Source organism: Nocardia sp. NPDC057668, assembly GCF_042799795.1.
GTDB lineage: Bacteria > Actinomycetota > Actinomycetes > Mycobacteriales > Mycobacteriaceae > Nocardia.
The window spans coordinates 169,654-631,026 of record NZ_JBHVIC010000002.1; the positions used below are offsets into that span (position 1 = coordinate 169,654).

A 461,373-nucleotide genomic window follows, 5' to 3' on the forward strand; every position below is an offset into this window, starting at 1 on the left:
CCGCGCCGCGTACCCGCCCGGCGGCGCGGCCGCCACCGTCGCCACCCAGAGTTCGTGGTCGCGGCGCTCGCCGCCGACATCGAAGTAGCGCGCCATGGTCGCCTCCCGGACCATGCCGCACACGGCGGCCCCGCGCAGCACCGGCGCGTTGTCCGTGGAGATCGGCGCGACGATCCGCTCCAGGCCCAGCTGCTCGAGCGCGAAGTCGATCAGCATGCCCGCCGCCACCGTGGAGACCCCGCGGCGCGCCCGGACCGAGTCCAGCCAGAAGCCCATTTCCGCGCTGCGCGTGCGCCTGTCGATCGCTGTCAGCTCGATCTGGCCGGCGAAACAGCCGTCGACCTCGATCACCAGTGCCAGCCGCCGCCCGAGCCGGGTGTACACCACGGCGTCGAGGAACTCACGCACCCAGACCCGCTCGCTGTGCCGGGCGCGCCAGCCGAGCGGCGAAGTGCCCCAGTAGGGTTCGATCAGCCGTTGATCCAGGAGCCGGATCTGCCGCCAGCGCGCGAAGTCCGCCGAGCGCGGCGGCCGCAGCACGATCGTTCCACCCGGCAGGCTCACCGGCCCGATCCGGGTTCGCGACAACGCTTTTCGGCTGCTGATCATCGAGGCGTCACCGCGTCGGCCGCTGCTTGCCGAGCGGGGCCGTGGTGAGCGCGCCCGAGGGCGACACCACCAGCCGCCAGTAGCCGCCCTCCGGATCCTTGAGCACCACCCCGCCGTCGGCGCGATCGGAAAACCAAGCCCCGCTGGACAATATGGCGGACATCGGTGCGCCGTCGGGCGCCTGCGCGCGGAAGACATCGGCGTCCCCGGTCGCCTGCGCGATCAACGTTCCCTGTACCGCGGGCACGTTCGCACTGCCCCGGCCGATCACCTGCCAGCCCGGCGGGAAGACCCCGGCGGCGATGTCGGCGGCCGCGCTGGAGATCAGATTGATCGCCGTGCCCTCCGGGCAGCCCGCCGCATCGATCCGCAATTCGATGGGGGTCGAATGCGGGTCCGGATCGAACCGCACGTTCGCCAGATAGGGCTGGCGGCAATGGATCAGGTCGAGGCAGACGCTGCGCGCGGCCACCTTGCAGTTGACCATGCCGAACTGGGACGGCCCGCCCGCCCCGCCCGCCTGACCGATCGACAGCGCGATGTCCGAACCCTCGAACCACACATTGGTCAGCCACCAATCGTTCGATGCGCCGTCCACCCAGAGGTGCTTGTCGGTCGTGCGCGGGTCGTTGTCCGAGACGAACTCGACGTTGGTCAGCGCCAGCCCAGCGTTGTGGTCGTTGCCGGTGCCGAGCACGCCGATGCGGTTGTTGGTGAACTTGGACGAGGTCACGTAGTTCTGGATGCAGGAGGTCACCAGCCCGAACCCGAAGTTGTTGATGTCGCAGTTCAGGAAGGCGGTGCCGCCGGTGTTGCCCTCCAGCACCACCCCGCGTTGCGCGGCGTAGCGGGGGAAGTTGTCGCTCAGATGATTTCCGCGAATCACGACCGAGTCGAAGGAGCAGCGGAAGCACTGGAACAGCGACACCGCGGTGGCCGACGGCCCGGTGAGATAGATGCCGAGCCGGGCGAAGCGCACCCGCTGGCGATGCCGAAGCGAGATCAGCGTGGTGTCGGTCTCGCAGAGAATGGTGGTGGCGTCGCCGCCGTCGCCGTAGATCGTGGCGAAGTCCGAGAGTTCGGGCCACCGGGTGACCCGGTACGTGCCCGAGGGCAGGTACAGCACCAGCGGCTCGTCACCGATCCGGCAGGCCGCGGCGATCGCGGCGGTGTCATCCGCGGTGCCGTCGCCGATCGCGCCGAAATCCCGGACATTGCGGACCGTGCCGCCCGGCGCGGCGGCGCCGGGCCCGGCCGCGGCGCACGCGGCGACCGGCAGGGTGACCGCCGCGCCGAGGGCTCCGGCCAGCATGCGACGCCGCTGCATTCCCTCGCCCGTCACCTGCGCAGCCCTCCGGTCAGCCGCTCCGCCCACCCGCCGCGCGCGGCGATGGCGATCGTCTGCGGCCGGCTCGCGCCCACCGTTGCCAGCGCGGCCACCGCGCCGTTGACCTCGCCCGAGGTGGTGTGGCCGAGTTCGGCGATCCCGATGGTCCGCCCGCAGCGCGGGCCCACGGTGAGCGCGTCCGCGGCGGCGAGCACCGGCGCGACATCGATGAGCACGTCGTCGAACATGTTCTCGAGTTCGGCGAGCAACTTGTCGAACTGCTCCGAGGCCAGCAGATCCGACATGCCGTGATCGGCGGCCCCCAGCGGGATCACCCAGATGCCGCGGTCGGACCAGGACAGCACGCCCTCGGCGGCCGACCGGCCGCCGCGCAGCATGTCGACCAGCCCCGCACCGTTGTTCTCCGGCATCAGGCCGGTGCTGCCTTTGCGGGTGGTGTCGGCGTCGATCAGCAGCACGTGCCGCCCGGCGTCGGCCAGCGAACGCGCCAGCCCCACCGCGAGGGCCGGCTCGGAGTTCTTCGAAAAGCTGGTCAGCATGGCGGTTTTCACGCGGCTGCCCGCCACGTCCTTGACCAGGCGAGCTCGCACCTGGCGCAGGTCGGCCTCGGTTCCGGGGCCGTCGAGCGCGACCGTGCCCAGCACCGGCACCAGCTCCGCCAGTTCCGGCTGCGAGCGCACGCGGCGGTCGAGCCGTTCGAGCAGCAGCGCTCCGCCGCCGCCGAGCAACAATCCGGCCAGGATGCCGATCATCACGATCCGCGAGGACTGCGGTGAACTGGGCGCGCCGGGCAGCTCCGCGCGGTCCACCACCGCGACCCGCGCGGCCGGAGCGGCGGTCGACTCGATGGTCTCCAATTCGTCCACCAGGGCGCGGAATTGCGCGACGACCTCATCGGCCAGATTGCGCGCCCCGGCGGCGGACGGCGCGGTGACGGTGACGCGCAGCATCGCGGTGGCGGGCGGCGAGGCCACCGTGACCCGTTGCCGCAGTTCCTCCGCCGATCCCCGCAGCCCGAGCTGACCGATCACGCGATCGAGCACCTTGGTGCTGGTGGCGAGCTCGAGGTACGACCGAACCCGCTGCTGGGCGGCCAATCCGCCCTGGTACGAGTCGTTGACCGAGGTACCGGTCGCCATCGACACGTAGACGCTGCTCGACGCGGTGTAGGTGACCGGCGCGGTCTGGAGGTACCCGATCGACCCCAGCAACCCGAGCAGCAGCGCGACGACGACCACGCCCCAGCGCCGCCGGACGACCCGCACGTAATCCACTAGTCCCATAACTCAATTCCTTCGCTTGTCCGCGGCAGCGGATTCGATCGGGCGCGGCGGCGCCGGCGCGCCGATCGACCCTGGTTTTCGTCGCAGCTCTCCCACCAGGAGGTACACCACCCAGATGAGCACCGCTGCCTGCAGAAACTTGCCCAGCGTCTCGGCGGTGCCGAGCACGCCGCGTTCGAAGATGACCGGAAACTCGATCAGCGCGGTCCCGAAGATCACCGGAATCAGCAAGCGCGAGTACAGCGTTCGCTCCCAGGCGAGCAGCAGCAGGAATGTGCACAGCATCCCGATCACGATGCCGGCGTAGCCGCCGAGCACGTAGCCCTCGTTGACGTTGCCCTCGGCCAGCGACACCGACACCTGGCTCATATCGACCGAGGTGCCGCGCACGTGGTTGGCCCACTCGGTTCCGGACTGCGCCTTCTCCGCGCCGAGCAATTGGGTGGGGACCATGCTCACGAGCACATGGTTCACAACCTGATCGAAGCTGAGCCACGAGTTCGGACCGGTGTAGTAGACGTCCGTGGCGGCCTCGAGCAGATCGAAACGGCGCAGCAGGCTGAGGAAGGGCTGCACGGCCGGCGGGTAGCCCGAATCGGTCAGCGCCGCTTCCGCTTTCGAGTAGTCGGTGGCCTTGAGCGACTGCAGCCAGCCGAACGCGCCGATACCCGCGACCGACACCGCCGCGATCGAGACCAGTTTCGTCCGCGTCCACCCTTCCAGCCCGAACCGCACCGCGATCGCGAGCGCCGCCCCGAGCACCGGGGTCTTGGACTGGATCGCGGTGGTCCACCACAGCTCCCCGAGCAGCAGCACCCCGACCACCAGCAGGGTGGTCCGGTTGCTCTCCGATCGCATGAACACGATCAGGCCCAGCGCGCCGACGGTCGCCATGGTCGTGAGCAAACTCAATACGGGACTGGCGCTCTCGACCTCGCCCGCTCTACCGGCCGCGCCGGTGGCGACGCTCGCCAGCCGGGCCAGGGTGCCGAGCAGATACAGCACGCACAGCGTCGGCAGGAAGTTCGGATCCCGGGTGATCACCACCGTGCGCTCGGGCCGCGACCTGCGCCGGGCCCAGATCGCGAAGGCGACGACGAACCCCGCGTACACCCACATCCCGAACACCACGGGGCGCAGCACCAGCGCGAGTCCGATGTCGTAGCCGATGCGCGCCAGTCGCGGATCGGCCACGTTGTCGCCGAAGCTGGGCTCGGGCCGGACCACCAGCAGCACCAGCGGCCGGGCCACGTACGACATCGTCCAGTACACCGCCTGCGCCACCAGCAGCACCTGGGCAACGCCGCCCACCCGCCCGGCCGCCACGACGATGGTGAGCAGCGCCAGCGCGATGAGCGCGATCGTGACACTCGCGCTCAGCACGAGATCTCCTGTCCCGCGGTGCTATCCGATCGCATCGATGATCTCCCGCGCCCGGTCGGCGTACCGATGCCCGCCCTTGGTGATGGTCCGATAGCCGGCCTCGGCCACGCGCGCCGCGGGACCGGGGTTGGCCGCGCACCACTCCAGGATCTCGTCGAGCTCATCGCGATCGGAGAACAGGAACGCCTCGGTGCGATCGGCGAGGAGTTCGGAGTGCTCGGCGGTGCGCTCGCCGACGAAAAGCCCACCTGCCGCAGGGACTTCGAAGGTACGGCAGGTGTGCGTATCGCGATTGTCGGAGTTCAGGAAGACCAGGTTGGCGGTGATGGAGGCGACCGCGATGGAGAACTGCTCGCCGTAGACCGGACCCGACAGCTTGGCCCGCGTGCTGCGCAACTGCCGAACCTGTTGCCAGCCGGGTCCGCTCACCATCATCTGCGCGCCGTACGTCCGGGCCAGGGAGACCACGCTGTCGCGCCGGTCCGGGCGGCACGCCCCGATGAACCCGGTCAGGAACTGGCGCGACCCGCGGCGCGCGCACCGATGGTGCCACGCGGGATCGTAGGCGCTGCGCACGAACAGGGTCTCGCGCGCCCCACGGGCGAGCAGCTCCGGCATGTTGTGCCGTTTGGTGGTGACGATCAGATCCCACTGCGACTCGAGCGCAAGGTATTCCGGGGTGATATTGACCGGGTTGGACACGTCGTCCGGGCTGTAGTGCACGTGCAACCGAGCGGGCGTCGCCAGCAGCCGGCTCTGATCGAGATGCACCCCCTTGAACACGAACACCATGTCGGGATGCAGTTCGGCGGCCGCGCGCTCGATGCGAGCGTGCACCTGGTCGACCACCTGCGGCGCGCGCCGGTCGGCCACCTTGGAGTAGAGCCAGGACGGCGACAACCGCGGCGGCAGCGTCACGGGGGTGGAGTCGACGACCAGAACCTCGTGCCCCGCATGCCGAAAGCCCTCGGCGAGCGAGCGCGCGTTGCTGCCGAGCCAGTCGTCTCCTACGAACAGAATCCTCATCGTCTTTCCTTCCGAACCACCGGCAGCAAGGTTGTGACCTGGGTGGCGTTCGCCAGATCGCGCACGAACAGCCAGCGCATCCGCACGATGTACCAGCACGCGACGGCGAATTCGGCGAGGACGATTCCCCAGACCAGCGCCCACAGCGAGTGCGACCACGCCGCCACGCCCAGCGCGAGCGCGGCGACCGCGGTCCCGATGAACCCGCCGACGAGCACGCCCGCGGAGTCCTGGCGCACGGGCAGCACCGCGGTCGTGATGAACGAGGTGATGGTCGTCGCGGGCAGGATCAGCACCTCGGCCCGCAGCACGGGCACCGCCTCGGCGAACTCGTCACCGAAGATCAGATGAATGAGCAGGGGCGCGGCGGCCCAGGCCATGGCCGCCACCAGGACCGCCAGCCCCACGCAGGCCGCCAGCGTCCAGCTCGAATCGCGCCAGAACCCGCGGTGCGTGCGCCGCGCCATGCGCGGCAGCAGCGCGAAACCGATGGGGTCCAACAGCGATTGGACCGCGCGCACCAGCCGATCGGCCGCGGAGAAGAGCCCGAGCGAGGCCGCGTTGAGCACCACGCCGTACGCCGCCGCCGCGCCCTGGCCGTAGCTGGTCACCAGCAGCCGGGAGGTCAGCACCGGCCCGCCGATCCGTAGCAGCGCGCGGACCTTGCGGGGCCGCCCCGGCGGCCCGAACCGACGCCAGGTGTCGAACCAGGTCAGACCGACACTCACCACCGCGGAGGCCAGCAGGCAGAGCATGGCCATCGACGCGTTCGGAAAGTGCGGCAGCACCAGGATCAACAGCAGCAGGTAGCCCACCCGGGCCACCCCCTGGTACACGACCGACGCGCCGAATCGGCCCTGCCCGATCAGGACCCAGTCCTCGGACATGGACCAGAAGCCGCCGACGAACAGGCCCAGGAAGATCATGTGCAGGTGTTCGGGCGCTCCGGCGAGCAGGCTCCCCGCCAGCGCCACGGCCAGCACGCCCAGGATCGCGCCGCGAATGACGAGGTAGGTGCCCCGAAGCTCGTTGACGTGCATGACATTCGGGCGCGGGCCCTGCACCCGGGCGGAGATGTACGAGGTGATGCCCAGGTCCACCAGGAGCGATCCGATGAAGTACGCGGCCATGCCGACCGCGAGCGTGCCGAGTCCCTCCGCACCGAGCACCCGCGCGATCAACGGCAGCGTCGCCACCGTGACCAGGTACTGGCCGTACTTGCCGATGCTGACCAGGCCGATATCGCGCAGGACGCCGAAGATCTCGCGCCCGGAACCCGCCTCCGCGACGGCGGGGGCCGCCTTGCGATGGCGGCCCTGGTATCCGCGAGCCCGCTGCCCCCGGTTCGCCGGCTCGTTCACGAGACCGCGCTCCGCCGTGCCGATCCCGCGGTCACCGCGGTCAACACCTCGGCGACCGCGGCCGCCGTCGCGTCGATCCCGAACTCCCGGGCGCGAAGTCGCGCCGAACCGGCGAGCCGGGTGCGCAGCTCGGGATCGGCGATCAGCTGATCCAGGATCCGCGCGAGCGCGGCGGCGTCGCCGCCGTCGACCAGAAATCCGTCGACACCCGGCCGGATGATCTCCAGCGGCCCACCGGCACGCGCGGCGATCACCGCACAACCCGCCTGCATGCCCTCGACCACGACCTGCCCGAACGGCTCGGCCAGCACCGAGCAGTGCACCAGGATGTCCGCCGCGCGCATGTACGCCGTCGGATCCTCGACGTGGCCGACGAATTCCACCGGCAGCGCGAGCTCATCGGACAGGGCCACCAACTCGTCCCGGTAGGACTCCTCCCCGAAAAACGTTCCGCCCACGATGTATACCGCGCGCGGCCGGTGCCGGGCGGCCGCGAGTGCGCGCAGCAGCACGTCCTGGCCCTTCCAAGGGCACAGCCTCCCGACGACCGCGACCACCGTGTCCCGTGGCGCGCGTTGCGGTGCGCGGTCGTCCGGCGCGGCGACCGGTTCGACGCCCGGATAGGCCACGACGGCGGCCCGGCGCCAGGTGAACAGCGAGCCCAGTGTCGCTCGGCTGTTGGCGATTACGCCCCGCGCGAGCAACCAGCCCAGCACCCGGACCACCACCGCGAGCACCCGCCCGAAGTATTCGCGCGACACCAGGTCGTGCACCTGCCACACCAGCGGGATCCGGGCGCGGCGGGCGGCGACCGCGCCCATCAGCAGCGCCTTGGTGCTCTCCGCGACCAGGACGTCGGCCCGGCGCTCGCGCAGGACGCCCCCGAGGGTCCAGCCGAGTTTCAGCAGTGCCACGCCACCGGCGAGCAGACCGCCCGCCCCGCTGTCGGCGATGGTCATCGAGCGACTGTCGAAGGCGTTGCGCTGCACCGTGACCGGGATGCCGCGGGCGCGCACGCGCTCGACCATCGGCCCGTCCTCGGTCACCAGCAGTTCGACCTCGAACGGGGCGCCGGGGCGATCTCGCAGGGCCGACAGCAGGCGCAGCGTCGCGAGTTCGGCGCCCGAGGGCGCCGCGGTGTGCGCGAGGAATACCGCCCGGGTCATCGCGCCAGCTCCGCGTAGAGCGCGAGATGCCGCGTCGCCGCCGCGTCCCAGGAGAACGTCTCGGCGTGCGCTCGGCACCGCTCGGGCGCGGGCACCGCGCCGTCGAGCGCGGCCACGATGCGCGCGGCCAGCGGTTCCACCTCGCCCGCGGGGACGATGAGGGTCGGATCGAGCCCGCGGACCGAATCCGGCAGGCCCCCACAGTCGGTCACGATCGGCGCGCGGCCCGCGGCGAGCGATTCGAGCGCGATGAGGCCGAAGCCTTCCAGTGCGACCGAGGGGACGACCGTCAGCTCCGCCCGGGCATACAGCTCGGTCAGTCGCTCGTCGGTGGTCCAGCCCTCGAACGTCACGGTTCCCGCGATGCCGGAATCCCCGGCCAGTTCGCGGAGTTCGGTTTCCGCGCTCCCGGTGCCGACGATGACCAGGCGCGCCTCGGGGCAGGCGGCGAGCACGGCGGGCCAGGCGCGCAGCAGCCTGTCGATGCCCATGCGGCGTTCGAGCCTGCGCACGCACAGCACCGTGCGAGTCGACGCTCCCGGTACGGGCGCGCTCGGCCGGAATCGATCGAGATCGACGCCCGGCGGAATTACCGAGATCCGGTCCGGGCGTACCCGGTAGTCCGCGACGAGCAGATCCCGGAACTGCTCGGACAGCACGATGAATCTATCGGCGCCGAGCCCGCGCAGCCGTTCGACGGCGAACTTCGCGCGCGCGGCGAGTTCGCCAGAACCCGCCAGCCTGCTCTCGGCGGCCCACGGTCCGTGGAAATGGATCACCAGCGGATGCCGCCCGCGCACGCCGATCGCGGGCCGGCCGTAGAGCGCGAAATGCCGGTCCAGCACGGTGCCGCGCGGCAGTCGAGCGCCGGCGGCGAACGCGGTCGCCGCCCGGTGGGCCGTGGACCCGCCGATCGGTCCCCACGAATGCCCGCCCGCCGGCGGATCGCCGAAGGCGCTCGCCGACACCGTCGCTTCCGGCCGCGGCGCCAGGGCCTGGAACAGATCGGTGAAGTACCGGTTCAATCCGCCCGGCGCGGCGTCGAACCACTCGGATCCGCTCAGGTGCACCCTGGTCCGCACGTCGCTCATCCGCGCTCCCGCAGCACGCGAGCAGCGCTCATCGCGGTCCGGATCCGCAGGCGGTTCATCGCGTCCCGCGCCAGTCGCCAATCGCCGGCCAGCACGTCCGCGGGGGCGAGATGGCGTGGGAGATCGCGGGCTATGCGGTGATGGAAGCGGAAGGTCTCGGTGAGCTTGCTGATCGTGGAGGTGCGGCTGCACAGGTTGAACGGCGAATCACGCCAGGCGGCCGCGATCTCCGAACTGCCGAAGAAGGTCCCGAACTGGCCGACGCGCGCGAAAAGGTCTACGTCCATGGGGAATACGAGATCGCCGCGAATCCCGCCGACCCGATCGAAGTGCTCACGCCGGAACATCGCGGCGGCGGTGGGGCCGAATTCGGCGGGGCCGTACCTGACGATGGTGCGCACCAGCTCGCGCGCGGTGCGGTGGCCGTGCAGGCCGGGCAGGCCGAGACCGCTCTCGAGCAGCGCGCCGGTCGAGTCGATCACCTGAAACTTGGCCGAGCTGAGCGCCACGCCCGGATCCGCCATGATCTCGAGCTGCGCCGCGAGCGAGCCGGGCAGGATGACGTCGTCGGCGCACACGACCTTGACCAGCCGCCCGGTGGAGAGCCGGATCGCCTTGTTCCAGTTGTCGCCGATGGCCAGCGTCTCGTCGTTGCGGACGATGCGCAGCCGCGGGTCGTCGAAAGCGGCTGCGATATCGGCCGTCTCGTCCGAACTCGCGTTATCCAGAACCAGCAGCTCGAAATCGACGTTCTGATCCAGCACCGAGCGCAGTGTCGTTTCCAGAGTGCGCCCGGCATTGTAGGCGGGAACACACACGGACAGGCTGACCACATTTACTCCTCGGCAGGCCACTTGAATGCGCGCCGGGAAATGCACGAACGCGAAGCGGAACTATGTCGTGGCGAACAAGAAGGCGAACTCACACGGCCCACGAACGGCCGCGAGCAGTCACTACATCGCCGGGTGAGTCGCGGACCGTTACAGAGGAACGATCTCCGGTTAATCCGAGCGAACCGGGACGACTTCCGCGCTCGGCAATTCGAGTGACCGCATCGATCCCGACAGCGGCGACCGACCTTCCGCTCACCTCGAAAGTACCGCTCACCAGCGGTGATTCAGCACGGACCATAGCGGCACGAAAACGCTGTGCATCACCCCGCGCAACCACAATATTCCTCATCAGTTGACAATCCAGCTGCGATCCATTGCGCCGAATGAATGCCCGGCCGTTCGACGGTATAGACACGCCCCAGCGCAGGGGAACTTCCCAAACCTCTTCGTGATCGATGTCACATTCGGCGTTCATCGCGAATGTCCGTGCAACGTAGTCCGATTCGCAATGTCGTGCGGTTCGGCGCCGTCGAGAATCCATCTGCCATTCAATTCGGGGTACTGCTCGGTAACCTCGGCGAGGAGATCCGGAACGGTCAGCAGCACCCGATCCGGATCGGCCGCGACGAGTTCGCCCGGCGCGATGATCGGGATATCCGTGCCCGGCATTCGCCGCCCCCATTTCGCGGGCGACGCGTCGGCCACGCCCGCGAGCAGTCCGCGATGCAGGCCCGCGCGGCAGAACAACCCGACCGCCCGCGACGCCGCGCCGTACGCGAATACCGTTCGGCCGGCGGCGAGTTCCCGCTCCAGTCCGGTGCGCAGCGCCAGCGCGTGCGCGTCGGCCGCGCGCTGGAGACCGCGTACCGCGTCGAGATCGGTCGCCGCCGCCTCGGCCGCGGCGATGCGACGCACCGACTCGCCGGGGGCGGCGGCACCGTGCACGGCGGCGAGCAGGACCGTGCCGCCGTAGAGATCGAACTCCCACGCGTGCGCCACGCTCATGCCGGCGGCGCCGAGCAGCCCGCTCAGGACCGGCAGGGTGTAGTAGCCGAAATGGCCGTGGCGCAGCGCGTTCCACTGCCCGAGCCGGACGATCGCGCGCAGCGAGTGATACTGCAGCAGCAACACCCCGTCCGGTCCCACCGCCGCCGCGCGCCGGGCGAAGGCGGCGCGCTGGTCCGGCTCGTGCATGATGCCGAAGCAGTCGATCACGAGATCCGCGCGGGACTCGGTGATCTCGAAACCGCGCCCGGTCAGCAGCGGCAGCCAGCTGCCGCCGTGCGGGCTGCCGAACTCCCGTGCCGTCGAACCGCGCAACAAACCCGAGTCGGCCACGCGCGCAACGGCATCGGCGGCCTGATCCCGCAGCGCCCGTGGTTCGACGCCACGCGGCTCGCGCGTCACCGTGTCATCCCGCGCGAGCTGCGCCAGACCGCACTCAGCGCAGCGGAGCATCGCCAGCGGATGCGCGGTTTCGGCGGGATCGACGGGGGTGCCCGCCGGCGGGAAATCGTCCGCGGCCGCCACCGTGCCGAGATCGAGCACCGGCGCGAGATCCGTTCCCGCGCAACCGCGGCAGCGTGCCGCCTCCCCCGGGCGCGACGACCTCACGGCGGCGTCACGCGACGACGCGGCGCAGCGCGTCATCGAGCAGGCCTTGCTCACGCAGCACCCGCAAGCGGGAGAGCCGCACGAAGCTGTCGAAGAAGCCGTCGGCCGTCAGCTCCCGGGCCCGGTACTCCCGGTACAGCTCCTGCGCGCCCTCCGGAACACCGATGCGCGCTTCGAATCCCAGCCCCTCGCGCGCGGCCGAGAAGTCGACGCGATAGGACCGCGGATCCGCGCCGTGCTCGCCGGTGATCACCAGTCGCGCACCGGGCACCACCTCGACCACCGCCGCGGCGATCTGCGCCACCGTCAGGTTGTTCGCCTCGGTGCCGATGTTGTACGCCCGGCAGTGAATCGCGTCGATCGGGGCGACCAGGCAGGTCGCGAAGGCGTCCGCGATGTCGACGGCGTGCACGAGCGGACGCCACGGCGTGCCGTCCGACAGCACCCGGACCTCATCGGTCAGCACGGCGTAGCCGACCAGGTTGTTGAGCACGATGTCGGCTCGCAGCCGCGGTGAGAAGCCGAAAGCCGTCGCGTTGCGCAGGAAGACCGGGGAGAAGCCGTCATCGGCCAGCGCCGCGACGTCGTCCTCGACCCGGACCTTGCTCTCGGCGTACGGCGTCAGCGGCCGCAGCGGCGCGCTCTCGCTCACCGGCGCGTCACCCGCGGCGCCGTAGACCGAACAGGTCGAGGCGTACAGGAACCGGCGTACGCCCGCCGCTTTGGCGAGCACGGCCAGCCGCACCGACGCGTGGTGATTGATGTCGTGGGTGACCTGCGGCACCAGCGCGCCCAGTGGATCGTTGGACAGCGCCGCCAGGTGGATCACCGCGTCGAATCCGGCGAGCTGCTCCGCACGGACGTCGCGAAGATCGACCCGTAGCCCGGGCGGATCCTGCGGCGCCGCACCGAGAACGCACTCCGCGAACAGACCCGAGTCCAGACCGACGACCTCGTGGCCGGCCTCGATCAACCGGGGCACCATGACCGTGCCCAGATAACCCTGGTGACCGGTGACCAGTACCCGCATCGCTACGAACCTCCGAAGGTGATGGTGGCCTTGTCCAGCACAAAGCCCTCGGCATATGGTGCGCGGCACTGGATTCCGCGCAGTCGCGCCAGACCGAGGAACGCCTCGTCGTCGAACCAGTCCCGATCCGCCTGCGACGGGTAGCACTGCGCCAGCAGGCGGGCCTTGATGCGGGCCACCTCCGGCTCGAGCGGATGCAGGACCGTCGGGCGCGGGGTGTCGGTCTCCCATTTGAGGATCTCGTACCCCAGCACGAGATGGTCGCGGAACTCGGTCGGCGTCAGCTCGGCGAGCAGCCGATGGTCCTGGTGCGCGTCCTTCCGCTGCGGCGCGAACACGAGATCCGGATTCGTGGATCGCCGAAACTCGTTCAGCGCGTTCTTGACCCGGTCCCAGCACGCCGGGGCGCGACCGTCGGGGATGTCCAGCACGGTGACTGCGAGGTCGGCGTCCGGGCAGAACGCGCGCAGCGCGGCGCGCTCCTCGGTCTCCCGCTCGGTGTCCCGGCCCGAGAGCACCAGCGCCCGGACCCGCAGCCCCGCGTGCCGCCGGGCCAGGGTCAGCAGGGTCCCGCCCATGCCGATCGCGATGTCGTCGCAGTGCGCGCCGAGCACGGCGATCTCGCTGACCGGACCGGAGTCGAGCGCGATCACGCCGAGCGCTCCCAGACCATCCAGGGCCGATTGCCGTCCCGGTACCCGGCATCGAGTTCGGCGCGCTCCTTGAAGGTGTCGGCCGGCTTCCAGAACCCCGGATGCTGATACCCGAACAACCTGCCCTGATCGGCCAATACGGCGCAGGCGTCCTCGACCAGATCGCCACCCGGCGGCAGCAGATCGAAGATCTCCTGGCTCAGCACGAAGTAGCCGCCGTTCTCCCACACGGGCAGCTGCGACACCGGCGTGATGGCCTTGACCGCACCGTCCGGGTTCAGATCCACGCAGTGGAAGGACGACTGCGGCGGGACCGCCATCAGCGCCGCCGCCGCGCCGGACTGCCGGAACTGCTCGATCATCTCGTCCAGTGGAGCGTCGGTCAGCACGTCGGAGTAGTTGGCGAGGAAGTACTCCTCACCTTCCAGATGCGGGCGCACGCGCCGAAGTCGTTCCCCGATAGCCGATTCGACGCCGGTGTCCACGAAGGTGATCGTCCAGTCGCTGATGTCGGACTGGAGCAGCTCCACCTCGCCGCCGCGCAGCACGAAGTCGTTGGACATCGTCTCGCGATAGGTCAGGAAGTAGTCCTTGATGTGTTGCGCGCCGTAGCCCAGGCACAGGATGAAGTCACGGTGCCCGAAGTGCGCGTAGTACCGCATCACGTGCCAGATGAGCGGACGCGGCCCGACCAGCTGCATCGGCTTGGGGATCGGGTCGCCCGACCCGCCGCGCATGCGCATGCCGTAGCCGCCGCAGAACAGCACAACCTTCATGACACTCTGCTCTCGATCTCGTTCGGGTGCACCACGCGCAGCGTCGGCAGCGGATAGACCAGGACGCCGCCCCACTCTCCGACGTACCGCAGTTGCTCGGTGAGTTCGGTTTCCAGGTTCCAGGGCAGCACCAGCACGACGTCGGGCCGGTCGGCCTCGATCCGGTCCGGCGCGTGGATGGGAATCCGAGTTCCCGGGGTGAATTTGCCGTGCTTGTAGGGGCTTCGGTCCACGATGTACTCGAGCAGGTCGCTGCGGATTCCGCAGTAGTTGAGCAGGGTGTTGCCCTTGCCCGGGGCGCCGTATCCGACCACCCGCTTCCCGAGAGCGCGCTGCTCGAGCAGGAAGCCGAGCAGTTCCGCCCGGACCGTCTCCGCGGCCGCGCGCATGTCCGCGTAGCCGCCGGCCGCGTGCAGTCCGGCGTCGGCCTCGGCCGCCAGCACCCGCGCGACATCGCCGGAGACCGGCCGCGCGGAATCGGCTGTGGCCCATACCCGCAGCGATCCGCCGTGGGTGCCGAGCAGCTCTACGTCCACCACCGTCAACCCCGCCTCCCGCAGCGCGCGCTGCGCCGAAGCCAGGGTGTAGTACTGGAAATGCTCGTGATAGATGGTGTCGAACTGCCCGTGCCGCACCAGGTTCAGCGCATGGTGCACCTCGATGGACACCGTGCCCGAGTCGGCCAGCAGGCCGCGCAGCGCGCGGGCGAAGCCGAGGATGTCGGGGATGTGGGCGAAGACGTTGTTGGCCACGACGAGATCGGCCGGACCGTGTTCGGCACGGACGCGTGCGGCCAGGTCCTCATCGAGGAACGCGGTGACGGTCGGCACGTTCTTGGCCAGCGCGGCCGCGCCGACATTGACCGAGGGTTCGATCCCCAGGCACCGCAGACCGCGGGCGACGGCGTGTTGCAGCAGGTAGCCGTCGTTGCTGGCGACCTCCACGACGAACGACTCCGGCCCCAGATCCAGGCGCTCGACCGCCGCCGTCACGAACTCGGCGGCGTGGCGGACCCAGCTGTCCGAGTACGAGGAGAAGTAGGCGTATTCGGTGAATGTCTCTTCCGGGGTTATCAGCGCGGGCAGTTGCAGCAGCAGGCACTCGTCGCACAATCGCAGATGCAGCGGATAGGTCACCTCGGGCAGGTCGAGATCGCCGACCGAGAGAAACTTCTCACAGGGCGGCGTCGCGCCCAGATCCAGCACGCTCGCTATTCGTTCGGAATTGCACAGTCGACAACGCATAAAGCTCCAGCCCCACCGATTCCAACAGACCGATGACAGCCGGCTGCACGATCCACATCTCATTGCTCCGCGATTACGTTACAACCAGATTCCCCGTGAGTGGGACACAGCCCCAGCGTGATTCCGCTTCCCGTCGGCTACTATCGCAGCGATACGCTCGACCGTCGGCCCGGCAAGCGGGCCGCCAGCCTTGGGGGGCACGCCGCACACCGACCCGAACATCAGTTATTCGAATTCGCTATCAGAATGCCCGATAAGGATTCTCGCCGACCGCCACAGCTCGCGGAGCCCCGACAACATGGACAACTGACCATGAGCCGCGGGCAGTTACCGCGCCGGTCGCCGGTACCGACCACCCCCCAGCACCCTCGACCACCGTCGCGCATCGAAGCGCGAAAGACCCTCTGTGTATGACAGGTACATCTCCATGGGTATAGAACTCCGTGCCCCCATCGACGCTATTGCCGCGCCGCTGAATTCGCTGCGTCCCGGCGAGCGCGATCAATGGCGAACTCGTTACTCGCGGCAATTGCTGGCGATCGACTTCTTCATGGTTTGTTTCGCTGTCGTTCTCACGCACGTAATCGATTCGGTCCGGGCAGCGGATGCGTCCATCGATTGGCGATCGCAACCGGCGGCCACCAGCACCCTGATCTCCGCGGGCATAGCGCTCGCGTGGCTGACACTGCTGAACTGGAATGGCGCCCGCTCGCCACGGGTAATCGATACCGGCAGCGGCGAATACCGGAAGTTGCTGTCCTCGGCGCTGCATCTGTTCGGCCCGCTCGCGATCGTCGCGCTGGTATTGGGTCTGGACGACGCCCGCACCTATCTGGCGATCACCCTGCCGCTGGGACTCACCGGCCTGATCCTGGGCAGGTTGATCTGGCGGCTGCGCACCGCGCGCCGGCAGACGCCGCACGCGCACCAGCGATCGGTGCTGATCGTGGGCAGCACCGAAGCCGCGCGGACCATGGCGGCGGCGTTCTCGCGCAGCCGGCCGGTCCGCTATCGCGTCGCCGGCGTCTGCACGCCGGACCGGCTCCCGGCGGCGGACTCGGCGGTCATCGAGATCGACGGGCGTTCGATACCCATCGTCGGCGATGATCGATCGGTGGTGCGCGCCGCACGCCGCGTGGGCGCGGACACCGTCGCGGTCATGGCCACCAATCATCTGGGCCCCAGCGATATTCGCCGAATGGCGTGGGATCTCGATCTGGCCGGCGTGGAATTGATCGTCGCGCCCGGCGTGATCGACATCTCCAAAACGCGTATGACGAGCCAGCTCCTCGAAGGCATGCCGATGCTCCATATCGACGGGCCGCAATACGACCGCGCGATGTCACTGCACAAAGCCGCGTTCGACACCTGTTTCGCGATCCTGGCGCTGATCCTGGTAGCTCCGCTGATGCTGGTGATCGCAGCGGCGGTCAAACTCACCAGCAAAGGCCCGATCTTCTATCTCTCGGAACGAATCGGCGTGGACGGCAAGCCGTTTCGAATGATCAAGTTCCGCAGCATGTACGCCGACGCCGACCGCCAGGCCCCGGCCCTCATCACCAGCAACGGCGGCAACCCGCTGTTCTTCAAGCTGAAGAACGATCCCCGGATCACCCCGGTCGGCCAGTTCATCCGCAAGTACAGCCTGGACGAGCTGCCCCAGTTCCTGAACGTGCTGCGCCGCGACATGAGCGTCGTCGGCCCCCGGCCCCAGGTGCGCCGGGAGGTGCGCTCCTACAACGGCGTAACCCGCCGCCGGTTGCTGGTCATGCCCGGCATCACCGGTCTGTGGCAGGTCAGCGGCCGTTCCGACCTGGCCCCGGAGGAGTCCGTCGAACTCGACCTGTTCTACGTCGAGAATTGGTCGATGCTGTTGGATATGAGCATCATCGGGAAAACGATCACGACCGTGGCGCGCGGCGACGGGGCGTACTGACCGCGGTGCGCGCACGGCTGTCGAGCGGCGGACGCCGGTATCAATATGCTGTAGCATGATCGCTCGCAGCGAAGCGAGCCGGAGAATGGGTGGGCTGACAATGGACGAGGGGGCGGCCTTCTCCGAACGACTCGAGTATCTGTTTCGCACGATGCCCAACGCACGGGGGCAGCGGTACACCGCGGACGAGATCGCGCGGCGGGCCGCCGAACGGGGGCACACCATCTCGGCGGTGTATGTGGCGCAACTACGTTCGGGCCTGAAGCAGAATCCGTCGCTGAAGCACGCCGCCGGACTGGCCGCGGCGTTCGACGTCGACATCCGGTTCTTCACCGACGACGAGACCTGGCAGCGCGGCAGGCAGGAGATCGAGTATCTGCGGCTCGCCACCGCGCCGGACATCGAGGCCCTGGCGTTCCGGGCGCTCGATCTCTCCCAGCAGTCGCTGGCGTCGTTGATCGACTACCTCAAGTTCCTGCGGGTGCAGGAGGGTTTGCCCGCCGATCCCCCGGATCTGCCCGAGGCCCGGCCGTCGAGCTAGCCGGTTCCCGCCGAATCGTGCTGTGACACAGCCGGAATGGATCCGGCTGCCGAACGGAACAGGGCGGCGGCGGCCAATTCGTACGCGGCGTGGTTGGTTTCGTCGCGCACCGCGCCGGCGACGGTCTCGTGGTCCAGCGAGTGGGCCGCGGCGAGCGCCGGTGCGTCGCGTTGCAGCAACCGCAGGCCGTCGCTGATCTCGACCAGCATCTCGGTGACATTGGTTTCGGCCCGCAGGCTCACCCGGTCCCGGAATCGAATCTGCGGGTAGCGCTTCAGCAGCCAGTCGTGCAGTGGCGCCAGCTGTTCGAGGTAGGACAGCGCGATACGGGTGCTGCGGAAGGTGCCGGACACCACCGGGCCGATCGCGCCGGCGACGAGCAGCACGCCGCCGGCGACCTGCAGGGTGCTGGTGATCCCCTGCGCCCAGGGCGGCGGCATGACGGGCCACAGCACGACCACCACGATCACCCACAACTCGTAGGCGATGTAGACCAGGGTCACGCCGGACAGCGCCGCCAACAGCCCACGCCGCCAGGAGAATTCCTGCCGGTAGGCGCGGATCGCGGCCCGTGCCAGCGGGTACATGGCGTGAATCACCATGACCGCCTGGACAACCCAGTAGATCCGCATGCGGGGACTCCCGCCGAAGTCGTAGCCGTAGCCGAGTCCGTGCGGTTGCTGCGCCGAGGTCGCGAACAACACGACCAGAACCACCGCGACGAACCCGTACACCACCAGGGTCGTCACCACCCGCCTGCGCGTCGCGGGCGGTCCGGCCGAGAGGTAGTCCAGCCAGTAGAGCGTCGACAGCGCCAGGGCCGCCAGCAGGCACAGGTGACTCAGCAGATACGCGGAGTTCACCCGCACCATCGCGAAAAGTTCTTCGGATCCGGGCAGGATCAGCACGTAGCCGAGGCAGAGCAGGCCCAGGATGACGACCGGCGCCCACTGCCCCCGCGCACCCTGCGGCGGCAGCTGCCAGATGGCCGCGAGCAGGCCGACGAAGATGAGAACACCCATCGCGGTGCTGAACTGCGTCACCGGCTAGCCGATTCTGGTGCGCGGAAAGCCCAGTGCGGTACGGATTTTGGCCTGCTCGTCGGCGCCGCTGTCGCTCCACAGAATGGTGCGCAGGGTGCGGCGGGCGAACGCCTCCGCCTCGCGTTCGCTGCCGATGTCGTACGCGGATCGGTACCGGCCCCGCGCGAAGTGCGCGATGGCTCCGGGGCCGAGCACCGAGCACACCGCCGCGCCGGTCTCGATCCGGTGGTCGATCGTGCTGTGGCCGTGCAGGATATGGCCGGCTTCGTGCAGCACGGTGTTGATCCGGGCGATGGTCGGCAGGTCGGCGTCGTACTCGATGAGATCCCCGGTGTCGGTGCGCAGCCACCGGCCCGCCACCGCCGGGGGCAGCACGGTGCTCGGGGTGATCCGGACCGGAATTCCACTGGTCTCGAACAGGATTCGGCTGAAGCCGGACAGGGTGAACGGCTGCAGCTGCGCGGTGCGGCGTTGCACCGCGGTCAGTGTCCGGTGTCGTGCTCCTCGGATCATGCCGATGGCTCGGCCACGCCTGCTAGGCCACCACTCATGTGCGCGGACAGTACCGGGTGGAAGCACACGGTGTCCACAGGTGTGCCCGTGCCGGTGGCGTGATCCCGATGGTTCCACCCCTTCGCGATCGGATGCGCGGAGCATCCCGATGAATGGGATACCTGATAGTCGATTCGGACAATTGACTGCTTCTGTGAGACGCGACACTCCGAATTCCGATTCTTCGGCATACCTGAAGTGGCATTCCGCCACGATGAAAGGCATTCCCACTTATGCGAATCCGTTCTCTTCGACTTTCCGTAGCGGTAATGGCGGTCGCGGCCGCGACCGCCGCCACCGGTGTAGCCGCCGCCGATATCGGCACCGGCAGCGGTTCGGGCAGCGGCGCCTCCAACGAAATGGTGATCACCCTGGTGCGCCACACCGAGTCCGCGGGCAACGCCTCCGGCCTGATCGACACCAAGGTGCCCGGTCCCGACCTGACCGCACGCGGCCGGTCGCAGGCGGACAAGCTGGCCGTCGAGCTTGCCGGCAAGGACTACGACTGCGCCTACACCTCGAACATGGTGCGCACCGCGCAGACCGCGGCCCCCACCCTCACCAAGCAGGATCTGAAGGCCAAGGTTCAGCCCGGCTTCCGCGAGATCGAGGCCGGCGACTACGAGGGCACCCCCGAGGCGAACTCGCTCGGCGGGTACCTCCAGGCGCCGATCAAGTGGCTCTCCGGCGACGTGAACGCGCGAATCCCCGGCTCGATCGACGGCAACGAGTTCGACGGCCGCGTCGATCAGGCCCTGCTCGACGTGCAGCGCAACAACTGCAAGAACCCGGTGATCTTCTCGCACGGCGGCACCATCATGTTCTGGTCGATGATGAACGCCGACAACGCCGACAAGGGCAAGCTGGGCACCGACCCGATCCGCAACGGCGGCCGCGTGGTCCTCAAGGGCACCCCCCAGACCGGCTGGACGATCGTCGAGTGGGTCGGCCACCCCGACCTCGGCTGATTTTCCTCCGCGTCCCGTCCGCCGATAGGTGAGGGACCGCATCCGATGTGATGCGACAGCGGAACGCTGCGAACGATATGAAGAACGGCCCCGGTCCGCTGGATCGGGGCCGTTCTGGTCGCCGGCACAGAACTCCGCTACTCCGCCACCGTGCCGATGACCGCGATGGGTGCAGCTCCAGAGCATTGCAATTCTCATCCGGCGCAACATGTTACGCACTCGTATACTCCCGAATCGCAGCGCCGCAACGTGTCTCACGCCGAAGCTCGGCGCCGATTCGATGGCGCCGCCAGGGAGGAACAACGCATATGAAGTCGCTTGCGAGGTTGGCGGTCGGCAGACCCAGAATTGTGGTCGCGGTGGCGCTCGTACTGCTGGTGCTGGCGGGAGTGGGCGGGGGTTCGCTGCAACAGCGGCTCTCCGGCGGCGGATTCTGGAACGCGGATGCCGAATCGGCACGGGCAGCACAGATCCTGTCCGACAAGTACACCACCGGAACACCCAATGTCGTAGTGCTGGTGGACGTTCCAGGGTCGGGTGACACCGTCGACACGGCGGCGGTCGCTGCGACCGGATCCAAGCTCACCAGGGAACTGGCGGCTGTACCCGGGGTGCGCTCGGTGAATTCCTACTGGTCGACCGGGTCCCTGGACTTCCTGCGCAACGCCGATCGCACCCGTGCGCTGGTCGCGGTGGATGTCCCGGGAGACGAACTCGCGGTCGACGAGGTGGTGGGCCGGCTGCTCGACACCTATCGAGATCACGACTACGACGGGCTACGGCTGCGTTTCGGGGGCAGCGCCGTCAGCTATCACGACGTCACCGCCCAGCTCACCGCCGACCTGAAGGTAAGCGAGGGAATCTCGATTCCGATCCTGCTGGTGTTGCTCGTCCTCATCTTCGGCAGTCTGGTCGCGGCCGGACTGCCACTGGCGCTGGGTATGGTGTCCATTGTCGGCACCTTCGGAATCCTGCGGGTGCTCACCGAGTTCACCCAGGTCTCCAGCTACGCGCTGAACCTCACGACGGTGCTGGGCCTGGGTTTGGGAATCGACTACAGCCTGTTTCTCGTCAGCCGCTTCCGCGAGGAACGCCGGGCCGGTCGCGAGGTCGCGGACGCGGTGACGGCGACCGTCACCACCGCCGGCCGCACCGTGCTGTTCTCGGCGGGCACGATCGTCGTCGCCATGCTGGCGATGCTGTTGTTCCCCATGCCGTTCCTGCGCTCGCTCGGCGCCGCCTGCCTGTCGGTGGCCCTGCTGGCCGCGCTCGCCACCGTGACGCTGTTGCCGGCGTTGCTCATGCTGTTCGGCCACCGGATCGACGCGCTGGATCTGCGCCGGGGTGTGCGGCGGTTGCTCGGGCGCCCCGAAAGGGAGCCGCGCCGGCCCGAGGATGGATTCTGGTATCGCAGCGCCCGCCGAGTCACCCGCCGCCCCTTGATATTCGGTGGCGCGGCGCTACTGCTGGTGCTCGTACTCGGCGCGCCGTTCGCCGGGCTCCAACTGGGCCTGACGGACGATCGGGCACTGCCGAGCACCGTGGAGAGCCGCCAGGTCGGAGACGTACTGCGCGCCGAGTTCCCGGCCACCACGGCCGGGCAGTTCGATGTCGTGGTCGACGGCCCGATCTCCGCCGCGGATCTCACCGCACTTACCGCTCGGTTGCAACTCCTGCCGCATGTCGGCCTGGTCCGCACCCAACCCGGCCCCGACGGCGCGCACCTGACGGTGCTGCCCGAGGTCGATCCGTACTCGAAGGACGCGGACGCGCTGCTGGCCGGCATCCGCGGCATCGACTCGCCCGCGCCATTGCTCGTCGGGGGCGCCACCGCCCAGAACGCCGACACCAAATCCGGTTTGGCGCAGCGACTGCCGCTGGTGGTGGCACTCATCGTGCTGGCGATGATCGTGGTGCTCTTCGCCTTCACCGGGAGCGTTGTGCTGCCGTTGAAGGCGGTGCTGCTCAATACGCTGAGCCTGTCGGCCACCTTCGGTGCGATGGTCTACGTGTTCCAGGACGGGCACCTGAAGTGGCTCGTAGGCGACTTCACCGAGACCGGTTACCTGGCCGCCCCGGTGCCGGTGCTGGTGTTCTGCCTCGCGTTCGGACTGTCGATGGACTACGAGGTCTTTCTGCTCTCCCGCATCGCCGAGGAATACCGGGCACGCGGTGTCACCTCCGACGCCGTCGCCTACGGACTCGAACGCACCGGCCGCATCGTCACCGCGGCGGCCGCACTGATGACGATCGTCACCGCGGCACTCATCTTTTCGGAGGTCTCCTTCATGAAACTGATGGGTGTCGGCCTGACCTTGGCGGTGCTGATGGATGCCACCCTGATCCGGGGCATCCTGGTACCGGCTCTGATGCGGCTGATGGGCTCGGCCAACTGGTGGGCGCCGGAATTCCTGCGCCGCGCGCATCGCCGGATCGCCATCGTCGAACAGGACGCGCCCGCGCGAGTGTGAGTCATATCGCGCCGGACCCGACACTCCGAATCCGGGTCCGGCACAGCACTGTACCGACATTCCGTTGCGACCGTGCTGATTTCACGCAATCGTCATGGCGATATGGCTCATCATTCACCGGCCTGTCCACCCGACGCACCGCTTGCCCCTGGTTTTCGGGGGTCGTGAATTGTCTTACTACCGAAGGGTATTGGCTATACCGGACTGCCGTGGCACAGTGAACGCCGGTAAGAACCCATAGCGGCCCAACCGGTGCTTTCGCGCTCGCCCGCGAGCGAAATGCACAGTGCCCAATGGACTTTCGGATCGCCGCAGCGTAGCGGGATCGAGCAATCATCGGCTCTCCACCCCAGGGGCAATCCATGTCCGCTTCCAAGCGTTTCCCCCTCACGGCCTATCAGCGCGACATCTGGACGGTCGTCGAGCTGTACCCCGGTCTGCCCAGCTATCTCTCGAACGTCGTGGGCAGGTTCTCCCTCGATATCGATGTGGCCGCGATGATCGCGGCCATCGAGCGCACCTGGGCCCGCAACGACGGCCTCAGGTTGCGGTATCGCGTCGTCGATGGCGTTCCCTATCAGGAGCTTTCACCCGAACCGATGCCCGCCGTCCAGGTGATCGACGTCAGCGCGGCCGCGGATCCACGGGCCGAGGCCGAACGCCGGGTCCATGACCTCACCGGCGCCGCGGTGGAGCTCACCACGACGGTGCCGTTCCGGGCTCACATCGTCCGCGCCGGGACCACACTCACCTACGTGGTGGTGACCACCCATCACATCGCGGCCGACGCGACAGGTCTGTTTCACATCGGGGCGCAAATTCTCACCGATTACGCGACCGCGGTGGCGACCGGAAGTCCGCTCGACCTACCGGGATCCTCGTTTCTGCGATGCCTGGACTTCGAACGGGACTACCGCGCGAGCAAGGACTACGGCCGAGACCGGGACGCACTGGTCTCGCGGCTGCGCACGACCACACCCGCGCTGTTCGACCGGCCGCACGCCGCCGCGGGACTCGCTCCGGTGACCTCCTACGAGTTCACGCTGGAGCGCCCGCTGGTCAACCGGATTCGAGAATCGGGCGTATCGCTGTATCCGTACTTCTGCGCCATGATCGGTCTCTACCTGTCCCGGGTGCTGCGCGCCGAGGAGATCACGATCGGGATCCCCTTCGGCAATCGCACCGACCCCGTCGAACAGGCCACCATCGGCGACTTCGCCAACACGCTCCCGCTCGGCGTCCGCACGCGTGGTCACGCGACCGTGCGCGCCCTCATCGACGCGGTGAAAACCGATGTGCGCCAGATGAAGCAGTATGAGCGCTATCCGCTCGGCGATCTCATGGGCGACCTGCGCCGGGCGGGCAATCCGGCGCGGCAGCTCTTCGACGTCACCGTCGCCTATCCGCGCCTGCCCGACGCCGCCGGTCTGATCCCGGGGCTCGAGGAAGTCAGCCAGCCCTCCCAGGGCTACAGCCCGCTGGCCATGGCCTGGACCATCTCCGAGATCGACGACGACGGCCCCCTGCTCATCCGGCTCGACCACGCCAACGACATCTTCGATGCCGACTATCCGATCGAATCGGTCGCCACCCACGTCACCGCGCTCCTGTACGCGGGTATCGATGCCCTGGACGCCGACCCTGCGCGGTTGCCGATGCTCACGGCCGCCGAGCACGACCTGCTGACCGACCGCTCCCGCGCGACCACCCGGCCCTACGACACCGCGCTCAGCGTCATCGGGCGGATCATGTCGCGGGCCGAGCAGACCCCGGACGCCCTCGCGGTGCACGGCACGGACACCCTCACCTACCGCGAGCTGGCCGCCCGCACCGCCGCCCTGTCGGGCCTGTTGCGCGAATCCGGCGTCGGCGCGGGCGATCTCGTCGCGGTGATGCACGACCGCGGTCCGGACATGCTGGTCGCGATACTGGCCGCCATGCACGCCGGTGCGGCCTACGTCCCGGTCGATCCGGGCTACCCGGCGGATCGCATCGCGTACCTGCTCGCCGACAGCTCCGCCAAGGTCGTCCTCACCGATGCCGTGCGGGCCGCGACGCTCGACAACGTGGTCGCGCTGACTCCCGAGGACCGGCCCGCGGCCGTGCCCTCGCCGGCAACGCCGCCCGCCGGCGGCGACCTCGCGTACGTCATCTACACGTCCGGTTCCACCGGACGTCCCAAAGGCGTCGCCGTAGAACATCATTCGATCATCAACAGACTCGGCTGGATGCAGCGGCGATACCCGTTGCGGACCACCGATGTAATTCTGCAGAAGACGCCGTCCTCGTTCGACGTGTCGGTGTGGGAACTGTTCTGGTGGGCGATGGAGGGCGCTCAGGTCGCGCTGCTGCGGCCCGGCGGTGAAAAGGATCCGCGGGAAATCCTGCGCGCCATCGCCGATTTCGGCGTCACCGTCCTGCATTTCGTGCCGTCCATGCTGACCCCGTTCCTGGACGTGCTGGAATCCGACCCCGCCGCGGCGTCCCTCGCGACCAGCCTGCGCACGGTCTTCTGCAGTGGCGAGGCGCTACTGCCGCACCAGGTCACACGGTGGAACCGGATCTTCGGCGGACTCGGTGCGGACATGCCCCGGCTGGTCAATCTCTACGGTCCGACCGAGGCGACCGTCGACGTCTCCTACCACGACTGCCCCACCGACCCGGCGCAGCCGGTCACCCGGGTCCCGATCGGCCGGCCGATCGACAACACCCGGCTGTACGTGCTCGGCCCGGACGACCTGCCGCAGCCGATCGGCGTCGCGGGCGAATTGTGCATCGCCGGTGCGGGTCTGGCGCGCGGATACCTGGGCCGGCCCGAGTTGGACGCGGAGAAGTTCGTCGCCGACCCTTTCCACGCCGGTGAACGTATGTACCGCACCGGCGACCTCGCCCGCCGGCTCGCCGACGGCGAAATGGAGTACCTGGGCAGGATCGACCGGCAGGTGAAGATTCGCGGGAATCGAGTCGAATTGGGCGAGGTGGAGAACGCGCTCGCGACGCTGCCCGGGATGCTCTCCGCGGTGGTCATCAACCGCGGATCCCCCACTCGCGGCGACTATCTCGCAGCCTACTGCGTGACCGACGCCGAGTTCGAGCCCGCCACGATGCGTGCCGAGCTGATGAAGACACTGCCGGAGTTCATGATCCCCGCGCAGTTCGCGCGCATCGACGCGATACCGCTGACACCCAGCGGAAAGACCGACCGCAACGCACTGGCCGCGCTGGACAGCACACCCGAATCCGCCGCCGGCACCGCCGCGCGCACACCCGTGGAACAGCAACTGGCGCAGATCTGGTGCGAGGTGCTCGACCGGGAGACGGTGTCGGTCTTCGACAACTTCTACGATCTCGGCGGCGATTCGATTCTGCTGCTACGGGTTCGGGCTCGCGCCGAGGCACGCGGACTGCTGCTCAGCGCTCGCGACATCGCCGAGAGCCCGACGATCGCCGAGCTCGCCGTGCGGGCGCGGCCCGGCGCGGCGATCGCGACCGGGCCGGAGCCCTTCGAGCTCGTCGCGGGGATCGACCGGGCTCGGCTCGGGCATGTGGTGGACGCCTATCCGTTGACCAGACTGCAACTGGGCATGCTGTTCCACAGCCGCGAACGCGCCGACTCCTCGCTCTATCACGACGTTTTCCGCTACTCGTTGCGCATGCCGTGGGACGAATCGCGGCTACGGGCCGCGGCGCGGCGAACCGTGGCCCGGCACCCGCTGCTGCGCACATCCTTCGAACCGGCCGCGTATTCCGAGCCGCTGCAGCTGGTGCACGCCCACCTCGAACCACCGATGTCGGTCACCGACCTGCGCGCGATGGCGGCGGACGATGCCCGGGCACATATCCGGGACCACGTCGAGCAGCGCCGGCTGCGGCAGTATCCGCTGGGGCAGCCGGGCCTGTTCGATCTCGCGGTGTTCCGGCTCCCGGATCGCATCGACCTGGTGCTGTCGTTCCATCACGCCATCCTCGACGGCTGGAGTGTGGCAACCGTGCTCTCGGAGTTGCTCGCCGACTACCGCGGCGCGCAGCTCGGCGATTCCGGCACCGAGCTGCCGTCGTTCGCGGAGTACGTTCGCGCCGAGCGTGCCTCGATCGACGATCCCGCCGACGCCGACTACTGGGCCCGCGCACTCGAGGGCGCGGAAGCGACGCGTATCCCCGGCCTGCGTCCGCATGTCCCGCACGATCGGACTCCCCTCGGCGAGCCCGGCGACGCGCGCGTTTCGCTGCCCGTCGCCGTACCCGGCGAGCTGCTCGCACGGGCCGACGACGCGGCCGCCGCGACGCATGTTCCGGTGAAGGCGGTCCTGTTGGCCGCGCACCTGTGCACGCTCGGCCTGCTGTCGGGCCGCACGGATGTGACCACCGGCGTCGTCACCCATGGCCGCCCCGAACGCCTCGACGCCGAACGCATGGCCGGACTGTTCCTCAATACGATGCCGCTGCGGCTGGACATCTCGGGTCGAACCCGCCAGGAGTTGCTGACCGGCGTCTTCGATCGTGAACGCCACAGCGCGCCGCACAAGCGATACCCGCTCACAGAGATCCAGCGCACCGCCGGCGTGGTGCTCGACACCGCCTTCAACTATGTCCACTTCCACGCCGCGGGCGCGGCGCTGGACGCGCTGGACGTGACGCTGCTGGGCATCGACATCCGGGAGGACACGAATTTCGCCCTGCTGGTCAATGCCGTGCGCAACCCGCTCGACGGCACGCTGACCCTGCGCATCGACGGCGACCCGGATGTCTACACCCGAGATCAGCTCGGCGACATAGGCCGGACCTACCTGGCGGTCCTGGATCTGCTCACCGGCGACCTCACCGCCACACCCGACTTCGGCACGCTCGCCCCCATCCCGGAGCGCGCGCCCGATCCCGTGCACACCGGCACCGTGATCGAGCTGTTCGATCTCCGCGCGGCACGCACACCCGATGCCGTCGCGCTGGAATTCGATTCCCGCACGGTGACATACGCGCAGTTGTCGGCGGCGTCGAATCGAATGGCGGCGAACCTGATCGCACGCGGGGCACGGCCGGGCGACCGGATCGCCGTAGCCGTGGATCGGTCGCCGGAACTGATAACGACCGTGCTCGCCATCGCCAAGGCGGGCGCCGCCTGTGTGCCGCTGGATGTGACCTATCCGGCCGCCCGGCTGCACGCCATGCTCGAACAGGCCCGGCCGTTCGCGGTGATCACCGGTCCCGGTCACGAAGCGCAAGTGCCGGAACACTATTCGCGGATCATCCTCGATGAGCTGATTTCCGGCGACGCCGCCGCCGTCCTGCCGGATCCGGACCCGGCCGCCACCGCATACGTGCTGTTCACTTCGGGCTCGACCGGTACGCCCAAAGGCGTGACCATGCCGCATCGAGCACTGGCGAATCTGGTGCGCTGGCAGCTGTCGACCGAAAGTGGTCTGCTCGCCGGGCTCGACCGTGCGCCCGCGACAACGCAATTCGCGCCGCTGTCGTTCGACGTCTCCTTCCAGGAGATCTACTCGACGCTGTGCGGCGGCGGGCGGCTGATCCTGCTCGGCGAGGAGCAACGGCGCGACCTGCCCGCACTGGCGCGGCTGCTGGGCGCCACCGGCGCCGAGCGAATCTTCCTGCCGTACGTGGCCCTGCAGCAGCTGGCCGAGGCCGCGATTCGCCTGGACGCCGCCCCCGCCGCCCTGCGGGTGATCATCTCCTCCGGTGAACAGCTGCGCGTCACCGACGAGATCCGGGCACTGTGCGCGGCGGGCACCGACGTGGTGCTGGAGAACCAGTACGGCCCCACCGAAACTCACGTCGCCACCAGCTACACCATGTCCGGGGATCCCGCGCTGTTCCCGGACCTGCCGCCGATCGGCACGGCCATCGACGGGGTGGAGATCCTCGTGCTCGACGAACAGCTGCACACGGTGCCCGACGGCGTGCCCGGCGAGATCTACCTTGCCGGTGCGGCACTCGCCGACGGGTACGAACATCGGCCCGACCTCACCGACGCGGCCTTCCTGGCGCACCCGTTCGCACCGGGACGGCGGATGTACCGGACCGGAGATCTCGGTCGCAGGCAGGCCGGCGGAGCCGTGATCAGCGACGGCCGCCGCGGCGGCCAGGTCAAGATCCGCGGGCACCGGGTGGAGCCGATGGAGGTGGAGTTGGCGCTGATCCGTGCCACCGCCACCCTGCCGGGCGTCACCGAGGTGGCGGTGGTGGCGCACACCGCCCCCGCGGCCTCCAGCGCGCAGACCCGGCTGGTGGGTTTCCTGGTCGGATCCGGCGCCGATGTCCACGAGCCGGAACTGCTTACGGCACTGCGGGAATGGCTACCCGAGCCCATGATCCCCAGTCGCCTGGTGTGGCTGGACGCCATGCCGCTGACCCCCAGCGGCAAGCGGGCGGACCGGGTGCTCGCCGGCATGGCGCTGCCCGCCACCGCCGCCGCCGATCCGGTCCGGCCGCGCACGCCGCTCGAAGCCGGACTCGCCGCGCTCCTGGCCGAGGCGCTGGGGCTGCCCGAGGTGAGCGTGTACGACGATTTCTTCGCGCTCGGCGGCACCTCGCTCACGGCGATGCGATTGATCGTCGCCATCGAACAGCGCTACGGGGTATCGCTGCCTGTATCGGCGCTGGCGACCGGCTCCACGGCCGCCGCCCTGGCCGCGCGACTGGGCCGCGATGCCGATGCCGAGTTCGATCCGTTGGTGGTGCTGCGCGAAGGAACCGCGGCTCCGCTGTTCCTGGTGCATCCGATCGGCGGAAACGTGCTCTGCTACGTCGAATTGAGCAAACAGCTGCCCGACGGGCAGCCGCTGTACGGCTTGCAGGCCGCCGGGCTCGCACCCGGCAGCACCCCGATCGACACCCTCGCGGACATGGCCCGCGGCTACATCGCGGCGCTACGCCGCGTACAGCCCGCGGGCCCCTATCACCTGGGCGGCTGGTCGCTGGGCGGCATGGTGGCCTTCGAGATGGCGCAGCAGTTGACCGCCGCCGGCCACGAGGTCGCAACGCTGGCCCTCATCGACACCATGACCGTCCGGCACGGTGATGGGAAGCCGATCCCGCGCCACAACCTCCACGAGTTCTTCCTGTGGGAGCTGCTGTGGCTGGCGCGCGGCGCGGACACACCCGTGGTCGAGATTCCCGCCGAGCTCGAAAACGATGACCAGGTCTTCGATTTCATCCTCACCACCGCCATCGCGTCCGGGGTGCTCCCGCCCGCCGGTTCGCGGGAGCTCGTGCGGCGGCTGTTCGAGGTGTTCGCCGGCGGCTGGCGGGCCATCGACGGGTATCGGCCGCGTGCGTACGACGGCGACATCACCCTGCTGCGGGCCGCCGAGCCGTTGCCGCAGGTGTTGCGCCCCGCGCACGACTCGGCCGGCACCCTGCACCGCGACCCGACCAACGGCTGGGACGCCTACGCGGCGGGGCATCTCGAGGTCATCGAGGTGCCCGGCGACCACCTGACCCTGATCCAGCATCCGCACGTCACCGAGGTCGCCACCCAGCTGACCAGACTTCTCCAGCGGGCGGCCGCGACCACCTCGTGAAAGCATCGAATTCCGTGACACAGCAAGGAAACCCCGTGAACTCTCCCAAGAAGTCCGCGATCGTCGTCGGAGCAGGCATCGGCGGTCTCACCGCGGTCGCCGCGCTGCGGCGCGCCGGAATCGACGTGGTGCTCTGCGAGCGCGGCCCGGAACTGCGCGCCGCCGGATTCGGCCTGTCGGTGCAGTCCAACGCGATGAACGCTCTGCGCACCCTGAATCTCGGCATCGACGAGGAGTTGCTGAAGGTGGGCGGCCGCGCCCGCTCGTTCACCTTCCGCCGCCCCGACGGCTCGGACATGCGACGCATCGACGTGGCGCCCATCGACATCGAACTGGGCGCCCCCTCGGTGGCGCTGGCCCGCAAGGACCTGCACGACGTGCTGCTGGCCGCCTGCGGCCCCGATCTTCGAGTCGAATTGAACGCGGAGGCAACGGGATTCACCGAGACCGCCGACGGGGTCCAGGTGAGTTTCGCGGACGGCCGCACCCTCGACGCCGATGTACTGATCGGCGCCGACGGGATCAACTCGGCCATCCGTTCCCAGCTGCACGGCGCCGAGCCGCCGCGCACGGGCGAATTCGTCTGCTGGCTGGCGCTGGTTCCGTTCAGTCATCCGGCGATCGAACCCGGGGCCTCGATCCACTACTGGGGTCGCGGCATGCGGTTCGGCATCCATGACATCGGGCACGGCAACGTCTACTGGTGGGGCACCATGACCACCACCGGCGAACTGGCCGCGAACTGGCCGCACGGCAAGCAGGATCTGTTCTCCCGGTTCCAGGGCTGGTCCGGTGAAATCGGTGAGATCATCTCCGCCACACCGGAATCCGATATCCTCGCGCTGCCCTCGCAGGACCGGCCGCCGCTGACCTCGTGGGGCCGGGGCCGGGTCACCCTGCTCGGCGACGCGGCCCACCCGATGCTGCCCAGTCTCGGGCAGGGCGCGAACTCCGCGATCGAGGACGCGGTGGTCCTGGCGCACGCGCTGGCCACCCACGATGACGCCGAGGCCGGGCTGCGCGCCTACGAGCAGCGCCGAATTCCACGGACCACCATGCTCGTCGACGGTTCCCGCAAGCTGGGCCGGCTCGAACAGACCCGCAACCGGGCGATGATCGCCGTCCGGAACGGGTTCATCGCGCGGGGCAACGAAAGCAAGCTGCGCGACAACCTCGCCGAACCGATGACCTGGCCGGGGCTGGGCGATCCGGAACCCGTTGCCGCGCTGCCGCGCCCGCTGTCGGTGCTGGAACGGTGGCACTGGACCGCGGATCAGGTAGCACCTCTGCACATCGTGTCGCGGGTGCGCGTCACCGGCGACCTCGACGCGGGCGCGGTGCGCATCGGGCTGGACGCGCTGGCCCGCCGCCATCCCATGCTGCGCGCCGTGGTGCACAGCGACGAGGGCCGCAATCCGCGCTTCTTCCCCATCGAGATGCGGCCGATTCCCCTGCGCGAGGTCGCATCCGGCGACTGGACCGCCGAGATCGACGCCGAGTTGCGGGACCGATTCGCCGACGGCGCACCCCTGCTGCGCGCCGTACTGGTCACCGTCGCCCCCGATGTGCACGACCTGATCCTGACCTCCACCTACGTCATCGCCGACGCGGTGACCATCCTGTCGTTCGCCCGCCAGGTCCTCGAACTCGCCGCGGATCGAAACACCGGCTGGGTGGCGGAGGTCCCCGCGCCGCCCGGGCCGGAGGACCTGTTCCCCAAGCCCTTCCGCGGTGTGCGGGGCACGGGCAGGTCACTGGGCCGACTGGCGGCGGACGGACTGCGCGACCTGCGCGCCAAGCCGGTGCGCCTGAGTGCCAGTGCCGAATCGGCTCCCGCGCAACGCTTCACCAGGCTGACACGGAGCGTGATCGACGGACCCCGGTACGAGGCCCTCCTACGGGAGTGCCGGGACCGCGGTGTCGCGCTGCCGAGCGTGGTCGCCGCCGCGCTGGCCCGGGCGGCGGGCTCGGATGCCGGAGCGCCGCAGGCGAATTACCCCGTCGGCGTCTCGGTGCTGTTCCGCGAGCAGCTCGACACCCCGCTGGACGACACCCGGACCGGCGCCTACCAGGCGATGATCGCGCTGCCCACCCCGGCCGGGAAGCCGCTGTGGGACACCGCCGCGGCCTTCGACGCCGACTTCACCACCCGGGTGGGCAAACGCCAGCACCTCGCCAACCTGGGCAGCATGGCGTTCATGACCCCCAAAACCCCGGCCCACTCCGAGAAGACGGTCGAACTCCTCGATGCCCGGGGCCCCGGCAACCTCTGCCTCACCCACCTCGACACCCACGACTTCCCCACCCGCATCGGACCGTGGGAAGTCTCGGACCCCGAGTTCCTCTCCGGCATGTCCATCAGCGGGATGATGATGCTCACGGTCGGCGCGGGCCCCACCGCCCTCACCCTGAATCTCGGCTACGTCGAGGGCCTGCTGACCCCCACCCGCGCCGACGCCCTCCTCGCGACCCTCACCGAGGCCCTGCACAGCCTGGTCCCCGCCCCGGAACCCGCGGCCACCCACTGACGACGACACCGGGTCGTGGATGCCCGGCCCTGCACCGCAACTTCGATTTCGACCGAATCGCAGAGTGTTGCCGGGCCGGGACCTCGAGGGATCCAGCGGGCGGATGAGTGCGTCAGAGACCAGGATTCGGATGGGGCAGCGCGCGCAGGGCGGCCCCGAGCTCGAGGACCGCCCGGGGGTCGGCGAGGGAGCGGCCGGTGACCTCCTCGATGCGGCGCAGGCGGTAGCGGACGGAGTTCGGGTGCAGGAAGAGTGTGCGGCCCGTGTCGGCGGCGGAGCCGTTCTCGGCGTACCAGGTGCGGAGGGTTTGCAACAGGCGTTCGCGTTCTTCGTAGGGCAGAGCCAGCAGTGGGCCGAGTGCGACCCGGGTCATCCGTTCGGCCTCTATCGGCGCCGCGGCGATCAGCATGGCGAGGGGGTCGTCATCGAAGCGGGCCACGCCGCGGGGGCGGTCGCGCAGACCGGCGAGGGCGAGGCGAGCGAAATGCAGTGCCCGGGGCGTCTCGGGCAGGGCGTCGTAGGGCGGGCTGATGCCCACGCGGGTGTGATGGGCCCGTAATGCCTTCAGTGCCACTGGTTCCCGGGATTCGGGCAGAGCGAGTACGCCGATCTGCTGGTCGGGCAGCAATCGCCAGGCGGAGGTGATTTGTGCTGCGCGCAAGGCTATTTCGATGCCGGGTAGGGCTTCGCGGCCGGTGGCGGGTACCGCCGCGGCGACGACGACATAGCGGCCGGTCGGCGGCAGGCCGAGGATGCGGGTCGCCTCACCGAGGGTGGCCGGGTCGGCGATCATGCCCGTGAACAGCGCCTCGACCAGTACCGAGCGCTCATGTTCGCGTTGCAGTACCAGTTCGGTGGTGGTTTCCCGGTAGGCGGCCGCGACGGCGACGGCGTATTCACCCGATAGCGCCCAGACCTCCGCGGCGAGGGCGACGAGCATCGAATCGGTGACCGCGGGGTGGCGTCGCGAGGCGGAAACCAGTTCGGACCACAGGAATTCGAATCCGATGCGGAAGGCGTGCAGGGTTTCGGCCAGGGGCACGCCCTGCCGTGCGCGAAGTCGCCCGGTCTCCCTGGGCGGTTCCGGGTCCACCGGTGCGGTGGTGGTGAAATGCCGCAGCATCAGGGTGAGATTGCGCGTGCAGGAGGTGCGAACGGTGTCGAAGGGGACCTGCGCCTCGTTGCGGTAGGTGTCGAGTTCGACGAGGAAGCGCCGGGCCAGCCGCAGCCCGAGATCATCGATGGTCTCCAGCAGCAGCCCGGCGACTTCGACGATTTCTTCCGGCGGCGTGGTGCGAGGCATTTTCGCAGGTTACCGGTTCGCGATTGTTGCGCAGAACAGTCGGCGGACCGACGATGTTGTCCCCGGATCCATCGGAGCGCGACCACATCTCTGCGACGATTTCGGCGATGTTCCACCTTCGACGTCGCAGGAGCCTCCCCCATGTTCACCTTCACCAGCAGTGACGGCACCCGCATCCATGTCCGGGACTGGCTGCCGGCCGGCCGGGAGCCGGTCGGGATCGTGCAGATCGCGCATGGAATGGGGGAATACGCCGCCCGCTACAGTCACCTCGCCGAGCGACTCGCCGCGGCCGGATACGCGGTGTACGCCCCGGACCATCGCGGGCACGGCCACAGCATCACGGGGACCCCCGGCGACCTCGGCGAGAACGGGTGGAATCTCCTGGTCGAGGACCTCGTGACACTCACCGGGCTGTTGCGCGCCCGGCACGCCGGGATCCCCGTCGTCCTGTTCGGACACAGCCTCGGATCGTTCGCGGTTCAGCAGTACATTCTCGAGCACTCGGCCCTCGTCGACGATGTCGTGCTGTGCGGCACCACCGCGGTCGACCGGCTGTTCGCCATGATCGCCGCGGCCGGCGGGGATCTGGCGGGGCTGTTCAACGCTCGCTTCCAGCCCACCCGCACCACGGCGGACTGGATCAGCCGCGACGAGGCGCAGGTCGACGCGTATGTGGCGCATCCGTGGTGCGGGTTCGAAATCGATCCGGCGAACATGGCGCTGTTGGCGACCGTTGCCGCCGAACGGCTTTCGACGCCGACGACCATTCCCACCGACCTGCCCGTCTACGTGATGGTGGGTGATCACGATCCGCTCAACGACGATCTGCGCTCGAGCGACCTGCTGGTCGAGCGATACCGCGCGGCCGGGCTGACCGACATCACCTACCGTGTGTATCCCGGGGCCCGGCACGAGATCCTCAACGAGACCAACCGCGACGAGGTGGAGGCCGACCTGATCGCCTGGATCGGCCGCACGCCGAATCCGTAATGCTCAGTCGCCCCGCGCATCTCCGAACGGGGCGGGCGGAAGCGGCTGGGCGAGTTGACTGTTCATCGTGCCGGTCAGCTCGAGCAGGAATTTCTCGAACCGCCGGAGCTGCTCGGGCGAGTGCCGGGCCATGACGGCGGCGACCTGCTCGCCGAGCGGGCGGAAGAACTCGTCGGCGAGCTCGTGCACCTCCGAACTGCCGCGCAGGGTGATGACGCGCCGGTCGCTGTGCTCGCGCGTGCGCACCACATGGCCGGCCAGTTCGAGCCGATTCAGCAGCGCCGTCGTGGCAGGCTGGGACAGCGAGATCCGTTCACTCAGGCGAGCGGGCGACAGGGCCGCTCCGCGTTCCTCGGCGCCGAGGATCTCGATCAGCGCCTCGGCATCGGTGGAATGCAGACCAAGCCACGTCGCGAACCGCCGGCTGAACTCCCGATAGTTCGCGCCGTAGGCGCGCAGACCCTCGGTCAGCTGATCCTGCTGAGCCCGCTCAACCGGGTGGTTCATGTGCCCCTCGCCCACCTTTCTCGCACCGGCGTGACACCGATGACACCGTTTGACAACCTACTCCGGCCGTATGTACTTTCGCCGTGGAATAATTCCATCATGGAAGTAGGCAGCTAATGAACGAAACGGACACCGGCGAGCCGGAGGTGGCGGCGAAGACGCCGCTGCTGCGCTGGCTCGGCTTGCTCGCCATCGCTCTCGGCGTCGCGCTGATCGTGGTCGACACCACGATCGTGAACGTGATCATCCCGTCGATCATCGAGGATCTGAATACGGATTCGACTGAGGCGCAATGGATTCAGGAGTCCTACGCGATCGTGTTCGCGGCGCTGCTGCTGGTGGTCGGCCGCGTCGCCGACATCATCGGCGCGCGGCGGGTCTTCGTGGCCGGCGTGGTCGTATTCGGCGTCACCAGCATCCTGGCCGGTCTCGCACCCGGTGGCGGACTACTCGTCGTCGCGCGGTTCCTTCAAGGGGCGGGTGCGGCGATGATCCTGCCGACCTCGCTGGCGCTGCTCAATGCCACCTTCACCGGCAAGGCCCGCGGACAGGCGTTCGCCGTCTGGGGTTCCACCATCGGCGCGGCGGCCGCGCTGGGTCCGCTGCTCGGCGGCTGGCTCGCCGAGCACGTGTCGTGGCGCTGGGCCTTCGGCATCAATGTCCCGCTCGCCGTGGTGATCGTGATCGGCGTGCTGGCGTGCATCGAGCGCTCGCCCCGGATGCCGGGACGGCTCGACATCCCGGGGTCGGTGCTGTCGGTGCTGGGCCTGGGCCTGCTGGCCTTCGGGCTGGTCGAGGGCCGCGTGTACGGCTGGATCACCACCGAGCATCCGATGGAGATCGGCGGCTTCACCTGGGACAGCGGCCCGTCGCCGGTACTGGTCGCGCTCGTGCTGAGCGTGGCCGCGCTCGCCGGATTCCTGGGGCGGCAGGTGGCCCTGCGCCGGGCCGGCGACGCCGACAAGGCGCTGATGGACCTGAGCCTGTTCCGGCTGGCGTCGTTCCGCAACGGCAACATCGCCACGCTGATCATCGGGCTCGGCGAGTTCGGCATCGTCGCGGTGCTGCCGCTGTGGCTGCAGTTCACCCTCGGCTACAGCGCGCTGCAGGCGGGCCTGGCGCTGGTGCCGATCGCCATCGGCAGCTTCATCGCCAGCGGCGCCAGCTTCGGCCTGGCTGACAAGAATGTGTCGCCGGTGAACCTGGTCCGCCTCGGTCTGGCCTTCGAGGTCGTCGGCCTGGGCGCGCTGGCACTGTTCGCCGCACCGGACAACTCGTGGTGGTCACTGGCGCTGATCCTGTGCCTGTACGGCATCGGTGTCGGGTTCGCGACGGCTCAGGTCACCAATGTCGTTCTGGCCGACATCCCGGACACCGACAACGGCCAGGCCTCCGGCATCCAGAGCGCGTTCCGCCAGCTCGGCTCGGCGCTCGGGATCGCGGTCCTGACCACGGTCTTCTTCACGACGCTCGGATCGCAGGTCACCGACCATCTCACCGCGGACGGCATACCCGCCGCCCAGGCGGAAACGCACGCGCAGACGATCACCGACAGCGCGGGCGCGGCGATCGAAGGGTATGCGGCACAACCGCAGACCGAGCCGATCGCGGAAGCGGGCCGTATCGCGATGACCGACGGGATCGAGCTGGGTGGTTATCTCGCAGCGGGATTCGTGCTGCTGGGCTTGATCGCCACCGCGCTGATCCCGAAATCGGCAGCGCGCGAAGAACAGTCGGCGCGTTCGCCGGTCGCGCACAGCTGACCGAAAAACGATCTCCGGCCCGCCCGGCTTCCGGGTGAGCCGGAGATCGTGAGTCGCCGATTCCCTCGCGGTCGAGCCGACCGGGACCGAGATGCCCGGGGTGACCGCCGGATTCGAATTCCGACCTGGGTTGTGAGTCTCGCGCTCCGGGGCTATGCGCTGCCGGTGAGCGAGCAGTTGCCCGGCTTCGCGGGCACACTCGTCGTCCCGTCGGCAAGCGGCACCACGTTGACGACGATCGTCTTGCGGCTGCCCTCGTACGTGGCGGTGAGGGTGTGCTCACCGACGACGCTCGGCGTCCAGTTCACCGACGCCGAACTCGCGTACGACGGCTTGGCCGTGCCGACGCAGACCCCGTTGTCCTCGAACACGACACCGCCGGGAACGAAAGGCAACATCGCCACCGATCCCATGGCGCCGCCGGTGGCCGTCGCGCTCAACGCGTATGTTCCCCCGACGAAAAGGGTTCCGTTGCTGAACCCGATCCCCAGGTCGATCACCTCGGCCGCCGAGGCCGGCGCGGCGGTCAACGCCACGGCCGCACCCGCAGCCACCACACACTGTGCACCCCAGGCGATTCGACGACCCAGCATGGTTCCTCCACTCACGTGTCACTCCATCCGTCGTCCCGGATACCCGGGTCCACGAACACTATCGTTCGCAAGTGAGGCGGTGATACCGGCGTTGTGCCCCTAGTTCCGGGGGCACATGGTTTCCGGTGCAATGAAGGGATCAGTAGTGACGCATCGCCACGCTAGCCCGTGACCTTCCATACGGATGGTCCACGACCGTGCAGTACTGCGGTCTCCGCCCAGAGGCGAATACCGCGAGCAGGTCGTTCAGCCCGGGTTGGCCGGCGTGCGCGGCGGCGAACTCCTGCAGCCGCCGAGCGGCCTCCGCACCGTGCTCGGGCCCGGTCACCGGTGCGCCCTCGTAGAGGACGATGCCTGCGAGCCCGGCAGGGCGGTGGATCGCGTGGTAGGCGGCGACGAGCGCGCCATGCGAGTGACCGAGCAGATACACCTGCGGCACATCGAGGTGAGCGATGATCCGTTGCAGCGCAACACCGTAGCGCTCGCCAGATCCTGGCATTGACCCAATGCGATCCATAGCGACGACAGCGTCTCCGACTTCGCGAATCCACACTGGAAACGACACTGCGACAGGGGGATCCGTTGTCGCCACCGTACGTGGCTGTACGGCCCGGCCACACCCGCACAGAACCCACGTCACGTCCCTGCACCCTGCTGGTCACGAGTTCGTCACCCTGGAGCTCAGGGCGGAGTGATCGTGGCGTTCGACTTGGCGCGAATTTGTCGTAGTGGCCTCCTAGATTGTTGTGCGAGTGGGACGCAATATTTCTGGGAGAGAGCATGACTCGCACGATGCCGACCGATGTCGATGAGGACGTCTGGCAGGTGCCCGCGGATTGGCCCGTTGCGCCCGGCCGGGCGTGCGGACCGGTGGCGCCGCTGGATCCCGAGTTGGCGGCGAGGTGGGCCGCGTACTGCTCGGAGTCGGCGGCCTGGCTCGCGGCACAGGTGGACGAGCGGCACTCCGAGATTCGTCAGGCATGCGATGCCGCCGGGGATACGGCGCACGGGGCGAGCGGTCTGACGGCACTGGAATCTCTTGCCTCGGCGACCCCGCTCGGTGCGGCTGTGCTCGCACAGGTCTTGGCGAAGAGTCACCGCTGGTCCAATGGAGACGCCGCCGTCGCCTCCGGCTGGGTCCACACCTACGGCCCGGTGTTCGCGGCCGAAGCCGCTGTGCTGTTGGCCGATTCGAGTTGGACGCGCCACCCGGAAACGGATGTCTACCGCCCAGCCCCGCGGCGTCCCGATGACATCAGCGATTCGATGTACACGCCGATCCTGTACCGGATACGGCTGCACCTCTCGATGCTCCCCGAAGACACCTACCGCGCGGTGGTGGCCCGGCTCGAAGAACTGCGTGGCCCGGACGCGCACCCGGTCGCGCGGATCGCGACCTCGATACTCGCACCTACCGAGCAGCAGTGGGTCGACGCGGACATTCGCGACGCGACGCGCCCGGCGCGCCCGATCAATAACGCGTATCGGCTGCTGCTGATGTCGATCACCACCCGCGAGCAACTCGACGAACTGGTCGAGAAGACCGGCCGGCCGATGTGGGGGCGTGCCCTCGGCGAGGGAGTCGCTCGACTGGGGGCCGACGCGGCCACCCTGCTGGATCAGCTCATCCGCGATGCTCGGCACGGCTGGGAACGGCGGCTTGCCGACATGCTGGCGCATCTCCCCTCCGACGAGGCGTTCTCCTTCCTGCTGTCCCATGTGGACCCACCCCGAATCTCGGCTCAAATACTCACGGCGATGGCGCTTTACCCGCGCCGCGCGATGAGAGTGCTGGCCGGGCAGGAACAACCGGCCACCGCAGTGCGCGAGCTGCGCGACCGCTACGCCCGCACCCGCCCGGAACTCGCCGCCGAATTGGGAATTCCGGTGCCGCCGCGTACGTGGGCGAATCTCGACGCACTCCCGGAACCGCTGCGGATGCCACTGCACGAGCAGCGAGTCACCCGGGTTGCCCGCGCCCGCCCGGCTGTCGGGTCCACGTTCGAACACCGGCCGGTCTCGCTGGACTGGCTGCCCGGCGAGCAGGCGCGCTGGGCCGCGCACCATGATCAGCGGCGGTCGGTCAGCCTGGTCGGCAGTGCGGATGCGGCGGGTTTCCTGCTGACGCTCGGGACGAAGGCAGGCGATATCGACCCGACGATCCTGATGCCGTTCACCGGAACTCAGGTGACCACCTTGATGATCGGGTGGCTCAATGGGAAGAAGCACCACCTCACCGCTCTTCGCTGGTTCGATCGGCATATCGTCACTGCCGCACCGGATCTCATCGCCGCGATCCTCGACGTACCCGGCAAGTCTCGGACCGCTGCCGACAAGGCGGTACGTACGCTGGCCGATCGGCACCGCGACACGCTGCTGGCGACGGCGATGGTGCTGGCGCCCGATGCGTTCGGGACCGTAACCACGGTCGCGGACAGCTGGACTCCGCCGAAAGACATTCCCGCACCGCCGGATTGGCTACTGCTCGCGGGTCTGCCACCGATCGTGTTGCGGGACAGCGGCCTCGCGGTACCCGATGCGGCCGTGCACACGCTGGTCACGATGCTCGCGGTGATCGAATCCCACGGCAAACACCCGAGCATCGCGCAACTCGCGGCGCTCGCCGAACCGGACTCGCTGCGGGACTTCGCCTGGGGACTGTTCGAGGCGTGGATGTTCTCCGGGATGGCCGACGGTGGCATCTGGGTGATGCGAGCGCTGGCGCTGTTCGGTGACGACGAGACCGCCTGGCGGCTGGAACCGATCATCCGGTCCTGGTATTACAGCGCGGGTTCGCCCGCCGAGGCCGCGCTGCGGGTGCTGGTCGCCATCGACAGCGACGCCTCACTCACGGTGCTGCGCCGGATCTCGCAGCAGGCCAAGGCCAAGGCGTTCAAGAAGCACGCGTCCGTGGCCGTCCGTCAGATCGCGGATGCGCGCGGCTTCACCGATGAGCAGTTCGCCGACCGTCTGGTGCCGGACTTCGGGCTGGGCGAAACCGGCTCGCTGGTCATCGATTACGGCACCCGCGCGTTCCTGGTCCGGATCGATCAGCGGCTGAGTCCACTCGTCTTCGACGCCGTGCCCGACAGCCACGGCGGGTGGGGCGCGGCGGGCAGCCGTAAGGTGCTGCCCCGGCCGACGGCCAAAGACGATCAGGACAAGGCGGTCTCGGCCTACCAGGCCCACACCGCCTTCAAGGAGATCTTGAAATCGACAGCGGCGACGCAGACCAAGCGGCTCGAGCTTGCCATGCTGTCGGGGCGGCGCTGGTCCGGTGCGGAGCAGCAGCGGTTGTTCATCGAACATCCGGTGCTGCAGCATCTGGCCCGCAGCCTGGTCTGGGTGGTGTTCGACGAGTCGGGCGCGGTCACCGGGTCGTTCCGGATCGCCGAGGACGGCAGTCGCGCCGACATCGACGACGAGGCCGTGAAATTGGCCGATGACGCGCTCGTCGGTATCGCCCATCCCGTCCATCTGGGCGAGTCGGTAGCGGAGTGGGCGGGGCTGTTCGCCGACTACGAAATCCTCGCGCCCTTCCCGCAGTTGGATCGCCTGTGGTGGACGGCTGATTCACCGGGTTTCGACGATGTGCTGGATCGCCTCACCGATCGGAGTGTGCGCACGGGAACGGTGCTGGCCCTCAAGCGACTCGGTTGGCAGTGGGAGGGAGACGGCGGGAACGTCGTGACCCGCCTGTGGCGCACGCTCGCAGGCCGTGTCCACGCCGAACTCACCGTCGAGCCCGGGCTGTGGCTGGGCAGGTTCCACGAGGACGAGAAGCAGACCATTACCCGCGCCACGGTGCACGGGGCGACCCTGCGGGAACTCGACCCGATCGTCGCGTCCGAATTGATTCGTGAACTGGGGATACTGAGTTGAGCAACGCAATGACCGAGGCCGGGCCGCAGAACCTACCGGAGAACTTGGTGTGCCACCCGGCACCGAGGAGCGGTGGCACCGCGAAACCCCGGGACTGCAGCGCACCCCCGAAACCGAGTTCGGCTGATGATGTCAAATGAACGCGAGAACGGCCCGGAGCCAACTGATTCCGGGCCGTTCTATCTAGTAGCGGGGACAGGATTTGAACCTGCGACCTCTGGGTTATGAGCCCAGCGAGCTACCGAGCTGCTCCACCCCGCGTCGGGTGAACAGAACAGTACACAGGGGTACCGGCTATCTCCAAAACCGCCGCTCAGCTGCACCCCGAGCGCGTTCGCGACCGACGAGGCACTGGATCCGATGGGCGGATCGCGGCTTGCGCATGCGGATCATCGAGATCCTCCGGTGACGGGGACGCCGGAATCGAGGGACATAGGATCTCGGGGTGCATGCCGACACCGCGGGCGCTGCGCTTATCGCCAGGGCCGCAGCAGGATTCGAACCGCCCTGCCGGGGAGAACCGTCCAGGCTTATCAGAGATTCGTTCACTATCGACTCGGTAGTTGTGAGTTGGTACGCGATTGAACCTGGCGAGTTGTTGACGAATACGTTTCGACCAAGATTCACAGCGCCATGAGCAGGGCACAGAAGGAATACAAGCTCTTGGAGTTGTCCCTAACCGAAAAAATGAGCCATCTCGGTTACTTCATCCGCCGCGATTCAGGAAAGCCATCTGGAATGGTTTTCGTGCGAGTACCGGAGAAAGACTTCTACCTCCGAGGGACACAGGGCATCATCGTCGATGCGGAAGCAAGCGCAGAGGGGGCAGCTACGCTGACCGGGAGGGCATGCATTCTTTCACGGCACGTCAAGGAGACCCTTCGGTCATTGCCCGCCACAACCCGACTCTTTCCATCCCAATTCGAGGATGAATTGAGACTGGAGAGCTTGGATTCAGAAAAATTCGGGGACCTCCCGGATAGCGAAGGGCAATCTTCTGTATTCCTATCCGACATCATTGAAGCGTCGACGTGGTTCACTCGTTTCGTATCAGGTCCGGTCGAGTCCTGGTACGCCGACAGGACCGACATCGAGAAGCTGGCGATCCTGGCAACTACCCCGGTGCATAGCACCTCCGCCCGCAGACATATGATCGATATATTTCGATTCAATGGCGTACTGATTCAAGCCATTATCGAAGAGCGCGCCGACATTGCGGCGGCGATGATGCACTGGCACGAGGTGAACCCCGGAAAGCATTCTCCCGACTCGAGAAGGCGTGCACACGAATTCGATAGAGCCTTGCGCGAGATATACCCGACCTATGCCCTTGAACGACAGCTGCGACACCGCCGCTTCGGAACAAAAGGGGCATTCACGCTACCAACCGGCACTCGGTGACAGGTGCGATATCGACGAGATGCGGCATATTAGCGCCGTGGATCCTTGCATGAATTCATGGCAGAGCCCGCGACAAACGATCCGATCCCGGTACAGGAGCCCGGTACGAGCCGCGCGGATGCTCCGCCGCCGTGGCGGCCGGGGCCAGGGTGATTGGTAGCGTTGGCGGGTGCCGCCCTCACACGCCCGGAACACGCTGCCTATTCAGCGGGTGCGCGCCATGGCCGAGCTGGCCGTGGGGCGTGGGTGGGACGTCGCGGGAATCCTTGGGGAAGTGGGGATCTCGCCGGAGCTGCTGGCAGAGGGGCGATCGCGGGTTACTACCGACCAGGCGGTGGCGCTGGTGCAGCGGCTGTGGCGGGACACCGACGACGAACTGCTCGGGCTGGGGCTCGCGCCTGTGCCGCGGGGAACGTTGCGGCTGGTGTGTTTCGGACTCATGGGAGCGCCGACACTGGGGGACGGCATCCGGCGGTTCGAGAGCTTTCGGCGATCACTGCCGGGCATCCCGCCGCTGACGCTGGAGACCGAGGGCGACGAGGCGCGGGTGCGGTTCGACCTCACGGGTATAGAGCAGCCGATCGGGCTGATCATCGACACCATGCTGACCATCACGCACCGCTACCTGGGATGGGCCGCAGGTGGGCGACTGCGGCTGCGGCGGGTCGAGGTACCGTACGCGCAGGACCCCGACATCGACGACTACGACGCGATTTTCGGTGCGCCGGTGGTCTTTTCGATGCCGGGACCCGCGCTGGTGTTCGACGCCGCTCTGCTGGAGCATCCCGTCGACCGCAGCCAGGACGAGCTGGCGTCGTTCCTGCGCAACGCGCCGGCGGGGGTGCTGGGTACCCGCGACTACTCGGTCTCGCTCGCCTCGCAGGTGCGGCGCGCCCTCGAACGCGGACTCTCGGGGCCCTGGCCGAGCCCGGACGACATCGCCGCCGAACTCGCTATGAGCCCGCAGACCCTGCGCCGGAGGCTGCACGACGAGCACACCTCTGTAACCCGGATCCGCGAACAGATCCTGCGCGACGCCGCCATCGCGAGCCTGGTGCGCGGGGACGAGACCGTCACAGCGCTGGCCCGGCGGCTCGGCTTCTCCGAAGCCAGCGCTTTTTCGCGAGCCTTCCGGCGCTGGACCGGGAGCGCGCCCGGCTCATACCAGCACTGAGACCTGCCGCGCGCTCACGGCGTAGCACCCACTGGACGCTCGAGCATTACGGTCAAGAAAACGAGCGAGCCGGTCATTGGCGCGACGGCAATACCGTCCTACCGTTCGATCAGAGCCGACACGAACAGAGGAGTTCAACTCGTGGCCCTGCATCGCTCGCCGTGGATGGACGAGGACCTGGACGCGCTCGCCGATCTGGCGCGCCGCTTCTTCGAGAAGGATTGCGCACCCAACGAGGACCGGTGGGGACGGCAGCACCACGTCGACCGTGAGCTCTGGAACCGCGCCGGCGAGCTCGGGCTGCTGTGCCTGAGCATCCCCGAGGAGTACGGCGGCGGTGGCGGCACCTTCGCGCACGAGGCCGTGGTGCTGACCGAGCAGGTGCGCGGGCTCGCGCCGAGCCTCGGCAACCCGGTGCACAGCGGCATCGTCGCGCACTACCTGCTCGCGTACGGCACCGAGGAGCAGAAGCAGCAATGGCTGCCCAAGATGGCCTCGGGTGAGATCGTCGGCGCGATCGCCATGACCGAGCCGGGCACCGGCTCGGACCTGCAGGGCATCAAGACCAAGGCCGTCAAGGACGGCGACGACTACGTCATCAACGGCGCCAAGACCTTCATCACCAACGGCTACCTGGCCGACCTGGTGATCGTGGCCTGCAAGACCGGCGAGGGCAAGGGCGCGGACTCGGTCTCGCTCGTCCTGGTCGAGACCGAGCGCGAGGGCTTCCGGCGCGGGCGCAACCTGGAGAAGATCGGCCAGCACGGGCAGGACACCTGCGAGCTGTTCTTCGACAACGTCCGCGTGCCGCAGTCGAACCTGCTGGGCACCGCCGAGGGCATCGGCTTCATCCAGCTCATGCAGCAGCTGCCGCAGGAGCGCCTGATCCTGGCCGTCATCGCCGCGGCCGCGATCGAGAAGACCGTCGAGGTCACCCTGACCTACACCAAGGAGCGCGAAGCCTTCGGCAAGCCGGTCTTCGCCTTCCAGAACACCCAGTTCACCCTGGCCGAGTGCGACACCATCAAGACCATCGCCTGGAGCTTCACCGACGACTGCGTCAACAAGCACCTGCGCGGCGAGCTCGACGTGCCCACCGCCGCCAAGGCCAAGTGGTGGCTGACCGAGCAGCAGTGCAAGGTCGCCGACGAGTGCCTGCAGCTGTTCGGCGGCTACGGCTACATGGCCGAGTACCCGATCTCCCGGATGTACGCCGACGCGCGCATCCAGAAGATCTACGGCGGCACGAACGAGATCATGAAGCTGATCATCGGGCGGACGCTGTAGGTCGACGCGACCGGCTCACGGCCCCGGCATCACACGGTGATGCCGGGGCCGTTCCACATTCAACGGGCCTCGCACCGTCGAGCCTGGAGCGGGAGTCATCCGCTCGGCACGGTTCCGCCCTACCATGGTCATGACGAACAGGAGCGGGAGGAGCGACGAGATGAGCCTGCATCACCAGCTAGTCGAGGTAGCAGCTGGAATGGACGTGCCGGAAGGATTTCGTGCAGATGCGAAAGGCGAAGTGATCGTCGTGTCCCCGCAGCGACCCGAACACTGGAATCTCATCCTGGAGATCGCGTTTCGGGTCCGGCTGGCGGATTCGACGCTTCTCACCACCTCGGATGTGAAGATCGCGGGGACCGGGGACAACGACAAAGCCCCCGATGTGGCGATATTCCGTAAAGACGCCGAGCTGCACGCGCGCAACGCGCTGGCGTTCTTCGAGGTGGTGTCGCCGAGCAGCGTCGAGGCCGACTACATCGACAAAACCGCCATCTATGCCGCGGCCGGCGTCGCCGAGTACCTGATCGTCGATCCGGCCCGCGAGACATGGACACTGCTCACCAACCCCGTCGACGGTGCGTATCAAGTCACGACCACGAAGCCGATCGCGACACCGGTGCGGGTAGCCGGCATCGAGTTCGAATTGGGCTGACGTCGAACTGTCGCGCTGCCGATCAGAATCTGATCATCGGGCGGACCCCCTGGCGGAACGCAATTGCCGCTTCCGGACCCGGGCCGAGGCCGTGATCAGGCGCAGGGCCATGCCGAGCAGCAGCAGGTTGCCCAGCATCTGAACCAGGACGAAACCCTTGGACAACTGGGTCACCGCGACGATGTCGCCGAAACCGACCGTGGCGAAGACCGTCACGGTGAAGTAGAGGGCGTCGAGTTTGGTCAGGGCCGCACCGAAACTCGCGGTATCGGCCAGAGACAGTAGGTAGTAGATCGTCGCGAAGGCGATCAGGTAGGCGCCGAAGACCGTGGCGAGGGCCTCGGCGGCCTGCTCGAACGGGCGATTGACCCGCAGAATGCGATTCACCTGCCAGCCGCACAGCGCGAACACCAGCGCCAGGCCGACGATCAGCAGCACCACCGCCGGGACGTCGTCGAGCTGATCGAACGGCAGCACGAAGTACGCGACGGTGAAGGCCGTCAGGACCAGGGCCGGGCGCAGCATCACACGGTAGATCGGCCGCCGCCGCGATCCCGAATTTCTGCTCTCACCAGGCCGTTTCGACATGGACAGATGCTACGGCGGCGAGCGCCCGCGCCGTGGTACCCGGAATCGCGGGTGTCGAGGCGTTCCGGCGTCAGCAGGCGCGAGAGCGCACGGCGAACGCGGCGGGCACGTGCATCCAGTCGAAGGTCGTCGCGCTGGGATGGATCGTCTCGGCCAGCGACTGCACCCGCTGGGCCACCGCGGCGGGATCGGCGTCGGCGGCCAGCGCCGGGGGTACGCCGTCGGCCCCGGTCGCCACCGTCAGATAGCGATTCGCGCAATAGAACGGCAGATTCGGGTCACCGAGCCAGTCCGCGGCCTGATCGTCGAAGACCACGAACCAGGGGCGCAGGCGCGCTTCATATCTCGTGCGCGGATCACCGTTGCCGGCGGCCGAGGACATGGCGGGGAACATCATGGCCCGATCCGCCTGCCCGGCGGCCGCCAGCCGGTCGAGATGGTTCGCGTACTCCTGTTCGGTCGACACGTTGTCGAGTTCGTAGTCCGCCAGGACGTTCTCGACGGTGCCGGTGATCGGATAGAGGATGAACTTGCCGCGCAACTGATTCCAGGCCGGCCAGCCCGAGTCGGCGACCGCCTCGTCCAGGGTTCGATGACCGGGCCCGAGCAGGTCGGCGGGTGCGAACACCTTGTTCCGGCCGAGGTGATCGGCGACGAGGCGATCGAGCTGGGCGGGGCCCATGCCCGCGCGACCGCGGAAGCCCCACTTCAACTCGATCTTGAGGTAGATCGGATCGTGGCCGGGAGTGCTGTCGCTCCAGGATCTCAGCGCATCCAGGCACTGGCTGAAATCGCCACTGCCCCCGGCGGATCCGGAACCGCCGGCGCTGCCCGAGCTCGACAGGCTCCCCAGGGCCCCGGAGCCGGGGGTGTACTGACAGTTGTTGTCGTTGGCCAGCGGGTTGGTGTGGCTGACGATCCAGCCGTGCTCGCCGCCGTAGGTGGTGTAGACGTCGAGTTCGAGCAGCCGCGCGCCCTTGTTCAGGCCGTCCGCTATCGACGCGCCCTTGGACCGCTCGTAGGCGTTGTGCAGGCCCGAGACCGAGATCTGGTTCAGCGGCACAGCGTCGAAAGCGGAACTGTCCGTGCTTGTGGGGACCGCCTGCACCGAACTCGAGCACACCAGCAGCGCGGCCACGGCAACCGCCGCGGTGGCGCTCTCGCGCAGCCGTCGGCGAACAGTCTCGGGTGTAACGGCTTTCATGCGTTCTCCTACACGGCGGGGCAGTCACGGTCCTCCCCCGCGCGGAAGTAAACATGATCATCGGCCACGCCGCTGGTCAATTGACCAGATTGGACGGACGCGCTGTCGCAAGGGCGGAAACCGCGAAGCGCGGCCTAGACTCGCGCCCATGCGCATCGCGATTATCGGAGGACACGGGCAAATCGCACTGCAACTCGGCCGAATCCTGAGCGAGCGGGGCCATGCCGTGCAGAGCGTCATCCGCAAGCCGGCGCAGGCCGGTGACATCGAGGCGGCGGGCGGCGAACCGCTCGTGCTGGACCTCGAACGGTCGAACGCGGAGGATCTCGCGGCGGCGCTGGCGGGCGCGGACGCGGTGGTCTTCGCGGCGGGCGCGGGACCGGGCAGCGGGCCCGAACGCAAATACACCGTCGACCGCGACGGTTCCGTACTGCTCGCCGATGCCGCTGTGCGCGCGGGCATCCCGCGCTTCCTCCAGATCTCCACCATGGGCGCGGGCAAGCCGGCCGCCGGTGGCGACGAGTCCTGGATCGCCTACATCGACGCGAAAACCCAGGCGGAGGACGATCTTCGCGCCCGCGACCTGGACTGGACCATTCTGCGCCCGGGTCGGCTGACCGACGAACCCGCCACCGGGCAGGTGCAGCTCGCCGACTCCGTTGCCGCCGGAAGCATCCCGCGAGCCGACGTGGCGGCGGTGCTGGCGGAGCTGCTGATCACCGGGGCGGGCGCGCGGCGGACGCTCGAATTGATCAGTGGCACAGAAGGTGTCGACAAAGCGGTTTCAGCACTCCGCAGCTAGACAGGCATTAGCGCTGCGGTGCACCGGAATTCGCTACTCCAGCCGGGCATTCGCCAGCCCCTCGGTACGACCCGCAACCCCTGCGCCCCGCCATTCGGAAATGACGGGGCGCAGGGGTCATTTCGACCACAGGTCAGTTCGACCCGGCCCCCGGGACCGGGCAGGCGTCGACGGCTTCGGCGACGACCTGGGGTTCGGCCGACAGTGCCGGGCGAGCGCCCTGCTCGAAGTCCGCGCCGGTGATCGGCGCGTCCGCGCTCAGCGCTTCGAGCTCCGCGGGCTCGAAAACCCGTCCCCGGCTGAGGAATCGATAGCCTTCCGGCGCTTCGAGGCTGAAGCCCGAGCCACGGCCCGGCACCACGTCCAGCACCAGCTGGGTGTGCTGCCAGGCCGCGAACTGCGGGCCCGAAATCCACACCGCGGCGGCGTCTTCCGAGTCCGGCGCCGTCTCGGCCACCTCGCCCGTGCGCAGGTTCAGATCCAACAGACCCAGCAGCACGTCTCGATCGCCGATGACGAATTCGCCTGCCGGATAACACATCGGGGCCGAGCCGTCGCAGCAGCCGCCGGACTGGTGCAGCATGAGCGGACCGTGCGCGGCGCGGAGGCGACGGAGCAGATCCATCGCCGCCGCGGTGGCGCGCACCCGCCGGGGCGGGGTGGGCATCAGAAGAAGCCCTGCGCCTTCCCGGCATAGCTGACCAGCAGGTTCTTGGTCTGCTGGTAGTGGTCGAGCATCATCCGGTGATTCTCGCGGCCGATGCCGGACTGCTTGTAGCCGCCGAACGCGGCGTGCGCGGGGTACTGGTGGTAGGTGTTGGTCCACACCCGCCCGGCCTGGATGTCGCGGCCCGCGCGGTAGGCGACGCCGCCGTCGCGGGACCAGACGCCCGCGCCGAGGCCGTACAGGGTGTCGTTCGCGATCTTGATGGCGTCGTCGTAATCGGCGAACGAGGTCACCGACACCACCGGGCCGAAGATCTCCTCCTGGAAGATGCGCATGGCGTTGTCACCGGTGAACACCGTGGGCTGCACGTAGTACCCGCCGGACAGATCGCCGCCGAGGTCCGCGCGCTCGCCGCCGGTGAGCAGGGTCGCGCCCTCGCCCTTGCCGATCTCGATGTACGACAGGATCTTCTCGAGCTGATCGTTGCTGGCCTGCGCGCCGATCATGGTCTCGGTGTCCAGCGGATCACCCTGGCGCACAGCCTTGGTGCGCACCACGGCCGCGCTCAGGAACTCGTCGTAGATGTCGGCCTGGATGAGCGCGCGCGACGGGCAGGTGCAGACCTCGCCCTGATTGAGCGCGAACATGGCGAAGCCTTCGAGGGCGCTGTCCTGGAAGTCGTCGTTGGCGGCCAGTACGTCGGAGAAGAAGATGTTCGGGCTCTTGCCGCCGAGTTCCAGGGTGACCGGGATCAGGTTCTGCGAGGCGTACTGCATGATGAGCCGGCCGGTGGTGGTCTCACCGGTGAAGGCGATCTTCTTGATGCGCGGGCTGGACGCGAGGGGCTTGCCCGCCTCGACGCCGAAGCCGTTGACGATGTTCACCACGCCGGGCGGGAGCAGGTCGCCGATGACGCTCATCAGGAACAGGATCGAGGCCGGGGTCTGCTCGGCGGGCTTGAGCACCACCGCGTTGCCGGCGGCCAGCGCGGGGGCGAGCTTCCAGATGGCCATGAGGATCGGGAAGTTCCACGGAATGATCTGCCCGACAACGCCGAGCGGCTCGTGGAAGTGGTAGGCGACGGTGTCGCTGTTGATCTCCGAGATCGAACCCTCTTGGGCGCGAACGGCTCCCGCGAAGTAGCGCAGGTGATCGATCGCGAGCGGGATGTCCGCGGCCATGGTCTCGCGGATGGGCTTGCCGTTGTCCCAACTCTCGGCCAGGGCGATGGCCTCGAGCTGCTCCTCCATGCGGTCCGCGATCCGGTTGAGGATGACCGAGCGCTCGGCGACCGAGGTCTTGCCCCACGCGGGAGCGGCGGCGTGCGCGGCGTCCAGCGCGAGTTCGATGTCCTCCGCCGTGCCGCGCGCGACCTCGCAGAAGGTCTGGCCGGTAACCGGCGTCGGATTCTCGAAGTACTGCCCCTTGACGGGCGCGACCCATTCGCCGCCGATCCAGTTCTCGTAGCGGGACTGGAAGGACATGGCGGCCCCGTCGGTGCCGGGGCGGGCGAAGACAGTCATCGAAGGCTCCTGGATGTGCTGACGATACGTGCGGTGTCAGGTGTGATCCAGAACGCTACGAGCGGGCATGTTGCAGCACCGTTGCAATAAACTGGTCATACGCCCAATTTGCGATCCAGCAGCGCCAATTGCGCTGCGACCTGGGCGTACATCGACGAATTGCGGTCCAGCGACGCGAGATAGGCGCACCAGGCGGCGATATCGTCGCGGCCGTCCACCGAACCCGTCCAGCGCGCGAGCAAGCGGCGATCGCCCACCGCCAGCAGCGTCGCCCGCACCCGCGCATGCAGATCGGCGCGCAACTCGACGATGCCCGGCGCGAGCGAACGCGGCAGCACCGCACCCGGATACGCGCGCAGCGCCGCCGCGGCATCACCCCGGGCCAGCGCGCGGCGCACCACGGCGATGTCGGTGTCCAGCTGCGTCAGCAGCCGATACGGCCGCGAGCCCAACCCGCTGGCGCCCACTATCTTTCGCACCCGCGACAACTCCGCGCGCACCGTCACCGGATCGAGTTCGGACTCGTCCAGCAGCATGGCCAGATGGTCGGCGCTCAAGCCCTCGGGATGCTCGGCCAGCAGCAGCAGAATCTCGGCGTGCCGCTGGGACAGGCGAATTCGCTCGCCGTCCACCGTCAGCGCGGGCCGCCCCGGGCCCAGTACCTGCAAGCGCGCGACGGCGGGCTCCGGGCGCGCGGGCACGCCCAGCAGCCGCAGCCGCAGTTCCGATTCCGCCGCGACCACGGTGGCCCGGATCAGCGACAGCACCTCCGGCGCGGCGACCCGCGGCCCGCCGGTGATGTCGATCGCGCCGATGATCTCCCCGCTCAGCGGGTCGTGCACCGGCGCGGCGGTACAGCTGAACTCGTGTACCACGCGGCTGAAATGCTCGGCCCCGAAGATCTGCACGTGATGATCGAGCGCGAGCGCGGTGCCGGGGGCATTGGTGCCGACCCTGTCCTCACTCCAGTCCGCGCCCTCCACGAAGTTCATGCCGGTGGCCTGATCCTTGACCTTCGGATCGCCCTCGACCCACAGCAACCGGCCCCGCGCGTCACTGATCGCCACCAGCAGACCCGCCTCCGCGGCGTCCTCCACCAGCAGTTTTCGCACCACCGGCCGGATCAGCGCGGTGGGATGGGTGGCGCGATACCGCTGCAGATCCGCGCCCGCCAGCTCGACCGCACCGCCGAAGCCGTCCGGATCGACCCCGTTGCTGCGGCTGCGCCGCCAGGAGTCGAGCACCACGGACCGCACCGAATCGCCACACGGGCGCACGGTCGGCAGGGCGCTTCCCGCGAGGAACGAACTGTGCGCGACGGACATCCGCGACGCCAGTTGCGCGACGTCGTCGTCCGCCCGGACCGCGACCCACGGGCTGCCCTGCGCGAGTGTGCTCAATCGGTGTCCTTCACATCGCCCCGTCCCCCACTGTAACGCCGGTCACGGTGCCGATGGCCGGGTTGCCGCGGTTGGCCGATGGCCGGGTTGCCGCGGTTGGCGGGCGCTCGAGGCCGGGTCGGCCACCCGCGACCGAGCTGGGCCGGGCACAGGGCCGGATGGACGACGCTTGGGACGAATCATGCAATTTGATAGGTCCGTGGGTGGCGGGCGAGCGCACCCCGTACGGTGCCAGGTAGGCGGAGTCGACCCTAGTCATTCGGATACGGCGACCCGGCGTGGCTTCCGGGAAGTATTCATATGACCTCGACACAACCCTCGGATCTGTTCGCTGAGCAGGGCGAGTTCGGTGCGGCGCGCGCCGCTGAGCGCGCGGCGACAGCCCGGCAGAACGCACTGGCGAGCCGCACCATCGCGAGCCGGGCCCTGGACGCCGCGGACTGCCGCTACCTGTTGGACATGCTCGGGCTCGGGTCGCCGGGTACCGAAGCGGACCCGGTGTAGGCGCCGCCCCACCGCCGGCTCGCGGCCGCCAGTTCGCGAGCCGGAGCCAGGCGCAGGCCTTCGTAAACGGTCAGGGCCGCGGGGCCGCGGGAACCCAGGACGCCGGCGGCGAGGCTGTCCCGCAGCGCGAGGGCGTCATCGACGCTCGCGTTGTCACCGTGACCGATCGCCGGGGCCCGCGTGTAGGCCGCCGATCCCAGCAGGGCCACCCGGCCGTGCGCCAGGCGCTCGGGCAGTTGATCACCGGTCGGCGCGCCGTGGACGAGACCCTGTTCGAAGCACTCCGCCACCGCCGCACCCCACGGGGCGGGCCAGCAGCGGCGGGCCTGCTCGGCCAGCTCCGCGGCCAGGTCCGGCGGGAACAACTCGGGCTCGAGGCCACGCAGAATCCGCCCGTCGCGGATACAGCCGTGTGCTTCGAGCAGCCGGGCCCGGGTCGGGTCGTGCCAGGCGAAACCCATGGCGCGCAAGCCTTTCGACGGGATTCGGCCGGTCAGCCCCGGCAGTGGGCGCGCCACCAGGACCTGTTCCCCGGATACCAACGTCGCCTCGCCGGCCGGGGCGCCCGCCGGGAACGCGTCGTCGGCGATCCAGCCGCGCCAGGTGAGATATCCCGAGTAACCCGCCGACGCCCGGTCCGGATCGACCGCGGCGCGCGCCGGGCCGTGCCCGCCGTCCGCCCCGATCAGCACATCCGCCTCGAACTCCGCCGAACCGGTTGCGGCATAGGCGAAATCGTCGTCCTGATCCACCTCGGTGACATCGGAACCGAGCCGCAGGTCGAGCCCGATCACCCGGGCCGCCACCTCCGCGAGCCAGTTGTGCAACGCGTTGAAACCGGTCGGACGGCGATGGCCGTGGAGATAGGCCAGGGCGTCCTCCGGATCCTCCCCGGTCACCGCGCACAGCAGCCGATAGTCCACGCCCAGCCCGCCGCGTCCGTCGAACGCGTCCCGCGACTCCAGCACCGTTGTTCGAATACCATTGCGCGCCAGCGCGATCGCGGCGGCCAGTCCGCCTATCGATCCACCCACCACAATGGCGCTTCCCTTGCCCCGCACGCACTGTCCTCCCGATAGAAGCAACACCCGCCCGGCTGCGAGCCGCACCGGGCCGCACGCTGCGCGCAACCCTACCGGCGGCGCGCGCCGAACCCGCCGATCCCCTGCGCGACATCGACACGCTGAAAAGTTGCTATGCCATACCAAATCGTTGCCTGCGCGCGGCACACCCGTGCTCAAATAACAATGCGAACAGTTGGTTTCTGGCTAAGATCAGCGCCAGAACACTGTAAACGGCGGCCCAGGATGCGCTTCACCTTGCCGTCGGCACTTCGGAGAAGAGGGCTTCATCGCATGAATTTCCAGAAGAGTCACGAAGACAAAGAGTTTGCCGGAATATCGCGGAAGATGTTCTCGGTGGGCGAGACCGGCGGCCGCATCATCCTCGGCCCGGTTCCCCACATCGGGCGGGACATCGGTTCGATCACCGACCACCGGCAGCTGCCCGGTCTCGAAACACCGGAAGAAGCCCGATAATTCGCCCGCGGGGCCCCCGCTGATCCGGACGGCACGACCACCGAGAACGTCAACGGACGCGTTCACCGCGCCGGGGTGATCGGCGACCCCGGACAGGCGCCTCCGATGGCGCGTCGAGCATCCGATCGCAGTGAGCGGCAACCAATTCGGTGATCGCCGTACGATCGCGGCCCGCGTCGCGATCGGCATGCGCTACTCGCCCCGCACGCGTCCGGTGTCGTATGCCCACATCGCGATCTCGACACGGTTGCGCGCGCCGAGCTTGGCCATCAAGGCCGCGACGTGGGACTTGACCGTGCTCAAGCCGACGAAGAGCGCGGCGGCGATCTCGGCGTTGGTCCGGCCGCGGGCCACCAGCGCGAGCACCTCCTCCTCGCGCTCGGTGAGCGGGTCGATGGGCTGAACCGGCGCCGGCGGCCGCTGGTCGGCGAAGGTCGCGAGCAGCCGGCGGGTCACGTTGGGGGCGATGAGCGCGTCTCCGGCGGCCGCCGCGCGAATGGCCTGCACGAGCAGCTCCGGCCCGGCGTCCTTGAGCAGGAAGCCGCGGGCGCCGGCGCGCAGTGCGCCGAGAACGTACTCGTCGAGGTCGAAGGTGGTGATGACGACGACCGCCATCGGGTCGGCCACGCCGGGGCCCGCCAGGCGCCGCGTCACCTCGACGCCGTCGAGCCCGGGCATCCGGATGTCGACGAGCAGGACGTCGGGCCGCAGCCGGGCCGCCAGGTCGAGCGCAACGAGCCCGTCCGCCGCCTCCCCCACGACCTCTAGATCGGGATAGGCGCCGAGGATCATCACCAGCCCGGTTCGGACCAGGTCCTGGTCGTCGGCCACGACGACCCGGATGCTCATGCCGGCCCCAGCATCGGCAGCACGACCTCGACCACCCAGCCGCCCTCGGGACCGGGGCCCGCGGACAGCGTTCCGCCGAGCAGCTGGGCGCGTTCACCCATGCCGAGCAGGCCGAAACCGGGCTCCGGGACCGGCCCCGGCTCGGTCCGCCCGTCGTCGCTGACACGCAGCCGGACGGCGTCGCCCGCCCGGCGGACGTCGATCCCGACCCGGGTCGCGCCCCGCGCGTGGCGTACGGCGTTGGTCAACGACTCCTGCGCGAGCCGGTAGAGCGCGGCGTCGACGGGTCGCGCCAGCCGCGTCAGCGAACCGTCCAGGGACACTTCGACACCGGGCGTCGCGTCGGTGCGCGCCAGCGCGGGCAGGTCCGCGACACCCGGCGCGGGTGCGTAGGCGGCGGCCCCGTCCTCACGCAGCACACGCACCATCGACCTCATCTCCGCCAGGGTTCGCGATGCTTCGGACTCTATCGCGGCCAGGATCTCGGCGGCCTGCTCCGGCCGGGTGCGGGCGACCACGCCACCGGCCTGCGCCTGCACCGCGATGGCCGAGACGTGGTGGGCCACGGTGTCGTGCAGCTCGCGTGCCAGCGCCACCCGCTCCTGATTGCGGATCTCGCGCTGCCGGCGATGCCAGAGATCCGCGCGGTAGCGGAACACCACCGCCAGCGCGACGAACAACAGCAGCAGGACGATGCCACCGAAGACATCGGCCGGGCCCGCGGCCGCCGCGTACATCCCCAGCGCGACAACGACTGTCACGAATGCCGTCCCCCAGAGCATCTCGCGTCCCGAACCCCACCGCACCAGGGAGTACAGCAGGATCGGGATGACCATCATGGAGTAGAGGCCGAGGTCCCCGGTACGCCCGGCGAGCTGGAGGACCGAGAGCAGCCCGGCGACACCCCACCCCAGCAGGGCGGCGGTGAGCGGGCGGCTCCGCCGCCAGAGCAGGGCGGGCACCAGCGCCAGGGCGAGGACCGCCGCCACGGGAAGCCGGGACGAGCCCGCCCGGACGATGCACTCGACCACGGTGGCGGCCACGAAAACGCCCACCAGCAGCCAGTCCAGCCGGCCGACGGGCGGGGCGTCGCCGGGTCTCGGCTCGTGCCGGAGGGAGTGCCGGAAGGTGACCACGACTCCAGCCTAGGGATCGGCACGCCGCGGCGGACCAGCCGAAAGGACGAGAGCGAACTCGTGCCATCGGCCGGGCGAACTCCGGCCTCCGGGCGGGTGTGCCCGCCGCCGGGCTCGACGATCGTGGACCTACCGACCCACAGCAGCAACGGAGCCCGCCATGACAACGCGTCACCCCACCTCCGCACTGGAAGACCCGCCGATCCCGGTGCGCGCCAAGCTCGCCGCGTGCTGGGCGAGCTTCATGTTCCTGTACGTCTACGTGGACATTCTCAACTTCTACACACCCGGCGTCATCGACGAGATCCTCGACGGCAAGGTCTTCGAGTTCGATGTCTCCCAGACCTTCTCGATCACGGCGCTGACCCTCATGGCCGTCCCGATCTTCATGATCGCGCTGTCGATGATCCTGCCCGCCGGGGCGAGCCGCGTCGCGAACCTGGCCGTCGCCGTGCTCTACGTCCCCGTCACGGTCTTCAACGTGTCGGGCGAGACGTGGTTGTTCTTCTACGGCCTCGGTGTCGCGCTGGAGCTGGTCCTGCTCGCCCTCATCCTGCGGTTCGCCTGGACCTGGCCCCGCACCGCGCCTTCGGCGACCGCCTCGACCCGCCCGGATCGTACGGGCGTTCGTGCCCAGCGGGCGTGAACCGAGGCAGACACGCGCACGCGAAAGTGGCCCGGAACCGCTCGGTTCCGGGCCACTTCGCTGGTGGCGGGAACTTCCCGGGCCCGATGCCGCGGCACGGTCGCGTTCAGTGCGCGAACGGCACCCGCGCCGCGCCCGCGGCGGCGGTATCGCGGAACGGATGCCGCCACAGGTCCTTTCGGCCCAGGATCGGAAGCACACCCTCCCCGAACCAGTAGGCCTCCTCGAGATGCGGATGCCCGGAGAGCACGAACTCGTCGATTCCGAGGGCGTGATACTCCTCGATCCGTGCGGCGACCTCGGCGTGACTGCCCACCAGGGCGGTGCCCGCCCCGCCGCGGACGAGACCGACACCGGCCCAGAGGTTGGGCGAGACCTCGAGATCGGCGACGGTGCCACCGTGCAGGGCGCGCATGCGCCGCTGGCCTTCGGAGCCGCTGCGGGCCAGCCCCGCTTGAACCGCGGCGATGGCCGCCGGGTCCAGGGCATCGACGAGCCGGTCGGCTTCGGCCCACGCCTGAGCGGCGGTGTCGCGGGTGATGACGTGCAGCCGGATGCCGAAGCGCGGCGGGGTGCGACCCGCCGCCGCAGCCAGCGCGCGGATCCAGTCGAGCTTGGCGGCGACGGCGTCCGGCGGTTCACCCCAGGTCAAATAGACGTCGCTGTGGTCGACGGCGACCCGCCCGGCGGCGGGGGAAGAACCGCCGAAGTAGATCTCCGGAATCGGGTGCGGAACGCGATCCAGGGCGGCGTCGGCGACGTGAATGTGGTCGCCCGCCAGCGTGACCCGCTCCCCCGCCCACAGCCGGCGGACGACCGTCAGGAATTCGCCGGTGCGCCGGTAGCGCTGGTCCTTGTCGAGATGGTCGCCGTACGCGCGCTGCTCGTGATCCTCACCGCCGGTGACCACGTTCAGCAGCAGCCGGCCACCCGTGTGCCGCTGATAGGTGGCGGCCATCTGGGCTGCCAGCGTCGGCGACACCAGACCGGGACGGAAGGCGACCAGGAACTTCAAGTGCTCGGATTCGCGGGCGAGGATGGCCGTGGTGAGCCAGGCGTCCTCACACCACGCCCCCGTCGGGGTCAGCGCCGCTTCGAAGCCGAGATGCTCGGCGGCGCGGGCGATCTGGGCGAGGTAGCCGATGTCGGCGGGGCGGTCACCGCTCGCCGCGGTGACGGTCGTGCCGTGACCGCCGCCCACGAGATAGCGGCTGTCGCCGTAGGTGGGTAGAAACCAGTGGAACCGCAACATGTTTCAGCATCCGTTCTGCGGATCGAGGGCGTCCGGCAGCGCCGCCGCGGCCGAGGTGGCGGGCGCTGATCGCGGAGCGGACCGGGAGTGAGCGGGCCTTCAGAGGACGCCGTGCCGCGGCGGCGGCGTACCCGTGAGCACGAAGCGGCCGATGTGCTGGATCTTCCAGCGCACGGGATCGTGCAGGGTGTGCGTGCGCGCGTTGCGCCAATGCCGGTGCAGGTTCAGCGAATCCAGCGCCGAGCGGGTGCCCGCGACCTCGAAGAGCGCGTTGGTCACCTCGAGGGCGGCCCGGTCGGCGGCGGCCTTGGCGGTGGCGACCGCGATGGAGGCCGCCGCCGCGCCGGCGTCGTCGAGATCCTCCTGCGCCCGGTCGATGGCCGCGCCCGCCACCGCGAGCAGCGCCTCCGCAGCGCGCACGCTCACCTCCAGTTCCCCGAAGCGCTGCACGGTGAGCGGGTCGTCGGTCGCGTGCTCCACCCCGGCCTCGAACCACGGCCGGCTCCGGGTGCGGACGAACTCCGCGGCCTCGGTGAGCGCCCCGCGAGCGATACCGGCATCGATCGCGGTGTGCAGGATCTGGGCGCGCGCACCGTAGAGCTGCGGCCCGGTGAACGTGAGGTGGTGCGGCACCACGTGTTCGGCGGGCACGCGGACGCCCGCGAGGTGCACCGTGCCGCTCGCGGTGGTGCGCTGGCCCATGCCGTCCCAGTCGTCGACGACGGTGAGCCCGTCGGCGTCGGCGGGTACGTAGGCCACCACGATCCGATCCGCGTCGTCCTTGGCCAGCACCGGAATCCAGTGCGCGAACAGCGCTCCGGTCGAGTAGTGCTTGACCCCGTCCAGGACGTGATCGCCCGCCGGATCCGACCGCAGCCGGGTCCGGTAGTCCTGCACGTGTTTGGTCCCGAGCTCGGACTGGGCGTTGCCGAATCGCTTCCCCGCCAGCACTTCCGCGAACAGCAGGCGTTGCAGTGCGTCGGTGCCGTTCTGCCGCAACGCGTTCACGTACACGAAGTGACTGTGCGGGATCTGCGCGACGTTCGGGTCACCGGACGCCAGCAGCCGGAACACCTCCGCGGCGACGGCGGTCGGCACCTGTGCACCGCCGAACTCGCGGGGCACCGTGATGCCGAGCAGCCCGCTGGCGGACAGCTCGTCCAACTCGGCGCGCGGTAGTTCGCGCCGGGCGTCGCGATCCGCCGCGCCGGCGGCGAGCCGTTCGGCGAACCCGGCCGCGACCGCCAGCGCCTCGTCGGCGTCGGCGATCACGCGCGCGGTCACCGGTCGTTCGGCGATCTCGGTCATCTTGTGCCCCAGGTGTTCTCGGTGGTGGTCACGGCTCGTCCGCGCGGGAACGCGGACGCCGGTCAGGTGGTGGCGGTGAGACTGCCTGTGAAGGTGGAACGGCTGAACCGCCCGGCGGGTTCGAAGGACGCCAGCAGCGCGGCCGCGTCCTCGCCGGTGACCTCGGTGATGAACTGCCCGGCTGTGTCGAGGGAGTCGACCCGCTGGAACGGTGCCGGGCGATGCAGCAGCCCGACGAGGGCCGAGGCGAAGCGCGGGTCGACGGCGGCCGCGGCGAACAGGTTGCCGCCGATATCGGCGAACTCCGGATCACCCAGGAACAGGCGCGTCACCCGGTTCGCGGCATCACCGCGGGCAGCCAGGAACGCTTGATACTGCCGGGTGATCCACTCCGCGTCGAAGGGCCCATCGTGCACGGCCGCGGCCGCCACCAGGCGCTGCGCCTGGATCAGCCCACTTTGCGCGCCCTGTCCCGCGATCGGGTCGTAGGCGGCGGAGGTGTCCCCGAGCGAAGCCACCGGATGCCCGCCCGCGGTGTGCCCGGCCCCGGCCCGCACGACCGGGCGCACGGCGCCCTTCAGCCACGAGTGCGGGTCGTCGGCGATCACCTCGGCGGCCAGCACCTCGGGCAGGTCCCAGTCGATGTGATCACGGTAGAGATCCCGCACGACCCGCAGCGCGGACTCGGCGGAATCCGCTGTGCCGAAACGCTTCTCCCATTCGCTACCGGGGCGCGCCCAGCCCAGGAACGCCCAGCTCGGACCCGCGTCCTTGTGCAGGTACGGGCCCCACCAGCCCTCGCCCTGATCGGCCAGGATCGAGAAACCGCTGTGTGCGCCGCCCGCCCGGCTGCGATGGGCGAACACGCTCTCGTCGTGGCCGAGACCGGTGACCGTCACCGTGAGCAGCGAGCGCTGCGGCGCGGTGTAGGGACTGCGGGACTCGTCGACCGGGAACAGGTCGGACAGGCCGCCGCGACCGGTGGCGACCAGGGTCAGGTCGGCCGCGGCGGCGATCGCGTCGAGGGACTCGGGCGTGATCTGCTCCACGACGAAGCGGCCGCCTCGCTCGCGGAAGGCGGTCAGGCGTTCGTCGGCCTTGAGCCGGGTGTCGACCGCGACGCCCGCGTAGCCCTCGAAATGCCCGTCGAACTGGATGAGCTCCTCGCGCTGCGGGCCCGCGATCCGCACGCTGAGCCCGGTGTGCCGGGGTGCGCGAGCGGTGTAGGTGTCCAGGCCGAGCGCGGCTTCGGCCTGCTGGGTCTCGCCGAATTCGAGCGCGGTGCCGGTGGCGGGGACGTCGTCACGCAGTGCGCGCTGGTCGCGGTCGCTGTAGAGGGTGACCTCGAAGCCGGCGTCGAGCAGGCCCAGGGCGGCGGTGACGCCGGTCTGCCCGGCTCCGATCACGGCGGCCGAGCGGGTGGAGGTTGGCGTTGTCATGCGTGAATCTCCCTTCCTGTCGGAGTTGGTGCGGTGGTCGTCGTGTCGCGGCCAGGTGAAGCGAATTCGGCTGCTCCCGAACGAGATTCCGATGCGGGCAGCGCGGTGGACGCCGGACCGCCGAGGCGGTAGCGCGTGCCCCGGTGTTCGCCCGGCAACCGGTCCCCCGCCTCGAACAGCGCGTTGCGCAGGGTGCCCGGCACGTAGTCGGTGGCGTAGACGCCCCGATCGGTCAGCACCGGAACGACATGGCGGACAACATCTTCGAAGCTGCCCGGGGTGATGGCGTAGGCCAGGTTGAACCCGTCCAGGTCGGTGTCGGCCACCCAGTCCTGCAGCTGATCGGCGACCGTCTCCCCGGAGCCGACGAAAACCGGTCCCATGCCGCCGATTCCGGCCCAGCGGCCGATATCGCGGACCGTCCACTCCCGGCCGTCGTCGTCGAACTCCTGGAACGCCGCCACCGCGGATTGGATGGCGTTGCTCTCGACCTGCCCGATCGGCGCGTCGAGGTCGTAGGTGGACAGGTCGATGCCCATCCAGCCGGACATGAACACCAGCCCGCCCTCGACGCTGGCGTAGGACAGGTACTCCCGGTGCTTGCGCTGCGCCGCCTCGTCCGTGGCATCGGTGACGATGGTGGCCAGCGCGTAGACGCGGGCCGAGTACCGGTCCCGCCCGGCGGCTTCGAGCGCGTCGCGGATGCGGGAAACCGTCTGCGCCAGCACTCGTTTGGACGGCCCGGCGACGAAGATCGCCTCGGCGTTCTCCGCGGCGAACCGCACCCCGCGCGGCGAGGCCCCCGCCTGATAGATCACCGGTGTGCGCTGCGGCGACGGCTCGGACAGGTGGATGCCCGGCACGGTGTAGTGCCTGCCCCGATGCCCGATGTGATGCACCTTCGCCGGGTCCACGTAAACACCGCGTTCGGTGTCGCGGACCACGGCGTCGTCCGCCCAGGAGCCTTCCCAGAGCTTGTAGAGCACCTCCAGGTACTCGTCGGCCCGGTCGTACCGCTCGTCGTGATCGAGCTGATCGTCCGCGCCGAAATTCCTTGCGGCGGAAGGCAGATACCCGGTCACCACGTTCCAGCCCAGCCGGCCCTTCGTCAGATGGTCGAGGGTGGACAGGCGGCGCGCGAACGGATACGGATGCTCGAAACCGGTGCCGGTGGTGATGCCGAACCCGAGATGTTCGGTCACCGCGGCCATCGCCGAGACCAGCAGCAGCGGGTCAGCGACCGGGATCTGGGCGCCCTGGCGCAGGGCAGCCACATCGTCGCCGCCGTACACGTCGTAGGTGCCCAGCACGTCCGCGATGAAGATGCCGTCGAACCGCCCGCGCTCGAGCAGTCGCGCCAGCTCGGTCCAGTAGGCGAGGTCGGTGTAGCGGTGCGACTGATCCTCGGGATGCCGCCACAGGCCGGGAGATTGATGCGCGACGCAGTTCATGTCGAAGGCGTTGAATCGGATACGGCGCGTCACGACGGTACCTCGGTGGCGGGCGACCGATCCCCCGCGCTCCAGGCGAAGGGCAGGTCCGACCCGTTGAGCAGGTGATCACCGATGGCACGCGCCTTCTGGATGGCCGGATTGTGCACCGAGATCGTGCGGGCGTTGCGCCAGTGGCGATCCAGGCGCAGGCTTTCCGAGACCGCGGACGCGCCGCCCACCTCGAACAGCAGCGTGGTCGCCGGCAGCACCAGATCGATGACCGCCAGCTGTGCGCGGGCGGCGGCGAGTTCGGCTGCCACCACGAGTGATTCGTCCCGCGCTCGATCGGCCAGCACGGCGTCGAGCACGTCGGCGACCGCCAGCACGCTCGCCTCGGCGGCGAACGCGGCCGCCGACAGCCGTCCGATCACCTGCTGCACCAGGGGATCCCGCCGCGGGAGATCCGCCGCCGAATGGGTGTAGCCGCGGGTGCGGGCCGACACCCATTCGCGGGTATCGCTTTCCGCGCGCCGCGCGATGCCGGCCAGCACCGCCAGCTGAACCAGTTGCAGGTAGGAGGTGGCGTAGGTGGCTCCCGGGGCGCCGTAGCCGGGCCCGAGAATACGATCCTCGGTCACCGTCACGTCACTGAATTCGGTTGTGCCGCTGGCGGTGAGGCGCTGTCCGAACCCGTCCCAGTCGTCGTGCTGCCGCACGCCTTCGGCGTTCGCGTCGACCAGCACGCCGACTCGTTCGCCGTCCCGATCAGCGGCGGCCAGAATGTAATCGGCGTACAGCGAGCCGGTGCTGTAGAACTTCGTGCCGTCGAGCCGCCACCGTTCACCGTCACGCGTGAGCCGTGTCCGATAGCGGTCGACCGCGCCGACCCCCGGCTCGGTGATGGCATTGCCGACCAGCGTGCCCTCCGCCACCGCACGCAGCCAGTCCGTACGCGCAGGCCCCGGCTCGGCCAGCAGCTGGTCCTCGACGAAGGAGAAGTGCACCCGAAGCGCCTGCGGCAGATTCGATTCCGCGGCGGACAGCGCGATGAGCTGACGGAACAGCTGGCGTACGGTGACCCCGTAACCGCCGTGTTCCACCGGCACCCGCAGTGCGCCGAACTTCGCCGCCCGCAGCCAGGTGATCTCCTCGAACGGCAGCTGCCGGTCGGCCTCCCGGGCGACCGCACCCGCGGCGATGCGCTCGAAGATCGGCCCGAAGATCGCGTCGAGTTCGGCGTCGGTGGTGGTCTGCGTTTCCACGGTGGTCATCGCGTCGCTCCCACCGGCTCGGGGGCACCCGCACCGGAGGCCAGATCGGCCTCGAGTTCGCGGACCAGGGGCAGCACGCGACTGCCGAAGTACTCGACTTCCTCGTGGTAGTGCAGGAATCCCAGGAGCAGCAGGTTCACCCCGCGCTTCTTGTACTCGACGATCCGATGCGCGATCTGCTCGGGCGTGCCGATGAGCTTGGAGCGGAACCCGTCGTTGTACTGCACGAGATCCTCGAAGCTGGAGTCGGCCCACATACCGCGCTTGTCGCCGGTGGAGCTGCCCGCCTGCTGCACCGCGCCCCGGAAGCCCGCCACGGCCTCGGGGTCGGCCTTGGCGATGATCTCGCGCAGCGTGTCCTTCGCCTCCGCCTCGGTGTCGCGGGCGATGAGGAATCCGTTGAGCCCGAATCGCACCGTGCGGCCGTGCTCGGCGGCCGCGGCGCGCACCTCGGTGATCTGCTCGGTGATGCCGTCGAAGTCCTTGCCGTTGCTGAAGTACCAGTCCGAGACGCGCCCGGCCATGGCGCGGGCGGCGGTGGAGTTTCCGCCCTGGAAGATCTCCGGGTGCGGGCGGCCTTCCGAGACAAGGGGTTTGGGTTTGAGGTCGTAGCCGCGCAGGCGGTAGAAGTCGCCCGCGAACTGCGCGGCGTCCTCGGTCCAGCTCCGGCGCAGCACCTCGATGAACTCCTCCGAACGCCGGTAGCGCTCGTCGTGTTCGAGCCAGGGTTCGCCGAGGGCGGTGAATTCGCCCTTGAACCAGCCGCTGACCACGTTCACCGCGGCGCGGCCGCCGGAGAGGTGATCGGCCGTGGCGATCAGTTTGGCCAGCACCCCCGGCTGCCAGAGCCCGGGATGCACGGCGGCGATGACCTTGAGGCGTTCGGTGGCGAGCAACAGGGCGAGGCTGAAACTCGTCGATTCGTGCTGGTATGCCGCACCGTAACTGGCCATGTACCGAACCTGGGTGAGCGCGTAGTCGAAACCGTTGTTCTCGGCGAGCACGGCGAGTTTCTTGTTGTACTCGTAGCCCCAGTCGGTGCGCTGCTCGATATTCGAAACGACCAGGCCCCCACTTACATTCGGAACCCAGTAGGCGAATTTCAGGGGCTCGGCGGCGATATTTTCGTCATTGTCCGCGGACACAGGATGCTCCATCGTGAGGTCGGTGAAGTGGAAGGAATTCCCGCGCGCAGGGTGGCGCGGTCAACTAGTGCCGCGACAACAGCTTCTATTGCTCATGATCACCAGCCTAGGAGTAGTCAAATGTGCTGTCCAACAGGCATTTTCGATGCAGTGATAAGTTTTCCCTACCACGCCGGGCAGGCTCCGCTCAGAGCGCTCAGGCCGCTCGGGCGCCGAGCGAACCGGCGCGCCGGACCAGGACGTCGTGCAGGGAGCGCGCCGCGTGCGGCAGGGCCGAGGATTTGCGCCGCTGCGCCACGAGCACCACTTCGGTGGCCCGGCAATCGAGCGGCCGCCAGGTGATCACCCCCGTTTCCGCCAGGGGATCGCCGGCGATGCTGTAATCGGGAAGTACCGTGACCCCCAAGCCTTTCGCGACCATGATCTTCCCCATTTCCGCGCCGTCGGTGGAATAGGAGAACAGGGGTTGCCGGCCGTCCAGCAGGCGGTGGACGAACCGGTGCATCACATATCCCGATCGCATGACGATCAGCGATTCACCGAGCAGATCGTCGACCCCGACGACGGGCAGGGCCGCGAGCCGGCTGTCCGGGCGCACGCAGACGACCGGCCGGCCCCGCAGCAGTTCGGTGCAGTGGAACTCGGGGGCGAGGTCGTCACCGCGCAGGTAGTTCACCAGCCCAAGATCGAAACTCCCCTCGCGCAGCGCGGTGTGGATCTCGGCCTGCTGGGCGTCCACCACCTCGACCTGCGTCTGCGGATGCGCCTCCCGGAACTCGCGGATGGCCGGCAGCACCAGCGACACCGTCGCGGCGTTGACCGTCCCGACCCGCACCATGCGGCTGACACGATGCTGTTCGTCTGCCGCGCGCCGCAACAGGTCCACCGCGTCGAGCACCTGCGCGATGTAGGGCAGCAACTCCCGGCCCTGATCGCTGATCCGCGCCCCCGACCGCCGCCGGTCCAGCAGATCCACGCCCAGCTCGCGCTCCAGGTTCCGCAGCGTCTCACTCAGCGCCGGTTGCGACAGGTGCGATTCCTCGGCCACCCGCCGCAGTGACCCCAGCCGGGTCACGGCCTGGACGTATTCGAGCTGCTCGATCCGCATGGTCCCTCTTCGTCGGTCCCGCCTGGCCTCTCGCATCGAGTGTGCGCGCCGACGCCGGACGGTTGCAGGGTTGCGATCACCGAGAGTCGATGGCGGGGCCGGTCGGTCGGTGCCGTGTGCCGAGGGCCGACAGGTGGCCGCCGGCCCGCCGCCCCGCGGCAAGCACCTGAGCGCCCGAGCACCGACCGCCCCCTGATCGAGGGGTGCGGCGCGACGGCATCGAGAATCATCCGCAGAACGCGAAAGTGGCCCGGAACCATTTGGTTCCGGGCCACTTCGTTAGTAGCGGGGACAGGATTTGAACCTGCGACCTCTGGGTTATGAGCCCAGCGAGCTACCGAGCTGCTCCACCCCGCGTCGGTGAACACCACATTACACACGGCTGCGTAGATGGGGCAAATCGTCTGGTCACACGCGGTTTCCGGGTTGCGAAGAGATGATCACGCGGGGTGCGCGGGGACGGATTCCGGTGCGGCCGGGCGGTTGCCGGGGCGTGGATCGAGTGACAAACCACACCCCGGCGCGCGTGCGCGCGCTGATCCCCAGCCGGAGGGCCGGGAAAACGTGACCGGCCCCACAAATACCTCGTGATCCATATCACATCACAGCCGTATAACAGACCGGTTGGAATATCGAAATGCAGCATAGCCAGCCTGCATGAACCCAGTTTTTCGGGTTATTCGCTTCATGCAATTCTGGAGTTATCAAGACGTGATCTGCCGAGATTTACTCGTTATCGTCTGTCTCGGCCCTGATCAAACCTGTGACGGGCTCCGAACCGAACCGCTGCACGTCGGAAACCCTGTCCCGCGGTTAGGTGCCACGACCCCCTGGGGACAGGGACACGGCGGATCCGCTCGCCGGGTTGGCAGGCGCAGGGAGGGAAACCACCATGAAACAGAACCGGAAGATCAACTCCCGCGTCCTCGGCCTCGCGGCCGTGACCGGCGCACTTGTTGCCGTCCCGTTCGGCTTCTCCGCCACCGCCTCCGCTGCACCCGCCCACGACTGGGACGGTGTGGCCCAGTGTGAGAGCGGCGGCAACTGGGGCATCAACACCGGCAACGGCTACTACGGCGGCCTGCAGTTCTCCCCCGGCACCTGGGCCGCCAACGGCGGCACCGGCATGGCCCACCAGGCCAGCAAGGATGAGCAGATCCGCGTCGCGGAGAACGTGCTCGCCAGCCAGGGCGTCGGAGCGTGGCCGCACTGCGGCCGCTTCCTGCGCGCGGGCGTCTCCGCGCCCGAGGCCCCCGAGGTCCCGGCCGTGCCCGAGCCGGTCGTCGCCGCGCCCACCGAGCGCCAGGCCATGATCGACCAGGCCAAGAGCGTCGCCGGCGGTCTTGCCGAGCAGTTCGGCGTACAGGGCCAGTACCACCAGATCCTGGATCAGAACGCCGCCCTCATCGAGTCCTGGGGCCGCTGAGATCGGACTTCCTTCCCCATACCGGAAGAAGTGAAAAGCGCTGCCGTCGAGTTCGACGGCAGCGCTTTTCGTTGTTCCGCCGGGGCCCGCGGGCCCCGGGGTCGTGCGTGCGGCTCTCGCTCACCGGGTAGCGAGCGAGAGCCCTGGTATCAGCCGCCCGCCTTCTCGTAGGCGTCGACCGCGCGCTGCAGACTCTCCAGCGCCTTACCCAACTCGCCCAGATCGCCGGACCGCTGCGCGTCACTCACGGTCTTGAGCGCATCGTCGATCTGTTTGATGGCCGCTTCCTTGCCTGGCGCCGGGGCCGTACCGCCGTTGTTGTTCGGCGGCGTGGTCCCCTGATTGGGCGGGACGACCACCTGCCCCGGTTGATCGGTCGCCGCGCTGCCGCTGCCGGGCAGCACCTTGTCCAGGGCCTCCTTGACGGTGGCGCCCATGCCGACCTTGTCCTGATAGCTGGCCAGCACCTTCACCAGCTGCGGGAAGGACGGCGCGTTCGAACCCGCCGAATTGCGTTCCAGATACCAGGGTTCGACGTACAGGATGCCGCCGTCGCCCACGGGCAGGGTGAGCAGGTTGCCGAACCTGATCTTGTTGGTGTTGCCCGTGGTGAGCAGGTTCCTGGCCTGTGACACTTCGCCGTCGGTGGTCATCGAGGTCTGCGTCTGACCCGGGCCCGGCGTCTGCGAGTCGTTGGGCAATCGCAGAATCGTGAGCTTGCCGTAGTTCTCGGGATCGGAGTTGGCCTGGATGTAGGCCGACAGGAACTGGCGCTTGTAGCCCACCATCGCACCGGTCAGCGTGAACTGCGGCTTCCCGGACTTGGTGTTGCCCAGCAGCACGTAGTACGGCGGCTGATGCGCACCCGCGCCCGCGCCCTCGGCGGTCGGATCGTTGGGGACCGACCAGAAGGCGTTGTTGGTGAAGAACTCACGCGGATCGTTCACGTGGTACTTCGAGAGCATCTCGCGCTGGACCTTGAACAGGTCCTCCGGGTAGCGGAAGTGCGACCGCAGTTCGTCGGAGATGGCGCTCTCGGGCTGAACGGCGTTGGGGAACACGCCCATCCACGCCTTGAGCACCGGGTCGTTCTTGTCCGTCTCGTAGAGCGTGACGGTGCCGTCGTACGCGTCGACCGTGGCCTTCACCGAGTTCCGGATGTAGGACACCTCCTTGCGCGGCAGCAGCCGGCCGGTGGTCTGGTCGATGCTGTCCTCCACCACGCCGTCGAGCGAGGTGCGCTGGGAGTACGGGAAGTTGTCGAGCGTGGTGTAGGCGTCCACGATCCACTGGATACGACCGTCGACCACCGCCGGGTAGATGTCGCCGTCCGTGGTGAGCCACGGCGCGACCTGCTCGACGCGCTGCTTCGGGCTGCGATTGAAGATGATCTTCGAATCGGGTCCGATGGCGCCGGAGAACAGGATGTTCCGCTCGGCGTACTTGGCCGCGAACGCGAACCGGTTGAACCAGTTCCCGATCGCCACGCCGCCCTTGCCGGTGTAGGTGTTCTGCGCGGTGGGCGTGTCGTACTCGCGCGGGGCCTGGCCGTTGGCGCCGACGATCGCGTAGTCGGTATCGGACTTGGCGATGAGCTCGCCGTAGTAGATACGCGGCTCGTTCACCGGGATCGCCTGGCGGTCCTTCGGGATGAAGGTGTCGCTGACCGTGTCCAGATCACCGATCTTGAAGACCGGATAGCCGTAGCCGCCGCCGGACTCGCTGCCGGCCGCCTGCTGGGCCTGCTTGTCCTCCTTCGGTGGAGCGGCGTTGACCTGATTGGCCGGGGCCGCCACGAAGCCGTTGCCGTGCGTGAAGACGGTGTGCTTGTTGATCCAGTCCGTCTGGTTGCCGGAGAGGTTCTGCGGCACCAGTTCACGTGCGGCGACGATGAAGTCGCGCACCTCGCCGTTGATCGTGTAGCGGTCGATGTCCAGCGGATCCGGGAAACCGTAGAAGTTCTGCAGCTGCTGATTGCGCTGCACGAACGTCTGGGTCATGAGGTTCGGATCGAGCAGGCGGATGTTCTTGATGGTCTCGGAGTCCGCGACCGCGACCTTGCCGCCGGGCGTGGTCGCCTGTCCCACACCGCCGTACGGCACGTACTCGACCTTGTCATCGGTGAGCCCGTACGCCTGCCTCGTGGCCTCGATGTTGCGCTCGATATAGGCGCTCTCCTTGGTGGCCGCGTTCGGGCGCACCGAGAACTGCTCGACCAGCAGCGGCCACACCGCGCCGACCAGTACCGACGACAGCACCAGCAGCGCCGCCGCCATGGCCGGAACCCGCAGATCGCGCAGCACGATTCCGGCGAAGAACGCCAGCGCGCAGATGACCGCGATCGAGAGCAGGATCAGCTTCGCGGGCAGCACCGCGTTGATGTCGGTGTACGAACCACCGGTGAAGGTGGGCTCCTTGCGCTGACTCGACAGCAGCGCGTACCGGTCGAACCAGTACGCGACCGCCTTGAGCAGCACGAACATTCCGGCCAGCACGGCCAGCTGCACCCGGGCCGCGGTGCTCAGCGTGCCCTCGCGCCCGGCCAGGCGCAGCCCGCCGAAGACGTAGTGCGTCACCAGATTCGCGAAGAACGCGATCACCACGGCGACGAACAGCCAGTTCAGGACCATGCGGTAGAACGGCAGATCGAAGGCGTAGAAGCCGACGTCCAGATTGAACTGCGGGTCCCGCACACCGAACGAACCACCGTGCAGGAACAACTGCACCGTGGCCCAGTTGCCCTGTGCCACCAGCCCGGACAGCAGGCCGATCAGCAGCGGAATCCCGATGCCGAACAGCCGCAGCCGACTCATGACGGTGGTGCGATAGCGGGCGATGGGATCGCCCGGTCCGGTCACCGGCACGAAGACCGGGCGGGAACGATATGCCAGCAGCAGGGCGAGCCAGATGATCGCGGCCACGACGACCGTCACCGCCAGGAACAGCAGGACCCGGGTGAGCAGGACCCGGTGGTACACGCCCCGGAAACCCACCTCCCCGAACCAGAGCCAGTTCGTATAGGCGTCGGTGAGTCGAGGCCCGACCAGTAGTAGTGCCGCCAGCGCCAGAGCCGTCACCAACAGCACACGGCTGCGGCGTGACAGCGAAGGTAAGCCTGTCGGGGGGCGCATGCCCACGATGCCACTCTCCCAGGGTCCGGCGAGCCCGCGCCGGAAATACCGACCGGGGCAGCGCAGTCCGATGATGCGAGTCGGTCCCAGGGGACCTTTCGCGCCCCACTCTACGTAAATCGCCCGCCCGCGGGCCGAACACCTCACATGACTGTCCGCGCGGAGGCGGGAAAGATCGACTCGCGATGGCCGGACGGCGGCAAACCCCGGTGTGGGGGCGGGGCCGCAGGCTTGGGAGGATTGCCGGGTGAACCCTGAGCAGTGGGCCGCGTCCGCCCTGTACCGGTGTATTCGTGAGATCGCCGAATACGCCGACGGTGAAGGGTGGGACCGGCCGCCGCAGATGTTCGCGCTGGTGCCCACCGCCGATCTGGTGGCGGCCGAACCGGCGCTGCTCGATCAGCTCGACGCCGAGGGCGCGCTGACTCCCATCGCGCAGGATCCGTTCCCGGAGGACATCTCCGGTGATCATCCGCGCGCGCTGGACGAATTCCTGGGCACCACCAGCTGGCCGATGGCGGTCGAGGGCTGCGTGCTGGTGCAGCAGATCGTGGTGCTGCCCCCGGCCGCCGAGCAGACCCTCGACGACGCGATCGCCCCGCTGCTCGCGGACCCCGACGCCGCCGACGACGCGGGCCGCCGCGCCGCGGTCGCCCACCCCGGGCGGCGCGACGCCCGGCTGTACGCGGGCGTCCTGCGGGACGGGACCTCGCTGTCGCTGCTGCAGGTGCGTCCGGCCGAGGACGAGGAGGACCCCTTCGGCGACCTCGACCTGCGGACGGCGCCGAACCTCGCGCCGAACCTGATCGAGGCGCTCAAGCAGACCCTGGAGAACGAGCCCGAGGAGTAGAGCTCGCCCGGAGCAGACCGCGCCCGCTGTCCTGGACAGCGGGCGCGAGTGCGTTGCACGGGGTTCGGCGGCGGTCTAGCCGCAGCCGACGGTGTCCCGGCCGGCGTTGATGTCGTCGAGGGATTGCACTGCGCCGGACAGGTTTTCGATCTTCACCAGGCGCAGGCCGTCGGGGGTGCGCTGGGCGGCCTCGTTGCAGTTGGCGGCCGGGACCAGGAAGGTTTCGGCGCCGGCCTCGCGGGCGGCCATCATCTTGTACTGAATGCCGCCGATGGGGCCGACCTTGCCCTCGGGGTCGATGGTGCCGGTGCCCGCGACGAACTTGCCGCCGGACAGTTCGCCGGGGGTGAGCTTGTCGATCAGCGCCAGGGTGAACATCAGGCCCGCCGAGGGTCCGCCGATCTCGGCCAGATTGAAGTCGACCTGCAGGGGGCCGGCCGCGAACTCGCCGGGGGTGATGCCCAGGTAGCCCTTGCTCGCGTCGTCGGGGCGCGCGCCCAGGGTGATCTCCGCGCTCTGCTGCACGCCGTCGCGGCGGAACACCACCGGGATCGCGGTGCCCGGCTTGGCCGACGACACCGCCGACACCACGTCCTTGGCCGCGGCGATGGGCTTGCCGTCCACGGTCACCAGCTCGTCGCCCTTGTGCAGCACATCCTTGGCGGGGCCGTCCTCGGTCACCGCGCGCAAGCGCACCACCGTCGGCATCTTCAAGTAATGCAGCGCCGCCAATTCGGCATTGTCTTCGGAGTCCTTGAACTCCTGCTGATTGGATTCGTCGATCTTCTCGCGGGACACACCGGGCGGATACACCTCCGCGCGCGGAACCAGACCGTGCTCACCGTCGAGCCAGAGGCCGAAAGCCTCGAAAATATTCAGCTGATCGCGAACTGAGACCGTGGTCATATTCAAGTTACCGGTGGTGGGATCGACGGGGACATCCCGCACCTCGACCACCTGTTTTCCGTTCACCTCACCGAGGGTGTTGAACGTCGGCCCGGGTCCGAGCGCCACGAACGGAACGGTGACGACGCTGCCTGCGATCCCCAGCACCAGAATGGGTATCAAGGCGGCGAGCAGGGTGAATATCCGACGGTTCACGCGGCCAAGGGTACTTGTCATGCACCCGATTGCCGCGCTCCGCTCGGCGGTTCGCGCCATGCGGGGCTCCAGTACCGTAGTGACTATGAGTGATTCTTCGTTCGGATTCTCGAACCGTGACGACGATCCGGAGCGCAAGCCGGGCGACGGGTCCGGTGGTTCCGGTGCGAACAATCCGTTCGGCTTCGGACCGGGCGGCTTCGATCCCTCGCAATTCGGGGGCGCGTTCGACCCCTCCAAGCCCGGCGGTGGTTTCGACCCCTCGCAGCTCGGCCAGATGCTCAGTCAGCTGGGTCAGATGTTCACCAGCATGAGCCAGCCCGGCGCGAGTTCCGGCCCGGTCAATTACGACCTCGCCAAGCGCCTGGCCCGCCAGCAGCTCGGGGCCACCGTCGCCCCGATCACCGCGGGCGCCCAGCGCGCGGTCACCGATGCCACGCATCTGGCCGAACTCTGGCTCGACGCGGCCACCACGCTGCCGGCCGGGGCCACCAGGTCGGTGGCCTGGACCCCGAACGACTGGATCGAGGAGACGCTGCCGACCTGGAAGCGGCTCTGCGATCCGGTCGCGGAACAGGTTTCGGGCATGTGGACCGCGACCCTGCCCGCCGAGGCCAAGGAATTCGCCGGCCCGATGATGGGCATGCTCGGGCAGATGGGCGGCCTGGCCTTCGGCTCGCAGCTGGGCTCGGCCCTGGGCCAGCTCGCCAAGGAGGTGCTGACCTCCACCGACATCGGCCTGCCGCTCGGACCGGACGGCACCTCGGCGCTGCTGCCCACGGCCATCGCCGAGTTCAGTGCCGGGCTCGAACAGCCCGAGAGCGAGATCCTGGTCTTCCTCGCGGCCCGCGAAGCGGCGCATCAGCGCCTGTTCGCGCACGTGCCGTGGCTGCGCCAGCAGGTGCTGGGCGCGGTGGAGGATTACGCGCGCGGCATCAAGATGGATTTCTCGGCCATCGAGCAGGCCGCGGCCGGGCTCGATCCGATGACCCTGGCCCAGGACCCGTCCAAGCTGGAGGAACTGCTCGCGCAGGGCACCTTCGAACCGCAGACCACGCCGGAGCAGAAGGCCGCGCTGGAACGGCTCGAAACCCTGCTCGCCCTGATCGAGGGCTGGGTGGAGACCGTGGTGACCGACGCTGTCGGCGACCGGCTGCCCGGTGCGGGCGCGCTCGCGGAGACGCTGCGCCGGCGCCGCGCCACCGGCGGGCCCGCCGAGCAGACCTTCGCCACCCTGGTCGGGCTGGAACTGCGTCCGCGCAAGGTGCGCGAGGCGGCGGCGCTGTGGCGGCGGCTGACCACCGACGCCGGCGTGGACAAGCGCGACGGGGTGTGGGCGCATCCGGACCTGCTGCCCGATTCCAGCGATCTGGACTCCCCTGCCGGGTTCATCGACACCATCCTGGGCGGCGGCACAACGGCTTTCGACGATCCGCTGGCCCAGCTGGCCGCGACCGAGGCTCGGGAGAAGGCCGAGCGCGAGGGGCGCGGGGACAAGCCGGAGGCCGATTCGGCCGATGGCGGCAAGGCCGATGGCGATGAGCCGGAAGGTGATTCGCCGGGCAATGCCTGACGGCGCGCGGGCGCGTCGGTAGCGCGGGCGCGCCGACGATCCGTCGACGACGCGGACCGCCGGTCGCTCGCGAGCGGCACGGCCTGTGGATAACGCGGGCAAGCTCGATCGTGAAGTTGTGGACAACCCAGGAAAGCGCTGGTGATCAAGCGTTTCCCTGGGTTTTCGCGTTCTCCGGGTCGCGCAGACTCGAAGCTATGACCACACTCGCTCGGACCTCGGGGCCCGCATTGGATCCGCGAATCACCGTGCTGCGGCGCACCGACGGGGCGGTGCAGCTGGGCTGGGATCCCGAGCACGCGCTCGTGCTGCGCGCCCCGGGCACTCCGCACCAGCTCTGGGAGCTGCTACGCCTGCTGGACGGCATGCACACCCGGGCGCAGATCCGTTCCGAGGCGGCGGCTTTCGGCCTGGCGAAGGAACTCACCGACGCGCTGCTGGACGAGCTGAGCGCGGCCGGACTGCTGCACGACGCGCCGCCACCCGCCCGGCTCCGTTCGGTGCGCGTGCACGGGCGCGGCCCGCTCTCGGACGCACTGCTGGCCGGGGTACAGCGAATAGGGTTGCGGCCCAGCCGATCCCACGATACGAACGCCTTCGGCCTGCTCCAGCCACATGGCAGCGGGGCGGGTGAGCCGTGCAGCGGTGGTCTACACGCGGCACACAGCAGTGGCCCGCACGATTCACACAGCGGCGGGCCATGCACGGCGCACAGCGGCGGCCCGCGTGATTCACGCGGCAGTGGTCCTCGCAAGGCGCGCGGCGGCGGCGCGGGCGAGGCGGCCGGGCTCGTCGTGCTGGCCGACGCGCTCGTGCCGGATCCCGCGTTGACGCAGCAGCTGGTGCGGAGGCGCATTCCGCATCTGCAGGTGCGGATCCGGGACGGGCGCGGGGTTGTCGGGCCGCTGGTGCTGCCGGGTACCTCCAGTTGTTTGCGTTGCGCCGATCTGCACCGCTGTGATCGCGAGCCGGAGTGGCCGCACCTGTCCGCCCAATTGTTGGGGCGGGCCGGGTACGCCGCGCCGGCGGTCATCGCGGCCACGGCGGCGCTGGCCCTGGCGGAGATCGCGGCGATCATGCGCGGCGCGGCCGATCGGCCGCCGGTGACCCTGGACACGACGCTGGAACTGGACCCGGAGATCTATCGCATCGCACGGCGGCCGTGGCCCGCGCATCCGCGGTGCGGTTGCCGCGCGTTCCAGCCGCTCTCCCAGCCGAATTCGCTGTCCCCGGCCCCGAACCGGCCGCGTGCGGCCATAGCCGGAAGGCTCGGATGTGATGGATCCCACTTACCGCTCCCACCCGCGAGAACGGTCAATTCCCATGGCGAACCGTCTGGGACATCGGCATGATGGTGGCGTGTCAGAGATTGTGAGCAAGCGCTCCTCCCGCAACGCCAAGTTGGCCAAGATTCCACTGGGTATCGCGGGCCGGGCCGCCGTGGGATTCGGCCGCAAACTCGTCGGGGGCGACAAGTCCGAGATCAACGCCGAGCTGAACCAGAAGGCCGCCGAACAATTGTTCGCGGTACTGGGTGAGCTCAAGGGCGGCGCCATGAAGTTCGGTCAGGCACTGTCGGTCTTCGAGGCCGCGGTGCCCGAGGAGTTCGGCGAGCACTATCGCGAGGCGCTGACCAAGCTGCAGGCCGCCGCGCCCCCGATGCCGACGGCCGCGGTGCACCGCCAGCTCGATCAGCAGCTGGGCACCGGCTGGCGGCAGCGGTTCAAGGACTTCGACGACGCGCCGACCGCCTCGGCCAGCATCGGGCAGGTGCACAAGGCCGTCTGGTCCGACGGCCGCACGGTCGCGGTGAAGGTGCAGTACCCGGGCGCGGACGAAGCCCTGCGCTCGGATCTCAAGACCCTCAATCGCATGGCGGGCATGATCGGTTCGCTCATTCCGGGCGCGGATGTGAAGCCGGTGCTGGCCGAGATCAGCGAGCGCACCGAGGAAGAACTCGACTATCGCATCGAGGGCGGGCATCAGCGGCAGTTCGCGAAGGCCTTCGACGGGCATCCGCGCTTCCTGGTCCCCAAGGTCATCGCCAGCGCTCCCAAGGTGATCGTCACCGAGTGGCTGGAGAACGCCACCCCGGTCTCGACGATCATCACCCGCGGCATGGAGGATCCGGCGGGCACGCTCGAGCTGCGCAATCGCGTCGCGGCCCAGATGGGTGAATTCCATTTCTCCGCACCGGCCATCGCGGGGCTGCTGCACGCGGATCCGCATCCGGGCAATTTCATGGTGCTCGAGGACGGCCGTCTCGCGGTCATCGACTACGGCGCCTGCGCCCCCCTGCCCAACGGATTCCCGCCCGAGCTCGGGCAGATGGTGGCGCTCGCGGTCGAGGAGCGCTTCGACGAGCTGGTCACGCTGATGACCACCAACGGCTGGGTGATCCCCGGAAAAACGGTGACGCATCAGGAGATTCAGGACTACCTGCGCCCGTTCACCGATCCCATCAAGACCGAGACCTTCCACTTCACCCGTAAATGGATGCAGCGCGTGGCGGGCAAGGCCACCGACATCTCCAACCAGGAAATGATCAAAACCGCTCGCGCCCTGCAACTCCCGGCCGAACATGTCATGATCTTCCGCGTCCTGGGCGGCTCCATCGGCATCTGCGCCCAACTCGACGCCGAACTCCCCTTCATGAAGCTGATGCAGGACTGGGTCCCCGGCTACAAGGAATACCGCACGGCCAGTTGAGGCACACGCTTCGAAACATTCTGTCCCCGAACGCAAAACGACCCGCTTACGAAAGCGTAAGCGGGTCGTATGCGTTCAACTCCCCCGGCGCTTGGGCCGATCATGCCACCGCGACCTTGCGCGGACGGCCGCGAGGCCGCTTGCGGGCGATGACCACACCCTGATCGAAGATCTCGCCGCCCCAAACACCCCAGGGCTCAGCGCGATCGATCGCGGCGGTCAGGCAGCCCTGACGGATGGGGCACTCGGCGCAGAGCGTCTTGGCCTCTTCCAGCTGGGCGGGGGACTCGGCGAACCAGAGATCGGGGTTGAGCCCGTCCCGGCAGGGCAGAGTGGTGGTGACGCCCCGGCGGATGCGGGGGGTGGAAGCCACGGTGTTGCGGCATGTCACGCGGTCACGGGTAACCGTGTTGGACACGTCGTGCTCCTTCAGCTCGTGCAGTGGTCGTCTTGTGGAAGACATTTGCGGTGGTTGTTCCGCGAAACCGGTGCCGGTGGCTGGAGGCCGATAAAACAATGGCCACGGTTTCGCGGTGTGCGATCCGTGGCCAGGAGGTACGGGGGGTGTCCCCGTTATCCGAGTCGACTTCGGTGTCGACTCCTGATCACGTTCGCTGGGTGGGTGTTACGACGGCGGGCTGCCCGCAGGTTCGCCGGGCTCTCGCCCGTTTCATCCGCGATGACACCGGTGGCCACATACGCGGCTCCCGGGTGCTGCCAGCCCGCCTCGGGCTTGTCCTGATCAACGATCGTCTTCATCGCTTGGGCTTTGGTTGCAAAACCCTGAAGACCAAGATCGCTGCCGCTGGACAGATGAATCCCCTGGTCGGCGAGGATCCCCTGGGAGGCCGAGACAACGGAGACAGCAGACGCCATCGCCAAATCGCCGCCGATGCGGAACGACATGGTGTTCACGTTGTTGTTCATTGCCTTGCCTCCGTCCTGCACTCGTTGCGATCAATTCATCTGCACGACCGGGAGCACTCCCGGTTGCATGGGAACTACCCTAGGTACATATACGCGAGCACACAACCTATTTTTGACCAGCGGTTTTACGGTCTTGCGGACAGCAAATCAGAAGCGAAGAGTCGCAACGCGGTTGGGCCGGGCCGCACGACCCCGCGTGACGGAGATCAACCGCGGTTCCGGAGATCGAATCCGGGTCCGGGCGGCCGCGGGCCCGGACCACCCGCGCGCGGCCGGCTCAGTCCCGCTGCCGGGCCCGCACGATCGCCAGCACATCCGCGCCGTAGGTCTGCAGCTTCTTCGCGCCGATACCGGGGATGGCGACCAGCGCACGATCGTCGGTGGGTCGCTGTTCCGCGATGGCGGTCAGGGTGGTGTCGCTGAACACCACGAAATGCGGCAGGGACAGCGCGTCGGCCTTGTCCTTACGCCATTCGTGCAGGGCCGCGAGCAGTTCGGTGTCCACGTCGGCCGGGCAGCGCGTGCACCGGCCCAGCATGGTGGCCTGGGTGTTGAGCAGCGGTCTGCCGCAGACGCGGCAGGTCGGGTGCACGCGTTTGGGACCGCGGCGATCGGTGACCGGCTGGGCGATGCGCGAGGCCGGGGAATCGTCGGGGACCAGGCCGACCAGGAAGCGGGAGCGGCGGCGCACCTTGCGCCCGCCCTCCGAACGCGCCAGCGCCCAGGACAATTGGAGGTGTTCGCGGGCGCGGGTGACGCCGACGTAGAGCAGCCGGCGCTCCTCTTCGAGGCCCGCCTCGTCCGAGACCGCGGCGTCGTGACCCAGGACGTGCTGGATCGGCACGGTGCCGTCGGCCAGGCCGACCAGGAACACCGCGTCCCATTCGAGGCCCTTGGCCGCGTGCAGGGAGGCCAGGGTGACCCCCTGCACGGTCGGTGGGTGCCTGGCCTCGGCGCGGGCGGCGAGTTCGCGCAGCAGCCCGGCGAGCTCGAGTTCGGGGTCGTGCGTGGCCAATTCCTCGGTGAGGGCGACCAGGGCAACCAGCGCGGACCAGCGTTCGCGGGCCTGCACGCCGACGGGTTCCTCGGTGGTCAGCCCGATGCGGGCCAGCACCGCCCGGACCAGGGTCACCAGTTCGGGACCGCGGGCGTCGGGCAGATCGTCGCGGGCTCCGGCCTGGCGCAGGGCCTGCACGGCCTGGCGGACGTCGGGCCGGGCGAAGAAGCCCTCGCCGCCGCGCACCTGGTACGCGATGCCCGCCTCGGTCAGGGCCTGTTCGTAGGCTTCGGACTGGGCGTTGATGCGGAACAGCACCGCGATCTCGGCGGCGGGCACGCCCTTGCCGAGCAGTCCGGTGATGGCCTTGGCGACGGCGGCGGCTTCGGCGGGCTCGTCGTCGTACTCGGCGAAGGCCGGTTCCGGGCCGTCGGGCCGCTGGCCGATGAGTTGCAGGCGGGTGCCCGCGATGCGGCCGCGGGCGGCGCCGATGACGCGATTGGCGAGCGAGACCACCTGCGGTGTGGAGCGGTAGTCGCGTTCGAGCCGTACGACGGTGGCCTCGGGGAAGCGGCGCGAGAAGTCCAGCAGATAGGACGGACTCGCACCGGTGAAGGAGTAGATGGTCTGGTTGGCGTCGCCGACCACGGTCAGATCGTCGCGATCGCCCAGCCACGCGTCGAGCACGCGCTGCTGCAGCGGGGTGACGTCCTGGTATTCGTCGACCACGAAGCTGCGGTAGCGGCCGCGGAACTCCTCGGCGACCGAGTTGTAGTCCTCGAGCGCGGCGGCGGTGTGCAGCAGCAGGTCGTCGAAGTCGAGCAGCAGGCCCTCGGAGGTGGTCTTGAGCGATTCGTAGGCCGCGTAGACCGCCGCGACCTTGTTCGCCTCGTAGGGGGCGTCGCGTTGCAGGCGAGCGACCGCGGCCGCGTAGTCCTCGGGGGCGATGAGCGAGCCCTTGGCCCATTCGATCTCGCCGGTCAGGTCGCGCAGGGTGTCGGTGTCGGTGGCCAGTCCGGAGCGGCCCGCGGCCTGGGCCACCAGCGGGAACTTGCGGTCGATGAGCCGCCACGGCACGTCGCCGACGACCTGCGGCCAGAAGTATTTGAGCTGGCGCAGGGCGGCCGCGTGGAAGGTGCGGGCCTGTACCTGCCCGGCCTCGCCGCCCAGGCCCAGCGCGCGCAGGCGGCCGCGCAGCTCCCCGGCCGCGCGGGCGGTGAAGGTCACCGCGAGCACCTGATCTGCGCGCACGTGCCCGGCCGAGACCAGGTGCGCGATGCGATGGGTGATGGTGCGGGTCTTGCCCGTTCCCGCGCCGGCCAGCACGCAGACCGGGCCGCGCGGTGCGCGTACGGCTGCCGCCTGCTCGGCATCGAGGTCGTCGAGCCGGAGTTTGGCCTGCTGTGCGGCGGCGGCAGTCACGCGCACCATCATGACAGTGCCGTCCGACAGCGCGCCCGCCCGGACCGCACTCGGCGGTACGTCGGGTCGCGCCTCAGGGCGCGCGGGGACCGCGGCGGTTAGCGTGCGGGGATGGCCGAGGATGGGAAGACCGGGGGCGCGCAGCGGACGAACTGGTTGGAGCTGTTCTTCGATCTGGTGGCGGTGGCCGGGTTGGTGCAGCTCACGCATCTGTTGCGGCACGGGCCCTCGTTCGGGTACTTCGCGTTGTATCTGCTGCTCTACCTTGCTTTTTGGACGGCGTGGGCGTGTATCACGCTGTACAGCGACATCGCGAGTGATCGGACGCATCCGGCGCTGATGCTGGCGGCCATGCTCGGGCTGGGGGTGATGGCGGCGGCGGTCGCGGGGGTGCCGGAGCGGCATGCGACGACCTTCGCGGCGGTGTACGTGGTGCTGCGGGTCGCGACCGCGCAGGCCTGGGGGCGCGGGTTCGTCGTGGTGGACTGGCCGACCGCGCAGCTGTCGTTCGGGGTGCTGCCGTGGATCGTCTCGCTGTGGGTGGACGCGCCGTGGAAGTACTACCTGTGGGGGCTCGGGCTGGCGATCGACCTGTGGCTGATGTTCGCGATCAGCGGTGAGCGGCTGCTGAGCGAGATGCAGGATCGGCTGGATCGGCGACTGCGGAAGTCGCGGCGGTTCCAGGGCGTCACCGCACCGAAACTCCGTGCGGTGCACGCGAATCCGGAGCACCTGGGCGAGCGGCTCGGGTTGTACGTGATCATCGTGCTGGGCGAGGGCGTGATCACCGTGATCGACGCGGTGGGCGGGGAACTGTGGACCGCCGAGATACTGATGCTCGGGCTGGGCGCCTTCCTCATCCTGACCGGGCTGTGGGCGCTGACCCTGCGGTTCGGTCCGGTGCCCCGGCTCATCAGCGGGGTCGACGGCGGCCGGGGGCAGCTGCCGTGGCAGCACATCATGGCCACGCACTGCTGGGTCACCGGCGCGCTGGCGACCATCGCGGCGGGTCTGGGGCTGACGATCTCGCACGCGAACGAGCACTTGTCCGCGGGTACCGGCTGGGTGCTCGGCGGCGGTCTCGCAGCGTACTTCGGCATTGTCGGGGTGAGCGGACTGCGCAGCGGGGCGCGCTGGCAGTCCCTGTTCACACATCCGCTGCCGTGTATCGCGGCGGCGCTCGTGCTCGGGTGGCTGGCCCCGCACATCGGGCCGGTACCGCTGGTCTACGGGCTGGTGCTCGTCATCGCTCGGGCGCTGCTGTGGCAGTCGTACGCCGACGGGAAGCTGCGGCGCGACGGCTCCGGCCCCGCGCGGCCGCACCGCGAGCCGCGCCCGCACCGGCGCCGCGGGGAGCGGTGATCCCCCGGTCGCGGCGGCGAGCCGAGGACCGGTGATCCCCGGTTCGCGGGCACCGGGGAACACGATCGGCGGGGTTCGCGTTGCATATCGCGTGACTGCAACCGACTTGACCATGTACTCGACGACCTGGTGTGGCTACTGCCGCCGGCTCAAGAAGCAGCTCGACGAGTCGGGCATCACCTATACGGTGATCGACATCGAAGAGAATCCGGATGCCGCCGAGTTCGTGGGCAGCGTCAACAACGGCAACCACGTGGTGCCGACCATCAAGTACCGCGACGGGTCCACCGCCACCAATCCGACCCTGGTGCAGGTGAAGCAGGCCCTCGCCGCGATCTCCTGACCGCGGGCCGCCGAAGCCGCACACCCTGACGTTTCCGAGTGTGCGGCTTTTCGCCGTCCCGGGCGGTCCCGGGGCGGCCTCGAATCAGTCCTGGGCGGCCCAGGATTCGACGATCGTGCGGGCGATGGAGATCGAGCCGGGCAGCAGCAGGCGCGATTCGGTGCGCGCCGCGCCCCACTCCCCCGCCGCGAGGGCCGCGCGCACCTCGGCCCGGGTGAACCAGTGCGCCTCGGCGATCTCGCCGTCGTGGAAGGTCAGTTCCTGCTCGGGATCGGCCACCGCGGAGAAGCCCAGCATGAGCGAGCGCGGGAACGGCCAGGGCTGGCTGCCGAGGTAGCGGATGTCGGTGACGTCGACGCCGACCTCTTCGCGCAGTTCGCGTTCCACGCAGCGTTCCAGTGATTCCCCGGTCTCGACGAAACCGGCGAGCAGCGAGAACAGGCCCTCGGGCCAGGTGTGCTGTCGCCCGAGCAGGACGCGGTCGCCGCCGTCGTGGACGAGGCAGATGACGGCCGGGTCGATGCGCGGGAATTCCTCGTGCCCGGCTTCGCTGGTGCGTGACCAGCCGCCGTTGGTGACGGCGGTCGGGGTGCCGTCGGTGGCGCTGTAGCGCGCCTTGTCGTGCCAATTCAGCAGGGCGATGGCGGTGGAGAGCAGTCCGGTGCCGAAGTCGTCGAGGTTCAGCGTGGCCCCGGCGGCCCGCAGGTCCGAGAGCGTGCCCTCGATGTCGTTGTCGCGCACCGCCCACAGGTGGATCTCCCCGTCCACGCCGAGGAAGACCGCGTCGGCGGCGGGTTCGGCGGACAGGGTGATCGCGGCCTCGAGCGCGACGCTGCCGCCGTCGACGAGCACCTGCCCGCGCCGGTTCATCCGCAGTAACTTCGCCTGCGCCCAGCCCTCTTTCAGAGCCTGTTCGTCCGCGCGCAGATGCTCCGCGCGATCGAGCGTCGTACGAGACAAGACCGGGACAGCATTCAGCTGAAAACCTGACACAGCATCGACAGTAGCGCCAGGGTCCGAGCTCAGCTCTGCACCCTGCGGAGATACAGGAGTTTGTCGGCGGATTCGAGGGCGTCGACCTCGGGGTCGCCGACGCGGATCAGCACGCCGTTGCGGACGACGCCGAGCACGATATCGCGCAGATGCCGTGGGGAGCCGCCGATTTCCTCGGGTTCGGCCTCGCGTTCGGAGATGGCGAAACCGGCCTCGGGGGTCAGCAGGTCCTCGATCATCTCCACCACGCTGGGGGTGGTGGTGGCGATGCCGAGCAGGCGGCCCGCGGTCTCGGACGACACCACCACCGAGTCGGCGCCGGATTGGCGCAGCAGATGGGTGTTCTCGGCCTCGCGGACGGCCGCGGAGATGCGCGCCTTGGGGTTGATCTCGCGGGCGGTGAGGGTGACCAGCACCGCGGTGTCGTCGCGGTTGGCGGCGACCACGATGGACGAGGCATGTGCGACGCCGGCCAGGCGCAGCACGTCGGATTTGGTGGCCGAGCCGTGCACCGTCACCAGACCGGCGTTGGCGGCCGCCTCGAGGACCGTCGGGTCGGTGTCCACCACCACGATGTCACCGGGCTGGGTGCCGTCGGCGAGCATGGCGTCGACCGCGGTGCGGCCCTTGGTGCCGTAGCCGACGACGACGGTGTGGTTACGCACGGTGTGCCTCCATCGCTGAATCTTGAACGCCTGCCGGGACCGTTCGGTCAGCACCGAGAGCGTGGTGCCGACCAGGACGATGAGGAAGAGGATCCGCAGCGGGGTGATGACGAGAATATTGACCAGCCGCGCGGTCGGGGTGGCCGGTGTGATGTCGCCGTAGCCGGTGGTGGAGAGCGAGACCGTCGCGTAGTAGGCGCAATCGAGCAGCGACATCTCTTCGCGCGCGTTGTCGTGGTAGCCCTCGCGGCCGATGTAGACGACCATGGTCGCCGCGCCCAGCAGCAGCACGGCCATGAGCAGCCGTTTGGTCAGCGAGCGCCACGGACTGGACTCGGTGGCCGGAATGCGCAGGATGCCCACCAGCGCGAAGTCGGGGCGATCGGTGAGCCGGCCCAGACCACGTGAGTTCTCACCGAACACGCGAATCACCGGTCATTTCGGGGATGTCTTCCTGCGGCACAGGACCGGAGCGTACCCGGCGCGCACCCACTCCGTGGTGTCGAGCGGGGCGCGTCGCGAACTACCGGGTGGGGTCGGGCGGCAGGAACTCCGGATCGGGCGGTGGCTCGAAGTCGAAGGGGAACCCATCCTGTTCGGGCGGCGGGGGCGGGGATTCGTCCCAGCCGCGCAGGGTGTCGACGTCGATCGGCTCGAAGTCGGGTTCGGGTGGCAGGTCGAGCCGGGCGCGGCGATCGGCGGCCGCGGCGCGCGCGGCGGCCAGTTCGGCGCGTTCGGCGGCGAGCGCGGCGCCGGTGTCGGGTCGCTCGGGTGCGGCGTCGGTGATGAGCGCGGCGAGTTCGGCGGGGCCGGGCAGGTATTCGGGGGCGATGGTGCGGCCGGTGCGGACGTAGTGGAAGGCGGCGCTGGTGCGGGCGAGCACGTCGGCTTCGGTCGCGCCGGTGCGGGCGGCCTCCAGGCGCGCCCAGGCCAGCCGGTAGACCGCGAGCTGAATGGCCACCGCCTGTTCCTCCGCCGCGGTGGGTTCGCCGCCGGTCTTCCAGTCCACCACCACCCAGGTGCCGTCCGGGTTGCGGAAGACCGCGTCCATGCGACCGCGGATCACGGTGCCTGCCAACGAGGTTTCGAACGAGATCTCGACCTCGACGGCATTGCGGTCGGCCCACTCCGAGGACAGGAACGCCTCCTGCAGGCGCAGCAGTCCGGCATCGGTGTCACCGGTGTCGGCGGCTCCGGGGAGTTCGTCGAAGGCGAGCAGGCGGCCCGCGCCGAACCAGCGTTGCAGCCAGGCGTGGAAGGCGGTGCCGCGGCGGGTGAACGGGCTGGGCGGGTACGGCAGCGGACGGCGCAGGCGCGCGGCGAGTTTGGCCGGATCGCTGCGCAGATCGACCAGGGAGGTGGCCGCGAGCTGGCCGGGCAGTTCCACCTCGCGGACCGACTTCTCGGCGGCGAGGTGTTCGGCGATGAGTGCGTCGACGTCGGCGGCCCAGTTCTCGGGATCGGCGTCGATCGGGTCGGAATCGGCTGCCGCGCTGCCGGATTCGAGATCGTCGTCGCCGTCGAGGCCGAAGTCGAAGGCGATCTGCTCGGGCCGGGATTGCTGGTGTAGGGCGGTGAGCGCCGATTTCACCATGGCCGCACCGTGTTCCACCGATTCGCGGCGCGGGCCGAGCGGATCGCGGGGCCAGGTGGCGCTGGCCGGGTTGTCGGTGAGGGGGTTCGCGGTGTCGGGCAGTGGCGGGTCGTCCCAGCGGTCCACCTGGACGGCGGGGTTGGGCGTATCGCCGGTGCGGACCAGCTCGAGCAGGAAGTCCGAGGGGCCCTTGGGTTTCGAGCCGGTTTCGCCCCAGTGGTGCGCCGAGACCAGCAGCGCGCGCTCGGTGCGGGTGAGGGCGACGTAGAAGAGGCGGCGGTCCTCGTCCAAGCGTCGGCGGGCCAGGGCCTTCTTGTGCCCGTCGAGGGCGCGTTCGAGGTCGGAGCGGTCGTAGATGTCGGCGAGATCGAGGACGGGGACGCCGTCCCCGGCGTCGCGGGACTGCCGGTCGCCGCGCAGGGTGGTGGGAAGTTCGGCGAGCGCGCCCATCCAGGTGGTCGTGCCGGTGCCCGAGGGGAAGGTGCCCTCGACCACGTGCGGTACGGCCACCACCTCCCATTCCAGGCCCTTGGCGGCGTGCACGGTGAGCACCTGCACGCGGTCGTGCGCGACCTCGACTTCGCCCGGCTCCAAACCGTTCTCGACCTCTTCGGCGGCGGCGAGGAAATCGAGCAGGCCGGTGAGGGAGGAGCGATGATCGGACGCGTAGCCGGCGACCACGTCGGCGAAGGCGTCCAGGTGTTCGCGGCCGGCTGCGGCCACGGCCTTGCGGGCCTGGGTCTCCACGCCGACGCCGATGGTGCGCTCCACATCGGCGACGAGCTCGGACAGCGGCTGCCCGGCGCGTTCGCGCAGTGCCGCGAGTTCCGCGCCGAGCGCGGTGATGCGGGCGAAGCCCTGCGGTGAATACTGTTGCTCGTCACCGGGATCGGCGATGGCGTCGCCGAGCCCGGCGCGTTCGGCGGGTTCGGGGGCGACCTCGCGCAGGGCCTCGTCCAGGGTCGCGGTGTCGGTGATCTCGGCCGCGGGTCCACCGGGGCGGCGGATGGACAACTCGCGGGCGCGTTTGGACAGTGCGGCGATGTCGGCGACCCCGATGCGCCAGCGCGCGCCGGTCAGAATGCGCACCGCGGCGCTGCCCGCGGCGGGGTCGGCGATCAGGCGCAGGGTCGCGACGATGTCCGCGACCTCGGGGGTGTGCAGCAGCCCGCCGAGTCCGACGATCTCGACCGGCAATCCCTGGTCGCGCAGGGCTTCCGCGAGCGGAGCGGCATCGGCGTTGCGGCGCACCAGGACCGCGGAGGTGGGCGGTGGCGCGCCGGCCTCCGCGGCCGCGACCCACTCCCCTTTGATCCGGACCGCGACCCATTCCCGTTCCTGTGCGACGGTTTCGGTCAGCGCCGCCGCCACCAGCCCCGCCGGGGCGTCCGGCCGCGGCCGCAGCGCGTCCACGGTCACGCCGCCGCCCTCGGCGGCCTTGCGCCGCAACGGATCCGCCACCAGGTTCGCCAGATCCAGGGCCTCGGGCGGATTGCGCCAGCTGGTCAGCAACGGCAGTACCGGCGCGGGCACCCCGGGCGCGACCGGGAAGTCGGTCGCGAACCGCGGCAGGTTCGCGGCCGACGCCCCGCGCCACCCGTAGATCGACTGCATGGGGTCCCCGACGGCCGTAACCGCCAGCGGCCGCACGTGATTCGACTCTTCCTCGGTGGCCGTGGGCGACCCGTCACGGGCGGGCCCGGACGCACCGTCCCCGAGTACGTCACCGCTGCGAAACGCACCGTCGGCGGCGGGCTGACGATCGTCGTAGGGTGCACCCGCCTCCGGTAGCACCCGGCTGCTCGGATGCGAGTCGCCGGTACGCGCCGCATCGTCCCCCGGCTGTCCCGCAGCCGGTTCGCGACCCACCACCCGCGGGCGCGCGTCGGTGGCAGAGTGCGCGTGGTCCTCGCGGCGGCGGCCCGGCCGGGGACGCACGTTCGCGATCGGTTCAGCGCCGTCACCCGGGTGTGGGTTCGGTTGGGGTGCTGCGGTATCGGCGGCGGGAGCGCCGAACAGGCTGGAGAGCAGGATCCGCTGGGAGTGGCCGGTGTCCTGGTATTCGTCGAGCAGGACCAGGCGGAAGCGGGTGCGTTCGGCGGCGGCGACCTCGGGGTGCAGGGCGGCGAGACGGGCGGCGAGCGACATCTGAGCGCCGAAGTCCAGCGCGCCGCGCCGGCGGAGTTCGTCGGCGAGGCGGGCCACCAAGGGGAGCAGGGCGATTCGTTCGTGCTGGGTGTCGAGCAGAGCCAGCAGCGATTTGCTGGGGCCGCCGCGCTGGCGTGGGCCGGGTGGGAGGGTGTGCACCAGGTGTTCGAGTTCGCGGTGGGCCGTTGCCAACTCGCGCGGTTCCACCAGGTGTTCGGCGAGCTGGCCGGACAGGGCCAGGACGGCTTCGGTGACCGAGACGGGGCTGCGATCGGTGTCCAGGTCGCCGTCCCAGGTGGAGACGACGCGGTAGGCCAGCTGCCAGAGCTGGGTCTGGGTGAGCAGGGTGGCGGTGGGTTCGACCGGCAGCAGCAGGCCGTATTCGGTGAGCAGGCGGCCCGCGTAGGAGTGGTAGGTGCTGATCTCGGGTTCGGAGCCGGTGAGCAGGCCGCGCAGGTGGCCGGTGGGGTCGATGTCGCGCAGCACGGGTGCGCCCGCCAGGCGCGCCAGGCGGGTGCGGATGCGAGTGGTCAACTGCTGCGCGGCTTTTCGGGTGAAGGTCAGGCCCAGCACCTGGTCGGGCTGGACCAGGCCGTTGGCGACCATCCACACCACGCGCGCGGCCATGGTCTCGGTTTTGCCCGCGCCCGCCCCGGCCACCACCAGGGTCGGTCCGGGCGGTGCGGAGATGACCGCGGCCTGTTCGCCGGTCGGCGGGGGCAGCCCCAGGGCGTCGGCTAGTTGACCGGGGGTGATGCTCACTCGTCGGTCACTTGACGACCGGAATCCTGTACCGGGCAGCTGCCCGCCACCTTGCAGTGGCGGCAGCCGTCATTGCGCATGGCCAGGTAGCTCGGCCCCTTGGAGGAGGCCGCGGCGTCGTGGATGACCCCGCGCCAGGCGTCCACGCCCTCGGCGTCGAGGGCGGGCTGTTCGCGTTCGGTGGCCGATCCGTCCCGGGCGCTGGGCTTGGCCACGTACACCAGGCGCGCGCCGCCGGTCTCGCCGTCGCCGAGCGCCCCGCCGGCCGCGGCGACCTGGTAGGTGGCCAGCTGCGCGTGCTCTTCGGCGGCCTGTTTGGAGATCGGGGTCTTGCCGGTCTTGACGTCCACGATGACGAAGCGGCCCTGCGTATCTCGTTCGAGCCGGTCCATCCGGCCGCTGACGCGCACCGGCAGTTCGCCGGGTCCGCGCGCGGGCAGCGTGATGTCGATCGGCACCTCGACCCCGAGGGTGGTCAGTTCGTCACGGGTGTTGCGCAGCCAGGCCAGGAACGTGTCGACCATGGTCTCGGTACGCCGGTACTCCGCGCGCGAATGCCAGTTCTCGCCGTCCCGGGCGGCGCTCGGATCGACCTTCTTCCACGCCTTGGCCAGCGCGAGTTTGACCTGCGCCTCGGTGACCTGCCCGGCCAGCGCCTGGACCAGGGTGTGCACCAGATTGCCCTTGAGGGCGTGCTGGTTGTCGCCGTCCCCGCCGCCGTGCCGTTCCAGCGCCCAGCGCAGCGGGCAGGTCTTGAGCTGTTCGACGGTGGAGGGCGACAGCGCGATGGAGCCGTCCACCAGATCCCAGAGCGGATCGTCGGTGGAGAGTTGGGCGGTGCCGTACCAGTCGTCCGGGTGCGCGCCGCGCACGCCGGCGTTCGCCAGCCGGGCGAGCTGGTGCGCGGCGCGATCGCGCCGATCCTGGGTGGTGTCGGGATCGCAGGCCGCGCCGCGCAATTCGGCGATCAGGGTGTGCATGGCCAGGGCGCGGCCCGGATCGATGGCGGGCGGAATCCGGCCGGGCTGACCGGCTTCGGCGTCGGCGTCGAGTTCGGCCAGGAAGCGCGAGGGCACCAGATCCTGGTCGCCGGTGACGGATTCGACGGCGGTCACCAGCAGTGAGCGCCGGGCCCGCCCGCACGCGACCAGCAGCAGACGGCGTTCCTCGGCCAGCATGGGTGCGGCCCGGCTCACCTTCTCACCGGTATCCCCCACCCCGGCAAGCAGATCCACCATGTCCTCGACCCCGAGCAGGGTGCCGCGCGGGCGCAGATTGGGCCAGATGCCCTCCTGCACCGCCGCCACCGCGACGGTGTCCCACTCCCGGCCCGCGGCCGCGTGCGCGCTGCAGATGGTGACCGCTTCGCCCGGGTCGGTGTGCGGGGCGTTGTCCTGCGGAATCTCCTGCTGTTCCAGGTATTCCACGAAGCCCTCGGCGGTGGCGCGCGGCAACCGGTCCACGTACGCGGCCGCCGCCTCGAACAGCCCGACCACCGCGTCCAGATCCCGATCGGCCTGCATGCCGACCGCTCCCCCGCGCTCGGACTGCCCCACCCAGCGCCGCTCCAGGGTCGACCCGCTCCAGAGCCCCCAGAGGGTCTCTTCCAGCCCGCCGCCGTCCCGCCTCGCCTTGCGCGCCCGCGCCAGCGCCTTGAGCACCCGGTTCAGCGGGGCGGCCTCGACCGGGGTGAGCCGGGCCAGTACCGCTTGACTTCCGCTGCCCACCAATAGATCTCGCAGAATCTCCGCCGAGGAGCGGTCCAGATCCGCGTAGCGATCGGCCTGCTCGTCCGGGGCAGCTTCCTCCTCCGCGACCGAATAGCGCTCCGGATAACCCAATTCGAGCACGGTGCGCCGGATGCCGCGGCGCAGGCGGCGCAGGCTGATCTGGTCCGCGCCGCCGAGCGGGCCCGCGAGCAGGTCGAGGGCGTCGTCGGCGGTGAAGGCGATGGGGCGGGGCTGCTGGGTGCCGGTGGGATCACCGGCGGTGATGGCGCGCAGCGCGAGCAGGGCCCAGGCCGCCCCGTGGCGGCGGGCCAGGGGCACCTCGGCGGGCGGCTGGCGGACCGGGACGCCCGCGGCCAGCAGCGCGCGGCGCAGCGGGGCCAGCGAGAGCGGGACCGAGCGCACGACCACGGCCATGCGCGACCACGGTACGGCGTGGGTCAGGTGCGCACGGCGCAGGTGGTCGGCGATGAGCGCGGCTTCCTTGGCCGGGGTGGTGAGCACCTGCACCTTCACTTCACCGGAAGGCACCCCCGTCCAAGGCATTTCGTGATCGTCGAACGCGGACTCGTCGCGCAGGCCGGCGGGTGTCACGCGGTGGGCCGCCGAGCCGGGCAGGCGTGCGGCGATCCGAGCCGTCACCTCCTGGATGGCGAGGGCGGAACGGTGGTTGCGCCGCAGCATGATTCGGCGTTCGGCCGGTGCGCCCGGATCCAGGGCGAAGCGCGCGTCCGCGCCGCGGAAGGTGAACACCGCTTGGTCGGGGTCCGCGGCCAGCACCGTGGTGGCCGCACCCGCGCCGAGCGCGCGAACCAATTGGGCGGCAAGCGGATCGAGGTGCTGGGCGTCATCGACGAGCAGGCAGTGCAGGCGGTCGCGTTCGGCGGCCAGCAACTCCGGATCCACGGCCAGCGCGTCCAGCGCCGCCCCGACCAGCTCGGCGGCGTCCAGGGCGGGCGCACTGGCCTCGGGCACGTCCATGCCCACGGCCCAGCGCAGCAGCATGATCTGCTCGAATCGTTCGAAGAACCGGCCCGCCGCGATCCATTCCGCGTGCCGATGGGTCCGGCCGAGTTCGATCAGATCTTCGGGCCCGAGCCCGCGTTCGGTGGCCCGGAGAATGAGATCACGCAATTGTTCAGCGAATCCCGCGGCGGGCAGCGCGGGATGCAGTCGTTCCGGCCACAGTTCCGCGCCGTCGGCGAGTTCACCGCGCAGCATCTCGCGAATCACCATGTCCTGTTCGGAGCCGGTGAGCAGCCGCGGCGGCGGATTGTTGTGCTGGGCGGCGACCGTGCGCAGCAGGCCGAACGCGTAGGAGTGCAGGGTGCGCACCAGCGGTGCGCGGGTGGCGCCGGGCACCCCGCCCAGCGCCGGGTCCGCACCGGCCACCCGCACGGTCAGCGCGTTGCGCACGGCCGTGGCCGCCCGTTTGGAGTAGGTGAGCACCAGGACCGAATCGGGATCGGCGCCGCTCAGGATGCGTTCGGCGGCGATGTCGACCAGCAGCGAAGTCTTGCCGGTGCCGGGCCCGCCCAGCACCTGCCAGGGCCGCCAGCCGGGGTCGGCCCCGGCGGCTTCGAACAGCGGATGGATAGCGGCGTCCCACTCCCGGGGATGGGAGACAGCCTCGGCCCGGCGCACCAATTGCACCGAGCTATCCGATCGCATCACGCAGGCTATTTCAACAGACCGCCCCGACAGGTTTCGTTTGCCATGAGTTGGCCGCGCCGACGATCCGCGTTCGGCGGGCAGAATGGGCGGCGTGCTCGATCTTCATACGCATCGTTTCGGCCCCGCGACCGGTCCCGTCGTGCTCGCTCTGCACGGCCTGACCGGGCACGGAAGGCGCTGGGAGGCGCTCGCGCGCGAGCAGCTGCCGCAGGTGCGGGTCATCGCGCCGGATCTGCGCGGGCACGGGCGTTCGCCGGGCGTGCCGCCGTGGGATTTCGAAACCATCGTCGCCGATCTGGTGCGGCTGCTGGCCGCCGAGACGAGCGAACCGGTGGTCGTGCTCGGGCATTCGTTCGGCGCGGCCGTGGGCGTGCGGCTGGCGCACCGGCATCCCGAGCTGGTGCGCGCGCTGGTGCTGCTGGACCCGGCCATCGGCCTGGACGCGGACTTCATGCTGCGCATCGCGGAGTCCATGCTGGAGAACCCGGACTACGCGGACGCCGAGGCCGCCCGTTTCGACAAGCTGGAGACCGCCTGGGCCGAGCTGGACCCGCGGGTGCTGGACGCGGAACTGGCCGAGCATCTGGTGCCCACCGGAGCGGGCCGGGTCGGTTGGCGGCTGACGCAGCCCGCGATCATCTCCTACTGGGGCCAGCTGGCCCGGGACTTCGTGCTGCCGCCCGCGCACCTGCCGACCACGGTGGTGCAGGCGATGAAGGTCGACCCGCCCTTCGTGACCCCCGAGTTCCGCGCGGCCCTGAGCGCACGCCTGGGCGACCGGCTCACGGTGCACGAGTTCGATTGCGACCACATGGTGGCGCAGGCGCGGCCCGCGGAGACCGCCGCGCTGGTCCGGGCGGCCCTGGCCGCCGCGCCCGCCTAGAGTCGGACCATGCCCACCTCCGACGCCGACATCGAACGGGTGCGCGCCCTGGTCGCGGCCGTTCCGCCCGGGCGGGTCGCCACCTACGGCGACATCGCGGCCGCGGCCGGATTGTCCACCCCGCGCACGGTCGGCTGGATCATGCGCACCGACGCGGCCGACCTGCCGTGGCATCGCATTCTGCGCGCAAATGGCACGCCCGCACCGCATTTGGCGCATCGGCAGTTGCGCGAGCTCGCGGCCGAGGGCTGCCCGATGCTCGATGACCGCGTCGACCTCCGCCGGGCGCGTCACGTCTTCGACCCGCCCGTGACCGGGGCGAATCCGCCCGGCTGACCCCGCGGCAGGCAGCCCGCCGGGCCGCCGGATACCGAGAACCCGCCACACGGCGCCCGCGGCGGCGGCTACCGTTGAAACATGTCCACCCGGCTGGCGTGCGTGGTGTTCGATGCGATGGAGCCCCGAAGCGTGGCACGCTTCTGGGCCGAACTGCTGAGCTGGGAGGTCACGGTGGAGCGGCCGGATTCGGTCGACGTCGCCGCGCCCGACCCGGACGGCCTGGACGTGGCCCTGACGTTCCTGCCCGCCCAGCGGGCCAAATCGGCGAAGAACCGCATCCATCTGGATCTGGCCAGCAGATCACTGGATCATCAACGCGTGCAGGTGGATCGGGCGCTCGCGCTCGGTGCGCGCCGGCTCGACATCGGGCAGGGCGCGGTGCCGTGGTCCGTGCTGGCCGATCCCGAGGGCAACGAGTTCTGCGTCCTGGAGCCGCGCGAGCACTACGTCGACACCGGATCGGTCGCGGCCATCGTGGTCGACACCGAGAATCCGCTGCGGCTGGCCGAATTCTGGTCGGCGGCCTCCGGGTGGCCGGTCACCCACGACAGCGCCCGCTACGCCGGAATCCGTTCGGCCACCGGACAGGGCCCGTGGCTGGAGTTCCTGCGCACGCCCCGCGCTCAGGACGCACGCAGCCGTCTGCATCTGGATCTCATCGCCTTCCCCACCGATGATCCCGCGGCGGAGGCGGCTCGCCTGCGGGCCGCGGGCGCGCTCCCGGTCGGCCCCGGCACCCCGCAGATCCCACCGGCCGCCGCGCCCGTCACCGTGCTGGCCGATCCGGAGACGAACGAGTTCTGCTTGCTCCCAGCGGCTTCGGATTGATCGGCGGGCGGTGCGCCGGCGAATACCCGGCTCGCGCGCGAAATCCCGTTCAGGCGGCGTTGTAGCGACGGCGTTCGCGCGGGGAGAGTCCACCCCAGATGCCGAAACGCTGATCGTGACTGAGCGCGTAGTCGAGGCATTCGCGCCGCACTTCGCATGCCGAGCAGATGCGTTTGGCTTCCCTCGTGGAACCGCCCTTGTCCGGAAAGAATGCCTCCGGATCGGTCTGCGTGCACAGCGCCTGCTGATGCCAGGATGCGGGCTCCAATTCCTGGGGGCGCGAGATCGATTCGAACATTGCGTCGAAATTGGTAAAGAGCATTTTCACGACGTCCACCCTCTTCGATAGTTTTCCGCGGGGTACCGAATCGGGATCAGGCACGGCCCATCATGGAGCAATCCCCACTGGCGACCGCGGTCAAACGTGCCTGTTCTCCGGTGAGGAAGATTCGCCGCGCGTGCACCGCCGCCGGGGCCGATGACCAGGGCGCCAGTGCCGTGGTGAACATCAACTCGCACCAGGACAGCGCCGGCACCGCCCCGCCCGACAGCGTGTTGAGCATCGACAATTCGCTGTCGGATTCGTTCCAGGCGGCGAACAGCCAGCCGGCGTCCAGGCGGCCGAGGAATTCTTCGGCGTCCTCGGGCGGGCCCAGCGGAGTATCCACGGCGAGATGGACGACCGCGGCGATCGCGTGCCGCATTCGCGCATCCAAACCGACACCGTCGTGCAGGAGCAAACCCTCGAGCGAATCCCGCAGTCCTGCTCCCTGATCGACTCGGAAGTCGGTGTGGCGAGCGGCAGTAGTAACGTCGAACATTTTCGATTTCCTCCCTTGGAATTGACGCTCGTCCCAAAAGCGCCACGGCCTGATTTAAATGGCCGCACGGTGTTGTTGTCCAGTTTTGGCGGCATCTGGGGCAAACCCCTAGCAGTACTGACACTCGCCAGTGTTGGTACCGGTCGGGAAGAGTACTGAAGGGTGCCTGGCACCGCGTGGGCAAACATTAGGCCCGGAACACTTCCTGCCTTTACGGTCTGACCATGCCTTATGTGCGATCAGGTTCAGCCACAGTTCATTTCGTTGCCAGCAACATCCCGGGCCCGGCACTTCTGCTCACCCACGGTTTTCTCATGGACGAAACGATGTTCGAACCCATGCGCGAACCTCTGGCAGCGGCCGGAATCAATCTCGTAACTGTTGACGCGCGGTGCCACGGACGCACCCAGACACCCGAGGGCGAACCCTTCACCTATTGGGATATGGCCGCCGATGTTCTAGCCGTTCTCGATGAACTCGGAATCGACAAAGCAGTATTCGGCGGAATGAGTCAGGGCGGTTACACCGCACTGCGTGCGGCGCTGCTGGCGCCCGAGCGCGTGCGTGGACTCGCGCTCATGTCCACCGAGGGCGATGCCTGCACGCCCGCCGAACTCGCCTTCTACCGAACCTTTTTCGAGCGCTGGTGCGGCGCCGAGCCGATGGCCCCGCTGGTCGCGGAACTGGCGCCGCAGCTGATCGGCGGTTCGGATCCGCGGCAGTGGCGATCCTGGACCAGCCGCTGGTACGCCTCCGATCGGCAGGCGATCGCGCCCGCCGCGGACTGCCTGATGCAGCGGCGCTCGGTCCTGCATCGGCTCGGCGAGATCAGCGCGCCCGCGCTGGTGGTCCGGGGCAGCCACGACGGCACCAGCACCGCACAGAAGTCGGAACTGCTCGCCGCCGGACTGTCCGGCGCCGACGGCGTGGTCACCATTCCGGGAGCGGGCCACGGCGCGGTATGGACCCATCCGGAAGTGGTGGCGCCGTTGCTGATTCGGCTGGTGCAGCGGGCCGTCGCGCAACCGCACCGCGCGCCCGGGCGGCCGCGGGCCAATCCGTGGTTCACCAGCCGTGGCGGGGGCGAGATCGACATCGCGCAGTAGTGCGCGCCGGGCGCACGGCCGCGACCCCGCGGTGGCGGCCCCGCCGGTTGCCCGCGGCGCGCTAATCCTCCTGCGAAAGACTCCGCAAATGACCGGGATCGAGTATCTCGCCCGATTCCGAGCACCAACTCGGAATGCCCAGGAAGATCTGAATCTGGGTCGGATAGGCCGCGGAGAAGACACTGAACAACTGCACCGCGATGGCCCGGCACCGCCCGGTCGGAATGTCGTTCAAATGCATGATCGGCCGGGGCCTGCCGTAGGCGGCGATGCCCTCGTCCCACATTTCCCGGAAGAGCCCGAAGCGGCCGAGTTCGGCGAGGAAGTCCACCGACCAGGCGGTGTCACCGGAGCCGGCGATGAGTCCGCGCAGCCAGTGCACGGTGAGCCGGACCTCGTCCTCCCACTCGAGCATCACGTCACGCGCGCGTTCGTTTCCCAGAAACCAGCGCAGGATATTGACGTCCTGTTCCAGTCCGGGGAACGCGCGGGAGTAGCTGGCATTGCAGGCCAGCACATTCCACCGGGTATCGACATACGCCGCGAGATTGGGCTCGTGCAGGTCCAGTGCGCGCCGCATGTCGTCGGTGATTTCGGCGCGCAGTTGTTGCACGGTGGGGAATTCGCTCACGCCCAGCCCCGCCAGGTCGAGCAGATGGCGGCGTTCGACCGCGGACAGCTGCTCTATTCGGTCCAGATAGCGGACCAGCGCGTCGACCACCTCGCGGGTGGGATGACCGCGATCGCCCTTCTCCAAATGGCTGATGTAGCTGGCGCTGACCCCGGCGTTGAACGCGAGCCTTTCTCGCGATACCCCCCGCGCGTCGCGCAGCTTACGCAGCAGCAGACCGAAGGTCGGCGGTTTCAGCTCTTCGAAGTCTCTAGGCGGTTTCACGCTCAACACCACGCCGTTCCCTCTCCACAAACATTCAGCAAACCAACCTTCATCGATCCGGTGCCCACCCGGTTCCGGACAGCGGTACCCGCTGTAACGCCTGTCGTGAACTGTGACGAATCGCCAGGAACGCCGTCAGCTCTGGCCTCGGATACTGCCATATGCGATTGTGCAGGAGTTCCAAAACATGATCATTTCTACTATGTGTCGCAACACTTCGCATAACGATGAAGAGATGAGCAATTGCTTAGCAAGCGAACGAAACGGACGCGGCGCGGACCGGGTTCGCGGCTCGGAATCGACCGGCAACTACCATCTTCAACCATGATCATCCACACCCCCGGCGCACCCTCGTGACGACCGTCGACGCCATCGTGCTCGCGGGCGGGCGGGCCAGCCGGATGGGCGGTGTGGACAAGCCCGCGATAGTGGTCGGCGGCCAATCCATGCTGGATGCGGCCCTGCGGGCGGTCGCGGCGTGCACGCGCGTCGTGGTCGTGGGACCGCATCGCCCCGAGTTGCCGCCGGAGATTCTGCAGACCCAGGAGGTGCCCGCCGGCGCGGGTCCGGTGGCGGCCGTGGCGGCGGGCATCGGCGCGCTCGCGGGCTGTGAATTCCCGGCCGGATCCATTGTCGTGCTCGCCGCGGACATGCCATTTCTCACAGCCGCCGCGGTCGACGAACTGCTCGTGCACGCAAAGGAATCCGGCAGCGACGCGGTGTTCGCGGCCGACGCCGCCGGGCGGCCGCAGTACCTCGTGGGCGTCTGGCGGCGCACCGCGCTGCTCGCCGCCCTGCGTCAGCTCGAGTCCCCGGTCAATCGGCCGATGAAGGCGCTGGTGCCCGTCGACACCGTCACCGTGCAGCTGTCCGGGGTCGATGATTGCGACACCCCGGACGACGTGCAGCGGGCACGCGTCACGGCGGGGCGCGGCGCGACCCCGCTCACCCTGGACGAGGCGCGGGATACCCTGCGCCGGAATATCTCCCGGTTGCCGGTGCGGCACGCCGCGGTGCGCACGGTGAAGGGCGCGACCCTGGCCGAGCCGATGCCGGCCGCCGACGCGCTGCCCCGGTTCGACGTCTCGGCCATGGACGGTTACGCGGTCAGCGGGACCGGACCCTGGCAGGTGCGGCGCGACATCGGCTTCGCGGGCGGGCGGCGCCCGGTGGGCCTGCTGGACGGCGAGGCGGTGCGCATCGCCACCGGTGCGCACGTGCCGGACGGCACCGGCTCGGTGGTGCGCGACGAGTTCGTGACGCTCGGGCCGGACGGCCTGCTGCATCGCCTGCCGGACACCCCGATTCGCGACGATGTGCGCTATCGCGGTGAGGAGTGGCAGCCCGGCGACGAGGTCGCGCCCGCGGGCGCGCCGGTGACCACCGCGCTGATCTCGGTGGCCGCCAGCGCCGAGGTGCACACGGTCGCCGTGCGCGGTCCGGTGCGGGCGCGAATCGTGATGACCGGCGACGAGATTCGCAGCGAGGGTCCGCTGCACGCCGGGCAGACCCGCGACTCCATCGGGCCGGTGCTGCCCGATCTGCTCACCGCCTCCGGTGTGCTCACCATCGATCGAGTCCATTTGCGCGACACCGCGAACGCCTTCGACGAGGTCTTCGCCGCGGCCGGCGACTGCGATCTGCTGGTCATCGTGGGCGCGACCGGCGGCGGCGCGGCCGATCAGCTGCGCGCCGCGCTCGACCGCGCGCAGGCCCGCGTGCTGGTGAACCGGCTGCGGCTGCGCCCGGGCGGCTCGACGGTGGTGGCCCAACTCGCCGCCGGCCCAGCCGTTCTCGGGCTGCCCGGGAATCCGTACGCCGCGGTGTCCACCCTGCTGGGGCTGATCGGCGCGCTGCGCGACGGGCTGACCGGCGCCACGCCCGCGCCGGCCTTCCGCGCGCCGCTGGCGAACGCCGCCGAACTCGCCGGGCCCGCACCGCGTATCGTGCCCGCGCGGCTGGGCCCGGCCGGTGAGCTGATCGGCGATGTGCGCCTGCGCACCGCGCATCTGGCCAATCTGCTGGGCCGCGACGCGCTCGCGGTGGTGCCCGCGGACGCGGTCGACGGGCAGCCGGTGGAGTTCATCCCGCTGCCCCGCTGATTCGAGCGCGAGCCGGCGAATTCGGCCACCGCCCCGCTGATTCGGGCGACGGTGGCCGGACCGGGTTCAGACGGGCAGGCCGAGCACGGCGAGCAATTGGCCCGGATAGACGCCGCTGTCGAGGCGGCCGGTCTGGGCGTACAACCGGCGGCGGACGCCGGTGACCGGGTTCCGCAGGTGCAGGGACCAGACGTGCGGCGCGAAGGCCACCCCGCCCTCGGACCAGACCTGACGGAACTTCGGATACGCGCCGAGTTCGCGAATGAGATCGGTGAATCCGGCGGCGTTGCCCGAGCGGCCGATCAATCCGCGCAGCCAGCGCACCACCTGCCGGGCGTCGCTCTCCCAGTTCACCATGACGCGGGTGGCGAGCTCGTTGTTGAAGAACCAGTGCAGCATGTTGCCGTCGTCGGCCACGCCCGGGAACGCGTCGGCCCAACCCTCGTTCCAGGCAACGACATTGGCGCGGCTGTCCATGAACGCCGCCGGGTCGGGCCGGTGCTGGATGAGTATGCGGTGCAGGTCCGGGGTGAGTGCGGCACGCAATTGCGCCACCGTCGGGAAATCCTCGGCGGGCAGCCCGGCCAGATCGGTGAGCTGACGCCGATCCGAGATCGAGAGCGGTTCCAGGCGATCCAGGTATCGGGTGAGCGCCTGCACCACCTCGCGGGTGGGATTGCCGCGGTCGCCCTTCTCCAAATGTGTTATGTAGCTGGCGCTCACACCGGCGTTGAAGGCCAATCGTTCCCGCGACACGCCCCGATCGTCACGCAATTTCCGAAGCAGATTCCCGAGCGTGGGGGCTTCCAGGGCTTCGTAATCGCGTCCGCATGTCATATTGGCGACCACCGGTCCTCCTTCGTCAGCAACCGGCGGACACCGCACCTCCCCGTTGAAGCGGGCCCCGCCGGGTATTCACCCTGGAAGAGAATGTTTCCACAGTCCGCGACGAGATCGCGTACACGCGAGTTGCCCAATCTGTATAACCGGGTGACCCTGACGGTATCGGTGTGCGCCGGTGGCCGCCCGATACTGCTCGGCCGCAGGAATTTCCGTCCATCGACTGCATATTCCGCCCGCAACGGGCGCCTATTGCGGAAGGTGCGCGAACGCGCGAAGACCGCGCCGAACCCCCTGTCCCCCACTATTGGGGGCTCGGCGCGGTATTGCGCGAATGGTCCAATAAGACCATTTGGTCTGTATTGGAAAGGGCCGGACCGCCCCTTCCCAACAGCGTGAATACGCGGAGAAAACGCGTATTGCTCAGGCTCCGACCGCGAATGGCGCGGCGACGGTGGATGAATCCCGCGGCGCTTCGACGAGTGGGCGCGGCGTCGCGGCCGGGACGGCTGCCAGAAGTTTGCGGGTGTAGTCCGCACGCGGCCGGCGGAAGACCTCCGCGACCGGTCCGGTCTCGACCACGCCGCCCCGGCGCAGCACCACCACCCGATCCGCGATCTGATGGACCACGGCCAGATCGTGGCTGATGAACAGGCAGGCGAAACCGTATTCCGCCCGCAGGTCGGCGAACAGCTCCAGCACCTGGGCCTGCACCGACACGTCCAGGGCGCTGGTCGGCTCGTCGGCGATGAGCAGGCGCGGAGCCAGGGCCAGCGCCCGGGCCAGGGCGACGCGCTGACGCTGACCCCCCGAGAGCTCGCCCGGGCGGCGGGTGGCGTACTCCCGGGGCAGGCGCACCGAATCCAGCAGATCCCCGACCCGTGCGCGCAGCAGCGCACCGGAGGCGGCGCGATGCACGAGCAGCGGCTCGCCGATGGAATCCTCCAGCGTGCGACGCGGATCCAGGGACGCGGTGACGTCCTGATGCACCAGCGCGACGTTCTTGCGCAGGCCGCGCAGCTCGCGGGTGGAGCGGCCGGTGAGCGAAACGCCCTGCAGCACCACCTCTCCCGCGGTGGCGGGCACCAGGCCCAGCGCGGTGCGCCCGAGTGTGCTCTTGCCCGAGCCGGATTCGCCGACCAGGCCGATCACCTCGCGCGGCGCGACGGTGAGCGAGACGCCGTCCAGGGCTCGGAACTCCTGGCGGCCGCGCCGGTAGACGACGGTCAGATCGCTGACGCGCAGCACCGGTTCGGGTGTCTCGGCCGGGTCCGGGGTGGCTGCCGCGGCGCCGGACGGCTCGCGCGCGACCTCGGCCTCGCCCGCCACCTCGATCACGTCGCCGTCCGGCCGCTTCGCGATCCGGACCGGCGGCGCGGGGGCCGGCTCGGCGGGCGCCGCCGGATCGTCCGCCCCGGTCCGTTCCGGAAGCTCGGGCACCGCGGCGAGCAGGGTGCGGGTGTACTCCTCGCGGGGATCGCCGAAAAGCTCGTGCACGCCCCGGGTTTCGACGACCTGTCCGGCGCGCATGACGACCACGCGATCGGCGATGGCCGCCACCACACCCAGGTTGTGCGTGATGAACAGGATGGCCGTGCCGGTGCGGCGCTGGAGTTCGCGCAGCAGGTCCAGGATTTCGGCCTGCACGGTCACGTCGAGGGCGGTGGTGGGTTCGTCGGCGATGAGCAGGTCCGGCTCGCCCGACAGCGCCAGCGCGATGACCACGCGCTGTTTCTGGCCGCCGGAGAGCTGATGCGGATACCAGTCCACGCGCTTGTCGGGCTCGGGGATGTCGACCAGAGTGAGCAGCTCGATGGCCCGGGTTCTGGCTTCCGCCTTGGTGATCGAGCCCTGCGCCGCCCCGGCGCCGTTCGCCGCGTGCGCGCGCAGCGCCTGGGTGAGCTGGGTGCCGATCTTCTGAACCGGGTTCAGCGCGGTCTGCGGCTCCTGGAACACCATGGCCGCGCGGGTCCCCCGCAGGGCGCGCAGTTCGGCGTCGGGGGCGCCGATGATCTCGGCGCCGCCCAGTCGAATGGATCCGGCGGCCCCTGCGCCGTCGGGCAGCAGACCGAGCACGGCCCGCGCGGTCAGGGATTTGCCGGAGCCGGATTCGCCTACCAGCGCGACGGTTTCGCCGCGGTCCACGCGCACGTGCACCCCGTCCACCACGACGCGGTCACCGAATCGCACCACCAGATCCCGGACCTCGAGCAGCGCGCCGGTGGGGACTTGCTCGTTGTCGCTCATCCGATCCTCCGGGCGCGGCCCAGTGCCTGGGCGATCAAAAGGAATCCGAGGGTCAGGCCGGAGACCACGAGCAGCGGTCCGACCGCGAACGCCGGATTGGCGTCGAGATTGTCGATGGAAGCCGAGATGAGCGAGCCCAGTGAGGGTTCGGGCGGCCGCACGCCGATGCCGATGAAGCTCATGGCGCTCTCGATGAACACCGCGATGGACAGCGACAGCGCCAGCTGGACCGAGATGGGCTCGATCACGTTGGGCAGCACGTGTTTCCGCAGCGTCCACCAGGTGCTCGCGCCGATGACCTCCGACGCCTCCACGTAGGGCTGTTCACGCACGGCCAGGATGGCGGTGCGAATCTGCCTGCCGAAGATGGGGATCTCGGCCGCGATGATCACCACGATCACCGCGTGCGCGCCGGGCCCGGTGACCGCGGCCAGCGCGATGGCGAAGATGAGCGCCGGGAAGGCCAGGATCAGGTCGAACACGCGCTGGGTGATGACGTCGGCGATCGTGTTCACGCTCGCCAGCAGTCCCGCCAGGGCCCCGATCACCGCGCCGATCGGCACGGCGGTGAAGGCGATGATCAGATCGATGCGAATGCCGTACAGCACGCGGGAGAAGATGTCGCGGTTGAGGTTGTCGGTGCCGAACCAGTGCTCACCGCTGGGCCCGACGAGGTTGGCGCCCGGGATCTGTTCCAGCGGACCGTAGTCCGTGAGCAGTCCGGCGGCGAGTCCGGCGAGGGCGATGACGCCCACCAGCAGCACCCCGGCCAGGCCCTGCCCCCTGCGCAGGGCCCGCAGCAGCGGGCGCGCCGAATCGGCGTGCCGGTCGGCGGTTTCCACGGCCGTGCCGACGGTGGGGTCGAGTACGCCGGGATCGAGCTCGGGCACGGGGGTTTTCGACGGATCGGTGGTCGACGGTGAGATACCGCTCATGATCGGCCTCCGATGCGGATGCGGGGGTCGAGGTAGGCGTGCACGATGTCGGTGGTGAGCTGGATGGCGACGAAGACCGCCACCGAGAACAGCAGCAGCGCCTGCACCACCGGGTAGTCGCGCCGGTTGATGCCCTGTTCGATGAGCTGGCCGATGCCGGGCCAGGCGAAGGCGGCCTCCACCAGCACCGCACCGCCCAGCAGCTGCCCGGTCTGGATGCCGAGCACGGTGAGCATGGTCGGCAGGGCGTTGCGCAGCGCGCCGCGGGTGACGATCTCGCGATGCGAGATGCCCAGGGCCCGGGCGGTCAGCACGTAGGGCTTGCGCAGTTCGGTGCGCAGCGATTCGGTGAGGAAGCGGGTCAGGGCCGCGGTCACCGGCAGCGCCAGGCAGATGCCGGGCAGCAGCAGGTACTGCACGGCGATGTCGGGCCGGGCGATGAAGCCGTCCGGGGGCACCCCGCCGGCCGGCAGGACCGGGATGGCGACGGCGAACACCAGCACGAGCAGGACGCCGGTCACGAAGACCGGCACCGCGACCGCCACGGTATTGGCCGCGGCGACGACGGCGTTGAGCCACCTGCGATCCCACAGCACCGCCGCGACGCTGACCGCGAGCGAGATGGTCACCGCGAGCACCAGCGCGAAGGCGGTGAGCACGAGGGTGTTGGTGAGCCCGCGCCCGACGAGGTCGGCGATCTGCCCGCCGATGATGTACGAGCGCCCGAGATCGCCGGAGAGCACATCGCTCACCCAGGTCAGGTATTGCGCGGGAATGGATTTGTCGAGGCCGAGCTGTTGCCGGATGGCGGCGATGGACTCCGGGCTCGCGTCGGGCCCGGCCAGCGTGGTGGCCGGGTCGCCGGGGACCAGGCGCAGCAGCAGGAAGATCAGCACCGACGCTCCGAAGAGCACCGCCACCGCCGAGGGCACCCGGCGCAGCAGGTACCCGGTCACGAGAGGAACGCCTCGCGCAGATCGAGTTCGCGGCGCTTGGTCCAGTTGACCGCGTGCAGTTTCCGGGTGGAGGTGCCCTGCGGGTGGTGCACGCCGATCTCGATCAGGAACAGCGACTCCAGCAGCTGATCGCTCAGCGCCTGGTAGGCCTTGGCCGCCTCGGGCCCGGTGCCCTGGGGCAGCTTCCAGGCGGCGTCGGCCGCGGCCACGTAGGCGGGCGATTCGAAGCGCGAGGCGTTCTTGCGGGCGTTGAACGGGTAGGCGCTGACGGTGAGCGTGGAGGGCACGAACTGTGCCCAGGAGTGGTCGGTGATCCACAAGCCCGGGAACTGCGCGCCGATGAGCTGCTTGACGAAGGTGGCGTTGTCGATCGGCACCAGCTCGACCTCGATGCCGACCTCGGCGAGGTTGGCCTGCACGATCTGCGAGGCGGCCTCGTAGGCGGCGATGCCCGCGACGAAGGTCAGCGGCACCTTCGGCGGCTTGGGCAGGCCCGACAGGATCTGCTTGGCCTTGGACACGTCGCGCTGGTAGCGGGTGTTGCGCCCGGCGTCGAAGGCCGGGGAACCCTTGGGCCACGGCACGTTCAGCGGGTAGCCCGCGCCGCGGAAGACCTCGGTGATGATGCGCTCGCGATCGAGGGCGAAGGCGATGGCTTGGCGCAGCTTCACGTCGGCGAGCGCGGGATCGGAGACGTTCGCGCCCACGTAGAGCTGGAGTTCGGCGCCCTCGTAGGCGATGACCTTGTACTCGTCGTTCTTGGCCAGGTTCTCGTTGTCGCGGTAGCTGATGGCGTCCGCGAAATGGATCTGGCCGGACTTGAGCGCGTTGAGCTGGGCCTGGTTGTCCGCGATGACGGTGAACTCGACCCGGTCCAGGTACGGCCGCTCCGGGATCCGGTAGTCGGGGTTGCGTTCGAAGACCAGCTGCTGGTTCGGGATTCGCGAGACGAAGCGGAACGGCCCGGTGCCGATGAGCTTCTCGCCGGTGCCGACCTGATCGATGCTCTCGCTGTCCAGGATGGGCACGGTGTCGAGCAGGTCGAAGATGTTGCCCAGCGGATGCGCGAAGCTCAGGGTGATGCGGTACGGATCGATGATGTCGAAGCCGGTGATGGCCGCGGCGGTGCTCTTGAGCTGCGCGGTCCACTTGGGATCGGCGTAGGTGCGCAGCGCGAATTCCACGTCCTTGGCGGTGAATCCGCGTCCGCTGTGGAACTTCACATCCTTGCGCAGGTCCAGGGTGATCGACTTGCCGTCCGGGGCCAGCGACCACTTCTCGGCGAGCAGCGGCTGCGGCTCCAGCTTGTCGTGCGGGTAGCGGACCAGCGATTCGTAGACCAGGCCGATCACGGCCGGGGTGGTGCCGGTGTTGGTGAGCAGGTTCGAGGGGATCAGATCGAACTGGACGCCGTACTTCAGCGTGCCGCCGCGCACGGGCTCGGCGTTGTCGTCGCCGCCGCCTTTGCTCTGGTTCACGGCCGAGGTGCAGGCCGCCAGCGCGCCGCCACCGAAGATGGCGAGCGCGGCGATGCCGGAGTTGCGCAGGAAATGACGGCGATCCAGTCCACGGGGGGACGTATTCATCTGAAGATCCTCGAGATATGAGCCGCTGGACAGGCGGCGGGGTGCGCTGAACACACCTGGGGGACTTGAGAAAAGGGAGAATTACGCGCGGGCCGGCGCGTCAGGCACAATGCGGACAGCCCTGTACCCGCGAGGACCGGAGCAGTCCGGTGCGGGGCGCGCAGGGGTGGCCGATGTGCATGGCGGCGACGGTAACAGCGGGTGAGCACCCGATCACCGGTTGCGCGCAGCACGAATGAAACCCTGGCGAGCGGCGGGACCCGGAACTTTGCTGGGCGGATGCCTGTTCCCCCGCATGCCCGTGGCTATGAGAACTTCGCCGGCGAGATCGGCCGCACCACCGCCGATTCGACCCCCGAATGGGTTTATCCGCCCGCCGCCCCCGCCGGTGCGCCCAACATCATCGTGGTGCTGGTCGACGATATGGGATTCAGCGATATCGGGCCGTTCGGCTCGGAGATCGAGACCCCGACCCTGGACCGCCTGGCCGCCACGGGCCTGCGGCTCACCAACTTTCACACCACGCCGCTGTGCTCGCCGTCCCGCGCCGCCCTGCTGACCGGTGTGAATTCCCACCGCGCGGGTTTCGGTTTCGTCGCCAACGCCGATCCGGGATATCCGGGACTGCGCCTCGAACTCGCCGATGACGTGCTCACCCTGCCGGAGATTCTGCGCGCCAACGGATATGCCACCTACGCGGTCGGAAAGTGGCATCTGGTGCGTGACGCCACGCTGCATCCGGGCGCGCATCGCGATTCCTGGCCGACCCAGCGCGGATTCGACCGCTATTACGGATCGCTGGAGGGCCTGAACTCCTTCTATCATCCGAATCAACTGATCTCGGACAGCTCCGCGGTGGAGGTCGAGGAGTTTCCCGAGAATTACTATCTCACCGACGATTACACCGATCGCGCCATCGGCTACCTCAAGAATCTGCGCGCGCACGACGCGACCAAACCGTTCTTCCTGTACTTCGCGCACACCGCCATGCACGGGCCGTTGCAGGCCAAACCCGCGGATCAGGCCAAATACCGGGGCCGGTACAAAGAGGGCTGGGACCGGCTGCGCCAGAGCCGGTTCGCCGAGCAGCTGGCCCGGGGGCTGTTCCCGCCGGGCACCGAGCAGAAGCCGCGCAACACCGAACCGGGTTACGAAGCGCAGGAATGGGATTCGCTGACCCCGGAGCAGCAGTCGCGCTTCGAGCGGTACATGGAGGTGTACGCGGGCATGGTCGACAGCATCGACCAGAGCCTGGGGCGGATCGTGGAGACCCTGGAGCAGTTCGGCGAGCTGGACAACACGATCATCGTGTTCACCTCGGACAACGGCGGTACCGCGGAGGGCGGGCCCGAGGGCACCCGCACCTACTTCGCGCAGTTCGCCCAGGTGGACGAGCCGGACTGGGAACGCGACGTGCCGCACGACGACGAACTCATCGGCACCGCCCGGCTGGGCGTGCACTATCCGCGCGGCTGGGGGCAGGCCTCCAACACCCCGTTCCGCTTCTACAAGGGCCAGACCTTCGCGGGTGGTGTCCGGGTGCCGTTCGTGCTGTCCTGGCCCAAGGGTCTGCCGCGCACCACCGATGACGCGGGCGTGCGCCAGGAGTACACCTACGTCACCGATCTGGCTCCCACCCTGCTGGAACTGGCCGGGCTCGAGCGGCCCACCGTCCGGAACGGCTTGCCCGCCAAGGATTTCGACGGCGTGTCCGCGGTCGATGTGCTGCGTGATCCGGGCGCGGTGTCCCGGCACACCGAACAGTATTCGGAGATGACCGGGCATCGCGGTTTCTACCGGGACGGCTGGAAACTGCTGGCGCTGCTGGAGCCCGCGCGCGGCATCGATGATCCGCGCTGGCAGCTCTTCGACGTCCGCACCGATCCCACCGAACTGCACGATCTGTCCGAGCGATTCCCGGAGAAGGTGGCCGAACTGGCTGCCGCCTGGGATGAGGCCGCCTGGAACAACACGGTGTTCCCGCTGCTCACGCGCCAGGATCTGGCCCTGCGCCGGCCCGAGGAGGCCCGGCTCACCGACCGCGTCCGCATCCTGCCCGGCACCGCCACGCTCGAGCGCTACCGCTCCCAGCGCCTGATCGCGTACCGGGACTTCACCATCGCCGCCGAACTCGCCGGGTTCGAGCCGGGAGACGCGGGTGTGCTCGTGTCGCACGGTGATCCGCTCGGCGGCTATGTGCTCTACGTGGAGCACGATCGCCTGCACTTCACCTACAACGCCTACGGCCGCGAGCACACCGTGGACGCCGGTCCCATCCCGGCGGGCAGCCGGAATCTGAGCGTGTCCGCGACGGTGCGGCCGCATCTGCGCTGGGACTTCTCCCTCGGCATCGACGGCGTGCAGGCCGCCGTGCTGACGGACCAGGTGCAACTGGTGGGCATGGCGCCGTGGACGGGCATCACCGTCGGGCTCGACGCCCGCGGCCCGGTCTCCTGGGACCTGCGCGAACGCCGCGGCGTCTTCCGCTACTCGGGCGCGCTGCGCTCGGTCACCTACCTGCCGGGCTCGATCGGCGTCCCGGAGGAGACACAGCGGGCGCTGGACTCCGAGGCGGAGCTGATCGCGGAATAGAGATCCCGTGCGAAAGCCCGCCCGGCGTCAGCAGGCCGGGCGGGCTTTCGATCGTCGGTGGCCGGGCACTCACACCGGTCGCGTTCCGGACGTCCGGTTCCGCGCCGTGCGAAAAGCCGTTCCGCCGAACGGGAGTGGGCTGTGCTCCCGTTCGGCCGCCGGTCAGTCCGCGAGCTGGGCCTGGAACATCCAGCGATGCTCCTCGATCTTGGCCGTGATGGAGATGAACAGATCCTGGGTGACCGGGTCCGCGGTCTCGGTGGCGGCGATATGGCCGCGCAGGCGCTGGGTCAGCTTGTCCAGTACCTCGACGATGCCCGATACCGCTTCATGGGTGCGCAGATAGCCGGTGGGCAGCTGCGGCAGGCCCTTGGCCTCGGCGACGGTCGCCGCGCGGCCGTCCGGGGAGATACCCAGTGCCGCAGCGCGTTCGGCGACGGCGTCGGAGAACTCGCGGGCGCTGTCGACCACCTCGTCCAGGTGCAGGTGCACGGTCTTGAAGTCGCGGCCCACCACGTTCCAGTGCGCCTGCTTGGCCAGCAGCGACAGATCGACGAGATCGGTCAGCGCCGACTGCAGTGCCAGGCCGACCGCCTTCTGTTCGGCCTTACCGAGCGGGCTGGTGATCGGGGTCCGGGACAGTGTGGTGGTCATATCGCACTCCTTCTGAACGATGGTCGTTTTCTGGAATGACTCCAATCTAGCTCGAGGCGCGGCGGGATGCCACCGAGTCGTCCCACGACTTCGGTCACCTTCTGAAGAATGTGTGATCCAGACCGCGCCGCTGTGTCGGGTGCCACTGCTAGCGTGCGAAGCGAAGTACCCGGTGGGACGGAGGCCGGGCGCACAACTGCAGAGGATGTACCGGTGGAACTGGGGAAAGACCCGCGCGACGGCGAGCATACGAACGCGGGCGCGACAGCCGAGCCCGGGGCGGGCGTACGCTCGCCGTACGGCACGGCCGAACTGCCCGCGGTGTGGGGGCAGCCGGATCCGGCGAGCGCGGCGGGCGCACCGCCCGAACCCGCGCCCGAGGTCCCGAATTACCCGCCGACCACGCCGTTTCCGGCGATGCATGCCGCGCCGGCGCCGGGGTCCCCGTACGCCGCCACGGCCGTGCCGCCGGGCGGGGCGCAGGCTCCCGGCGGATACGAGCCGATGCCGCCGTTCCCGACGGGCGGGAACCAGGGCTACGGCTATCCGCCGAATCCGCACGGCTACAACCCCTATGGGCCGTACGCGCCCCAGCCCGCGACCATGCCCGCGTCGGTCAAGGCCGCGCGGGTGGTCTCCTTCCTCTTCGGCGGACTCGGGCTCGTCATCGTGGTGGCGGTGTCCGCACTCGGCGACGCCTACGCGGCCGGCGTGGCGGTCGGCGGCTTCGCGGTCCCGATCCTGCTGGCGGGCTTCGCATTCGGGTTCGGATCGGGTGGCAACGGGATCCGCGTGACGGCCATCGTGCTCGCGGTCATCACCATGCTCATGGGCCTGGGCGGGGCGGCGAGTCAGTCGCCGCCGGGGCCGCTGGGCCTGATCGTCGGACTGGCGGTGCTGATCCTGCTGTGCCAGTCCAGCGCCTCCGCCTGGTTCAAGCGCCCCCGGGACGCCGAGCCCGTCGGCTGAGCCCGACGAGCGGAATGGGGATTTACGCGCCGCCGCCATCGGCGGCGGCGTTGAAATGTCCGATTCGAGACACCGATTCGAGACAGCGCGGTGCGGCTTTCATACCGCACCCGCGACCGCGCGATATTCATCGGCGATCATTCAGCAAACACGAATACCGATGAGTAATCCACGCCACTCCGTAAGCGCGACACGGTAGCCGGGTTGGCGGAAAATCGCGTACAGGTCCCCTTCCGAAACGTGTTAACAAATGTAAACCGCCGGAGAACCAGCCGTTTCCAAAGCATCACCGTGACCACTCCGGAACCCCTGGAACGAGCGGCATTTCAGCGGTTCACCCGCGGTAACCGCAGGTCACGCCAGATCATAGGGGGTATCGCCGCTATCGCGCAGTGACCGTGAGGTTGCGGCGATCTCACAACTCACCATCGGCCATCGCGCACTGTGAGAACATGGTTTTGATGCCCGCAATGACGTCCCTACAGTCGAGCCAGCAGCCCGGTTTTTCTCACTCGATGGGGGCGTCATGGCTAACTCGCATACCGGAACTTCCTCCGCGGATGCACTTCTTCGACTGGGAAAGTACTTCAATCGCGGTGAGGTTTCCGGCGATTTGCGCACCCTGCATCAGGTGGGCGGACGCGAGGCCGACGAGTTCTATCGTGATCGCTGGTCCCACGACAAGGTGGTGCGCTCCACGCACGGTGTGAACTGCACCGGTTCGTGCTCCTGGAAGATCTACGTCAAGGACGGCGTGATCACCTGGGAGTCGCAGCAGACCGACTACCCCTCGGTGGGCTCGGACAAGCCCGAATACGAACCCCGCGGCTGCCCGCGCGGCGCGTCGTTCTCCTGGTACACCTACTCCCCCGCGCGCATCCGCTACCCGTATGTGCGCGGCGTGCTGCTGGAGCTGTACCGCGAGGCCAAGACCCGACTCAAGGATCCGGTGCTGGCGTGGGAGTCCATCGTCGAGGATCCCGCAAAGGCGAAGTCCTACAAGTCCGCTCGCGGTCGCGGCGGCTTCGTGCGCGCCGAGTGGTGGGAGGCCGCGGAGATGGCCGCCGCCGCCCACGTGCACACCATCAAGAAGTACGGTCCCGACCGGGTCGCCGGCTTCTCCCCGATTCCGGCGATGTCCATGGTCAGCCATGCCGTCGGCGCGCGCTTCATCTCGCTGATCGGCGGCTCCATGCTGTCGTTCTACGACTGGTACGCCGACCTGCCGGTGGCCTCGCCGCAGGTCTTCGGCGATCAGACCGACGTGCCCGAATCCGCGGACTGGTTCGACGCCGGCTACCTCATCATGTGGGGCTCCAACGTCCCGGTGACCCGAACCCCGGACGCGCACTACATGACCGAGGCCCGGTATCGCGGCCAGAAGGTCGTGGTGGTCTCCCCGGACTACGCCGACAACACCAAGTTCGCCGACGAGTGGATGCCCGCCCGCCCCGGCACCGACGCCGCGCTCGCCATGGCCATGGGCCACGTCGTGCTGAACGAGTTCTTCGTCGCCAAGCGCACCGAGCGCTTCGACGACTACATCAAGCGCTACACCGACCTGCCGTACCTCATCACGCTCGAGGACAAGGACGGCGTCGCGGTACCGGGCAAGTTCCTCACCGCCGCCGATCTCGGTCGGACCGGCGAAGGTGTGGAATTCAAACCGGTCCTGCTGGACGGCGACGCGAATCCCCAGGTGCCCAACGGATCCCTCGGCGACCGCTTCACCGAAGCGGGCAAGGGCAAGTGGAACCTGGATCTCGGGGACACCGATCCCCTGCTGACTCTGCACGGCCGTACCGATGACGCTGCGGCCGTGCAGTTCCCCCGCTTCGACGAGCCCACCGCGGGCGTCCTCACGCGCGGTGTGCCGACCACCGTCGTGGCGGGTAAGCGGGTGACGACGGTGTTCGACCTGTTGCTGGCCCAATACGGGGTAGCGCGATCAGGGCTGCCCGGTAGCTGGCCTACCGGGTACGACGATCCGAGTGAGCCGTACACACCGGCCTGGCAGGAACAGATCACCGGCGTCCCCGCGGTGCAGGCGGCGCGCATCGCCCGCGAATTCGCCGACAACGCCGATAAATCCGGCGGCCGCTCCATGATCCTCATGGGCGCGGGCACCAACCACTGGTTCCACTCCGACCAGATCTACCGCGCCTTCTTCACCCTGACGCTGCTCACCGGCTGCCAGGGCGTGAACGGCGGCGGCTGGGCGCACTACGTGGGCCAGGAGAAGTGCCGTCCGGTAACCGGCTGGGCCACACTGGCTTTCGGCTTGGACTGGCAGCGCCCGCCGCGTCAGATGCAGGGCACCGTGTTCTGGTACCTGACCAACGATCAGTGGCGCTACGACCCCTTCACCTCCGAGGCCTTCGCCTCCCCGCTGGCCAAGGGCGAGTTCGCCGGGCGCACCGCCGCCGACAACATCGCGCTCGCGACGCGTTTGGGCTGGATGCCGTCCTACCCGACGCTCAACCGCAATCCCCTGGACCTGGCCGACGAGGCCGAAGCCGCGGGCAAGAGCGCGGCCGAGTACGTGGTCGACGGGCTGAAGTCCGGTGAGCTGCGCTTCGCCTGCGAGGACCCCGACGCCCCGGAGAACTTCCCGCGCGTGCTCACCGTGTGGCGCGCCAATCTGCTCGGCTCCTCGGGCAAGGGCAACGAGTACTTCCACAAGCATCTGCTGGGCGCGGACTCCAACCTGCAGACCGGCGAGGCCACCGGCGTGCGGCCGCAGGAACTCGTCTGGCGCGAGGAGGGGGCCACCGGCAAGCTGGATCTGCTGCTGTCCCTGGACTTCCGCATGACCAGCACCACCATGTACTCCGACATCGTGCTGCCCGCCGCCACCTGGTACGAGAAGCACGATCTGTCCTCCACCGACATGCACCCCTTCGTGCACGCCTTCACCCCGGCCATCTCCCCGCCGTGGGAGACCCGCACCGACTTCGACGCCTTCCACCGCATCGCGCGCGGCTTCTCGTGGCTCGCGGAGAAGCACCTCGGCGTCCGCAAGGACATCGTGGCGGTGCCGCTGCAGCACGACACCGCCGACGCGCTGGCCCAGGCCGGCGGGCGCGTGCTGGACTGGAAGAAGGGCGAATGCGAGCCCATTCCGGGTAAGACGATGCCCAAACTCGTTGTGGTGGAACGGAATTTCCCCGCGGTTGCGGAGAAGATGGCCGCCCTCGGGCCGTTGGTGGAGACCATGGGCCTGACCACCAAGGGCGTGGTCACCCATCCCACCGAGGAAGTCGAATATCTGCGCGGCCAGAACGGCGCCGTGGTTTCCGGTGTGGCGCAGGGGCGTCCGTCGCTGGCGAAGGACACGCACGCCGCCGAGACCATCCTGGCGCTGTCCGGCACCACCAACGGGCGACTGGCCGTGGAGGGCTTCGAGGATCTCGAGGAGCGCACCGGCACCAAGCTGGCGGACCTGGCGGCCGAACACGAGGGCAAGCGCATCACCTTCGCGGACACCCAGGCCCGGCCCGTACCGGTCATCACCTCGCCCGAATGGTCGGGCAGCGAGACCGGCGGCCGCCGGTACTCCCCGTTCACCATCAATACCGAGCGACTCAAGCCGTGGCACACCCTGACCGGCCGCCAGCACTTCTACCTCGATCACGACTGGATGATCGAACTGGGCGAACAGCTGCCGATCTACCGGCCGCCGCTGGACATGACCGCGCTGTTCAGCGAGCCCGGCATCGGCTCGGTGAACGAGCACGGCGGCGTGACCGTGCGCTATCTGACGCCGCACTCCAAGTGGTCGATCCACTCCGCGTACCAGGACAACCTGCACATGCTCACGCTCTCGCGCGGCGGTCAGGCCATCTGGATGTCCAATGTCGACGCCGCGAAAATCGGTGTCGCGGACAATGACTGGATCGAGGCGGTCAACCGCAACGGCGTCGTGGTCGCCCGGGCGATCGTCTCGCACCGCATGCCCGAGGGCACGGTGTTCATGTACCACGCCCAGGACCGCACGGTGAACGTGCCGCGTATCGAGGGGCCGCCCGTCGCCTCGAACGGCAAGGGCGGCAACGGTTCCAACGGCCACAGCTCCAACGGCAACGGCTCCAACGGCAACGGCTCCAACGGCAACGGCGCCGACAAGCCCGACGACTTCAAGGGTCGCGGCAAACGCGGCGGCATTCACAATGCGCTCACCCGCATCATGATCAAGCCCTCGCATCTCATCGGTGGTTACGCCCAGCAGTCCTTCGCGCTGAACTACCACGGCCCCACCGGAAATCAGCGCGACGAAGTGACGACGATTCGTAAGCGCTCGCAGGAAGTGGAGTACTGACATGCGCGTCATGGCACAGCTCGCGATGGTCATGAACCTCGACAAGTGCATCGGCTGCCACACCTGCTCGGTCACCTGCAAGCAGGCGTGGACCAACCGCGGCGGCACCGAGTACGTCTGGTTCAACAACGTGGAAACCCGTCCGGGACAGGGCTATCCACGCCGCTACGAGGACCAGGAGAAGTGGAAGGGCGGGTGGACCCTCAACAAGAAGGGCAAACTCACCCTCAAGTCCGGCTCGCGGATGAAGCGACTGCTCAACATCTTCGCCAATCCGGATCTGCCCACGGTGTCGGACTACTACGACCCGTGGAGCTACGACTACGAGAATCTGCTCTCGGCCCCGGCCATGGACACCAGCCCGGTGGCCCGGCCGAAATCGCTCATCACCGGCGAGGACGCCAAGGTCACCTGGGGCGCCAACTGGGACGACTCACTGGGCTCGGGACCCGAGCAGGTCGCCAAGGATCCGCTGCTGGGCAAGCTGGAGGACAAGGTCAAACTCGAATTCGAGGAGACCTTCATGTTCTACCTGCCGCGCATCTGCGAGCACTGCCTCAATCCCTCCTGCGCGGCCGCGTGCCCGTCCGGCGCGATCTACAAGCGCTCCGAAGACGGCATCGTGCTCGTCGATCAGGACAAGTGCCGCGGCTGGCGGCAGTGCGTGAGCAGCTGCCCGTACAAGAAGATCTACTTCAACCACAAGACGGGCAAGGCGGAGAAATGTACTTTCTGCTACCCGCGCGTGGAGGTCGGCATTCCGACCGTGTGCTCGGAGACCTGCGTCGGGCGACTGCGCTACATCGGCGTCATGCTGTACGACGCCGATGCCGTGCAGGCCGCGTGTGAGGTCCAGGACGACAAGGACCTGTACCCCGCGCAGCTGGGGGTGTTCCTCAATCCGCACGATCCGCGCGTGATCGCCGAGGCCGAAGCGGCCGGGATCTCACCGGAATGGATTCAGGCGGCGCAGGATTCGCCGTGCTACAAGCTCATCGTCGACTACCAGATCGCGTTGCCGCTGCATCCGGAATACCGCACCATGCCGATGGTCTGGTACGTGCCGCCGCTGTCGCCGGTGGTGGACGTGCTGTCCGAAACCGGGCACGACGGGGAGAACGTCGACAACCTCTTCGGGGCCATCGACGCGCTGCGCATCCCCCTGGAATACCTGGCCGAACTCTTCACCGCCGGTGAACTCGGCCCGGTGCGCTCCTCGCTGCAACGCCTCGCGGGCATGCGCTCGTTCATGCGCTCGATCAACCTCGGCCAGGAACCCGATCTCACCATTCCGGATTCGGTGGGCCTCGAGCCGGAGGAGATCGAGGCCATGTACCGGCTGCTGGCCATCGCCAAGTACGAGCACCGGTACGTGATTCCGCAGGGTGCGACTTCGCGTGCGCACGAACTGGATTCACTCGCCACCGGCTGCAGTCTCGATACCGACGGCGGGCCGGGCATGACCGCCTTCGACGTGATGGCGGAGAAGTTCCACCTCACCGATACCAATGGCGCGGCGCCGGACGAGAAGTCCACGCGCATCAATCTGCTCAACTGGGACGGCAAGAACGCCTCCGGTCTGCTGCCGGGGCGCAACGGCAACGGCAACGGTTCGAACGGCAACGCTTCGAACGGCGGTGGCTCGAACGGCAACGGGCACAACGGGTCCGCGGCCAACGGCAACGGCGGCGCGCACGAACCCGAATCCACGCTCCCGGCGGGAGCGGCCCGATGAAGCTGTTCACCCTGCGCCGCCGCACCGCACCGGCCGCACCGATCGCCCAGCACGATTCCCGGCTGGCCTGGCGACTGGGCGCGCTGGCGCTGGACTACCCGAACGCCCGGGCCGATCGCCCGATCGCGAGCGGCCCGGGTGACGCGACCGCGTCATCCCTCCAGGCCGGAGTGACGCCGTGAACCTGCTCAAACTCCGCCGCCGGCCCGAACCGGCCGTCGCGCTCTCGGATCGCGACCGGCGACTGGTGTGGCGACTGTGCGCGCTGCTGCTGGACTACCCGAGCGTCAAGGCACTCGAATTCATCGGCGAACTGGCCGATGCCGCGGGCGAATTGCCGAGCTCGGTGCGTGTACACCTGGAACCGATCATCGAGCATCTGCGCTCGGGTGCGCCCATCGCGCTGGCGCAGGAGTATGTCGAGACCTTCGACATGCGCCGGCGCGCCAGCCTGCACCTGAGCTACTACGCGTACGGCGACACCCGCAAGCGCGGCATGGCGCTACTGCGCTTCAAACACGCCTACCGGCACGCGGGCATGGAAATCGGCGACGAGGAACTGCCCGACTTCCTGCCGGTGCTGCTGGAATTCGCGGCCACCGTCGATCCGGTGGGCGGCGAGCGCCTGCTGGGCGAGCACGTCCCCGTACTCGAACTGCTGCGACTGTCCCTGTCCGACAGCGGATCCCCCTATTCCGGCGTGCTGGCCGCGGTCACCGCCACGCTGCCGCCGGTCACCACCGCCGACCGCAGGCGCATCGCCGAACTCGCCGCGCAGGGACCGCCCGAGGAAGAAGTCGGCCTGGAGCCGTTCGCCATGGATCCCCTGTCCTTCACCGGAGCGGAAGGCCGCCGATGACCAGCACCCTGTGGATGACCCTGCCCTACATCGCCTTCACCTCTTTCGTGCTGGGCCATCTGTGGCGGTATCGCAACGACCAATTCGGCTGGACCACACGGTCTTCGCAGATCTACGAATCGCGGCTGCTGCGCCTGGGCAGCCCGCTGTTCCACTTCGGCATGCTCGGGGTGATCGGCGGACATGTGCTGGGCGTGCTGATTCCGGCATCGTGGACCGCGGCCATCGGCATCTCCGACCACCTGTATCACGTGGTCGCGGTATCGGCCGGCACCGTCGCGGGCGTCGCGGTCATTCTCGGCATCGCCATCCTGCTGTACCGGCGCTTCACGGTCTCCGCCGTGCGGCAGGCGACCACCACCAATGACAAATTCATGTACGCGTTGCTCGCGGGCGCGCTCATCACCGGGTTGCTCAACACCGTGGGCAGCAACCTGCTGTGGGGCACGTACAACTACCGCGAAACCGTATCGCCGTGGTTCCGCAGCCTTTTCACCGCGCATCCGGAGCCGGAACTCATGGTGGGCACGCCGTGGACCTTCCAGGCGCACGGCCTCATCGTCATCACGCTCATCGGAGTCTGGCCGTACACGCGGCTCGTGCACATGTTCAGCGCGCCGATCGGCTACCTGGTGCGGCCGTACGTGGTCTACCGCAGTAGGGAGACCAACGCGGTGGACAAGCGGCGCTTCGCCCGCGCCTGGGACTCCCCGGTGCTGCCACCCAAGCGGTAGCCGCTACCAGCGGGCAGCGCGGGCCAGGCGGTGTGCCTCCTCGTTGAGGGGGTGGCCGTCGTGGCCCGCTATCCATTTGGCGCTGAAGGGAATCGTGCGCCCGATCGCCCGGTGCACGTACTCCTGGACGGCGGCGGACACCGAGAACGGGAGCGTATTGGCCGTACGATTGCGCAGCGCGGCGTTCACGGCTTCGACCGCCTGATCACAATCGGACAGTATGCGCAGCCGGCGATCCGACAGCTCGGGCGCCAGCGCGGCTTCGCAGATGGCGATCAGCTCGGATTCCACCGAGGACTTCCCGTCCACGCATTTGCCGCCGCCGCTGCGGCCGTCGGCGGTCACCCAGGCGTAGCCGCCCACCGGGCCGAATCCGGAGGCATCGGTGGCCACGGCGAGCACGCCCGGACCGGACGCGGGGGTCACCACCGGTATCGCGCCGGAGGACAGGTCGCTCGCGGAATGATGAACCGGATGTTCGCGAACCGCCAGCCGCAGGCGATCGGCGAGCGCGCTGCCGTCCACGGTGAAGGTGAATCCCGCACGTTCCCAGGTGCTCCGGTGCTCCCACACGACGGTGCGCACCCGCGCCCACAGGTCGGCGTGCTCCTCGGCGATACGATCGGCCGCCGCGGCGCAGCACCACTCGCGCACCGAATCGGTGGCGGCGTTGACGCGGCCCGCGACCTCGTCCTTCATCGCGATACAGCGCCGCACCGCCGCCCGGCGCTGCACGCGCAGGTCGGCGAGTTCCTCGTAGAGTTCGGCGACCCAGGTGAGCGCGAGTTCGAAGGACGCGCCACGCGCCTCCCGCGCCACGGCCAGCGCGGCTTCGAGATCCGCGCGCAATTCCTCCTCGATGCCCTTGAACGCGCGCTCCCAGCGCTCCACCACCGCGGGATCGTCCGATCCGGGAACGTTCTCACCGGCGATGACCCGGCGTACCCGCTCGACGAAAGCGTCCTGGTGCAGTGAAAGTAGTTGTGTGGCAGCGGGACCGGAGGTGTCCACGAGCCAGCCGTAGCGCACGGCCCAGGCCCACCAATCGTGCGAGGGGAGCCGTGTGCGTTCGGGAGCCAAACCGCATTCCAGCGAGGCCTCACCGAACGCGGCCTCGTATTCGCGCGGCAGCAGCAGCCCCACCAGCCAGCCGCACACCTGCTCGAATCCCTTGGGGCCCTCGCGCCGCAGCGGATGCTCCTCCGCGCGCACCAGCGCCATCGCGGTCAGGCGCAAACTCTCGGTGCGATGCCACATATCGGCTAATTCGGCCCGCTCGGCGCGACCCGCCTCCCGCAGTTTGGCCACACTGAGATCGCGCATGAGCAGCGTCTCGAGATAGTGCAGCGCGTCGATACGACGTTCCCGCAACCCCGGATCATGCAGTGCCGCCAGCAACTCCCCCGAGGCGGTCCCCTCCACCTCCTCCCAGCACGCATCCAACATGACATCGAAATCTCTTCGTAGAGAACCGATCCGCCCTGAGTCATCCCCGCCGTGTCCCACCTCCTTGACGTTAGCCGCCGAACACGACACTTTTCGGTGCTTACACGAAAAAGCGCGATACCCGACGGGGGTTCGTACACCACACCGCCGCGTACCGCGCGTCAGGTTTCGCGTGCTGCTCAGGTCATGCTCTCCCGCAGTCTTTTTCGGGCGATACGCTCGGCGAGCAGCGGCAGGAAGGCTTCCACCTTCGCTTCCCTGGCGATGTACTCGTAGGCCGACTGCACCGTGGCGTCCACGGTCTCGGCGGCCACCAGTTCGGTGAATTCGGTGTTCAGGCGGGTGGTGACCCGCTGCAGGGCGACCTGAACATCGGGGCTGAGCCCCGAGGACGGGTTCGAGGCATGTGCGACAGGCGTTTCAGTCATCGCGAACTCCGGCCGATTCGATCGGTAGAGATGTGCGATGGGGCCCGCACACCCACCAGTAGAGATTGCCTCTCCCACCTTGCGCCAACACGAACGCTCGGTGAACGACCGGTGAGCCGCCGCCCCGGCTACCCGAAGTTCCCGGCGCGCAATGCAGCGGTGAACGCGTCCCAGGCTCGCGGACCGAAGGTCAACGCCGGACCGCCACGGTCCTTCGAGTCACGCACGCCGACTTCGCCACCGGGATGGAAGGCGACTTCGACGCATTCCTGACCTCCGGCACTGTAGGTGGACTTGAACCACTCGGTGCGGTCCGGCTCAACGCTCAATGTCTCACTCCCCTAACAACTCCCCCGCCCAGATACTCGCGGTGAATGCCTCCCACTGTCCGGGCGTGAAGGTCAGAGACGGGCCGGAGGGGCACTTGGAGTCGCGCACACCAACCTCGCCACTTGCCAGGAAAGCAACTTCGACGCAGTCCGAGCCTCCCTGACTGAAGCTGGATTTGAACCACCGAGTATGGGCCACATCATCGTTCACTCTCGTGTCTCCTCGCTATTTCTCGCACCAGGTCGCGACTCGAACGAGCGTCCAGGCTTTCCTCTTGGAGCTTCTGGAATGCCTGGCGAAACAACAGAACATCCGTTCGCTTCTCCAAGTAGGCACTACCCGCGTAGCCCTCGCAATAGACCTGGGAGGGTTCCTGCTGCCGCTTACCCGGGGTAACACGGGCGAAGTCCATGATCGTGAAAGGCGGTACCGCCGCGCCGAGTGGCGCACCCGCTCGGAACGGCATCACCCGAAGGTCGATGTTGTCGTGCGTTGAGATATCGGCGACGTGCCGACACTGCGCCGACATGATGTGCGGGTCTCCCACAACCGTTCTCAGCACGCTCTCGTGGAGAACCACCAGCGTCCGTGTCGGCTCGTGGGCCCGAGTCAATGCATGCTGCCGCTGACTTCGGATTTGAATGCGTCGGTCGAGTTCGGCTTCCGTGTGATCCCGAAAGAAGAGCCGGTCGAGAGACCGCGCATAGTCGGTTGTTTGCAGCAGTCCGTGCATTACCAGTGGTTGGAAGATCGTCAATACGGTTGCGCTGGATTCCAACCCAACGTAGACATTGGCCCACACCGGAATCAGGTCGCCGTAGCCGTGCCACCATGTCTTTGCCGGTACCTGCTCCGCGTATCCCCTCGCGACGGCCGTTGTCTCAGCAGACATGCCGTACGCCTCGCACAGCGCCAGCACGTCCGTGAGTCTGATTCTCGCGGTCTCACCCCGCTCGAGACGGCTCAGCGTGGGCCGACTCCATTGAACCAGCGCGGCAGCCTGCTCCAAATTCATTCCGGTAGCCGAGCGTTCCTCGCGCAGCAATCTGCCCAACTGCCGACGTGGCAACGTGGTCCCCGTGTCCTCTGACTCGCCGTCCCCCATCTCCCTGTCCTCTCACCAGGTCCGACAATTCTTCTCGATCCAAGAAAAACGGTAGGCCCGAATGGGAAGTCTGCTGGGCTTTCACATCAATTTCGCGAACTCGCCACTCCCGGGGTCAGAGTGTCGGTGCGCGACTCACCGTTTACCCATGACATTCACCAGCAGGCTCGACAAAGCACAGATCGCGGTACTCGAATCGCTCGACCCGGGTGGGCTTCTCACGGTCGAGAGTCTTGCGGACGCGGCGGCGCTGACCGCCTGGCGGACGCGCAACGCGGTGTCCAAGCTGAGCGCGCGGGGGCTCATCCTCGGACGGATGCGGGGTGGGGTGGGGGTGTGGCAGATCACCGAGCGGGGGCGGCGGACGTTGGCCGCGCGGGGGCGGTTCTACCGGTAGCGGGGCACCGGAGCCGAGGAGGTATCCACATGGCGGGTGTGGTCGAGCTTGTCGTTGTCGGATTCTGCTGTGCCGCTGTGGTGTTCGCCGCCTGGATGGGGACGGCTGACACCCGGGAGCCGGCGCGCGGGGGCCGGGAGGTGTCTTCGGTCTTCGCGAACGGGCGCGAGTTTCGGCGGGTGCCGGTGGGCAACCTTCATCGGTTGCGGGGGCGGCACCGGGTGTGAGGCCGCGCGGTGCGGGGAATCGGCACACGGCCGATCCCCCGCGACGGCTCCGATCAGCTCCCGGCGAGCTTCGCCAGATTCGGGAAGTTGCTGATCTCCCAGCCGCCGTCCACCACCAGCTCGGTGCCCGTGATGTAGGAAGCGTCATCCGAGGCCAGGAACAGGCAGGGGGCGGTGATCTGCTCCGGGGTCGCCGCCACGCCCAGCGGAATGCGCTCCAGGAACATCTGTTTCGCGGGCTCGTACGCCATGACCGCCGCCACCAGCGGGGTGTCCACCAGGCCCGGCAGCACCGAGTTCACCCGGATGCGATGCGGCGCCAGTTCCAGGGCGGCGTTCTTGGAGAACATCACCACGCCCGCCTTGCCGGTGGCGTAGGGGCTGCCGCCGGGCATCGGGATGCGGCCGTCCAGGGACGAGATGTTCACGATCGCACCGCCGTTGCCGCTGTCGCGCATCAGGCGGGCCTCGTGTTTGGTGCACAGGAACACGCTCTTCTGCACCAGGTCGACGGTGAAATCCCAATCGGCCTCGGCCATATCGGTGATCGCGCCGATCCGGGAGCCGCCCGCGACGTTGAACGCCGCGTCGAGACGGCCGAAGCGTTCGGCCGCGACGCCTATCGCGGCGGCCACCTGTGCCTCGGCCGTGACGTCGGCGGTCACGGGAACGAACGCGTCGCCGAGTTCGGCCGCCTTCTTCCCCAGCCCGGGCTCGTCGATGTCCAGGCCGATCACCGACGCGCCCTCGGCGACCAGGGCGGTGGCCAGGGACGAACCGATGCCGGAGGCGGCGCCGGTCACGACGGCTACTTTGCCGCCGAATCTCGCAGTACTCATTGTGCTCTCTTCCTCGGGTCCGGGTGCGCGCCGACGCACACCCGGACCGGAAACTGATGCTGGTCGGTAAATTTCGCCGCCCGCGGGGGAACCGGGCCGGGTCAGCGCCGGCCCGCGCGCAGGAACCGGCCGGTGCGCCGCTCGCCCAGGTGCGGCGACTTCTCGCCGCGGCCGAAGACGTACTCGCCGTTGACGAGCACCGCGGTGACGGTGGCGTCGTTGCGGTTGACCATGCGGGAGAGGTTGTCGTACTCGGGCACCACGCTCTCGGCGTAGGCCGCGAGGGAGTCGTCGAGCCGGGCGGGATCCACGATCACCACGTCGGCGCGATCGCCCGCGCGCAGATGTCCGGCATCCAGGTCGTACCAGTCCGCGAGCTCACCGGTGAGACGGTGCACGGCGTGCTCGACGGTCATGAACGGCGTGCCCGCCTGTTCGGCGCGGTGCACGCGCTCGAGCAGCCGCAACCCGAAGTTGTAGAAGGCCATATTGCGCAGATGCGCGCCGGCGTCCGAGAACCCGAGTTGCACACCGGGATCCGCGGCCAGCCGATCGAGGACCTCGGGACGGTGATTGGAGATGGTGGTGTGCCAGCGCACTTTGGGACCGTGCTCCACCACCAGATCCAGGAAGGCGTCCACCGGGTGCAGACCACCCCGGTCGAGGCCGACCTGCCCGAAGGTCTTCCCGATGACACTCGCGTCGGGGCATTCGGTGATCTCGGCGTCGAAGAAGTCGCGGTGCCATACGCGCGGACCGTACTTCTTGTCGTAGTCCTTGCGGAACCAGCGCCGGTACTCCGGATCGGCCAGCAGGTCGCGCCGCTCGTCGAGCTGGTTGGACAGGTGCAGGGCCGCCGCGCCGGAACCGAACTCCTCGAAGACGGGCAGGTCGATGCCGTCGGAGTAGACCTCGAACGGGACCGGCAGATGCTGCCAGCGGAAGTTGCCGCCGAGCCGGTTCACGATCTTGGCCAGCAGCGGGAAGATGTGCACCACACCCGGAATCGCCTTGATATCGGCGGCCGAGAGCAGACTGACCTTCAGATTCGGCCGCCCGATACCCAGCGAACTGGCCACCATGGCGATCAGACTCTGCGGGCGCGGCACGTCGGGACCACCCTGGAGCGCCCGATTACGTTCGCGCAGAATGCGATTGAGCCGTCGCCGTTCCTTGGCCGTGGCGTAGGTCGAGGGCAGGGTGCGTGAACGGCACACCTCGCCGTCCAGCTTGTCGAACAGCAACTGCTGTGACGACATCCCCACGAATCCCGCATCGAGGGCCTCGGAGAGCTTGTGCTCCATGGCTTTCAGCTCGGCCTCGGTCGGCCGAACATCGGGCCGGGTGGAGCGATCCAGACCCATCTGCGCGGCGCGAATATCCGAATGCCCGATGAACGCCGCGAGATTCGCGCCCAACGGCAGCGACTCGAGCGCCGCCACATAGCCGTGCGCGCTCTGCCAGGTCTTGAGCCCGTCCATCGCCTCCACCACGTGCTTGCGCGGGATGGCCTCCACCCGGCCGAACAGATCTCCGGCGTCGGGACCGTCGACATGCACGGTGGACAGCGAGCACGAACCGAGCAGGATCGTGGTCACGCCGTGCCGCACCGACTCCGACAACGACGGGTCCAGCAGCACTTCCACGTCGTAGTGGGTGTGGATGTCCAGCATGCCGGGCATCACCCACTGCCCGGCCGCGTCGATGACGCGGCCGCAGCCGGAGTCGTCCAGGCCGCTGCCGATATCGGCGACCCGGCCGTCACGGATGCCGATATCGCGCACGGCCGACGGCGCGCCGGTGCCGTCGAACCAGCGCCCGCCCTTGATGAGGATGTCGTACATGGTTTTTCACTCCCCCACGGACAGTTCTCGGCGCAGCACCTTGCCGGTGGCGTTGCGCGGCAGGGCATCCGCGGTGACGAGCCAGCGCGCGGGCACCTTGAAGTACGCCAGGCGCTTGGCCACGTGGTCCCGCAGTTCGTCCACGGTGACCGCTTCCGGATCGGCCACCACCACGACGGCGGCCACCTCCTGCCCGAGATCCTCGTGCGGGACGCCGATCACGGCGGACTCCTGCACCAGCGGATGCTCGTCCAGGGCGTTCTCGATCTCGGTGGGATAGACGTTCTCGCCGCCGCGCAGAATCAGATCCGAACGCCGCCCGGCCATTTGCAACCTGCCCTCGGACAGGAAGCCGAAGTCGCCCGTGCGCAGCCAGCGGTTCTCGTCGATGCTCGCGCCGGTGGCGACGTCGTCGTTCCAGTAGCCGAGCATGACGTAGGCGCTGCGGATGCAGATCTCGCCCTCGACACCGTCCGGCACCACCGTGCCCTCGGGATCGCGAATCTCCACCGCCACACCGATGATGGGGCGGCCCACGGTCTCCGGCCGCGCCACAAGCTCGGGCGGCGTGGCCACCGTCGCGGCGGTGCCGCTCTCGGTGCAGCCGTAGCTGGTGGTCAGGGCGACCTGCGCCACGGGGAGGCGCTCGCGCAGACGGGCCTGCAGGGCGGGCGAGGACGGCGCGGCATTGAGCGAGAACGCCGCGAGCGAGGTGAGGTCGTACCGCTCCAGGTCCGCGTCCAGCAGGCGGCTGGCCATGGTGGGCACCGCGCCCCAGTTGGTGATGCGTTCGGATTCGATGAGGCCGAGCACCCGCTCCGCCTCGAACGCGCCGGTCTGGAAGATGACGGCATCGCCCGTGCGCAGGCGCGGGATCACCAGGTTGTGCAGGCTCGCGATGTGGAACAGCGGCGAGGTGGTCAGGAAGCGGCGGCTGGTGGGCGAACCGTCCCAGGGCAGGCCGCGGAAGCCGGCGGCCAGGGCGTCGGTGAAGCGGTGATAGTCGCTGACCGCCACCATGTTCCGATGCGAGTGCACCACGCCCTTGGGGCGGCCGGTGGTGCCGCTGGTGTACAGGATGCAGGCCGGATCGTCCTCGCCCACGGTGGTTTCCGGAAGCTCGCCGGCGAATTCGGCGACCAGCGCGGGCAGATCGGTCTCCATGGTGAGCACCGGCACGCTCGCACCGCTCTCGGCGAGCAGCGCGGCCCGCTTGGCGTCGGCGATCACGACCTTCGGCTCGGTGTGCGCGAGGCCGTAGGTGATCTCCTGCGGCGCCCACCAGGCGTTGTAGCCGACCGGGATCGCGCCCAGCCGCTGCGCGGCCCAGAAGGTCAGCACCCATTCGGGGGTGTTGGCCGCCAGGATGCCGATGCGATCACCCTTGCCGATGCCGTAGCGCCCGGCCAGGGCGGCGGCCAGCGCGCCCGCCGCCGCGTGATGCTCGGCGAAGGTCACCCGGGTGTCCCCGGAGACCAGATAGTCGCGGTCACCCAGCGCTCGCGAATCGTCGAGCACCTCGAGCAGCGAGCGGCGGCGGTTCCGGAACACCGGAATGGTCGCGCCGAGCACCGGCTCGACGGTCATCTCGAACGGCCCGCCCGGTCCGGTGAGCTTCGCGGCGATCTGCGCCGCGAGTGCTTGGAGGTCAACGGCTTGCGTCATGGATCAATCCTCGGGTGGTGAAGGCGAACATCAGCGGAAGGTGGCGTTCAGGTAGGCGTCGGCGCGTTCGGAGCCGATCAGGCCGGTGGCCATGCGATTCATGGCGTAGGCGAAGGTGATCCGTCGATCCAGGTCGTTGACCACCATGGCCCCGCCGAGGCCGCCCCACCAGCACACCCGGCCGTCGGGCACGGTCGGCGCGGTCTGCGCCTGCGGCAGGCCGTAGCCGATGCCGAACCGCAGCGGCAGCATGATCGCCAGGTCGACCCCCTCGGCCTGCTGCTCGAAGATGAGGTCGATGGTCTTGGCCGACAAGAACTTCCGGCCGCTCAGCTCCCCGCCGTTACTGATGAGCGACTGCACCCGCGCGATGGACCGCGCGTTGCCGTGACCGTTGACCGCGCCGTTCTCCGCCTGCCGCCAGCCGGGCCGCCCGCATTCGGCGAAGTCCAGCAGCGGCTGGAACAGCGTCTTGTACATGACGCTGTCCTGCGGCAGCAGCGACTGATCGAACTCCGGCAACTCCGGCGGAATGAGGGTCGCGATGCGATCGAAATGCTCGGGGCCGGTGCCGATGTGGAAATCAGCCCCCAGCGGGCCCGCCAGTTCCGCGGCGAAGAACTGCCCGAGGGTGCGCCCGGTGATGCGCCGCACCAGCTCGCCGATCAGATGCCCGTAGTTCAGCGCGTGATACGCCGAGGCGCTGCCGGGCTCCCACCAGGGCTCCTGCTCGGCCAGCCGCGCGGTGGACGGCCCCAGATCGTAGATGTCGGCGATCTCGATGGGCGCTTCCCAGCCGGACACCCCGGAGGTGTGCGAGAGCAGGTGCCGCACTTCGATATCGCCCTTGCCGCCGGCCGCGAACTCCGGCCAGTAGTGCGCCACCTTCTCGAAGACGTCCAGCTCACCGCGATCGACCAGCAGCAGCGCGCACAGCGCCGTCATGGTCTTGGTGATGGAGAAGGTGTTGACCAGGGTGTCCGCACCCCAGCGCACGGTCCGTTCCGGGTCGGCGTGGCCGCCCCACAGATCCACCACCGGTTCGCCGTCCACCACGACGCACACCGACGCGCCCAATTCCGCGCCGGACTCCACCTGTTCGGTGAAAGCCGCTCGCACGGCGGCGAATTCATCGGAGCAATAGCCCGAAACCACAGTCATGATCGGTATCCCCTCAGACCCGCGCGGCCGCACGCGGCGGGACGGGCAACGCGTAGTTCTCGGCCGCGGCGCGCTTCGCGCCGCGGGCCATCTCTCGCTCCAAATCCCTTACATAGGGCTCGAATTCGGTCTGGATGGTGTGGCGGGGCGAATCGTAGTAGCGCCCGCTGCGGGCCTGCTCGTTCATGCGGATCGCCTCGTTCATCTCCACGTCCGAGGGCAGGTGGTAGTTGCCCGTGAGGTAGGCGGCGATGAGCTTGGACTGCTGTTCGGCGAAGTTCACCAGCGTCGGCATCGGCTGCGCCAGACCGAGATAGAACAGATTGTCCACCCCGGGCTTGATCATGTGCCGGTACAGCGGGATCCGGTTCCGGGAGTCGGGCACCAGGTCCGGCTCGGAGAAGAACGGGAAGGAGATGTGATAGCCGGTGGCGCAGACGATCACATCGACCTCCTCCACGCTGCCGTCCGCGAAGTGCACGCGGTCGCCGTCCAGGCGGGTGATGGCCGGCTTGAAGTCGATGTCGCCGCACCCGGCCCGGTGCAGGAACTCCTCACTGGCCGAGGGGTGCGCCTCGAACGGCAGGTGATCGGGCTTGGGCAGGCCGTAGTCCTCCATGTTGCCGCGGTTCTTGACCACGAATCGCTGCTTGAGCTTGAGACCCAGCTTCGGCGGCATCCACGGCGGCAACGAGGACTTGTCGCCCACCTTGCCGTTGACGTACTTGGGCAGCACCCAGACCCCGCGCCGGGCGGACAGGAAGAACTTCGAGGCGATGAAGCGCTGGGACAGCTCGCTGGCGATGTCGAGCCCCGAATTGCCCATGCCGACCACGACGATGCGCTTGCCGCGCATGTCGATCGGGTCGAACGGGTCGTTGTAGGCGTGCGAATGCATCAGGACGCCGTCGAATTCGCCGGGGTAGTCCGGCATCCGGGGATCCCAGTGGTGGCCGTTGCAGACCAGCAGTACGTCGTAGGTCTCGGTGCGCCCGGTGTCCGTGGTGATCACCCACAGGCCCGCGGCGTCCCGCTTGGCGCCGATCACCTTGGTGTTGAAGATGATTCGGTCCCGGATGCCGAAATGATCGACGTAGTCCCGGAAGTACTCGTGCAACTGGGAATGATGCGGGAAGTCCGGCCATTCCGCCGGGGCCGGGTAGTCCTCGAAGGCCAGCCGGAACTTCGAGGTGTCGATGTGCAGGCTCTGGTAGCAGGCCGACATGCCGTTCGGGTTCTTGAAGTACCAGTTGCCGCCGACCTCGTCGGAGGCCTCGTAGCAATCGAACGGGATGCCGTACTCGGCGAGGCGCTTGGCGGCGGTGATGCCGGACGGGCCCGCGCCGATGACGCACACCCTGGGCAACTCTCGGGTAGTCAATTACTTCTCCTGCTTCGGCTGTTCCGGAATTGGGTCACAATCCCCTGCCGGACGTGATGTGACACACACGCTAGCAGTCGCTAGACATGGTGTCTAGTGAATCTACAAACGTCTACTATCGGGGGCGTGACCCGGACAGACGTAGACTCGAGCAGCGGAAAAGGCCATCACACCGATGGCTTTCGAGCATCCGACCAAGGCGGCCGAACACCCATGCAGACCGAACCGGCACCCGAGACCGTGCCCGCGGCGGCACAGAGCACCCGGCGCACCTCGCTGCGCGACGAGCAGAAGCGCCTGACGCGCACCCGCCTCATCGAGGCCGCGAAAGGGCTGTTCACGACCCAGGGGTACGCGCCGATCCGGGTGGACGACATCGCCGCGGCGGTCGGATGCAGCCGGGCGACCTTCTATCTGCATTTCAACGGCAAATCCGATGTGCTGCGCGCGATCGCCGAACAGGGCGCGCTGCCGAGCGTGCAGTACTTCTACGAGGACCTGGACCACGTGCTGGAATCGGGCTCGCGCACCGAGTTCGCGGCCTGGATGCGGCGCTCCATCGACTGGTTCCAGGAGTACAAGGATCTACTGCCCGCCTGGGACGAGGCCACGGCCCTGGAACCCGAGTTCCGGGAGGTGGCGCGCGAGGGCATTCTCGCGGTACCCAACGTGATGACCGCGTATCTCTCGCGCTGGCCGGCCGATCGCCAGGACGAGGCGCGGCTGCGCATCGAACTGCTGGTGGCCCAGCTCGAGCGGTTCTTCACGCGCTGGGCGATGCAGGGCACCATCGATGTCTCCGCGGACGAGGCGGCGACCGTGCTCACCGATATCTGGTATCCGGCACTGCAGACGCCAGCAAATTCACAGCGAGACTAATTCGGCAACAATGTGATTCGTGCTTGTTTCAATTCCCAGAAAGCGCGGAGCGCCACGATCAGGCCCGCCGAATTCACCCGGTAGGTGAACACACCGTCCACCTCCACGGCCCGGCCGTCCCGCTCGCTGCGAATGGTCCCGACGAAGGCGACCTCCTGCCCGCAGGCGAAGGAATCGGTCATCCGGAAGTCGATGACGCTCCGCGCGATCGCCAGCTCCCAGAAGGCCGCGATGGCCTCCGGGCCGGCGTGGCCCGCGCCCACCGGATCGTAGGGCGAGACGCCGATCGGATCCTCTACCCGGGCATCGGCGGCGAACAGCGCCAGCCACGCGGTCTTGTTCCGGGCGCGCACCGCGGCCTGGGAGGCGAGTCCGGCGCGGCGGGCAGGGTGTTCGACCGACATGCGGCCATCCTGGCCGGATCGGGGGCGGTACGGGCGGCACAGGCTCGCTCAGCGGGACGCCCGCGGCCCGGAATCCGCCCGGCGACGCGCAACGGGCCGGTCTCCCGTCGGAGACCGGCCCGTAAGTGACAGCGCCGAGCGCGATCAGTTGGTGCGCGCGGCGGAACCTGAATAGCCGAAGCCCGCCATCGGGCTGGTCGCCGTGGCCGGATCCTCGGCCAGGGTCTGCCCGCTGCAGTCCGAGTCGGTGAGTCCGGTGATCTTGCAGGCGGCCAGCGGATCCCAGGGATCCACCGCGGGCGCGGCCGCGGCGGGGGCGAAAGACCCCGCGGCACAACCCACGATCAAACCTGCTGTCACAACGAGCTTTTTCACCAGGGAGCCTCCGAGCGTTATCGAATTTACTTCTCGCACAGTGCCACGGCACCGTGGAAAGCACCAACAATCGGAGATTCAGGCGATTCGATCAGGCCGCGCGAACGGTGGTCACCTGTTCGGCGCCGGCCAGGTAGCGATCGATCAGCAAACTGACGATGGCGGGATGCACGCCGATGGGTTCGGCGACCCCGTCCGCGCCCGCCGCGTGCAGGCGCTCGTGGAACAGCCCGTGCGCGAGCAGGTACGAGGCGATGAAGACGCGCTGCGCGCCCGCGGCCCGCAGTTCGGCCACCACCTCGGGCACCCGGGGCTCGCCGGTGGCGATGTAGGCCAGCCGGACCGGGGCGCCGATCTGCTCCGCGAGCAGCCCGGCCGCCCGCCGGACGTCCTGGCGCGCACGGGGATCGGAGGAACCCGCGGCGGCGAAGACCACCGCGTCACCGGGCCGCCAGCCGGCCGCGCGCAAACGCATGCGCATGACCGCCGCCAGCGCCGGATCCGGGCCCATCGCCGGGGTGACCGCGACCGCGTCGTGCGCGCTCGCCGCCACCTCGCGCGGCACATCCTGGTAGACGTGGTAACCCGAGGCCAGGAAGGCCGGAACCACCACGGCGGGAACCGATCCCAGATCACCGAGCACCTCGGCCGGTGAGGGGCCGAGCACGTCGACGAACGCGGTGCGCACCAGCGAGCCACGCGCGGGCCCCGATGCCGCCCCGAATGCGGCACCGGACGCCCGCGCGGCCAGCTCGTGCGACACCGCCTCGGCGAGCGCGGCGATCATCTGCACACCCCGGGTGCTCCTGGTGCCGTGTGCGACCAGCACCAGGGCCGGGGCGTTCACCACGCCCCCGCGACCGGTGCGGGCCGGGTGGCGCGTACCGGAACCCCGGATCCGCTCACCGGCGGGGCCGGATGCGCGGGGCGGGCGGCCCCGGTCACCGGGGGCTCGGCCGGGCGCGCGGACGGACCGCGGCCGGGCAGATCCTGCCGGGCGAAGTTCGAGGTGCGCGGCGGAAAAGGCTGTCGCGCCACGGGAGCCGCGGGCGCACTGACCACGGGGCGCGAATTGTCGATGCATTCGGCCGGATCCAGCGCGAGCCGGTAGCCGCGCTTGACCACCGTCTGAATGGCCTTGGGCGTGCCCAGACCGGCGCGCAGGCGCGCGATGGCGGTCTCCACCGCGTGCGTGTCGTCGCCACCACCGGGCAGCGCCGCCAGCAGATCCTCGCGCGAGACCACCCGGCCGGGCTGACGCGCCAGCGAGCGCATCAGCGCCATCGGAGCGGGGGCGAGCTGGCGGACCTGCCCGTCCACCACCACGCACGCGCCGCGCACGCTCAGGATGTGCCCGGCGGCCTGAATTCGATTGGCGCGCCGGGGCAGTTCCTCGGCCACGTGCCGGGCGAGCGCACCCAGGCGGGCACGGCCCGGCATGGAGGTCGAGACGCCCAGCTCCTCCAGCGGAGCCGCGGTGATCGGGCCGACGCAGGCCGCCAGCACCCGCCCGCGCAGGGCGTGCAACACCGGCTCGAGCAGCCCGGTTTCCTTGGCGCGCATGAGCAGCGAGGCCACCGCAGGCGCGCTGGTGAAGGTCACGCAGTCGATGCCGGCGGTGACGATGGCCTCGATGAGGCGATCCATGGGTGTGCGATCCTGCGGCGGGGTCCAGCGGTAGACCGGCACCGGCACCACGTCCGCGCCCGCGCAGCGCAGCACCTCGCAGAAGTCCGGAACCGGTTCCCACTCGGTGGTCGCGCCGTGCAGCTGCACCGCGATCCGCACGCCCTCGACGCCCTGGGCCAGCAGGTGATCGAGCACCTCGGCGGAGGACTCGGAGGCGGGCGACCACTCCTCGCGCAGCTCGGCGGCGCGGATCGCGCCCTTGGCCTTGGGACCGCGGGCCAGCATGCGGGTCGAGGCCAGGGTGGCGCGCAGGTCCTCGGCCAGGCCCCAGCCCTCGGCGGCCTCCATCCAGCCGCGGAAGCCGATGCCGGTGGTGGCGACGGTGATCTGCGGCGGATCGGCCACCAGCTGGCGCGTGACGCGCTCGAGTTCGGTGTCGTCGGCCAGTGGAATGATTCGAATCGCCGGTGCGGTAACGATATTGGCGCCGCGGCGAGCGAGCAGGGTGCCCAGTTCATCGGCCCTGCGCGCCGCGGTGATCCCGATCGTGAAGCCGGCCAGCGGGGTACCCGCGTCGACCTCGGTCATGCCGGACCGTCCGGGGATCCGGGAAACTCCAGCGCCGAATTCGACAGTGCGACAACACCATCGACCACGCGGACGGCGTAGACCGGCAGCGCCACGCCGTCGTCGTCCAGGCAGCGCCCGTCGATCAGCGAGAACGCCTGCTTGAGCAGCGGAGAGGCCACCACGGGCACCCCCGCTCGGTCACCGACGATGCCGCGCGACATCACCGCAGCCCGTCCGAACGGATCGATATTGCCCACGGCGTACAGGGTTCCGTCCGCCAGCAGGAACAGAGCGGCCTGCTGGCCGCCCTTCAGCAACACCGCCACGCCGCGGCCGGGAATGAGGTAATCCAATCGGCAAGCCGGGGTCCAGCCGGTAACGCTGGTCGCGGTGCCTGGTGTGTCGATCACGGTCATCGGTAACTCTCCTCCGAACGTCCTGACCTATTGGTACCGACGTCCTGTTTCCATGCGGTTAAGCGGTCATTTCCCCGACGTGGCGACCGGAACTGCTTCGTCACAGTCCCGGTCGCGGCGCTGGTCAGGGAGCAGGCGTAACCGGTACGGCGGGCAGGCCCAGCAGCACCGGGACCTTGCGTTCGCCGCTGTCGTCGAAGCCGATGGTGGGATCGGACTCCTCCGGGGCGTTGACGAAGGACACGAAGCGCGAGAGCTTGCCCTCGTCCTCGAGCACGGCCGCCCACTCGTCCTGGTAGCCGGCCACGTGGCGCTCCATGGCGGCTTCCAGATCCTCGGCGATGCCCAGGCTGTCCTCGCACACCACGGCCTTGAGGTAGTCCAGCCCGCCCTCGAGGGCCTCCTGCCACGGCGCGGTGCGCTGCAGGCGGTCCGCGGTGCGGACGTAGAACATGAGGTAGCGGTCGATGTAGCTGATCAGGGTCGCGTCGTCCAGCTCGCCGGCCAGCAGCACCGCGTGCTTGGGGGTCAGGCCGCCGTTGCCGCCGACGTACAGGTTCCACCCGTGCTCGGTGGCGATGACGCCGACGTCCTTGCCGCGGGCCTCGGCGCATTCGCGCGCGCAGCCCGAGACGGCCAGCTTGATCTTGTGCGGGGAACGCAGACCGCGGTAACGCTTTTCGAGCAGCACGGCCATGCCGACCGAGTCCTGCTGGCCGTACCGGCACCAGGTCGAGCCGACGCAGGACTTCACCGTGCGCAGCGACTTGCCGTACGCGTGGCCCGATTCCATGCCCACGTCGACCAGGCGCTGCCAGATCAGCGGCAGCTGCTCCACGCGCGCGCCGAACAGGTCGATGCGCTGACCGCCGGTGACCTTGACGTACAGGTCGAATTCCTTGGCGACCTGGCCGATGGTGATGAGCTGATCGGCGGTCACCTCACCGCCGGGCATGCGCGGCACCACCGAGTAGGTGCCGTTCTTCTGCAGGTTGGCCAGGAAGTGATCGTTGGTGTCCTGCAGCGCGGCCTGCTCGCCGTCCAGGATGTGATCGCTCGAGGTGGAGGCCAGGATCGAGGCCACGGTCGGCTTGCAGATATCGCAGCCGGTGCCGGTGCCGTGCTTGGCGATCAGGCCCGAGAAGGTGCGGATGCCGGTGGACTGCACGATGTGGAACAGCTCGGCGCGCGACTGCGAGAAGTGCTCGCACAGCGCCTTGGACTGCGCCACACCCGACTGCTCGAGCAGCTTCTTGAGCATGGGAACGCAACCGCCGCAAGAGGTTCCGGCATTGGTGCAGCTCTTGACCGCGGGCACGTCGCAGGCGCCGTCGGCGATGGCGCCGCAGATCGCGCCCTTGGAGACGTTGTTGCACGAGCAGATCTGCGCGTCGTCCGGCAGCGCGTCCGCGCCCAGTTCCGCACCGGCGGGCGAGATCAGCGCCGCGGGCTCGGCCGGGAGCGGGCGGCCCACCAGGGGACGCAGCGCCGAGTACTGGGTGGCGTCGCCGACCAGGATGCCGCCGAGCAGCGTCTGGGCGTCGTCGGAGACGACGAGCTTGGCGTAGGTGCCCTTGGCGGCGTCGTGCAGCACCACCGAGAGCGCGCCCTCGGTCTTGGCGTGCGCGTCGCCGAAGCTGGCCACATCCACGCCCAGCAGCTTGAGCTTGGTGGACAGATCCGCGCCGGGGAACTCCCCCGCGCCGCCGAGCAGGCGGTCCGCGACCACCTCGGCGGTGCTGTACCCGGGGGCGACCAGGCCGTAGCAGACGCCCTCGATGGCGGCGACCTCGCCGATGGCGTAGATGTTCGGATCCGAGGTGCGCAGCCCCAGATCGGTGATGATGCCGCCGCGGGGGCCGACCTCGATCTCGGCGGTGCGGGCGATCTCGTCGCGGGGACGGATACCCGCGGCGAAGACGACCATGGCGGCCGAGAGCGTCGACTCGTCCGAGAAGGTGACCTCGAGCCGCTCGGAAAGCGGTGCGTCCGGGCGGGATTCGATGGCAGAGGTGCCCACGCCGGTGTGCACGACCAGGCCCAGCTCGGTGACCAGCTGCTCCAGGATCGCGCCGCCGCCCTCGTCGATCTGGGCGGGCATCAGCCATTTGTTGTACTCGACCACGTGCGGGGTCATGCCGAGCAGGCGCAGCGCGTTGGCCGCCTCCAGGCCGAGCAGGCCGCCGCCGACGACCACGCCGACCGCGCCGGGACCGGCCGCTTCGGCGGTGGCGCGGATGCCGTCCAGGTCCTCGAGGGTGCGGTAGACGAAGCATTCGGCGGCGTCGCCGCCGGGCACCGGGGGCACCCAGGCGTACGAACCGGTGGCCAGCACCAGTGCGTCGTAGCCGATGATGTCGCCGGCCGAGGTGGTGACCTTGCGGGTCGCCTTGTCGATGGCCTCGGCCTTGCAGCCCAGCCGGACCTCGACGAGATCGTCACCGGGATAGTCGTTTCCGGCCAGCGCCAGCGCCGAGCTCTCCCACACCCCGACGTAGGAGGACAGGCCCACCCGGTCGTAGGCGGCGAGCGGTTCCTCGCTCAGCACGATGACCTGCCAGGCGTTCGCCTCGTCGCGGGAGCGCAGCGCCTCCACGAACCGGTGTCCCACCATTCCGTGGCCGACGACAACCGCGGTCTTACGTTCGACTGTGTTCGTCATGACAGTCCTTTCGAGATGGGGAACGGGTCAGGCCCGGGCCGAGGAGGTGGACGGTGCGGCTTCGGCCTCGAGCACGAGGGCTTCGGCCTCGACCACGACATCGGGGTCGGAAGAGCGGGCGCGCAGGCTCGGGCGGCGGACGAAGACCGTCCAGCAGACCGCGGCGCAGACCACGTAGAAGGCCATGAACACCCAGAAGGCGGTGGTGGCCGAGGCGGTGGCGGAGTACGAGGAGCGCAGCACCAGGTTGATGCCCACGCCGCCGAGCGCGCCGATGGCGCCGACGAAGCCGATGAGCGAACCCGAGCAGTTCTGCGCCCATGCCGAGCGCGTCGCCGAATCACCCTGGATGCCGCGGGATTTCGCCTCGAACACGGAAGGGATGATCTTGGTGACCGCGCCGTTGCCGAGGCCGGAGATGATGAACAGCGCGACGAAGCCGACGATCATGGCGGTCAGCACGCCGCCGGTCGGGCGGCCCGCGTTGTCCCCGATGGCGCTGGCAGTCGCGACCAGGGCGGTCGCCGCGGTCATGCAGCCGAACATGTACAGCGCCACCCGGCTGCCGCCGATCCGGTCGGCCCACTTGCCGCCGTAGGGGCGGGCCAGCGAACCCAGCAGCGGGCCGATGAAGGCGATCGAGGCGGCGTGCAGCACGGCATCGGCGGCGGTGGCGCCACCGGCCTTGAAGTTGATCTGCAGCACCTGGCCGAAGGCGAAGCTGTAACCGATGAACGAACCGAAGGTGCCGATGTACAGGAAGGCGATGGCCCAGGACTGCGGCACTTTGAGCGCGGTGATCATGAAGGACAGGTCGGCCTTCTGATTCTTGACGTTGTCCATGTTCAGCGCCGCGCCCAGGGCCGCGATCACGATGAGCACCAGGTAGATACCGCACACGATCGAGGCGTTGCCGTAGGCGTTGCCCAGGGTGGCGATGACCGCGAGGCCGATCAGCTGGATCACCGGGACGCCGATGTTGCCGCCGCCGGCGTTCATGCCCAGCGCCCAGCCCTTGAGCCGCTGCGGGAAGAAGACGTTGATGTTGGACATCGACGAGGAGAAGTTGCCGCCACCCAGGCCCGCGAAGGCCGCGATGATCAGGAACGTCGTGTACGAGGTGCCCGGGCGGTTGATGAAGAACAGCGTCAGCAGCACCGGGATCAGCAGCGCCAGCGCGCTGACGATGGTCCAGTTGCGGCCGCCGAACTTCGCGGTCGCCACGGTGTACGGAATCCGCATGACGCCGCCGACCAGGGTCGGCACCGCGGCCAGGAAGAACTTGCCCGGGGTGTCGATGTGGAACACGTCGGCGGGCATGAACAGCACCATGACCGACCAGATGGTCCAGACCGAGAAGCCGATGTGCTCGGCGAAGACCGACCAGATCAGATTGCGGCGCGCGATGTCCTTACCACCGGCTTCCCAGGCGTCGATGTCCTCGGCATCCCAGTGCTCGATGTCGCGATTACGCGTCAGCGTCTTCAAAGCGGCCCTCCTGAAATCTGGATGACTTCAAGGTAGGAAACCGGTATTGCCGCAATGCTGCGCGAAATGACCGTTAAATCAACGGTTGCTCACGATTACCCGGATATCGAGGTGAGAACGATGGGTTTGTTTCCGCCGTGTGACACAAGAGTTTCCGGGTGTCACCAAGAGCCCACATACGTCACCGCGACCCGTGAGGTGTAAGCGCCGCCACACAGCATGCGCGCTACCTCACGGGTCGGCAACTCGAAACGTGAAATCAGTGCCAGGTGTCCTCGAGCATGCTCGGCTTGCACGCGATCCAGGCCCCGCCCAGCAGCACCAGCACCGCCGCCGACAGGAAGGCGAACGGGGCCAGCCAACCGTGGGTAACCGAATGCAGGACGCCGAACGCCAGCGGTCCCAGGCATGCCACGGAGTAGCCGACGCCCTGGGTGAAGCCCGAGAGCGCCGCCGAACCGGCCGAGGTGCGGGTGCGCAGATTGATCAGCGTCAGGGCCATCGGGAAGGTCGAGGGACCCAGGCCCAGCAGCACCACCCACACCAGCGGGGCCGCCATGGGCGCGACCAGCAGCCCCGCGAAACCGGCGAAAAAGCTGATGGCGCAGCCGATCACGACCGGGAAGGGATTGCGCATCTTGCCCACCACGATGGGCGCGCTCAGGGCGGCGACCAAGCCGATGAGGGCGAAGATGCCGACCATGCTGCCGCCGAAGGAGGCGCTGGCCCCGGCGTCGGAAAAGATCGTCGGCATCCAGGTGAACATGGAATAGGTGATCAGCGAGGTCATGCCGAACATCAGCGCCATGCCCCAGGCCAGGGGCGAGCGCCACACCTTGCCGGTGGCCTCGAGCGGCTCCGGCGGCAGTTCGGTGCTGTCCGCGCGCGCGTGATCGCGGCGGATCCGCAGCACGCCCAGCCACGGCAGCACCGCGGCGAAGGCCAGGATCGCCCACAGTCCCAGGGAGATTCGCCAGCCGTGCGCCTCGGCGACGGGCACGGCGACGAGCGCGGGCACCACCGTGCCCAGCTGCACCATGACGATGTAGAGGGAGCTGAGCAGCGCCAGCCGATCGGAGAAGTACCGCTTCACCAGCGGCGGGATCACCACGTTGCCGATGCCCATACCGGTCAGCGCCAGCGCCGAGAAAGCCAGCAGTTCCCAGGTGGCGGGCACGATCGCGCGGATCAGGGTGCCCACGCCGGTCATGACCATGGCGAGCAGGACCGTGCGCTCGAGCCCGAGCCGGCGGGTCAGCAGCGGGGTCAGCAGGCCCGCGAGGGCGAACATGGCGGTCGGGAGCATGCCGAAGACGCCGACGACGGCGGTGGAATACCCCATCGAGTCGCCGATCTGCGCGGCCAGCGGGGTGAAGGCGGTGACCGCGACGCGCAGGGTGAGCGCGGACATGATGATCGCCGCCAGGACCAGCAGCCTGCCTTCGAGCAGGGAACGTTTACGTGCGGAGGGCGCCGGATCCGGCCTCGACGGGTCGGCGAGCGGCCGCTGCGGGCCGGCAGCGGCAAGGGCCCGTTCGCGGGACGTCGAGGTATTCAGCGTCGCAGTCACCACGAAATCATAGGATGACCCGATGATGTGATGCAAAGAATGTGAGGCACGGTACGCTGTCCCACGTGCAACCAGTCCGGCGCACGAGCCTCATCGCCCAGGTGACAGAGCAGCTTCGTGCCGAAATCCGTTCCGGCCGTTGGCCTGTCGGCTCGCGGATCCCCACCGAGCCCGAGCTCACCGAGCTCACCGGCACCGGTCGTAACACCGTGCGCGAGGCCGTCCAGGCGCTCGTGCACGCCGGCATGGTCGAACGCCGCCAGGGCTCGGGCACCTACGTCATCTCCACCTCCACCCTCGGCGGAGCGCTCACCGAATACTTCGCCGACGCCCACCAGCGCGACATCCTCGAACTGCGCCAGGCCCTGGACACCACCGCCGCCGCCCTGGCCGCGCGCCGCCGCGACGCCGGTGACATCGCCAATCTGCAACGGCTGCTGGAAGAACGCCGGATCGCCTGGGACGACGATCTCGCGACCGCCATCGAGGCCGACGTGCAGTTGCACCGCGCCATCGTGGTCGCCAGCCACAACGCGGTGTACCTCGAGTTCTACGACTCGCTGCTGCCGGTGATCGAGGCCGGCATCCGGTCCCGTTCGGAGAAGGCGGGCGAGGCGTACCACGCCGAGCACATCGAACTCGTGGAGGCCGTCATCGCGGGCGACTCCGAACGCGCGGCCCGCGCCGCGGACTGCTTCCTGGGATCCCTCATCGCCGAATACCCGGACGCGCGCTGAATCTCGCGGGTAACCGAAAGGTCACCATCGTGCTCGCGCGAACGTGAGCCGGAATTGCCCTCGACGTCACCGAAAGCGACGTCGTTGTAATCGGCGCTTCGTACGGTTGTTTCGACCGCAGGGACCACTCCCGGAAACACATTCCACTTCGGGAGATCACGATGAGGGCGGTCGTCAGTGCGAGAGGAACGCTGCTCATGACAACCGTAGAGGCTCCGGAGACCGCATTCGTGCATCAGACGCGCGGGCGGTGGATCGATCATTGGGATCCGGACAATAAGGAATTCTGGGACAACGGGGGAAAACAGACCGCTCGCAAGAATCTTATTTTCTCGGTATTCGCCGAAAATCTCGGATTCAGCATCTGGGTCATCTGGGGCAGCATTGTCACCGCCATGGGCGCGGCGGGTTTCTCGTTCCTCGAAGGGCTCGGCAAGGGCAATCCCACGGCCGTCGGCAACGCCCTGCTGCTGACCTCCACACCCACCCTGGTCGGCGCGGCCCTGCGCATTCCGTACACCTTCGCCATCCCGAAGTTCGGCGGCCGGGCCTTCTCGGCCTTCAGCGCGGCCATGCTGCTGGTGCCCGCGCTCGGCATCATCTATTTCATCAATCAGCCGAGCACGCCCATGTGGGTGTTCATGGTGCTGGCCGCGATCGCCGGTGTCGGCGGCGGTAACTTCTCCTCGTCGATGGCCAATATCAACTTCTTCTTCCCCGAAGGGAAAAAGGGTGCGGCCCTTGGCATCAACGCCGCCGGCGGCAATCTCGGCGTGGCCCAGACCCAGCTGATCGTCCCGCTGATCATCACCCTCGGCACGCACATCATGGCCAAGGACGCGGCCGGTTACCGCTTCGGCATCACCCTGGCGGTCCTGGTCTGGATCCCGTTCATCCTGTTCGCCATCTTCGGCGCGCTGCGCTACATGGACTCCCTCACCGGCGCCAAGGCCGACGGCAAGTCCTACCGGGCCGCGCTCACCAATCGGCACACCTGGGTCATGTCGGTGCTCTACATCGGCACCTTCGGTTCCTTCATCGGCTTCTCCTTCGCCTTCCCCACCCTGCTCAAGGCCAACTTCCCGGACCTGGCCAAGATCAGCTGGATGAGCACCATCGGCAACCTCGCCTTCCTGGGCGCCCTGGTGGGCTCGATGAGCCGCCCGTTCGGCGGCTGGATCTCGGACAAGGTCGGCGGCGCGAAGATGACCCTGTACGTCTTCCTGGGCATGTCCGCGGCGACACTGCTGATCATGGCGGCGCTCGCGGCCAAGAGCTTCCCGCTGTACCTGATCGCCTTCCTGCTGCTGTTCGTGCTCACCGGCATCGGCAACGGCTCGACCTACCGCATGATCCCGTCCATCTTCGGCGCCGAAGCCAAGCGCTACGCCTCCGAGCACGGCCAGGACGCCGCCACCGCGCTCATCTCGGCCAAGCGGCAGGCGGGCGCCGCCATCGGCGTCATCGGCGCGGTGGGCGCCTCCGGCGGCTGGATCGTGCAGCAGGCACTTCGCCTGTCCAACATCAACTTCGGCAGCATGAACCCCGCTTTCACCCTCTACACCGTCGTCTTCCTCGCCATGGCCGCGGGCACCTGGTGGTTCTACCTGCGCACCACCTTCGCGGTGCAGCGCGTGCCCTCGCTCGCCTACGCCAACGTGTAGGCCCCGCACTCCGGCTCGCGGGGACCTCCCGCCCACCGCGAGCTCGGATCCGATGACCCCGGCGATCCCGGAGGACATCGACAACGACTGTCGCGCCGAGCTTCTCACTCGGCGCGACAGTTCTTTCGTTGGCGGGGCGGTTCTTTCGCCGGCCCGGCGGTGCTTTCGCCGGTGCGACTAGAGAATCAGGCGGATCATGTCCGCCGTGCGCGCCAGCCCCGGGAACGCCTCGGGGGTGGATCGCGGATGCAGCGCGTGCACCGCGAGCCGGAACATGACCGCGCGCACCAGCATCTGCGGCCACTCCGGCAGGGCGGCCCAGCGTTCGAGCAGACCGTCGTCCGCCCCGCCCCAGGACAGCGCGTCCACCACGATCACCGCCGCCGCCCACGGCGCGGGACGCCAGTACGGGGTGATGTCGGTGAGCCCGGGCGCGGAACCGCCCGCGAACAGGACGGTTCCGAACAGATCGCCGTGCACCAGCTGCGGCGGCGTGGCCACCGGCTTGCGCAGCGTCGAGAGCTGAGTGATCACGTGCAGACTGCGGTCACCGTCCGGTGACGTGGTCGGCAACAACCCGCCGAGTTTGAGGGTCCGCAACGGAACCGTTTCCCAGGCGGCGCGATCGGCCGCCGCGAAGACGTCCACGTCCACCCACGGCGCGACCGGGGCCACGGCCAGGAAACGCGGCCGCTCCAGCCGTTCGGTCACCTGATGTAATCGGAGCGAGAGCGACACCACCTCGTCGTGGCGGGGTTCGGGCACACCCTCGAGATAGGTGTCCGCGCGCCAGCCGGACACCACGTAGCGCCCGTCCGTGGCGCGCACCGGGCGCGCCAGGCGCAGCCCGTCCACCCGCAACGTCTCGCGCACCTTGGCCGACCACGCGGCCCGCGCGTGATCGGTCACCGGGCTCAGCACCACATCTCCGCAGCGCCAGCCGCCGTCCCAGTTCCCCAGCGGAACCGGGCCGACTTCGCGCAACCCGAAGGTGGCGCGCACGTGCTCCGGAGGTTCCACAGCAGTCATGGTCACGGGCGTAACTTACCGCTCCCGCGCCGTTGCGCGTCTTAAGCGCCGGACTCGCGCATCACAGAGTGTCGCCCGAGACGCGCCGTCAGAAGCGGACATCGGACCGCTCTACGGCCCGGTGCACGCCCCGGACCCGCGACCACGATTCGCGGATCCGAGGAACGGATCAGTAGACCGGCAGGCTGGGATCGACCTGATTGGCCCAGGCGATGATGCCGCCCTGCAGATGCGTGGCGTCGGCGAAGCCCGCCTGCTTGAGCGCGGCCAGCGCCTCGGCCGAACGGATACCGGTCTTGCAGTGCAACACGATCGGGCGATTCTGCGGCAACTCGGCCAGCGCCTCACCGGTCAGAATGCGGTCCTTGGGAATCAGGGTCGCGCCGTCGATGCGCACGATCTCCCATTCCACCGGTTCGCGGACGTCGATGATGGCCACGTCCTTGCCCGCGTCCAGCATCTCCTTGAGCTCGCGCGCGGTGACGGTCGAGCCGATGGCCGCGGCCTGCCCCTCCTCGGACACCACGCCGCAGAACGCGTCGTAGTCGATGAGTTCGGTGATGGGCTGACGCTGGGGATCGCGGCGCAGCTTGATGGTCCGGTAGGTCATGTCCAGTGCGTCGTACACCATGAGCCGGCCCAGCAGCGGGTCGCCGATGCCGGTGAGCAGCTTGATCGCCTCGGTCACCATGATCGAGCCGATGGAGGCGCACAGCACGCCGAGCACGCCGCCCTCGGCGCAGGACGGGACCATGCCCGGCGGCGGCGCCTCGGGGTACAGATCGCGGTAGTTGATGCCGCGATCGTCGGGGGCGTCCTCCCAGAAGACCGAGACCTGGCCCTCGAAGCGGTAGATCGAGCCCCACACGTACGGCTTGTGCGCCAGCACCGCGGCGTCGTTGACCAGATAGCGGGTGGCGAAATTGTCGGTGCCGTCCACGATCAGGTCGTAGCGCGAGAACAACTCGATCGCGTTCTCGGGCTCGAGGCGAATCTTGTGCAGCTCCACGGTGATTCCGGAATTGATCTCGAGAATCGAATCGCGCGCGCTGTCGGCCTTGGACCGGCCGATATCGGATTCGCCGTGAATGATCTGGCGCTGCAGATTGGACGCGTCCACCTCGTCGAACTCGACGATGCCGAGCGTGCCGACGCCCGCGGCGGCCAGGTACAACAGGGCCGGTGAACCCAGCCCGCCGGCGCCGATGACCAGCACCCGGGCGTTCTTCAGGCGTTTCTGACCGACCACCCCGAGATCGGGAATGATCAGGTGGCGGCTGTAGCGGGCGACCTCGTCCCGGGTCAGCTCCGCGGCCGGCTCCACCAGCGGCGGCAGGGAAGGATGCGATGCTGTCACGTGTGCGGACTCCTCAATCGAATTCGCCGAGTACTCGCGGCTCAGAGGTGCAACACCACGAGTCCGAGCGTTCTTCCCATCGGATCACCCGGGCCGTGTGATGCGTCCAGCCTAGGCACCGTCAGCCGCGCGGGTACGGCCAGGGGTTGAAGCGGCACTTCTTGCCGTCCATCGGGACCACGCCGTCCGGGTCCAGCACCGCGATGTCGTTGTTCCGGGTGCCGAAGGTCTGCTGCATCATGACCGGGGCCAGCCCGCCGTCCACCTCGCACGGCTGGTGCTCGTGGTACCCGATGGCGTGGCCGACCTCGTGGTTGATCTGGTACTGGCGGTACGAGCCGATGTCGCCGTCGTAGGCCAGGGCGCCGCGCACCCAGCGGGCCTCGGACAGCAGCACACGCCCCAAATCCGCGTTGTAGCAAGAAGAGTCGATGGGAATGTCGAACCCGCAGGACTTGCGGGTGGTTTGCCGGGAGGTCAGCGAGATGCGGAAATCCGGTTCGCCGCCGTCGACGCGGCGAAAGCCGAATCGCGAATCCTGGGTCCAGCTCTTGGGATTGGCCAGCGTCGCGTCGACCATCTTGCCGACCGAGTCGTCACCGCCGAAACCCGAAGTGTCGATACCGTTCTCGATCTCCACGGTATAGGTGAACACGTGCTCGGAGCCGGTGCCGATCTGGGCCGTCGTGCCCGGGATCATGTGCCAGATACCGGCGCCGGTCTCGGTGAACGGGCCGCCGCCGGGCACCGCGCCGGTGGGCAGATCACTGCCGAACTTGCCGTCGCCCTTGGGCGGTGCGCCGTAGATGCCGGTCTTGTCGGCGTGCTCGCTCAAACGCCCGAAACCCGGTACCCCGGCGACACTTTCGCCGCCGCCCCGCAGTGCGTCGACACCGACCAGGACCGTCACCACCAGCAGCACCGGCAGCGCGTAGGCCCGCCAGCCGTAGGTGGAGACGAAGCGGCCGAACATGCTCTGTTTCTTGGTCTCGCGATCGGGGCGCTCGCGGCCCGCCTCGGACGGGGCGGTGGGATCCCAGCTCGCGCGCAGCGGCTGGTACGGCTGCGGGAGGCGATCGCCGGACGGGCCCGCGATGGCCGAACCGTCGGGGTGCAGGCCCGCGGGCGGGACCTCGGCGCCGGACTCGTAGAGACCGAGCGGGTCGTAGATCGGGCCGGTGGGTCTCCCCTTGCGCTTGGCGAGATTCTTCGGGCCCGCTCCGGTGACGGCGCGCGGCGCACCGATCTGCACGGGACGGCGTGAATCGCGCCCGCCGGAGTTGTTGCCCCCTTGGTCGGTCACCATAAAAGCCTCTCACAGTGCGGGCTCGAGCACGCGGGGGCCGTACGACCCGCCGGATTCGACGCGCGGGCGCGACATGGCCCGCGACGGCGAGCCCCGGACTTTGCTGCGAGATATCTCACGAGTGCGGAGATCGAACTCACAAATTCGGGCATCGGGTCCACACTTGTGACCGGCCTCGCATAATCGAGGCGGTAGCGCATCCTCCGGAACCCGGAGCGCGCCAACATCCAGCACACCAATATTCGGAACCTGGATCGGCATCGGGGCCCCGAGCGAGTATCGTTCGGGAGATACCCGGTGACCCATCCTTTCCGCCGGGAATCGACTGGGAGATCGGAAAATGACAGACCTCGTGGACCGGATGACCGCACGCATGTCATCCGAGGCCATGGCGCCCAGCAAGCGCGGGACCCGTCTGCCCCGGGAGGCACGGCGCGCTCAGCTACTTGCCGCGGCCGGCGAGGTCTTCGTGATGCGGGGTTACCACGCCTCGGGCATGGACGAAATCTCGCAATGCGCCGGCGTCAGCAAGCCTGTGCTCTACCAACACTTTTCGAGCAAGCTCGAATTGTATTTGGCGGTGCTGCAGAACTACGTCGACGCCCTGGTGTCGAGTGTGCGCCAGGCGCTGCGCTCCACCACCGACAACAAGCAGCGCGTCCGCGCCGCCGTCCAGGCGTACTTCGACTTCGTCGATCACGAAACCCAGGGTTTCCGCCTGGTCTTCGAGTCCGACCTGACCAACGAGCCGCAGGTGCAGCGCCGGGTCGAACAGGCCACCGAGGCCTGCGTCGACGCGGTCTTCGACCTGGTCGCGCACGACTCCGGCCTGGACCCGTACCGCGCTCGCGTACTCGCCGTCGGCCTGGTCGGCGCCAGCCAGTTCAGCGCGCGCTACTGGCTCGAGGCCGATCGCCCGATCCCCAAGGACGAAGCGGTCGACACTACGGTCTCGCTGTGCTGGGGCGGCCTGTCGCACGTGCCGCTACACCCGATCGACAACTGACCCGCCTCACTGACCCGCCTCCCCGAATATTTAGCGCACGGCTGAGAGCCGTCGCCTGTCCCATTCGCGTGGTGCGGTTGGGTGCCGAGAACATTTCGGGGTACCCCGGGAGTTACCCCGAACTCGCGAAATCAGTTGGCTCGTAACGTGAAAACGCCCCGTCGCGGATCGCGGCGGGGCGTTTTTGTGGCTTGCTCAGACGGCGGCGAAGCCCACGCGGCCCGCGGACGGGGCGCCGATCTCGACGTAGGCGACCTTGGTGGCCTGGATCAGGTACTTGCGGCCCTTCTCGTCCGAAAGCGCCACGACGCCGGCCTCACCCTGCAGCGCACCGGTCACCAGTGCCTCCACCTCGGCGGGGGTCTGCGCGCTGTTGATGATCAGCTCACGCGGGCTATCCGAAATACCGATCTTGACCTCCACGGCCAACCTCCGAACCTAGAGTCCTGTGCTGTCCTCGCCAAGGCTAGTGCAGCGGGCGCTACGGGCGGCATGGACCGCCCTGCGCTCTCAGCGAACTAGGACTCAGCCGAGCCCGAGAACGCGCATGCGCTCGGCGTGCGAGTCCTGCATGTGCTCGAAGAGGGTGGCGATGCCGTTCAGGTCACCGGTCGCGGTGAGCACCAGTTCGGTCAGCTCGTCGCGCTGGGCCATGACGTACTGCGCCTGGGTGATGGCCTCGCCCAGCAGGCGCCGGCCCCACAGGGTCAGCCGGTCGCGCTCGGAGCGATTCTGCGCCACCGCCCGTCGGACCTCGTCGATCACGAACTCCGAGTGGGAGGTCTCGGCGAGCACGTCACGCACGATCACGGCGACCTCGGGAGCCAGGGCGCCGGCGATCTCGGTGTAGAAGTCGGCGGCGATGCCGTCGCCGACGTAGAACTTGACCATCGACTCCAGCCAGGTGGAGGGGTCGGTGGAGGCGTGATAGGCGTCCAGCGCGCGCACGAACGGGGCCATGGCGTCGAAGACGTCCTGGTTCCGGGCGGCCAGCGCGTTCTCGAGGGTCGAGAAGTGTTCCATCTCGTTGGCGGCCATCTTGGCCACGGCCACCTTGCCGCGCAGCGACGGCGACAGCTTGGCCTCTTCGGCCAGGCGATAGAAAGCGGAGATCTCACCGTAGGCGAGAACCGCGAAAAGTTCGGCGACCCCGGGGTGGGTGGCGGCGATCAGTCCGTCGGCGGAATCCGACGGAGCGCCGAGCGCAGTTGACGAGTTTGCTCCCATGACTCCACCCTAGCCCGCTGTGATGAACGGCCCGGCCTACTCCTGATCGCTCAGGAACTTGTCCAGGTACGTCCAGGTGGTGTCGCGCGCGGTGAGAATGCCGAGGTGAGAACCCGGCGCGGTCTCGTAGCGCACGTCCGGCGAACCGGTCAGCGTGGTCGTGCCGTGCCGGACCGCGGCGGCCGCGGTGATGACGTCGTTCGGGCCGCCGACCAGCAGCACCGGCACGGTCACCGCGGCGAGTTCGATCCGGCGCTCGCCGAAACGCACCACGCCCTTGCCGATGTCGTTGTTCAACATGAACCGGCCCCAGAGCTGGTTGTAGAAACGACCCGGGTAGCCGGGCAGCGAATTCTGGAAACGGTCGATGGTCGCCATCCGCTCCAGGGTCGCGGTGTCGGCGAGATTGCTCGCAATGAAGAAGGGGCGCTTGAGTTCTCGGTCCCAGGCGGTGGCGCGATAGGCGATGCGGGTCAGCTGCGCCGAGACGCCGCCGGTGGCGCGGATCGCCGCGGTGGCGGTCCGGCCGCCGTCCAGGCGGGCCAGCGAGCGCAGTTCGCGCACCCCGACCATGTGGTCGTAGCTCAGCGGCGCGCCGACCGCGGTCACCGAGCGGATCGGCAGGGTGGGATCGGCGGCGGCGGTCAGCAGCGCCAGCACGCCGCCCAGCGACCAGCCCACCAGGTCCACGGGCTGCCCGCCGCGATCGGCCGAGACCTGGCGGATCGACTCCGGCAGGATGTCGTCGATCCAGTCCTCGAAGCCCATGCGGCGGTCCTCGAAGGTGATGTCGCCGTAGTCGACCAGGTAGGGCGCGCGGCCGCTGTCGCGCAGGAACGCGGCCATGCTCTGCTCGGGGCTCAGATCGAAGCAGAACGCGGGCGCGGCCAGCGGCGGGACCAGCAGGACCGCGGGGTCCTGGGCGCCGGAACCGTTGTAGCGGCGCAGCTCGCGGTGCGGCGCGACGGACAGCACCGTCGACGGGGTAGGTTCGGGCGAACCGATTCCGGTGCCGAAGGTCAGGGCCCACGCGTTGCGCGCGGCGATGCTCACGGTGTCTGCCAAGCTCACCCGCACAACTTCGCACATAGTGCTACACGTTGTATCAGGTATGTGAGGAATCCAACTTGTCCACCGGGGTTGGCACGGCGCGCTAAGGTGTCAATTGCCGTGCGCCGCAGCCGGTGCCGCGATCGCCGAACCCGGCGCGGCAGCGGCCGAATCCGCAGGGGTCATCACAACCGGTGCAATACACACCGGCAATTGCGGTGGCGGGAAAAAGAGCGAAGACCGTATCACGCTACAATCTCCGCAGACAACGGAGAATATCGCTCGAACGAGTTTGCCGGATACCCCGTGAACCGGTGCTCGAGCAGCCGTAGTCCACGGAAAATGTGCGCGCACTCCGATCCGCAACATTGTCCGCCGCGCAGGTCGATGCCGGACCGAACACCGGTTAGGCATCCCAGCAGCGGCGAGACAGACCAACGGATCAAGTGGTCGTCGCGGACCGACCGGTCCGCCCCACACCTCGTGCGCGCGAGACGCGATAAAACGAGGAAGGCACGAACCCTGAGCAAGATCACCGTAGAGCAGGAACCCGGTGTGGCCGACACGCTACTGACCGCGGAGCTCGACGAAACCCATACCGCCCCCACCTTCGCCGAACTGGGCGTCAATCCCGACATCGTGCGCTCGCTCGCCGATATCGGCATCGAACGCACCTTCGCGATTCAGGAACTCACCCTGCCGCTCGCACTGGCCGGTGAGGATCTCATCGGTCAGGCCCGCACCGGCATGGGCAAGACCTTCGGCTTCGGCGTCCCGCTGCTGGACCGCGTCGCCTCGCACACCTCGGGCACCATTCCCCTGGACGGCACCCCGCGCGCACTGATCATCGTGCCGACGCGTGAGCTGTGCGTGCAGGTCACCGAGGATCTGGAGAACGCCAGCAAATACGTCAAGACCCAGGACGGCACGCCGCTGCGGGTGCACGCCATCTACGGCGGCCGCCCCTACGACACCCAGATCGCCGCGCTGCGCGCCGGCGTGGACGTCGTGGTCGGCACCCCCGGGCGACTGCTGGATCTGGCCCAGCAGAACCATCTGATCCTGGGCAAGGTCCAGGTGCTGGTGCTCGACGAGGCCGACGAAATGCTCGACCTGGGCTTCCTGCCCGACATCGAGCGCGTGCTGAACATGGTCCCGGAGCAGCGTCAGACCATGCTGTTCTCGGCCACCATGCCGGGTCCGATCATCAGCCTGGCGCGCACATTCCTGAACCGGCCCACGCACATTCGGGCCGAGGAGCCGCACGACTCCACCATCACCGACCGCATCACGCAGTTCGCGTACCGGGCGCACGCGCTCGACAAGAGCGAGCTCATCGCCCGCATCCTGCAGGCCGAGAGCCGCGGCGCGACCATGATTTTCGCGCGCACCAAGCGCACCGCGCAGAAGGTCGCCGACGATCTGGGCGAGCGCGGATTCTCCGTGGGCGCGGTGCACGGCGACCTGAACCAGGTGCAGCGTGAGAAGGCGCTCAAGAAGTTCCGTGAGGGCAAGATCGACGTGCTGGTCGCCACCGATGTCGCCGCGCGCGGCATCGACATCGACGACGTCACGCACGTGGTGAACTACCAGTGCCCCGAGGACGAGAAGACCTACGTGCACCGCATCGGCCGTACCGGCCGCGCGGGCCGCACCGGTGTCGCGATCACGCTCATCGACTGGGATGAGTTGCGGCGCTGGGCTTCCATCGACGCAGCCCTCAAGCTCGGCATCCCCGAGCCGGTGGAAACGTACTCGCGCTCGGCGCATCTGTACGAGGAGCTCGGCATCCCCGCCGGGATCACCGGCATCGTCCGCAAGAGCGCGCCGGCCCGGGAACGGGACGACGACGCGGTCGTGGTGGAACGCGAAAGCCGTTCCCCGCGTAGCCGTAATCGCAAGCGCACCCGCGGCGGGCAGTCCGGCGCGGCGACCGAGGTGGCTGCCACCGACGTCAAGATCGCAACGGAATCGGCTGCGCCCGAAGGTAACTCGGGAGCATCCGAGGACGGCTCGGACAAGCCGGGTCGTCGGCGTCGCCGCCGCCGGGGCCGTGGCGGATCCGACAATGGTTCCACCGCAACGGTTTCGGTGAACGAGAACGCGTCGGAAGGGTGGGTCGGCGAGGCCGCCGCACTGGATTCCGCCGCCGACGGCGACACCGCCGACCGGGACGAAGCGAACCGCGACGAGTCCGGCCGCACCGAGCCCGTCCGCGAGGGCCGGAACCGCCGCCGGAACCGCAACCGCCGCAACAAGGGTGGCAACGGCGCGGCCGCCGAGGTCTCGGCCGTCGCGACCGATGGCGAGTCGGCCGTCGCAACCGAGAGCGATTCGACCGTCGCGACCGAGAACACCGGGGCTGTCGCACCGGCGGCGATCGCCGATACTCAGCAGTCCCCGGCCGCCGACAACGGCTCCGGTGAATCCACCCGTCGCAGCCGCGGTCGCCGCGGGCGCGGTGGGGCCGGCGTCAACGGTGTCGATTCCGCCACCGGGTCGGCCGACAACAGCACCGCCGCACACGGTTTCGACAACGTCGTCACCAACGGCAATGGCAATGGCAATGGCAATGGCAATGGCAACGGTGCGGCGGCGAACGGCAACGGCTTCGCGGCGGTCTCCGCCGTCGAGTTCTCGGCGGCCCCCGCCGCGACGACGCCCGTGACCGAAGGCCCCGCCAAGGACGCCGTTCTCGGCGGCCCGGCCGCCTCCGGCGACGCGGCCGATAAGGGCACCGCTCGCACCCGTACTCGCAACCGCCGCTCGGCCGATTCGGTCAAGCCGGAGGCAAGCGAGCGTGACAGCGCCGCGGAGGCCACGGCGGTCGCTTCCGCCGACACCGCACCGGGTACGTCCGCCACCGGCGCGCCTGCCGGTACAGCCGCGAATGATGTTGCCGCACAGGACATCACCGCGACTGCGTCCCCCGCCGAGGCCACCGGCCGCCGGCGCGCGAGCCGCCCGGCCCAGGCCCCGGGTGAGGTCGTGGTCGAATCCACAACCGCCGCGGCCGTTTCCCCGGAACCGGCGCCGGTCGTTCCCGTCCGGGCCACCGGCCGCAGACGGGCCACCAAGGCGGCGGGCAGCGCGAGCGAAGGCTCGATCGTCGTGGTCGAAGCGGCCACCGCCGCTCCGGCAGCTACGGCTACCGCTCCCGCGGCCGCAGTGACCGCTCCGGCGGCCACGGCTACCGCTTCGACGGCTCCGGCCGCACAGACCCCGGCGGCACCTGCCACCGAGGCTCCCGCGGCCCCGGCCACCACTCGCCGCAAGGCGGCCAAGGCTACAGCCGCACCGGCGGCTGTAGCCGAAACCGCTTCCGCCGCTTCGGAAATCGCAGAGCCGAAGGCCCCCGCGCGCAAGCGCACGGCCAAGGCGACCGCAACCACGGCGGAGGCGGCACCGGCGGAAACCGCCGCACCGGCCAAGGCCACCCGGGCGACGAAGGCGGCACCTGCCACCGCGGCGACGCGCACCACCAAGGCGGCCCCGGCCGCCGAGGAAGCCGCACCGGTGAAGGCCACCCGCACCAGGAAGTCCGCCGCGAGCGAGACCGCCGCACCGGCGGCCGAACTCACCGAGGCACCGGTCAAGGCGACGCGCTCGCGCAAGGCCGCCCCGGCGACCGAGGCCCCCGCGGCTGAGGCGGCGGCGGTCGCCGAGGCCCCGGTCAAGGCAACTCGCGCAGCCAAGACCGCGTCGGTCGCGGAAGCCACCCCGGCCAAGGCAACCCGCGCAGCCAAGACCGCACCGGTTGCCGAGGCCACCCCGGCCAAGGCAACCCGCGCGACCAAGACCGCACCGGTCACGGAAGCGACCCCGGCCAAGGCCACCCGCGCCACGAAGGCGGCCCCCGCCGCCGAGGCGCCGGTCAAGGCGACGCGTGCGACCAAGGCGGCCCCGGCCGCGGAGGTCGCCGCACCGGCGAAGGCGACGCGCGCTCGCAAGGCGGCTGCCGCCGCCGAGCCTGCGGCGGCCGAAACCGCCGCGCCCGCCAAGGCAACTCGGTCAGCGAAGGCCGCCGAGGCCCCCGCCAAGGCGACCCGCGCAACCAAGGCCACGGCTCCGGCGGTCGAGGCCCCGGCCAAGACCACCCGCGCCGAGAAGTCCGCCGAGGTCGCGGAACCGGCCGCTCCCGCCAAGCGCACCCGCGCCGCGAAGAGCACCGAGCCGGCAGCCGAAACCCCGGTCAAGGCAACGCGAGCCAAGAAGGCCCCGGCCGTCGAGGCGGCCGAGCCGGTCAAGGCGACCCGCGCGAAGAAGACCGCCGAGGTCGCCGAGGCTCCCGCCAAGCCGACCCGGACGGCCAAGTCCAAGGTCGCCGAGCCGGCAGCCGAGGCCCCGGCCAAGGCAACCCGCGCCAAGAAGGCCCCGGCCCCCGAAGCAGCCAAGCCCGCCAAGGCCGCTGCGAAGAAGGCCGAGAAGCCCGCCGCCGAACCGGTCAAGGCCACCCGAGGCAAGAAGGCCGCCGAGGCGCCCGAACCGCCGAAGGCGAAGAAGACCGCCAAGAAGGCCGAAACCCCCGCCAAGGCGAAAAAGGCAACGAAAGCGGCCGCCGAGCCCCTCCCCGCGACCCCCGCCAAGGGCCGCACCCGCAAGGCCGCCGCGGAAGTCGCCTAACCGCACAACCCCTGAACCGTTCGGCCGGGCTGTCCCACAGCCCGGCCGAACGCGTATCCGCGGGCCCATGAAGGCCGTGCCGGCTGCTGACGCGGTAAGGCGCTCTACAGGTTCGGGGTCTGACGCTTGAAGTCGGTGAACACCTGACCGTCGTACCAACGCTCGATGCCCGGCGAGTCGAAATACCAACCGGGAGGCGGTCCCTAGCGCACCGGCATCGGTGACATTGTGGGGAGTGGTGGCAGAGGCACATGTCGCGGTTGGCTTACAGCCCTCACCAGGAAGACGATCAGCGCGATGATGCTCACCGGTGCGGCGAGCATCATCGCCGCCAGTACCGCGGCGGAATGATTCCCGTCTGTCAGCCAGCCGACCAGCCCGACCGCACCGACGCTTCCGATAACCCAACCGACGGGCCGGACGTGGTCTGCCAAAACGACTCCGAACGGCGCGGGGTCGGTGGCTCGCCACGGGAATACATCACAACACGGGTTCCATCACCCGCCCGTATCCCGAAACAGTTTGAAAGACAATCGAACTCGCGCAGTCCCGCGAGGGCCGGCGTAGTGACCAACTCGATCGGCACCGCAACCAGGCCGCGCGGCCCCGCCCAGCAGAGGCTGAGGTCGACTCACATCTCCGCGCTTCTGCTCGGCCAGCGCTCGCGGACGCTGGGCATCGACCTGACCGCGCTCAACCGGGATGTTGCCGAACTCGCTTGAAGCAATGTGCCTTTCGGCGGATGCCGGGGATCCGGGCGCTTGTCCGCCTGCGCCCGGCTACTAGGTTGAGAGCATGGGCGACGTGCGAATCTCCACGGCAGTGCATGCCACGGCCGAGCTCGCTGCAGAGGTGGACGTGCTTGTCCGGCAGCTCTCTTCGACCGCCGCGCCGGTCACCGTCGACGGGCTCGCCGCGCTCATCTCGGCCGAATCGACGACGCTGCTGATCGCGACCGACGAGCACGTAGTCGGCATGCTCACCCTGGTCACCTACGCGATCCCCACCGGGGTGCGTGCCCGAATCGAAGATGTCGTCGTCTCCGAAGCGGCCCGCGGGAAGGGAGTCGCGTTCGAGCTCACCCGCGCGGCGGTCGAGCTCGCCCGTGCGGCCGGAGCCCGCACGGTCGACCTCACGTCCAGGCCCTCGCGCGAGTCCGCGAACCGCCTCTACCAGCGGGCGGGTTTCAGCCGGCGCGACTCCCTCGGCTACCGCCGCACCCTGTCGACCACCACGCCGCCGACACTCGGGTAGGACTCGCCACCACCCGCTCGCGACCGACTATTGCGGTATCGGCTCGCTCGCCCTCGGCACCCGCACGACCCGGTAGGAACTGCCGCCCCGTACCGGAGATGTCGCAGTCGATCGCTGGATCTTCTCGGCCACGGCGCTTTCCGTACCCGGAGGGAGCCCCGCACCACCGCTGCGAGGGTACGGCCGGGGCGTGAGGATCAGACCGGAGCGGCGGCTCGTTCGGGTTCGGGGGACGGCACCGGAAGCTGGGCCGGGGTGGGGGTTTCGGTCCAGCCGGGTGGGCCGAAGACGTAGGTCAGGCGGGAACGCCAGGTTGTGGCGGTGCGGACGTCGCGGACCAGGTCCAGGAGCTCGGTGTAGTTCAGTTTCAGGGGGTTGTCGGTGCCGATGTCTTTCGTCAGGCCGTAGCGGATCGGTTCGGTTTCCGCGGCGAAGGTGCCGAACAGGCGATCCCAGACTATGAAGACGCCGCCGTAATTCTTGTCCAGGTAGGGCTGGTTGGAGCCGTGGTGGACGCGGTGGTGGGCGGGGGTGTTGAACACGAACTCCAGGGGGCGGGGCAGGGTCCGGACCCGTTGGGTGTGGATCGGGAACTGGTAGAGCAGGCCGATGCTCTGCAACGCGAAGATCATCCACACGGGCAGGCCGATCAGGGCGGCGGGCACCCAGGCCAGGCCGCGCAGCTGCTGGGCGACCGGATGCGCCCAGGGCAACCGGATGGCGGTGGAGAAATTGAAGAACCGGCTCGAGTGATGGACGCTGTGCGAGGTCCACAGCAGCCGGATCCGATGATCGGCGCGATGGGCCCAGTAGTAGCAGAAATCGGTGACGACCAGCCCGAGCAGCCACACCCACCAGGTCCCCGCGGCCAGGCTCAACGGCGTGAGCGCCGCGGCCAGCACCACCGCCGAGAACGGAAGCAGCTGGGCCAGAACGGGTTTGGCAACCCGGCTGAGCGCGAAGGTGGCGATGTTGGACGCGGTGTCGCGCCCGGAGATGCCGTTGGCGGGCCGATCGGGATCACGGCGGTCGGCGATCCATTCGATCAGCATCAGCACCGCGAACGCGGGCAGCGCGTAGATGAAAGCGTCTTTGTCCATAGCGGCTCCTGAAAGAAAACTCCTGCTCGGCGGCGATATCTCGACGCTACCGAGCGGGCCGCCCGCGGTCGTCGCGCCGACGGGGGATTGCGCATCCCCCGCACGGGGGACCACCGCGGCCGGGAGTAGCGTCCGCTCGACACGACCGCCGGGGAAAGGACGGGACCGACGTGGATGTGACCAGGTCACTGACCCGGCAGTCGCTGGTGGTCGCGATCGTGGCCGCGGTGGTCGACACCGCGCAGCTGGGGTTGTGCGGCGCGTTCGGCGCCGCGCCCGCGCTCGCCTGGACGCTGGCCGCCGCGGTGATCGCGGCGGACCTCGCGCTGGCCGCCGCGCCCGCCACCCGGGCCGTGGTGACGGTGGCGATCGTGCAGGCCGCGCTCCAGGTCGCGATAGCCGTGTTCGCGAACCACCACGACCTGCCCGCGCGGGTGCCCGACGTCGGCTTCCTGGTGGCGGGCTATCGCGCCGGAGCCTGGCTGAGCGGGTTCACCTCGGTGGGCACGGTGGCGCTGCTCGCCGCGGCCGCGGCGGTGACGAACCTGCTGGCGGGCGGGATCCTCGCGCGTGACTGGCGCCTGTTCCCGCTGGCCGCGGCGGGCGGCGTGGTGCCGTGGCTGGTGGGCCGGTACACCACCGCGCGCGGCGCGTACATCGCCGAACTCGAACAGCGCGAACGACTTCGGCAGCGCGACCAACTGGCCGCACTCGACCGCGCACTGGTCGACGAGCGCGCCGCCATCGCCCGCGATCTGCACGATGTGATCACCCACCACGTCAGCGCCATCGGCATGCACGCCGGGGCCGCGCGAATAGCCCTGTCCCACACCGACGACGCCGCGGCGGTGCGGTCACTGTCCGCGGTCGAGACCAGCTCCCGCGCGGCCATGGTCGACCTGCGCCGCCAGCTGGATCTGCTGCACGGCCGCGACGACGGGCAGCGCCGGCCCGGGCTGGTCGACATCGGCGAACTGCTGGAGCGCGTCCGGGCGGCGGGTTCGACCGTGCGACTGCGGATCACCGGCGAGCCGCCGGTGCTGCCGCAGTCGCTGGACGTCATGCTCTATCGCGTGGTCCAGGAGATGCTCACCAACGCGCTGCGGCACGGCCGGGACCCGGCGGAGCTGGAGATCCACTACCACCCGACCCGGGTGGAGCTGCGCGAGAGGAATCCCGTTCCGCCGCCGCCGAACACCGGCGCGAGGCCGGATCAGGGCTCACCCGGCCCGGGCGAGCACCCACGGCGCGGGCTGGACGGCATGCGCCGCCGGGTCGAATTGTTCGGTGGCACGGTCGATTCCGGCCTGGACGCCACCGGCGAGCACTGGGAGATCAGGGTGTCGGTCCCGATCGGAGCGGCATGAGCATTCGCGTCCTGATCGCCGACGATCACACCATGTTCCGCTCCGGCCTGCGCGCGGTGGTGGACGCGCACCCGGATCTGGAATGCGTCGCCGAGGTGGGTGACGGCCGCGCCGCGATCGAGGCCGCCGCCCGCCTGCGCCCGGACGTGGCGATCCTGGACGTGCGCATGCCCAAACTCGACGGCCTCGCCGCGACCGAGGCCATCGTCGCCGCGGGCGGCACCCGCGTGCTGGTGCTGACGACCTACGACAGCGAGGAGGGCCTGCACCGCGCCCTCACCGCCGGGGCCAGCGGCTTCCTACTGAAAAGCCTTGCGCCCGAAGAACTGGTCGCGGCGATCCGCGTCGCGATGCGCGGCGACGCCGTCATCGACCCGTCCATGACCCGGCGGCTGGCCGCGCGCCTCGTACGGGACCTGACCCCGCCGGCGCAACCGCCCGAACTGGCCGGACTCACCGCGCGCGAGCGCGAGGTGCTGTTCCTGCTGGCGGACGCGCGCAGCAACGCCGAGATCGCGGCCGACCTCGGCGTCGGCGAGGAGACCGTCAAGACCCACGTCTCGCGGATCCTGGCCAAACTGGGAGTTCGGGACCGCATTCACGCGGTCGTGTACGCGCATCGGCACGGCCTGGTCCGTCCCGCCGAGCCGCCCGCCGCTCCACGGGACCGAGGCGACCGATTCCCCTGACCGCCGACGCCCGATCCCTCCGACGCGGGCCGCGCGCACGGGCTTCCCGCGGATCCGCGCGGCGGCGCGATCCGGCACGCGATCGATGCCGCCCGGGGGATCGGATAGTCTCGCTGTCGTGCTCGCACCTGAGCGGCGAACGCGCGCCGATATTCTGACCGCTGTCGCGATCGCGGCCCTGGTGGCGATCGCGGCGGGCGTGGTGTGGTGGAACAGCGACGCTCGCGCCACCGAGTCGGTGGTGGCGGATCAGACGTTGTCCGCCCCGCCCACGCCGGAGAAACTGCCCGCGGCCATGCGCGAGGTGTGGCAGGCCGCGGACGGCGCGGCCGAGCGGGCCATCGCGGTCGGCGGGGTCGCGGTCACCGGCGACGGGGACACCGTGCTCGGGCGCAATCCCGCTACGGGGGAACAGGTCTGGAAGTATCAGCGGGATCTGCCGTTGTGCGCGGTCGAATCCCAGTTCGGGACCGTGATCGCCACCTATCGCGACGACCGCGGCTGCTCGGAGACCACGCTGCTCAACGCCGACACCGGCGCGCGGCTGACCGCGCGCTCCAGCTACATGGACGATCAGGTGCAGCTCTCGGTCGACGGCACCTACACCCTGGCGCTGGGCGCGAACCGGCTGGAGATGTGGCGCTCGGACCTGGTGCGCACCCTGGAATACGGGTACGTGGACGCGCCGGTGAACCCGCGCACCCAGCCCCGGCAGGGCTGCACGCTACTGTCCGCCGCCTCGGCGTCGAGCCGGCTGGCGGTCCTCGAACGCTGCCCCCGGGAGACCTCGGACCGGCTCACCGTGCTCAATCCCGCGCCCAAGGACAGCACCACCCCCGAGGAACACAGCTCGCACATCCTCACCGAGCCCGGTGCGGCGGTCGGCGGCGCCCGCGCGATCGCGGTGTCCGACAGCCGGGTCGCGGTCTACCTGCCCGGAACAGAGTCCACCGCACCGCAATTGGCGATCTACGACGTCTCCGGCAATCTCGTTGCCACCCATCAGCTTTCGGCCCCGCTGGCCGCGGACGCCTTCGTATCGCGGGTGGGCGCCAACTACTTCGTGTTCACCGGCGAGAACCTGGTCGCCCTCAACGGCTCGACGCTGGAGCCGCTCTGGGGCATTCCCCAGGTCCTGGGCACCCCCACGCTGCTCTCGGGCAAGCTGCTGGTCCCGGTCCGCGACGGCCTGGCCGCCCTGGACCCCGTCACCGGCGCGCAGACACAGCGAATCTCGGTGCAGCGCAGCGACTACCACGACGAGCCGATCTCCCTGATGGCCATCGGCCCGACCGTGCTCGAACGCCGCGGCGACACCCTGTTCGCCCTGGCCGCGAGCTGATCCGGCCGGGCGCGCCCGCCATCGCCGGACGGGTGTGGCGAACACCCCCCTCCCGGCTAAGCGGGCGGGCGCGCGCCATCCGGCATGATCGAGTTCATGTCAGCGCACGATTTTCGATTGATACTGCTGCGACACGGCGAAACCGAGTGGTCGGCCGCGCGCCGGCACACCGGTCGCACCGACATTCCGCTGACACCGACCGGTGAGCAACAGGCGCTGGCGGCGGGCAAACTCCTCGACGACCTGCGCCTGCGCGACCCGCTGGTGCTCAGCAGCCCGCGCCAACGCGCCACGCGCACAGCCGAATTGGCCGGCCTCACCGATGTGCGCATCGACGACGACCTGGCCGAGTGGGATTACGGCGCGTACGAGGGCCTGACCACGGTGGAGATCCAGCGCACCGTGCCGGACTGGACCGTGTGGACCACCCCCGTCCCCGAGGGCGAGACCGCCGCGGAGGTCGGCCGCCGCGCGGACCGCGTCCTGGACTCGGTGCTGCCCGAATTGGCCGCGCGCGACGTGGTTCTGGTCGGGCACGGTCACTTCTCCCGCGTGCTGATCGCCCGCTGGGCCGAGTTCGGGGTGATCGAAGGCCGCAGATTCTTCCTGTCCACGGCGGCGATCACCGTCCTCGGGCACGACTATCACGCGCGAACGATCCTCGCGCACAACCTGACTCCCTACCGCTGAAAGGGGCAGCCATGATCCGCCGTGCCACACCCGCCGACATCCCGGCCCTGGTGGGACTCGTCTACGACCTCGCCGAGTACGAGAAGGCGCGCCAGGAGTGCACGCTCACCGCGGAGCAGCTCGAACTCGCGCTGTTCGGCCCCTCCCCCGCCGTGTTCGCCCACGTCGCCGAAGGCCCGGGCGAGACCGGCGTGGTCGGCTGCGCCATCTGGTTCCTGAACTTCTCCACCTGGGACGGCGTCCACGGGATCTACCTGGAGGATCTGTACGTCAAACCGGAGACCCGCGGTCTGGGCCTGGGCCGCGACCTGCTGGCCGCGCTGGCCCGCGAGGCCGTGGACCGGGGTTACAGCCGGGTGGCGTGGTCGGTGCTGGAGTGGAACAAGCCGTCGATCGACTTCTACGAGGCGATCGGCGCGGATCTGCAGAGCGAGTGGCAGGGGTACCGGCTGGCCGGTCCGGCCCTGACCCGGCTGGCCGAGCACGCGGCGGAGTGACCGGGCCGACGGCGGTGAGGGGACTCGGCCCGCGAGCGACAGCGCGATTTCGGCCGCGGCCCGGGTCCGAGGTGATCCACAGGTTCGGTCCGCGGTCAAGTGGAATAACGGGGCCGAATCGGCCGTCTCGAGTTAGCTCGGAGATCGCCACAGCGGATCGAAACCGGCCGACCAGCCGCAACCATATGGACGACTGACCAAAACCGCTGTCCGGCGCATTCAGCCGGGTTTACGGACCCCGCGAGAGTGGTTACCCATCGGCAACCACAGTTTCGACCCGGAGACTAGTCCGAGGTGTCGTAACCGGCGGCCATCCACTGACTCGAGGCCGGCGCCATCAACAGCCCCAGGGCCACGATCGCGGAAATGCCCAGCGGGATGCCGTACCCCGGCTGATGCGAGGTCAGCATGTACCAGGCCGGCGGCAGCAGCAGTAGCTGCGCGATCACCGCTATCGACCGCCCCCAGCGCTGTCCGCGCAGCAGTCCCAGGCCCGCGGCCAGCACCGCGCCCGCGAGGATGATCAACCACGCGGCGGTCGCGTACCCGTTCACCACGTGCTGGTCCGCGCCGGTCGCCGCGCGCAGGATCAGCACCAGCGCCACGATCACGCCCACCGCACCCTGCACGGTCACCAGCGCACCGGCCGCCCGCATCGTCCCGGGCACCACCGAGACGTGCGCGTCTCCACCGTTCTGCTCAGCCACGGCACCCAGCCTACGGCTCTGCTTGATTGCCCTACGCTGCGCTCCGGGCTGTTCGCGGCCCTCGTGACCCGGTTCTTCCCTCCCTCCGCTCCTCCGCTTCGCTCCCCCGCTCCACTCAGTCCAGAACCGGGCGGGCCGCGAACCACGAGGTTGGGGTCGATCGCAGCGGACAAACACCGGGTTGCGGGTCGGGCCGAGCGGGGCAACGGGCAAGATGGACGCCGTGCGGACGCTGCTGATCGTGAATCCCAATGCCACCTCGACGACCCCGGCAACTCGCGATCTGCTCGCTCACGCGCTGGAATCTCGCACCCAGCTCACCGTCGCACACACCGAACACCGTGGTCACGCCGCCGAACTCGCGCGCTGGGCGGCCGACAACCGGATGGACCTGATCGTCGTGCACGGCGGCGACGGCACCGTGAACGAGACAATCAACGGCTTCCTGCCGCTGCCCGGCCAGACCCCGCGCGAGTGGCTGCCGCGGCTCGGCGTCATCCCCGGCGGGTCGGCCAATGTGTTCGCGCGCTCGCTGGGCATCGAACCCGATCCGGTGACCGCCACGAACCAGCTCATCGATCTGCTCGCACTGGACACCGACCGCCGCATCGGACTGGGCGTCGCAGACGATCGCTGGTTCGCCTTCAGCGCCGGCGTCGGCCTGGACGCGGATGTGTGCGAGGCCATCGATGCCAAGCGCGCCAACGGCAAAGCCGCCACCCCGGCCCGGTACCTGCGCACCACGGTCAAGCAGTTCTTCCGCGCCCAGCGCCGCGATCCCCGTGTCCGCCTGGTCATTCCAGGTCACGAACCGGTCACGGAGGTGCACTACGCCTTCGTGACCAACACCAGTCCCTGGACATACCTCGACAGCACGCCCGTGGTGACGAACCCGGGCACCTCCTTCGAGTCGGGTCTCGGAGTGTTTGCCATGCGAACCATGGGAGTCTTGCCTACACTGTTGATCGCCAGAGAGTTGCTGGCGAGCAATGGAAATCCCAAGGGACACAATTTGTTCCGGGCGGACGACGTGCCGGGCGTGCGCGTCGAGGTCGACGAACCCATCGGGTTGCAAATCGATGGCGACTTCATTGGTCGGCGCAACATGGTGAATTTCACAGCCGTGCCGGATATCCTCGATGTGGTCGCGCCGAAGCCCTAGTCGGCTGGACCCGCCTGAGAAACCTTGCGGTTGTGCTGCGAAAACCCGCTAGACCGAGTACAAATGATCCGGCAGGCCCGTCTTGTAGGGGCCTTACAGCGTGAGCTTCCCCACGGTGCACCAAGTATCTATTGACATCTACGGTGTTCGTGAAAGCATTCACAAGCAACCGTGCGGAAACATTCGAGTCGCACAAGTGAACGGACCACAAACCCCGAGGGGCACAGCCATGTGCATGCCCTAGCAAAGGAGCAGAGGAATGGACTGGCGCCACAAGGCCATCTGTCGCGACGAGGATCCCGAACTGTTTTTCCCGGTGGGTAACAGTGGTCCTGCGCTCGCGCAGATTGCCGATGCCAAGCTGGTCTGCGCTCGCTGCCCTGTCACCGCCGATTGCCTGTCCTGGGCCCTGAAGTCCGGGCAGGACGCCGGTGTATGGGGTGGGATGAGCGAGGACGAGCGTCGCGCTCTCAAGCGTCGCAACGCGCGCACCCGCACCCGCAGCGTCGTCTAGCCGGTACTCGACCGACAAGACGACAACCTGGCGTTTTGGCCCAGCCCTACGGCCAAAACGCAATTCGGCCCGGCACCACCACAGGTGCCGGGCTTCAGTGTGTAAGAGACCCGGTTCGCACACCCGATAACGATCGGGCCGCAAACAAGTGCGCCCGCGATTGTTGTACACAAGAACAATTCCCGGTCAATGGAATCGCTTATCCAAGAATGGCGAGAGGGCCCCGCCACGAATGTGGCGAGACCCTCACAGGTTTATCTCAGGAATGGTGCGCCTGTTCGGTTTTGTCGGCGTCCGTTTCGGGTGGATCAGCGCGCCGAACGCCGGCCGAGCGGTACCCGCAGCACCGCGTCGGTGCCGATGTCCGCGCCGGGGTGCAGGCCGATCGAACCGCCGAGTTCGGCCGTCACCAGAGTGCGGACGATTTGCAGGCCCAGACGGTCCGACGCCTCCAGGCTGAAACCGTCCGGCAGCCCGCGCCCGTCGTCGCTGATGATGACGTCCAGCCAGCGCGCCGAACGCTCGGAACGGATGGTGACCGTACCGTTCTCGCCCGAATCGAAGGCGTGCTCGATGGCGTTCTGCACCAGCTCGGTGAGCACCATGACCAGCGGCGTCGCCCGCTCGGCGGAGAACACGCCCAGCGATCCCGCCCGGCGCACCTTGATGCGCGCGGTGTGCACGGTCGCCACGTCGGCCATGATCGGCAGCAGGCGGTCCACCACCTCGTCCAGATCGACTTCCTCGTCAACCGACATGGACAGCATTTCGTGCACCGAGGCGATCGAGGTCACCCGGCGCACCGACTCGGTCAGCGCGAGGCGCGCCTCCTCGTTCTCGGTGCGGCGGGCCTGCAGGCGCAGCAGCGCGGCCACGGTCTGCAGATTGTTCTTCACGCGATGGTGGATCTCACGAATCGTGGCGTCCTTGGACAGCAGCGCGCGGTCGCGGCGCTTGACCTCGGTCACATCGCGGACCAGCACGGCCGCGCCGGCGAGTTCGGCGTGCGGGCGCAGCACCAGCGTGCGCAGCAGGACCGTGGCGCCGCGCGCCTCGACTTCCATTCTGCGCCCGGCTTTTCCGGCGAGCGCGGCCTGGATGTCGCCGACCACCTCCTGCGCGTCGAAGGGGTCGGTGATGAGCGAGCGGGTGGTCAGCGCCAGATCCTGGCCGACCAGGTCGTTCTGTAATCCCATGCGGTGGTAGGCCGAAAGGGCGTTGGGGCTGGCGTAGTCGACTATGCCGTCGGTGTCGAGGCGGATGAAACCGTCACCGGCGCGCGGGCTCGAGTGCGAACCCGTGCGATCCTCCAGCGCCGGGAACGTGCCGTCCGCGACCATCTGGCACAGGTCGTCGGCGCAGGACATGTACGCGATCTCCAAGCTGGAACGCATCTTTCGGCGTTGCACGTCGGTGTCGCGGCCGAGGATGGCGATCACGTCGTCGCCGACGCGCACCGGAATGGCCTCGCGAATCGCGGCCACCGGATGCGGGTGATAGACCCCCGCGACCTCGCCGTCGGAGTCGACGCGATCGATCTCACCGGTGAGCAGCGCCTGAAAGATCTGTGCGAAGGCCTCTTTACTGGCCAGCGATCCGACCAGGTCCTCCGGGTGCACGGTGGGCGCGGTGGTCGGCCGGCACTGCGCGACGCATACGACGTCCGCGCCGTCGGTGATCGGCCCCGTCCCGACCCACAGGTGCAGGTCGGCGAACGACAGGTCGGCCAGCAGCTGCCAGTCCCCCACCACTCGCTGCAGATGATCGACGGCCGCACCCGGTAGATCGGTGTGCTCGGCCAGTAGATCGCTCAGTGTCGACATTCCACCCACGCTCCTCTGCTCCCACAACGAGAGCAATCCTCGCATGACGACGCCGGGAACCGTGCCCCACAGGAACCGAGCGAACCGGCCACGTGGGCGAGCATCGAATGAACCGCACAGCAATCAGCCGAGCATCGCACCCCACCATGTCGAACCCATCCCCCCGCAGAATCTCACCCCGCAGTTCGCGGCCCGCCCGATTCACCCATCCCCCGTAGAACCTCACCCCGTGGTTCGCGGCCCGCCCGGTTCTGGACTGAGTGGAGCGGGGGAGCGAAGCGGAGGAGCGGAGGGAGGGAAGAACCGGGCCAAGGGGGCCGCGAACCCCGCCGGAGCGGAGCGGAGGCCAAAGATACAGCTCAGCTGATGACGGCGATCAGGTCGTCCTTCTGGATGACATCGCCGGGCTTCACGTTGATCGAGGTCACGGTGCCGTCGGTCTCGGCCACGACCGGAATCTCCATCTTCATCGACTCCAGGATGACCAGGGTGTCACCTTCGGTCACCTGATCGCCCACCGCGGCGACGATCTGGTAGACGGTCGACACCATCTCCGCGAGCACTTCCTCGGCCATGACACCTCTTCGTTTCCGCGGACCCGTATCCGCTGCGGGTACAGCCAACCACACATGAAAGAATGAGCTGAACAGAAGGGAGAATACCTATGGGTAAGCGTGGACGTAAGAAGCGCGGCCGGAAGAAGAACGCAGCCAACCACGGCAAGCGTCCGAACGCCTGAGCTGCGGTAATAGCTCCAAATGCACTGAGCGGCACGACTTCCGAGGAAGTGTGCCGCTCATGCTTTTTCCGGGGGTGACTAGGCGCCCGGTTCGATCTTGGTCTCGACCTGCGTGAAGGTCGTGCGGATCTCCATCGTCAGGCGCGCACGCAGGGATTCGGGCGCGCGTTCGCCGCCGCACTTGCGGTTCAGCAGCGACTTGAGCTTCTCTTCCAGCCCGTACGCCTCGATGCACGGCGAGCAGCGGTTGATGTGTTCCTGCAGACGCGCTTTCGCCGTCTCGTCACACTCGTTGTCCAGCAGCAGCCAGACATCGGCGAGGACCGACGTGCAGTCCATGTCCATGTCGTCGCTCACTGGGTTACCTCCTGACGCGTGCCATTGCCCGAACGATTGAAGCCGCGCTCGCGGGCCACGTCGGCCAGCAGCCCCTTGAGCTGCTTGCGACCGCGGTGCAGGCGGGACATGACGGTTCCGATCGGGGTTCCCATGATGTCGGCGATTTCCTTGTAGGGGAAGCCCTCTACGTCGGCGTAGTACACCGCCATCCGGAACTCCTCGGGCAGTTCCTGCAGGGCGCGCTTGATGTCATCGTCGGGCAGCGCCTCCAGGGCCTCCATCTCGGCCGAGCGCAGGCCCTGCGAGGTGTGTTCGGCGGTGGCGGCGAGCTGCCAGTCGGTGATCTCGTCGGTCGGATACTGCGCGGGCTGGCGCTGCTTCTTCCGGTACGAGTTGATGTAGGTGTTGGTCAGGATCCGGTACAGCCAGGCGCGCAGGTTGGTGCCCTCGCGGAACGAGCGGAAGCCCTGGTACGCCTTGGCGAAGGTCTCCTGCACCAGGTCCTCGGCATCGGCCGGGTTGCGCGTCATGCGCAGCGCGGCGCCGTACAGCTGATCCAGCATGGGCAGCGCGTCGCGTTCGAAACGCCGCCCCAGTTCCTCGGCGCTCTCACTGCTGCGCGCACCGGTCTCGTCGGCCTCGCCGGCGGCCGCGTCGTCGTTTCCGACCGCTAGATCCTCGCCGCCGTCGATGGTCTCGGCTGATTCCGAGTCGTCATCGGGGCGATCGACCACCATGTCGTCGTCGCTCACGCTATTCCCTTCGATCGCCGTAGCAGTTGAATCTACCGCGAGCGGGATACGAGCCGGGAACCCGGCGGGGGGCGCGACGTCGGTGAGGATGTCGAACAGTTCGATCCGCACCGGGTCTTCGACCAAGACGGTCACCGACTCCTCCTAAGTGAACAGTGGCGGCGCGGACCGGGGCTGACCGGTGCCTGCGCCGTGCGGACGATGTCTCCGCGATACGCGTATGGCGTGCAACAGGGTCTGCGGCCGGCATGTTCCCGAGGTAATGAAATCCGCTATCGGGCCGAGGTCCGGGCTGTCTAGGGTGAGCGCATGGCAGCTGCTTCGACCCCGGCGATCAAGGTTCTGGTGCAGGCGCGCGCCGAGCATCGGGTGCACGCGTACACCCACGACCCGCGCAGCGACTCCTACGGCGCCGAGGCGGTCGAGGCGCTGGCCGAACAGCTCGATCTCGTGCCCGCGCAGATCTTCAAGACCCTGGTGATCGATCTGGGCGCAAGCGGGCTGGCGGTGGCGGTGCTGCCGGTGCCGACCTCGCTCTCGCTCAAGTCCGCGGCGGCCGCGCTCGGCGGCGGCAAGGCGGTCATGGCCGACAAGACGCGCGCCGAACGCACGACCGGCTATGTGCTGGGCGGCATTTCACCGCTCGGGCAGAAGAAGCGACTGCCGACGGTGATCGACGAATCGGCCCTGGAATTCGACCGGGTGCTGTGCAGCGCGGGCAAGCGCGGACTGGAGATCGAGCTCGCGCCGGCCGATCTGGTGGCGCTCACCGGCGGGGTGACCGCGGATATCGCCGTGCGCTGAATCGCCCCCGGAACCCTGCTGAGCTGCGGCGATCCTTCGCAGCGGGAGTGAGCCCCGCCACGTGCGAGGGGAATGCCCGGAAAGAAACTTGCGTTCGGACAACTATCTCCACATACTTGCGTATTGCAACTAGTTGACCCGTGCAAGAAGTTTCCGGATACAAGGAGGTGGCATGGCCGCCGACCCCGCGACCACCGGCTGCGTCGTCACCGACGACCTCGCCGACACCGTCGCGCACCAGATCATTCGCCTCGGCCGGCTACGTGATCGCACCAACGCGCAGATCGCCGCCGCCACCAACGGCGAGGTCGAACCGGCCGCGTTCGCCATCCTGTTCCAGCTGATCCACCACGGGCCCATGCGCTCGGGCGCACTGGCCGAAGCCCTGTTCTCCGACGCCTCCACCATCAGCAGGCAGGCGGCGAACCTGGTCAAACGCGGGTTCCTCGAACGGCGCGCGGACAACGCGGACGGGCGCGTGAGCGTCCTGGCCGTCACCGAGACCGGGCGCGCGGTCGCCGCCGAGATCCGGGCCCGGCGCAACGAGTCCCTGCAACTGATCATGAGCGGCTGGACCCCGGACGAACGCTCGAGCTTCGCCACCCTGCTGAGCCGATTCGTCGACGACTACGAACTCAGCCGCTCCGCCATCCTGGCCGCCCTCTACCCGAAGGCCGACGCCACACTTCACCCGAAAACCGATTCCGCAGAGAGCAATTCGTGACGACAACAACGCAGAACGAAGCATCACCGGCCGGGTTCACGCACAAGCAGATCATGGTCGTGCTCAGCGGCCTGCTGCTGGGCATGCTGCTGGGTGCGCTCGACCAGACCATCGTGTCGACCTCCATCCGCACCATCGCCGATGACCTGCAGGGTTATTCGATGCAGGCGTGGGTCACCACCGCGTATCTGATCACCGCGACCCTGTCCACGCCGCTGTACGGCAAGCTCTCGGACATGTACGGCCGCAAGCCGTTCTACCTGGCCGCCATCATCATCTTCGTGCTCGGTTCGCTGCTGTGCACGTTCTCCCAGTCCATGTACGAGCTCGCGGCCTTCCGCGCGTTCCAGGGCCTGGGCGCCGGCGGCCTGATGTCGCTGGCGCTGACCATCCTCGGCGACATGGTCGGGCCGCGCGAGCGCGCCCGCTACCAGGGCTACTTCCTCGCGGTCTTCGGCACCTCCAGCGTGGCCGGTCCGGTATTGGGCGGCGTCCTCGCCGGTCAGAGCGAGATCCTCGGCATCTCGGGCTGGCGCTGGGTGTTCCTGGTGAACGTGCCGCTGGGCATCATCGCGCTGACGGTGGTCTCGCGGGTGCTCAAGCTGCCCCGGACCGAGCGGCCCAAGGTCGCGGTCGACTGGTTCGGCGTGCTGACCATGGCCATCGGCCTGGTGCCGCTGCTGGTGGTGGCCGAACAGGGTCGCGAATGGGGTTGGAGCAGTACCGCTTCCATAATCTGCTACGCCCTGGGCGTGTTCGGCCTGCTCGGCTTCATCGCGGTCGAGGCCAAACTCGGTGACGCCGCGCTGATTCCGCTGCGCATGTTCAAGAACTCGACCTTCGCCATCGGCGTCGGCATCTCGATCGTGGTGGGCTCGGCCATGTTCGGCGGCATGACCATGATCCCGCAGTACCTGCAGGTGGTGCGCGGATCCAGTCCGACGCTGGCGGGTATGCAGATGCTGCCGTTGGTGATCGGCATGATGGCGTCCTCGATCGTGGCCGGTCAGACCATCTCGCGGACCGGGCGCTACCGGGTGTTCCCGCCGCTGGGCGCGGGGTTGCTGGTACTGGGCCTGTTCCTGCTGCACTTCGTCACCGCCGACACCGCCCTGGGCGTGACCATGGCGTTCATGCTGATCGTCGGTCTGGGCCTGGGCAATCTCATGCAGCCGCTGACCCTGGCCATCCAGAACGCGCTGCCGCCCAAGGACATGGGCGTGTCCACGGCCGCGGCGACGTTCTTCCGGCAGATCGGCGGCACCCTCGGCGTCGCGGTGTTCCTGTCGATCATGTTCGCCCAGGTCGGGCCCAACATCAGCACCGAGCTGCGCTCCGCGGCCACCGATCCGGCCTTCCAGGCCGCGGTCGTGCAGGGCACGCACAGCTCGAACGAGGCCGAGGCCGCGCTGGCCACCGGGCTCGCGACGCAGAATCCCGAGGCCGCAGCCAAGGTGCTCGACGACAGTTCGGTGATCCAGCAGCTGAATCCGACGCTGGCGCATCCGTTCAAGGTGGGCTTCGCCAACGCCATGGACACCGTGTTCCTGGCCGCGGCCGCGGTCGCGCTGCTGGCGCTGATCCTGGTGCTCTTCTGGAAGGAAGTGCCGCTGCGCACCGCGGGCGGCATCCAGGCGGCACAGCAGGAGCAGGAGAAGGTGGACGAGGCCGCGGCCTCGATCATCCCGTAACAGCCTGACACGCACACATCCGGTCGCGATTCCACGGGTCGCGGCCGGATGTGTGCGTTACTTGTTCTCTACGTGCGTTATCCGTCTCGTAAGGTTCGGCCGACCCCGAGGATGTGATGCGGTTATGTCTCCCCAGCGGCGCTTTCGCCTAGGTGTGGTCGCTGTCTCCGGCGTGGTGCTCATGAGCGTGGGCTCGGGCGCGGTGACCGTCGCGACCGCGACCGCCGCACCCGGCGTGGTGCAGGTGCAGAATCCGAGTTACCCCAACCCCGGCACGCCGGGGCAGCAACAGCAGCAGCCCAAGGACAAGAACACCGAGAAGGCCGAGAGCCTGGGCGGCGGCGTGGCGAACAAGGTGATCGACACGGTCGCCGGATTGGTGAAGTGCGGCTTGAACTTCGCGCTGCCGACGGTGAAGTGCTCGATCTGACGCACCGGTAGGCACTACCGGTTGCCGGATGACGCGCGGGCCGGGCTCAGATCAGGCTGATCTGCTGCCCGGCCTGTTCGTCCACCTCGCTCAGCAGCTCCGGGCCGTTGTTCTTGACGCTGTTCACCAGCATCGGGACCGGGCGGATGAGAATGTTCGACACCGCCGCGGCGGCGGGGGTTTCCAGGAGTTCCTCGGGGGCGGGGTGATCCGGATCGAGCCAGGCGTTCCAGTGCTCGCGGGGCATGGGCAGCGGCATGCGGTCGTGCACCTTGGTCAGCTCGCCGACCGCGTCGGTGGTCAGAATCGTGCAGGACAGCAGGGTCTGCGCGGCGTCGCCCTGATCGCGATCGCGCCACACCGACCAGAGCCCGGCCATGTACAGGCGGCCGCCCTCGGCCTCGGACATGAAGAAGGGGTGTTTGACGGCCTTGCCGGTGCTGGCGGGTTCGGTGACCCACTCGTACCAGCCGTCCATGGGGACCAGGCAGCGGCGTTTCTTGACCGCGTCGCGGAAGGACGCCGTGGTGGCGGCCTTGTCGGCGCGGGCGTTGAACAGCGGTTTGCCCTTGACCGGCACGCCGGGTTCGGCGGTCTTGGTCCAGGGCGGGATCAGACCCCAGCGCATGGCGCGCACGCGCAGGGTGGCCGGGTCCTCGAGATGCTCGCGATCGTGCCGCTGCACGACCGTGAGCACCTGATTCGTCGGCGCCACGTTGTAGTTCGGGCTGAAGCCGGTGTCCCCGGTCTCGTCCAGCGCGTCGAGTTCAACGGCCAGCGTGGCGGGATTCGTGGTTGTCGCATACCTTCCACACATACGTTCATCGTGCCACCGCCGGGCGACACAATCATGTGATGGCGATTGACTTCAGTTCGGAGGTATGAGACGTTCGTCGCATCACACTCTCGTAAAGGGACGTCGCCACACATGTCTGCTACCGACACCGCCGCCTCGATCGATCGAGACGCCACGCTCACCTCCGTCAATCCCGCCACCGGCGACGTGCTCGCCACCTACCCGGTCGCTGACGAGGACGCCGTGCGCGCGGCCGTCGCCAAGGCCCGCACCGCCGCCCTCACCTGGGGCGCGCTCACCTTCGGCGAGCGCAAGAAGCACCTGCTGCGCTGGAGCTCACAGCTCGTCGCCAAGTCCGACGAACTCTGCGCGCTCATCCACGCCGAGAACGGCAAGCCCGTCGACGACGCCTTCCTCGAGCTCATGCTCGCCCTCGAGCACATCAAGTGGGCGGCCTCGAACGCCGAGAAGGTACTCAAGCCCAAGAAGATCGCCCCCGGCGCGCTCATGGCCAACTTCTCCGCGAGTCTGGAACAGCGGCCGCTCGGCGTCGTCGGCATCATCGGGCCCTGGAACTACCCGGTCTACACCCCGAACGGCTCCATCGCCTACGCGCTGGCCGCCGGCAACACCGTGGTGTTCAAGCCCAGCGAATTCTCCACGGGCATCGGCAATTTCGTCGCCAAGTGCTTCGCCGAGGCGAACCCGGGACTGCCGGACGGGGTGTTCACCACCATCAACGGCTTCGGCGCCACGGGCGCGGCGCTGGTGCGCTCGGGCGTGGACAAGCTCGCGTTCACCGGGTCCGCCGCGACCGGTAAGAAGATCATGGCCTCGGCCTCGGACACCCTCACCCCCGTGCTGCTCGAATGCGGCGGCAAGGACGCGGTCATCGTGGCCGCCGACGCCGACATCAAGGCCGCCGCCGACGCCGTGGCCTGGGGCGCGACCGCCAACAGCGGCCAGACCTGCGCCGGCGTCGAGCGGGTGTACGTGGACAAGTCGGTGGCCGACGACTTCATCGCCGAGGTCAAGCGCATCCTGACCGACATCAAGCCGGGTTCGGAGGCGGGCGCCTCGTACGGCCCGATGACCATGCCCAGCCAGATCGACATCGTGCGCCGCCACATCGAGGACGCGCTCAAGAACGGCGGCAAGGCCGTGCTCGGCGGCGTCGACTCGATCAAGGGCCCCTACATCGAGCCGGTCATCATCGTGGACGCGGACGAGTCCTCGGCCGCGGTGTGCGAGGAGACCTTCGGGCCGACCGTCACCATCCGCACCGTCAGCGGCGTCGACGAGGCCGTGAAGCTGGCCAACGACAGCAGCTTCAGCCTCGGCTCCTCGGTGTACTCGAAGAAGAACGGCCTGGAGATCGCCCGCCGCCTCAAGGCCGGCGCCACCTCGGTCAACTCGGTGCTCGCCTTCGCCGCCATCTCCGGCCTGCCCTTCGGCGGCAGCGGCGATTCCGGCATCGGCCGCATCCACGGCGCGCCGGGTCTGCTGGAGTTCACCAGCCCGCACTCGATCGCGGTGCAGCGCTTCACGATTCCGGGTATGGCGCTGCTGTCGTACTCGCGGACCGACTCGACCATGAAGCTGCTGCGCAAGATCGTGCCGCTGCTGCACGGACGGCACAAGTAGGAAGTCCGGTTCCCGCATCGGAACTCACGCCCGGTCCGTCGAGTGCGACGGACCGGGCGTTTCGGTTGCCCGGGCGAGTGCTCGGGACCGAGCCGCGTCGCCGGGACGCGAGCGCTGGACCGGGCGGCTGGGTTCGCCATTGGTCGCCGAGCCGTAGCCGCTGCGAGCACGGCTCCAGCGGGCAGCGCGATTCGGGCGCGCGACTCGGGCACACGGGGCGGGCGCGCAGGCCGGGTGCGCGAGCCGGACACGTGAACCGTCCGGCTCCGATCGGCGCCGGAGACCGCTTCCGATTGGCAGCATCCGCCGAAGTAGCGCCCCGGACGGGCGGATTGACCGGAATGGGGGCGTGCGGCCTCGGAACCCGACCATCGTTTGGGAGGATGGGGGCGTGACTTTCTGGCCCGCGCCCCATGTCCACACTTCCGTGCACGCGACCGTGACCCTGCCCGGGTCCAAATCGATCACCAACCGGGCCCTCATCCTGGCCGCCCTGGCCGATGGGCCCTCCACCATCACCGGCGCGCTGCGCAGCCGGGACACCAACCTCATGATCGACGCGCTGCGGGCCATGGGCACCACCATCGAGGGCGAGGGCGATACCGTCACGGTCACCCCGCCGCGGGCATTCACCAGCGCGGTCGTGGACTGCGGGCTCGCCGGGACCGTCATGCGGTTCCTGCCGCCGGTCGCGGCGCTGGCCACCGGCGACGTCGCGTTCGACGGGGACGAGCAGGCCCGCGTGCGGCCGCTGGGCACCATCCTGGACGCGCTGCGCGGGCTGGGCCTCGACATCGACGGGGACGCACTGCCTTTCGTCGTGCACGGCACCGGTGCGCTGCGCGGCGGGCCGATCACCATCGACGCCTCGGGCTCCTCGCAGTTCGTGTCCGGGCTGCTGCTGTCCGCGGCACGCTTCGAACAGGGTGTGACGGTGCATCATTCGGGCGGATCGCTGCCGTCCATGCCGCACATCGAGATGACCGTGCAGATGCTGCGCGAGGCCGACGTGCGCGTCGACGCGCCCGAGGATCCGCGCCGCACCCAGACCTGGACCGTGCATCCCGGGCCGATCCGGGCCGTGGACTGGGACGTCGAGCCCGATCTGTCCAATGCCACGCCGTTCCTGGCGGCGGCCGCGGTCACCGGCGGCGAGGTGCGCATTCCGCACTGGCCGCGCTACACCACCCAGCCCGGCGACGTGATCCGCGAGATCCTGGTGCGGATGGGCGCGGAGGCTCGGGTGTTCGACAACGTCCTGACCGTGCGCGGGCCCGAACGGCTGGCGGGCATCGACATCGACCTGCACGACGTGGGCGAGCTGACCCCGACCGTGGCGGCGCTGGCCGCGCTGGCCGACTCCCCGTCCCGGCTGCGCGGCATCGCGCACCTGCGCGGGCACGAAACCGACCGGCTCGCCGCGCTGTCCACCGAGATCAACCGGCTCGGCGGCAAGGTGACCGAGACCGACGACGGGCTCGTCATCGACCCCACCCCGCTCGGCGGCGGGCAGTGGCACTCCTACGCCGACCATCGCATGGCCACCGCGGGCGCCATTCTCGGTCTCGTGGTGCCGGGGGTGGAGATCGAGGACATCGGCACCACCGCCAAGACGCTGCCCGATTTCGTCGCCCTCTGGGAAGGCATGCTCGACGGGTCCGGGGCAGTCCGCTGAAGCGGCGCGAGTACGACGAGTCCGATGTCCGGATCCGTCCGGGCAAGAGCTCTCGTCCGCGCACCAAGACCCGACCCCAGCACCTGGACGCGGAGCCGGCCATGGTCGTCTCCGTGGACCGGGGTCGCTGGGGGTGCGTCCTCGACGACGATCCCGATCGGCGCATCGTGGCCATGCGCGCCCGCGAACTGGGCCGCACACCCATCGTGGTCGGCGATCAGGTCGACCTGGTCGGGGATCTGTCCGGCAAGCCGGACACCCTGGCCCGCATCATTCGTGTCTCCGAACGGCGAACGGTGTTGCGGCGCACCGCCGATGACACCGACCCGTTCGAGCGCATCGTGGTCGCCAACGCCGAGCAGCTGTTCATCGTGGTGGCGCTGGCCGATCCCCCGCCGCGCACCGGCTTCGTCGAGCGGGCCATGGTCGCGGCGTATGTCGGTGGGCTGCAGCCGATCCTGTGCCTGACCAAACGCGATCTGGCGGCCGAGTCCGAATTCGCGGCCGCCTTCGAGGATTTGGACCTGACCATCGTCTACGGCGGGATCGAGGAACCCCTCGAACCGGTGCTGGACATGCTCGCGAACCGGCTCACGGCCCTGATCGGCCATTCCGGCGTCGGCAAGTCGACCCTGGTGAATCGCATTGTGCCGGACGCGGATCGGGCGGTAGGCGTGGTCTCCGGCGTAGGCAAGGGCCGCCACACCTCCACCCAATCCGTGGCGCTGCCCCTGGAATCCGGCGGCTGGGTGGTGGACACCCCCGGCATCCGCTCCTTCGGCCTGGCCCACATCACCCCCGACGACGTGATCGGGGCCTTCTCCGACCTGGCCGACGCGATCGAGGACTGCCCCCGCGGCTGCACCCACCTCGGCCCCCCGGCCGACCCCGAATGCGCCCTCGACGCCCTCCCCGGCAAAGAGGCCCGCGTAGCCGCGATCCGCCTGCTCCTCACGGCCCTGAACACGAACGATCCGTGGTTCAAAGGCCAGCCGAGCACCACCATCACCTGACCGGCGGAGACCCTCGCACCGAAAGAGTCGTCACCTCGCTTGGCTTCTCACCCAGCGACCAGTACGTCTTCGATACCGACGATCGCAAGTTCGGCAACGACACGATGGCAACCATCGTGCTGCAGCCGGACAGCAGCGTGTTCGAGGAGATCAATCCCGGCAACACCGTTACCGCCCAACTGGTCTTCGACATGCCGGAGGGTGCGACCGCGGACCGTATCGAGCTGCACGACTCGATGTTCTCCGGTGGCGCGGACGTCGCACTGCGATAACGACGTTCGGAGCGGTGACACAGCCTGCCTGGCAAACGGGTCTGCGTGGTTGGGATCCGCCTCCTGCGACCGTCCTCAACTCGAAAGACCTCTGGTTCGAGGGGCGGGCGGCTGGCACCGGCCGCCTGGCGGGCAAACTCGTACGGTGTAAGGGGTGCGGGAAATCGGGCGAATGGTTAGCCTGCCGAGGTGGAACACCATGAGCGGAGTGAGTTCTCGCCGCTACTCGACCCGGAACTGGGGGCAGGGGCGCCGGTCACGCCGGAGGTTCGGGTCGGGCGGAACGATGACAGTCAGGTATTGCCGGAATGTGTCCGGTGCGGGAACCCGGCGGGTATGTACCTGCGGGCGGTGTGGCTGTCGATGCGGGCGGTCTTGCAGGGCGAGACCGACGTGGACAGCCATATCAACGTGAACTCGTGCGGCGCGTGCGCCGGGAGCGTGGCGGGGATGATCCTGGTCAACTGGGACCCCCGGCACTGGGGTGAGTCGCTGAAGATCGACGACTGAGGGCGCCGCGCGGTCGTTCGGTTGACATCGAACGGCCGAGCCGGCGATGGGCGCGGGGCGGATCAGCGCGGGGGGATCAGGCGCAGGCCGTTGTCGAAATCTATGCGGGACAGCTCGCCTCGGGCCGTGAGGCCGAGTTTCGCGAAGACGCGGGACAGGTGGTGGCCCACCGTCCGCGGGGACAGCAGCAGGTCGACGCCGATCTCGCGGTTCGTCATGCCCTGCGCTGCCATGCGGGCCACGCGGAACTCCTGGGCGGTCAGGACCGGGGCGGAGCCGCGATCGGGGGCGGGAGTGCGGCGGCCCGTCAGGTCCAGTTCCTGGCGGGCGCGCTCCACCCAGGGGGTCGCGGACATGCGCTCGAAGGACTCCAGGGCGGCGCGGAGCTGTTCGGCGGCATCGGCGCGGCGGCGCACACGGCGCAGCCAGGCGCCGTAGAGCAGGTGGGTGCGGGCCTGGTTCAGGTCGTGGCGGGTGCGGCGCACGGCCAGGGCGCGGCGGAAGTAGTGGTCGGCGCGTTCCTCGTCGGTGCTGATCAGCGCGCGGCAGGCGTAGGCGGAGGCCACCGCCCAATCCGCGCGCGAGCGGATCGCCCACGAGCGAACGGTCGCGTAGTGCTCGGCCGCCTCGGCGGGCCTGCCGACCCGCGTGGCCGCCTCGACCATGTCCATGGCCGCCAGGCGCGCGTAGGTGGGATGGCGGGCGTCGTGACCGGGCTGGGCCAGCGTGCGCAGGCGCAGGTAGGCGGTTTCGGGATCGCCGACGCTCAGGGCGTGAAAGCCCAGATGCCAATGCGCGGAGGCGATCAGCGCGTGCGCGCGCCGGGGACGCGCCAAAGCCAGGGCGCGGTCCAGGCTTTCCAGCGCGAGATCCGAATCCCCGCGCATGGCGGCGATTTTCGCGTTCAGGTTCCAGCACTGGGCCAGGACGTTGCCGGTCCCGGTCGCGCGGGCCAGCTCGAACGCCTCGGCCAGCGATTCCTGCGCCGCCGGCACCCGGCCGTTCGCGAACTGCACGATCGCCAGCTGCGGCAGCAGATGAACCGCCGCCGCGTGCTCACCGCTATCGCGCAACTGCGCGACCCGGCGCGTGAACGGCTCGACGGCGCGATCGGCCTTGCCCCACAACAGCACCAGCGGCGCGGGCGGCAGCTGACGCACCGCGGCGGGGGTGATCTCGGCGCGCCCGCGCCCGGCGAACTCCAGATCCCGCGACCGCACCGGGGCGGGATCACCCAGCGCGGCCGCCCAATGCGCCTGGTCGGCCAATTCGCGCAGCCCGGTGGAGGTTTCACCGTCCAGCAGGGCGGCATCGCGCAGCAGCAGCGCGCCCGCGCGCTCGGGCTCGCCCGCCACGAATTCCAGCAGTCCCGCGAGTCCGCCGCTGGCGGTGGCCGCGCGGTCGGCGCCGATCCATTCGGTGGCGCGGTCGAGCAACCGCCGCGCCGACTCGATATCGCCACCGGCCCAGCTGAACCGGGCGGCGGCGGCCAGCCGCGTGCTCGCGTGCACCGGATCGGGGGTGATCGCCGCGGCCCGGCGCAGCATCGCGGCCGCGGCGAGCACACTGCCGCGCACCTGCTCGGCGCTGTGCGTGAGCGCGACAGCCAGCTGCTCGTCGGGCCGCCGCAGCGCCGCCGCCCGATGGCAGACACGCTGATCCAGTTCCCCGGCGCCGGTCAGGGCCCCGGCCAGCGCGAGATGCGCCGCGCGCCGCTGTTCCGGCGCGGCGGCGTCGTACACGGCCATGCCGAGCAGCGGATGCCGCGACCGCACCCGCCCGTCCCCGACCTCCAGCAGACCGGCCGATTCCGCCGCCTCCCAGACACTCTCGCCCACCCCGAGCTCCTGTGCTGCGGCGAGCAGCACCCGCAGCACCCCGCGCTCCTCGACGACCGCCAGCAGCAACAGGCCCCGCACCCCCGGGTCGAGCCCGGCCAGCCGATCCCGATACGCCGCCCGCAGCCGCTCCCCCAGCGGCGCGGGCCCGAACGACGATCCCGCGAATTCCTCGGCCCCCACCGGCAATTCCCGCAGCGCCAACGGGTTCCCGCCCGCCACGGCCAGCACCCGCGCCACCCGCAACGCGGGCAACACCCCGTGCCGCGCCTCCAGCAGTTCGCGGGCCGCCCCGTCATCCAGCCCACCGAGCACCAGCGCGGGCAAGCGGTACCACCCCGCCGCATTCCCTTGCGGGGACGCCGTTTCCACGGGAAGGCAGCAGAGCAGGACTACGGGAAGATGGATCGCCCGGCGGATCGCGAAGTGCAGGGCCGCGGCGGAGGCGGAGTCGAGGAGGTGGGCGTCGTCTATCGCGAGCAGGAGGGGGCGGTCGGCGCTGAGGTCGGTGAACAGGGTCAGCAGGGCCGCGCCGAGCAGGAAGCCGCCCGCGGCCGGATTCGAATGTGCGGGTGCGGAATACCCGCCCGGTGCGCCGGACTCCGGGCCGCCATCGCTTGGTGCACGGCGAAGGCCCACGGCCGCTTCCAGGGCGGCGGCCTGCGGTTCGGGCAGGGCGGATACGGGGGCGGCGGCGTGGAGCAGGAGCTGGTGCAGGGCTGCGTGGGGCAGGGCCGTCTCGACGGGGTCGCCCGCGCATTCCAGGACGTGGAAGCCGTCGGCGCGGCGGACCGCCGCGCGCAACAGGGCGGATTTGCCGATTCCGGGCTCACCGTGAATCGCGAGGGCCGCACCGTGCCCGGCGCGCGCGTCGGCGAGTAATCGGTCCAGCCGCATCAGCTCCGGGCCACGCCCGCATATCCCCGCCTCGTCGCGCACAATGCAATTTACCCCAGCTAATAAGCTGCAATCAAACCTCCAGGCCAACCGCCCTTGACGCTGTACGGCAGATCACACGCCGATAACGAGAGCCATGGGCGGACCGACCGATACGGCGACCGATGTCGGCTGCCAGCACTCCGCCTAGGCTCGTAACCAGCAGTAAAAGCAGCCGAGTCGGGGCGGCTTTTACCAGGAGGGGCCCACAACCGAGTACAGGACCAGGGGAATCCGCGTCACCGCCGAACGCCGCGGGCATCGGCACACACATCAGCGAGACAGCGCCCAGCCACCGCAACACGCCGTAATCGCGTGGGGCGAATCAGCCATGCCAGAATTAATAAATTCTATTCGCAGCAAACCGTGAGGTATTCACCGGGGCTTGCCGAATTTCCGAAATGCGTGCTAAATATTCAACGGCGACGGATTGCGTTCGCGGATTCGCGTGTCGGCGCGGATGCACGGGTCGCGAACGCGAGCGATCGCACCGCCGCGGGCGGCGCCCACCGCGCCCCGGCGGACGCGGACCTCGCGCGCAGATGCCTTCCAGGGGTTGGCCGGCATCTGCGCCCCACGACTCCAGCTGGCGCTGGAAAACCGAGGACGCCCCGGGTGCTCACACCCGGGGCGTCTTCCTTTCGCCGATGACGCCCGGGCAACGCGAACCGACCGCACCCGACCTCGCGCACAGAACCCCCGGTCAACGAAAAGCGCCCGGCCTCAATGAGACCGGGCGCCCGTCGTATCGAATCAGCGGCGGCGCTTGGACTTCGGCGCCTTGTCGAGCTTGCCCGTGCCGCGCGCGGCCTCGCGACGCTCACGGCGAGTGGAGGAATCGGCGGGGCCGCCGTACTCCTGATCCTCGCTGTGCGCCACGGCCCGCCCGTCCTCGGCCGGACCGGAGTAGCTGAGCCCGCGCGGCGCGGACTCGTCGATCCCCTTGGCGCGCAGGGCCGCCGGGGCGCCGTTGCCTGCCTGCGCCTGCTCCTGGGTGGGCAGCGGGCGATTGCCGACCGGCGACTGCAGGCCCGCGCCGACCGAGACCCCGGCGGGCTGCGGCGCCTGCACCTCGACCTGCAGGTTGAACAGGAAGCCGACCGACTCCTCTTTCAGACCCTCGAGCATGGCCGAGAACATGTCGAAGCCTTCGCGCTGGTACTCGACCAGCGGATCGCGCTGGGCCATCGCGCGCAGGCCGATGCCCTCCTTGAGGTAATCCATCTCGTAGAGGTGCTCACGCCACTTGCGGTCCAGCACCGAGAGCAGGATCTGCCGCTCGAGGTTGCGCATGCTGCCCGCACCGGCCAGCGAGTCGATCTCGGCGCCGCGGTTCTCGTACGCGGCGTGCGCGTCGTCGAGCACGGCGTCGAGCAGCTCCTCGCGGTCCAGCTCACCCAGCTCGCCGTCCTCGCCGGTGCCGGCGAGTTCCTTGTAGTCCAGGCTGATCGGGTACAGGGTCTTGAGCGCGGTCCACAGCTTGGCCAGGTCCCAGTCCTCGACATAGCCCTCGGCGGTGGCGCCGTTGACGTAGGCGGTGATCACGTCGGTGATCATCTCCTGGACCTGGCCCTCCATGTCCTCGCCCTCGAGGATGCGGGCGCGCTCGGCGTAGATCACCTTGCGCTGCTGGTTCATGACCTCGTCGTACTTGAGGACGTTCTTGCGGATCTCGAAGTTCTGCTGCTCCACCTGGGTCTGCGCCGACTTGATCGCGCGCGAGACCATCTTGGCCTCGATCGGAACGTCGTCCGGCAGATTCAGCCTGGTCATGATCGACTCGAGCGCTGCGCCGTTGAACCGCCGCATGAGCTCGTCACCCAGCGACAGGTAGAAGCGGGACTCGCCCGGATCGCCCTGACGGCCGGACCGGCCGCGCAGCTGGTTGTCGATGCGCCGCGACTCGTGCCGCTCGGTGCCCAGCACGTACAGACCGCCGGCCTCACGCACCTCGTCGGCGTCGGCCTCGGTCTGATCCTTGACGCGTTCGAGCGCGGGCAGCCACGCCGCCTCGTACTCGGCGGGGGTCTCGACCGGATCCAGGCCCTGCTTGCGCAGCAGCAGGTCGGCGATGATGTCGGCGTTGCCGCCGAGCACGATGTCGGTACCGCGACCGGCCATGTTGGTGGCGACGGTGACCGCGCCGGGCCGCCCGGCCTCGGCGATGATCTGCGCTTCCTGCTCGTGGAACTTGGCGTTCAGCACCGAGTGCGGGATACCGCGCTTGGTCAGCTGCTTGGACAGGTACTCCGAGCGCTCGACCGAGGTGGTGCCGATCAGCACCGGCTGGCCCTTCTCGTGCCGCTCGGCGATGTCGTCGGCGACCGCGGAGTACTTGGCCTCCTCGGTCTTGTAGATCAGGTCGGCCTGATCCTTGCGGACCATCGCCCGGTTGGTGGGGATGGGCACCACGCCGAGGGTGTAGGTCTGGTGCAGCTCGGCCGCTTCGGTCTCGGCGGTACCGGTCATACCGGACAGCTTGTCGTAGAGCCGGAAGTAGTTCTGCAGCGTGATGGTGGCCAGCGTCTGGTTCTCGGGCTGGATCTCCACGCCCTCTTTGGCCTCGATGGCCTGATGCATGCCCTCGTTGTAGCGGCGGCCCACCAGGATTCGGCCGGTGAACTCGTCGACGATGATGACCTCGCCGTCGCGGACGATGTAGTCCTTGTCCTTCTGGAACAGCTCCTTGGCCTTGATGGCGTTGTTCAGGTAGCTGACCAGCGGCGAGTTGGCCGCCTCGTACAGGTTGTCGATGCCGAGCTGATCCTCGACGAATTCGACGCCCGCCTCGTGCACGCCGATGGTGCGCTTCTTGATGTCGACCTCGTAGTGCAGGTCCTTCTTCAGCAGCGGGGAGATCCGCGCGAATTCGGCGTACCACTTGGAGGAGGCGTCGGCCGGGCCCGAGATGATCAGCGGGGTACGGGCCTCGTCGATCAGGATCGAGTCGACCTCGTCGACGATGGCGAAGTTGTGCCCGCGCTGCACCAGATCGTCCAGCGAGTGGGTCATGTTGTCGCGCAGATAGTCGAAGCCGAACTCGTTGTTCGTGCCGTAGGTGATGTCCGCGGCGTAGGCCACGCGGCGCTCGGCCGGGGTCATGCCGCCGAGGATGACGCCCACCTCGAGCCCGAGGAACCGGTGCACGCGGCCCATCCACTCGGCATCGCGCTTGGCGAGGTAGTCGTTGACGGTGACCACGTGCACGCCCTCGCCGCCGATGGCGTTGAGGTAGGCGGGCAGCACACAGGTCAGGGTCTTACCCTCACCGGTCTTCATCTCGGACACGTTGCCGATGTGCAGGGCGCCGCCGCCCATGATCTGCACCTTGTAGTGCTTCTGATTCAGCACGCGCCAGGAGGCTTCGCGCGCGGTGGCGAACGCCTCGAGCAGCAGGTCGTCGAGCGATTCGCCGTCGGCGTAGCGCTCGCGGAACTCGGCGGTCTTGGCTTGCAGTTCGGCGTCGGACAGCGCCGTGAACTCCTCGTCCAGGGCGATGACCTCATCGGCCAGGTTCGCAAGCCGCTTGACCGTGCGACCTTCACCAATCCGTAGCAACCTCGAAAGCGTCAGCGCAGGCACGGGTCTTGTCAGTCCTCTGGTCGGTGGGCAGGCGGCCCCGCCTGGGCGGGAAACAGGTGCGCAGAGCGCAGCCACGACCCCATGGTAATGCGCAGTGCGATCGGCGCGCGTTCCGCTTCGCTCCCAGCGGACGGCGCGGCTCGGCGTACCTGCGGCGATGGCGTGCGCCCGCCCCGGCCCCGGTCTCCGGGCCGCCGCGATTCGCCAGCGAATCGTCTTGGCGCGGAGTCAATTTCGGGACCCTGTCGTACCATGTAGCCAGGTTCGGGGTGCGCCAGGCTTGCACCCGCACTCCCGGGCCGGGGGCGTCGATGACGACGAAACGGTGGGCAGTGTCGCTCGGACCGTATCCCCGGGTGAACGAATCGCGATAGCTTGCCGGTACGCCGGCGCGCGCCGCCGACGCCGTACCCGGGGGTCACCATGCGGGCACAGGCAGGGATGTAGGGAGTAGCGGGCAGCGTGATCACCAGACTGACGCCCCAGGACGCGTCGTTCTACCGGCTCGAATCGAGCAGCAACCCGATGCATATCGGATCCCTGGCAATCCTGCGAAACCCCGCGCCGACCGGCAATTCCGGGCGTGCGCCGCTGGATTACGAGCGCCTGGTGTCGCTGGTCGAATCGCGGCTGCCGCTGGTGCCGCTGTACCGCCGCAAGGTGCGCGAGATCCCGTTCGCGCTGGGCCGCCCGGTCTGGGTCGACGACGCGCAGTTCGACATCAGCTATCACATTCGCCGCTCGGCCCTGCCCGGCCCGGGCACCGACGAGCAACTGCTCGATCTGGTCGCGCGACTGGCCTCGCATCCGCTCGACAACACCCGCCCGCTGTGGGAGATGTACCTGGTCGAGGGCCTGTCCGAGGGCCGATCCGCGGTGTTCACCAAGACGCATTCGGCGCTGGTGGACGGAGATTCGGCGCTCGAGATCGGGCACGTGATCCTGGACACCTCGGCCGATCCGCGCGAGGTCGCCGACGACGCGTGGCGCGCGCACCGCGAGCCCGCCGATCTGGAACTGCTCATCGGCGCGGTGCTGCACCTGGCCACCCAGCCGCGCGAGGCCCTGGAGGTCATGCGCCATCACGGCGCGGAGGCGTTCGCGGTGGTCGACGCGACCGGCAAGGCCGTGCAGAAGATGGTGTCCATGCTGCGCGCGGCCGCGCTCGGCGCGCCGGACAGCCCCCTGAACACCCGGACCTCGCGCAATCGCCGGGTCGAGGTGGTGCGCACCGATCTCGAGGACTACCGCAAGATCCGTAAACGCTTCGACTGCTCGATCAACGATGTGATTTTGGCCGTGGTCACCGGCGCGCTGCGCAACTGGCTGCTCTCGCGCGGGCAGGTGCTGACCGAGGCCGACACCCTGCGCGCGGTGGTCCCGATATCGGTCTATTCCGACGGCGCCGAACTCAAACCCGCAGGTGAGGTCACTTCGATCATGGTGGATCTGCCGGTGGGCGAACCGAATCCGGTGATCCGGCTCTCGCACATCAAACACGCCACCGAACCGCACACCCGGCACGACCGCGGGGTGCAGGCGCGCACGCTGGTGCATATGGCCGGATTCGCTCCGGCGAGCCTGCATGCCATGAGTGTGCGGTCGGCGAGTACCTTCGCAGAACACACGTTCAATTTGGTGATCACCAATGCGCCGGGTCCGCAGCAGCCGATGTTCATCGGGGGCGCGCGGATGCTGGAGATGTACCCGGTATCGCCGCTGCTGCGCTTTCAGGCTTTGAGTATCGGGCTCACGTCCTACGACGGACGCGTCTTCTACGGGCTCACCGCCGATCGCGACGCCATGGCGGATATCGCGGTGCTGACCGCTTCGGTGCACGAGTCGATGGAGGAGATGCTCGGTGCCTGCGTCCAGTGAGTCGTCCCGCGTCTCGAAGAAACTGCGCGTGTACGTGCCGGCCACCGTGCCGATGCTGCGAGAACTGGTCGCCGACCGTGAGATTCGCGCCCTCAACGACACCGCCTTCGCGGTGACCCCCGCCCTGCGCGAGGCCTACGCCTCCGGCGACGACGAGGAGCTGGCCGAGGTCGCCATGGCCGAGGCCGCACGCGCCTCGCTGCGCCTGCTCGCCGACCAGCAGGCCGCGACCGAGGAGTTCGACGGCCTGGACGCCGACGGCGCGGGCGACGACACCGCCGCCCCCGTGCGCGGCCCGATCTTCCGGCGCGCGGTCATCGCCGCCGACGTCGACGAGGCCACGCTGCGCCCGGATCTGGACGACGCCGTGGTCCGGCTGGTGGCCGCGATCCCCTACGACCGCATCGCGTCGGTGCACGTGGACCTGGCCGAGGCCGAGCCCGAGATCGCCAAGGCCGTCGATGTGATCGACGCCGCCGACATGGGCGACACCGACGCCGAATTCGTGCTGGGCGATGCCGAGGATCACCAATTGGCTTGGTACGCGGCCCAGGAACTGCCGTTCCTGCTGGATCTGCTGTAGCGGTCGCGGCCCTCGTACCCGGAGTTCCTCACCTCTTCCCCCAGCGCCGACGGCACCGTAACCTACGATGCCGTAACCTTGCTGTGACAGCGTGCGGCGAAGCTCCGAGCCTGGCCCGATAGGGTCCTCGGGAACCGCACGCGCCGCGCCGGGGCGGGCAGCGACGACGCTGACTCGCAGAGCCAGCGGCTCCGATTTCGGGCCGCATCTGAACGAACTGCGCTACGAGCGCTCGACCGACAGGAAATTGTCCGGATCATGGCTTCGAAGACTTCGGGTTTCTCCATGCGGGGACTCCGGGAATGGCTGGAGGCGCCGGTCGCCGAAGGCGCCACCGCGGGACGCACCAGGCTGAACGCGCTGCGTGGCGCGGCAGCCCGGGTCACCACCCCGCTGCTGCCCGACGACTACCTGCATCTGGTGAATCCGCTGTGGTCCGCGCGCGAGCTGCGCGGGCGGATCGTGGCGGTGCGCAAGGAGACCGCGGACTCGGTCACGCTGGTGATCAAGCCGGGCTGGGGTTTCGATTTCAAGTTCGAGCCGGGGCAGTACATCGGCATCGGCGTGCTGGTGGGCGGGCGCTGGCACTGGCGGTCGTATTCGCTGACCTGTCCCCCGGATTGGACCGACCCCGAGCACAAGTCGAAGCGGCTGATCTCCATCGCCGTCAAGGCGATGCCGGAGGGTTTCCTGTCCAGCCATCTGGTCAACGGCGTGGCCGTGGGCAGCATCGTGCGACTGGCCGCGCCGCAGGGCGGCTTCGTGCTGCCCGAGCCGCCGCCGGCCAAGACGCTGTTCCTGACCGCGGGTTCGGGCATCACCCCCGTGATGGCCATGCTGCGCACCATGGATCGGCGCGGCGTGGTGCCGGACGTGGTGCACGTGCATTCCGCGCGCACGCCCGAGGACGTCATGTTCGCCGCGGATCTGCGCGGCCTGCACGACCGGCATCCGAGTTTCCATTCGTACCAGCACTTCACGGGCGAGCACGGCAAGTTCTCGCTCGCCGAACTCGATGCGAAGGTGCCGGACTGGCGCGAGCGCGACACCTGGGCATGCGGTCCGGCGGGCATGCTCGATGAGATCGAAAAGCATTGGGAGGCAGCCGAAATCCCGGAGCGGCTGCACGTGGAGCGGTTCGAGATCGCGCGTTCGGCGACCGGCGAGGGCGGCACCGTCACCTTCGGCCGCACCGGCCGCGCGGTCGAGGTGGACGGCGCGACCACGCTGCTGCAGGCCGGTGAGGGCGCGGGCGTGCAGATGCCGTTCGGCTGCCGCATGGGCATCTGCCAGACCTGCGTGGTCACCGTGACCGACGGTCATGTGCGCGATCTGCGCAACGGCAACGAGCATCGCGCCGGCGACAAGGTGCAGACCTGCATCTCGGCCGCCGCGGGCGACTGCACCCTGGACGTCTGACCAGTATGCCGGGCGCGACCTGTGACACACCGAGGGGCGGTACCGCATCACACGCGGTAACCGCTTGCGGCACCCGAGCCCGGGACCGGATACCCTCGATGGCAGTCGACACGGTTCGCGCCCGGCTCGGAGCGAACCCGCGCCGTACAGCGGCGTAATTCGAAATACGGAAGGACCCGCCGGTGGCCATCACCGACATCAAGGCGTTCTCCCATCTCACGGCGGCCGATATCGAGACCCTGGGACAGGAACTCGACACCATTCGCCGGAATGTGGAGCAATCGCTAGGCGAGCGCGATGCCAAATACATCCGGCGCACCATCGCCGCCCAGCGCGTGCTGGAAGCGGCGGGTCGCGCCACCCTCTTCGCATCCAAGAATCGCTGGGCCTGGCTCGGCGGCACCGCCCTGCTCTCGGTGGCCAAGATCATCGAGAACATGGAGCTCGGGCACAACATCAGCCACGGGCAATGGGATTGGATGAACGACCCGGAGATCCACTCCACCTCGTGGGAGTGGGACATGACGGGCACCTCCGCGCAGTGGAAACGCGCGCACAACTACTCGCACCACACCTATACCAACATCGTCGGCATGGATGACGATGTGGGCTTCGGCATTCTGCGCATGACCCGCGACGAAGAGTGGAAGCCCATCAATCTCTTTCAGCCCGTGGGCAATCTGGTGCTCGCCGCGCTGTTCGAATGGGGCATCGCGCTGCACGATCTCGCCGCCGTCAAAGAGCAGCTGGGCGTGGCCGGGCAGAAGTGGACCGAGCCGGACAAGGACTTCCTGCGCAAGGCCGGTAAACAGGTCGTCAAGGATTTCGTCATCTACCCGGCCCTCACCGGTCCGGCGTGGAAGTCGACCCTCAAGGCGAACGCCACCGCCAATCTGGTCCGCAACCTGTGGGCCTACGCGGTGATCTTCTGCGGCCATTTCCCGGACGGCGCGGAGAAGTTCACCGAGGAACAGTTCGAGAACGAGACCCAGGGCGAGTGGTACCTGCGGCAGATGCTGGGCAGCGCCAATTTCGAGGCGGGGCCGGCCATGGCGTTCATGAGCGGCAACCTCAGCTTCCAGATCGAACACCATCTGTTCCCGGACATTCCGAGTAATCGGTATGCCGAGGTCTCGGTGAAGGTCAAGGATCTCTGCGACAAGTACGACCTGCCGTACACCACCGGCTCGCTGGGCAAGCAATACCTGTTGGCGTTCCGCACCATTCACAAACTGGCACTGCCGGACAAGTGGCTGAAGCGGACGTCCGACGATGCGCCGGAGACCTCGTCCGAACGCAAGTTCGTCGGCGTCACCCTGCCGTCGCTGCCGCATATGCCACATATGCCGGCGATGCCGTCCATGCCCTCGATTCCGAACGAGGCCAGTGAATGGCTGGCCGAGCATCATTTCACCGGCATCGACCCGGTGACGGGTCAGCGGCGCGGGCTGCGCTCGGCCATGCAGGAAGCCAAGGTTGCGCTGAAAGAGAAGGCGCAGCACGAAAAGCAGATCCTGCGCGAGGCGAAGGCGTCGCTGCAGGAAAAGGCCCGGGCCGAGAAGGCGCTGCTGCGCGAGAAGGCCGGGCGCAAGCACATCCTCCCGAAGTTCCTGCGCCGCAACGCATAGCAGAGCGAAGTGTCGAATACAATGCGGTATTCGACACGTTCGGGATTCAAGAGCTCGTAACCTACGGAGCCGTAACCTACGGTATCGTAGGCCGTATGGCGATATCGGATGTCAAGGAATACGCACACCTCACCCCGGAAGATGTCGAAGCTATCGGCGCAGAGCTCGACGCCATCCGCCGCGAAATCGAATCTTCCCGGGGTGAACACGACGCCCGCTATATCCGCAATGTCATCCGCCTGCAGCGCGCCCTCGAAATCAGCGGGCGCGGTGTGCTTTTCTTCAGTCTTTTCCCGCCCGCCTGGTTCACCGGCGCGGCCCTGCTCGGCGCGGCCAAGATCATCGAAAATATGGAGATCGGCCACAATGTCATGCACGGGCAATGGGATTGGATGAACGACCCGGAAATCCACTCCACCTCATGGGAATGGGACAACGCCGGGCCCTCGGAGCACTGGAAGATCACCCATAACTTCCTGCACCACAAGTACACCAACGTGCTCGGCATGGACGACGACATCGGCTACGGCCTGCTGCGCGTCACCCGCGATCAGCGCTGGTCCCCCTTCTATCTCGGGCAGCCGCTGTACAACCTGCTGCTGCAGAGCTTCTTCGAATACGGCGTCGCCATCCAGCATCTGGAGCTCGGCAAGGTCGCGAAGAAGAAGTGGGCCAAGGACTCCCCCGAGTGGAAGCAGTTCGAGGCCGACCGCACCCTGGTGCTCAAGAAGATCGGCAAGCAGGCGGGCAAGGACTACCTGCTGTTCCCGCTGCTGACCGGTCCCGCGTTCTTCGGCACGCTGACCGCGAACCTGGCCGCCAACGTGATTCGCAACGTGTGGACCAACGCGGTCATCTTCTGCGGCCACTTCCCCGACGGCGCCGAGAAGTTCACCAAGCACGACGTGCTCACCGAGACCCAGGGCGAGTGGTACCTGCGCCAGATGCTGGGCAGCGCGAACATCGATGGCGGCAAGCTGCTGCACTTCATGTCCGGCAACCTGAGCCATCAGATCGAGCACCACCTGTTCCCCGACCTACCCTCGAACCGCCTGGCGTCCATCGCGGTTCGCGTGCGCGCCATGTGCGACAAGTACGACCTGCCGTACACCAGCGGTTCGCTGCCGGTGCAGTACTTCAAGTCGTGGCGCACCATCATGAAGCTGTCGCTGCCCAACAAGTACCTGAGCCGCAGCACCCACGACGCGCCGGAAACCAAGTCGGAGAAGGCGTTCGGCGGCGTGGCCACCATCGATCCGTCGACCGGCCGCCGCTCGGGCCTGCGCACCGCGCTGGCCGCGGGCAAGCGCCGCATCACCGGCAAGGAGCCCGCGCTCGTCGGCTGAGCCGGATTCCGGCTCGCCACAAAGCCTTCGACAGTGCCCCCGCCGTGACGGCGGGGGCACTGTCGTCTGCGTACGCGTGATCGAGCGGCAGAAGGTGAAGGCGGGTGGCAGCAGCCGGGGCGGCGCGACATCTCGCCGACATCGACCACCGCGAAGCACTCCCCCGAGCAATCCACATCCGGTGGAGCACCGGGCGGAGACAGCGGAGGCCGGGGGGCGGCGGTGATTCGCCATCGCGGCGGGCCCGCGGGGTGCCGGACACGGCGGCGGGTGCGCCTGGTTCACTGGGGCCGTGTGTTCCGAAGGTCCGATTGCCCCCGTGGAATGTCCCAGCGTCTACGACGCCATTCGCCTGCGCCGCGATGTGCGCGCGGAGTTCACCGGCGAAGTCGTGGACGATGACACCCTGCTGCGCATCCTCGATGCCGCCCATCGCGCACCCAGCGTCGGCAATTCCATGCCCTGGGACTTCACCGTCATCCGTGACCCGGCGATGCTGACCAAGTTCGCCGACCACGTCGCGGACAAGCGCCGCGAGTTCCACGCGGGCCTGCCCGCCGACCGCGCGGACACCTTCGACCCGATCAAGATCGAAGGCATCACCGAGTCCGGCACCGGGATCGTGGTCACCCACAACCAGTCTCGCGGCGGCGCCCACGTGCTGGGCCGCGCGAGCGTCCCCGAGACCGGCATCTACTCCACGATCCTCGCGATCCAGAACCTCTGGCTCGCCGCGACCGCCGAGAACGTAGGCGTCGGCTGGGTCAGCTTCTACGACACCCCGGTCCTGGCCGACCTGCTGAACCTGCCCGACCACGTGAAACCGGTCGCCTGGCTCTGCGTCGGCCCGGTCGAGAAGTTCCAGGAGGTCCCCGACCTGGAACGCTTCGGCTGGCGCACCCGCCGCCCCCTGGAGTCCGCCGTCCACTGGGAGCGTTTCACCGACCGCGACGCCTGAACGCCCGTCCCCGAAGCCCGCGCTCCGCACCGGCGCGTTCCGGGCAGCCCTGCGCCGATGAGAAGGGCTGCCTGCCGCCGCGGCCGTATCGACCTGTCCCGCTGCGCAACCCGGCCCCCTCGGCGCATGGATATCGGAGATGTTCTCGGCTTCCGTCACTCGTCTTGCCGGTTGTGTCCGCCGCCGAGACGGTGATCTCGGTCGCCGACGACGCGGCGCGGCCCTCGGGCTGTGCCGCCGGCCTCGTTCGGCATCTCGCCGCGGCCTCGGCTCTTATCGTCCGTCGGCAGCCGTCGGGCGGATGCGTGATGAGTCCGTTCGGTGGCGCGGGGGTCGCCCCGTCGCGCGTGCGGGATGGGGCGACCGGGCCGGGTCAGACGCGTTCCAGGACCGCCGACGCACCGATGCCGCCTGCCGCGCAGATGCCGAGCAGGGCGGTCGACTTGCCGGTGCGGTGGAGCTCGTTCGCCATCGTCGTCACCATGCGGGCGCCGGTCGCGCCGAAGGGGTGGCCGAGGGAGACCGAGCCGCCGTGCACGTTGAGCTGCGCGGGGTCGATCTCGCCGACGGCGGTGTCGCGGTCCAGGCGGGTCTTGGCCCACTCGTCGCTGGCCAGGGCCGTCACCACCGAGAGGGTCTGGGCGGCGAACGCCTCGTGGATGTCGACCAGGTCGACGTCGGCCAGGGACAGGCCGGCCTTGTCCAGGGCGCGCGGCATCGAGATCGCGGGGCCGATCAGGACCTGGTCGCGGGGATCGACGCTGACGTAGCTCCAGGAACGGAAGGCCGCGAGGGGGGTGAGGCCGAGGGCGCGGGCCTTCTCCTCGCTCATCAGCAGGACCGCGGACGCGCCGTCGGTGAGCGGGCTCGCGTTGCCCGCGGTGACGGTGCCGCCCTTGGCGAAAACCGGTGCGAGGGAAGCGAGTTTCTCGACGCTGGTGCCGGGGCGCACCAGGCCGTCGCGATCGACGACCTTGCCCTCGGGGGTGGTCACCGACAGCACCTCGTCGGCGAAGCGGCCGGAGTCGATGGCCGCGGCGGCGCGGTGGTGCGAGCGCGCGGCGAACTCGTCCTGCGCGGCGCGCGAGATGCCGTGGATGCGCGCCATCTTCTCGGCGCTCTCACCCATGACCTCGCCGGTGGTGCGCTCCTCGATCTTGGGCCGGCGCGGCACCAGGTCGTAGAAGGGCGCGAGCTGCGCGGCGGCGGCCAGGTAGTCCTTGGCCTTGGGCTTGCCCAGGGCCAGGGGCGCGGCCGCGTGCACCATCTTCTGCGGGAGCTTCACCTCGGCGTTGCTGGTGGAATCGCTGCCGCCGGCGATCATGATGTCGTACTCGCCGCGCTCGATGGCGGCCGCGGCCGAGGTCACGGCCTGCAGGCCCGAGGCGCACGCGCGCGTGACGGTGTAGCCCTCGCACCCGGGATCGAGCTGGAGATCCAGCGCGATCTCGCGCGCGATGTTGGGCGCACCGCTGGGCAGGATCACCCCGCCCCACACGATGGCCTGCACGGCGGCCTTGTCCAGCCCACTGCGCTCGAGCAACCCGGCGACCGCGATGTCGGCCAGGTCGATGGAGTCCATCCGGGTGAAGTCCCCGAATGCCCGCACGAACGGGGTCCGAACGCCGGAGACGATGACGGCACGGCGAGCGCCCTTGGAAGCCATGGTGATTTCCCTTCGAGAATGCCTGGCCATCAAACTTACCGCGAGGTAAGAAAGAAAGCGATACACCTCGTAACAGGAAAATGCGCCGCCCCGAATGCGCCCGTACGACGCTGATTCCCCGCCGGCGAACATCGATTGCGGGGTCTCCCCACGACCTGCGACGGCCGCGGGGAGGCGAAAGATGAAGCCGGGGCCCGGTCGAGCCCCGGAGGAAGGAACGAACTGACGAGGGCTACCGGTTACGCGAGACGGATGATGCCGTAATCGAACGCGTGGCGACGGTAGACGACCGACGGTCGGTCGGTCTCCTTGTCCTGGAACAGGAAGAAATCGTGACCGACGAGCTCCATCTGGTAGAGGGCGTCGTCGACCGTCATGGGGATCGCGGGATGGGTCTTGGTGCGCACGACATGCCCCGGACCGGCGTTCTCGCCGTCCAGATCCTCGGGCGCGTGATCGTGTGCGTCGGACGACCCGTTCGACGACACGAACAGCGAATCATCGATCAGACCGGCGGTCGCTTGAGACACCGAGATGGGTGTCTTGTCCCCATGATGAACGCGACGACGATCCTTGAGCCGGCGTAAGCGGCCCTCCAGCCTCTCGACCGCCAGTTCCAGGGCGGCGTAGAAACTGTCCGCGCAGGCTTCGGCCCGGACGACCGGCCCCTTGCCGCGAGCGGTTATCTCGATTCGCTGGCAATTCTTGCGTTGACGACGGTTGGGTTCGTGGGTGAGTTCCACATCGAAGAGATAGATGGTCGGATCGAAGCGCTCCAAGCGAGAAAGCTTGTCCGCCACATGAACTCGGAAATGATCGGGCACTCCGCCCTCACCGAGTGTTCGTCCCTTGACGACGATCTCCGCCTGCTGGGCGGGGGCCGTCTTGTCTTCGGGTTCGAGAGCGTCTTCCAGCAGCACCGAAGTGACCGCGGACTTCGCTGAAGGTCGTGAAGAAGTCGTCACGCGTACCTCCCGGATCTGGCCGCACAAAGCCGCTCGTGCGGCGGGATTGAAACGTGTGCCGATCGAAATCGCTCGGCACATATGGTCCGAGGCGCCACCTCCAAACGTGCGGTTCGGGTGTCTGATCGCCACGCTAGTTCGCCAGCGACCTGTCCGCCAGTGTTCACGCAAATTTCGAAGAATCAAGCGTGGCAGGTAACCAGCGCGGCACGAACCGTCACTCCGGCCGCAGTGAGCGCACGGACCGATTCCGTCACTGTGGCACCGGTGGTCAACACGTCATCGATCAGCACTACCTCGGCATTTGCCGGAAATCGGGCCTGATTCGGGCGGCCGGGAGCCACTATGATTCGCCCGCGCAGATTGTGCTGGCGGTCGCCGCGGCCCAATCCGACCGAATCGCGCACACCGGCCCGCAGCCGCAACATTCGTACCGGTCGGCAATCGGATAGCCAACTCGCCGCGACGAACGCGGCACCCGTCACCGGGTCACCGCCGCGCCGGCGGGCCGCGCCGGCCCGGGTGGGCGCGGGGACCAAAATAAGCGGTCGCGCGCGATCGCGCAAAGTATCCAGCCCCCTGGCCAAGGCGAACCCCAGCGGCCCCGCCAGATCGGCCCGATGCCGTTCCTTGGCGGCCAGCACCGCGCGCCGGGGCGCACCGCGATAGGGCGCCAGCGCCCAGCACGGCACCCGGGGATCGGCGCGCGGGCGCAACCGGATCGGCGGACCGGACAGCGCCGCGGCGCAGTCCGCGCACCAGTCGGTGCCCGGTGTCCCGCACCCGCCGCAGGCGCGCGGCAGCATCAGATCGATCGCGCTCGCGAAGAACGCCCCCATCGATCCAGTGTGCGCCTAGCCGGGCAGCACCGGGACCGCATTGCCGCCCAGACCCGGAACTTCGCGCCAGTAGTACTCGCCGCCTTCGGGATTGCGGGTCAGCTCCAGCACCGCACGCGAATCGGCCACGTACTCGTTGTTCGGGGTCGCGACCACCACGCGCACCGGCGGGGTCAGGTTCTGGGTGGTCTGCGGCTGATACCCGGAGCCGTCCACCAGCACGGCCGCAACGGGGTCCACGTTGCCCTCTCGCGTCACGATGACGCGTTCGTCGGACTGCCAGTCGATCGACACCGCCGCGGTGCTCAGACCGACGGCCAGCGGCAGCGGCGAGGACAGCCGGAACTTGCCCCCGGGCTGGGGCACGACGACCGCGACGTACACCTTGCCGTTGGCGATGATGGCCGCGCGCGCCCCCGAGGGCGAGATCCGCAACTCGGTGATCGGCCCGCGCGGGGACTGCGCGCTGGAGTTGGCCACCGGCGCGGTCAGGTCGCTGATGTCCACGTCCTGCACCGACACGTTGCCGGTCGCGCGGTCGTGCACCGCGCGGATGACCCGTTCGCCGTCGACCACCGTCCAGGCCGAGCTGCCGTCCGCGGGCCAGCTCGGACGGGTGAAGGTGCCGCCGGTGGCGACCGGGAAACCCTGTCCGTCGTAGGTGCCGAAGATGAGCGTGCGGCCCGGTTCCGGCTCGGGGCGGCCGGATTTGGCGACCGCGGCGACCAGTCCGCCGTCCAGGGACAGCGCCACCGCCTCGAGGGTGTGCGTGGTGCCGAAGAAACCGGGGGCGGGCGCGATGCCGTTGTCGGTCACCGCGACCAGGGAGCCGTCGCGTACCGCGTGCAGCCCGGCGCGGTTGTGCGCCACCGCTTCCGGGCCCAGGACGTCGACGTCGGCGCGGGTCCATCCGGTGGTGGCGTAGCGCTCGTCGAGGGCCTTGCCGTCGGCCAGCAGCATGTACGGGCCGAGCACCTCGGCCCCGGCCAGGGTCAGCACGACCTGGGTCGCCAAGAGCTCCTTGGCTTTCGGGTCCAGCGCGCCCGCCCCGGCGAAGTCGATCTGCACCCCGCCGCCGCCGACACCGATGCCGTCGGTGTCACCGCCGGCGCTGGTGATGGGTCCGCGCAGGGTCACCGGCCCGGACAGCGGATTGCGCACCGCGGGCGCGAGCGCCTCCTGCGGACCCTCGGCGAGCAGCCCGAGCAGCTTCTGCGGCAGCTGATCCTTGCGGGTGGAGATCCAGCGCAGGTCCGGAACCATCGCGGCCCCGGCCAGATTGGGGAAGAACAGCGAGTACCGCTTGTAGGACTTGGCGAAGGCGGTCTGCTCCACGATGACGCCCGACGGCAGATCGTCCACCCGCCATTCGCCGTCGACCTTGATCAGTTCGACCTTGTTCTCCAGGGTGCCGTCGCTGGTGCGGTAGGAGCCGTCCGGCGCCAGTTCGCCGATCTTGCGGGCGCGGATGACGTAGGTGGCGGTGTCTGCGGTCCGCGATTCGCGCAGGGTGTCGGGCCGGTCCACGATGGTGGTGCCGGCGGCGTCGTCCCAGCGGACATTGGCCGCGGGCGAGAGGAATTGGCGGGCGGCCTGATGCCGATTGGTGGGATCGGCGGTGGCCTGCAGGAAATCGCGCAGCAGCTGATCGGGTTCGCGCCCGGAGATCGGCGGCTGCAGCTCGGCGCTGGTCGGCTGCCGTTCCAGGGTGCCCAGCGCCTGCGGCGCCGAGGAGTCGGGCAGATTCGCGCACGCGGTGGCGCTGAGCAGACAGCCCAGCACCAGCAGCGCCCGCACCAAGCGCGAGTTGCTGCCTTTCCTCATTGCCGTCCGTCTCCTGAGTCGGCGAGCACTGTGCCATCGGGTTTCTCGTCCGGTCCGGCGCCGCCCGCGCCGTTGCTGTCCGGGCTCGCGCCGCCGGGGTCGCCTTCGCCGGCGTCGTTCTCGGCGGCGGGGCTTTCGGCGGCGGAGTCCTCGGCAGCGGGGTGTTCGGCAGCGGCGTCTTCGGATTCCGGTTCGGAGCCTGTCGGATCGGGCCCGGCCTCGGGTAGGGCAGAAAGTCCCTCGCCCGACGGCACGAACAGCGGGATCGGGGTGATGCGGCCCGAACCGGTTTCCGCACCGTCCGAACCCGATGCGCCGGAATCGGATTCGGGCACCGCGCGCAGGATGCGGCCGGAGTCGGCCGGCTCCCCGGCCGCAGCCGCCCCGAAACCCGTTGCGGCCGGACCGGCGTCGGGCGCGGCGTCGGAATCCACCGTGCCGATGTCGAGGGCGAGCTGTTCGGCGGTGATGCCGCCGCGCAACTTGGGCGGTTCCAGCGGCAGCGGGCTCGAACCGAGTTTCTTGGTGCGCACCAGCGGCAGGGTGAGCCGGAAGCTCGCGCCGACGCCCATCTCGCCCCAGGCTTCGAGCTTGCCCTCGTGCAGGTTCGCGTCCTCCACGCTGATGGACAGGCCCAGACCGGTGCCGCCCGAACGCCGCATACGGGAGGGGTCCGAGCGCCAGAAGCGGTTGAACACCAGCTTCTCCTCGCCCGGGCGCAGGCCCACGCCCTGGTCGCGCACCACGATGGCGACCGCGTTGGCGTCGGTGTCCCCGCGCATGCGCATCAGGACGGGTTTGCCCTCGCTGTGGTCGATGGCGTTGGCGAGCAGATTGCGCAGCACACGTTCCACGCGGCGCGGATCCACTTCCGCGACAAGGGGTTCCTCGGGCATGTCGACGACGAGTTCGACGCCGGACTCCTTGGCCAGATGCCGCACCGTGGACACCGCGGCCCGCGCGCACATGCGCACGTCCAGCGATTCCACTTGGAGTTCGGCCACACCCGCGTCGTGCCTGGAGATTTCGAGCAGATCGTTGAGCAGGCCCTCGAAGCGATCGAGTTCGTTCACCAGCAGTTCGGCCGAGCGCGCGAGCGCGGGATCCAGGTCGTCGCTGGAGCCGTGGATGAGATCGGCGGCCATGCGGACCGTGGTCAGCGGCGTGCGCAGCTCATGGCTGACGTCGGAGGTGAAGCGGCGCTGCAGATTTCCGAACTCTTCGAGTTGGGTGATCTGGTTGGACAGACTCTCGGCCATCTCGTTGAACGACATGGCGAGCCTTGCCATGTCGTCCTCGCCGCGCACCAGCATGCGTTCCTTGAGGCGGCCGTCCGCGAAGCGCGAGGCGATGCGCGCCGCGGATCGAATGGGCAGCACCACCTGTCGCGTCACCAGGGCGGTGATGGCGGCCAGCAGGACCAGCAGCACGATGCCGCCGATGAGCATGGTGCCGCGCATGAGGTCGAGGCTGCGCTGTTCGTTGGTGAGCGGGAAGATCAGATAGATCTCCAGGCTCGGCACGTCGGTGGCGGGGCTGCCGATGATGAGGGCGCGCCCGCGGAAGCCGTCCGGATCCGAGACCGGCGCGAACTGGTAGCTGATCTGCCGTTCCTGCACGAAATGTCGCAGTTCCGGCGGGATTTCCTGGATCGGCCCGGCCGACAGCTCGGATTGACTGTCCCCGACCATGGCCAGCGCGGAGTTGTAACTGCCCGCCTCACCGCCGGATTGGGCGCCGCCGCCACCGGCCAGGGCGCGGCGGGCATCCTCCAGTCGGGCCAGCTGGGTGCTGGAATCGTGCACGCCGGTGAGCGTGGACTGCACCGTGTTTCGCGCACGGGCCATCTCCTCGACGGCCGCGTTGATCTTCGCGTCCAAGAGCCTGTCGGTGATCTGGGACGTGAGCACGACTCCGAGAATCGTGATCACGATCAGCGACAGGGTCAAGGTCGACACGACGACTCGCAACTGCAGCGAGCGCCGCCACACGTGGCCCAGTTGTTCTCCGCGAGTGCGGAACCAGGCCACCACTACTGCCAGCCACCGCTGTACGCGGTTTCTGGAGCCAGCGATCACGGCGGTCCGGCCTTGTAGCCCACGCCACGGACGGTGAGCACGATCTCCGGATTCTCGGGATCCTTCTCCACCTTGGCGCGCAACCGCTGCACGTGCACGTTGACCAGGCGGGTGTCGGCGGCGTGCCGGTAACCCCAGACCTGTTCGAGCAGGACTTCACGGGTGAACACCTGACGCGGCTTGCGCGCCAGTGCCACGAGTAGATCGAATTCCAAGGGAGTCAGCGAGATCTGCTGACCGCCGCGGGTCACCTTGTGCGCCGGCACGTCGATGACGATGTCCGCGATGGACAGAAGCTCTTGTGGCTCCTCCTCGGTACGGCGCAGGCGGGCACGCACGCGAGCGACGAGTTCCTTCGGCTTGAACGGCTTGACGATGTAATCGTCAGCGCCCGACTCCAACCCCAGGACGACGTCGACCGTGTCGGTCTTCGCCGTCAGCATCACGATGGGCACTCCCGAATCGGCACGCAGCACACGGCAGACGTCGATGCCGTTCATGCCGGGCAGCATGAGATCCAGCAACACGAGGTCCGGGCGCAGCTCCCGGACCGCGGTAAGCGCCTGTGTGCCGTCACCGACGACGTGAGGGTCGAATCCCTCACCCCGCAAGACGATCGTGAGCATCTCAGCGAGAGCCATATCGTCGTCGACGACCAGAATCTTGGGCTTCATAAGACTATGTTGTCACCTTCCCGGCTCCGATCAGGCCGCCACGCCAACACTCGTGACCTGTCGGCGCACATCCAACCCTATCCAGCAACGTTTTCCGCGATCCGCGCCGCCAGTGTTGCCGGATCGTCACCGGTCCGATGCGTCCACCATGTCCCGTGCCAGTTGATTTCGGCCAGTTCACGGTAGACCGTTCCGGTGCGCCGCTGGAGTCCACCGTCTTTTTCATAGGCGTCGAGCGCGCGCGTCGCGTCGGCCTCCCCGCGCGATCGAGCACGCTCCTCGGCAACATTAACCGGGACATCCAGCAGAATCTGCATATTCGGGACCGGAAGTCCGAAGCGCTCGAACTCCAATTCCGCGACCCAGGCGACGATTTCGCCCGTTGCGTCCTGTTCCAGCCGGGCGGCGGAATAGGCAGCATTGGAGGCCACGTAGCGGTCCAATAGCACGATGTCGTTGTCCGCCAGCAGTTTCGAGAGTTCGTCGCGCGCGTCGAAGCGATCGAGCGCGAACAGCAGCGCCATGGCGTTCACCGACGCGGCCACGTCGCCGTGCCCGCCCCGCAGCGCCTCGGCCGCCAGATCGGCGTGCACCGAGACCCCGTACCGCGGGAACGCGAGCGTGGCCACCCGCAGTCCACGTCCGGTCAGCTCGCCCACGACGGCCGTGGTGAGCGTGCGTTTACCCGCACCGTCGAGCCCTTCCACCGGAACCAGCACACCCATGATCGCGAGAGTACCGAATGATTGCCCGGGCAAACCGGGGCGGGCGTCCCCGCGCGAGCCCCGGAGCTCGACCTCGAGCGCCCCGGGGCGCCCGCAGAGCGCCCGGAGCGCGCGAGAGCGCCCCGGCCGGGCCGCGATTCACGGTCGCGAACGCCGGGGCCCGCAGAATTGGGGGCAGATGTTCAAAACGTAGTTGCTTCATAACCGGGTGCACGACCGGCGGATGTGGGTACAGTGCGACGCACACTCCCCCTGCAAGGAGAGCAACGCACTACAACCGGCCGGTCGCCTCACGGGTGACCGGCCGCGTGCTGCGTGCGGCCGGGGGCAGCCTCACCCGAAACGCGGCGGATCGCGTCGGTCAGGGCCACGGCCCGGGCAGGCGAGTCCGGTGCCCGATAGGCCCGATGCGCCAAACATGTCGAATTTTCGACGGTTTTTGAAATGTTGACGCTTCAGTTCTTGTAGGGTCCCACGCACTGTCCCCCGCAAGGAGCGCCCCATGAAATCTCGTCTTGCACACCAGATCCCGCGCGCGGCCGTCGGCGCGTTCGCCATCGCCGCGGTCATCTCCACCGCCGGCGTGGCCACCGCCGCACCCGTCGCGGCCCCGGCCGCGCCCGTGGCCGGGCCCAGCACCGGCTCGCTCGACTCCCTCTCGGGCACCGGTCAGTCGGGTTCGCTGGGCACCGGATCGAGCGCGAGCCAGCTGATCCAGGCGGCGCTGTGCACCCTGCAGGGCAAGCAGTGGATCCCGCTGCTGGACATCTGCATCTAGGCGGCTTCCGCCTCCGCGATGCGACGCGACCCCGGCTCGATCGGGGCGCGAAACGGCCGGTCACCCAGTGGGTGACCGGCCGTTCTCGACTCGGCGGCCGACCCGCGGTTCGACCCGCGGTCGTGCCGTGCGCGGTGCGCGCCGCCGTGATCCGGCGACGCGCGGCCGGGCTCAGTAGCGGTAGTGCTCGGGCTTGTACGGGCCCTCGACGTCCACGCCGATGTACTCGGCCTGGTCCTTGGTGAGCTTGGTCAGGGTGCCGCCGAGCGCCTCGACGTGGATCTTGGCGACCTTCTCGTCCAGGTGCTTGGGCAGGCGGTAGACCTCGTTGTCGTACTCCTCCGGCTTGGTCCACAGCTCGAGCTGCGCGATGACCTGGTTGGAGAACGAGTTCGACATGACGAACGAGGGGTGGCCGGTGGCGTTGCCCAGGTTCAGCAGGCGGCCCTCGGACAGCACGATGATCGAGCGACCCGTCTCCTTGAACGTCCACAGATCGACCTGCGGCTTGATGTTCAGCCGCTCGGCGCCCGAGGACTCCAGGGCCGCCATGTCGATCTCGTTGTCGAAGTGGCCGATGTTGCCCAGGATGGCCTGGCCCTTCATCGCCTTCATGTGATCGAGGGTGATGATGTCCTTGTTGCCGGTCGAGGTGACCACGATGTCGGCGTCGGCGATGGCCTGCTCGACGGTGACGACGTCGAAGCCGTCCATGAGCGCCTGCAGCGCGTTGATCGGGTCGATCTCGGTGACCTGCACGCGCGCGCCCTGGCCCTTGAGGGACTCGGCGCAGCCCTTGCCGACGTCGCCGTAGCCGCAGATCAGCACCTTCTTGCCGCCGATGAGCACATCGGTGCCGCGGTTGATGCCGTCGACGAGGGAGTGGCGGGTGCCGTACTTGTTGTCGAACTTGGACTTGGTGACCGAGTCGTTGACGTTGATCGCCGGGAAGCTCAGCTCACCCGCGGCGGCGAACTGGTACAGCCGCAGCACGCCGGTGGTGGTCTCCTCGGTGACGCCCTTGACCGAATCCGCGATCTTGCTCCACTTGGTGCCGTCGGACTCGAGGCTCGCGCGCAGCAGGTTCAGGAAGACCTTGTACTCGGCGGAGTGGGTCTCGTCCTCGGGCGGGACCACACCGGACTTCTCGAACTGCGCGCCGCGCAGCACCAGCATGGTGGCGTCGCCGCCGTCGTCCAGGATCATGTTGGCGGGCTCGCCCGGCCAGGTGAGCATCTGCTCGGCGGCCCACCAGTACTCCTCCAGGGTCTCGCCCTTCCAGGCGAAGACCGGGGTGCCCTTGGGCTCGTCCTCGGTGCCGTGCGGGCCGACGACGACGGCCGCGGCCGCGTGGTCCTGGGTGGAGAAGATGTTGCAGGAGGCCCAGCGGACCTCCGCGCCGAGATCCACGAGGGTCTCGATGAGCACGGCGGTCTGCACGGTCATGTGCAGCGAGCCGGAGATGCGGGCGCCGCGCAGCGGCTGCACCTCGGCGTACTCGCGACGCAGTGCCATCAGGCCCGGCATCTCGTGCTCGGCGAGCCGAATCTCCTTGCGGCCGAACTCGGCCTGCGACAGATCCGCCACCTTGTAATCGATCCCGTTGCGGACGTCGGCGGTCATCATGCTGGTCACTGCGGTCGTCATCTGCCTCTCCTGGTCGGCTGCTTCCCCCGCAAGGCTAGTCGGTGCGTTCGCACTTGCCCCCACCCACGGCAAAGCTCGCACCCGGTAGGGGTGCGAGCTTCGCTTTCACGACGTTCGCCGAACCCCGATGCCCTCCCCTGGTTCATCGGGACCGCGTGGCTGCCGCTGTGTCAGGCAACCGCCATGCCGTGCTGGGAGAGAATCCGCTCGCGCTTGCGCGGTTGGATGTTCGCCCGGGCGACGTCGCCCTCGTAGTGCGCCAGAAGCCGCGCGTCCATGACGTACCGCCACAGCGGCGGCACCAGCGCCAGCAGGATCATGGTGGCGTAGCCGGCCGGGAGTTGCGGCGCCTGCTCCGAACTGCGCAGGGTCTGATACCGGCGGCCCGGATTGGCGTGGTGATCGCTGTGCCGCTGCAGATGGAACAGGAAGATGTTGGTCACCAGGCGGTCGCTGTTCCAGCTGTCGCTCGGCGAGCAGCGCGCCCAGTTGCCGTTCGGTCGCCGGCGCCGCAGCAAACCGTAGTGCTCGACGTAGTTGACCGTTTCCAGCAGCGCGACCCCGACCACGGCCTGAATCACCAGGTAGGGCAGGATTTTCCAGCCGAATCCCAGCAGCAGCGCCCCGAAGAGCACCACGGACATCGACCAGGCCTGCAGGATGTGATTGCGGTAGTTCCACCAGCCGTGACCGCGCCGCTGCAGCCTGGCCTTTTCGATGCCGACCGCCGAGCGGAACCCGCCGATCACGCTGCGCGGCAGGAATCCCCACAGCGTCTCGCCCATGCGCGCGCTGGCCGGATCCTCGGGGGTCGCGACGCGGGCGTGATGGCCCTTGTTGTGCTCCACGAAGAAGTGGCCGTAGGCCGACTGTGCCAGCGCGAGTTTGGAGAGCCAGCGTTCGAGCCGCTCGACCCGGTGCCCGAGTTCGTGCGCGGCGTTGATGCCGATGCCGCTCACGAAGCCCAGGGTGGCCGCCAGGCCCAGCTTGTCCACCACCGACAGCTCGTCCCCGGCCCACATGATCGCCGCGATGATCAGCCCCGCCAGCTGGATCGGCAGGAACAGATAGGTGCACCACCGGTAGAACCGGTCGTTGCTGAGTAGTTCGTAATCCTCATCTCGCGGGTTGCTGCCGTCTTCCCCGACGACCCAGTCCAGTACCGGTATGACTATGAGAACGATGACCGGCCCGATCCACCAGAACACCTCTGCCTTCGTCCAATACACCAGCTGTGACGGCAACAGCGCACTCATCGGGGCGATGAGCCCCAGTACCCACAGGTGACGTTTGGGATCCGGCGAACCCGACCGTTTGCCGACCAATTGCACGTTTGCCCCGCTAATTAGATACCTCAAAAGTTCGCAGGTAGATATATACGTACCTTACGTCTGTTACACCACTGGCCCGACCCCGAAGGTGGCAACTGTTACATCGTGAGCAGTCACAACTCGGACAACTGACCATGTAACACGGGTCACCGCACATCACAGGCAAACCGGTGGTAAATCCGAACTCAGTGCAACCACGTGTAGCGAACTTGTGGCCGCCCGGTGCGACCGTAGTCGGTCCGCCGATCCACCACGCCGTCTTCGGCGAGACGTTCCAGGTATCGCCAGGCGGTAACCCGCGAAACGCCGACGACTCGCCCGCACTCCCCCGCCGACACTCCATCCGGCGACGCGCGGACCGCGCGGGATACTTCCGCCATCGTCTGTGGCGCAATGCCTTTCGGGGAGGTCGCGCGCGCGTCGGTGGTGCGCAGCGCACCGAATGCCCGGTCTATTTCCTGCTGCGACACCGCGGCCTCACCGGCGGGCAGCGCCGCCCGGTATTCGAGGTAGCGCTCGAGCTTCTCGCGGAACGCCGAAAACGTAAAGGGCTTCAGCAGATACAGCACGACGCCGTGCGCCACCGCCGCGCGCACCATCGCCAGATCGCGCGCGGAGGTGACCGCGATGACGTCCGGGCGCGGGCGCAGGCCCGCCAGCGCCGCCGCGGCCGCCAGACCGCTCATATCCGGTAAACCGATATCCATCAGCACCAGGTCGATGGATTCGTCACGCTTCTGTGACCTCGTGGCGGCGGTGACGGCCTCGCGCCCGGAGTGCGCGACCGCCGCCACCTCGAAGCCGGGAATTCGCTCCACGTAGGACTTGTGCGCGGCCGCGATGGCCCGGTCGTCCTCCACGATCAGTACCCGGATCATCGCGAGAACCGCACGATCACACCGGATTCCGGCTCGCGCTGGGCGCGCAGTTCGCCGCCGTGCCGGGCCACCAGGCGGCGGACCAGCGCCAATCCCAGACCGTGGTGGTCGGTTTTGGTGGAGTAGCCGCGCTCGGTGGCGCGGGTGAACACTTCCTCGGACATGCCCGGGCCGCTATCGGCCACGCGCACAAGGAGTTCGGTCGGTTCGCCGGGCTCCTGCGGCTCGTCGCGCCGGACCGTCACCTCGACCCAGGAGTCCTCGTCGTGCCCGACCGCGTCGAGGGCGTTGTCGATGAGATTGCCGAGCAGCGTGACCATTTCGTGCGCGGTGAGCGGGTCCGTGCTGTCCAGCAGGGTATCGCCGGTCACGGTCAGCTCCACCCCGTTCTCCGCGGCCTGTTCCACCTTGCCCAGCAGCAGCGCCACCACCGCCGGTTCGGCCACCGCGCCGGTGAGCCGGTCGATGAGCGCCTGGGAGAGTTCGAGTTCGGCGGTGGCGAAGGCCACCGCCTCGCGGGCGCGGCCGAGTTCGACCATGGTCACCACCGCGTGCAGCCGGTTGGCGGCCTCGTGCGCCTGCGCCCGCAGCGATTCGGCGAAGCCCCGCACCGAGTCCAATTCGCCGAGCACGTCGCCCAATTCGGTGTGATCGCGCAGGGTGAGGACGGTGCCCATGCGGCGGCCGTCGTGCTCGACCAGGTCCTGGTTCACCACCAGGACGCGATCCGGGGTCACGTGCATCTCGTCGCGCACGACGCCGGCGCCCAAGCGCTGCAGCGAGATCGGCAGATCGCCGCGCAGCACCGGGCCCTGGGCGGGCAGGTCGAGCAGCTTGCGGGCCTGGTCGTTGACCACGTCGGCGCGTTCGCCGGCCCTGTCGAACACCAGCAGGCCCTCGTGCACCGAGTGCAGGACGGCGTCGTGGTGCTCGTACATCCCGCGCAGTTCGGCCAGGGCCAGGCCGTGCGTCTGCCGTAAGAGCCTGCGCCGCAGCAGCAGTGCGCCGAGGGTCGCCAGCACGAGGCCGGTGGCGGCCACCGCCAGAATGGTCGGCAGCTGGCCGCGCACCTGATCGCCGATGTGCTCGCGGGTCACGCCCGCGGACACCAGCGCCACGACCGCGCCGCCCGCGTCGCGCACCGGGGTGACGGCGCGGATCGAGGGTCCCAGTGTGCCGGTGTAGGTCTCGGTGAAGGTCTCGCCCGCCACGGCGCGATCGATGGTGCCGCTGAACGGCTTTCCGATGCGGCTCGGATCGGTGTGCGTGTAGCGGGTGCGGTCCGGGGCCATGACCACCACGAAGTCCACGCCGGTGCGTTCGCGGATGCTCTCGGTCACCGGTTGCAGCGCCGACACCGGATCGGCGCCGCGCACCGCGGTCAGCGTGGAGGGCGCCTGCGCGAGGGTCACCGCGATGTCGGTGACGCGGTCGCGGGTGGCGTCGTCGTGCGCGGTGCGGGTCTGCAGCACCGCCAGCGCGGTGCCGATGCCGATCACCGCCGCCAGCACCACGAGCTGCACCGCGAACACCTGCCCGGCCAGCGTGCGCCGGGACTCCGTTCTTCGAACGCTCACCTGTGCCTCCGTGCCGCGTGAACTCGTGCCGCGTGAACAAAACTTACGAAACAGTGATCGGCGTCACCGCCCGGGTAATCATTCTTCACGAGCCGGTGTGAACGGGCTCACACCTTCGACTTCGGATCGGTATCGAAGACACTCGGAACGAGGAATCCACAGCGATGACGACAACCGCCACAGCAGAGCCGAACCCGCCGGGCCAGCCGGGAGCGGGCGCCGAACCCACGGGAGCCGCGACCCGGCGCGACCGCACCCACTGGCTGTACATGGCGGTCATCGTGGCGGTGGTGGCCGGCGTGCTGACCGGCTGGCTGGCGCCCGGCTTCGGCAAATCCGTCGGTGAACTGGGCACCCTGTTCGTGAACCTGATCAAGATGATGATCTCGCCGGTCATCTTCTGCACCATCGTGCTCGGCATCGGCTCGGTGCGGGCGGCAGCGCGGATCGGCAAGGTCGGCGGGCTGGCCATCGGCTACTTCCTGCTCATGTCCACCGCGGCGCTGGCCATCGGGCTGGTGGTGGGCAATCTGCTGCACCCGGGTAGCGGGCTGGATGTGGCGGGGCATGCCGGGGAGACCGCGAAGTACGTGAAGGACGCGCACAGTGCGGGCGGCACTTGGGATTTCGTCAAGGACATCGTGCCGACCACGCTGGTGTCCGGGCTGACCTCGGGCAAGGTGCTGCAGACGCTGTTCATCGCGCTGCTGGTCGGTTTCGCCATCCAGGCCATGGGCACGGCGGGTGAACCGCTGCTGCGCGGCGTCGCGCTGATCCAGAAGCTGGTGTTCCGGGTGCTCACCATGATCCTGTGGCTGGCGCCGATCGGCGCGTTCGGCGCGATCGCGAACGTGGTGGCGCGCACCGGGTTGGACGCGGTCAAGCAGTTGGCGCTGCTCATGGTGGCGTTCTATCTGACCTGCGTGGTGTTCGTGTTCGGGGTGCTGGGTGCGCTGCTGCGGGCCGCGGCCGGGGTGTCGATCTTCAAGCTGGTGCGCTATCTGGCGCGGGAGTATCTGCTGATCGTGGCGACCTCGTCGTCGGAGTCGGCGCTGCCGCGCCTGATCGCGAAGATGGAGCACCTCGGGGTGGAGCGCCCGACCGTGGGTGTGGTTGTGCCGACCGGCTATTCGTTCAATCTCGACGGCACCGCGATCTACCTGACCATGGCCACGCTGTTCGTCGCCGACGCGATGGGCCAGCCCCTGTCCTGGTCCGAGCAGCTGAGCCTGCTGGTGTTCATGATCGTCGCGTCGAAGGGTGCGGCGGGCGTGACCGGTGCGGGTCTGGCCACGCTGGCCGGCGGCATCCAGAGCCACCGCCCCGACCTGCTCGACGGCGTCGGCCTGATCGTCGGGATCGACAGGTTCATGTCCGAGGCCCGCGCGGTCACGAACTTCTCCGGCAACGCGGTCGCGACGGTGCTGATCGGCACCTGGACCAAAACGATCGATCCCCTCCGGGTGCAGGCGGTCCTGGACCGCCGCATCCCCTTCGACGAGACCACGATGGTCGACGACCACCCGGCCACCCCGGACCCGGTCCCCTCGGCCACCCCCGAAAAGAGCCTGATTCCCGCCTGAGCTGCCCAAATCTCGGTTGGAATCCGGAACCGCCGGCGCGCAGCCTGCACTGCGCGCCGGCGGCCTTCGCCTGTCCGGCTTCGATCGGCCCGCGTGCGGCGGCACTCGACCGGGGATCGATACTCGTACGACATGTTGTACGAGTACGACGTACGATAAGTCGTACAACTATCGTCACGAAGGAGTGGCCCAGATGCCCTCGCTCCCGATCTCCAAGGTTCGCGAAAACCTCTTCGGTCTCGTGAAACAGGTCAACGACGATCACAACACCCTCACAGTCGTCACCAAGACCGGCGAAAACGCGGTCCTGATCGCCGAGGCCGACTGGAACTCGCTCATGGAGACCCTGTACGTCCTGCAAACCCACGGCGGCATCCAGCTGCTGAAATCCGCCGCCGACGCGCGTGCGGGCCGCACCAGCGTCCACGCCCTCATCGACCCCGACGACGACGACGATGCGACGCCGGCCGAACTCATGCGGGTCGAACAGGTGACCGAGCAGATCGCACAGGCGATCCTGGGGCTGGGCGAACCCACGCTCACCCGTCTCATCCGGGACCGTGAAGTCCTGTACCAGCTCGTTGCACTACTGCTCGATGACGACGCGACCACAGAGTTCGCGCAAGAACTACTACAGCGGCATACGACGACAGGCAGCGCGAAACCCGGGGCGTGAGCAATGCCGGATCGCAAGCTGACCTTCACCGATCAAGGCTGGAAGAGCTACGAGAGCTGGCTCGCGCGCGACCGCCAGGTCCTCAAAGCTGCCAACAAGATGATCAACGCCGCGCTGTCCGACCCGTTCACCGGAATCGGAAAACCCGAGCCCTTGCGACACCAACTCGCCGGGCACTGGTCTCGGCGTATCACTCAGGAGCACCGGCTCATCTACTACGTGACCGACACCGAGATAGCGGTTGTCCAGGTCGGTGGCCACTATGACGAATGAGCCCTGCCCATGTCGCGCTCGCAGGTGAGCGCTCGCATCGCCGAGCAGGCGGGCGTATCGGTATCGACCGCGAGTTGCTTCGCGGCGACGCGTGATCGGCTGCCTGCCAACCTTTTTCGCTACCGCCGCAACGACTGAGGCCGGAATGCCGCTGCGCGGTGTGCACCGCGCAGCGGCAGCTGTCAGTTCGCGGCGACCGGCTCCAGGGCCAGGGTGGCGGCGATCGCGTTGGCCAGCTCGGTGCCCTTCACCACGAAGTGGCGGGTGAAGTAGTCGCGGTGTTCGGCGTGCTCGTGGAAGTGGTGCGGGGTAAGGACCGCGGAGAACACCGGGACGTCGGTGTCGAGCTGCACCCGCATGAGGGCGTCGACGACGGTGCCCGCGACGAAGTCGTGGCGGTAGATGCCGCCGTCGACGACCAGCGCGAGGCCGGCGATCGCCGCGTAGCGGCCGCTGGTGGCCAAACGCTTTGCCTGCAGGGGAATTTCGAAGGCGCCGGGCACCTCGATGACGTCGATCTCGTAACCCCGGTCCGCGAGCCCGATGCGGGCGGCCTCCACGGCCTGCCCGACGATCTCGCTGTGCCACTGCGCGGCGACCAGAGCGATTCGGCTAGAGATGGGTGACATGTCCTGCTCCTGTTCGTGTTGTCACCCAGGGCAAGACGGCACGGCCGGCCCGCCGCCGCAGCGGAGGTACGCCCGTGTCGCGTTCTCTTCCATCCGGACTATGACCGTCGGCTCCGGGTTCACACCGGAATCTGCTGACCCGCCCTGTCCGAGGACAACGCGGCGCTCGCGGGCCCGTGCGCCCGGGTCGGTCCGGACACCATCACCGCCGGTAGGGACTTCCACCCCGCCCTGAGAACGTGTACCCACCAAACTCTATGCGCTCACATACTCCCGATCAACACGGACTCCACTCTGTGGAAACGACCCCCGCCCACCGGGCCGGAACCCGCGGGGTTACCCGCCGGCGGCTCCACCCCTCCGCGCCAGGTCCCGCGCGATCGGCCCGGCAGCGCCCGCACCGCCTCCCGCACCCGATCCCGGATCAGAAGCGCGGCACAGAGATCGTGTTCGTTCCACACGGTCGGGTCCGACCACGCGAGCGCCCGGTCCCGATCGATCTTCTCGACGTGCGCGGCCCGCGCGTCCGCCAACTGGATCCCGTCCCGCTCGCCCCCGGCTCCCACCGGCCAGGAATCAGCGGGCGTGGGCGAGGTTGGCCAGAGTCCTACCCCGGCCATCTCGACACCCCCGTCGACACGATACCTGTTGCCACTAAACAACTTACGGGACATCCTCAGCCTGAAAATTCGCCAGCGATCCGATCCAGAGCATTGACGATACGATCCAAATCGGATACCGATCTACGGCAGAAATCCTGATCTTCCGCCATCAAAATGCTTCGCGCCTCCGCCGCGGTCCCCAAGCGTCGCTTCGCCCGCTCAGCCAATAGCAGACTGGGCATGAGGACCCAATTTCTCCGTTCGGCGTCAAACGACCAATCTACTTCCAGGTTCGGATCGCTGACGATTTCGCGAAAGACGTCGATCAATCCGATCGGGCGAGGTTCAGAAAACCTCCATACAAGCAATGGCGGCACCGCGATACCATCGACATCCACCCCACCGGAATGCCTGAACCATTCCAAATCACCGAACTGCCTGAGACGGTCGATCAGATCTTGTGAGTTCAATATTCCGTCTTCTCGATCGTCGCCTTGGGATTATCACCCAGAATACCGTTTCGCCATACGTCTATCGGGATAGGATTTGGATCCACCCTCGGATCATACACATACTTTCCATCGGTGAATATCTGATGATAGTCGAAGTTCTCCCACACTCCGAATTCCTTCAATCGCAATTGCTCTCCGGCAGGTGGCAGCACCTTCAACATTTCACCTTCACCGCCTGCCATCTTCTCGAAACGCGCGGCGATCTCAGAGCAATCGAGGCCGTCATCGATTCCTTCCGCGAGCATTCTCGCCATCTCGTCGGTGACGGCCTTGTTGGGAACTGCCGCTCCCGCTTCAGAGGCTCCTCCACCGGCATTTTCCCCCTCGTCCATGCTGTCGATCGCGACCTTGATGGCGAGGATAGTGGCCAGGGTGCCGGTGAGCGTCTGGATGTTCTTGGCGGTGTTGAAGGCGGTGACGACACCCACCGCATTGGGACCGAGGCGGCCCAACAGGCCGATGATGCGGATGAGTTTGCTGCCTTCGTAGGCGGTTCGGCACGCGTTGAGGGTGTTGGTGATGATCGCGCCGATGCCGCCGGCGGCCGCGGCACCGCCTCCGCCGAATGTGAAGCAGGCGGCGATGACGCCGACCACCGCGGTGACGGTGACACCGATTATCGCCGTGCTCAGGATCGTGCTGATGGCGCTGCGGACCTCGGAAGTTCCCGTGCTGTAGTCCTCGACGGCGGTACCGATGGACAATCCAGCCGACGCCAGGTCGGTCGCGCCCTGGCGCAACGAACCCAGTTGGGCCAGCAACGTGTCCTTGTTCGGGTCGCTGAGCGTCTCGAACAAGGCGATGACGGTGCCGATGCTGTCCGCCGCTCCGGTGACCGCGGCGTTGCCGTTGAAGGTCTTCCAGGCCGACGCCGCAGCGGCGAGTCGATCGGTATCACCATTGGGAAGCGCGCCGAGCTCGTCGCGGATCTTGTCGACGAATCTGTTGTAGAGATCGGAGTCTCCGCCACGCTGCTCGGCGCCGAGACCATTGGCACCGGTCGCGGCGGGCATATCCATCTCGGTGTCGTAGTAGAGCGAGGATTCGACGGGTTTTTCCGGCATGTTGGTCGGCCGCTGGCTGACCGCGTAGTTCCAGCCGTACGCGTACAGTACGTCGCCGTAATGCATCAGCGCGTTGACCAGAGCTGCGGCGGCGCGGGTGAAATCGGCTGCTGCGGTGTCATATTCCTGAGCCCACTGCAAACAACCAGGCGCATCGCCCGCCATGCCCTTGCATTTGTGGACCAGCGTCGAATGAAGCGGACCGAATGCGAGCGACAGCTCACCCGCGAGATCGTGACACTTCTTGCCCGCCGAATAGGCAACGCCCCATTCGATGTAAATTGCCACGTCAGGATCCACCCAGCATGCGACCGTTGAGATCGACTGCCCGCTGTATCCGTTCGTGCGCCAGGCGCGCGCCTTCCTGCGCGGTGCCCACCCCGGCCGCGAACTCACGGGCCTTGACAGCCCAGATCTGATGCGCCTCCGAATATGCCTGCGCCGCAGCGGAATCCCATACACCCGGCCCAAGTCCAGCAACCGTCGTATCGATCGCGTCGAGCTGGTCGGTGATGAACCCCGCCAGCGCTGACAGGCGCGCGACTATGCCATCGAGTTGATCGAGATCAACCCGGAAACCGTCTTCCATGCCCCCCGGCCCTTCACATGTTCAGATTGGTCAACTGCACGGTCGAGACCTCTTCGGTCTGTTCATACGTGTTCGCGGCCGCACCGAGCTTGCCCGCCAGCGAATCGAGCGTCGACAGGATCGCGAGACCGCTGTCGCGGGTTTGGGTCCAGCCGTTGGTGAACCGTGTCGCCGCGGGGCCGGCCCAGTCGGCGTCCAGGAACGAATCCACCTCACTGCCCGCCGATTCCAGCGCGCTGCGCAGATCCACCGCGGCCTTCGATACCAATTGTCCGATCGCACGTACCGCCGCCGGAGTCACGTCCACCCCGGTTCCAGCGGTCGTCGAATCCCCCTCGACCCCCATGGGCGGGAACGCTAACCGACCGACCGGGCATTGTCGACTCGGGAGCCGACCACGGTCGGCCGGTTCGCCGCTCAGCGCAGCAGGACGTCCGCGTCCGGGGGGAGAGCGTCGACCGGCCAGAACCGGAGGTCGGTGGACTCGTGGCTGCGGACCGGGACCGCGCCGGGTGGGGCGGTGATTTTGAACAGGAGGTCCAGGTGGCGGGTCGGGACCCCGAGGGAGCAGGTGATGGGGTGAGCCTGGGCCGCGTAGAGGCCGGGGTGGAGGTGGAGACCTTCGATGCCGGACTCCTCGGTGGCCTCGCGGTAGGCCGCGCCGGACACCGAATCGTCGGATTCCTCGCAGTGGCCGCCCAATTGGATCCAGCGGCCGACGCGGGGGTGCAGGGTCAGCAGGACTTCGGACTCGTCGTGGGACAGGACTATCGCCGACGCCGTGATGTGGCCGGCGGCGTGCTCGCGCAGGCAGCCGCGGGGGGCCGAACCCAGGAACGCGAGCATCGCCTCGCGCAGGGACGAGTCCGGACCCGTTGCGGGGGACCACTTTTCGAGCAGCTCGGTGGCCGAGCGGTGCAGGGATTCAGCGCTCACGGTTCCACCGGTCCCGTACCGCGCGCCTCGAGTTCGGCGCTCGCCCCACACAAAGACTCCGGACGGGTGGGGTGGAGCCGATGCCCGCGATCGCGGGTGGCGCCCGAGCCGCGCACGCCCTGTGCCCAGGGCCCCCTGCTCACAGCTCCACCAGCCCGGTGCCGGGGTCGCGCGCGGCGCGGGGCTCGAGCTCCTCGAGGGGATAGCCGATCGCGATGGCGCCCAACGGGTTCCAGTCCGATTCCAGGCCGAGCACCTCGCGGGTCAGCTCGGGGGCGAAGATCGTCGAGCCGATCCAGCAGCTGCCGACGCCCTTGGTCGCGAGCGCCACCAGCAGGCCCTGCACCGCCGCGCCGACGGCGACGTTGAACATGGTCGCCTCGTGGCCGCGCCGGCGCTCGTCCGGATAGTCGTGCGCGCCGTCGGGCACGCAGAACGGGATGATCACCTCGGGGGCGTCGAACAGGATCCGCCCGCGCGCGACCCGGCGTTCGACCCGTTCGGGATCGAGCCCGTCGGCGCGCAGATCCGCACGCCACTTCTCGGCCATGGCCTCGAGCAGCCGCTCGCGCAGCGCCCGATCGCGCAGCCAGACGAACCGCACCGGCCGGGTGTGGTGCGGCGCGGGCGCGGTCAGCGCCTCCCCCACCGCGGCCCGGATCAGCTCGGGTTCGACCGGGGCCTGGGCGAACTGCCGCACCGACCGCCGCACCAGCAGCGCCTGCGAGCGCCCGAGCTCGATGGCCTCCCGTGTCCCGAGCCAGAACAGATCCTCGACCCCGCGCCGCGGCAGATCCGCGGCGGTCGAGCCGTCGTCGGTGTAGTCGAGCCCGCGCACCACCGCGATCGGCACCCCGCCGAGTTTGCCCTTCACCAGATCGGCGGCCGCGGCCAGCTCGTCGGCGATCGCGACCAGGGTGACGTGCAGTTCGTTGCCCTGCCCGTCGATCGCGCCGTCGTAGTCGTGCAGCACCCGCACGCCGGAGGATCCGATGGCGGCGTCGATCTGGCCGTTGCGCCATGCCCGCCCCATGGTGTCGGTGACGACCACGGCCACGTGGACGCCCAGCCGGTCGGCGAGCGCGGTGCGCAGGGCCTTGGCGCTGCCGTCGGGATCGACCGGCAGCAACACCAGTTCACCGGACTCCACATTGGACCCGTCGATGCCGGAGGCCGCCTGCACGATGCCGAGTTTGTTCTCGGTGATCAGGGTGCGATTCTTCTGCGCCAGTACGCGAACAGCCTCCTGCCGCACCAGTTCCCGGCGTGCGGCGTCGCGCTCCTCGGGATCGGCGGGTGCGGCGACGATCCGGCCCTCGACCTTGGAGACGATCTTGCTGGTGACCACCAGCACGTCGCCGTCCCGCAACCAAGGAGCCTGTGCCGCAATGTGTTCGGCGATATCGTCGCCGGGCCGGAACTCGGGCAGACCGGTGATGGGCAGTATGCGGAGTTCGCCTCCGGCCGCGTGATCGTGCACGGCGCTCATGGTTTCACGCCCGCGAGATCCAGGGCCTGTCCGACCATCAGCGCGGTGGTGGCGGGATCGGTCATGAGCAGCGGAACCGCGCGCACCTCCACGCCGGGGACGTCGGCGGTGTCGCCGGTGTGAATGAGCCAGCCGTCGAGGATTCCGGTGGCCGACCGCGCGCCGAAGTGGTTGCCCACGGCCTCCGCGGTCGTCTCCACCCCGATAACCGACAGGCATTCATCGGCCATACCGCGCAGGGGCTTTCCGTCGATCACCGGGGACAGCCCGATCACCTTGGCGGTGGTGGTGCGCAGCGCGCCGCGAATACCCGGTACCGCGAGGATCGCACCCACGCTCACGACGGGGTTGGAAGGGGCCAAAAGCACCACATCCGCGGACTCTATGATTTCTGTCACACCTGGCGCCGGTTTTGCTTGATCCGCCCCAATAGTCACGAATCCATGGGTCTCCACGTTCGCGCGGTACCGCACCCACCACTCTTGAAAATGGATCGCGCGACGTTCGCCAGGGTTCTCCGGGTCACCGATAACGACGTGTGTTTCACACCGATCGTCCGTTGCCGGGAGCAGTTTCACACCCGGCTGCCAGCGATTGCAGAGGGCATCGGTCACCGCGGAGAGCGGGTATCCCTGACGCAGCATTTCGGTCCGGATGAGATGGGTGGCGATATCGCGGTCACCGAGCCCGAACCAATCGGGCTGGGCGTTGTATTTCGCCAGCTCCTCCTTGGCATTCCAGGTCTCGTTCGCATGCCCCCAGCCGCGTTCGGGATCGATGCCCCCACCCAGCGTGTACATGCAGGTGTCCAGGTCAGGACAGATTCGCAGCCCGTGCATCCAGACGTCGTCGCCGACGTTCACAATGGCGGTCACTTCGGCGCCGGGGACCAGCTCACGCACGCCCTGCAGGAACCGCGCACCGCCGACTCCGCCGACCAGTACCGCAATCCGCAGACCGGTTCCGGGCGCGGTATCCGCTTGTTCTCGAGTCACATCCGCACAGCCTAAGCGGTACACGCGCGAACACTCCCGGCAGGATATTTGCTGTGAATTTGCTACTTGATCTGCGGGAACCCCGGAAAATGGGGTCGCAGATGGTAACGGAATAGCTTCGGCGGCTTGACCACCGCCACGCCCGGCGTGTCTAATCACAAGCATGTCATTCCGGGTCCACGCGAGAGCTCAAGGCGCGGACCACTTTTCGAACAGATGTTCGTATCGGGATGGCCAGCAGCTCGGGGATGGCCGCGGGACTACGTCGCGGTGTTGGGCCGTCGGTGGGATCGGCTCCGACGGATTAATCATTCTGCGCTAACACACAGTGAGGAGGCGGAGCGATGGCCGATGAGCTGGCCCCGTCAGGAATTCCGGGCGGTGTATCGCAAACCGATTCCCAAGCTGGCGCAGCTTCTGACTTCTGCGCCGACGTTTGGAACGGACACGAGGGGGGTGAACTGATGACGCCGCGCCCAGGCGGCGGTCAATGGGCTCGTGCGCAATACCAGCCCGAACCGCCCCGCCTGAGCCTGATCGTCACAGGCACCGATGAGGGGTTCGACAGTTTTTCCCGCGGGGGTCGCATGACCGAGGCGGAGCAGTGGCAGGAACGGGCGCTGTGCGCCCAGACCGATCCGGAGGCGTTCTTCCCCGAGAAGGGCGGCTCCACCCGCGAGGCCAAGCGCATCTGCCTGGGCTGCGAGGTACGAGACGAATGCCTGGAATACGCGCTCGCCAACGATGAGCGCTTCGGCATCTGGGGCGGGCTCTCCGAGCGCGAACGCCGCCGCCTCAAACGCGGCATCATCTAGAGACGCCGGGCCCCTCGCACGAAATCTCTTGTAGCGAGGGGCTTTTCACACTCCCGACTACTCCGGCTCCGGGTCGATCACATCCGGATCGACCCCGAGATAGGTCGCGATCTGCTGAACGAGCACCTCGCGCAGCAGGTCCACCAGATCGTCCGGATCCCCGGCGCGTAGTTCCAGCGGCTTGCGGAAGATCACGATGCGGGCGCGTGTCGCCTGACCGTAGCGGTCGACCCCTGCCGGGATGAGGCGCGACAGGGGCACCGGCCCGTCGGCCACCACCTCGTCCGGCCAGGTGACCGAATCCGGGTTCAGCGGACGGATTTTCGGTACGTCGTCCACCGCGATGTCGAGATTGGTGAGTTGGTCGTGCCAGCGACTTTCCAAGGGCGCGAACGCTTCCAGCACCAACCGGTCGAACTGCTGACCGCGCGTGCGGCGAGCCGGAACGGTGGGCGGCAGCATCGGTCCACGCACACCCCGCCCGCGGCGGATGACAGACCGCGCCGTGGGGGCGGGTCGCTTACGTGAACGGGTCATACTCCGAATCTAACCGCATCGGAACGTCCCGATGGACTCGACTCGACTTACCCGTCCGACCCGCCGTAATACGCCGTCGAAGCACGATTGTGGCGTGTCCCATTGCGCGTGTCTGACCGCGCGGAGGCTCCCGGAGGGTTACCCTGCATGGCGTGATTCCCATGCGTCGTTGCTGCCGACCCGGATGCAAGAACCCGGCCGTCGCGACGCTGACCTATGTGTACTCCGACTCCATGGCGGTGGTCGGTCCACTGGTCACGGTCGCGGAGCCGCACTCGTGGGATCTGTGCGAGACGCACGCCTCCCGCATCACCGCCCCGAAGGGCTGGGAACTGGTCAAGCACGAGGGCGGTTTCTCCTCGGGCACGCCCGATGACGACGACCTCACCGCGCTGGCCGAAGCCGTTCGCGAGGCCGGATTGCGGCGTCGCGCACCCGAACCCGATCCGCGCGGCTATTCCGACTATCCGGGCGGCGCGGGCCCCGCGGCCCAGCGCACCGGCCGCCCCGCGCGCACCGGCCGGCGCGGTCATCTCCGGGTCCTGCCGGATCCGCCGAACTGACAGATGTCCGTATACAGCTTCCCGGCCGGGCGCAAAAGTCTCGGGCAGGCGGGATAGTGTGGTCGGCATGACAGTCGCCCGCTCCGCCGAGTCCGTGCACGCAGTCATCAAGGCGTATGACGTCCGCGGTGTCGTCGGCGAACAGATCGACGCGGCGTTCGTCGCGGCCGTGGGTGGCGCGTTCGCCCGGCTCATGCGCGCCGAGGGCGCGGCCCAGGTCGTCATCGGCCACGATATGCGCGACTCCTCACCGGAATTGGCCGCGGCCTTCGCCGACGGCGTGCTCGCCCAGGGCCTGAACGTGGTGCACATCGGCCTGGCCTCCACCGATCAGCTGTACTTCGCCTCGGGCCACCTCGAGTGCCCCGGCGCCATGTTCACCGCCTCGCACAATCCGGCCAAGTACAACGGCATCAAGCTGTGCCGCGCCAAGGCGCTGCCGGTCGGTCAGGACACCGGCCTGGCCACCATCAGCGACGAGGTCATCGCCGGCGTGCCCGCCTTCGACGGCCCGCGCGGCACCGCCACCGAACAGGACCTGCTCGCCGATTACGCGACCTTCCTGCACAAGCTCGTCGACCTGAGCACGAGCCGCCCGCTGCGCATCGCGGTGGACGCCGGCAACGGCATGGGCGGCTACACCGTGCCCGCCGTGCTCGGCACCGTCGGTCAGTACGAGATCAAGCCGCTGTTCTTCGAGCTGGACGGCAATTTCCCCAATCACGAAGCCAATCCCCTGGATCCGAAGAACCTGGTGGATCTGCAGGCCTACGTCCGCGAGACCAAGGCCGATATCGGCCTGGCCTTCGACGGCGACGCCGACCGCTGCTTCGTGGTGGACGAGAACGGCGACCCGGTCTCCCCCTCGGCGGTCACCGCCCTCGTGGCCGAGCGCGAGCTGGCCAAGGAGCCGGGCGCGACCATCATCCACAACCTGATCACCTCCAGGGCCGTGCCGGAGCTGGTGAACCAGCTGGGCGGCAATCCGGTCCGCACCCGCGTCGGCCACTCGTTCATCAAGCAGCAGATGGCCTCGACGGGCGCGATCTTCGGCGGCGAGCATTCGGCGCACTACTACTTCCGCGACTTCTGGGGCGCCGACTCCGGCATGCTCGCGGCCCTGCACGTGCTCGCCGTGCTCGGCGAGAAGGACCGGCCGATGTCCGAGCTCGCGTCCGCGTATGCAACATATGCGTCCTCCGGGGAGATCAACTCCACGGTGGCCGATGCGAAGGAGCGGACCTTGGCCGTACTGGAAGCGTTCGGCGCGCGCGCGAAGTCGGTGGATCGCCTCGACGGGGTGACCGTGCAACTGGCCGACGGCGCGTGGTTCAACCTTCGGGCCTCGAATACCGAACCGCTGCTGCGGCTCAACGTCGAAGCCCGATCGCAGGAGGATGTAGACGGACTCGTAACCGAGATCCTGAGCATCGTCCGCGCCTGACTGGAATAGTGGAATCACAGAGCTTGGATTCGCCAGCGCCTGGTGACCTGTGAGGGGAGGTGGCAACGCCCGATGATCGCTGGGACACCGGTACTCGATCTCGATGACGTCGCCTCGCTGGAGGCGGCCGACGTCGCGGGCACGCTGCGCTCGGCGGCCTCCGGCGGAGCCCAGGTGCGGGCCACCGCCGCCGCCCTGGCGGAGAACGCCCTGACGCGCCTGACCGAGCTGCGTCCGCGCAGCGTGGTTCTGGTCTCCGGCAGTGGCCGGGCCGCACGCGCGGCCGCCCTGCTGGTCGCCGCGCTCGGCGACAGAACCAGCATGCCCGTGGTGACCTCGACCGCGATCCCCCCGTGGGTGGGCCCGCTGGACGTGGTACTGGTCGCGGGCGACGACGCGGGCGATCCGCGCCTGGCCGAGGCCGTGGATTTCGCGGTGCGCCGGGGTGCGGAGGTCGTGGTCGCGGCGCCGGACGAGGGTCCGCTGCGGGCCGCCGCCGCGGGCCGGGCCACCATGCTGCCGCCGCGCATTCCCGTGCTGGACCACAACCGCATGCTGCGCTTCCTGGCGATCGGCATGGCCGTGCTGGCCGCGGTGGATCCGCATCGCACCGGCCCGCTGGTACCGGATCTGAACGCGCTCGCCGATCTGCTCGACGCCGAAGCGCTGCGGGACGGCCCGCAGCAGGAGGCGTTCCGCAATCCGGCCAAGACCCTGGCCACCCGCATGCAGCAGCGCAAGCGCCTGATCATGTCCGGTGATTCGCCCGCCACCACCGAGCTCGCCGCGCACGCCTCGGACGTGCTGCTGGGCGCGGCCGGGCAGGTCGGGGCGGCCGCCGGGCTGGCGGAAGTCATTGCCGCGCACGGGCGTCTGATCCAGGCCGCGGGCGTCGCCGCGCCGGATTTCGATCCGCTCTTCCACGACGCGGAACTCGACGGGCCCGCGCCGGTCGAGCAGGTCCGCATCTTCGTACTCAGCGCGGACACCGATCAGGTGCTGGTGCGCAGACGGCTGGCGGTGTTCGGTTCCGACGCCGGGCTCGTGGACGTCGATCTGGTGAATCTGGACGCGGAGGCGGCGGGTACCGCGCCGGCCGCGGAGGCGGCGGGGCAGGCCGTGCCCGCCGGTCGGGGCGGCGAGCTGGAACAGCTCGCGGTGCTGACGCTTCGAATCGAGATGGCGGCCGCGTATCTACGACTACTCGGTTCCCGCCCGGTCGCAGATCCGGGACGCTACGACGGGGGACACTACTAGTGCACGAACTCGTTGGTGCGCTGCGTTCTTACGCATGGGGTTCGCGCACCGCGCTCGCTCAGCTGTGCGGACGACCGGTTCCATCCGCGCATCCGGAGGCCGAACTCTGGTTCGGCGCGCATCCGGCCGATCCCGCGCAGGTGCGAATCAATGGACACAGCACATCGCTGCTCGATGTGGTCACCGCGAATCCACAGCGCGAATTGGGCTCGGTCGCGGGTGAATTCGGCGGGCGGCTGCCGTTCCTGCTGAAGATCCTCGCCGCCGAGGAAGCGCTCTCGCTGCAGGCGCACCCCAGCCTCGAACAGGCGCGGGTGGGTTTCCAGCGCGAGAACCGCGCGGGTATGGCGCTGGACTCACCGCTGCGCAACTACCGGGACGAGAACCACAAGCCCGAACTGGTGGTCGCCCTGGATCGCTTCGAGGCGCTGGCCGGCTTCCGCACGCCCACCGTGACCGTGCGGCTGCTGCATGCGCTCGAGGTGCCCGAACTCGAGCCGTACGCCGAACTGCTCGCCGCCCAGCCGGATTCGGCCGGATTGCGCACGCTGTTCACGACCTGGATCGCGCTGCCGCAGGTCAGTCTGAGCACGCTGCTGCCCAAGGTGCTGGACGGCTGCGTGCGGTATCTGTCCGGCCGGGACGAGGGCTCGGACAGCAAGCGCCGCGAATTCACCGCCGAGATCCGGACCGCGCTGGAGCTGGCCGAGGCGTACCCCGGTGACGCCGGGGTGCTGGCCGCGCTGCTGCTCAACCGCATCACGCTCGAGCCCGGGGAGGCGCTGTTCCTGGACGCCGGGAACCTGCATGCGTATCTGCGCGGGGTCGGCGTGGAGATCATGGCCAACTCCGACAACGTGCTGCGCGGCGGGCTCACCCCCAAGCACGTGGACGTGCCGGAGTTGTTGCGTGTGCTGGACTTCGAACCGCTGGACCTGCCCAAGGTGCAGCCCGAGGTGCTCGGCAACGGCGTCTTCCGGTATCGCACGCCCGCGTCCGAATTCGTGCTCAGCCGGTTCGAGCTCGCGCCGGGCGACGAACCGGTGCCGGTGCCGCACGCCGGGCCGGGCATCGCGCTGTGCACGCACGGGGCGGTCGGTCTGCTGCTGGGCAAGGATCAGCTGCGCGTCGAGTGCGGGCGCGCGGCGTGGATCTCGGCCGCCGACGGCGAGATCCGGGCCCGGGCGCTGGACGGCGCGGCGCAGCTGTTCTGCGCGGCGGTCAGCGAGAACTGAGCGAGGGTCGCGCACCGGCGTGCCCGGGCGGCCCGAAGCCTGTGTCGCGCGGTGTGAATCCGACACCGGAGTCCGCCGCGCACGGCGTGGGTCGCCGACCGCGCCCGCGCCGTCGGTAGCGTCGTTCCCATGGCCTCCGGTGATGACAGTCGTAAGGCGGTACTGGCGGCGTTCTCGGCCGACGCGGGGATCACCGTGGCGAAATTCGCGGGCGCGGTGATCACCGGCTCGTCGTCCATGTACGCCGAGGCGGTGCACTCGCTCGCCGACACCGCCAATCAGGGCCTGCTGCTGATCGGGCGCAAGCGCGCACAGCAGCCGCCGGATCAGCTGCACCCCTTCGGGTACGGGCGCAACCGCTACTTCTACTCGTTCGTGGTGGCGCTGGTCATCTTCGCGCTGGGCTCGCTGTTCGCGATCGACGAGGGCATCACCAAGATCCGCCATCCCGAACATCTCTCGGATGCGGGGATCGCCATCGGGATCCTGGTCATCGCCATGGCGCTGGAGTCCTACAGCCTGTTCACCGCCCGGAACGCCTCGGCGCCGCTGAAGGGCCGCAAGAGCTGGTGGCGGTTCATCCGCACCACCCGCAATCCGGAACTGCCGGTGGTGCTGCTGGAGGATTTCGGCGCGCTCATCGGCCTGCTGCTGGCCTTCCTGGGCGTCGGCCTGACCGAGCTGACCGGCGATCCCATCTGGGACGGCATCGGCACCCTGTGCATCGGCGTACTGCTCGGGTTCATCGCGATAGTGCTCATCGTGGAGATGAAGAGCCTGCTCATCGGCGAGGGGGCCACCCCCGACGAGGAGCGCCGCATTCGGGCGAACCTGGTGGACGGCAAGCGCATCGACCGGATCATCCACCTCAAGACCCAGTACCTGGCCCCCGACGATCTCCTGGTCGCGGCGAAGGTCGGCATGGCCCCGCACCTGGACCTGATCGGCGTGGCCCAGGCGATCGACGACGCGGAAGCCCGCGTCCGCGAAGCGGTCCCGGTGGCGCGGACAATTTATCTGGAGCCGGACCTGTACCGCCCCGAGCTGAATTGACGCACACGGGCGGGCTCGCCACGGTCACCGGTGCTGAACCCGATCACTCCGACTGTCCGCCGGGCACTCTCGTGCCGGTCGCTCGACCGTGCGGGCCGATCAGCTTCCCGCGGGTGTTCAGCTCCCGGCGAGGAGTGCCAGGGGATCCGCGCGGTGGCCGAACTCGCGGCGCAGGGCGTGGCGGGCGGCGAAGTAGCCGTTCATGCCGTGGACGCCGGGGCCGGGCGGGGTCGCGGACGAGCACAGGTACACCCCGGGCAGCGGGGTGCGGTAGGGGTTCCAGCGGGGTACGGGACGAAAGACCGTCTGGCGCAGGGTGACCGCGCCCGCGGAGATGTCGCCGCCGATGTAATTGGCGTTGTGCGCGGGCATTCGGGCCGCGGTGCGGACGTGGGTGGCGAGGATGAGATCGCGGAAGCCCGGGGCGAAGCGTTCGACCTGGGCGATGATCTCGGCGCTGACATCGCGCTTCGACCCGTTCGGGACGTGCGCGTAGGTGTAGAGGGTGTGCTGCCCGGCGGGCGCGCGGGTGTCGTCCACGACGCCGGGCTGGATCGCGAGCACGTAGGGCCGTTCCGCGTGCTGCCCCGCGGCGACGGTCTTCTCGGCGGCCTCGGCCTCGGCGCGCGAGCCGACCAGGTGCAGGGTGCCCGCCCGCTCGCAGCCGAGCCCCCGCCACGGCACCGGGCCGGACAGCGCGAAGTCGACCTTGCACGCCGCGCCGCCGTACCGGAAGTTCTCCAGCGCGCGGGTGTAGCGCCCGGGCAGCCGGTCGCCGGCGATCCGCTGGAGTTCGGCCGGGGCCAGATCCAGCAGTACCGCTGTCACGGAATCGAATTCGTCGATGTCGTCCACCCGGTGTCCGGTGTGTATCCGGCCGCCGTGTGCCCGCAGATCGGCGGCGAGCGCGTCCACGATCGCCTGGCTGCCCCCGCGCGGCACCGGCCAGCCGCCCACGTGCGCGAGGGTGCCGAGCAGCAATCCCACACCCGCGCCGGGGATTCCGCGCGGCGGCCGGATCGCGTGCGCGGCGACGCCGGTCAGCAGCGCCGGCGCGATGTCCTCGCGAAAGCGCAGATTCCACAGCGGTGACGCCTGTTCAAGCAGGCGGCGCGCGACCCCGATCTCGGTGTGCAGCAACCCGCCCGGGCGAATCGGCGGCGGCCGCAGATCCGACATGATCAGCCCGACCACGTCCTCCCAGTTCCGCACCATGGGCCCGAACAGCCGCCGCCAGGCCGCCCCGTCCCGGCCGAGTCCGTCCACGGTGGCGCTCAGATCGCGCCAGGCCAGCCCGGCCCGCCCGCCGTCCAGCGGATGCGCGTAGGACACCTGCGGCACAAGCAGTTCCACCCCGTGCGCGGGCAGATCGAAGGCTCGCAGGAACGGCGAGGCCACCGCCATGGGGTGCGCGCCCGCGCACAGATCGTGCCGGAACCCCGGCAGCGTGATCTCCGCCGTCCGGCAGCCGCCGCCGATCGTGTCGGCGGCTTCGTACACCTCCACCGTGAGTCCCGCCCGGGCCATCAGCACCGCCGCCGCGAGCCCGTTGGGCCCGGACCCCACCACCACCGCGTCAGCCATGATCTCAGCCTAGGCGCGTTCGCGAGGGCGACACCGGACCGTGGTGAATCCCATCCGCGGAGCACGGTTCACACCCGCGTACTAGGAGCGGCCGGACCACGCCGTGCACCACGACCCCGCTTCGGCGCGGCCGAGCCCGGACCACTCAGCCGCCGATCCATTGCGCGACAAGCACATCGAGTCGGCGGGCGCGAAAGTCCGGCCGCAGTCGGCCACCTCGATCCAGGGTCGCCATCCCGTGCAGTGCGCTCCAGGCGACCTCGGTGAAGGTCTCCGGGTCGTGCGGGGCCGCGAACGGCGCGAAGGTGAGCAGCAGTTCCACGAAGCACTCCTTGAGTACCTCGGGGGCGTCCGGCCCGAATTTCAGGTCGGTGCGCAGCAGGAACATGGCGTCGTAGAGGGCCGCGCTCTCCCGCGCGAAATGCAGGTAGCCCTCGGACACCAGGGCCAGCGCCTGTTCCGGGGTCTCGGCGCGGGTGCGGATCTCCCGGGTGGCGACGGCCAGTTCGGCGAAGCCCTGCTCGGCCACGGCGGTGACGATGGCGTCCTTGCCCGAGAAGTGGCTGTACAGCACGGGCTGGCTGTATTCGATGGCCTCGGCCAGTTTGCGCACGGTGACCGCGTCCCAGCCCTGGGTTTCGGCCAGTTCGCGGGCGGTGTCGACGATGCGCTTCTCCCGTTCACCCCGTTCGCGTTCACGACGGCTCTGTGATGCGTTCATGACCGAAATCCTAGCACCGCTAGACAACCTATCGACGCGAATGCTAGCGTTGCTACATCAACAAGCACCGCTAGAACCGGAGATCGACATGACGCTTTCCCGCATCAACACCGCCCTCACCCTGGCCGGCGCGGCCTTCATCCTCTACATCGGTCTCAACTACCTGATCACCCCGGAAACCTTCGCCGCGGGCTTCGGCCTGCCGGAGTGGCCGACCGGCGACGCGGTCGCGTTCATGAACCTCAAGGGCGTGCGGGACACCGCGTCGGGCGTGCTGATCCTGGCCCTGCTGGCCACCGGGCAGCGCTTCGCGATGGGCGTCACCATGGTGGCGATGTCGCTCGTGCCGATCGGCGACATGCTGACCGTGCTGAGCTACCACGGCTCCACCGCCACGGCCCTGGGCGTGCACGGCTTCACCGCCGCGCTGGTCCTGCTCACCGGCGGACTGCTGATCCGGGAAAGCCGCACCGCCGCGGCCGAATCCGCGCAGGCCCCCGCGACCGAATCCGCGCCCACCGCCGCGTGAGGCCGATCACACTACGATGAATCTCGACCGTCCGGTCCGTCAGTACGGGCAACACCCCATGACAAGGAGCGACACCATGGCGACGACCAAGCCCCACGGACCGGCCTCGTACTTCCCCTCCATCGAGACCAAGTACGGCCGCTCGATCGACGAATGGTTCGAGCTCCTGGCCGCTTCCGGGCTCACCGGTCAGAAGAGCATGGTGGAGTGGCTCAAGTCCGAATACGAGCTGGGCCACGGGCACGCCACCGCGCTCGCCCAGTTCCACCTGAACCCGGGCAAGTGGGAACGCTGAGCCCCCGCAGAACCCAGCCGCACAGCGAAAAGGCCGCTCCCCCACGGGGAGCGGCCTTTCGAGTTCGGGTGACCCGATGAATCCCTACACGTCGGTGGAGAAGCGAATGCCGCCGTCGGGGATCTCGACGCCGGGCCACACGCGCGCACCGCGGAGCAGTTCACAGCGCGCGCCCACGATCGCGCCGTCGCCGATGACCGCGTCGCGCACCAGCGCCCGCGGCCCGATCTTCGCACCGAAGCCGATGATCGAACGTTCCACGGTCGCTCCGGCTTCCACGCACGCACCGTCGAACAGGATCGCGCCGTCCAGTCGAGCGCCCGCGCCGACCTCCGCGCCGCGGCCGACGACGGTGCCGCCGATCAGCAGCGCGCCCGGCGCGACGCCCGCGCCCGCGTGCACGAGCGACTCACCGCGCTGGCCCGGCAGCGCCGGGGACGGTGCGATGCCGCGGACCAGATCCGCGGAGCCGCGCACGAAATCCTCGGGGGTGCCCATGTCGCGCCAGTACGAGGTATCGACGTGGCCCTGGATGTGCGCGCCCTCGGCGAGCAGGGACGGGAAGGTCTCGCGCTCGACCGAGACCGGGCGCCCGGCCGGAATCTTCTCGATGTACTCGCGGCGGAACACGTAGCAGCCCGCGTTGATCTGATCGGTCGGCGGATCCTGGGTCTTCTCCAGGAACGCGGTCACGCGGCCGTTCTCGTCGGTCGGCACGCAGCCGAACGCCCGCGGATCGCTCACGCGCACCAGGTGCAGGGTGACATCGGCGTTGGACTCGTGGTGCGTGTCCAGAATCCCGCCGAGGTCGGTGCCGCCGAGCACATCGCCGTTGAACACCATGACCGTGTCCGCGCGCAGCTTGGGCAGCACGTTGCGGATGCCGCCGCCGGTGCCCAGGGCCTCGGACTCGAACACGTACTCGAGTTCGAGCCCGAGTGCCGAGCCGTCACCGAAGTGATCCTCGAACACCTCCGCCTTGTAGGAGGTGCCGAGCACGACGTGGGTGATCCCGGCATCGGCGATGCGGGCCAGCAGATGCTGCAGGAACGGCAGACCGGCCGTCGGCAGCATCGGCTTGGGAGCGGACAGGGTCAGCGGACGCAGGCGGGTGCCCTGGCCGCCGACCAGAATCACCGCATCCGTGGATCCGGCACCATTGCCGCTGTTCACCATGTTCTCCCCTGTGGTCAGGTGTCTATCGAAATTCGCTGATGCGTGCTCCGGGACCCGCCGGAGCATGCGGCAGGCTCAGTGGGTCGAGCCGGCCGCGGCCTCGGCCGCATCGCGTTCACGCAGAGCGGATCGAACCGCAAGCTTGCAGCGGATCGCAAGTCCGGCCTTCAGCGCGACCCGCAAAGGCGCCTGCCACCAGTGCGGATGCCGGTCCGCCTGGAAGCGGTAGGCGCTGGCGTGGTGCGCGGGCAACATGGTCTCGGGGTGCTTACCGGCGGCGTGACCCTTGGCATGGGTGACCTCGGCGGTCGGCACGAACACATTGTGCCAGCCCGCCTTGCCCATGCGGTCACCGAAGTCGACATCCTCCATGTACATGAAGTAGCGGGAGTCGAACCCGTCGATGGCGTCGAAGGCCGCGCGGCGTACCAGCAGGCAGGAGCCCGAGAGCCAGCCCACGGTGCGCTCGGAGACCTGCTCGTTCTCCTGGCGGTAGCGCCGAGTCCAGGGGTTCGTGGGCCAGATGCTGCCCAGGACCGCGTGGCCCGCGCCGTCGAGCAGGCCGGGCACCGAGCGCGCCGACGGGTAGAGGCTGCCGTCCGGCTCGAGCACCTTGGGCCCGAGCGCGCCCGCGCGCGGCCAGCGCCGGGCCGCGGTCAGCAGTTCGTCGATGGAGTCGGTGCCCCAGCGAATGTCCGGGTTCACGATGGCGATGAACTCGATGTCCGGGTCGATCTCGGCGACCGCGCGGTTGATGGCGCCGCCGTAGCCGAGGTTGCCGCCGGTGCGCAGTAGGCGCACGTGCGCGTTGGCTTCGGCGATCAGCTCCGGCACACCGTCCACCGAGCCGTTGTCGGCGAGGATCACCTGGGGCTTCTCGCCCGTCGCGGTGGCTAGGGTGGTGATGAAGTGCTGCAGGTGCTCACCGGGCGAGTAGGTCACCGTGACGACGGCCAGTGACGGCGGTTCGACAGAATCCGAGGGGCTCACGGACGCCCAGCCTAGTCGGAGATGTCGGTCAGTGCGTCGTGCAGTGCCACTCGCCATTCCCGCAGGGGCGTGAGCCCCGCCGCAGCCCAGGCCGTGCCCGAAAGGACCGAATATGCCGGGCGCGGAGCGGGTCTCGGGAAATCGGCGGTGCCGCAGGGGCGCACGCGTTCCGGATCGGCGCCCAGACCCGCGAAGACGGCCCGCGCGAGGTCGAACCAGCTGGCCCGGCCGGCATTGCCCGCGTGCAGAATTCGCGGGATGACCGACGGGCCGCCCGCCGCGCCCGCCTCGGCGTCCAGGCGGCCCGCCAATTCCAGCAGGCCCTCGGCCAGATCCGGTGCGTAGGTGGGTGATCCGATCTGGTCGGCGACCACGTTCACGGTGTCGCGCTCGCGCTCGAGGCGGCGCATGGTCGCGACGAAATCGCCGCCGGTTCCGGTGTAGACCCACGCGGTGCGCACGATGCGAGCGCGCGGATCCAGCTCGAGCACGGCCCGCTCCCCCGCGAGTTTGGATCGGCCGTAGACGGTGGCCGGCCCGGTGGGGTCGCCGGGTTCGTAGGGCCGGGTCGCGGTGCCGGGGAACACGTAGTCGGTGGAGATGTGCACCAGCCGCGCGCCGATGTCCGCGCACGCGGCGGCCAGCACCGCGGGTCCGGTGGCATTGCCGGCGAAGGCCGCGTCCACCTCGGTCTCGGCCTGATCCACGGCCGTGTAGGCGGCGCAGTTGATCACGGTATCGCCCGGATTCAGTACCGCGCGTACGGCATCGGCGTCGGTGATGTCGAGCTCGGCGCGGCCGTAACCGCGGGCGGCGGGCGCGTGCCGCAGCAGCGCGCGGCCCAGCTGTCCCCGCGCACCGGTCACCACGAGCCGCTCGGTGATGGGTGTCACGGCGGGGGAAGTCACGGCGGCCAGTGTGACACGAGCGGCGATCGGTTTCGCGCACACCCTTGGCTACCTGCGCGAATGTCCAGTTCTCGCGCGCGCCTGCGCGACAGAGCAACACGACTCACGGAGCTCCGGCTACACGGACATGTCCGACAGCGCGTCTAGCCTGCATTTGGGGGCACTCCACAGACATCACCCCGACCGCGAGCGCGGTCGGCCGAGGACTGGAAGAGGGAGCAAGGGGTTGTCGCAGACCAGGAGAGCATCCGCGCCGCTACCCTCTCGCCCGGCCGGGCCCCGAGTGCGTGGCGGCCGGGATCGGTCGCATCCCCTGCGGGTTCTATCCGCGGCGGCCGCGATCGTGGTGCTCGTGGTCACCGGACTGGGCTGGCGGAGTGTGGATCAGCTCGTATCCAGCATCGAGCGGATCAGCGACCTGGGCCTGGGCGGGGGGAAGGACGGTGCGGTCGACATCCTCATGGTCGGCATCGACTCGCGCACGGACGCGCACGGCAATCCGCTGTCGGAGGACGAGCGCGCGATGTTGCACGCCGGGGACGAAGTCGGGCTCAATACCGACACCATCGTGCTGATCCGCGTGCCCAACGACGGGCAATCGGCCACCGCCATCTCCATTCCGCGCGATTCGTACGTGGATATTCCGGGACTGGGCAAGGGCAAGATCAACTCCGCGTACGGGGTGACCAAGCTGACCGAGCAGCAGAAGCTGCTCGACAAGGGCGAATCGGCCTCGGAAGCCGACAGCGAATCCACGCTCGCCGGGCGGCAGGCGCTCATCAAATCCGTTGCCACGCTGACGGGTATCACCGTCGACCATTACGCCGAGGTCGGACTGCTGGGCTTCGTACTGCTCACCGACGCCGTGGGCGGAGTGGACGTCTGCCTGAACAACGCCGTGTACGAACCGCTTTCGGGCGCGGACTTCGCCGCCGGCGAGCAGAAGCTCGACGGCGCCGAAGCACTGAGCTTCGTCCGCCAGCGGCACGAGCTACCGCGCGGAGACCTCGACCGCATCGTGCGCCAGCAGGTGTACATGGCCCAGCTCGTGCACCAGGTGGTCAGCGCGAAGACCCTGACGAACCCGGGACGATTGAGCGATCTGAGCAAGGCGGTCGGGCGCACGGTCGTGCTGGACGATAATTGGGATGTGCTGGCGTTTCTGACGCAATTGCAGGATCTCTCGGGCGGGCAGGTGAAGTTCGAGACGATTCCGGTCAAGGATCTCAACGGCTGGACCGACAACGGCGAATCGGTGGTGCGCGTCGATCCGGCCGCCGTGCAGAAGTACGTGGCCCGCACCATCGGCGAGGGATCAGCGGACGATTTCAAGGAAACCGGCGGCATCGATCCCGGCACCGTGGTGGCCGATGTCTACAACGCCAGCGGCACCGGCGGCCTGGCCGCGGTTGCCGCACAGGCGCTGGCGGGCAAGGGCTTCCGCACCGGGACGGTGGACAACTGGATCGGCGGGCCCGTGCAGAGCAGCCGTGTGCTCGCGCTGAACGGCGGCGATCCGCGGGCGCGGGCGGTCGCGCAGGCCCTGGGCGGACTGCCTGTCTACGCCGAGCCCGGATTGGCGGAGGGCTCGGTCCGTGTCGTGCTCGCGGGTGACTACTCTGGTCCGGGTTCGACGACCGGCACCGGGGTGGATTTCACCATCAGCTCCACCACCATGACGCCGGTTCCGCCAGCTGCACCCATCGATGCCGGTAAGAACGGACCGAAATGCGTCAACTGAACGAGACCCTCACCGACGCGGTACTCGACCCCATCCTGGCCCGCGATCCGGCGGGTCCGCGCGTCACCTACTACGACGACGCGACCGGCGCGCGCATCGAACTGTCCGCGCTCACGCTCGCCAACTGGGCGGCCAAGACCGCCAATATGATTCGCGACGAATTCGGCCTGTCGCCGGGTTCCCGGGTAGCGGTGCTGCTGCCCGCGCACTGGCAGACGGCAGCGGTGCTGCTGGGCTGCTGGTGGGCGGGCGCCGAAGTCGTGCTGACGGCCGATCCGGACGCCGAACTCGCGCTCGTCACGGCCGAGCGCATCGACGAGGCCGGCGACATCCCGGAGATCGCGGCCCTGTCCCTGGATCCCATGGGCATGCCGGTGCGCGATCTGCCCGTCGGCGTCACCGACTACGCGACCTCGGTCCGTGTGCACGGCGATCAATTCCGCCCCGGCGACAGCGGATGCGCCCTGGACGGACTCTCGGTCTCGGCGGTGCTCGAGCAAGCGCGCAAATCCGCGCAGCGACAGGGCTTCACGGCCGAGGACCGCGTGCTGTCGAGTACACCGTGGGAAACTCCGGCCGAATTGATCGACGGCTTCGTCGCGGTACTGGCGGCGGGAGCATCATTGGTGCAGGTCAGCCACCCGGATCCGGCCCTCGTCGAACGACGCGTGGTATCGGAGAAGGTCACCGCCCGGCGGTCCTGAGTCCTACCCCGGTAGGAGCGCGAATTCCCTCCTCGGGACCTTTTTCACCCCGTCGGCTTTCCGTACGGTGAGAGATACCCGAGGAGAGGGGATCAACGATGATGAGCCCGCGATACCGACTGCGGTGGCTGTTCGAGCAGGGTGCCGCCCGCTACATGTTGCGCCTGCAAGCGCGGCGGGGTGATCCCTTCGGCCGACTGTTCGGCAGTCGCGCGGCCATCGCCGATCCCTACCCGTACATAGAGGAATTGCGCGGCCGCGGGCGACTCGTGCGCAGCCCGTCCGCGCACGCCACCGCGGACTACGAATTGGTCCGGGGTATCTTGCGCGACAATCGATTCGGCATATTCGGCCTCGGCAATCTGGATGTCCCCCAGGGCCTGCGCGACACCATCCGCTCGGCCAAGCTTCCGCCCAACCCGGTAGAGCCGCCGTCCATGCTGGTCATCGACCCGCCGGACCACACCCGCCTGCGCAAATCGGTCGCGGCGGCCTTCACGCCCCGCGCCGTCGGCCGCCTGCGCGAGCGCGTGGAGACGGTGACCGAGGAACTCCTGGACGCCCTGCCGGAGAACGGTTCGGCGGATCTCATCGGCGACTACGCGCAGCAGATTCCGATCGCGATCATCGCCGAGATGCTGGGCTTCCCGCACGAATCGCGCGACGAATTCCTGGAGTGGGGCGACGCCGCCAGTCCACTGCTGGACTTCGGCATCTCCTGGAAGTCGTGGCGCACCGCCGCCGAAGCCATGATGGACATGGACGATTACCTCAACCGGCACATCGCGCAACTCCGGCGCGAGCCGGGCGAGGACATTCTGAGCAGTCTGGTCAGCGCGGGCGACCTGGACGATCGCGAACTCAAGGCCACCGCGAGCTTGCTCATGGGAGCGGGCTTCGAGACGACGGTGAATCTCATCGGCAACGGCATCGTGCAGCTGCTCGCGCATCCGAGCCAATTGGCGCTACTGCGTGAGGATCCCGCACTCTGGGCGCCGGCGATCGAGGAAGTGCTGCGCTTCGACGCGCCGGTGCAGTCGACCGCGCGACTCGCGCTGGCCGACGCGGAGATCGGGGGCGTGCAATTCCAGCGGGGGAACGTGATCGTCATGTCGCTGGCGGGGGCCAATCGGGATCCCAAGGTATTCGAGAATCCGGCGTCGTTCGATATCACCAGGGCCAACGCGCGGGATCATCTGACGTTCTCCAGTGGGATTCACACGTGTCTCGGGGCGAGTCTGGCGCGGATGGAGGGGGTTTACGCGTTGCGGGCGTTGTTCGATCGGTTCCCGGAGTTGGCGCTGGCGGGAGTGCCCGAGCGGCGGCCGTTGTACACGTTGCACGGGTATTCGCGGATGCCCGCCCGGCTGGGGAAGCGGGCCGCCGCTGTCGTTTGAGAGCGAAATCCCACCGGCAAACGAAATCCGTTCCGGCTCAGAAGAATCCGACGACCTGGTCGCCCCACACCGAATTCCGGTCGTAATCGGGATCATCCACGATCCGATCGGTGGCGTCGATGATCAGCGTCCGCCGATCGGCGGCGGTGTAAGGCGGCCAGTGCTTGGACCCGTCGATGGCGGCGGGCACGCTGTGCGCCGCGAACGCCGTCCAGCGCCGCATCGTCCGCCCGGACACCTCCTGCGCCGCCTTGCGCCCGCCGAGCCAGAAGGTGGGATCGCGGTCGAACGACCCGAAATTGCCGAATACGTACGGCAATTCGGTGGCATGGCCCGCGCCGACCCGCGCCGCTTTGAGCATCGGGGTGGCGTGGTCGAAACGGTACATCCAGGTCGGTGAGTGCTGGGAGTGCGCGATCGCGACCCAGTGCGCGGGCATCCGGAAGGCGGCGTCGCCGGACATGGTCAGGGCACTGCGCGCGGTGTTGAGATCGCCGTAGGCGGAGGCGATTTCGGCGATCCGCTCGGGCGACATGCCGGGATGCTCGGCGGCCACCCCGCGCAGCATCGCGTTCACTGCGTCGGGGGTGACGGGCATGATCGGCGAGCGGAACAGGCGGAACATCGACGCCTCGTCCTTGTTCGTGCCGATGATCAGCGGGACCCGGTGCGAGCGGCCCTGTTGGAAGCGGTCGCTCGGGTACGCGGGCAGCACCTCGCCGTCCACCACCGGCGCGGCGGCCAGGCGGCCGGGTTCACGGGTGGGCACCTCGTCGAGCAGAATTCCGGCCCCGGCGATGATGCGCTCGATAGGCATGTCCAGCAGGTCCGCGCCCTCGCCGGGCTTCAGGTCCAGGATCTCCAGGAAGCGGCGGGCCACGCCGGCCGCCCGCTCCTGGCCGAACACCGTTGTGGCGGGCGGTGATTGGGCGATGGCCCGGTGGAACAGCCCGGCCGACAGCGGGGAGGTGAGCAGGGCGGTCACGCAGCCCGCACCGGAGGATTCGCCGAAGAGGGTGACGCTGCCGGGATCGCCACCGAACGCCTCGATATTGTCGCGGACCCATTCCAGGGCGGCGATCTGGTCGCGCAGGCCGAGGTTGGGGGTGAACTCGGGGCCCAGGGAGGACAGGTCCAGGAAGCCGAGGGAACCCAGGCGGTAGTTCACCCCGACCACGATCACGTTGCCGGTCTCGGCGAGTTTGCGGCCGTCGTAGATGGCCTGGGCGGCGGTGCCCAGGCAGAACGCACCACCGTGCAACCACACCATGACCGGGCGGGGCTCGTCGCTGGGCGCGGTGGGGGCCCAGATGTTGAGCCAGCAACAGTCCTCGCCCATGCGCAGGCCGGAGTCGACGGGGACGAAGCCCGCGCTCTGGGGGGCGACCTCGCCGAAGTCGAAGCAGTCGCGCACGCCGTCCCAGGGTTCGGGGGGCTGGGGCTTGCGGTAGCGGTTCGGGCCGCCGGTCGGGGCCGCGTAGGGAATGCCGCGCCACACCGCGATGCCGTCCTGCCGACGGCCGCGTACCCGGCCGTATTCGGTCCCGGCCACCGGTTCGGCGTGTTCGTCCGGCAGCGTCTCGAAGAACGTAGTGTTCATCGCCCACCTCCTCGTACTCCGTAAATCGAGGGTACCGGGGAGATCGGCAACGGTCCGGCCACCGGGGACCGCGCGCCGTCACGGGGCTCGAGGGCGGGCGGTGGCCTACGCTGGGCCGGTGCCGAGTTATGCGTACCGCTGCCGCAGCTGCGGGGACAGTTTCGAAGTGACCCGTCCCATGGCGGCGGCGTCCGATCCGGCCGACTGCCCGCGGGGGCATTCGGACACCGTCAAGCTGCTGACCACGTTCGGAACGGTGAGCCGCGGGGGTGGCGGCGGGCTGCCGGTCGCCCCGGTCGCGCCCGCGGGTGGGGGCGGCGGATGCTGCGGGGGCGGCGGGTGCTGCTGACCCGGTGAGACGGGTGGGCGGCTGATCTACTGCGCGGGGCCGGTCTCGGCGGCTTTGTCCGAGTGACCCAGGGAACGGCCGGGGGCGACTCGGTCGCGTACCCGCTGCTTCAGCACGGTGATGTCGGGAAAGCCGCCGTCCGCCTTGCGCTCCCAGATCTGCTCACCGTCCACGGTGATGCGGAAGACTCCGCCTTCGCCGGGTACCAGCGCGACCTCGGACAGGTCCGTGGTGAAGGTGGTGAGCAGCTCCTGCGCCATCCAGCTCGCACGCAGCAGCCAGCGGCACTGGGTGCAGTATTCGATCGCTACGCGGGCCATGGCCGAACCCTACCGCGCGGACGGTGCGGGGCCGGGGTGAGTGCTCGCGGTGATCGCCGCACACCGCACGGCGAATGACTCGGGCCGATATCTTCGACATTCGAATTCTATTTGCGGACAAGCTATTTCACAGCTTCGGTGCCGAGAATTCATGATCGCACCCAGCGAAATACCAGCAATATCACCACCCGTGCACTTGTCGGTGGGCTGCGATAGACATGCGGTGAACGAACGAAGGGGGCACGATGACCACCGCCTGGACCGCCGAGCAGATCGCGGCGCTGGCGCCCGACGCGGCGTCGCTCACCGCGGCGCGCAAGCTGCGGGGCAAGTGGAGCGGTAGCGGAGCGCACGGGGACGCGCTGTGGGGGCTGTGCGCGGGCAGCGGCAGTCGCCCGTATCAGACCGTGATCGACACCTCGGGGCCCGCGTACAAATGCTCGTGCCCGAGCCGGAAGTTCCCGTGCAAACACGCTCTCTCACTGCTGCTTTCCTGGGCCGAGGGCAATGTTCCGGCTACCGGGGCGCCGGCCGATTTCGCGGCGGAATGGCTGGCGGGGCGGGCGGCGCGCGAGGCGAAGAAGGCCGCGCCCGCCGCGCGGCCGACCGGCGCCGCGCCGGCTCGTGACGGCGGGGCGAGCGCCGATCAGCGGCGGGCTCGGGTGGCGGCCGGGCTCGCCGACCTCGACATCTGGCTCACCGATCAGGTGCGGACCGGGCTCGCGCAGACCGACCGCTCCGCGCTCGCCTTCGAAACCGTCGCCGCCCGCATGGTCGACGCGCAGGCCCCCGGCGTCGCGGCCACGCTGCGGCATCTGCCGCGCGCCGCGACCGGCGCGGACTGGCCGCAGGTTCTGCTGCGCGAGTACGCCCGCCTGCATCTGCTCTCCGCCGCGCACGCGCGTTCGGACGAGCTCGAGCCGTCGCTGCGCGCCAGCGTGCGCGCCCATATCGGCTACCAGGTTCCCGCCGAATCCGTGCACACCGAACCCGCCGTGCGGGACCGCTGGCTGGTGCTCGGACAGCACGTCACCTCCGACGAAGCGCTCTACACCCGCCGAATCTGGTTGCGCGGGCGCGAGACCGGCCGCTGGGCGCTGCTGATCGATCACCATCACGGCAGCCCGAGTTTTCCACCGGACACCCCGCTGCCGGGCTTCCAGGTGGACGCGGAGCTGCACTTCTATCCGAGCGCCGCTCCCCTGCGCGCGCTGTGGGGCGCCCGCCACGCCGCTCCCGAACCCTTCACCACGATCCCGCGACTGCCGATTGCGCGAAACAGCTCGGCGGCAACGGATCCGGGCGCGGCGATCGACGCCGAGTCCGGCCGCGGCGGTGTCCGGGACGAGGCGGAATCCGCGTCCGCCGCGGGGTCTGTCCACGCGATGGTTCCCCGCTCGCGGACGGCCGCCACCGATGGAAGTACCCGAGCTGTGCCCGGCGACCGGCCGGGGAATATCGCCGCGGCGCTGCTCGAGTACGCGGCGGCGATCGGGGCCGATCCCTTCCTGCGGTCGTGGCCCGTGCTGCTGGCCGAGGTCGTGCCGGTGCGGGACGAGAGCGGCTGGTACGTGGTCGAATCCGACGGGGCGGCGGTGCCGATCGCACCCGGTGACGGGGAGCCGTGGAAGCTGCTGGGATTGTCCGGCGGACATCCGGTGACCGTCGTCGGGGAATGGTCGGCGGGCGGGCTGATTCCCGTGGCCGCCCTGCACACCGGGATCGTCACCGATGTCGCTGTCGCGGAGCGGAGTTCGGCGGGGGTCTCCGCGGGGCGCGGCGATTCGGCGATGACCGAACTCGTGTCGGCCGCGCTGGTGGGGACGGCGCGGCGGCAGGCGGGCGGGGGTGCGCTGCCGGCGCCGGTGGCGGCGCTGAGCGCGCGGCTGACGGGTGAACCCGCCGCGCTGCTGCTGGAAACCATTGCACTGCAGGATTGTTTCGCGCGCGGCGCGGTCACCGCGGGTGCGGTGAAGCAGCCGGATCCGGCGCAGGACGATGATCGACTGCTCTTGCCCCGGGGTGCTGGGGCGCATCTGGCGGAGCTGCTCGGGGAGAACTCGCCGTTCCTGGACGAATGGTTCGCGGCGGCCGCCACCCATGACTTCCGGGCGCCCGACGAGCTGTGCAGCCTGCTGCTGGATCGGGCGAAATCGCTGTCGGTGCACCGCGAATCGCTGCTGGCGCTGGCCGGGGCGCGGGGGCGGTGGCTGGCCGCGCAGCATCCGGGGTGGCGGTCGCTGGTGCGGGCGCCCGTCGACGACGAGTCGGTGTGGTCGCACGGGCGGCCCGCCGAGCGCCGACTGTGGCTGGCGCAGTTGCGCGCTCGCGATCGGCACGCGGCGCTGGCGGCACTGGCCGGGTCCTGGGGCACCGAATCCGGGCCGGGCAAGGCCGAATTGCTGCTGGTGCTCGCGGACGGTCTCGGGCTCGGCGACGAGGCGATGCTCGAGACCGCCCTCGACGACCGGCGCGCCGAGGTGCGGCGGACGGCGGCGGATCTGCTGGGGCGGTTGCCCGATTCCACCTTCGCGGGGCGGATGGCCGAACGGGCGGGCGCGTGGCTGAGCTTCGGGCCGCGCCTGCGGCAGCCGGTGCTGACCACGACCGGTCCGGGCGTGCTCGATGAGGCCGCGCGCCGGGACGGCGTGGGAGATTCCTACGGCTACACCGCCTATCGGGCGGAGGGCGCACCGGATCTCGCCGCGGAATGGCTGCACCGGGTGGTGGCCGGCACGCCGCTGCGGCATTGGGAGCGGGTGCTGGGATCGCCGGAACAGGCGGTGCGGGTGGCCATGTCGCAGGGCATGCGCGGGCCCATGTTCGCGGGCTGGTCCGATGCCACGCTGGCGCAACGGGATTCGGCGTGGGCCAAGGCGCTGTTCGGGGCGTTCGCGGCGCAGGAGGCGGGCGAGTCCGACAGCGAGAAGCTGCGTGAGCTCTTCGCCCTGCAACCGCTGGACGATCAGATCCGGCATCTGCGCCGCCTGGACAGCAGCTGGCTGGCCGAGATCGAATCGCTGCTGCGCGCGGTGCCGCACCCGTGGCCCGCCCCGATGGCCGAGCACGTGCTGCGCCTGCTGCTCGAACGCGCGCAGCTGTCCGCCGATCGGCCGGGCGCGCCCTCGCTGGTGCCGGGTTCCTATCGCACGCTGTTCCGCGCGTCCTCCGCGCATTTCCCGGTGACCGGCGCGGACATGGTGTCCGGGATCGCCCGGCGCTGCGGAGATCCCTACTGGGAGCAGGCTTTCGACCAGCTCGCCCACGACCTGATTCAACGCAAGACGATGCTCGAGGAGCTGCAGTGACCACTTCCGACGTTCGCACCACCGGGCACGGCGAGTCCGCCACTCTGTTGCGCCCGCACGCCGAGCAGGCTTTCGCCGGCGAGCTGGCCGCGCTCGCCGCCGCCGACGATCGCCCGCGCCCGCCGTCGTGGCAGCTCTCGCCGTGGGCGGTGGTGACCTATCTGCTGGGCGGCGCGCTGCCGGACGGCACGGTCATCTCGCCCAAGTACGTGGGACCGCGCCGGCTCATGGAGGTCGCGGTCTCCACCCTGGCCACCGATCGCGCGCTGCTGCTGATCGGCGTGCCCGGCACCGCCAAGACCTGGGTGTCCGAGCATCTCGCGGCGGCCGTCTCCGGCCGGTCCACGCTGCTGGTGCAGGGCACCTCCGGCACCGCGGAGGAGGCGATCCGCTACGGCTGGAACTACGCCCGCCTGCTCGCGGAGGGGCCGAGCGAGGCCGCGCTGGTGCCCTCGCCCATCATGACCGCCATGCGGGCCGGGTCGATCGCGCGGCTCGAGGAGCTGACCCGTATTCCGTCGGACGTGCAGGACGCGCTCATCACCGTGCTGTCGGAGAAGACACTGCCGGTGCCGGAGCTGGGTTCGGAGGTGCAGGCGGCCAAGGGCTTCAATCTCATCGCCACGGCCAACGATCGGGACCGCGGCGTGAACGAGCTGTCCTCCGCGCTGCGCCGGCGCTTCAACACCGTGGTGCTGCCGCTGCCGGCCGGTGAGGACGAGGAGGTCGACATCGTCACCCGCCGGGTCGAACAGCTCGGCGCCGCACTGGAATTGCCCGCCGTGCCCGCGGCGGCCGAGGAGGTGCGCCGGGTGGTGCGCATCTTCCGCGAACTGCGCTCGGGCTTGACCGCGGACGGCCGGACCAAGCTCAAGTCGCCCTCCAGCACGCTGTCGACCGCCGAGGCGATCTCGGTGATCACCAACGGGCTGGCGCTGGCCGCGCATTTCGGCGACGGGGTGCTGCGCGCGGGCGATGTGGCCGGCGCGGTGCTGGGCGCGGTCATCAAGGATCCCGTCACCGACGGCATGGTGTGGACCGAGTACCTGGAAGCCGTTGTGCGCCAGCGCCCGGACTGGGCCGACTTCTACCGCGCCGCGCGTGAGGTGAGCTGATGCGCGCCGACGACGGCGCCGGGCCCGCGGTTCCGGAGTCCGGCTCCGCGGCGCGGCAGGCCGAGCTCGCGGACTCCGTATCCCCTGCGCGGCAGACGAAGTCGAACGATTCCGGCGGCGCGGCCCGCCCGGAGCCCGAGACCCGGGTGTTCGGTATCCGCCATCACGGTCCGGGGTCGGCGCGTTCGCTGCGCTTGGCGCTGAACCGGTTCCGGCCGGACGTGATTCTGATCGAGGGTCCGGCCGACGCCGACCCGCTGCTGGGTTTCGTCGCCGCCGACGGCATGGAACCCCCGGTCGCGCTGCTCGGCTACCGCCCCGACGAACCGGCCAAGGCCGCGATGTGGCCGTTCGCCGAGTTCTCCCCGGAATGGCAGGCCATGAGCTACGCCGCCGAGAACGGTGTGCGCGTGGGGTTCTGCGATCTCCCGGCCGCCACCGTACTGGCCATGGACCAGGAGGTGGGCGCGACGGGCGACCCGCTGGCGCTGCTCGCCGAGGCGGGCGGATACGACGACGCCGAGCGCTGGTGGGACGCGATCGTCGAATCCGCCACGGACGCCGACATCTTCCCGGCGGTGAACGAGGCCATGGCGGCGCTGCGCGAGCACGCCGAGCAACTCGGAGTGGAAGGAGAGCCCGCCGCCCGCGAGAGTGGGCCACGGGATGCGGGCACCACTCCGGAAGAGGGCGAGCGGGCGGCAGGCGCTTCGGCCGCAGGCGAAACCTCATCGGCGGGAGCCGAGTCCACCGCGGGAAAGCCCGCGACCGCGGGCGAATCTGCTACTGCGGGAGGCGAATCCACCACCCAAGGTGGCGAGTCCGCTGCCGCGAGCGGGGACTCCACTGTGCTCCCGACCGGCGCGGCGACGCCCGGGAAGATCTCGCCGGCCGGTGAGAAGCCCCCTTCCGCTCCGATTTCCGCCGATCCGGCGTTCGGAGGCGGAACCGGCGCTCCGGGATCGGCCGTCGGCTTCGACCCGAGCGATCCCGCACCCGCACCCGCACCGGCCCGGATCGTGGTCGACGCGCACACGCTGGTGCGCGAGGCGTACATGCGGCAGGTCATGCGGAAGGCGTTGAAGGACGGCGCCGTTCGACTCGCCGTCGTGTGCGGGGCGTGGCACGCGCCCGCGCTGGAGGGCAAGCTCGGGCCGGCGGCGTCGGACGCGCGGGTGCTCAAGGGGTTGCCCAAGGGGAAGGCGACGCTGACGTGGGTGCCGTGGACGCATTCCCGGCTGTCCAGTTCCTCGGGGTACGGCGCGGGGATCACCTCGCCGGGGTGGTATCACCATCTGTTCACCGTCACCGAGCAGCCGATCGCACGGTGGCTGACGCGGGTGGCGGGGATGCTGCGCACCCATGACCTGCCGGTGTCGAGCGCGCACATCATCGAGGCGGTGCGGCTGGCCGAGACCCTGGCGACGCTGCGCGGGCGGCCGCTGGCCGGATTGTCCGAGGTCACCGAGGCCACGCGGGCCGTGCTGTGTGACGGTGACGAAGTGCTGCTGCGGCTGGTGAGCACCGAACTGGTGGTCGGGGAGGCGCTGGGCGCGGTGCCCGACGGGACGCCGACGGTGCCGCTCGAGGCCGATCTGCGGGCGCGGATCAAGACGCTGCGCATGAAACAGCAGGCGCTGGAGCGGACCGTGGATCTGGATCTGCGGACCGATCAGGGCCTCGCGAAATCCCGCCTACTGCACCAGCTGCGGCTGCTGGGGATCGGGTGGGGGCGGCTGACCGACAGTCAGGTGCGCGCCACCGGCACCTTCCGGGAGACCTGGGTGCTGCAATGGCGGCCCGAACTCGCCATCTCGATCGTGGAGGCCGCGCGCTGGGGCACCACACTGCGCACCGCCGCCGAGGCCAAGATCCTCGACACGGTCGCGGCCCCGGACGCGACGGTCGGGCAGGTGGCGAACGCGCTGGAGGCGGCGCTGCTCGCCGATCTGGGCGGGGCCACAGACGGGCTCATCACCCGGCTGGAAAGCGTTGCGGCACTGGATCACGACGTCACGCATCTGCTGGCGGCGCTGCCCGGGCTGCTGCGCACGCTGCGCTACGGGGATGTGCGCGGCACCGACACCGCCGCCCTCGCCCGGGTCGCGGACGGGCTGCTGGTGCGGGTGTGCGCGGGGCTGCCGAGCGCGGTCACCGGCTTGGACGCCGACTCCGCCGCCGCGCTGCGCGCGCTGATGGACGGTGTGCACCAGGCACTGTCGGCGCGGAACGACGACTGGGCCACCCGGTCCTGGCTCACCGCGCTGCGCGGGGTGGCCGATCGCACGGACATTCACGGCGGTCTCATCGGCCGCGCGGTGCGCCTGCTCTGCGACGCCGAGATCATCGACGCCGCCGACTCCGCGCGCCGGCTCTCGGCCGCGCTGTCGGTGGGCCACACCGCCGCCGACAAGGCCGCCTGGATCGACGGCTTCCTGGGCGGTCGCGGGTTGCTGCTGGTGCACGACCGAAACCTGCTGTCGCTCATCGACACCTGGCTGTGCGGGCTGGACGAGGAGCAGTTCGTCGCCACCCTGCCGCTGCTGCGGCGCACGTTCGGCGGGTTCGATTCCGGTGAACGCCAGGCCATCGCCCAGGCGGTGCGCCACACCGGCGCCGCCACGATGTCGCCGACCGTCACCGAATACGACACCGCGCGAGGCGAACTCGCCCTGCACGCGGCCGCCGCGATTCTCGGGCTCACCGGATGATCGGGCGCGAGTATCCGATCGGCGCGCCGGAGCGCACACCGCTGTCCACCACGAGAACCGGAGTGATGTCATGACCGAAGTGGACGAAGCGCAGGCGCGGCGGTGGCGGCTGGTGCTGGGGGCGCCCGCCGAGGGCGGCGGGATGGGCGAGCTCGGGGCAGCCGCGGACCAGGCCATGGACCGGGCGCTGGGAGCGCTGTACGACGGGGGCGGGCAGGGCGGGAGCGGACGGCGCTCGGGTGGGCTGGGCGGTTCCGCGCCACAGGTCGCGCGGTGGCTGGGCGACATTCGGCGGTATTTCCCGTCGACGGTCGTGGAGGTCATGCAGCGCGACGCGGTGGATCGGCTGAACCTGACCGAACTGCTGCTCGAACCCGAACTGCTCGAGGCGGTGGAGCCGGACGTGCACCTGGTCGGCACGCTGCTGAGCCTGAACCGGGTCATGCCCGAGACCACCAAGGCCACCGCGCGCGCCGTCGTGGAGCAGGTCGTGCGCGAGATCGAACGCCGGCTGGCCGCGCAGACCATCGCGGCCGTCGGCGGCGCGCTCAACCGCGCGGCCCGGGTGTCGCGGCCCAAACTGCGGGATATCGACTGGGACCGCACGATTCGCAAGAATCTGGCCAACTATCTGCCCGAGCACCGCACGGTGGTGCCCGAGCGGCTGGTCGGCTACGGCCGCAAGGCCCAGGCGGTCAAGCGCGATGTGGTGCTGGCCATCGACCAGTCCGGTTCGATGGCCTCCAGCGTGGTGTACGCCTCGGTGTTCGGCGCGGTGCTGGCGTCCATGCGGTCGCTGAAGACGTCGCTGGTGGTCTTCGACACCGCGGTCGTGGACCTCACCGAGCAGCTGTCCGATCCGGTGGACGTGCTGTTCGGCACCCAGCTCGGCGGCGGCACCGACATCAATCGCGCCATCGCCTATTCGCAGTCGCTGATCACCCGCCCCGCCGACAGCCTGTTCGTGCTGATCTCCGACCTGTACGAGGGCGGGGTCCGCGCGGAGATGCTGCGCCGCATCCGAACCATGAAGGAGGCGGGCGTCCAGGTCGTGGTGCTGCTGGCCCTCTCCGACGAGGGCGCACCGGCCTACGACCACGACAACGCCGCGGCCCTGTCCGCGCTGGGCGTGCCCGCGTTCGCCTGCACCCCGGACCGCTTCCCGGACCTCCTGGCGGTCGCCCTGGACCGAGGCGACATCCAGGCCTGGGCAAACCAGAACGCCGGAAAGCCCGCCTGACCCCACTCAAACAACCCCACCCCAAATCGCCACAAGGCAGAGCCCCACACCAGCCCCACCCTCCGACCTCCCCTCGAAGATCGCGGCCCGCCCGGTTCTGGACTGAGTGGAGCGGGGGAGCGAAGCGGAGGAGCGGAGGGAGGGAAGAACCGGGCCAAGGGGGCCGCGATCCGCCGGAGCGGAGCGGAGGCAAATTGGATACAGGTAGGCTCGCATCCGGATCTATCTCGTGGAAACGGGGGCTCGGCATTGCGCTCTGGTGATGTGTTCGCCGGTTACGTCATCGAACGCGAGCTCGGTCGCGGCGGTATGGGCGCGGTGTACCTGGCTCAGCATCCGCGGTTGCCGCGGAAGACGGCGTTGAAACTGCTCAATCAGGAGATGTTCACCGACACCGAGATTCGCGCCCGGTTCGTCCGGGAAGCGGACCTGGTGGCGCAGCTGGACCATCCGAACATCGTCACGGTCTACGACCGCGGCACCGAGGGCGAACAGCTGTGGATTTCCATGCAGTTCGTCGACGGGGTGAACGCGGCCGCCGTCAAGGCCGGGAACCTGCCGCCCATGCGCGCCGTGCAGATCATCACCGAGACGGCCAAGGCCCTGGACTACGCGCACGGGCGCGGCGTCCTGCACCGCGACGTGAAGCCCGCCAATATTCTGCTGGCCCGAGCCTCGGCCAAGTCCGGTTCCGGCGGGGAACGCGTCTACCTCACCGATTTCGGCATCGCCCGCCTGCGCGACGACACCGGCCATCTCACCCAGACCGGCACCGTGACCGCGACCCTGGCCTACGCCTCCCCCGAACAGCTCACCGGGGCGACCCTGGACGGCCGCTCCGATCAGTACGCGCTGGCCTGCACGCTGTTCCAATTGCTCACCGGCGCGGTGCCGTTCGAGGGCACCAGCCCGGCGGCGGTGATTCGCGGGCATCTGCAGCAGCCACCGCCTCCCGCCACCCCGCTGCGCCCGGAACTACCCCGCGCCATCGACGGTGTCCTGGCCCGCGCACTGGCCAAGCGCCCGCAGGACCGCTTCCGCTCCTGCACCGAATTCGCCGCGGCCATCGAGCGCGTGCTCACCGCTCCGCGCACGCCCCCGCGCCCGCCGACGCCCGTGCGGCCGCAGCCGATCGTCAATCCGCCCGCGCCGCCGCGTCAGCCGACCCCGGTGCACCCGCAGCCGGTCGTCAAACCGGCGCCGCCGGTCACCCCGCGCCCGCAGTCGCCCGGCCCGCAGCCGGGTCCCGGCCCGCGGCCCGCGTTCCCGAACCAGCCGCCGCCCTCGACCCCGGCGTACCCCAAGCAGTCCGGATCCGGCCCGGCGTATCCGGTCCCCAATTCCGGTGCGGCGTACCCGAACCAGCAGTCGGGGCCGGCGTATCCGCAGCAGGGCGGCGGTTCGTCCCCGGCGTATCCGAGCCAGACGGCCACACCGGGCCCCGCGTACCCGAGTCAGTCCGGATCCGCGCCCGCGTACCCCAACCAGCCGCCGATCGCCACGCCCTCGTATCAGAACCCGGCCAATCAGGGTTTCGTGCATCAGGCCCCGGTGCCCGCGTACGGCCAGGCCGGCCAGCCGCCGCGCAATCCGTCGCAGCAGATGTACCGGCAACCGCAGCAGCAGAATTTGAGTCCGATCGGCTGGATCATCGGCGGCATCGTGGTGGTGCTGATCATCGTGATCGTGGCGATCGCGATCATCGCGAACAGCGGCAAGTCCAGCTCGCTCGGCCCGATCGCGCCGGAATCCGCGCTCTCGCTCGCGGCCGAGTCACTCGGCCCCGGACCCCGTGCGGGAGAACTGTTCCGGCCCTAGGCCGGACCGGCGGTCTCCGCCGAGCACGGCGGCACGGCCCGTCCGCCCGCCACGCCGATCAGTACCGGAACGACTCCGGCCGGTCACCCGAAGGTGACCGGCCGGAGCCCTGTTGCCCTGTGCCGCACCGTCTCCGGCGCGCGCCCTAGATGTCGGCGATGGCCGCCAGCGGGGGCGTCCGCGCCGCCCGGATCGCGGGCCACTGCGCCGCGAGCACGCCGACCAGGCCGGAGCCCACCAGCATCAGCACGAGCTGACCCCACGGCACCGCGATCTGCGCGATGCCCAGATCGCGCAGCGTGCGCAGGAATCCGACGCCGAGCCCGAGCCCGAGCGCCACACCGACCACCGCGCCGAAGATCGCGATGAGCATGGACTCCAGATAGATGGTGCGCCGCACCTGCGGGCGTTGCATGCCCACCGCGCGCAGCATGCCGATCTCCCGGCGGCGTTCCACCACCGACAGCGCCAGGGTGTTCACGATGCCCAGGACGGCGATCACCACCGCCAGCGCGAGCAGTCCGTAGAGGATGGCGAGCATGGTGTTGATCTGCTTGCCCTGCGCGCCCTTGAAATCATCGCGGTCCTGAACCTGAACCACCGCGTAGGGTTCCATGGATTTCTCCAGGTTCGCGCGCATGGCGGTCAGGTCCGCGCCGGGCGCGGCGGTCATCAGCACGATGAAGTTGTTGCGGAAGTTCACCGGCATGACCTGGTTGTACAGCGAGGTCGAGGCCACCAGCGGCCCAAGCAGCTGGGTGTCCTTGTAGACGCCGCTGACGGTCACCGGGTACTTCTTGAAGTCCAGGCTGGTCAGCTCGACCTGCTGGCCCACCTTCCAGCCGCGTTCGTCCGCAACGGTTTCCGACACCAGGATGTCGTTGTCGCCCAGCGCGCGGGTGCCCGCGAGCAGGTCGTAGCTGAGCACATTGTCCAGCGGGCCCTCGGCGACGGTGCCGAACACCTGATCGTCGCCGATCTTGACGGCCATCACGTGGAAGGCCACCACGTCCTGCACGCCCGGAACGGATTTCACCGCGTCGCCGGCGGGCAGTGGCACGCCGATGATGCCGCCGGGCGGGCCGGCCAGAATGTAGTCCGCCTTCACGCCCTTGTCCACGAGATCGGTGATGCTCGCCTTGGCCGACGCGCCGAGCATGCCGATGGCCGAGACCAGCATGAGTCCGAGGGTGAGCGCGAAAGCCGTTGCGGCCGTGCGCCGGGGATTGCGGCGGGCGTTGTTCTGCGCCATCTGCCCGACCGGGCCGAAGGGGCGCACCAGGATGCCGAGCGCGCCGACCACCGGCCGCGAGAGCGCGGGCGAGGCCAGCAGCACGGCGAGGATCAGGGCCAGCGCGCCGACGCCGACCGTCGCGGCGGCGTTGCCGCCGGTGCTCTGGGCGCCGATCACGACCAGCGCCACACCGGCCGCGGCCAGCACCGCGCCGGAGATGGTGCGGATCCGCAACGAGCCGTCGTGCGAACTGAATTCCGCGCGCATGGCCTCCACCGGCGGGATGGTGGCGGCGCGGCGCGCGGGCGCGTAGGCGCTGACCACGGTCACCAGCACACCGACCAGCAGGCCGACCACGATCGTGCGCGGCTGCACCGACATCGAGCCGGTCGGCAGCCCCAGATCGAAGGCGTTGAGCATGGCCGAGAGCCCGAACGCGAGCCCGACACCCGCCGCCAGACCCAGTGCGCTGCCGATGATTCCGATGACCAGCGCCTCGCCGACCACCGAGCGCCCGACCTGCCCGCGGCTCGCGCCGACGGCACGCAGCAGCGCGAGTTCGCGCAGCCGCTGGGCCACCAGCATCGAGAAGGTGTTGTAGATGATGAAGGTGCCGACGATGAGCGCGATCGAACCGAAGGCCAGCAGGAAGTAGTTGATGAACTTGAGGGCGTCGCCGACCTCCTTCTTCATGTCCTCGCGAACCTGATCGCCGTTCTGCACCTTGTAGTTCGGCAGTGTCTTGGCGATCTCGTCACGCAGATCGTTCGCCGCCACACCCGGTTTCGCGGCGATGTCCACGAAGGCGACGTGCTGCCCGTCGGTGAACAGTTCGCGCGCCTGGGCGTCGTCGAAGAGCAGGTTGATGAAACCGCCGGTGTTGGAGGGCAAGTCGTAGATGCCCGAGATCGTGACGTCGATATTGCCCTTGGACGGGATCAGCACCACGGTCCGATCGCCCACGTGCAATCCGGCCCGGTCCGCGCCGCCGCCGTTGATGGCGATCTCACCGGCCTTGCTCGGCGGCCCGCCCTGCAGGAACTTGTCCGGCTCGGCGATCGCCTTGTCCGGCGGCAGATACGAGGCGCCGAAGGTGGGCGCGCCGCCGGTCTGCACCGCCTTGCCGTCCTTCAACAGCACGACGGGGCCGTTCACGCTGGGCGCGACCGAGCGCACGTCCGGCATGGCCGCGATCTTGTCGACGTCCTCGTTCGGAATGCCCAGGGACTGGCGTTCCTTCGGCGCGACGCGCACGTCGACGCCCTTGGCCTGGTTGGCGAAGATGTCGTCGAAGCTGCTCTGCAGGGTGTCGGTGAACACGAACGAGCCTGCGATGAAGGCGGTTCCGAGCACCACCGACAGCAGGGTCAGCAACAGTCGCACCTTGTGCGCGGCGAGGTTGCGCAGGGCAACCTTGCGCATGGGACTACCGGGCATCAGACGGTCTCCAGCGACTTCATCTTGTCGAGCACGGAATCGGCGGTGGGCGAGCGCAATTCGTCGACGATATGGCCGTCGGCGAGGAAGACCACGCGATCGGCGTAGGAGGCCGCGCGCGGATCGTGCGTCACGATTACCACGGTCTGCCGGAATTCGTCGACGGCGGCGCGCAGGATGGAGAGCACTTCACCGGAGGAACGGGAATCGAGGTTGCCGGTCGGCTCGTCGCCGAAGATGATGTCCGGCTGGCCCGCGAGCGCACGGGCACAGGCCACGCGCTGCTGCTGGCCGCCGGAGAGTTCGCTGGGCCGGTGGTTGAGGCGGTCCTTCAGGCCGAGCCGCTCCACGACGTTGGCGAGCCACTTCTCGTCGGCCTGGCGGCCGGCGATGTCGAGCGGCAGGGTGATGTTCTCGAGCGCGGTGAGGGTCGGCACCAGATTGAACGCCTGGAAGACGAAGCCGATGCGATCGCGGCGCAACTGGGTCATCTGCTTGTCCGAGAGCCGGGTGAGGTCGGTGTCGCCGATGTGGACCGTACCGCCGGTGGCGGCGTCCAATCCGGCTAGACAGTGCATGAGCGTTGATTTGCCGGAGCCCGAAGGGCCCATGATCGCGGTGAACTCCCCTTTCGCGAATTCGGCGCTCACCCCGTCCAGCGCACGCACCTGGGTGTCGCCTGATCCGTAGAACTTAGTCAGTTCGGTCGCCCGGGCGGCGACCTCTGCCGCGCCCTTGTCGAGGGTGACGGAGTCCGAGACGTTCGAAGTCATGGTGTCCAGTGTGTCGGCCTTTGCTGAGCCGCGCCATCCGGGATACCCCCTAGACCCGCAACCTCAGTGACTCCTCACAAATCGGGCGTGAACTCAGGGTATGGGCACAATACTGCCCTCGGGCAACGGCGCGTCGGAGGTCGTTTCGTACGTCGGTTCCCATACGTTTGTGGGCTCGGCCGGCGCTTCGTACTCGGTGGTCGGCACGACGGTGCTCGGCGTGGTGCCGGTGCGCAGGGGCAGAAACCGATCCACGGCGGCCACGCAACCACCGACCAGGAGCAGCACCGCCACCGTGAGCACCAGCAGCCACAGCAGACAGCCGCGCGTGCGGGACTTGCGGCGCTTCTTGACCGGCTGCCTGCCCCAGCCCGGACCCGGGCGCGCACCGGGCAGACGTGTGGACGGACCGGTCCCGGCGGCGCGAGTTCGGTTGTCCGGCACCGGAATCGCGGCGGACGAGGCGCCGAATTTACGCGTCGCGGGGCGGGGGGCCGGGCCGGAGGCGGCGCCACCGGGTGGCACACCGGCGCCCGCCTGCGGGCGAGCCGCCCCCGGGAAGGGCGTGGTTCCCGGACGAGCCGCCACGGGCTGGGACGGCACGCTGATCACCCCGCGCGGCGGCGGGGTCGGCTGCGCGGACGCGAACCCGGGCGCGGGCGTCCCCTGGAATCCGGCGGCGGGACGCGGGTGCCCGCCGCCCGCGTGAGCACCGCCCGCGTGACCGTTGCCCGCGTGACCGTTGCCGTTGGCCCGGTGCGATGCGCCCGGAACACCGTTGCCCGCGTGCTGAGTTCCCGGCGCGCCGTTCCCCGGCCCAGTGCCCGGCAGGCCGTTGCCCGCCTGCGGGGTACCCGGCCTGCCGTTCCCCGGCCCCGTGCCGGGCAGACCGTGACCCGCGTGCGGCGCCCCCGCGAATCCGCTGCCCGGACGACCGCCCTCCAGCGCGCGCTGCGCGGCGGTGGCGAACTCGATGCACGAATCGAACCGGTCCGCGGGGCTTTTCGCCATCGCACGAGCCAGGACCGCGTCCAGGGCGGGTGGCAGGCCCGCGCGCAGGGCGCTGACCCGGGGCGGCGGCTGATTCAGGTGGCCCTGCATGATCGCCACCGGATGTTCGGCGGTGAAGGGGACGTCGCCGGTCAGCAACCGGAACAGCGTGCAGGCCAGCGAGTATTGATCGCAGCGGTGATCGAGGTCGCTGCCGATCAGCTGTTCGGGCGCGGCGTAGGCCAGGGTCGCGGTGAAGGAACCGGTCTGGGTGAGGCGGGCCGCGGAGTCGTCGCGCAGGCGCGCGATGCCGAAGTCCGCCAGGAAGACCCGGTCCTCACCGTCGTCGTGCTCGAGCAGGATGTTGGCGGGCTTCACATCCCGGTGCAGCACGCCCTTGCGGTGCGCGTAGTCCAGCGCCTGCGCGGTGGCCGCGATGATCCGGACCGCCTGGGCCGGAGCCAGTTTCGCCGAATCCAGGGTGGAGGCGTCGGGGCCGTCGATGTAGCGCATGGAGATCCACAGCTGGTCCCCGTCGCTGCCGCGGTCGTAGATCGGCACGATGTGCGGATGCTCGAGCCGGGCGACCAGATCGGCCTCCCGCTCGAAGCGCGCGCGAGTCTCGGTATCGCCGAACAGGTCCCGGTTCAGCAGTTTGAGCGCGGTCCGGCGCGGCAGCCGCGGATGCTGGGCCAGGTACACCGCGCCCATTCCGCCCCGGCCGAGTTCGCGCTCGATCAGGTATCCGGCGAACCTCTCCCCGCTGCGCAGCACGCCGACCCTTTCGCTTGACTACGAACGGGACCCTAACGCGCGCGCGGCGGGCCCGACAACCTCCCCCGGCCGGGCCGTGGCCCAGACAACAGGCCGTGCCCGATGTGCCGGAATCCGCCCGGATCGGCCGTGGCCGGGACGGATTGGCCGGGACGGATTCGGCCGGGACGGTTCCGCGGCCCGATGATCCGGGCCCGGCTCCGCGCCCGGATCAGTTCAGCGGCGCCGACCGCCACCAGGTGAGCACCTCGTCCATGGTGCCGACCACACCGTCGGTGTACATCAGGAAGGTCGCGCGCTCGTTGTCGCCGGTGAACGCGGTGACCATGCGCGGGCGATCCTGATCGCTGAACTGGTAGTTGGTGTAGGTCTTGCCGCCGTTGTTGTCACTGGACTTCTTGTCCGGGGACAGCGCGTTCACCACGGCCTGCGCCTTGGCCGGGGAGCTGTAGACGTAGAACCGGTAGAACGGATCCTTGTTGTCGCCGCCGCCGAAGCAGCGCCACTGCACCGCGTAGTCACCGAAATCGGGCTCGCCGTCGGACTTGTCCGGCGGGCTGGACGGATCGGCCACCCAGCAGTCCGCGCCGTTGTAGCCGATGTCCCCGGTCTCGGACGCGGGCACCATGCGCGGGAACTTCGCGGCGATCGCCGAGGCGTCGCCCTTCGAGCCCGCCGCGGTGGTGGTCGGCTTGGCCGAGGGCGTCGTCTTGCCGGTGGGATTCGACTTCGCGGTGGTGGACACTCCCGACGCGGTGGTCAGGCCGCGATTCTCCTCGTCGCTGCCGCCGCCGAGCGCCACACCGATCACGACCGCGCCGATGACCAGCACGATCGCGCCGACGATCGCGCCGACGATCAGCCCGGCGTTGGACTTCTTCGGCGGCTGCCCGCCGGGGCGCTGACCGCCGATCGGGCCGCCCATGGTCGGCGGGCCGGGCGGCACGCCACCGCCGGTGCCGGCGAAGTTGTAGCCCGGAGCCGTGTACTGGTTGGCCGGGGCCGTGTACTGATTGGTCGGCTGCGGACCGCCGGTGTACGGGTTGGCCACCGGCTGCGGCTGCGACGTCGGCTTGTTGAGCATCGTCGGAAAGTGATTGGGCCCGGACGCGGTCGGGCTCGGGCCGCCGGTGGTCGGTGCGACCATCGGATTGGCCCCGCCGGTGTACTGCTGCCCCATGACCGGCATGGGCGGCGCGGTGCGCTGGCCGATCAGCGGCATGGCCGGCGCACTGGGCGCGGACAGCGCCCGGCGAGCCGCTGCGGCGAACTCGCTGCAACTGGCGAAACGCTCCTCCGCGCGCTTGGCCATGGCCTTGCCCAGCACCATGTCCAGCGCCGGCGGCAGCCCCTGGCGGGCGCTGCTCAGCGGCGGCGGCGGATTCTGCAGGTGGCCCTGGATGACCGCGGCCGGATTGGTGGCCGAGAACGGGCCGGAGCCGGTGAGCAGCCAGAACAGCGTGCAGGCGAGCGAGTACTGGTCCGAGCGGCCGTCGAGCACCGAACCGGTGAGCTGTTCGGGCGAGGCGTAGGCCAGGGTCGCGGTGAAAGTGCCGGTCTGGGTGAGGTTCTGACCGTGATCGTCGCGCAGGCGGGCGATGCCGAAGTCGGTGAGGTAGACGCGCTCGCCCTTGCCGCCGGTGGACCGCGCCAGCAGGATGTTGGCGGGCTTCACGTCGCGGTGCAGCACCTCGTTGCGGTGCGCGTAGTCCAGCGCGTCGCCCATCTCGGCGATGATCTGCACCGCCCGCTCGGGCGGCAGGGTCTGCGGATTCACGCTCGCGGCGTCGACGCCGTCGATGTACTGCATGGAGATCCACAGCTGGCCGTCTTCCAGCCCGCGGTCGTACACGGTGACGATGTTGTGGTGGTCCAGCTGGGCGACCAGATCGGCCTCGCGCTCGAAGCGGGCGCGAACCTCCTTGTCGAAGACCATCTCCCGGTTCAGCAGCTTGAGCGCGGTCATGCGTGGCAGGCGCGGGTGCTTGGCCAGGTAGACCGAACCCATCCCCCCGCGGCCCAACTGCCGCTCGATCACATAACCGGCGAAAACGTCGCCGTTGGACAGCATGACCAGCTCTCACTTCCCACGTCGCACGCCGGGACCCACCAGCGCGCGGCGTACCGCAAACGATCGGCATGATCGCACTCGGGCCGATCCGGAAAACACCGAAACCATAGCAGGACCGTGCTGAATCACCCCGTCGATCCGAGATCGGCAACACGGTCCTAACGAACTATCTCCCCCGGCAGCGAAAGCGCAACAACCGTGACCGCCGTCTCCCGGTGCAGGGCTGTCGGAGGCTACCGATAGCCTGTACCACATGCGCATAGGAGCACATGTTCGGACCGAAGGCGATCCCATCGGATTCGGGGAGAAGCTGGGCGCCGACGTCATCCAGATGTTCGTGGTGGATCCGCAGAGCTGGGACAAACCCCAGCCGCATCCACTGGCCGCGGAGATCAAGGCCAGCCCGATCGACGTGGTGGTGCACTCCAGCTACCAGATCAACGTGGCCAGCCTGAACAACCGGCTGCGCATGCCCTCGCGCAACGCGGTGGCGGCGCAGGCCAAGGCTGCGGCCGAGCTCGGCGCGTTCGGCCTGGTCGTGCACGGCGGGCACGTGCGCAAGGACGAGGAGATGCTCGAAGGAATCCTGAACTGGCGCAAGCTCTTCGAACGCCAGCAGGACAAGGGCGGGTTCGACGTGCCCATCCTCATCGAGAACACCGCCGGCGGAAATCACGCCATGGCCCGGCATTTCGACGACATCGCCCGGTTGTGGGACGCCGTGGGCGATTTCGGGGCCGGTTTCTGCCTGGACACCTGCCACGCCTGGGCCGGCGGCGAAGAACTGCTCGGCATCGTGGAGCGCGTCAAGGCCATCACCGGCCGCATCGACCTGGTGCACCTGAACTCCTCGCGCGACGCCTTCGACTCCGGCGCGGACCGGCACGCCAATCTCGCCGACGGCACCATCGACGCGCAACTGCTGGTCGAGGTGTGCCGGGCCGTGGACGCGCCGATCGTGCTGGAGACCCCGTCCGAGGGCGTGGCCGACGACCTGGCCTTCCTGCGGGAACAGGTCGGCTGAGCCCGATCACCGCGTGCGCGGCGGGCCTACCGGTTCTTCGGTCCGGTCGCCGCGCTTTCGATCCGGCTGCGCCTAATCCTGTTTCGCGCGGGGCCTCGATGGTGTGCTCGTACACAGCATCCGATCGAGCGAAAGGCCCTGTATGTCCGTCGATTACGCCACCGCCACCGCCACCGTGGTGAAGCTCGGCAGCAAGATAGGCGCTCGTATCGACGGGGTGCGCCTGGGCGCGGACCTGTCCCCCGAGACGGTCGAGCTCATCCAGTCGGCGCTGGCCGAGCACAAGGTGATCTTCTTCCGCGGCCAGGATCATCTGACCGAGGACGGGCAGTACGAGTTCGCCGAGTTGCTGGGCTCCCCCACCACCCCGCACCCGACCGTCACCTCCAAGGGCGTGAAGTCGCTGCCCATCGACTCCGAGTACGGCCGGGCCAACAGCTGGCACACCGACGTCAGCTTCGTGGACCGCATTCCGAAGGCGTCCATCCTGCGCGCGGTGCACCTGCCCTCCTACGGCGGCTCCACCACCTGGGCCTCCACCGTGGCCGCCTACGAGGCACTGCCCGAACCGCTCAAGGTGCTGGTGGAGAACCTGCGCGCCCGGCACACCAATGTCTACGACTACGCCGCCGACCGCAGCGACACCGCCGCGGCGAACGCGAACGGCAAGGCGTACCGCGAGGAGTTCGAGTCCGACTACTACGAGACCGAGCACCCCGTGGTGCGCGTGCACCCGGTCACCGGTGAGCGCGCCCTGCTGCTCGGCCACTTCGTGAAGAACTTCGTCGGCCTGTCCGCCGCCGAGTCCCAGGCCCTGTTCCAGCTGCTGCAGAACCGGGTCATCAAGCTGGAGAACACCACCCGCTGGAACTGGCAGGACGGCGACGTCGCCATCTGGGACAACCGGGCCACCCAGCACTACGCCATCGACGACTACGACGGCGAGCCCCGCCGCCTGACCCGCATCACCCTCGCGGGCGATGTCCCGGTCGACGTGCACGGCGAGCCCAGCACCATCATCAGCGGCAACGCCGAGCACTACTCCATCATCGAGCAGGTCTCCCCGCGCGCGGCCTGAAACGAGCCTGCCCCGAGTGTGATGTTCTTGCGCACATCACAATCGGAGCGGGAGAAAGGCCGGGAACGGCGGCCCCAACCAGCCGTCGCCCCGGCCTTTCGCTCGTCCGGGAACGGCGGCAAATAGACTCGTCCCCCATGGAGATTCGGCCGCTCGACGGGGTGCGGGTTCTGGAACTGGGCAATTACGTGGCCGCGCCGACGGCGGGGCGGATTCTCGGGGATTTCGGGGCGGAGGTCATCAAGGTCGAGCGCCCCAAAACCGGTGACGAGCTGCGCAATTGGCGACTCTACGGCGGCGACACCTCCATGCTGTACCGGACGGTGAACCGCAACAAGAAGTCCATCACCCTGGACCTGCGCACCGAGGCGGGGCGCGCGGTCGTGCTCGGGCTCATCGAGAAATGCGATGTGCTGCTGGAGAACTTCCGGCCCGGCATGCTGGAGAAATGGGGCCTGGGGCCCGAGGTGCTCAACGCCGCCAATCCGAAGCTGGTCATCACCCGCATCTCCGCGTACGGGCAGACCGGACCGCTCGCCCAGCGCCCGGGCTTCGCCGCGGTCGCCGAGGCGGTCGGCGGACTGCGCGAACTCGTCGGCGATCCGGATCGGCCGCCGGTACGGGTGGGCGTGTCCATCGGCGACTCCATCGCCGGCATCTACGCCGCCTTCGGCACGGTGATGGCGCTGTTCCAGCGCGAGCGCGCGGACGCGACGGTTCCGCTGGCGCAGCGCGTGATCGACGTGGCGTTGAACGAGTCCATTCTGTCGGTCATGGAATCGCTGGTGCCGGACTACCTCGCGTACGGCATCAACCGCGAGCGGGTCGGCGGGCGCATGGAGGGCATCGCGCCCAGCAACGCCTACCCGTGCAGCGACGGCAACAGCATCATCATCGGTGGCAACGGCGACGCCATCTTCCAGCGCTACATGCAGGTCATCGAACGGCCCGATCTCGCGGCCGATCCGGAATTGCAGGACAACGCGGGCCGGTGGCGCAATCGCGATCGGCTGGACGCCTCGATCGCGGAATGGACCCGCACCCGCACCCCGGCGCAGGCGCTCGAGGTGCTCGAGGCGGCCGCCATTCCCTGCGGACCCATCTACACCGCCGCCGATATCGTGGCCGACGAACAATACCGGGCGCGCAATATGATTCAGGATTTCGCGGTGGACGTGGGTGAGCCCGAACCGAAACAGGTCGGTTTCACCGGCATCGTCCCGGTCATCGGCGAGCGGTCGTTGCCCATTCGCAACGTCGGACCGGACCTGGGTGCGCACACCCGCGAGGTGCTCGCGGGACTATTGGGCATGTCCGACAGCGAGATCGACGCCCTGGAGGCACTGTGATGGAAGCGATCCTGCGCGATGTGACCCTGCGCGACGGCCTGCAGCTCACCGGAAAGACACTGCCGGTCGCGCGCAAGGCCGAGATCGTGCGCCGGCTGCTGGCGCTGGGCGTTCCGGAATTGGAGATCGGCTCCATGGCGCGCCCGGATCTGGTGCCGCCCATGGCCAATACGCTCGAGCTGGTCGCCGCGCTCACGCCCGAGGAATTGGCGCGCTGCTGGGTGTGGGTGGCCACGCCGCGTCATGTGGAGAAGGCCGCGGCGGCGGGCGTGCGCAATTTCCAGTACTGCTTCTCGGTCTCGGACGCGCACAACAAAGCCAATATCGGGCGCAGCACCGAGGACAGCCTGGCGGCCATGCCGGACGCGGTCGCCATCGCCCGGGAGGCGGGCGGGCGCATTCAGCTGTGCCTGGCAACGGCTTTCACCTGCCCGTTCGACGGGCCGGTCGATCCCCGCCGGGTCCTGGCCATCGCCGGGGACCAGCGCGCGGCGGGCTCGGCGGACATCGTCATCGCCGACACCCTGGGGCAGGCGTATCCCGCGCAGGTCTCGGCACTGATCGCCGCGGTGGCCGCGCCCGGGCGCTGGGGTACGGCCAACCGCCGCATCGTGTTCCACGGCCACGACACGTGGGGCATGGGCGTGGCGAACTCGCTGGCGGCCATCGCGGCCGGTGCGGCCGTGGTGGACGGCTCGCTCGGCGGGCTCGGCGGCTGCCCGTTCGCGCCCGGGGCGTCCGGCAACACCGCCAGCGAGGATCTGCTCTTCGCCACGCGGCCGGAATGGTTCACGCCCGAATCGCTCGCGGGACTGGTGCCGATATCCGAACAGTTGCTGGCCGAACTCGGCGAACCGAATCGCTCCCGGACGGCCGAAGGCAGTCGCTCCGAAGCGGCGGCATTCGACTGGGTTATTCGCGGGTAGCGCCAATATCGACGAAACCGGGGACTATCACGGATGAATCCATGAAAATGGTAGCCAGTTATTAGCTGAATTCGCGCAGAATAAATGCGCCGAGTTCTTTCATGGATTCATTTCGCGAGTTTCACTCGACGGGTTTCACTCGGACGGAGGGACTCGATCGACTCCGGGGTCCGTGTGCCGCCCGGGGAGAGTCAGTTGCCGTCGGTGGGCGCGTTGTCCGCGCGTAGTTTGAGCAGGACCAATCCTGCGGTGCAGGCCAGTATCAGGCCCGCGACGGTGATTTCCACATGTAGGCCCGCTATCCCGAGGATCGCGCCGACCACTCCGCCCAGGAAGAACAGCCAGGCGGCGGCACGGGCCAGGATTGCCGACGGTCTCGACGGTCTGTCCACCGCCGGTTCCCCGGGCCGCGCGTTGGCGCGCAGCGGGGATGTCGAGAATGCACCCATCATCCACTCCTAGATGACGCCCACCGGTTCGGCGAATCTTCGGCGCGTCTCTCGGCTAATTTCGGGCGTCTCACGTGTAACTTTGGACACACATTACGGCTCGGCAACGAATTGTCCATGCGACACGTGCTCGCAACACGCAGAGTTTATTAATCCGATATCTGAATCACTGCTGTTTGAGATATTGTCGTAGCCTTCCGGAACAACGCCGTAGTCGTACAAATCGGACCAAGCACCCGCCTGGCCCCGAGTCATCACCTCCGTTATGGTGAGCCCACTCGAGACAATCAGGAGTGCCACAAATGGACGGCAGCAACGCCCGCGCGGACGAGCGCGGCGACACCACACCGCGGAGGCCGCTCCCCCGGCCCGTGGCCGGTGCCGCCGCAGCCGTCGGCGTGGTTTCGCTGGGTCTGGTGCTTCTCGGCGCCTGCGGCCTCGGCCGCCAGGACGTCTATGTGCCGCCCCCGGCCCTGAACGCGGATCTGCAAGCCGCGCCGGAGATTACGAAGCCGGGCGAGAGCACGACGCCCGGGGTTCTGATCCCGCCCTCGCCGACCTGGCGGGTGGCCTCGGACCAGCCGCCCCGGCGCACGCTGCCGCCGTCGGTCACCATCGATCCCGATGACCCGGACTACCCGGGGGATCGGACCGACCGGCCGAGCACCACCACCCGCACCACCCGGCCGACCACCCCGCGCACCACCACCTCGCGGCCGCCGGTGACCACCACCGAGCGCCCGGTGACGACCGAACGACCGGTCACCACGACCGAGGTCACCACCACCGCGCCGGCCACGACCACCGAACGGCCCACCGCCACCGACGATTCCGACGAGTGAGGGGCGCGGCCGAACAGGTTCGGCCGCCCGGATTCCGCGGCGGCGGGCGCTGCCGCGCACCTCACCGGTCCGGGCAGCCCGCCGCGGCACGGGCGCTACCAGTCGCCATCGGTGACGGGCTTGCCCTTCGGATCGCCGAGGTGGTGCACCTGCCCGGGAACCGGGTCCTGCCACGGCTCATGGTCCGCGCCCAGCCACTCGCCGACCGGGGCCACGGTGGACAGTTCGGTGACGGGCGCGAGATCTGTTGCGTCGGAGTCGAAGTAGTCGAACCACGGCAGGCCCGCCTCGGTGTACGCCTGCCGGTTCACCGGTGAGGGCGGCGGCGCTTCGCCGGTGATGCGCTGCCAGTCCGGCGGCGTCACCAGGTGCACGAAGACACGGCCGGAACGCGTTGTCGCCCACGACTCGAGCGCGCGATCGTCGGCGTAGATCTCCTGGTGCATGGTGCCGCCGACGCCCAGGCCCATGGCCTTGGCGGACTTTCCCGCCGCCGAACGGGCGGGCGGCGCGCCGGGGGCGGACCCCGGGGGCGGTGGCGCCGAGCCGTAACCCGCGCCCTGCGCTGGGGGCGCCGGGTACGCGCCGAAGGAACCGGTGTTGCCCGCGGGATCGCCCCACTGCGGTGCGGGCCCGCCGTACCCGCCGCCCGGCGCCGGCGGCGGGCCACCGGGCGGCGGCGCACCGTAACCACCGGAGCCACCGGCGTATCCACCGGCCCACGGCGGCGGTTTCTCGCCGTAGCCGCCGTCGAACGGGCTGCCGAGCGTCTGTGGGCCGTCACCGCGGCCGGCTTCCCGTGCGCGCTGGGCCTTGCGCCACTGCGCCAGTTCGATCTCGTTCAATCCGAAGTGCTGCAGCTGGATTCCGCCCCAGACCTCCTCCCCGGTGACCTGACCCTCCACCGTCGCGCCCAATCCCAAAGGCACCGCGACGAATTGGCGGATGGTGCCCGCACCGGAGTTGATGCCGTCCAGCCAGGGCTGGCGGGGTAGCACCACGTAGTTCTGCGGGTCGCGCCCGAGCCGATCGCTCCACGGCTTGCCCGAGACCGCGCACACCTTGCCCACCCCGATCTGCAGGGCCGCCGGCTCCTGCGCGGAGAACGAGAGCCACATGGCCTCGCGCAGGTACATGGGCAGCATGACGCCGCCGCGTTTCGCCCATTCGTCGGGCACCGTGTCCGCGTAGTCGGCCACCCGCCGCACCGGGAAATCCCCGATGCCCGGCGGCAGCGCGTGCGTCCCCGTCTCCGGCAGCCGCAGCGTGCGAATGAATCGCACCCGCACACCCCCCGCCAAAACCAGCGTATTCCCGTCCAGCCGAACAGTTTCCTCTCCCATGACCGCACCCTACGCGCGCGAGAGAACCCGCCCCCACCACTTTTCGCGTTCCGCGGATCGACCCGCGCGCCCGGCCACGCGCGTGTCCCCCGCCCCGGCCGCGAACACACGCCCAGCGGGACATCACACGGCTAACCGTGCGCACTGAACCGCGCCGGGCGCGGCCCACTGGAACGCGGTCCGGTGGAAGCGATCCGGAGCCCGCTCACGTCCTGCCTCGCGGCGGCGGAATGACTCCCGCGCAGGCGCATTCGTCGCGAAACGAACGCGCCCCGCTCCTGGAGAGAGCGGGGCGCGGGGACGGCGGGTTCGGGTCAGAACTCGACGAGGGTGTAATCGCCTACGTGGTCGGCGAGTTGGCGCAGGTGATCCAGGTCGCCGCCCAGGGTGCGGGCGATGCCGGTGAGGCGGGCCACGTAGTGGCTCACCGGGTACTCGGTGGTGATGCCGATGCCGCCGTGCATCTGGATCGCCTCCTGGCCGATGTGGCGGGCCGAGCGGCCCACCTGCAGGCGGGCGCGGGCGGCGACGGCGGGATCGGTGACCTCGTCCACCAGGGCGGCCGTGGCGTACAGGCTCATACTGCGCGCCAACTCCAGGGAGACGTACATTTCGGCGGCCCGCTGACTCAGGGTCTGGAACTTGGACAGCGTGACGCCGAACTGCTTGCGGGTCTTGAGGTATTCGGTGGTGAGTCGCAGCGACTCCTCCATCGCGCCGAGCGATTCCGCGCACAGCGCGGCCTGCGCCTGGGCGGTCACCGTGGCCAGCGCGGCCGCGGCGTCGGCGTTGTCGCCGAGCAGTTCACCCGGGGTGGCGGTGAACTCGAGTTGCGCGCCGCGGCGCTCGTCGAAGGTGCGGAAGGGCTTGCGCACCACGCCCGTCGCGTCGGCGGCGACCAGGAACAGCCCGAGGCCGCCACCCGGCAGTTCGGCGCTGACCACGAACTCGTCGGCGCAATCCCCGTGCGGCACCGGGTTCTTCACCCCGGTCAGCACGTATCCGTCGCCCTGCGGCACCGCGATGGTGGCGAGTTCGGCGGCGGGCCAGCGGGTTCCGGGCTCGTCGTGGGCGAAGGCCAGCAGCTTCTCCCCCGCGACCAGCGCGGGCAGCACGCGCTGCCGCTGTGCCTCGGTGCCGGCGGCGGCGATCAGTCCGCCCGGGATCAGCACGGCGTCCAGGATCGGCTCGGGCGCCAGGCGGCGGCCGACCTCCTCCAGCACGACCATGGTCTCCACCGGCCCGGCGCCCACGCCGCCGTCCTCCTCGCTGAAAGCCAGGCCGAGCACGCCGAGTTCGGCGAGCTGGTTCCAGACCTCGCGGTTCCAGCCGAGTTCGGCGTCGGTGACCTTCAGGCGGGACTCCGGGTCGTAGGCGCGGGCGAGCAGATCGCGGACCGTGTCGCGCAGCATGACCTGTTCATCGGTGAGTTCGAAATCCATGGCGGCAGCTCACAATCCGAGGATGGTGGAGGCGATGATGGTGCGCTGCACCTCGCTGGAACCTCCGTAGATGGTTGTCTTGCGGTAGTTCAGGTAGCCGGGACCGGTGCGCTGCGCCCAGGCGGGCGAAGCGATGTCATCGGCCTGCACCGGCAGCGCGTCCGGGCCCGCGATGTCCAGCAGCAGCTCGGTGGCGGCCTGCTGGAGCTCGGAGCCACGCAGCTTGAGCACCGAGGACGCCGGATTCGGTTTGCCGTCGGTGGTATTGGAGACGACCCGCATCAGGGTCAGCTCCAGCGCCAGCAGCTCGTTCTCCAGCGCCGCCACGCGCGCGGCGAACACCGGATCCTCGAGCAGCGTGCCGCGTCCCGACCTGGTCTGGGCCGCATACTCCTTCGCGACCGCGAGTTTCACCTTGGTGCGGCCGACGCCGGTGATGCCGGTGCGCTCGTTGCCGAGCAGGAACTTGGCGTAGGTCCAGCCCATGTTCTCCTCGCCGACCAGCTGATCGGCCGGAACCCGGACGTTCTCGAAGAAGACCTCGTTGACCTCGTGGCCGCCGTCGATGAGCTTGATCGGCCGGACGGTCACGCCCGGCGACTTCACGTCGAACAGCAGCATCGAGATGCCCGCCTGCTTCTTCGCGGCCGGATCGGTGCGGACCAGGCAGAAGATCCAGTCCGCGTACTGCGCCAGCGTGGTCCAGATCTTCTGGCCGTTGACGATGTAGTCGTCGCCGTCGCGGACGGCGGTGGTGCGCAGCGAGGCCAGGTCCGACCCGGCATCGGGCTCGGAGAAGCCCTGGCACCACCAGATGTCGAGGTTGGCGGTCGGGGGCAGGAAGCGCGCCTTGAGCTCCTCCGAGCCGAACTGCGCGATGACCGGGCCGATCATCTGGGCGTTGAAGGTGAGCGGCTCGATGACCGAGGCCAGCTGCATCTCGTCTTCCCAGATGTGGCGCTGCATGGGCGTCCAGTCACGGCCGCCCCAGGCGACCGGCCACTTGGGGACCGCGTAGCCGTGTTCGTTGAGGATCCGATGCGTGGTGACGATGTCGTCCTTGGAGATCTCGCGCCCGTACTTCACGCGCTCGCGAATCTCCGCCGGGATCTTGGTCCGGTAGAACTCGCGCAGTTCGTCCCGGAATTTCACCTCGTCGGGTGACAGGGCAAGTTTCATCGCTTCTCCCAGCGTCGCTGTCGTTTCAAGGTCAAACTTACCCCTCGGTAATACTCGGCGTGTCGGCTGGATCACACCCGGTGGCCGCCTCGGCAGACGCGATTGCGGGGCAGCTGGTACGTTGCCGGGGAGATCCGGTGCGCCGGTGCCGCTTCCGAGCGCAGAGCCGCCGATCGTCCCACCGGTATCCCCAGTTCGCAGGAGAAGTACGAGTGAACGGCAGAACTCTTCCCGGGCGTGCCGCCTCGGTCACCGCCCTCGCCGCCGCCGCGGTCCTGTGCGCGGCGGGCACGGCCGCCGCCGACGCGGAGAAATCGCCGGTCGAGACCGCGATCGAGCAGCTCACCACCGCCGCGGGCGACAACGCCGAGGCCCGCGCCGCGGTCACCACCGTGAGCAAGGGCGCCCAGCTGGTCGCGGCCGCCAGGCTCGGCGACATCGGCTTCCGGCCGTTCGGGTACACCGCGCCCACCATCGGCTGCGGGCACAACCTGCCCTTCACCATGACCGCCGCCTCGGCGACCCCCGGCATGGTGAACGGCCCCGAACTCGGCCTCGCCGGTCCGCCCGGCACCCTGCGCTTCCAGGCCACCCCCGCGCATTCGGGGATGCCGCTGGCCTCGGGCCTGAGCGTGGCGTGGCTCAATGTCGGCAACGGCCGCAGCGGCATCAGCCCGCTGGCCGACGTGACCGAATACAACCTCCCGGCCCTGGCGACAACCGTGGACTCCGGCCCGGGCACCGTCGTGGCCTCGCTCTGGGGGACGATCGACTACCCCGCGGCCCGCTGCGTGGTGCTGCCGACGGTCGGGCTGTTCACCGTGGCCGAGCTGCCGAAGACGGACGGTCAGCCCTCGACCGGCTCGGGTGGTTCCAGCGACAGCGGCTCGAGCGGCTCCGGCGACGCGCCCGCACCGGCCGACGCCGCGCCCGCCGACCCGGGCGCTCCCGCACCGGCCGCGCCCGCACCCGCCGCGCCGGCCCCGGCGGCCCCGGCCGCGAGCTAGTCGCACACGGGATCCGCCCGGACCGCCGGCCACCGGACCCCGATCGGCTCTGCCTCACAATCACTTTCGTGCCCGGACTCGCCGAGTCCGGGCACGACCGTTCGGTTCGCCGGTGCCCGCCCCTCGAAACGAGCTCGCGCCCAGGCTTTTCGGCCTGGGCGCGAGTTTTCGTGCGAGCTGCGCTGTGCGGGAACCGCTCAGGTGCGGGGCTTGCGCTTGTGGTCCTGGCGCTTGAAGTCGCGGTCCGCGGGGCGGCGGGGGGCGCGGCTCATCGAGCGCTGGCCGGGGGCGCCGGAATCGAGCTCCAGCTGAATGAGCTGACCGCTGATGCGGGTGCGGCTCAGCGCGTTCAGGGTCTCCTGCGACAGGTCCGCGGGCAGCTCGACCAGGCTGTGGTCCGGGCGAATGCTGATGTGGCCGAAGTCGCTCCGGCGTAGCCCGCCCTCGTTGGCGATGGCGCCGACGATCGCGCCGGGGGCGACCTTGTGCCGCTTGCCGACCGCGATGCGGTAGGTCGCCAGCTCCGCGCCGGTGTTGCGGTGCAGCGAGGGGCCGCCCTCGCGCGGGCGGCGCTCACGGTCGCCCGCGAAGGAGCGCTCGGGACGCTCGCGGCGCTCGCGCACCACGGGCTCCGGGTCGGGCTCCATGAAGAAGTTGTTGCCGTCGTACGAGCCGACCGCCAGCGCCGCGGCGATGTCCACCAGCGGAATGTTGTGCTCGCGCTCGTAGTCCTCGATGAGCTTGCGGAACAGCGGCAGATTCGCCGACGCGAGGTTCTCGGTGATGGTGTCGCCGAACTTGGTGACGCGCTGCGCGTTCACGTCGTCCACGCTGGGCAGCTGCATCTCGGTCAGCGGCTGGCGGGTCGCGCGCTCGATGGCGTCGAGCAGGCGGCGCTCGCGCGGGGCGACGAACAGCAGGGCGTCACCGCTGCGGCCCGCGCGGCCGGTGCGGCCGATGCGGTGCACGTAGGACTCGGTGTCGTGCGGGATGTCGTAGTTCACCACGTGCGAGATGCGCTCGACGTCCAGGCCGCGGGCGGCGACGTCGGTGGCGACCAGGATGTCGAGCTGGCCGTTCTTGAGCTGACCGATGGTCCGCTCACGCTGGGCCTGCGCGATGTCGCCGTTGATGGCCGCGGCGGAATAGCCACGCGCGCGCAGCTTTTCGGCCAGCTCCTCGGTGGCCTGCTTGGTGCGCACGAAGATGATCATGGCCTCGAAGGACTCGACCTCGAGGATGCGGGTCAGCGCGTCCAGCTTGCGCTGGTACGACACCGACACCCAGCGCTGGGTGATGTTCGTGTTGGTGGAGGTCTTGGTCTTGACCGTGATCTCCACCGGGTCGTGCAGGTACTGCTTGGCGATCTTGCGGATCACCGGCGGCATGGTCGCCGAGAACAGCGCGACCTGCTTCGTTTCGGGCGTGTCGCGCAGAATGCGCTCGACGTCGTCCTGGAAGCCCATCTTGAGCATCTCGTCGGCCTCGTCGAGGACCAGGTACTGCAGCTGGGTCAGATCCAGCGTGCCGCGCTCCAGATGGTCGATGACGCGACCGGGCGTGCCGACCACGACGTGCGCGCCGCGGCGCAGGCCGGACAGCTGCACGGCGTAGTTCTGGCCGCCGTAGATCGGCAGCACGTTCAGACCCGGAATGTGGGTGGAGTACCGGCCGAAGGCCTCCGCCACCTGGATCGCGAGCTCACGGGTCGGTGCGAGCACCAGCGCGCGCGGGGCCTTGCCGGTGACTTCCAGACCCATGAGGATCGGGATGGCGAAGGCGGCAGTCTTGCCGGTACCGGTCTGCGCGAGACCCACCACGTCCGAGCCCGCCAGCAGCGGCGGAATCGTCGCAGCCTGAATCGGCGACGGCGATTCGTAGCCGACATCGGCGATGGCCCGCAGGACGCGGTCATCGATACCGAGATCAGCGAAGGACGGGCCGTTCGCGTCCCTCTCGTCGTCAGTGGGAACGCTGTCGGCCGGTGAGGTACTCATTGACCAGCAGTTTACTGCCTTACCCTGGTCGCCCCGACCATCGGGTGAATAGGCTGGAAGTCGTGCAACCGGACAACCCGCCCGCATCTGCGGCAACGCCCCCCGTTCTGTCGGCATCCGGGCTGGGTCACGCCGAACCCGCGCCCGTCCGCAACTACGTCACCGGCGCGGTCACGACCGCCGAATCCGCCAGCTCAGAGGCGATGAGCGCGCTCGCGCACGAACCGGCGGCGCAGGCGGCGGCTCCCGTCGGAGTGTCGCCCGCGGGCGCGGTGGACATCGCCGTGGTGCAATTCGCGCCCGGCGCCGACACCGTGGCCAATCTCACCGCGTTGCGGGCCGAGGTGCGGGCGGCCAGTGAACTCGGGGCGAAGGTCGTCATCGCACCCGAGTACTCGATGTACGCGGTGACGCGGCTGGACGAACGGGTGGTCAAGGCGGCTGAACCGCTCACAGGTCCGTTCGTGAACGGATTGCGCGGCATCGCAGCCGAATTCGGGGTGCACCTGGTGGCCGGCGTGGTGGAGGCGCCCGGCGGCGATCAGCCCGCGGACCGCATCTACAACACGCTGGTCGCGGCGACCCCGAACGCCGAATTCGCCGCCGTCTACCGCAAGGTGCACCTGTACGACGCGTTCGGTTTCCAGGAGTCCGAGCTGGTGCTGCCCGGCCCGCTCGACCCGCCGCAGACCTTCACCGTCGACGGGGTCGTGTTCGGGATGCAGACCTGCTTCGATCTGCGGTTCCCCGAGGGCATCCGGCGCATCGCGGACGCCGGGGCCCACGTGCTGGTGCTGCCCGCGCAATGGATCCCCGGCCCCGGCAAGGTCGATCAGTGGACGACGCTGCTGCGGGCGCGGGCCATCGAGAACACCATGTACGTGGCCGCTTCGGACCAGGCCGCCCCGCGCGGCTCGGGCGCGTCCATGATCATCGCCCCCTCCGGCGCGGTACTGGCCGAGCTCGGCGATCAACCCGGCATCGCGACCGCCCGCGTGGACCTGGACCAGCTCCGCGAGGTGCGCGCCACGAATCCGAGTCTGGCCCTGCGCCGCTTCGGAATTCGCGAGGAGTAGGCCACCCGCACGGGGGGGTGTTCACGCGCAGGCGAGAATCCGCCTCTGCCCGGTTGGCGCCCGCCAGAGCTATACCGGCCGGCGACCGTCACACGGCCGAGGTGTCGTGCGGACGGGGTCGTCGTGGGGCCGGCAAGCTCGTCGGGCGGCAAGGCTTGCCGCCGGCGAGGTGCCGCTGGTTCCTGCGCGCGGGACGGGCGCGGCGTCCGAGGGCCGAGCCGAGGGGCGGCCTGCGCAACTAGACTGGGCGGCAATGACCTATCCGGATCGGGGGACCGCCGGGCGGGCACTGGGCGGGGTGCTCGTGCGGTTGCGCACGGCGGATCCGCTGCTGCTGGGGTTGCCGCGCGGCGGGGTGCCGGTGGCGGCGGCCATGCGGCGCATCATCGGCGGAGATCTGGACGTGCTGCTGGTGCGCAAGCTCGGGGTGCCGTGGCAGCCGGAACTGGCGGTGGGCGCGATCGGCGAGGACGGGACGCGGGTGCTCAACCCCGACGTCATGCGCCTCACCGGCGTGACGCCCGAGCAGATCGCCGAGGTCGAGCTGCTCGAACGCCGGGAACTGGAACGCCGTCGGCGCGTATTGCGCGCGACCCCGCCGATCCCGCTGAAGGACCGCACGGTGGTGATCGTCGACGACGGCATGGCCACCGGCGCGACGGTCGCGGTCGCCTGCGAGGTCGCCCGCCTGCACGAGCCCCGCCACCTGCTGGTGGCGGTCCCGGTCTCGTCCTGGGAAGCGCTGCAACGCATTCGGCTGCTCGCCGACGAGGTGGTCTGCCCCCTGGTCCCCCGCCAACTCGGCGGCGTGGGCGGGGTCTACGACGATTTCCACCAGCTGACCGATGACGAGGTCGTCGCCCTGCTCCACCCGCCGGAGGCGTGAGGCCCTGTCGCGGCACGATGTCGCCCGGGTGCGGTTCGAGCACGGTGGGCGGGCAGTCGCGCCGGGCGACGGCGCGCCCGGTCGGCACGGCGCGCGGGTGCCACCGCGCGAGGCATCGGGTGCTCGGCCATAACGCCCGGTAGGTATGGCGTGCGTGGGGCATCCGTCACCGTGACGATGTGTCGGTGGAGGTGGAGCGGCCGGATGTGGGTGGGGGACGGGGTTATTCGACCTCGGTCAGGCCGGTGCGGTGGCGTTGGGCCAGGTCGGCGTAGTAGGAGGGGTTGATCTTGACCCACATTTCGGCCTGGGTGCCCGCTATGGGGCGTTTCACCTCGGCGGGCGCGCCGGCTGCGAGGACGCCGTCGGGAATCTCCTGGCCGGGCTGGACCAGGGAGTGGGCGGCGATCATCGTGCCGCTGCCGATCCTGGCGCCGTCCAGCACCGTGCTGGCGTTGCCCACAATCGATTCCGCGCCCAGCGTCGCGCCGTGGAACACGACCGCGTGGGCGAGCGTCGCGCCCGGGCCGATCTCCACCGTCACCTCCGGCGGCACGTGGATCACCGCGTTGTCCTGCACGTTCGCCCGCTCACGAATGATGATGGGCGCGAGGTCGGCGCGCAGCACCGCCCCGTACCAGATCGAGGCCCCCGCCTCGACCCGGACGTCGCCGATGAGCGTGGCCGTGGGCGCGATGAAGGCCGTCGGGTCGACCGTGGGCCGCTTGCCTTCGAATTCATAGAGTGGCACGCCTGCCAACGTAAACCCTTGCCCCGGCGAACGGTTCGGGACGAGGTACGCCGCGCCGCGAATCCGGATTCGGCGGCAGCGTGCCCTGAGCGTCATGTACGGTCCCCGCCGCTCACGATGGCGCGCACCCTCCTCGGCGAATCCGCGACCACGGTCGGCCGTTCACCGGCGTGCCGGCGCGGACCGCTCGAGGTGCGGATGCCGACCCCGCGGGGTCTATTGTTCCGGCGAATCCGGTCCAGCTGACCGCAGAGCGCGTCGGCCCACCTCAACCCCGAGAGCTCCTGCGCGTCGAGCGCGGCCGGGCCGGGCAGTCACCGTCTGCGCCGGGCGAGCCGCAGCCGGTACACCGGATCCGCGCCCCGGGATTCGGCTCGGGCCGACCAACTCTCGGACCGGCGCTCCGGTCGGTCTCGCGATCACACGCTCGCCGGTGCCGGGGCGGTTCCAAGTCTCACCGGGCGAGTTCTTCGATCCAGGTGACGATGTCGGAGGCGACCTCCGTGTGAACCGGCTCGTGCAGGAGGTCGTGTCCCGCGTCCCGGTACTCGCGGTAGTCGGCGCGCGGTTGGTGGCGCACCCAGGCGCGGACGACATCGACCGGTGCACGGCGGTCATCAGTGCCGTGTACCACCAGGGTCGGAAGTGTCCCCGGGAGTTGGGGTTCCGGGCCGGGACCGGCGGGGGCGACGTGCGCGGCACGGGGATCGGCTGCCGCCGGAGTGGATCGGGCCGACTGCGCGCCGCGGTTGCCGGCCGAGGGAGCGGTCCGGGCCGCGGGGGCGGTGCGGGTGGAGACCGGCGGAGCGCCGCGCAGGATGGTTTTCGGGGTCCCGCAGAGGATCAGAGCGGAAACCGGCGGAGGGGTCGCGGCGGGCGGGACCAGGGCGGGGCACGCGCCGATCAGGGCGAGGGCGGTGGCCGCGCCGAGGGAGTGGCCCATCAGGATCAGGGGGGTTGGCCGGATCTGCGCGAGGAAAGTCTGTGCGTCTCTCGACAATTCGGGCAGGGTGCCGGGGTGCCGGGCATCGCCCTCGCTGAGGCCGTGGCCCGCGGTGTCCAGGGTCCACAGGTCGATGTGCGCGGCGTTCAGGACGCGGGCGAAGCGGTGATAGTGCCCGCTGTGCTGGCCGATTCCGGGCAGCAGGGCCACGCTCGCCACGGCGTCGGGGGCGGGCCAGTGGCGGTGGTGCAGCCGCCCGCGCGGGCCATCGAAGAACGGCATCCGGCGATTGTCGCAAATGCCGGGACAGCCGGATTCAGCCACCTGACCGGGGCGGCGCGCGGGTGTGCGCGCGCTCGGTAATGCCGGGCGACACGCCGAAACGGGCTGTAGGGTTCTCCGCGTCCGGCCGGGCCGGCAGCACGCATCCGGTCATTACGCTGTGGCGCGACCCGGCACGCACAGGCGCGTGCGCGGGGACGCGGGTGTCGGCGCAAAGGCACAGGAGGGCCGCGATTGATTCTGTTCGGTGATCGTGTCGTGTGCAGCACCTCGGATCTGGTGTCAGCGGCGCGTTGTGAGTTCGCGCTGTTGCGCGCCCTCGACGCCGAACTGGGACTGGTGCCGAGAATCGGCGACCCGGCCGCCAGAACGCGCGTCGAGGACCCCGCGGTGGCCGACCGGCTCGCCGATCTCCGGGATCGGTTCGGCGCGAGCGTGGTCCGCGTCCACTGTCCCGAACACGGCGACGCCGCGCCCGCCACGGCGAACCTGATCGCCGCGCACGACCGCACCCTGGCGGCCCTGCGCACCGGAGCCGACGTCGTCGCCGGCGCCGTGCTGTTCGACGGCTCGTTCGTGACCCGCTGCGATTTCCTGCTGCGCGACACCGCGTCCGGCGATCCGGGCTACCTGCCCGCGGCCGTCGCCGCCACCGCCGACCGCATGACCGCGCTGCTGCGCCTGGCCGCCACCGCGCAGGCGTTGCGCGACATCGGTTTCCGGCCGCGCGCGCACGCGCGCCTCTGGCTGGACGGCGCGCCGGTGAGCGCCGCGCTGACCGAGATCGCCCTCGTGCACGCCGCCCGCCGCCGCCGGCTCGACCTGATCCTGGACACCAAGCTCGGCGAACTGCTCCCCGTGCAGTGGGGCGACCGCCGCTTCCTGGCCTGCGGCCGCTGCCGCGTCTGCACGGCCGAACTCCACGCCCAGCGCGATCTGTGGCTGGTCGCCGGCATGCGCGCCACCACCCACGCCCAGCTCCGCGACGCCGGCATCACCACCGTCGAGCGCCTGGCCGCCGCCGACGCCACCGTCACCGGCGTCCCCGCCCCCACCTTCACCGCCCTGCGCCGCCAGGCCGAACTCCAGCTCCACCGCGAGCGCAGCGCCCACCCCACCCACGCCCTGCTCTCCGCCGCCGCCCTGGCCGCCCTCCCCCATCCCACCCCGGGCGATCTGTTCGTGACCGTCACCCCGGCGGTCGGCGACACCGATGGATGGCCCGCTCGCGGCGTGCGCCACCCGGTCGAGAGCGAGCCCGTCCCCGGCGATCTCATCGTTCGCGTCTGCTCCGTGGCCGCGCCCGGTTACGCCGGGATGGACCGGGCGGCCGCGGGTGACGGTGACGCCTATTCGGTGAGCGCCCGGACAGCACACGCCGCGCGGCAAGGTGCGGGCAACCGGGTCTTCGAGCTGCTCGCGGGCGGCGGGACCGGCGGGCCGAGTACGCCATTCGACTACTCGGGTCCGCACGCCGGTGCGGGCGCGCTGGCGACGGCCGCGCTCCACCCGGTGATGCTCGCGGCGGGGACTCCTCCGGTCGCCTTGCGCACCTTCGTGATTCGGCCCGACGCCGACAACACCCACGCGTCCGGCGATGACGGCCGGGCACTGCTCGAATTCGTCGAAGAGTGTCAGAGCCGGCATCCGGATCTGCGAATCCACCACTACCGCACCGAGCTACGGCCGCTGCTGAGCGAACTGGGCGAACGGTGGCCCGAGGGCGAGGACACGGTCTCGGAGTTGCTGCCCGCGGTGGTGGACCTGTACCCGATCGTGCGATCGGCGATGATCGTCGGCGAGCGCTCGTACGACCTGCGCGAGCTGCCGCCCAATCGCGCGGCACACGCCCGATCCCGCTCCGGCGAAACGGATCTCGCGCACTCGAGCGGCACGAATCTCGTGCACCCGGCCGACGCGGATCTTGTACACCCGGCCGACGCGAATTCCGCACACCAGACCGGCACGAATCTCGCACACCAGACCGACGCGAATCCCGTACACGCGAGCGGCATGAATCTCGCACACCCGAGCGGCGTGGATCTCATACACCTGAGCGGCACGAATCTCACCGTCCCCAACGGCGCGGATCACCGGGGAGCGGGCCGGGGTCGCCCCACCGACGGCGAACCCCTCGGGCACTCGACCGCGAGAGTGCCGGGCGGCGCGATCGCCGGGTCCCACGACGACCCCGAAGCCGTACTCCGGCTGCGGGATTGGCTGCTCGAACTGGCCGCCGAGCACGGGGTGCTGCCCGCCCGGCGCATGTCCTACGACTACTGGGAGAGCGGACCGGACGAGGTCGAGGCCGCGCTGCGGGAGTTCGCCGACAGCGAGTGCCCGGAGCGACGTGACATCGCACAGGTCGCGGCCGCGTATACCGCTGCCGCACTGGGCTATCACCGGCGCGAGCGGCGGCCGCTGCGCTGGGCGCACGAGGACCGGCTCGATCACCCGGTGGACGAATGGGCCGAGACGCCCGGGGTGCTGATCGCCGATTCGGGCACCGTCGACACCGACTGGCACGGCACCGGGCAGCAGCCGCTGCGCCGCTACCTCACCCTCACCGGGCGGCTCGGCACCGGCAACCCGCCGCCGCCCGGCACCCCGGTACTGACCGTCTACGACCGGCCCGCGCCCGGCATGCGCACCGCGCCCGGCCGCCGCGCCACCGCGTACGCCACGGTCCTGGGCTGCGCGCCGGCCGCCAATTTCGAGGACGTGGTGCGGGTGGTGGAACTGCTGCCCGAGGACTGTGCGCCGTACGCCGAACTCCCGGCGGCCATCGCGCCCCGCCCGCCCGGCCGGGACGAGCATCTGGAGGAGGTGCTCGAGGACGTCGCGCACCAGCTGCTGGTGGCCCTGCCCGAGGTGCCGGAGAACGCGGTCTTCGACCTGCTGTGCCGGCGCGCACCGCGGCTGCGCGACGGCGCGGCGCTGCCGGAGGTGTTCGGTGATCACGCGTCCGCGGTCACCGCCGCCGTTCTCGAACTCGACGATTCCTACGTCGCGGTGCAGGGCCCGCCCGGCACCGGCAAGACCGACACCGTCGCGCGCGTGCTGGAAAGACTCGTCACCCGGTACCGATGGCGCGTGGGGGTCATGGCGCGCGCGCATCCGGTGGTGGAGCACGTGCTGGACGCCGTTGTGCGCGAAGGCATTCTGCCCGAACTGGTCGGCAAGACCGACGCGCTGTCGGTGGCCTCGGAGTGGCTGCACATCGAGGCCGCGCACTACACCCGATTCCTGGACAACGCGGTCAACGGCTGCGTGGTGGGCGGGCTGACCCGCGATTACACCGAGCCCGGGCGCATTCCACGCGATCGCCTGGATCTGCTGGTCATCGTCGACGCGGGCCGGATACCGCTGGCCGAGGCGGTCGCCGTGGCGGCTGGCGCCCGAAACCTGCTGCTGGTCGGGGATCTCGCGCCGGCCGCCGGGCACGGCAGGCACCCCGAACCGGTCGACGAATCGGTGCTCGGGCGCGTGGTGGGACCGCACCGCACCCTGCCCGCCGCCTACGGCTACTTCCTGGACCGCACCTGGCGCATGCATCCGCGCATGTCCGGCCCGGTGTCCCGGCTGCGCTACGACAATCGGCTGCGGTCGAACGAAACCGTCACTCTGGCAAGGGAACTCGACGGCGTGGCCCCGGGCGTGCGCACGATCACCGTCGAACATCACGGCAACAGCACCGAATCCGCCGAGGAGGCGCGCGAGATCGTGCGCCAGGTGCGCACCCTGATCGGGCTGCCGTGGCAGACCGCGACGGGCACCCGCCGCCTGCACCCGCACGACATCCTGGTGGTCGCGCCGTATCACGCGCAGGTCGCGCGGATCCGAACCCTGCTGTCCCGCGCCAGAATCGAGGACGTCCTGGTCGGCACGGCCGATCATTTCCAGGGCCGCGAGGCGGCGGTGGTCCTGGTCTCGATGACCACCTCCGCTCCCGGCGACGCGCCCTACGGCGTCGGCGCGCTGGTCTCGCGGCACTGGGTCACCGGCGCGATCTCCCGGGCCATGTGGGCGGCGATCATCGTGCGCTCACCGCTGCTGACCGAATTCCTGCCCGCCACCGAGGCCGGGCTCTCCGACCTGGCCGCGGTGCTCCAGGTGGACGGGATGTGACGGGGTTTCGGCAGCGGACCGCTACCGTTCCCGTCGCGGAACCGGAGATCCCGCGGCGGCGACTAGCCGAAGCACTGCCCCTCGCCGCGATAGGTCGGGACGGTGACGCGCTCACCGTCGGTGACGAGCTGCACCGCGGTGAAGCGCTCGCACAGCTCGCCCGCCTTGGCGTGCCGGAACCAGACGCGGTCGCCGATGGCGAGGTCCTCGGCGCCGGTGAGCGGGGTCTGCACCTCACCCGCGCCCTCGGTGCCGATCAGCCCCAGGCCCAAGGGCCACACCGGTTTCGGCACCCGCGAGGCCCCGGTCGGACCGGAGGCGATGTAGCCGCCGGAGTAGGCGGTGGCCATGCCCTCGGCCGGATGGCGCAGCACCGGCAGGGCGAAGTACATCGCCGGGCGGGGAGCGAGGTTGCGGTAGCCGTCGAACAGGGTCGGCAGGTACAGACCCGACCCGGCGGTCACCTCGGTGACGCCGGGTTCCTGAATGCTGACCTCGATGGAACCGGTGCCGCCGCTGTTCACGATCTCGAGCTCGCCGACCTCGGCGCGGACCGCGTCCAGCACCCGGCGGCGACGGCGCAGGATCTCCATGGCGGAGAGCTTCTTCACCACGCGCACAGCGGGATTGGTGTCGGGCAACCCGGCGATCTGGGCCTCGTAGGTCATGACGCCGACCACCCGGAAACCGCGCCGCTTCGCGGCGGCCGCCACCCGCGCCACGTCCTCGGGTTCGCGCAGCGGCGAGCGGCGCACGCCCAGGTGCAGCGGCCCGATGCGCAGGGACGCGTCCACGTCCAGACAGATTCGAGGACCGGGCTTGTCACCGATGACGGCGCGCACGAAGTCGAGCTGATCGAGATCGTCGATCATGAGCGTGATGGCGTCCAGCAGCACCGGGTCGGCGGCGAGTTCGCGCAGTGCGCCCCGATCGACGCTGGGGTAACCGAGCAGGATGTCCCGCGCGCCCTGGCGGGCGAGCCAAATGGCTTCGGCCAGCGAATATCCCATGATTCCGGCGAAGCCGCCGGAGCGGGTGAGGTCGCTGCCGAGCACCTCTTCGAGCACGGCGCGGCAGCGCACGGACTTGCTGGCCACGCGAATCGGCACCCCGCGCGCCCGGCGCACCAGATCGGCGGCGTTGGCCCGCAGCGCGGTCATGTCGACGGCGGCGAGCGGCGGGTCGAGGTCCTCGGTGGCCGCGTGCAGCCCCGTGATCGGAGACGGTTGGGTCACCGCTTCATTCGATCACGAAACTGGTCATGCGTCCAGTATCTCGGTGGGATTCTTACCGGGCTCCGATCAGAGGTCGACGGCCTTGGTCGACATGTAGGACACCAGATCGTCGAGCACGACCAGGGCCGTCTCGTCGTCGCAATCGGAGAGCCAGCGCAGCACCATGCCCTGGATGACGGCCACCAGGTAGGCCGCGACCGCCTCGACCGGCTCGAGCCACTGCGTGCCCGAGCGCTGGGCGCACAGCTCGAGGAAATCGGTCACCGCCGCGTCCATGTTCTGGAACATGGCCGAGGCGACCGGGTCCGGCACACAGACCGACCGGCCGCCCTCCCAGCGCTGGCGCAGGATGGCCAGCGTGGCCTCGTACGACTGGATCTGCCGGTCGGGGCTGGACTTCAGGATCGGCCACAGCGTGCTGATCCCGGCGTGCAGCAGCACCCGCAGCGCACGATTACCACTGAAGTCGAGCGACGCGGCAGCTTTCTCGATGGCCTCGGTCATAGCAGGACGAAGTCCGACCTGGGTGATTTCTCCACTAGCGCTCAACGACGACTCCCTATGGCGAAAAGAACTCGCGCACCTCGCCTGCGCGGCTGCCTCAACGGGTGATAGATCAGCATTGATCCCGAGCTGCACCTCGGTGGACCCGTTCAACAGGTATCGATGCTACGTCGTTTTCTGGGTTCGCGACCAGCTTTGATAGCCGATTTCGTACCGGAAGATTGTTTTGTTACCTAATCGGGACGCGCCCGCGATCGAATGGGAATGGCCGAAATTCCCGGATCGCCCGGTAAACCAGGCATTAGTACCGCTAGGTATTTTACGGACACCACTTCCCCGGAAGATAGCCACTGTGGGTCAGGGCACAGTGACGCACCGGCGCAACGCGCCGGTCACCACCTGGAATTCACTTCCACCCATCGGATTCGATACCCCCCGCGCCCGCGCTCACCGATAGCCTGAGCGGGTGACTTCTGCGCGCCACGACCCTTTCCTGATCACCGGCACCTTCAACTTCCGTGACGTGGGCGGAGCCCGGACCGCCGCCGGAGCCCGCGTCCGCGACGGGGTCCTGCTCCGCTCGGCACAGCTCAGCGGGCTCGACGACCAGGGCCGCTCCCGGCTGCTCGACCTCGGCGTCACCGACGTGCACGACCTGCGCGGCTTCGCCGAGATCGACCACATCGGCCACGACGCCCTGCCCGATCAGGTCCGCCTGCACGTCACCCCGTTCGACTCCCAGATCAGCCTGACCCCGCCGCACGAGGCACGGGCGCACGCCACCGCGTCCAACCACATGCTCGAGGTCTACCGCACGTTCCCCGCCATGCCCGAGGCGCACGTGGCCATCCGGACCCTGGCCGAATCGGCCCTCGCCGGCACCGCGCTCGTGCACTGCGCCGCGGGCAAGGACCGCACCGGCTGGGCCATCGCGACCCTGCTGCGCACGGTGGACGTCACCGAGGAGGACGTCTACGCCGACTACCTGCTCAGCAACGACGCCGTGCCCACCCTGCGCGCGATCATGACCGAGGGCTCGAACGAGGAGCTCTCCGACGACCTGCTCGGCGTCAAACCCGAGTACCTCGCCTCGGCCACGGACTCGATGATCGCGATGTACGGGGACCTGGACGGCTACCTCGCCGAGGTGGGCATCACCCCCGAACAGCGCACCGCGCTGCGCGGCCGCTTCATCGAGTAGGCGGTAGCCCGGCGCTCGATCCACAGTTCGCATCGTCTCCGCACGGCGGCCCCGCGTGTCGTGCGCGGAGGTCGGTGTGCCGGCCGCGCGAGGGTCCGCGACGTTGGCAATCAGCACACCCGGTCAAGCGGCCCCGGCAGACCCGATCAGGCGGCCCCGGCGGCGACAGCATGTTCGACGCGGGCTTCTGCCGCATGTCAGCGGTCATGCGCGTGGCGCGCCGCGGGAAAACCCGTCTCAGGCGACGGGAGCCCGGCGGACCAGGCCGGTCGGGTCGATGGTCACGTGGTTGCCCGTGTGGAACCACGAACCGGTGAACCGGGATTCGGTGGTCTGCGGGTCGTTCCAATAGCGCGGGGCGATATTCGGCCCGCGACAGAGCAATTCGCCGCGACCGGTGTCCGCGGCGGGGCCGAAGAGGGCGAGTTCGGTTCCGCCGAAGGCGAATCCGAGGGAGTCGCAGGCATCGGGGGCGGCGGCGTCGTCGCGAGCCAGCCCGATGCCGCTGGTCTCGGTGGCGCCCCACACCGACCACTGCCGGGCCGCGGGGAAGACCGCGCGGAGCGAGTCCGAGACCGTGTCGGCGGCGCCCGGTTCCACGGCGGCGAGTTCGGCGCGATGACCCGCGCTGCACACCTTGCGGACCCCCTCCATCCGCAGTCCAGCCAGCTCCGGTAGCAGGCCCGCGAAGATGCGCGGGGTGGCCGCCACCATGTCTATTCGCTCGGCGGCAAGGGTTTCGGCGATCGCGGCCGGATCCGGGGCCAGCACCACGGTGCCGCCCACCGCGAAGGTCGGGAGCAGCTGATCGACGCAGCCGCTCGCGTGCGCCAGGGGCAGCAGCACCAGGTTGCGCAGCCCCGCCGTGGGTAGCTCCAGCGCCCCGACCACCGAGCGGATCGCGGACAGCAGATTCTCGTTGGTGAGTTCGACCCCGCGCGGGCCGACCGGCGAGCCGGGACTGGTGTAGCAGAGCAGGGCCAGCTCACCCAGGGACGCGCCGTCGTCGATGAACGCGGCGGCGTCGGGCAGCGCCGCGCGGTATCCGTGCGCACGGCCGCCGCCGTCGAGGATGTAGTCGGCGCTGGCGTCGTGAATGACCTTGTCCGCCAGGGCGTCCGGGAGCCGGTCGTGCACCAGCACCGGCACCGCGCCGGACAGCAGCGCGCCCAGGAACGCCTGCACCCAGCGCACGCCCACCGGCATGCGGACCGCGACCCGATCCCCGTAGCCGATCCCGTGCTCCTGCAACCCGCCGGCTATCCGCGAGGCGGAATACCATAGCTCGCGATAGGTGAGCCGCGGGCCCCCGATCTCGACGACCGCCTCCCGCGCGGCGAAGGTGTGCACCTGAATATCCAGTAACTCGGTGAGTGCCGGATTGAGGTTTCCGTAGCGCAGGACGCCATCGGCCCCACGCGCAAGGGGGTTGTCGCACCGGGCATTTCGCGAGTGCGGGTATTCCACCAGTAGCTGCGACATAGGTCCCTCCGAGCGCCTTGTGGCCAGCAGGCACCAGTGACTATATGATGCAGATCACAGCTACGGGCGGATTGCGCCGTCTTTGCGGCTAGTTGCCCGTGTCCGGGGCTCCCCCGCTCCGGTTTCCACCCGCCCCGCACACCCCCGCACCACCCGGCCCGGAACCCCGGCGCGGACGGCTGCGCGGGGAACTACTCGCCCCTGTACGTGGCCTTGCCCGGCCCCACATCGAGGAAGCTGCGGACAGCGTTCTTCAGGTCCGAAGTGGCGAACAGGCGGCCCGAGATCTCCGGCGTCACCGAATCCGCGTGCGCCACACCGCCCGAACGCCAGGCCCCGATGATCTCCTTGGTGGCGGCGTGCGCGCGGGTCGGCCCGTCGGCCAGGCGGGCCAGCAGGGCGCGCGCGGCGTCGTCGACGTCCTCGTGCACCGCGTTGACCACGCCCCAGTCGGCCATCGTGGCCGCGTCGTACAGGTCCCCGGTCATCACGAACTCGCGGGCGCGGCCGGAACCGGCGCGCTCGGCCAGGCGCTGCGGGCCGCCCATCGACGGGGTCAGCCCGACCACGGTCTCCACCAGGCCGAACTTGGCCTTGGGCGCGGCCAGGATGATGTCGCAGGCCAGCGCGATCTCGAAGGCCGCGGTCAGCGTCAGCCCGTGCGCGGCGAACACCACGGGGCACGGCAGCGCCTCGATGGGATGGATGACCCGCGCGAACAGGGTCTGCCACAGCTGCGCGCCCTCCTCGGCGGTGAGGCCGTCGAACACGTGCACGTCCACCCCGCCCGAGACCAGCTTGCCCTCCGCGCGCAGCAGCAGCGCCCGCGGCGGATCGGCGGCCAGCTCCTCGAAATCGGCGGCGAGCGCGTCCAACAGCGCCTTGTCGAACAGATTCAGCGGCGGATGCGCGACGGTGATGATCGCGGCCCGCGCACCTCCCGCGGTGACGATGCGTTCCAGGCGGGTGGGCTTCGAGTCAGTCATGGTCCCGAATGTACGACACGGTCTCTGCCAGACTGGATCGCGTGACCACCTCGGAATCGCAGAACGGGACCTACGTCGAAGCCGGCGGGTTCAAGCGGGACACGAACTACATCACCACCCGGATCACCGCCGACGGGCGCGAGGGCTACCCGGTCGAGGCCGGGCGCTACCGCCTGGTCGCGGCGCGGGCCTGCCCGTGGGCCAACCGCACGCTGATCGTGCGGCGGCTGCTGGGCCTGGAATCGGCGCTGTCCGTGGGCATGCCCGGCCCGACCCACGACAAGCGGAGCTGGACCTTCGATCTCGACCCCGGCGGCGTGGATCCGGTGCTCGGCATCCACTTCCTGCGCGACGCCTACCTGGCGCGCTTCCCCGACTACCCGCGCGGCATCACCGTGCCCGCGATCGTGGAGATCGCCACCGGGCAGGTCGTCACCAACGACTACGCGCAGATCACCCTCGACTTCTCCACCGAATGGACCGAGTTCCACCGGCCCGGCGCGCCGCGGCTGTATCCGCAGGATCTGCGCGAGGAGATCGACACGGTCAACAAGCGGGTGTACACCGAGGTCAACAACGGGGTGTACCGCTGCGGGTTCGCCGGTGATCAGGACTCCTACGACGCGGCCTACGACCGGCTGTTCACCGCCCTGGACTGGCTGACCGAACGCCTGGCCGGGCAGCGGTACCTGGTGGGCGACACCATCACCGAGGCCGACGTGCGCCTGTTCACCACCCTCGCGCGCTTCGATCCCGTGTACCACGGCCACTTCAAGTGCAACCGGCAGAAACTGTCCGAGATGGACGTGCTGTGGGCCTACGCCCGCGACCTGTTCCAGACCCCGGGCTTCGGCGACACCATCGACTTCACCCAGATCAAAGAGCACTACTACATCGTGCACACCGACATCAATCCCACGCGGATCGTCCCCAAGGGCCCCGAGCTGTCCGATTGGCTCACCCCGCACGGCCGGGAAGCGCTGGGCGGCAACCCCTTCGGCGACGGCACCCCGCCCCCGCCGCCACAGCCCGGCGACGTGGTCCCGGCCGCGCACTCGGCGTAGCGCCTCGACGGTCGGAGTTCACCGGCCGGACCAGCGGCAGGTCGGCCTGGCAGTCGATCGGCCCGGTAGTCGATCGGCCCGGTAGTCGATCGGCCCGGCAGTCGATCGGCCCGGCGGTCGGTCGAGCCGGCCGTCAACCAGGCTCGGCAGTCGGTCAGCTCGCGGTCGGCCCGGCCGCGGGCATCCGAGCACCGGTGCCGGGATACCCGGCCCGGCAGGCGACCCTACTCCCCCGCGAAGGTGCCGAAGCTCCAGTAGACCCCCTCGGGGTCGCGGCAGGTGAAACCGCGTGACTCGTAATCGGTTTCGTCGCGGAGCTCGCGGATGACGGTCGCGCCCGCGGCGACCGCGCGGGCGTAGATCGCGTCGGGTTCGGCGGTGACGATGTAGATCGCGCCGACCCCGGCGGGCTGCCCGCTCAGGGCCGAGTCCTCGCGGACCGAGCCGAGCATGATGCCGCCGCCGGTGGGCCAGCGTAGTTCGGCGTGGTCGACGACCTCGCGGGACCCGTGCCGGGCGGTGCATTCGAAGCCGAAGACGTTCTCCAGGAAGGAGATCGCCGCGTCGGCGTCCCGATAGATCAGGGCGGGCCAGATGGTGGTCAGGGTCTTGGTGCTCGCTGATTCGCTCATGCCACTAGGGTGTCGCGGCGGCCCCGTGTTGGTCTTGGACGAATGGGAACTCCTCGCGTTCGCGCCAGACCGAGGGCGGCAGTCCGGCCAGCTCACGCCATTCGCGGGCCATATGGGCCTGGTCGTAGTAGCCGGTCAGCGCCGCGATCTCGGCCAGCGCGGGCGGATCGGGCAGCCGCAGCATCAGGTGCGAGCGCTCGAAACGAGCCAGGCGCACCGCGTCCTTGGGCGTGATGCCGAACTCGGCGGCGAACCGGCCGCTCAGATGCCGCCGGCTCCAGCCGATCTCGTCCGCGACCGCCGCCACCCGCACACCCGGATCCGCCCCGGCGAGCAGGTCCCAGGCGCGGGCCAGCTCCGGATCCCAGTGCACCGGGCGCATGCGGCGCAGCAGGATCTCGTCGAAGATCTCGAAGCGCGCTGTCCAGTCGGCGGTGGCGGCGAGCCGCTCGCGCAGTTCGCGGGCGTCTCCCCCGAGCAGATCGTCCAGCTCCACCATCCACGAACCGAGGGCGGCGGTGGGCACCCCGAGCAGCGCCCGGCAACCGCGCGGGGTCAGCGTCAGCTGGACGCCGTGCTGATACCCCGAGTGCGCGATGACCACCGGCCGCACGGTCAGCCCGCTGGCCAGGGTCTCCCAGCTGCCGCCCGGTTGCCCGGGATGCGCGGTGACCGGAATCCGCAGCGGCTCGTCGAAGGTGACGATCACGGTCAGGCCCGGACCGGGCATTCCCACGTGAACGCCTGGTTCGAATCCGCGCAAAAGGTAACCCTCGTAACCGAGGACAAACTCGCGCAGGCGCGGATCGGGTACTCCGCTCGCGCCCTCCGACACACCGGACACCACTTCACCGTAGGCGGGTCCGGTGCGAACGCGCGGGGCGGAACCGGCTTCTCTCGCGGTTCGTTGTCCGATTGCCATAGAGTTTCGGTCGGAGGACCGCACGAAGAAGGGGATCGCGATGTACAAGACCGGGCTCGAGCGGGCGGTCGTCTCGCTGCTCGACAATGGGGCGCAGGTACAGGCACCCGCCGTCGCCAAGTACGTGGACAAGCTGCGGCGCAGCCACCCCGACGAATCTCCGGCGCAGATCATCGCGCGCATCGAGAAGCTGTACCTCACCACCGTGACCGGCAGCGGCACCGCCGTGGGCGCGACCGCCGCGGTCCCCGGCGTCGGTACCGTCGCCTCGCTGGCGGCCATGAGCGCGGAGACCGCGTTCTTCATGGAGGCCTCCGCCGTCTACACCCTGGCCGTGGCGGCCGTGCACGGCGTCGCGCCCGAGGACAAGGAACGCCGCCGCGCGCTCGTGCTCGCGGTCGTGCTGGGCGACAGCGGCATGGCGATCGTGCAGAAGAGCGTCGGGCATTCGGCCAAGAACTGGGGAAACCTGCTGGCCAACAAGATTCCCGGACTCAGCGCGATGAACGATTCGCTGCTCAAGCGCTTCATGGTGCAATTCCTGGCCAAGCGCAGCGCGCTCATGCTCGGCAAGGTGATCCCGGCCGGAATCGGTGCGGTCATCGGCGGTTTCGGCAACCGCGCCCTGGGCCACAATCTGATCGACAACTCGCGCAAGGCTTTCGGGCCGCCGCCGCGGGTGTGGCCGCAACTGCTGGTCATCGACGCCGACCCGCTGCCCGCCGTGGAAGCCGCGCCCAAGAAACTGCAGAAGTGAGCCAGGCCCGCCCGCTCGCCTTCGCCGCCGCCGGACTGAGCCGGGATTTCGGGACCGTCCGGGTCGTGGACGAGGTCAGTTTCGTGGTGCCCGCCGGGACCGTGGCCGCGCTCATCGGGCCGGCCGCCGCGGGCAAGAGCACCGTGCTGCGGATGCTGCTCGGGCAGTTGCGGCCGACCTCGGGCACCGCGAGCGTGGGCGGGCCCGGCTCGGGCGTACGGCGCGGACGGCAGCCCGTCGGGGCGATGCTCACCCCGCGCGGACTGCATCCGGCGCGCACGGTGCGCGCGCAACTGCGGGTCTTCGCCGCGGCCGCCGGCGTCCCCGACGAGCGGGCCGACGAGCTGCTGACGCTGACCCGCCTGGAACCCGTGGCCGGAGAACGCATCTCGATGCTGCCCCCGGGCGCGCAGACGCGCCTCGCGCTGGCCGTCGCGCTGCTCGGCGATCCGCCGCTGCTGGTGCTGGACGAGCCGTTGTCCGGGCTCGATCTCGCCGAATCTGCCTGGCTCTTCGAGTTCTTACAGGGGCACGCCCGCCGCGGCGGCACCGTGCTGCTGACCTCGCGGACCCTGAGCACGGTGCTGCCGGTCGCGGACGAGCTCATCGTGCTCGATCGCGGCAAGGTCACCTATCAGGGCAGCCCGGCGCGGCTGCGCCGCAGCCATCCGGATCGACTGCTGGTCAAGGCTTCCAGCCCCATCGCGCTGGCCACCACCCTGGCCGCGCAGGGCTTCACCGACGCGGTCATGCGCCCCGACGGCCGCCTCGCCGTCGCCGAAGCCTCACTCGCGCAACTGGAATCGGCCGCCGCCCTGGCCCGGGTCCAGCTCACCGAGATCACCCCGGAACACATCCACCCGGACCAGGTCCTGGCCACCCTGACCCGCCCGGCCCCCACTCCCTACCCCGCCCCCGCCGCGTACGGCATGCCGCGTTGAGCACGAGTCCCCGGCCGGCCGCGCCCCACGGGACGAGAGCCGGGGCCCCGAAGCATCCCGATTCCGTGCGCGCTCGTTCGCGACGAAAGGACTGTCGATGAACCGCATCGTCGTACCGGAACCCGTACTGCGGGCGGCCCGTTCGGAGGCGCGCAAGGCCGGCTCGCTGCGGGTGAACCAGGCGCTGGGCGGGCTGGTGCCGGTGCTGGCCGTGCTGGCCTTCGCGACGCTGGGGCTGATGCTGGACCGGCTGCCGTCCGAGGACGAAGACAAGGTCATTTCCGCCGCGGGCTGGCCGGGGCTGTTCGCCGCCGTCGCCATGGTGGCCGCCGTGCTGGCCGCCGGGGTGTTCGGGGCGCTGTCCGCGGGTGCGGAATACCAGTACGGATCGCTCGCGCTGACCGCGCTGTACACCCGCGACCGCAACGTGCTGCTCGGGGCGAAAACCGCCGTGGTGGCGGCGATTTCGCTGGCGATCGTGGTGCTGGCGGAGGCACTCGCGGTGGGTGCGCTGCTGCTGTTCGGCCGGGACCGGGTGCAGCTCGGGTCCTGGTTGTTCGCCGTGCTGGCCGGGGTGGCCCTGGCCGCGGTGTGCTGGTCGGTGCTCGGCACGGCCCTGGGCTTCCTGCTGCGTTCGCCGGTGCGGGCGCTGGCGGTCGGCCTGGCCGTGGTGCTGCTGGAACCGCTGCTCTGGCTCATCGTCCGCGCGGCCGGGATCCCGGGCGTCGCCGCCGTGCTTCCGGTCTCGGCCACCCTCGGCACCATGACCAGCAGCGAGTTCACCGACGGCGGGCTCATCGCCCCGACCCCGGCGGCCATCGTGGTGCTGCTGCTCTGGACCGCCGCGGCGGCCGGTGCGGCGTGGTGGTTCACCACCACCCGCGACCTCTGACCCCGCGACCCCGGCGGAACGCCGCTGCCCCCAGAACTATTCGCGAGCGGCGCCTCAGGGTTCGCGAGCGGCTCCTCAGCCGCGACCCGCGAACAGCCGCCGCCAGACCTCGTGATCGGTGCGCGGTCCGCCCGGGGTGTCACCGCCGTATTCGGCGATGAGCGCGGGCAGGTCGAGCGGAACCGTGGGCGCCGACATGCCGGACAGCGCCTTTTCCACAGCGGCGTCCGGGACCAGCCAGCAGACCTCGAACTCGATGCCGTCCGGATCGGCCGCGTACAGGGCCTTGGTGGAGCCGTGATCGGAGGCGCCGGTCAGGGCGTTCGCCGCCGTGAGCGCCGCGCGCACGCGCTGGAGTTCGTCGAGCGTGTCCACCTCCCAGGCCAGGTGATAGAGGCCGACCCGGCCGGTGCGGTGCGGCGTCGACGGATCCGGCGACTGGAACAGACCCAGGTCGTGGTCATTGGCCGAGCCTTCCGCCTGGAGGAACGCTCCGCCCGGGAACCCCATCGGCAGCCGGCGGAAGCCGAGCACCTCGCCGTAGAACGCGGCCGAGCGCTCCACATCGGAGACGAACAGCACAGCGTGGTTGAGACGCTGGATTGGCATGGGCGCGGCCCCTTTCGAATGGACAGTTCCGTCCAGCCGACCACGCAGACGCCACCGGGCACAAGGCGACGTCCCGACTTCACACCCGGACACCTCCGGACACTCGCGGACCCGCCGGACACGGCCCGCCACGCGGGACAACCCGGGCGCCCGGGAACAAACGGGGGGTGCTCCCGTCGTTAGACGATCCAGATGAGTGTGAGTCGAGTGGATGAGATCGGGGGTGACCCCGTGGTGCGGGCGACGGCCGGGAACGGGCGGACCGGCGGCTGGTTGCGGCGGCTGTGGCGGCGGGCGCGGGAGCACCCCTGGATGCTGGCCGGAATCGGGCTGGCCGTGCTGGTGGGCGCGGCCATCGAGGTGACCGGGCCGCTGCTGGCCAAACGCGCCCTGGACGGCGCGACCGCCGGGAACACCGAGATCATCACGGCCATGGCCGGACTGCTCGCCCTGCTCGCCGCCGCCCGGTTCGGCACCAGCTTCAGCCGGCGCATGCTCGCCGGCCGCCTGGCCCTGGACGTGCAGCACGAACTGCGCGTCGATCTGCTCGGCGCGCTCCAGCGCCTGGACGGGCCGGGTCAGGACGCCCTGCGCACCGGCCAGGTCGTGTCGCGATCCATCAGCGACCTCACCCTCGTCCAGGGCCTGCTGGCCATGGGCCCGTGGTCCTCGCTCGCCGCGGTGCAATTCGTGCTCGCGGCCGGGGTCATGCTGTGGCTCTCGCCCCCGCTGGCCCTGACCGCGCTGCTGGTCGTGCCGGTGCTGGGACTCGTGGTCTACCGGGTACGACCGCGGCTGTACGCGGCCACCTGGTCCGCGCAGCAGCGCGCCGCGGATCTGGCCCAGCACGTGGAGGAGACCGTCACCGGCGTCCGCGTGGTCAAGGGCTTCGGCCAGGAAGCGCGCATGGTGGATGTGCTCGAACGGCACGGCCGCGAGCTGTACGGGGAGCGTATGCGCGCGGCCCGCATCGACGCCCGCTTCGCACCGACCCTGGCGGCCATCCCCCAGCTCGGACTGGTCGCGGTGATCGCGGTCGGCGGGGCGCTGGCCCTGCGCGGCTCGATCGGTCTGGGCACCTTCCTGGCCTTCAGCGCCTATGTCGGCACCATGACCGCGGCCACCCGCACCGTGTCCATGGTGGTGGTGCTCGCCCAGCTGACCCGGGCCGCCGCCGAACGCGTCCACGAGGTCATCGACAGCGCGCCGGAGCAGACCGATCCGGAGCATCCGGTGGAGTTGCCCGCCGGCCCGCTGGGCGTCGAGATCGAGGCTCTCACTTTCGGTTTCACCCCGGACCGGCACGTCCTGGACGGCTTCGATCTGACCATCGCGCCCGGGGAGACCGTCGCGATCATCGGCCCGGCGGGTTCGGGCAAGTCGACGCTGTCGCTGCTGATCCCGCGCTTCTACACCCCGCAGTCCGGCCGGATCACGCTGTACGGCAACGATTCCCGGGCCGACATCGCGGACCTGCGCGCCACCGACCTGCGTTCGGCCGTCGGCGTGGTCTTCGACGAGGCGTTCCTGCTCTCGGACACCATCTCCGCCAACATCGCCCTGGGCCGCCCCGAGGCGACCGCCGCCGAGATCCGTTCCGCGGCGACCCGGGCCGCGGCCGACGAGTTCATCACCGCGCTCCCCGACGGCTACGACACCGTGGTCGGCGAACGCGGCCTCACCCTGTCCGGCGGCCAGCGCCAGCGCATCGCCCTGGCCCGCGCGCTGCTCACCGACCCCCGCGTCCTGATCCTGGACGACGCCACCTCCGCCGTCGACGCCCTCACCGAGGCCGCGATCTTCGACGCCCTCCCCACCGATCACCCCCGCACGACCCTGATCCTGGCCCACCGCGAGTCCACCCTGGCCCGCGCCGACCGCGTGATCCGCCTCCCCGGCCCGCTCCCGCCCGCGGACCCGGAACAGCCCGGCCTCGCCGCGACGGGCGCGCCCGCACCGTTCCCGGCGGCGGCTGGGCCGGCGAGCCGGGCCGATACCAACGGCCGGCGTTCGGACCCGGCGAGTGGGCTCGCATCGATCGAGCGCGCGACCGATCCCACCGCCGGTCTCACACCGGCCGAGCACACAACAGGCCCGGCCGGCGGACCCGAGGTAGTCGAGCAGGCAACCGTCCCCGGGACCGGGCACACGCCCCTCGAGTCAGCGAGCGTCGGCAACCACCGGCCCGAGCAGTCGAAACCGGCGGCGCGCGAGGCCGATCGGCCGATCGCGCCCGGCGCCGAGATCCCGGCCGAGGTGCTGCGCGGGCTGCGGGGGATGCCCGCGGCGACCGAGCGACCGGAGATGGACGGAAAGCGGCTGCGGGAGCCCGATCCCGGGTTCCGGCTGGCGAGCGCGCTGCGGCCGGTGCGGTGGCTGGTCGCGGGGACCATGGCGCTGCTGGCGGTGGATGCCGTTGCGGGCGTCGGGTTTCCGTCGATCGTGCGGTACGCCATCGACGGGGGCGTGACCCGGCAGGACGCGGGGACGCTGGTCATCGCGGCCGTCGCGGGGACGGTGCTGGCGGTGATCGGCTGGCTCGCTGCCTCCACGGCGCTGGTGTGGGGCGCCAAGGCCGGGGAGCGGGTGCTGTTCGGCCTGCGGGTGCGCAGTTACGCGCATCTGCAGCGGCTCGGGCTCGACTACTACGAGCGCGAGCTGTCCGGAAAGATCCTCACGCGCATGACCACCGACGTCGACGCGCTGTCCACCTTCCTGCAGACGGGCATGCCCGACGCCCTGGTCAGTCTGCTCATGGTGGCGGGCGTGGCGGTCGCGCTGACCGTCATCGACGCCCGCCTGGCGCTGGTCGTGCTGGTCGCGCTGCCGCCACTCATCATCGCCACCTGGGCTTTCCGCCGCGCGTCCAACGCGGCCTACAGTGCCTCGCGCGAGCACGCGGCGACCGTGAACGGCGACTTCGCCGAGAACGTCGCCGGGCTGCGCGTGGTGCAGGCGCACCGGCACGAGGCGCTCGCGGCCCGGCGCTTCGCCGAGTACTCGGGGCGCTACCGCGACAGCCGGATGCGGGCCCAGCGCGCCATCTCGCTGTTCTTCGCCTTCGTCGGCGGCTGGGCGGATCTGGCGCTGGCGGCGGTGGTGTTCCTGGGCGCGCGGCAGGTGGCCGAGGGCGTCACCAGCGCGGGCACCCTGGTCGCGTTCGTGCTCTATCTCGGCCTGCTGTTCGGACCGGTCCATCAGCTGTCGCAGCTGTTCGACGGGTATCAGCAGGCCCGGGTCGGCCTGCGGCGCATCGGTGAACTGCTGCGCACGCCCTCCTCGATCGCACCGGATCCGGACGGCGCGGTGGACGCCGCGCCGGGCCTGCGCGGCGAGGTCGAGTTCGATCGGGTGCGCTTCCAGTACCCCGGCACCCGGACGCCCGCCCTCGACGGTGTGAGTTTGCGAATCCCGGCGGGGACGAGTCTGGCGCTGGTCGGGGCGACGGGCGCGGGCAAGTCCACGGTCGTGAAACTGCTTGCCCGGCTTTACGACATGCCGCGTGAGGCAAATCACGGTTCACTCACGGCGCTATCGAAGATCGATATAGCGGATTCGCATCACAGCGCCGAAAACAACGAGGAAAACGGCGCTATCAGGGTCGACGGCATCGATATCCGCGACTACGCGCTGGCCGGCTTCCGTTCGCGGCTCGGGGTGGTGCCGCAGGAAGCTCACTTATTCGCCGGCGACATTGCCAGCAACATTGCATTTGGCAAACCTTTTGCGAGTCTTGCGGAGATCGAATCCGCGGCCGCCGCGGTCGGCGCGCTGCCCACGATCAACGCTTTGCCGCTGGGAATGCGGCAACCGGTGGGCGAACGGGGTCGCGGGCTGTCCGCGGGGCAGCGGCAGCTGATTGCCCTGGCCCGAGCCGAACTGGTCGGTCCGGATCTACTGCTGCTGGACGAGGCGACCGCCGTCCTCGACCCCGCGGCCGAAGCGTCGGTGCTGGTAGCGAACGAATCGGTGACTCGCGGCCGGACCGCGGTGATCGTCGCGCACCGGCTCGCGACCGCCGCGCAGGCCGATCGAATCGCCGTCGTGGAACACGGGCGAATCACCGAAATCGGCACTCATGACGAACTCCTATCAATGCACGGCCCCTACTCTCGCCTGTGGGCTGCGGCGGGCGCCGAAGTAGGAATATTCTCGGTCCAGGACGAGTCGTCACGAGAAGATGTGTCCGCTCGGTGGTAGTCCATGCCCAGGCGCGAACAGGCGTGGGCATATCCTCAGAGGGGGCGCGTCGGTGCGCATCCGCCGATTACCCGTGCCGGGCACGTCACAAACGTCGCAGCGCGAAGAACGAAATGAGGCGAACACCTGCTGTGAGCAGCTCAACATCCCAGTTCGGACAGAACCAGTGGCTCGTCGACGAGATGTACCAGAAGTACAAGCAAGACCCGTCGTCGGTCGATGAGAGCTGGCACGAGTTCCTCGCGGACTACACGCCGGAAGCCACCGGCGACTCCGGCAACAGCCAGGCAGTAGCCCCCGCTCCCGCCGCCGCGGCCCCCGCGCCCGCCCCCAAGGCTGCCGCGCCCGCGCCCAAGGCGACAGCGCCCGCGCCCGCCAAGGCCCCCGCCGCGCCGAAGCCCGCCGCGGCTCCCGCGCCCGCCAAGGCCCAGGAGCGCGCGCCCCAGACCGTTCCGGCCAAGACGTCCAACGCCGCCCCCACCGCGGGCGCGCCGAAGACCGAGTCGGCCGACGAGTCCAAGGTGCTGCGCGGTCCGGCCGCGGCCATCGTCAAGAACATGTCGGCCTCGCTGACCATCCCCACCGCCACCAGCGTCCGGGCCATCCCCGCGAAGCTGATGATCGACAACCGGCTGGTCATCAACAACCACCTGGCCCGTACCCGCGGCGGCAAGATCTCCTTCACCCACCTGCTGGGTTACGCCATCGTGCAGGGCATCAAGTCCTTCCCGGTCATGAACCGGCACTTCGCCGAGATCGACGGCAAGCCGAACGCGGTCACCCCCGCGCACACCAACCTCGGCCTGGCCATCGACCTGCCGGGCAAGGACGGCGGCCGCACCCTGGCGGTCGCGGCCATCAAGAACACCGAAGACATGACCTTCGCGCAGTTCCACACCGCGTACGAGGACGTGGTGCGGCGCGCGCGCAACGGCAAGCTCACCAACGACGACTTCACCGGCGTCACCATCTCGCTGACCAACCCGGGCACCATCGGCACCAACCACTCGGTGCCGCGGCTCATGCCCGGACAGGGCGCGATCATCGGCGCCGGCGCCATGGAGTACCCGGCCGAGTTCCAGGGCATGGGCGACGAGCAGCTGGCCGAGATCGGCATCGGCAAGCTCATGACGCTGACCTCGACCTACGACCACCGCATCATCCAGGGCGCGGAGTCCGGCGACTTCCTGCGGACCGTGCACAACCTGCTGATCTCGGACGAGTTCTACGACGAGATCTTCCACGGCATGGGTGTCCCCTACGAGCCGGTGCGCTGGCGCAAGGACATCAAGGAACGCGGCATCGACAAGTCGACCCGCGTCCAGGAGATGATCACCGCGTACCGCAACCGCGGTCACCTCATGGCCGACACCGACCCGCTGCGGCTGGTGCACGACAAGTTCCGCTCGCACCCGGACCTCGATGTCACCCAGCACGGGCTGACCCTGTGGGACCTCGATCGCGAGTTCAACGTCGCGGGCTTCCACGGCAAGGAGCGCATGAAGCTGCGCGACGTGCTGTCGATCCTGCGTGACGCCTACTGCCGGCACGTGGGTGTGGAATACACCCACATCCTGGATCCCGAACAGCTGCAGTGGATTCAGGACCGCGTCGAGCAGAAGCACGAGAAGCCTTCTGTCGCCGAGCAGAAGTACATCATGTCCCGGCTCAACGCGGCCGAGGCGTTCGAGACCTTCCTGGCCACCAAATACGTGGGCCAGAAGCGCTTCTCGCTCGAGGGCGCCGAGTCCGTCATCCCGATGATGGACGGCGTCATCGACCAGTGCGCCGAGTACGCCCTCGACGAGGTCGTCATCGGCATGCCGCACCGCGGCCGCCTGAACGTGCTGGCCAACATCGTCGGCAAGCCCTACTCGAAGATCTTCACCGAGTTCGAGGGCAACATGAACCCGGCCGCCACCCATGGCTCGGGCGACGTGAAGTACCACCTGGGCGCGCGCGGCACCTACATCCAGATGTTCGGCGACAACGACATCGAGGTGTCGCTGACCGCCAACCCCTCGCACCTGGAAGCCGTCGACCCGGTCCTCGAGGGCCTGGTCCGCGCCAAGCAGGATCTGCTCACCAAGGAAGACCTCGTCACCAAGGGCGAAGAGGCGCGCACCTTCTCGGTCGTGCCGCTCATGCTCCACGGTGACGCGGCGTTCGCGGGTCAGGGCGTGGTCGCCGAGACCCTGAACCTGTCCGTGCTGCGCGGCTACCGCACCGGCGGCACCGTGCACATCGTGGTGAACAACCAGATCGGCTTCACCACCTCGCCGGAGTACTCGCGTTCGACCGAATACTCCACGGACATCGCGAAGTTCATCGGCGCGCCGGTGTTCCACGTGAACGGCGACGACCCCGAAGCCTGCGTGTGGGTCGCCAAGCTGGCCGTGGACTACCGCCAGAAGTTCAACCGCGACGTCGTGATCGACCTGATCTGCTACCGCCGTCGCGGCCACAACGAGGGCGACGACCCGTCGATGACGCAGCCGCACATGTACGACGTCATCGACACCAAGCGCTCGGTGCGCAAGACCTACACCGAATCGCTCATCGGCCGCGGCGACATCTCCATGAAGGAGGCCGAGGACGCGCTGCGCGACTACCAGGGCCAGCTGGAGCGGATCTTCAACGAGGTTCGCGAACTGGAGAAGTACCGGCCCGAGAAGTCCGAGTCCGTCGAGGACGAGCAGCAGATGCCGGCGAACATGGTCACGGCCGTGGACAAGTCGGTGCTGCAGCGCATCGGTGACGCGTTCGTGAACGTGCCCGAAGGCTTCAGCGTGCACCCGCGCGTCAAGCCGGTGCTGGACCGCCGCAAGGAGATGGCGTACGAGGGCAAGGTCGACTGGGCGTTCGCCGAGCTGCTGGCCTTCGGCTCGCTCATCGATCAGGGCCACGCGGTGCGCCTGACCGGTCAGGATTCGCGGCGCGGCACCTTCACCCAGCGGCACTCGGTCATCATCGACCGCAAGACCGGCGGCGAGTACACCCCGCTGCACAACATCGGGTCCGAGAAGGCCGGCTGGTTCGCGGTGCACGACTCGGCGCTGTCCGAGTTCGCCGCCGTCGGTTTCGAATACGGCTACTCGCTGGGCAACCCGGACGCGCTCGTGCTGTGGGAAGCGCAGTTCGGTGACTTCGTCAACGGCGCGCAGACCATCATCGACGAGTTCATCTCCTCCGGTGAGGCCAAGTGGGGTCAGCTGTCCGAGGTCGTGCTGCTGCTGCCGCACGGTCACGAGGGCCAGGGCCCGGACCACACCTCCGGCCGTATCGAGCGCTTCCTGCAGCTGTGTGCCGAGGGTTCGATGACCGTGGCGGTTCCGTCCACGCCGTCGAACTACTTCCACCTGCTGCGCCGGCACGCGCTGGACGGCATCCGCCGCCCGCTGGTGGTCTTCACCCCGAAGTCCATGCTGCGCAACAAGGCCGTGGTCTCCGACATCGAGGACTTCACGGACAACAAGTTCCGCAGCGTGCTCGAGGAGCCCACCTACGAGACCGGCGACGGTGATCGTTCGAAGGTCAAGCGCGTGCTGCTGACCTCGGGCAAGATCTACTACGAGCTGCTCGCGGAGAAGGTCAAGAACAACCGCGACGATCTGGCGATCGTGCGCGTCGAGCAGCTGTACCCGATCCCGAAGTTCCGCCTCAACGAGGCCCTGGAGGGCTACGCCAACGCCACCGATCTGGCGTGGGTCCAGGAGGAACCGGCCAACCAGGGCGCCTGGCCCTTCTTCGGCCTGAACCTCCCGGAGATCCTCCCGGCCCGCTTCGCGAAGCTGCGCCGCATCTCCCGCCGCGCCATGTCGGCCCCGTCCTCGGGTTCGTCGAAGGTGCACGCGGTCGAACAGGCCGAGATCATCGCCGAGGCCATGAGCCCCACCTCCTAGGCGAAAACCGTTCCGCCGCAGGGCCGGATCTCTTCGGAGATCCGGCCCTGCGGCGTTCGGCTGGTACTCGGGATCAGCGGGTGATGCCCGCCGCGCGGGCGGCGCGGAGCCAGTCGGGGAACTCGCCGAGCAGGCTCGTGTAGAGGGCGGGATCGTCGAGTTCGTCGATGTTCAGGGCGGGGAAGAAGCCGGCGTTGTCGACGGTGCGGCCGTCGAGCTCGTCGAGGGTGTTCAGGACGCCGAAGTTGGCCTTGCCCAGGCCGATGAACTGCCAGAAGGCGGGGAGGTTCGCGGCTTCGCGCATCAGGTCGGCGATCTCGCGTTTCTTCGAGAAGCCGCCGTCGGTGAAGAACAGCACCAGGGTCGGCGGGCCGCCGGGCTTCAGGGTGCGCATGATCTCGCGCATGATCGGCATCTCGACGTTGCCCAGGCCGATGAAGTCGTAGTCCAGGCCCTCGCGGGTGCCGGACAGGTGCAGGTACTTCTCGGTCCACGAATGCGCCTGGTCCACGGCGATACTCGGCAGTTTCAGGAAGTCGCGGGCGTACAGGTACGGCTCGAGGAGTCCGTCGTCGTCGAGTTGGATGGCGATGGGGATCATGCGCTCGACCACGCGGTGCACCACCTTCTGGTTGTAGAGCTGGCGCATGCTGCCGGTCTTGTCGATGACGAGCACGACGCGGGCGCGCACACCGGTGGCACGCTTGGTCAGCAAAACCTTGGCGACCTCGCGCTTGCGCAGGTCGAGGCGCTGGCGCTGCTCGGGCGGGAGTGCGGACTCGCCGGGCGCGCTGCGTATTTCGAGTTGGTCCGAAGCAGGCGGCGGTGTGCCGGGCGGGAGCGCCGCGGAAACCGGAGCCACGGAAGCCGTAGCGGAGGTCGCCGAGGCGGCGGAAGTCGCGGTGACAGCAGCGGGGGCCGCAGACGCAACGGGCTCGGGTGAATCATCGACGCTCACACCGTGATCGGTGACCAGCGCGGCGAAGCCACCCGCGTACCCCTGCCCCACCGCACGCACCTTCCACGCTTCGGCGCGGCGATAGACCTCCAGCGCGATGACCACCGATTCGGTGTCGAGTCCTTCGACCGTGTACTCGCACAGCGTGTTTCCCGAGCTGTCGCGGACGCCGACGACCGGCGGCGCGAATCGCCCGAAGGTGGCCGCCGGATCGTCCAGGGTCAGCACCACGCGCACCTGGTCGATCTCGGCGGGGACCGCCGCGGGTGAAACCCACAGCGACGCGGGCGAACCCGGCACGAAGTCGACCCCGGGCCCGGACGGCTGGTTGAAGAAGACGAAGTCCGCGTCCGAGCGCACCTTCCCGTTCGCGGTCACCAGGAGCGCGGACACGTCCACGGCCGCGGCGCTGCGCACCGAGATCGCGACGCCCGCCGCCTCCAGCGGGGCGTTCTGCCCCTTCGTCAGCGTGGCGGCCATGACTGCTCCTTCGTGCGCGCGGGTTTCGGCTGCCAGCCTACGAAAGCCCCGCGCCCGCCGCGATCGTTTCCCCGCCGCGCACGGCTACCCCGGAGCGTGGTGGCCGGCAATCCCTCGGCGTCTGCACCCGGCGCTCCAGCCGAACAGCAGCCGCCCCTCGGCAATATTTCGGCTCGGTGAGCTGTTTCACAAACGGTGACCGACGCCTTGTCCCGCCAATCCTCCGGGCCGTATATTCCACGTGGAATATTTGGCACGGAGGATGGAGGTTCCGGTGAACCGGAAGCAGGCGGGTGTGGCGCTGACGCCGATGGCGATCGCGGTGCTCGCGCTGCTGGAAGAGCGGGCGATGCATCCGTACGAGATGTATCAGCTGCTCATGACCCGACACGAAGACGAACTGGTCAAGATCAAGCCCGGGTCGCTCTATCACACGGTGGCACGCCTGGCCGAGCAGGGATTGGTGCTCGCGGAAGGCACGGATCGGGCGGGCAACCGGCCCGAACGCACCATCTACCGCATCCGATCCGAGGGCCGCAGGTGCCTGCGCGCCCGCATCACCGAGATCCTGCGCCAGCCGGTCAGGGAGTACCCGATCTTCCCCATCGCCTTGGCCGAGGCGCACAATTTGCCGGTGCAGGAAGTGATCGCGCTCTTGCGCGAACGCCTGACCTGGATAGACAGTCGCAGCGCCGAAATCGAGGCGCTGCGCGAGTGGGCGGTGAGCCGGCAGGTGCCGCGCCGTTTCTGGGCCGTCATCGAGTACATGCGCGCACTCAACGTCGCCGAGGGCGACTGGGTCCGCGGCTTCGTCGCCGATCTGGTGAGCGGCGAGCTGCCCTGGGAGGAATTCGACCCGGAGACCGGCGAGCGCCTCCAGATCCTGCCGACCGAAACCCTCGGCTCGGACTGGGGTGCGGGCCTGAGCGCCCAGGACGTGGCCGCGGTCCGCGAGGGCCGCAATCCACTGGCTCCGGACGCGAGCGCCCCGTGACCACTTCTCTTTCCCGGCAGTCGTTTTCGACTGCCCCCGCCAGACAGGAAACCTGAATCCATGTCCACCCAACGCAATCCGTGGCTGGCGCTATACGCGCTGGTCGTCGGCTTCTTCATGATCCTGCTGGATATGACCATCGTCGCGGTGGCCAACCCGGCCATCATGGACGATCTGAACGCCGATATCAGCAAGGTCATCTGGGTGACCAGCGCCTACCTGCTCGCCTACGCGGTGCCGCTGCTCATCACCGGCCGGCTCGGAGATCGCTTCGGCCCCAAGAACATCTATCTCATCGGCCTGACCGTGTTCACCGCCGCCTCGCTGTGGTGCGCGATGTCCGGCAGCATCGAGATGCTGATCGCGGCCCGCGCGGTGCAGGGCCTGGGCGCGGCGCTCATGACCCCGCAGACCATGGCCGTCATCACCCGCACCTTCCCGCCGGACAAGCGCGGCGCGGCCATGGGCCTGTGGGGCGGCGTGGCCGGTCTGGCCACCCTGGTCGGCCCGATCCTGGGCGGCGTCCTGGTCGACTGGCAGGGCTGGGAGTGGATCTTCTACGTGAACGTCCCGATCGGCATCATCGCCTTCGCGCTGGCCGTGTGGCTGGTGCCCGCGCTGCCGACGCACGAGCACAAGTTCGATCTCGTCGGCGTCGCGCTGTCGGCCGTGGGCATGTTCCTGCTGGTCTTCGGCATCCAGGAAGGCAACACCCGCGATTGGGACGCGCTGATCTGGCTGCTCATCGGCGCGGGCGTCGTGGTGCTCGGGCTGTTCGTGGTCAATCAGGCCCGCAACACCGGTGAGCCGCTGGTGCCGCTGAGCCTGTTCAAGGACCGCAACTTCGCCATGTCGAACCTGGCCATCGCGGCCATGGGCGCCTCGGTCACCGCGGTGTTCGTGCCGTTCTACTTCTACCTGCAGCAGGTGCGCGACATGTCGCCCACCCGCTCGGCGCTGGTGCTGGCGCCCATGGCGATCCTGACCGGCGTCTTCGCCCCGATCGTGGGCAAGCTGTCCGATCGCATGCCGCCCCGGGTGTTCCCGACCATCGGTTTCGCCGCGTTCTCCGCGACGATCTTCGCCTTCGCGGCGCTGATGAAGCCGGACGCCTCGATCCTGGCGTTCCTGGTCATCGGCGGCGTCGCCGGCATCGCCAACGCGTGCATCTGGGCGCCGCTGGCCACCACCGCGACGCACAATCTGCCGGTCTCGCAGGCCGGTGCGGGCGCGGGCGTCTACAACACGACCCGCCAGGTGGGTTCGGTGCTGGGTTCGGCGGCGATCGCCGCGCTGATGTCCTCGCGGATCGCGGCGCAGCACCTGCCCGCCGGCCCGATCCACGAGGGCGGCGCGGGGATGGCGCAGTTGCCGGACGCGGTGCTGGACAAGGTCAGCACGGCGCTGAGCCAGTCGATGCTGCTGCCGGGCTTCATCCTGCTGATCGGCGTGGTGGCCTCGGCGCTGTTCGTCGGGCACGGGAAGTCGGCCGAAAAGCCGGCGGACCGGCTGGACAAGGAGCCGGTCGCGAGCTGAATCTCGCGGCGGAACAGCTGATTTCGCCTACCGGACAGTGAAAGAAACAGGCTCCCTGCCGCATTCGCGGAAGGGAGCCTGTTCGCACGGGTCAATAGGCCAGCGCGATGAGCCAGTGCCAGTCGAGGCGGATCTCGATGGGCATGTCCAGCACCGTTTCCCCGACGATCGGCATGAGCCTGCGGTGCGGGCGGTAGTGCCCGAGCACCAGCACGAAGGTCTGGATGTAGGCGACGCGGTCGCGATCCATGTAGACCAGCCAGTACCAGGGAATTCCGGCCATCGCGTATTCCGCCTGTTTGTCGGCGGTGTCCACGCGCTCGCTGATCGGGGTCACGACCTCGACCACGATGCGGATCCGCGAGGCGGGCAGCAGGCCCATTTCCGAAGGGCTGCACGAGAACATCACGATGTCGGGCCTGCGCACGGTGAGGCGCGGCGACTCCCACAGCAGGACGTCCAGGCCGGTGCCGACGTAGAGCACGCCGTCCTGGTAGCGGCCCATATGGGCTTCGGCGGCGTTCTCCAGCATGGAGGCCAGATGTTTGGCGGCGTTGCCGTGCCAGATGCCGGTGGCTTCGGCGCGCACGACATCGCCGTTCACCACCTCGACGAGCCGGCAGAACTCCCGGGGGAGCTGCTGCCAATGATCGAGCGTGAGCGGTTCCGGCTGCAGGTTCTCCGCCCGCGCCCATTCCAGTACTCCGGTCAAGCGCGCTCCCTCGGATGGCTCGGATGGGCTCGGGCGGGCGTGGACGGCCGCCGCCGATCGTAATCCCGCCGCGCCGCTCGAGAGGCCGTTCGGCACTTAGCCACACCGAAAAGCTGCGCACACCACGGCAAACCGGTCGAACCACACCGGTTTTCGGCGATCGCGGCCGCCGGGCATCGTGATCGGAGAATGGCCGCGAGGCTCACGCCGCAGCGGTCGGACGGTCCAGCGACCGGCGATACGGCGATCGGCGATCCAGCCGCCGTGGTCGCGAATATCGAGGGGGTAGCGGCTGCGCATCCGCCGGGATTCACGCCGCGGTCGATCGGCCTTCAGGCGTTGACGCGGATCGTGACCGAGGGGTAGCCGCTCGCGCCGTCGGGGATCACGTCCCGGCGGTCGGCGGTCTGGGTTTCGCCCGTGCCGTCGGTGGCGCGCGCCCAGAGGGTGTGCACGCCGGGTTCGGCCTGCCAGTCGAAGGCCCACTGCCGCCAGGTGTCGATGGAGGGTTCCGCGGCCAGGCGCGCGGGCTGCCACTCACCGTTGTCGACGCGCACCTCGACGCCCCGGATCCCGCGGTGCTGCGCCCAGGCCACCCCGGCCACGGTGACGACGCCCGGGGCGCGGGTGCCCCCGCGCGGGGTGTCGATGCGGGTACCGGTCTTGATGGGGCCCTCGGCCGACCAGCCGCGCTTGGTCCAATACGCCTGCGCGCGATCGAATCTGGTGATCTCCAGTTCGGTGACCCATTTGGTCGCCGAGACGTACCCGTACAGTCCGGGCACCACCAGCCGGGCCGGGTAGCCGTGCGCGGTCGGCAGCGGTTCGCCGTTCATGCCGACCGCGAGCAGCGCGTCGCGCCCATCGGTGAGGGCGGCCAGCGGGCTGCCCGCGGTGAAGCCGTCGACGCTGCGGGACAGCACCATGTCGGCGTCCGGGTGCGGGCCCGCCTCGGCGATGAGTTCGTCGAGCCGGTACCCGAGCCACTGGGCGTTGCCGATCAGGTCGCCGCCCACGGGATTCGACACACAGGCCAGGGTGACGAGCCGTTCCACCGGGGTGCGAGCGTCGAGATCGGCCCAGCTCAAACGGATTTCGCGATCCACCATGCCGTGGATCCGCAGCGACCAGTTCTCCCGGCTCAGCTGCGGCACGGTCAGCGCGGTGTCGATGCGGTAGAAGTCGGAGTTCGGCGTGAGGTAGGGCGTGAGCCCGGGCAGTTTCAGGTCCGCGGCCGGATCCACCGCCACCGGAACGCCTTTCGGCGTCGGCAGCACGACCTCGGCCCGCTCCCCCGCGACGCTGCGCGACCGCACCTCGAGCACCCGCCCGGCGATGCCCGCGCCGATGCCCGCGACGGCCGCGACCGCGATCCCCCGCACGACGAGCCGCCGTTCCAGTGCGACATCGTCGGTCGACGCCGTGCGAGCCGTGCGGCCTCCGGTCGCGTCCCGTTGCACCGCAGCGGTTCCCGGGGAGGTGGCCGAATCCCCGGCTGCCCCCGCATCGAGATCATGATCGGCCGGCCCCGAGGATCCCGCGCCCGCACCGGATCCACCGGCCGCACCCGTCCCGCCCGCGGCCGCCGACACGTCCTCGAGGTCCGCGATGCGATCGATCAGCGTGCGCAGCACCATGATTCCGGCCCACGCGCCGAGTATCGAAGGGAACAGCCAGTTCCAGGTAGCGTGCGGCCGGGTGACCGCCGCGACGGCCGACAGCAGCCCGAGGATCCCGAACAACACCGACCCGGCGGGCCGCTTCGGTCGCTCGATCAGCCCCGCGACGGCCGCGAGCAGCACCGCGACCACACCCATCAGCACGAAGAGCACGAGCTTGTCGTTGGTGCCGAAGGTGTCGATCGCCCATTCGCGCAGCCCGTCCGGCGTGTGGTCGATGACCCACGCGCCGACGGCCTGGAACGGGGTGGCGTCCGGGCTGATGAAGGCCGCCACGATCTCCGCGCCGCCGAGAATCACCCCGGCGGCGACGAGGCCACTACCTATCCGGAATCCACGACCGGTCACGAATCCGACCCTACTGCCCGTTTCGCCGGTTCTCCCCGGCCCATCGGTGACATAACGGTGACGGGCGCGGGGTGACGGCCGTCAGCGCGGGGCGTAGTTGACCATCCACGGCACCGAGAACTTGTCGGTGACCATCCCGAAGGACTCGGCCCATTCGGTCTTGCCCAGGGGCATCGCCACGTCCCCGCCGGCGGACAGGGCGGTGAACACCCGCTCGGCCTCGGCGGCGCTGTCCACGTCCAGGCTCACCGAGTAGCCCGGGTTCGCGGTGTTCACGGTCTGCCCGGGCGGGACGTCGGACCCCATGAGCAGGGAATCGCCCAGCGGCAGGGTCACATTCGCGATCTTGTCGCGGAATTCGGCCGGGAAGTCGTCGGTGCCGCCCATGTCACCGAATCGGGCGATCTGCAGCTCCCCGCCGAGCACGGACCGATAGAAGACGAACGCCTCCTCGGCGTTGCCGTTGAAGACGAGATACGGGTTCACAGCGGTCATGGTTGCCTCCTCGGTCGGTTCCTCGGGTGGCCGAACGCGCCACCCACAGACTAGGACGACCGAGATGCCCGTTTCTCATCGCCCGGGCCGAACTCGATCAGGTCCGGCGACTCCCCGCACGTAGCCGACGCGCACTGCCTCACGTTCCCGGCGCTGCACACCCCCGCGCTCCCGGTCATACACCAGCCCCGCGTTCTTCAGCACTGCATCACCAGCCGTTCCCGATGCTGCACTGCCTCACCTTCCCGGCGCTGCACGACCCCGCGCTCCCGGTCATACACCGGCCCCGCGTTCTTCAGCACTGCATCACCAGGCGTTCCCGATGCTGTACTGCCTCACGTTCCCGGTGGGGCGCTACCGCGTTCCCGGTGTTGCGCTGCCCCGCTGATCGCGGCGGTGCGCTGTCTCGCGTGCCGGCGCTATCCGCGCGCGATCACGCGCAGCGCCCCTCGTGCGCTGCCGCCGCCGGATCGCATCCCGCTACGAAAAAGCGCCGCCCGCGGACAATTCCGCGGGCGGCGCTGCGTTCACGTGCCGGGTCTAGGAGTAGATCGCGTCCACGTCGGACGCGTACTGCTTCATGACCACGTTGCGCTTGAGGGACATCTTCGGGGTCAGCTCCCCGCCCTCCTGGGTCCAGTCGACCGGCAGGATCCGGATCTTCTTGATCGCCTCGGCGTGCGAGACCAGCTTGTTGGTCGCGGCCACCGCGGCGTCGATCTCCGACTTCAGGGTGGCGTTCTCGATCAGCTCTTCCATCGAGATGTCGGCGGCGATCCCGTTGCGTTCCTTCCAGCCCGGCAGCGCCTCCTGATCGATGGTGATCAGCGCGCCGATGAAGGGCTGACCGTCGCCGACGACCATGACCTGGCTGATCAGCGGGTGCTGGCGCAGGGAATCCTCGAGCATCGCCGGGGAGACGTTCTTGCCGCCCGCGGTGACCAGGATTTCCTTCTTGCGGCCGGTGATCGAGATGAAGCCCTGCTCGTCGATCGCGCCCAGGTCGCCGGTCTTGAACCAGCCGTCACCGTCGAACGCGTCGGCGGTGGCCTGCTCGTTCTTCCAGTAGCCGCTGAAGACCACCGGGCCGCGGATGAGCAGCTCGCCGTCCTCGGCGACCTTCGCGCCGTGGCCGGGCAGCGGGCGGCCGACCGAGCCGACCTTGATGAACTTGGGGGTGTTGACGCTGACGGCCGCGGTGGACTCGGTCAGGCCGTAGCCCTCGTAGATGGTGACGCCGGCGCCGCGGAAGTAGTGGCCCAGGCGCGCGCCCAGGGGACCGCCGCCGGAGACCGCGGACTCGCACTGCCCGCCCATGGCCTCGCGCAGCTTGCTGAAGACCAGCTTGTCCAGCACCGCGTGCTTGATCTTGAGACCCAGGCCGGGGCCGCCGTTCTGCAGCGACTCGCTGTAGGCGATGGCCACCTCGGTGGCGTAGTCGAAGATCTTGCCCTTGCCGCCGTCGTGCGCCTTCTGCTTCGCGCCGTTGAACACCTTCTCGAACACGCGCGGCACCGAGAGGATGAAGTCCGGCTTGTACTTGCCGAACTGCTCGACCAGCGTGGACCAGTCGGCGGTGTGCGCGACGGTGACACCGGCGTCGAAGGCGGCCAGGGCCACCGCGCGGGCGAAGACGTGGGCCAGCGGCAGGAACAGCAGCGACTTGCGGCCCGGGCGCAGGAACTCGCTCATCGAGGAGCGGTCCGCGGCCGATTCGGCGTACAGGTTGGCATGCGAGAGCATGACGCCCTTGGGCTTGCCGGTGGTGCCGGAGGTGTAGATCAGGGTCGCCGGGGAGGCGGCCTTGACCTGCGCGCGCCGCTCGTGCACGACGCTGTCGTCCAGCTCCGCGCCGCGCTTGGTGAGCTCGGCGATGACGCCGGACTCGAGCACCAGCACCTCGCGCAGCTCGGGCAGGCTGCCCTCGACCTCGGCGACGGTGGCGCGCAGCTTGTCGTTCTGCACGATGGTGATCTTGGTGGCCGAATCCTCGAGGATCCAGCGCACCTGCTCGGCGGAGGAGCTGTCGAAAATCGCCACGCCGCAGCCGCCGGCCGCCCAGATGGCGAAGTCCAGCACGACCCAGTCGTAGCTGGTCGCCGCCATGATGGCGACGCGGTCACCGAGTTCGATGCCGGAGGCGACGAGCCCCTTGGCCACGCCCGTCACCGTCGCGGCGAACTCCTTCGCCGTGACATCGTTCCAGCCGCCGTTGCCATCCGGAGTGTTGAAAACGACCAGGTCGGGCGTTTCCTTCGCATGCCGGAACGCGCCGTCCGACATATTGGCGGTCTCCGGGATGGTGTAGGTAGCCGGGACTTCGAACTCTCGCATCGCTGCCCTCCACATTGAGTAATACTGGCGAGTAATTTACGCCACGCTTCCAGGTCACACCCCACGGACCGCCCGAACATGTTCTCGTTCGCCGGTCCGGGCGGTCACACGCGTTCTGCTGCCTATCCTATGGACCTGGTAGGCGCGGGGCGCAGCGCTTGGCGCAGGAAGTCGCCGAGTTCCAGCGTGATCGCGGCGGCCGGGGCCACCAGCGACGCCTGCAACTGCGCGACGTGCCAGAGGCCGTCGGTTTCGGAGAACTCGGTGCGCACCCCCGCCGCGGTGAGTTTGCCGACCAGTCGCACGCACTGCGGGTGCAGCAGTTCGTCGCGATCGGCCTGCACGTAGGTCGGCGGCAGCCCGTGCAGCTCGGCCAGCAGCGGCGCGTAGCCGATGTCCCGGCTGTCGCCGTCGCCGAGATAGGCGTCGGCGCACGACCGCGACCACGGCTTGGTCAGCACCAGATCCTCGTCCCGCCCTGGCACCTCGTTGGGGTCGGTCCACGGCGCGATCAACCCGAGCGCGGCGGGCACGTAGCCGTGCTTGTCCCGCAGCCGCAACGCCAGCGCGAGCGAGAGCCCGCCGCCGGCCGAGTCACCGCCGAGCGCGATGCGTTCGGGCCGGTACCCCGAGGCGACCAGTTCCAGGAAGGCCATCTCGGCATCGTCGAGTCCGGCCGGGAACGGATGTTCGGGTGCCAGGCGGTAATCCAGAACGTGGACCGCGCACCCCGTTTCGCGAGCCAGGTAGCCAGCCAGCGCGCGGTGGGTGACGGGCGAGCCGACCGTGTAGCCGCCGCCGTGCAGGTAGAGCACGGTGGCCTGATCGCTGACCGGGCCGACGGTGACCCGTTCGGCCGGACGCCCGCCGAGGCGGACGCGCTCCACGTGGGTGCCGCGCGGCGGGCGCTGCGCCGGCGCGCCGATCTCCATGAGCTTGCGCTGCACGGTGAAGGGCAGCCGGGCGTTCAGCATGACCCGGAAGACCGGGCGCAGCACCGCACGCGCCACGGGCAGTGGCAGTTTCACGTCCAACATATCCAATTCCCTAGGGCAGGAAGCGCTTCTGCACCACCGCGGAGATGCGCTGGTAGTACGAACCGGTGCTGCGCACGAACAGGTCGAGAAGCTTGGCCTCCCAGCCGATCAGCACGCGGCCGTGCCCCTTGGCCACGCCCTCGGTGATGACCTGCGCGGCCATTTCCGGGGTGTGCAGCGCGAGCTGCTTGTCGAACATCGTGGCCAGGTTCTTCTGGTCCAGGCCCTCGGCGACGGTGGCGTTGCGGGCCACGGCGGTCTTGATGCCGCCGGGGTGCACGCAGGTGACCTTGACCGGCTTGCCGCTCATGATCATTTCCTGGCGCAGCGCCTCGGTGAAGCCGCGCACCGCGAACTTGGCCGCGTTGTAGGCGCTCTGACCCGGCACCGCGATCAGGCCGAAGAGGCTGGACACGTTCACCACGTGGCCCGCGCCCGACTCGATCAGGTACGGCAGGAAGGCCTTGGTGCCGTTGACGACTCCGTAGAAGTCGACGTCCATGATGCGTTCGATGTCCTTGAACGCGGTGCTGACCACGTCGCCGTGATGGGCGATGCCGGCGTTGTTGTAGATCTGGTTGACCCTGCCGAAGTGCTTGTTGACCTCGTCGGCGTACAGCAGCACCGCTTCACGCTCGGCGACGTTCAGGCGATCGGACTTGATGTCGACGCCGTACCGCTCGCAGCGCTGCACCGTTTCGGCGAGGCCCTCGGTGTCGATGTCCGAGAGCGCGAGCTTCGCACCCCGGCGAGCCAGGTTCTCGGCCAGGGCGCGGCCGATGCCGGAGCCCGCGCCGGTGATCACACAGACTTTGTCCTTGAAGTAAGCATCATTGCTCACGGGGTTACCACTTTCGTTTGTGCTTGGGCCCGTAGGGAATCAGACGGAGGCCGGGGCGGCGGTCTTGGCGGTGTCGTACGCGGACACGTCGAACTTCTCGAGCAGACTACGGAAGCGGAAGGTGAAGTCCGGCCACAGCGTGGTGTTGTTGCCGTGCTTGTCCATGTACCAGGAGGCACAGCCGCCGGTGCTCCACACCGCGCCCTCGAGCTTGCCCTGCAACTCGACGTTGTACTTATCCTGCGCATCCTTGCGCACCTCGATGGTGCGCAGGCCGAGCCGGTCGATGGTGGCCACGGCGTCGGAGATGTAGTTGATCTGCGATTCGATCATGTACACCATCGAGGTGTGGCCCAGGCCCACGTTCGGGCCGAGCATGAAGAACATGTTGGGGAAGTTGTTGATGGCCGAGCCCTTGTAGCCCTGCTGGCCGCCCTCTTCGAAAACCTCCGCGAGTGTGCGGCCGTCGCGACCGGAGATGGTCTCGTAGGCCGGGGAATCGGTGACGTGGAAGCCGGTGGCCACGATGATCGCGTCCACTTCGCGCTCGACGCCGTCCTTGGTGACGACGGAGTTGCCGCGAATCTCCTTGATGCCGTCGGTCACCAGGTCCACGTTCTCGCGACCCAGCGCCGGGTAGTACTCGTTGGAGATGAGCATGCGCTTGCATCCGATACGGAAGTTCGGGGTGACCTTGGCGCGCAGCTCGGGATCGCGGACCTCGACACGCAGCTTGGCGCGCGCGATGGTCTCCAGGATCTTCATCGCGGGCGGGAACTTGGCCAGGCCGACGACCTGGCTCTCGCGGACCGCGTAGATGGCCGCGCGCGAGAGCGCCTGCGCACCCGGGATGTACTTGAACGCAAGACGTTCGGGCAGCAGGTACGGGCGGTCGCCGCGCGGCAGCAGCCACGGCGCGGTGCGCTGGTAGACGTCCAGGTGCGCGACCTGCTTGGCGATCGCGGGCACGATCTGGATGGCCGAGGCGCCGGTGCCGATGACCGCGACGCGCTTTCCGGTCAGGTCCGAATCGTGGTTCCAGCGCGCGGAGTGGAAGATCTCGCCCTGGAATTCGTTGATGCCCTTGATATCCGGCAGGTTCGGCTCGCAGAGCGCGCCGACGGCGGAGATCAGGATGTCGGCGGTGAACGCGCCCTGCGAGGTCTGGATCTCCCAGCGAGCGGTCGCGTTGTCGAACTGCGCGCCGGTCATGTCGCAGCCGAAGATGTGCTTGTCGCGCACGCCGTACTTGTCGGCGACGCCCTGAATGTACTTCTGGATCTCCGGCTGCTTGGAGAACGAGCGCGTCCACTCCGGGTTCAGCGCGAAGGAGTACGAGTACAGGTGCGAGGGCACGTCGCAGGCCGCGCCCGGGTAGGTGTTGTCGCGCCAGGTGCCGCCGACGTCATCGCCGCGCTCCAGCACGAGGTAATCCTGCTGGCCCTGCTGGCTCAGGCGGATCGCCATGCCCAGGCCCGAGAACCCGCTGCCGACGATGATGATGTGCGAATGCCGGACCGGCCGATTATCGACAGCTTTGTCTGTAACCTTGCGACTCATGAAAACGAGGGTAGGGTCTTATTGAGTCCGAGTCAACAGTGTTGACTCGCGTTCAGTAGGATTTTCCCGGTGACCGAAGGACAAAGCGTGAGCAGACCGGCCTCCGCCGCCAAACGCGTACGCCTCAGCCCCGAGGAACGCCGCCGGCAGCTGATCACACTGGGCACCCGCATGCTGCGCGAGCGGGAGCTGGAAGACATCTCGGTCAGCGAGATCGCCAAGCAGGCGGGGATCTCGCGGGCCCTGCTCTTTCACTACTTCCCCACCAAACAGGACTTCTACCTGGCCGTGGTGGCGCACGCCAATGCCGAACTGCTGGCCCGCACCGCCCCCGACCCGGACCTGAACATGCTCGACATGCTGCGCGACTCGATCACGCGCTACGTCGACTACGTCAGCGAGAACCGCACCTCGTACCGCGCCCTGCTGCGCGGCCCGGCCAGCGCCATCCCCGAACTCATCGCCATGGTCGACGCGCACCGCGGCGCGCAGGTCGAGCGCATCCTCGCCAACTCGCCGCTGCCGATCGAGGACGCCGAACTCCCCGGACTCACCCTGGCCGTGCGCGGCTGGATCGCGTTCCTGGAGGAGACCACCCTCATCTGGCTGCGCGAGGAACCCATCCCCCGCGACGAACTCATCGAACTGCTGGTGGAATCGCTGCCGTCGCTGGCGCTCACCCCGCGGCTCGCGGCCGCGCTGCTGGACTGAACGGACCGAGCACCGCGGCGCACTCGATTCGCCGCCCCGCCCGCACGCGTCCGGCGCTCGCCGCCACCCGCTCGTCTACAGCGCGTGCGCGTCCAGCCAGGCCCGCGCCGCCTCGTTCGGAGCCACCCCGTCCTCACGCACCTGGCGGATCAGGTCGGCCAGGTCGACCGTGGTCAGTTCACCGCCGACGTAGTTGAGTTTGCGCAGCTGGATCTCGCTCAGCTCGCCCTTGCGCAACAGCGGCAGCACCATCGCGGCCCGGAAGGCGTAGTCCGGATCGGCCAGCGCGACCAGATCCGCGCCGCCGTCCGGCAGATAGGACGGCGGGCCGGACAGCACACCCAGCTGAATACGCCCCTCGGCGAGCGCTTTTCGCAGCTCGGCGGGGTCGGCGAAGGACACCGGCTCGGCGAGTTCGCAGCCGTACACCGCACGCAGCGGCTCCACCACGTCCCGGTGCGGATCGAGCGGCGCGCGCTGGGGATCCAGCGCGGGCCCGGTGGCGACACCCACCGCCAGCCCGGCACATCTCGGGCCGAGATCCTTTAGCGTGGGCGGGAATTCGGCGACGCGGGTGGCCGCCGCGACCACCGTCGGCCGCAGATCCGTGCCGTCGGCCGCGTCGCCGACGATCAGGCCCGCGGGCAGCGCGGCATTGAGCGCCGCGGTGACGGCCTCGGGTTTGCGTGCGGCGGAGCCGGAATCGAGAACGGTGAGCAGGTCGCCGTTCACCTCGCCGACCGCGACGACCCGGTCCGCGTCCAGCGCCGCGATCGCGGCCGCCCGATCGCCGAGTCCGTCCCGCACGGCGGTGCGCGCCCCGGTGCGGGCCAGCGCCCCGGCGTACACCGCGGCCAGCACCTGCGATTGGGTGGACTCCCCCGCGCCGACGGTGAGCACCGGGCCGGAATCGGAACCGCAACTCGCGGCCAGGACCGCCAGCGTCGCGAGCACGGCCACGCGCCGGATCACACGCGGCGCACGCGCTGATCGCCGCCGGGCGCGCGGGGCCCGGGTGAGGTAAACCGTTCTGCCGAACACCCGCAACAGTCTGCCGTCCCGGGTTCCGGGAAACGGGATCGGGGCCTCAACACTCCGAAATTCGGTGTCGTGCCAGGCGAATTCAAAACCGACCCCGGGTAGGCGGCGTTCGCGTGGGTAAACGGGCACTATAAACAGTCGAGTCTGTTTTCTTGATGAAGTACTTGGTGGAAGGAAGCCTGTGCACCCCCTACTCACCACGCGGGCCAATGGCCGGCGAAACGCTCGGACCGTTCTGCGTATCCTCGCCGCGGCGGTGGCCCTGGCGGCCGCGATGGTGGCCTCGGCCTGCGGCGGCGACTCCGATCCGCTCGGCGCCTCGGGCGACTGCGGCGGCGGCACGGACCAGCTGACGGTCGGATCCGCCAACTTCCCCGAATCCGAGACCGTGGCCAATGTGTACGCGGAAGCGTTGCGCGCCAACGGTTTCACCATCGACACGAAGCTGAACATCGGCAGCCGCGAAGCGTACGTCCCGGCCGTGCGCCAGTGCGCCATCGATCTGGTGCCCGATTACACCGGCAACCTGCTGCAGTACCTGAACAAGGACGCCACCGCGACCGCGGCCGTCGACGTGAACTCCGCGCTGATCACCGAGCTGGGCACCGAACTCGGCATCGGCAAGCCCGCTCCCGCCGAGGATTCCGACGCCGTGGTGGTCACCGCGGCCACCGCGCAGCGCTGGAATCTGCGCAGCATCGCCGATCTGGCCGCGCATTCGGCCGAGGTGAAGTTCGCCGCACCGGCCGAATTCGCCGAGCGCCCGGGCGGTCTGCCCGGACTGAAGAAGTTCTACAACCTCGACATCGCGCCCGCCAACTTCGTGCCCATCGCCGACGGCGGCGGTCCGGCCACCGTGCGCGCCCTGGTCGAGGGCCAGGTCACCGCGGCCGACATCTTCACCACCTCACCCGCCATCGTCGCCAACAACCTGGTGGTGCTCGCCGATCCGCTGCACAACTTCGCGGCACAGAACGTGGTGCCGCTGTTCAACACCGCGAAGAAGAGCGACAAGATGATCGCGGTGCTCAACGCTGTCTCCACCAAATTGACCACCGCCGAACTGATTTCGCTGAACACCGCGGTCTCCGGGGATGCCAAGACCGAGCCCGCCGCCGCGGCCAAGGCGTGGATCGTCGCGCAGGGGCTCGACAAGCCGGTCGCGTAGCGAGAATCAAGCAGTAGGGAAACACGGTGTCCGACATCGAATTCAGCGGCGTCAGCAAGACCTATCCGGACGGCACCACCGCCGTTCACGATCTCGGCCTGCGCATCGAATCGGGCTCGTTCACCGTGTTCGTCGGCCCGTCGGGCTGCGGCAAGACCACCTCCATGCGGATGATCAACCGCATGATCACGCCCACCACCGGTGTCATCACCATCGGCGGGCAGGATATTTCGACACAGAATGCGGTGCGGCTGCGGCTGGGCATCGGCTACGTCATCCAGAGCGGGGGCCTGCTACCGCATCGCACCGTGGTCGACAACGTGGCCACCGTGCCGGTGCTGCGCGGCGCGACCCGGCGGACGGCCCGCGCGAACGCGCTCGACCTGCTCGACCGGGTCGGGCTCGATCGCGCACTGGCCCAGCGCTATCCGGCCCAGCTCTCGGGCGGTCAGCAGCAGCGCGTCGGGGTCGCGCGGGCGCTGGCCGCCGACCCGCCCATCCTGCTCATGGACGAACCGTTCAGCGCCGTGGACCCGGTGGTGCGCGCCGAACTCCAGGCCGAGATGCGGCGGTTGCAGGCCGAACTGCACAAGACCATCGTCTTCGTCACGCACGACATCGACGAGGCCATCAAGCTCGGCGATCGCATCGCGGTGTTCGGTCCCGGCGGCCGGCTCCAGCAGTACGACCGGCCCCAGCGCGTACTCTCGCAGCCCGCAACGGATTTCGTCGCGGGCTTCGTCGGCCGCGACCGCGGCTACCGCGAACTCTCCTTCCGCAGCGCGGCCGGGGTCACGCCGGTGGAACTGACGACGCTGACCCCCGAGACCGTGCCCGATGCACGCCTGGAGAAGAACGAATGGCGGCTCGTGGTCGACGCCGCGCGGCATCCCATCGGCTGGATCGACACCACCGGGGTGGAAGGGGTGCGGGCCGGGCGCGCGCTGACCGACTGCGTCTCCGCGGGCGGCTCGCTCTTCCCGCCCGGCGGCGATCTGCGCCAGGCCCTGGACAGCGCCATCTCCTCGCCGTCGGAAATCGGTGTGGCGGTGGATGATTCGGGCGCCGCGGTGGGCGGCATCCGCGCCGCGGACGTGCTCGAGCAACTCAGCCGCCAGCGCGCGGACGAGGACGCCGAACGCAATCGCGCGTTCTTCGCGCGGGAGCAGCGGTGAACTACCTCCTCGACAACTTCGCGGAGATCGCCGGATTCACGCGCACCCACCTGTATCTGGCGCTGCTGCCGCTGGCGATCGCGCTGGCCGTCGCGGTGCCGGTGGGCGCGCTGGTGCACCGCACCCGATGGCCGCGGCGCGTCACCACGGTGGCCGCGAGCATCGCCTACACGATTCCCTCGCTGGCCCTGTTCGTCATCATTCCCCCGCTGCTGGGCATCGCCGTCATCGATCCGCTCAATGTGGTCATCGCCCTGACCATCTACTCGGTCGCGCTGCTGGTGACCGCGGTGCCCGCCGCACTGGACTCGGTGCCCGCCGCGGTGCTCGACGCCGCCGACGCCATCGGCTACACCCGGGTGCGGCGCGTGCTCACCGTCGACTTCCCGCTCGCCCTACCGGTTTTCGTCGCCAACCTGCGGGTCGTGGCCGTCACCAACATCTCGATGGTGACCGTCGGCGCGCTCATCGGCGTCGGCGGCCTGGGCAAGCTGTTCACCCAGGGCTATCAGCGCGACTACCCGGACGAGATCGTGGCGGGCATCATCGTGGTGCTGGTCCTGGCGCTGGCGGTGGATCGCGCGCTGTTCCTGCTCGGCCGGCTCGCGACCCCGTGGCTGCGCGCCGGCGGCGGCGCGCGACCGGCGAAAGGGCGTGCGGCATGAGTCTTTTCGTCGACGCCTGGGCGTTTCTCACCGACGGCGCGAACTGGTCCGGGCCGACCGGGATCGGCGCCCGTGTGCTGCAGCATCTCTGGTACAGCTTTCTGGCCGTCGGCCTGTCGGCGCTGATCGCGGTGCCGCTGGGCCTGGCCATCGGGCACACCCGGCGGGGTTCGGCGCTGATCGTCGGCTTCGCCAACGCCATGCGCGCACTGCCGACGCTGGGTCTGCTCACCTTCGCGGTGCTGGGAATGGGCCTGGGTCTGGTGCCGCCGATCCTGGCCCTGCTCACCGTCGGCATTCCGCCGCTGCTGGCGGGCGCGTACGCCGGGATCGCGAACGTGGACGCCACGGTCGTGGACGCCTCGCGGGCCATGGGTATGACCGAACGCCAGGTGTTGTTCCGCGTGGAACTGCCCAATGCCCTGCCGGTGCTGCTCACCGGGCTGCGCGCGGCCACGCTGCAGGTGGTCGCGACCGCGACCATCGCCGCCTACGTCAACCTGGGCGGGCTGGGCCGCTACATCTTCGACGGCATCGGCCTCTACCGCTACGACCGCGTCCTGGTGGGCGCGATCCTGGTCGCGGCCCTGGCCCTGATCCTGGACGCGCTGCTGGCGGCGGCGGTGTGGGCCGCGGCCCCGGGCTCGGGCCGCCTGCGCCGGACGGGCGGCGCGCGCCCGCTCGACACCGTCACGCACCCCATCGACACCGGCGTCACGCGGCCGGAGTAGCAGGTACAGCTACCCCTTGGCAAAGATCGCATTGACCTCGACTGTGATCCGGGACACGATGGGCAGTGGCTAGAGCACCATCCACCCCACAGGAGGTTTGCGTGAAAGCCATGAAAGCCCGCGACATCATGCACGACAGCGTGGAGTGCATTCCGGCGGACGAAACCCTGGACCGCGCCGCGCAGCTGATGCGCAACATGGACGTCGGCGCGCTCCCCATCTGCAACAACGAGCGCATGATCGGTATGCTCACCGACCGCGACATCGTGGTCCGATGTATCGCCGAGGGCCACGACCCCGCCCGCGTCCGCGCCGGCGATCTGGCGATGGGCACCCCGCGCTGGGTCGACGCCGACACCGACGTCTCCGAGATCCTCGAGATCATGGAACAGAACCAGATCAAACGCCTGCCCGTGGTGGACATGAAGAACGGCAAACGCCTGATCGGCATGATCTGCGAATCCGACCTGGCCCGCAACGTCACCGACAAACAGCTGGCCGAGTTCGTAGCCGCTGTTACCGCCTCCCCGGAAATTCAGCGGGCCACCGAGAGCCGTTGACCGTTCCGCATCCGTGGTGCGGGCGGGTGCCGAGCCGATTCTGGGCGTACCCGGGGAGTTACCCCGACCTCACGAAACCAGTTGTCGCCTAGGCATCTCTGCCGCGGCACCTCTGCCGCGCAGGGGTCGAATTTCCCCCTCAATTGACCCGGCCCCCGCACAGGAACTGTGCGGGGGCCGGGTTTGGAGCGGAGTGCGACTACGCGACGCCCTCGGCGATCGCCGCCGCGCCCACGGCCGCGGCGACGGCCGGAGCCACGCGCGGGTCCAGCGGACTGGGGATGATCTTGTCAACGGCCAGCTCGTCCTTGACCACCGCGAAGATGGCGTCGGCCGCGGCGACCTTCATGCCCTCGGTGATGCGGCGCGCGCCGACATCCAGCGCGCCCTTGAACACGCCGGGGAAGGCGAGCACGTTGTTGATCTGGTTCGGGAAGTCCGAACGGCCGGTGGCCACGATCGCGGCGTACTTGGCGGCCACGTCGGGGTGGATCTCCGGATCCGGGTTCGACATGGCGAACACGATGGACTCGGGCGCCATCGAGGCGATGAGCTCCTCGGCGACGGTGCCCGCCGACAGACCCAGGAACACGTCCGCGCCGGCGAGGGCCTCGGCCGGGCCGCCGGTGATGTCGCGCGGGTTGGTGCGCCGGGCCAGATCCAGCTTCACGTCGTTGAGGTCACCGCGGTCACGGCTGACGATGCCCTTGGAGTCGAGCACGATCGCGTCCTTGACGCCCGCGGCCAGCAGGATGTCGGTGCACGCCACGCCGGCGGCGCCCGCACCCGAGACCACGACCTTCATCTCGGACATGTCGCGGCCCTGCACGGCGGCGGCGCCCTTGAGCGCGGCCAGCACCACGATGGCGGTGCCGTGCTGGTCGTCGTGCATGACCGGGCAGTCCAGGGCCTCGATGACGCGCTTCTCGATCTCGAAGCAGCGCGGCGCCGAGATGTCCTCGAGGTTGACCGCGCCGAAGCTCGGGCGCAGCAGGATCAGCGTCTCGACGATCTTGTCGACGTCCTTGGTGTCCAGCACGAGCGGAATCGAGTCCAGCCCGGCGAACTTCTTGAACAGCGCGGCCTTGCCCTCCATGACCGGCAGCGAGGCGCGCGGGCCGATGTCGCCCAGGCCCAGCACGGCGGTGCCGTCGGACACGACCACGACCAGGCGCTCGGCCCAGGTGTAGGTCTTGGCGAGCGATTCGTCCGCGTGAATGCCGCGGCACACCTGCGCTACACCCGGGGTGTAGGCGATGGAGAGATCGCGCTGGGTCTCCAGCGGCGCGGTGAGTTCGACCGACAGCTTGCCGCCCAGGTGGCCCGCGAAAATCTCTTCCGTGGTGATGTCGGCCAGGTTCGCATTGCTCGCGGGGGCATTCACTGCTTCAGTCACGGGTGACACGATTTCACTCCATCTCGGTGCGGACTCAACCGTTTGACGGTTACCGTTCGGTAATAGCTATTTCAGGTTTCTTGCTCTATATCGGGCGCGCCGCACTGCTTCACCGATACCGCTTCGCCGAAACTTCGCCGGTCTATCGGGTAAGTCTCACAAAGCATTACGAGTATCGGTTCACGAAGCCGAGGCAGCGTGTCGCGGCACAGATCGTCGAGCGGGAACCGGACGGGTGGGTCCGGGCGATGTCGCCGGGGTGATCGTGGGTGAAACCGCGAGTCAGCGGATCGTGATCACCGAGTGTCCCGGGCCGGGCGGTCGGCTCCAACCGGGGATCGCAACATTCTGCCAGTAGCTGCGACGACGCGCCAAATCGGCCCCCGGCCCATCGCGCGCGTTCACCATCAACGAAGCGTAGGCGACCCGAATCACCCCCAGGTAAAGGGAAACTCGCACGTCCGGCCGCGACTGTGGAGAACTGTCACAACGCGGCGACGACCGCGGCGGTGAGCTGTCATGCCGGATTGGCAGGGCCACCTGTGAGCAATTCGCGAGATCACCGCTCAGTGCAATTCGATCTCGTCCAGCGCGGGTCCGTCCGACAGCGGGGCGGACCGGGTTCTGCTGTGCTTGCCGGCCGCGTCCGGCAGCGGCGCGTCGTCGGGCAGTATCAGCGGCGGCACCGGCCCGCGCATCGACCGCGGCGCGGCGGTGCGTTCCGGGCGCACCCAGACGGTGTCGAGCCCGCCCGAGAGCAACCGTACGCGCCAATCACTGCCCGCGCCGGGGTGATCGGTGCGGCGGTGCATCCCGCGCGTCTCGGTGCGCGCGAGCGCGCTGTACTTGGTCCAGCGCGCCACCGCCAGCAGCGCCGCGGCCTGTCTGGCCCGCAGCCGGTGCGCGCCCGCGCCGCCGAGGTCGAACTCCACGCCCGGCCACATGCCGTCCAGTTCGCCGATGCTGTCGCGCAGGCTCCCGTCGCTGCGCCAGTAGCTGCGGCGCAGCGGCAGGGTGTGCTCCTGTACGAGCCCGATGACGGCGCGCGGATCGATGCGCGCCTTGGCGCCGAGCCCCGCGCCCGGCACCGCGCGCGTCTTGCCGGCGCGGCGGCGGGTGCTCGCGTAGCGGGCCGCGGCCCCGCCCGCCCAGACCCCGGAGGAGATCGCCCAGGCCCCGTTCTGCCCGCCGAATCCGGAGACCGCGCCGGTCACGGGTTCGCGGGTGGTCACATCGCCCGCGGCGTAGAGGCCGGGAACCGTAGTGGCGCAATCGGCTCCGGCCAGCCGCAGGCCGCCGGTGCCGCGCACGGTGCCCTCCAGGACCGCGCGCAGCGGCACGTGCTCGGCCGCTCGCGCGTCCCCTGGTTCGCGCAGTTGCCCGCGCACCGCTTCGGGCAGTTCGTCGAGCGCGGCGTAGACCCGGCGACCGTCGGCGATGGCGGTGAACGCCCGCACCCGCGACTCCGAGCCGTGCTCGCACAGCACGGCTCTGGACTCGTCGTACAGCGTGGCCAGATTCATGACCCGATCGGGCGCGCGGAGCGCCGCACCGGCGCGGCGCGAATCACCGGCCGGCACCAGCGAATACGCGTTGGAGAATTCCATCCCCGAGAGTTCGGCTCCGGCCTCGGCGCCCATCAGCAGGCCGTCGCCGGTGGCCACGTCGGTACCCGCGCCGCCGGACAGGAAGGCGCAGCCGCCGGTGGCCAGGACCACCGCGCGCGCCCGTACGGTCCAGGGGTGCGCCTCGCCGCGCAGGGTCACCCCCGCCGCGCCGGACACCACCCCGTCACCGTCGGTGAGCAGCTGTAATGCCGGGTGGTGGTCCAGGATTCGCACACCGGCCACGATCATGCTGCGCCGCATGCGGCCCAGGTAGGCCGGGCCGTCCAGCTGGATCCGGCTGGGTAGTCCGGGGTGCTGTCCCGCCGAGCGCGCACCCCCGCCGACCAATTGGCCGACTCGCCGGTGCGTCTCGTCCAGCACCCGGTACATCCACTCCGGATCGGCGAGTCCGCCGCCGTGCGCGAAACTCTGCGCCACCGCCTCGTCCCGGGCGCGGCCCGGCGCGATATTCCACAGTGTCGCGCCGGCGTGCGCGGTCGGCCCGCTGGTTCCGCAGTGCGCCTTGTCGACCAGCATTACCCGAGCGCCGGTGGCGGCCGCCGCGAGCGCGGCCCAAGCCCCGGCCGGGCCACCGCCCAGCACGAGCACATCGGCGTCGAATTCGGTCATATCGACAAATGTTCGACCACAGTTCACTTACTCGCAACTGTTATGCGTGTATCAATTCCACCACTGGGCCCACAGGAGATATCCGGCAAGTAGAAAAACAACCATGGACCCGAAAAAGGCAGCCGAACCCGAACGCTTATCCGAATAAATTTGCGCGGCCACCACCGCGGTCGCGGCGGCCACATGCCAGGCGACATCGGCCGCGCCCGGACCCGGAAAACCGCGCCGCGCACCCATGATCTCCGCCCCGACCACGGTCGCCGCCAGCACCACCGTGCCGCCCGCGACGATGCCGCTCAGCCCGCGCAGCACCTTCATCCCGTGATCACCGGAACCCCGCTCGCCTTCTCCACGAGCCGCTCGAATTGTTCTGGGTCCGTGGTGAATTCACCGAGCCGGATGGTCTTGTTGCGACCGTGGTAATCCGAGGATCCGGTGGTCAGCAGACCCAGTTCCGCGGCGAGGTCCGCCAGCACGGCGCGGTCGGCGGCAGAGTGGTCCGGATGGTCGAGTTCGAGACCGCCCAGACCCTGCTCGCTCAGCTCCCGAATGTGGTCCAGCGCCAGCAACCGGCCGCGCTTGCGGGCCCGCGCGTGCGCGATCACGCTGACCCCGCCCGCCGAGGCCACCATCTCCACCGCGCGCTGCAACGGCGTGTCGGCCTTCTCCACGTAGTACCGGCCGTCGGAGGCCAGCAGATCCTGGAAGGCCGCGTCCACCGTCGGCACCACGCCCGCCTCGACCAGCGCGCGGGCCAGATGCGGCCGGCCCGCCGAGGGGCCCGCCGAGGCCATGACCGCGTCCGGGTCCACGGGCAACCCGTCGGCCCGCATCTGCTCGGCCATCGCCCGCAGTCGCACGATGCGCTCGGCCCGCAACCGCTCGCGCTCCTGCGCGAAGCACTCGTCCGCCGGATCGAACAGATAGGCCAGCAGGTGCACCGCCACCGGCCAGCCGTCCGCGCCGTCACCCACGCACGACATCTCCATGCCTCGCACCAGCGTCAGGCCCGGCGGCAGCGCGGCGACCGCCTCGGCCCACCCGGACGTGGTGTCGTGATCGGTCAGGGCGACCACGTCGAGTCCGGCGGCCGCGGCGTTGGCGATGAGCTCGGCCGGGGTGTCGGTGCCGTCCGAGGCGTTGGAATGAGTATGAAGATCGATGCGCACACCCCCATCTTGCCCGCGCGGGCGTGGCGCACGCCGGTGGCCGGGCGGTTGTCCATGTGACAACTAGACTTCGACCGTGTCGATCCCGCCGCTGCCGTCCCTGCACCGCTCGAACCGGCCGGACGATCACCCGCCGAAATCCACCGGCCGCGAATCCGGGGCGAACGTGGTCGTCGACTGCGCGGTCTACGTGGACGGGCGGCGGCTGCTGGACCAGTGCACCTACGAACAGGCCCTGGCCGAGGTGCGCGAGCGCGGCGCGGGTTTCGTCTGGCTGGGTCTGCTGGAGCCGAGCCACGCCCTCATGCTCGATGTGGCGCGGGCCTTCGGCCTGCATCAGCTCGCGGTCGAGGACGCGGTGCACGCTCATCAGCGCCCCAAACTCGAGCGCTACGACGACATCCTGGTGCTCGTGCTGCGCACCGTGCAGTACCACGTGCACGAGCTGAACACCGTCAGCGAGATCGTGGACACCGGCCAGATCATGATCTTCACCGGTCCCGACTTCGTGATCACCGTGCGCGATGGCGACCACACCGGATTGGCCGGGGTCCGTAAGCAATTGGAGGCCGATCCGCAGCAGCTGGGGCTGGGTCCCGGCGCGGTGCTGCACGCGGTGGCGGACCACGTCGTGGACTCCTACGTGGAGGTGACCGCCGCCATCGAGGAGGACGTCGACGCGATGGAGGAGGCGGTGTTCACCCCCGCGAGCCGCATCGTCATCGAGGCGATCTATCAGCTCAAGCGCGAGGTGGTCGAATTGCGGCGCGCCGTCAAACCGCTCGCGCTGCCCCTGCAATTGCTCACCCACGACCCGAAACTGCCGCTGCCGGTGGAGATTCGGCGCTACATGCGCGACGTGCTGGACCATCACACCGCGGCCGCGGAACAGATCACCGACTTCAACGAATCGCTCAGCGCCCTCATCAACGCCGCACTGGCGAAGGTGAGCGTGCAGCAGAACACCGATATGCGCAAGATCTCGGCGTACGCGGCCATGGCGGCCGTGCCGACCATGATCGCGGGCGTGTACGGCATGAACTTCGAGCACATGCCGGAACTGAAGTGGACCTACGGCTATCCTCTGATCATCGGGCTCATGCTGCTGGTCTGCGGCGGGCTGTACAGGTTGTTCCACCGCAACGACTGGCTCTGATCCCCGCCCACCGGCCGGCTCCGAGCCCCGCGCACCGGCTACGGCGGGCCGCGCCTACAGGCTGGCCGAGCCCCGATCCGGGTCGCGCACATCGATTTTCGCTTCGGCCCAGGCGTCGCGCAGCGCCGCCGCACCCCGGATACGCACCCAGGCCGCCTCGGTCGCGGTGATGGGCGTCGCGGTCAGGAACCGCACCGGATCTGCGGGCTCGGGCAGCGGCACGTCCGGGATCTCGCCCTCGCCCAGCAGCACCGCGGTGAAAATCGCGCCGCCCCACAGCGGTTCGCCGAAATCGAGCAGGGCGTCCGGTTGCAGCACGATGCCCTCCACCGACGGCGAGGCCACCAGCACCGCCAGCGCCCGGGTCAGCCCGGAGCCCGCGCCGACGTTGCCGAGCAGGGTCAGCGCCAGTTCCGCGCGCGGCCCGCGCACCGGATCGGCCAGGGCCGCGCTCGGGTCGGTCATCGGATGGCGGGAGCCGCCGAGGGTCACGTAGTGCACCAGGTCGGCGTCCGGGATCCGCAGGATGTCGATGGGCTCGAGGCCCAGGAAGGTCACCGACGCCGCGTCGGCGGTCTGCACGCCGAAATGCCCGAGCACCCCGGCCCGGACCGTATCGATCACGTCCATCGGTTACAGCGCCAGCCTGGCGAGCATGTCGCGCGCCTGTTCGGCGGCCTTGGGATCGCACAGCACGTCGTAGCGCCCGGCCACCAGCTGCATGCTCGACGCGAAGTCGCGCTGCCCGCGGCTGGCGGCATAGGGAATCGTCGTGGAGATCACGCCGAAGATGATGCCGCCGATCAGGCCGATGATGATCGCGCCGCCACTGTTGAACAGGCTCAGCAGCAGGCCGACGAACAGGCCCAGCCACGCGCCCGAAACCACGCCGGTGCCAATGACTTTGCCCCAGGTGAGGCGGTACAGCACCCGCTCGACCTGCATGAGGTCGACGCCCACGATGGTCACGTGCTCCACCGGGAACTGGTTGTCGGCCAGGTAGTCGACCGCCCGCTGTGCCTCGGCGTAGGTCGGGTACGACGCGACCGGCCAGCCCGACGGAGGCGTCGGCAGGCCCGCTCGGTTCCGGTTCGAGTTCCCCAGGGGATTCGTCATATCTCCATCATGCTATTCGTCCGGGTCACCCGTGGTAGCGCAGCGCCAGTTTCACACCGGGGGCGTGCTGCGCATCATTCCCGCCGCGCGGCCTTTCTCGGCGATGACCTGGGCCATCTTGGCGCTGGCCTCGTCGATCATCTCGTCGCCGAGCATGACCGCGCCGCGAGCGCCGCCGGCGGCGGAGGTATGGAAGGCGTAGGCGTCCAGAATCTCCTCGGCGCGGTCGTAGTCGGCCTGGCGCGGGCTGAAGATCTCGTTGCACGCCGCGATCTGGTCCGGGTGCAGCACCCATTTGCCGTCGAAGCCGAGGGCCGCGGTGCGCGCGGCGTTGCGACGGAAGCCGTCGATGTCGCGAACGGCCAGGTAGGGGCCGTCGATGGCCTGGAGTCCGTGTGCCCGCGCGGCGAGCAGAATGGTCATGTAGATGTGGTGGTAGGCGTCGCCGGGGGTGTAGCCCTCGGGCTGTTCCCCCACCACCAGGGTGCGCATATTGATCGAGGCCATGAAGTCGGCGGGGCCGAACACCAGGGTCTGCACCCGGGGACTCGCGGTGGCGATGGCGTCGATGTTGCGCAGGCCGAGCGCGTTCTCGATCTGCGGTTCGATGCCGATCCGGCCGACGGGCAGCCCGTTCGCCTTCTCCAGCTGGGTCAGCAGCAGATCCAGCGCCTGCACCTGGCCGGCGTCGGTGACCTTGGGCAGCAGGATGGCGTCGAGCCGCGCGCCCGCGCCCCCGACCACCGCGATGACATCGGCGTAGGTGTGCTCGGTGGTCCAATCATTCACGCGCACAACGCGAATCTGGCCGTTCCAGCCGTCGGCGTTGAGCGCGGCGACGATGTTCTCCCGCGCCTGTGCCTTGGCCGCGGGGGCCACCGCGTCCTCGAGATCGAGGAAGATCTCGTCGGCGTCCAGGCCCTTGGCCTTGTCGATCATCCGGGGGTTGCTGCCGGGTACGGCGAGCACCGAACGGCGCGCTGTCATGGGTCACTCCTTGTTCAGTGGCGAAAGGCACGCTCGTGGCGTGACATTTCGGGCGGCCCGCACGCACTAGCCTTGGTGCTCATGGCAGCGACCAAAGTTTTCGCCGCTCGGCTCGCGGGCTTGGTGGTGCTGGGACCGGACGGGGAGTCTATCGGTCGCATTCGCGACATAGTGCTCTCGATCCGGTACGACCGGCAGCAGCCGCGGGTGCTCGGCATCCTCGTCGAACTGCCCACCCGGAAGCGGATTTTCGTTCCGATGCTGCGCGTGCAGGCGGTTGATCCCGGGTCGGTCACGCTGACCACGGGAAACATCTCGGTGCGGCGATTCGAACTGCGCCCGGGCGAAGTGCTCGCCATCGCGCAGCTGCTCGATTCCACGGTGCGCGTCGCCGATCCGGAACTGCCGCAGCTGGCCGACATCGAGGTGGTGGTGGTCGACCTGGGCATCGAGCAGTCCCGGACCCGGGACTGGGTGGTGACGCGGGTCGCGGTGCGCGAGCGCCGCCGGCTCAGCATCGGGTTCGGGCGGCGCGGCGCGGTGCACGTGGTCGATTGGGCGCAGGTGCGCGGACTCACTCAGACAGAACTCGATCTGCCCGGGCAGGACGTCACCCAGCTGCTCGAGCAATTCGAGGGCATGCGCCCGGCAGACGTCGCGCATCTCCTGCGTGAGCTGCCGCGCAAGCGCCGCATCGAGGTCGCCTCGGCCTTCGACGACGAACGTCTCGCGGACGTGGTGCAGGAACTGCCCGAGACAGATCAGGTGGAGGTGATCGAGCAGCTCGGCGTGGAGCGCGCCGCCGACCTGCTCGAGGCCATGGACCCCGACGACGCGGCCGATCTGCTCGGCGAGTTGCCGGTGAGCGAGGCGGAATCGCTGCTGGCGCTGATGGATCCGGAGGATTCCGAGCCGGTCCGCCGGCTGCTCGAGCACGCGCCGTACACCGCGGGCGGTCTGATGACCCCCGAACCGGTGGTGCTCACCCCCTCGACCACGGTCGCCGAGGCCCTGGCCCGCATCCGCGACCCCGAGCTCACCCCGGCGCTGGCCACGATGGCCTTCGTGGTGCGCCCGCCGACCGCGACCCCGACCGGTAGATACCTGGGCTGCGTGCACTTTCAGCGACTGCTGCGCGAACCTCCGGCGAATCTGGTGGGCGGCATCCTGGACGCGGATCTCGTGCAATTGCGGGCCGACGCGCCGCTCACAGCCGTGACCAGGTATTTCGCGACGTATAACCTGGTATGCGGGCCGGTCGTGGACGCGGAGAACCATCTGCTCGGCGCGGTGACCGTGGACGACGTCCTCGATCACCTGCTTCCCGAGGACTGGCGCGAGCAGGACGACAATCACGACGTGCACGGCATGCCGTTGATCGACGGCACCGGAGGGCGGTCATGACCGATCGAATCGACAAACTCAGCGCCCGTGAGCGCCTGGGTACCCCGGTCGAGAGCAGATTCCGCGGATTCGATTGGGACGCTGAGGCTTTGGCGCGTTCGAGCGAACGCGTCGCGCGATTCCTCGGCACCGGCCGCTACCTGGTCATCCAGAGCGCGATCGTCATCATCTGGATTCTGCTGAACGTCTTCGCCGTTCGGCTGCGCTGGGATCCCTATCCCTTCATCCTGTTGAATCTGGCGTTCTCCACCCAGGCCGCCTACGCCGCGCCGCTGATCCTGCTGGCCCAGAACCGGCAGGACAACCGCGACCGGGTCGCCCTGGAGGAAGACCGGACGCGGGCAGCCCAGACGAAAGCCGACACCGAATTCCTGGCCCGCGAACTGGCCGCGCTGCGCCTGGCGGTCGGCGAGGTAACGACCCGTGACTACGTCCGCCGCGAGCTCGACGATGTGAAGGAAGCCCTGCTCAGGCTGGAGAAACTGGCGACCGACGGCGAAGTGGGCCCGGAACGGAAAACCAAGAAGGGTACCGATCGAAAGAGGCCCGGGGTCGCAAATTTGGCACAGAAAGATGGCGACTGACCGCACAAGGAGTACACAACAAGCTTACGGATGGGTAACCTGGATCACGTTGTTCCGAGCGACCGACCCAGACACCACCGCACTGCGGCTGTCATCACAGGGCCCGGCCGCACGACCGAGGGGATTGTGTGGTGGCGAAGAGAATATCTGCACCGGTGACAGCGTCTGCCCTGCTGATCGCAGGCCTGGTCACCGCCGGTTCGGCCACCAATGTCACCGTGCATCCCCCGGCGGCCCCGCAGGCCGCCCCGGAAGCGCTCCTGGCGGCGGCGGCCAGCGACAGCGGACCCGCCGAGGGCGCCGAACCCGCATCCGATCAGCTCGTCGGCCTGGTCCCGGCCGCCCCCGAAGCCCCGCGCAAACTCAGCGCGCTGGTCCCGCCCGCCGACGGTTCCCGGCTGGGCAACGTGCCACTGCAGAACATCGCCCTGCCCGGCGGCACCGGCGCGCTCGGCATTCCCGAGATCGTGCTCGCGGCCTACCGCAACGCGGAACTGGCCCTGGAGTCCTCCACCCCCGGCTGCGGTCTGCCCTGGAATCTGCTGGCCGGCATCGGCCGCATCGAGTCCGGGCACGCCAGCAGCGGGCGCACCGACGCCGCGGGCACCACCGTGCAACCCATCTACGGCCCCGCCCTGGACGGCACGCTGCCGGGCAACGAGGTCATCAAGGCCGCGGACGGCGGTTACGTGCGCGCCCTGGGCCCCATGCAGTTCCTGCCGGGCACGTGGTCGCAGTACGCCGCCGACGGCAACGGCGACGGAGTCTCGGACCCGCACAACGTGTTCGACTCCGCGCTGGCCGCGGGCAAGTACCTGTGCTCGGGCGGGCTGGACCTGCGCGATCCGCAGCAGCAGCTCAAAGCCGTACTGCGCTACAACAATTCGATGTCGTACGCGGCGAGCGTGCTGAGCTGGTCGAACGCCTACAAGACCGGCGGCGCGCCCGCGCCGGTGGAGATCTCCTCGACCCTGGTCCCGCCGGGCTCGCTGCAGAGCGCGCCGGACATGTCGCTGGCGTCCTCGACGCTGCCCACCACGACCACCGAAGAGAAGCCGGTCGGCACCACGCAGGCCCCGGCGACCCAGGTGATGATCACCATCCCGGGCCTGCCGCCGATCCCCTGCGGCATCTTCTGCCCCGCACCCGCCCCGGCCCCGGAAACCTGTGTGGAAGCCGAGGTTCCGGTGCGGCCGGACGCGCTGCCGGTGGACGCCAAGCCCGAGGACGGCGCGCAGCCGGGTCAGGCGAACGTGACCTACGGGCCGGACGGCCGGGCGCTGCCGCCCGAACAGGCGACCGTGTCGTGCCAGGCCGCCACCGAGGAGAAGCCGCAGGAGCAGGGTCAGCAACCCGTCGCCCCGCAGGCGCAGGCCCCGGAGAAGACCCCGGAGCCGGGCGTCGCCGCGCCCGCCGAGGTTCCCGCCGCACCGGTGGAGCCCGCTCCCGCCGCGCCCGGCATCACCCTCCCGTTCGGCATCACGATTCCGCTGCCGGCCCCCGCGCCCGCACCGTAATTTTCCCTGCCGCGCGGCGCACGACGCGCCGCGCGGGCCGGAAATCCGGTCTTCGACCGGCTGATCTGCGCAATAATTTCAGATGGTCACGGAGTAGTAACGAAAAGGTCTCGAATGCGGTAGCGTGGCGTCACCACCCCCGGTCTCTTCCCGACGGTAATGGAGGGTCACCACACAGTGGGACGTCACCGCAAGCCCCCGGTCCCGACGATGCGGCGCGGATCGGTACTGGCCTTCACCGGCCTGCTGCCCGCAGGAATCGCGACAGTCACCGGCGCAGCAGATGGATCGCTCACCGACAAACTCACCGCGACCGTTCAGCAACAGAAGCTGTCGGTCGCCGCGGGCCAGGAGCTATCGAGACCCGAGGCGGCCCTGCCGGCCGCGGTCGCACAGCCTCTGCATCGCGAGGCCAAACAGGTTCTCCCCCCGCCCCCGCCGATCGTGAAGACGGTCGCGCAGCCCGACGGGCGCGTGCCCGCCGCCCTGCCCGCCGGACCGCTGGGCATCCCCGGCATCTCGGTGGACGCCTACAAGAACGCGGAACGCATTCTGGCGGCCGACAATCCGGTCTGCGGCATGCCGTGGCAGATGCTCGCGGGCATCGGCCGCGTGGAGTCCACGCACTCGTTCGGCGGCAAGGTCGACGCGAACGGCAACAACCTCGACCCGGTCTACGGCCCCGTCCTGGACGGCAGCCTGGCGGGCAACAATGTCATCCACGACACCGACAACGGTGTGCTGGACGGTATTTCCGGCTACGACCGCGCCGTGGGCTCGATGCAGTTCCTCCCCGAGACCTGGACCCGCTACGCGGCCGACGGCAACGGCGACGGAATCGCCGACCCGCAGAACATCTTCGACGCCACCCTGACCGCGGGCAAATACCTCTGTGCCGGCGGCCTGAACATGCGCGACGCGGGCCAGCAGACCCGCGCGATCCTGCGATACAACAACTCCATGGCCTACGTGGCCAACGTGATGGCCTGGGAAACCGCCTACGCCTCCGGCACAGCCCCCCAACCCGCCCAACTCCCCCGCATCTGACCCGAAGCGGGCCTCCGGCCGTAGCGGGCGCGGACGACGCGACCGACCGCACCACCCAGCTGTCGACTCATACCCCGACAGCGGACGGCAACTGAACCGCGCGGCCCGCCAACGCCGAAACAGCCGCGGCCGCATACCGACCCGCCCGGGGGCGATCGCTGTGGTCCGCGATCCGGGTCCATCGGCGAATGCACCGGTGACCTACGGGCAGGAACCGGAGCCGCCACCCGGCCGAGCCGCACGACGCCCGCTGTCGATGCGATACCCGGCCACGGCGGAACTACACGTGCGAGTCCGGCACGGGCTACCGAACCCCGTCCGCGCGGAGCGCAATCCACCCGCCGGAACAAGAGCCGGCCGATGCTTCGATTCGGCGTCATCGTCGCGGGACCGATAACGTTCGCACCCGTGTCATGGGGAGAAACGCGGTCGAGTCGGATCGCCGCCGTCGGTTGGGTCACGGTGTGCCCGCTGCTGATCATCGCGCTCGGCGTCACCGTGCTGCGCGTGCTCGACCTCGAAGCGGTTGTCGCGCCGCTGTTGTCAGCCGACACACGTGAGGTGCACGTCGACTTCGACACCTTCTGGCACTCGGCCGCCGCGCTCGGACACAGCGACATCTACGACACGCAGGCCGAGCTGCGCAACCTCAATCCGCCGCTCGCCTCGGTGCTGCTCATGCCGTTCGCCGCGCTGGACGTGGTCACGGCCTACCGCGTATTCATCATGCTGACGCTGTTCATGGTTTTGGGCGCGGTGCTGGCGGTATGCCGGGAACTACGCCTGCGGCCCGTCGTCACGATGGCGATCCTGGCGGCCGTGCTCGCCTCCTCGCCGCTGTACGGAACCCTGTTGCTCGGGCAGATCTATCCGCTGTTGCTGGCAGGGCTCGTAGCCGGGTGGATCGCGCAGCGGCGCGGTATGCCGGTGCTCGCGGCCGTCCTGTACGGGGTCACGGTCGCGCTCAAACCCTCACTCGCCCCGCTGCTGCTGCTCGCGGCCGTGCAACGACGGTGGGCGCCGTTCCGGGCCGGGATCGCCGCCGCGGCGGTCGCGTCTGTGCTCGGTGTGCTGGCGGCCGGACCGTCGAGCGCGCTCGCGTGGCTGCGCATCGCCTTCTCCGAGCCGGTATCCGGCTGGGTGGACAACGCCTCGCTGCCGGGGCTCGCGGTGCGGTTCGGCCTGCCCGCCGGGATCGGCACGGCCCTGGGACTCGCCGTGCTGACCGGCACACTCTGGTGGTGCGGCCGGCACCGGGACCGCATCGATCCGGGCGGGACAGCTCCGTGGGCGGTGCTCGCCGCGGGTCTGCTGTTCTCCCCCATCGCGTGGCACAACTATCTGATGCTGTTGTGGCCGGGCGTGCTCGTGCTGATCGTGGTGGGCCGCGGCGCGATCGCCGCCGCCGCGCTCGCGATCGCGGCCATCCCGCTGTCCCTGAGCACCGAGACGCCGCCGAGCAGCGTGACCGTCGCGCTGACACAGTCGATCTACTTCGCGATTCTGGTGGGGTACTGGGCGGTTCTGCTGCGCGGCGCGACGCTGTCCGTCCCCGGCGCTCCCGAATCTTCCGCCGACCCGGCCGCGGATGGGGCGAAATCAACCGTGACGGCGCGCTGAGACGCGATCGCCCGGGCAGCGGCGGAACCGGTCCCGTTCCGAGCCCTGACCGTTCGTGCCGCCGCCCGTCCTCCTATTGTTGAACGCATGCCAGTGGTAACGGAATCGGATGTGCGGGGCGCGCTCGCGAAGGTGAACGACCCGGAGATCCGGAAACCGATCACCGAGCTGGGCATGGTGAAGAGCGTCGTGGTCGGCGACGACGGCAGTGTCCAGGTCGTGGTCTATCTGACGACATCGGCCTGCCCGATGAAGGGCGCCATCACCGAGCGGGTCACCAAGGCCGTCAACGACGTGCCCGGTGTCGGCACGATCGACGTGACCCTCGACGTCATGAACGACGAACAGCGCACCGAACTGCGCAAGAAACTGCGCGGCGACAACGCCGAACCGGTCATCCCGTTCGCGCAGCCCGGATCGCTGACCCGCGTGTACGCGGTCGCCTCCGGTAAGGGCGGCGTCGGAAAGTCCAGCGTCACGGTCAATCTCGCGGCCGCGATGGCCGCCAAGGGCCTGTCGGTCGGCGTGCTCGACGCCGACATCTACGGCCACTCGGTGCCGCGCATGCTCGGCACGGACCAGCGCCCGACCCAGGTCGAGCGCATGATCATGCCGCCCATCGCGCACGACGTGAAGCTCATCTCGATCTCCATGTTCACCCAGGGCAACACGCCCGTCGTGTGGCGCGGCCCGATGCTGCACCGCGCGCTGCAGCAGTTCCTGGCCGACGTGTTCTGGGGCGACCTGGACATCCTGCTGCTGGACCTGCCGCCGGGCACCGGCGACGTGGCCATCTCCCTGGCCCAGCTCATCCCGAACGCCGAGATCCTGGTGGTGACCACCCCGCAGCTGGCCGCCGCCGAGGTCGCCGAGCGCGCCGGGTCGATCGCGCTGCAGACCCGCCAGCGCATCGCGGGCGTCATCGAGAACATGTCGTGGCTGGATCTGCCCGACGGCTCGCGCATGGAGCTGTACGGCTCGGGCGGCGGGCAGACCGTGGCCGAGAACCTGACCCGCGCGGTCGGCGCGAATGTGCCGCTGCTGGGTCAGATCCCGATCGAGCAGGAGCTGCGCGAGGCCGGCGACGAGGGCACCCCGATCGTGCTCAGCGCCCCGGACAGCGCCTCGGGCAAGGCCCTGCTCGGCATCGCCGACAAGCTGGCCGTGCGCCGCCGCGGCCTGGCGGGCATGTCGCTGAACATCGACACCACGCGCCACCTGTAACGACCCGGCCCGCGTGCCGGCCGTACAGCCGGTCGGCACGTCGCCAACCGGCCGCTGTGCGCCTCTTGCCGCACGCTCGGCGGGCCCCGCTCGTCGCGTCGCGGACTCACGGGCCGGCGCGTGCCGAGCCGGTCCGTCCCCGGCGAGTCACCCCGACCGTGCGAAATCAGTTGTCGCCCGGGCGAACACGACGGCTGATTTCCGCCGGGGGCGTGGTGTGTCCGCTCGCGCGCGTCCCCCTAAGCTCGAAGCCATGCTCACGCTGCTGCTGTACGTGCTGATCGTCGGTCTGGTCGCCGCGCTGCTGTTCCTGGTCGCCAGTGCGGTCTTCGGACGGGGCGAGGAACTCGGTCCGCTGCCGGAGGGGACCACGGTGACGGTGCTCCCGGCGGAGAACATCGGCGGCAGCGACGTGCGGGCGCTGCGTTTCCAGCAGGTGCTGCGCGGCTACAAGGCGGGCGAGGTGGACTGGGCCCTGACCCGCCTGGCCGCCCGGATCGACGATCTGGAATGGCAGCTCGCCCAGGCGCACGCCGCACAGGACGAGCGCGCGGAGGTGATGGTCGGAGCCGTGGCGTCGCGCGCGGAGTCCGCCGCCGGATCGGTCGCACTCGGCAAGACCACCGACACGCCCGGCCCGCGCCGGATATCTTCCGACGCGGACGGCCCGGACGGTGACGGCGTCCCCGCGGGGCTCGCCGAGTCGGACTCCCTCGCCGAGCCGCCGATCCGCGCGGCCGATGCCGGCACGCCGTTGCCTGAAGTGTTGCCGGCTGCGCCCCCGCCGGCCGAGCCCGACGCCGAACCGGGCTCCGACGGCACTCCGGCCGCGCGATGAGCGCCGCGGCGACGGCCGGCGACGGCCGCACGCGGTGCGGCTGGTCCGAATCCTCCGAGCTCTACCGGAACTATCACGACACCGAATGGGGCCGTCCGCTGCACGGCGACGACGCCCTGTTCGAGCGCGTCTGCCTCGAGGCGTTTCAATCCGGGCTGGCGTGGATCACGATTCTGCGCAAGCGCCCGGCCTTCCGCGCGGCCTTCGACGGGTTCGTCATGGAACGGGTCGCGGCGTTCGGCGCGGCGGACGTGGAACGGCTCATGGCGGACCCCGGCATAGTTCGCAATCGGGCCAAAATCGATGCGAGTATCCACAATGCCCGGGTCGCCCTGGACCTCCCGGACGGCCTCGAAAAGCTGCTCTGGAGCTTCGCACCGGACCCGAAACCGCGTCCCGCGACCCTCGCCGATGTGCCCGCCGTCACCCCCGAATCCGCTGCTCTCGCAAAAGAACTGAAGCGACGCGGGTTCAAGTTCGTGGGTCCCACTACTGCGTACGCACTCATGCAGGCGACCGGGATGGTAGACGATCACATCGCCGATTGCTGGGTGAATCCGGTGACTCCCTGAACGCCACATCGGTCGGTTTTTGGAACTCAGGTACCCGCCCCGATCCGCGATAGGGAAGAATGGGCTTGGTGCGGCCCGCCACATACCGGCGGGCTGCCTGGTTGGTAACAACTGGAGTTCCATGAAAGTGCGCAGTAATCCGCGCAGATCTGGAGGGAGCAGAGGATGGCGGCCATGAAGCCCCGCACCGGGGACGGTCCCCTCGAGGCAACCAAGGAAGGGCGTGGAATCGTGATGCGGGTTCCACTCGAGGGTGGCGGGCGTTTGGTCGTCGAGCTCACGCCGGAGGAAGCTGCGGCACTGGGTGACGAACTCAAGAGTGTCACCAGCTAGTAGCCAGACCTACCTGTGCCGGTGAGCCACAGCCCCCGGGCGGACCGGCTCACCGGCATATCGGTGCATGCCGCCCCACCCCCACCCCTCGGCCCGGTCGATCCCCTGATCGCCTGTGCCGATCTATTGTCCTGTCCGGAATGCGGCCGGGACCTCGCGCCACGGGCGCGAGCCCTGTGCTGCGCCACCGGCCACACCTTCGACATCGCCCGCCAGGGCTACGTCAGCCTCCTCACCGGTGCCGCCACGAAAATGTCCGGCGACACGCCCGGCATGCTCGACGCCCGGGCCGCATTCCAAGCCGCCGGCCACTTCGCTCCCATCGCCACGGCCCTGGCCGAAATCCTTGCGACGGGCTCCCTCCCGGCCCCCGCTCCCCCACCCGTTGCCGCTGCCGACCGCCCGCTGCGCCCGGGCGCGGCGCTCACGGGCCCGTCCGCGACCCGCCTCGCGTCGACCCTGCTGAGCGAAACCGCCCGCACCCGAGGGACCGCGCGAGCCGATGCGGGAACACCCGCAGCCCCGCCGAATGTCCCGGCCCAGCCGAACGTCCCGGCCACGCCGAATGCCCCCGCCTCGCCGAACGTCCCAGCCCCGAGCACCTCGGCCGCCGGCGATGTCCCGGCCGCCCGGGATGCCTCGCTCGCGCCCGGAATCGTCTCCGGATCGCGCCCGGCGGCCACCGGCTCGCCCGCGGTCCTGGAGATCGGCGCGGGCACCGGCTATTACCTCGCCGCCGTTCTCGATGCCCTGCCCGGGCTGCGCGGCATCGCGCTCGACGTGTCCAAGCCCGCCGCCCGGCGTGCCGCCCGCGCACACCCCCGCGCGGCCGCGATCCTGGCCGACGCCTGGCGCGGCCTGCCCGTCCGCGACGGTTCCCTCGCGGCGGTCCTGTCGGTCTTCGCACCCCGCAACGCCGACGAGGTGGCCCGCGCCCTGGCCCCCGGCGGCCGCTTCATCGTCGTGACGCCCACCCCCCGCCACCTGACCGAGTTGATCGAACCCCTCGACATGGTCCGCGTGGACGCGGCCAAACAGGATCGCCTGGCCGAATCCCTGGGCGGCCGTTTCGAACTCCTCGACCGCACCCCCGTGGATTACCCGATGTCCCTGACCCACACCGACATCGCCGCGGTGGTCGCGATGGGCCCCTCCGCCTTCCACCCCGCCGACCACCGCCCCGCCCGGATCGCGCAGCTGCCGAACCCCGCACCCGTCACCGCGTCGGTAACCATCTCGACCTACCGCCCCCGCCCCTGACGCACCGCCCCGTACATCGATCGCGAGGCGCGAGGCGATCGGGTGCGGCGAATCAGGCGAGCGGCCATAGATCGACCGTGCCCGGTGGGAACGTGCGCACGCGGGCCGACACGCCCCGGCCGCGTCAGCGATCGAGTCATGTCGGCCCCGGCCGTGTCAGCGATCGAGGTCGTGTCGGCCCCGGCCACGTCAGCAACCGGCTTCGTCGGCGGCATGCCGGCTCGGCGCGGCGCGGCAGCGCCCGTGCCGCTCAGTTCTTGCGGACCCGGTCGTAGACCTTGGCGGTGCGGGCGGCTATCTGGTTCCAGTCGAACTCGGCTATCGCGCGGGCGCGGCCCGCGGCGCCCATCGCGGCGGCGGCGACCTGGTCGGCGGCCACGACGTTCACCGCGTGGGCCAGGGCGCGTTCGTACCGGTCGGGGCGGGTCTCGTCGTAGTGGACCAGGCGGCCGGTCTCGCCTTCGACGACCACCTCGGGGATGCCGCCCACGTCGGAGGCCACGACGGCGGTGCCGCAGGCCATGGCCTCCAGGTTCACGATGCCCAGCGGCTCGTAGACCGAGGGGCAGATGAAAACCGTTGCGGCGGCCAGCACCTGGCGGACGAGTTCGGTGGGGAGCATCTCGCGGACCCAGTACACGCCGTCGCGGGTCGCGCCGAGTTCGCGCACCGCGGCGCGTACCTCCGATTCCATGGCGGGGGTGTCGGCGGCCCCGGCCAGCAGCACCAGCTGGATGTCGGGGTCCAGGTGGCGGGCGGCGGCAAGTAGATGCGGGACGCCCTTCTGCCGGGTGATCCGCCCGACGAACGCCGCGACCGGCCGGTCCCGCCGCACGCCCAGTTCACCGAGGATGTCGCGCACCTCGGGCGCGGGACCGCCCGGATGCCACACGTTCGCGTCGATACCGTTGTGCACCACATGCACTTTCGCCGGATCGATGTCGGGGTAGGCGGCCAGCACGTCGGCGCGCATGCCCGCGCTCACCGCGATCACGGCGTCGGCGTAGGTCATGGCGTTGTGCTCGGACCAGGAGGACAGCCGGTAGCCGCCGCCGAGCTGTTCGGCCTTCCAGGGCCGGCGCGGTTCCAGCGAATGCGCGGTCAGCACATGCGGAATCGCGTACAGCTCGGCCGCGAGGTGCCCGGCGAGACCGGTGTACCAGGTGTGCGAGTGCACGACGTCGGAGCCTTCGGCGGCGTCGGCCATGCGCAGTTGCGCGGACATCATCTGCAGCGCGGAGTTGGCGGCGTAGAGCATCGGATCGGGTTGGTGCACCACGGCATCGAGCCGCGGAACGCCCATGCAGTGCACCGAGACGTCACACAGTTCCCGCAGGCGCGGCACCAATTCGGTGACATGCACCCCCGCCCCGCCGTACACCTCGGGCGGGTATTCGCGGGTCATCATGGCGACACGCAGGTCATGGACACCGCGCCCGTGAACGCCGTGTTCGCGGCCGCCATCCGCGCCATAACTCACCGGTCCAACCTAGTCTCTCGCCCAACCCGCGACCAACCACCCGCCCTCGCAAGTTCGCACCCCCGCGACCCGCTCGCGCCGAGGGCCCGCACTCCGCTCGTGCCCGCCGGTGGGCAGGTTGCCGAAGGCAGCGGGCGTACTCGATGAACTCCCGGTCAAGCCCGTGAGCCGGGCCGCGCCGCCGAGCCCCACCCCGCCGCGCCGCCGAATGCGCGCCGCCCCGGCCACTTCCGTGGCCACCTGCCGACGGCGGCGTTCGGTCGGGCCGTCGCCCGGCACCGGGATCCGCCCGCGCGCCTCGGCCTCCGCACATCTCGATCCCGCCCGGGCGAGCTTTCGCCCCGGCAACCCACCACGTCCGCGCGCCCCGCGCAAGCGTCGGTCAGGCGACGACCAACCGAACAACCGGGTTCCCCCGGTTTCGAACTCGCGCCGCCGCAGGCCGTGCCATCGAAGACAGGTAACTTGGCGAGTGTGAGGAGCCAGCCGCACGTACTCGGGATCGTGCTCGCCGGTGGCGAGGGCAAGCGACTCTTTCCACTCACCAAGGACCGCGCCAAGCCGGCCGTCCCGTTCGGCGGCGCGTACCGCCTCATCGACTTCGTGCTGTCGAACATGGTGAACGCCGGGTATCTACGGATCTGCGTACTCACGCAGTACAAGTCGCATTCGCTGGACCGGCACATCTCCCAGACCTGGCGGCTGTCCGGGTTCGGCGGCGAGTACATCACCCCGGTGCCCGCGCAGCAGCGCCTGGGCCCGCGCTGGTACACCGGCAGCGCCGACGCGATCATGCAGTCGCTCAACCTCATCTACGACGAGGACCCGGAGTACATCGTGGTCTTCGGCGCGGACCACGTGTACCGCATGGACCCCGAGCAGATGGTGACCGCGCACATCGAGGCGGGCGCGGGGGTCACGGTGGCGGGCATTCGCGTGCCGCGCAGCACCGCGAGCGCGTTCGGCTGCATCGATTCCGACGAGTCCGGCCGCATCGTCAACTTCCTGGAGAAGCCCGCGCATCCGCCCGGCACCCCGGACGATCCGAACGTCACCTTCGCCTCCATGGGCAACTACGTCTTCACCACCAAGGTGCTGGTGGACGCGATCCGCGCGGACGCCGACGACAACGATTCCGATCACGACATGGGCGGGGACATCATTCCCGGCCTGGTGCGCGCGGGCCAGGCCGCGGTGTACGACTTCGGCAGCAACATCGTGCCCGGCTCGACCGATCGCAGTCGCGGCTACTGGCGGGACGTGGGCACCCTGGACGCCTTCTACGAGGCGCACATGGATCTGGTCTCGGTCGACCCGGTCTTCGATCTCTACAACCGGCACTGGCCGATTCGCGGCGCGGCGGAGAATCTGCCGCCCGCCAAATTCGGCCGCGGCGGGCTGGCGCAGGAGTCGATCGTCGGCGCGGGCAGCATTCTGTCCGCGGCCACGGTGCGCAATTCGGTGCTGTTCTCCAATGTCCGGGTCGAGGACGGCGCGACGGTGGAGGGCAGCGTGGTGATGCCCGGCGCGCGGATCGGGCGCGGCGCGGTGGTGCGGCACGCCATTCTGGACAAGAACGTGGTGGTCTCCGAAGGCGAGATCATCGGCGTCGACCTGGACCGGGATCGGGAGCGCTTCGCGGTCAGCAACGGCGGCGTGGTGACCGTCGGCAAGGGCATCTGGGTGTGATGACACACCGTCCGCCGATGTGACCCGGCGGATAACGGTGGACGCGGCCGCCCCGGTTGGCGAAAATCGGTGGGTGGAGCGCCGCCGCGAGGCCGCGCGGGAGGGAACGGGCCATGAGCCGCGCATACCGGATCGTCACCACCTTCGCCTGTGCCGCACTGCTCGCCGTCGCGGCGGGATGTGCGGTCGAGGGCACGCCCGCACCCGCCGAGATCGACGTCCGCACGCTCGACACGGGGTCGTATCCGGTGGATCGCTATACGTACGGCCGTGATTCGAACGGCAAGGGCGCGGTGCTCGAGGGCATGCGGATGGCCGATGCCGTGGTGCCCGCGGTGAAGGTCGACCCCAGCCTGCGGGTGGGCCGCGGCGGGATCGTGCTCACCTCGGTCAACGACGTGGTGACGGTGAGCCATCTGTCGTCCTCGGCCCGGCCGGTGCTGCAGAATCGGGGCTTCATCGCGGGCTTCGCCACCAGCAGTTCGGATCTGGCCGATCCGGCCGGATCGAGCGCGCCGGATCCCAAGAGCACCACGGTCACGATTCGCCTGCTGCGTTTCCCGAGCGCCGACAGCGCGAAGCTCGCCGCGCGGGAGCTCTCGGACGCCGACTTCAACGTGGCCCTCGATCAGAACCGCAAGCTCACCCTGCCGGATTATCCGGATGCCATGTCGCATTGGCGTCCCGGCGTGGCGAACATCGGAATGACCATGCCGCGCAAGGAATTCGTCATCTCGGTGTTCATCTCGCGGCCCAGCGCCGACCAGGCCGATCTGCTGTCCTGGCTGAAGAAGACCCTGGACGCGGAGGTGCCCGCGGTCGACGCCTTCGCCGCGACGCCCGCCGACCGGGTGGAGCAGTTGCCGGTCGATCCGGACCGGCTGCTGGCCCGGGTGCTGACCACCAATCGCGATGGCCGCAGCCCGGATCCGGATACCTTCGCGGTCTTCGGCCCCGCCATGCTCGTTCATCCGGCCGGGGACCAGGCGCTGCGCTCACGCCTGGTCGCCGACACCGGGATGGACGCCATGGCGGGCGTGGACGAGAACTACCTGTTCCGCACGCGCGACGCGAAGTCGGGCGCCGATCTGGTGAGCGGACTGATCAGCAGTCTCGGGGAGACCGGGTCGACGGGTCCGGGACCGGAGAACGTTCCGGACGCCAAATGCGTGCACCGCAAGTCCGGTGCGGCGGCGTTCCGGTGCTACGTGATCTACAAGAGGTATGTGGGAGTGGTGAACGCGCAGACCGCGGACGAGGTGCACCGCATGGCGGCGGCGCAGTACGCGCTGCTGGCCAACAGCCTGTAGCGGTGTGAACCGGCCGCCCGCGCGATCGGCGGCCGGCCGGCGCACAGGCATTGCGGCGTAAGCGATCCCGGGCGGGTACTCGGGACGCCAGACCGCAGTGGGGCGGGCGCTTCACTCAGAAGCGCAGGGTGTCCGCGTCCAGCGCGCGCCAGGCGGCCGGACGTCCGGCATCCTGTGCGCGCGGCTCCGATTCGGCCTCCGCGCACCGCGTGCATTCGGAATCCGCTCCGGCCGTGACCTTTTCATCAGCCCCCGCACGCGCGGCGGCATGTCGGCGGCATACCGTCGACCCGCCGGCGACCACGCGGCCGGTGCGACCTAGCCCACGCTCACCGCGCCCGGTCGAGGCCCCCGCGTGGGTGGCCGAGGCCGGGCTGTCGTCCCGGAAGCGGTAGTCCCGGAAACCGAACGGCTGCAGCAGCGCTCGCAGGAATTCGGCCCCGTCCTGCGGCAACACCCGGCGATCCTCGCCGGGCACGTCCACTCCCTGGTGGTACCAGACCCGCGCCACCAGTCCCTCGATCGGGTCCACCGCGCGAAAGGTGGCACGCCCGTCGGCGGCCAGCCGGAATTCGGCGATCCGCCGCCACTGCCCGGACTCGCGGAGGTACAAACCCACCACGGCCGGAACCCGATGCCCCATGAGAAACCTCATTCGTCGAACCTGTTCATGGAGTATCCCGGCCCGCGGCACGGTAACCCTTTCTGTGGCTCACCGTGCCCGGCGGGTTTCAGCGCGAGTAGCAGAACGGCTCGCAGGGCCCCGGCTGTGCCGGCACCACGTGTGACATGTCGTCGAATCGAGCCCCACTGACCAGCAGCAATACCACCAGTGCCGCAAACAGGATGAGCCCGAACAAGATCAGCGCGGGCCACAGCCATCCGGACGGCAGATGCGCTCCGAGTACCAGTCCCTCGTACATCCCCCACCTCCTCTAATCGGTTCCCCTTTCATCTACCACCATTTCGCCGAACTAATCCACCCCCGTCCCCTGCCCACCCGCTGCCCGAGCCGCCGCCACACCGAGGGCAGCGCTCGCGAACAGGACTGCGCCACCGGGCATTCGACCACGCGTGAGCAACGGCCGGGCGTCGTGCTCGAGCGCTTGCGCATCCGAGCTGTAGGAGCGTCAGCGCAGGTCGCGGCGGCGGAAGCCGATCAGGCCCGCGGTGATCAGGACCGCGGCGATCGCGAGCAGGATCAGCACCGGTGCGGGGTTGAACGCCGCGCCGGGGACCTTCGGGAGGTGCTCGAAGGGTTCCAGGTCCCGGAGCCACTGGGGGGCACCGGAAATCGCGCCGAGCAGGAACACCGCGACGGCGGCGGTCAGTACGCCCCAGGCGACGGGGGTCCAGCGGGGCGCCAGACCGAACAGGGCGACGGTGATCGCGGCGAAGATCCACACGGCGGGGAGTTGGATCAGGGCGGCGGCCAGGACATCGGGCAGTTTCGCGCCGATGTCGCCGGCGGCGCGGCCGTAGACCAGTCCGCCGAGCAGTCCGGCGACCAGCAACGCCACCGCCGGACCACCCAGGGCGAACAGCAGATGCGATGCGGCCCAGCGGGTTCGGGAGACCGCGCCGGTGAGCAGTGTTTCGGTGTGCTGACCGCTCTCCTCGGAGTGCAGGCGCAGCGCCGCCGAGATCGAGTACGCCGCGGCCGCCACGCCGATCATGGTGAAGGCGTAGGTGATCATCGAATTCTCCAGCGACGCGGAACCGCCCATGCGGGTGATCAGATCGCGAATGGCCTGGCTGCTGCCCAACTCGTCGCCGATGCCGTGCACGACGCTGCCGATGATCAACCCGTACAGGCCGAGTCCGGCGGTCCAGGCCACCAGGGTGCCGCGCTGCAAGCGCCAAGCCAGTCCGAACGGACCATTCAGCCCGGGACCGGCGGCGGCCGCACCGGGCCGTTCGGCGATCAGTCCCGCGCCCAGATCCCGGTGCCGCAGTAGCTGATACGCGATTCCCGTCAGGATCAGCACGGCCGCCAGGTGCAGCCCGAGCACGGCGAAGTGGTCCCCGGCGAACGGCCGCACCTGCAGCGACCAGCCCTGCGGCGCGAGCCAGGTGAGCGGCCCGGCGGGCCCGTCCCCGGCTTGCGCGTCCCCGATGCCGCGCAGGGTGAAGGTGGCCCCGAGAACGCCCAGGGCGATGCCGCGGGCGAGCCGGGCGCCGGTGGTCAGCTGCGCGCACACCGCGGCCACCGCCGCGAAGACCGCACCCGAACCGGCCAGTGCCAGACCGAAAGCCAGCGATCCGGAGATGTCCCCGTCGGTGCCGCGCAGGTCGCTGCCCGCCAGGCTCGCGAAGCCGATGAGCCCGGTCAGCAGCGCCCCGCCGTAGGCGATCACCAGCGTCGCGGTAAGCCCCGCGAACCGCCCGACCCGGGTGGCGGCCACCAGTTCCCCGCGCCCGGTCTCCTCCTCGGCCCGGGTGTGCCGGATGACGGTGAGGATAGTGGCGATGCCGATGAGGCTGTAGAACATCCCCGCCTTCCACACCCCCACCGCACCCAGGCTCGTGTTGTAAATCGGCCCGTACATGGCCAATTGGGCCGGGCTGGCCAGAATGGAGTCCGCGAACCCGGCCCGATCCGCGGCGCTCGGATACACCGAGGCGATGCTGTCGATGTACACGCTGCCCAGCGGCGCCGACAGCAGCAGCACCCACAGCGGCAACACGAGCCGGTCCCGCCGCAGGTACAGCCGCAGCAGCTGCCCGGTCCCGGTGAAATTCCCCGCACGGGAAGCAGTTTCGAGGCGATGCTGCCCCGGATGCGCTACAGCGGCGGTCATTTCGACACCTGATTCCGGCTGTCGGATGCGGTGTCGTCGCCGGCGTCGGGACGACCGGCGGCCCGCACCGCGGCGTCACCGGTACCCGCGGCCGTCGCCGCACCGCTGCCCGCGCCCACGGCAGCGGCTTCGCGGTTGCGAATCCCCGCGGCCGTGCCGTCGCCCGTGTCCGCGTCCTCCCCGTTGATCGAATAGTGCCGCAGGAAAAGCTCTTCCAGCGTCGGGGGCTGGCTGACCAGGCTGCGCACCCCGGCATCACCGAGCACGCGGATCAGCTCGCCGAGGTGTTCGCTGTCGACCTGCAGGTGCACCGTGTGATCCTCGACCGTCACGTCGGCGACCCCGGGCAGGTGGCTGAGATCGCCCGGGTCCCCGGTCATCTCGGCGGTGATGGAGGTCCGGCTCAGGTGCCGCATCTGGGCCAGGGTGCCTGACTCGACGGTCTTGCCCGCCCGGATGATGGTGACCCGCCGGCACAGCGCCTCGACCTCGGACAGGATGTGGCTGGACAGCAGGACGGTGCAGCCGCGTTCGGACGCCTCGCGCACGCAGTCGCGGAAGGTCTGTTCCATCAGGGGATCCAGCCCGGAGGTGGGTTCGTCCAGCAGCAGCAGTTTCGCGTGCGAGGAGAAGGCCGAGACCAGCGCCACCTTCTGCCGGTTGCCCTTGGAGTAGGTGCGCGCCTTCTTCTTCGGGTCGAGTTCGAACCGCTCGATGAGTTCGGCCCGCCGCCCCCGATCGAGTCCACCGCGCATGCGGGCCAGCAGGTCGATGGTCTCCCCGCCCGAGAGCGAGGGCCACAGCGTGACATCGCCGGGCACGTAGGCGATGTCGCGGTGCAGCGCGACCGCGTCGGTCCACGGGTCGCGCCCGAGCACCTGCGCGGTGCCGGAGGTGCGGGCGAGGATGCCGAGCAGCACGCGAATGGTGGTGGATTTCCCGGCGCCGTTGGGCCCGAGGAAGCCGTGCACCTCGCCGGTTTCGACCTCGAGGTCGAGGCCGTCCAGGGCGTGTACCCGTCCGAAGTGCTTGTGCAGGTCCCGGACGGTGATGGCCGGTTGTGCCGGACTGTTCATCGAATCTCCTAGGCGGAAAACGATTTATGGGTTCTCTTGGGTGTTCTCGTGCTGCTGCTGGGTCAGCGTGTCCAGCATCATCGAGTCGGTCAGCAGGCCGTGGGTGAGGATTTCCAGCGCCGGCAGCATCATGCGATCGGCGTACTCGCGCAGGGCTTTCCGGTAATCGACGCGCCCCTCGTGGGTGGCCGCGTACAGCTGCAGGAACATGATGATCCCGCCGCCGTTGGTGATGGCGAAGTATTTCGCCATGGCCGGCAGATCCCTGGGCGCGCGCAGGGTTCCGGCGGCGATGCCCGCCGCGAGGTAGCCCTGGATGTCCTCGACCATGTGGTCGAAGAACACCGTCATGAGCGATCCGCCCGCCTGCAGGCTGCGCAGCAGATACGCCAGATACGGTGCGAAATCCTCGATCTCGGCCATCTGCGCCAGCAACCCGTTGGGCGAGGGCCGCTCGAGCGATTCGAGCTTGGCCGCCCGGATCACCTCGCGCACCCGGTCGTCGCAGGCTTCCCGCAGGCCGTCCTTGGACCCGAAGTGATGATTCACCAGCCCGGGGGAGACACCGGCCGCGGCCGCGATGGCGCGCACCCCCACCCCGAACCCCTCTTCCCCGAACACGGTGATCGCGGCGTCGCGAATCCGGGCCCGGGTGCTCAAATCATCGGTTGAACGCACGTTCAATAGATTAAACACGCGTTCAATCACCTGGCAAGGGCTCTCCCCCGCAAAGTTCGCAAAATTCCGAAAGCCCAGCTCAGCCGGGCTACAGCGGCCGTTCCCGCACGACGCCCGGCGCCCTACCCGCGCGACAGCGCGGCAGCCTTCACCCGCGCGACGCGCAGAGCAGCCCATCCCCCACCGGGATGAGCACGCTCGTCAACCGCGGATCCTCCGCGATGGCCCGGGTCGCCGCCCGCACCGCCTGGGTCTGCGGATCGCGCTGCGCCGGATCGGGCACGCGCCCGCCCAGCAGCGCGTTGTGCAGCAGGATCGCCCCGCCCTCGCGGAGTAATCGCACCGCCTGATCCACGTATTGCGGGTGCTCCAGCGGCGCGGCGTCGATGAAGACCAGGTCGTAGGCCCCATCGGCCAAGCGCGGCAGCACATCCAGCGCCCGGCCGTTGATCAGCCGGGTGCGCGCCGGGGTGATGTCCGCGGATTTGAACGCCTCGCGCGCGGCGCGCTGATGCTCGGGTTCGGAGTCGATCGTGGTGAGCGTGCCGTCCTCGCGCATGCCGTCCAGCAGCCACAGCCCGCTGACGCCGGCGCCGGTGCCGACCTCCACCACGGCGCGCGCGCCGAGCAGCTGGGCGTACATGCTGAGCAGTGCCCCCACCGACGGGGGCACGGGCGCGGCCCCCAATTCGAGGGCGCGTTCGCGCGCGGAAACGAGAATCTCGTCCTCTGCGACGGATTCCTCCACGTAGGCGAGGTTGCGCTGCAGGTTCGATGCCGCCGGAGTCTGACTCACGGGTATGAGGCTAATGGCGCGGGGGCGGTATCGCGTGGCGGTGACCGGCCGGTGTGGCGATTTTTCTCAGGTGTCCCTCAGCCTGCGCATACGGCTGCCACATCAGGACCGGCAAGAGTATTGCCTACGCCAGGCCAGCGACCGGCGGCCCGGCCCCGGGAACAACCTGACCCACCAGGTCGGTTGCAAGGGGGACGAAGCCCCGGTCCCGAGTAGGAGGTACTCCCATCCACATGGTCGACGAGGCGCGTGACTCCGCCGGACTGCTCCCGCAATCCTTCGAGCCGAACACCGAGCTGCCGCAGGACGGCGAGCCGGATCCCGCACTGCTGTCCGGAACGGCCGCTTTCGATGCCACCGGCGATCGCCACAAGATGCCGACCTGGGACGAGCTGGTCCGGGAACACGCCGACCGCGTGTACCGCCTGGCCTATCGCCTGACCGGTGACCCGCAGGACGCCGAGGACCTGACCCAGGAGACGTTCATCCGGGTCTTCCGCTCGCTGTCCAACTACCAGCCCGGCACCTTCGAGGGCTGGCTGCATCGCATCACCACGAACCTGTTCCTGGACATGGTGCGCAGACGCAACCGCATTCGCATGGAGGCGCTGCCCGAGGACTACGACCGCGTCCCCTCCGAGGGCCCGGGTCCCGAGCAGCTCTATCACGACGCCAACCTCGATCCCGACCTCCAGGCGGCGCTCGACTCGCTGGCCCCGGAATTCCGCGCGGCGGTCGTGCTGTGTGACATCGAAGGTCTGTCCTACGAGGAGATCGGCGCCACGCTCGGCGTCAAACTGGGTACCGTGCGCAGCCGCATCCACCGAGGACGTCAGGCACTGCGCGAGCACCTCGAGCATAATGGGGTGGAGCGGCGGAACGCCGCCACCGAGAAAGTCGGGTAAGGCGCGGTTCCAGCACCTCGCGCGCCGGCTTTTCGCGTGCAGCCGAGGTGGTCCTTCCGAAAGGTGTGCAGCTTATGAGTGGGCCGGACAGAACGCCGCGTCGTCCACCTCGTTTCGCCCCCACCGAGCATCTGGCCACGGAGGCCATCGCCGCCTATGTCGACGGCGAACTGCGGATGAACGCGTATCTGCGTGCCGCTCATCATCTTTCCGTGTGCCGAGAATGCGCCGTCGAGGTCGAGTCGCAGCAGCAGGCGCGCAACGCCCTGCAGCAGTCGACGCAGATCTCCGCGCCCCTGCGGTTGCACGACACTCTGAGTCGTATCCCTTTGTCCGAACTGCCCGGCGCGGAACACCCGCCGATCACGGACCGCAATATGCTCGCTCCCGGCGCGAGTTCCTTCGGGCTGCGCCAAGATTCGTTCGACAGCAGACGGTGGACAAGCTGGTGGCGCAAGTAGAGTTCATCGGGTGACCACCGAATCGAAGAACACGGGCCCGGTTCCGGGTGAGGGGCCCGCGGCGGACAACCTGTCGCGATCTGCGCAGGCTTCGGATTCGGCGGCCGATCGGGGGAACCTGAGGCCGTCGGACGCACCGGTCCTGGGGCCGCGGCCGGTTTATCGGCCGCACGTCGACAATCACACCGCGCACGCCTTCCGCCGCCCGAGTGGGCAGAACGGTTCGTTCTCACCGCGCTCGGCGGCCGCCGCGGTGGCGGGGGCCGCCACCGACGGCCCGCAGGTGCAGAATCGCCCGCCGGACTCGGTGCTGGCCGAGGCGTTCGGCCGCCCGGAGGGTTCGGACGAACTGCTGCAGCGCGATCCCGAGGCGCAGCACGACGACAACGAGCCGGCCGCGCCCGCGGATCCGTGGCGCGATCCGGCGTCCGCCGCCCGGCTGGGCTCCCCCGCCGTGGCAACGGCTCGCCCGGCGCCGCTGCCGGAGGGCCGCAAACTCAGTGCCCGCGACGTGCTCTTCGGCGGGCAGGCCTCGGGCCGCGCGCTGGCGACGCTGGCCGCCATCGCCCTGGTGATCGGCTTGGCGGGCGGCGCGATCGGCGCGCTCACCTCCGATTCCACCTCGGCGCTGACCTCGCGCAAGGTCGAATTGCAGTCCGCGCCGGGCAATGACGAGCCGCACGGGCAGATCACCAAGGTCGTGGACGCCGTGATGCCCTCGGTCGTGACCGTGCGCGCCTGGGTGGGCGACAGCGGTTCGTCCGGTTCGGGCGTGGTCATCAGCGGCGAGGGCTACATCGTCACCAACAATCACGTCGTGTCGCTGGCCGCCAACGACAAGAGCGGCAAGGCCCAGTTGCAGGTCGTGTTCTCCGACGGCACCCGGGTGCCGACCTCGATCGTGGGCCGCGACACCAAGTCCGATCTGGCGGTGCTCAAGGTCGATGTGAAGAACCTGTCGGTGATTCAGCTCGGCAATTCCGCGGACGTGCAGGTCGGTGACGACGTGCTCGCGCTGGGTTCGCCGCTGGGCCTGGAGAAGACCGTCACCTCCGGCATCGTCTCGGCGCTGCATCGGCCGGTGAAGGTCGGCGGCGAGGGCACCGACACGAACGCCACCCTGGACGCCGTGCAGACCGACGCCGCCATCAACCACGGCAACTCCGGTGGCGCGCTGGTGGACATGCAGGGCCGGTTGATCGGCATCAACACCGCGATCAAGTCCGAGAGCGGCGGTTCGGTGGGTCTGGGTTTCGCCATTCCGGTGGATCAGGTCAAGCGGATCTCGCAGGCGCTCATCCAGACCGGCAAGGTGAATCATCCGAGGCTGGGCGTGAGCGCCAAGACCAAGATCGTCGCCAATGATGTCATGAGCGGTGCGGCGGTGGCCGATGTGCAGGCCGGCGGTCCGGCGGCCAAGGCGGGCATCGTCGAGGGCGATGTCATCGTCAAGGTGGGTGACCGCGAGGTCACCGGCCCGGAGGAGCTGACCGTGGCCGTGCAGTCCCACGAGATCGGGCAGACGGTGAACGTGCGCCTGATCCGCGACGGGCGCGAGGTCGACGTTCCGGTCACCCTGGAATCGGACTGAGCGCACAGTGACCTCCAACTTCACGTGTTCGCGGCCCGTCTCGTTCTGGACTGAGTGGAGCGGGGGAGCGAAGCGGAGGAGCGGAGGGAGGGAAGAACGAGACTTCGGGGGCCGCGAACCGCCCGGAGCGAAGCGAAGGGCAGAATAGGCACAGTGTTCAGCAATGTCAGCTGGGGCGAGATGCTCGTATTGCTCGTCGCCGCACTCGTGATTCTCGGCCCGGAGCGTCTGCCCGGGGCGATGCGCTGGACTACCAAGTCGCTGCGGCAGGTCCGCGATTACGCGACCGGGGCGACCCAGCAGCTCAAGCAGGAACTCGGTCCCGAGTTCGACGAGCTGCGCAAGCCGCTCGAGCAACTCAACGAATTGCGCGGAATGAATCCGCGCTCGATGGTGACCAAACATCTTCTCGACGGCGACGATTCATTTCTGACGAAGGCCTTCGAGCCGCCGTCCTTCGACAAGCCGTCGTTCGACAAGCCGACCAGCGCCACCACCAGCGGTTTCGGCGAGTACGGCATGCCGAAGCAGCAGAAACCGCTGGAGCGCAACGAACGTCCGCCGCTCGATCCGGACGCCACCTGAGATCTCCGGCGTCAACCGGACTAGACACCTGCGGCTGTTCAGGTATCTAGACTGCGCACATGTCAGCCGACGAGGTGGCACGGGTGTTCGCGATCGAAGACAAGGTCGAGCGACTCAAAGCCGCCACCGACGGAGTCGCGGCCGCGCAGCAGCAGATAAACGAGTTGACGCGCATACGCCGCGCCGTGATCCGCGAACTACATGCCGAGGGCTGGACGTTCGCCAGAATCGGTGCGGCCGCCGGACTTTCCCGCGCCCGCATTCATCAGGTCAGCACCCAGGGGCCGGTACCGGAAGGTCTGTTCTTCGGGCACGGGCCACTAACCATCCTCACCCCGGACGTGCGCAGCAACACCCGCTCGCTCGCTCTGGTCGGAGCCCCCGACGCCGCCGCGCCGCATCGCCTGGTGGAGTTGCTACGCGAGCTGGGGTTCACCGCGGCCGTGCAGCGGTTCCTACCGGGCAGACCCCTGGATCTGGATCGCGACGGCCTGATCGTGCTGGGCGGGCCCGAGCTGTCGCCCAGCCTGCGCTACCTGGTGGCCGCCGATCCGCGCCTGCGCCGCACGGTTGCCCGCGCCGGGCGCATTCGCCGCGGCATCGAGGATCGCGCGGCCCGGCGCGTGTACCGCCCCGGCGGCACCGAACCGTACGACATCGCCTACCTGGCCCGCCTGCCCCGTCCCGACGGCAAGGGCACGGTGCTGGTGATCGACGGCCTGCACCCGCCGGCCTCCCTGGGCGCGATTCGACTGCTCGCCACGCGACTGGCGACCCTGCACGAACGCGCTGCGACGCATCCGTTCTCGGCCGTGGTGGGTGTGCGCTACGACCGCTCGACGGGCGAGCCCATCGAAGCCGATCTGCTGACCCCGATCTACCGTCACGACCGCTGACAGCGGTCCCCGGCCACACCGATCCGGCCACCGCCGCGCGAACGAGGTCGCGCGGGTCAGGCCGCGGCCCACTCCGGGCGCAGGGTGTTCATCGGCGGGCGATCCGCCAGCGAGACCTCGGTGGCCTGCGCCGTGAATTCGCCGTCCACGAGCGGGAATTGCGTGAGCGCGGCACCCGAGTCCGCGACGCCCGCGCGGCCCAGCATCGTGCCCAGGATCTGCCGGCTCATCACCCCGAGTTCGGACAGCGGGCGGTTGCGGTGCTGGCGCACACCGAGATTCACCTGCCCGATGGCGCTGAGCCCGAGCATGTCGTGGGTGTCCATGAGCAGCCCGATCTCCACGCCGTAGCCGGGCGCGAACGGCACCGCCGTGAGCAGTTCGCGGGTGCCCGCGTACTCACCGCCCAAGGGCTGCAGCACATTCGACAGCGCCGGGCGCAGCGCGGCGAGCAGCGGCCGGGCCACCAGTTCGGTGACGCGCCCGCCGCCGTTGTCGTCTACGGTCGCGCCCTGGCGCAGCGGTCGCCGGTAGTACGCCTTGACCAGGTGCATGCCCTCGACCGTGAGCAGCGGGCCGAGCAGTTTGGGCACGAACATGGGGTCCGGGTCGATCAGGTCGGAGTCCACGAAGGCGATCAGGTCGCCGGTGGTCACCGCGAGCGAGCGCCACAGCACTTCGCCCTTGCCCGGAACCGGCTCGAGTTCGGGGACGGCCTGCTCGCGGGTGACGACGCGGGCTCCGGCGGCCTGTGCGCGCTCGGCGGTGGCGTCGGTGGAGCCGGAGTCCAGCACGACGAGTTCGTCCACGAGCGTGCCGAGCAGGGGCCGAATGCTGGCCACCACGGTCGCGACCGTGGCTTCCTCGTTCAGCGCGGGGAGCACCACCGAGACGGTGCGGTCGCCCTTGGCGGCCACGAGATCCTCGACGGTCCATTCGGGCTGATCCCAGCTGTTGCTGGTGGCCCAATCCTGCTTCTTGCTCATGCCAGCCCCCTCAGGGTTCTGGCCGGTGGCCGGTGGCCCTGGATCGCGGCGATCATGTCCACGACCCGGCGGGTGGCCCCGACCTCGTGCACTCGGAAGACGCGGGCGCCCGCCGCGGCGGACCATGCGGTCGCTGCCAATGTGCCCTCCAATCGCTCGGACAAGCCGACACCAAGAGTCTCTCCGATGAAATCCTTATTGCTCAGCGCCATCAAGACCGGCCACCCGGTATTCACAAGAACGTCCACGGCCCGCAACAATTCGAGCCCGTGATAGGTGTTCTTGCCGAAATCATGGGTGGGGTCGATGAGGATCGAGTCCTTGGCGACCCCCGCCGCCACCGCGTTCTCCGCCGCGGCGACCACGGTCTCGGTGACCTCGGCCACCACGTCGGCGTACCGCACCCGGTGCGGGCGGGTGCGCGGGATCGCACCGCCGGTGTGGCTGCACACGATTCCCACCCCGAGTTCGGCGGCCACCCCGACCAGGTCCGGATCCGCCCCCGACCAGGTGTCGTTGATGAGATTCGCGCCCTCGGCCACGGCCGCGCGGGCGACATCGGCCCGCCAGGTGTCGACGCTGATCAGCAGGTCGGGATAGCGCGCGCGGATGGCCGCGACGAACGGCACCACGCGGCGCGCTTCCTCGGCGGCGTCCACGGTGCTGCCCGGCCCGGCCTTGACGCCGCCGATGTCGACCAGATCCGCACCCTCGGTGACGGCCCGTTCGACGGCGCCCATGGCGGCTTCGTCGGTGAAGGTCGCGCCGCGGTCATAGAACGAGTCCGGCGTCCGGTTCACGATCGCCATCACCAGCGCCCGATCCGTCGCCACCGGCTTCCCGCACAACGTCGGCAACGGCGCACACATGGGCTCCAATGTACCGACCCCTGTGCCGTCTGATTTGTCTGCCTCCGCCTCTTTCCAGGCGGCTCCCGGCCAGGTCGGCCCGCGCGGCCGCGAGGACCCGTCACCCGGCCGCCCGGCACGTGTGGCTCAGTTGCCCGGCGCACGCCCCGCGGCCACTTCGGCGGCGTAGTCCGCGTACGCCGGGACGTAGCCGTCGGCCCGGTTCGCCAGGACGTACAGGGCGCTGTGATCGTCGGGCGCGTAACCCTGTTTGCGCAGTTCGACCTTGCGACTCTTGAAGGTGGAGGTCTGTTCGAGTTCGGGCACCACGCGCAGGAACAGCGGGACGGCGTAGGCGGGGAGGCGGTCGTAGAGCGCCGCGGCCGCGGCCCGGCCGTCCAGGGTCGCGCCGTCGGCGAGGGTCACCGCCGCCATACCGGCTTTGCCGTCCGCGCCGGGGATGTCCACGCCGTAGACCACGGCCTGGGTGATGGCCTCGATGCCGGTGAAGCCGCCCTCGACCTGCGTGGTGGCCACGTTCTCACCCTTCCAGCGGAAGGTGTCGCCGAGCCGGTCCACGAAGGCGATATGTCCCCAGCGCTGGTCGCGCACGAGGTCGCCGGTGTCGAACCAGCAGTCGCCCCTGGCGAATCCGTCGCGCACGAGCTTGGATTCGGTGGCGGCGTCGTCGGTGTAGCCGTCGAAGGGGGACCGGTCGGTGACCTTGGCCAGCAGCAGCCCGACACCGCCCGCGCGCACCCGGCGCAGCTTCCCGTCCTTGCCGCGCAGCGCTTTTCCGGTGGCCTCGTCGTACTCGACGATGGCGAAGGGCAGCGGAGTGAAGCCCGCGGTCTTGTCGATGCCGAAGGCGTTGATGAACGCGACGTTGCCCTCGCTCGCGCCGTAGAACTCCACGATTCGCTTGATGCCGAAGCGTTTCCGGAACTCGTCCCAGATCTCGGGGCGCAGTCCGTTGCCGACCGCGAGCCGGACCCGGTGCGCGCGATCGGTGCGCCGGGCGGGCTGATTGAGCAGGTACCGGCACAGTTCGCCGATGTAGATCACCGCCGTGGACCGGGTCGCGATGACCTCGTCCCAGAAGCGCGAGGCCGAGAACTTGCGTCCCAGTGCGAAAGTCGAGCCGCCGGCCACCACCGCGGACAGGGCGACCGTCAGCGCGTTGTTGTGATAGAGCGGCAGGCAGCAGTAGAGCGTGTCGTCCCCGCGCAGCCGGACGCCGAACCCGCCGAGTCCGGCCATGCCCTTGGTCCAGCGCAGGTGGGTCATGACGCTGGCCTTGGGCAGCCCGGTGGTGCCGGAGGTGAAGATCAGATAGGCGCGCTCGCCCGCCGTGATCTTCTCGCACACAGCGGGATCGCGGTCGTCGGCGGCGCGCGCGGCGGCCTCCAGTTCACCCGACCACAGCACCCCGGGGCGCGGTGCGGCGAGGCTGTCCAGCGCCTCGGCGCACTCCTCTCCCACCACGTCCAGCACCGAGTCCAGCAGCTCGAAACTGTGCTGCAGCACGTGATCTCGCTGATTGTGATTGAGCAGCCCGGCGGTGGCCCCGAGTTTGACCACGGCGAGCGCGGTGAACAGCGTCTCGGGGCGGTTCGTCATGAGCACGCCGACCACGTCGCCCCGGCGCACCCCGCGCGCGGTGAGCACGGCGGCGTACCGGTTCACCTCGGCATTGGCTTCGCCCCACAGGTATTCGCGGCCCTCGAAGCGCAGGAACGGCCGGCCCGGATGCTTGGCCGCGGCCCGCTGGAAGAACAACCCGATCGACGCCTCGGACGTCGAGTTCACCAGCATGTGCCGCGCGGTGCGCAGCATCCCCGGCGTCTCGGCCGCCATCCCGGGCAGGCGGCGCGCCAGCTCCAACAGCCCCACCGTCGATCGGACATCGGTACTCACGTGGCCTGCTCCTTCACCGCGGCATTCGGTCGATGTGCGCCGCGACACACCTCCGCGCCTACCTTACCGATGAGTAAGGAGTTGTCGAGGGGCGCTCAGGGTTCGAGGGCGGTGAAGGCCAAGTCGAAGTCCGCGGTGACCGTGACCCGGTTGATGGCCTCGTCCCCGGCGAAGCCGCGTGCGCGCAGCTCCTCGAGCCAGGTGAACAAGCCGCCGTAGTGACCGTCCGGATCCAGCACCACCACCGGTTTGTCGTGCATGCCGAGGTATCCGCCGGTCCAGGTCTCGAAGAGTTCCTCGAGGGTGCCGATGCCGCCGGGCAGGGTGAGGAACGCGTCGGCGCGTTCGTCCATCACCTGTTTGCGCTCGCGCATGGTGTCGGTGACGATCAGCTCGTCCGACTCCACGTCGGCCATCTCCTTGTGCACCAGGCGTTTCGGGATGACCCCGATGGTGCGCGCGCCGGCGTCGCGGGCCGCGGTGGCGACCGCGCCCATCATCGAGACGTGTCCGCCGCCGGAGACCAATTGCCAACCGCGGCGGCCGATTTCGGCGCCGACCGCGCGGGCCAGCTCAAGGGCGGCCGGATCGGTGACGCTGGCCGAGCAGTAGACGCAGACGGCGTAGGACTCGGCAGTCGACTTCGAGGCCGGCTCAGCGTTCGAACTCATCGTCGGCCCCTTCGCCCTCGGCGTCGAGTTCGGCGCGCTCGCGCGCGGCCTCGCTCACGATGCGCACGACCTCGTCCACGCTGTCGGTGATGTGCAGCAGGCGCAGATCACCGGGTGCGATCTTGGCCGAGCCGAGCAGTGAGTCGCGCAGCCAATCCACCAGTCCCGCCCAGTATTTGGTGCCGAACAGGATGATGGGGAATTGGTTGACCTTGCGGGTCTGCACCAGGGTGAGCGCCTCGAAGAGTTCGTCCAGGGTGCCGAAACCGCCGGGCAGGCAGACGAAAGCCTGCGAGTACTTCACAAACATGGTCTTGCGCGCGAAGAAGTACCGGAAATTGATGCCGAGGTCGACCCACTCGTTGAGGCCCTGTTCGAACGGCAGCTCGATGCCGAGGCCGATGGAGTAGCCGCCCGCTTCGGACGCACCGCGGTTGGCGGCTTCCATCGCGCCCGGCCCACCGCCGGTGATCACCGCGAATCCGGCCCGCGCGAGCGCGCCGCCGATGGCGATGCCCGCCTGGTATTCCGGGGAGTCGGCCGGGGTGCGCGCGGAGCCGAAGACCGAGACCGCGCGCGGCACCTCCGCCAAAGCGCCGAAGCCCTCGACGAATTCGGCCTGGATGCGCAGCACGCGCCACGGGTCGGTGTGCACCCAGTCGCACGGTCCCCGTTCGTCCAGCAAATGCTGATCGGTGGTCCCGATGCCCTTCTTCCGGTCACGTCGCAGCATTATCGGCCCGCGATACCGCGGCGTCTTGGCACCCTCAGCAGACATGCAGCCAAGGTTATCCGCACCGGTCGCGGCGCGGAGGCGTCAGTCCTTTTCGCCCAGCAGGTAGCTGCGCAGCATCGAGGCGACCTGGGTGATCTGTTCCACCGGCAGGTGCTCGTCGCGCTTGTGCGCGAGGTTCGGGTCGCCGGGGCCGAAGTTCACCGCGGGGATGCCGCGGGCGGCGAAGCGCGAGACGTCGGTCCAGCCGTACTTGGCGCGCACGCCCCCGCTGCCGTGCGCGTGCACGATGTCGATGAGGTCCTTGGCGGCGGGCGCGGCCAGGCCGGGCAGCGCGCCGGGCGCCCCGTCGGTGCGCTCGAAGTCCAGTTCCAGGCCCGCGAAGACCTCGCGGACGTGTTCGGTGGCCTGGTCCAGGGTGCGGTCGGGGGCGAAGCGGAAGTTCACGTCGACCTCGGCCACGTCGGGCACCACGTTGCCCGCGACGCCGCCGGACACCCGCACCGCGGACAGACCCTCGCGGTAGACGCAACCGTCGATCTCGACCTCGCGCGCGGTGTAGTTCGAGAGTCGTTCGAGGATGGGCGCGAGCCGGTGAATGGCGTTGTCGCCCAGCCAGGCTCGTGCGGTGTGCGCGCGCACGCCGGAGGTGGTGAGCCGCACGCGCAGCGTGCCCTGGCAGCCGGCTTCGATCCAGCCGCCGGACGGCTCGCCGAGAATGGCGAGGTCGCCCTCGAGCCATTCGGGCAGTTCGCGCTCGATCTTGCCGAGCCCGTTGAACTCGGCGGCGATCTCCTCGGCGTCGTAGAAGATGAGCGTCAGGTCGTGCACCGGCTCGGCCACGGTGGCGGCCAGGTGCAGGAAGACGGCGTCGCCGGATTTCATGTCGACCGTGCCGCAGCCGAACAGCAGGCGTTGCCCGCCGGGGCCGAGTTCGAAGCGGCTCGGCACGTTGTCGGCGATGGGCACGGTGTCCAGGTGCCCGGCGAGGATGACGCGGGTGGGCAGGCCGCGGTTGGTGCGCGCGAGCACGGTGTTGCCGTGGCGCAGAATCTCGAATCCGGTGGTCTGCTCGCGCAGGGCCTTCTCGACGATGTCGGCGATGAGCGCCTCGTCCTTGGACACGCTCGGGATATCCACCAGAGCCGCGGTCAGGGCGATGGGGTCAGCGCTGAGATCGATGGTCACCCGCCCACCCTAGGCGAGCGGTAATGCCGGTTCACTTCATCGCCACGGCCTTGGCACAAAAGGACTGTGTCTGTTTTGTCTCACTGTTTTCGTGTCCGCGCGGCGGAGGAGGTTCGGACAAGCGAAATCCCGGCCGGTAACCTGGACAGCCGTGAGCACTCAGGGAGCACAAGCAGTCGGCCTCGCCACCATCACCGTCAACGGCACGGTACTCGACACCTGGTACCCGTACCCGGCGTTGGGCGAATTCGCCGAGACCGGTTCGGTCCGCCTGGATGCCTCCGATGTCGAGTACGCCAAGTTCGCCGACGTCGTCGGCCCCGACGAGGCCCGCCGGGTCGAGGTCGTGGTGGTGCGCACCACGATCGCCGATCTGGACGCCGCGCCCGTCGACACGCACGACGCGTTCCTGCGCCTGCACCTGCTCTCGCACCGTCTGGTCCGCCCGCACGGCCTGAGCCTGGACGGCATCTTCGGCCTGCTCGCGAACGTGGCCTGGACCAACCACGGCCCGTGCTCGCTCGAGGAGCTGGAGCTGACCCGACTGAAGCTGCGCGCTCGCGGCCCGGTCACCGTCTACAGCGTGGACAAGTTCCCGCGCCTGGTGGACTACGTCGTCCCCTCGGGCGTGCGCATCGCCGACGCCGACCGCGTGCGCCTGGGCGCGCACCTGGCCTCGGGCACCACGGTCATGCACGAGGGCTTCGTGAACTTCAACGCCGGCACGCTCGGCAATTCCATGGTCGAGGGCCGCATCTCGGCCGGTGTGCTGGTCGGCGACGGCTCCGACGTCGGCGGCGGCGCGTCGATCATGGGCACCCTGTCCGGCGGCGGCAAGCAGGTCATCTCGCTCGGCGAGCGCTGCCTGCTGGGCGCGAACTCGGGCCTGGGCATCTCGCTCGGCGACGACTGCGTGGTCGAGGCGGGTCTGTACGTCACCGCGGGCACCAAGGTCACGCTGCCGGACGGCGCTGTCATCAAGGCCGCCGAGCTGAGCGGCAAGTCCAATCTGCTGTTCCGCCGCAATTCGGTGACCGGTGCGGTCGAGGTCGTGGCCAAGAAGGGCACCGGCATCGAGCTGAACGCGGCACTGCACGCGAACGACTGATCTCCGGGCGGGTGATCGGCCCGCCGGACAGCGCGGTGCGCCCCTTGCGATCGTCTTCGCAAGGGGCGCACCGCTGTTCACCCGCGCCGAGACGGCATCGCCCCGGGCGGCATCCTCAATCGCCCGGCGGCGTCCTCATTCGATGCCGAAGGCGATGATCCGCTCGGGGGTGATCCTGATGAGTTCGCGCGGGGTACCCGGCGCGTAGGTGTCGACGTCCCGCAAAGCCTGTGCGGTGCCGCGGATTTCGAGACACCGCACGGTCCACGGATTCACCGAGGGCACGTCGTCGACCACGAACGAGACCCGCTCCTCCCCGGCGAGGTTCCGGAACTTCTGCGAAGCGCCCATGTTGTACCCGGCGATGTCGATGGTGCCGAGGTCCGCGTTGTAGCGGAATCCCACCGGGTTGTTCTGCGGCGACCCGTCCGGGCGCACGGTGGCGAGCCGGCCGAGCCGCTGGCCGCCGAGGTATTCGAGCTGGGCGGGCGAGAGCGTTGCGATCATGGAATCGACCGTAGAACCTCGAGTGCGGTCGAGGTCAAGGTCGAACCCGGGGGCTCGCCGGGATCGGCGGAGGTGGCCCGATCCCGGGCGAGATCCCCCCGATTCAGGCGAACTTGCCCGGGTTGGCGGCGACCGCGCGGGGCAGTTCGGGCCGGTTGGCGCGGTAGTGCTCCACGACCGAGGCCAGTTCGTGCGGGCTCGCGCCGTGCATGATCACCGAGTGGCAGCCGAGGTCGTATTCGCGGGAGATCTTGCGCACGCACTGTTCCGGGCTGCCGTAGGCGGCCGAGGCCAGCCATTCGTCGGGGATCAGGGCGTCGAACTGTTCGAGGACCTCGACCGATGCGGAGGCGTCGATGGGGCCGGCGGCCGCGGCGTCCTGGAACAGCTGGGTGGCGCGAATTCGCTCCCACACCTGGGGATCCCAGCCGTTGGCGCTGATCAGGATGTCGGCGTAGGCCTGGAGGTAGGTGACCAGGCGGCCGGTGCGGCGGCGCAGCTGATCCTCCGCGGAGAGGGCGTCGCTCGCGGTCGCCAGGCAGGACCAGATGCGGACGCTGTCCGGGTCCTTGCCCGCGCGTTCGGCGCCGCGCCGCACCGCCGCAACGGAATTGGCGGTGGCCTCGTCGGAGAAGAAGGTGTGCAGGACGACGAAATCGCCGATCTCCCCGGCGAGTTCGAGGGTTTTGGGGCCGACCGCGACGAATCCGATCGGCGGGGCCTCGTCGAGTCCGTTCTGGTGGTACAGCACGGGCCATTTACCGGCCGGCCCATCGTGATTCAGAATCGTCTCGCCGTTCCAGAGCCGGCGCAGGATGCCGACGAAATCGCGCATCGCCGCCTCGGTGACGACGGGCAGGCCGATCGCCTTCCAGTTCGCGGCCATGCCGCGGCCGAAGGCCATGGCGTACCGGCCCTCGGTGATGGCCTGCATGGTCGAGCCCATGGTCGCGGTCACCATCGGGTGCCGGGTGTGGTGGTTGGTCGCCGCGGCGGCGATGCCGAGGTCGGTGGTGCACCCGGCGAGTCCGCCGGACAGCACGGCGGAGTCCTTGACGGTCATCCGCTCGCCGATCATGCACGACCCCAGGCCGAGTCGTTCGGCGTCGCGCGCTTCGGGCAGCAGCACGCGGGCGTCGGCGGGGTGCCGGGTGATGCAGTAGTAGGCGAGTTCGTTCAGTTGATCGCTCACGAGAGTGTTACTTTCCCAGGGGTTTTCGACAGGATGAGGCTCAGGCGCCGAGTTCGGCGAGCAGTTCTTCGACGATGGCGCGGTGGTGCAGCAGCACTTCGATGTCCGCGGGGCGTTCCATCTCGCCGAAGTGGATCTGGCGGCCACCCGCGCGCAGGAAGACGACGGCGTAGTTCAGGGCGGCGAACATCGTGTACCAGGTGAGGTCGGCGAGTTCGACGCCCGCGCAGCGCGCGTAGCTCGCGCGCACCTGCTCCTCGCGCATGAAGTCCGGCATGCCCGGGAAACCGAAGTTCTGCGCAATGCCGTGAAAGACGCGGTGCCCGAAGGTGATCCAGGCGACGTCGAGCTCGCGCGGGCCGATCGTCGCCATTTCCCAGTCCAGGACCGCGACCGGTTCGAAGTCCCGGTACATGCAGTTGCCCAGCCGGGCATCGCCCCAGGACAGCACGGTGTCGTACGAGCCGGGCTCGGGCAGGTTCGCGCCGAGCCAGGTCAGGATTCGCTCCACCAGCGGCGACGGGCCGGTGTCGCGGACGGAGAACTCGTACCAGGCGCGGGCGCGGTTCAGATTGCGCTCGAGCACGCTCGCACCGGCGTACTCGGGATCCAGGAACCCGAACGTGTTCGCGGCGTCCGGGATCGCGTGCAGTTTCGCGAGCGTCTCGACGGTGCTCTCCTGCACCCGCAGCTGCTGTTCGGGTTCGGCGTCGAACAGCCAGTTGCCGCCGAAGGTGTACGGCATGACATCCGGCGGCACCAGGCCCTCGACGCGATCCATCAGCAGGAACGGCGTGCCCAGCACGGCGCCCGTCGGCTCGAGGAAGCGCACCCGCGGGACCTCGACGTCGGTCGCGGCGGCCACGATGCGCATGACCTCGGCTTGGCCCGGCAGGTCGTAGTGCTCGTAGACCGGGAAGTCGCCGGGGGCGGGCGCGACCCGGGCGATCAGTTCGGCGGTCCGGGCCGCACCGTCGTCCTGCCAGTTCAGCGTGAGGGTCAGCGTCTCGGCCGACATGCCGTTGCTGTCGATGCCGGACCCGAGGGTGAGGACGGGGTCGGCGCCCCCGGGTAGTTGCGTCGCCAGCCAGGCGGTGAGGCGGGGAATCAGGGCCGCGGTGTCGCGGCTGCTGCGCTGCAGGCGCATGCCCTGATCATCGGAAGACGGAGACATGGATCACTCCTGACGGGATCACGAAAGCTGGGGGTAACAGTGGACCTCCCCTTCGCAATTGTCAACGAGGGTTCTCAAAGAATGGTTGTCACCGCAGGTAGAGGGCCATCGAGTCGACCAGGCAGTGGCGGGATTCGGCCAGTTCCGCGGGCGAGGACAGCTCACGCTCGTTATTGATGCCGCGCATGGCCATGGGAATCAGGGCCTGCACCCGATGCACCCGGGCCGGGTCCAGCGGCAGATCCGCCAGGAAGTATTCGAAGGCCCGCAGCCAGGCGTTCTCGTAGCCGGCCAGGGCCGCCGTGGTCAGCGGGTAGGTCTCGGCGCGCTCGCGCCCGCCGGTGGGCAGCCCGCCGCGCAGCGCCTCGACCGCCCGCCCCTCGGGCGTGTCCAGGATGGCCCACACGGCATCGACCATCTCCCACACCCGGTCCCGCACGGATCCCGTTGCCCGGGGCCAGGTCTCGGGACTGTTCGCGCCGGTGCGGTCGGTCAGTTCGACGAGCACGGCGGCCCAGAGTCCATCGATGTCGCCGAACTGATGCTTGAGGGTGCCCCAGCTGACCCCCGCCGCGCGGGCGACCCGATTAGCCGACAGCGGTTCGCCGCCGCCCTGCGCCAGGCAGTCGATGGCGATGTCGAGCAGCCGCTGCCGGGTCTCGCGCCCCTTGCGATTGAGCCGAGTTCCCGCCGCGGACTGCATGGTCGAACTCGCTTCGGTCATCTGACTTCCGTTCCACACGTCCCGAAGTCTCGGAATCTCCGATGGTCGTTCCGACGATAGCGGCAGGTCGCTCCACTCCCGGCGCGGTGGTCACGCTCCAATTTCTAGCAGCGCTAGACAAGCTAGCGACACCATGTTAGCTTTGCTTCAACACCTAGCGCCGCTAGAAAATAGAGACAGGGAACTCGAAATGCTCATCCTCACCGGACAACTGGTCGCCCTCGCCGCCGTTCTCGCCAATGCCGTCGTCTACGGCACCGATGTGTGCGCCGCGGTCATCACCCGGGCGGTCTACCGCAAGCTCGACGACGCGACGGTCACCCTGAGCGCGGGGTGGGGTCACTACTACGGCGACCGGCGCATGCCGGTGGTCGGCGCGGGCGGCGTGATAGCGGCGGTGCTGACGCTGGTGATCGCGGTGCTGGCCGGGCAGACCGGCGCGGCGATCGGAGCCGGTGTCACGGTGGCCGCGCTGCTGACCTGGCTGGCCCTCTACGTCGGCGTCGCCAAGCCGATCAACACCCAGCAGACCGCGGCCGCGCTGAGCGGCATCATCCCGGCCAATGCCCGTGCACTGCAGGACAAGTGGGACAGCATGCTGAAGTACCGCGTGACGCTGCAGTTCATCGCCGTCGCCGGACTGTGCGTCGCGCTGATCCAGTTCTGATTCCCGCCCTCCACCGAACCCCTTTCGCACCTGCGCTTTTCGCCACATCCAGCACGATTCGATCAGGAGTATCAGTCATGACCTTCACCAGCAACGAGCAGCAGTTCCTCGCCGAAGCCGGAATCGGCCGGCTGGCCACGGTGGCGCCCGACGGCACCGTGCAGAACAATCCGACCGGCTATCGAATCAATGCCGACGGGACCATCGACATCGGCGGGATGCGGATGCGTCCCAGCCGCAAGTACCGCAATGTCGAAGCGGGCAGCCGGGTTTCGTTCGTGATCGATCAGCAGGTCTCCTGGGAGCCCTACGTGATTCGCGGCGTCGAGATCCGCGGCACGGCGCAGGCCCTCGACGATCAGGAACCGCCCTTCCCGCACCAGGAACGCGCGATCATCCGGATCCACCCCGAGCGCATCATCTCCTGGGGCATAGACGGCGGCTCGTTCGACTTCGCCGGCCGGGACGCCTGACCGCCGATGACCTCCACGTGGAATCCGCCGACCGGCCGCTTCGCTGCGAGCCGGTCAGCGGCGCAGGCGGGTGAGCGCGGCGAGCACCGGGGTGATCGCGGTGGTCGCCGCCGCGCCGATGGTCGTGTCGGTGGCCCTGATCAGGCGGACCGTTCGCATTGCCGCGGTGAGGGTTTCACCGCCCCGCTCGCGCATGCCCGCCTCGAATCGATGAACCGCGGCGGGGACGGTGGATGCTCCGGTCGCCGCGGCGGTCAGGTGGCCGAGCAGGTCCGCGGCGTCGCGGATGGCCGTGCCCGCTCCCATGCCCGCGGTGGGCGGGGTCGCGTGCACCGCGTCGCCGAGGGCGGTGATCCGGCTCGCGGGCCAGGGCGCGAGGTCGGCCGCGCGGGTGGAGGCGGCGTTGAAACGGAAGGCAGCCACGCTCGAAGCCTCGGCGCGGACGAGGATTTCGAGGGTGTGTTCCGCCCAGCCCAGGGTTCGGAAGCGGTGCACCAGCGCGTCCCGCAGTCGATCGTGGCGCAGCTCGCGCAGGGCGTCGGTGGCGGGCGACTCGACGAACATCGCGCCCCAGATATAGGTGGGTTCGACCGTCACCGACGCCCGCAGTTCGGGGGCGTCGAGCGCGGCATTGCCGACCGGGTCGAGGAAGCCGATGTAGAGCGCGGCGCCACGCGGTGCGATCACGATGCCCGATCTCGGGCCCAATCGCCGGCGCTCGCCAGCGCTCAGCGCGGAAACCGTTGTGCGGCCGGAGTATCCGATGATGCCCGCGGGTTCGCTGGTCGGACCGCCCGCCAGGTGCCGCGCGATGATCGAATGGGTGCCCTCGGCCCCCACCACCAGATCGGCGGTGACGGGCTCGCGGTCGGCGAACAGCAGCCTGGGCGCGCCCTGTTCGTCGCGCTCGACTCCTGAAACCTGTTGTCCGAGTCGCAGATCGTCTCCCACCGCCTCCGCGAGCAACGCGCGCAGCGTGATCCGGTCGACGTCGATGCTCGCACTGCCGCTCAGATCCGGGCCGTGGCCGAGCAATCGGCCGGAGCGGTCCCAGCAGGCGTCGCGCTCGCGCAGTCGCAACGCCGAGCCCGATGCCAGCAGGCGTCGCATGATCGGCGGTTCCACCAGTTCGCGCAGTGCGGACTGCGCGCGGTCGTCCAGGGTGATGTGATAGCCGCCCGTGGCGCGGACGTCACGATCGCGCTCGTACACCGCGACCTCGAATCCCCTGCGCCGCAATCCCGCCGCCAGTGCGAGCCCGCCGATTCCGCCGCCCGCCACCGCTACACGCATCATCGTTCGCCTTTCCGTACTGTCGCTGGACACCTCCGCACCCTGCCTGCGGTCCCGGCCACCGAGTGGCCGCCACCGATGGCACAATTCGGCGATGGCCGCCACGTCACATCGCACGCTTCGGCTGCTGTCCCTGCTGGGATCCGGGCGGCAGTGGTCACTGCGCGAACTGGCGGCCCGGCTCGACATCAGCGAGCGCACCGTGCGCCGGGACATCGGCACCCTGCGCGACCTGGATTTCCCCATCACCACCCGGCACGGTCCGGACGGCGGCTATCGCCTCGGGACCCCGAGCACGCTGCCGCCGTTGCTGTTCGACCACGATCAGGCGCTCGCGGTCGCGGTCGCGCTGCAAACCGCTCCGAGCACGCTGTTCGGCCTGGGTGACGATGCCGCGCGAGCGCTGGTGACCCTGCGCCAGGTGATGCCCCCGGAACTCCGGGCGACGATGGAATCGCTGCGCCTGACCCGCCTGCGGAACTATTGGGAGTTTCCCGCACCGCCGATCGATCCCGCCGCACTGACGGTCGCGGGCGCGGCGGTCCGGCGCCGTCGCGTACTCGTCGTCGAGACACTGCGCCCCGATGGCAGCCGCCCCGCGCCGGACGAGCGGGACTTCCGCCCCGCCCGCCGGCTGGAGCCGCATCACCTCGTGGTCTGGGCGGCACGCTGGTACCTGGTCGCCTACGACCTCGCGGACCGGGCGTGGCAGGTGCAGCGGATAGATCGCCTCCACATGCGTTCCACCACGGAGCAGTTCGCACTCCGCGAACGCCCCGGCCCCGACCTGGCCCAGTTCGTGATGAGCACCCACGACCGCGGTGACACGGTCGCGAAGTGGCAGTGCACCGGCAGCGCTCGCCTGTCCCTGCCCGCCCACATCGTGTCCCGCTGGGCCCCCGGCGGTTCCGTCGTCGAGCACATCGACGCCGAGACCTGTCGCCTCACCCTCGGTGCATGGTCCTGGGCCGGAATAGCCGGGATTCTGGCGACTTTCGACGCCGACTTCACCGAACTCCGTCCACCCGAACTGGCGGCGGCATGCCGCCGCCTGGCCGGTCGGCTGTCACCGCCGGACGAAACCGACTGAGCGGCAGGATGATAACGAGCCTCTCGCGCACTACCGCCCGTTGCAACGGGCGGCGCAGCGTAGGAACGTGATCCGCTCACCACCGTTCGATTCCTCGCGAGACGGCCCGTGCACAAGGTGTCGACGCGCCTGGAGACAGCGCCGCGCCGACGAGGCCGAGTTCGGCGCTGCCCCGAAAACTATGGGCCCCAATCCAATCTGAAGTACTCAGATTTCAAATAGCCTGCCCCCATGGCCATCCACAAGCGCACGCTCCGAGCAGGACTGGCGACCCTCGCCCTGGCGGGGGCCATCGCCGCCGCCGGGCCCGCTCACGCCGACATCGCCCTCGAATCCCCCGCCCGAACAGCCGGAGACATCGGGTCGAGCGCCGGATCTCTCGATCCGGCCGTCGGCTCCTCCGCACCGGCCGACTCCGGCTCCGGCGCGCTGATGAAGATCCTCGAACCTTCCGGTCACGGCCTGAGCAGCGTCGAAGACATGCTTCCCGCGGCATTGCGCGGGCCCGTCGCCGAAGCCTTCGCCCGGTTCCTGATCGGGCTGACGAACGGGAGCAGCTCGCCCTGCACCACCAACTGCTCCGGGGGCCGGCTTCCCTGAACCACGGGCGGTGGATGAGTTCGGCTGCGTCGCCGCGTCCCCCGTGGAGAGATCGGCCGGGCGACGGTCGCGCGGAGCTCGGGTGCTCACCCACTACCGTGAAGCCATGACCAGGGTTGCGGTGATCGGCGGCGGGCAGATCGGGGAGGCGCTGATCCGGGGACTGCTCGAATCGGGCTGGACCGGTGGCGATGTGGTCGTCGTCGGCCGTTCGCCGGACCGGGTCGCGGCCCTCGGGCAGCGGCTGGGAGTGCGTGCCACGGCCGACGCGGCCGAGGCGGCCCGGGCCTCGGATCTGATCGTGGTCGCGGTGAAGCCCGGCGACATCGACGGTGTGCTGTCCGGACTGGACGCGGCGCACATGGGCGCGGGACACGACCGGGTTCTCGTGTCGCTGGTCGCCGGTGTGTCCATCGCGCAACTCGATCGAGGGTTGCCGCCCGGGACGCCGACGGTCCGGGCGATGCCGAACACCCCGATGCTGGTGCGCCAGGGCATTACCGCGCTCGCCGCGAACAGCTACGTCAGCGCCGAGCAACTCGGCCGCGTAACCCGCATGCTGAGCACCGTCGGCAAGGTGGTGGTCGTCGAAGAATCCGATCTGGACGCGGTGACCGCGGTGTCCGGCTCCGGCCCGGCCTATTTCTTCGCGATCGCCGAGGCGATGGTCGAGGCGGCGGTGCACCTGGGCCTCCCCCACCCGGTCGCCGTCCGGTCGGTGACCCAAACGATGCTGGGTTCCGCCGCGCTGCTCCAAAGTTCGCCCCACTCCGCGCCGCAGCTACGAGCGGCCGTCACCGCACCGGCAGGCACAACCGCCGCGGCACTAGGGGAACTCGAGCGTCGCGGCCTTCGCTCGACACTTCACGATGCCCTGGCCGCCGCCCGGCAACGCTCGATGGAATACGGGACAACGGCCTGACGCCGAACCACGGTGACGTCTCGGACCGCGCGAAAGACCGACCGCGCTCAGGGCCACAGGACGGTGTCGTCGCGGATCACCAGGGGCTGGAAATCGGGATCCTCGTACCAGCGCAGTCGGGCGATCTCCACCGAACCGTCGGGGGCCACCGTGGCGGATTCGACGTACCGGGACAGCCACAGGAACAGTTCCTCCAGCGTCTCGTCGAGGTCGGGGTGAACCTCCTGCCTGGACGCCAAATGCCAGCCGGTCGCGGTCTTTTCGAGGCTCGAGCCGAGCACCCCGTCAACCTTCCACGCGGGGCCGGCCTGGTCGAGGACCGGCGCCGGGTCGGTGCAGACGAACTCCCCGCTCTCGTCTTCGATGACCTCGACCAACCCGCGCGAGAGTCGATCCTCGTCCGTGGGCGCCGGTCCTCGGCCGATCTGCCAGAGCAGCTCCGCAACGTCCTCGCTCGACAGATCGGAACGAAGGTCGAGGGAGATCACGAGTTCGGAGATATCAGCCACCGGCACAGCGTATTACGGGCCTGCGACAGCAGCGATGTGCTCGGCTCGGGAACGTCGGCGCCGGACCCGGCCCTCCGGGCGGTCAGCGGTGGTCGATCAGGGGGACCGCGGGAGCCAGGGACCGGAGGGCTTCGGACAGGCGGGGAGTGTTGATCTTCCAGCCGTTCACCGACGCCGCGCATTCCAGGAGGCGGGGGGTGGGCGCGCCGCTCAGGGCGACGACCGTGGGCGTGAGTTGGCGCGCGCCGGGCAGCGGTGGGGCGGCGGGGTGGCGGAGGACGCCGATCCAGGTCAGGGCCGCGGCGGAGTGCTGACGCCACAGGACTATCGACTCCACTTCGGCCCAGGGGACGTGGCGGGTCGCCGACCGGTACCGCAGCGGGGGGCCGCCGAGGGTTATTCCACCTTCATCCAAACGGAGAGCGACTTTGCGGGACAACGCATTCGCCAGCAGGAGGAGCCCACCGCAGCCGAAGAGCAGCAGGCCGACCGCCTCCACGACGAGTGAATCGATCGGCGCGATCACCATGAGAACCGTGAAACCCAGGCAGATCGCCAGCACCAGCACGGTTTTGACAGTGAAACCGTGGCGTTCCTGGTAAATCATCCCCACCCCCGAGATCGTCTTCGCACACGCTAGCAGCGCCCGCCGACAGCGCAGCTCCGATCGCCCCGGCCCGCGACCCGGGTGATCTCGAAGTCGGTTGCGGGAAAGAGCATCCCGGAGCGGGGACTTCGAGATCACCTGCGCGTACAGTTCGAATCGAGTCGATTCACGCGGGGCACGGTGAATTACGGGGTCGCCGTGCGGGGGTTAGGGGAAGTCATGGGCGATCGGGCGCCGGCTTATGCCGATCCGGAATTGCTGAGGCGGGTCGAGCAGGGGGCGCGGGACGGCGACCTGGGGCGATACCGCGAGGGATTCGTGCGAATGGTGCCCAGGTTCGAGTTCGCGACGCTGGGCGTGGCGCTGCTGGCGGTGTTGACGGTGACGTTGACGGTGGGGTTCGGCTCCGAATTGTTCACTCGCGGTGATCAAATGGGCGGAAAGGTGGGGTCCGGAATCGGGCTGATCATCGCCCTGCCGTTCGCGGCGCTGTTCGTGTTCGCGTTCTGCGCGGCGATCTACCGGGGATTCATCGGCCCCGCCACATCCCGGGCGGTGCGCCTGGACCTCTACGAGCGCGGACTAATTTTCACCGACGGCGGGACGGCACGGTGCGTGCGCTACGACACCACCGTGATTCACCAGGAGGTGGTCCGGCACCTGCTGTACGGGGTGGTCGAGACCAGGACCACCTACGACTTCACGATGGTCGACATCGACGGCAAAGATGTTCAGCTGCAAGACCATACGAAGGGCGGACCGCCCAACGGCGCGCGCTGGGGCGCCATCGTCCAGGACGCCGTGACCGCGGCGCAGTTCCCGGACCTGGCCGACCGGGTGTACCGCGGGAAAACCGTCACCTTCGGCGCGCTGTGGGTGTCCCGGCTCGAGTTCGGGGCCGGGTCGAAATCGGTCCGCTGGTCCGACATCAGCCAGATCTCGGTGCAGTCGGGGGTTCTACGGGTGGACACCCACGGCCGGTGGCTAGCGCTGACCAACACGCCGCTTCGGAAGATTCCGAATTTCTACGTCCTGATGGCCCTGGCCCACCAGCTGGTCGAGAACCGGCTCCAGCCGAGCCACCGCCCGGCCGCCCGGCGCGAATCGGCGTCGCAGCCACCCGCCCCGGCGCCGGACGATTTTCGCGCACTGCTGACCATGGTCGCAGGCAGCACCGCGACCGCCGAGCGGCTGATCGCCTACGAGCGGGAGAAACTACCCGGCGCCGACCGGGCCACCTGGGTGACGAAAGCTCTCGAACGCCTGCGGCGCGACCGGGAAAGACACGGATGATCAGGTGATACGGACGCGGAGCGAGCAGCCGCGTTCCGCGCGAGTCACCCCGGATCCGTAGAGTCGGCGCCGTGTCCGTGAACATCCACCTGTCGGTGTACATCGAAAAGCTGGCTTCGCCCGACGAGGCCGACGCGATCGAGGCCGCGGTGCAGCGCGTGCTGAAAGAGCACGGTATCGAGTCGTGGATGTATGTCGGGGCGTTCCACAACCCGCCGTGGGTGAAGGTCTGCACCGAGCACGGGCCGATGATCATTCGGGGATTCGCCGAGTGGAGTCCGGGTTTCGAACGTGACTTCACCGGCGCGGTCCGGGCGATCGCGCCGGCGGCGGACATCGACCTGGAGTGGGGATTCCCGGACGAGAGGTGACGGCGCACCCGGATCGCGCTGTCCGGGAAGCCATCCCACTGTTCGCCGACCATACGCGGCCTCGCGAGCGCCGGGTCACCGGTTCGCCCTAGAGCAGCAGCTTCTTCTGCACCTTGCCCATGGCGTTGCGCGGCAGCGAATCCACCACCCGCACCTCCCGCGGGCGCTTGTGCGCGGCGAGCTCGCCCGCGACATGGTCGATGAGCTGCTGCGGCACGGAATCGGCTGCGCCGGAGCGCAGTACGACGAAGGCGACGATGCGCTGACCCAGGTCGGGATCGGGGAGCCCGACCACGGCGGTCTCGGCGACCGCCGGATGGCCCAGCAGCGAGGTCTCGATCTCACCCGCGCCGACGCGGTAGCCACCGGATTTGATCAGGTCGACCGATTCCCGGCCGACGATGCGGTGGAAGCCCTCGGGGTCGATGACCGCCACGTCACCGGTCTTGAACCACTCGTCCGCGGTCCAGTTCTCGGCGGTCACCTCGGGGCGATTCAGGTAGCCGTCGAACAGCATCGGGCCGCGCACCTGGAGGCCGCCGACGCTCTCGCCGTCGTGCGGCACGGGTTCGCCCGCCTCGTCACGCAGGCGGGTCTGCACGCCGTCCACGGGGGTGCCGACCCAGCCGGGGCGGCGTTCGCCGTCGGGCCGGGTGGACAGGGTGATCATGGTTTCGCTCATGCCGTAGCGCTCGATCGGCGCGTGGCCGGTGAGTTCGCGCAGGCGCTCGAAGACCGGCACCGGCAGCGGAGCGCTGCCGGAGATGAGCACGCGCGCCTTCGCCAATTGCCGTGCGGCGTCGGCATCCTCGGCGATCCGCGACCACACGGTGGGCACGCCGAAGTACATGGTGCCCGGCGCGGCGGCGTACGCCTCGGGAGTGGGTTTGCCGGTATGCACCAGCGGGCCGCCGACCCGCAGCGGGCCCAGCACGCCCAGGATCAGCCCGTGCACGTGGAACAGCGGAAGCCCGTGCACCAGCGTGTCGTTCGCCTTCCAGCCCCAGGCCGCGATGAGCGCGTCCAGACCGGCGGCGATGGCCCGCCGGCTGAGCATCACGCCCTTCGGCGCGCCGGTGGTGCCGGAGGTGTACAGGATGAAAGCCGTTGCGGCGGGGTCGGGTTCGCCGTAGACGTGCCAGGACCGGGCGTGCTTGCGCACCGGGATGACCGGCAGCTCGGTCCCTTCGGGCGCGTCGCCCAGCCACGCCTGCGCGCCGGAGTCGGTCAGGATGTGCGCCAATTCCGCGCTGCCCGCGTCCGGCGGCACCGGGACCACGGTGACGCCCGCGAGCAGACAGCCAACCACCGCGAGCACGGTCTTAACCGTGGGGGCGGCCAGCACCGCGACCCGTTCGGCGCGCGCCACCCGCTCGGCGACCGAGGTCGCCGCGCCCAGCAGATCGCTGCGCGAGAGGGTCACGCCCTCGATGGTGAGGGCGTCGGGGATATCGTCCCCGGCGGCCACGGCGGCCGGATTCAGCGAGCTCAGCAGGAGCGGCGACCTGTACGACACCCGGTCACGGTACCGTCCGGGCGGGGGTGGCCGGCGGCAGGACCCGGCACACGGACGGCGACGAGCCGCGTCCCGTCCGTCCGCGCATCCGCCCCCGGACACGAATCGGGTTCGAACCCGGCCCGTTGATTGACACGCCGCACGAGTGGGTAAGAGGATTTATGTATAACCTTCTCACCTGAGGATGTGGTCAACGATGACCAGCCCGCTTCGCGCACCTCGGCAGCAGCGTCCCGCACCGGACGAGCCGCCCATCGATATCCGCCAATTCATCGACGGCGCGTCCGGACTGCTGGGCGGCGCCGCCAACGTGATCATGCAGCTCGCCAATCGCCCGGTCGGCTACGGCGTCGTGGAATCACCGGTGGAGAGCGGCAACGTGATGATCCATCCGATCAAGCGGCTGCGCACGACCATCACGTATCTGGCCGTGGCCCTGATGGGTTCGGAGGAGGATCGCGCGGCCTACCGCGAGGCGGTGAACACCTCGCATCGGCAGGTGCGCTCGGCCCCGGGAAGCGCGGTGCGGTACAACGCTTTCGACCCCAAGCTCCAGCTCTGGGTGGCGGCCTGCCTGTACTGGGGCGCACAGGATCTCTACGAGCGCATGCACGGTCCCATGAGCGAGGCCGACGCGGACGCCTTCTATCACTACTCCGCGCGCCTGGGGACCACGCTGCAGATGCGCGAGGAGATGTGGCCGCCGAATCGGGCCGCGTTCGGAGCGTATTGGACCGAGAACCTCGCGCGCACCCGCATCGATCCGCATATCGCCGCCTACTTCGACGACCTCATCGACCTGCGCATGCTGCCGCGCCCGCTGCAGCTGCCCTTCGCCCGCGTGCACCGTTTCTTCGTGATCGGCCTGCTCCCGCAACATCTCCGGGATGAAATGGGCATGACCTGGACCCCGCGTCAGGATCGGCTGCTCGCGCACACCCTGCGCGCGATCGGCGCCGGGAGCGCCCTGCTCCCCGCCCCGATCCGCGTCCTGCCCATCAACATCTATCTGATGGACATGCGCCTGCGCCGCCGCCTCGGCCTGAAGCTGGTCTGAATCCCGGCCGCGGTCAGCGAATTCGGAACCCCGGCACCACGTGATCCACCGCGAAACGGCGCAGCGCGACCGGATCGTCCAGCGGGATCACCGTCTGCGGGGTGAGCGCGAGCGAGAGCGCGTTGCGCGCCACCATCTCCGCCAACGGCAGCGGATCGTAGTCGGGGAGTTTGCCTTCGGCCTGCAGGCGGGTGATGAACTCGGCGAGGTAGTCCCGGCCGAGTTCGATCACCGGCGCGCCCTGCACCGTGAGGTAGGGCAGCACGATCTCGGGCTCGGTCTTGAGCAGCCGGACCAGCAGGCGGTTGCCGCGCAGGCCCTCGATGAAGGCGATGAACAGCGTCACGATCTGATCCTGGGCGCTGGCATCCCTGTCGACCTGCGACTGCACCGCGGTGTCCACGCTGTTGATGAACTGCCGCGTCTGCCACAGCCCCACGGCCTGGATGAGATCGTTCTTGCCGGCGTAGCGCCGGTACAGCGTGGCCAGCGAGAGCCCGCCGCGCCGGGCGACCTCGACCATGCTGGTCCGTTTGATCCCGAAATCCAGGAAGGCCAGCATGGCGGCGTCCAGGACTTTGGCCTGGTTGCGATCCTCGGGAGCGGATCCGCGCACGAGCGGCAAGAGTTTGGCCAGCTTGGCCATGTCCGGGCCCTTCCGAGTCGCGAAGATACGATGAGGCACCAATCATCGCACATTGACAGTATGCGCCTCCGATGAGAAGGTGAGGGCAAGAGTTTCTCACACTCTCCTCCATCGCCGAGGAGTGACGACGAGGAGTCGAGTCAACGATGACGACCCCCCTGCGCAAGTCCGATGATGCCATTGACGCGTACCAGACGGTTGGTTCTTTGAACTCCGGGCCGGTGGCGACCTCCGCGCCCGCCACCCTCACCCCCGCCGAGGTCCGCGAGCACATCGACGGCATCGCCGCCTTCCTCGGCGGCTCGGCCAACGTGATCATGCAGCTCGCGCTCAAGCCCGTGGGGTACGGCGTCATGGAGAGCGACGTGCACACCGGCAGCGTCATGCTGGTCCCGGCCAAGCGGCTGCGCACCACGCTCACCTACATCGCGGTCGCGCTGATGGGCGACGAGGGCGATCGGGCGGCCTACCGCGCCGCGGTCAACGGCGCGCATCGCACCGTGCACACCAAGCCGACCAGCCCCGTGAAGTACAACGCCTTCGACCCCAAGCTCCAGCTGTGGGTGGCGTCCTGCATGTACTGGGGACTCGACGACCTGTACCAGCGCCTGCGCGGACCCATGACTCCCGAACTGGCAGAAGCGTTCTACCAGCACTGCGCGCGCTTCGGCACCACGCTGCAGATGCGCCAGGAGATGTGGCCCGCCACCCGGGACGAGTTCTACGTGTACTGGGAAGAGAACCTCGCCACCCGGACCATCGACGACCCCACGCGCGAATACTTCAACGCCCTCACCGATCTGCGGATGATCTCGAAGCCGCTGCAGCGCGTCTTCGGCCCGTTCCACCGCTTCGTGACCACGGCCCTGCTGCCGCCGCACCTGCGCGCCGAGATGGGCATGACCTGGACCCCGCGCCAGGAACGCCGCTTCGTGTTCGTACTGCGCGCCCTGGCCGCGGTCTGGTCGAAGCTGCCCACGGTGATCCGCCTGTTCCCCTACAACTTCTACCTCGCGGACATGCGCCTGCGCCGCCGCTTCGGCCGCCCGCTGATCTGATCCCCCACTCGCCCGAAGGCTTTCCGCCACGCGAGAGGTAGCGGAAAGCGCTGTGCCGCAGCAGGTCACGCGGCCCCGAGACCTGCGCTGGAGCACCGAGACCCAGCGCTCGCACCCGACGCAGTCGGCCCGGTGCCGACCCTCGGGTGCGGGCCTGGTCCGGGCGTCGGAGAGCATCGCCCCCGACCCCGGTAACCCGGAAGCCGGGGCGTCACGAGCCGGGAGCGCTCACCCGCGCGGACCCGGTACGGACGGGCGGTCACCTCCGCCCGAGCCGGGCTCCCGGTCGATCCGACCGGGGGCCCGGCTGCGCGAGGCGGGTGCCACCCGGGCGCCGTGCGGCCCGCCCACCGCCACCGAACCCGTTGCCGCACAACCACCGTCATCAACGCCTCCGCCACCGGCCTCGCAAGCCGGTGGCGGTGTGGTTCCCGCGTCCGGCGTCAGCCGCGAGCGGCCAGGGCGCGCAGGAAGAAGCCCAGGTTGGCGGGGCGTTCGGCGAGGCGGCGCATGAGGTAGCCGTACCACTGTGTGCCGTAGGGGATGTACACGCGCAGCGCGTGGCCTTCGGCGGTGAGACGGCGTTGCTCGGCGTCGCGAATCCCGTAGAGCATCTGGAACTCGAAACTGCCCGGACCGCGATGGTTCTCGGCCGCCAAGCGCAGGGCGGCCTCGACCATCGCCGGATCGTGCGAGGCGACCATGGGGTACCAGCCACCGGTCATGAGCACCTCCAGGCAGCGCTGATACGAGGCGTCCACCTCGCCCCGGCGCCGGTAGGCCACCGTCTCGGGCTCCTGATACGCACCCTTGCACAGGCGGATTCGGGTGCCCGTGCTCGCCGCGTCCCGGCAATCGCGTTCGGCGGTGCGCAGATACGACTGCATCGCCACCGCCAGCCACGGGAACTCGGACCGCGCCAGCCGCACCGCGGCCAGGGTGTCCTCGGTGGTGGTGTGGTCCTCCGCGTCCACGGTCACCCACACCCGCGATTCGACGGCCTTGGCGCACAACTTGTGCAGGTTCTCCGCCGCGATGGCGGGCCCGTCGGCCGCCAGCGCCTGACCCAGCGCGGAGAGCTTGAGCGACACCTCCACCCGCGGCACCGCGTCCCCCCGCCGCGCGCCGGGGTCAGCACGCTCACCGGTCGCCGAACGCTTCGCGCTCACGTCCGAACACGCCGACTCCGAACCCCGCGCTCCCGCAGCCGAACTCCGCGCACCCGAACCCGGCGCACCCACGTCCGAACCGGCCGATTCCGCACCGGATCCCGCCGGACGCGCGCGGACCGGGGGCGAGGTGGTCGGCCCGCCCGCCGCGACGGGCACCTCCCGATCCAGCTCGGCGAGCAGGTCGATGAGCGAGACGTATTCCGCCACGGCCGCATCGGCGACCGACCGGTCCTCGGTGTACTCCCCGAGGAAGTCCACGCTGACCGACCGCCCGCTCGCGAGCAGCTCGCGCACCACGGGCGCGAGCTCGGCCCGCGTCTCCCCCGCCACGAAACGCCGCACCACGGCCGCGGTCGCGGGCGTCGAAGTCACCGCCTTCTTCAGCCGGGCCGAGTTGGCCGCGGCCAGGATCGCCGGACGCAGCGGGTTCATCGCGCGCCCCCGTCCGGTCCGGTCGCCGGGTGCGGAACACACCTCGCCCGGTGCCGGTGCGAGCGAACACGATCCCGCGGCGACCCCGGCACCCGGCCGCCGGGGACCACGGGGCACAGAGCGCTACGCCGTTGCGAGCGTCCGGGATTCGTCGGCGGTTCCGCCCACGTGACATCGCCGAGACCGAACCCGGCCTCGTTATGGCGTCGCGAACGGACGGGTTCCAGCAGATCCCCCGGCCGCTCCCGCTCGGCGAGCGCGGGCGGCGCCTCCGGCGGTGGCTGCGAGCAACCGCGGTGCACCGGCCGCCGCCGGCCGGTGCTCCCGGCGCGCATCAGGTGCGGCGCATCTAGGCGTTGCGAACGGCTGCAATTCATCACGCCTCCATGTGCGGGTACCGGTAATCGGTGGGTGGGACGAAGGTTTCCTTGATCGTGCGCGGGGCGACCCAGCGCAGCAGATTGAGCGGGGAGCCGGCCTTGTCGTCGGTGCCGGAGGCGCGGGCGCCGCCGAAGGGCTGCTGCCCCACCACCGCGCCGGTGGGCTTGTCGTTGACGTAGAAGTTGCCCGCGGCGAATCGCAGTGCGGCCGAAGCCTGTTCGACCGCGGACCGATCGCGGGCGAAGATCGCGCCGGTCAGCGCATACGGCGAGGTGCCGTCCACCATGTCGAGCACGTCGGTGAAGCCGTCGGGGGTGCTGTCGTCGTACACGTACACCGACAGGATCGGCCCGAAGTACTCGGTGGCGAAGGACTCGTCACCCGGATCGTCGCTGAGCAGCACCGTCGGGCGGACGAAGAAGCCGTCGGAGGCGTCGTGCGCGCCGCCCGCCGCGATCTCGACCCCGGCGCCGCGCGCCCGTTCGATGGCGGCGGCGCACTTGTCGTAGGACCGCCGATCGATCACCGCCCCACCGAAATTCGACAGGTCCGCGACGTCGCCGTAGGTGAGCTCGTCGACCTGGGTCAGGAAATCCTGCCCCATCTGCCGCCACACCGACCGGGCGATGTAGGCGCGCGAGGCGGCCGAGCACTTCTGCCCCTGGTACTCGAACGCGCCACGAATCATGGCCGTGCGCAGGGCATCCGGATCGGCGGAGGAGTGCGCGACGATGAAGTCCTTGCCGCCCGTCTCCCCCACGATGCGCGGGTATCCGTGATAGCGGCCGATATTCGCGCCCACCTGCTGCCACAGGTGCTGGAAGGTCGTGGTGGAGCCGGTGAAATGGATTCCGGCCAGGCGCGGATCGGCCAGCGCGACATCGGAGACCTTGAACCCGCTACCGGTGACCAGGTTGATGACGCCGGGCGGCAGTCCGGCCGCTTCGAGCAGTTGCAGGGTGTAGTAGGCCGAAAGCGTCTGGGTGGGAGAAGGTTTCCACACCACGGTGTTACCCATCAGCGCCGGTGCGGTGGGCAGGTTCCCGGCGATGGCGGTGAAGTTGAAGGGCGTGATGGCGTACACGAACCCCTCCAGGGGCCGGTAGTCCATCCGGTTCCACACCCCGGCCGAGGAGACGGGCTGGTCGGCCATGATCTCGCGCGCGAACGCGACGTTGAACCGCCAGAAGTCCACCAGCTCGCACGGTGCGTCGATCTCGGCCTGCTGCACCGTTTTCGACTGCCCGAGCATGGTGGCCGCGGCGATCGTCTCGCGCCACGGCCCGGCCAGCAGATCGGCCGCGCGCAGCAGCACCGCGGCGCGTTCGTCGAACGGAAGGGCCCGCCAGGCCGGGGCCGCGGCGAGTGCCGCGTCCACGGCCGAGCGGGCCTCGTCGTGGGTGGTCTCGGTGTACGTGCCGAGCACATGCCGGTGTCGATGCGGCATGACTATCTCGGCCGGCGCACCGGTTCCGGGTTGATGTTTGCCACCGATCACCAGCGGCACATCGACTGATCCTGCGGAGATTTCGGCGAGCCTGCCCGTCAGCAGTTCACGTTCACGACTACCCGGCGCGTAGGTGTGCACCGGTTCGTTTGCGGGAGCAGGGACAACCGTGACAGCGTCCATATCCCAGGCTAACGCGGGCAAGACCACCGACGCGCCGGACACGCACCGAAATTCTTCCGGCTAACCCAGATCGTTAGCGATGATGTTCTCGATATTCCGTTCCGCGAGCGCGGTAATGGTGACGAACGGGTTGACCGTGGTCATGCCCGGAATCAGCGATCCGTCGATGACGTACAGCCCCTGATACTGGGTGAGCCGCCCGTAGTTGTCGGTGCTCTGGTTGAGCACGCAGCCGCCGAGCGGGTGGTACGTGATGTCGTCGCCCCAGGTCTTGGTGGGGCCGAACAGGTCGGTGCGGTAGATCGTCCCCTCCTTCTTGTTGATCTTGTCGAAGATCCGCTTGGCCGCGTCGATGCTCGGCTGATTCCACGACGTCTGCCAGTTCAGGTCCACCCCGCCGGAGCCGGAGTTGTAGGTGAACTTGCCGCGGTTGGTGTTCTTGGTGATCGCGAGGTAGAGACTCGCGAAGGTCTCGAGCCCCGCCGGGAACGGCGACACCTCGGCGAACGCCGGGCCGCCGCTGTCGGCCCAGTTGTCGATGCCGAGCGTGGGAATGGTGGCCTGATTCGAGCCGGTGGCGTCCCAGGCGTGGTTCTGCCGCGCGACCATGACGTTGCCGTTGTGGCCCCAGCCCGACCCGACGGAATCGGGCAGGTTCCCCAGCTCGCCGGTCGCCTTCATGGCCACCAGCAGCTTGCTGGTGCCGACGCTGCCGGCCGCGAAGAACACCTTCTGCGCCACAACGGATTTGGTCGCCACGGTATTGCCACTCGTGTCGATCTGCTTCATCTCGACCTTGTAGCCGCCCTCGGCCGGGGAGACGGCGGTGACCACGTGCATGGGGGTGATGCCCACCTTGCCGGTGCCGACGGCCTGCGCCAGATAGGTCTTGTCGAGCGACTTCTTGCCGTAGTTGTTGCCGTAGATGACCTCGCCGCCGAGCGCGGACTTGGTGACGGACCCGGACTCCTCCTGCTTCATGTAGTTGAAGTCGTAGACGTTGGGCACGAAGGTGGTCGCGAACCCGGAGCGGTCGGCCTGCTTGCGGCCGATGCGGGCGTACTTGTACCAGTCGGTGCTGTCGAACCAGGACTGGTCGATGTTGTTGACCCCCAGCGCCGCGTTGGCGCGCGGGTAGTAGGTGCCGTACATCTCCCCGGCGTCCACCGAGGGCAGGATGCTCCCGAAGTACTCCTGCTTCGGCGTCACGGCCATGCCGCCGTTGACGAGCGAGCCGCCGCCGACGCCGCGGCCCTGGTACACCCGAATCCCGCTGAAGCGCTCCGAATCCAGAATGCCGGTGTAGCGGCTGATCGACTTGTTGATCGACGCGCCCATGATGTGGCTGACCGGCTGATCGGTCTTGTCGCGCAGCCAGGACGACCGCCCGTCCGGCTTGAGCAGGGTGCAGAAGACCTTGCCGTCGGACCCGGGCTGCGTCCACGACATGCCCATCTCCACGATGGCGACATCGATCCCGGCCTGCGCGAGCCGCAGGGCGGCGACCGCGCCGCCGTACCCGGAGCCGATCACCAGCGCGGGCACCTTGTCGCCGTCGGCGAGCGGCTTGGTGGGCAGCGCCCGCGCGGGCGTCTTGGCCGCCAGCATCCCGGCCGACGCGGCCCCAAGAATGACACCTGTTGCAGCTAGGAATCGGCGGCGGCCCATACCGCCGCCGCTGCCATATTGGCTGCTACCAGTGTTCTCATAAACAAAACCACGCATGAACCGGCTCCTCATCGAGACTCAGATGAGAACCTGTTATAGGGATTGCGAAGTGCCGCCGTGTCACTTTTCGAGAAAACTGAACATATCTATCGGCGAGTCGCCAAAGCGTGTCGTTCATGACGGTGGCTAACAAAACGAGCCTTGCATACGAAATCTCGTCATCTCGAGTGCGAAATCCCGGAACATCGCGTGCGAAATCTCGGCACGACCGCCGGCGAGCAGACCGCGGAACACGGCGATTCCGGTGTGCGACAACAGAAAAGGCCGCGAGCTGTGCTCGCGGCCTTTCATGTACTGCGACCCTGACGGGACTCGAACCCGCGACCTCCGCCGTGACAGGGCGGCGCGCTAACCAACTGCGCCACAGGGCCTTACTCGAAGCGGGCCATCCGGCCCGGCGACGTCGCAAACAGTATCACGCACCGGACGCCGACATGAAATCAGCTGGTCAAGCGAGTGAACTAGCTCAGCAATCGATCGGCGGCGGTGGCGATGCGCTCGTCCGTGGCGGTCAGCGCGATCCGGACATGCTGTGCCCCACGGGGTCCGTAGAACTCACCCGGAGCGGCCAGGATGCCGCGTTCGGCCAGCCAGTCCAGCGTGGTGCGGCCCGGCTCGCCGCGAGTCGACCACAGGTACAGCCCGGCCTCGGAATCGTCGATCCGGAAACCGGCGTCCTGCAACGCCTTTCGCAGCACGTCGCGGCGGACCCGGTAGCGCTCGCGCTGAATCGCCTCGTGATTGTCGTCGCCCAGGGCGGCGGTCATCGCCGCCTGGATCGGGAACGGCAGCATCAGACCCGAGTGCTTGCGCACCTCGAGCAGCTCGGCCACCAGCGCCGGATCACCGGTCACGAAGCCCGCGCGGTAACTCGCGAGATTCGAAGTCTTGGAAAGGGAATGGATCGCCAGCAGCCCGGTGTGATCACCGTCGCTCACCTCCGGATCCAGGATCGAGATCGCGCGGCCCTCCCAGGGCAGCCCGAGGTAGCACTCGTCCGAGGCCAGGATCGCGCCGCGCTCGCGCGCGAACTCGACCACCTTGCGCAGGTGCTCGACCCCGAGCACCTTGCCGGTCGGATTCGACGGCGAGTTCAGGAAGATCAGCGCCGGGGACTCGGGGCCGAGCTGCGTGACACCGTCCGCGCGCAGGATCCGCGAACCGGACAGCAGCGCACCCACCTCGTAGGTCGGGTACGCGACCTCCGGGATCACCACCAGATCGCCGGCACCCAGGCCGAGCGTGCGCGGCAGACCGGCGATCAGCTCCTTGGTGCCGATCACCGGCAGCACCGCGTCCGCGCCGATGCCCGTGATGCCGAAACGCCGTTTCAGCGCCGCCACAACGGCTTCCCGCAATTCCGGGGTGCCGTGCGTGGTCGGATAGCCCGGTACCGCCGCGACCGAGGTCAGCGCCCGCTGGATCAGCGGATCGACCGGATCGACGGGGGTGCCGACGGACAGATCCACGATGCCGTCCGGGTGCGAAGCGGCCTTCGCCTTCACCGAAGCGATGGTGTCCCAGGGGAAATCGGGTAGTAGCGCACTGACCCGGCCACGCGTGCTCAACGTTCTGCCTACTCCGCTGCCATGGGCGGTAGCGCGGCGATGAACGGCGGGTCGTAGTCGACCTTGCCGACCTTGGTCGCGCCGCCGGGCGACCCCAGATCGTCGAAGAACTCGACGTTGGCGTTGACGTAACCGCTCCACTGATCCGGGGTGTCGTCCTCGTAGAAGATCGCCTCCACCGGACAGACCGGCTCACACGCACCACAGTCCACGCACTCGTCCGGTTGGATGTACAGCATGCGACCACCCTCGTAGATGCAATCCACGGGGCATTCCTCGATGCACGCCTTGTCCTTCACGTCAACGCACGGTTCAGCGATGATGTACGGCACTGCCGCTCTCCTAGTCTGTCCTCACACCCTGCGGGATAGTCCGCCCCGCGAAACAGTATCCCGGCGCTGTAACAATACTCCTGGTCAGCCAACCCTAACTTCACCCTCCGCGACGCTGCGGATGGTTCGTGGCGCTCACGACCCGGGACCTCGCCGTCCCGCACCGCCGCGCCCGGGCCCGACGGGAGCCCCGAACCCGGCGCGGTGCGGGAAAACGGCTGTTCACCGTCGTCCACCGGCGCCGGGCGGGTCTCCCCTCAGCCTAGCGCCAGCGAGGATTTCACCGAAGTGTGCTGCGGCACACCGTAGGTGGTGGTGCGCTGGCGGACCGGGCGGCCGATGCCGGTGGCGATGTCGGTCAATTCCTCGACCGTTTTGGCGGAACCGTGTTCGGAACCGGCCATGCGGGAGATGGTCTCCTCCATGAGCGTTCCGCCCAGGTCGTTGGCGCCGCCGTTCAGCATCAACCGGGTGCCCGCGGTGCCGAGTTTCACCCAGCTGGTCTGAATGTTGTGGATCCGCCCGTGCAGCATGATGCGCGCCAGCGCGTGCGCGGCCCGGTTGTCGCGCACGGTCGGACCCGGGCGCGAGGCTCCCGCCAGGTACAACGGCGCACTCTGGTGCACGAAGGGCAGCAGCACGAATTCGGTGAAACCGCCCGTCTCGTCCTGGATTCCGCGCAGCACCCGCAGGTGCCCGACCCAGTGCTTGGGATTGTCGACGTGCCCGTACATCATGGTCGAGCTCGACCGGATGCCGAGTTTGTGCGCGGTGGTGATGACCTCGATCCAGGCCGAGGTGGGCAGCTTGCCCTTGGTCAGCACCCAGCGCACCTCGTCGTCGAGGATCTCCGCCGCGGTGCCCGGGATGGTGTCCAGCCCGGCCTCTTTCAGCGCCGAGAGCCAGTCGTGAATGCTCTGCCCACCGCGCGAAGCCCCGTTGACAACCTCCATGGGGCTGAAGGCGTGCACGTGCATGTCCGGCACCCGCGCCTTGATGGCCCGCACCAGATCCGCGTATCCGGTGACCGGCAGTTCCGGATCGATGCCGCCCTGCATGCAGATCTCGGTCGCGCCCTCGACGTGCGCCTCCCAGGCCCGGTCCGCGACCTCGGACGCGCTCAGGGTGAAGGCGTCGGCGTCACCCTTGCGCTGGGCGAACGCGCAGAACCGGCAGCCGGTGTAGCAGATGTTGGTGAAGTTGATATTGCGGTTCACGATGTAGGTGACGTCGTCGCCCACGGTGTCGCGGCGCAGCTGATCGGCGAGCGCGGTGATCGCCTCCAGCGCGGGGCCGTCCGCGGTGGCCAGGGCCAGGTACTGATCGTCGGTGAGCCCGGCCGGATCCTTCTCCGCGGCGTGCAGTGCGGCCAGCACGTCCGAGTCGAAGCGCTCGGGGGCGGCGACCGCGAGCTCCCTGACCTGTTCGCGAATGGTCTCCCAGTCGCCGAACGCGCCGAGCCCGTCGTTGCCGAGCGCGGAATCGCTGCGGGACTCGGTGTTGCGGCCCTCGGAGTCGATGGCGGTATTGAGATCGACCCGGCCCACCGACTCCCAGTCGTGGTCCGGCTCCTGCCAGGGCAGGCCGGTGGGATTGACGGTGCGCGCCAGGCCGGTCACCGGATCGGCCAGCGCCGCCACGTGCCGCGAGACCCGCGGATCGATCCACGGGTGGCCCGCCAGCACGTATTTCGGGTGCGCGGTGAGACGTTCGGTGAGCACGAAGCCGGCGTCCGCGGTGACCTGGGCCAGGGTGTCCAGATTCGGCCAGGGGCGTTCGGGATTCACGTGATCGGGGGTGAGCGGGGAGACCCCGCCCCAATCGTCGATGCCCGCGTCCAGCAGGGCGCGGCATTCGTCGAGCGCGACCAGGTTCGGCGGGGCCTGGATGCGCATCTTCGGGCCGAGCAGCAGCCGGGACACCGCGATGGCGGCACGGAATTCCTCGAGATCGGCGTCGGGGGTGTTGCGCATGGCGGTGTCGTGTTTGGCCAGGAAGTTCTGCACGATCACCTCCTGCACGTGACCGAAAGCCTTGTGCGACTTGCGAATCGCCATGATCGATTCGGCGCGCTCGACCAGGTTCTCGCCGATGCCGATCAGAATTCCGGTGGTGAAGGGGACCGAGAGCCGACCGGCGTCGGTCAGCGCGCGCAGGCGCACCGCCGGATCCTTGTCGGGGCTGCCGTAGTGGGCCTGACCGGGTTCGGTGAACAGGCGGGTGGAGGTGGTCTCGAGCATCATGCCCATGGACGGGGCTACCGGCTTGAGGCGGGACAGTTCGGCCCACGTCATCACGCCCGGATTGAGGTGCGGCAGTAGGCCGGTCTCCTCGAGCACCCGGATGGACATGGCGCGCACGTAGTCCAGGGTGGAGTCGTACCCGCGCTCGTCGAGCCACTGGCGCGCCTCCGGCCAGCGCTCCTCCGGGCGGTCACCGAGGGTGAAAAGCGCTTCCTTGCAACCGAGTTCGGCGCCCTGGCGGGCGATCTCGAGCACCTCGTCGGGTTCGAGGTACATGCCGCGGCCCTGGGCGCGCAGCTTTCCGGGCACGGTGACGAAGGTGCAGTAGTGGCACTTGTCCCGGCACAGATGGGTGAGCGGGATGAAAACCTTGCGCGAGTACGTGATCGGGAGGGTCTCCCCCGCGTAGCCGGTCTCGCGCAGGCCGGCGTCGCGCACCCGCGCCGCCGAGGTACACAGATCCACCAGGTCGGCGCCGCGCGCCTGCAGCAGCACCACCGCCTCGTCGAGGTTGAGGGTGGCCCCGTCACGGGCGCGCCGCAGTGCCCGGCGCATGCCCGCGGGGCTGGGCGCCGGTGCGGGCAGATTCGGGTTCGGTAGATCCGTCACGTCTTCGATCATGCGCCATCCATCCGACTGATCCGACTCGGGTGCCATAGAAGCTGGCAACCGGTGGTACCGGCACGCTATTCCGTCGCGAGCCCGGCGATATTCTGACCCACCCGGTACCGAACGGCGCGGCGTGACGAGCCGAACGGTACAAAACCTTGCCAGGCTTGACCTGCTCTTCTATGGTGTCCGGCACGATTAATCGTATCCATCGATGCGAATATTCGCATTCAGGCTCATACGCAGGGCTCGGGCAGTGTCGCCCGGGGACGACGAAACGGGGAATCCGTGTTCGAGAGACTTGGCCGCGCGACGGCGATCATGGCGGCCGGCGCGACGCTGGCACTGACCATCGCCACCGGTTCGGCCGGAGCGGCATTCGGGCCGCTACCCCCGGCCAATCCTTATCTGGGCCCGCTGGGCACCGCGACCATGCACGGCGACGCCGCATCCTCGGACGCCACGCCGTTCCCCGGGCCGGGCGCGGTGACCGTGCGCGCGGACTTCCACGAACTCGCCGCCGCCTGCCCGACCATCCTGCAGGGCGCGGACGGCATCCCACAGGCGCTGTGCACCAAGATGATCGACCGCGCGCCGACGGTGTTCCTGCTCGACCCCGCCAACGGCGACACCCTGGCCTCGCTCGATCTCGCCAAGGGCAGCCTGCTCGGCGGCGTCTACGCCTACCTGGACGAGCAGGACCGCATGGTCACCGTCGACGGCAGCGGGGATCTGCTGCGCATCGGGCACCAGCGCGGGGCCGACGGCAAGTGGAAGCTCTCGATCGATTCCAGAAGCAATGTGTCCCAGGCGGTTACCGCGCACTGCGGCGGCGGATCCTGCGACGCGGTGAGTTCGGTGATGCCGGACTACGACGGGCGCGTCTGGTTCGCGACCGACAACGCCGCCGCCGGATTCGTGGATCCGGCCACCGGCGCGGCCAAGGCCATCCTGCTCGGACCGGGTGAATCGGTGGCCAACAGCATCTCCAGCGCGCCCGAGGGCGTGGCCATCGCCACCTCGCACGCGCTGTACCTGGTGGACGCCGACGCCGCCGGCAACCCGCGGGTGCTGTGGCGGCAGGCCTACGACCGCGGTCCGGCGCGCAAGCCCGGCCAGCTCAGCTGGGGCTCCGGCGCGACCCCGACCTTCTTCGGGCCCGGCAGCGGCACCGAGTATCTGGCGATCACCGACAACGCCGCGAACAAGGAGAACCTGCTCGTCTTCGACACGGTCACCGGCGCGACCGTGTGCTCGATCCCTGCCATCAACGGCACCGAGAACTCCCCCGTCGCGACGGGCAACAGCGTCTTCGTCGCGAGCACCTACGGCTACCCGTACCCGCAGCTGCCCGCCAACGCCGGGCCGAGTCAGCCCGAGAGCGCGGCCTTCACCGGCGGCATGACCCGCATCGACGTCACCGGCTCGGGCTGCTCGGTGGTGTGGACGATCGACGTGCCCTCCGCCGCGGTCCCACGCCTCTCGGTCGCCGACGGCAAGATCTACACGATCGCCCGGCGCGGCCCGTTCGGCTCGGGCAGCGGCGGCTCCGGCAGCCTCGGCACCGGCAGCGGCGGCGGTTCCGGCAGCGCGGGCGCGGTGACCGACTCCTACGCGTACACGGTGATCGACGCCGCGACCGGCAAGGTCGACACCGAACAGCGGGTGGGCGCGAGCATCATTCACGACACCCTGCAGATGGTCGGCACGATCGCCCCGGGACAGGTGCAGTACCAGGGCACCCTGAGCGGGTTCTTCCGGATCACCGCCCGCTGAGCCCGAATGTCGCCGCGCCGGGGCGAACATCGCTCCGGCGCCGCCCGGATCGATGGGCGGGCAGCCACCGCGGTCCCGTGCAGCTAGGCGGGCGTCGGCATATTCACCGCCGGGGCACGGCCGTACCGGTGAACAGGCCGGCCCGAACCCGCCGTTCGCGGCGATCGAGTCGAAGTCACCCAGCGGCGTTGCGCCACGGCAGATCACCCGGTCTGCGTGAGCGAACGTCCGGCACGTTCACCCCCGGGACACAGCCGTACCGGTGAACAGGCCGGCCCGAACCCGCCGTTCGCGGCGACCGGGTCGAGATCGCCCAGTGGCGTTGCGGCGCGGCAGGTCCCCGGGACGGGCGGCGGTGAACCGGGCAGCGCGGCCACGACGGGCCGAGGCACACCCGGCGCCGATCCGATCGCGGGATGCCGGCCCGCGGGCTAGCTCGGGACGCCCAGGTGGCGGAGTTTGTCGGGGTTGCGGACCGCGTAGACGCCGTGGATTCGGGCGGTGGCGGGGTCGATGTCGAGGACGACGACCGAGTGGGGAATGCCGTCCTCCAGCAGGATGACGGTGGGATCGGTTCCTACCCAGTGGAATTCGATCGCGTGGGAGTTGGCGATGCCGGACATCGCCGCGCCGGTGATCACCCGGACGATGTGCTGCGCGCCGTGGATGGGGTGGCGGGCGGCGCTGACCTTGCCGCCGCCGTCGGACCAGAGGGTCGCGTCGGGGGCGAGCAGGGACAGCAGGGCGGTCAGGTCGCCGCCGAGCTGGGCGGCCAGGAACCGCTCGGTCACCGCGCGCTGCGTGCCGGGGTCGGCGCGGTAGCGCGGGCGGCGGTCGTGCACGTGCGCGCGGGCGCGGTGCGCGGTCTGGCGGACCGCGGCGCTGTCGCGGCCGAGGATCTCGGCGATCTCGGTGTGCGGATAGCCGAACACCTCGTGCAACACGAAGACCGCGCGCTCGAGCGGAGTCAGGGATTCGAGCAGCACGAGCATCGCGGTGGACACCGATTCGGCGCGCAGCGCGGCGTCGGCGGCGTCGGCGCTGTCCCGGACTTCCGGGGTGTCGGTGACCAGGGGCTCGGGTAGCCAAGGGCCGACGTAGGTTTCGCGGCGGCGCGAGGCGGCCTGCCGCCGCGCCAGGGCGTTGTTCGCCGCGACCCGCACCAGGTAGGCGCGGGGACTGGTGATCGGCGGCGCGCCGGGCCGGGTGCGCCCGACCCAGGCGAGCCAGATGTCCTGCAGCGCGTCCTCGGTGTCCGCGACACTGCCCAGCATGTTGTAGACCAGCGAGAACAGCAGACGCCGATGCTCGGCGAAAGTCGCGGTCGCGGCGTCGTCGGCGCGGACGGTCATGATGCACTCCTCTACTGCGGCGAGCCCAGTCTGCCCCGACGGCTGATGCCGACCGCGTCGGCCGCCCGGAAACCGCGATCCAGCCCGGACCACCGGCGATCCGGCGGCCTGCCCGTGCCCGGCGGCGATCGTCCGCGGGCGGAAGTCTCTGTGGTGCAGCCGGTCCCGAGTCGGAAGAATCGCCGATCCAGCGCGGCAGCCCGCCGGGCCTGATCCGACCGGGCGCGTGCGGTGGTCCCGGAGCCGGGTAGCGGTGCGCATACACGAGCCGCCCTACCCGGATGTGATCTACGTCTCTCCACATCACTTCCGCGGCCCCGGCGCTCTCCGGTTTGGCGAGTGGGCGAAAAGGCGTCCGCCGCAACCCGAGAGGACACCGCCGGTGCGCTCACCCGTCGAATCACCCGCGCTGCTGGCCACGCGCCGCGGCAAACTCGTACTCGCGCTGCTGTGCACGATCGCCTTCCTCGACTTCGTCGACGGGTCGATCGTCAACGTCGCCCTGCCCGCCATGCAACGCGACCTCGGCCTGGACGTGTCCACGCTGCAATGGGTCACCAGCGGATACATGCTCACCTACGGCGGGCTCATGCTGCTGGGCGGGCGGCTCGCCGACCTGCTGGGCCGCCGCCGCGTCCTGCTGGCCGGCACCGTCCTGCTCGGCGTCTCGGCCGCCGTGGGCGGACTCGCGCACGGCAGCGAACTGCTGATCGGGGCGCGGCTCGCGCAGGGCGTCGGCGCGGCGCTCATGCTCCCGGCCGCGCTCTCGACGCTCACCACCACGTTCCGCGAGGGACCGGACCGCGACATCGCGCTCAGCGTCTGGGGCGGCGCGGCCGGATTGGCCTCGGCCGCGGGGGTTCTGCTCGGCGGCGCGCTCACCCAGGGGCCCGGCTGGCGCTGGGTGTTCTACGTCAACACCCCGGTCTGCCTGCTGGTGCTGATCGCGGTGCCCGCCCTACTGCCCGACGACCGCCGCGACGGCCCCCGCGGCGGCTTCGATGTGCTCGGCACCGCGCTGGCGACCTCCGGTCTGATGCTGCTGGTCTACGGCCTGGTCCAGGCGCCCGAATACGGCTGGGACGACGCGCGCACACTCGCCCTGCTCGGCGCGGCCCTCGTGCTGCTGATCGCCTTCGTGGTCAACGAGTCTCGCACCCGCGACCCGCTGGTCCCGCTGTCGATCTTCCGCATCCGGGGGCTGGCGGCGGCGAACCTCACCTACCTGACCATCGCCGCCGGCATGCTCGCGATGTTCTTCGTGCTGACCCTGTACCTGCAGTCGGTGCTCGGCTACACCGAACTCGAGACCGGCGTCGCCTACCTCCCGTTCAGCCTCTGCCTGGCCGCGGCGGCCGGGGCCACCCAGAAACTGCTCGCCCGCACCGGAACCCGGCCGCTGATCGTCGGCGGCTCGGTGCTGATGGGCGCGGGCCTGATCTGGCTGTCCCGCATCCCGGTCGACGGATCCTTCGCCGCCGACGTCCTGCCCGGCATGCTGATCATGGCCTTCGGCGCGGGCGCGGTGTTCGTGGCCACGACCGCCGCCGCCAACGCGGGCGTGCCCCCGGAGCAGGCCGGGCTCGCCGCCGCCCTGCTCAACACCGCGCAGCAGATCGGCGGCGCGCTGGGCATCGCGATCCTGACCGCCGTCGCCACCGCCCGCACCGCCGACCGGATCGCGGCCGGTGAATCGGCCGCCGCCGCCATGACCTCCGGCTTCCGACTGGCGCTGCTGCTCGGCGGCCTCATCGCGCTCGCGGCCGCGCTGATCGCGACGCGGACCGCCGACTCTCGCGGTGAACAGGGCGAACCCGTGCGGGCCACGACCGGGTAGGGCGGCCCGGGCCGGGGGTGGAGGACCGAGCGGCCGGTATCTACCGCGCTCAGGGCGCGAATCGTGCAAGCATGGCAGGCATGCCCGAGCCCACCGCCCCCGGCGGCATGTCGACCGCCCCAGGCGGCATTCTGGTGGACCCCGCCTGGCGGCCCAGTCCCCGCGCCAAACTGCTGTGGGCGCTGAGCGCGACCCTGTCGTGGGTGTTCCCCATCCTGGCCGTCCTGGTGTGGATGCTGCTGGATCCGCACAGACGCACGATCCAGCTCATCCTGCTCGGAATCATGGTCGCGGCAACGATATTCAACATCGCCGTCGTGCCCTGGTGGCGCTACGCGGTGCATCGGTGGGAGATCACCGACGAGGCCGTCTACACCCGCACCGGCTGGTTCACCCAGGAGAGCCGGGTAGCGCCCATCACCCGCGTGCAGACGGTCGACACCTACCGCGGCCCGCTCGAACGCCTGCTGGGCCTGGCCACCGTCACCGTCACCACGGCCTCCTCCGCCGGCGCGGTCCACATCAGCGCCCTGGAACTGGCCGACGCCCGCAACACGGTCACCCGGCTGACCGAGATCGCCGCTCGCCACCGGGGCGACGCGACATGACCGGCACCCCCGGCCCCGCCGACCACCCCGGCTCGGCGGAGCCCCCCTCCGCCGCGGGACTGCCGGATCCCGCGCCCGCACCGAGCGGCACGACGGCCGCCGACCTCCCCGGTGCCGCGCCCGGTGACCATCCCGGCGCCCGCGGCTCGACCCCGGAAGCGGGCACGCCCGGCCGGGTATCCGCTCCGGGCCTCGGCAAGCCCGGCGATGCGGCCGCGCCGTGGGATCACCTCGGGCCCGCCGGCGCGGCTGTGCCGGGAGGCCCTGCCGCGCCGGGCAACTTCGGCGGACAGGGTGATTCGGTGCGGCCCGATGGCTTCGCCGGGACCGCCGGGGGCGGCATCGCGGGCGGGGTGGGAGCGGAGAGCTGGGAGCGGCTGGATCGGCGAATGCTGCTGGTGCATCCGGTCACCGAGTTGATCCGGTTCATTCCGGTGCTGCTGGCCTCGATGATCGCGGGGGCGCGGGCCGACAGCCCGGTGTGGAGCCTCATGGTCGTCGGGGCGATCGTCGTGCTGGCGGTGACGCGGTGGTTCACCACCACGTACCGGATCACGCCGGACAATGTCGAACTGCGCACGGGATTGATTCAGCGCAAACGGCTTTCGGTGCCGCGCAACCGGGTGCGATCGGTGGACGTGGAAGCGGACCTGCTGCATCGCGCGCTGGGGCTGGCGGTGCTGTCCATCGGAACCGGGCAGCAGGCCGAGCGCGGGGACCAGTTCAAACTCGACTCGCTGGACGCGAAAATCGTGCCGCAGCTGCGTACCGCGCTGCTGGCGCACACCCGGGGCGCTGGGGAAAACCCTGCCACCGAACAGCTTCCGGGCGCGGACGCGGACGCGCCGGCACCGTCGACCGCCCCCGAGACCCCTGCGCAGCCCACCCGCGCACCGGTGGAAATCGCGCACTGGCAACGCGAATGGGTGCGCTACGCACCCCTCTCGCTCACCGGTTTCGCCATCATCGCGCCCATCGTCGGCCTGGCGTTCCAGTACGGGATCGCGGGCGTCATCTTCGACTCCGACGCGGTGCAGGGCGTGGAAGACGGTGGCGTGCAGATCATCGCGCTCGCGGTGACCGCCCTGATCATCGCGCTGGTGCTGATCGTCAGCCTCGCCGCCTGCGCCCGCTACCTGGCCACCTACCACGACCTGCGCGTGGTCGACGACGGCGCGACCCTGCACATCCGCCACGGCCTGTTCACCACCCGCCAGATCACCCTCGACCTGGCCCGCCTGCGCGGCGCGACGGTGAACGAACCGCTGCTGCTGCGCTGGGCGGGCGCGGCCGAACTCGAAGCCATCATGACCGGCGCCGACCCCCGCCAGAAACTCCTCCCCCAGGCGCCTCGGGCCGCCGTGGACCACACCCTGGCCCACCTGCTGGACGACACGACACGCGTCGACGCCACCCGGTCCGTCCGCGCACCCGTGGAAACGACCGTCTCTGGCCGCACCGGCTCCACCACTGCATCACTCAGCAAATCGGCTGCGCCCGAGCATGACTCGAACTTCGGCGCGACCGGACTCGGTGATCGGTCCGCGGCGGGCGGCGCGCTCCCGCCCGGCGGGACCGCGCCCGCGCACGCCGCGGAAACAACGGCCGGGAGCCCCGTGGCCGACCCTGCCCACGGCACCTTCGGCACCCAGGAAACCGGTGGAATCGATTCCGCCGGAACGAGTTCCGGAAGCCACGCAACACCGGCCTGCGGGCCGGCCCGCGAGTGGGGCGAGTTGGCCGCGCCCGCGCCGGTGACAGCCGAACTCACGCCCCACGGACCGGCCGCGCGGCGGCGGCGCTACACGCGGGCGCTGTCGCCGGTGGGCACGGCGACGGGCGTCCTGCTCGTGCTATCACTTGCGGGCGTGCATATTCCGGCGTGGCTGTGGGCACTGACCGTGCTGGCGGTGCCGATCGCCATCGCTCTGGCCTGGGACCGGTATCGGGGGCTCGGGCACGCGGTCGTGCCGGCCGCGCACGGCAAACCGACCTGGCTGATCACCCGCAGCGGCTCGCTGGACCGCGACCGCGACTGCCTCGAAGCGCCCGGCATCATCGGCTGGACCGTGCGCCAGAGCTGGTTCCAGCGCCGGGTGGGGCTGGCGACCATCACCGCGGCCTCGGCGGCGGGCAAGAAGCGGTATCACATCATCGACATCCCCCTGGCCGAGGCGTGGCCGCTCATCGAGGCGGTGACACCGGGCCAACTGGGAAGCCGCTAGGACCGCGCCGACCCACTTCGGCTCCCCGAGGTCGACGGCAGCAGCGAAAGACCGCGCAGCACTGCGATTCACGGGCCCACCACGGCGGCGACTCGGAGTGCGCGCCCCGATCTCGACGAGCGGTGCAAGGCCGAACGCGCTCGATTCCGATCGTCTCTCGACACCGCGTCGGCGCGGGCGCGAGACGACGGGCAGCCCTCGCACCGGACGTCGTGACGAACGAGGCCCGGCAACGGATCGAAAGATCCCCCACCGGGCCCCGATTCGCGGAACGACGCGGGGCTCACCACTGGCCGGGCACGTACTCCCCGCCCGCCATCCCGGCGATCACGTTCAGCCGGTTCCATGCGTTGATCGTCGCGATGAGGGAGATCAGCGCGCCGATCTGATCGTCGTCGTAGTGCTTGCGCACCTGCGACCAGGTGTCCTCGGTGATGCCGCGCGAGGTGTCGGCCAGGCGGGTGCCCTCCTCGGTCAGGGCCAGGGCGGCGCGTTCGGCGTCGGTGAAGACGGTCGACTCGCGCCACGCCGCGATCAGGGCCAGGCGGACCGGCGTCTCACCGGCGTGCGCGGCGTCCTTGGTGTGCATGTCCAGGCACATCCCGCAGCTGTTGATCTGCGAGGCCCGGATCTTCACCAGCTCCTGGGTGGGCTTGGGCAGCGGCGACTCGTCGATCACCCGGGCGGCGGTCACCAGGCGCTTGTTGAACTTGGCGGCGATCTCGTTGGCGTACAGGGCGAAGCGGGTCATCGTCTGCTCTTCTCTGGAGGGTTGTTCGTCGGTTATGTGAAGGGGACGACGCGGCGGCTCGGGGTGTGACATAGGGTGTGATGTGACGCCGGACACAGCGGTGCACCGGCGTTTCAAATCGCGCCTGATGTAATCGACAATTCACTCTCGATTCACAGGATTCCGCCAGCTCGAACCACCTGTTAGTGAGCGGACATTCAGTACGCTGTGGTAGAAATCACCGAGCTTTACGAAGGGTGGATTTCGTCATGGAACCAACGGCCGAGCAGCGGGCGGCACTGGGCATGATCTGCGATACGTTCCTGCCGGGCGACGGGTCGGCCCTGCCGCCGGCCTCGGAACTGGGCGCGGTCGACACGATCTTCCAGATCCTGGGCCGCAACCCCCGCGAGGCCGAGAAGAAGCAGCTCGCGACGCTGCTCGGCCTCTGGGATTCACGCCTGACGGGCCTGCTGACCGGCAGCGGCCCGCGCAAGTACTCCACCCTGTCGCAGGAACAGCGCGAAGCCGCACTGCTGCGGCTCGGCGACTCCAAGCTGGCCCCCGTGCGCGCGATCTTCCAGGCGCTCAAGGGCGCGGCCCTGTTGTCCTACAACGTGACTCCCGGCGCCACCGGCGTGAACCCGCTGTGGACGGAGATCAGCTACCCGGCCCCCACCGGTCCGCTGCCGACCGCGCCGCAGCCCGCGCTGACGCCCCTGCGCTTCACCGAATCCACCACTCTCACCTGCGATGTGGTGATCGTCGGCTCCGGCGCGGGCGGCGGCACGGCCGCCGCGGTGCTGGCCGAGGCCGGGCTCGACGTCATCGTGCTCGAGCGCGGAAACTATTACGACGACCGGGATTTCGGCGCGGGTGAGCTGTCCGCGATCACCAACCTGTACGCGCCCGGCCCGTCCGCCTCCGCCGAGGGGCAGATCACCCTGGTCGCGGGCACCTGCCTCGGCGGCGGCACCGTCGTCAACTGGAGCACCTCGCTGCCGACCCCGGACGGCGTGCGCGCGGAATGGGCCGAGCTGGGCGCGAAGCAGTTCGCCGAAGCCGAATACGGCGACGCCATGGAGGTGGTGTCCAAGCGCATCGGCGTGACCACCGATCGATCCCCGCTGTCCGCACGCGACGGCGTCCTCGAACGCGGCGCGACGGCCCTGGGCTGGGACGTCGACACGTTGCCCCGCAACGTCTCCGACGCGTGTGACGCCGGAACGGAGTGCGGCCGTTGCGGTTACGGCTGCCGCCTGGGCGCGAAGCAGTCGGTGACCAAGACCTGGCTCTCGGACGCCGCGGCGGCCGGCGCACGCCTGGTGGTCGACGCGAACGTGCGCCGCGTCGTAGTGAAGAACGGTAAGGCCGAAGCGGTCTCGGCCGTCACCTCCGGCGGCGCCGAGATCACCGTCAAGGCCCGCGCGGTCGTCGTGGCGGCGGGTGCGATTCAAACCCCCGCCCTGCTGAAGCGCTCCGGCCTGAAGAACAAGAACATCGGCAAACACCTGCGCCTGCACCCCGCGGCCGCGGTCTTCGGCGTCTTCGACGAGGAACTGCGCGCCTGGGAGGGCGGCCTGCAGACCCGGATCAGCCGCAGGCACGCCGATCTGGACGGCAAGGGCTACGGCGTCATCTACGAGACCGGCCCGCTGCACCCGGGCCTGGCGACCGGCTTCATGAGCTGGCGCGGCGCGGCGCGGCATCGCGCCGCCATGGCGGACTTCGCCCGCTCCAACGCCATCGGCGTCATCACCCGCGACCGCGACTCGGGCACGGTGACCGTGGACAAGGCGGGCGAACCGATCGTGAAGTACCAGATCTCGGACTACGACGCGGCGCACCTGCACACCGGAATCGTCGGCGCGGCAGAGATTCTCGAGGCCGCGGGGGCCACGCGCATCGTCTCCGGGCATCAGGCCGGGGTGTCCTACGAGCCCGGCGTGCGCGGCTCGCACGCCGAATTCGACGCCGCCGCCAAGGCGGCGGGCTACGGTCCCGGCCAGTGCGCCATGGGCGCGCTGCACATCATGGGCTCGGCGCGCATGGGCGGCTCCCCGGACATCTCGGCCACCGATCCGGACGGCGCGACCTGGGACGTGTCCAACATCGTCGTCGCGGACGGTTCGAGCTTCCCGACCGCGCCCGGCGTCAACCCCATGGTGAGCATCGAGGCCATCGCCTACATGAACGCCGTCCGCCTCGCCGCACGGCTGGCGTGAGCCCTCACATGGCCCGTATGCCCTCCAGCACCGCGTGCAGCAGCCCCATGTCGGCGCTGCTGCCCGTGGGCGTCGGCGGTGACCGGAACAGCAGCCTGCCGTCGTCGATGAGATCGCCGATGAGCAGCTTGGTCACCGTCAGCGGCAGGTTCAGATGGGCCGAGACCTCCGCGACGGACAGCGCGGTGCGGCACAGCCGCACGATGGCCGCGTACTCGGGTTCGTTGCGCCGCATCGGCTTTCCGCGCTCCACGTCGACCACCAGCGTGGTGACGCTGAGTTCGGGACGCTCGGCCGTGCTCCGGCCGCGCGTCAGGGCGTAGAGGCGGACCAGAGGCCCGGCCTCGTCCTCGTACCAGTGCTCGCGCGGCTCGTTCATGGATGCTGGGCGCCGCCCGCGTTGCTACGCGGATCGACCGACAGATGACTGCCGACTCGTTGCACGGTCTGATTCATCTCGTAGGCCACCAACCCCATATCGGCTGTCTCGGAGGCCAGGAGCGCCATACAGGCGTTCTCCCCCGCCGCGGTGATGAACAGCACCGCCTGATCCAGTTCCACGACCGTCTGACACACACCGCCCGCGTTGAAGTGCTGTCCGGCGCTGCGGGCCAGGCTGTGCAGAGCCGAGGCCATGGCCCCGAAGCGCTCCGCGTCCGCGCGCTCCTGCCCGACCGAGGAACCCAGCAGCAGCCCGTCCGTGGACAGCAGCACCGCGCACTGCGCGTCGGTCAGGCCGTTGACCAATTCATCTAGCAGCCAGCCGAGATCGATTCGCTGGGAAGTGGTCATTGTGGCCCTTTCTCTGGTTCGACGCGTGGCTGTCGGCCTTGACGAGTGCCCTTGGCGATCGCACTCATGAGATTGCGCGCCTCCTCCGCGGTGCGCTTGCGCGGCGGAACGAAAGCCGGGGTCGCGGGCGGGAACGGTTGCGCGGCAGCGATATCGACGACCTGCGGGACCGATCCGGCGGGCGCGGTCCCGCCGGGCGCGGTCGCCTGCGCGGTGGCGGGCACGACGGGCCCGGCGTGCGCCACCGGACTGCGATGCGCCTGGCGATTGCGCCGGGGCAGCTCCGGGCGTCCGCCCTCGGCCGGGGCGGCCGGCGGCTCCGCGACCGGCGCGACGGGCACGATGACGTCGGTCCCGTTCTCCCACAGCGGCGGTCGCGACACCGGCGGCTGCTGCAGCACCGGCAGCGACCCGGTGGTGACCGCGTCCGCCAGCGCGGCCAGCGAGGTCAGGCTGTTCAGTCCGGGATCACGCAGTTCGGTGACCCCGTTGCGCCCGGTCCCCGGCGGCGCCTGCACCGGCGGATGATGCCTGCCGCCCTCGACGAGCACCTGCGGAATCAGCACGATGGCCCGGCACCCGCTGTACACCGATTCCACCAGCCGCACCGAGACACCGTGCCGGGCAGCCAGCTTCGCGACCACGAAGAGCCCGAGCCGGGTGTTGCCGGACAGCGTCGCCACACTGAAGTCCGGCGGATTCGCCAGCATCGCGTTGCGATCGGCGTATTCGGCCTCGGACATGCCCAGGCCCTGATCGGTGATCTCCACGACCACGCCCCGCCCGACCACCAAACCGGTGACGGTCACCATGGATTCGGGCGGCGAGCACGCGGTCGCGTTGTCGGTCAGCTCGGCCAGCAGGTGGATGATGTCGGCGACGGCGTGACTGGCGACCCGCACCTCGGGCATGCGCCCGGTCTCGATCCTGGTGTAGTCCAGGCTCTCCGCGACCGCGCCGCGCACCAGATCCAGCAGCGCCACCGGATTTCGCCAGCGCCGGCCCGGCTGCTCGCCACCGAGAATGATCAGGTTCTCGGCGTTGCGGCGCGCACGGGTCGCGAGATGGTCGAGCTGGAACAGCAATTCGAGCTGATCGGCGTTCTGCTCCTCGCGCTCGGCCCGGTCAAGCAGCGCGAGCTGGCGGTGCACCACCACCTGGCTGCGATGGGCGATGTTCAGGAACACCGCGTTGATGCCCGCGCGGGTCTTGGCCTCGGCGACCGCCGCGCCGACGGCCACCACGTGCGCGCGGTTGAAGGCGTCGGCGACGTCGCCCAGCTCATCGGTGCCGAAGTCCAGGCGCACCACCTCGGCGGCGGGATCGAGTTCCTCGCCCGCGCCGAGCCGCTGCATCAGCTCCGGCATCTTCTCGGTCGCCAATTCCAGTGTGTCGTCGCGCAATCGGCGCATGCGGGCGATGAAGCGATTGGCCAGCACGAGCGCGGCCAGGAAGGCCAGGATCGCGACCAGCAGCACGCCGGCGCTGCCGAGCAGCGTGTCCCGGGTGGCGTCGTTGCTCTGCTGATGCGCGGTGGCGTGCGCGTCGCGGCTCTGGTCCTCCCACAGCTTCTGCAAACCGGCGTTGACCTGACCGGACGCCTCCTGCCAGGCGGCCACGGTGAGCGGAAGCGGTTCGGGTTCTTCGACTTTGGTCTTGTCCTGGGCTTTGGCCGCGTCCTGGGTCCGGCTGTCGGGCTTGGCCGCCGCGCTCTCGGCGGCGGCAGCAGCGGAGAAGGCCCCGCGCAACAGCAGCGCGTCCTGCATGGCCACGACCTGTTGCCACGCCGGGCTCGCCGTGATCGCCTGCAACTGCGCCAGTCGCTTACCCTGCAGCACCACCGCGGAATAGGCGACCTCGCTGCGGAATTCGCCGACCCGATGGCTGAACTCCAGCAGCGCGATGTCGGGGAATTCGCCCGTGATCACGGCGACCGCACCCATGGTGTCGGCCTGCGACTGCGCCTCGGCCGCGCGCAGCGCCTCGATGCCGTGATTCAGTTCCATGCTCAGCTTGGCGTCCGGAGCGACACGCGCGGCCAGCAGCGAGGCGCCGACGATGGTGCCGATGACCGAGGTGTAGAAGGCGAAGAGATCCGCCGGCGGCGTTTGCTGGCTGTCTACTCCAGCGCGCACGGTGGGGATCGCGGAGAAGAGTTTGAAGAAGGCTTCGACGTCGTTGACGGCGCCGTCGGGGTTGAGTTCGGACGCGACGTCGCCCTTCTCCTTCACCGCCGCCAGCGCTTCGTCCGAGCGCTGCCGGGCGGCGACGAGCGCCTGCGCGGCGTCCGGATCGCCCACCACCCGCAGCAGCGAGAGCCTGCGCTCCTCCTGGAAGGCCGAGACCATGAGAATGGCGGGCGCGGTGGTGCTGCTGGCCAATTCGGACCAGTCCTTGGCCTCGCGCGCCGAGTTCACCAGGTATACGGCCGCACCGCCGCCGATAGCCAGCAGGGTGACGCTGGAGATGACCACGATGGACAGCAGCCGGACCCTGACGCCGAGCCAGCCCTGCAGACCCTTGCCCACCGAATCGGACGTAGTACCAAGCTTTTTGCGCAGGTTGTGCCAGCTGCCCACTGAAAATCTTTCCGATCCCGAACGCGTGACGCGCCTTTAAACTCGTTTCGATCCGCCCGAAATGAGCTTTTCGTCACGCTTCCTCGTCCCGAGGAGAGTAACGGAAACATCCCGAATCGACTACAGAACCGAATCAACTTGGCGGTCAGTGCATTCGCTGATCAGTAACCAGCTTCGGCCGATCGGCAGTGCCGGATCCGCGGCCGGTGGGTCTTCGGCCGCGGTCGCTCAGTACCCGCCCTCGCCGGCGTAGCGCGTGGTCGCGCGCCAGTACAGATACAGTCCGGCCGGCAGCAGCCCGCCGACCAACAGCGCCAGCGTCGGCCAATCCTGCAGCAGCATGATGTCCCCGCCCGGACCGGAGAAGATCATCAGCGCGAAGCCGACCGTCCAGGCGCTCAGCGGCAGCGACATGGCCGCGAAACTCGACGAGACCGTACCCATGCCGTGCACCAGCAGCACGTTGATGACCGCCGCCGCCAGCGCCGACAGCGGCAGGGCGATCGCACCCGTCGACACGCCGGAGGCGACCGGCCCGGCGGCCTCGCTGACCGCCGGCGCGGCCGCGGGCAACGTGCCCTGACCGACGTACAGCGGCAGGAACAACACCTCGAGCACCAGGGTGATGAGCGCGTCGAGCACCAGCAGCCCGGCGATGGCCGCGCCCATCAGGTCCAGGCCGGGAAACACGCCCTCGCGCGCGGTGCGCCCGATACGGGCGCTCAGGGCCGAGGTCACGGCACCGGCGGGAAGCCGAGCAGGGTCAACAGGTGGCTCTGCATATCGACGAACGCGTACAACACGGTCAGGTACAGGTCGTGCTGCGCCTGGAAGTTGGGGCGCTGGCTCTCGACGAACGCGGCGATCGCGTTCTGCAGATCCCAGTTGTACATGGGGTCAGTGTCTCATCTCCGCCGCGGCGGGCCCCGGAGTGTCCGCCAATCCCGCGAACAGGTCGTGTTCGAGACCGTCCGCCCCGGCCGTGCCGCGCTCGCCCCGCACCAGCACGTAGTGCTCCTCCGGCAGCACCGGCTGCGCGATGTCGTTCGACAGCGCGAACTCGCGACCGGACGGCGCGAGGGTCACCTGGGTGGCGTGCGCGCGCAACGCGGCCCGCTTGGCGGGCAGCGCGTCGGCCACGTCCACCACGGTGGTGACCGATTCGTGTGGCACACAAGCCAATTCACCGTCGTGCGGCAGTCGCCAGCCCCGCGGCAGCGCGCCGGGCAGCTGATCGACGGTCCGCCGCTTGAGCGCTTCGGTGTGCATGGCCAGCACCGCGCCGTCGGTGACGGTCCAGTACGTCTTGGGGGTGTCCCAGCCCTGCTCGGCCGCGGATCGCACCGCCGCCGTGGTGATCTCGTGCGCGCGAATGTGATCCGGGTGCCCGTATCCGCCGCGCGGGTCGTAACCGACCACCACGCGCGGGCGCAGCTCCAGCAGGATCCGGGTCAGCTCGTGCACCGCCCGCTCCCCCGAGTTCACGAACGCGCGTGGATTGCGCGCGGCCGGGGTGCCCGCCATCCCCGAATCCCGCCAGCGGCCGGCGCCGCCCAGGAATCGCGGCGGCGCGGCCCCCAATTCGGCCAGGGCCGTGGTCAATTCGAGGATGCGGTAGCCGCCCAGCTGATCGGCCTCGCCGGCCACCAGGTGGGCCCACCGCTGTCCGATGACCTCGCCTTCCTCGCCGAGCGTGCAGGTCACCACGGTCACCGGGATACCGAGCCGCCGATAGTGCGCGATGGTGCCGCCGGTGGTGATGGTCTCGTCGTCCGGGTGCGCGTGCACCAGCAGCAGGCCCCCGGTTCCGCCCGCCGCGCTCACGGCAGCCGCCGCCAATTCGCCGCGTCGGCGAAGACGCCGACCTGGATGGCCCCGCTCAGCGACGCGCCGTCGACCCGCGGACCCGCCGCCGCGACCTGGGTGTCCTGCACGATCGGCAGCACCGTCCACAGGTCCCAGAGCTTGGGTTCGGCCTCGGCGATGATCTTGCCGGTGTCGATGCCGCGCAGCGCGGTCGCGATCGCGGGCTGCAGCGTGGGGTCGCAGACGCCGGACAGGTTCGAGGGCGCTTTCTTCGCGGCCTGCACCACGTCCGAGTCGCCGTCGCCGCCGGAGTCGGCGGCAGCGGTCGGCGCGCAGCCGTAGCGCGAGGCCAGCACCGTCGCCGGATCCGAACCGGCCCGCTCCCAGCCCACGATGGCGTCCACCCCGGCCTCGGTCACGTCCTTGCCGTACAGCTCGGCGGCCGCGATGCTGCGCACCATGACATCGATTCCGGCACTGCGCAATTGATCTGCGGCGGTATTGGCCACCGACAGCGTGTAGTCGTCGCCCTCGACCGCGCCGATCCGGATGGTCAGCGTCTTGCCGTTCTTCGCGATCGGACGCGGTTGCGGCGCGGGCGAAGTCGGCGACAGCGCGGCCGGAGCCTCGGGGGCGCGGCCGAATCCGGCCTCGGCCAGCAGCGTGAACGCCTCCTCGGCGCTGATTCGCGGCGGCGTGGTCGGGGCGTATCCCGGATCCGAGGGGGTGAGCACCTGCGCCCGGGCCGGTTCCACCCAGCTGCCGGTCTGCGCGCCCACCGTCGCCAGCAGCACCGGATCCAGCAGCGACAGCACCGCCCGGCGGACCCGCACATCGCCGAGATCGCCACTGCGCCCGTTCAATACGAGCTGCATCTCGCGGGACTGCGCCATGATGGCCGTGCGCACCGAGGGAATCGCGGCCAGCTGCGCCTGCAGCGCGACGCCGCCGTGCACGAGCGCCATCTGCGCGTCGCCGACGCGCAGCGACTCGGCCACCTGCGCCGGAGTTCCACCGCGCCGCAGCAGAATCTCGTCCGGCACAGCGGGTTTGCCCCAGTACCGGTCGTTGCGCTCGAGCAGGATCTCCTCGCGGCCGCGATCGACCAGCTTGATTCGGAACTGCGCGCCGGAGATCCGGATGGTGTCGACCAGGCCCTGTTCGAAGCCCGAGTCCTTCACCAGGTGCTGCGGCAGCAGATCGGTGAACAGCTGCCGCCAGGCCGGGTACTCCTGGGTCATGGTGACCGTGACGGTCTTACCGCCCGAGGACGAGCTGACATCGGAGATCAGCCGGTAGCCCGCGGGATCCACCACGCCCGGCTGGGTGATCATCTGCTGCCAGAGGTAGCGGAAATCCTCGGCCGCGATGGGCGCGCCGTCGGACCAGGACGCCTCGTTGCGAATCTGATAGGTAATGGTGAACGGCTCCACCGCGGACACCTCCGCGGAAACCATCAGCGAGGGGTCGAGCACCCAATCCGAACCGCCGGGGATTCCGGGCGTCGGCGCGGGCCGGAATGGGCTCGGCAGCACCATCGACGACACCGCCGCGGCCGCCGGCGACTGCTGCGCCCGCAAATGCGGATTGAACCCGATGCCGATGTCGTCCACCGCCACCACGACCGAATTCTTGCCCGGCTTGGCCGGTGTCGTCTTCGGACTGTCCGTGCTCTCGATGGGCGGCGGCGGATTGGCGGTACAGCCGGTCGCGACCGTCAGCACGGTCGCCACCGCGGCCAGCGCCACGCGCCATTTCCCGCGCCTGCGAGGGGCCCCACTCTTCACGTTCGGCACTCTACTTGAACGCCCTTTCCGCACCCGGTCACCAACGATTGCCGGAAATCAGCGAGACACCCCCGCCTCAAAAAGGCCCCTGGACAAACAAATCCCACGAAAGACCTAGCCCCACAGCAAAGGCCTCGCCCCCACACAGCGAAGGTCCCGCCTCCCGCAGCGTGGGCCTAGCTTCCGCAGCGTGGGCCTCGCTCCCGCAGCGTGGGCCTCGCTCCCGCAGCGTGGGCCTCGCTCCCGCAGCGTGGGCCTCGCTCCCGCAGCGTGGGCCTCGCTCGCGCAGCGTGGGCCTCGCCCCGCACAGCGAAGGCCCCGCCCCGCAGCGTGGCACAAACAAACAACTCCCTCCGCCCCAAGTTCGCGGCCCGTCTCGTTCTGGACTGAGTGGAGCGGGGGAGCGAAGCGGAGGAGCGGAGGGAGGGAAGAACGAGACTTCAGGGGCCGCGAACCCGCCGGAGCGAAGCGGAGGCCAAAAACTACTGCGCGGCGCGGTCGCGTGCCTTCTTGCGCGAGAGTTCACGGCCGCGCTCGGTCGCGCCCAGGATCAGCTTGCGCACGCGCACGACCTCGGGGGTGACCTCGACACACTCGTCGTCGGTGCAGAACTCCATGGCCGCTTCCAGATCCAGCTGCAGCGGCTTGGCCAGGGTCTCGAACACGTCGGCCGTGGCGGACCGCATGTTGGTCAGCTTCTTCTCACGGGTGACGTTGATGTCCAGATCCTCGGCACGCGGGTTGATGCCGACGACGTGGCCCTCGTAGGTGTCGGCGCCCGGCTCCACGAAGAACTGGCCGCGATCGGACAGCTGGATCATGGCGAACGGGGTGACCGAACCGGCGCGGTCCGACACCAGCGAACCGGTGTGGCGGGCGCGGATCTCGCCGGCCCACGGCGCGTAGCCGTCGAAGATGGCGTTGGCGATGCCGGTGCCGCGGGTCTCGGTGAGGAAGTCGGTGCGGAAACCGATCAGACCGCGCGAGGGGACGATGAACTCCATGCGCACCCACCCGGCGGAGTGGTTGCTCATCTGGACCATCTTGCCCTTGCGGGCAGCCAGCAGCTGGGTGACCGCGCCCAGGTACTCGTCGGGGCAGTCGATGGTGAGCTCCTCGTAGGGCTCGTGCACCTTGCCGTCGACGTTCTGGGTGACGACCTGCGGCTTGCCGACGGTCAGCTCGAAGCCCTCGCGGCGCATCTGCTCGACCAGGATGGCGAGCGCGAGCTCACCACGACCCTGCACCTCCCAGGCGTCCGGGCGGCCGATGTCGAGCACGCGCAGCGACACGTTGCCGATGAGTTCCTTGTCCAGGCGGTCCTTGACCATGCGCGCGGTCAGCTTGTGGCCCGACACGCGGCCGACCAGCGGCGAGGTGTTGGTGCCGATGGTCACCGAGATGGCGGGCTGATCAACGGTGATGCGCGGCAGGGCAACCGGGTTCTCCACGTCGGCGAGCGTGTCGCCGATCATGATCTCCGGGATGCCCGCGACGGCGACGATGTCACCGGCGATGGCCTCCTCGCCCGGCTTGCGCTCGACGCCGATGGTCTGCAGCAGCTCGGTGATCTTGACGTTCTTGGTGCCGTCCGGGGTCATCCACGCGACGTTCTGGCCCTTGCGCAGGGTGCCGTTGTGGATGCGCACCAGGCCGATACGGCCGAGGAACGGGGAGGCGTCGAGGTTGGTGACGTGCGCCTGCAACGGGGCGGACTTGTCGCCCTTCGGGGCGGGCACGTACTTCATCAGGACCTCGAACAGCTCGTCGAGGTTCTCCGCGCCGGGGGCTTCGCCGTTCTCCGGGCGCACGGTGCTGGCCTTGCCCTCACGGCCGGAGGCGTACAGCACCGGCAGGTCCAGGGCGAGCTCGGCGGCCTCGGACGCTTCGTCGTCCAGATCGGAGGCCAGGTCCAGCAGCAGGTCGTGCGACTCCTCGACGACCTCTTCGATGCGCGCGTCGGGACGGTCGGTCTTGTTGACCACCAGGATCACCGGCAGCGAGGCGGACAGCGCCTTGCGCAGCACGAAGCGGGTCTGGGGCAGCGGGCCCTCGGACGCGTCGACCAGCAGCACGACACCGTCGACCATGGACAGGCCGCGCTCGACCTCGCCACCGAAGTCGGCGTGGCCCGGGGTGTCGATCACGTTGATGACGGTGACCGAACCATCGGCATTGTGCCGATGGACCGCGGTGTTCTTTGCGAGAATGGTGATGCCCTTCTCGCGCTCCAGATCCCCGGAGTCCATCACCCGGTCGACCATCTCGGCACGCTCGGCGAATGCGCCGGACTGCCGCAGCATGGCATCGACCAGTGTTGTCTTGCCGTGGTCGACGTGCGCCACGATGGCGACGTTACGGAACTCGACAGACGACACGTTAGATTCCTCCTGGTGAAAAGGGGTTGGCCCGACCCGGCGGGTCATGCTTGGGGAAGAAGAGAGATTCCACCGGGCATGCGGCGAGCTACACACTACCGTCCGGCCTAAGTCACAGGTTTAACGCACCCGAGTTAGGTTAAGCTAACCAACATGGGCAAGGTGAAGGCTAAAGACGTTTCCAGTCTGAAGCCCAAGAAGAAGTGCTGCCGCAAGAAGACGCGGTGCTTGAAGTGCCCCGTGGTCATCATGCGAATGAAGAAGCTCGAGGCCGCGGGCTGCCACGGCAAGGAGCTCAAGAAGGGGCTCAAAGCCGCCCGCGCCGCCTGAGTGCGGGGTACACCGGAAGCATGACCCCCCAACCGCTCTCCGAACAGGACATCGCCCGGGCCCTCGCGGAACTGCCGGAGTGGACCCGCACCGGCGACAGCATCGCCCGCACCGTCTCGGCCGCGTCCTTCCTGGCCGGGATCGAACTGGTCCGCCGCGTGGCGGTGGCCGCCGAAGCCGCCAATCACCACCCCGACATCGATATCCGATGGCGCCGGGTGACTTTCACGCTATCCACCCACGACGCCGCCGGACTCACCCGGCTGGATGTGGCGCTGGCTCACGAGATAGATCGGCTGCAAGCGCAGAGCTAGCCCGGCCCGCCCGGATCACCCACAGATAGAACGCCAGCGCGCCCGCCGCGTAGACGGTGCCCAGCCACGCCATCGGGCCCGGCCGGGAGATCGTCCAGATGGACGTCTGGAAGTTCAACAGCACCCACGGCACCCCGACCGCGGTGACGAGCAGCCAGAATCCGGCGAGCACCCGCGCGCCCGCCGCCGCCCGCAGCGGCCCGTAGACCAGCCACAGCATCACCGGGATCAACCAGATCCAGTGGTGCGACCAGGAGATCGGCGACACCAGCAACCCGTACAGCTGCACGATCAGCAGCCGGCCCAGCACGTCGTCCGCCGCCAGCGCGCGCCACGCCAGCACCGCGAGCACCGCCGCCGCCAGCACCGCGGCCAGCCAGACCGGGCCGCTCACCACGTCGTGGCCGAGCAGCCGGCTCAACGCCCCGCGCAGGGATTGATTCGACGCCGAGCCGACCGGGCCGATCCGCGACGCGTCGCCGAGCAACTCGCCGAAATAGGTACGGGTCTCGTCCGGGCTGATCGCGTAGGTCAGGCCGATGGTGCCGAAGAAGACGACACCCGACCACACCGCGGCGAGCCAGCGCCGACTCGCCGCGAAGTACACCCCGGTGATCGCGGGCGTCAGTTTCACCCCGGCCGCCACGCCGACGAGCGTGCCCGAAATCCACCACTTCGTACTGCGCACCGCGAGCAGCGCGAGCAACACCAGGAAGACGTTCACCTGGCCGTAGTCCAGGGTCATGCGCATCGGTTCGAGCCAGATACCGATAGCCGTCCACGCCAGCGCGATGGTCAGCCAATGTGGTTCGCGCAGAGCGGTTTTGCCGACCAGGAATTCCAGCGCGAACCACACCACGCCGAAAAGCGCCGCCATGGTCGCCAGTAGCCAGACAATTGCGACGAACGTGAACGGGAACAGGTGCAGCGGATAGAAAACCAGCGCCGCGAACGGCGGATAGGTGAACGGCAGCGCGAAGTCCGGTGTGCGACTGTTATCGGTGAACTCGTAGAGGTGACCCGACCCCAGCGCGGCCGAACCGTCCACGTACACATGGAGATCCACGAAATTCATGCCGTTGGGCAGGAGTAGAACCCAGGCCAGGCGGGCCAGTACCGAAATACCGAGGGCCGCGGCAGCCAGTCGGACAGGTCGATTCACGGCGCGGACTTTCCGTTCGGGCGGCGGGGGCGCCGGAGAATCCCGGCGGGCGTTCGGCCCCGACAGAATAGTCGTACGGGGGAAACAGCCGGGAAACTCGGACTCACTGCTGTAACATTCGTATCATCGGACACTCTGGTAACACACAATCTGGTCGAGTGTTCGATAGCGTGAAGCAATCGCGGACAGCAAGATCACACCTTGGCTGTACAACAGGGCGACCAGGTACCTAGAGTGGCGCGGAGCGATGTCCATATCGCTGCATCGCTGCTTGATGTACCCCGAGGTAAGGACGGCTACACCAGTGCTTCGCACCCGAGGATCGCGGTTCACAATGTCCGCGCTGGCCCTTGCGGCCTGCGCCACTATTGTCGTGCCGACCGCTTCCGCCGCACCGGCTCCTGCCCCGCAAACCACCGCGTTTGTCCCCATGATCCCGGAAGGCGTGCCGGTCGAGGCGCTGGCCTCCCTGGTGCCCGCCATTATCGGCGCGGCAGCGGGACCGGCCGATATCGCCGCACCGGGCCCCCAGGCCGCCATTCTGGCGCAGGCCCGGGCAATCCTGGCGACGCTGAATCTGCCCCCGCAGATCAAGTCGACGCTGGAACGCATCATCACCTTCCTGGACGGCAGTGGCGGCGGCGGCGTCGACATTCCGCAGGACGGTCCCGTCATCTCCCAGTTCCTGTGGCCCACCCTCGGCAAGGGCTGCATCAGCGCCAGCGGCGACTCCGTCGGCACCGCGCTCGCCGTGGCGGGACCCGCCACGCTGCCCCCGCCGGGACCGGCGAACGGCCAGACCGGCTTCGTCTTCACCGCGCTGGGCACCAAGAAGCCCACCGAGATCCAGACGCCGCCGATGACCGTGCAGTGGATCAACCTGGACACCCGCCAGAGCGGCGTCCAGAACCTGACCGATGAGGCCAAGATCAACCCGGATGGCCCGGCCACCCTGTCCGCCATCGCGAACACCGGCTCCGGCCGCGTCGTCGCCGTGGTCTCGGGTTCGCTGACCACCCAGGCCGACGCCGAGTCGCAGCCCATCACCTGCTCCTTCCTGCCGACCGTCGGGTTCTTCACCGTCGCGTAGGCCGGTCCGGCCGGCTCGATCCGCCGGGTCATTCGACCCGCTCGGCATCGGGATCGGCCGACAGCCAGACTCTTTCGCCCCCGTCCCGGCCCGCCACGAGCGGCCCGATACGGGGGCGAAACGCGTTCCGGGCGGCGATTCTGTGGTAGACCGCTATCTATGGCCGCTGTGAAATCCCGCGCGCGGGGACTGCATTCGCGCCGCTCCATCCTGTCCATCCGCTCCGAAGGCTCGATCCTGTCGATCGGATCGGCCTATTCGGTGCTCTCCATCGGCAGCGTCGGATCGGTGCTGTCGATCGGATCCGCGGGCTCGTTCGGCTCGATCATTTCGACGGGCTCGTTCGGCAGTCTCGGATCCGCCTTCTCCGGTCTGTCCCGCTGGTCGATGTTCTCGTGGCTGGGCGACCGCCAGGCGTTCGGCGAGAGCCGCGACGAGCACGACCCCCGACCGACCCTGCGCGTGGTCGCCGACGAACCCGACCTGCGCGCCGACCCCACCTGCCACTGCCAGACCTGACCCGCGGCGTTACCGACCACTGCGGCGGCACCCGAGAATCCGAAGCGGCGGAATTACCACCACTGCCCGTAGGACTGGTGCAGGACAGAGTTCACGTCCACCCCGATGCCGTCGACCGCGCGCTTGTCGATCTCGAACTGGTGCAGGTGCGCCTCGGGGTGCACGTAGCCCCGCGGTGTGCCCCAATTGTGTTGCCAGAACAGCGAACACAGGCCCGCGCCGAGGATGTTGTCGATGGTCGGGGAGTTGGCGTAGACGCCGGTGCGCTCGTGCCCGATGACGGTCTCCCAGCCGCGCAGATACGGCTCGATCTGGGTTTCGAATTCCTCGTCGTCGGGGTTGTCGTCGATCGAGGCGTAGATGGGCGCGGTGTCGGGGCCGCCCGCGGCCTTGTGCAGCAGTAGCCCGCGGGTGGCGTGCTCGACGCCCGCCTCGTAGCCCCCGCGCCAGTCGGCGGTGGGGCCCTTGCCGAATTGGTAGCAGGACACCACGGAGAGTCCGGCGGCCGCGAGCGCGTCGACCTCGCCCGCCAGCAGCGGTTTGCCCGCCATCCATTCCGCGCCGGGCCGCCGGTCCGACACGTAGCGGATGACGCCCATGTGCCCGGCCGCGCCGATGGCGTGCGCGGCGGGCACCCCGCCCGCGTAGTCGAGCAGGGTGCCGATCTCCTGCCGGCGCGCGGCGGCGGGCGCGGGTATCGCGAATCCCGCCGAGAGTCCGGCGGCCAACGCCGCGGCACCGGCGAAAAGGGAACGGCGATTCATCGAGACGGAACGCATGCAGGGACTCCTTCGCACACTCGCCAGGTCTTTCACATGCCGGTCGAACACGATCCGGTGGAGCTTGACTAGCGGGCGGCGGACCCGGCGCACCTTCCCCGATGACCTGCGGTCATCTGCGCGCCGGGAGCCCTGAACGTGCCCTCATTTCACCATAATCACAAGGGGATCGCCAGGCGCACAGGACACACGAGCATCATGAGTCCCAATAGTTTCACGACGGTCGGAACGGACACGACCGTGTCAGACGCGCGTGCCGTTCAGCCGGGCGGCGACATCGATGGTGCGCCGCGACGGATCGGCGACTTCCTTGCGCACGACCGCCGCCACCTGGGCGACGACCTGCTTGCGGATGCCGGCCACGCGGCCGAGCGTGGCGGCGCGCAGGCCCTCGGCCTCGAATTCCAGGGTGATGTCCTCGGCTCGCGGCGGCTCGGCCTCGATCACGATGAGCAGCGGATCGGCCGCGCGCGCGACCAGGGCCACCGGGACCTGCAGCTCCGCCCGGTAGCGATTGGATTTGAGCACGTCCACGGTGATGTCGAGGGAGACCGGAATGGTCATGTCGAAGGCCACCAGCGCGATGTCCCCGGCGTCCGTGGGCGGCGCGTCCGCCACCGCGGCGGCGGGCGCGGCCGGGGCCACCGGGGGCAGTTCGGCGATGCGGGGTTGGGGTTCGGGCTCGGGCCGCTCGGGCTGTTCACCCGCGCCGACCACGCGCGGCAGTCGCACCTGTCCCTGCACCGAGACCTGGGCCTTCTTGCCCGGACCGGTCTTGAGCGGGCCCACCTCGATGGGCTTGCCCGCCATGGATTCCACGGCCTCGCGCACCCGGTCGGCGGTCACCACGCGTTCGAAGAAGCGGTGCCCGAATTCGTCGTAGCCGATCCAGCGGTGATCCACCGGCCCGCGATAGCCCGATTTCTTCCCGTCCAGAATGGCTTCCACGTCGAAGGTGCGCCCGCGCCGGGCATCCGGGTCCGCGAGAATGGCGTTGATGCGGTTGGCGACCTCGCGCTGCACCAATTTGGCGATGGGGTCCAGCAGCAGCTCCCACGCGCTGCCGATGGCCTGGGCGCGCATGACGAAACTCACGTCGCGATTGGTCACCGGCGGGATGTCGATGACGATCAGCAGCGGTTCGGCGGTGCGCGCGTGCAGCTTCAGGTCGATGTCGACGATCGCTTCCAGACCCAGGCGCTGTCCGCCCAGGGTGACGTCCACGCGGAGCTTGACCGGCAGGGCGACATCGAAGTGCACGTGCGGGCCGCGGCGAATGATGGTGGGCTTGCCGACACTGCCCTCGGCGACGAATCGAGCCAGTCCGGCGGGGCCGATGCTGAAGGGGCCGATGGTCATACCGCGCCCGGCCATACCGGATACGGCCGCTTCGATTCTGGATTCGGTTACCGCCGCCGCTACGAAACGTTCGCCGAATTCGGCGTAATCGATCCAGGTCGGTTCGGACGGGGTCATCCAGCTACTTTCCTCGGGCGGGGACCCCTGTCCTGCCGATGAGGGGGCAGCAGGACAGGGATCGGTCGGCGATGCTGCCGGGCACCGCCGCAACCATCGTAGGCGGAACGGTGGCCGGTGCCCACCCTCGCATCCCGGCATTTCCAGAATGTGGAACCCTCGCGTTCACAACCTGCCGAAACCGACCAGTCCCGAAACGTCGGCGGGGCGATAGCGGTGGATGGTGATTTCGTCGAATTCGTTGCCGCCCAACGTGGTAATCGTGTCGCCCGCGACATCGATGACGATATTGGTGTGCTGGTTGAACACGCTGGCGGCGGTGTACATGACGACGTCGCCGATGCGCGGCTGATATCCGAGATCCTCGAATCGGCTCTCCCCCCGGTAGTACTCCTCGAGGGTGTACACACCCGGAATCCGCCACGACCCGGAATTCGGATTGGCCAGCGGCCGTCCGGATTCGCGCATCACCCAGCTGACGAAGTCCGCGCACCAGGCCTCGTCGATGCCCTCGGAGTATTTGGTGCCCGGGTTCTGCGCCTCGAATTCACGCTCGGCCACGGTGAGAATCCGCCCCTGCGTCTCGCTCAGCCCCGTGCGGTCGATCTCCGGGAACTCCCGCAGCCGTTCCCCCGCGAGGGCGAATCCCCCGGTCCGCTCCTGCCACCACTTGAATCCCGCGGCCCCGCCCACCCCGACCAGGACCAATACGGCGAGCACCCCCGCCACGACCGCGACCCCGTTCCGCCCCTTGCTCCGCGGCTCCCGCACGTCCTGCTTCGTCACCGACTACCTCCCGCTCTCCGCCGCCGCGACGCCCCGGCGCTCCCTCGTTATCGAGGATGCCCCACCGATCGCTAACACGGTTCGGCGGCAACCCGGAACCCGACCGGATCTCCACGGTTTCCCCACAATCAAGATGCGCCACACCGTTCCGTCGCGGGTGCGCGGCTTTCCCCACGCCGGGACCCGCACGCGCCCGCGACGTACCGGAGGAGTTCCGACGGAACCCATTCCGTCGCCCCGGCGCGGCCCTTCGTCACACCGACCCGGCCTTTCGGCCGAACGCCCTCGGGCCGAGGGGATTCCGGCCGAGGAAAGCCGGGATTCCCGGGAGCTTCCACGTCTCCTCTACGAGCCGCGTGCTCAGGAGGATGATCCCGGGGTCGCGGCATCACGCCCGGAGGAGCCGGGTGCGCGAAGTGCCCTGGGGCGCACCAGGACCCGGCCCGCGGAGGCACGCCGGTCAGGATGCCCAGGTCCAGCCTCCAGGTAGGCGGGGCGCGGTGCGCGCCGAGTCGGGCGGTGGTCCTGGGTCACCGCCTCGATACGAACGGCCGGGTCAGGCGGGTGGTCCCGGGGTCGCGGCATCACGCCCGGCGAGGCCGGGTACGCGAAGTGGCCTGGGCAGCAACAGAACCCTGCCCGCCGAGGCGCGCCGGCCAGGAGGACGTCCAGGTCCAACCTCCAGGTAGGCGGCGGGGCGCGGTGCGCGCCGAGTCGGGCGGTGGTCCTGGGTCACCGCCTCGATACGAACGGCCGGGTCAGGCGGGTGGTCGCGGGGTCGTGGCATCGTGCCCGGACGGGCCGGGGGTGCGGAGTTCCCTGGGGCGCACCAGGACCCGGCCCGCGGAGGCGCGGGCGGCCAGGACGTCCAGGTCCAGTTGGAGGCGCTTCTCCAGGGCGTCGGCGGCGGCGCGGTGGGTGGCGGCGGTGTCGGGGTCGCCGAGCACGGTCGCGAGGTCGGCCAGCACCAGGTCGATCGGGCTCAGGACGACCGCGCCGGTCTCCAGGCCCGCGATCGTGCCCGCGTAGGGCAGCAGCTGGTCGTAGTGGACGCGGGCCGCGTCGAGGTCGCCGAGGGCGATGGCCGCGCGGGCGCGGACAGCACTGAAGGTGGACCAGAATTGCGGGCCCAGCGGGGGCGCTTCGGCCAATACGCGCCGCGCCTCGGCGTCTCGCCCCGCGTGCACCAGCGCCAGCGCGTACCCGGAGACGAAGAGTTCGGGCTTGATCGCGACGCGGTCGCGCAGCTCGTCGACGTAGTCGGACATGTCGTCGGCCAGCCAGGCCAGCGAGATGGCGATGCCGATGTGCAGGGTGTTGGGATCGCGGGACGGTTCGGCCGCGCCCTCCTCCGAGAGCGCGACGATGCGCTCGGCGGGTGCGAAGCCCACGGCCAGCAGGTAGTGGACCTCGTCGGTGTCCCCGCGCAGCAGTTCCAGCATCATGTCGAACGGGGCGAGGGCGTCGAGCAGATGCCGCAGCTGCCCGTCGGAGGCGTATTCCCCGGCACTGCGGGCATGTTCGGCCGCCGCGAGCAGGTTGGCGTCGGCGAGTTCCGCGCGGAAGAGCAAATAGTGCGCCAGCGCGCGGAATTCGGTGAGCCGCGCCGCGGTGGACACCTGAAGCAGCCGTGTCGCATGGCGTTTCAGCTCTGTCGCACGCAAGAATCCGCCGTCGCCGAAGGCAGCGAACGCCTGGGCGTTGATGGCGGTGCAGAGCAGTTCCGGGTCGCCCGCCGGCTCGGCCAGCGCTGTTGCGGCCGCCGCGGCGCGCGCGCTGGCCTCGAAATCCTCCAGCGCCAGCTCGAATACGGTGGTGACCTGCAACCGCACCCGGGTGGCGACCGGCAGCGCGGTGTCGGCTATGGCCGTGCGCAAGGGTCCACGAATCCGCGGGTCGGGCGTGTGCCAGTCGTGCACCGACCAGATCAGCGGCGTCGGCCAGCAGGTGGCCGCGTGCGCGAGCAGCGCGGTGTCCCCGAGGTTTTCGGCCAGTTCCAGGGCCTGCTCCCGCACCGCCCGCGCCGCGATGTGCTGCCCGTCATAGGCCAGCGCGATGACCAGTTCGCACCGCGCCCGCAACAGCGCGACCCGATCCGCCCGCGCCACTTCATCTTCCGCCCGGACCTCGTCACCGGGTGCGACCCGATCCGCGAGAACGAAGATGCTGTCACCCGGCTCGCCGTCGCCAACAACCGGGCGCTCCCGGACGATCCCCGGCCCGGCAACATCCGTATTCCCCGGCCCGGTAGCGGTCGGGCGCTGCCCATCGCCGCCCCCCGGGCGCATACCCCCGAATCGTGGCTCGGCGTCAACTCCTGAAGTCGCAGCAGACTCGAACCCATCCGAATCCCGCTGGGCAACAAGCTTTTCGGGTGCACCGGCTCGCGATTCGGATGTCGCGGCGCCGGATGTGCCGACGCTGGGATTCGGGCCGAAATGCCCGGCGGGGCCGTCTACGGTGGTGTCCGCCGCGCCCCCGACGGGCGGCGCGTCAGGTCCCGTAACTCTCGGGGCATCGGTCCCCGCCGGATCGGTCTCGCGCGTATCTCCTGCTGCCCAAGTTATTTCGGCAGCTGCGGCGCGTTCGATGCTCGCGGCGGCACTGGCCTCGGCGGCGAGTTCGGCGAGGGTGAGGTGGTCGGTGAAGGTCGCGCGGTGGGAGCCTGACTCGCGGCTCGTGAGGGCGGGCCAGTCCGCGAGGGTCTGGTGCGCGGCGGAGGCCGGGCGGATGCCCTGGGGCGCATTGTGTCCGGCGAGTTCGTGCAGGGCCAGCACCGAGCGCCAGCGGCGGACGGCGTCGGCGCGCATCCGGCGTTCACCGCAGCGGCGGGCGGCGGCGCGTACGAACTCCAGGGCCAGTTCGGCGGTGTCCGCACCCGCGCCCAGGGCCGCGTGATGGGCGAGCGCGTCGATCTCCCCGCCGCGCGGCAGGTCCGGATTCGACCGCAGCAGGTCGAAGGCGGCCCAGTGCATGCGGGCGCGGCGCAGCACCGGAATGTCGTAGTACACGGTCTCGCGGACCAGGGCGTGGTCGAAGGTGACGCGCCCGCTGCGGTCGGTGCGCAGCAGCCGCGCGGCCTCGGCCCCGGCGATCAGGTCGATCACGCTGTCGGCGGAGTGGCCGGTCGAGGCGGCGAGCGTGCGCACGTCGCTGTGCTCGCCCCACACCGACAGGTGCCGCAGCAATTCCACGACCTCGGCGGGCAGCTGGGCGATCCGGCGACCGAGCAGGTCGCGCACGGTCCCCGGCAGCGCGTCGGTATCACCCTGGCCCACCAGGAGTTTCGCGAGTTCGCGCACGAACAGCGGATTGCCCCCGGTCCGGCGGCGCAGCAGCGCCACCGTGCGGTCGTCGACCGCGGTGAGCCCGGCGGCCAGCGCCGCCCGGCGGGTGCCGGCCAGATCGAGTCCGTCGAGTTCGACGCGGCCGGCGGTGAAAAGCGCGAGGGCGGCGGCGGTATCGCGCACCCCGGGCCCGGCTTCGGTACCGCGCAGGGTGGCCACGATGAGGATGGGCCGGTCGCGCAGCCAGTTGACCACCTGGCGCAGCACCTGCAGGGTGGCGGCGTCGGCCCCGTGCACGTCCTCCAGCACGATGGCGACCGGCGCGTGCGCGGTGCGTTCCCGGCAGGATCGCACCACCCGGCGCGCCAGCGTGAAAGCATCGGTGGCGGTGTATGTTTCGGGATCCTCGGCGTCCAGCCCGGTGAGCACCTCGGACCAGGCCCAGGCCGGCGGCGCGCCGTCGACCTCGGGGCAGCGGGCGACGACGGTGGCCCAGGATTGTTCGGCCAGGCGCGCGAGCACGGTCGCGGCCAGGGTGGTCTTGCCCGCCCCCGCCTCACCGGCCAGCCACACCAGGCGGACCTCTCCCGCGGCCGCCGCGCTCGCCGCGGCCAGCACCGCGGCCCGCTGTTCCCCGTATCCGCTGTCCGGCACCGGTTCCGGCCCCGCGGCGGCGTCGGGCACGCGCGCCATGACCGCCGCGCTCGAGGGTTCGGCCTCGACCGAATGCGTGAGAATGGCGGTCTCCAGATCCCGCAGCCCGGGCCCGGGATCCACCCCGAATTCCAGGGTCAGGAATTCGCGACTGCGCCGCACCGTGGCCAGCGCGTCCAGCGACTGCCCCAGCCGGTACTGCGCCAGCGCCAGCAGCCGGGCGCATTCCTCGCGCCCGGGGTGCTCCTCGAAGACGGGCCGCAGTGCCAGCACCACTTCGGCGGGCCTGTTCAGTTCCAGCGCCGCCTGTGCGCGCAGTTCGGCGGCGGTCAGCCGCAGCGCGGCCAGCCTGGCGATTTCCTGTGCCGCCCACGCGGTTCCGGCGAAGGATTCGAAGGCGTTCCCGTGCCAGCAGGCCAGCGCGGCGTCCAGCACCCGGATCTGTTCGAGCGGTTCGGGCCGCCCGGCGGGATCGCGCATGGCCGATTCGTGCCCGTGCAGCAGCTGTTCGAAGTGCCACGAGTCGACCTGGTCGGGCTCGAGATTGAGCGCGTAGCCGTGTGATTCGGAGACGATGACGCGCGAGCGCGCCCGCCGCGGCCGGTCGGGCTCGAACACGCGGCGCAGATTGTGGATGTAAACCTGGAGCGCGGCAACGGCTTTGGTCGGCGGATCACCGCTCCACAGATCGTCGATCAGCCGATCGGTGGGCACCACCCGCCCACCGGCCGCCACCAGCCTGCCCAGCACCGCGCACTGCATGGGCGCCCCCGGCGGCACCCGCCTGCCGTCGATGCTGATGTGCAGGGGACCCAGCACACCGATTCGCGTGGTCGTCATCGCCGAACCACCCCCCGATACCCACTACAGAACAAACCAAACAGGATCTTCAATATGACAGAAATTCTGCGGCAACACCCAGTCTTGTGATCGGACTTAACCCGGCGCGAAGAAGAAACGAAGAGTTGTGCCGCACACTGCCAAGGTGTTCGACCCCTCCCGCCCGCCGCCCGCCGATCTCGCGCTGCTGCACAGCCTTCCGCACCCGGCCTGCCTGCACGACGGCGCCTACGACGTGGTGGAGACGAATCCCGCGTTCAGCGAGCTGTTCCCCGGCACCGGACCGGGCGCGAATCTGCTGACGGCCATCATGCTCGAACCCATGTCGCGGCTGCGCCTGAGCGATTGGGAAGCCGAAGCGCAGCTGATGGTTTCGGCCTTCCGCGACCTGCCCGCGGGCTTGATCCGCCCCGAGCGGCGCGAGGAGATCATCACCCTGTGCCGGCGCACCCCGGAATGGGATCGCATGTGGCGCAATGTCACCGATGCGGGTGAGCCGAGCGAGCGCACCATGCTGATGCGCAATCCCGAGTCCGACTCGGACCGCCGCATGCACGTGCAGACCTTTCAGTTCAGCTTCCCGCGCAGACCGTGGGCCCTGCTCTCGGTCATGCCGATCGACTAGCCGCCCTCAGGCGTCCGCCGCGGGCACCTCGAACCAGCCGTCCTCCGGTGCGGCGAAGCCGTGGTACATGAGCGGTATGCATCGATCCACCCCGAAGTGCAGGTAGACCGCGAGCATGGCCTCGCGCACCGCGTGATCGTGGAAGTCGTCGATGCGCCGCGCGCCCAGGGCGTGTTCGGGCAGCAGCGCGAGCCTGGCCATCTCGGCCTGGTCGTCGAGGTCCAGGCCCATCGGGGCCGGATCGGCGATGAAGTGATCGTGCAGCACCGCGCGTGCCCGGGGCGGGTCGTGCCGTCCGGGTGCGAAGGCCCGGAAACGGGTGTGCACCGCCGGGGTCGAGTGCACCTGCAACCAGTCGACGAGGGTGCGATCGCTGCGGGGCAGTCGATCGCCCAGCAGCGGGGTCTGTTCCAGCAGGTGCAGCATGGCGCCGCCGCGCACGCGCGGTTCGGGTACCAGGAAGAGGGTGAGCGCCGCGGCTCCGGAGCGGGTATCCGCGAGGTAGACCTTGGTGGACATGGGGTCGGGCATGCGCGTCTCCTTCACGAGGAAGAGGGGGCCGCCGTGCCCGTGACGCCGCAGAACGAGCGTCGTGGCGCGCGACCCCGCGCCCGGTTGCTGACTATGTGATCCGAGGGTTCCGCCGGCCGCCGAGTCACCCGACTCGGACTGATCTCTCCTCGGCGACCGACCAGTGCAACACCCGGAAGTATAGTCGCGAAACTACGCGTCGATCAGTCTGTCGTGAGCTGCCGGAATCGTGCGGAGCTGCCCGGCGATGGTGTCTCGCACGTGCGGCCATTCCTCGTCCAGGATCGAGTAGAACGCGGTGCTGCGCACCTCGCCGTCCAGTCCGCGCGAGTGCGCGCGGCGGACGCCGTCGCTGGTCGCCCCGATGCGCTCGATGGCCATGCGGGAGCGCAGATTCCGCATATCGGCCCGCAGCGCGATGCGCCGGACCCGCCAGGTGTCGAAGGCGTGCTGCAACAGCAGCAGCTTGGATTCGAGATTGATGCCCGTCCCGCGCGCCTCGCGGGAGAGCCAGGTGTTGCCGATCTCGGCGGCGTCCGGCATGGCCAGCAGCGGGTCGCCGTGCGGCAGTCCGTGCACCCGCGGCCAGACCACCGGCCCCTGCCAGTAGTCGAAGCGACTGAATCTGGTGGAGCCCAGCACTCTGCCGCTCGCGACGGCGATGATGGCGAAGGCCAGCGAGGTGCCGGCCGCGTGTCCGGCCAGCGCGGCCGAGACGTATTCGAGCGCCTCGTCGACCCCGTGCGGCACGGGGGTGAAGGCGTAATCGTCGCGGTTCCCTGCTGCCGCCTCCGCAAGACCCGAAGCATGCTGTGGCGCAAGGGGTTCCAGCCGTACCAGACGGCCGGCGAGAGTAAGGGGTACAGGCACGTTCCCTCGATCTTTCGGAGACGGTCGGGGGCTCGCTTTTGGGCAGTGCCGGACCGGTCGAGTGCTCCGGAATCGACGAATCAGCCTTGGCGCGCCAGTAGCAGCATCGAACAGTGCGATGAACGATAGCGGAACACACGCTCACAACCAGGAAGGCTGCGCGAGAATTCTCCCCCGCCGCTGAGCGTGTCGCGCCGAGTCGCTGGCGCGCCTCCGGACATGGCGGTCACGCACCTCGGAAATCGCCCGAATCGTACCGACTACCGGGGATTATGCCGCACACCGGGACGGGCGCGACCAGACCGCGCCCGCCCCGGACAGCGCACCGCCCGCCGGCGCGTGACGCGACCGGCGGGCGGTGGATTCCGGGCGGTGTCGCCCGGCGCTTGCGGGCTTACTTGGCGGAGTCCGCGGCCTCCAGTTTGCGGGCCGCGACGAGACTGGTGACGGTGGTGACGACCAGTACGCCGCAGATGACGCCGAGCGAGAGCGGGGTGGAGATCTCCGGGACATCCACGCCGGACTCGTGCAGCGCGTGCAGCACCAGCTTGACGCCGATGAAGCCCAGGATCACCGACAGCCCGTAGCTCAGGTGGATCAGCTTCTTGAGCAGTCCGCCCAGCAGGAAGTACAGCTGGCGCAGGCCCATCAGCGCGAACGCGTTGGCGGTGAACACGATGTACGGGTCCTGGGTCAGGCCGAAGATGGCCGGAATCGAGTCCAGGGCGAACAGGATGTCGGTGGTGCCGATGGCGAGCATGACCACCAGCAGCGGGGTCATGATGCGCTTGCCGTTCTTCTGAACGAACAGCTTGGTGCCGTGGTACTGGTCGGCGACGCCGAACCGGTGCTCGATGGACTTCAGGAGCCGGTTCTCCTCGAACTCCTCGTCCTCTTCCTCGGCCCGCGCCTCCTTGATGAGCTTCCACGCGGTGTAGATCAGGAACGCGCCGAAGATGTAGAACACCCACGAGAAGTTGGAGATGATGGCCGCGCCGGCGCCGATGAAGGCCGCGCGCAGCACCAGCGCGATGAGCACGCCGAACAGCAGCACGCGCTGTTGCAGGTGCGAGGGCACCGAGAACTTGGCCATGATCAGCACGAAGACGAAGAGGTTGTCCACGCTCAGCGACTTCTCGGTGATGAAGCCGGCGAAGAATTCGGTCGACGCCTGGGATTCGCCCATGAACAGCAGGCCGAGGCCGAACAGCGCGGCCAGCGCGATCCAGACCACGGTCCAGATGCCGGCTTCCTTCATGGAGACGTCGTGCGGTTTGCGGCCGATGAAGAAGTCGACGGCGATGAGGGCGCTCAGGACGGCGACCGTCACCGCCCACATGGTCAGAGAAACATCCACTACACACGCCTCCGGGGCAGGTCCGCACAACACGATCAAGGATTGGTCGCCAGCGGGAGAAGCCCGTGGGTCTTCGTCGAGGCTACCGAAATCTCCAATAAAGGTAAAGAAATCCAAAAGTTCAGGTCAGTCAAGGGTCAAAGACGGGAAACGGCACTGCCCGCCGCGGCGGGCCGGGTCGCGGATCGCCGCCTCGCGGCCTCCGGCTGCGCGGCGCTATCCCGCCGGTGTCACGCCGCATCAGAACGAGTCACCGGTTACAACTCAGAGCGCGCGGCAGTACAGCGCGTCGGGGTGACCGCCGCGCAGGATGCCGCGCGAGAAACCGATGCCGGCCGCGTATTCGTTCGCGTCGCACTGCGCTTTGTAGTAACCCGTCGCGTAGTCGCCGCCCTCGCCGGACGCGGGGCGGGTGTCGCCGCGGTCGGCCCAGAGGGTGCGGCCCGCGCCGGCCAGGGGAATCCGCCCGGGCGCGCACAGCACGGCGGACACGCTGTCCCCGCGCAGGCTGTACCCGATCATGAATTGCCCGTCCGCGCACTGGTATTTGGTGAAGCCGCGCGCCCAGTCGGTGGTGACGAGCTCCTGTTTAACGACCGTGGCCCGGGTGTCGGGCTGCCACAGCGCGGCCTGGGTCGCGTCGGTGCACAGCCCGCCCTGCCCGCGGCTGGTGATGCCGATCAGCCGCTGATCGTCGGGGCACGCCAGTTTGCGCGCGCCCGCATCCCAGTCGCTCGCCGCGCGCAGCGAGGCGTTGTCGTCGGCATGGCGGGCCGAGAGCATCGACCAGGTCCGCACCGGTGCGACCGGGCCGGTCGTACCGTCGTGCGCCAGCAGCCGCTGGATATGCGGGGCGCGCCAATCGTCGGCGTCCACCGCGCGGCGCACGGCGCCGTCGGTGTCGTACCGCACCAGTCCCCACTGATTGCCCTGATCACCGTGCTGGAATCCGACGACGGGCCAGTACGCGAAGTCGAGATCGCGCTCGATCAGGAAGTCGACCATGTTCGCGAACCACGCGCGGTCCTGCGCCTCCGCGTCCTTGCCGATGCCGAATTCGCTGATCCACACCGGCGCGGTGAAATGCCGGTCCGGGGTGGTGGCGGCGTAGCCCGCGAGCGTGTCCATCGCGGCGAACAACTCGCCGCGGGCCAGCTCCCGGAAGCGGGCGTCGTGGGTTTCGCCCCAGCCGCTCGCCCCGGTGTGCTTCGGGCCGATGTAGCCGTAGAAGTGCGCGGCGTAGACGAGTTTGTGCGAGCGAACCAGCGTGGCGGACAGGTCTTTCAGCGGCTTCAGGATGGGCCGGTCGTGCCAGGTAAGGTCGGTCGGAATGCCGGACCAGTTGATGCCTTCGATCATGATGAGCAGATTCGGGTTGGCGTCGGCCAGGATTCGGTTGCCCGCCCGCTCGGCGGCGGCGGCCCAGTCGTGTTTGTCGCCCAGCCCCCAGTTCGGGTTGTCCCAGGTGTCACGGCGCACCTCGTTGCGCAGATCCGCGCCCACCACACCGGGATTCGATCGGTAGCGCGCGGCCAGGAATGCCCAGTCCTCGATCCACTTCTCGGTGCTCTGCCCGGAGTTCCAGCGTTCGCTGCCGTCCACCGCGCAGCACCAGCGGGTGGCGGTGGTGTGGTTGTTCAGGATGACGGCGAGTCCGGCGTCGGTGAGCGCGGCGACGGCCCGGTCGAACACCTCGAGCGGGGTGAGCCCGTTGAGTCCGGGGTTCGCGGTCAGCCCCCGCACCGGGCGGGCGTCACCCATCATCTCGTTGGAGAAGGGCAGCCGAATGCTGTTGAACCCCAGCGCTCGGAAGTCCGCGATCAGCTGTCCCATGGGCACGCGGTCCAGACCCAGCGGAGCGCGATGGCCGGTCTCCCCGGCGAAGTTGTTCGCGTCGTCCTCGTCGCTGCCGTTGCCCTGCCAGGTGCCGCTGGAACCGTGCCAGTTGCCCGACTTCAGTTTCACGCGTTGACCGTTCGCGTCCACGATGTACCGGCCCACGGTGCTCAGCGGACCCCGCAGGGCGGCGGGATCGGCCTGCGCGGCGGGGGTGAGGTGCTCGGCCGGGATGCCGAGCGCCCCGGCCAGCAGTGCCAGTACCACCGCGGCCCGCGCGGATCCGCGGGTCAGTCTCACGCGCACGGTGGTCCGGCGCGCACCGTCGAATAGTGTGTTCTGCACGGAAAATCCCTTGTGTCGCAATTCAATCAGCTCCGCACCCGCTCCCACAGCCGGAGGTAGACCTCCGCGCCGCGGAACACGTCGCTCATGATCTCCGGGCCGCCCAGGACCCGGACGGCTTCGAGCCAGTCGGCGTAGCTGCCGTAGGTGGCGGTGCCGTCGGTTCCGATGTCGAAAGTGCGCTCGCCCCAGCGCTCCCGGTCGAAGACCACGCTGCCGTCATACGAGGTGAACGGGTAGGCGACGATCCCGGGTCCGATGGGACCGCCCTGCCCGGCGATGCCGTTCATGTCCGAGCCGAAGCCGTACCCGAACTCACCGGCGGGCCGGGGCATGGCGCGCGCCGCCCGCCAGTTCTCCACGAATCCCGCGGGGCCGCCCGCGTACGGCGTGGCGAAACCTCCTGCGGCATAGACTCTTTTCGTCGTCTTGTCCGAGTCCCACCCGTGCGAGGACAACACGCCGGGATAGCCGCGCCGCTCGATGATGGACATGACCTCGCCGGCGGTGGCCTCGCTCAGGTGATCGACTTCGATCAGGAACCCGAGGTCGATCATCCGGTTGATCAGGTACTCGCCCAGCTCGGTCAATCCCCTGGCGTTGCAATGCGATCCGGGAGCGTACAGCGGCAGCGGCGCACCGCCGAGCAGCGGACCGGTCAGCAGGCTCAGGAACTGGTTGATGTGTCCGGCGACGGGCACCGACGGCTGGGTGCTGTCATGTTCGGGACCGGTGCAGGTCTGCACGTTCCAGAAGGTCCCGGTCTGCATGAAGTTGCCGGCGTTCACGAGCAGACCGGTCACATCATGGTCCATCTTCGTGCCGCCGAACGCGTTGTCGAACTTGTGGACCGGGAAGAAGCTGCTGACCCCCAGTGCCCGGAGTTCGGTCAGACTGCGGTCGACATCGCCCCGGGTGCACTGCGGTTGACCGAGGAACACCCCGCAGCCCAGCGGATTCGACACCTCCATCCCCAGGACCACGGCGAGCTTGCCCGCCGCCGCCACCGCGCGGGCCTGGCCCGGATCGGTGACGATGCGGAAGAACCCCCGTCCCGGACCGCCGGACTGGGCGTCGATGTAGTTCTCCAGCGCGCGCAGCCCGGCCGCCTGCGTGCGCACCGAAGCCATGTCGTCGCAGGGGTTTCGGCGGTCGGTCATCATCGCGCACAGCGATTCGTTGTCGACCAGATCGACCGTCAGCACCCGCAGCCCGGCCTTCCACGACCGCTCGATGCCGGTCCAGTAGGCGCCCTCCGCGGTCAGCACCGAGGGTTTCGGCCAGTCCCGGAATCCGGGCCAGCCCGTGGTATCCGACTTGCGGAAGGGCTCACCGTAATCGAGGAAGCTCGCGACCAGACCGTTGGTGCCGGTGCGATATTGCGCGCAGTCGGGCAGCGCGTAGGTGACCCCGAATCGATGCCAGGGCCGGCCGCAGTGGAAATCGCCGCCCATGAATTCGTAGGCGGTGACGTGCGCGTGCGCGTCGATGGTGCCCACGATCGAGCCATCCGCGCCGACACCCGAGCCCGGCGTGCCGTGCGCATTGGCCTGTGCCTCCGGGAATTCCGCGCAGCCGGTGTCGGGCGCGAAGACCGCGGGCGTGCTCAGCGTGCCGTTCGAGATCGTGAATCCGGCAGCACCCGAGCCGTTCACCGTCCACACCGCGGCGTCCGAGGGTTCTCGCGCGGCCCGAATCGCACCGCCGGTCGCTTCCAGCACCTCGCGCTGCCGCCCGTACAGCAGGTATTCGCCGAGCGCGGTGGCGCGCATGCGGAACGGCCCGGCCGCGGGAACCAGTGGCCCGGCGGGGGTTTCGATTCGAAAGCAGCCGTCGACCAGCGAATAGCGGGTCTGCCCGGGATCGCCGTGCGGGTCCGCGGCGGCCGGACCGGGGGCGGCGAGACCGGCCCCGACCAGGGCCGTGGCCGCGAGCACCGGCATCGCCCTCCACGGGCGGAAAAGCGTGAAACGCAAGGCTTCTCGTTTCTGAACTAGTTCCATTTCACATTTTGGGCGCACGCGAACCGCGATGCCGGCGCTTCCGCGGGTCCCGCCGGCGCGCACCCTTCCGTCAAATTACTATGGAAGATAGTTTTTCGTGGCCGATTGTCAGGCCGCGATCAAGCCGACCAGCCCGGTGATCGATCCGACGGCGACGACCGCCGCGAGCGGGGCCAGCGACAGCGTCGCCACCAGCATGGCGGCGGCCGTGCACCGCGCGGCCGAGCGCGATTCCGGCGCCGCGGCAAGGCATTCCAGGCGGGTGGCCAGGTCGGCGTCGATCAGCCCGAGGCGACCGGCGGGCGCACCGGCGGCGTGCGCGGCGACGGTGCGCAGCGCGGTGTAGAGCGACTGCGGATCTGTCGAGTTCGCGGCGGTGCGATCGGCGGCGAGTTCGAGCAGGGTGGCCATGGCGGCCGGGGTCGCGGTGAACAGCGGCACCCACCCGAACGCCCGGGCCAGAATCTGGCACGCCCCCAGAATGTGGTGGTGGAACCCGCGCAGGTGCGCGTTCTCGTGCGCGAGTACGGCCCGCCACTGCGCGTCGGTCAGGCAGCGCGCCAGCCCGTCGGTGACCACGACGTAGCCGCCACGTCCGGCGACGCTGTACGCCAGCGGAATCGGATGGTCGAGCCGGACCAGCCGCGCGCCGGCGGGGTCCGCGCGGCCCAGTATCTCGATGAGTTCGGAGTGCCGGCGGCGCAGTGCCGCCTCCCGGCCGCGATGCCCGATTGCGATGCGCGCCAGCTGCCCGGTCGGCACGATCATGCCGATCAACACCACCGGCATGATGAGCCCCGCGGTCCAGGTGATCACCAGCGGCTCGAGCGCGGCCAGACTGCGCGCCAGCGCCTTCGCGGCCCGCTCCCCCGGCGGGTCCCCCTGCCAGGCCAGCGCGATCAGCACCAGCACGGCGCTGCCCATGACGGCCGCGATCGCGCCCAGCCAGGCCGCCATCCCGATGCGCGGGGCGGCGCTGAAGTCGATGCGGGCCAGCACGCGCGGCGCGGCCACCGCGAGTGCGAAACCCGCTGCCAGCAGGGCGGTTATCACGATCACGCGGTACTCCCGCCGCCGGATAGCCCGCGCCGCAACGCTTCCACCTCGCGGGCGCTCGCGGTGCGCGCCAAATGCAGCAGTACCGCCGGCGCGTCGGGACTCTCGTCGAGGATCTCGCGCAGCAGATCGGTGGTCGCCTCGGCCCGGGTCCGGCTGGGCCGGTATCGATACGACCGCCCCACCTTCTCCCGCCGCACCCAGCCCTTCTCCCACAGATGCGTCACCACGGTCAGCACGGTGGTGTAGGCGGGCACCCGCTCGTCGGTGCCGAGTCCCGCCACCAGGTCGTGCACGGACAGCGCGTCCGCGCTCTCCCACAGCACCGCCATCACCTGGCTCTCCAGCGCACCCAGGCCCTTCATAACCCCAACCCCGTCCGATCCACGCCCGGCCGGGCGACCCTGCCCGGCCACTGCCCGCCAAACCTACTATCCGCCATAGTTTTCAGCCGGGGCTCGCGGAAAGTTCCCGGGCGCGGGGCCGATCCGGCCGAACGTGGGGGACGCGTCGGCCGAGCCTGCTGCCGAGATAGTGCGGGTCCAGGCGGAGCGCGCCGGCGAATACCCGAGGGAAGCGGTCAGCTCGCGTTTCCGGGCCGGTCGGACAGGCCCAGGCGCAGGTGTTCGCTGTGGTAGATCGCCTCGTCGAGCAGCTGCGCGACGTGATTGTCGTGCAGGCTGTAGATGATGCTGCGGCCCGCGCGGGTGCCGACGACCAGGCCGAGATTGCGCAGCAGGCGCAGCTGATGCGAGACCGCCGACTGCTCCATGCCGATCGCCTCGGCGAGTTCGGTCACCGGCAGCGGCCCGTGCCGCAGTTCGGTCAGGATCAGCAGCCGGCTGGGGGTGGCCAGGGCCTGGAGGGTGTTGGCGACATGGGCGGCCGCGGCGGCGTCAAGCCGCACCGGCGGGCGGTCGCGCCCTTCGACTCCATGTCCCATGACCGGAGAGCTTAGTGTGCCACAACACATGAATAGATCTTCATATTTTCTGTTATCGTGGCCGCGTTCCCGACCGTTCGTCCCGGAGGAGACCGGTGATCGCGCCGACCGTCGTACCGTCCGAGTTCGCCCCGTCCGACGCACCGGTGCGTCGCACCCGGCCGTTCGACCTGACCGAAACCCGCTGGGCCGCAGCAGCCCTCGGGCTGTTCGTGATCGGGCTGGGCGCGCAGCTCGCCGGCGCGCCCGAGTGGATGTGGTGGGCGTGCTACCTGAGCTGCTACGCGGCGGGTGGCTGGGAACCCGGGCTGGCGGGGCTGCGCGCGCTGCGCGAACGGACACTGGACGTAGATCTGCTGATGGTGGTCGCCGCGCTCGGCGCGGCGGCGATCGGCCAGGTCACCGACGGCGCGCTGCTGATCGTCATCTTCGCGACCTCGGGTGCGCTGGAGGCGTTCGCCACGGCGCGCACCGAGGATTCGGTGCGGGGGCTGCTCGATCTCGCGCCGGACACCGCGACCCGGCTGGATCCCTCGGGCGCGGAACGGGTGGTGCGGGCGGCCGACCTCGTGGTGGGCGACGTGCTGCTGGTCCGCCCGGGAGAGCGAATTCCGGCCGACGGCACCGTGATCGGGGGCGGCAGCGAGGTCGATCAGGCCACCATCACCGGGGAGTCGATGCCGGTACCGAAGACCGCGGGCGACGAGGTCTTCGCCGGGACGCTCAACGGCACCGGCGCGTTGCGGGTGCGCGTGGATCGGCGGGCCGCGGAGTGGGTGGTGGCGCGGATCGCCACCCTGGTCCAGGACGCGGGCCGCACCAAGGCCCGCACGCAACTGTTCATCGAGAAGGTCGAGCAGCGGTATTCCCTCGGCATGGTCGCGGCCACGCTCCTGCTGTTCGCGATACCGCTGATCTGCGGCGACACCCTGCAGCGCGCGCTGCTGCGGGCGATGACCTTCATGATCGTGGCCTCACCGTGCGCGGTAGTGCTCGCGACCATGCCGCCACTGCTGGCCGCGATGGCCAATGCCGGGCGGCACGGTGTGCTGGTCAAATCCGCGGTGGTCATGGAACAGCTGGGCGCTGTCTCGCGGATCGCGTTCGACAAGACGGGAACCCTGACCCGCGGGACGCCGGAACTCGCCGAAATCCACCGTCTGGAAACACGATTCGACGAAGACGAGCTGCTGCGCCTGGCAGCGGCCGCCGAACGGCCGAGTGAACATCCACTCGCCGCCGCGATAATCCGCGCCGCCGATGCGCGAAAACTGCCGGTGCCCATCGCCGATGACTTCCTCGCCACACCCGGGCAGGGTGTGTCCGCGCTGGTGGAAGGCCATCGCGTCGCGGTGACCGCGCCCGGCGCACCGCGGGTCGCCGAGGATTGCACGACGGAAACCATCCGGCGCCTCGAGGCCGGGGGCCGCACGGCCGTGATCGTCACCCGGGACGGCACTCCCGTCGGCGTGCTGGCCCTGACCGACCGGGTCCGCCCCGAAGCGCGGCGCACGGTCGCCGCGGCGCGGCGGTTGACCGCTGCCGACCCGATCCTGTTGACCGGCGACAACCACCGCGCCGCAACGCTGCTCGCGGGCGCGGTGGGCATCACCGACGTCCGCGCGAACCTGCTGCCCGCGGACAAGGCCGCCGCGATCCACGCCCTGCAAGCCGGTGGCGAGCGCGTTGCCATGGTCGGCGACGGCATCAATGACGCACCCGCGCTCGCCACGGCGACCGTCGGCATAGCCATGAACAGCCCCGCGGCAGACCTCACGCTGCACACCGCGGACGCGATTCTGATTCACGAGGACCTCACCGCGGTCCCGGCTGTCATCGCCCTGTCCCGCCGTGCACGGCGCGTCGTCATCGCCAACCTGACGATCGCCGCCACCTGCATTGCCGCCCTTGTCATCTGGGACCTGGCCGGGACGCTCCCGCTTCCGCTGGGGGTGGCAGGTCACGAAGGCTCCACACTGCTGGTGGCACTCAACGGTCTGCGCCTGCTCCGGGATTCGGCCTGGCAGCGTGCGGCGGAGGAGCGGTGAGTTCGCCCCACATACGCACTGCCACGGCGCTCTACCCGAGCGTCAGGCGCGGGCGGTGATGTCGCGCGGTGTCAGCACGCGGATGTCCGAGCCGGATTCGGCGACGGAGATCATGGCGCGGCCGATCTCGCGATTGTCGTTGACGATGTTGGGGGCGAGGCGTTTGAGCACGGGGATGAGGGGACCGGTCACCGCGTAGGCGGCGCGGTACAGCGGGGTCTTGGAGATCACGCCGTCCTTCGGCTGGATGAAGCCGGGCCGGAACATGTACGCCCGGAACGGAAGTGCGAGCAGGTCGTTCTCGGTCTTGCCCTTGACCCGGGCCCACATCGTGCGGCCCTGTTCGGTGCTGTCGGTGCCCTGTCCGGAGACGTAGACGAACGTCATCTTCGGATTCGCGGCCGCCAGCGTGCGGGCGACCTGCATGGTGAGGTCGTAGGTGATGCGGCGGTACTCGTCTTCCTTCATGCCCACCGAGGAGACGCCGAGGCAGAAGAAGCACGCGTCGATTCCCGGCAGCTCGTCGGACAGCGCCGAGAGATCGGCCGGGTCGGGCTGGACCACCTCCCGCAGTTTCGGGTCGGTGAGCCCTGTCGAACCGCGCCCGATCGCGAGCACCTCCGTCACTCGCGCATCGCGCAGGCACTCCCGGAGCACCCCTTGGCCGACCATGCCCGTACCACCGAAAACGATGACCTTCATCCCTCGATCTTGCCCGAGCCCGGCCGCGGGAATCCGCGACCGCGCCGGGCCGGGCACGGGGGTCCGTGGCGTTTCACCGCCAGAAGGCACGATCCCTTGTAATTGAATTCACAGTAAATTACCTTGGGTTCAATTGCTGAGCGCGGTGAGAGGAGACGGCGATGACGCGGTCGTGGTGGGGCTGGGGAAACGTCGAGGACGCGGTGACCGGGGCCGAGCGGGCCGCACTCACCGAGCGGGTGAAGGCCATCGCCCCCGACGCCGACCTGTCGGTGCACGACGCTCCCGCGCTGTCCGAGCTGAAGGTGCCGGACTCGCGCATCGAGGCCCCGAAAGCACTGTCCGGCTTGGCTTCCCAGGACCTGTATGATCGCGTCGCGCACGGCCACGGGCAGGCGTTCCGGGATGTGGTGCGGGCGTTGCTCGGCCGCGTGGACAACGTGCCGGACCTCGTGGTGCGCCCGCGCACCGAACAGGATGTGGTCGACGTCCTGGACTGGTGCGCCGGCGACGGGATCGCGGTCATCCCGTTCGGCGGCGGCACGTCGGTGGTCGGCGGTGTGGAACCGCGCGGAACCGAGGACTACCCGGGTGTCGTCTCGCTGGATCTGGGCGGGCTGAACCGGATCCTGGAGATCGATCACGTGAGCCGCGCCGCCCGCATCCAGGCGGGGATGCTCGGTCCCGCGCTGGAGCAGGCCCTGCGCCCGGAGAATCTGACCCTGCGGCATTTCCCGCAGTCGTTCGAATTCTCCACGCTCGGTGGCTGGTTGGCGACGCGCGCGGGCGGGCACTTCGCGACGGTCTACACCCATATCGACGACATGGTCGAATCCATGCGGGTGGTGACGCCGGTGGGAATCAGCGAATCGCGCAGGCTGCCCGGGTCGGGCGCGGGACCCTCCCCCGATCGCATGTTCCTGGGGTCCGAAGGCATTCTGGGCGTGATCACCGAGGCGTGGATGCGCGTGCAGGTGCGACCGCGCTGGCGGTCGGGCGCGTCGGTGCTGTTCGATGACTACACCGCCGCCGTCACCGCGACCCGGGTGATCGCGCAGTCGGGCCTGTTCCCGGCGAACTGCCGCCTGCTCGATCCCATGGAGGCGTTCCTCAACGCCGGGACTCCCACCTCCGGCGGTGTGCTGGTGCTCGGCTTCGAATCCGCGGATCATCCGGTGGACGAGGCGATCTCGCACGCCCTGCGGATCTGCGGCGAGTACGGCGGCCGGGTACCCGACGGCGTGAGTTCCGCCGACTCCGAGCAGGATTCGGCGCGCACCGGCGCGGCGGACACCTGGCGCTCCTCGTTCCTGCGCATGCCGTATCAGCGCGACGCCCTCGCCGCCCAGTCGATGATCGTGGAGACCTTCGAAACCGCCTGCACCTGGGATCGTTTCGAGGAATTGCGCGCCGCCGTGCACGCCGCCGCCACCGGGACCTTCGATGCGCTCGGCATCACCGGCGTGGTGACCTGCCGCTTCACCCACGTCTACCCCGACGGCCCCGCCCCGTACTTCGGGATCTACGCGGCGGGCCACTGGGGCCGGACCGTGGAACAGTGGGACGAGATCAAAGCCGCTGTCTCCCAGGCACTGTCGGACTCCGGCGGCACCATCACCCACCACCACGCGGTGGGCCGCGATCACCGCCCGTGGTACGACAACCAGCGCCCGGAGCCCTTCGCGACCGCCCTGCGCGCCTCGAAGTCGGCCCTGGATCCCGCGGGGATCCTCAATCCCGGCGTGCTGATCGATCCCGCGCGCCGCCCGTGACCGGCGGCGAGACGGCCGCGAATCGGGCCGGGACCAAGGGCGTTCCGCGTGAGCAGCGCGAACAGCAGATCCTCGACATCGCGACCGCCGAGTTCGGCGATCGCGGCTACGCGAACGCCTCGCTGGCCGATATCGCCTCCGCCGCGGGGGTTTCCAAGCCGCTGATCTACACGTACTTCGGTTCCCGCGACGGCCTGCACGCCGCGTGCGTGCGGCGCGCGGGCGACGGCCTGGTCGCGGCGGTGGCCGCCGCCCAGGGGGTGCCGGGTGCGTCCGGTAGGGCGCTGGCCACCCTGTCCGGGATCTTCACCGCGCTGGACGGCCGCACCCAGAACTGGCGCGTGATCTACGACCAGACCCTGCCCCGCCCCAGCGCGGCGTTCGACCATGCTCGCGGCTACCAGGAGGCCCTGAACGGGATGGGCGCTTCGGGCGTGGACGAGGTCCTGGACGCGGCGGGCGTCTCCGCGCCCGAGGACCATTCGCTCCTGCTGGCCTGGTGGTTCAGCATCGTCTCGACCACGATCTCGTGGTGGCGCGAGCACCCCGGGTACACACCGGAACAGATGACCGAGCACTGCCTCCGGGTGTTCACCGCCATCCGGCAGCCGTCGCCCTAGCGTTCCACTCGACGGCGGTTCGCTCGCGCGTCAGGCGGTGTCCGCCGTCCCCTGTCCCGCGCTGTCCACCAGCCCGGTCGACCAGCGCGCGTAGGTGACGAACGGATTCACCGTGATGACATCCGCCACGCGGATCAGGCTGGCCGGAACGGCTTCCCCCGCGAAATGCGCCGCGCTGGGCACGAATACCGCCTCCGCCTCGATCCGCGCGATGGTCGCTTTCAACCCCGCCAGCGGGCGGTCGTTCGTACGCCCGTCCACCACAACCATTTTCGCGAAGTCGTACCCGAGCCGGCGGGCCCGGCTCCGGATCTGCTCTTCATCCCACGCCTGCTGCACGCGGGAAACGTCGCTCCGGATGTAACCCAGTGCTGTCGGTCGAAAATTCACGGCTTCTCCTCCGCTCCTGATCGCCTTGCTCGGAAAGCAACTCGGATCCGGAGACCGCTTATCCGGCTCCGAGCGCCTGTAACCAGCACACGCCTTCAGTAGTGCGGGGGTTTCCCGAATCGGGTGCACCAAACCAGCAACGGGAAATCGCCGGCACACCGCCCGGAAGGAATGGGGTGATGTATGCGAAGCGGGTGAGACCGCTCGCCCGGGGCGGGGAAACCACATGAATGAGACGGGATCGACCCTGCCGCGCCGACAACTCGGCCGCTATCTCTTCGAATGGCGAACTCGCACGGGAATGACCCGGACCAAAGCCGCCCAGCTACTCGACATGGGCGCGGGGGTGGTTGGGGTGCGGGACTCCAAGAACCCTGCGGGCGCGGCCCTCGTATTCGATTCCGGCGCTTGGGATCGATTCACGGCCGACGTTGCGAAGGGCTCGTTCAACCTGCCGTGAACCAGTCGAGGATCTCGGCGTTGACCGCGGCGGGCTGATCCACCTGGAGGAAGTGGCCCGCTTCCGCTATCAGCGCGTGCCGCGAGCCCGGCGGTAGATGATTCGTGAGCGCGGGGTCGACCGCGTCGAAGCTCAGGCAGCCGTCGGCCGCGCCGTGCAGGTAGAGGACCGGCACGGTACTCGCCGTGAGCGGTTGCGCCGCTGGGCGTCCCGGCCGTCGCGCGGGCGGGTTCAGCATCGAGCGGTAGTAGCCGAGTGCCGCCGCGACGTTCTCGGGAGCCCGTAGCGCGTCGAAGACCGGCCGCAAATCCTCGTCGTGGCCCGGCGACCAGTCCCGCCACAGCCCGGCGATGAAATCCGCGTTCAGCACCGACTCCGCCACGGGCGTCTGGAACAGGTAGATGTAGAACGACCGTTTGAGCTGTTCGTAGCTCAGCGAGCCCGCCCGCAGCGCGGCCGTCGGCGGCATGGACATGGCCACCGCGCGCCGCCAGCGTCCCGGCTCCGCGGCGATCGCGCCGTACACGGCGGGCGCGCCCCAATCGTGGCCGACCAGAACGGCATCGGCCCCACCGCCGAACGCTTCGTGCAGCGCGTTCGCGTCCGCCGCCAGCGCACCCGCCCGATAGACCCCGTCCGGGGCGACCGAGGTGGGTGCGTAGCCCCGCATGTAGGGCGCGACGACCCGGTATCCCGCCGCCCCCAGCTCTTTCGCCACATGCCGCCACGAATGCGGCGTGTCCGGGAACCCGTGCAGCAGCAGCGCGAGCGGCCCGGAATCCGGTCCCGCCGAGAGATATCCGAACTCCAGCCCGTTCGCCTCGATCATCGCGATCTCGTTCATATCCGCCACCGTATTCGCCCCGTTTCGCCGAATGGCGCTGTCGGGGTACGGGTTACCTCACAGCGCCCGGCCGAGTTTGACGGCGTCGCCCGCACCGGGGCGCACCATCCATACCCGCTCGGGGATAACCGTTCCCGCTTCGGTGCGATACGAATCGACTCGCAGAACGGACTCCCCCGCCGCACCGCCGAGTACTTCGGCGCGAACGACCGAGCCGTCGGAGAACAAAAGTTCGTAGTCGGCGGCCGGGCGGTCGGGCCGCAGTTCGAGACCGGCGAACAGGTGCGTGTATCCGACCTCGATGTGCGCGGGCGCTTCGTTGTCGTGAGTCATTTCCGCAGCCTAGGGCGTTGCACCGGGTTCATGACACGCCGACACCCGACCGGCCGCCGGGGCTTCACGATTCCTCGGCGCCCCCGGAATTGGGGGCACCGGGGGTATGTGAATCTTCACAAAATTGAAATGCGATCCTTTACCTTGCGAAGGTTGTCGGGCGACGGTTCGATCGCGAGTCTCGAAGGGTTTTCTCATGCGCTCTCTCATCACCGCCGCCGCGATGGTATTCGGATCGGCGGTATTGCTGAGCGGGCTCACCGCGCCGGCGGCGACTGCTGATACAGCGCCCGGGCAACCGGGGAAGTCCTTGGTCGTCATGGGCGATTCGAATACCGCCAACGCCACCTGGGCCACGATGCAGCCGCAGCCCGCGGGCGTGCCGTGCCAGCGCCTGGACACCTCGTGGCCGACGCAGCTGGCCCAGCGCATGGGGTTGTGGGACAGCAAAGACATCGAGGACGTGTCCTGCGTCGGGTCGTACATGTACCGGCACGGCGAGGACAACTTCTGGACCGCGCTGACCCAGGCCCGCCAGGCCGCCGCCTCCGGCGCGTTCGGCGACCGCACGAAAGCGGTGCTGATGCAGTTCGGCCTGAACGACGCCTGGGGCGAAAACCACAGGGCCCAGGACGCTTTGGCCCCCTGCCTGGTGAACGTGGTCCGCGGCTGCAGCACCGCGGACGCGGCGACCACCGCCTATCCCCCGACCCTGCTGACGGCCCAGCTCTACGTGGACAAGCTCCGCGACATCGTCACCTACATCCGCTACTACGCCCCGAACGCCCGCATAGTCCTGGTCGGCTACCAGGAGATGCACACCCCCGGCGACGACACGATCTGCATGTCGGTCCTCGGCGCCCCCGTGGCCCTCCCCCGCGCGAGCGCGGTGACCGACGTCTTCGACAGCGTCCAACAGGCTCCCCGCGCCGCCGCCACCGAACTGGGCATCGAGTACTTCGACTCCGCCGCCGCGACCGCCGGCCACGGCCTCTGCTCCCCCGACCCCTGGCTGAACGGGATCTTCACCCCCGGCCCCGACTTCTTCGGCCAGCCCGGCCACCCCACGGTCGAAGGCGACGCGGCCGTGTCCCGCGGCCTGCAGGAGTATTTGGCCGCCCCGGCTCCCCGCTGACCGCGCGCCGACACGACCGCCCGGCGGCTCGAACCCTGCCGGGCCGCGTTCGTGTCCCCAACGGGATCGAACGCAACGGCGCCGCGCCGACCGGCCGACCGCTCACCGCCCGCGCGGCACCGGCTGGACACGCACACCGGCTGTCGAACCGTGCTGCGCCCGAGCGGAATTGCGGATCTGCTGCGGTGTCGTACCGAACCAGCGGCGCACCACGCGGGTCAGCGCGGACTGCCCGCCCAGTCCGGCCAGCGCGGTGATCTGACTCATCGGGAGATCGGTCTCGCGGAGCAGGCGGTAAACGGTGTCGCGGCGGGTGATGTCGAGGACCTCGTTGAACGTGGTGCCCTCCGCGGCCAGCGCCCGCTGCAGGGTGCGCTCGTGCATGATCAGCGCACGGGCCACGGTGCCGATATCGGGTTTGGCCGTGGTGATGACCTGTTCGATCGCGATGCGCACCCGGGCGCTCATCGTGTGATCCAGGTCGGAGAAGTTCCTGGTCAGATAGTCGACGGACATGGTGCGCAGGGTTTGGTTGCTGCCCGCGATCGGGCGGGCGGGCAACTCCCGCGGAATCCGGAAGACGGTGTACTCCGATTCGAAAACCACCGGGGCCCCGAAGTATTCGACATACAGCTGCTCGGGTGCGAGCGGCGCGTGCGGCAGGTGGATCGAGAGCAGCCCGTAGTCCGCACCGGCCACCTGGGACAGGGCCTTGTGAATCGTGCCCGCGGACAGTCCGACGCCCTGCGCGAAACCCGTTGCGGCGGCTGTGTCCCGGTATTCGAGGCCGATGACCTCCGGCTGCCCCTCCGGATCTCCGATCAGGCGGATGGAAATGCCGCTGTTGTGGGTGAACACGAAGCGCGCGGCGAAGTCTAGTGCGGCGCCCACGGTTTCGGCATTGGCCACCGCCACCGCCAGCGGCCCCAGCACCGCCGTGTCCTGCCGCGCGGCCAGCCGGAGGCCGAAATCCGGGCAGCCCAATTCGGTGGCGGCGGCTTCCATAGCCCAGCCGATCGACTCCGCGGGGATGATCGCGGCATCGTCGGCGAGGGCGGCGGCGGAAATGCCGAAGCGGCCGAGCAGCGCGACGCCGTCACCGCCGAGTTCGTCGACCAATGCCGGATAGTCCCGCAGGCCGGCGGCACGTGCCGTGGTCACCATGTCTGGATCGCCTTTCCCACCGGGGCGGCCGGATACCTCCCCACAGCTACTCGCGAGTAAAGACGGTAATGCAGACGGCCGATCCGCCGCAATGTCCGGACGCCTTTTCCGCGCGCGAAGAAAGGATGCCGCTTCTCGCTCCGGGCAGAATGAAAAAATATTGTCGCCCTGAGGTAAATGGCCAGCCTGATCACCCTGACCAGGCCTTTCTTCGAGCATTCGGGGTGGATGCCGGTTGCCGCCGGGATGTGGCCCGCATTACAGTCCCTACCCGCCGGTAACTCGTAACCGGCCGATACGTCCGAACTCTGGAAAACATTTGTGTTTCGGATCGTCCGAATGAATGTGGAGCGATATGAAATCGAGGGTGGGGGCAAGATTGTTCGCCAGAAATGCGGGCGTGGTCGTTGTCGGCGTCGCCGTGGCGACCCTTTTCATCCGTCCGGTGGCAACCGCCGAGCCCGAATTCACCGGGATCGACGGCGGGAAGTACGCGGCAGCCTGGACCGCGGCGGTCGATGGGCCGCAGCCGTACGCGGAGATCATTCCGGACCTGGCGCAACCGGTCACCCTGAGCGACGGAACGGTGATCAAACTCGATGTCACCCGGCCCGGCAGCGGCGGGCGGGCGATCGACGCCAAGCTGCCGACGATCGTCGAGTTCGAGACCTACAGCAAGGTAGCGATCAACCTGGCATCGGTGCTGCTGCAGGTGCCGGGCGTGGACGACGTGCTGCTGCCCTGGATCGGATCCATCGGCGCGCCCGCCGGATCCGGGCTCGAGGGCCTCACCGATCTGAGTCAGCAGTTGCGCTCGGGGGCGCTGCAGACGTTCCTGCACAACTTCGACCTGGTCAAAGCCGGCTACAACATGGTGCACGTCGACATCCGCGGGACGGGGACGTCCCAGGGGAAGTGGCAGATGTTCGGCGATCAGGAGCGGCAGGACGCGGCCGAGGTCATCGACTGGATCACCGCGCAGCCCTGGAGCGACGGCAGCGTGGCGGTGAAGGGCACCTCCGCCACCGGCATCGCGGCCCTGCGCGCCGCCGACCGCGGCAACCCGGCCATCAAGGCCGTCTTCAGCTACATCGGCAGCGGCGACCTGGTGAACGACATCGTGGCCCCGGGCGGCGCGGTCGGTTTCGGCTTCGCGGCCTTCTGGCCGATGGTGGTGAACCTGGCCAAGTTCGCACCCGATGTGGAGTCGATCATCGCGGGCAGGTTCGATCCCGGGCAGCAGCTGAAGTGGTTGCAGGACAGGCTGGCCGACCCGTTGACCATGGTCGACGTCGTCGCCAACGCCTACACGGCGATGAACACCGGCCAGCTCACCGCCGGAACGCGTGATCTGATGGATCCGGATTCGGAGCTGCGCCGGGGGCTGAAGGCCGACAGCGCGAACGTCACCGCCCCGACCTTCATGGTCAGCGGCTGGTGGGATCTGTTCGGCAGCACGCCCACCGATACCTACCGGGCGCTGCCGCAGACCCCGGACCGCAAGAAGCTGGTCGTCGGCGAGGGCTTCCACGCGGGTGCGGGCGTCAAGGGCTTCGGCGATCCGGGCATGCCGCCGCGACTGGATGTGCTGCAGCGCGCGTGGTTCGACAGGTGGCTCAAGGGCATCGACAACGGCATCGACCGGTTCAGCCCGCTCACCCTGTTGCAGCAGGGCGGCGGATGGATCGCCTCGGATGCCCTGCCGTCCGCCGAAACCGGTTACCGCCGTATGTATTTGAACGATGAGAGTTCCGGGACCGCGAACTCGCTGTACGACGGCGGGCTGTCCGGCGAGCCCCGGCAGGGCGGCGTGCGCGATCTGACCGTAGCGCCCGGCGTGCTCGGGGTGTGCTCACGTGACACCGCGCGCATCCTGGCGGGCGTGCCCTCGATCGTCATGGCCTGCGGCGAGGATTCGCGCATCTGGGAGAACAACGGTCTCAGCTTCACCAGCGCGCCCGTCACCCGGCCGACGGTGATCTCCGGTCCCGTCAGCGCACACCTCAACACCGTGCTCGATCAGCCGGACGGGTACTGGGTCGTCACCGTGAACGACGTGTCGCCCGACGGCCGCTCGCGCGAGCTCACCTCGGGCCAGCTGGTGGCCTCACTGCGCCAGATCGACGAATCCCGCAGTACGAGAACGGCCGACGGCGATTACACGCGGCCCGTGTATCACATCGACCTCGACCGGCGAGAGCTCGTGACGCCGGGCCTGCCGCTGGTGCTCGACATCGCGCTGGATCCCACCGAGGCGGTCCTGCAGCCCGGGCACCGGTTGCGCGTCGACGTGTACGCGAGCAACTTCCCGAAGGGCTTGCCGCCCATGCCGATTCTGGTGGACAGCAAGCTCGCCCCGCAGCATCTGCGCCTGGATCCGGACGCGCCCAGCTGGGTGAACATTCCACTGAGCGCGGAGATTTCGTAGCAGTCCGACAGAGCTTCCCGGCACCGCGCATCGCACGGGGTATGCGCGGCGCCGGGTTCCCACCCGTGTTCGAATCACTCGGAAGAACGATGCAGACTCATCACGCCGCCCGCGCGCGGCAGCCGCTCGCGACCATCATCCGTTCGGCGACGGTCTCGGCCGCGCTCGTGCTGGCCGGCGCCTACGGCCCGGCCGGAGTTCCGGTCGCCGCCGCCGATACGACCGCCGATCCGCTCACCATCCAGCCCGATTCCGCCGAACCCGTCGCCGCGCAAGTCGGCCCGGCAGACGCCTTCTACGAACCACCCGCCGGCTACGAATCGACCACGCCCGGAACCATTCTCGCCAGTCGACCGGTCCGGGTCGACGTGGGGCCATCCGTTCCGCTCGCGGTCGGCGCGTGGCAGTTGCTCTACCGCACAACCGATTCCGACGGCCAGCCCTACGCCGCGGTGACCACCGTGCTGGTCCCGGCGGGCGGTTCCGGGCCGCGCCCGCTGCTGTCGGTGCAGGTGGCCTACGACGCCGTTCAGCGCGTGTGCATGCCGTCCTACCAGCTGACCGCCGGCGACGCGTCCTCGCCGCCGCCGGGCGAGGCCCTGCAGGTCGCGGTCGCGCTGGATCGCGGCTGGGCGGTGTCGATTCCGGATCCGGGCGGCATCGACAACCGCTTCCTCACCCCGCGTGTCATGGGATACACGGTGCTGGACGGGATTCGGGCCGCCCAGGGCTTCGAACCACTCGGCCTGGACGGCTCGGCGACCCGCACCGCCCTGACCGGGTACTCGGGCGGCGGCGTCGGAACCAGCTGGGCCGCCGAGATGCACCCGTCCTACGCACCGGAACTGAACGTCGTGGGGGCGGTGCTCGGCGCCCCGGTACCGGATCTCGCCGCGGCGATGCACTCGGTCAGCGGCCGCGTCTCCGGCGGCCTGATCGCCATGGGCGTCGCCGCGCTGATGCACGACTCCCCCGAGTTCTCCGCCGCACTCGATCCCTACCTGAAGCCGCACGCCCGCGCGGTCCTCGCCGCCGCGGGCCGCGACTGCGTCTCCGCCACCGTCGCGAAGAACCTGTTCGTCACCAATTCCGACCTGCTGACGGTCCCCCTGGATCAGGTGCTCGCCGACCCGGTCATCCGCACGGTCATCGCCGAACGCGCCCGCGGAACCGCGACGCCCACCACGCCCCTGTACGTCGTGAACGCCGTCCACGACGAGGTGAGCCCGATCCGCGCGGTCGACGACCTGGTCGCCCGCTACTGCGCCGGCGGCGCGTCGGTGACCTACGTCCGCGACGACCTCCCCGACCTGATCAGCAATCACAGCATCGAAGGCCTGACCTCCGTGGGCCACACCTTCACCTGGCTGGACCGGGCCCTGACCTCCGCCGCCCCCACCCCACCCGCCTGCACCACGACAACCGTCCCCTCCACCCTGACCGACGGCTCCTGGTCGACCCAGCTCTCCCCCCTCGCCCAAGCCCTGGCCCGCACCCTCCTGGGACAGGCTCTGGGACAGTAACTTCCGGCCACACCCGGGCCGAACCCCCGGGAACGACCGAGTCCCACCCGGCAATCCGGGTGGGGCTCGGTGTCGCTACCGCGCGGGCGCGAACCCGCGAAAAGCTAGACGTTGAAGCGGAACTCGACCACGTCGCCGTCCACCATCACGTATTCCTTGCCTTCGATCCGGACCTTGCCCGCCGCCTTCGCGGCGGCCATCGAGCCGGCCTCGACCAGGTCGGCGTAGGCGACGATCTCGGCCTTGATGAAGCCGCGTTCGAAGTCGGTGTGGATCACGCCGGCCGCCTTGGGGGCCGTATCGCCCTGGTGGATCGTCCAGGCGCGGGACTCCTTGGGGCCCGCGGTCAGGTAGGTCTGCAGGCCGAGGGTGTGGAAACCCGCGCGGGCCAGGGCGTGCAGGCCGGGCTCGGTCTGGCCGATCGACTCCAGGAGTTCCAGGGCGGACTCGTCGTCGAGCTCGATCAGCTCGGACTCGATCTTGGCGTCCAGGAACACCGCGTCGGCGGGCGCAACGGCCGCCTTCAGCTCGGCCTTGCGGGCCTCGTCGGTCAGCACCGTCTCGTCGGCGTTGAAGACGTAGAGGAACGGCTTGATCGTCAGCAGCGACAGTTCCTTGAGCAGCTCGACATCGAGCTCCTTCTGGGCCGCGAACAGGGTGCGGCCGCTGTTCAGAATGTCCTGCGCCTGCTTGGCGGCATCGGCGACCGGCTTGCGGTCCTTCTTGATGCGCGCTTCCTTGTCCAGGCGGACGACCGCCTTCTCCAAGGTCTGCATGTCGGCCAGGATCAGCTCGGTCTCGATGACCTCGATATCGGCCAGCGGATCGACCTTGCCGTCCACGTGCACCACGTCGTCGTCGGCGAACACGCGCACGACCTGGCAGATGGCGTCGGCCTCACGGATGTTGGCGAGGAACTTGTTCCCCAGGCCCTCGCCCTCGGACGCGCCCTTCACGATGCCGGCGATGTCGACGAACGTCACCACGGCGGGCAGCTGCCGCTCGGAACCGAAGATCTCCGCGAGCACCCCCAGCCGCGGATCCGGCAGCGGCACGACACCGGTGTTCGGCTCGATGGTCGCGAACGGGTAGTTCGCGGCCAGCACGTCGTTGCGGGTCAGCGCGTTGAAGAGCGTCGACTTTCCGACGTTGGGCAGGCCGACGATTCCGAGGGTGAGACTCACGAGAAAGAGAGCTTACCTGCGCACTCCCCACCCGGACACGCCGGGCGGCGCGGACGGCGGGCACGGGCCCGGCCCGGCCCGGACACCGCGGAACCGGCCTCGCACCCGCACACACCGGCCGGTGTCGGCACCGCAGAGAGTTCATAGATTGCCGCGCATTCGCGAACCGAGTATGGGAGGGTCGGATTGCCGCATTCAGCCACAAAACCAACCTGATAGAGACATCGATACCGGAGATAGCCGACAGATCGCGGTGAGCGAGGGGGACAACCTTGGCCACAACGACCCACACCCCCGACAAGACCATGCCGCTGCTGACCCTGTCGGCCATGGTGGTCGGTTCCATGGTCGGCGCGGGCGTGTTCTCCCTGCCCCGCAATTTCGGCCAGGCCACCGGCGGCTTCGGTGCACTCATCGCCTGGGCCATCGCGGGCACCGGCATGTTCACCCTCGCCCTGGTCTTCCAGAGCCTCGCCGTCCGCAAACCCGACCTCGACGCCGGCGTCTACGCGTACGCGAAGGCCGGCTTCGGCGAATACCTCGGCTTCATCTCGGCGTTCGGCTACTGGGCCAGCGCCTGCGTGGGCAACGTGTCCTACTGGGTGCTGATCAAATCGACCCTCGGACAGGTGCTGCCGATCTTCGGCGAGGGCAACACCGTCCCCGCGGTCCTGCTCTCGACCGTGTTCATCTGGGCCTTCCACTTCACGGTGCTGCGCGGCGTCCAGGAGGCCGCGACCATCAACAAGATCGTCACGATCGCGAAGATCGTGCCGATCCTGGTCTTCGTCATCGTGCTGCTGTTCTATTTCGACCCCGGGGTGTTCGCCGACAACTTCTGGGGCGGTGACGGTTACACCGAATCGCTCTTCAGCCAGGTGCGCGCCACGATGCTGATCACGGTGTTCGTCTTCCTCGGCATCGAGGGCGCGAGCGTGTACTCCCGCTACGCGCGCAGCCGCGCCGACATCGGCCGCGCCACGATCCTCGGATTCCTCAGTGTGCTGGCGGTTTTCGCCTCCGTCACCATGGTTTCGTTCGGCATCGTGCCGCGCGAGGAACTGGCCGGCATGCAGCAGCCCTCCATGTCGCCGGTCTTCGAATCCGCGGTCGGCCCGTGGGGCGCGTGGTTCATCAGCATCGGGCTCATCGTTTCGGTGCTGGGCGCGTACCTCGCCTGGACGCTGATGGCCGCGGAAGTGCTGTTCGTCGCCGCCGAGGACGACGACATGCCCGCGTTCCTGGCCCGGGTCAACGCCAACAGGGTGCCGGTGGTCGCGGTGACCTTCACGACCGTGCTGATCCAGCTGGTCCTGCTGACCACCCTGTTCTCCGACGACGCCTTCACCTTCACGCTCAAACTCAGCAGCGCGCTGTCGCTGGTGCCGTATCTGCTCGCGGCGGCCTACGCGCTGAAACTGGCGAGCACCCGCGAGACCTACGACGAGATCAGGCCGCAGGACCGCAACCGCGAACTGCTCATCGCCGGCGCCGCGACGTTCTACACCGCCTTCATGATCCTGGTCGCCGGACTCGAATTCGTGCTGCTGTCCTTCATCATCTACGCCCCCGGAACCATCCTGTTCATCCTCTCGCGCCGGGAACGCGGCAAGAAGCTGTTCAGCCCGGTCGAAGCGGTGCTGTTCGCCATCACCGTGCTCGGCGCGATCGCCGCGATCATCGCCCTGGCCACCGGACTGATATCCATCTGAGGAGACCGAATCATGACCAGCCCCAACGCATTCGGCGTGCATTCCGAGGTAGGCACACTGCGCAAGGTGCTGGTGTGCGCGCCCGGCCTTGCCCACGACCGGCTGACCCCGACCAATTGCGACGACCTGCTCTTCGACGACGTGCTGTGGGTGCAGAACGCCAAGCGCGATCACCTCGACTTCATCACCAAGATGCGCGACCGCGGCATCGAGGTCGTGGAACTGCACGAGGTGCTCGCCGCGACGCTGGAGCTCCCCGAAGCCCGGGCCTGGGTGCTCGACCGGACCATCACCGTGAACCAGGTCGGACTGGGCCTGGTCGACGAAGTGCGCGCGTACCTCGCCGATTCGACCGCGCGCGAACTCGCGGTCCACCTGATCGGCGGCCTGGCGGTCGCGGATCTGCCCGGCGAGTACGCCGCCGGCTACCGCGCCCTGGCCCGCGAACAGGCCGGGGTGCGCGAGTACCTGCTCCCGCCGTTGCCGAACACCCTCTACACCCGCGACACCAGCTGCTGGATCTACGGCGGCGTCACGCTCAATCCACTGTATTGGCCCGCGCGACATGACGAAACACTGCTGATGAAGGCGATCTACAGTTTCCACCCCGACTTCACCGGCGCGCGGGTCTGGTGGGGCGATCCCGAAAAAGACTGGGGCAACGCCACTCTCGAAGGCGGCGATGTCATGCCGATCGGCAACGGCGCGGTATTGATCGGGATGAGCGAACGGTCTTCGAGGCAGGCCGTCACCCAGCTGGCGAAGACCCTGTTCGACAACGGCGCGGCGACCCGGGTCATCGCCGCCGGCATGCCCAAACTCCGCTCGGCCATGCACCTGGACACCGTCTTCACCTTCGCCGATCGCGACCTGGTGACCGCGTATCCCGATGTGGTGGACGGAATACACACCTTCTCACTGCGTCCCGGCGACAACGCGACGGGAATCGAAGTCACCGAGGAGAAGTCGCCCTTCCTGGACGTCGTGGCGGACGCGCTGAACCTCGCGACACTGCGCGTCGTGGAAACCGGCGGCGGCTACTACGCCAATCAGCGCCAGCAGTGGGACAGCGGCAACAACCTGGTCGCGGCCGAACCGGGCGTGGTGTTCGCGTACGACCGGAATACCCACACCAACACCGAACTTCGGCGACAGGGCATCGAGGTCATCACCATCGTCGGCGCGGAACTCGGGCGTGGGCGCGGCGGCGGGCACTGCATGACCTGCCCGATCGCGCGCGATCCGCTCGACTAGTCCAGACGCGTGGTCTTCCACCACGCGACGATGTCCGGCTTCTCGCTGGACGAGCGCGGGCGCGAATACATGAGGAACGGCGCGCGATCGTCGGTGTCGAGGAAGACGGTGATGATCGACTCGCCCCAGTAGGACTTCACACGGTAATTCACGTACGAGACACCGTGATTCCGTTCGGAGAACTTGGTGGCGGGGTCGAGCAGCGCGGTCACCGCGCGGACGTCGTCGGCCGAGCGGTAGGCGTAGAAACGGAACGTCGGGTCCTTGTAGCTGCCGCCGCCGTCGCACTCCCACTGGGCGGTCCAGCGGCCCACGTCGAGGCCGTCGTCGCTGTCCGAGGGCCGGTCCTTGGGCTCGTAGCTCTTGCAGGTGGCAGCGTTGAAACCCTCCTTGCGGCCCTTGTCGACCGGCACCATGCGCGGGAACGCCTCCCACAGCGCGTCCAGGTCACCGGCCGAGGTCTGATTGCCCGCGTCGCCCCGGTCGATGAAGAACAGGCCCGCGACCACCGCCAGGACCACAGCCAGCACCGCGGCCCCGATGCCGGCGAACAGCCCGCGGCGCGAACGGCTCGGCGCGGGCGCGCTCGGCGGCGCGATCACCCGCGTCTGCTCCGCGCGCACCGGTGCGCCGGTGAACGGCACGGTCGCGGTCGCGTCGATCCCGTCCGCCAGCGCCCGCCGCGCCGCCGCGGCGAACTCCGCGCAGGACCCGAACCGATCCTGCGGCCGTTTGGCCATGGCTCGCGCCAGCACCCGGTGCAGCGCCACCGGCAGATCCGGCCGGATCGCGGACAGTGACGGCGGCTGCTCGTACAGGTGCCCCTGCATCACCACGGCCGGATGATCGGACTCGTACGGCCCGACCCCGGTCAGCAATCGAAACAGCGTGCACGCCAGCGAGTATTGATCGGCGCGAGCGTCGAGCTGCTCACCCGAAAGCTGCTCCGGGGACGCGTAGGCCAAAGTGGCGGTGAAGGTTCCGGTGCGCGTCAAATGCCCGGCGTCATCACGCAGGCGCGCGATTCCGAAGTCGGTCAGCAGTACTCGTTCGGGCCGCCCGGTCACGGACTGCTCCAGCAGAATGTTCGCGGGCTTGATGTCGCGATGCAGCACGCCGCGACTGTGCGCGTGATCCAGCGCTTCGGCCACTTCCGAGACGATGCGCACCGCGCGGTCGGCGGTCATCTCGTGATCGGGGACCGTCGAGGCGTCCGGGCCGTCCACGTACTGCATGGAGATCCACAGCTGTTCGCCCTCGGCGCCGCGATCGTAGATCGCCACGATATTGGGATGATCCAGCCGCGCCACGAGTTCGGCTTCCCGATCGAAACGGGCTCGGCTCTCCGGATCGGAGAACAGGTGCCGATTCAGGACTTTCAGCGCCGTCAAGCGCGGCAGGCGTGGATGCCGGGCCAGAAACACCGAACCCATTCCGCCGCGACCCAGCTCGCCTTCGACCACATATTCGGCGAAAACCTCACCGCTGCGCAGCATCTTCGAACTCCCGCATTCCCCGACAGCAAATCCCGCGGCGCGCGACAGGCCCTCGGCCTCGAGATCATGGCGGCGCGGCCCGCACCGGACAACATAACCGGAATCGGCGGCGGGTGTTCATCCGCGTCCGCCCGGAATCGGCTCACGGCTCAGTCGAGCACCGCCGCGACCGCGGCCGCCATGGCCGCGTGACCAGCGTCGTTCGGGTGCAGGTGATCGCCGATGTCGTAGACCGCGGCGAGCCGATCGGTGGCGGCGGGATCGGCCAGCACGGTCGCGATGTCGGCGACCGCGTCGTACTCGCCGGACCCGCGGATCCAGTCGTTGACCGCCCGGCGCACGCCCTCGCGGTCGGCGAACCTGGCCCGGTCCCCGCTGTCGAAGGTGGACCGCCCGACCGGGGCGATGGTCGCGCCGATCACCCGCAGACCCCCCGCCCGCGCCTGGGCGATGAGCCCCCGCAGGCCCTCGATCACCTGCTCGGCGGACAGACCGCCGGTGAGCGGTCCCAGCGCCAGGTTCGCGCCGCCGACCCAGATGTCGTTGATGCCCTGCAGGATGACCACGGTGCCCACCCCCGGGCGGTCCAGCACATCACGCTGGAACCGGGTCAACCCGCCTTCGCCGAGCCACTGCGAATCCGCGATCACGCAGTTGCCGTTGATGCCGAGATTGAGCACCGCGCGCCTGCGGTCCTGGGCCAGCAGCAGTTCGGCCAGTTGATCGGGGTAGGCGTTGTGCTGATCGCGGGTGGAGCCGACGCCCTCGGTGAAGGAATCACCGAACAGGGCCACCGCGGGCCGGTGCGGATGCGAGTCGGCCACCTCGACCGCGTCCAGGTAGTAGAAGGAGGTGGAGGTGACCGCGAACGCCTCGCCGGTGCTGTCGGCGCGATGGTCGTCCCACGCGAGATACGAGGTGTTCGGGGTCAGCGCGTGGTAGGTGGCCGGTCCGGTGGCGTCGGCGAAATACAGTGTGACCGTTAGTTCTTCGAGCATCGCGACCGGCAGGGCGACCGGATCGGTGACCGCCTCGGCCCCGGTGTCGATGCGGAAGGTGAACTCGTGCCCGATGGTCAAGGGCTGCAGGCTGTCCGGGTACAGGGCCGCACCGCCCGCACTGCGGGCGATCGTCGCCCCGGTCACCACCAGCGGCTGGGTTCCGAATCGGTTCGATAGTCGCAGCCGCAGGGTCGATCCTTCCGCACTGACCCGAATCACCTGGCGCACAGACTGATTCCCGAATCCGGAGGTGGACCAGTTGAAGCTGTCGCCGGGCCGCTGGGTGGCGGTGACCCAGGCCGCCTGCCAGGTGAACGCGGGCGCGGGCGCGGCAGCCCCGGCTCCCGCGAGCAGGAGCAGTGCTCCGAGGATGACGGCGGCGATGCGCACGGCGGAGATTCCCTTCGTCGGCTGCGTGCCGCCCGGGCGGGTCCAGCAAGACCACTCTGGCCCGCCCACCAAGTTACCGTCGGGTAAGAGAGTTCTGCCAGTGCTCAGGCGCGCGGGTCGCGGCCGAGGTACTCGAGCAGCTCGTCGACGACCGGGGTAGAGCTCGCCGCGCCCGGCTCGACGATGTCCGCGAACACGCCGTACTGGCGCAGCGGCTCGATCAGCCCGCGGGCCGCGGTGAGCAGGTGACCGGCGACCTCGTCGGTGAGCGGGGACGGCTGACCGGTGGCGACGGCGATATCCCAGGCGTGCACCATCGCGTCCATCGCGCACAGCACGCCGGCGACGGGGGTCGGCAGGTCGCCGAAGGGCAGCGGGGTCGGGACGGCCTCGGTGTCGTCGGAGACGGTGGACCACGCGGTGGCGGTCTCCTCGACGGCGACCGAGATCAGCTTGGCCGCGCCGCCCTCGATGGCGCCGGACGGGGCGAAGGGGTCGTAGGCCGGGCCCGCGCCGATGCCGAGCGCGGAGGCGTAGGCCAGCTGATCACCGGCGGCGTGCTGAACCACCTGCGTCACAGTCCATTCCGAGCAGGGGGTGGCCAGCTGCCACTGATCGTCGGCGACCCCGGCGACCGCGTCGGTCAGTGCGCGGTAGGAGGTGGCGAGCACGTCGCGCCAGACGGGGGCGAGGGCGGCGGCGGGGGTGTTGTTCGCGGTGTTCTCGGTGGCGTTCATTGTCTTGCCTCTCAGTTCGTTTCGATCCGTTGAGATAAAGGTATGAGGCAATTAGGCTTGTTTTCTTCCTAATAGATCCGCCGATCGAAAGCCGACAGTGTGACCTCCACCACAACGCGGTTGCTGCGCCTGCTCTCGCTGCTGCAGAACGGCACGCATACCGGCCGTGACCTGGCCGAACGCCTCGCCGTCACCGACCGCACCCTGCGCCAGGACATCGCCAGGCTGCGCGAACTCGGCTATCCGGTGCACGCCGAACGCGGTCCGGTCGGGGGCTATCGCCTGGGTCAGGGCACGACGATGCCGCCGCTGCTGCTCGACGACGAGGAAGCGGTGGCCATCGCGGTCGCGATGGGCCTGACCGCCAAGGGCAGCACCGGCGTCGCCGACATGGACGTCACCCTCACCCGCGCCCTGGCCAAGATGGAACGCATCCTGCCGAAACGCCTGCAGCGCAAGGTGACCGCGCTGCGCACCGCCACCGACGTCGGGCCCGCCGTCATCGGCTCGCGCGAACCCGAGGCCCCCGTCCCGGCCGAGACCCTGGCCACCATCGCCACCGCGATCCGCGCCGCCGTCACCCTGCGGGTGGACGGGGTCGAATACGAGCCCTACCGCCTGATCAGCGCCACCCGCCGCTGGTTCCTGGTGGCCTACAGCCTGCACACCCACACCTGGCGGGCCCTGCCCGTGGCGTCGGTCGAACAGCTCGACCGGAGCGACCGCCCCTTCGCGCCGCGCCCGCTCCCCCAGCAGGACCTGGTCGGCTTCGTGCTGCGCGAGGTCTCGCTCTCGGGCTGGAAGGTGCACGCCGAGGTCACCGTGCTGCAATCCGCCGCGACCGTGATCGCGCGCATCAACCCGGCGGTGGGCATCGTCGAGCCGCTGACCGAGAACACCTGCCGCCTGCTGACCGGGGCGGACGCGCTGGAAACCATCGCCATCTACCTGAGCATGCTGATGATGGACTTCCGGGTGGACGGGCCGCCGGAATTGGTGGCGCACCTGCGTACTCTGGCCCGCCGCTACAGCGAGTCGACCCCGGCGCAGCGGTAGCGGCGAGCCGCCGTCACGGTCGAGCGGAGGCCTCGTCGACCGCGCACTCGTCGAAGTCACCCCGGTCGGCCGATTCTCCGTGTCCGGACAGCGCCGCGGTGCGGCGCGAGGCCAGCAGGAAATCCCTTGCCCCGTCGACGTCCGCACGCGTCAGGCCGATCGTCGGGTCGATCGGGATGAGGCGGGTCGGGGCGGTGCGGGCGGAACGATCCCGAGCCCAGCCCGCGTCACGGGGCTGGAACTGATCGTCGAACCAGACCAGCGGACGCCCGCCCGCCCAGGAATCTATGCCGCGGATCTTGGCGTGGTGTCCGTCCGAGTGCTGGAAGGCGGTGCCCGCGAAACGAATCACGTCGAGTTCGGGCAGACCCAGCGGGGCCGCGAGCAGCCGGTTGGCCTCGTCCTCCCACAGGGTCGCCCACACCAGGTCCGCGCCGGTCGCGGCGGCGAGGTCGAGCAGCAATGCGCCGTGCCCGGGATCCAGCCACACCGTGCGGTTCTCGGCGGGACGATCGGGAAATATCTTGGGGCGCAACAGGTGCGACCGGTAGGTCGCGGCGCGGGGGCGGTCGCAATCGGCGAACGGATTCAGCGGGCCGTCCACGTCCAGCAGAATCGCGGGTCTGATCGGCTCGGGGTGGTTCGGTCCCGGTTGGTTCGGCCGGGTGTGACTCGGTGCGGGTTCGATCGGATCGGACATTGGCGCTCCCCACCGGCCCGGACGCCGTGCCGGGCCCTGACGACGAATCGGCCTGCCAATCATGGGGCAGCGTCCCGTCGCGCACCAGTGAAATTCGCCCGGCCTCAGCGACCGCCGAGGCCGGACATGGCGATGCCGCGCACGAAGGCCCGCTGGGTCACGGCGTAGAGCAGGAGCAGCGGCAGCAGGATCACCATCGCGGCGGCCATCAGCAGCGGCCAGTCGGTGGAGTACTGGCCCTGGAGCCGGACCAGGCCGAGGGTGGCGGTGGCGTAGTCGTTGCGCTGGATCATGATCAGCGGCCAGAGGAAGTCGTTCCAGACGGTGATCCAGGTCAGCACGGCCAGAACCATGACGGCGGGACGGGCGTGCGGAAGCAGGACGCGCCAGTAGATCTGCCAGGGCGTGCAGCCGTCCAGGGTGGCGGCCTCCTCCAATTCCACGGGGAGCGTCAGGAAGAACTGGCGCATGAGATAGGTCCCGAAGGCGCTGCCGAACAGGCCGGGAACGATCATGGCCCAGGGGGTGTCCATCCAGCCGAACGCGCGCATGAGCAGGAACTGCGGGATGACGGTGACGGTCAGCGGCACCATGAGCGTCCCGAGGTAGGCCAGGAACACCGCGTCGCGGCCCGGGAAGCGCAGGCGGGCGAAGGCGTATCCGGCCAGGGAACAGAAGAACACCTGGCCGGCGGTGACGCAGGCGGCGTAGAGGGTGGTGTTCAGCAGCATGCGGCCGAGCGGGATGGCATCGAAAACGGCCGTGTAGTTGGACCATCGGGGATGCGCGGGCAGGGCGGCGGGGTCGGCCAGTTCGCCGTCGGACTTCAGCGAGGTCGTCAGCGCCCACAGGATGGGGGCCAGCGCCGACCAGGCCACCGCGATCAGGGCGAGGTAGATCAGCAGCGCCCGCTTCACAGTTCGGCCTCGGCGCGGCGCGAGAAGCGGAGCTGAATCAGGGTCAGGGCCAGCAGGATTGCGAAGATCACCCAGGCCAGGGCCGAGGCGTAGCCGACCTCGTAGAAGCGGAAAGCGTTCTGGAACAGCATGATTCCCAGGACATAGGTCCCCGTTTCCGGACCGCCGTTGCTGCCGGTCAGGGCGTACGCCTGATCGAACGCCTGCACCGAATTGATGACGGTGATGACGAAGACGAACGACAGCGCGCCGCGGATCAGCGGCACGGTGATCGACCCGAACCGGCGCAGCGCTCCCGCACCGTCGATTCGCGCTGCCTCGTACAGGTTTTCGGGCACCCCCTGCATGGCGGCCAGCAGGATCACCGTCGCGAACGGCACGCTCTTCCACACCGTGACCAGGCTCAGGGTCACCAGCGCCCACTCGGGCTCGGTCAGCCACGGCGCCGGCCCGAGGCCCACCCACCCCAGCACGAGGTTGGCCAGCCCGTCGTTGGTGGCGAAGATGAACCGGAACACCACCGCCATGGCGACCGTGGAGGCCACCAGCGGCAGGAACGCGATCGTCCGAAACACCCCGATACCGGCCAGCTTCCGATTCAGCAGCGCTGCGATGACCAGACTGACCGCCACGGTCGGCACCAGGGTCAGCACGGTGAAGACCGCCGAATTGCGCAGCGCGATATAGAACAGCGGATCCGCGGAGAACAGCCTCCGATAGTTGTCCACACCCACGAACCGCGGCGCGCTGAACAGATCCCAGGAGTGGAAACTCAGGTAGAGCGAAAACCCCAGCGGGAAAACCAGGAACACGGCCACCGCCGCGAGGTTGGGCGCGATGAACAACGCTCCGGCCCGTGCCCGCCGCCGGGCCAGCCCCGGGCTCGCACCACCCCGGTCCGCGGCAGCGTGCGACTCACTCATGTCGCCGCCCGCAGGAGTTCGTCGATGTCCGCGGCCGTGCGGCCCGCCAGTGAATCGGCGGTGGCCGCGCCGCGCAGGACCCGGTTACAGCCGCGTTCGAGCAACGACTCGACCTTGCCCCACAGGGGTGTGACGGCCAGTTGGCGGGAGGCGGCGGGTCCGCCGGTGAACACCTCGAGGTTGCGGATCCCGGGATGCGCCGCGGCGAAACCCGGTGCGCCCATGGCGGATCGCAGGACCGGGACGAACAGGCCGGACTCCGCTATCAGCGCCTGACCCTCGGGGCCGGTCGCGAACTTCACGAACTCCCAGGCCTTTTCGCGGCGGGGACTGGCCGTCGCGATCGCCAGGCCGGTGCTGCCGACGTCGGTGATCGCGCCGGGGCCGCCGTGCGGGCCGACGGGCAGCACCGTCACGTCGAAGTCCAGGTCGTCACGGCCGGTGAACTCCGAGAACAGCCAGTGCCCGCCCAGCAGCATGGCCGCGCGGCCGCTGCGGAACAGGTCCTGGGCCGAGACCGATTGCCGGTCACCGACTCCGGGCGCGACCCGGTGCCGGACCGCGAGATCGGCGTAGAACTGCAGGCCCGCCGCGAACCGCGGATCGCCGAGGTTGGTGCGCTCGGGGCGCACCGGCGGGCTGAACCACTCCGCACCGTTGTTCATGCCGAAGCAGGCCGCCGAGAAGTACGGCACCCAGGCGTCGGCGAAACCCCAGCGCTCGGTGCGGCCGTCACCGTCGCGGCGGGTCAGCGCGGTGGCCGCGGCCAGGAACTCCGCGAACGTCCACGCGTCGGCCCACCGTCCCGGCGGCTCGATTCCCGCCTCGGCGAACAGCTTCCGGTTGTAGTAGAGGAACACCCCCGACCACTGCTCCGGCAGCGCGTACTGCCCGCCGCGCCACGCGAACGTCTCCCGCAGCGGCGCGTAGCCGTCGGCCCGCAGCGCGGCGGCGTACCCGGGATCCCGATCCAGGAACTCCCGCAGGTCGACCAGCACCCCCCGCTCGGCCAGTCCCGCGTAGAGCAGTTCCCACGACATCAGCACGTCCGGGCATTTGCCGCCCGCGCAGTAGGTCAGCATCTGCTGCAGCGGATCCGGCCCGGACATGATCGTGCGGATCCGGATGTCCGGCCGCCGCCGCTCGAACTCCTCGATGATCCGCAGCCGCGCCCGCGCCTCCTCGGGCCGCGCCTGAAAGAAGAAGGTGACCGCGTCGTCGTCGTCCCCGGCACAGCCCCCCAGCGCCGCCAGCGGGGCAGTCGCGGCGGCCGCACGGAGTATCGCGCGCCGCGAGAACGCCTGCGGGAAGCGCGCATCGGGAGCGGGCGCACGGGGCGGGGCGGCCGGGGGCGCGGTCATCGGCCGTACCGTCGTGCGCCGGTTCGGCTTCCGGAGCCCGCCCGGGCCGCGGTCCACCCGGCGCCGACCCGCGTATGTTCGGCTCGCAAGCGCGGGCGTGGCTTTCGCGCATCGCTCCCCGAACGCTCACCCCGCACCCCCGGTCCACGGCCGCCGCGCGCGGACAGCGCTGTCCGGTCGCCACTCGTCGTCCGGTTTCGACCGTTCGTCGCACTTGCCCGGCCACTCGGCGCAATTCGATCGCCCGCCGTCCGCGAGCGCCGACAGTACGGGCATGAGTGATTCGACGGCCCGGGCGGCGACACGCGCCGACGGGACGGCGGGACGGGCATCGGATCTCCTCATGGTCGCTGGCCAACCCACCGGACCCTGTGGCCCAGGTCGCAGATCAGCATGGCAGCATACGGTGAGCAACCGGCGACACGCGGCGAACACGCGGAAGCGCGGGACAGCCCGCCGGACCGCGACACCCCCGCCCCCGGCACGATGCCGCCGCCGGCCCACCCGTATCCCGCGGCGCGACACCGGGTGAGCGGCGCGGGAAAGCCGACTTCCCGGCATGTCGGTTCCGCTACGTTGGCACCATTTCACCTAGATCCTTTGGATTCCGCTGTACCGCAGGGAGAGTTGGCCCATGGCGACCATCGAATATCTCCGGACGGACCCCGACCTACCCCCGGTCGGCGTCGTGGACCGGACACCCATGACGCGTGCGAAGAAGGGCGCATTCCTCGTCATCGCCCTGCTCGGGGCCCTCGCGTGGACCATTCTGGCCGTGGTCCGCGGCGAGAACGTGAACGCGGTCTGGATCGTCATCGCGGCGGTCTGCACCTATGTGCTGGCCTACCAGTTCTATTCGCGCCTCATCGCCTGGAAGATCACCAAGCCGCGCGATGACATGGCCACACCCGCCGAGGAGATGGAGAACGGCCGCGACTACATGCCGATGGACCGGCGTGTGCTCTTCGGCCACCACTTCGCCGCCATCGCCGGCGCGGGCCCACTGGTCGGCCCCGTGCTCGCCGCGCAGATGGGCTATCTGCCGGGCACCATCTGGATCATCGTCGGCGTCGTGTTCGCCGGTGCGGTGCAGGACTATCTGGTGCTGTGGGCATCCACCAAACGCCGCGGCCGCAGCCTCGGGCAGATGGCCCGCGAGGAACTGGGCCGGGTCGGCGGCGTGGCCGCCATCGTGGCCGTGCTCGTCATCATGATGATCCTGCTCGCGGTGCTCGGCATCGTGGTCACCAACGCGCTGGCCGCCACCACCAACAAGGAGACCGGCGTCCTCGAGGGCGGCAGCCCGTGGGGCGTGTTCTCCATCGCCATGACGATCCCCATCGCGCTGCTCATGGGCTTCTACCTGCGGTACGTGCGCCCGGGCAAGGTCGGCGAAGTGTCGATCATCGGCTTCGCGCTGCTCATGCTGGCCATCGTGTCCGGCAACTGGGTCGCCGAATCCGGCTGGGGCCGTGACCTGTTCACCCTCACCGGCACCACCATCGCGTGGCTGCTCATCGCCTACGGCTTCGTCGCCTCGGTGCTGCCGGTGTGGATGCTGCTCGCCCCGCGCGACTACCTGTCGACCTTCATGAAGATCGGCACCATCGGCCTGCTCGCGGTCGGCGTACTGGTCACCATGCCGACGCTGCAGGCCCCGGCCATCTCGCAGTTCGCGGGCAACAGCAACGGCCCGGCGTTCGCGGGCAGCCTGTTCCCGTTCCTGTTCATCACCATCGCGTGCGGCGCGCTCTCGGGCTTCCACGCGCTGGTCTCCTCCGGCACCACCCCGAAGCTGCTGGAGAAGCAGTCGCAGGCCCGCATGATCGGCTACGGCGGCATGCTCATGGAATCGTTCGTGGCGGTCATGGCCATCATCACCGCGAGCATCATCGATCAGCACCTGTACTTCGCGATGAACGCCAGCGGCGCGCTGACCGGCAACTCCGCGGAGAAAGCGGCGACCTACGTCAACGGCCTCGGGCTGGACGGGCCGCCCATCACCGCCGCGGAACTGGATCAGGCCGCGGCCGACATCGGCGAGAAGAAGATCGTCTCACTCACCGGCGGCGCGCCGACCCTGGCGGTCGGCATGTCCGAAGTGCTGCACCAGTTCCTGGGCGGCACGGGGTGGAAGGCGTTCTGGTACCACTTCGCGATCATGTTCGAGGCGCTGTTCATCCTCACCACCATCGACGCGGGCACCCGCGTCGCGCGCTTCATGGTCTCGGACGCGCTGGGCAACCTGGGCGGCGCGGCGAAGAAGTTCAAGGATCCGTCGTGGTGGCCGGGCGTGTTCATCTGCTCCGCGATCGTGGTCGCGGCCTGGGGTTCGGTGCTGCTGATGGGCGTGACCGATCCGCTCGGCGGCATCTACACGCTGTATCCGCTGTTCGGCATCTCCAACCAGTTGCTCGCGGCCGTCGCGCTGACCGTGGTGCTGGTGATCGTGGTGAAGAAGGGCCTGCTGAAATGGGCCTGGATTCCGGGCGTTCCGCTGGTCTGGGACCTCGTCGTCACCATGACCGCCTCGTTCCAGAAGATCTTCTCCGACGATCCCAAGATCGGCTACTGGCGGGCGCACGGTGACGCGGTCACCAAGCGCGAGAACTACCAGGCGGCCCTGGACACCGGGCAGCTCCCGGCCGGGGTCAAGGATCCGGCCGCGCTGCAGAAGGCGCTGGACGACCTGGACAAGATCGTCCGCAACACCTTCATCCAGGGCACGCTCTCGATCGTGTTCGCGGTGCTGGTGCTGATCGTCGCGGTCGTGGGCGTGCTGGTGTGCGTCAACGCCGTGCGCAAGGGCGGGGCGGAGACCACCGAATCGCCGGAGGTGCCGTCCAAGATCTTCGGGCCCAGCTCCTTCGTGGCGACCAAGGCGGAGAAACAAGTCCAGCAGGAGTGGGACGCCCTGATCGCCGAGGGCAAGGTGCGGCCGCCGGGTTCGGCGCACGCGCACTGACATGGCGATGAACGACAACTCGCGCGCCTCGTCGCCCGCAGCGCTGCTGCGGTCGGCGGGGCGCGCGGTCGTGCGGGTCGTGCGGGCGGTGATCTGGTGGTTCGACTCCGTGCTCGGGGGCAACGACTACCAGCGGTACGTGCAGCACCTGCGCCTGCACCACCCCGGCGGGGACATTCCGAGCGAGCGCGAGTACTGGCGGGAACGGCACGACGCGGCCACCCGCAATCCCCAGCAACGCTGCTGCTGAGCGCGGGTGTCCGATTTCCGCCGACGGTAGCGTCTGATTTCCGCTAGCGGAGTTCGGCGCGGGCTGCGATCGTGGATCCTGTGAGTGCGAACGATCTGGACTTCGAGCGCTGCTACCGAGCCGTGACGACTCGGGACGCGCGCTTCGACGGGCAATTCTTCACGGCGGTGCGAACCACCGGAATCTATTGCCGCCCTTCCTGCCCCGCCATTACACCCAAACCCGCGAACGTCACGTTCCTGCCCACCGCTGCCGCGGCCCAGCAGGGCGGGTACCGCGCCTGCCGGCGCTGCCTGCCCGACGCCGCACCCGGCTCCCCGCTCTGGAACACCCGCGCCGACCTGGCCGCCCGCGCCATGCGGCTGATCGCCGACGGGGTCATCGAGCGCGGCGGCGTGCCCGCCCTCGCGGACACCCTCGGCTACTCCCAGCGCCAGCTCACCCGGGTGCTGACCAGCGAGCTCGGCGCGGGTCCGCTCGCCCTGGCCCGCGCGCACCGGGCGCACACCGCCCGGCTGCTGATCCAGACCACCCGGCTCACCATGTCGGACATCGCCTTCGCGGCGGGATTCGCCAGCATCCGGCAGTTCAACGACACCGTGCGCGAGGTGTTCGCGGTCAGCCCGACCACGCTGCGCGAGGAGTCGCGCCGCCGCAACGGCGACACGCTGCCCGCCACCAACGGCGTCCTGACCCTGCGCCTGCCCTACCGCGAGCCGCTGGACCGCTCGTGGCTGGAATGGTTCCTCTCCGCGCACGCCGCACCGGGATTGGAAACCTGGGAGGACGGCGTCTTCACCCGTGCCCTGCGAACACCGCACGGGCACACCACCATCGGGCTCTCGGTGCAGCCCGGGCACGTACGCGCCTCGCTGGCGCTGCACGATATGCGCGATCTCGCGCCGACGGTGGCACGACTGCGGCATCTGCTCGACCTGGACGCCGACCCCGTCGGGATCGACGAAGCGCTGTCCGCCGGACTGGAATCCACGCATCGCGAGGGCATCGCGGGGGCCGTGCTCGCACCCGGCATCCGGGTCCCGGGCTGCCTGGACGGGCCGGAACTGCTGCTGCGCACCATGATCGGGCAGCAGATCTCGGTCGCCGCCGCCAATACCCATGTGGCCCGGCTGGTTCAGGCGCTCGGCGAACCGGTGGACGGGGCCGCGCACCACCTGTTCCCCACCACCGAGGCCATCGCCGAGCACGGCGCGGAGGTGCTGACCGGCCCGGCCCGAAGGGTCGAAGCCATCGTCGGCGCGGCGCGCGCGCTCGCCGGCGGCGACCTGGTCCTGCACTCCGGGCGCACCGCCGCCGACCTGCGCCGCGATCTGCTCGCGCTGGACGGGGTCGGCCCGTGGACCGCCGACTACGTCACCATGCGCCTGCTCGCCGACCCCGACATCCTGCTGCACACCGATCTCGTGGTGCGGCGCGGCGCGAGCCTGCTCGGCGTCGACCTCGCCGACACCGCGCGCTGGGCGCCCTGGCGCTCCTACCTGACCATGCACCTGTGGAAACACGCCCTGGCCAATCCCACATCCGTCCCCGATGGCGCAGCCGGCGCCCGGAAAGCGAGAACCGCACCGTGAACACCACCGCGACAGCCGATTTCGCCACCCTGACCACCCCCGCGGGCCCGTTCACCGCGCTCGTGGACAGCGAGGGCGCGGTCCTGGCCGCGGGCTGGACCGCCGACGCGGAGAACCTGCGCGGCCTGATCCACCCCACCCTGCGCCCGGCCGAACTGCGCGAGCGCACCGCGCTCGGCGCGGTGACCAAGGCCGTAACCGACTACCACGCGGGCGATCTCACCGCGATCGACCCGATCACCGTCCGCCAGCAGTCCGGCCCGTTCCTGGTGCACGCCTGGGAGGTCCTGCGCCAGATCCCCGCGGGCGACCCCGTCACCTACACCGAATACGCCGCCCGCTCGGGCCGCCCCGAGGCCGTCCGCGCCGCCTCGAACGCCTGCGCCCGCAATGCCGCGGCCCTGTTCGTCCCCTGCCACCGGGTCCTGCGGACCGACGGCACCCTCGGCGGCTTCCGCTGGGGCCTGGAGGTGAAACGCTGGCTCCTGGACCACGAGGCCTGAACGAATCTCAGGCTCCGATGGAGGTTTCGAGGCGGGAGCCGGTGCGGCCGCGGATCACGTGGAGGCGGCTGGGGATCCGCTGGCGCATCTCGTCGACGTGGCTGACGACGCCCACCACGCGGCCACCGGAGCGGAGCTCGTCCAGGACGCCCATCACGGCATCGAGGGTGTCGGCGTCGAGGCTGCCGAAGCCCTCGTCGATGAAGAGGGTGTCCAGGACCAGGCCGCCGGACTCGGCGGCCACCACGTCGGCCAGGCCGAGGGCCAGAGCCAGTGAGGCCATGAAGGTTTCGCCGCCGGAGAGGGTCTTGGCGGGGCGGACCGCGCCGGTGTAGTCGTCGCGGATGTCCAGGCCCAGACCGCCGCGGCGGCCGTGCCGGCCGGCGGCGTCGGAATGCACGAACTCGTAACGGCCGCCGCACATCAGGCGCAGGCGGGAGGAGGCGGCCACCGCCACCTCTTCCAGCCGGGCCGCCAGCACGTAGGAGCGCAGGGACATTCGGCGACTGTTCTCGCCGCGCCCGGCCACCACCTCGGCCAGGCGCGCGAGTTCGTCGTGCGCGCGCTGCAGCGGGGCGATGCGATCCACCGCCGCCCACAGCTGCGAGCACAGCTCCTCGAGCTGTTCCACCCGGCGGGCGGCCTCGGAGTGCGCCGCCACCGCGCGCTCCAGCAGCGTCTGCGCCTGTGCCACGGCGCTTTCCAGGCCCGCGAGGTCACCGGGCGGCTGGTCGGCGGCGGCGCGGATCTCGGGTTCGGCGAGCACGGTCTCCGCGTGCGCCCGGGCCCGATCGGCCGCGGTCAAGGCGGCCTCCAGCTCGCTCTGCCGCTCGGCGGTGCGCGAGGCCGCGTCCACCGCCTGCCCGTACCCGCGCAGCGCGGTGTAGTCGACGCCGTTCGCGCCGAGCACCGGCGGCGGCGCGTCCACCAAACCCGCTTCGCCGGCGAGCTTTTCGACGCGCACGGCCAGCGCCTCGAGCTGCTCGCGCGCCCGCGCCACCGCGGCGCGGATCTCGCGCACGGCGCTCGCGGCCTCGACCAGCGCGGCCAACCGGGCTCGGCGGCGCTCCACGGTTCCGTCCGCCCCGGCGGCGGCGCGCAGGCGCTCGGTCAGTTCGGCCAGCCGCCGATCGGTGGCGACGAGGCGTTCCATCGTCGCGCTGCCGCGACTTTCGCAGTCGCGCAGTTCGTCCTGGAGCCCGACCTCCTCGGCGCGCAGGCGCTCGAACTCCGCCGTCAACGTGGCCGCCCTGCCCGCGAGCTCACGACTCGCGACCCAGCGTGTCTCGGCGGCGGCGAGGGCGGCGGCCAGTTCCGCCTTGTCGGTGTCGCCCCCGCGCTCGACGAGCACCTCGATGGCGCGTTCGAGATCGGTGATCGCCTGCCCCACGCGATCCCGGGCGGCCTCGGCCGCGCGTTCGGCGGCCAGCGCGGTGTCCTCGGCCTCCTTCGACACCGCGTGCGCGGCCGGGCGCGCGGGCGCGGGGTGTTCGGCCGATCCGCATACGGCGCAGGCTTCGCCGTCCACCAGATCGGCCGCCAGTTCCGCGGCCATCCCCGCCAGCCGCTGTTCCCGCAGCGCGAGGGTGCGCTCCCGCGCGTCCAGGTGGGCACCGCGCCGCGCCGCGAAATCCCCTCGCGCCCTGCCCAATTCCTCTTGACGACGTTCCAGTTCCAGCGCGGCCTTGGCGGCGTTCTTCCACCGCTCCCGCTCGGCCTCCAGCACCGGCAGCCCGGCCGCGGCGTCGGTGGCTTCGCGCAGTTCCCCCTGAACCTTGACGAGCCGCTCCGGCAACGCCCCCCGCTTCCGCTCGACGGTCGCGGTCCGCTCCCCCAGCGCCCGCTGCTCCTCCCGCAGCCGCGCCAGCTCGGCGGTCAGCCGATGCGCCGACTCCGCGTCGGCCCGCACCTCGTCCAACGCCCCCATCTGCGCGCTCCACCGCCGCACCGCGGCCTCGAGCCCGGCCCCGGCCTCGCCCCGCCGGAACGGCTCGGCCGACATCGGCGCACCGGCGCCGGGCATCGCCGAACTCCCGGCCGTCACCCCCGCCGGACCCGGCACGCGAAGGACATCGGTCGAGTCCGGGCCGTAGCCCCCGGTCCTGTTCGCGCCCAACCTATCCCGGGCATCGGCCGCACGCCCCGGTGTGCCGGGGGAATCCACCGTCCCGTCGACGCTCAACCCATCCCGGGCACCGGCCGCGTCTCCCGTCGCCGCTCCGGCATCAGAGCCGTCGGCCGCAGGACCGGATGCGGTATCGGCCTCGCGCGCGCCCGCGAACTCTCCGTCGTGCAGCGCGCCCGCGGCGGGCGGCGGCTCCTCCATACCTTCGAGGTCGAGGGCGAGATCGCTGTCCGTCAGTTCACCATCGGCCAGATCCATTGCCGCCCAGCGGGTTCCCGGCAGTTCGGCGCTCGCCGGCTCGAGGAGCCGGTCGGCGAGCTGTTCCGCGGCGCGGGTCGCGTCATCTTCGCGGCGGCGCAGGGCCACGGCGGCGGCACGGGCCTCGGCGAGGGCCGCGGCCACCGGCTCGGCGCGGCGCGCGCGGTCGAGTTCGAGCTGGGCGGCCTCGCGCTGGGCGGCGCCCGCGGCGTGGGACTCGAGGCGGGTCAGGGCCTCGGTGCGGCGGCGGTGCAGCTCGTGCAGGCTCCGCTGCGCCTCGGCGGACCGCCGCGTGGACGCCGAATGTCCCTGCCGCTCCTGCAGTTCGGTGGCCGTCGCGGTCAGTTCGATGCGGGCCGCGCCGAGCAGGGACTGGGACCAGCCGACCGATTCCAGCGGGCCGGCGGTCGCGGTGGTGGGCAAGCCGGCGGCGGTGCCCACGCTCGCGATGAGGCGATCGACGGCCTGCTTGCGGGTGTCCAGATCCGCGGTGCTCTCGCGGCGCTTGTCGGTGAGCCATTTCTCGGCGGTGCCGAAACGCTCGGTGTCGAAGAGCTTTTCGAGCAGCTTCTCGCGCTCCTCGTTGTCCGCGCGCAGGAACCGCGCGAAATCGCCCTGCGGGAGCAGCACGACCTGGAAGAACTGGTCGGCGCTCATCCCGAGCAGGCGCAGCACCTCGTCCCCGATGTCGGGAATCCGCGACAGATTCTGCCCGCGCCCGTCCAGCCATTCCAGCGTGGCGGCGGGCTTCTCCTCGGTCACACCGGTTTTCGCGCGCTTGCTGGGCCGCAGGAACCCCGCCTTGCGGATCAGGCGCAGCCGGCGGCCCCCGAGCGTGGCCTCCAGCCGCACCTGCGGCGCGATCTGCTTGTCGGCGTGATCGGAGTGCAGTTGCTTGATCTCCCCGCGCGCGCCGGGCACGCTCCCGTACAGCGCGAAGGCGATCGCGTCCAGCACCGTGGTCTTGCCCGCCCCCGTCTGACCGTGCAGCAGGAACAGCCCATCGGCCCCCAGCTCGTCGAAATCCACCACGGCGGTTTCGGCGAACGGGCCGAACGCGGTCAATTCCAATCGATGCAGCCGCACGCGCGCTTCCCTCCGAGAGTTCTGGCCATCGGCAATCCAACTACGTCACCGGTGCGGACGCGAGCGAAGCCTGCCGCCGGCGCGCCGCCGTATGCGTTCACGCCGTCAATCCGGTTGCACCGCCCGGGTTTTCACCGTCGGAACCGAACAACCCGTCCTGCGTGCCGGACGATCCGGCGTCCGGCGCGCCCGGCTCGACGGCCGCGCCGGCGTCCACCGCGACTCCGCCGCCCGGCCGCCGGGTCTGATCCTTCTCCCGCACCGCCGCCGCCAGTGCCCGCTCCAGCCACGTCATCTCCCCCGCGCTCGGCGCACCGCGCACGTCCGAGAGAAAACTCTGCGCGATCTCGGTGTCGCGCCGCCCGTGCACCCGCTCCCGGTATCGCAACTCCGAGTTACCTTCGGGCCGAACCCATTCCACGTGCACCGCGTGCGGAAACCGCTCCCGCAGCCGGCGCAGCGCGTCCACCGGCCGCACCTCGTCGACGAGCGTCGCCGACACGTAATCCTCGGTCGCCGCGGCATGCGCGGCGCCGGTGAGCAATTCGTCCAGCGTGCCGCGCAGTTGGCTGAGCCCGCGCACCACCGGCAGTTCGCGCCGCGTCACCGCGGACAACCCCGCACCGTCCAGGTCCACCAGCCACACCGCCTTGCGATGGGATCGCTCCCCGAACGAATACGGCAGCGGCGAGCCCGAATACCGCACCGACTCCGAGAGCGTCTGCGGCGAATGCAGATGCCCCAGCGCCACGTAGTCCAGCTCCGCGAACGCCGACAGCGGCACCGTCTCCACCCCGCCCACCGAGATCGAGCGCTCGGACCCGGTGGCCTCCCCGCCCACCACGAACGCGTGCGCCAGCACCACCGACCGCACCGCGCCGCGCCCGGCGAGATCGTCACGGATCAGTCGCACCGCCGCGTCCAGGATCTCCGCGTGCGAACGGGCCTGCGGCACGCCCAGTTCCACCCGGGTGATCTCCGGCTCCAAATACGGAATGCCGTAGAAAGCCACCTCTCCGTGTGAATCAGACAGCATTACGGGCCGCGCCACATCGGCGATCGCACAGCGCAGATGCAAACCCCCCGCGGCCGCGAAACTCCCCAGCGCACCGAGCCGGGTGGGCGAATCGTGATTGCCGGACGTCGCGACGATCGTCGCCCCCGCCGCGCGAATGGCCTCGAATCCCCGATTGCACACCGCGATCGCGTCCGCGCTCGGAATGGACCGGTCGTACACGTCCCCGGGCAGCACGACCACATCCACGCCCTCGGCCGCCACCAATTCCGCGATGGCCGCGAGCGAACTCTCCTGATCGCCGAGCAGATCGACGCCGTGGAAGGTGCGCCCGATATGCCAGTCGGAGGTGTGCAGGATGCGCATGCCGCAGAACCGTAGGCGATACGACCGACAGAGACGGCCATACCCTCGTCCCCCGTCGGAATTGCGCGCATGCATTGCCCTTTTCGCCCGCATCGCCACCGTTTGCCACACCGAACCGGATCGCACCGTCGCGCCTGTTCACAGCCGCTGCACCTGCCCGAATCGACCGTATTAGACCGATTTCTCGGTACGCCGCGCGGTTGCCGCCTTCGCAATTTTGTCGGTGGCGTACGGCACTATCGGCACCCATGACCGCACCGATGCTGTTCGCGCTGCTGTTGGTGTTCATCGCGGGGCTGGCCGTGGGCTGGCTCGGGCATTCCGCGCGCGCGGGTCAGCGCGCGGCGGTGGCCGAGGCCCGGCTCTCGGCCATGCACGACAACGAACGGCTGCTGCGGCACTCGCTCGGCGCGGCCAGCGAGGACGCGGCCCGGCGGCAATCCCATGCCATCGGCACGCTCGTCGAGCCGCTGCGCGAGGCGGTCGGCACCCTCAACCGGCACATCCAGGAGGTCGAGCACAACCGCATCAACGCCTATTCCGGTCTGCGCGAACAGGTTGCGGGCATGCAGCGCATGTCGCACCAACTCTCCACGCAGACCGGGCAATTGGTGGCCGCCCTGCGCGCACCGCAGGTGCGCGGGCGCTGGGGCGAGATCCAGCTGGAGCGGGTGGTGGAGCTGGCCGGCATGACCAGGCACTGCGATTTCGACACCCAGGTCACCCGCCGCGCGGGCAGCTCGGGCGCGACCGAGGGCGTGATCCGCCCCGACATGGTGGTGCGCCTGGCGGGCGAGCGCCACATCGTGGTCGACGCGAAGGTGCCCTGCACCGCGTATCTCGAGGCCGCCGCGACCGAGGAGCCGCGCGAGCGCGACGCCCATCTGGCCCGGCACGCCAAGCACCTGCGCAACCACGTGGACCAGCTGGCCGCCAAGGAGTACTGGGCGGCCTTCGACCCGTCACCCGAATTCGTGGTGCTGTTCGTGCCCGGCGACCCTTTCCTGGACGCCGCCCTCGGCGCGGACCCCGGCCTGCTGGAGTACGCCTTCACCCGCAACGTGGTGCTCGCGACCCCGACCACCCTCATGGCCCTGCTGCGCACGGTCGCGCTGGGCTGGCGACAGGAGGCCATGACCGCGGACATGGCGGTGATCCAGCAGCTCGGCCGCGAGCTCTACGGCCGCCTCGGCACCACCGGCCGCCACCTCGATCGGCTCGGCGCGCAATTGGGCAAAGCGGTCGATTCCTTCAATCACACCGTCGCGTCGGTGGAGACCAGGGTGATGGTCACCGCACGCAAATTGCACGACCTGGAAATCGCGGAGGCCCCCGTTCCCGATATCGGGCGGGTGGAATCCTGGCCGCAGGCGGTCGGATTCGCGGAAAACGACTAACCGGACGGGTTCCTTTTCACACGCTGTTCCTCGAGTACGCGTGATGTCGGCTCCCTCGCGCGGTCCCCGCATGCCTTAGTGTGCTTGACGTGGCAGTTACCCAAAGCGAGCGAGCCGAGGTCCCCTCGTCGCACCGTTCGATCGTGCCGACGGTTCCCGGAGTGCCGGCGGGAGCGGCGGTGCTCATTGCGGTGACCTGTACCTTCATCGGATTCTTCATCGATTCGGGCGGTTCGGAGCTCACCGGCACCTTCGCCACGCTGTACGTTCTCGGCTGCCTGCTGGCCGTGGCCGCGGTCCGCTATCGCGGCCTGTTCACCACCATGGTGCTGCCGCCGCTGCTGCTGTTCCTCTCGGTGCCGCTGGCCTATCAACTCATGATCGGCAACTCCGGCGGCGGCAGCGGCAGCAGCCGCAGCAAAGTCGGCGAGATGCTGCTCAATCTGGCCATCCCCCTGGTGAACCGCTTCCCCACGATGGCGCTGGCCACCGTGCTCGTGCTCATCGTGGGCGCGATCCGGGTGGCGCTGCACCGCCGCGAACTCGACGGCACCGCGCTCAGCGCACTGCGCAGGCCGCAGCCCCGGACCCCCCGCCCGACGACCGCCGGACCGCGCACCCCGCGGACACCGCGCACCCGCCCGGCGGCGGACGCCAAGGATCCCAAGGACGCGACCACCCGGCGCCGCGGCCGCGCGGCCGACAAGGCCGAGTCCACCGAGACACCGGCCGCCGGGACCGCCCGCCGCCGCCCCGCGGGCCGCGTCGCCGAGCGCCCGCCCCGCGTCGGCGGCGACGCCCGCCAGCCCGCACCCGGACAGGGCGCCGCGCGCCCGGCTCCGGGCGAACGCAAACGCCCCTCGGCGGGCGAGCGCAAACCCGCGGCGGACCGCAAGCCCGCCGGGGAGCGCAAGCCGCGCCCGGCCACCGGGGACCGTGTCCCGCCCGCGACCGACCGTGCCGCCGCGCCGGACCGCACCGGCGCCCAGCCCCGCCGCCGCGCCCAGCCCGGCGGCGAGGTGCCCCCGCACCCGCGCCCGAATGTGCGCTACCGCGAACGCGATTCCGGCCGCATCGAGCGCTGAACGCGGCCGCGTCACACCCCCGCACAACGACGATCCCCGCACCCGCCGCGAATACGCGCAGCGGATACGGGGATTCGTTGTTTTCGAAGCGAGTACGAGCTAGCCGCGCGCGGGGCGCAGCTCGCGCGGCAGCGAGAACACCAGCGTCTCGTTGGCGGTGGTCACCGACTGCACCTCGCCGTAACCGTTGGCGGCCAGCAGTTCCAGCACGCCCTCGACCAGGATCTCGGGCACCGACGCGCCGGAGGTGACGCCGACCGTCCGCACGCCCTCGAACCAGGCCGTGTCGACCTCGCGCGCGTAGTCGACCAGGTACGAGGCCTTCGCGCCCGCGTTCAGCGCGACCTCGACCAGCCGGACCGAGTTCGAGGAGTTGCGCGAACCGACCACGATCACCAGATCGCACGCGGGGGCCATGGCCTTGACCGCGGTCTGCCGGTTCGAGGTGGCGTAGCAGATGTCGTCGCTGGGCGGATCCTGCAGATTGGGGAAGCGGGCGCGCAGGCGGTGCACCGTCTCCATGGTCTCGTCCACCGACAGCGTGGTCTGCGAGAGCCAGATCACCTTGTTCTCGTCGCGCACGGTGACCCGGTCCACCGACTCCGGGCCGTCGACGAGCTGCACGTGATCGGGGGCCTCACCCGCGGTGCCCTCGACCTCCTCGTGGCCCTCGTGCCCGATGAGCAGGATGTCGAAATCCTCGCGCGCGAAGCGCTTGGCCTCCTGATGGACCTTGGTCACCAGCGGGCAGGTGGCATCGATGGTGTGCAGATCGCGTTCGGCGGCGGATTCGTGCACGGCCGGGGAGACACCGTGCGCGGAGAAGACCACGACCGCGCCGGTGGGCACCTCGTCGGTCTCGTCGACGAAGATCACACCGCGCTCCCGCAGGGTTTCCACCACGTGGCGGTTGTGCACGATCTCCTTGCGCACGTAGAGCGGGGCGCCGTGCTTTTCGAGCGCCTTCTCCACCGTGACCACCGCCCGGTCCACACCGGCGCAGTACCCGCGCGGTTCGGCGAGCAGTACGCGTTTCGGCGCATCGGGCGCAGCCGTCGCGGACCGCACGATTCCGACGTTCAAAGGGATAGCCGAGGACATGCCCCAAAGGATACTGGCCCTCGGCATCGGCCGTGCTCCCGCTCGGGATTCACCACCGCGCGACACGCGGGCGCGCCGCAGCTGGGCGACCTCAGGTGAATAACAGCGAAAAATTGACGACAGAATCACTTTCTGTGACTTCTCACCTTTGCATCACAGGACGTTTCGGGCAGGCTAGGGGCATGTTCCGACCTCCGTTCTTGGCCCGGGTCGCCGCCGGGGCCGCTGTCTATGCCCTCGAGGAAACTCGCCGGCTACCTGCCAACGCGATCAATTTCCCGATCACCGCGATCAGTCAGCTGCTGCAGACCACCATGCATTTCCAGCAGTTCGTGACCAGTCTCGCGCTCAAGGGCGACGCCGTCTTCGATCGCTTGATCCAGCCGGAGGAACAGCCCGCATGGGCCACCTTCGACGAGGACGAGCCGTTCGGGCAAGCGCCGAGCGCCGTCGCCGGCACCGCACGCAAGAGCAGCTTCGATCTGTTCAGCCCCGCGGATTCCGCACCCGACACCGGCGCGGAACCGTTTGTGGCCGAAGCGGAATCGGTCGCCGCGGCGGTCGCCGAGCAGCCGAAGCCCGTCGAATCGCCCGCCCCCGCAACGGTTTCCACGGCCGCCAGCAATGGCCGCAACGGCAGCGTCGCGGTGGCCGAGCCCGAGGTGATCGCGCCCGAGGCGCCGGCCGAGCCCGAAGCCCCCGCCGAACCCGAAGCCCCCGCCGAACCCGAAGCCGCCGCCGAACCCGAAGCCCCCGCCGTAGTCGCCGAGCCCGAGGTGGCCACCCGGTACGACTACGCGAACATCTCCCTGGCGCAGCTGCGCGCCCGGCTGCGTCAGCTCACCGTCGAGGACCTGACCGCGCTGCTCGCCTACGAGCAGCAGACCCGGGCCCGCGCTCCGTTCGTCACCATGCTGACCAATCGGATCGCCACGGTGCAGGCCAAGTAGTCCGAGCTTCCGCGGCGCCGACTGGCCGGGTGGGTACCCCGGACGGTCGGCGCATTTCCTTTTCGTGCCGCCGGTCCCGGCCCTCTCGCGGGTGCGGCCACACGGCGTCGGTGCCAGCTGTCAGAATCACTACGGTGACCACCGACCAGCCCGCGCGGCAGCCCAGCAGCACCGCCGAGAATCCGATGCCGGTGCGCACCATCGCCGTCAAGGTGGCGCAGTGGATCGACAGGCTGGGCGCGGTCTGGGTCGAGGGCCAGATCACCCAGATCAATCTGCGGCCCGGCACCCGCACCGCCTTCCTGGTGCTGCGCGACACCGCCGCCGACATGTCGCTCTCGGTCACCTGCGACCCGGATCTGCTGCGCAATTCCCCGGTGCCGCTGCAGGAGGGCAGCCGGGTCGTGGTCTACGGCAAGCTCTCGTTCTTCACCGGCCGCGGCACGGTCTCCCTGCGGGTCACCGAGATTCGCCCGGTCGGCATCGGCGAGCTGCTCGCGCGCATCGAGCGGCTCAAGGCGCTGCTGGCCGCCGAGGGCCTGTTCGATCCGCGGCTCAAGCGCCCGATTCCCTTCCTGCCCAATCGCATCGGCCTGATCACCGGTCGCGCCAGCGCCGCGGAGAAGGATGTGGTGTCGGTCGCGACCCAGCGCTGGCCCGCCGTGCGCTTCGAGATTCGCAACGCCGCCGTGCAGGGCCCGACCGCGGTGCCGCAGATCCTCGAGGCCCTGGCCGCGCTGGACGCGGATCCGGAGGTCGACGTGATCGTGCTGGCGCGCGGCGGCGGCAGCGTGGAGGATCTGCTCGCCTTCTCCGACGAGACGCTGTGCCGCGCAATCGTTTCCGCCACCACCCCGATCGTCAGCGCCATCGGCCACGAACCCGACAATCCACTCAGCGACTATGTGGCCGATCTACGCGCGGCCACGCCGACCGACGCCGCCAAGCGGATCGTCCCCGACGCCGCCGCCGAAGCCGCGCTGCTGCGCGAACTGCAGGCCCGCGCCAACGCCGCGCTGCGCGGCTGGGTGGATCGCGAGGCGCGCGGCATCGCCCAATTGCGTTCGCGCCCCGTGCTCGCCGAGCCGCTGCGCCTGCTCGATCAGCGCTACGACGAGGCCGAACGGCTGCGCACCGCCGCCCGCCGCGCCGTCAACCACGCCCTGACCGCCGAATCCACCACGACGCGGCATCTGCGTGAGAAGCTCTCCGCGCTCGGCCCGGCCGCCACCCTGGCCCGCGGCTACGCGGTGGTGCAGAAGGTGACGGGCAAGGATCGCGAAGTGGTCCGCTCCATCGAGGACGCCCCGCCCGGCAGCCAACTCCGGATTCGAGTGGCCGACGGCGCGCTCACCGCCGCCACGCTCGCCGCCCAACCACTCGGCCCCCGAAAGGATTCCACCGCCTCATGAACGACACCGACCTCACCGAGATCGCAGGCTTCGGCTACGAGCGCGCCCGCGACGAACTGGTCAACGTGGTGAAGATGCTCGAACAGGGCGGCATGGATCTCGACGAGTCCCTGAACCTGTGGGAGCGCGGCGAGGCGCTGGCCAACCGCTGCGAGGAGCACCTGGCGGGCGCGCGCAAACGCGTCGAGGACGCGCTGGCCCACCGCACCGATCAGGGCTGAGCGACGGCCCTGTTGGGCTGCCACGCGGATCGGTGGGAACGCGGATCGACCGGACCGTGCGGCTTGAGTCAGGTCGTGCGGCTCGATCAGGCCGCAGCCACAGTTGGCTGCGGGCTCACTCGGTCCTCGGGTTCACGAGGACACACCGGCACACCGCACCAATCAGGGATGCGCAACGGGCCCGTATCGGGCTGCGGCGTGGATGGGTCGGCCCACGGGTCGATCGGACCGTGCGGCGGAGTCAGGTCGTGCGGCTCAGTCGGGCCGCGGGGGTCGGCTCGGCTCAGCGTGCGGGCAGGGGCTGCGCCGCGCCGACCGCGGTCGCGAGGGTGACGAACGCGCCGCGATTGCCCGCGCCCTTGACGAGAATTCGCACGGCGCCCAGGTCCGTGATCCACGCGGGCTCGGTGCCGGGCTCGGCGTAGACGACCCACTTGCGATCGCCGATCTGCTCGGTGCCCGTCGCATAGCGGGTACCGACCACGTCTTTGGCGAGCGCTTCCTCGGTCGCGACGGACTGGGTCAGGCGCATGTAGCTGCCCTGCGGGGTGATGTAGCCGACCGTGCTGGTCGCCGCACCCGCGATGGGGTCGTGGCCGCCGGAGTTGGGCGTCCAGTCCGCGGGCAGCGCGGGCTCGCGAATCGGGAAGCCCAGTTTGCGCGCGTCCTCGGTCAGCGAGGCGTGTGCGTCGAACTTCGGGATCTGGCCCTGGGTCGGCCCGCCCGTGGTGAAGGTGCACTGACTGGCGATGCCCGCGATGACCAGACAGATCAGCACCAGGGGCAGCAGCGACCAGATGAGGTCTTTCCAGTCGTTGAGGATCCGGGGCTTCGTGTTCGGCACAGGCCCAGTATCCACGCCGGGGCGATGCGACCCGCCTCACAGTCCACCCGGCGTGCGAGAGTTCCGTATGCGTTCGTGACCGGCGCGGAAGTGAAACGTCAGTACTTGTTTAGAGCCACGAAGCGCAATGAGACAATTCACCCAGTAGTTAGGCGAACCTAGGAGGCACCGTAATGACGGCACCCACACCCGCACCGAGCCGCCGCGAGGCCCCGGACCGCAACCTCGCACTCGAGCTGGTCCGGGTCACCGAAGCCGGAGCGCTGGCCGCGGGTCGCTGGGTCGGCCGCGGTGACAAGGAGGGCGGCGACGGCGCCGCGGTCGACGCCATGCGGCAGCTGGTGTCGACGGTGTCCATGAAGGGCATCGTGGTGATCGGCGAGGGCGAGAAGGACGAAGCGCCCATGCTGTACAACGGCGAGAACGTCGGCAACGGCGAGGGCGCGGACCTGGACTTCGCGGTCGATCCCATCGACGGCACCACCCTGATGTCCAAGGGCCTGCCGGGCGCGATCTCCGTGCTCGCGGTCGCCGAGCGCGGCGCCATGTTCGACCCGTCGGCCGTGTTCTACATGGACAAGATCGCCGTCGGTCCCGAGGGCGCGGACGTCATCGACCTGTCCGCCTCGATCGCTGAGAACCTGCGCCGGGTCGCGAAGGCCAAGCGCTCCTTCATCTCCGACCTGACCGTGTGCGTGCTCGACCGCCCGCGCCACGCCAAGCACATCCAGGAGGTCCGCGACGCGGGCGCGCGCATCCGCCTCATCTCCGACGGTGACGTGGCCGGCGCGATCGCGACCGCGCGCCCGGACTCCGGCGTGGACATGCTGATCGGCGTCGGCGGCACCCCCGAGGGCATCATCGCCGCGGCGGCCATGCGCTGCATGGGCGGCGCGCTGCAGGGCAAGCTCGCCCCGAAGGACGACGAGGAGCGCCAGAAGGCGATCGACGCGGGCCACGACCTGGACCGCATCCTGTCGACCGAGGACCTGGTGTCCGGCGACGACGTCTTCTTCTGCGCGACCGGCGTGACCGACGGCGACCTGCTGCGCGGCGTGCGCTACTTCGGCGGCGGCGCGTCCACCCAGTCGATCGTGATGCGCGCCAAGTCCGGCACCGTCCGGATGGTCGATGCCTACCACCGCCTCACCAAGCTGCGCGAGTACTCCTCGGTCGACTTCGTCGGCGACGAGCACGCGGCCCCGCCGATGCCCTGAGCACCCTGCACCCGCAGGTAGCACCACCGCCACGGCGTACCGGCTTGCCCCGGTACGCCGTTCGCGTTTCCGGACCGTATTCCGCCGCCGGGTGTGCTCATTGCCTCAGGCGTGGCAACCCACTCGGCACCGGTCCGGGCCTATGGTCGAAAACATGACCGAGGAAACCCAGTTCCGGATCGAGCACGACACCATGGGGGAAGTTCGCGTCCCCGTCCACGCCCTGTGGCGTGCGCAAACCCAACGGGCGGTGGAGAACTTCCCGATCAGCGGGGGCGGGCTGGAGCGGGCGCAGATCCGGGCGTTGGGTCTGCTCAAGGCCGCGTGCGCCACCGTGAACCGGGACCTGGGACTGCTGGACAAGGTCAAGGCCGACGCGATCATCGCGGCCGCCACCGAGATCGCCGAGGGCAAGCACGACGACCAGTTCCCCATCGACGTCTTCCAGACCGGTTCGGGCACCAGCTCGAACATGAACGCCAACGAGGTGATCGCGAGCATCGCCGCGCGCGAGGGCGTCACCGTGCACCCCAACGACGACGTCAACATGTCGCAGTCCTCGAACGACACCTTCCCCACCGCAACGCATGTCGCGGCCACCGAGGGCGTGGTCAAGGACCTCGTACCGGCGCTGGAGCACCTGCGGCTCGCGCTGCTGGACAAGTCGGTCGAGTGGGCCGGGGTGGTCAAGTCCGGTCGCACGCACCTGATGGACGCGGTGCCGATCACCCTCGGGCAGGAGTTCAGCGGCTACACCCGGCAGATGAGCGCGGGCATCGAACGCCTGCTGACCACGCTGCCGCGGCTGGGCGAATTGGCGATCGGCGGAACGGCGGTCGGCACCGGTCTCAACGCGCCCGACGGCTTCGGCGGCCGGGTCGTGGTGGAACTCAAGCGATCCACCGGACTCGACGCGCTGTCCGAGGCGCGCGATCACTTCGAGGCGCAGGCCGCGCGCGACGGCCTGGTCGAGCTGTCCGGCGCGCTGCGCACCGTCGCCATCAGCCTGACCAAGATCGCCAACGACATTCGCTGGATGGGGTCGGGTCCGCTCACCGGTCTCGCCGAGTTGCAGCTGCCCGATCTCCAGCCCGGTTCCTCGATCATGCCCGGCAAGGTGAATCCGGTTCTGCCCGAAGCGGTTACGCAGGTCGCCGCACAGGTCATCGGCAATGACGCGGCGATCGCCTGGGGCGGCGGCAACGGC

At 69.4% G+C, this 461,373-nt stretch carries 384 protein-coding genes, 3 tRNA genes, 6 pseudogenes and 1 riboswitch (2 of these 394 cut by a window edge); of the genes and pseudogenes, 175 read left to right on the top strand and 218 right to left on the bottom strand.

Going from position 1 to position 461,373, the window contains the following annotated elements; translation table 11 throughout:
- From ACFVBH_RS13725 to ACFVBH_RS13790, 14 genes are all read right to left on the bottom strand, one after another.
- A protein-coding gene (locus ACFVBH_RS13725; RefSeq protein ID WP_379001943.1) for a GNAT family N-acetyltransferase crosses the window boundary here: on the bottom strand, positions 1 to 564 show its beginning. It extends 678 nt beyond the left edge of the window; 564 of the gene's 1,242 nt are visible here — the first part of the coding sequence; the start codon lies at positions 562 to 564; its stop codon lies beyond the left edge, outside the window.
- Positions 565 to 616: 52 nt separating this feature from the next.
- On the bottom strand, positions 617 to 1,951 hold the full coding sequence (locus ACFVBH_RS13730) for a glycosyl hydrolase family 28-related protein (RefSeq protein WP_379001945.1): 1,335 nt from the start codon (positions 1,949 to 1,951) through the stop codon (positions 617 to 619).
- Entirely contained in the window at positions 1,948 to 3,240 is a 1,293-nt protein-coding gene (locus ACFVBH_RS13735; RefSeq protein ID WP_379001947.1) for a Wzz/FepE/Etk N-terminal domain-containing protein, read from the bottom strand. The genes ACFVBH_RS13730 and ACFVBH_RS13735 overlap by 4 nt, the downstream gene beginning before the upstream one ends.
- Before the next feature lie 3 nt (positions 3,241 to 3,243).
- Positions 3,244 to 4,623 (bottom strand): hypothetical protein, encoded by a 1,380-nt coding sequence (locus ACFVBH_RS13740; RefSeq protein ID WP_354987469.1) that lies wholly within the window; start codon positions 4,621 to 4,623, stop codon positions 3,244 to 3,246.
- A gap of 21 nt (positions 4,624 to 4,644) precedes the next feature.
- Entirely contained in the window at positions 4,645 to 5,649 is a 1,005-nt protein-coding gene (locus tag ACFVBH_RS13745; RefSeq protein ID WP_354987470.1) for a glycosyltransferase, read from the bottom strand.
- Positions 5,646 to 6,911, bottom strand: coding sequence for an oligosaccharide flippase family protein (locus ACFVBH_RS13750; RefSeq protein WP_379002761.1), 1,266 nt, complete (start codon positions 6,909 to 6,911; stop codon positions 5,646 to 5,648). The genes ACFVBH_RS13745 and ACFVBH_RS13750 overlap by 4 nt, the downstream gene beginning before the upstream one ends.
- 95 nt (positions 6,912 to 7,006) lie before the next feature.
- Positions 7,007 to 8,176, bottom strand: a complete 1,170-nt coding sequence (locus ACFVBH_RS13755; protein ID WP_379001950.1) for a glycosyltransferase family 4 protein — start codon at positions 8,174 to 8,176, stop codon at positions 7,007 to 7,009.
- On the bottom strand, positions 8,173 to 9,240 hold the full coding sequence (locus ACFVBH_RS13760) for a glycosyltransferase family 4 protein (protein ID WP_379002764.1): 1,068 nt from the start codon (positions 9,238 to 9,240) through the stop codon (positions 8,173 to 8,175). The genes ACFVBH_RS13755 and ACFVBH_RS13760 overlap by 4 nt, the downstream gene beginning before the upstream one ends.
- Before the next feature lie 23 nt (positions 9,241 to 9,263).
- On the bottom strand, positions 9,264 to 10,100 hold the full coding sequence (locus ACFVBH_RS13765) for a glycosyltransferase (RefSeq protein ID WP_379001952.1): 837 nt from the start codon (positions 10,098 to 10,100) through the stop codon (positions 9,264 to 9,266).
- Between the two features lie 471 nt (positions 10,101 to 10,571).
- Positions 10,572 to 11,750 (bottom strand): class I SAM-dependent methyltransferase, encoded by a 1,179-nt coding sequence (locus ACFVBH_RS13770; RefSeq protein ID WP_379001954.1) that lies wholly within the window; start codon positions 11,748 to 11,750, stop codon positions 10,572 to 10,574.
- Positions 11,722 to 12,744 carry an SDR family oxidoreductase gene (locus tag ACFVBH_RS13775; protein ID WP_354987474.1) on the bottom strand — a complete coding sequence of 341 codons (1,023 nt, stop codon included), beginning with the start codon at positions 12,742 to 12,744 and terminating at the stop codon, positions 11,722 to 11,724. Before ACFVBH_RS13775 ends, ACFVBH_RS13770 begins: the two co-directional genes overlap by 29 nt.
- Before the next feature lie 2 nt (positions 12,745 to 12,746).
- Positions 12,747 to 13,397, bottom strand: a complete 651-nt coding sequence (locus ACFVBH_RS13780; protein ID WP_354987475.1) for a PIG-L family deacetylase — start codon at positions 13,395 to 13,397, stop codon at positions 12,747 to 12,749.
- Positions 13,394 to 14,173, bottom strand: coding sequence for a glucose-1-phosphate cytidylyltransferase (locus ACFVBH_RS13785; RefSeq protein WP_354987476.1), 780 nt, complete (start codon positions 14,171 to 14,173; stop codon positions 13,394 to 13,396). Before ACFVBH_RS13785 ends, ACFVBH_RS13780 begins: the two co-directional genes overlap by 4 nt.
- A complete protein-coding gene (locus ACFVBH_RS13790) occupies positions 14,170 to 15,417 on the bottom strand; it encodes a class I SAM-dependent methyltransferase (RefSeq protein ID WP_379001957.1) in 1,248 nt (415 codons plus the stop codon). Before ACFVBH_RS13790 ends, ACFVBH_RS13785 begins: the two co-directional genes overlap by 4 nt.
- 427 nt (positions 15,418 to 15,844) lie before the next feature.
- Here ACFVBH_RS13790 and ACFVBH_RS13795 point away from each other — a divergent pair, with 427 nt between their 5' ends.
- Both ACFVBH_RS13795 and ACFVBH_RS13800 read left to right on the top strand, forming a co-directional pair.
- Complete coding sequence (locus ACFVBH_RS13795; protein WP_379001959.1) at positions 15,845 to 17,353, top strand: sugar transferase; 1,509 nt, start codon at positions 15,845 to 15,847, stop codon at positions 17,351 to 17,353.
- 85 nt (positions 17,354 to 17,438) lie between these two features.
- A complete protein-coding gene (locus ACFVBH_RS13800; protein WP_354987479.1) occupies positions 17,439 to 17,894 on the top strand; it encodes an XRE family transcriptional regulator in 456 nt (151 codons plus the stop codon).
- Here ACFVBH_RS13800 and ACFVBH_RS13805 read toward each other — a convergent pair.
- The gene (locus ACFVBH_RS13805) at positions 17,891 to 18,937 is read right to left on the bottom strand and encodes a DUF6545 domain-containing protein (RefSeq protein WP_379001961.1); all 1,047 of its coding nucleotides are present in this window, start codon (positions 18,935 to 18,937) and stop codon (positions 17,891 to 17,893) included. The two genes, ACFVBH_RS13800 and ACFVBH_RS13805, sit on opposite strands and share 4 nt — an antisense overlap.
- A gap of 3 nt (positions 18,938 to 18,940) precedes the next feature.
- Positions 18,941 to 19,414, bottom strand: coding sequence for a hypothetical protein (locus ACFVBH_RS13810; RefSeq protein WP_354987481.1), 474 nt, complete (start codon positions 19,412 to 19,414; stop codon positions 18,941 to 18,943).
- 344 nt (positions 19,415 to 19,758) lie between these two features.
- On the opposite strand from ACFVBH_RS13810, the gene ACFVBH_RS13815 reads away from it, so the two are divergent.
- The 4 genes from ACFVBH_RS13815 (at position 19,759) to ACFVBH_RS13830 (ending at position 32,994) form a co-directional block, all read left to right on the top strand.
- Positions 19,759 to 20,457 (top strand): histidine phosphatase family protein, encoded by a 699-nt coding sequence (locus ACFVBH_RS13815; RefSeq protein WP_354987482.1) that lies wholly within the window; start codon positions 19,759 to 19,761, stop codon positions 20,455 to 20,457.
- A gap of 308 nt (positions 20,458 to 20,765) precedes the next feature.
- Positions 20,766 to 22,928: an MMPL family transporter gene (locus ACFVBH_RS13820; protein WP_379001964.1), complete on the top strand. Its 2,163-nt coding sequence runs from the start codon at positions 20,766 to 20,768 to the stop codon at positions 22,926 to 22,928.
- A 362-nt stretch (positions 22,929 to 23,290) separates the two neighbouring features.
- Positions 23,291 to 30,466, top strand: coding sequence for an amino acid adenylation domain-containing protein (locus ACFVBH_RS13825; protein WP_379001966.1), 7,176 nt, complete (start codon positions 23,291 to 23,293; stop codon positions 30,464 to 30,466).
- 35 nt (positions 30,467 to 30,501) lie between these two features.
- Entirely contained in the window at positions 30,502 to 32,994 is a 2,493-nt protein-coding gene (locus ACFVBH_RS13830; RefSeq protein WP_379001968.1) for an FAD-dependent monooxygenase, read from the top strand.
- Between the two features lie 112 nt (positions 32,995 to 33,106).
- On the opposite strand, the gene ACFVBH_RS13835 is transcribed toward ACFVBH_RS13830, so the two are convergent.
- Positions 33,107 to 34,297, bottom strand: coding sequence for a PucR family transcriptional regulator (locus ACFVBH_RS13835; RefSeq protein ID WP_379001970.1), 1,191 nt, complete (start codon positions 34,295 to 34,297; stop codon positions 33,107 to 33,109).
- Between the two features lie 141 nt (positions 34,298 to 34,438).
- Between ACFVBH_RS13835 and ACFVBH_RS13840 the strand changes: the two genes are divergently transcribed.
- Positions 34,439 to 35,290 carry an alpha/beta hydrolase gene (locus ACFVBH_RS13840; RefSeq protein ID WP_379001972.1) on the top strand — a complete coding sequence of 284 codons (852 nt, stop codon included), beginning with the start codon at positions 34,439 to 34,441 and terminating at the stop codon, positions 35,288 to 35,290.
- A 3-nt stretch (positions 35,291 to 35,293) separates the two neighbouring features.
- On the opposite strand, the gene ACFVBH_RS13845 is transcribed toward ACFVBH_RS13840, so the two are convergent.
- Positions 35,294 to 35,797 (bottom strand): MarR family transcriptional regulator, encoded by a 504-nt coding sequence (locus ACFVBH_RS13845; protein ID WP_354987488.1) that lies wholly within the window; start codon positions 35,795 to 35,797, stop codon positions 35,294 to 35,296.
- Between the two features lie 116 nt (positions 35,798 to 35,913).
- On the opposite strand from ACFVBH_RS13845, the gene ACFVBH_RS13850 reads away from it, so the two are divergent.
- Complete coding sequence (locus tag ACFVBH_RS13850) at positions 35,914 to 37,560, top strand: MFS transporter (protein WP_379001975.1); 1,647 nt, start codon at positions 35,914 to 35,916, stop codon at positions 37,558 to 37,560.
- A 152-nt stretch (positions 37,561 to 37,712) separates the two neighbouring features.
- On the opposite strand, the gene ACFVBH_RS13855 is transcribed toward ACFVBH_RS13850, so the two are convergent.
- Both ACFVBH_RS13855 and ACFVBH_RS13860 read right to left on the bottom strand, forming a co-directional pair.
- Complete coding sequence (locus ACFVBH_RS13855) at positions 37,713 to 38,168, bottom strand: hypothetical protein (protein ID WP_354987490.1); 456 nt, start codon at positions 38,166 to 38,168, stop codon at positions 37,713 to 37,715.
- 124 nt (positions 38,169 to 38,292) lie between these two features.
- On the bottom strand, positions 38,293 to 38,652 hold the full coding sequence (locus tag ACFVBH_RS13860; protein WP_379001977.1) for an alpha/beta fold hydrolase: 360 nt from the start codon (positions 38,650 to 38,652) through the stop codon (positions 38,293 to 38,295).
- Between the two features lie 281 nt (positions 38,653 to 38,933).
- Between ACFVBH_RS13860 and ACFVBH_RS13865 the strand changes: the two genes are divergently transcribed.
- On the top strand, positions 38,934 to 42,035 hold the full coding sequence (locus tag ACFVBH_RS13865; protein WP_379001978.1) for a DUF4132 domain-containing protein: 3,102 nt from the start codon (positions 38,934 to 38,936) through the stop codon (positions 42,033 to 42,035).
- A 187-nt stretch (positions 42,036 to 42,222) separates the two neighbouring features.
- On the opposite strand, the gene ACFVBH_RS13870 is transcribed toward ACFVBH_RS13865, so the two are convergent.
- Positions 42,223 to 42,296 (bottom strand) — tRNA-Met (locus tag ACFVBH_RS13870).
- 372 nt (positions 42,297 to 42,668) lie between these two features.
- Here ACFVBH_RS13870 and ACFVBH_RS13875 point away from each other — a divergent pair.
- From ACFVBH_RS13875 to ACFVBH_RS13890, 4 genes are all read left to right on the top strand, one after another.
- Positions 42,669 to 43,436 carry a hypothetical protein gene (locus ACFVBH_RS13875; RefSeq protein ID WP_379001979.1) on the top strand — a complete coding sequence of 256 codons (768 nt, stop codon included), beginning with the start codon at positions 42,669 to 42,671 and terminating at the stop codon, positions 43,434 to 43,436.
- 169 nt (positions 43,437 to 43,605) lie between these two features.
- On the top strand, positions 43,606 to 44,610 hold the full coding sequence (locus ACFVBH_RS13880; protein WP_379001980.1) for an AraC family transcriptional regulator: 1,005 nt from the start codon (positions 43,606 to 43,608) through the stop codon (positions 44,608 to 44,610).
- 165 nt (positions 44,611 to 44,775) lie between these two features.
- On the top strand, positions 44,776 to 45,897 hold the full coding sequence (locus ACFVBH_RS13885) for an acyl-CoA dehydrogenase family protein (protein WP_354987507.1): 1,122 nt from the start codon (positions 44,776 to 44,778) through the stop codon (positions 45,895 to 45,897).
- A gap of 160 nt (positions 45,898 to 46,057) precedes the next feature.
- Complete coding sequence (locus tag ACFVBH_RS13890; RefSeq protein ID WP_379001981.1) at positions 46,058 to 46,552, top strand: Uma2 family endonuclease; 495 nt, start codon at positions 46,058 to 46,060, stop codon at positions 46,550 to 46,552.
- A 33-nt stretch (positions 46,553 to 46,585) separates the two neighbouring features.
- On the opposite strand, the gene ACFVBH_RS13895 is transcribed toward ACFVBH_RS13890, so the two are convergent.
- Both ACFVBH_RS13895 and ACFVBH_RS13900 read right to left on the bottom strand, forming a co-directional pair.
- Positions 46,586 to 47,140, bottom strand: a complete 555-nt coding sequence (locus tag ACFVBH_RS13895) for a potassium channel family protein (RefSeq protein WP_379001982.1) — start codon at positions 47,138 to 47,140, stop codon at positions 46,586 to 46,588.
- 70 nt (positions 47,141 to 47,210) lie between these two features.
- On the bottom strand, positions 47,211 to 48,344 hold the full coding sequence (locus tag ACFVBH_RS13900; protein WP_379001983.1) for a Ca2+-dependent phosphoinositide-specific phospholipase C: 1,134 nt from the start codon (positions 48,342 to 48,344) through the stop codon (positions 47,211 to 47,213).
- Positions 48,345 to 48,492: 148 nt separating this feature from the next.
- Between ACFVBH_RS13900 and ACFVBH_RS13905 the strand changes: the two genes are divergently transcribed.
- Complete coding sequence (locus ACFVBH_RS13905; RefSeq protein WP_379001984.1) at positions 48,493 to 49,146, top strand: SDR family oxidoreductase; 654 nt, start codon at positions 48,493 to 48,495, stop codon at positions 49,144 to 49,146.
- Positions 49,147 to 49,279: 133 nt separating this feature from the next.
- Here ACFVBH_RS13905 and ACFVBH_RS13910 read toward each other — a convergent pair whose 3' ends face one another.
- The 3 genes from ACFVBH_RS13910 to ACFVBH_RS13920 form a co-directional block, all read right to left on the bottom strand.
- Positions 49,280 to 49,813: a DUF779 domain-containing protein gene (locus ACFVBH_RS13910; RefSeq protein WP_354987502.1), complete on the bottom strand. Its 534-nt coding sequence runs from the start codon at positions 49,811 to 49,813 to the stop codon at positions 49,280 to 49,282.
- A complete protein-coding gene (gene adh / locus ACFVBH_RS13915) occupies positions 49,813 to 51,336 on the bottom strand; it encodes an aldehyde dehydrogenase (RefSeq protein ID WP_379001985.1) in 1,524 nt (507 codons plus the stop codon). Before adh ends, ACFVBH_RS13910 begins: the two co-directional genes overlap by 1 nt.
- A 95-nt stretch (positions 51,337 to 51,431) precedes the next feature.
- Entirely contained in the window at positions 51,432 to 52,661 is a 1,230-nt protein-coding gene (locus ACFVBH_RS13920) for a transcriptional regulator (RefSeq protein WP_379002768.1), read from the bottom strand.
- 375 nt (positions 52,662 to 53,036) lie between these two features.
- Here ACFVBH_RS13920 and ACFVBH_RS13925 point away from each other — a divergent pair, with 375 nt between their 5' ends.
- On the top strand, positions 53,037 to 53,240 hold the full coding sequence (locus ACFVBH_RS13925) for a hypothetical protein (RefSeq protein ID WP_354991704.1): 204 nt from the start codon (positions 53,037 to 53,039) through the stop codon (positions 53,238 to 53,240).
- Here the strand turns inward: ACFVBH_RS13925 and ACFVBH_RS13930 are convergent.
- Positions 53,183 to 54,301 (bottom strand): FAD-dependent monooxygenase, encoded by a 1,119-nt coding sequence (locus ACFVBH_RS13930; RefSeq protein WP_379001986.1) that lies wholly within the window; start codon positions 54,299 to 54,301, stop codon positions 53,183 to 53,185. The genes ACFVBH_RS13925 and ACFVBH_RS13930 overlap by 58 nt on opposite strands.
- A 294-nt stretch (positions 54,302 to 54,595) precedes the next feature.
- On the opposite strand from ACFVBH_RS13930, the gene ACFVBH_RS13935 reads away from it, so the two are divergent.
- Complete coding sequence (locus tag ACFVBH_RS13935) at positions 54,596 to 54,778, top strand: hypothetical protein (RefSeq protein ID WP_354991706.1); 183 nt, start codon at positions 54,596 to 54,598, stop codon at positions 54,776 to 54,778.
- Positions 54,779 to 54,970: 192 nt separating this feature from the next.
- Here ACFVBH_RS13935 and ACFVBH_RS13940 read toward each other — a convergent pair whose 3' ends face one another.
- Positions 54,971 to 55,627, bottom strand: a complete 657-nt coding sequence (locus tag ACFVBH_RS13940; protein WP_379001987.1) for a response regulator — start codon at positions 55,625 to 55,627, stop codon at positions 54,971 to 54,973.
- Positions 55,624 to 56,763: a sensor histidine kinase gene (locus tag ACFVBH_RS13945; protein WP_354991708.1), complete on the bottom strand. Its 1,140-nt coding sequence runs from the start codon at positions 56,761 to 56,763 to the stop codon at positions 55,624 to 55,626. Before ACFVBH_RS13945 ends, ACFVBH_RS13940 begins: the two co-directional genes overlap by 4 nt.
- Positions 56,764 to 56,923: 160 nt before the next feature.
- Here ACFVBH_RS13945 and ACFVBH_RS13950 point away from each other — a divergent pair, with 160 nt between their 5' ends.
- A complete protein-coding gene (locus ACFVBH_RS13950) occupies positions 56,924 to 57,409 on the top strand; it encodes a DUF6326 family protein (protein WP_379001988.1) in 486 nt (161 codons plus the stop codon).
- Between the two features lie 106 nt (positions 57,410 to 57,515).
- Here the strand turns inward: ACFVBH_RS13950 and ACFVBH_RS13955 are convergent, their stop codons facing one another.
- The 8 genes from ACFVBH_RS13955 to ACFVBH_RS13990 all read right to left on the bottom strand — a co-directional run bounded on the left by ACFVBH_RS13955 (position 57,516) and on the right by ACFVBH_RS13990 (position 66,722).
- Complete coding sequence (locus ACFVBH_RS13955; RefSeq protein ID WP_379001989.1) at positions 57,516 to 58,661, bottom strand: LLM class flavin-dependent oxidoreductase; 1,146 nt, start codon at positions 58,659 to 58,661, stop codon at positions 57,516 to 57,518.
- A gap of 99 nt (positions 58,662 to 58,760) precedes the next feature.
- Complete coding sequence (locus ACFVBH_RS13960; protein WP_379001990.1) at positions 58,761 to 59,969, bottom strand: SfnB family sulfur acquisition oxidoreductase; 1,209 nt, start codon at positions 59,967 to 59,969, stop codon at positions 58,761 to 58,763.
- 62 nt (positions 59,970 to 60,031) lie between these two features.
- Positions 60,032 to 61,408 (bottom strand): styrene monooxygenase/indole monooxygenase family protein, encoded by a 1,377-nt coding sequence (locus ACFVBH_RS13965; RefSeq protein WP_379001991.1) that lies wholly within the window; start codon positions 61,406 to 61,408, stop codon positions 60,032 to 60,034.
- On the bottom strand, positions 61,405 to 62,892 hold the full coding sequence (locus ACFVBH_RS13970) for an LLM class flavin-dependent oxidoreductase (RefSeq protein ID WP_379001992.1): 1,488 nt from the start codon (positions 62,890 to 62,892) through the stop codon (positions 61,405 to 61,407). Before ACFVBH_RS13970 ends, ACFVBH_RS13965 begins: the two co-directional genes overlap by 4 nt.
- Positions 62,889 to 64,112, bottom strand: a complete 1,224-nt coding sequence (locus ACFVBH_RS13975; protein WP_379001993.1) for an acyl-CoA dehydrogenase family protein — start codon at positions 64,110 to 64,112, stop codon at positions 62,889 to 62,891. The genes ACFVBH_RS13970 and ACFVBH_RS13975 overlap by 4 nt, the downstream gene beginning before the upstream one ends.
- On the bottom strand, positions 64,109 to 65,257 hold the full coding sequence (gene sfnG, locus ACFVBH_RS13980) for a dimethylsulfone monooxygenase SfnG (protein ID WP_379001994.1): 1,149 nt from the start codon (positions 65,255 to 65,257) through the stop codon (positions 64,109 to 64,111). Before sfnG ends, ACFVBH_RS13975 begins: the two co-directional genes overlap by 4 nt.
- Before the next feature lie 196 nt (positions 65,258 to 65,453).
- Entirely contained in the window at positions 65,454 to 66,365 is a 912-nt protein-coding gene (locus tag ACFVBH_RS13985) for a LysR family transcriptional regulator (protein WP_379001995.1), read from the bottom strand.
- Between the two features lie 283 nt (positions 66,366 to 66,648).
- Positions 66,649 to 66,722, bottom strand: a tRNA-Met gene (locus ACFVBH_RS13990).
- A 535-nt stretch (positions 66,723 to 67,257) separates the two neighbouring features.
- On the opposite strand from ACFVBH_RS13990, the gene ACFVBH_RS13995 reads away from it, so the two are divergent.
- Positions 67,258 to 67,791: a transglycosylase family protein gene (locus ACFVBH_RS13995; protein ID WP_379001996.1), complete on the top strand. Its 534-nt coding sequence runs from the start codon at positions 67,258 to 67,260 to the stop codon at positions 67,789 to 67,791.
- 149 nt (positions 67,792 to 67,940) lie between these two features.
- On the opposite strand, the gene ACFVBH_RS14000 is transcribed toward ACFVBH_RS13995, so the two are convergent.
- Complete coding sequence (locus ACFVBH_RS14000; RefSeq protein WP_354991845.1) at positions 67,941 to 70,928, bottom strand: UPF0182 family protein; 2,988 nt, start codon at positions 70,926 to 70,928, stop codon at positions 67,941 to 67,943.
- 241 nt (positions 70,929 to 71,169) lie between these two features.
- Here ACFVBH_RS14000 and ACFVBH_RS14005 point away from each other — a divergent pair, with 241 nt between their 5' ends.
- The gene (locus ACFVBH_RS14005; protein WP_354991846.1) at positions 71,170 to 71,772 is read left to right on the top strand and encodes a PPA1309 family protein; all 603 of its coding nucleotides are present in this window, start codon (positions 71,170 to 71,172) and stop codon (positions 71,770 to 71,772) included.
- Positions 71,773 to 71,847: 75 nt separating this feature from the next.
- Here the strand turns inward: ACFVBH_RS14005 and ACFVBH_RS14010 are convergent, their stop codons facing one another.
- Positions 71,848 to 72,873, bottom strand: coding sequence for a PDZ domain-containing protein (locus tag ACFVBH_RS14010; protein ID WP_354991405.1), 1,026 nt, complete (start codon positions 72,871 to 72,873; stop codon positions 71,848 to 71,850).
- 85 nt (positions 72,874 to 72,958) lie between these two features.
- Between ACFVBH_RS14010 and ACFVBH_RS14015 the strand changes: the two genes are divergently transcribed.
- From ACFVBH_RS14015 to ACFVBH_RS14025, 3 genes are all read left to right on the top strand, one after another.
- Positions 72,959 to 74,446, top strand: a complete 1,488-nt coding sequence (locus ACFVBH_RS14015) for a zinc-dependent metalloprotease (RefSeq protein ID WP_379001997.1) — start codon at positions 72,959 to 72,961, stop codon at positions 74,444 to 74,446.
- Positions 74,447 to 74,643: 197 nt separating this feature from the next.
- Entirely contained in the window at positions 74,644 to 75,798 is a 1,155-nt protein-coding gene (locus ACFVBH_RS14020) for a TOMM precursor leader peptide-binding protein (RefSeq protein WP_379001998.1), read from the top strand.
- Entirely contained in the window at positions 75,770 to 77,155 is a 1,386-nt protein-coding gene (locus tag ACFVBH_RS14025; protein WP_354991402.1) for an AarF/UbiB family protein, read from the top strand. Before ACFVBH_RS14020 ends, ACFVBH_RS14025 begins: the two co-directional genes overlap by 29 nt.
- A gap of 100 nt (positions 77,156 to 77,255) precedes the next feature.
- On the opposite strand, the gene ACFVBH_RS14030 is transcribed toward ACFVBH_RS14025, so the two are convergent.
- The 3 genes from ACFVBH_RS14030 to ACFVBH_RS14040 form a co-directional block, all read right to left on the bottom strand.
- Positions 77,256 to 77,618 carry a WhiB family transcriptional regulator gene (locus ACFVBH_RS14030; RefSeq protein ID WP_379001999.1) on the bottom strand — a complete coding sequence of 121 codons (363 nt, stop codon included), beginning with the start codon at positions 77,616 to 77,618 and terminating at the stop codon, positions 77,256 to 77,258.
- Between the two features lie 110 nt (positions 77,619 to 77,728).
- Positions 77,729 to 78,082, bottom strand: coding sequence for a hypothetical protein (locus ACFVBH_RS14035; RefSeq protein WP_379002000.1), 354 nt, complete (start codon positions 78,080 to 78,082; stop codon positions 77,729 to 77,731).
- A gap of 277 nt (positions 78,083 to 78,359) precedes the next feature.
- Entirely contained in the window at positions 78,360 to 80,513 is a 2,154-nt protein-coding gene (locus ACFVBH_RS14040) for an ATP-dependent DNA helicase UvrD2 (RefSeq protein ID WP_379002001.1), read from the bottom strand.
- Positions 80,514 to 80,612: 99 nt separating this feature from the next.
- Here ACFVBH_RS14040 and ACFVBH_RS14045 point away from each other — a divergent pair, with 99 nt between their 5' ends.
- On the top strand, positions 80,613 to 81,863 hold the full coding sequence (locus ACFVBH_RS14045; RefSeq protein WP_379002002.1) for a low temperature requirement protein A: 1,251 nt from the start codon (positions 80,613 to 80,615) through the stop codon (positions 81,861 to 81,863).
- Positions 81,864 to 81,954: 91 nt separating this feature from the next.
- Positions 81,955 to 82,206, top strand: a complete 252-nt coding sequence (locus tag ACFVBH_RS14050) for a mycoredoxin (RefSeq protein ID WP_354991398.1) — start codon at positions 81,955 to 81,957, stop codon at positions 82,204 to 82,206.
- Positions 82,207 to 82,290: 84 nt separating this feature from the next.
- On the opposite strand, the gene nudC is transcribed toward ACFVBH_RS14050, so the two are convergent.
- The 4 genes from nudC to ACFVBH_RS14070 form a co-directional block, all read right to left on the bottom strand.
- Positions 82,291 to 83,199 (bottom strand): NAD(+) diphosphatase, encoded by a 909-nt coding sequence (gene nudC, locus ACFVBH_RS14055; protein WP_379002003.1) that lies wholly within the window; start codon positions 83,197 to 83,199, stop codon positions 82,291 to 82,293.
- A 29-nt stretch (positions 83,200 to 83,228) separates the two neighbouring features.
- Positions 83,229 to 84,287 carry a potassium channel family protein gene (locus tag ACFVBH_RS14060; RefSeq protein WP_379002004.1) on the bottom strand — a complete coding sequence of 353 codons (1,059 nt, stop codon included), beginning with the start codon at positions 84,285 to 84,287 and terminating at the stop codon, positions 83,229 to 83,231.
- A 100-nt stretch (positions 84,288 to 84,387) separates the two neighbouring features.
- Positions 84,388 to 88,368 (bottom strand): ATP-dependent helicase, encoded by a 3,981-nt coding sequence (locus ACFVBH_RS14065; RefSeq protein ID WP_379002005.1) that lies wholly within the window; start codon positions 88,366 to 88,368, stop codon positions 84,388 to 84,390.
- Positions 88,365 to 91,766 carry an ATP-dependent helicase gene (locus tag ACFVBH_RS14070; RefSeq protein WP_379002770.1) on the bottom strand — a complete coding sequence of 1,134 codons (3,402 nt, stop codon included), beginning with the start codon at positions 91,764 to 91,766 and terminating at the stop codon, positions 88,365 to 88,367. The genes ACFVBH_RS14065 and ACFVBH_RS14070 overlap by 4 nt, the downstream gene beginning before the upstream one ends.
- Before the next feature lie 85 nt (positions 91,767 to 91,851).
- Between ACFVBH_RS14070 and ACFVBH_RS14075 the strand changes: the two genes are divergently transcribed.
- The 3 genes from ACFVBH_RS14075 (at position 91,852) to ACFVBH_RS14085 (ending at position 93,819) form a co-directional block, all read left to right on the top strand.
- Positions 91,852 to 92,652 carry an alpha/beta fold hydrolase gene (locus ACFVBH_RS14075; protein WP_379002006.1) on the top strand — a complete coding sequence of 267 codons (801 nt, stop codon included), beginning with the start codon at positions 91,852 to 91,854 and terminating at the stop codon, positions 92,650 to 92,652.
- 9 nt (positions 92,653 to 92,661) lie between these two features.
- On the top strand, positions 92,662 to 92,988 hold the full coding sequence (locus tag ACFVBH_RS14080; RefSeq protein WP_379002007.1) for an MGMT family protein: 327 nt from the start codon (positions 92,662 to 92,664) through the stop codon (positions 92,986 to 92,988).
- Positions 92,989 to 93,069: 81 nt separating this feature from the next.
- The gene (locus ACFVBH_RS14085; protein WP_354987583.1) at positions 93,070 to 93,819 is read left to right on the top strand and encodes a VOC family protein; all 750 of its coding nucleotides are present in this window, start codon (positions 93,070 to 93,072) and stop codon (positions 93,817 to 93,819) included.
- A gap of 49 nt (positions 93,820 to 93,868) precedes the next feature.
- Here ACFVBH_RS14085 and ACFVBH_RS14090 read toward each other — a convergent pair whose 3' ends face one another.
- Positions 93,869 to 94,117: a WhiB family transcriptional regulator gene (locus ACFVBH_RS14090; protein ID WP_354987584.1), complete on the bottom strand. Its 249-nt coding sequence runs from the start codon at positions 94,115 to 94,117 to the stop codon at positions 93,869 to 93,871.
- A 76-nt stretch (positions 94,118 to 94,193) separates the two neighbouring features.
- On the bottom strand, positions 94,194 to 94,487 hold the full coding sequence (locus ACFVBH_RS14095; RefSeq protein ID WP_354987585.1) for a hypothetical protein: 294 nt from the start codon (positions 94,485 to 94,487) through the stop codon (positions 94,194 to 94,196).
- Between the two features lie 6 nt (positions 94,488 to 94,493).
- On the opposite strand from ACFVBH_RS14095, the gene ACFVBH_RS14100 reads away from it, so the two are divergent.
- Complete coding sequence (locus ACFVBH_RS14100; RefSeq protein WP_354987586.1) at positions 94,494 to 94,799, top strand: hypothetical protein; 306 nt, start codon at positions 94,494 to 94,496, stop codon at positions 94,797 to 94,799.
- A gap of 65 nt (positions 94,800 to 94,864) precedes the next feature.
- Complete coding sequence (locus ACFVBH_RS14105) at positions 94,865 to 95,746, top strand: alpha/beta fold hydrolase (RefSeq protein WP_379002008.1); 882 nt, start codon at positions 94,865 to 94,867, stop codon at positions 95,744 to 95,746.
- A 61-nt stretch (positions 95,747 to 95,807) separates the two neighbouring features.
- Here the strand turns inward: ACFVBH_RS14105 and ACFVBH_RS14110 are convergent, their stop codons facing one another.
- Positions 95,808 to 96,641, bottom strand: a complete 834-nt coding sequence (locus tag ACFVBH_RS14110) for a helix-turn-helix transcriptional regulator (RefSeq protein WP_379002009.1) — start codon at positions 96,639 to 96,641, stop codon at positions 95,808 to 95,810.
- Positions 96,642 to 96,994: 353 nt separating this feature from the next.
- On the opposite strand from ACFVBH_RS14110, the gene ACFVBH_RS14115 reads away from it, so the two are divergent.
- Positions 96,995 to 98,743: an NTP transferase domain-containing protein gene (locus tag ACFVBH_RS14115; RefSeq protein ID WP_379002010.1), complete on the top strand. Its 1,749-nt coding sequence runs from the start codon at positions 96,995 to 96,997 to the stop codon at positions 98,741 to 98,743.
- A 66-nt stretch (positions 98,744 to 98,809) separates the two neighbouring features.
- Here the strand turns inward: ACFVBH_RS14115 and ACFVBH_RS14120 are convergent, their stop codons facing one another.
- The 5 genes from ACFVBH_RS14120 to ACFVBH_RS14140 form a co-directional block, all read right to left on the bottom strand.
- On the bottom strand, positions 98,810 to 99,580 hold the full coding sequence (locus ACFVBH_RS14120) for a helix-turn-helix domain-containing protein (RefSeq protein ID WP_379002772.1): 771 nt from the start codon (positions 99,578 to 99,580) through the stop codon (positions 98,810 to 98,812).
- 426 nt (positions 99,581 to 100,006) lie between these two features.
- Positions 100,007 to 101,830 (bottom strand): dipeptide ABC transporter ATP-binding protein, encoded by a 1,824-nt coding sequence (locus ACFVBH_RS14125; RefSeq protein WP_379002011.1) that lies wholly within the window; start codon positions 101,828 to 101,830, stop codon positions 100,007 to 100,009.
- Positions 101,827 to 102,765 carry an ABC transporter permease gene (locus tag ACFVBH_RS14130; protein ID WP_354987591.1) on the bottom strand — a complete coding sequence of 313 codons (939 nt, stop codon included), beginning with the start codon at positions 102,763 to 102,765 and terminating at the stop codon, positions 101,827 to 101,829. The genes ACFVBH_RS14125 and ACFVBH_RS14130 overlap by 4 nt, the downstream gene beginning before the upstream one ends.
- Positions 102,762 to 103,721 carry an ABC transporter permease gene (locus tag ACFVBH_RS14135; protein ID WP_354987592.1) on the bottom strand — a complete coding sequence of 320 codons (960 nt, stop codon included), beginning with the start codon at positions 103,719 to 103,721 and terminating at the stop codon, positions 102,762 to 102,764. Before ACFVBH_RS14135 ends, ACFVBH_RS14130 begins: the two co-directional genes overlap by 4 nt.
- On the bottom strand, positions 103,718 to 105,307 hold the full coding sequence (locus ACFVBH_RS14140; protein ID WP_354987593.1) for an ABC transporter substrate-binding protein: 1,590 nt from the start codon (positions 105,305 to 105,307) through the stop codon (positions 103,718 to 103,720). The genes ACFVBH_RS14135 and ACFVBH_RS14140 overlap by 4 nt, the downstream gene beginning before the upstream one ends.
- A 279-nt stretch (positions 105,308 to 105,586) precedes the next feature.
- Here ACFVBH_RS14140 and ACFVBH_RS14145 point away from each other — a divergent pair, with 279 nt between their 5' ends.
- On the top strand, positions 105,587 to 107,899 hold the full coding sequence (locus ACFVBH_RS14145; RefSeq protein WP_379002012.1) for an arylsulfatase: 2,313 nt from the start codon (positions 105,587 to 105,589) through the stop codon (positions 107,897 to 107,899).
- Positions 107,900 to 108,061: 162 nt separating this feature from the next.
- Here ACFVBH_RS14145 and ACFVBH_RS14150 read toward each other — a convergent pair whose 3' ends face one another.
- Positions 108,062 to 108,553, bottom strand: coding sequence for a DNA starvation/stationary phase protection protein (locus ACFVBH_RS14150; protein WP_354987595.1), 492 nt, complete (start codon positions 108,551 to 108,553; stop codon positions 108,062 to 108,064).
- Positions 108,554 to 108,766: 213 nt separating this feature from the next.
- Between ACFVBH_RS14150 and ACFVBH_RS14155 the strand changes: the two genes are divergently transcribed.
- The 6 genes from ACFVBH_RS14155 to narI all read left to right on the top strand — a co-directional run bounded on the left by ACFVBH_RS14155 (position 108,767) and on the right by narI (position 117,168).
- Positions 108,767 to 109,522, top strand: coding sequence for a hypothetical protein (locus ACFVBH_RS14155; RefSeq protein WP_379002013.1), 756 nt, complete (start codon positions 108,767 to 108,769; stop codon positions 109,520 to 109,522).
- A 526-nt stretch (positions 109,523 to 110,048) separates the two neighbouring features.
- Positions 110,049 to 113,840 carry a nitrate reductase subunit alpha gene (locus ACFVBH_RS14160; protein WP_379002014.1) on the top strand — a complete coding sequence of 1,264 codons (3,792 nt, stop codon included), beginning with the start codon at positions 110,049 to 110,051 and terminating at the stop codon, positions 113,838 to 113,840.
- Positions 113,841 to 113,850: 10 nt separating this feature from the next.
- The gene (gene narH, locus ACFVBH_RS14165) at positions 113,851 to 115,575 is read left to right on the top strand and encodes a nitrate reductase subunit beta (RefSeq protein WP_379002774.1); all 1,725 of its coding nucleotides are present in this window, start codon (positions 113,851 to 113,853) and stop codon (positions 115,573 to 115,575) included.
- The gene (locus ACFVBH_RS14170; protein WP_379002015.1) at positions 115,572 to 115,757 is read left to right on the top strand and encodes a hypothetical protein; all 186 of its coding nucleotides are present in this window, start codon (positions 115,572 to 115,574) and stop codon (positions 115,755 to 115,757) included. Before narH ends, ACFVBH_RS14170 begins: the two co-directional genes overlap by 4 nt.
- On the top strand, positions 115,754 to 116,434 hold the full coding sequence (gene narJ, locus ACFVBH_RS14175; RefSeq protein ID WP_379002016.1) for a nitrate reductase molybdenum cofactor assembly chaperone: 681 nt from the start codon (positions 115,754 to 115,756) through the stop codon (positions 116,432 to 116,434). Before ACFVBH_RS14170 ends, narJ begins: the two co-directional genes overlap by 4 nt.
- Entirely contained in the window at positions 116,431 to 117,168 is a 738-nt protein-coding gene (narI, locus tag ACFVBH_RS14180) for a respiratory nitrate reductase subunit gamma (RefSeq protein WP_379002017.1), read from the top strand. The genes narJ and narI overlap by 4 nt, the downstream gene beginning before the upstream one ends.
- Positions 117,169 to 117,171: 3 nt before the next feature.
- Here narI and ACFVBH_RS14185 read toward each other — a convergent pair whose 3' ends face one another.
- From ACFVBH_RS14185 to ACFVBH_RS14205, 5 genes are all read right to left on the bottom strand, one after another.
- The gene (locus ACFVBH_RS14185; RefSeq protein WP_354987601.1) at positions 117,172 to 118,614 is read right to left on the bottom strand and encodes an RNase H family protein; all 1,443 of its coding nucleotides are present in this window, start codon (positions 118,612 to 118,614) and stop codon (positions 117,172 to 117,174) included.
- A gap of 179 nt (positions 118,615 to 118,793) precedes the next feature.
- On the bottom strand, positions 118,794 to 119,042 hold the full coding sequence (locus ACFVBH_RS14190; RefSeq protein ID WP_354987602.1) for a three-helix bundle dimerization domain-containing protein: 249 nt from the start codon (positions 119,040 to 119,042) through the stop codon (positions 118,794 to 118,796).
- A gap of 128 nt (positions 119,043 to 119,170) precedes the next feature.
- Positions 119,171 to 119,371: a DUF397 domain-containing protein gene (locus tag ACFVBH_RS14195; protein ID WP_379002018.1), complete on the bottom strand. Its 201-nt coding sequence runs from the start codon at positions 119,369 to 119,371 to the stop codon at positions 119,171 to 119,173.
- A 4-nt stretch (positions 119,372 to 119,375) separates the two neighbouring features.
- Positions 119,376 to 119,582, bottom strand: a complete 207-nt coding sequence (locus tag ACFVBH_RS14200; protein ID WP_379002019.1) for a DUF397 domain-containing protein — start codon at positions 119,580 to 119,582, stop codon at positions 119,376 to 119,378.
- The gene (locus ACFVBH_RS14205) at positions 119,572 to 120,477 is read right to left on the bottom strand and encodes a helix-turn-helix domain-containing protein (RefSeq protein ID WP_379002020.1); all 906 of its coding nucleotides are present in this window, start codon (positions 120,475 to 120,477) and stop codon (positions 119,572 to 119,574) included. The genes ACFVBH_RS14200 and ACFVBH_RS14205 overlap by 11 nt, the downstream gene beginning before the upstream one ends.
- Before the next feature lie 148 nt (positions 120,478 to 120,625).
- Between ACFVBH_RS14205 and ACFVBH_RS14210 the strand changes: the two genes are divergently transcribed.
- Complete coding sequence (locus tag ACFVBH_RS14210) at positions 120,626 to 120,874, top strand: hypothetical protein (RefSeq protein ID WP_354987605.1); 249 nt, start codon at positions 120,626 to 120,628, stop codon at positions 120,872 to 120,874.
- A gap of 280 nt (positions 120,875 to 121,154) precedes the next feature.
- Here ACFVBH_RS14210 and ACFVBH_RS14215 read toward each other — a convergent pair whose 3' ends face one another.
- The 5 genes from ACFVBH_RS14215 to ACFVBH_RS14235 all read right to left on the bottom strand — a co-directional run bounded on the left by ACFVBH_RS14215 (position 121,155) and on the right by ACFVBH_RS14235 (position 127,991).
- Positions 121,155 to 121,940, bottom strand: a complete 786-nt coding sequence (locus tag ACFVBH_RS14215; protein ID WP_379002021.1) for an SDR family NAD(P)-dependent oxidoreductase — start codon at positions 121,938 to 121,940, stop codon at positions 121,155 to 121,157.
- 101 nt (positions 121,941 to 122,041) lie between these two features.
- Entirely contained in the window at positions 122,042 to 123,784 is a 1,743-nt protein-coding gene (locus tag ACFVBH_RS14220) for a hypothetical protein (protein WP_354987607.1), read from the bottom strand.
- Between the two features lie 6 nt (positions 123,785 to 123,790).
- A complete protein-coding gene (locus ACFVBH_RS14225; RefSeq protein WP_379002022.1) occupies positions 123,791 to 125,449 on the bottom strand; it encodes a class I adenylate-forming enzyme family protein in 1,659 nt (552 codons plus the stop codon).
- A 30-nt stretch (positions 125,450 to 125,479) separates the two neighbouring features.
- Entirely contained in the window at positions 125,480 to 126,610 is a 1,131-nt protein-coding gene (locus tag ACFVBH_RS14230) for a serine hydrolase domain-containing protein (protein ID WP_354987609.1), read from the bottom strand.
- A 13-nt stretch (positions 126,611 to 126,623) separates the two neighbouring features.
- Positions 126,624 to 127,991 (bottom strand): NAD(P)-binding domain-containing protein, encoded by a 1,368-nt coding sequence (locus tag ACFVBH_RS14235; protein ID WP_354987610.1) that lies wholly within the window; start codon positions 127,989 to 127,991, stop codon positions 126,624 to 126,626.
- A gap of 213 nt (positions 127,992 to 128,204) precedes the next feature.
- On the opposite strand from ACFVBH_RS14235, the gene ACFVBH_RS14240 reads away from it, so the two are divergent.
- A complete protein-coding gene (locus tag ACFVBH_RS14240) occupies positions 128,205 to 128,870 on the top strand; it encodes a TetR/AcrR family transcriptional regulator (protein ID WP_379002023.1) in 666 nt (221 codons plus the stop codon).
- On the opposite strand, the gene ACFVBH_RS14245 is transcribed toward ACFVBH_RS14240, so the two are convergent.
- The 8 genes from ACFVBH_RS14245 to ACFVBH_RS14280 form a co-directional block, all read right to left on the bottom strand.
- On the bottom strand, positions 128,867 to 129,274 hold the full coding sequence (locus ACFVBH_RS14245) for a nuclear transport factor 2 family protein (RefSeq protein WP_379002024.1): 408 nt from the start codon (positions 129,272 to 129,274) through the stop codon (positions 128,867 to 128,869). The two genes, ACFVBH_RS14240 and ACFVBH_RS14245, sit on opposite strands and share 4 nt — an antisense overlap.
- A gap of 144 nt (positions 129,275 to 129,418) precedes the next feature.
- Positions 129,419 to 129,649, bottom strand: a complete 231-nt coding sequence (locus ACFVBH_RS14250; protein ID WP_354987613.1) for a hypothetical protein — start codon at positions 129,647 to 129,649, stop codon at positions 129,419 to 129,421.
- Positions 129,650 to 129,740: 91 nt separating this feature from the next.
- The gene (locus ACFVBH_RS14255) at positions 129,741 to 130,496 is read right to left on the bottom strand and encodes a sirohydrochlorin chelatase (protein ID WP_379002025.1); all 756 of its coding nucleotides are present in this window, start codon (positions 130,494 to 130,496) and stop codon (positions 129,741 to 129,743) included.
- Entirely contained in the window at positions 130,493 to 131,866 is a 1,374-nt protein-coding gene (locus tag ACFVBH_RS14260) for a uroporphyrinogen-III synthase (RefSeq protein WP_354987615.1), read from the bottom strand. Before ACFVBH_RS14260 ends, ACFVBH_RS14255 begins: the two co-directional genes overlap by 4 nt.
- The gene (gene nirD, locus ACFVBH_RS14265; RefSeq protein WP_354987616.1) at positions 131,863 to 132,264 is read right to left on the bottom strand and encodes a nitrite reductase small subunit NirD; all 402 of its coding nucleotides are present in this window, start codon (positions 132,262 to 132,264) and stop codon (positions 131,863 to 131,865) included. The genes ACFVBH_RS14260 and nirD overlap by 4 nt, the downstream gene beginning before the upstream one ends.
- A gap of 124 nt (positions 132,265 to 132,388) precedes the next feature.
- Positions 132,389 to 134,926, bottom strand: a complete 2,538-nt coding sequence (gene nirB, locus ACFVBH_RS14270) for a nitrite reductase large subunit NirB (RefSeq protein ID WP_379002026.1) — start codon at positions 134,924 to 134,926, stop codon at positions 132,389 to 132,391.
- A gap of 27 nt (positions 134,927 to 134,953) precedes the next feature.
- Positions 134,954 to 136,414, bottom strand: coding sequence for a nitrate/nitrite transporter (locus ACFVBH_RS14275; RefSeq protein ID WP_354987618.1), 1,461 nt, complete (start codon positions 136,412 to 136,414; stop codon positions 134,954 to 134,956).
- 259 nt (positions 136,415 to 136,673) lie between these two features.
- Positions 136,674 to 137,825, bottom strand: coding sequence for an MFS transporter (locus ACFVBH_RS14280; RefSeq protein WP_379002776.1), 1,152 nt, complete (start codon positions 137,823 to 137,825; stop codon positions 136,674 to 136,676).
- A gap of 224 nt (positions 137,826 to 138,049) precedes the next feature.
- Here ACFVBH_RS14280 and ACFVBH_RS14285 point away from each other — a divergent pair, with 224 nt between their 5' ends.
- Together ACFVBH_RS14285 and ACFVBH_RS14290 are read left to right on the top strand one after the other, a co-directional pair.
- Complete coding sequence (locus ACFVBH_RS14285) at positions 138,050 to 138,721, top strand: FCD domain-containing protein (RefSeq protein ID WP_354987619.1); 672 nt, start codon at positions 138,050 to 138,052, stop codon at positions 138,719 to 138,721.
- A 197-nt stretch (positions 138,722 to 138,918) separates the two neighbouring features.
- On the top strand, positions 138,919 to 140,385 hold the full coding sequence (locus tag ACFVBH_RS14290) for an MFS transporter (protein ID WP_354987620.1): 1,467 nt from the start codon (positions 138,919 to 138,921) through the stop codon (positions 140,383 to 140,385).
- 177 nt (positions 140,386 to 140,562) lie between these two features.
- Here ACFVBH_RS14290 and ACFVBH_RS14295 read toward each other — a convergent pair whose 3' ends face one another.
- The 3 genes from ACFVBH_RS14295 to ACFVBH_RS14305 form a co-directional block, all read right to left on the bottom strand.
- A complete protein-coding gene (locus ACFVBH_RS14295) occupies positions 140,563 to 141,414 on the bottom strand; it encodes a TIGR02569 family protein (protein ID WP_354987640.1) in 852 nt (283 codons plus the stop codon).
- A gap of 169 nt (positions 141,415 to 141,583) precedes the next feature.
- Positions 141,584 to 142,771: an adenylyltransferase/sulfurtransferase MoeZ gene (gene moeZ / locus ACFVBH_RS14300; RefSeq protein ID WP_354987621.1), complete on the bottom strand. Its 1,188-nt coding sequence runs from the start codon at positions 142,769 to 142,771 to the stop codon at positions 141,584 to 141,586.
- 121 nt (positions 142,772 to 142,892) lie between these two features.
- Entirely contained in the window at positions 142,893 to 144,077 is a 1,185-nt protein-coding gene (locus ACFVBH_RS14305; RefSeq protein WP_354987622.1) for a DUF3152 domain-containing protein, read from the bottom strand.
- Between the two features lie 340 nt (positions 144,078 to 144,417).
- Between ACFVBH_RS14305 and ACFVBH_RS14310 the strand changes: the two genes are divergently transcribed.
- Positions 144,418 to 145,083 (top strand): TetR/AcrR family transcriptional regulator, encoded by a 666-nt coding sequence (locus tag ACFVBH_RS14310; protein ID WP_354987623.1) that lies wholly within the window; start codon positions 144,418 to 144,420, stop codon positions 145,081 to 145,083.
- 195 nt (positions 145,084 to 145,278) lie between these two features.
- Here ACFVBH_RS14310 and ACFVBH_RS14315 read toward each other — a convergent pair whose 3' ends face one another.
- The 3 genes from ACFVBH_RS14315 to ACFVBH_RS14325 all read right to left on the bottom strand — a co-directional run bounded on the left by ACFVBH_RS14315 (position 145,279) and on the right by ACFVBH_RS14325 (position 147,381).
- On the bottom strand, positions 145,279 to 145,506 hold the full coding sequence (locus tag ACFVBH_RS14315) for a DUF3107 domain-containing protein (RefSeq protein WP_354987624.1): 228 nt from the start codon (positions 145,504 to 145,506) through the stop codon (positions 145,279 to 145,281).
- Between the two features lie 102 nt (positions 145,507 to 145,608).
- Complete coding sequence (locus ACFVBH_RS14320; RefSeq protein WP_354987625.1) at positions 145,609 to 146,310, bottom strand: ferritin-like fold-containing protein; 702 nt, start codon at positions 146,308 to 146,310, stop codon at positions 145,609 to 145,611.
- A gap of 36 nt (positions 146,311 to 146,346) precedes the next feature.
- Positions 146,347 to 147,381, bottom strand: a complete 1,035-nt coding sequence (locus tag ACFVBH_RS14325) for an alpha/beta fold hydrolase (RefSeq protein ID WP_379002027.1) — start codon at positions 147,379 to 147,381, stop codon at positions 146,347 to 146,349.
- Positions 147,382 to 147,882: 501 nt separating this feature from the next.
- Between ACFVBH_RS14325 and ACFVBH_RS14330 the strand changes: the two are divergent.
- The 3 genes and pseudogenes from ACFVBH_RS14330 to ACFVBH_RS14340 all read left to right on the top strand — a co-directional run.
- Positions 147,883 to 149,457: pseudogene (locus ACFVBH_RS14330) on the top strand (DEAD/DEAH box helicase); the annotation flags it as partial.
- A gap of 3,092 nt (positions 149,458 to 152,549) precedes the next feature.
- Positions 152,550 to 152,705, top strand: a complete 156-nt coding sequence (locus tag ACFVBH_RS14335) for a hypothetical protein (RefSeq protein WP_379002028.1) — start codon at positions 152,550 to 152,552, stop codon at positions 152,703 to 152,705.
- A gap of 73 nt (positions 152,706 to 152,778) precedes the next feature.
- Positions 152,779 to 153,237 (top strand): GNAT family N-acetyltransferase, encoded by a 459-nt coding sequence (locus ACFVBH_RS14340; RefSeq protein ID WP_379002029.1) that lies wholly within the window; start codon positions 152,779 to 152,781, stop codon positions 153,235 to 153,237.
- 197 nt (positions 153,238 to 153,434) lie between these two features.
- Here ACFVBH_RS14340 and ACFVBH_RS14345 read toward each other — a convergent pair whose 3' ends face one another.
- Entirely contained in the window at positions 153,435 to 154,337 is a 903-nt protein-coding gene (locus ACFVBH_RS14345) for a sterol desaturase family protein (protein WP_379002030.1), read from the bottom strand.
- 170 nt (positions 154,338 to 154,507) lie between these two features.
- Between ACFVBH_RS14345 and ACFVBH_RS14350 the strand changes: the two genes are divergently transcribed.
- The 5 genes from ACFVBH_RS14350 to ACFVBH_RS14370 all read left to right on the top strand — a co-directional run bounded on the left by ACFVBH_RS14350 (position 154,508) and on the right by ACFVBH_RS14370 (position 158,922).
- Positions 154,508 to 155,704 (top strand): sensor histidine kinase, encoded by a 1,197-nt coding sequence (locus ACFVBH_RS14350; RefSeq protein ID WP_379002031.1) that lies wholly within the window; start codon positions 154,508 to 154,510, stop codon positions 155,702 to 155,704.
- Positions 155,701 to 156,393 carry a response regulator gene (locus tag ACFVBH_RS14355; RefSeq protein ID WP_379002032.1) on the top strand — a complete coding sequence of 231 codons (693 nt, stop codon included), beginning with the start codon at positions 155,701 to 155,703 and terminating at the stop codon, positions 156,391 to 156,393. The genes ACFVBH_RS14350 and ACFVBH_RS14355 overlap by 4 nt, the downstream gene beginning before the upstream one ends.
- Before the next feature lie 118 nt (positions 156,394 to 156,511).
- Positions 156,512 to 157,735: a hypothetical protein gene (locus ACFVBH_RS14360; RefSeq protein WP_379002033.1), complete on the top strand. Its 1,224-nt coding sequence runs from the start codon at positions 156,512 to 156,514 to the stop codon at positions 157,733 to 157,735.
- A 96-nt stretch (positions 157,736 to 157,831) separates the two neighbouring features.
- Positions 157,832 to 158,425 carry an acid phosphatase gene (locus tag ACFVBH_RS14365; RefSeq protein WP_354987633.1) on the top strand — a complete coding sequence of 198 codons (594 nt, stop codon included), beginning with the start codon at positions 157,832 to 157,834 and terminating at the stop codon, positions 158,423 to 158,425.
- An 11-nt stretch (positions 158,426 to 158,436) separates the two neighbouring features.
- The gene (locus ACFVBH_RS14370; RefSeq protein ID WP_354987634.1) at positions 158,437 to 158,922 is read left to right on the top strand and encodes a GNAT family N-acetyltransferase; all 486 of its coding nucleotides are present in this window, start codon (positions 158,437 to 158,439) and stop codon (positions 158,920 to 158,922) included.
- Between the two features lie 284 nt (positions 158,923 to 159,206).
- Here the strand turns inward: ACFVBH_RS14370 and ACFVBH_RS14375 are convergent, their stop codons facing one another.
- Entirely contained in the window at positions 159,207 to 159,578 is a 372-nt protein-coding gene (locus ACFVBH_RS14375; RefSeq protein WP_354987641.1) for a hypothetical protein, read from the bottom strand.
- Positions 159,579 to 159,852: 274 nt separating this feature from the next.
- On the opposite strand from ACFVBH_RS14375, the gene ACFVBH_RS14380 reads away from it, so the two are divergent.
- Both ACFVBH_RS14380 and ACFVBH_RS14385 read left to right on the top strand, forming a co-directional pair.
- On the top strand, positions 159,853 to 160,791 hold the full coding sequence (locus ACFVBH_RS14380) for a diacylglycerol kinase family protein (RefSeq protein WP_354987642.1): 939 nt from the start codon (positions 159,853 to 159,855) through the stop codon (positions 160,789 to 160,791).
- Between the two features lie 259 nt (positions 160,792 to 161,050).
- Positions 161,051 to 161,305 carry a WhiB family transcriptional regulator gene (locus ACFVBH_RS14385; protein WP_033087439.1) on the top strand — a complete coding sequence of 85 codons (255 nt, stop codon included), beginning with the start codon at positions 161,051 to 161,053 and terminating at the stop codon, positions 161,303 to 161,305.
- 308 nt (positions 161,306 to 161,613) lie between these two features.
- On the opposite strand, the gene ACFVBH_RS14390 is transcribed toward ACFVBH_RS14385, so the two are convergent.
- Positions 161,614 to 163,128 (bottom strand): histidine kinase N-terminal domain-containing protein, encoded by a 1,515-nt coding sequence (locus ACFVBH_RS14390; protein ID WP_354987635.1) that lies wholly within the window; start codon positions 163,126 to 163,128, stop codon positions 161,614 to 161,616.
- Between the two features lie 359 nt (positions 163,129 to 163,487).
- Entirely contained in the window at positions 163,488 to 163,703 is a 216-nt protein-coding gene (locus tag ACFVBH_RS14395; RefSeq protein WP_354987369.1) for a biotin/lipoyl-binding carrier protein, read from the bottom strand.
- Positions 163,704 to 163,792: 89 nt separating this feature from the next.
- Between ACFVBH_RS14395 and ACFVBH_RS14400 the strand changes: the two genes are divergently transcribed.
- Positions 163,793 to 163,867: a 50S ribosomal protein bL37 gene (locus ACFVBH_RS14400; protein WP_153805149.1), complete on the top strand. Its 75-nt coding sequence runs from the start codon at positions 163,793 to 163,795 to the stop codon at positions 163,865 to 163,867.
- A 78-nt stretch (positions 163,868 to 163,945) separates the two neighbouring features.
- Here ACFVBH_RS14400 and rsrA read toward each other — a convergent pair whose 3' ends face one another.
- Both rsrA and ACFVBH_RS14410 read right to left on the bottom strand, forming a co-directional pair.
- Positions 163,946 to 164,212, bottom strand: coding sequence for a mycothiol system anti-sigma-R factor (gene rsrA / locus ACFVBH_RS14405; RefSeq protein ID WP_354987376.1), 267 nt, complete (start codon positions 164,210 to 164,212; stop codon positions 163,946 to 163,948).
- Between the two features lie 8 nt (positions 164,213 to 164,220).
- Positions 164,221 to 165,093 (bottom strand): sigma-70 family RNA polymerase sigma factor, encoded by an 873-nt coding sequence (locus ACFVBH_RS14410; RefSeq protein WP_379002034.1) that lies wholly within the window; start codon positions 165,091 to 165,093, stop codon positions 164,221 to 164,223.
- A gap of 174 nt (positions 165,094 to 165,267) precedes the next feature.
- Between ACFVBH_RS14410 and ybaK the strand changes: the two genes are divergently transcribed.
- The 4 genes from ybaK to ACFVBH_RS14430 all read left to right on the top strand — a co-directional run bounded on the left by ybaK (position 165,268) and on the right by ACFVBH_RS14430 (position 168,607).
- A complete protein-coding gene (gene ybaK / locus ACFVBH_RS14415; RefSeq protein ID WP_354987368.1) occupies positions 165,268 to 165,762 on the top strand; it encodes a Cys-tRNA(Pro) deacylase in 495 nt (164 codons plus the stop codon).
- A gap of 172 nt (positions 165,763 to 165,934) precedes the next feature.
- Positions 165,935 to 166,486 carry a MarR family transcriptional regulator gene (locus ACFVBH_RS14420; protein WP_354987367.1) on the top strand — a complete coding sequence of 184 codons (552 nt, stop codon included), beginning with the start codon at positions 165,935 to 165,937 and terminating at the stop codon, positions 166,484 to 166,486.
- Positions 166,483 to 168,177 (top strand): MDR family MFS transporter, encoded by a 1,695-nt coding sequence (locus ACFVBH_RS14425; protein WP_354987366.1) that lies wholly within the window; start codon positions 166,483 to 166,485, stop codon positions 168,175 to 168,177. The genes ACFVBH_RS14420 and ACFVBH_RS14425 overlap by 4 nt, the downstream gene beginning before the upstream one ends.
- A gap of 124 nt (positions 168,178 to 168,301) precedes the next feature.
- Positions 168,302 to 168,607: a hypothetical protein gene (locus tag ACFVBH_RS14430; protein WP_354987365.1), complete on the top strand. Its 306-nt coding sequence runs from the start codon at positions 168,302 to 168,304 to the stop codon at positions 168,605 to 168,607.
- A 46-nt stretch (positions 168,608 to 168,653) separates the two neighbouring features.
- Here the strand turns inward: ACFVBH_RS14430 and ACFVBH_RS14435 are convergent, their stop codons facing one another.
- Positions 168,654 to 169,424 carry an SOS response-associated peptidase gene (locus tag ACFVBH_RS14435; RefSeq protein ID WP_379002035.1) on the bottom strand — a complete coding sequence of 257 codons (771 nt, stop codon included), beginning with the start codon at positions 169,422 to 169,424 and terminating at the stop codon, positions 168,654 to 168,656.
- Between the two features lie 111 nt (positions 169,425 to 169,535).
- Here ACFVBH_RS14435 and ACFVBH_RS14440 point away from each other — a divergent pair, with 111 nt between their 5' ends.
- The 5 genes from ACFVBH_RS14440 to ACFVBH_RS14460 all read left to right on the top strand — a co-directional run bounded on the left by ACFVBH_RS14440 (position 169,536) and on the right by ACFVBH_RS14460 (position 174,517).
- On the top strand, positions 169,536 to 171,047 hold the full coding sequence (locus ACFVBH_RS14440; protein ID WP_379002036.1) for an aldehyde dehydrogenase family protein: 1,512 nt from the start codon (positions 169,536 to 169,538) through the stop codon (positions 171,045 to 171,047).
- A 391-nt stretch (positions 171,048 to 171,438) separates the two neighbouring features.
- Complete coding sequence (aroA, locus tag ACFVBH_RS14445) at positions 171,439 to 172,722, top strand: 3-phosphoshikimate 1-carboxyvinyltransferase (RefSeq protein ID WP_379002037.1); 1,284 nt, start codon at positions 171,439 to 171,441, stop codon at positions 172,720 to 172,722.
- Positions 172,683 to 173,735, top strand: a complete 1,053-nt coding sequence (rsgA, locus tag ACFVBH_RS14450; RefSeq protein WP_379002780.1) for a ribosome small subunit-dependent GTPase A — start codon at positions 172,683 to 172,685, stop codon at positions 173,733 to 173,735. Before aroA ends, rsgA begins: the two co-directional genes overlap by 40 nt.
- Positions 173,699 to 174,007 carry a DUF4352 domain-containing protein gene (locus ACFVBH_RS14455; RefSeq protein ID WP_379002038.1) on the top strand — a complete coding sequence of 103 codons (309 nt, stop codon included), beginning with the start codon at positions 173,699 to 173,701 and terminating at the stop codon, positions 174,005 to 174,007. The genes rsgA and ACFVBH_RS14455 overlap by 37 nt, the downstream gene beginning before the upstream one ends.
- A 336-nt stretch (positions 174,008 to 174,343) precedes the next feature.
- The gene (locus ACFVBH_RS14460) at positions 174,344 to 174,517 is read left to right on the top strand and encodes a hypothetical protein (protein WP_354987360.1); all 174 of its coding nucleotides are present in this window, start codon (positions 174,344 to 174,346) and stop codon (positions 174,515 to 174,517) included.
- Positions 174,518 to 174,579: 62 nt separating this feature from the next.
- Here the strand turns inward: ACFVBH_RS14460 and ACFVBH_RS14465 are convergent, their stop codons facing one another.
- Together ACFVBH_RS14465 and secA are read right to left on the bottom strand one after the other, a co-directional pair.
- On the bottom strand, positions 174,580 to 177,294 hold the full coding sequence (locus ACFVBH_RS14465) for an AAA family ATPase (protein WP_379002039.1): 2,715 nt from the start codon (positions 177,292 to 177,294) through the stop codon (positions 174,580 to 174,582).
- A 750-nt stretch (positions 177,295 to 178,044) separates the two neighbouring features.
- Positions 178,045 to 180,873 carry a preprotein translocase subunit SecA gene (gene secA / locus ACFVBH_RS14470; RefSeq protein WP_379002040.1) on the bottom strand — a complete coding sequence of 943 codons (2,829 nt, stop codon included), beginning with the start codon at positions 180,871 to 180,873 and terminating at the stop codon, positions 178,045 to 178,047.
- Between the two features lie 462 nt (positions 180,874 to 181,335).
- Here secA and ACFVBH_RS14475 point away from each other — a divergent pair, with 462 nt between their 5' ends.
- From ACFVBH_RS14475 to bluB, 6 genes are all read left to right on the top strand, one after another.
- Positions 181,336 to 182,751, top strand: a complete 1,416-nt coding sequence (locus tag ACFVBH_RS14475; RefSeq protein ID WP_354987357.1) for a wax ester/triacylglycerol synthase family O-acyltransferase — start codon at positions 181,336 to 181,338, stop codon at positions 182,749 to 182,751.
- Between the two features lie 52 nt (positions 182,752 to 182,803).
- A complete protein-coding gene (locus ACFVBH_RS14480; protein WP_354987373.1) occupies positions 182,804 to 183,334 on the top strand; it encodes a DUF6912 family protein in 531 nt (176 codons plus the stop codon).
- Positions 183,335 to 183,592: 258 nt separating this feature from the next.
- On the top strand, positions 183,593 to 184,753 hold the full coding sequence (locus ACFVBH_RS14485) for a ferredoxin reductase (protein WP_354987356.1): 1,161 nt from the start codon (positions 183,593 to 183,595) through the stop codon (positions 184,751 to 184,753).
- Positions 184,754 to 184,935: 182 nt separating this feature from the next.
- Positions 184,936 to 186,381: a fatty acid desaturase gene (locus ACFVBH_RS14490; protein ID WP_354987355.1), complete on the top strand. Its 1,446-nt coding sequence runs from the start codon at positions 184,936 to 184,938 to the stop codon at positions 186,379 to 186,381.
- Between the two features lie 95 nt (positions 186,382 to 186,476).
- Positions 186,477 to 187,727, top strand: coding sequence for a fatty acid desaturase family protein (locus tag ACFVBH_RS14495; RefSeq protein ID WP_379002041.1), 1,251 nt, complete (start codon positions 186,477 to 186,479; stop codon positions 187,725 to 187,727).
- A 319-nt stretch (positions 187,728 to 188,046) separates the two neighbouring features.
- Complete coding sequence (bluB, locus tag ACFVBH_RS14500; protein WP_379002042.1) at positions 188,047 to 188,685, top strand: 5,6-dimethylbenzimidazole synthase; 639 nt, start codon at positions 188,047 to 188,049, stop codon at positions 188,683 to 188,685.
- Positions 188,686 to 189,058: 373 nt separating this feature from the next.
- On the opposite strand, the gene ACFVBH_RS14505 is transcribed toward bluB, so the two are convergent.
- The 7 genes from ACFVBH_RS14505 to ACFVBH_RS14535 all read right to left on the bottom strand — a co-directional run bounded on the left by ACFVBH_RS14505 (position 189,059) and on the right by ACFVBH_RS14535 (position 197,456).
- A complete protein-coding gene (locus tag ACFVBH_RS14505; RefSeq protein WP_379002043.1) occupies positions 189,059 to 190,351 on the bottom strand; it encodes an acetyl-CoA C-acyltransferase in 1,293 nt (430 codons plus the stop codon).
- A gap of 239 nt (positions 190,352 to 190,590) precedes the next feature.
- Complete coding sequence (gene hpf, locus ACFVBH_RS14510; protein WP_379002783.1) at positions 190,591 to 191,268, bottom strand: ribosome hibernation-promoting factor, HPF/YfiA family; 678 nt, start codon at positions 191,266 to 191,268, stop codon at positions 190,591 to 190,593.
- A gap of 230 nt (positions 191,269 to 191,498) precedes the next feature.
- A complete protein-coding gene (locus ACFVBH_RS14515; RefSeq protein ID WP_379002044.1) occupies positions 191,499 to 192,155 on the bottom strand; it encodes a ComF family protein in 657 nt (218 codons plus the stop codon).
- Positions 192,156 to 192,170: 15 nt separating this feature from the next.
- Positions 192,171 to 193,979 (bottom strand): MtrAB system accessory lipoprotein LpqB, encoded by a 1,809-nt coding sequence (lpqB, locus tag ACFVBH_RS14520; RefSeq protein WP_354987349.1) that lies wholly within the window; start codon positions 193,977 to 193,979, stop codon positions 192,171 to 192,173.
- Positions 193,976 to 196,057, bottom strand: a complete 2,082-nt coding sequence (gene mtrB, locus ACFVBH_RS14525; RefSeq protein ID WP_379002045.1) for an MtrAB system histidine kinase MtrB — start codon at positions 196,055 to 196,057, stop codon at positions 193,976 to 193,978. Before mtrB ends, lpqB begins: the two co-directional genes overlap by 4 nt.
- Positions 196,054 to 196,731, bottom strand: a complete 678-nt coding sequence (mtrA, locus tag ACFVBH_RS14530; protein ID WP_029931579.1) for an MtrAB system response regulator MtrA — start codon at positions 196,729 to 196,731, stop codon at positions 196,054 to 196,056. The genes mtrB and mtrA overlap by 4 nt, the downstream gene beginning before the upstream one ends.
- Before the next feature lie 77 nt (positions 196,732 to 196,808).
- Positions 196,809 to 197,456 carry a dTMP kinase gene (locus ACFVBH_RS14535; protein WP_354987348.1) on the bottom strand — a complete coding sequence of 216 codons (648 nt, stop codon included), beginning with the start codon at positions 197,454 to 197,456 and terminating at the stop codon, positions 196,809 to 196,811.
- A gap of 502 nt (positions 197,457 to 197,958) precedes the next feature.
- On the opposite strand from ACFVBH_RS14535, the gene ACFVBH_RS14540 reads away from it, so the two are divergent.
- Complete coding sequence (locus tag ACFVBH_RS14540) at positions 197,959 to 198,234, top strand: hypothetical protein (RefSeq protein ID WP_354987347.1); 276 nt, start codon at positions 197,959 to 197,961, stop codon at positions 198,232 to 198,234.
- Positions 198,235 to 198,405: 171 nt separating this feature from the next.
- Here ACFVBH_RS14540 and ahcY read toward each other — a convergent pair whose 3' ends face one another.
- From ahcY to ACFVBH_RS14560, 4 genes are all read right to left on the bottom strand, one after another.
- Positions 198,406 to 199,881, bottom strand: coding sequence for an adenosylhomocysteinase (ahcY, locus tag ACFVBH_RS14545; protein ID WP_354987346.1), 1,476 nt, complete (start codon positions 199,879 to 199,881; stop codon positions 198,406 to 198,408).
- A 170-nt stretch (positions 199,882 to 200,051) separates the two neighbouring features.
- Positions 200,052 to 201,137 carry an alkane 1-monooxygenase gene (locus ACFVBH_RS14550; RefSeq protein ID WP_354987345.1) on the bottom strand — a complete coding sequence of 362 codons (1,086 nt, stop codon included), beginning with the start codon at positions 201,135 to 201,137 and terminating at the stop codon, positions 200,052 to 200,054.
- Between the two features lie 260 nt (positions 201,138 to 201,397).
- Positions 201,398 to 202,090: a response regulator gene (locus ACFVBH_RS14555; RefSeq protein ID WP_379002046.1), complete on the bottom strand. Its 693-nt coding sequence runs from the start codon at positions 202,088 to 202,090 to the stop codon at positions 201,398 to 201,400.
- The gene (locus ACFVBH_RS14560) at positions 202,087 to 203,667 is read right to left on the bottom strand and encodes an ATP-binding protein (RefSeq protein ID WP_379002047.1); all 1,581 of its coding nucleotides are present in this window, start codon (positions 203,665 to 203,667) and stop codon (positions 202,087 to 202,089) included. The genes ACFVBH_RS14555 and ACFVBH_RS14560 overlap by 4 nt, the downstream gene beginning before the upstream one ends.
- Before the next feature lie 164 nt (positions 203,668 to 203,831).
- On the opposite strand from ACFVBH_RS14560, the gene ACFVBH_RS14565 reads away from it, so the two are divergent.
- The 4 genes from ACFVBH_RS14565 to ACFVBH_RS14580 all read left to right on the top strand — a co-directional run bounded on the left by ACFVBH_RS14565 (position 203,832) and on the right by ACFVBH_RS14580 (position 206,337).
- Positions 203,832 to 205,250: a cation:dicarboxylate symporter family transporter gene (locus tag ACFVBH_RS14565; protein ID WP_379002048.1), complete on the top strand. Its 1,419-nt coding sequence runs from the start codon at positions 203,832 to 203,834 to the stop codon at positions 205,248 to 205,250.
- Between the two features lie 193 nt (positions 205,251 to 205,443).
- Entirely contained in the window at positions 205,444 to 205,926 is a 483-nt protein-coding gene (locus tag ACFVBH_RS14570) for a type II toxin-antitoxin system Phd/YefM family antitoxin (RefSeq protein WP_379002049.1), read from the top strand.
- Positions 205,927 to 205,929: 3 nt separating this feature from the next.
- Positions 205,930 to 206,199, top strand: a complete 270-nt coding sequence (locus tag ACFVBH_RS14575; RefSeq protein WP_379002050.1) for a Txe/YoeB family addiction module toxin — start codon at positions 205,930 to 205,932, stop codon at positions 206,197 to 206,199.
- Positions 206,200 to 206,208: 9 nt separating this feature from the next.
- Positions 206,209 to 206,337 (top strand): hypothetical protein, encoded by a 129-nt coding sequence (locus ACFVBH_RS14580; RefSeq protein WP_354987341.1) that lies wholly within the window; start codon positions 206,209 to 206,211, stop codon positions 206,335 to 206,337.
- A 44-nt stretch (positions 206,338 to 206,381) separates the two neighbouring features.
- On the opposite strand, the gene ACFVBH_RS14585 is transcribed toward ACFVBH_RS14580, so the two are convergent.
- The 8 genes from ACFVBH_RS14585 to cofD all read right to left on the bottom strand — a co-directional run bounded on the left by ACFVBH_RS14585 (position 206,382) and on the right by cofD (position 212,976).
- A complete protein-coding gene (locus ACFVBH_RS14585) occupies positions 206,382 to 206,828 on the bottom strand; it encodes a 6,7-dimethyl-8-ribityllumazine synthase (RefSeq protein ID WP_354987340.1) in 447 nt (148 codons plus the stop codon).
- Positions 206,829 to 206,905: 77 nt separating this feature from the next.
- A riboswitch (FMN riboswitch) is annotated at positions 206,906 to 207,071 on the bottom strand.
- A gap of 433 nt (positions 207,072 to 207,504) precedes the next feature.
- Positions 207,505 to 207,900 (bottom strand): hypothetical protein, encoded by a 396-nt coding sequence (locus ACFVBH_RS14590; RefSeq protein WP_354987339.1) that lies wholly within the window; start codon positions 207,898 to 207,900, stop codon positions 207,505 to 207,507.
- Positions 207,897 to 209,294, bottom strand: coding sequence for a hypothetical protein (locus ACFVBH_RS14595; RefSeq protein WP_379002051.1), 1,398 nt, complete (start codon positions 209,292 to 209,294; stop codon positions 207,897 to 207,899). The genes ACFVBH_RS14590 and ACFVBH_RS14595 overlap by 4 nt, the downstream gene beginning before the upstream one ends.
- A gap of 1 nt (position 209,295) precedes the next feature.
- A complete protein-coding gene (locus tag ACFVBH_RS14600; protein ID WP_379002052.1) occupies positions 209,296 to 209,595 on the bottom strand; it encodes a WXG100 family type VII secretion target in 300 nt (99 codons plus the stop codon).
- 13 nt (positions 209,596 to 209,608) lie between these two features.
- Positions 209,609 to 209,941 (bottom strand): WXG100 family type VII secretion target, encoded by a 333-nt coding sequence (locus tag ACFVBH_RS14605; RefSeq protein ID WP_354987336.1) that lies wholly within the window; start codon positions 209,939 to 209,941, stop codon positions 209,609 to 209,611.
- Between the two features lie 71 nt (positions 209,942 to 210,012).
- Positions 210,013 to 210,531, bottom strand: a complete 519-nt coding sequence (locus ACFVBH_RS14610; RefSeq protein ID WP_354987335.1) for an NUDIX domain-containing protein — start codon at positions 210,529 to 210,531, stop codon at positions 210,013 to 210,015.
- 139 nt (positions 210,532 to 210,670) lie between these two features.
- Positions 210,671 to 212,020, bottom strand: a complete 1,350-nt coding sequence (locus ACFVBH_RS14615) for a coenzyme F420-0:L-glutamate ligase (RefSeq protein ID WP_379002053.1) — start codon at positions 212,018 to 212,020, stop codon at positions 210,671 to 210,673.
- Positions 212,017 to 212,976 (bottom strand): 2-phospho-L-lactate transferase, encoded by a 960-nt coding sequence (gene cofD, locus ACFVBH_RS14620; RefSeq protein ID WP_354987370.1) that lies wholly within the window; start codon positions 212,974 to 212,976, stop codon positions 212,017 to 212,019. The genes ACFVBH_RS14615 and cofD overlap by 4 nt, the downstream gene beginning before the upstream one ends.
- 626 nt (positions 212,977 to 213,602) lie before the next feature.
- Between cofD and ACFVBH_RS14625 the strand changes: the two genes are divergently transcribed.
- Positions 213,603 to 213,830 (top strand): WhiB family transcriptional regulator, encoded by a 228-nt coding sequence (locus ACFVBH_RS14625; RefSeq protein WP_033089244.1) that lies wholly within the window; start codon positions 213,603 to 213,605, stop codon positions 213,828 to 213,830.
- Between the two features lie 57 nt (positions 213,831 to 213,887).
- On the opposite strand, the gene ACFVBH_RS14630 is transcribed toward ACFVBH_RS14625, so the two are convergent.
- A complete protein-coding gene (locus ACFVBH_RS14630) occupies positions 213,888 to 214,367 on the bottom strand; it encodes a metallopeptidase family protein (RefSeq protein WP_354987333.1) in 480 nt (159 codons plus the stop codon).
- Positions 214,368 to 214,528: 161 nt separating this feature from the next.
- On the opposite strand from ACFVBH_RS14630, the gene ACFVBH_RS14635 reads away from it, so the two are divergent.
- The 5 genes from ACFVBH_RS14635 to ACFVBH_RS14655 all read left to right on the top strand — a co-directional run bounded on the left by ACFVBH_RS14635 (position 214,529) and on the right by ACFVBH_RS14655 (position 219,919).
- Positions 214,529 to 214,930, top strand: coding sequence for a DUF3499 domain-containing protein (locus tag ACFVBH_RS14635; RefSeq protein ID WP_379002785.1), 402 nt, complete (start codon positions 214,529 to 214,531; stop codon positions 214,928 to 214,930).
- Positions 214,931 to 214,997: 67 nt separating this feature from the next.
- Positions 214,998 to 216,374 (top strand): phosphomannomutase/phosphoglucomutase, encoded by a 1,377-nt coding sequence (locus tag ACFVBH_RS14640; RefSeq protein ID WP_379002054.1) that lies wholly within the window; start codon positions 214,998 to 215,000, stop codon positions 216,372 to 216,374.
- Between the two features lie 72 nt (positions 216,375 to 216,446).
- On the top strand, positions 216,447 to 217,631 hold the full coding sequence (locus tag ACFVBH_RS14645; RefSeq protein WP_354987330.1) for a tobH protein: 1,185 nt from the start codon (positions 216,447 to 216,449) through the stop codon (positions 217,629 to 217,631).
- The gene (gene manA / locus ACFVBH_RS14650; RefSeq protein ID WP_379002055.1) at positions 217,631 to 218,866 is read left to right on the top strand and encodes a mannose-6-phosphate isomerase, class I; all 1,236 of its coding nucleotides are present in this window, start codon (positions 217,631 to 217,633) and stop codon (positions 218,864 to 218,866) included. The genes ACFVBH_RS14645 and manA overlap by 1 nt, the downstream gene beginning before the upstream one ends.
- Before the next feature lie 129 nt (positions 218,867 to 218,995).
- A complete protein-coding gene (locus ACFVBH_RS14655) occupies positions 218,996 to 219,919 on the top strand; it encodes a cation diffusion facilitator family transporter (protein WP_354987328.1) in 924 nt (307 codons plus the stop codon).
- A gap of 117 nt (positions 219,920 to 220,036) precedes the next feature.
- Here the strand turns inward: ACFVBH_RS14655 and ACFVBH_RS14660 are convergent, their stop codons facing one another.
- Together ACFVBH_RS14660 and ACFVBH_RS14665 are read right to left on the bottom strand one after the other, a co-directional pair.
- On the bottom strand, positions 220,037 to 221,503 hold the full coding sequence (locus ACFVBH_RS14660) for a phytoene desaturase family protein (RefSeq protein ID WP_379002056.1): 1,467 nt from the start codon (positions 221,501 to 221,503) through the stop codon (positions 220,037 to 220,039).
- A 145-nt stretch (positions 221,504 to 221,648) separates the two neighbouring features.
- Positions 221,649 to 222,224 carry a TetR/AcrR family transcriptional regulator gene (locus ACFVBH_RS14665; protein WP_354987326.1) on the bottom strand — a complete coding sequence of 192 codons (576 nt, stop codon included), beginning with the start codon at positions 222,222 to 222,224 and terminating at the stop codon, positions 221,649 to 221,651.
- 88 nt (positions 222,225 to 222,312) lie between these two features.
- Here ACFVBH_RS14665 and ACFVBH_RS14670 point away from each other — a divergent pair, with 88 nt between their 5' ends.
- Together ACFVBH_RS14670 and ACFVBH_RS14675 are read left to right on the top strand one after the other, a co-directional pair.
- Positions 222,313 to 222,753, top strand: a complete 441-nt coding sequence (locus ACFVBH_RS14670; protein ID WP_379002057.1) for a DUF4267 domain-containing protein — start codon at positions 222,313 to 222,315, stop codon at positions 222,751 to 222,753.
- A gap of 76 nt (positions 222,754 to 222,829) precedes the next feature.
- A complete protein-coding gene (locus tag ACFVBH_RS14675) occupies positions 222,830 to 223,048 on the top strand; it encodes a DUF4287 domain-containing protein (protein WP_354987324.1) in 219 nt (72 codons plus the stop codon).
- A gap of 84 nt (positions 223,049 to 223,132) precedes the next feature.
- On the opposite strand, the gene ACFVBH_RS14680 is transcribed toward ACFVBH_RS14675, so the two are convergent.
- The 3 genes from ACFVBH_RS14680 to rfbD form a co-directional block, all read right to left on the bottom strand.
- Entirely contained in the window at positions 223,133 to 224,221 is a 1,089-nt protein-coding gene (locus tag ACFVBH_RS14680) for an NDP-sugar synthase (protein ID WP_354987323.1), read from the bottom strand.
- 78 nt (positions 224,222 to 224,299) lie between these two features.
- Positions 224,300 to 225,214, bottom strand: coding sequence for a glycosyltransferase family 2 protein (locus ACFVBH_RS14685; RefSeq protein ID WP_354987322.1), 915 nt, complete (start codon positions 225,212 to 225,214; stop codon positions 224,300 to 224,302).
- Between the two features lie 11 nt (positions 225,215 to 225,225).
- The gene (rfbD, locus tag ACFVBH_RS14690) at positions 225,226 to 226,122 is read right to left on the bottom strand and encodes a dTDP-4-dehydrorhamnose reductase (RefSeq protein ID WP_379002058.1); all 897 of its coding nucleotides are present in this window, start codon (positions 226,120 to 226,122) and stop codon (positions 225,226 to 225,228) included.
- Positions 226,123 to 226,405: 283 nt separating this feature from the next.
- Here rfbD and ACFVBH_RS14695 point away from each other — a divergent pair, with 283 nt between their 5' ends.
- The 3 genes from ACFVBH_RS14695 (at position 226,406) to ACFVBH_RS14705 (ending at position 229,964) form a co-directional block, all read left to right on the top strand.
- Positions 226,406 to 227,863 (top strand): LCP family protein, encoded by a 1,458-nt coding sequence (locus ACFVBH_RS14695; protein ID WP_379002059.1) that lies wholly within the window; start codon positions 226,406 to 226,408, stop codon positions 227,861 to 227,863.
- Positions 227,851 to 228,567 carry a TIGR03089 family protein gene (locus ACFVBH_RS14700; protein ID WP_354987319.1) on the top strand — a complete coding sequence of 239 codons (717 nt, stop codon included), beginning with the start codon at positions 227,851 to 227,853 and terminating at the stop codon, positions 228,565 to 228,567. The genes ACFVBH_RS14695 and ACFVBH_RS14700 overlap by 13 nt, the downstream gene beginning before the upstream one ends.
- A 98-nt stretch (positions 228,568 to 228,665) precedes the next feature.
- A complete protein-coding gene (locus tag ACFVBH_RS14705) occupies positions 228,666 to 229,964 on the top strand; it encodes a cytochrome P450 (protein WP_354987318.1) in 1,299 nt (432 codons plus the stop codon).
- A gap of 37 nt (positions 229,965 to 230,001) precedes the next feature.
- Here ACFVBH_RS14705 and ACFVBH_RS14710 read toward each other — a convergent pair whose 3' ends face one another.
- Entirely contained in the window at positions 230,002 to 231,564 is a 1,563-nt protein-coding gene (locus ACFVBH_RS14710) for a carboxylesterase/lipase family protein (RefSeq protein WP_354987317.1), read from the bottom strand.
- Between ACFVBH_RS14710 and ACFVBH_RS14715 the strand changes: the two genes are divergently transcribed.
- Positions 231,467 to 231,913, top strand: a complete 447-nt coding sequence (locus ACFVBH_RS14715; RefSeq protein WP_379002062.1) for a zinc ribbon domain-containing protein — start codon at positions 231,467 to 231,469, stop codon at positions 231,911 to 231,913. The two genes, ACFVBH_RS14710 and ACFVBH_RS14715, sit on opposite strands and share 98 nt — an antisense overlap.
- 26 nt (positions 231,914 to 231,939) lie before the next feature.
- On the opposite strand, the gene ACFVBH_RS14720 is transcribed toward ACFVBH_RS14715, so the two are convergent.
- Positions 231,940 to 232,233 (bottom strand): SelT/SelW/SelH family protein, encoded by a 294-nt coding sequence (locus tag ACFVBH_RS14720; protein ID WP_379002063.1) that lies wholly within the window; start codon positions 232,231 to 232,233, stop codon positions 231,940 to 231,942.
- Between the two features lie 245 nt (positions 232,234 to 232,478).
- Between ACFVBH_RS14720 and ACFVBH_RS14725 the strand changes: the two genes are divergently transcribed.
- The 5 genes from ACFVBH_RS14725 (at position 232,479) to ACFVBH_RS14745 (ending at position 242,425) form a co-directional block, all read left to right on the top strand.
- Positions 232,479 to 235,541, top strand: a complete 3,063-nt coding sequence (locus ACFVBH_RS14725) for a DUF5691 domain-containing protein (RefSeq protein ID WP_379002064.1) — start codon at positions 232,479 to 232,481, stop codon at positions 235,539 to 235,541.
- Positions 235,538 to 236,656, top strand: a complete 1,119-nt coding sequence (locus tag ACFVBH_RS14730; RefSeq protein ID WP_379002065.1) for an AAA family ATPase — start codon at positions 235,538 to 235,540, stop codon at positions 236,654 to 236,656. The genes ACFVBH_RS14725 and ACFVBH_RS14730 overlap by 4 nt, the downstream gene beginning before the upstream one ends.
- Positions 236,656 to 239,367, top strand: a complete 2,712-nt coding sequence (locus tag ACFVBH_RS14735) for a DUF5682 family protein (RefSeq protein WP_379002066.1) — start codon at positions 236,656 to 236,658, stop codon at positions 239,365 to 239,367. The genes ACFVBH_RS14730 and ACFVBH_RS14735 overlap by 1 nt, the downstream gene beginning before the upstream one ends.
- 70 nt (positions 239,368 to 239,437) lie before the next feature.
- Positions 239,438 to 240,607, top strand: coding sequence for a VWA domain-containing protein (locus tag ACFVBH_RS14740; protein WP_379002067.1), 1,170 nt, complete (start codon positions 239,438 to 239,440; stop codon positions 240,605 to 240,607).
- 249 nt (positions 240,608 to 240,856) lie between these two features.
- Positions 240,857 to 242,425 carry a protein kinase gene (locus tag ACFVBH_RS14745; protein ID WP_379002068.1) on the top strand — a complete coding sequence of 523 codons (1,569 nt, stop codon included), beginning with the start codon at positions 240,857 to 240,859 and terminating at the stop codon, positions 242,423 to 242,425.
- Between the two features lie 145 nt (positions 242,426 to 242,570).
- On the opposite strand, the gene ACFVBH_RS14750 is transcribed toward ACFVBH_RS14745, so the two are convergent.
- The 4 genes from ACFVBH_RS14750 to ACFVBH_RS14765 all read right to left on the bottom strand — a co-directional run bounded on the left by ACFVBH_RS14750 (position 242,571) and on the right by ACFVBH_RS14765 (position 249,704).
- On the bottom strand, positions 242,571 to 245,081 hold the full coding sequence (locus ACFVBH_RS14750) for an ABC transporter permease (protein WP_379002070.1): 2,511 nt from the start codon (positions 245,079 to 245,081) through the stop codon (positions 242,571 to 242,573).
- Between the two features lie 14 nt (positions 245,082 to 245,095).
- The gene (locus tag ACFVBH_RS14755) at positions 245,096 to 245,869 is read right to left on the bottom strand and encodes an ABC transporter ATP-binding protein (protein WP_354991203.1); all 774 of its coding nucleotides are present in this window, start codon (positions 245,867 to 245,869) and stop codon (positions 245,096 to 245,098) included.
- Between the two features lie 93 nt (positions 245,870 to 245,962).
- Complete coding sequence (locus ACFVBH_RS14760; RefSeq protein ID WP_379002071.1) at positions 245,963 to 247,633, bottom strand: protein kinase; 1,671 nt, start codon at positions 247,631 to 247,633, stop codon at positions 245,963 to 245,965.
- Positions 247,634 to 247,844: 211 nt separating this feature from the next.
- Positions 247,845 to 249,704 carry a protein kinase gene (locus tag ACFVBH_RS14765; RefSeq protein ID WP_354991201.1) on the bottom strand — a complete coding sequence of 620 codons (1,860 nt, stop codon included), beginning with the start codon at positions 249,702 to 249,704 and terminating at the stop codon, positions 247,845 to 247,847.
- A 253-nt stretch (positions 249,705 to 249,957) separates the two neighbouring features.
- On the opposite strand from ACFVBH_RS14765, the gene ACFVBH_RS14770 reads away from it, so the two are divergent.
- From ACFVBH_RS14770 to ACFVBH_RS14785, 4 genes are all read left to right on the top strand, one after another.
- Complete coding sequence (locus ACFVBH_RS14770) at positions 249,958 to 250,728, top strand: deoxyribonuclease IV (protein WP_354991200.1); 771 nt, start codon at positions 249,958 to 249,960, stop codon at positions 250,726 to 250,728.
- Positions 250,729 to 250,870: 142 nt separating this feature from the next.
- Positions 250,871 to 251,806, top strand: coding sequence for a TauD/TfdA dioxygenase family protein (locus tag ACFVBH_RS14775; RefSeq protein WP_379002072.1), 936 nt, complete (start codon positions 250,871 to 250,873; stop codon positions 251,804 to 251,806).
- Between the two features lie 137 nt (positions 251,807 to 251,943).
- The gene (locus tag ACFVBH_RS14780; protein ID WP_379002073.1) at positions 251,944 to 253,155 is read left to right on the top strand and encodes a CaiB/BaiF CoA transferase family protein; all 1,212 of its coding nucleotides are present in this window, start codon (positions 251,944 to 251,946) and stop codon (positions 253,153 to 253,155) included.
- Positions 253,155 to 254,081, top strand: a complete 927-nt coding sequence (locus tag ACFVBH_RS14785) for a hydroxymethylglutaryl-CoA lyase (RefSeq protein ID WP_354991205.1) — start codon at positions 253,155 to 253,157, stop codon at positions 254,079 to 254,081. Before ACFVBH_RS14780 ends, ACFVBH_RS14785 begins: the two co-directional genes overlap by 1 nt.
- A 191-nt stretch (positions 254,082 to 254,272) precedes the next feature.
- Here the strand turns inward: ACFVBH_RS14785 and ACFVBH_RS14790 are convergent, their stop codons facing one another.
- Entirely contained in the window at positions 254,273 to 254,530 is a 258-nt protein-coding gene (locus ACFVBH_RS14790; RefSeq protein WP_354991197.1) for a hypothetical protein, read from the bottom strand.
- A 302-nt stretch (positions 254,531 to 254,832) separates the two neighbouring features.
- Between ACFVBH_RS14790 and ACFVBH_RS14795 the strand changes: the two genes are divergently transcribed.
- Entirely contained in the window at positions 254,833 to 255,372 is a 540-nt protein-coding gene (locus tag ACFVBH_RS14795; RefSeq protein WP_379002074.1) for a hypothetical protein, read from the top strand.
- 95 nt (positions 255,373 to 255,467) lie between these two features.
- Here the strand turns inward: ACFVBH_RS14795 and ACFVBH_RS14800 are convergent, their stop codons facing one another.
- The 3 genes from ACFVBH_RS14800 to ACFVBH_RS14810 form a co-directional block, all read right to left on the bottom strand.
- A complete protein-coding gene (locus ACFVBH_RS14800; RefSeq protein WP_379002076.1) occupies positions 255,468 to 256,715 on the bottom strand; it encodes a hypothetical protein in 1,248 nt (415 codons plus the stop codon).
- 314 nt (positions 256,716 to 257,029) lie between these two features.
- Positions 257,030 to 258,157 carry an acyl-CoA dehydrogenase family protein gene (locus ACFVBH_RS14805; RefSeq protein ID WP_379002077.1) on the bottom strand — a complete coding sequence of 376 codons (1,128 nt, stop codon included), beginning with the start codon at positions 258,155 to 258,157 and terminating at the stop codon, positions 257,030 to 257,032.
- A gap of 9 nt (positions 258,158 to 258,166) precedes the next feature.
- A complete protein-coding gene (locus tag ACFVBH_RS14810; protein WP_354991193.1) occupies positions 258,167 to 259,336 on the bottom strand; it encodes an acyl-CoA dehydrogenase family protein in 1,170 nt (389 codons plus the stop codon).
- A gap of 212 nt (positions 259,337 to 259,548) precedes the next feature.
- Between ACFVBH_RS14810 and ACFVBH_RS14815 the strand changes: the two genes are divergently transcribed.
- Positions 259,549 to 260,343, top strand: a complete 795-nt coding sequence (locus ACFVBH_RS14815) for a hypothetical protein (RefSeq protein WP_354991192.1) — start codon at positions 259,549 to 259,551, stop codon at positions 260,341 to 260,343.
- A gap of 197 nt (positions 260,344 to 260,540) precedes the next feature.
- Here the strand turns inward: ACFVBH_RS14815 and ACFVBH_RS14820 are convergent, their stop codons facing one another.
- A complete protein-coding gene (locus ACFVBH_RS14820) occupies positions 260,541 to 262,340 on the bottom strand; it encodes a DEAD/DEAH box helicase (RefSeq protein ID WP_354988887.1) in 1,800 nt (599 codons plus the stop codon).
- Positions 262,341 to 262,543: 203 nt separating this feature from the next.
- Between ACFVBH_RS14820 and ACFVBH_RS14825 the strand changes: the two genes are divergently transcribed.
- Both ACFVBH_RS14825 and ACFVBH_RS14830 read left to right on the top strand, forming a co-directional pair.
- Positions 262,544 to 263,416 carry a carbon-nitrogen hydrolase family protein gene (locus ACFVBH_RS14825; RefSeq protein ID WP_379002788.1) on the top strand — a complete coding sequence of 291 codons (873 nt, stop codon included), beginning with the start codon at positions 262,544 to 262,546 and terminating at the stop codon, positions 263,414 to 263,416.
- Positions 263,417 to 263,669: 253 nt separating this feature from the next.
- The gene (locus tag ACFVBH_RS14830; RefSeq protein ID WP_379002080.1) at positions 263,670 to 264,302 is read left to right on the top strand and encodes a phosphoribosyltransferase; all 633 of its coding nucleotides are present in this window, start codon (positions 263,670 to 263,672) and stop codon (positions 264,300 to 264,302) included.
- Positions 264,303 to 264,525: 223 nt separating this feature from the next.
- Here ACFVBH_RS14830 and ACFVBH_RS14835 read toward each other — a convergent pair whose 3' ends face one another.
- Both ACFVBH_RS14835 and ACFVBH_RS14840 read right to left on the bottom strand, forming a co-directional pair.
- A complete protein-coding gene (locus tag ACFVBH_RS14835) occupies positions 264,526 to 265,053 on the bottom strand; it encodes a gamma carbonic anhydrase family protein (RefSeq protein ID WP_379002081.1) in 528 nt (175 codons plus the stop codon).
- Between the two features lie 454 nt (positions 265,054 to 265,507).
- Positions 265,508 to 266,278: an alpha/beta hydrolase gene (locus ACFVBH_RS14840; RefSeq protein WP_379002082.1), complete on the bottom strand. Its 771-nt coding sequence runs from the start codon at positions 266,276 to 266,278 to the stop codon at positions 265,508 to 265,510.
- Positions 266,279 to 266,512: 234 nt separating this feature from the next.
- Here ACFVBH_RS14840 and ACFVBH_RS14845 point away from each other — a divergent pair, with 234 nt between their 5' ends.
- Positions 266,513 to 270,406, top strand: a complete 3,894-nt coding sequence (locus ACFVBH_RS14845) for an AAA domain-containing protein (RefSeq protein ID WP_379002083.1) — start codon at positions 266,513 to 266,515, stop codon at positions 270,404 to 270,406.
- A 62-nt stretch (positions 270,407 to 270,468) separates the two neighbouring features.
- Here the strand turns inward: ACFVBH_RS14845 and ACFVBH_RS14850 are convergent, their stop codons facing one another.
- A complete protein-coding gene (locus ACFVBH_RS14850; RefSeq protein WP_354988882.1) occupies positions 270,469 to 271,641 on the bottom strand; it encodes an amino acid deaminase/aldolase in 1,173 nt (390 codons plus the stop codon).
- A gap of 66 nt (positions 271,642 to 271,707) precedes the next feature.
- Complete coding sequence (locus ACFVBH_RS14855) at positions 271,708 to 272,145, bottom strand: TetR family transcriptional regulator (RefSeq protein WP_354988881.1); 438 nt, start codon at positions 272,143 to 272,145, stop codon at positions 271,708 to 271,710.
- A gap of 466 nt (positions 272,146 to 272,611) precedes the next feature.
- Between ACFVBH_RS14855 and ACFVBH_RS14860 the strand changes: the two genes are divergently transcribed.
- Positions 272,612 to 273,346, top strand: a complete 735-nt coding sequence (locus ACFVBH_RS14860; RefSeq protein WP_354988880.1) for a tyrosine-protein phosphatase — start codon at positions 272,612 to 272,614, stop codon at positions 273,344 to 273,346.
- A 237-nt stretch (positions 273,347 to 273,583) separates the two neighbouring features.
- Here the strand turns inward: ACFVBH_RS14860 and ACFVBH_RS14865 are convergent, their stop codons facing one another.
- Both ACFVBH_RS14865 and ACFVBH_RS14870 read right to left on the bottom strand, forming a co-directional pair.
- Complete coding sequence (locus ACFVBH_RS14865; RefSeq protein ID WP_379002085.1) at positions 273,584 to 274,828, bottom strand: class I adenylate-forming enzyme family protein; 1,245 nt, start codon at positions 274,826 to 274,828, stop codon at positions 273,584 to 273,586.
- Positions 274,829 to 275,019: 191 nt separating this feature from the next.
- On the bottom strand, positions 275,020 to 275,814 hold the full coding sequence (locus ACFVBH_RS14870) for an enoyl-CoA hydratase/isomerase family protein (RefSeq protein WP_379002086.1): 795 nt from the start codon (positions 275,812 to 275,814) through the stop codon (positions 275,020 to 275,022).
- 41 nt (positions 275,815 to 275,855) lie between these two features.
- Between ACFVBH_RS14870 and ACFVBH_RS14875 the strand changes: the two genes are divergently transcribed.
- Positions 275,856 to 276,878, top strand: coding sequence for a glutathione S-transferase family protein (locus ACFVBH_RS14875; RefSeq protein WP_379002087.1), 1,023 nt, complete (start codon positions 275,856 to 275,858; stop codon positions 276,876 to 276,878).
- A gap of 224 nt (positions 276,879 to 277,102) precedes the next feature.
- Here the strand turns inward: ACFVBH_RS14875 and ACFVBH_RS14880 are convergent, their stop codons facing one another.
- Positions 277,103 to 277,510 carry a VOC family protein gene (locus ACFVBH_RS14880; RefSeq protein ID WP_354988876.1) on the bottom strand — a complete coding sequence of 136 codons (408 nt, stop codon included), beginning with the start codon at positions 277,508 to 277,510 and terminating at the stop codon, positions 277,103 to 277,105.
- A 4-nt stretch (positions 277,511 to 277,514) separates the two neighbouring features.
- The gene (locus tag ACFVBH_RS14885; RefSeq protein ID WP_379002089.1) at positions 277,515 to 278,354 is read right to left on the bottom strand and encodes a helix-turn-helix domain-containing protein; all 840 of its coding nucleotides are present in this window, start codon (positions 278,352 to 278,354) and stop codon (positions 277,515 to 277,517) included.
- A 118-nt stretch (positions 278,355 to 278,472) separates the two neighbouring features.
- Here ACFVBH_RS14885 and ACFVBH_RS14890 point away from each other — a divergent pair, with 118 nt between their 5' ends.
- From ACFVBH_RS14890 to ACFVBH_RS14900, 3 genes are all read left to right on the top strand, one after another.
- The gene (locus ACFVBH_RS14890) at positions 278,473 to 279,189 is read left to right on the top strand and encodes a hypothetical protein (protein ID WP_354988874.1); all 717 of its coding nucleotides are present in this window, start codon (positions 278,473 to 278,475) and stop codon (positions 279,187 to 279,189) included.
- The gene (locus ACFVBH_RS14895; RefSeq protein ID WP_379002090.1) at positions 279,186 to 280,130 is read left to right on the top strand and encodes an ABC transporter ATP-binding protein; all 945 of its coding nucleotides are present in this window, start codon (positions 279,186 to 279,188) and stop codon (positions 280,128 to 280,130) included. Before ACFVBH_RS14890 ends, ACFVBH_RS14895 begins: the two co-directional genes overlap by 4 nt.
- A gap of 97 nt (positions 280,131 to 280,227) precedes the next feature.
- Positions 280,228 to 281,022, top strand: coding sequence for an ABC transporter permease (locus tag ACFVBH_RS14900; protein WP_354988872.1), 795 nt, complete (start codon positions 280,228 to 280,230; stop codon positions 281,020 to 281,022).
- Between the two features lie 75 nt (positions 281,023 to 281,097).
- Here ACFVBH_RS14900 and ACFVBH_RS14905 read toward each other — a convergent pair whose 3' ends face one another.
- Positions 281,098 to 281,631, bottom strand: coding sequence for a VOC family protein (locus ACFVBH_RS14905; RefSeq protein WP_354988871.1), 534 nt, complete (start codon positions 281,629 to 281,631; stop codon positions 281,098 to 281,100).
- A 192-nt stretch (positions 281,632 to 281,823) separates the two neighbouring features.
- On the opposite strand from ACFVBH_RS14905, the gene ACFVBH_RS14910 reads away from it, so the two are divergent.
- Positions 281,824 to 285,831: an ABC transporter ATP-binding protein gene (locus ACFVBH_RS14910; RefSeq protein ID WP_379002091.1), complete on the top strand. Its 4,008-nt coding sequence runs from the start codon at positions 281,824 to 281,826 to the stop codon at positions 285,829 to 285,831.
- A 113-nt stretch (positions 285,832 to 285,944) separates the two neighbouring features.
- Positions 285,945 to 289,733, top strand: a complete 3,789-nt coding sequence (locus ACFVBH_RS14915; protein WP_354988870.1) for a multifunctional oxoglutarate decarboxylase/oxoglutarate dehydrogenase thiamine pyrophosphate-binding subunit/dihydrolipoyllysine-residue succinyltransferase subunit — start codon at positions 285,945 to 285,947, stop codon at positions 289,731 to 289,733.
- Positions 289,734 to 289,806: 73 nt separating this feature from the next.
- On the opposite strand, the gene ACFVBH_RS14920 is transcribed toward ACFVBH_RS14915, so the two are convergent.
- A complete protein-coding gene (locus ACFVBH_RS14920) occupies positions 289,807 to 291,171 on the bottom strand; it encodes a VWA domain-containing protein (protein ID WP_379002092.1) in 1,365 nt (454 codons plus the stop codon).
- A 274-nt stretch (positions 291,172 to 291,445) separates the two neighbouring features.
- Between ACFVBH_RS14920 and ACFVBH_RS14925 the strand changes: the two genes are divergently transcribed.
- Positions 291,446 to 292,165, top strand: a complete 720-nt coding sequence (locus ACFVBH_RS14925; protein WP_354988868.1) for a PadR family transcriptional regulator — start codon at positions 291,446 to 291,448, stop codon at positions 292,163 to 292,165.
- Positions 292,166 to 292,225: 60 nt separating this feature from the next.
- Positions 292,226 to 293,701: a DHA2 family efflux MFS transporter permease subunit gene (locus ACFVBH_RS14930; protein WP_379002093.1), complete on the top strand. Its 1,476-nt coding sequence runs from the start codon at positions 292,226 to 292,228 to the stop codon at positions 293,699 to 293,701.
- A gap of 91 nt (positions 293,702 to 293,792) precedes the next feature.
- On the opposite strand, the gene ACFVBH_RS14935 is transcribed toward ACFVBH_RS14930, so the two are convergent.
- The 7 genes from ACFVBH_RS14935 to ACFVBH_RS14965 form a co-directional block, all read right to left on the bottom strand.
- Positions 293,793 to 294,413, bottom strand: coding sequence for a Uma2 family endonuclease (locus ACFVBH_RS14935; RefSeq protein WP_354988866.1), 621 nt, complete (start codon positions 294,411 to 294,413; stop codon positions 293,793 to 293,795).
- Between the two features lie 332 nt (positions 294,414 to 294,745).
- A complete protein-coding gene (locus tag ACFVBH_RS14940) occupies positions 294,746 to 296,440 on the bottom strand; it encodes a molybdopterin-dependent oxidoreductase (RefSeq protein ID WP_379002094.1) in 1,695 nt (564 codons plus the stop codon).
- A gap of 81 nt (positions 296,441 to 296,521) precedes the next feature.
- Positions 296,522 to 296,935 carry a VOC family protein gene (locus ACFVBH_RS14945; RefSeq protein WP_354988864.1) on the bottom strand — a complete coding sequence of 138 codons (414 nt, stop codon included), beginning with the start codon at positions 296,933 to 296,935 and terminating at the stop codon, positions 296,522 to 296,524.
- Positions 296,936 to 297,475: 540 nt separating this feature from the next.
- On the bottom strand, positions 297,476 to 299,269 hold the full coding sequence (locus ACFVBH_RS14950) for a long-chain fatty acid--CoA ligase (protein WP_354988863.1): 1,794 nt from the start codon (positions 299,267 to 299,269) through the stop codon (positions 297,476 to 297,478).
- Between the two features lie 122 nt (positions 299,270 to 299,391).
- The gene (locus tag ACFVBH_RS14955; protein WP_379002096.1) at positions 299,392 to 300,306 is read right to left on the bottom strand and encodes an alpha/beta hydrolase; all 915 of its coding nucleotides are present in this window, start codon (positions 300,304 to 300,306) and stop codon (positions 299,392 to 299,394) included.
- Between the two features lie 10 nt (positions 300,307 to 300,316).
- Positions 300,317 to 301,147 (bottom strand): SDR family NAD(P)-dependent oxidoreductase, encoded by an 831-nt coding sequence (locus tag ACFVBH_RS14960; protein ID WP_354988861.1) that lies wholly within the window; start codon positions 301,145 to 301,147, stop codon positions 300,317 to 300,319.
- 39 nt (positions 301,148 to 301,186) lie between these two features.
- Entirely contained in the window at positions 301,187 to 302,707 is a 1,521-nt protein-coding gene (locus ACFVBH_RS14965; RefSeq protein ID WP_379002097.1) for a flavin-containing monooxygenase, read from the bottom strand.
- Between the two features lie 69 nt (positions 302,708 to 302,776).
- On the opposite strand from ACFVBH_RS14965, the gene ACFVBH_RS14970 reads away from it, so the two are divergent.
- Positions 302,777 to 303,418 (top strand): TetR/AcrR family transcriptional regulator, encoded by a 642-nt coding sequence (locus ACFVBH_RS14970; RefSeq protein ID WP_354988859.1) that lies wholly within the window; start codon positions 302,777 to 302,779, stop codon positions 303,416 to 303,418.
- Between the two features lie 75 nt (positions 303,419 to 303,493).
- On the opposite strand, the gene ACFVBH_RS14975 is transcribed toward ACFVBH_RS14970, so the two are convergent.
- A complete protein-coding gene (locus tag ACFVBH_RS14975) occupies positions 303,494 to 304,378 on the bottom strand; it encodes a glycine betaine ABC transporter substrate-binding protein (protein ID WP_379002098.1) in 885 nt (294 codons plus the stop codon).
- A 355-nt stretch (positions 304,379 to 304,733) separates the two neighbouring features.
- Between ACFVBH_RS14975 and ACFVBH_RS14980 the strand changes: the two genes are divergently transcribed.
- The 5 genes from ACFVBH_RS14980 (at position 304,734) to ACFVBH_RS15000 (ending at position 308,758) form a co-directional block, all read left to right on the top strand.
- A complete protein-coding gene (locus tag ACFVBH_RS14980) occupies positions 304,734 to 305,627 on the top strand; it encodes an ABC transporter substrate-binding protein (protein WP_379002790.1) in 894 nt (297 codons plus the stop codon).
- A gap of 26 nt (positions 305,628 to 305,653) precedes the next feature.
- Positions 305,654 to 306,802, top strand: a complete 1,149-nt coding sequence (locus ACFVBH_RS14985; RefSeq protein ID WP_379002099.1) for an ABC transporter ATP-binding protein — start codon at positions 305,654 to 305,656, stop codon at positions 306,800 to 306,802.
- Positions 306,799 to 307,467 (top strand): ABC transporter permease, encoded by a 669-nt coding sequence (locus ACFVBH_RS14990; protein WP_379002100.1) that lies wholly within the window; start codon positions 306,799 to 306,801, stop codon positions 307,465 to 307,467. The genes ACFVBH_RS14985 and ACFVBH_RS14990 overlap by 4 nt, the downstream gene beginning before the upstream one ends.
- Positions 307,464 to 308,198, top strand: a complete 735-nt coding sequence (locus ACFVBH_RS14995; protein WP_379002101.1) for an ABC transporter permease — start codon at positions 307,464 to 307,466, stop codon at positions 308,196 to 308,198. The genes ACFVBH_RS14990 and ACFVBH_RS14995 overlap by 4 nt, the downstream gene beginning before the upstream one ends.
- A gap of 110 nt (positions 308,199 to 308,308) precedes the next feature.
- Complete coding sequence (locus ACFVBH_RS15000) at positions 308,309 to 308,758, top strand: CBS domain-containing protein (RefSeq protein ID WP_354988888.1); 450 nt, start codon at positions 308,309 to 308,311, stop codon at positions 308,756 to 308,758.
- A 199-nt stretch (positions 308,759 to 308,957) separates the two neighbouring features.
- Here ACFVBH_RS15000 and ACFVBH_RS15005 read toward each other — a convergent pair whose 3' ends face one another.
- From ACFVBH_RS15005 to ACFVBH_RS15020, 4 genes are all read right to left on the bottom strand, one after another.
- Complete coding sequence (locus ACFVBH_RS15005) at positions 308,958 to 310,163, bottom strand: malic enzyme-like NAD(P)-binding protein (RefSeq protein ID WP_354989541.1); 1,206 nt, start codon at positions 310,161 to 310,163, stop codon at positions 308,958 to 308,960.
- Between the two features lie 557 nt (positions 310,164 to 310,720).
- Positions 310,721 to 312,391 (bottom strand): FAD-binding protein, encoded by a 1,671-nt coding sequence (locus tag ACFVBH_RS15010; RefSeq protein WP_354989540.1) that lies wholly within the window; start codon positions 312,389 to 312,391, stop codon positions 310,721 to 310,723.
- Positions 312,392 to 312,442: 51 nt separating this feature from the next.
- Positions 312,443 to 312,709, bottom strand: a complete 267-nt coding sequence (locus ACFVBH_RS15015) for a hypothetical protein (protein ID WP_379002102.1) — start codon at positions 312,707 to 312,709, stop codon at positions 312,443 to 312,445.
- On the bottom strand, positions 312,706 to 313,560 hold the full coding sequence (locus ACFVBH_RS15020; protein ID WP_379002103.1) for a PHP domain-containing protein: 855 nt from the start codon (positions 313,558 to 313,560) through the stop codon (positions 312,706 to 312,708). Before ACFVBH_RS15020 ends, ACFVBH_RS15015 begins: the two co-directional genes overlap by 4 nt.
- A gap of 82 nt (positions 313,561 to 313,642) precedes the next feature.
- On the opposite strand from ACFVBH_RS15020, the gene ACFVBH_RS15025 reads away from it, so the two are divergent.
- On the top strand, positions 313,643 to 314,716 hold the full coding sequence (locus ACFVBH_RS15025; RefSeq protein WP_379002793.1) for a magnesium and cobalt transport protein CorA: 1,074 nt from the start codon (positions 313,643 to 313,645) through the stop codon (positions 314,714 to 314,716).
- A gap of 54 nt (positions 314,717 to 314,770) precedes the next feature.
- On the opposite strand, the gene ACFVBH_RS15030 is transcribed toward ACFVBH_RS15025, so the two are convergent.
- The 3 genes from ACFVBH_RS15030 to ACFVBH_RS15040 are packed head-to-tail and all read right to left on the bottom strand — an operon-like array spanning position 314,771 to position 316,819.
- Positions 314,771 to 315,346 carry a suppressor of fused domain protein gene (locus ACFVBH_RS15030; protein ID WP_379002104.1) on the bottom strand — a complete coding sequence of 192 codons (576 nt, stop codon included), beginning with the start codon at positions 315,344 to 315,346 and terminating at the stop codon, positions 314,771 to 314,773.
- Positions 315,347 to 315,349: 3 nt separating this feature from the next.
- Entirely contained in the window at positions 315,350 to 315,832 is a 483-nt protein-coding gene (locus ACFVBH_RS15035) for a general stress protein (protein WP_354989536.1), read from the bottom strand.
- Positions 315,833 to 315,883: 51 nt separating this feature from the next.
- On the bottom strand, positions 315,884 to 316,819 hold the full coding sequence (locus ACFVBH_RS15040; protein ID WP_379002105.1) for an HpcH/HpaI aldolase/citrate lyase family protein: 936 nt from the start codon (positions 316,817 to 316,819) through the stop codon (positions 315,884 to 315,886).
- A gap of 81 nt (positions 316,820 to 316,900) precedes the next feature.
- On the opposite strand from ACFVBH_RS15040, the gene ACFVBH_RS15045 reads away from it, so the two are divergent.
- The 11 genes and pseudogenes from ACFVBH_RS15045 to ACFVBH_RS15095 form a co-directional block, all read left to right on the top strand.
- Positions 316,901 to 318,223, top strand: coding sequence for a magnesium transporter MgtE N-terminal domain-containing protein (locus ACFVBH_RS15045; RefSeq protein WP_354989534.1), 1,323 nt, complete (start codon positions 316,901 to 316,903; stop codon positions 318,221 to 318,223).
- Positions 318,220 to 318,807: a DUF1003 domain-containing protein gene (locus tag ACFVBH_RS15050; protein WP_379002106.1), complete on the top strand. Its 588-nt coding sequence runs from the start codon at positions 318,220 to 318,222 to the stop codon at positions 318,805 to 318,807. Before ACFVBH_RS15045 ends, ACFVBH_RS15050 begins: the two co-directional genes overlap by 4 nt.
- Positions 318,808 to 318,962: 155 nt before the next feature.
- Positions 318,963 to 320,324, top strand: coding sequence for a lytic murein transglycosylase (locus tag ACFVBH_RS15055; RefSeq protein WP_354989532.1), 1,362 nt, complete (start codon positions 318,963 to 318,965; stop codon positions 320,322 to 320,324).
- Between the two features lie 177 nt (positions 320,325 to 320,501).
- Positions 320,502 to 321,371 carry a lytic murein transglycosylase gene (locus tag ACFVBH_RS15060; RefSeq protein WP_379002107.1) on the top strand — a complete coding sequence of 290 codons (870 nt, stop codon included), beginning with the start codon at positions 320,502 to 320,504 and terminating at the stop codon, positions 321,369 to 321,371.
- 408 nt (positions 321,372 to 321,779) lie between these two features.
- A complete protein-coding gene (locus ACFVBH_RS15065; RefSeq protein WP_379002108.1) occupies positions 321,780 to 322,991 on the top strand; it encodes a glycosyltransferase family 87 protein in 1,212 nt (403 codons plus the stop codon).
- A gap of 87 nt (positions 322,992 to 323,078) precedes the next feature.
- The gene (locus tag ACFVBH_RS15070) at positions 323,079 to 324,215 is read left to right on the top strand and encodes a P-loop NTPase (protein WP_354989529.1); all 1,137 of its coding nucleotides are present in this window, start codon (positions 323,079 to 323,081) and stop codon (positions 324,213 to 324,215) included.
- A gap of 253 nt (positions 324,216 to 324,468) precedes the next feature.
- Positions 324,469 to 324,810 (top strand): annotated as a pseudogene (locus tag ACFVBH_RS15075) (DivIVA domain-containing protein); the annotation flags it as partial.
- Positions 324,811 to 325,049: 239 nt separating this feature from the next.
- A complete protein-coding gene (locus ACFVBH_RS15080; protein ID WP_379002109.1) occupies positions 325,050 to 325,625 on the top strand; it encodes a DNA-3-methyladenine glycosylase I in 576 nt (191 codons plus the stop codon).
- A gap of 165 nt (positions 325,626 to 325,790) precedes the next feature.
- On the top strand, positions 325,791 to 325,958 hold the full coding sequence (locus tag ACFVBH_RS15085; protein ID WP_006554284.1) for a DUF3117 domain-containing protein: 168 nt from the start codon (positions 325,791 to 325,793) through the stop codon (positions 325,956 to 325,958).
- A 63-nt stretch (positions 325,959 to 326,021) separates the two neighbouring features.
- Positions 326,022 to 326,180: pseudogene (locus tag ACFVBH_RS15090) on the top strand (putative RNA methyltransferase); the annotation flags it as partial.
- A 387-nt stretch (positions 326,181 to 326,567) separates the two neighbouring features.
- Positions 326,568 to 327,218, top strand: a pseudogene (locus ACFVBH_RS15095) (methyltransferase domain-containing protein); the annotation flags it as partial.
- A gap of 250 nt (positions 327,219 to 327,468) precedes the next feature.
- Here the strand turns inward: ACFVBH_RS15095 and glgA are convergent.
- Positions 327,469 to 328,638: a glycogen synthase gene (glgA, locus tag ACFVBH_RS15100; protein WP_354989543.1), complete on the bottom strand. Its 1,170-nt coding sequence runs from the start codon at positions 328,636 to 328,638 to the stop codon at positions 327,469 to 327,471.
- A gap of 534 nt (positions 328,639 to 329,172) precedes the next feature.
- Here glgA and glgC point away from each other — a divergent pair.
- Together glgC and ACFVBH_RS15110 are read left to right on the top strand one after the other, a co-directional pair.
- The gene (gene glgC / locus ACFVBH_RS15105; protein ID WP_354989526.1) at positions 329,173 to 330,387 is read left to right on the top strand and encodes a glucose-1-phosphate adenylyltransferase; all 1,215 of its coding nucleotides are present in this window, start codon (positions 329,173 to 329,175) and stop codon (positions 330,385 to 330,387) included.
- A gap of 113 nt (positions 330,388 to 330,500) precedes the next feature.
- The gene (locus ACFVBH_RS15110; protein ID WP_379002110.1) at positions 330,501 to 331,697 is read left to right on the top strand and encodes a hypothetical protein; all 1,197 of its coding nucleotides are present in this window, start codon (positions 330,501 to 330,503) and stop codon (positions 331,695 to 331,697) included.
- Positions 331,698 to 331,812: 115 nt separating this feature from the next.
- On the opposite strand, the gene ACFVBH_RS15115 is transcribed toward ACFVBH_RS15110, so the two are convergent.
- From ACFVBH_RS15115 to ACFVBH_RS15140, 6 genes and pseudogenes are all read right to left on the bottom strand, one after another.
- A complete protein-coding gene (locus tag ACFVBH_RS15115; RefSeq protein WP_379002111.1) occupies positions 331,813 to 332,352 on the bottom strand; it encodes a hypothetical protein in 540 nt (179 codons plus the stop codon).
- 76 nt (positions 332,353 to 332,428) lie between these two features.
- Complete coding sequence (locus ACFVBH_RS15120; protein WP_354989523.1) at positions 332,429 to 332,620, bottom strand: hypothetical protein; 192 nt, start codon at positions 332,618 to 332,620, stop codon at positions 332,429 to 332,431.
- A gap of 207 nt (positions 332,621 to 332,827) precedes the next feature.
- Positions 332,828 to 334,498 (bottom strand): ABC transporter permease, encoded by a 1,671-nt coding sequence (locus ACFVBH_RS15125; RefSeq protein ID WP_379002112.1) that lies wholly within the window; start codon positions 334,496 to 334,498, stop codon positions 332,828 to 332,830.
- A 155-nt stretch (positions 334,499 to 334,653) separates the two neighbouring features.
- Positions 334,654 to 335,574 (bottom strand): annotated as a pseudogene (locus tag ACFVBH_RS15130) (ATP-binding cassette domain-containing protein); the annotation flags it as partial.
- 24 nt (positions 335,575 to 335,598) lie between these two features.
- Positions 335,599 to 336,252 (bottom strand): TetR family transcriptional regulator, encoded by a 654-nt coding sequence (locus ACFVBH_RS15135; protein ID WP_379002114.1) that lies wholly within the window; start codon positions 336,250 to 336,252, stop codon positions 335,599 to 335,601.
- Positions 336,253 to 336,400: 148 nt separating this feature from the next.
- The gene (locus ACFVBH_RS15140) at positions 336,401 to 337,048 is read right to left on the bottom strand and encodes an O-methyltransferase (RefSeq protein ID WP_354989520.1); all 648 of its coding nucleotides are present in this window, start codon (positions 337,046 to 337,048) and stop codon (positions 336,401 to 336,403) included.
- A 233-nt stretch (positions 337,049 to 337,281) separates the two neighbouring features.
- On the opposite strand from ACFVBH_RS15140, the gene sigE reads away from it, so the two are divergent.
- The 5 genes from sigE (at position 337,282) to ACFVBH_RS15165 (ending at position 341,486) form a co-directional block, all read left to right on the top strand.
- Positions 337,282 to 337,953 (top strand): RNA polymerase sigma factor SigE, encoded by a 672-nt coding sequence (gene sigE, locus ACFVBH_RS15145; RefSeq protein ID WP_379002115.1) that lies wholly within the window; start codon positions 337,282 to 337,284, stop codon positions 337,951 to 337,953.
- 74 nt (positions 337,954 to 338,027) lie between these two features.
- Positions 338,028 to 338,414, top strand: coding sequence for a hypothetical protein (locus tag ACFVBH_RS15150; RefSeq protein WP_354989519.1), 387 nt, complete (start codon positions 338,028 to 338,030; stop codon positions 338,412 to 338,414).
- A gap of 10 nt (positions 338,415 to 338,424) precedes the next feature.
- Positions 338,425 to 340,005, top strand: coding sequence for a trypsin-like peptidase domain-containing protein (locus ACFVBH_RS15155; protein WP_379002116.1), 1,581 nt, complete (start codon positions 338,425 to 338,427; stop codon positions 340,003 to 340,005).
- A gap of 153 nt (positions 340,006 to 340,158) precedes the next feature.
- Entirely contained in the window at positions 340,159 to 340,590 is a 432-nt protein-coding gene (gene tatB / locus ACFVBH_RS15160; protein WP_354989518.1) for a Sec-independent protein translocase protein TatB, read from the top strand.
- 59 nt (positions 340,591 to 340,649) lie between these two features.
- Entirely contained in the window at positions 340,650 to 341,486 is an 837-nt protein-coding gene (locus ACFVBH_RS15165) for a hypothetical protein (RefSeq protein WP_354989517.1), read from the top strand.
- Between the two features lie 56 nt (positions 341,487 to 341,542).
- Here ACFVBH_RS15165 and ACFVBH_RS15170 read toward each other — a convergent pair whose 3' ends face one another.
- From ACFVBH_RS15170 to dapE, 6 genes are all read right to left on the bottom strand, one after another.
- Positions 341,543 to 342,472: a glucosyl-3-phosphoglycerate synthase gene (locus ACFVBH_RS15170; RefSeq protein ID WP_354989516.1), complete on the bottom strand. Its 930-nt coding sequence runs from the start codon at positions 342,470 to 342,472 to the stop codon at positions 341,543 to 341,545.
- A complete protein-coding gene (gene folP, locus ACFVBH_RS15175; protein WP_379002118.1) occupies positions 342,469 to 343,341 on the bottom strand; it encodes a dihydropteroate synthase in 873 nt (290 codons plus the stop codon). The genes ACFVBH_RS15170 and folP overlap by 4 nt, the downstream gene beginning before the upstream one ends.
- A gap of 126 nt (positions 343,342 to 343,467) precedes the next feature.
- Positions 343,468 to 345,237 carry a long-chain-acyl-CoA synthetase gene (locus tag ACFVBH_RS15180; RefSeq protein WP_379002119.1) on the bottom strand — a complete coding sequence of 590 codons (1,770 nt, stop codon included), beginning with the start codon at positions 345,235 to 345,237 and terminating at the stop codon, positions 343,468 to 343,470.
- 95 nt (positions 345,238 to 345,332) lie between these two features.
- Positions 345,333 to 345,908: a TIGR00730 family Rossman fold protein gene (locus tag ACFVBH_RS15185; protein WP_379002121.1), complete on the bottom strand. Its 576-nt coding sequence runs from the start codon at positions 345,906 to 345,908 to the stop codon at positions 345,333 to 345,335.
- Entirely contained in the window at positions 345,892 to 346,686 is a 795-nt protein-coding gene (locus ACFVBH_RS15190; protein WP_354989512.1) for a TIGR00730 family Rossman fold protein, read from the bottom strand. Before ACFVBH_RS15190 ends, ACFVBH_RS15185 begins: the two co-directional genes overlap by 17 nt.
- Positions 346,687 to 346,725: 39 nt before the next feature.
- Entirely contained in the window at positions 346,726 to 347,829 is a 1,104-nt protein-coding gene (gene dapE, locus ACFVBH_RS15195; protein WP_379002122.1) for a succinyl-diaminopimelate desuccinylase, read from the bottom strand.
- 151 nt (positions 347,830 to 347,980) lie between these two features.
- On the opposite strand from dapE, the gene dapD reads away from it, so the two are divergent.
- Positions 347,981 to 348,937: a 2,3,4,5-tetrahydropyridine-2,6-dicarboxylate N-succinyltransferase gene (gene dapD, locus ACFVBH_RS15200; RefSeq protein WP_379002123.1), complete on the top strand. Its 957-nt coding sequence runs from the start codon at positions 347,981 to 347,983 to the stop codon at positions 348,935 to 348,937.
- 135 nt (positions 348,938 to 349,072) lie between these two features.
- Here dapD and ACFVBH_RS15205 read toward each other — a convergent pair whose 3' ends face one another.
- The 4 genes from ACFVBH_RS15205 to ACFVBH_RS15220 form a co-directional block, all read right to left on the bottom strand.
- A complete protein-coding gene (locus ACFVBH_RS15205) occupies positions 349,073 to 349,444 on the bottom strand; it encodes a PPOX class F420-dependent oxidoreductase (RefSeq protein ID WP_354991335.1) in 372 nt (123 codons plus the stop codon).
- Between the two features lie 103 nt (positions 349,445 to 349,547).
- Positions 349,548 to 350,636: a TIGR03857 family LLM class F420-dependent oxidoreductase gene (locus ACFVBH_RS15210; protein ID WP_379002124.1), complete on the bottom strand. Its 1,089-nt coding sequence runs from the start codon at positions 350,634 to 350,636 to the stop codon at positions 349,548 to 349,550.
- 40 nt (positions 350,637 to 350,676) lie between these two features.
- Positions 350,677 to 351,810 carry a phosphotransferase family protein gene (locus ACFVBH_RS15215; RefSeq protein ID WP_379002125.1) on the bottom strand — a complete coding sequence of 378 codons (1,134 nt, stop codon included), beginning with the start codon at positions 351,808 to 351,810 and terminating at the stop codon, positions 350,677 to 350,679.
- 88 nt (positions 351,811 to 351,898) lie between these two features.
- Positions 351,899 to 352,534, bottom strand: coding sequence for a TetR/AcrR family transcriptional regulator (locus tag ACFVBH_RS15220; protein WP_354991338.1), 636 nt, complete (start codon positions 352,532 to 352,534; stop codon positions 351,899 to 351,901).
- A 190-nt stretch (positions 352,535 to 352,724) separates the two neighbouring features.
- Here ACFVBH_RS15220 and ACFVBH_RS15225 point away from each other — a divergent pair, with 190 nt between their 5' ends.
- Entirely contained in the window at positions 352,725 to 353,201 is a 477-nt protein-coding gene (locus ACFVBH_RS15225; RefSeq protein WP_354991339.1) for a DUF1772 domain-containing protein, read from the top strand.
- Between the two features lie 77 nt (positions 353,202 to 353,278).
- Positions 353,279 to 353,674: a PPOX class F420-dependent oxidoreductase gene (locus ACFVBH_RS15230; protein WP_379002126.1), complete on the top strand. Its 396-nt coding sequence runs from the start codon at positions 353,279 to 353,281 to the stop codon at positions 353,672 to 353,674.
- 54 nt (positions 353,675 to 353,728) lie between these two features.
- Here ACFVBH_RS15230 and ACFVBH_RS15235 read toward each other — a convergent pair whose 3' ends face one another.
- Positions 353,729 to 354,970: an FAD-dependent oxidoreductase gene (locus ACFVBH_RS15235; protein ID WP_379002127.1), complete on the bottom strand. Its 1,242-nt coding sequence runs from the start codon at positions 354,968 to 354,970 to the stop codon at positions 353,729 to 353,731.
- 91 nt (positions 354,971 to 355,061) lie between these two features.
- On the opposite strand from ACFVBH_RS15235, the gene ACFVBH_RS15240 reads away from it, so the two are divergent.
- The 3 genes from ACFVBH_RS15240 (at position 355,062) to proC (ending at position 357,579) form a co-directional block, all read left to right on the top strand.
- Positions 355,062 to 356,057 carry a helix-turn-helix transcriptional regulator gene (locus tag ACFVBH_RS15240; protein ID WP_379002128.1) on the top strand — a complete coding sequence of 332 codons (996 nt, stop codon included), beginning with the start codon at positions 355,062 to 355,064 and terminating at the stop codon, positions 356,055 to 356,057.
- Between the two features lie 231 nt (positions 356,058 to 356,288).
- On the top strand, positions 356,289 to 356,657 hold the full coding sequence (locus ACFVBH_RS15245) for a hypothetical protein (RefSeq protein WP_379002129.1): 369 nt from the start codon (positions 356,289 to 356,291) through the stop codon (positions 356,655 to 356,657).
- A gap of 106 nt (positions 356,658 to 356,763) precedes the next feature.
- Positions 356,764 to 357,579, top strand: coding sequence for a pyrroline-5-carboxylate reductase (proC, locus tag ACFVBH_RS15250; protein ID WP_379002131.1), 816 nt, complete (start codon positions 356,764 to 356,766; stop codon positions 357,577 to 357,579).
- A gap of 47 nt (positions 357,580 to 357,626) precedes the next feature.
- Here the strand turns inward: proC and ACFVBH_RS15255 are convergent, their stop codons facing one another.
- Both ACFVBH_RS15255 and ACFVBH_RS15260 read right to left on the bottom strand, forming a co-directional pair.
- Positions 357,627 to 358,088, bottom strand: coding sequence for a hypothetical protein (locus tag ACFVBH_RS15255; RefSeq protein ID WP_379002132.1), 462 nt, complete (start codon positions 358,086 to 358,088; stop codon positions 357,627 to 357,629).
- A gap of 82 nt (positions 358,089 to 358,170) precedes the next feature.
- Positions 358,171 to 358,701, bottom strand: a complete 531-nt coding sequence (locus tag ACFVBH_RS15260) for a hypothetical protein (protein WP_379002133.1) — start codon at positions 358,699 to 358,701, stop codon at positions 358,171 to 358,173.
- A gap of 213 nt (positions 358,702 to 358,914) precedes the next feature.
- On the opposite strand from ACFVBH_RS15260, the gene ACFVBH_RS15265 reads away from it, so the two are divergent.
- Together ACFVBH_RS15265 and ACFVBH_RS15270 are read left to right on the top strand one after the other, a co-directional pair.
- Complete coding sequence (locus ACFVBH_RS15265) at positions 358,915 to 359,988, top strand: DUF6585 family protein (RefSeq protein WP_379002134.1); 1,074 nt, start codon at positions 358,915 to 358,917, stop codon at positions 359,986 to 359,988.
- Between the two features lie 71 nt (positions 359,989 to 360,059).
- The gene (locus ACFVBH_RS15270; RefSeq protein WP_379002135.1) at positions 360,060 to 360,359 is read left to right on the top strand and encodes a hypothetical protein; all 300 of its coding nucleotides are present in this window, start codon (positions 360,060 to 360,062) and stop codon (positions 360,357 to 360,359) included.
- A gap of 88 nt (positions 360,360 to 360,447) precedes the next feature.
- Here the strand turns inward: ACFVBH_RS15270 and ACFVBH_RS15275 are convergent, their stop codons facing one another.
- Positions 360,448 to 361,875, bottom strand: a complete 1,428-nt coding sequence (locus ACFVBH_RS15275) for an acyl-CoA synthetase (RefSeq protein WP_354991347.1) — start codon at positions 361,873 to 361,875, stop codon at positions 360,448 to 360,450.
- Positions 361,876 to 362,071: 196 nt separating this feature from the next.
- Here ACFVBH_RS15275 and ACFVBH_RS15280 point away from each other — a divergent pair, with 196 nt between their 5' ends.
- Positions 362,072 to 362,932, top strand: a complete 861-nt coding sequence (locus ACFVBH_RS15280) for an oxygenase MpaB family protein (protein WP_379002136.1) — start codon at positions 362,072 to 362,074, stop codon at positions 362,930 to 362,932.
- A 13-nt stretch (positions 362,933 to 362,945) separates the two neighbouring features.
- Here ACFVBH_RS15280 and ACFVBH_RS15285 read toward each other — a convergent pair whose 3' ends face one another.
- Positions 362,946 to 363,578 carry a TetR/AcrR family transcriptional regulator gene (locus ACFVBH_RS15285; RefSeq protein ID WP_354991349.1) on the bottom strand — a complete coding sequence of 211 codons (633 nt, stop codon included), beginning with the start codon at positions 363,576 to 363,578 and terminating at the stop codon, positions 362,946 to 362,948.
- A 146-nt stretch (positions 363,579 to 363,724) separates the two neighbouring features.
- Here ACFVBH_RS15285 and ACFVBH_RS15290 point away from each other — a divergent pair, with 146 nt between their 5' ends.
- A complete protein-coding gene (locus tag ACFVBH_RS15290) occupies positions 363,725 to 364,636 on the top strand; it encodes an oxygenase MpaB family protein (protein WP_379002137.1) in 912 nt (303 codons plus the stop codon).
- A 443-nt stretch (positions 364,637 to 365,079) separates the two neighbouring features.
- Here the strand turns inward: ACFVBH_RS15290 and ACFVBH_RS15295 are convergent, their stop codons facing one another.
- The 7 genes from ACFVBH_RS15295 to ACFVBH_RS15325 all read right to left on the bottom strand — a co-directional run bounded on the left by ACFVBH_RS15295 (position 365,080) and on the right by ACFVBH_RS15325 (position 374,743).
- Entirely contained in the window at positions 365,080 to 366,240 is a 1,161-nt protein-coding gene (locus ACFVBH_RS15295) for a proline dehydrogenase family protein (RefSeq protein ID WP_379002138.1), read from the bottom strand.
- A gap of 376 nt (positions 366,241 to 366,616) precedes the next feature.
- Complete coding sequence (gene pruA, locus ACFVBH_RS15300; protein WP_379002139.1) at positions 366,617 to 368,251, bottom strand: L-glutamate gamma-semialdehyde dehydrogenase; 1,635 nt, start codon at positions 368,249 to 368,251, stop codon at positions 366,617 to 366,619.
- Between the two features lie 60 nt (positions 368,252 to 368,311).
- Positions 368,312 to 369,859 carry a GMC oxidoreductase gene (locus tag ACFVBH_RS15305; RefSeq protein ID WP_379002140.1) on the bottom strand — a complete coding sequence of 516 codons (1,548 nt, stop codon included), beginning with the start codon at positions 369,857 to 369,859 and terminating at the stop codon, positions 368,312 to 368,314.
- Positions 369,860 to 370,276: 417 nt separating this feature from the next.
- Positions 370,277 to 370,350: transfer RNA gene (locus tag ACFVBH_RS15310), tRNA-Asp, on the bottom strand.
- A 90-nt stretch (positions 370,351 to 370,440) separates the two neighbouring features.
- Positions 370,441 to 371,547 carry a succinyldiaminopimelate transaminase gene (gene dapC / locus ACFVBH_RS15315; protein ID WP_379002141.1) on the bottom strand — a complete coding sequence of 369 codons (1,107 nt, stop codon included), beginning with the start codon at positions 371,545 to 371,547 and terminating at the stop codon, positions 370,441 to 370,443.
- Positions 371,548 to 371,555: 8 nt separating this feature from the next.
- Positions 371,556 to 371,879 carry a ferredoxin gene (gene fdxA, locus ACFVBH_RS15320; RefSeq protein ID WP_067572375.1) on the bottom strand — a complete coding sequence of 108 codons (324 nt, stop codon included), beginning with the start codon at positions 371,877 to 371,879 and terminating at the stop codon, positions 371,556 to 371,558.
- Between the two features lie 257 nt (positions 371,880 to 372,136).
- Positions 372,137 to 374,743, bottom strand: a complete 2,607-nt coding sequence (locus tag ACFVBH_RS15325) for a bifunctional FO biosynthesis protein CofGH (RefSeq protein ID WP_379002143.1) — start codon at positions 374,741 to 374,743, stop codon at positions 372,137 to 372,139.
- A 276-nt stretch (positions 374,744 to 375,019) separates the two neighbouring features.
- Here ACFVBH_RS15325 and ACFVBH_RS15330 point away from each other — a divergent pair, with 276 nt between their 5' ends.
- Entirely contained in the window at positions 375,020 to 376,507 is a 1,488-nt protein-coding gene (locus ACFVBH_RS15330) for a hypothetical protein (protein WP_379002144.1), read from the top strand.
- 431 nt (positions 376,508 to 376,938) lie between these two features.
- On the opposite strand, the gene sigJ is transcribed toward ACFVBH_RS15330, so the two are convergent.
- On the bottom strand, positions 376,939 to 377,859 hold the full coding sequence (gene sigJ, locus ACFVBH_RS15335; protein WP_379002145.1) for an RNA polymerase sigma factor SigJ: 921 nt from the start codon (positions 377,857 to 377,859) through the stop codon (positions 376,939 to 376,941).
- Between the two features lie 382 nt (positions 377,860 to 378,241).
- On the opposite strand from sigJ, the gene ACFVBH_RS15340 reads away from it, so the two are divergent.
- The 4 genes and pseudogenes from ACFVBH_RS15340 to ACFVBH_RS15355 all read left to right on the top strand — a co-directional run bounded on the left by ACFVBH_RS15340 (position 378,242) and on the right by ACFVBH_RS15355 (position 382,529).
- Positions 378,242 to 379,696, top strand: a complete 1,455-nt coding sequence (locus tag ACFVBH_RS15340) for an MFS transporter (RefSeq protein ID WP_379002146.1) — start codon at positions 378,242 to 378,244, stop codon at positions 379,694 to 379,696.
- 71 nt (positions 379,697 to 379,767) lie between these two features.
- Positions 379,768 to 380,304, top strand: coding sequence for a PH domain-containing protein (locus tag ACFVBH_RS15345; protein ID WP_354989260.1), 537 nt, complete (start codon positions 379,768 to 379,770; stop codon positions 380,302 to 380,304).
- Between the two features lie 491 nt (positions 380,305 to 380,795).
- Positions 380,796 to 381,023, top strand: a pseudogene (locus ACFVBH_RS15350) (PH domain-containing protein); the annotation flags it as partial.
- Positions 381,024 to 381,611: 588 nt separating this feature from the next.
- Positions 381,612 to 382,529 carry a PH domain-containing protein gene (locus ACFVBH_RS15355; RefSeq protein ID WP_379002796.1) on the top strand — a complete coding sequence of 306 codons (918 nt, stop codon included), beginning with the start codon at positions 381,612 to 381,614 and terminating at the stop codon, positions 382,527 to 382,529.
- A gap of 283 nt (positions 382,530 to 382,812) precedes the next feature.
- On the opposite strand, the gene ACFVBH_RS15360 is transcribed toward ACFVBH_RS15355, so the two are convergent.
- Positions 382,813 to 383,280, bottom strand: coding sequence for a carboxymuconolactone decarboxylase family protein (locus tag ACFVBH_RS15360; protein ID WP_354989258.1), 468 nt, complete (start codon positions 383,278 to 383,280; stop codon positions 382,813 to 382,815).
- A gap of 248 nt (positions 383,281 to 383,528) precedes the next feature.
- On the opposite strand from ACFVBH_RS15360, the gene ACFVBH_RS15365 reads away from it, so the two are divergent.
- On the top strand, positions 383,529 to 385,484 hold the full coding sequence (locus ACFVBH_RS15365) for a GMC family oxidoreductase (RefSeq protein WP_379002147.1): 1,956 nt from the start codon (positions 383,529 to 383,531) through the stop codon (positions 385,482 to 385,484).
- A gap of 4 nt (positions 385,485 to 385,488) precedes the next feature.
- Here ACFVBH_RS15365 and ACFVBH_RS15370 read toward each other — a convergent pair whose 3' ends face one another.
- The 8 genes from ACFVBH_RS15370 to typA all read right to left on the bottom strand — a co-directional run bounded on the left by ACFVBH_RS15370 (position 385,489) and on the right by typA (position 394,826).
- Positions 385,489 to 385,863 carry a DUF742 domain-containing protein gene (locus tag ACFVBH_RS15370; RefSeq protein ID WP_354989256.1) on the bottom strand — a complete coding sequence of 125 codons (375 nt, stop codon included), beginning with the start codon at positions 385,861 to 385,863 and terminating at the stop codon, positions 385,489 to 385,491.
- Positions 385,860 to 386,276 carry a roadblock/LC7 domain-containing protein gene (locus tag ACFVBH_RS15375; RefSeq protein ID WP_354989255.1) on the bottom strand — a complete coding sequence of 139 codons (417 nt, stop codon included), beginning with the start codon at positions 386,274 to 386,276 and terminating at the stop codon, positions 385,860 to 385,862. Before ACFVBH_RS15375 ends, ACFVBH_RS15370 begins: the two co-directional genes overlap by 4 nt.
- Positions 386,273 to 388,855: a nitrate- and nitrite sensing domain-containing protein gene (locus ACFVBH_RS15380; RefSeq protein WP_379002148.1), complete on the bottom strand. Its 2,583-nt coding sequence runs from the start codon at positions 388,853 to 388,855 to the stop codon at positions 386,273 to 386,275. Before ACFVBH_RS15380 ends, ACFVBH_RS15375 begins: the two co-directional genes overlap by 4 nt.
- A gap of 228 nt (positions 388,856 to 389,083) precedes the next feature.
- Complete coding sequence (locus tag ACFVBH_RS15385; protein WP_379002149.1) at positions 389,084 to 389,593, bottom strand: hypothetical protein; 510 nt, start codon at positions 389,591 to 389,593, stop codon at positions 389,084 to 389,086.
- A complete protein-coding gene (locus ACFVBH_RS15390) occupies positions 389,590 to 389,748 on the bottom strand; it encodes a hypothetical protein (RefSeq protein ID WP_354989252.1) in 159 nt (52 codons plus the stop codon). The genes ACFVBH_RS15385 and ACFVBH_RS15390 overlap by 4 nt, the downstream gene beginning before the upstream one ends.
- Before the next feature lie 4 nt (positions 389,749 to 389,752).
- Positions 389,753 to 390,679, bottom strand: a complete 927-nt coding sequence (gene mshB, locus ACFVBH_RS15395; RefSeq protein ID WP_379002150.1) for an N-acetyl-1-D-myo-inositol-2-amino-2-deoxy-alpha-D-glucopyranoside deacetylase — start codon at positions 390,677 to 390,679, stop codon at positions 389,753 to 389,755.
- Positions 390,676 to 392,457 (bottom strand): ABC transporter family substrate-binding protein, encoded by a 1,782-nt coding sequence (locus ACFVBH_RS15400; RefSeq protein WP_379002151.1) that lies wholly within the window; start codon positions 392,455 to 392,457, stop codon positions 390,676 to 390,678. The genes mshB and ACFVBH_RS15400 overlap by 4 nt, the downstream gene beginning before the upstream one ends.
- 473 nt (positions 392,458 to 392,930) lie before the next feature.
- Positions 392,931 to 394,826, bottom strand: coding sequence for a translational GTPase TypA (gene typA / locus ACFVBH_RS15405; RefSeq protein ID WP_354989249.1), 1,896 nt, complete (start codon positions 394,824 to 394,826; stop codon positions 392,931 to 392,933).
- A 153-nt stretch (positions 394,827 to 394,979) separates the two neighbouring features.
- On the opposite strand from typA, the gene ACFVBH_RS15410 reads away from it, so the two are divergent.
- Positions 394,980 to 395,156, top strand: a complete 177-nt coding sequence (locus ACFVBH_RS15410) for a hypothetical protein (RefSeq protein ID WP_354989248.1) — start codon at positions 394,980 to 394,982, stop codon at positions 395,154 to 395,156.
- Between the two features lie 20 nt (positions 395,157 to 395,176).
- Positions 395,177 to 395,470, top strand: coding sequence for a 4a-hydroxytetrahydrobiopterin dehydratase (locus tag ACFVBH_RS15415; protein ID WP_354989247.1), 294 nt, complete (start codon positions 395,177 to 395,179; stop codon positions 395,468 to 395,470).
- Here the strand turns inward: ACFVBH_RS15415 and ACFVBH_RS15420 are convergent.
- Positions 395,412 to 396,632, bottom strand: coding sequence for a mannosyltransferase (locus tag ACFVBH_RS15420; protein ID WP_379002152.1), 1,221 nt, complete (start codon positions 396,630 to 396,632; stop codon positions 395,412 to 395,414). The two genes, ACFVBH_RS15415 and ACFVBH_RS15420, sit on opposite strands and share 59 nt — an antisense overlap.
- A 334-nt stretch (positions 396,633 to 396,966) precedes the next feature.
- Between ACFVBH_RS15420 and ACFVBH_RS15425 the strand changes: the two genes are divergently transcribed.
- Positions 396,967 to 397,722 carry a hypothetical protein gene (locus ACFVBH_RS15425; RefSeq protein WP_354989245.1) on the top strand — a complete coding sequence of 252 codons (756 nt, stop codon included), beginning with the start codon at positions 396,967 to 396,969 and terminating at the stop codon, positions 397,720 to 397,722.
- A 159-nt stretch (positions 397,723 to 397,881) separates the two neighbouring features.
- Complete coding sequence (locus tag ACFVBH_RS15430; RefSeq protein ID WP_354989244.1) at positions 397,882 to 398,241, top strand: hypothetical protein; 360 nt, start codon at positions 397,882 to 397,884, stop codon at positions 398,239 to 398,241.
- Between the two features lie 53 nt (positions 398,242 to 398,294).
- On the opposite strand, the gene ACFVBH_RS15435 is transcribed toward ACFVBH_RS15430, so the two are convergent.
- From ACFVBH_RS15435 to ACFVBH_RS15450, 4 genes are all read right to left on the bottom strand, one after another.
- Positions 398,295 to 399,020 (bottom strand): DUF1906 domain-containing protein, encoded by a 726-nt coding sequence (locus ACFVBH_RS15435; RefSeq protein ID WP_379002153.1) that lies wholly within the window; start codon positions 399,018 to 399,020, stop codon positions 398,295 to 398,297.
- A 243-nt stretch (positions 399,021 to 399,263) separates the two neighbouring features.
- Positions 399,264 to 400,496, bottom strand: coding sequence for a hypothetical protein (locus ACFVBH_RS15440; RefSeq protein WP_379002154.1), 1,233 nt, complete (start codon positions 400,494 to 400,496; stop codon positions 399,264 to 399,266).
- Between the two features lie 165 nt (positions 400,497 to 400,661).
- The gene (locus ACFVBH_RS15445; RefSeq protein WP_379002155.1) at positions 400,662 to 401,282 is read right to left on the bottom strand and encodes a CHAP domain-containing protein; all 621 of its coding nucleotides are present in this window, start codon (positions 401,280 to 401,282) and stop codon (positions 400,662 to 400,664) included.
- A gap of 758 nt (positions 401,283 to 402,040) precedes the next feature.
- Complete coding sequence (locus ACFVBH_RS15450) at positions 402,041 to 406,063, bottom strand: BTAD domain-containing putative transcriptional regulator (protein ID WP_379002156.1); 4,023 nt, start codon at positions 406,061 to 406,063, stop codon at positions 402,041 to 402,043.
- A 145-nt stretch (positions 406,064 to 406,208) separates the two neighbouring features.
- Between ACFVBH_RS15450 and ACFVBH_RS15455 the strand changes: the two genes are divergently transcribed.
- Positions 406,209 to 406,688: a hypothetical protein gene (locus ACFVBH_RS15455; protein ID WP_354989239.1), complete on the top strand. Its 480-nt coding sequence runs from the start codon at positions 406,209 to 406,211 to the stop codon at positions 406,686 to 406,688.
- Positions 406,689 to 406,694: 6 nt separating this feature from the next.
- On the opposite strand, the gene ACFVBH_RS15460 is transcribed toward ACFVBH_RS15455, so the two are convergent.
- The 8 genes from ACFVBH_RS15460 to ACFVBH_RS15495 form a co-directional block, all read right to left on the bottom strand.
- Positions 406,695 to 407,219, bottom strand: a complete 525-nt coding sequence (locus ACFVBH_RS15460) for a hypothetical protein (protein ID WP_354989238.1) — start codon at positions 407,217 to 407,219, stop codon at positions 406,695 to 406,697.
- Positions 407,220 to 407,411: 192 nt separating this feature from the next.
- On the bottom strand, positions 407,412 to 408,089 hold the full coding sequence (locus ACFVBH_RS15465) for a GNAT family N-acetyltransferase (protein ID WP_379002157.1): 678 nt from the start codon (positions 408,087 to 408,089) through the stop codon (positions 407,412 to 407,414).
- 394 nt (positions 408,090 to 408,483) lie between these two features.
- Positions 408,484 to 409,446, bottom strand: coding sequence for a TerC/Alx family metal homeostasis membrane protein (locus ACFVBH_RS15470; RefSeq protein ID WP_354989785.1), 963 nt, complete (start codon positions 409,444 to 409,446; stop codon positions 408,484 to 408,486).
- Positions 409,447 to 409,710: 264 nt separating this feature from the next.
- Positions 409,711 to 411,627: a glycoside hydrolase family 5 protein gene (locus tag ACFVBH_RS15475; RefSeq protein ID WP_379002158.1), complete on the bottom strand. Its 1,917-nt coding sequence runs from the start codon at positions 411,625 to 411,627 to the stop codon at positions 409,711 to 409,713.
- A gap of 26 nt (positions 411,628 to 411,653) precedes the next feature.
- The gene (locus ACFVBH_RS15480; protein ID WP_379002159.1) at positions 411,654 to 413,570 is read right to left on the bottom strand and encodes a peptidase; all 1,917 of its coding nucleotides are present in this window, start codon (positions 413,568 to 413,570) and stop codon (positions 411,654 to 411,656) included.
- 168 nt (positions 413,571 to 413,738) lie between these two features.
- On the bottom strand, positions 413,739 to 414,689 hold the full coding sequence (locus ACFVBH_RS15485; RefSeq protein ID WP_379002160.1) for a M56 family metallopeptidase: 951 nt from the start codon (positions 414,687 to 414,689) through the stop codon (positions 413,739 to 413,741).
- Complete coding sequence (locus ACFVBH_RS15490; protein WP_379002161.1) at positions 414,686 to 415,051, bottom strand: BlaI/MecI/CopY family transcriptional regulator; 366 nt, start codon at positions 415,049 to 415,051, stop codon at positions 414,686 to 414,688. The genes ACFVBH_RS15485 and ACFVBH_RS15490 overlap by 4 nt, the downstream gene beginning before the upstream one ends.
- A 215-nt stretch (positions 415,052 to 415,266) precedes the next feature.
- Positions 415,267 to 415,629: a metalloregulator ArsR/SmtB family transcription factor gene (locus tag ACFVBH_RS15495; protein ID WP_354989790.1), complete on the bottom strand. Its 363-nt coding sequence runs from the start codon at positions 415,627 to 415,629 to the stop codon at positions 415,267 to 415,269.
- 95 nt (positions 415,630 to 415,724) lie between these two features.
- On the opposite strand from ACFVBH_RS15495, the gene ACFVBH_RS15500 reads away from it, so the two are divergent.
- Positions 415,725 to 417,677: a heavy metal translocating P-type ATPase gene (locus ACFVBH_RS15500; RefSeq protein ID WP_379002162.1), complete on the top strand. Its 1,953-nt coding sequence runs from the start codon at positions 415,725 to 415,727 to the stop codon at positions 417,675 to 417,677.
- Between the two features lie 42 nt (positions 417,678 to 417,719).
- On the opposite strand, the gene ACFVBH_RS15505 is transcribed toward ACFVBH_RS15500, so the two are convergent.
- Entirely contained in the window at positions 417,720 to 418,379 is a 660-nt protein-coding gene (locus tag ACFVBH_RS15505) for an NAD-dependent epimerase/dehydratase family protein (protein WP_379002164.1), read from the bottom strand.
- Positions 418,380 to 418,540: 161 nt separating this feature from the next.
- Between ACFVBH_RS15505 and ACFVBH_RS15510 the strand changes: the two genes are divergently transcribed.
- Both ACFVBH_RS15510 and ACFVBH_RS15515 read left to right on the top strand, forming a co-directional pair.
- Entirely contained in the window at positions 418,541 to 420,151 is a 1,611-nt protein-coding gene (locus tag ACFVBH_RS15510) for an FAD-binding oxidoreductase (RefSeq protein ID WP_379002165.1), read from the top strand.
- Entirely contained in the window at positions 420,148 to 420,771 is a 624-nt protein-coding gene (locus ACFVBH_RS15515) for a TetR/AcrR family transcriptional regulator (protein ID WP_379002166.1), read from the top strand. The genes ACFVBH_RS15510 and ACFVBH_RS15515 overlap by 4 nt, the downstream gene beginning before the upstream one ends.
- A 30-nt stretch (positions 420,772 to 420,801) precedes the next feature.
- Here the strand turns inward: ACFVBH_RS15515 and ACFVBH_RS15520 are convergent, their stop codons facing one another.
- The gene (locus ACFVBH_RS15520) at positions 420,802 to 421,161 is read right to left on the bottom strand and encodes a hypothetical protein (RefSeq protein ID WP_379002167.1); all 360 of its coding nucleotides are present in this window, start codon (positions 421,159 to 421,161) and stop codon (positions 420,802 to 420,804) included.
- Between the two features lie 226 nt (positions 421,162 to 421,387).
- Between ACFVBH_RS15520 and ACFVBH_RS15525 the strand changes: the two genes are divergently transcribed.
- Positions 421,388 to 421,621, top strand: coding sequence for a DUF397 domain-containing protein (locus ACFVBH_RS15525; protein WP_379002169.1), 234 nt, complete (start codon positions 421,388 to 421,390; stop codon positions 421,619 to 421,621).
- On the opposite strand, the gene ACFVBH_RS15530 is transcribed toward ACFVBH_RS15525, so the two are convergent.
- Positions 421,608 to 422,465, bottom strand: a complete 858-nt coding sequence (locus ACFVBH_RS15530) for an alpha/beta fold hydrolase (protein ID WP_379002170.1) — start codon at positions 422,463 to 422,465, stop codon at positions 421,608 to 421,610. The genes ACFVBH_RS15525 and ACFVBH_RS15530 overlap by 14 nt on opposite strands.
- 57 nt (positions 422,466 to 422,522) lie before the next feature.
- Entirely contained in the window at positions 422,523 to 422,798 is a 276-nt protein-coding gene (locus ACFVBH_RS15535; RefSeq protein ID WP_354989798.1) for a hypothetical protein, read from the bottom strand.
- Between the two features lie 196 nt (positions 422,799 to 422,994).
- Here ACFVBH_RS15535 and ACFVBH_RS15540 point away from each other — a divergent pair, with 196 nt between their 5' ends.
- Entirely contained in the window at positions 422,995 to 423,933 is a 939-nt protein-coding gene (locus ACFVBH_RS15540; protein ID WP_379002171.1) for an SGNH/GDSL hydrolase family protein, read from the top strand.
- 102 nt (positions 423,934 to 424,035) lie between these two features.
- Here ACFVBH_RS15540 and ACFVBH_RS15545 read toward each other — a convergent pair whose 3' ends face one another.
- Positions 424,036 to 425,097 (bottom strand): AraC family transcriptional regulator, encoded by a 1,062-nt coding sequence (locus ACFVBH_RS15545; RefSeq protein ID WP_379002173.1) that lies wholly within the window; start codon positions 425,095 to 425,097, stop codon positions 424,036 to 424,038.
- A gap of 445 nt (positions 425,098 to 425,542) precedes the next feature.
- Here ACFVBH_RS15545 and ACFVBH_RS15550 point away from each other — a divergent pair, with 445 nt between their 5' ends.
- Positions 425,543 to 427,525 carry a CocE/NonD family hydrolase gene (locus ACFVBH_RS15550; protein ID WP_379002174.1) on the top strand — a complete coding sequence of 661 codons (1,983 nt, stop codon included), beginning with the start codon at positions 425,543 to 425,545 and terminating at the stop codon, positions 427,523 to 427,525.
- An 89-nt stretch (positions 427,526 to 427,614) separates the two neighbouring features.
- Positions 427,615 to 429,048 carry a lipase family protein gene (locus ACFVBH_RS15555; RefSeq protein ID WP_379002176.1) on the top strand — a complete coding sequence of 478 codons (1,434 nt, stop codon included), beginning with the start codon at positions 427,615 to 427,617 and terminating at the stop codon, positions 429,046 to 429,048.
- A gap of 104 nt (positions 429,049 to 429,152) precedes the next feature.
- Here the strand turns inward: ACFVBH_RS15555 and ychF are convergent, their stop codons facing one another.
- The gene (gene ychF, locus ACFVBH_RS15560) at positions 429,153 to 430,232 is read right to left on the bottom strand and encodes a redox-regulated ATPase YchF (RefSeq protein WP_354989801.1); all 1,080 of its coding nucleotides are present in this window, start codon (positions 430,230 to 430,232) and stop codon (positions 429,153 to 429,155) included.
- A gap of 305 nt (positions 430,233 to 430,537) precedes the next feature.
- Between ychF and ACFVBH_RS15565 the strand changes: the two genes are divergently transcribed.
- Together ACFVBH_RS15565 and ACFVBH_RS15570 are read left to right on the top strand one after the other, a co-directional pair.
- On the top strand, positions 430,538 to 431,944 hold the full coding sequence (locus ACFVBH_RS15565) for a basic amino acid/polyamine antiporter (protein WP_379002798.1): 1,407 nt from the start codon (positions 430,538 to 430,540) through the stop codon (positions 431,942 to 431,944).
- A 12-nt stretch (positions 431,945 to 431,956) separates the two neighbouring features.
- A complete protein-coding gene (locus tag ACFVBH_RS15570; RefSeq protein WP_379002177.1) occupies positions 431,957 to 433,198 on the top strand; it encodes an arginine deiminase in 1,242 nt (413 codons plus the stop codon).
- Here ACFVBH_RS15570 and ACFVBH_RS15575 read toward each other — a convergent pair.
- The 3 genes from ACFVBH_RS15575 to ACFVBH_RS15585 form a co-directional block, all read right to left on the bottom strand.
- Positions 433,195 to 434,694, bottom strand: coding sequence for a serine/threonine-protein kinase (locus ACFVBH_RS15575; RefSeq protein WP_379002178.1), 1,500 nt, complete (start codon positions 434,692 to 434,694; stop codon positions 433,195 to 433,197). The two genes, ACFVBH_RS15570 and ACFVBH_RS15575, sit on opposite strands and share 4 nt — an antisense overlap.
- Positions 434,695 to 434,843: 149 nt before the next feature.
- Positions 434,844 to 436,085: a GDSL-type esterase/lipase family protein gene (locus ACFVBH_RS15580; RefSeq protein ID WP_354989805.1), complete on the bottom strand. Its 1,242-nt coding sequence runs from the start codon at positions 436,083 to 436,085 to the stop codon at positions 434,844 to 434,846.
- Between the two features lie 104 nt (positions 436,086 to 436,189).
- Positions 436,190 to 436,822 (bottom strand): TIGR03086 family metal-binding protein, encoded by a 633-nt coding sequence (locus tag ACFVBH_RS15585; RefSeq protein ID WP_379002179.1) that lies wholly within the window; start codon positions 436,820 to 436,822, stop codon positions 436,190 to 436,192.
- A 99-nt stretch (positions 436,823 to 436,921) separates the two neighbouring features.
- Between ACFVBH_RS15585 and ACFVBH_RS15590 the strand changes: the two genes are divergently transcribed.
- Positions 436,922 to 437,878, top strand: a complete 957-nt coding sequence (locus tag ACFVBH_RS15590; RefSeq protein ID WP_354989807.1) for a WYL domain-containing protein — start codon at positions 436,922 to 436,924, stop codon at positions 437,876 to 437,878.
- A 13-nt stretch (positions 437,879 to 437,891) separates the two neighbouring features.
- Here the strand turns inward: ACFVBH_RS15590 and ACFVBH_RS15595 are convergent, their stop codons facing one another.
- The 4 genes from ACFVBH_RS15595 to ACFVBH_RS15610 all read right to left on the bottom strand — a co-directional run bounded on the left by ACFVBH_RS15595 (position 437,892) and on the right by ACFVBH_RS15610 (position 441,779).
- Entirely contained in the window at positions 437,892 to 438,578 is a 687-nt protein-coding gene (locus ACFVBH_RS15595; protein ID WP_379002180.1) for an HAD domain-containing protein, read from the bottom strand.
- Positions 438,579 to 438,682: 104 nt separating this feature from the next.
- Entirely contained in the window at positions 438,683 to 439,495 is an 813-nt protein-coding gene (locus ACFVBH_RS15600; protein ID WP_379002181.1) for a carbohydrate ABC transporter permease, read from the bottom strand.
- A complete protein-coding gene (locus ACFVBH_RS15605) occupies positions 439,492 to 440,370 on the bottom strand; it encodes a sugar ABC transporter permease (RefSeq protein WP_354989816.1) in 879 nt (292 codons plus the stop codon). Before ACFVBH_RS15605 ends, ACFVBH_RS15600 begins: the two co-directional genes overlap by 4 nt.
- Before the next feature lie 44 nt (positions 440,371 to 440,414).
- A complete protein-coding gene (locus ACFVBH_RS15610) occupies positions 440,415 to 441,779 on the bottom strand; it encodes an ABC transporter substrate-binding protein (RefSeq protein WP_379002183.1) in 1,365 nt (454 codons plus the stop codon).
- A gap of 634 nt (positions 441,780 to 442,413) precedes the next feature.
- Here ACFVBH_RS15610 and ACFVBH_RS15615 point away from each other — a divergent pair.
- From ACFVBH_RS15615 to ACFVBH_RS15630, 4 genes are all read left to right on the top strand, one after another.
- Positions 442,414 to 444,744, top strand: coding sequence for a carbon starvation CstA family protein (locus ACFVBH_RS15615; RefSeq protein ID WP_379002184.1), 2,331 nt, complete (start codon positions 442,414 to 442,416; stop codon positions 444,742 to 444,744).
- 79 nt (positions 444,745 to 444,823) lie between these two features.
- Positions 444,824 to 444,994, top strand: a complete 171-nt coding sequence (locus ACFVBH_RS15620; protein WP_379002801.1) for a YbdD/YjiX family protein — start codon at positions 444,824 to 444,826, stop codon at positions 444,992 to 444,994.
- 71 nt (positions 444,995 to 445,065) lie between these two features.
- Positions 445,066 to 446,586 carry an Ada metal-binding domain-containing protein gene (locus ACFVBH_RS15625; protein ID WP_379002185.1) on the top strand — a complete coding sequence of 507 codons (1,521 nt, stop codon included), beginning with the start codon at positions 445,066 to 445,068 and terminating at the stop codon, positions 446,584 to 446,586.
- Positions 446,583 to 447,089, top strand: a complete 507-nt coding sequence (locus tag ACFVBH_RS15630; RefSeq protein ID WP_379002186.1) for a methylated-DNA--[protein]-cysteine S-methyltransferase — start codon at positions 446,583 to 446,585, stop codon at positions 447,087 to 447,089. Before ACFVBH_RS15625 ends, ACFVBH_RS15630 begins: the two co-directional genes overlap by 4 nt.
- Positions 447,090 to 447,096: 7 nt before the next feature.
- Here the strand turns inward: ACFVBH_RS15630 and ACFVBH_RS15635 are convergent, their stop codons facing one another.
- Both ACFVBH_RS15635 and ACFVBH_RS15640 read right to left on the bottom strand, forming a co-directional pair.
- Positions 447,097 to 450,558, bottom strand: a complete 3,462-nt coding sequence (locus ACFVBH_RS15635; protein WP_379002187.1) for an AAA family ATPase — start codon at positions 450,556 to 450,558, stop codon at positions 447,097 to 447,099.
- Positions 450,559 to 450,655: 97 nt separating this feature from the next.
- Positions 450,656 to 451,939: an exonuclease SbcCD subunit D gene (locus ACFVBH_RS15640; RefSeq protein ID WP_379002188.1), complete on the bottom strand. Its 1,284-nt coding sequence runs from the start codon at positions 451,937 to 451,939 to the stop codon at positions 450,656 to 450,658.
- A gap of 248 nt (positions 451,940 to 452,187) precedes the next feature.
- Here ACFVBH_RS15640 and ACFVBH_RS15645 point away from each other — a divergent pair, with 248 nt between their 5' ends.
- Together ACFVBH_RS15645 and ACFVBH_RS15650 are read left to right on the top strand one after the other, a co-directional pair.
- Complete coding sequence (locus ACFVBH_RS15645; RefSeq protein WP_379002189.1) at positions 452,188 to 453,336, top strand: DNA recombination protein RmuC; 1,149 nt, start codon at positions 452,188 to 452,190, stop codon at positions 453,334 to 453,336.
- 89 nt (positions 453,337 to 453,425) lie between these two features.
- Positions 453,426 to 454,421, top strand: a complete 996-nt coding sequence (locus ACFVBH_RS15650) for a DUF6542 domain-containing protein (RefSeq protein ID WP_379002190.1) — start codon at positions 453,426 to 453,428, stop codon at positions 454,419 to 454,421.
- Positions 454,422 to 454,520: 99 nt separating this feature from the next.
- On the opposite strand, the gene ACFVBH_RS15655 is transcribed toward ACFVBH_RS15650, so the two are convergent.
- Positions 454,521 to 455,522: a 4-hydroxy-3-methylbut-2-enyl diphosphate reductase gene (locus ACFVBH_RS15655; RefSeq protein WP_354989152.1), complete on the bottom strand. Its 1,002-nt coding sequence runs from the start codon at positions 455,520 to 455,522 to the stop codon at positions 454,521 to 454,523.
- A 182-nt stretch (positions 455,523 to 455,704) separates the two neighbouring features.
- Between ACFVBH_RS15655 and ACFVBH_RS15660 the strand changes: the two genes are divergently transcribed.
- From ACFVBH_RS15660 to ACFVBH_RS15670, 3 genes are all read left to right on the top strand, one after another.
- Positions 455,705 to 456,472, top strand: a complete 768-nt coding sequence (locus tag ACFVBH_RS15660; protein WP_379002191.1) for a lipid droplet-associated protein — start codon at positions 455,705 to 455,707, stop codon at positions 456,470 to 456,472.
- Positions 456,473 to 456,657: 185 nt separating this feature from the next.
- A complete protein-coding gene (gene xseA / locus ACFVBH_RS15665; RefSeq protein ID WP_354989155.1) occupies positions 456,658 to 457,884 on the top strand; it encodes an exodeoxyribonuclease VII large subunit in 1,227 nt (408 codons plus the stop codon).
- Positions 457,881 to 458,105 carry an exodeoxyribonuclease VII small subunit gene (locus ACFVBH_RS15670; RefSeq protein ID WP_354989150.1) on the top strand — a complete coding sequence of 75 codons (225 nt, stop codon included), beginning with the start codon at positions 457,881 to 457,883 and terminating at the stop codon, positions 458,103 to 458,105. The genes xseA and ACFVBH_RS15670 overlap by 4 nt, the downstream gene beginning before the upstream one ends.
- 283 nt (positions 458,106 to 458,388) lie before the next feature.
- On the opposite strand, the gene ACFVBH_RS15675 is transcribed toward ACFVBH_RS15670, so the two are convergent.
- Positions 458,389 to 458,949: a DUF4245 domain-containing protein gene (locus tag ACFVBH_RS15675; RefSeq protein WP_379002193.1), complete on the bottom strand. Its 561-nt coding sequence runs from the start codon at positions 458,947 to 458,949 to the stop codon at positions 458,389 to 458,391.
- 173 nt (positions 458,950 to 459,122) lie between these two features.
- Here ACFVBH_RS15675 and glpX point away from each other — a divergent pair, with 173 nt between their 5' ends.
- Together glpX and ACFVBH_RS15685 are read left to right on the top strand one after the other, a co-directional pair.
- Positions 459,123 to 460,166, top strand: coding sequence for a class II fructose-bisphosphatase (gene glpX / locus ACFVBH_RS15680; RefSeq protein WP_354989148.1), 1,044 nt, complete (start codon positions 459,123 to 459,125; stop codon positions 460,164 to 460,166).
- 154 nt (positions 460,167 to 460,320) lie between these two features.
- Positions 460,321 to 461,373 carry the 5' portion of a class II fumarate hydratase gene (locus ACFVBH_RS15685; RefSeq protein WP_379002194.1) on the top strand. Its footprint extends 354 nt past the window's final position, so the window shows 1,053 of its 1,407 coding nt (coding positions 1–1,053); its start codon is at positions 460,321 to 460,323; its stop codon lies beyond the right edge, outside the window.

What these genes read in the sequence shown, in the direction of transcription:
- ACFVBH_RS13790 (WP_379001957.1), bottom strand. Translation starts at nt 15,417, where the DNA reads ATGCGTTGTCGACTGTGCAATTCCGAACGAATAGCGAGCGTGCTGGAT.
- ACFVBH_RS15585 (WP_379002179.1), bottom strand. Translation starts at nt 436,822, where the DNA reads ATGAACGCCACCGAGAACACCGCGAACAACACCCCCGCCGCCGCCCTC.
- ACFVBH_RS14880 (WP_354988876.1), bottom strand. Translation starts at nt 277,510, where the DNA reads ATGAGCGAATCAGCGAGCACCAAGACCCTGACCACCATCTGGCCCGCC.
- ACFVBH_RS14625 (WP_033089244.1), top strand. Translation starts at nt 213,603, where the DNA reads ATGACCGAGGCGGAGCAGTGGCAGGAACGGGCGCTGTGCGCCCAGACC.
- ACFVBH_RS14170 (WP_379002015.1), top strand. Translation starts at nt 115,572, where the DNA reads ATGAAGCTGTTCACCCTGCGCCGCCGCACCGCACCGGCCGCACCGATC.
- ACFVBH_RS15640 (WP_379002188.1), bottom strand. Translation starts at nt 451,939, where the DNA reads ATGCGCATCCTGCACACCTCCGACTGGCATATCGGGCGCACCTTCCAC.
- ACFVBH_RS15610 (WP_379002183.1), bottom strand. Translation starts at nt 441,779, where the DNA reads ATGACCGCGCCCCCGGCCGCCCCGCCCCGTGCGCCCGCTCCCGATGCG.
- ACFVBH_RS15185 (WP_379002121.1), bottom strand. Translation starts at nt 345,908, where the DNA reads ATGAGTTCGAACGCTGAGCCGGCCTCGAAGTCGACTGCCGAGTCCTAC.
- ACFVBH_RS14910 (WP_379002091.1), top strand. Translation starts at nt 281,824, where the DNA reads ATGAGTGTGAGTCGAGTGGATGAGATCGGGGGTGACCCCGTGGTGCGG.
- ACFVBH_RS14920 (WP_379002092.1), bottom strand. Translation starts at nt 291,171, where the DNA reads ATGGCCGCCACGCTGACGAAGGGGCAGAACGCCCCGCTGGAGGCGGCG.
- ACFVBH_RS15045 (WP_354989534.1), top strand. Translation starts at nt 316,901, where the DNA reads ATGGCAGCGACCAAAGTTTTCGCCGCTCGGCTCGCGGGCTTGGTGGTG.
- ACFVBH_RS14870 (WP_379002086.1), bottom strand. Translation starts at nt 275,814, where the DNA reads ATGACTGACTCGAAGCCCACCCGCCTGGAACGCATCGTCACCGCGGGA.
- ACFVBH_RS14320 (WP_354987625.1), bottom strand. Translation starts at nt 146,310, where the DNA reads ATGGGAGCAAACTCGTCAACTGCGCTCGGCGCTCCGTCGGATTCCGCC.
- ACFVBH_RS13900 (WP_379001983.1), bottom strand. Translation starts at nt 48,344, where the DNA reads ATGAAAGCCGTTACACCCGAGACTGTTCGCCGACGGCTGCGCGAGAGC.
- sigE (WP_379002115.1), top strand. Translation starts at nt 337,282, where the DNA reads ATGGTCGACGAGGCGCGTGACTCCGCCGGACTGCTCCCGCAATCCTTC.
- ACFVBH_RS14295 (WP_354987640.1), bottom strand. Translation starts at nt 141,414, where the DNA reads ATGACTGCTGTGGAACCTCCGGAGCACGTGCGCGCCACCTTCGGGTTG.
- ACFVBH_RS13925 (WP_354991704.1), top strand. Translation starts at nt 53,037, where the DNA reads ATGACCTCGACACAACCCTCGGATCTGTTCGCTGAGCAGGGCGAGTTC.
- ACFVBH_RS14370 (WP_354987634.1), top strand. Translation starts at nt 158,437, where the DNA reads ATGATCCGCCGTGCCACACCCGCCGACATCCCGGCCCTGGTGGGACTC.
- ACFVBH_RS13815 (WP_354987482.1), top strand. Translation starts at nt 19,759, where the DNA reads ATGGCGGTCGCGGCCGCGACCGCCGCCACCGGTGTAGCCGCCGCCGAT.
- ACFVBH_RS15505 (WP_379002164.1), bottom strand. Translation starts at nt 418,379, where the DNA reads ATGAAGGTCATCGTTTTCGGTGGTACGGGCATGGTCGGCCAAGGGGTG.
- ACFVBH_RS14675 (WP_354987324.1), top strand. Translation starts at nt 222,830, where the DNA reads ATGGCGACGACCAAGCCCCACGGACCGGCCTCGTACTTCCCCTCCATC.
- ACFVBH_RS14665 (WP_354987326.1), bottom strand. Translation starts at nt 222,224, where the DNA reads ATGAACGCATCACAGAGCCGTCGTGAACGCGAACGGGGTGAACGGGAG.
- ACFVBH_RS14485 (WP_354987356.1), top strand. Translation starts at nt 183,593, where the DNA reads ATGGCTTCGAAGACTTCGGGTTTCTCCATGCGGGGACTCCGGGAATGG.
- ACFVBH_RS14150 (WP_354987595.1), bottom strand. Translation starts at nt 108,553, where the DNA reads ATGACCACCACACTGTCCCGGACCCCGATCACCAGCCCGCTCGGTAAG.
- ACFVBH_RS14440 (WP_379002036.1), top strand. Translation starts at nt 169,536, where the DNA reads ATGTCTGCTACCGACACCGCCGCCTCGATCGATCGAGACGCCACGCTC.
- ACFVBH_RS14345 (WP_379002030.1), bottom strand. Translation starts at nt 154,337, where the DNA reads ATGGACAAAGACGCTTTCATCTACGCGCTGCCCGCGTTCGCGGTGCTG.
- ACFVBH_RS15170 (WP_354989516.1), bottom strand. Translation starts at nt 342,472, where the DNA reads ATGAGCAAGAAGCAGGATTGGGCCACCAGCAACAGCTGGGATCAGCCC.
- ACFVBH_RS14955 (WP_379002096.1), bottom strand. Translation starts at nt 300,306, where the DNA reads ATGTTGGACGTGAAACTGCCACTGCCCGTGGCGCGTGCGGTGCTGCGC.
- ACFVBH_RS14225 (WP_379002022.1), bottom strand. Translation starts at nt 125,449, where the DNA reads ATGACGCAAGCCGTTGACCTCCAAGCACTCGCGGCGCAGATCGCCGCG.
- ACFVBH_RS13975 (WP_379001993.1), bottom strand. Translation starts at nt 64,112, where the DNA reads ATGACCACCGTGGAAACGCAGACCACCACCGACGCCGAACTCGACGCG.
- ACFVBH_RS13835 (WP_379001970.1), bottom strand. Translation starts at nt 34,297, where the DNA reads ATGCCTCGCACCACGCCGCCGGAAGAAATCGTCGAAGTCGCCGGGCTG.
- ACFVBH_RS15545 (WP_379002173.1), bottom strand. Translation starts at nt 425,097, where the DNA reads ATGGTGACCACGGCACGTGCCGCCGGCCTGCGGGACTATCCGGCATTG.
- ACFVBH_RS14600 (WP_379002052.1), bottom strand. Translation starts at nt 209,595, where the DNA reads ATGGAAGACGGTTTCCGGGTTGATCTCGATCAACTCGATGGCATAGTC.
- ACFVBH_RS15655 (WP_354989152.1), bottom strand. Translation starts at nt 455,522, where the DNA reads ATGTCCTCGGCTATCCCTTTGAACGTCGGAATCGTGCGGTCCGCGACG.
- ACFVBH_RS15085 (WP_006554284.1), top strand. Translation starts at nt 325,791, where the DNA reads ATGGCGGCCATGAAGCCCCGCACCGGGGACGGTCCCCTCGAGGCAACC.
- ACFVBH_RS14120 (WP_379002772.1), bottom strand. Translation starts at nt 99,580, where the DNA reads ATGACATGCGGACGCGATTACGAAGCCCTGGAAGCCCCCACGCTCGGG.
- ACFVBH_RS13965 (WP_379001991.1), bottom strand. Translation starts at nt 61,408, where the DNA reads ATGACAACGCCAACCTCCACCCGCTCGGCCGCCGTGATCGGAGCCGGG.
- ACFVBH_RS15375 (WP_354989255.1), bottom strand. Translation starts at nt 386,276, where the DNA reads ATGACCACTTCCCAGCGAATCGATCTCGGCTGGCTGCTAGATGAATTG.
- ACFVBH_RS15435 (WP_379002153.1), bottom strand. Translation starts at nt 399,020, where the DNA reads ATGCGTTCCGTCTCGATGAATCGCCGTTCCCTTTTCGCCGGTGCCGCG.
- ACFVBH_RS14030 (WP_379001999.1), bottom strand. Translation starts at nt 77,618, where the DNA reads ATGTCTTCCACAAGACGACCACTGCACGAGCTGAAGGAGCACGACGTG.
- nirD (WP_354987616.1), bottom strand. Translation starts at nt 132,264, where the DNA reads ATGACCGTGATCGACACACCAGGCACCGCGACCAGCGTTACCGGCTGG.
- ACFVBH_RS14555 (WP_379002046.1), bottom strand. Translation starts at nt 202,090, where the DNA reads ATGATCCGGGTACTGATCGTGGAGGACGACCGGGCCATCGCGGCCGCG.
- sigJ (WP_379002145.1), bottom strand. Translation starts at nt 377,859, where the DNA reads ATGACCGTCCGCGCCGACGACGCCGCGACCGCGACTTTCGCCGAGCAT.
- ACFVBH_RS14355 (WP_379002032.1), top strand. Translation starts at nt 155,701, where the DNA reads ATGAGCATTCGCGTCCTGATCGCCGACGATCACACCATGTTCCGCTCC.
- ACFVBH_RS15575 (WP_379002178.1), bottom strand. Translation starts at nt 434,694, where the DNA reads ATGCTGCGCAGCGGTGAGGTTTTCGCCGAATATGTGGTCGAAGGCGAG.
- pruA (WP_379002139.1), bottom strand. Translation starts at nt 368,251, where the DNA reads ATGGACGCTGTCACGGTTGTCCCTGCTCCCGCAAACGAACCGGTGCAC.
- ACFVBH_RS15460 (WP_354989238.1), bottom strand. Translation starts at nt 407,219, where the DNA reads ATGCCCGACCCCATGTCCACCAAGGTCTACCTCGCGGATACCCGCTCC.
- ACFVBH_RS14995 (WP_379002101.1), top strand. Translation starts at nt 307,464, where the DNA reads ATGAGTCTTTTCGTCGACGCCTGGGCGTTTCTCACCGACGGCGCGAAC.
- ACFVBH_RS14210 (WP_354987605.1), top strand. Translation starts at nt 120,626, where the DNA reads ATGACATTCACCAGCAGGCTCGACAAAGCACAGATCGCGGTACTCGAA.
- ACFVBH_RS14580 (WP_354987341.1), top strand. Translation starts at nt 206,209, where the DNA reads ATGTCGCGCTCGCAGGTGAGCGCTCGCATCGCCGAGCAGGCGGGCGTA.
- ACFVBH_RS15035 (WP_354989536.1), bottom strand. Translation starts at nt 315,832, where the DNA reads ATGACGAATCCCCTGGGGAACTCGAACCGGAACCGAGCGGGCCTGCCG.
- ACFVBH_RS13910 (WP_354987502.1), bottom strand. Translation starts at nt 49,813, where the DNA reads ATGCCCACCCCGCCCCGGCGGGTGCGCGCCACCGCGGCGGCGATGGAT.
- xseA (WP_354989155.1), top strand. Translation starts at nt 456,658, where the DNA reads ATGCCGGTGCGCACCATCGCCGTCAAGGTGGCGCAGTGGATCGACAGG.
- ACFVBH_RS13820 (WP_379001964.1), top strand. Translation starts at nt 20,766, where the DNA reads ATGAAGTCGCTTGCGAGGTTGGCGGTCGGCAGACCCAGAATTGTGGTC.
- ACFVBH_RS14660 (WP_379002056.1), bottom strand. Translation starts at nt 221,503, where the DNA reads ATGGCTGACGCGGTGGTGGTGGGGTCCGGGCCCAACGGGCTCGCGGCG.
- ahcY (WP_354987346.1), bottom strand. Translation starts at nt 199,881, where the DNA reads ATGACGACCGCAGTGACCAGCATGATGACCGCCGACGTCCGCAACGGG.
- ACFVBH_RS14205 (WP_379002020.1), bottom strand. Translation starts at nt 120,477, where the DNA reads ATGGGGGACGGCGAGTCAGAGGACACGGGGACCACGTTGCCACGTCGG.
- ACFVBH_RS15265 (WP_379002134.1), top strand. Translation starts at nt 358,915, where the DNA reads ATGGGCGATCGGGCGCCGGCTTATGCCGATCCGGAATTGCTGAGGCGG.
- ACFVBH_RS13920 (WP_379002768.1), bottom strand. Translation starts at nt 52,661, where the DNA reads ATGTCCGTCGCGCACAGTTCGTTCCTCGCGGGAAGCGCCCTGCCGACC.
- ACFVBH_RS14075 (WP_379002006.1), top strand. Translation starts at nt 91,852, where the DNA reads ATGGGCGGCGTGCTCGATCTTCATACGCATCGTTTCGGCCCCGCGACC.
- ACFVBH_RS14340 (WP_379002029.1), top strand. Translation starts at nt 152,779, where the DNA reads ATGGGCGACGTGCGAATCTCCACGGCAGTGCATGCCACGGCCGAGCTC.
- ACFVBH_RS14515 (WP_379002044.1), bottom strand. Translation starts at nt 192,155, where the DNA reads ATGGGGGCGTTCTTCGCGAGCGCGATCGATCTGATGCTGCCGCGCGCC.
- ACFVBH_RS15190 (WP_354989512.1), bottom strand. Translation starts at nt 346,686, where the DNA reads ATGTCTGCTGAGGGTGCCAAGACGCCGCGGTATCGCGGGCCGATAATG.
- ybaK (WP_354987368.1), top strand. Translation starts at nt 165,268, where the DNA reads ATGGCAGCTGCTTCGACCCCGGCGATCAAGGTTCTGGTGCAGGCGCGC.
- ACFVBH_RS13960 (WP_379001990.1), bottom strand. Translation starts at nt 59,969, where the DNA reads ATGACCGAGATCGCCGAACGACCGGTGACCGCGCGCGTGATCGCCGAC.
- ACFVBH_RS15595 (WP_379002180.1), bottom strand. Translation starts at nt 438,578, where the DNA reads ATGTCCGATCCGATCGAACCCGCACCGAGTCACACCCGGCCGAACCAA.
- ACFVBH_RS14800 (WP_379002076.1), bottom strand. Translation starts at nt 256,715, where the DNA reads ATGGGAGAGGAAACTGTTCGGCTGGACGGGAATACGCTGGTTTTGGCG.
- ACFVBH_RS14220 (WP_354987607.1), bottom strand. Translation starts at nt 123,784, where the DNA reads ATGTACGACATCCTCATCAAGGGCGGGCGCTGGTTCGACGGCACCGGC.
- ACFVBH_RS14080 (WP_379002007.1), top strand. Translation starts at nt 92,662, where the DNA reads ATGCCCACCTCCGACGCCGACATCGAACGGGTGCGCGCCCTGGTCGCG.
- ACFVBH_RS15525 (WP_379002169.1), top strand. Translation starts at nt 421,388, where the DNA reads ATGAATGAGACGGGATCGACCCTGCCGCGCCGACAACTCGGCCGCTAT.
- ACFVBH_RS15285 (WP_354991349.1), bottom strand. Translation starts at nt 363,578, where the DNA reads ATGGCCAAGCTGGCCAAACTCTTGCCGCTCGTGCGCGGATCCGCTCCC.
- ACFVBH_RS14480 (WP_354987373.1), top strand. Translation starts at nt 182,804, where the DNA reads ATGCTGCGAGAACTGGTCGCCGACCGTGAGATTCGCGCCCTCAACGAC.
- ACFVBH_RS15325 (WP_379002143.1), bottom strand. Translation starts at nt 374,743, where the DNA reads ATGATCGAAGACGTGACGGATCTACCGAACCCGAATCTGCCCGCACCG.
- ACFVBH_RS14945 (WP_354988864.1), bottom strand. Translation starts at nt 296,935, where the DNA reads ATGACCGCTGTGAACCCGTATCTCGTCTTCAACGGCAACGCCGAGGAG.
- ACFVBH_RS14460 (WP_354987360.1), top strand. Translation starts at nt 174,344, where the DNA reads ATGTACCTGCGGGCGGTGTGGCTGTCGATGCGGGCGGTCTTGCAGGGC.
- ACFVBH_RS14125 (WP_379002011.1), bottom strand. Translation starts at nt 101,830, where the DNA reads ATGAGCGACAACGAGCAAGTCCCCACCGGCGCGCTGCTCGAGGTCCGG.
- ACFVBH_RS15165 (WP_354989517.1), top strand. Translation starts at nt 340,650, where the DNA reads ATGTCAGCCGACGAGGTGGCACGGGTGTTCGCGATCGAAGACAAGGTC.
- ACFVBH_RS14840 (WP_379002082.1), bottom strand. Translation starts at nt 266,278, where the DNA reads ATGCCGTTCTTCGATGGCCCGCGCGGGCGGCTGCACCACCGCCACTGG.
- ACFVBH_RS14390 (WP_354987635.1), bottom strand. Translation starts at nt 163,128, where the DNA reads ATGTCGACACTGAGCGATCTACTGGCCGAGCACACCGATCTACCGGGT.
- ACFVBH_RS14290 (WP_354987620.1), top strand. Translation starts at nt 138,919, where the DNA reads ATGACAACCGTAGAGGCTCCGGAGACCGCATTCGTGCATCAGACGCGC.
- ACFVBH_RS15245 (WP_379002129.1), top strand. Translation starts at nt 356,289, where the DNA reads ATGGCCATCCACAAGCGCACGCTCCGAGCAGGACTGGCGACCCTCGCC.
- ACFVBH_RS13865 (WP_379001978.1), top strand. Translation starts at nt 38,934, where the DNA reads ATGACTCGCACGATGCCGACCGATGTCGATGAGGACGTCTGGCAGGTG.
- ACFVBH_RS14280 (WP_379002776.1), bottom strand. Translation starts at nt 137,825, where the DNA reads ATGTCCGCGCTCACCCTGCGCGTCGCGGTCACCGCCTTCACCCCGCTG.
- ACFVBH_RS14775 (WP_379002072.1), top strand. Translation starts at nt 250,871, where the DNA reads ATGTCCGTCGATTACGCCACCGCCACCGCCACCGTGGTGAAGCTCGGC.
- ACFVBH_RS14040 (WP_379002001.1), bottom strand. Translation starts at nt 80,513, where the DNA reads ATGATGGTGCGCGTGACTGCCGCCGCCGCACAGCAGGCCAAACTCCGG.
- ACFVBH_RS14965 (WP_379002097.1), bottom strand. Translation starts at nt 302,707, where the DNA reads ATGAGTCGCAAGGTTACAGACAAAGCTGTCGATAATCGGCCGGTCCGG.
- ACFVBH_RS14780 (WP_379002073.1), top strand. Translation starts at nt 251,944, where the DNA reads ATGGAGATTCGGCCGCTCGACGGGGTGCGGGTTCTGGAACTGGGCAAT.
- ACFVBH_RS14025 (WP_354991402.1), top strand. Translation starts at nt 75,770, where the DNA reads ATGGCGAACCGTCTGGGACATCGGCATGATGGTGGCGTGTCAGAGATT.
- ACFVBH_RS14830 (WP_379002080.1), top strand. Translation starts at nt 263,670, where the DNA reads ATGACCTATCCGGATCGGGGGACCGCCGGGCGGGCACTGGGCGGGGTG.
- ACFVBH_RS15540 (WP_379002171.1), top strand. Translation starts at nt 422,995, where the DNA reads ATGCGCTCTCTCATCACCGCCGCCGCGATGGTATTCGGATCGGCGGTA.
- ACFVBH_RS14420 (WP_354987367.1), top strand. Translation starts at nt 165,935, where the DNA reads ATGGCCGCCGACCCCGCGACCACCGGCTGCGTCGTCACCGACGACCTC.
- ACFVBH_RS14535 (WP_354987348.1), bottom strand. Translation starts at nt 197,456, where the DNA reads ATGGGTGTGCTGGTTCCGGTGGAAGGGCTCGACGGTGCGGGTAAACGC.
- adh (WP_379001985.1), bottom strand. Translation starts at nt 51,336, where the DNA reads ATGACTGTCTTCGCCCGCCCCGGCACCGACGGGGCCGCCATGTCCTTC.
- ACFVBH_RS14105 (WP_379002008.1), top strand. Translation starts at nt 94,865, where the DNA reads ATGCCTTATGTGCGATCAGGTTCAGCCACAGTTCATTTCGTTGCCAGC.
- ACFVBH_RS15235 (WP_379002127.1), bottom strand. Translation starts at nt 354,970, where the DNA reads ATGATGCGTGTAGCGGTGGCGGGCGGCGGAATCGGCGGGCTCGCACTG.
- ACFVBH_RS14145 (WP_379002012.1), top strand. Translation starts at nt 105,587, where the DNA reads ATGCCTGTTCCCCCGCATGCCCGTGGCTATGAGAACTTCGCCGGCGAG.
- ACFVBH_RS15120 (WP_354989523.1), bottom strand. Translation starts at nt 332,620, where the DNA reads ATGTACGAGGGACTGGTACTCGGAGCGCATCTGCCGTCCGGATGGCTG.
- ACFVBH_RS14950 (WP_354988863.1), bottom strand. Translation starts at nt 299,269, where the DNA reads ATGCGAGAGTTCGAAGTCCCGGCTACCTACACCATCCCGGAGACCGCC.
- ACFVBH_RS15360 (WP_354989258.1), bottom strand. Translation starts at nt 383,280, where the DNA reads ATGACCCGCTTCGCCCTGTACGCCAACGAGATCGCCGCCAAGTTCAAC.
- ACFVBH_RS14740 (WP_379002067.1), top strand. Translation starts at nt 239,438, where the DNA reads ATGACCGAAGTGGACGAAGCGCAGGCGCGGCGGTGGCGGCTGGTGCTG.
- ACFVBH_RS15205 (WP_354991335.1), bottom strand. Translation starts at nt 349,444, where the DNA reads ATGATCGCAACGCTCTCGCCCGCCCAGCTCGAATACCTCGGCGGCCAG.
- ACFVBH_RS14100 (WP_354987586.1), top strand. Translation starts at nt 94,494, where the DNA reads ATGGACGACCGCGGCGATCGCGTGCCGCATTCGCGCATCCAAACCGAC.
- ACFVBH_RS13875 (WP_379001979.1), top strand. Translation starts at nt 42,669, where the DNA reads ATGAGCAGGGCACAGAAGGAATACAAGCTCTTGGAGTTGTCCCTAACC.
- glpX (WP_354989148.1), top strand. Translation starts at nt 459,123, where the DNA reads ATGACGGCACCCACACCCGCACCGAGCCGCCGCGAGGCCCCGGACCGC.
- ACFVBH_RS14655 (WP_354987328.1), top strand. Translation starts at nt 218,996, where the DNA reads ATGGCCTCCGGTGATGACAGTCGTAAGGCGGTACTGGCGGCGTTCTCG.
- ACFVBH_RS15000 (WP_354988888.1), top strand. Translation starts at nt 308,309, where the DNA reads ATGAAAGCCCGCGACATCATGCACGACAGCGTGGAGTGCATTCCGGCG.
- ACFVBH_RS15240 (WP_379002128.1), top strand. Translation starts at nt 355,062, where the DNA reads ATGGCCGCCACGTCACATCGCACGCTTCGGCTGCTGTCCCTGCTGGGA.
- ACFVBH_RS14550 (WP_354987345.1), bottom strand. Translation starts at nt 201,137, where the DNA reads ATGAGTGCGCTGTTGCCGTCACAGCTGGTGTATTGGACGAAGGCAGAG.
- ACFVBH_RS13800 (WP_354987479.1), top strand. Translation starts at nt 17,439, where the DNA reads ATGGGTGGGCTGACAATGGACGAGGGGGCGGCCTTCTCCGAACGACTC.
- ACFVBH_RS15150 (WP_354989519.1), top strand. Translation starts at nt 338,028, where the DNA reads ATGAGTGGGCCGGACAGAACGCCGCGTCGTCCACCTCGTTTCGCCCCC.
- ACFVBH_RS15495 (WP_354989790.1), bottom strand. Translation starts at nt 415,629, where the DNA reads ATGGGACATGGAGTCGAAGGGCGCGACCGCCCGCCGGTGCGGCTTGAC.
- ACFVBH_RS15660 (WP_379002191.1), top strand. Translation starts at nt 455,705, where the DNA reads ATGTTCCGACCTCCGTTCTTGGCCCGGGTCGCCGCCGGGGCCGCTGTC.
- ACFVBH_RS14395 (WP_354987369.1), bottom strand. Translation starts at nt 163,703, where the DNA reads ATGGCCGAGGAAGTGCTCGCGGAGATGGTGTCGACCGTCTACCAGATC.
- ACFVBH_RS14905 (WP_354988871.1), bottom strand. Translation starts at nt 281,631, where the DNA reads ATGCCAATCCAGCGTCTCAACCACGCTGTGCTGTTCGTCTCCGATGTG.
- ACFVBH_RS14215 (WP_379002021.1), bottom strand. Translation starts at nt 121,940, where the DNA reads ATGAGTACTGCGAGATTCGGCGGCAAAGTAGCCGTCGTGACCGGCGCC.
- ACFVBH_RS13885 (WP_354987507.1), top strand. Translation starts at nt 44,776, where the DNA reads ATGGACGAGGACCTGGACGCGCTCGCCGATCTGGCGCGCCGCTTCTTC.
- ACFVBH_RS15555 (WP_379002176.1), top strand. Translation starts at nt 427,615, where the DNA reads ATGCAGACTCATCACGCCGCCCGCGCGCGGCAGCCGCTCGCGACCATC.
- ACFVBH_RS15425 (WP_354989245.1), top strand. Translation starts at nt 396,967, where the DNA reads ATGTCCGCGCTGGCCCTTGCGGCCTGCGCCACTATTGTCGTGCCGACC.
- ACFVBH_RS14750 (WP_379002070.1), bottom strand. Translation starts at nt 245,081, where the DNA reads ATGCGCAAGGTTGCCCTGCGCAACCTCGCCGCGCACAAGGTGCGACTG.
- ACFVBH_RS15390 (WP_354989252.1), bottom strand. Translation starts at nt 389,748, where the DNA reads ATGTACAACTGGGATCTGCAGAACGCGATCGCCGCGTTCGTCGAGAGC.
- ACFVBH_RS15050 (WP_379002106.1), top strand. Translation starts at nt 318,220, where the DNA reads ATGACCGATCGAATCGACAAACTCAGCGCCCGTGAGCGCCTGGGTACC.
- ACFVBH_RS13895 (WP_379001982.1), bottom strand. Translation starts at nt 47,140, where the DNA reads ATGTCGAAACGGCCTGGTGAGAGCAGAAATTCGGGATCGCGGCGGCGG.
- ACFVBH_RS14890 (WP_354988874.1), top strand. Translation starts at nt 278,473, where the DNA reads ATGTACAAGACCGGGCTCGAGCGGGCGGTCGTCTCGCTGCTCGACAAT.
- ACFVBH_RS14260 (WP_354987615.1), bottom strand. Translation starts at nt 131,866, where the DNA reads ATGACCGAGGTCGACGCGGGTACCCCGCTGGCCGGCTTCACGATCGGG.
- ACFVBH_RS15015 (WP_379002102.1), bottom strand. Translation starts at nt 312,709, where the DNA reads ATGAAGGTGCTGCGCGGGCTGAGCGGCATCGTCGCGGGCGGCACGGTG.
- ACFVBH_RS14045 (WP_379002002.1), top strand. Translation starts at nt 80,613, where the DNA reads ATGGCCGAGGATGGGAAGACCGGGGGCGCGCAGCGGACGAACTGGTTG.
- ACFVBH_RS13935 (WP_354991706.1), top strand. Translation starts at nt 54,596, where the DNA reads ATGAATTTCCAGAAGAGTCACGAAGACAAAGAGTTTGCCGGAATATCG.
- ACFVBH_RS14130 (WP_354987591.1), bottom strand. Translation starts at nt 102,765, where the DNA reads ATGAGCGGTATCTCACCGTCGACCACCGATCCGTCGAAAACCCCCGTG.
- ACFVBH_RS13995 (WP_379001996.1), top strand. Translation starts at nt 67,258, where the DNA reads ATGAAACAGAACCGGAAGATCAACTCCCGCGTCCTCGGCCTCGCGGCC.
- ACFVBH_RS14365 (WP_354987633.1), top strand. Translation starts at nt 157,832, where the DNA reads ATGTCAGCGCACGATTTTCGATTGATACTGCTGCGACACGGCGAAACC.
- ACFVBH_RS14725 (WP_379002064.1), top strand. Translation starts at nt 232,479, where the DNA reads ATGACCACCGCCTGGACCGCCGAGCAGATCGCGGCGCTGGCGCCCGAC.
- ACFVBH_RS14915 (WP_354988870.1), top strand. Translation starts at nt 285,945, where the DNA reads ATGAGGCGAACACCTGCTGTGAGCAGCTCAACATCCCAGTTCGGACAG.
- ACFVBH_RS14015 (WP_379001997.1), top strand. Translation starts at nt 72,959, where the DNA reads ATGAGTGATTCTTCGTTCGGATTCTCGAACCGTGACGACGATCCGGAG.
- ACFVBH_RS15430 (WP_354989244.1), top strand. Translation starts at nt 397,882, where the DNA reads ATGGCCGCTGTGAAATCCCGCGCGCGGGGACTGCATTCGCGCCGCTCC.
- ACFVBH_RS15355 (WP_379002796.1), top strand. Translation starts at nt 381,612, where the DNA reads ATGACCGGCGCCGACCCCCGCCAGAAACTCCTCCCCCAGGCGCCTCGG.
- ACFVBH_RS14615 (WP_379002053.1), bottom strand. Translation starts at nt 212,020, where the DNA reads ATGAGCGCCGTGCACGATCACGCGGCCGGAGGCGAACTCCGCATACTG.
- ACFVBH_RS14185 (WP_354987601.1), bottom strand. Translation starts at nt 118,614, where the DNA reads ATGTTGGATGCGTGCTGGGAGGAGGTGGAGGGGACCGCCTCGGGGGAG.
- mtrA (WP_029931579.1), bottom strand. Translation starts at nt 196,731, where the DNA reads ATGAAGCCCAAGATTCTGGTCGTCGACGACGATATGGCTCTCGCTGAG.
- ACFVBH_RS14245 (WP_379002024.1), bottom strand. Translation starts at nt 129,274, where the DNA reads ATGTCGGTCGAACACCCTGCCCGCCGCGCCGGACTCGCCTCCCAGGCC.
- proC (WP_379002131.1), top strand. Translation starts at nt 356,764, where the DNA reads ATGACCAGGGTTGCGGTGATCGGCGGCGGGCAGATCGGGGAGGCGCTG.
- ACFVBH_RS14140 (WP_354987593.1), bottom strand. Translation starts at nt 105,307, where the DNA reads ATGAATACGTCCCCCCGTGGACTGGATCGCCGTCATTTCCTGCGCAAC.
- ACFVBH_RS15080 (WP_379002109.1), top strand. Translation starts at nt 325,050, where the DNA reads ATGAGCGCCGCGGCGACGGCCGGCGACGGCCGCACGCGGTGCGGCTGG.
- ACFVBH_RS15040 (WP_379002105.1), bottom strand. Translation starts at nt 316,819, where the DNA reads ATGACAGCGCGCCGTTCGGTGCTCGCCGTACCCGGCAGCAACCCCCGG.
- ACFVBH_RS15645 (WP_379002189.1), top strand. Translation starts at nt 452,188, where the DNA reads ATGACCGCACCGATGCTGTTCGCGCTGCTGTTGGTGTTCATCGCGGGG.
- ACFVBH_RS14430 (WP_354987365.1), top strand. Translation starts at nt 168,302, where the DNA reads ATGTCTCCCCAGCGGCGCTTTCGCCTAGGTGTGGTCGCTGTCTCCGGC.
- folP (WP_379002118.1), bottom strand. Translation starts at nt 343,341, where the DNA reads ATGTGTGCGCCGTTGCCGACGTTGTGCGGGAAGCCGGTGGCGACGGAT.
- ACFVBH_RS13890 (WP_379001981.1), top strand. Translation starts at nt 46,058, where the DNA reads ATGAGCCTGCATCACCAGCTAGTCGAGGTAGCAGCTGGAATGGACGTG.
- lpqB (WP_354987349.1), bottom strand. Translation starts at nt 193,979, where the DNA reads ATGAGGAAAGGCAGCAACTCGCGCTTGGTGCGGGCGCTGCTGGTGCTG.
- ACFVBH_RS13940 (WP_379001987.1), bottom strand. Translation starts at nt 55,627, where the DNA reads ATGAGCATCCGGGTCGTCGTGGCCGACGACCAGGACCTGGTCCGAACC.
- ACFVBH_RS13745 (WP_354987470.1), bottom strand. Translation starts at nt 5,649, where the DNA reads ATGAGGATTCTGTTCGTAGGAGACGACTGGCTCGGCAGCAACGCGCGC.
- ACFVBH_RS15280 (WP_379002136.1), top strand. Translation starts at nt 362,072, where the DNA reads ATGACCAGCCCGCTTCGCGCACCTCGGCAGCAGCGTCCCGCACCGGAC.
- ACFVBH_RS15440 (WP_379002154.1), bottom strand. Translation starts at nt 400,496, where the DNA reads ATGACCCCGTCCGAACCGACCTGGATCGATTACGCCGAATTCGGCGAA.
- ACFVBH_RS14700 (WP_354987319.1), top strand. Translation starts at nt 227,851, where the DNA reads ATGCGTCAACTGAACGAGACCCTCACCGACGCGGTACTCGACCCCATC.
- ACFVBH_RS15220 (WP_354991338.1), bottom strand. Translation starts at nt 352,534, where the DNA reads ATGACCGAAGCGAGTTCGACCATGCAGTCCGCGGCGGGAACTCGGCTC.
- ACFVBH_RS14715 (WP_379002062.1), top strand. Translation starts at nt 231,467, where the DNA reads ATGCCGTCCTGCCGACGGCCGCGTACCCGGCCGTATTCGGTCCCGGCC.
- ACFVBH_RS15535 (WP_354989798.1), bottom strand. Translation starts at nt 422,798, where the DNA reads ATGACTCACGACAACGAAGCGCCCGCGCACATCGAGGTCGGATACACG.
- ACFVBH_RS15510 (WP_379002165.1), top strand. Translation starts at nt 418,541, where the DNA reads ATGACGCGGTCGTGGTGGGGCTGGGGAAACGTCGAGGACGCGGTGACC.
- ACFVBH_RS15410 (WP_354989248.1), top strand. Translation starts at nt 394,980, where the DNA reads ATGGGCAAGGTGAAGGCTAAAGACGTTTCCAGTCTGAAGCCCAAGAAG.
- ACFVBH_RS15615 (WP_379002184.1), top strand. Translation starts at nt 442,414, where the DNA reads ATGGCGACCATCGAATATCTCCGGACGGACCCCGACCTACCCCCGGTC.
- ACFVBH_RS13770 (WP_379001954.1), bottom strand. Translation starts at nt 11,750, where the DNA reads ATGACGCGCTGCGCCGCGTCGTCGCGTGACGCCGCCGTGAGGTCGTCG.
- ACFVBH_RS13785 (WP_354987476.1), bottom strand. Translation starts at nt 14,173, where the DNA reads ATGAAGGTTGTGCTGTTCTGCGGCGGCTACGGCATGCGCATGCGCGGC.
- ACFVBH_RS14540 (WP_354987347.1), top strand. Translation starts at nt 197,959, where the DNA reads ATGAAATCTCGTCTTGCACACCAGATCCCGCGCGCGGCCGTCGGCGCG.
- ACFVBH_RS14385 (WP_033087439.1), top strand. Translation starts at nt 161,051, where the DNA reads ATGGACTGGCGCCACAAGGCCATCTGTCGCGACGAGGATCCCGAACTG.
- ACFVBH_RS13950 (WP_379001988.1), top strand. Translation starts at nt 56,924, where the DNA reads ATGACAACGCGTCACCCCACCTCCGCACTGGAAGACCCGCCGATCCCG.
- ACFVBH_RS14630 (WP_354987333.1), bottom strand. Translation starts at nt 214,367, where the DNA reads ATGACCCGTTCACGTAAGCGACCCGCCCCCACGGCGCGGTCTGTCATC.
- ACFVBH_RS15365 (WP_379002147.1), top strand. Translation starts at nt 383,529, where the DNA reads ATGGAACCAACGGCCGAGCAGCGGGCGGCACTGGGCATGATCTGCGAT.
- ACFVBH_RS13905 (WP_379001984.1), top strand. Translation starts at nt 48,493, where the DNA reads ATGCGCATCGCGATTATCGGAGGACACGGGCAAATCGCACTGCAACTC.
- ACFVBH_RS14670 (WP_379002057.1), top strand. Translation starts at nt 222,313, where the DNA reads ATGACGCTTTCCCGCATCAACACCGCCCTCACCCTGGCCGGCGCGGCC.
- ACFVBH_RS14720 (WP_379002063.1), bottom strand. Translation starts at nt 232,233, where the DNA reads ATGGCCCGCGTAGCGATCGAATACTGCACCCAGTGCCGCTGGCTGCTG.
- ACFVBH_RS14375 (WP_354987641.1), bottom strand. Translation starts at nt 159,578, where the DNA reads ATGCGGGCGGCCGGTGCGCTGGTGACCGTGCAGGGTGCGGTGGGCGTG.
- ACFVBH_RS13860 (WP_379001977.1), bottom strand. Translation starts at nt 38,652, where the DNA reads ATGCCAGGATCTGGCGAGCGCTACGGTGTTGCGCTGCAACGGATCATC.
- ACFVBH_RS14900 (WP_354988872.1), top strand. Translation starts at nt 280,228, where the DNA reads ATGAACCGCATCGTCGTACCGGAACCCGTACTGCGGGCGGCCCGTTCG.
- ACFVBH_RS15480 (WP_379002159.1), bottom strand. Translation starts at nt 413,570, where the DNA reads ATGCCGGTGCTCGCGGCCACGGCCCTGGTCGGGGCCGGTCTCGCCGCC.
- rsrA (WP_354987376.1), bottom strand. Translation starts at nt 164,212, where the DNA reads ATGGACATGGACTGCACGTCGGTCCTCGCCGATGTCTGGCTGCTGCTG.
- ACFVBH_RS15125 (WP_379002112.1), bottom strand. Translation starts at nt 334,498, where the DNA reads ATGACCGCCGCTGTAGCGCATCCGGGGCAGCATCGCCTCGAAACTGCT.
- ACFVBH_RS14980 (WP_379002790.1), top strand. Translation starts at nt 304,734, where the DNA reads ATGGTGGCCTCGGCCTGCGGCGGCGACTCCGATCCGCTCGGCGCCTCG.
- ACFVBH_RS14085 (WP_354987583.1), top strand. Translation starts at nt 93,070, where the DNA reads ATGTCCACCCGGCTGGCGTGCGTGGTGTTCGATGCGATGGAGCCCCGA.
- ACFVBH_RS14805 (WP_379002077.1), bottom strand. Translation starts at nt 258,157, where the DNA reads ATGGATTTCGAACTCACCGATGAACAGGTCATGCTGCGCGACACGGTC.
- ACFVBH_RS14565 (WP_379002048.1), top strand. Translation starts at nt 203,832, where the DNA reads ATGACGACAACCGCCACAGCAGAGCCGAACCCGCCGGGCCAGCCGGGA.
- ACFVBH_RS15450 (WP_379002156.1), bottom strand. Translation starts at nt 406,063, where the DNA reads ATGACGACCACGCGAATCGGTGTGCTGGGTCCCCTGCACATCAGCATC.
- ACFVBH_RS14575 (WP_379002050.1), top strand. Translation starts at nt 205,930, where the DNA reads ATGCCGGATCGCAAGCTGACCTTCACCGATCAAGGCTGGAAGAGCTAC.
- ACFVBH_RS14855 (WP_354988881.1), bottom strand. Translation starts at nt 272,145, where the DNA reads ATGACCGAGGCCATCGAGAAAGCTGCCGCGTCGCTCGACTTCAGTGGT.
- ACFVBH_RS14310 (WP_354987623.1), top strand. Translation starts at nt 144,418, where the DNA reads ATGACAGACCTCGTGGACCGGATGACCGCACGCATGTCATCCGAGGCC.
- ACFVBH_RS14825 (WP_379002788.1), top strand. Translation starts at nt 262,544, where the DNA reads ATGAGCGCGCTCGCGCACGAACCGGCGGCGCAGGCGGCGGCTCCCGTC.
- ACFVBH_RS14865 (WP_379002085.1), bottom strand. Translation starts at nt 274,828, where the DNA reads ATGTCGCAGCTACTGGTGGAATACCCGCACTCGCGAAATGCCCGGTGC.
- ACFVBH_RS14230 (WP_354987609.1), bottom strand. Translation starts at nt 126,610, where the DNA reads ATGACTGTGGTTTCGGGCTATTGCTCCGATGAATTCGCCGCCGTGCGA.
- ACFVBH_RS15345 (WP_354989260.1), top strand. Translation starts at nt 379,768, where the DNA reads ATGGCAGGCATGCCCGAGCCCACCGCCCCCGGCGGCATGTCGACCGCC.
- ACFVBH_RS14810 (WP_354991193.1), bottom strand. Translation starts at nt 259,336, where the DNA reads ATGAAACTTGCCCTGTCACCCGACGAGGTGAAATTCCGGGACGAACTG.
- ACFVBH_RS13735 (WP_379001947.1), bottom strand. Translation starts at nt 3,240, where the DNA reads ATGGGACTAGTGGATTACGTGCGGGTCGTCCGGCGGCGCTGGGGCGTG.
- ACFVBH_RS15110 (WP_379002110.1), top strand. Translation starts at nt 330,501, where the DNA reads ATGAGCCGCGCATACCGGATCGTCACCACCTTCGCCTGTGCCGCACTG.
- ACFVBH_RS14090 (WP_354987584.1), bottom strand. Translation starts at nt 94,117, where the DNA reads ATGTTCGAATCGATCTCGCGCCCCCAGGAATTGGAGCCCGCATCCTGG.
- ACFVBH_RS15290 (WP_379002137.1), top strand. Translation starts at nt 363,725, where the DNA reads ATGACGACCCCCCTGCGCAAGTCCGATGATGCCATTGACGCGTACCAG.
- ACFVBH_RS14645 (WP_354987330.1), top strand. Translation starts at nt 216,447, where the DNA reads ATGATCGCTGGGACACCGGTACTCGATCTCGATGACGTCGCCTCGCTG.
- ACFVBH_RS15565 (WP_379002798.1), top strand. Translation starts at nt 430,538, where the DNA reads ATGCCGCTGCTGACCCTGTCGGCCATGGTGGTCGGTTCCATGGTCGGC.
- ACFVBH_RS14435 (WP_379002035.1), bottom strand. Translation starts at nt 169,424, where the DNA reads ATGTGTGGAAGGTATGCGACAACCACGAATCCCGCCACGCTGGCCGTT.
- ACFVBH_RS14570 (WP_379002049.1), top strand. Translation starts at nt 205,444, where the DNA reads ATGCCCTCGCTCCCGATCTCCAAGGTTCGCGAAAACCTCTTCGGTCTC.
- ACFVBH_RS14505 (WP_379002043.1), bottom strand. Translation starts at nt 190,351, where the DNA reads ATGGCTTCCAAGGGCGCTCGCCGTGCCGTCATCGTCTCCGGCGTTCGG.
- ACFVBH_RS13755 (WP_379001950.1), bottom strand. Translation starts at nt 8,176, where the DNA reads ATGACCCGGGCGGTATTCCTCGCGCACACCGCGGCGCCCTCGGGCGCC.
- ACFVBH_RS13845 (WP_354987488.1), bottom strand. Translation starts at nt 35,797, where the DNA reads ATGAACCACCCGGTTGAGCGGGCTCAGCAGGATCAGCTGACCGAGGGT.
- ACFVBH_RS13955 (WP_379001989.1), bottom strand. Translation starts at nt 58,661, where the DNA reads ATGTTGCGGTTCCACTGGTTTCTACCCACCTACGGCGACAGCCGCTAT.
- ACFVBH_RS14765 (WP_354991201.1), bottom strand. Translation starts at nt 249,704, where the DNA reads ATGCTGTCCAACGGCGACGTTTTCGCCGGTTATGTGATCGAGCGGCAG.
- ACFVBH_RS14930 (WP_379002093.1), top strand. Translation starts at nt 292,226, where the DNA reads ATGTCCACCCAACGCAATCCGTGGCTGGCGCTATACGCGCTGGTCGTC.
- ACFVBH_RS15570 (WP_379002177.1), top strand. Translation starts at nt 431,957, where the DNA reads ATGACCAGCCCCAACGCATTCGGCGTGCATTCCGAGGTAGGCACACTG.
- ACFVBH_RS14770 (WP_354991200.1), top strand. Translation starts at nt 249,958, where the DNA reads ATGCGCATAGGAGCACATGTTCGGACCGAAGGCGATCCCATCGGATTC.
- ACFVBH_RS14495 (WP_379002041.1), top strand. Translation starts at nt 186,477, where the DNA reads ATGGCGATATCGGATGTCAAGGAATACGCACACCTCACCCCGGAAGAT.
- ACFVBH_RS14785 (WP_354991205.1), top strand. Translation starts at nt 253,155, where the DNA reads ATGGAAGCGATCCTGCGCGATGTGACCCTGCGCGACGGCCTGCAGCTC.
- ACFVBH_RS14305 (WP_354987622.1), bottom strand. Translation starts at nt 144,077, where the DNA reads ATGGTGACCGACCAAGGGGGCAACAACTCCGGCGGGCGCGATTCACGC.
- ACFVBH_RS15215 (WP_379002125.1), bottom strand. Translation starts at nt 351,810, where the DNA reads ATGTCTCCGTCTTCCGATGATCAGGGCATGCGCCTGCAGCGCAGCAGC.
- ACFVBH_RS14240 (WP_379002023.1), top strand. Translation starts at nt 128,205, where the DNA reads ATGCAGACCGAACCGGCACCCGAGACCGTGCCCGCGGCGGCACAGAGC.
- ACFVBH_RS14070 (WP_379002770.1), bottom strand. Translation starts at nt 91,766, where the DNA reads ATGCGATCGGATAGCTCGGTGCAATTGGTGCGCCGGGCCGAGGCTGTC.
- ACFVBH_RS15030 (WP_379002104.1), bottom strand. Translation starts at nt 315,346, where the DNA reads ATGGACGTGATCGATACGGTCCGGGCCGGGGTGCTCGGGCATTTCGGC.
- ACFVBH_RS13850 (WP_379001975.1), top strand. Translation starts at nt 35,914, where the DNA reads ATGAACGAAACGGACACCGGCGAGCCGGAGGTGGCGGCGAAGACGCCG.
- ACFVBH_RS15415 (WP_354989247.1), top strand. Translation starts at nt 395,177, where the DNA reads ATGACCCCCCAACCGCTCTCCGAACAGGACATCGCCCGGGCCCTCGCG.
- ACFVBH_RS15010 (WP_354989540.1), bottom strand. Translation starts at nt 312,391, where the DNA reads ATGACCGAATTCGACGCCGATGTGCTCGTGCTGGGCGGTGGCCCGGCC.
- ACFVBH_RS15670 (WP_354989150.1), top strand. Translation starts at nt 457,881, where the DNA reads ATGAACGACACCGACCTCACCGAGATCGCAGGCTTCGGCTACGAGCGC.
- ACFVBH_RS14190 (WP_354987602.1), bottom strand. Translation starts at nt 119,042, where the DNA reads ATGACTGAAACGCCTGTCGCACATGCCTCGAACCCGTCCTCGGGGCTC.
- ACFVBH_RS13825 (WP_379001966.1), top strand. Translation starts at nt 23,291, where the DNA reads ATGTCCGCTTCCAAGCGTTTCCCCCTCACGGCCTATCAGCGCGACATC.
- ACFVBH_RS14635 (WP_379002785.1), top strand. Translation starts at nt 214,529, where the DNA reads ATGCGTCGTTGCTGCCGACCCGGATGCAAGAACCCGGCCGTCGCGACG.
- ACFVBH_RS13840 (WP_379001972.1), top strand. Translation starts at nt 34,439, where the DNA reads ATGTTCACCTTCACCAGCAGTGACGGCACCCGCATCCATGTCCGGGAC.
- ACFVBH_RS14795 (WP_379002074.1), top strand. Translation starts at nt 254,833, where the DNA reads ATGGACGGCAGCAACGCCCGCGCGGACGAGCGCGGCGACACCACACCG.
- narI (WP_379002017.1), top strand. Translation starts at nt 116,431, where the DNA reads ATGACCAGCACCCTGTGGATGACCCTGCCCTACATCGCCTTCACCTCT.
- ACFVBH_RS14735 (WP_379002066.1), top strand. Translation starts at nt 236,656, where the DNA reads ATGCGCGCCGACGACGGCGCCGGGCCCGCGGTTCCGGAGTCCGGCTCC.
- nirB (WP_379002026.1), bottom strand. Translation starts at nt 134,926, where the DNA reads ATGACGAACACAGTCGAACGTAAGACCGCGGTTGTCGTCGGCCACGGA.
- ACFVBH_RS15225 (WP_354991339.1), top strand. Translation starts at nt 352,725, where the DNA reads ATGCTCATCCTCACCGGACAACTGGTCGCCCTCGCCGCCGTTCTCGCC.
- ACFVBH_RS14160 (WP_379002014.1), top strand. Translation starts at nt 110,049, where the DNA reads ATGGCTAACTCGCATACCGGAACTTCCTCCGCGGATGCACTTCTTCGA.
- ACFVBH_RS14585 (WP_354987340.1), bottom strand. Translation starts at nt 206,828, where the DNA reads ATGTCACCCATCTCTAGCCGAATCGCTCTGGTCGCCGCGCAGTGGCAC.
- ACFVBH_RS14820 (WP_354988887.1), bottom strand. Translation starts at nt 262,340, where the DNA reads ATGAGTACCTCACCGGCCGACAGCGTTCCCACTGACGACGAGAGGGAC.
- ACFVBH_RS13985 (WP_379001995.1), bottom strand. Translation starts at nt 66,365, where the DNA reads ATGCGGATCGAGCAGCTCGAATACGTCCAGGCCGTGACCCGGCTGGGG.
- ACFVBH_RS14790 (WP_354991197.1), bottom strand. Translation starts at nt 254,530, where the DNA reads ATGGGTGCATTCTCGACATCCCCGCTGCGCGCCAACGCGCGGCCCGGG.
- ACFVBH_RS15305 (WP_379002140.1), bottom strand. Translation starts at nt 369,859, where the DNA reads ATGCTGGCGGCCAAGACGCCCGCGCGGGCGCTGCCCACCAAGCCGCTC.
- ACFVBH_RS15070 (WP_354989529.1), top strand. Translation starts at nt 323,079, where the DNA reads ATGCCAGTGGTAACGGAATCGGATGTGCGGGGCGCGCTCGCGAAGGTG.
- ACFVBH_RS15370 (WP_354989256.1), bottom strand. Translation starts at nt 385,863, where the DNA reads ATGAACGAGCCGCGCGAGCACTGGTACGAGGACGAGGCCGGGCCTCTG.
- ACFVBH_RS14035 (WP_379002000.1), bottom strand. Translation starts at nt 78,082, where the DNA reads ATGAACAACAACGTGAACACCATGTCGTTCCGCATCGGCGGCGATTTG.
- ACFVBH_RS15530 (WP_379002170.1), bottom strand. Translation starts at nt 422,465, where the DNA reads ATGAACGAGATCGCGATGATCGAGGCGAACGGGCTGGAGTTCGGATAT.
- ACFVBH_RS15295 (WP_379002138.1), bottom strand. Translation starts at nt 366,240, where the DNA reads ATGAACCCGCTGCGTCCGGCGATCCTGGCCGCGGCCAACTCGGCCCGG.
- ACFVBH_RS15230 (WP_379002126.1), top strand. Translation starts at nt 353,279, where the DNA reads ATGACCTTCACCAGCAACGAGCAGCAGTTCCTCGCCGAAGCCGGAATC.
- ACFVBH_RS13795 (WP_379001959.1), top strand. Translation starts at nt 15,845, where the DNA reads ATGGGTATAGAACTCCGTGCCCCCATCGACGCTATTGCCGCGCCGCTG.
- ACFVBH_RS14710 (WP_354987317.1), bottom strand. Translation starts at nt 231,564, where the DNA reads ATGAACACTACGTTCTTCGAGACGCTGCCGGACGAACACGCCGAACCG.
- ACFVBH_RS13775 (WP_354987474.1), bottom strand. Translation starts at nt 12,744, where the DNA reads ATGCGGGTACTGGTCACCGGTCACCAGGGTTATCTGGGCACGGTCATG.
- narH (WP_379002774.1), top strand. Translation starts at nt 113,851, where the DNA reads ATGGCACAGCTCGCGATGGTCATGAACCTCGACAAGTGCATCGGCTGC.
- ACFVBH_RS14755 (WP_354991203.1), bottom strand. Translation starts at nt 245,869, where the DNA reads ATGACTTCGAACGTCTCGGACTCCGTCACCCTCGACAAGGGCGCGGCA.
- ACFVBH_RS15490 (WP_379002161.1), bottom strand. Translation starts at nt 415,051, where the DNA reads ATGAAGGGCCTGGGTGCGCTGGAGAGCCAGGTGATGGCGGTGCTGTGG.
- ACFVBH_RS14020 (WP_379001998.1), top strand. Translation starts at nt 74,644, where the DNA reads ATGACCACACTCGCTCGGACCTCGGGGCCCGCATTGGATCCGCGAATC.
- ACFVBH_RS14605 (WP_354987336.1), bottom strand. Translation starts at nt 209,941, where the DNA reads ATGGGGGTCGAGGGGGATTCGACGACCGCTGGAACCGGGGTGGACGTG.
- ACFVBH_RS15115 (WP_379002111.1), bottom strand. Translation starts at nt 332,352, where the DNA reads ATGAGGTTTCTCATGGGGCATCGGGTTCCGGCCGTGGTGGGTTTGTAC.
- ACFVBH_RS14640 (WP_379002054.1), top strand. Translation starts at nt 214,998, where the DNA reads ATGACAGTCGCCCGCTCCGCCGAGTCCGTGCACGCAGTCATCAAGGCG.
- ACFVBH_RS14705 (WP_354987318.1), top strand. Translation starts at nt 228,666, where the DNA reads ATGATGAGCCCGCGATACCGACTGCGGTGGCTGTTCGAGCAGGGTGCC.